A 446,159-nucleotide genomic window follows, 5' to 3' on the forward strand; every position below is an offset into this window, starting at 1 on the left:
CCGTGATGCATTTCTGGTGGTTCGAGATCGGCCTGGCCCGGATCGAACGCTGGACGTTCGACCTCTACTTCCTGGTGGTGGCCTACGCCTCGTGCTTCTTCTTCACTTGCGCCATCCTGTTTCCGGACAAGGTCGGCGAGAATGCGAGCTACCGGGACTATTTCCACACCCGCCAGAAGTGGTTCTACGGGCTGCTGGCGACGCTGTTCTGCATCGACATGCTGGATACGGCGATGAAGGGAGCCGAGCACTTCCGCTCGTTCGGGGCGTTCTACCCGCTGCGACAGACGGTGCTTGCCGCCCTGTCCGTCGCGGCGATGTGGATACGCTCATCGCGCTTCCACATCGCCTTCATGGTGGTGGCGCTGGCCGCGGAGGTCTTCTGGATCCTCGACCAGTTCGCCGTGCTGGACTGAGCCTGAACGGTCAGGCCGCCTCGAAGCGGATGTCCTGCGCGCCTTCCCACAGGACCTTGCGGCCGAGCTCCGGCAGCTTGTCGAGGTTGGAGGTCAGCGTGATGAAGTGGTTGCCGGCGAGCTGGCCCATCTTCGAGGAAAAGTCGACGCCGCCATAGGCGAGCAGGATCTCCGTCTCGCTGATGCCGCCGGGATAGAGCAGGATGTGGCCCGGCGCCGGATGGCTGGTGTGGTTCTCGTAGCCGACGCCGAAGGACAGGTCGCCGAGCGGGATCCACACGCCCTCGCCGGACCAGCGCACATGCACGATCTGCCCGGCAAAGGGCATGCGCGCCAGGAAGGCCTTGCAGGTCTCCGGCGCCTTTTCCGTCTCCAGCACCGCATCGAAGGTGAAGGGGCCGGCGGTGATCTTGATCTTCATGGTGTTTCCTCCTTTGGACGTCAAAGCGGTGCGGCGCCGCGGGTGCGGGCCGAACGATAGGTGCCGTCGCCCTTGGCGCCGACGAGCGTGTTGTCTCGGACCATCACCCGGCCGCCGAGAATGACGGTGGTCGGCCAGCCGGTGACCTCCAGCCCCTCGTAGGGCGAGTAGTCGGCCCCGTCGTGCAGGTCCGCATGGCGGATGGTGCGCTTTTCCGTCGGGTCCCAGATCGCAAGGTCGGCATCGGAGCCGATGGCGATGGTGCCCTTTTCCGGATAGAGGCCGTAGGTGCGCGCATGCGCGGTCGCCGCCAGCGAGACGAAGCGCGGCAGGTCGATCCGCCCCTTCATCACGCCTTCGGAAAAGAGGATCGGCAGCCGCGTCTCGACGCCGGGAATGCCGTTGGGGATGTGCCGGAAGCTGGTGAGACCCTTCGGATTGCGCTTGCCGCGCTCGTCGTCGTAGCGGAACGGACAATGGTCGGACGAGAACAGGTCGAACACGCCCGTCTCGATGCCGCGCCAGCACTCGGCCTGGGCCGCCTTGTCGCGCGGCGGCGGTGAGCAGACGAACTTCGCCCCCTCCCAGTCCATGCCGTCGAGATCCTCGGCCGTCAGCACCAGGTATTGCGGGCAGGTCTCGCCGACCACCTTCAGCCCGCGCGCGCGGGCCCGCGCGATCTCCTCCATCGCCTCGCCGTTGGAGACATGGACGATGACAATGGGCACATCGGCGATCTCGGCGAGTGACAGCGCCCGGTGCGTCGCCTCGCGCTCCACCGCCACGGGACGGGTGGAGGCATGGGCGCGCGGGGCGACGTCACCGGCCGCCTCGTGCCGGGCGATCAGGAAGCGGATCGCGTCCTCGTTCTCGCAATGGACCATGACGGTGGCGCCGGTCGAACGGGCGACGTCCAGCGTCTTGAGGATTTCCGCATCGCTGAGCCGCAGGTCCTCATAGGTCATGAAGACCTTGAACGAGGAATAGCCGTCGGCGGCGAGCGCCGGCAGCTCCTGGCCGAGCAGACTGTCCGTCGGGTCCGAGACGATCAGATGAAAGCTGACATCGGTGTAGCAGTTGCCCTCGGCCAGCTTGTGATAGGCGGTCAGCGCCTCGCGCATCGGCCGCCCCTTCTCCTGCAGGCAGAAGGGCATGATGGTGGTGTTGCCGCCGAACAGGGCCGAGAGCGTGCCGCTCTCGAAGTCGTCGGCCATGACGATGCCCTCGCCCGAGGGCTGCGAGACGTGGACATGGCTGTCGATGCCGCCGGGCAGCACATATTTGCCGCTCGCGTCGATCACCTCGCAATCGCCCGTCAGCGCCTCGCCGATCTGGGCGATGCGCCCGTTGCGAATGCCGATATCGGCACGGAACACGTCCGAGGCGGTGGCGATGGTGCCGCCGCGCACGATCAGGTCGAAACGGTCCATGTCCGCCCCCTCAGTGATGCAGGATCTTGCCGAGGAAGGCCTCGGTGCGCGGGTTGTGGCGGGCGGTGAAGAACTCCTCGGTCGGGCGGTCCTCGACGATCTCGCCCTGGTCGATGAAGACCATGCGGGTGGCGACGCGGCGGGCAAAGCCCATCTCGTGGGTGACGACCATCATCGTCATGCCCTCGCTTGCCAGGGAGGTCATCACGTCCAGCACCTCGGAGATCATCTCCGGGTCGAGCGCGGAGGTCGGCTCGTCGAACAGCATCGCCTTGGGGTTCATGGCGAGCGCACGGGCGATTGCCACACGCTGCTGCTGGCCGCCGGACAGCTGGCCCGGATACTTGTGCGCGTGTCCGCTCATGCCGACGCGCTCCAGAAGCTCCATCGTCCTGGTGCGGGCGACCTGCTGGTTGCGGTTCAGCACGATGCGCTGGGCCAGCATGATGTTGTTCTCGATGGTGAGATGCGGGAACAGCTCGAAATTCTGGAACACCATGCCGACCAGCGAGCGCAGCTCGGGAAGGTTGGTCTGCGGGTCGTTGACCTCGACCCCGTCGACCCGGATCGAGCCTTCCTGGATCGGCTCCAGCGCGTTGACGCACTTGATCAGGGTGGACTTGCCCGAACCGGACGGGCCGCAGACGACGACGACCTCGCCCTTGGCAACGCTGGTCGAACAGTTCTTCAGGACGGGGAACTTGCCGTAGTACTTCGTAACTCCGGTGATCTCGATCATGGTCACCCTCCTTGGAACCGGGAAATGGAAAAGGCCGTGAGGTCGCGGCCGGGATCGCGGCCGCGCACGAGCGCCGCCGTCAGCTGCCCGACGATGGGGCCGAGCGTGTAGCCGTTGGATGTCACGGCATTGAAGAAGCCGGGCATGACCGGGTGCTGCCCCAGGATCGGCGCGCCGTCGATGTTGATGTTCATCGCCGCCCAGCTGCGGATCACATGCAGCTTGCGCAGGCCCGGCACCACGTGCTGGGCGACCCAGAGATTGCCCTCCAGGCTGGAAAACAGCGGGCGCGGATGGCTGTGCACGGGATCGAGGCCGGCAGTCCAGCCGCCGCCGATCAGGAAATTGCCGTTGGCCGCCTGCTTCAAGGTCAGGTGCCGGTCGGCATGGGCAACGAGATGGGAGACCGCGGGCGCGGCGGCCTCGGTCACCACCATCTGCAGCGGCGCGCCGAAGACGGGAACGTCGAGCCCGAGCATGGCGCCGATCCGCGCGGCGAAGGCACCGGCGGCATTGACGAGACGCCCGGCGCGCAAGGTGCCCCGCGAGGTCTCCACGACGAAGCCAGAGCCCTCGCGCCGGATCGCCAGAACCTCGGTGCGGTCGAACACGCGGGCGCCGGCCGCGACAGCGGCCTCCAGCACATGGCGGGTGGCGACCAGCGGATTGATCTTGCCCTCCTGCGGGCAATAGGCCGCGCCGATCATCGCCGGCGACAGGGCCGGCTCGAGCCGGGCGAGATCCTCGCGGCCGATCACCTGGCAGTCGATGCCGTGGCTGCGCTCGACGCGGGTCTTTTCCTCCAGGAAGCGCAGATGCGCCTCGGTCTCGGCAACCATCAGCCCGCCGGTGATCTTCATCTCGAAGTCGCGGCCGAGCCGGACCTCGAGCTCCCGCCAAAGGTCGATGGAATCGCGCTGCAGCGGCAGGGTGCGGGCGGCGGCACCGCCGTCGCCTTCCGCCTTGGCGCCATGGTCGAAGGACAGCAGCTGGGCATGCAGGCTGCCGGCATTGCCGCCCGAGGCGAGCCCGCCGGGGAAGCCGCGCTCGACCACCGCAACCTCCTCCCCCGCCTCGGCGAGGAAGAGCGCGGTCGACAGGCCGGCAATGCCGGCGCCGATGACGAGCGTCGCGACCTCACGGATCGGCAGCGGTCCCGGAGCCTCCAGCGGTGGACGCTCCGGCAGCAAGGCCCGCCTGTGGCCGCCCCATTCGGGCTTCTCGAGCGCAAGCGCGGCAAGCGGCACCGGGCGCAGCGGCATCTGCGGAGCGAGCAGGCCGTTCGTCTCGTTGGCCGGACGGCCGGCAAGCGCGGTCAGCGTGCGCCCGCAATAGCGCCCCTGGCAGCGGCCCATGCCAGCGCGCGTCAGGCGCTTCAAGGTGGCGATGTCCGGCGGACCGCCGGCGGCCGTCTCGCGCAACACGCTCAAGCCGACGCTCTCGCAGCGACAGGACAGCGTGGCGCCAGCGTCGGCCTGCGCGTCCTCCGCCGGGCGGAACAGCTGCCACAGCGCCTGCTGGAAGCGGCGGGCGCGGGCAAGCCGGCGCTGCGCGGCCGGATCGGGCTCGACGCCGAGCCCGAGCTTGCGCGCAATGGCAAGGCCGGCCAGACGCCCAGCCGCCATGGCGACATGGGCGCCGCCGAAGCGCGCGGCCTCGCCGACGATATGGACGTGCGGATCGGAGCTTTCGCCGGCCTCGTCGCAATGCGCGACCAGCGTGCCGTCGCCGGCAACCACATGGGCAAGGCCCAGCAGGCGCGACAGCTCGTTGGACGGGACGAAGTCGCCGCCGACCAATACCGTATCGACCTCGAGCACCTCTTCGCCGGACGGGCCTTCGAGGCGCACCGCCTGCGCACGAGCCTCGCCCAGTACCTCCACGGCGCAGGTCTGCCAGCGGATGGAAACGCCGGCGCGCTGCAGGGCGGCGATCTCGCCCATGCCCTTCAGCGCAAGCGCCGGATCGGCCTGCAGGATGGCGATGGCATCGCGCGGGCTCGACCAGGGCGCGCGGGCCCGGTCGGCCAGGCACACGACCTTGCCGCCATGGCGCAGGATCTCGCCGGCCACCTGGATGTTGAGCGGGCCATTGCCGGTGATGGCGAACCGGCGCCCGGGAAGGCTGGCATAGCTGCGCAGGAGGGTCTGCGCCGCGCCCGTGGTCATGACGCCCGGCAGGGTCCAGCCGGGAAGCGCGGCCGGCCGCTCGAACGCGCCGGTGGCGATAACGAGCATGCGCGGGCGCATGTAGAAGGCGCCGTCGGGGCCGAGGCAACCGAGCACGGAAGCTCCGTCCGCCTGGCGCTCGGCGCCCCAGACCGTGACGCCGGAGAGAAGCTCCACGCCGCAGGCGCGGGCCTCGGAGACAAGGCCGGCACCGTCCTGCGCCTGCCGGTCGCGGGCGAGCGCTGCCCGCGCTTCCCCGGTTGCCGGCTGCTTGTAGAACTGGCCGCCGGCGGCGGGCCGCTCGTCGACGAGGGTGACGCTGGCACCGGCACGGGCCGCGGCGATGGCGGCGGAAAGTCCGCCCGGCCCCGCACCGACGACGAGAACGTCGACGGTGCGCGCGGGAAGCTCCGCAGGCACAGGTGCAAGATCGGAGAGCGAAGACGAGAGAATGTCGGGACGCGCAGCCTGCCGCTCGACCCGCATGCCGTCCTGCACCTTGGTCATGCAGGCGCGCTGGCTGGTGCGCCCGTCGATGGTGACGAGACAGTCGTGGCACACGCCCATGCCGCAGAAGAGCCCGCGCGAACGGCCCGCCGCATCGCGCGAGAAGGCGGAGCGCCCGCCGGCCGCAAGGGCTGCGGCGACGGACGTGCCCGGATCGACACGGTGCACCTCGCCGTCCAGATGGACGGTCACGAGGTCTGGGGCCGGCCTGGCGTTGTGCGGGGCCGCAGCGGACATGGGCGTCTGCCTCCGGTCAGTTCTCGAAGCGCAGGCCGAACTGCTCGACCAGCGCCTTCATCTGCGCATCCTGCGCCGGCGGCAGCGGCAGGCGCGGCGGCAGCGGCGCGCCGGTCGCAAAGCCCATATGCGAGAGCAGCGACTTCGTGCCGGCAACATAGGCCTGGCCGCCGACCGCCTGGATGATCGGCAACCACTCCAGATAGAGCGCGCGGGCCGCATCGTAATCCTTGTCGTCGGCCGCGAGCGTGAAGATGCGCGACATCGGCCCCGGCGCGACGTTGGAGGCGACCGCCACCCAGCCCTGCGCGCCCATCACGAAGGATTCGAACCCGAGGATGCCGCCGAACGGCACCATGCGGTCGCCGGCAAGGCGCACGATGTCGCGGATACGCGTCACCTCGAGAGTGGATTCCTTGACGTAGTCGCAGCCGTCGATCTCGGCGATGCGGGCCAGCAGCTCCGGCTTCATGTCGACATTCGACGTCGCCGGGTTGTTGTAGACCATGATCGGGATCGAGATCGCCGCGGCGATGGTGCGGTAATGCTCGACCAGCTCGTCGTCGGTGGGGGTGGAGTAGAACGGCGGGATGATCATCACGCCGTCGGCGCCCATCTCCTGCGCCTTGCGGGCGAGCCGGACGCATTCGCGCGTGTCCTCCGCGCCGGTGCCGATCAGCACCGGCACCCGGCCGGCGGCGGTGTCGATCACCGTGCGCGCCACCGCGTCCTTGTCCTCTTCGGACAGAGACAGGAACTCGCCGGTGGAGCCGAGCGGGATGAGGCCGTGCACGCCTTCGCGGATCTGCCAGTCGGTGAAGGCCGCGAGTGCTGAAAGGTCGGGCCTGCCGTTGCCGTCGACCGGCGTGATCATCACGGTGAAGACACCGCGAAATTTCGTAGACATCTTGAAGTTACCCTTATGAAAGTTCAGCGCTTTTCCGTGAGACCCACGGCGGCGGTCGACTGGCCGAACCGGCGTTCGATGCGTCGCTGGACGAAGTCCCAGAGCGTTGTCAGGATGAGGTAGTAGAGGGCCGCGACCGCGAAGAGCTCCAGCACCATGAACTTCTCCTGGATGAGCACCTGCGTGCGGCGCAGCAGCTCTTCCATGGAGATGACGGAGGTGACGGAGGTGGTCTTGAGCAGGCCGTTCACCGAGTTGCCGAGCGGCGGGATGATGACCTTGAAGGCCTGCGGCATGATGATGTAGCGCATGATCTGGCGCTCGGTCATGCCCAGCGCCCGGGCGGCCCGGGACTGGCCTTCCGGCACGGCCTCGATGCCCGCGCGGATGATCTCGGCGAGATAGGCCGCCTCGTTGAGCGCAAGGCCGATCAGGGCCGCCTCCACCACCGAGAAGCGGATGCCGAGCTGCGGCAACGCGGTGTAGATGACGATGAGCTGCACCAGGAGCGGCGTGCCGCGGAACAGCCAGATGTAAAACCAGGCGATGCCGCGCACCACCTGCAGCTTCGACCGGCGCATCAGGGCGATGAGGAAGCCGAGGAACAGGCCGCACAACAACGAGACGCAGGTCAGCCAGATTGTCGTGAAGACGCCTTCGAGAATGTAGGCGTTGGTGAGATAGTTGAAGAAACCTGACCAGTTCCAGACTGACATGGCGGGCCTTTCTATCGGGTGCGGCAGGAGGCGAGCGGCACCGCCGCCCCGAAGGAAGCAGGCCGGAGACCGGCTGCAGGCTTTCGGGGACGGAACGGGTCGAACGACATGCAAGCGCCAGCGACAGGGTCGCGCCCTTCCAAGAAGGAAGAGACAACGAGGTGAGATGGGGCCACGGGTTGGTTTGCTTTTCCCGCATTCATTTGGTATACCGATTTAATACACAGCAGCAAGGCCTGCGCAAGTCCCTTTGTCGGACCTGTGCACGCCTCTCCCTCACAGCCCTGCTAAGGCAGCTTCGAAAGGCACCGATGTCGCCCGTCTCGTCCCGCCCGGCGGGGATCTCAATAGGTGGAAAGAACCCGCTGGCGCACCTTTTCAAGGTGCTGGGTCATGCACTGGCGCGCAGCCTCAGGATCGCGCGCGGCAAGCGCGGCCAGGATCTCTCGATGGTCCTCGAGGCCCGGCTTGCGCTGTGCCAGCCGCCGCTGCCGTTCGAAGATCGTCGTGTAGCGGCGCATCTGGACGATGGTCTCGGCCATGAACGGATTGCCGCTCGCCTCGCCCAGCCCCTGGTGCAGCGCATCGTCGAAGCGCCAGATCATCGCCGGATCGGGATCGGGATCCTCGTCAATGGCGTGCAGCATGGCGGCAAGCTCGGCGAGCTTGCTCTCGGTGATCTCGGGACAGGCGAGCGCGGCCGCCGTCGGCTCAACAAGCAGGCGCATGGTGAGGCTGTTGAGATAGTCCTTCAAGGTGATGACGCGCACGGTGAGCATGCTCTTGCCGTTGCGCACCAGGAGCCCCTGCCCTTCCAGCCGGCCGAGCGCATCGCGCATCGGCGAACGCGACACGCCGAGGCGAGCGGCCAGCCGCCGCTCCTGGACGACAACGCCTCCGGCCAGCTGCGCCGACAGGATCTCCTCCAGCAGGGCGCGATAGGTCTCGTCCGCGAGACTCGTCTCCGTGCCGGTTTCCTGTTCGGCCATGTGCCGTCTCCACTTCACTATTTGACGATCATGACTGCTATGACGCATGCCTCTTGCCAAGGAAAGCATTTCGCATGAGGTCGAGCCCGCGCAATACCACGCCTTCGGAGGGGCAAGCCAAGTGAGCGTTACGGAGGAAAACAGCGGCGGCGCGTCCGCCCGCGGAAGCCACAGCCTCGCGGCGCTGGCCTACAACGCCGTGTCGGACATGATTCGCCACCGCAAGCTCGGCGGAGGCCATGTCATCGTCGAGGCGCGGCTCGCCGAGACGCTGGGCGTCTCGCGCACCCCCTTGCGCGAAGCCCTGCAGCGGCTGGAAGGCGAAGGCCTCGTCCACAAGGGCGACGGGCGCAACTACGTGGTGCGCCATGTCGATATCGGCGAGTACATCCAGAGCCTGAAGCTGCGCCTGCTGATCGAGCCGGAAGCGGCCGTGCAGGCCATGGGGAGCATTCCCAGCCGCAAGCTGATCGAGGTGCGCCGCGAGATCGACGACCTGATGGGCACGACCAGCTACCACACGGATGCGCACTGGTTCTCGGACGACCATCTGCACGGGCTGATCATCGACCATTGCGGCAACGACGTGATGGCCCAGGTGCTGCGCAACCTGCGCGCCACGACGCGGCTGTTCGAGATCGGCCAGCTGAAGGATCGCCTGACACCGGATTCGACCGAGCACCTGATGATCATCGACGCGCTTCAGCGGCAGGACGCCGACGACGTGCGCCGGACGGTGGCCAACCACATCGTCAGCCTGATCGACTTCGCCCGCAAGCACCTCAACATGACCGACTGAAGTACGGCCCCTCGCCCGCCTCACACCAGCATCAGCAGCCGCGCCGGCGTTTCCTTCAGCAGCAGATCGATCTCGGATTGCACAAAGCCCCGGTCGCGCATCAGGGGAATGACGTTGCGCAGCATGTGCGCATAGCCGTGGCCGCCATGGCACTGCAGGCGCGAACGGGTGCAGATGTCATGCGAAAGAACGACATTGCCGCCGAGCCCTTCCTCGAACAGCCGCCGCACCGCATGGATGCGCATGTAGTCGGTCGGCAGGTCGGCGACCGCCATCCAGTATTGCGACTGCTCGATGCCGAAGAAGTCGTATTCCACGACGCAGCCGCGCCGCGCCAGCGCGACGACCTGCTCCACGCTGTCATAGGTGCGGTCCATGTGGTCGATGATGACGCGGGAAAGGTCGGCGCCTGCGGCATGGAGGACGTCGAGGATCTCGTGCGGGGCATCGGGATGGCGGCCGGGATGGACGGTGATCGCCGCGCCGGTGCGCTGCTGGGCAATGGCCCCGGCCGCAAGCGAGCGCCGCTCGAACGGTGTCAGAGGCCAGGAGCAGCCGATCTCGCCGATGATCCCGCAGCGGATATCCGTGCCCCAGGCGCCTTCCTCGACCTGCGCCGTGACGATATCGGCCAGCGCCTCCTGAGGCAGCGCCAGCGTCGCCTCGTCCTGATAGCCCTCGGTGTAGAAGCCGGCGCCGAGCACCACATGCACGCCGGTCTCGGCCGAGATCGCCGCAAGCCCCTCGGGATCCGGGCAAAGCCCGCCGGTGGTCATCTCGACGATGGCGCCGCCGCCCGCCTGCGCGAAGCGGCGGGTCTCGGAGGTCGCGATGGCAAGGTCCTGGAGCCGGTGATTGCCGTGATAGTCGTTCGGCCGGTAGGTGACGTCGAAGACGTTCTCCAGCGTGATCTCGACCTCCGGCAGGCCTGCGTTTCGCCGCGCCGGCGGGGTCAGGTCGCACAGCAGGTGCTCGTGCATCAACGTGTAGCCGAGCGCCTCCGGCGCGACCGGTCCGCACACTGTCTGAACCGTCCCCGCACGCGCCATGCCACTCTCTCCGAGTTCCGTTGATTTTGACCGCTTGCAGACCGCATATAAATGGTATACCGTCCTAATACAATATAAAAACAGGCCTCATCAAACCAACCAGAGCGGAAGATAACCTCATGAAAAACAATGGATTCGATCGCATCCTGAGCGCCGGAATTTCGCGTCGCAGCGTGCTTCTGGGCGCCGCGGCCACTGGCGCCGGTCTCGCCCTCGGCAGCCGGGCGGCCTTTGCCCAGCCGGCTCTCGCCCCGCCGCACATCATCAAGCCGGGCACGCTCGTGATGAGCACCAACCCGACGCTGCCCCCGCTCCAGTTCGTCGACGACAAGGGCGAAGTGCAGGGCATGCGCATCGAGCTCGGTAAGGAGATCGCCTCCAAGCTCGGCCTGACGCCGGAATACATCAAGGTCGAGTTCGCGGCGATGGTGCCGGGCCTGGCCGCCGGCCGCTGGGACATGATCAACACCGGCATCTTCTGGACCGAAGAGCGCTCGAAGCTGATGTACATGGTGCCCTACGAGCGCGCCGCCGTGAGCTTCCTCGTTCCCAAGGGCAACCCGAAGAACATCACCAAGTGGGAAGAGCTGGCCGGCCTGTCCGTCGGCGTGGAGCTCGGCGGCATCGAGGAGCGCCGCACCCGCGAAGTCGACACCATGCTCAAGAATGCCGGTCTCGAGGGCATCACCGTCCGCGTGTTCAACAACTTCTCGGAAGCCTTCCAGGCCCTGCGCGCCGGCCAGGTCGACGCGGCGACCTCGATCGACGCGACCGCGAAGTTCCTCGAGGACCGCGACGACTTCACCCGCGCCATCGCCGGCCTGTTCCCGCAGACCGCGACCTTCGCCTTCGCCGACAAGACGCTGGCGGAATCGGTCGTCGGCGTGCTGAACGACCTGCGCGCCAGCGGCTTCTACGACGAGCTGTTCACCCGCTACGGCGTGCTGACCATCGAGGAAGAGAAGTTCGCGATCAGCGGCCCCGGACCGGCTTAACCCCGGACCGGCGCGCGGCCAGACAGACGCTCTGACGCGCAACACTCTCCCGGACCTGCCAGGTGCCCTGCGCCCGGCAGGTCCTGCGGCAGGCGGTGCCCCATCACCGCCGCCGCCCCCCTTTCCCTGATACGGTCTGGACATCGTGATGAGCACCCGCCCCCGGGACAGGCTCGGGGTCATCGGCTTCGGGCCCATCGGCAGACGACTTGCCGCCCGCTTCCGCGATGCGGACGACGGACCGCAGCTTGCAGCCCTTCTCGTGCGCGAGCGCCAGGCGAGCGATGCGGCCGCCCTCGCCCCCGATGCTGCGATCTGCACCGACATCGACAGTTTCCTGAAAGCCCGGCCGACCGTCGCGGTGGAATGCGCCTCGGCCGCAACGCTGGTCGAGGCGGCGCCCGCCCTGCTCGCCTCCGGCTGCGATATCCTGCCGCTGTCGCTCGGCGCCTTCGCCGACCGCGATGCGGAAACCCTTCTGAAGCAAGCCGCCGCCAAGGGCCCGGGACGCATCGAGGTGCCTGCGGGAGCACTGGGCTCCATCGGCTTCCTGACCGCCGCCCGCGAGAACGGGCTTGCCCGCGTCGAGATGCGCATCGGCTATCCGCTGGAGCGCTGGCAGATGATGGGGGCGGACCGCTTCGTCACTCTCAAGGGCCTGCGCGAACCGACCGTCTTTCTGGAGGCGAGCGCCCGCGAGATCGCCGCGCAGTTTCCCGGCCATCTCAATGTCACCATCGGCGTCGCGCTGGCCGGTCTCGGCCTCGACGACACCCAGGTAACGCTGCTCGCCGATCCAACCGTTACCCAGGCCTGGTTCGAGCTGGAGGCCCACTCCGCCTCCGGGCCCGTGCATCTTCGCGTCGACGGACGGGACGCCCCCGTTCACCAGGATCCGCTCGACTACACAACGTTCAGCGTCATCCGCCTCTTGCAGCGCCGCTCGGCGGCCATTGCAACGTGACGGCGGACAAAAAGACCGACAGGGAGACCACCGTGACATCGATCCTGCAGGACATCGCCGACGCTTCGGCGCGCGAACGTGCGCGCATTCTCGACGGGCTGCGGACCTATGTCCGCGCCGGCAAGGATGGCGAGGCCGCGGTGCAGAGCCTGTTCGCCGAGACCGCCGAGGCGCGCGGCTGCAGCGTCGAGGCCAGCTCCTATAATCCCGCGGATGTGCGCATGATCGAGGAGTTCGCCGGCGAGGCGGCCATCGATCCGCAGGCCCGCACCAGCATCATCGCGCGTTGCAAGGGCACCGGAAACGGACGCAGCCTGATCCTTTTCGCCCATCCCGACGGCGAGCCGGTCACGGGCACCGACCGCTGGCGGCACGATCCGTTCGCCGGCGAGGTCGACAACGGCCGGCTCTACGGCTGGGGCGTTGCCGACGATCTCTCCGGCGTTGCCGCCGGCCTGCAGGCGCTGGAGTTGCTCGCCTCGCTCGGCCTGCGCCCGGACGGCGATGTGCTCATCGCCAGCACGCCAAGCAAGCGACATGCGCGCGGCGTGTCGCGGCTGATGCAGGAGGGAATGACGGCGGACGCGGCGCTCTACCTGCACCCGGCCGAGTCCGGCGTCGGGCTGCGCGAGATCAAGGCGCTGGCCTCCGGTCAGGTCGAGTTTCGGGTGATCGTCGAGGGACAGCATCCGCCGACGACCGAGCCGCTCCAGACCGCCTTCGGGCATCTGGGCGTCAACGCCATCGACAAGGCGTTCGTCGTCTGGGAGGCGCTGAAGAAGCTCGACGCGCGGCGCGGCGAAGAGGTGCACCACCCCGCGCTGCATGGCGAGGTCGGCCGCTCGACCAACATCATGATGTCCTACATCTCGGCCGGCGATCCGAAGCGGCTCGCCCGTCTTGCGACCAGCTGCACGCTCGGCGCTGCTCTCGCCTTCCCGCCGCCGGAGAAGCTTTCGGACGTCTGCGCGCAGATCGAGGCGGCGGTGGCCGAGGCGGCCGCAAGCGATCCCTGGCTTTCGGAAAACCCGCCACGCATCGTCTGGGACAGCGGCACGACAGGCGCCGAAGTACCGGGCGACCATCCGCTGCTGCTCGCCGCCCATGAGGCGATCCGCGGCGTCTGCGGTCTGGAAGCGCATGTGAACCCGATGCACACGGGCAGCGACATCCGCAACCCGATGATCCAGAAGAACATTCCGACCATCGGCATCGGCCCGCTGTGCGGCGATCTCAGCCAGAATGACGGCGTCGACGAATGGGTCGACACTGAGGATCACGTGCGCTTCGTCGGCGCGGTTGCCGGCATCATCGCGCAGTGGTGCGGAGTTTCGAAACTGCAGGCCTGAGGCCGCTTGTAGAAGATGATTGCGGCGGCGAGACTTGCCCGCCGCCGCAGAACCCGTCAGTCGCAGGCAGCGGTGACGATGATCTCGACCTTGAGGTCGGCGCGGGCGAGCTTGGCCTCGCCGCAGGCACGGGCGGGCGCGCAGCCGGCCGGCACCCAGGCATCCCAGACCGAGTTCATCTCGACGAAGTCGTTCATGTCCGCCAGCCAGACGATGGCCTGCAGCATCTTCTCGCGCGAGGAGCCGGCGCGATCGAGCAGCGCCTCGACCCGGGCAAGGCACTCGCGGGTCTGGTCCGCGACGGTTTCGCCCTCGCCGACCTGGCCGCACAGATAGACAACGCCGTTGTGCTTGACGATCTTGCTCATGCGCGTCGCCACATCAATGCGTTCGATCATTCCGTAGTCTCCTTGCTTTGCGAGGCGGCCAGTGCCGCCAGTTCGCCCAATGTCACCGGCTTCAACGGCGGCCGGATGCGGTAGTACCCGGTCTCGTCCTGGGTGCGCCCGTTCGCGTCGGCCAGCAGCTCCGTCACGGTCAATCCGCAATAGCGCCCCTGGCACGGTCCCATGCCGACGCGGCCGAAGGCCTTGGTCTGGTTGGGACCGAGGCACCCGATGGAGGCATAGCGCCTGATGTCGCCCGCCGTCACCTCCTCGCAGCGACACACCAGCGTGTCATCCCCCGGAAGCAGCGCGCCGGCAAAGGGCGGATAGGCACGATCGAGGAACGGACGCACCGCCAACTCGCGCGACAGTGCCGCCTGCAAGGGGCGCGCGGCGCGATCCCGCTCGCCAGGGCTCAGGCGGCCGAGGTCGCAGGCAATGGCCAGCGCAGCGAGCCGGCCGGAAAGCGCGGCTGCCCCGGCCCCGCCGATGCCGCCGCCATCGCCCGCGATGAAGACTGTCTCCAGTCCCGCCGCGCGGCCCCAGAGGTCGCGCTCGGGCAAGAAGGCACGCTGAGCATCGTCCCAGCGGTGCGGAACGCCGATGGAGCGGGCGACCTGGGTGTTGGGCACGACGCCGTGATGCAGCAGCACGGTCGAACAGTCGATGCAATGGGTGCGCCCGCCGGCGGTAAAGCGCAGTGCCTGTGCCCGCGAGGCCCCGTCCACGGCAAGTTCGCTCGCAGCGGTGTAGCGGCGCACGCCGGCGCGGCGCAACTCGGCCAGCAGGCCGAGCCCCTTGGCAAGGGCCCGCCAGCCGCGCAGCGCACCGCCGATGTGGCGCAGCGCGGCCAGCCCGTCGGAAAAGGTCTGCGTCTCGACCAGGGCGAGCGGCGGCGTGCCGGCCCGGCACATCTGCGCCGCCACGAGATAGAGCAGCGGCCCACAGCCGGCGAGCACCGCCCCCTCGCAGACGATGCCCGATTGCTTGAGCAGGATCTGCGCGGCACCTGCCGTGATGACGCCGGGCAGCGTCCAGCCGGGGATCGGCATCGGCCGTTCCAGCGCGCCGGTCGCGATCAGCAGCCGGCGTCCCTCGAGCAGCTCCGCCTCGCCGTCGAGCGTGAAGGCAACGCGGCGCCCCTCCTCCACCTGCCAGGCGGTGGCGCCTGTCAGATGGCGGATATTCGGATGCGGCAGGTCGCGGACGAGCTCCGCACCCTTGAGATAGTCGGCCCCGAGGATCGCGGCGCGGCTCTCTCCCGCCCGCTCCACATCGCGGTAGATCTGGCCGCCGGCGCGCGGCTGCTCGTCGAGCAGCACCACCGCAAGGCCGGCCTCCGCCGCCGTCCGGGCAGCGGCCATGCCCGCGGGTCCCGCGCCCAGGATGACAAGATCGGCCTCACGCATCCCCGTCCCTCCCCGCGGCCGGCATCGCGATCTCCATGCCCGCGCCGACCTCGCACATGCAGGCCTGGCGGGTGACGCCGTCGATCTCCACCAGGCAGTCGAAGCAGGCGCCCATCATGCAGAACGGGGCGCGCGGCGCGCCGGAAACGGGCGTGCGGCGAAACGGGGTGACGCCGGCGGCCAGCAGCTCGGCGGCAAGATTTCCACCCTCGCGCAGCATCAGGTCCTGGCCGGAAAAGCGGACGCGGACCCTTGCCCCCTCCGGCTCCAGCTCACGAAAGGTCGAAGCGGTCTTCACTGAACACCTCCAGGTCGGGGGCCTGCGCCGTGCCTTCCAGCCAGTCGGGCAGGAAGCGGGCATGAGCGGCGGCAAGCGTCACTCCGCTGTGACAGGTCACGAGATAGGCGCCGGGCATCTCGCGGCTTTGCTGGTAGATCGGCAGCCCATCGGGCGACAGCACCCGCAACGCGCCCCAGGAGCGCACCAGCTGGGCCTTCGCCAGAACCGGATAGGCGGTGATGGCCTGCGCGGCGATCCCCGCCATGCCGTCCACCGTCACCGTGTCGTTGTGGCCGACTTCCTCGTTGGTCACGCCGATCTGGACGCCGCCCTCGTCCACCTGGCGGGCGATCAGCGAGGGGCGGTTGAAGATCTTCGGCAGTTTCTCGGTGATCAGCACCTGGCCGCGCTGCGGCCGGATCGGCGCGCGAAAGCCCATCTGCGGCCCCAGCACCGCAGAGCCGAGGCCGGCGGAGAGCACCGTGCGCGCCGCCTCCACGATGGTGCCGTCTGTGCACTCGATGCGGAACACATCGTTGCGGGTGATGGACTGCACGCTCTTGCCGTTGAGCACCCGCCCGCCCCGGCGCCGGACATCAGCGGCCAGCGCCCGCAGCAGCTTCAGCGGATTGGCATGGCCGTCTTGGTGATGCAGGATCGCGCCGACGACCTTCGGCCCGATTGCCGGCTCCTCCATCCGCAGCTCGTTGTGGCCGAGCACCTCGTAAGGATAATTGCCGTCGAGCTTCGCCTTCAGCACCTCGTAGCGGGTGACGGTCTCGGCCAGCGTTTCCTCGGAAAAATGCAGATCGTAGCCGCCGTTCTGCTGAAGCGCGGGATCCTCGCCCGTGCCCTCGCGCAGCTCGTCGGCAAAGTCGCGCCAGGCGGCGGCCGAGCTTTGCGACCAACTGGCATAGCGCGGCTGGTTCATGCCCTTCGACTGCACCCAGACGAGACCGAAATTGCCGCGGCTGGCGCGAAAGCTGCCGTCGTCGCCGTCGATCACGGTGACCGAGCGCCCGCGCCCGAGCAGGCCCCAGGCAACGGAAAGGCCCACAACGCCCCCACCGATGATGGCGTAGTCAGAATCCATGACGATGTCCGATCAGATTGAAAAGGATGCCGGGCAGCGCGGCGCCGCCCGGCAGGCAAGAGGCAAGGTCAGTTGCGGGCGCTGTCGAGAACGGAGCGCGCCCAGTCCTCGCCGATGTCCTTCAGCACCTCGGGCCAAACGGCCGCGCGCACCGTCTCGGCCATCGCCGACAGCTGCTCGTCGGAGAGCTCCACCACAGTGGTGCCGAGCTCGTCAGCGAGCCGCTTCTCGTTCTTCGCCTGGTCCTGCTCGGCAACGGTCCAGCGCAGGGTCTCGAACTCGGTCGCGACACGCTGCATCGCCGCCTGGACGTCGGGGTTCAGGCCCTCGAACACCTCGGTCGAGATGATCATGAACCAGACCTCGAAATGGGTGTTGGCGGGAATGTAGGTCTTGGTCACATCGCGGAAGGAGGAATAGTAGCCCTCCGCGCCCGAACCGATCACCCCGTCGACCACGCCGGTCTGGATCGCGGTGAAGGCTTCCGAGAACGGGATCGGCGAGGGAATGTAGCCGAGCGCCTCGCCGGTGAGCTGGAAGCTCTTGATACCGGGGACGCGCACCTTGATGCCCTTGGCCTCGGTCGTGCCGGGCGTCACCGCGTCGCGGTTGAGGGCGATGCCGCCGAAATAGACCGGATAGGCCGCCAACATCGTGATGTCCTGCCCGGCAAAGAGCTCCGCCATGGTGGCGTGCATCGCGCCGCCCCGGCCGTAGACCTTGCGCGCTTCCTCCCAGTTGGAGGCGAGGAACGGCAGGGAAGCGATCTGCATCCGGCGGTCGGCAGCGGTCGCCGCCGGCTGGACGGACATGTCGATGGCCCCGACCGACACGCGCTCCTGCACGGTGGTGTAGTCGCCGAGCGCAGAGGCGGCGAAGATCTGGATATTGACCTCCCCGGCGCTCGCCTCGCGGATCGCATCGGCGAAGACCTTCAGCTCGGTGTCGATGGTCGTGCCCTGCGGACGGACATGGCTCATCTTCAGGTCTGCGGCCTGGGCAAGACCGGCGGTGGCGAGCCAGACTGCAGCGGCGGTGATGTGCAGAACGTGTTTCATGGTACCTCCTCTTTGGGTTTCTAAAAGGTCGGGTTTCTTCTTGTTGTTGTCGGGGTCAGTAGCCGAAGAGCCTCGGCAGGTAGAGCGACAGGTCCGGCCAGAACGAGGTCAGGAAGACGACCGGCAGGTATCCCGTGACGATCAGCATCATCGCCGGCGGGATCACCTTGGTGACCTTCACCTTGCCGATGCGCGCACCGAGATAGAGGATCGAGGCATAGGGCGGCGTCACACCGCCCATGGCCGTGTTCACTCCCATGATCGCGGCGAACTGCACGGGCGAGACGTCCATCGCCTGCATCAACGGCATCAGGAGCGGGGCGACGAGGAGAATGGCCGTCGTGTCGTTGACCACCATGCCGATCAGGAAGAGCAGCAGGTTGATCAGGATCAGCAGCAGGACCTTGTTCTCGGTGATGCCGAAGATCGCCTGGACGATCTGCTGCGGGATGCCCTCGTAGACGAACATCTGGCCGACGATCATCGAGAACAGGATCATCAGCATGATCGCGCCGACCGCGGTGGCCGCTTCCTTGCCGGCGAACAGGAAGTTCTCGAGCTTCAGCCCCTTGTAGACGAGGAAGCCGACCGGCACGGCGTAGATCACCGCGAGCGCCGCCGCCTCTGTCGGCGTGACGATGCCGCCATAGATGCCGCCGAGAATGATCACCGGCATCAGCATCGCCGGGAAAGCGTGGACACCGCGCCGCGCCACCTCGCCGGCAAGCTCCCCGAGCGCCGGCTTTTCATCCAGCACCAGGTTGAACTTGCGCGACATCCACAGGTTCACGACCGAGAAGTTGAACATGATCAAGAGGCCCGGCCCGAGCGTCGCCAGAAAGCAGGCGAGGATCGAGGTCTCGGTCACCCAGCCGAACAGGATCATGCTGAGGGATGGCGGGATCAAGAGGCCGAGGATCGAGGAGTTGGCGATCAGCGCCGTTGCGTATTCGCGCGGGTAGCCGCGCTTTTCCATCTCCGGGATCAGGAGCGGGCCGATCGCCGAGATGCCGGTGAGGCCAGAGCCGGAGATCGCACCGATCACGGCGCAGCTCACCGCCGCGACGATGCCGAGGCCGCCGCGCACATGGCCGACAAAGGCGTTGACGAAGCGCAGCAACGAGGCCGCGATGCCGCTTTCCGACATCACCGCGCCGGCAAGCACGAAGAGCGGAATGGCCAGCAGAACGGGATTTCCCAACTGCTGGAAACCCCAAAGCACCATGCCCTTCATGGTGACGTCGCCGAGATAGTACATCACCATCAGCGCGGCGCCGAAGCACCAGGGCAGCGGAACGCCGAAGGACAGCGTGACGACGAGGGCGGCAATGGCCAGCAACGCGATCTCGATCATCGTGCCGCCTCCCCTGCCAGGGCGCGGACATGGCCGACCATGTGGATCACCGTGTAGAACATCATCAACGCAAGGCCGATCACCAGCGCCACATCCGAATAGAAGGTCGGGATGTAGAGTGTCGGGCTCTCCTTCCACACGCGCCAGGCGTAGCGGGTGAAGTCCCAGGCCCAGTAAAGCAGCCAGAGGCCGATGATCAGACTGAGGATCTCGCCGATAATGGCGAGGATCGTGTGCTGTCGCTTCGTCTTGAGGAAGATCTCGAGAACATTTGCCCTGATATGGCTGTTCTCCCGCGAAGCATTGACCGCGCCCAGGATGTAGAGCCAGAGCGTCGGATACATCATCGTCTCCTCGAGCCCCATCACAGGAACCTGGAAGACATAACGCGTGAGCGCCTGAGCAAACTGGCCAAGGGCCACGATGCATATCAGCGTGGTCAGCAGGTATTTTGCAAACCTGTCCAAAACACTCCTCCCTCTCATGACGGTCTTGCGAGCGCCACAGCAACCTCCATTGCAGTTGCCATTGTCGGATTTGCTATGGCATAAAATCAAATTAGAATTACTGCTATATCCATAGAGTGGGTCTATAGGTCGGGCATGAACCTGTCGTTCCGCCAGTTGCAGACATTCGTCGAGGTGATGCGCACCGGCTCGGTCTCCGAGGCGGGGCGCTCCCTCGGCCGGACGCAGCCGGCGGTCAGTGCCATGATCTCCGGCCTGGAACGGGAGATCGGCTTTCCGCTGTTCGAACGCGAGCGCGGCCGGCTGATCGCCCGGCCAGAGGCTCATTATTTCCTGGAAGAAGCGGAGTTCGTGCTGGAACGGCTGTCGCATTCGGCACGCACGCTCCAGGAAATCGGCAATCTGGAAAAGGGCAAGCTCCGGATCGCCTGCAATCCGGCGGCATCCGGCTTCTTCATGCCCAAGGTGGTGGCGGGCTTCCTGCGCGAGCGGCCGCAGGTCGAGGTGTCGCTGATGATGCAGTCCTCGGTGGTCATCACCGACTGGATCGCCTCGCAGCAATACGACATCGGCCTTGCCGAAACGTCCGAGCCGAGACGCACGATCCGCGCGCAGAATTTCGCCTTTCCCGGGCTTTGCGCAATGCCCGTGGACGATCCGCTGACCGCCCGCAAGGTGATCACTCCGGCGGATCTCGACGGGCGGCCGCTCGCGATGCTGTACGACGATCACGTCACCGCGGTGCAGACCTATCGTGCGTTTCGCGATGCGGGCGTCCGGCTCAACCGCCGCTTCGAGCTGCGCACCTTCCTGCCCGCGCTACAGCTCGTCTCGGAAGGGTTGTGCTGCGCGATCTGCGACAGCTTCACCGCCATCAGCCATGAGGAAACGTTCGGACGAGCCAGCAGCATCGTCTTCCGCCCGTTCGAACCGGAAGTGAAGCTCGACCTGTCGCTGATGACGCCCGCCAACCGTCCGCTCTCCATGCTGGTGCAGGAATTCGCCGCGGAGCTGGCCGGCCAGTTGGCCGAGCTCGCCGCAAGGCGGGACTGGTAAGCCGCCGGGCACGGGCGGTCGGCACGGCCTGGAGCCGCTGCGCGGTATGCAGGCGGCAGGGCGCTGCGGCAAGGAACTGTCCCCCGGCACATGGGGCCATCAAGGCCGGGGGACGCCATGGCCAGGGGAAGCCACGGCCGGGAAAGCGGGCTGTTACGCCCCCTCCCCCTTTTGAGCTGCAGCAGCAAGGCGCGCTGGCCGGATCCGCAGGAACCAGACGAAGGCCGCCGTCATCAACAGCAGGATGACGCTCGCCGGGCTGCGCAGGAAGATCGTCGGATCGCCTTCGGAGACGATCAGCGAGCGGCGCAGGAACTCCTCGAAATAAGGCCCGAGGATCACGCCCATCAGCGCCGGGACGACCGGATAGCCGAAGCGGCGCAGGAAGTAGGCGAGCACGCCGATGGCCAGCGCCATCCACATCTGGAAGATCGAGAAGGACGAGGCATAGACGCCAACCATCGAGATCAGGCCGATAAAGGCATAGAGGAAACCCCGGTTGATCTGCGACAGGCGCAGATAGACCGGACCGAAGGCCAGCACCGACACGAAGACGAAGATCGAGGCGACGAAGAGTGCGGCGAACATCGGAGCGATCAGCGGGAAATTCGCGCCCAGCAGCGCCGGCCCGGGAACCAGGCCGTGGATCAGCAGCACGCCGAAGATGATCGCGGTCACCGCATCGCCCGGAATGCCCATGGTCAGCAACGGGATCACCGCACCGCCGCACATGGCGTTGTTGGCGCTTTCGGAAGCCGCCAGGCCCTCATAGGAGCCCTTGCCGTACTGTTCGGGATGCTTCGAGCCGCGCTTGGCATCGGCATAGGCGATGAAGGAGGCCATCGACGCGCCGCCGCCCGGCAACATGCCGATCACGACGCCGATGACCGAGCTCTTGACCGAGTTCCACACGCCGATCTGGCGCAGGTGCTCGCGACGGGGAATGAAGTCGCGCCGGCGCGGCCGCGCCACTTGCGCGGCAGATACGCCCTGCACCAGCTTCGCCGGCATGCCGGACTGCGCGATCATCTCGCAGATGGCGAACAGGCCGATCACCGCCGGCAGCAATCCGACGCCCTCGATCAGATGGTAGCTGCCGAAATCGAAGCGCCCGACCGGCGCCATCGGATCCATGCCGACGGTCGAGATCATCAGACCGATGGCCATGGCGACCATCGCCTTCAACAACGACCCTTGCGAGACGATGGTCACGGTGACGATGGCCAGCAGAACGAGCGAGAACTTGTCCGGCGTGCGGAACAGAAGGGCCAGACTGCTGACGGGCTGGGCCAGCGAGATCAGCACCACGGTGCCGATCAGCCCGCCGATGGCGGAGGACAGCGCGCTGACGCCCAGCGCCTGTACCCCTTCGCCGCGCTTCATCAGGGCATTACCCTCGATCGTGGTGATCGCCCCGGACGGTGCGCCCGGGATGTTCAGCGTGATGCCGGTGATCGAGCCCGCATAAATGCCGGCCATGTAGATGCCCGCCACCATCACCAGCGCATCGGCAACCTTCATCCCGAAGGTGAAGGGCAGCAGCAGGGCGATGGCGAGCGTCGCGGTGAGACCGGGAATGGCACCGAAGACGATGCCCAGCAGAAAACCGCCGATGAGATAGAGGAAGGTTACGGGGTCGGTGAGCGCCAGGAAACCGTCGGCAAGCTGTCCAAACATCTCACAACTCCCACATCGGCAGGTAGAGCCCGAACAGCTTCACGAAGAACAGCCAGCCGAACACCGTGATCGCGGCGGAGGTCAGGACGGCAAAGATCACCGACCGGCCCCAACTGCCGCTTTGTTCGTAGTTGAAGAACAGGGAGATCGCGAAGGTGTAGAGCGCGGCGGCGACGATATAGCCGGCGTAGAAGAACACGATCACGAACAGGCTGATCAGGGTGATGGCCACCAACGGGCCGACAATGCCGACCCGCGGGATCGCGCTCAGGGCGCGCTCGGCATCTGGCACCGGCTCGGGGCTGCGGAATTCGTCGACCAGGATCTTCAGAACCGCGACATAGACGAAGCCGCACAGCAGCATCGGCATGAAGGCCGGGCCCGGCTCGCCGGTCACAAAGGGGAACGGCATGATCAGCACCTGGCTGGCATAAACCGTATTCAATCCGAGCAGGACAAATGCAAACAGCACCTGCCCCGTGACACGTCGCGTCATTGGCATACCCTCCTGCGCCGGCAAGACGCAGTCCCAAGGCGGATCAGGAACGCAAATCGGGCGGGACCACTCGGCCCCGCCCGACTAGGCCTTACTTCTGCAGCAGGCCGTCGGCGATCAGCTGGTCGATCAGCGCGAACGCCTTCTTCTGCGACTGCTCGACATAGGCCGCGGTCTCGTCCGCGTTCATCCACACCGCGCCCATGCCCGTCTCCTTGGCGGTCGCCTGGAACTCGGGCATCTCGAAGACAGCGGCAAAGCCTTCCTCGAGGGTCTTGCGGATGGCCGGATCGACCTCGGCCTGGGTGCCGACCAGGCGGAAGCCGCCCCACACGACGTCATAGCCGGCTTCCTTGAAGGTCGGGACCTCGGGGAAGTTCGGATCGCGCTTGTCGGCCATCACGCCGAGCACACGGGCCTGGCCGCTGTCGATGGCCGCATAGGCGGCGGAGATGCTGATGGAGGCCGCCTCGGTCTCGCCGGAAAGCAGAGCCTCGCGCTGCGCGGCCGAACCGCCCGGATACGGGATGTGCTGCACCTCGATGCCCGCCTGGCTGGCGAAGTCGAGCGCCGGAAGGTGCCAGACACCGCCGGTGCCGACATTCGAGATCTTCAGCGTGCCCGGCGCGGCCTTGGCGGCCTCGACGAACTCCTGGAGCGTCTGCCAGGGCGAGTCGGCACGCACCACGATCGCCGTCGGGTGGACGGTGACCGAGCCGAGATAAGCGAGCTGCTTGGTATCGAAGCCCGGCACCAGATCGTAATACGGCACGGTGATCACGCTGTCCCAGGTCAGCGAGCCGATGGTGTAGCCGTCGGGACGCGACTTCATCAGGCGCAGCGTGCCGACGCCGCTCTGCGCACCGGTGATGTTCTGCGTGTTGATGCCGACGCCGAGCGACTTCTCGGCAAAGCTCATGAAGGTCCGCATGACGGTGTCCGTGCCACCGCCAGCGCTCCACGGCATGATGTGAACGAAGTCTTTGCTGGGATAATCCTGGGCGCCGGCCGCCGGCGCGAACGGCAGCGACATCGCCGCGGCCACGATCAGGGCCTTGGACAGGTTAGCGAATTTCATGAGCTCATTCCCTCTGGTTTGCTGGTGTTGATTGAAAGCCCGGTGAAAAAGGGGATGGCAGGCCCTGCCCGCCTCTGGGTCAGGCGAAATACGGCAGCTTCCGCTCCTTGGCCGAGCGAACCCAGGCCGGCACGAAGGGGACGATCTTGTCCTGCGAGGGCACCATCATCTCGATGAAGTTGGCGCCCGGATTGGCGATCGCCTCGCTGAGCACCGCCTCGATCTGGTCCTCCGAGGTGATCCGCGCCGCCTTGAAGCCGAAGCCTTCCGCCACCTTCACGTAGTCGACGGCGCCGAAATCGGTGGTCCAGGGCGCATCGACATTGTCGAGCAGGATCGCCTCGCCGCGGATCCAGCCATAGGTGTCGTTGCGGGTCAGGATGACGGTGATGTTCTTGCCGCTGCGGCGGATGGTCTCGAAGTCGCCGAGCACGAAGGCCAGCGAGCCGTCGCCGGTGAAGGAGATCACCGGCCCGTCCGAGGCGAAGGCCGCGCCGATGCCGGCCGGAACCGAATAGCCGAGCGAGCCCATCGAGTAGTTGGTGATGTAGCGGCGCCCCGCCTCGCGCACCGACATCAGCGCCGACGGATAGATGGCGCTCACGCCCGGCTCGGCGGTGACGATGGCATCGGCCGGCAGGATGCGGTCCAGCACCTGCGTCAGCTTGACCGGCGAGACGGTGCCTTCCGGCATCGGCATGTTGGAGTTGAACACCGCATCGAGCGCGGTGCGCTTCATGTCCGTAAGGTCGATCTTGTCGCGCTTGACGGCAGGATGCTCGGCGCGGATCAGCTCGACCATGTATTCGAGCGTGGCACGCGCATCACCCACCATGCCGACCTTCAGCGGGAAGTTGTTGCCCACATGCGCCTCGGCGATGTCGAGGTGCAGGAAGGTCTTGGTCTTCGGGTCGCCGTAGAGCTTCCAGTGATCGGTGCCGCTGGAATCGGTGTTCGAGCCGATGAAGAAGACCGTGTCGGCCTCGCGGACATAGGAGTTGGAATACTCCATGCCGCCGCGCGCACCGATCACCCGCAGCGACAGCGGGTGGGTCTCGGGGATCACGCCCTTGGCGGGCGTGGTGGTTCCGACGGGGATCTGCAGCAACTCGGCAAGGTCGAGCACGGCCTGCGTCGCCTTGGAGATGAGCGCGCCCTGTCCGCAGACGATGACCGGCTTCTTTGCGGCCAGCAGCACATCGATTGCGGCACGGATCCGGCTGTGATCGGCGACCGGACGGTGGGCGGGGAAGAACTGGTACTCCGGCTCGGCATAAAGGTCGGTGATCTCCGCCTCCTCATGGAAGACGTTGATGGGCACGCGGATATGCACCGGCGCCGGACGGCCGGAGGTGGCGACGCGGAAGGCGCGGCGCAGCAGGAACGGGATCTCGGCGACCTTGGTGAGGACGAAGGATTCCTTGCAGATGGCGGCGTAGAGCGCCGTCTGGTCGACGCCGGTCAGGCCGTGCTTCTTGTCCTGGTTGATGGGGATGTCGGAGCTGAAATAGATCACCGGAACCGAGCTGAGATAGGCCTCGGTGATACCCGGCGTGCAATGGGTGACGCCTGGGCTCGGGGCCTCCAGCACGCAAGGACGGCCGGTGATCTTGGCATAGGCCTCCGCGGCGAAGGAAGCGGTCCGCTCGTCGCGGGTGAGCACGTATTCGATGTTCGAGTGCTCCTGCCATTCCTTGTACCAACCGATGGTCGTCTCCCCCGGAAGGCCGAAGACATGCCGGACGCCATGCAGCTCCAGCATCTTCAGGATGACCTGAGCGCCATTCATCGTCTGTGTCACGAAAGCCTCTCTCGTCGCCGCGCGCGATCTTGCATTCCATTCTGTATACAGGACGATACACAGAACAAAACACAATTCAATTGTTTTTTCGGGACCGATGGCTAGAGTGATTTGCAGGGACGGCGCGGGAAGTGGAACTCATTGAAAAAATGACAAGAACCGAAGGAAGTGTTGAGCGGACGTACCGGGAGCTCAAGGAAATGGCGGCGAATTACCGGTTCAAGCCGGATTCACGCCTGAACGAGAGCGAGCTGGCCAAGAAGCTCGACACCAGCCGAACTCCCTTGCGCGAGGCGCTCAACCGTCTGGTCGCCGAAGGGTTCCTTACCTTCCGCAGCGGCCAGGGCTTCTTCTGTCGCTCGCTGACGCCAGCCGAGATCATGGACCTCTACGAGGCCCGCGCCGCCATCGAGTGCGAGGCGGCCAAGCTCGCGGCCCTGCGGGCCAAGCCCGAGGATGTCGCGGCACTGGAAACGTTCCTCAACGAGTCCCGTGTCGACTACCAGCCCGGCACGTCGCCCGTCGATCTCGTGCGGCTGGACGAGGAGTTCCACACGCGGCTGACCGCGCTCTCCGGCAATGCCGAGATGGTGCGGATGCTGGAGAACATGAACGGACGCATTCACTACGTCCGTCTGATCGACCTCAAGACGCTGTGCGAGCGCGACGGGCCCGACAGCGTGACCACGGACCCGCACCAGCGGATCCTGGAAGCCGTGAAGCGCGGCGACGCTGACGCCGCGCGGGCCGAAATGGCCGCCCATATCGAACGGCGCCTGGAATCGATCACCGAGAACGTGCGCAACGCCTTCGCGCAGCTCTACGCACCCTGACGCCATCGCTCGGCCGCAGCCGGCCTTGCCCGCGCGCCGAGATCGCTACCGGACGAACTCGAGAAGAAGGGCGGACGGGATCTCCCCCCATCCGCCCGTCCTGCAGTGCAGCTCTCACACCGTCGGCACGGTGCCCCCGTCGATCACATATTCGGTGCCCGTGATGCTGCCGGCCCGCTCGGATGCGAGGAAGGCGACCAGATTGGCGACCTCCAGCGGCGTTGACGGCCGGCCGAGCGGGATGCCGCCGAGCGAGGCCATGATCAGCCTCTTGCCCTCCTCGATCCCGACACCCTGTTCCGCCGCCAGCCGCTCGGCCAGATGCACGGAGGCCTCGGTCTCGATCCAGCCCGGCGACACCCGCACGACCCGCACCCCGCGCGGCGAGACGTCCTTCGAAAGAGCCTTGCTGTAGGTCGACAGGGCAGCCTTCGCCGCCGCATAGGCGGTCGTCGCCTCCGGCAGGGGCAGTACCCGTTGGATCGACGTCACGTGGATGACGACGCCGCTGCCGCGCGACACCATGTCCGGCACCAGCTCCCGGTCGAGGCGGACCGCCGGCATCAGGTTGAGGTTCAGCTCCCGGCCCCACTCCTCATCGGTGAGAGCAAGAAAGCCGCCCGCGGGGGCAGAGGAGCCACCGAGCATATGCACGAGGAGATCCACCCCGCCCATCCGCTCGCGTGCTGCAGCAGCCAGGCTTGCGCATCCCTGCGCGGTGGTCAGGTCTGCCGCGAAGAACCCGTCGTCGGACTGCCCCTCGGTCCTGTTTCTGGCAGAGGTCAGGACTTGCGCACCAAGCTGGCGAAACAGCTCGACGGTTGCGGCCCCTGCCCCGCGCGTGCCGGAGGTTATCAACGCCCGCTTGCCCTCAAGGCTCAGGAACGGGGGCGCGTCCGAACGTGCTGATGCCTGCCTCTGGCCGGTGGCGACCGGCGGACGGCCGCTCACGGGACGATCTCCAGCTCCGCGATCTTCCCTTCCCTGAGGAGAAAGAAATATCGCAGGTCGACGGGACTGCCCGGGAAGTCACCTTCCAGATGGCTGGTCACCACTGTCCGCTCGCCATCTCTGGCACAGGAGAACGGCACGCAGGTGTAGCTGTATTTCGCCGAGGCATCGGCCTTCCAGCGCCGGATTTCCTCAAGGCCCGAATGCGTCCTGCGCTCGTCCCTGACGACGGCGTCACGGGCAAAACAGCCCAGCATCGCGTCGACTTCATTGTCCCTGTCGGCCGCGAAATATGTCGCGACAACAGAGGGAAGACCGATGGTCATAACCGTGTCCTTTCATTCGCCTGTTCCGGCGGCGGCAAGCACGGGGCCCAAGGGTGCGGACCCCGCCCGTCTGCCGGCGCTTGTCGCACCAACTTATGGATGGACCGGCGCCCCGATAAGCGGGATAAAGAGGGACGTTAAATCTCGAAAAACGGGACAATGATCCGACACAGCCTGATCGAACTGGACGCCGTGCTCGCCATCGCCCGCCGCGCCTCGTTTCGCGCCGCGGCGCTGGACCTCGGCATGTCGACGACGGCGCTCAGCAACACGATCGCCAAGCTGGAGCGCGAACTCGGAGTGCGCCTGTTCAACCGCACGACGAGAAGCGTGTCGCTGACCGACGCGGGGAGGAATTTCGTCGAACGGGTCGGACCGGCCCTCCAGGACATTCACGGCGCGATGGATGCTGTCCGCTCGCAGCAGGACACGCCTTCAGGAGTGCTGCGGATCAACACCTTCGCCACCGCCGCCCGCGCGATCCTGTCCCCGCTCATCCTCCGGTTCCTGCAGCGCTATCCGCAGGTGCAGGTCGATATCGTCACCGAAGGCCGGCTGGTCGATATCGTCGCCGAAGGTTTCGACCTCGGGCTGCGCAGCGCCGATCTTGTTCCCAGCGACATGATCGCGGTCAGGCTGGGACCGGAACGCCGTTTCGCCGTCGTCGCATCGCCGGACTATCTGAAGGAGCGGGAAAGACCGCGCGTCCCGACGGACCTTCTGCGGCACGAATGCGTGCGCGTCCGGCTGCCCGACGGCAGCCTTTTCCGCTGGAAGTTCGAGAAGGACGAAAAGCCCGTCCAGATCGACGTGAAGGGCCGCCTGACGCTCGATGAAGCGAGCCTTGCGCGCATGGCTGTGCTGGAGGGAACCGGCATCGGCTTCTTCATGGAAGAGGACGTGCAGCAGGACCTCGCGGCCGGCCGGCTGGTGCGGTTGCTGGAGGACTGGACGCCCCGGCAACCGCCGCTTTGCCTGTACTATCCGGGCCGCAAAAACCCCTCCGCCGCGTTCAGGGCCCTTGTCGAGATGGCCAGAGGCCTGGCCGCCGAACCGGCGAGCTAGGTCCGCGAAGATGGGCAGGCTCTAGACACGGCTGGCCTCGGCGCTTTCTCCGCGCATCGGCAGCGGCTGCTCGCTTTCGGCCTCCGCGTAGAACACGAGCCGCAGGTGCGTTTCCTCATCCACGATGAAGGACGAGTGATCGAAGACAACCGCGCCCCTGCCCTCGATCATGAAGCTCCGACGGCCTTCGCAGCGCCCATGCACGTCGTGCTGGTTCCACAGCACCTTGAACGAGGGGGAGACCTCTTCCAGCGCCCCAACCAGCGCGACCATGCTTTCGTCCTCCGGAGCCCTGGCAAAGTCCCGCCTGAAACTCGCCAGAACCTGCGGGGCCTGGACCGCCCATTCCACGATCCGGCTGTTCAGCCGGTCATCGGCGAACAGCATCCAGAGCATGTTCCGCTCACCGGGATCTCGCGGCTCGAACCCGAACAGCTGCTCGGCCGCAGCGTTCCACCCGATCACGTCCCAGCGCAGGTTCAGCACATAGGAAGGGCGCCGCGTGAGGTCGTCGAGCAACAGCCGCACCAGCGGGGGCAACTCGCACCAGGCCTGCCCCGCCACGGCGGGCGGGCGCTGGTGGGCGAGCAGGAACAGGTGCCTCCGCTCGATTTCATCCAGTTTGAGAACGCGGGACACATTGTCGAGAAAGGCGGCGGAGACCGTGATGGCCCGGCCCTGCTCCAGCCACGTGTACCAGGTGATGCCAACACCGGCGAGCGCGGCGACCTCCTCGCGGCGAAGCCCCGGCGTCCGCCGCCTTTTCCCGACCGGCAAACCGACGTCGAGCGGGGACAGGCTCTCCCGCCGCCGCCTCAGGAAATCCGCCAGTTTGGAGCGCGTACGATCCAGCCGGCTGTCCATCATATCGCTCCCAGTAACACCATAACTTGTTCCATAGTAACATGTTAGAGGCTGTGGCATGCGACTTCAAGAAACTGGAGTTGTCATGACCATCGATACCCCCACCACCGCCCCCTGCCCCTCTCGAGCCGCACAGGAAACCCGCCCTTCGGCTCTGGCGCTGGCCATCCTGTTGCTCGGCGGGTTCATCACCGTTTTCGACCTGTTCGTCGTCAATGTCGCCATACCGTCGATGCAGGCCGACCTTGGCGTGAGCTTCGCCGAAATCGGCTTCGTCATCGCCGGATACGAGCTGGCCTTCGGTGTGCTGCTGATCGCCGGCGGACGGCTTGGCGACCGCCATGGCCGGCGGCGCCTGTTCGCGCTCGGCATGGCTGGATTTGCCCTCACCTCCTTGCTCTGTGGCCTCGCCCCCGACGCCACGAGCCTGATTGTGGCCCGCCTTCTGCAAGGCGCGACCGGAGCGATCCTGTTTCCGCAGGTCTATGCGCTGCTACGCGTCATGTATGACGAGGCAGGCCGTCGCCGGGCCTTCGGCCTTCTCGGCATGACGCTCGGAATGGCGGCAATCGCCGGACAGGTCCTCGGCGGTCTTATCGTCGAGAGCGATCTGTTCGGGCTCGGCTGGCGGATCATCTTCCTCATCAACCTGCCGATCGGCATCCTCGCCCTGCTGGTGGCACGCGTCATTCCGGAATCGCGGTCTTCCAGGGCCATGAGCGTCGATTGGCCGGGGATCGGGCTTGCAACGGCCGGTCTGCTGCTCCTGCTCCTGCCGCTGCTCGAAGGCCCCAATATCGGCTGGCCGCTGTGGACATGGGCCAGCATGGCCGCCTCGCTGGTACTGCTGGCCGCGTTTCTCGCCTGGCAGCATCTGCTTGCACGACGCGGCGGCGATCCCGCCATCGACCTCGCCTTGTTCCGCAACGCCGGGTTTTCCGCAGGCTCCGTGGTTGTGCTTCTGGTCTACTCGACATCGACGTCGCTGTTCCTGTGCTTCGCCCTGCTGGTGCAGTCCGGCCTTGGCCTGACACCTTTCGCGGCCGGCACGCTGTTCGCACCGGCAAGCGTCGGCTTCGTCGTCGCCTCGCTGGTGGCCCCGAAGCTGGCGACGCGTTTCGGAAACAGGGCGATCGCGGGCGGCGCACTCGTTTACGCGGCAGGGATCGGCTGGCTGATCGTCACCGCATCCGGTCTGGAACGCAGCGCCGAAGCACTCGCGCTCTTGCCGCCGCTGGTGCTGTTCGGCTTCGGCCAGGGCCTCTCGATGACCCCGCTGCTCAATCTGGTCATCGGCTATGTCGAGGAAAACCATGCCGGAATGGCCGCCAGCTTCATCTCCACCATGCAACAGGTCGGCGGAGCCTTCGGCGTTTCCGTTGTCGGCATCTTCTTCGTCGGCATTCTCGCCAGCGATGCCGGCGAAGGCATAGGCCAAGCAGGTCGCTATGCCGGCGCCTTCTCCGGCGCGATGCTCTACAACCTCGCCGCCGTCCTTGTCGCGGTTGCCCTCATCGTCTGGATCACGAGAAAGAAAGCCGGATGAAGCAAGCGAACCACCATGCGCTTGCGCGGGGGCGGCTCTCAGGAGCCATCTTCGGCGGCGTGGATGAAACCCGTTGCGAACCAAGAATGTATCGTCACGTTTTCGTCAGGTAGCGGTCGACCCAGCGTGATCCGACAGCAGTTTTCGCGCGATCGCCATGGCCTCGTCACGTGACGGGGCAAGCATCATTGGGTAACCCCAGAACTTTGCGAAGGTGATGCCGAACGCCTTGAACGCGAGACGCTTGGCCGCGCTCGGCTCGACGATGATCATCGCCAGCACGAGCTTGCGCAGGCCAGCCTTGTTCTTCTTCATCCACAACGCCGTACGCTTTCTGTCCTCCGGCGAATGCTCATGGTCTTCGCTCGGGACGGAATCCGTCAGCACCACGAACGGCTCTCCCCGCTTCAGATTCTCTTCAAACGACGCGAAGTCTTCATCGTGGTCATGATCGGGGGCGTCTGCATAACTCATCCAGACGAAGGGAAAATTTGAGTTGTCCATTGGCATGGGTTGCGTCCTTTGTCGGTCATTCATGCAGATCATGCGGTCCGAAGGCGCCGCCAAGACAGCGTGGTCAAGACCACGAGAACCCCGCCGAAGATGAGAGACGCCCGATTGGCGGCCGGCCGATCGATCTGCGCCAGCAGAGCCGGGATCACCCAGGCACAATAGAAGGCAGAGATCGCCCATACTTGCGCGACGTTGAAATTGAGCGAAGGCATCGCCCCTTGCGCCACGGCGGAGACGTTCAAGGAGGAGAAAATCTGGATCGTACCGTAGATTGTCACGCCAACCGCTGTGACAAGCCAAACGAGCGGAAGTCGGCTTTGTCTCTTTTCGTCCATCTCAGGTCCATCCATCCGCAATCTCGTTCGCGGGCGGCGCCCACGCGGGCCGGAGCCTTGCCACCGACGATAGATGGATAGATAGATCTGCGAATGGCGTCATTGCGCAATGCAGACATTATATGTTTCATTTCGGCCAAATGAGTGTCGCAGCGAGGCCCCCGTGCATCTGGATCTCCGTGGAGATTGGTCTTCGTATGTCGATGAGGTCCCCCGCGATCTCGTCGCGATCAATGGTGTCGGCAGCCTGGAGAGCATGGAGCGATCAAAGCGTCACCATCATGAAAAGGCGCAGCTGCTCTATTCCGCCCGCGGCGTCATCAACTGCGAGGTCGATGACGGCGTCTGGATCGTGCCGCCGCAGTGCGCCATCTGGATTCCCGGCAGTTTGCCGCATGCCGCATTCGGTTCGGGCGAGGTGGAGTGCATCTGCCTTTTCGTCGCGCCGGATGCGGCTGCGAACCTGCCGGTCAAATGTTGTACGATCGCGGTTTCGGGTTTGCTGCAACATCTGCTGGTCAGGGCCAGCGAGCTTCCGGAGCGCTACGAGATCGACGGCCCGGACGGTCGTGTCGTTTCTGTCCTTCTCGACGAACTGGCCAAGGCCCCAGTCGAGGAACTCTGCCTTCCGATCCCCTCTGACCCGCGCCTGAAACATCTTGCCGGGCTTCTGGTCTCATCGCCGGCGGATCATGCGACGGTTGCCGAGTGGGCCTGCCGGGTCGCGCTCAGCGAGCGCAGTCTCAGCCGCATGTTGATGGAGGAGATCGGCATGAGTTTCGGCCGCTGGCGTCGCCAGTTGCACGTCATCCTCGCGCTTCGGCGGCTGAGCGCCGGCCAGACGGTCCAGACCGTCGCACTCGACCTCGGCTACGAGAGCGCCAGCAGTTTCGTGACCATGTTTCGCAAGATGGTCGGCAAGCCGCCCGGCCGCTATCTCCTGGAACGGCAGGAGGCCGTTCCTATCCCGAGATCAGACCCGCCGCCGAAATCACGCTATTGCCGCCGTTAGTATCCCTCACTCCCACTCGATGGTTCCGGGGGGCTTGGAGGTGATGTCGTAGGTCACCCGATTGATGCCCTCGACCTCGTTGATGATCCGCGTCGCGGTCTCGCCGAGGAATTCGTGGGTGAAGGGATAGTAATCCGCCGTCATGCCGTCGACCGAGGTCACCGCGCGCAGGGCGCAGGCATAGTCGTAGGTCCGCCCGTCGCCCATCACGCCGACGGTGCGCACCGGCAGGATCGCCACGAAGGCCTGCCAGATCTCGTCGTAGAGCCCGTGACGGCGGATCTGGTCGATATAGACCGCATCCGCCTTGCGCAGGATGTCGAGCTTCGCCCGCGTGATCTCGCCCGGGCAGCGGATCGCAAGGCCGGGTCCGGGGAACGGATGACGGCCGATGAAGCTGTCGGGAAGGCCGAGCTCGCGCCCGAGCGCCCTCACCTCGTCCTTGAACAATTCGCGCAGGGGCTCGACCAGCTTCAGCCCCATCTTTTCCGGCAGGCCGCCGACATTGTGGTGGCTCTTGATCGTCACCGACGGACCGCCCGAGAAGGAAACGCTCTCGATCACGTCCGGATACAGCGTTCCCTGCGCCAGGAACTCAGCGCCCTCGATGCTGTTCGCATGCTTCTGGAACACGTCGATGAACAGCTTGCCGATGGTCTTGCGCTTCACTTCCGGATCGCTGACGCCCTCCAGCGCCGACAGGAACAGCTCCTGTTCGTCGGCATGGATCAGGCGAATGTTGTAGTGGTCGCGGAACATGGTCACGACCTCTTCCGCCTCGCCGAGGCGCAGCAGGCCGTGATCGACGAAAACGCAGGTGAGCTGGTCGCCGATCGCCTCATGGATCAGCACCGCCGCCACCGAGCTGTCGACGCCGCCGGACAGGCCGCAGATGACCTTCTTGTCGCCCACCTGCTCGCGGATCTTGCGGATCGCCTCCTCGCGATAGGCGCCCATCGTCCAGTCGCCGGTAAAGCCGGCCAGCTTGACGAAGTTCTCGTAGAGCCGCTTGCCGTTCGGCGTGTGGTGCACTTCCGGGTGGAACTGCACGGCAAAGAACTGGCGCTGCGGATCGGCGGTGATGGCGAAGGGCGCATTGGGCGAAGTGCCGAACACCTCGAAGCCCGGGGCCAGCCGGCTGACATGGTCGCCGTGGCTCATCCAGACCTGCTCGCGCCCGCCGTCGAACCAGCCGTCGAGGAAGGGCAGCCGCTGCTCGGTCGGCGTGACATAGGCCCGGCCGAACTCCGCCGTTCCGCCGCCGCCGGAGATCTTGCCGCCTTCGACCTGGCCGCCGAGATCCTGCATCATCACCTGCTGTCCGTAGCAGATGCCGAGGATCGGCACGCCGAGCTCGTAGACGGAGGCCGGCGGACGCGGCGATCCCTGGCGGGTCACCGAATCCGGGCCGCCGGAGAAGATCACCGCCTTCGGCCGGAACTCGGCCAGAAAATCGTCGGTGACGTTCTGGAAGGGATGGATCTCGCAGTAGACGTTCAACTCGCGCAGACGCCGCGCGATGAGCTGGGTTACCTGCGAGCCGAAATCGATGATGAGGAGCTGGTCGGTCATGGGCAGCTAATAGCCAAAGCGTGGCGGGTTTTGAACAGGAATCTTGTGCCCTCAGCCCTGCATTTGTCGCAATGCCGCAATCTTGCCGGACGGCTGCGGATAACTGCGGGAACGGGCGCAGGAACTTTGACCATCTGGACGAAGCACCCTACGCTCCCGCAATGACCTGCCTTGAAGACCGCGCGGCCGAATCGCCGCTGTCGGACCGCAATGGCACTAGCGCGGCTCAGGAGCCCACCCGATCCATGGCCTCATTCCTTTCGCCGCCCGAAGCCTCAGATGCTCTCATCGCGGCCGCCGCACGCGAATCCGCCGGCGACTTCAACGGCGCCCTCGACATCTACCGTGCGCTGATGACCCGCGATCCGGAGGATTTCGAGGCCCGCTACCGCGCCGGCACCGCGATGATGCGCAAGGGCGACCTTGAAGAGGCGGTGACCTTGCTGCGCCAGGTGGTGTTCACCCGCCCCGAGCATGGCCCTGCCCGCGCCAATCTGGGCAATGCCCTGCTGCTGCTGGGGCGCTACGACCAGGCCCGCGAGGCGTTCCTGGCCGTGCTCGACTTCGACCGCGACAACCGCAATGCTCTTTACGGCCTGTCGACGATCCTGATCCGCTCCGGACGCCATGCCGAGGCCGCTCCCCATGCCCGCCGCCTGCTCAAGGCCATGCCGGAAAGCGCCGCGGCGCTGACGCTGGATGCCGATGCCCAGGCGCCGCTCGGCAATGTCGCGGCCGCCATCGCCCAGTATCGCCATGCCCTGCGCCTCGACGAGACCTATGTGCCGGCCCTGAAGGGGCTGGCCCGGACCCTGTTCCGCCAGGCCAGGCACGATGAGGCGCTGGACGCGGCCACCCACGCGGTGGCGCGTGGCGCCGCCGATGCCGAGATCATGGCCCTGCTCGGCTCCATCCACCTTGCCGGCGAGCGCTGGAGCGAGGCAATCGAGGCCTTTGCCGATGCCCAGGAACTGGAGCCCGACAATCCGGAGCACCCGATCCAGCTCAGCCATGCCTGCCGCAAGGCCGGCGATCTCGCCGGCGCCCTGTCCAACGCGCGCGCCGCCTGGGAACTGGATGCCGACAACCGCGCCGCCGGCAACGCGCTCGGCACCGCCTTGGCCGCGGCCGGGGCCGGCTTGCAGGCCCGCAGCGTGCTGATGGCCTCCGGCCAGCGCGACCGCGTCCCGACCGGGGTCTGGCGCGATCTCGACGTGCTGGTGCCCCAGCTCGAACAGCAGGCGGTGGTGCGGGCGCAGGAAGCCGCAGAACGTGCCGAACGGCTGCTGGCCGAACGCCAGCATCACGCCGAGGAACAGCCCGCGGCGGACGACACGTTCCCCGAGGCCGTTGCGGAAGCAGGCGAAGGCGGCGAGATCAGCCACGCGGACAGCGAAGCTGCAGAGCAGGACGAGCCCGCGCGCGAGCCGGAGAACCTGCCGCTCTTTCCCGGCATCTGACGGCGCACAGCCTTCCCGAAACGAAAGAGGCTGCCCGCAGGCGGCCTCTCGCATCAGATATCGCTCACACTTTCGGCTCAGCCCTCTTCGCGCCGCCGCAGCAGAGCGATGAAGAAGCCGTCCGTCGCGGTGCGCGCAGGGCTCAGCGTCGCAAAGCCCGGCTCCTCGAAGCGCGGACGCGGCGCGGCATCGCCGAACAACTCCGTCCAGCGCGGCTCCAGCGAAACCGTCTCGAATTCACCCGCCTCGGCCAGGAACGCCCGCACCTGCTCGCCATTTTCGCAAGGCAGCAGCGAGCAGGTCGCATAGAGAAGGTGCCCGCCCGGACGCACATGCCGGCTTGCGGCAGCCAGCACCTCGCGCTGTTCGCGCACGCGCGCGGCCAGCGCATTGGGCGTGATGCGCCACTTGGAATCGGGCCGCCTGCGCCAAACGCCAGTACCCGAGCACGGCACGTCGACGAAGACGAGATCCATCCGCCCTTCCAGATCGGCAAGCGATGTGGCGTCCGGATCGCGAACCTGAACGTTGCGCGCGCCCGCCCGCTGCAGCCGCTCGAAAATCGGCGCAAGGCGCAGCTTGCTGGCATCATGGGCATAGATCTGCCCGCGATTGCCCATGGCACCGGCCAGCGCCAGCGTCTTGCCGCCACCGCCCGCGCAGTAGTCCAGCACCTGCGCCGGCTCGACCGATGCGGCAACGAGCGCAGCCACCTGGCTCGCCTCGTCCTGCAACTCGAACCAGCCCTTGCGGAATCCCTCCTCCGCCTGGACATGCGGCGCGCGCTCCTTTCCCAGCGGCGGCTCGATCCTCAGCCCCACCGGCGAGATCACCGTCTCGTGCAAGGACAGGTGCGAAAGCTTGCGCAGCATGCGCTCGCGGTCGCCCTTCAGCAGGTTGACGCGCAGATCGATGGGCGCGCGAGCGGCAAGCGCCCTGCCCTCCTCGATCGCGGCATCGCCGAAAGCCTCGTGGAATTGCGGCCAGAGCCATTCGGGAATATCGGCCGCCACATGCGGAGCCATGTCCGCAGGAGCCTCGGCTCCGAGCCGCAGGACCTCGTCCTCACTCAGCGGTTCGGGAGCAAAACGGTCGCCGTCGAGGACCGCAAGAAGGCCCTCCACGCCAAAGCCCCAGATCCGCGCATAGGTGGCGAACACCAGCGCGCGCGGGCTGTCGTCCTGCATCGTCGCGGCCAGCGACAGCCGCCGCCGCAGAGCGTCGAACACGAGATTGGCGATGACCAGTCGATCACCCGATCCCGCGAAGCGATGCTGCCGTCCCCAGTCGCGCAGCGCATCCTGCACCGGGCGCCGCGCGTGCTCGACATCGCCGAGAATCTCGATTGCCGCCGCAAGGCGGCCTCCGTCCTTCATCTTCCGTGCCCTCGAAATCCATCCATGCGCGCCGGCCTGTCGCGAATTTGCCCGCGACGCGCAGCCGCTGCCCTGTGGCGCGACGCACAAAATCTGCCGGCAAGCCCGTCACCGCCCCATCGGTCGGCACTGCGCCCTTTCGGCTGCTTTAGCCGATCCATCTCGGATTGCCAATCTCTGGGCGCCTTTCCGGGTTGGCGTGTGCCCTGCTGATTTCCCGGTCATCTTCCCGCAGGGATTGTATTAATGATCAACCTGAGGTAGGAATGACTTGTTATTATTTACAGAGAACACCTTTAACTCAACCAATACGTGTCAATCAGTAGAATAGAAATAACGCTTCCATAACGTCCTCCAGCGCCAAATCTTGCCGACCGAGGGAGGATGCCATGCGCAAAGACATCAACCAGCCATCAGCAAACCCCACAACGGATCCCGAAAAGGAAATTCGCGCCTGGAAGGCGTATTTCGCATATGCCGCGCAGGACGTGACCGCGGAGGCCCCAGAGCTCCTCGTCGCCTGCGCCCATCGCCTTCTGGAGATGTCGCGGGAACCGCGCGCGCCCCGTCGCGGAGGCCGGCGCCGTGCCGCGCCTGTCGCGGCCGCGGAAGCTGGCGCGAGCTGATCGACCGGCGTTCAAGGCAAGAGATGCCGGAAACGGCAGCGGGCGGGAGATGTCTCCCGCCCGCTGCTTTTTACTGTCAGCTGTCAGCCGCCCCGCGCTCAGACGCCGCCGGGATAGTTGGGGCTCTCGCGGGTGATGGTCACGTCGTGGGCATGGCTTTCGCGCAGGCCCGCGCCGGAGATGCGCACGAACCGCGCCTTCTCCTGAAGGTCGGGAATGCTGCGAGCGCCGACATAGCCCATGGCCGCGCGCAGGCCGCCGCCGAGCTGGTGCAGAACGCTGGCGAGCGGTCCCTTGTAGGGCACCTGCCCCTCGATGCCTTCCGGCACCAGCTTCAGGGTGTCGCGCACCTCGGCCTGGAAATAGCGGTCTGCGGAGCCGCGGGCCATCGCGCCCACCGAGCCCATGCCGCGATACGCCTTGTAGGAGCGGCCCTGGTGCAGATAGACCTCGCCCGGGCTCTCGTCCGTACCGGCGAGCAGCGAGCCGACCATGGCTCCGGACGCGCCGGCGGCCAGCGCCTTGGCCAGATCGCCGGAGAACTTGATACCGCCGTCGGCGATGACCGGAACGCCATCCTTCTCGGCCGCCGCACAGGCTTCCATGATCGCCGTCAGCTGGGGAACGCCGACGCCGGCAACGATGCGTGTGGTGCAGATCGAGCCGGGCCCGATGCCGACCTTCACCGCATCCGCGCCCGCGTCGATCAGCGCCCGCGTGCCGTCGCCCGTAGCGACATTGCCGGCCAGCACCTGCACCGCGTTGGACTGCGCCTTGACCCGGCGCACCATCTCCAGCACGCGCTCGGAATGACCGTGCGCTGTGTCGACGACAAGCAGGTCGACGCCCGCATCCATCAGCCGTTCCGCCCGCTCGAAGCCCTCCGGCCCGACGCTCGTCGCAGCCGCGACCCGCAGGCGGCCCTGCTCGTCCTTCGAGGCATTGGGGTTGAGCTGCGCCTTCTCCATGTCCTTCACGGTGATCAGGCCAACGCAGTTCTGGCGATCATCGACGACAAGCAGCTTCTCGATGCGATGGGCGTGCAGCAGGCGCTTGGCTTCCGCCTGGCTGACCGTGTCGCGCACGGTCACCAGTCCTTCACGGGTCATCAACTCGGCAACGCGCTGCGCCGGATCGGAGGCAAAACGCACATCGCGGTTGGTCAGGATGCCGACCAGACGACCGACATGCTGGCCGCCGGCGCCGCCGTTCTCCACCACCGGCACGCCGGAGATGCCGAAGCGCTGCATCAGGTCCAGCGCCTGCTGAAGCGTCGCGTCCGGGCCGATCACCAGCGGGTTCACCACCATGCCGGATTCGAACTTCTTCACCTGGCGGACCTGCTCGGCCTGCTGGTCGACGGTCAGGTTGCGGTGAATGACGCCGATGCCGCCGGCCTGGGCCATGGCGATGGCGAGACGCCCTTCCGTGACGGTGTCCATCGCGCTCGACAGGATCGGCAGGTTCAGCTCGAGCTCGCGCGTGATGCGGGTGCGCAGGTCCGTTTCCGCCGGCAGGACCTCGGAATGGCCCGGCATCAGCAGGACGTCGTCGAAGGTCAGAGCCTCCGTACCGTGAATGGACTGGTAGAATGCGGGCATAGGCCAATTCCCCTTTCAGGAAAAACGAACCTCGTCCGGTCGGGAGGCGTCCGGAAGAGCGATCGCAGATGGGAGAAGTTGGCGCGGGTCATTAACACGCGTGCGACGGGAAGGGAAGCGGGATCGCGGAAGGAGCGGTCCTTCCGCGAGCTTTTCTTCCAGGAGCCGATACGGCCGGCGCCTCGTCTCAGTCCTTGCGGCCGCGAAAACCCTTCGCAAGCACATAGAGTTCCGGGCTTTCCTTGCGGCTCGCCGGAGGCTTGATGTGATGCACCGTCTGGTAGTCGCGCTTCAGCTCCGAGAGCTGGTCGTTCTCCGCACCGCCGCGAAACACCTTCGACAGGAAGGCACCGCCCGGCGCCAGATTCTCGCGGGCAAAGAGAGCGGCGACCTCGAACAGGTGAGTCGTGCGCAGGTGATCCGTCTGACGGTGCCCGGTGGTCGGCGCCGCCATGTCGGAGATCACAAGGTCCGGCGCATGCCCGCCGAGCGCCTGCAACAGGGCCTCGGGTGCATCGTCGTCGAGAAAATCCTTCAGCAGCAGCACGACGCCGGGAAGCGGCTCGACCTCAAGATAGTCGATACCGACGATCAGCGGGTCAGCGTCGGTCGAGCCGGTCTTGGCCGCCGCCACCTGGCACCAGCCGCCAGGCGCTGCGCCCAGGTCGACAATCCGCTGCCCCGGCTTCAGCAGCTTGTGCTTCTCGTCGATCTCCAACAGCTTGTAGGCCGCACGCGAGCGATAGCCGTCGATCTTCGACCGGCGGACATAAGGATCGTTGAGCTGGCGCTGCAGCCAGCGGGTGGAGGAGTTCGACCGCTTGCGCGCGGTCTTCACCCGCTCGAACATGCCGCGGTCGCCGCGTCCGCGGCTCGAAGTGGTCATTGCCTTGTCCTATCTCGTGCGCCCGCGCGGGCGCTGTCGGTGCGGCGGCTTGCGGCGCCAGACATTGTCGGCGGCCATCAGCTCCATCAGGATGCCTTCGCGCAAGCCCCGATCGGCGACACGCAGCCGCTGACAGGGCCAGCGCCGCCGGATCGCCTCGAGGATCGCACAGCCGGCCAGCACCAGATCGGCCCGGTCGGCGCCGATGCACGGGTTGTCGACGCGCTCCTCATAGGGCATCGCGCGCAGCCGCTCAATCATCGCGGTGACGTCTTCGTTGTCCATCCACGCGCCGTCGACCCGGCGCCGGTCGTAGCGCTTCAGGCCGAAATGCACGCCGGCCAGCGTGGTGACGGTGCCGGAGGTGCCGAGCATGTGCACCTTGCCGTCGCAGATGGCGGCGCTCAGCTCGCGCCCCAGCGTGAAGGCCTCCAGATGCGCGCGCGCGTCGTTGACCATAGCCTCGAACGTATCGGCGGTGACATGGCGTCCGCCGTGACGCTCTGCAAGGTTGACGACACCGACAGGCAGCGAGATCCACGCCCGGATGAAGCGGGTGAGCGCCACGCCGCGCGCACCGCAGCGGTTGCGCAGGTCCAGCCAGACGATCTCCGAGGACCCGCCGCCGATGTCGAACAGCACAACGCCATTGGCATCCGGGCACACGAGCGAGGCGCAGCCCGCCACAGCCAGACGCGCCTCGGTTTCGCGCGAGGCGATCTCCAGCGCAAGCCCGGTCTCCTGCCGCACGCGCTCGATGAATTGCGGGCCGTTTTCGGCCGCCCGGCACGCCTCGGTCGCAATCAGGCGGAACCGCTCGACGCCGCGATCCTCCAGCTTGTCGCGGCAACAGGCCAACGCCTCCATCGCCCGCTCCATCGCCGCATCGCTCAGGCGGTTGGTATGGCCGAGCCCCTCGCCCAGCCGGACGATGCGCGAATAGGCATCGACGACCCGAAAGCCGCGCTGCTCTGGGCGCGCCACCAGCAGGCGGCAATTGTTGGTGCCGAGGTCGAGTGCCGCGTAGAGGCGTCCCTGCGCCTCGTCGGAGACGTCCGGTACATCGCGGGAGACATGTCGCGGCGAACCGGAAGCGCAAGGTGATTCGTGCCCGCTCGCCGCCACCTCCCGGCGATCGCGACCGACAGGTTCCGTTCCCGGCGCTCGCGCTGCAGCTGGCCTGACGGCCTTCTCGCAATCGGAAATGGGGCGCGAACGACGCTCCTTTGTATCGCCCGCCTGCGCTCTTGCTGCGCGCACCACCTCCCCAAGGCGGCCGGCGGTTGGCTGCGGCCCGCTTGCAGGCGGCTGTGCTTCCGCCGTCGAATGTCCGTCGGTACGAGCAGCGCCCGCACGGCGCTCGGCCCGGTTGGGGCGGTGGCGCTTGCGGCTCCGCTTCCGGCTGCCGGCGGACGCAGTCTTGCTGTCCGCGCCGCCCTTGATGGGCACGTCGGCTGCCTGTCCATCCGCATCCCGATCTCCGGCGGCGCGTCCCGCACCCTGTCCGGAGACCCCGGCCTGAATGCTCCCGGCATTCTTCGGCCTGCGTCTCTTCCGGGACCGCTTGCGCTTGGCGGGCTCTGTGCCGGCGCCTCTCGCGTCGTCCTGTCCCGGTGTCGAGCCGGGATGCAGCCGGTCGTTGCCCGGCCTCATCTGTCCCGATTCGCTCACAGTCTGTCCTTGCCGGCACCCTCAGGTGCCTCTGCTTTCCCTGCGGCAGCCTGCTTGCAGCCGCCGCCCGGAAACGCATTGTCGTTAGGTAGAGTTTACCACCATATCCGCAGCCCGCAACTTGCGAGCCCCCGCATTCCTCGACGAGAGCCAGTGACCCGCCAACGGCGGCGTTACCTGCGATATGGGAATGAAGCGAGCGGATATACACAGGCACGCGCGATCAAATTTTCGCTGAGCCGGCATCCATGCTTGACAGCGCAGGCACGCATTCATAAAAAGCCGCCCATGGATGCGCTGCCGCTTCGCGGTGGGCGCCGGACGGTTTTTACCGAAAACCTTCCGGCAGGATCTCAGGGACAAAGCGGCCCAAAAGGCCTCGGCACCTTGAAAATCCTCGATTTCCGGCCATATCCGGATAAGGCATCCAACGGCATTGGGGAATAGGTTAACGGTAGACCCGCGGACTCTGACTCCGTTAGTCCTGGTTCGAATCCAGGTTCCCCAGCCAACTTCTCTCCCGGATATCACCACAGCGCCTGCCCTGAGGGTCATTTCCCTGCACTTGCAGCAATGCACGCATGCGTCCGTGCGTTGACGCTTGAGAGAAGCCCTTTGCCCGGTTAGGCTGCAAGCGGGTCTGTTGCTCTACGTGACATTGTCCGCTCCGGAGGATGCGCCGGTGAAACGCGAAGTCCTGGGCATTCTCGCCGGCGCCCTGCTGGCATTTGCGGCGGCTCCCGCATCGGCGGACTATCTGTCGCCGCGCAGCAGCTCTGATTGCAACCTCTACACCCCCGCCTATCCCTTCAAGGCAAGGCTGGACGCGATCGACGCCCGCGCCAGCCAATGCGAGCAGTCGCACAGCCAGTTGGGCTGGACGAGCGCATGCGGACATTATGGCCCGAATGCATGCCTGCCGATCTACCAGCAGACCTGCGCCTTGAGGGGCCAGATGGCCCGTATCGAGGCGCAATGCCGGCAGACCCTCGAGAACTGGAAGATTCGGGAGGCCGCCGAAGCGCGTCGCCGCGAAGCCGAAGAACAGGCCCGCAAGGACGCCCAGCGCTTTCTGAACGAGACAGGCGCCAGAGCCGGCCACAAGCAGGAGCCCTATGCCGCGCTGCGCGACGGGCAGGCCTTGCCGCTGGAGGTGTCCGACCGGCTGCGCCACGCGCGCGGATTGCCCGGCCCGGGCGGCGCCGAAAAGCTCTCGCGCGCCTTCGTCAAGCACGGCACGGCTCGGATGCAGGACATCCAGGCCGCAGCCCTCGCCTATCTGGAAGGAGCGACCTCCAGCTTCCAGCTCCACAGCCCGCCGAACACGCGAGGCTACAGCGCCGCCAATCCTCGCCGCTCCGCCTCGCAGCTGGACCGTGCGCTCCACAGCCGCACGACCCAGTTGCAGCGGATCGAGGCCATGCAGGACCTGCAAGCGGCCGGCGGCACGCCCCCGATGGACAGCGCGTACTCGGTGCTGATGACGCAGATCGTCGAAGCGCAGGCCAATGGCACCCTGCCCGCCGATAGCGTCGATGCAGTGACCCGCTGGATCGCCAGCGAAGTGGAGCGGGCGGAAACGGAGTGGGGAAACGCCGAGCGCGCAAGGGTGTCGCGAGAACTCGAGGCGCTTTTGCCGCAGCAGCGAGCGCTTGCGAACGCCGCGTTCCAGGTGCTGGACGAGCGCCGACGGCAGGACGAAGCACGCCGGAGGGCCGCAGAACAGGAGGCCGCGCGCCAACGCGGCAACGGCGCGGGCGGAACGCGGTCCGGCACGGCTTCGGGCGGCGGGAGCAGCGGGCACCCCGGCGGATCCCGCTACGAGTACTGCCAGGCAAATCCGCATCTGAGCTGGACCAACTGCCTGCAGGGGCGCGATACCCCAACGAGCAGCAGCAGGCCGGACAGGCGGAATTCCGGCTCCAACGGCAGCAGGAACAATTGCGGCAGCCGGACATGCGGCGTCTTCTGAGGCGGTGGACAGGGGGAGCGGCATGCGAAGGATGACCAATGCCCTGCGGACGGTTTCCCTGTCCGTGTTGTTGATGACCTGCCCGCAGGTCGGAACCGGTATCCTCACCGCCCAGGAAAGCATCTCCAGAACCGATGCGGCGGTGATGGCTGCCGCCCGTGCCGACGACCTCGACACCCTGAAACAGCTCGCCGAGGCCGGACTGGATCTCGCCGCGGTGGAGCATGACGGCGCCAACCTCGCAACCATCGCCGCCATGCGCGGCTCGCCGGACACGCTGGCTTTCCTTGCAGCTCAAGGCGTCGACCTGAACCTGAAGGACGCCGAAGGCTACACGCCGGTCATGCGGGCACTGCAGCAGGCCCGCACCGACAATGCGCTGAAGCTCCGGGAACTCGGCGCCAGTCTCGAAGGGATCACCGAGGACGGCTACTCCGTCAGGGTCCTTGCCGAGGTCGCCGGACTGGAGGATTTCGGCCCTGAGCCTCCCCCGCCCTCCCTGCAGCTCTCCCCGGATGCCGCCGACACGATCCTGCTCAAGGCAGCGGAATTCGGCGACCTCGACAGCGTCCGCTTCGCGCTCGATCACGGCGCAAATGTTTCCGCGCGGGCCGCCAACGGCTGGACGCCGCTGATGATCGCGGCTCTCGGCGGCCACGCGGACATCGTCCGCCATCTTGTGACTGCAGGAGCGGCAGGCGAGGAGGACGGCCCTCTGCCGACCGTGGATGGCAAGCTCGATGCGGTCGTCGCGGCTCTGGTGGGCGGCGCCAAACGGGAGGAGAGCCGCGCCGACGAACTTGTATGCGCCCTCTCGCATGCCAGGAACCTTGCCCGCGACATGCCGCGATATCGCGCGGTGGCAAGCAGGCTCGGCTACAGCGATGTCTTCCAGGACAAGCATTTCCCGGCCAACGACCTGCCTCCGCTGGAAATCGACCTCCCCTATCCGCGGAGGGGAGATGCTGCGGCCTGGCGTGCCCTGCAGTCGGCGCTGCGCGACAAGGGGCTTTACCAGGGCACAATCGACGGGGTTCTCGGCGACCAGAGCCTGATTGCGTTGCACTATTACTTCCAGCCGCTCTTCGAACGGCTCGTCCAGCGCTCCGCGACCGCAGCCGCGCGGGCGCAAGAGGCCTTGGCGGGCGGAGACCGATCCTCTCCTTACGGTGAGGTCGGTCGAGGCATCTCGGGAGAGACCGCCTATGGCCAGAAACTCGGGTCCACGCCGAAGCCCGTCTACTTCGCCGAAGGTATCGACGACCGCGGCCGTGCAGCCGGCGACAAGATCACCGTCACCTATCAGGATGCCAGCGAGGGCCATCAGCGGCGGCTGCAGCTGAGCCAGCAGCCGGACGGTTCCGGATTTTACCAGTATTTCCATACCTATATAGCCGGCGGCTTTTTCTTGGCCCATGTGCGCGGCAACTCGCTCACTCTGAGTTTCAACGGCGAGCGGCCTCGGATCCAGCACGAGGTCAGGCTGAACCTGTCCGCCGGGTCGCGGATCGAGGTGCGCCCCGTTGCCGGCGCCAGTCTCAGCCCGTCTCGACCTCTCCCGTGCCTGCCGCAGGATCCTGCGCCGATCATTCTCGATTCGGCTTCCAGCTCCGTCATTCTCGACGCGTCGGACGATGCCCCGGCCGAGCCGCGCTCCCGGCTCCTCCGCATCGACGAGAACGCGCCTGCACCGCAGGAGCCGGCGGCGAGCGCACCCGTCCAGGATGCCAGCGAGGCCTGGGAGCGCTGATCGCAGCCGACGCTGCGTCTCCTTCGGATTTTCCCCTGCCTTCGAGCGTGCGACGCGGCCGGACCATGGCCGCGCGACGCAGCTAGATTGTGTTTGTCCGACAAACCGGCAAAGCGCGAAATCGTCACCGAGCAGCAGCTCATTGGCGGAAATTCGGAGGCGAAAGAGGCGAGAAATATCCGCTTGACGGTCAAAACCTGCTTGTGCCAACCTTTGTCCGACAAAGGGACTAACTGACAAGGCGCGCCGCCAAGATGCGTGCCGCAGCCGTCCGGGAGGAGACGTTCAGCAATGTCGATGGCGGAGCCGGGTCGCTTCGAAAAGATCAAGGTGCCCTCCGCCTACCAGATGGTCGCGGAGGCGATCGAGCGCGAGATCATGGCCGGGCGCCTGCGCCCGGGCGACGAGATCGGCACCGAGGCAGAGCTGGTGCGCCAGTTCGGCGTCAACCGCTCGACGGTGCGCGAGGGCATCCGCCTGCTGGAGCAGGCGGGACTGGTCCAGCGCGAGGCCGGCCGCAAGCTCTATGTCTGCCTTCCCCACTACCGCAAACTGTCCGACCGCATGAGCCGCGCCCTGGTCCTGCACCAGGTGACCTTTCGCGAGCTGTTCGAGGCGGCCGTGATCCTCGAGCTCGGGGTGATCGAAAGCGCCGTCGACGAGGCAACGGAAGAGGACCTTGCCGCGCTGGAGGCCAACCAGGCGATGGCCGAGGCGGCGCTGGACGATCCGGTGCGCCTTGCCGGTCTCGACACGGAATTTCATGCGCTGATGGCCAAGGCCTCGCGCAACCGGGTGCTGGAACTGGCGCGCGAGCCGGCCGCACTCCTGTTCTTTCCCACCTCGGAGCTGATCTGCCGCCGGGTGCCGCAAGGCGCCGGCCGCATGGTCGCTGCCCACCGACGGCTGATCGATGCCGTCGCCGCGCGCGACAAGGAGGAAGCGTGCCTGTGGATGCGGCGGCATGTGGTCGACTGGAAGCGCGGCTTCGAGCGGGCCGGTCGCGACATCGACGAGCCGGTGGAGAGCATCTTCGAGCGTCTGTCGGGGGTGAGACAATACGCATCGTGAATTGAGGTTTTCCGGCTCTGGAGGGGGCCGCCGGTCGCGACCGGAAAGACAAAGGACTGGGAGGAACATGTCGCAGGTTCTGCATGACCGGCCGCTGGCGGCCGGCTCCATCGCGCCCGTGCGCCGCCAGGTTGCCGTTGCAGGCACCAGGAAGGGGCACCGATGACCGCGCCCCACGAGACCGGCGCCGCGCGCCTGGAGGTCGAGGGACTGTCGCTGTCCTTCGGCGGCCTCAAGGCGCTGCGCGGCGTGTCCTTCTCGGCCGAGCCCGGCTCAATCACGGCGCTGATCGGCCCGAACGGCGCCGGCAAGACCTCCATGTTCAACTGCATCTCGGGCTTCTACAAGCCGCAGCAGGGGAGCGTGCGCTTCGACGGTCGCGACGTGACGCGGATGCATCCGCCCGAGCGCGCCGCCCTCGGCTTCGCCCGCACCTTCCAGAACATCGCGCTCTTCCGCGGCATGACCGTGCTCGACAACATCAAGCTCGGCCGCCACGCCCACATGAAGACCGGCCTGTTGCAGGCCCTCGCCTATTGGGGTCCGGCCCAGCGCGAGGAGGTGGAGCTGCGCGCCGAGATCGAGCGCCGCATCATCGACTTCCTCGAGATCGACCACATCCGCAACATGCCGGTCGCCTCGCTGTCCTACGGCCTGCAGAAGCGGGTCGAGCTTGCCCGCGCGTTGGCCATGCGCCCGCGCATCCTGCTGCTCGACGAGCCGGTCGCCGGCATGAACCGCGAGGAAACCGAGGACATGGCCCGCTTCATCCTCGACGTGAAGGAGGAATGGGGCACCACGATCCTGATGGTCGAGCACGACATGGGCATGGTCATGGACATCTCCGACCATGTGGTCGTGCTGAATTTCGGCGAGGTCATCGCCAGCGGCCTGCCGCACGAAGTGCAGGCGGATCCGCATGTGACGGAAGCCTATCTCGGCAGCGGCGATCCCGCCGCACTGATGGCCCGCCTCAAGGGCGAGGCCGGCGCATCTGGCGGCACTGCCGCTGCAGAGCGCGAAACGCGCGAGGACGTGGCATGAGCGACCTTCTCTTCTTCACCGAGGTGACGCTGGCCGGTCTCGGCTCCGGCGCCCTGCTGTCGCTGACGGCGCTTGCCTTCGTGCTGATCTACAAGGCGACGCGGGTGATCAACCTTGCCGTCGGCGAGCTGTTGATGCTCGGCGGCTACCTCTTCTTCGCCTTCGCCGCCGGTCTCGGCCTTCCGGCCTGGGCGGCGATCCCGCTCGCCATCGCCGGCGGCGGTCTCGTCGGCGCGGTGGTCGAGCGCGGGTTGATCCGTCCGATGCTCGGCGAGAGCCCGATCGCCGTCTTCATGGTGACGATCGGCCTCGGCTCGGTCCTGGTCGGCCTCGTCGAACTCGTCTGGGGCACCGATCCGCGCGCCCTGCCCGCCTTCATGGGCAATGCGCCGATCTTCATCGGCGAGGCCTATGTCTCGCGCAAGATCGCCATCGCCTTCGCGGTTGCCGCCGTGGTGATCGCGGTCTTTCTCGCCCTTTTCCGCTTCTGGCGCGGCGGCGTCGCGCTGCGGGCGACGGCAACCGACCAGGCCGCGGCGTATTCCTGTGGCATCAACGTGCCGGGCGTCTTCTCGCTCGCCTGGGTGATCGGCTGCGGCACTGCCGCCGGCGCCGGCGTCCTGCTCGGTTCCATCGGCGGCATCTCGCCGGCCATGGGCGTCTTCGGCCTGTCCGCGCTGGTCGTGGTCATCGTCGGCGGTCTCGACTCCGTCGCCGGAGCCCTTGTCGGCGGCCTCGTCATCGGCCTCATCGAGGCCTGGGCCGGGACCTATCTCGGCGGCGAATACAAGCTCGTCACCACATTCGGCCTCCTCCTCGTCGCCTTGATGATCCGTCCCTACGGCTTGTTCGGCACGACAGAAATCGAGCGTCTCTGACATGCAGATCGGAACCGCCAAGCACAGCTACCAGGCCGACGAGGCGCTGCTGACCACCCGGCCGCAGCGCGTGTGGATGGCCCTGTTCGCCCTGAGCCTTTGCATCGCGCCCTTCGTGCTCGACAATTACTGGCTCTATCTCGCCTGCCTCGTGGCCATCAACGTGGCGAGCGCCACCGGCCTCAACATCCTTACCGGCTATACAGGCCTCGTCAGCCTCGGCCAGGCCGCCTTCATGGCGGTCGGCGCCTACACGGTCGGCTGGATGCAGCTGAACCTCGGCACGCCCTTCCTGCTGAACCTCGTCGCCGGCGGCATCATTGCCGCGGCGGTCGGCATCCTGGTCGGCATCCCGAGCCTTCGGGTCAAGGGCCTCTACCTGGCCATCGCCACCATCGCCGCCTCGTTCATCCTGCATTTCATCTTCGTCAACTGGGAGAGCGTGACCAACGGCAACAGCGGCCTGACGCTGACACCGGCGAGCTTCTTCGGCACGCCGCTGACGGACTACTCCCAGCTCTATTTCGTCTTCGTGCCGATCACCGCGCTGATGGTGCTGGGCGCGGCCAATCTCTTCCGCACCCGCGTCGGGCGCGCCTTCATCGCCATCCGCGATCGCGACATCTCGGCCGAGGTGCTGGGCATCTCGCTGCTGCGCTACAAGCTGATGAGCTTTGCGATCTCGTCCTTCTATGCGGGCGTTGCCGGCGGCATGTGGGCCTACTTCTTCCGCGTCGTGACGCCGGAGAGCTTCCCGTTCGTCTATTCGATCTTCTTCCTCGCCGCGATCATCGTCGGCGGCATGGGCACGATCCTCGGCGGCATTCTTGGCGCCGTCTTCATGACCCTCGTCCCGGAGCTGCTGCGCTTCGGCATCGACTGGCTCACCCCCGTTCTTCCCAATGCGGCGGCGATGCTCTCGCCGGTTCGCACCATCGTTTTCGGCCTCCTCATCGTCGGCTTTCTCATTTTCGAGCCGAAGGGACTTGCCGAAATCGTCCAGAGATCCCGGCGTTACTTCCATCTCTGGCCCTTCAAGAAGTGAATGAACAAAAGTCACGCGATAAAACCGGAGGAAACAATGCTTAGCTTTACCAGGAGAACGCTGCTTGCCCTGTCGGCATCGGCAGCCATTGCCACCGCGCTTCCGGCCGTTGCGGCCGACGACATCGTCATCGGCGGCTCGATCCCGCTCACCGGCGTCTTCGCCTTCGCGGGCGTCGGCATCGAGGCCGGCATGCAGGACTACATCAAGATCGTCAACGAGGCCGGCGGCATCCAGGGCCGCAAGCTGCGCCTCGCCTACGAGGACACCGGTTACAAGGTCGACGCGTCCGTCGCCGTGTTCAACAAGCTGACCAGCCAGGACGAGATCCACCTCTACTACGGCGACTCCACCGGCTTCGCGAAGACCATCAACGGCGAGATCGACCGCCGGGGCTCGATGATCATGGCCGGCGCGTCCTTCGCGACCGAGCTGAACGATCCCAAAGCCTTCCCGCACCAGTTCATGGCCGGCCCCGACTATTCGGAAATGACCGGCATCCTGCTGGAATACATCGCCAAGGAGAAGCCGGGCGCCCGCATCGTGCTGGTCAACTCGGACACCGAGTTCGGCCGCGACCCGATCGCCGCCACCAAGGCGCGCGCCGGCGAACTGGGCCTTGAGGTCGTCGAGGAGATCATCACCCCGCCGACCGCCGTCGACGTCTCCACCGAGGTGCTGAAGCTGCGCCGCGCCCGCCCGGACTACACCATCTTCCACGGCTACGTGCTGGCGCCGCTGCCCGAATTCATGAGCCAGGCCAAGCAGCTCGGCCTGGAAACCAAGTTCATGGGCACGTTCTGGTCGATGGACTCCAGCATCTGGGCCAAGGTCGGCGAGGCTGCCGACGGCTTCATGGGCGTCATGCCCTATCGCTACTACTACGACGACGCCGACAACGCGCCGATGATGGACCGCATCCGCGAGATGCGCCCCGAGTACCAGTCGACCCCGTACATGCAGGGCTTCCTGACCGCCATGCTGTTCACCGAGGCGGCCAAGCGCACGCTGGAGGCCGGCAAGGAGCTCAACGGCGCCAACCTGAAGGCCGCGCTCAACTCCATCGAGAACTTCGACACCGGCGGCATCATCGGCGTGCCGATCTCGATCCCGGGCAACTCGATCCCGGTCGGCCGCATCTACCGTTACGACGCCAGCGCTCAGCAGATGAAGCCGGCGTCCGACTGGATCAGCGTTCAGGAGTAAGTGAGATGGCCGCGGACATCCTCCTCGACATCAACAACATCGAGGTCGTCTACAACAAGACCGTGCAGGTGCTCCGCGGCCTGTCACTGAGTGTCGGGCGGGGCAAGATCGTCACCCTGCTCGGCTCCAACGGCGCGGGAAAATCGACGACGCTGAAGGCGGTGTCGAACCTTCTGGCGCTGGAGAACGGTGCCGTCACGGCCGGAGCCATCCGCTTCGACGGCGACGACATCTCTCGCCTGGCGCCCCACGCCCTGGTGCGGCGCGGCCTCTTCCACGTCATGGAGGGGCGCCGCATCTTCGAGGACCTGACGGTCGAGGAAAACCTGACGGCGGCGACCTTCGCCCTGTCCGGGCGCGGGCTCAAGCCGACGCCCTTCGACCTCGTCTACCAGTACTTCCCGCGTCTGTTCGAGCGGCGGAATGGGCGCGCCGGCTACCTGTCGGGCGGCGAGCAGCAGATGCTGGCGATCGGGCGGGCGCTCATCGCCCAGCCGTCGCTGATCCTCCTGGACGAGCCGTCGCTCGGGCTGTCGCCCGTTCTCGTCGAGGAGATCTTCACCATCATCGCCTCGATCAACCGCGATCTCGGCGTCTCGATGCTGCTGGTCGAGCAGAACGCCGCCGTGGCCTTCGCCGTCGCCCATTACGGCTACATCATGGAGACCGGCAAGATCGTGCTCGACGGACCGACCGAGCGGCTGGTTAAGGACGACGACGTGCGCGAGTTCTACCTCGGTGCCAGCGGCAGCGAAGGCACCAAGAGCTACCGCGACATCAAGCACTACAAGCGCCGCAAGCGCTGGCTGTCCTGAGGCGAGACGACATGGCCGACTTTCCCCAACTCACCCTGCCACAGATGCTGCGCGCCCATGCCGAGGCGACACCCGACCGGGTGGCCGTCCTGCAGAAGGATTTCGGCATCTGGAATCCCCTCACCTGGCGCCAGTATCACGAGCGTGCCTGCGATGTCGGCGAGGGCCTGCTGGCGCTCGGGCTCGGCGAAAGCGGCCATGTCGCCATCCTGTCCGAGAACCGGGTGGAGTGGGTGCTGGCGCAACTCGGCGTCAATGTCGTCGGCGGCGTCGCCATCGGCGTCTATCCGACCAGCCCGGCCAACGAGGTCGGCTATGTGCTGGAGCATTCCGACAGCGAGATCATCGTCTGCGAGGACCAGGAGCAGCTCGACAAGGTGATCGAGGTGCGCGACCAGTTGCCGAAGCTGCGCCGCGTCGTCGTCATCGAGACCAAGGGCCTGCGCGGCTATTCGGAGGACTTCGTGATCTCCTTCGCCGCCATGGAGGCGATGGGGCACGCGCGCCGTGCCAAGGCGCCCGGTCCCGAACGCAGCGCCTCCGCCGATCGCGGCCTCGATGACATCGCCCTGATGATCTACACCTCGGGTTCGACCGGAAAGCCGAAGGGCGCGATGCTGTCCTATCGCAACCTGCGCGCCCAGGCGATCGCGATCGCCGACCGCATCGATCTCGACGCCGAGACCGTGCACCTCTCCTACCTGCCGCTCTGCCACGTTGCCGAGCAGATGGTCACGGTGATGGCGCCGATCTACCTCGGCTCGCGGATCTGCTTCGGCGAGTCCCTGCGCACCGTCCAGGAGGACCTGCGCGAGGTCGCCCCCTCCTCCTTCCTCGGCGTGCCGCGGATCTGGGAGAAGCTGCATTCCTCGATCCATATCCGCATGCTGGAGGCCGGCGGCTACCGACGGGCGCTCTACGAATGGGCCTATCGCGCCTGCGAGCCCTTCGCCGAAAAGTCCCGAGCCGAGCGCAGCGTGAGCGAGCGGATCACCTTCGCGCTCTGCTACCTGTTGGTCTTCCGCGCGCTGCAAAATTATATCGGCCTGCGCCGGACCCATATCGCCATGACGGGCGCCGCGCCCATCTCCCCGCGCATCGTCCGCTTCTTCCGCACCATCGGTGTGCCGCTGGTCGAGGTCTACGGCATGACGGAATCGAGCGGCGTCGCCCTCGGCCAGACGCTGGACCGCCTCATTCCGGGGTCGGTCGGCCCGGCCGCCAAGGGCGTCGAGGCGCGCGTCGGCGAACACGGCGAGCTGCAGCTGAAGGGCGATACCGTCTTCGTCGGCTACTACAAGAACCCGGCCGCCACCGAGAGTTCGCTGCGCGACGGCTGGCTCCACACCGGCGACGTAGTCGAGGTGGAGAACGGCGAGTTCCGCATCGTCGACCGCCTCAAGGACATCATGATCACCGCCGGCGGCAAGAACCTCAGCCCCTCGGAGATCGAGAACACGGTCAAGGGCAGCCCCTACATCAAGGAATGCATCGTCATCGGCGAGGCCCGCAAATACGTGGCGGCGCTCATCCAGATCGACTTCGAGACCGTCGCCAAATGGGCGGAGGAGAAGGGCCTGTCCTACACCAACTTCCGCAGCCTTGCCGAGAACGCGGCGGTGCGTGAGCTGGTCGACACGGAGATCCGCGCCGCCAACGACCAGCTGGCCCAGGTCTCCCACATCCGCCGCTTCCACCTGCTGACCAAGGAGCTGGACCACGACGACGACGAGGTCACCGCGACCATGAAGGTGCGTCGCTCCAGCATCCAGACCAAGTATGCGGGCGAGATCGCCAGCCTCTATCCGACCGGCTGACGCCTCCCCGCCCCGGATCCAACGGAGCCCGACACCCCGACATGCCCGACGCCCTGATCTACGACCACCTGCGCACGCCGCGCGGCAGGGGAAAGCCGGACGGCGCCCTGCACGAGGTGACGCCGATCCGCCTCGCCACCACCGTCCTGGAGGCGGTGCGCGAGCGCAACGCGCTGGACACGGCCCTTGTCGACGACGTGGTGATGGGCATCGTCATGCCCGTCGGCGAACAGGGCCAGTGCCTACCGCGCGTTGCCGCCATCGCCGCCGGCTATGCGGAAGAGACCGCGGGCGTCCAGATCAACCGCTTCTGCGCCTCGGGGCTCGAGGCCTGCAACATGGCCGCCGCCAAGGTGATGGCCGGCCAGGCCGACATGATGGTCGCCGGGGGCGTCGAATCCATGTCGCGCATCCCGATCCTTTCCGACGGCGGCGCCTGGGGCGCCGACCCGCAGGTCGCGGCCGCCACCACCTTCGTGCCGCAGGGCATTTCCGCCGATCTCATCGCCACCAAATGGGGCTACTCCCGCGAACAGCTCGACGCCTATGCGGTGGAAAGCCACCGCCGCGCCGCACAGGCCTGGTCGCAGGACCGCTTCGCCCGCAGCATCGTTCCCGTGCGCGACCGGGTCGGCGAGGTGCTGCTCGCCCGCGACGAGACCATTCGCGGCAATTCCACCGTCGAGGACCTTGGCCGGTTGAAGCCGTCCTTCGCCGGGCTCGGCGAAAAGGCCGGCTTCGACGCGGTGGCGCTGGAGCGCTATCCCGGCTTTGCCGAAATCCGCCACGTCCACCATGCCGGCAATTCGTCCGGCATCGTCGACGGCGCCTCGGCCGTGCTGCTCGGCACGCGCGAGGCGGGAGCGCGCGCCGGCCTGGTCCCGCGTGCCCGCATCCGCGCCTTCGCCGAAATCGGCTCCGAGCCGACCATGATGCTCACAGCGCCTTCCTTTGCGGCGGAAAAGGCGCTGAAGCGGGCCGGCATGACCGCCGCCGACATCGATCTTTTCGAGATCAACGAGGCCTTCGCGGCCGTCGCCATGCGCTTCATCGAGGCGCTCGACCTCGACCCGGAGATCGTCAACGTCAACGGAGGCGCCATCGCCATGGGCCACCCGCTGGGGGCAACCGGTGCGATGATCCTCGGCACCGCGCTGGACGAGCTGGAGCGGACGGATCGCCAGACCGCCCTCGTCACCCTGTGCGTGGGCGCCGGCATGGGCGTGGCCACCATCATCGAGCGGATCTGAGGAGAGGCTCCATGCTGACAAGCGAGATCGATAGCGGCGGCATCGCCCTTCTCACCATCGACATGCCGGGCCGCTCGATGAATGTCATCGACTGGGCGTTCACCGAGGCCCTGCGCGAGGAGATCGCTCGGCTCACCGCCGATCCGCAGGTTACCGGCATCATCGTCGCGTCCGGCAAGGACAGCTTCATCGCCGGCGCCGACCTTGCGATCATGAACGGCATGACCGGTCCGGGCACCTCGCCGGCCACCGCATCCGAGCGCATTCGCGCCATGACCGATGCCTTCCGCGCGCTGGAGACCTGCGGCAAGCCGGTCGTTGCAGCGGCCAGCGGCACCGCGCTCGGCGGCGGGCTGGAGCTGATGCTCGCCTGCCACCACCGGATCGCCGCGCGCAATCCCAAGGCCGTCTTCGGCCTGCCCGAGGTCACGCTCGGCATCCTGCCGGGCGCCGGCGGCACCCAGCGCCTGCCCCGCGTCATCGGCATCGAGGCGGCCCTGCCCCTGCTGCTGGAGGGGCGCCGCCTGTCCTCCGACGAGGCCCTGTCGCTCGGCATTCTCGACGAGATGGCCGAACCGGACGATCTGGTCGCCGCGGCACGGCGCGCGCTCACCGAAGGCCGGGTTTCAGCCGCCGCCCCGTGGGACGCCAGGGGCTTCGCCCCGCCGGGTCCGCCCGTGACCTCCGAGGCCGCATCGAACGTCTTCCTCTTCGCCAATGCAAAGGTTCGCGCAAGCGGCCACCGCAACTATCCCGCGCTGGAGGCAATCCTCTCCTGCGTCTACGAGGGTCTGCGGCTGCCCATCGACAAGGCGCTCAAGGTGGAGCGCCAGTATTTCGGCCATCTCGTCCACGGCGATGTCGCGCAGGCGATGATCCGCACCCAGTTCTTCGCCCGCCAGGCGCTGGCCCGCGAGGGACGGGCGCGCGCGGACAAGGACGGCCCCCTTGCCAACGCCTGCCGAAACGCGCTCGACGCCGAGGCGCTTCGCATGCAGGCTGAGGGCATGAGTCCCGCCTTCATCCGCAATGCCGCCGAGGCTGTCGGCCTGTCCGCCCTGCCCGCCTTGCCGACCGATGCCCCCCTTGCGGCCACCGACGATGCGAGCGCGCGCGCGGCCCTGCGCCCCGCCGGCATGCGGCTGCTGCGCGCCATGGCCCTTGCTGCCGCCGCAACGCTCGACCGAGGCGACGTCGCCTCGGCGCTGGAGGCCGATGTCCACGCCATCGACGCGGCCGGCTTTCCCGTGTGGACCGGCGGGCCACTGAGCCTGATCGACACGCAAGGAGCGGCGGAATTCGTCGCGGCCTGCCGTGTCGACAAGCTGGAGGTCCCGGTCGGCCTTGCCGCCATGGCCCGGGACGGCAGCCGGTTCCATTCCACGAAGGAGGCCGCCGCATGAGCGACGAACCGGTTCTTGCCGAGATCGATGCCGCAACCGGCATCGCCACCATCACCATCAACCGGCCGAAGGTGCTGAACGCGCTCGACGTGCCGACGGCGCGTGCCTTCCTGCAGGCGGTGCGCAAGGTCACAACGACCAAGGGCGTTCGCTGCATCGTCCTTTCCGGTACAGGCCGCGCCTTCGTCGCCGGCGGCGATGTCGCGGCTTTCGGCACCGACCCGGACCGCGCTGCAGAGGTCGTCCACGACCTGCTTGATGCCCTGCATCCTGCCCTGACGGCCTTGCGAGAATCCCCCGCCCCGGTGATCGCGGCCGTGCGCGGCGTGGCGGCCGGCGCCGGCTTCAGCCTGGTGCTTGGCGCCGATCTCGTGGTCGCCGAGGCCGGCGCGCGCTTTGTCGTCGCCTATGATCGCATCGGCGCCTCGCCCGACTGCGGCGGCACATGGGCGCTGCCGCGCAAGGTCGGCCGGGCCAAGGCGATGGAACTGCTGCTGCTCGGCGATGCCCTGAGCGCGGAGGAGGCCCACGCGGCGGGCATCGTCAACAAGGTGGTGCCGGCAGAAGACCTCGACGCCGAGACCCTCGCCCTGGCAATGCGCGTTGCCAGCGGCCCGACACAGGCGCAGGGTGCGGTCCGCGCCCTCGTCGACGGCGCGCTGGACCGTCCCTTCGCCGCCCATCTGGAGGCCGAACGCGCCTCCTTCATCCGCATGACCGGGACCCGCGATTTCCGCGAGGGCGTCTCGGCATTCCTCGAAAAGCGCCAGCCGCAGTTCCGCGGCGAGTGACCGGCACGCCCGGCAGATACCGGAGGGATCCCGCATGACCATGCCGAAATCATTCGACGGCCGCCTCAAGGTTCCGGCGATCGCCTCGCCGATGTTCCTCGCCTCCGGCCCGGACCTTGTCGTCGCCACCTGCCGCGCCGGCGTGATCGGCACCTTCCCGGCGCTCAACCAGCGCACGAGCGAAGGCTACGGCGAGTGGCTGAGCGAAATCGAGGATCGTCTGTCCGGCCATGACGATGCCGCCCCCTACGGCGTCAATCTGATCGTCCACCGCAGCAACAAGCGGCTGGAGGCCGATCTTGCAGTGACCGTCGAGCGGAAGGTGCCCCTGGTCATCACCTCGCTCGGCGCCAATCCCGATGTCGTCTCCGCCGTCCACTCCTATGGCGGCCTCGTCTTCCATGACGTCATCAACCCGCGCCATGCGCGCAAGGCGGCCGAAGCCGGCGTCGACGGCATCATCGCGGTCTGTGCCGGCGCGGGCGGTCATGCCGGCACCATGAGCCCCTTCGCGCTGGTCTCGGAAATCCGCGCCTTCTACGACGGCGCCATCATTCTGGCCGGCGCCATCAACACCGGCGCGCAGATTGCCGCCGCCCGCGCGATGGGCGCGGACCTCGCCTATCTGGGCACCCGCTTCCTCGCCACCGCGGAAGCGATGATCGTCGACGACTACAAGCAGATGATCCTGGATGCGACCGCTGCCGACATCCTCTACACGCCGGCGATCAGCGGCGTGAACGCCAACTTCCTGCGCCCGAGCATCGAGCGCGCCGGACTCGACCCGGACAACCTGCAGCATGCGGGCTCGCTCGACATGGGCAGCGAGGCGAAGGTCTGGAAGAACATCTGGTCCGCCGGCCAGGGCACCGGGACGATCACCGACCTGCCGCCTGCGGCCGAGCTGTGCGAGCGCCTGCGCGCCGAATACCGCGCTGCCTGCGCCGCCCTTGCCTCGGACCCCTACGCCTGAGGCAAGGGCACACCGCCCCTCACGAAACGGGAACGGCCTTGGGCTTCGTCACCGGCGGCTCCGGCTTGGTGATGTTGGTGCTCTCGCCCTCGGCATCCACCGGGACCAGCGTGATGTTGACCGGATTCGGCGTGTGGTCGAGCGTCGCGCCGGAAATGGCGTCGACACCGACACCGACCACGCCGCCCAGCAGGATGTTGCCAGCAAGGCCTGCGGCCCCTCCACCGCTCACCTTGGTGTCGACGAAGACCTGCCCCGGCTTGTAGCCCTCCTTCTCCGCTCGCACCATGAAGGTCTTCTTGCGGCTCACCTCGACCGTGCAAGGCGACTTTTTGCAGGAGTGTCCAAGCGTCGTGGTGACCAGCGCATCTCCCGGTTCCACGTTGATGATGACGTCTTCGCTGGTGCCACGAACGACCGATGCGCAGCCCGAGACCAGGACGGCGCAGGCAATACCACAAATAATTACCTTCATTACTACCCCCACAAAATACGGAGGGACTGAAACACACGCAGGAGGAAGGAGTCGATATATATATCAGTAGTTGTCCACGCATATGACACAGGTTTCGCCTTGTGCCGGTGCGCGGATGCCGCCGCCCCTCTTGCCGCCGGCGATGAAGCAGGAGAAACTGCGGCCCAGCCAGGTTCGGCGCATGCGCCGCCAGCTTCAGCCATCGTCCCTCCCTCTTTTCAAGACCGCTGCCGAACCGTTCGGATCGGCGTGGCGGCAGGATCCCGCCTTGACATCGTCGTCCTTAACCGTGCTCGTCTCGGCCCTGTTCGGCTGGGCTCTTGTTCTTGTGGTCAGCCGCATGCTGCTGATCGGTTTCGGGTTCGATCCCTGGCTTTTCACGCTCATCCAGATGCTGACCGGCGGGATCTTTCTGATCGCCGTTGCCGGGCGTGGGCCTGCCGTCGGCGGGGCCCTGCGCAACCCCTGGACCTGGGTCTACGGCACGCTGCGCATCGTCACTGCCGCCCTGTTCACCGCGGCCCTCGTCCATATCAGCACCGCGAACGCCGCCTTTCTCGCCGTCACCTCCGTGCCGATCAGCGCTGTCATGCTCTGGCTCGTCCTGTCCCGGCGCCCCTTGCGCCAGGAATTGCCCGGACACGCCCTGATCGTCGGCGGGCTGGTGTTGCTGGTCTTCACTCTCGACGGGGGATGGCACAATCCGGCGATCCTGCTGATGGCCGGCTCGGAGATCTGCGTGGTCGCCACCACCGCCATTGCCGAATTGCACCCGCTCAACCGCACCAACGACATGCGCCAGCGCGCCAGCCTGACCGGCGTCATGCTGCTCGCCAGCGCACTCGTCATGTTGGCCTCGGCCCTCGGCCTTGCGTTCGCCGCCACCTGGCTGCCGGGCCTGCGGGAGCTGGTGCCCGTCAGCCTGCCGTGGCTCACCGATCCCGCTCTTGCCCTCGATCCGTTCCTCTGGATCCTTGCCGCAGCCGTCGGCATCGCCTTGCGCGGCCCCTCGATGTTCTTCTCGCTGAAGGCGATCTATCTGGTGCGCACCGAGAACTATCTCGCCGCGATGGCCACGCTCCCCTTCATGTGCATGCTGCTGGAGAGCATCGCCTATGCCGTCGGCTGGCTGCCGCCGGTGACATTGGCAAGCCCCACCACCGCGTTCGGCCTGATCATGACGCTCGGCTCTCTCGCCGTCCTGTGGGGCCGCTCGCGGGCGGCACGGTCGGCGCGGATGGCGCAGGCCTGAGGCACGACGCGGAAGGCCTCTCCCTAGAGAGGCCGCGTCTTCGTCACATAGGTCTCGAAGAAGTCGGAGAATTTCGCAACCCGCATCGGCAGGCGCTCATAGGGCGGATAGTAGAGCGTCAGCCAGATTTCGGGCGCCTCCCAATCGGTCAGCACCTGGGCGAGCCGACCCGTCGCCAATGCATCCTCGACGATGAACAGCGGCAGCAGGGCGATGCCCTCGCCGTTTTCGGCAAGCCGCGCCAGCAGGTCGCCGTTGTTGCCGGCGATCGTGCCCCCGGCCCGCACCCGGCGCGTGCGCCCTTCGCGGCGCAGCTCCCAGGTCTCGGCTTGTGAGCGCTCGTCATAGGCGATGCAGGAATGGCCTGAAAGGTCGTCTGGCGTCTCGGGCACGCCGCGCAAGGCCAGATAGGCTGGCGATGCCACCATCACCCGGCGCACCAGGCACATCTTGCGCCAGATCGTCGACTTGTCGCGCGGCGCCTCGGAGATGCGGATCGCCAGGTCGAAGTCGTCGGACACGATGTCGATGAAGCGGTCGGTGAGGCTGATCGACAGCGACGCCTGCGGATACTGGCTGCGGAACCCCGCCGCCACGTCGGGCAGCACCTGCTGGCCGAGCGACATCGGCGCGTTGATGCGGATCGTGCCGGCCACGTCGCCATGCTGTTCCTGCAGGTCCTCGGTGGTGCGGCGGAACTCCTCCAGCAACGGCGCGATGCGCGCGGCATAGACCGCGCCCGCCGAGGTCAGCGACACCTGCCGCGTGGTGCGCAGCAGCAGTTGCACGCCGAGCTGCTGCTCCAGCGCACTCACCGCGCGCGTCACGGTCGGCGCCGTCATCGACAGCTGCCTAGCGGCGGCCACGAAGCTCCTGTGCTCGGCGACCGCCAGGAAGATGCGAATGTGGTCGAGATCGATCATGCCGACTATTATTACATGTTCTGCAATAATCTCAGCGAAATTAATTCCATTCTCAAAAGGCCCTTCCTGCCCCATCTTCACGTCAACGGCACAAGCCGGCGGCTTTTCGACAGAAGGGACAAGCGCCATGCTCACGCAGATCAAGGGCCTGCATCACGTCACCTCGATGGCGGGCGATGCCCAGGAAAACAACGACTTCTTCACCCGCAGCCTCGGCCTGAGGCGCGTCAAGAAGACCGTCAACTTCGATGACCCGGAGGTCTATCACCTCTATTACGGCGACGAGACCGGCACGCCGGGCTCAGTCATGACCTACTTCCCCTTCCCGCAAATCGTGCAAGGCCGGCCCGGCGTCGGCGAGGTGGGCGATACCTACTTTGCGGTTCCGAAGGGCTCCCTGCCCTACTGGAAGGAGCGCCTGTCCGGCCTCGGCGTCGGCGGTCTCGAAGAGTACGAGGCTTTCGGCGAGAAGCGCCTGCGCTTCAAGGGACCGGACGGCGACGGCTTTTCTCTGGTGGAGACGACGGACGATGAGCGCCTCGGCTGGACAGCCGGCGGCGTCGGTTCGGCCGAGGCGATCCAGGGGTTCCGCGGCGCGGCCTTCCGCCTGCAGGATGCCGGCGGCACGGCCGAGCTGCTCCGCTTCATGAACTACCGCGAGGTGGAGCGGAGCGGCAACTGGACCCGCTTCGCCATCGAGGGCGGCAACGGCGCCGATGTCATCGACATCGAGGAAGCGCCCTCCGCCGGCCATGCCCGCCAGGGCGCCGGCTCGGTCCATCACATCGCCTTCGCGGTGGAGAACCGGGCGGCCCAGCTGGAGGTCCGCAAGGCCCTGCTCGACACGGGATACCAGGTCACGCCGGTGATCGACCGGGACTATTTCTGGGCGATCTACTTCCGCACCCCCGGCGGCATCCTCTTCGAGGTGGCGACCAACGAGCCCGGCTTCGATCGGGACGAGGACACCGCCCATCTCGGCGAGGCGCTGAAGCTGCCGACCCGCTACGAACAGTTCCGCGCGCAGATCGAGGAGATCCTCACCCCGATCCGGGACTGACATCCCACGCTCCCGCACGGCTCCCGAGGGCCGTGCGGGAGGCTGCTCCCTCGGTCCATCTGGGACTTGCGTCATGACCACGGATACCTATCACGCACTGACCACGGAGCCGGCTCCCGGCGCGCCGCTGGTCTTCGCCTTCCACGGCACCGGCGGCGACGAGCATCAGTTCGCCCGCTTCGTCGAGGAAGCCCTGCCCGGTGCCGGCCTCGTTGCCCCGCGCGGCGACGTATCGGAGCACGGAGCGCTACGCTTCTTCCGCCGCACCGGCGAAGGCGTCTACGACATGGACGACCTTGCCCGCCGCACGCAGGCGATGGCCGCCTTCGTCGAGGCCCACCGCAAGGTCCATCCGGGCCGCCCGGTCTACAGCTTCGGCTACTCCAACGGCGCAAATATCCTGGCCTCGGTCGCCTTCCTGCGGCCGGACCTGTTCGACCGGATCGCCCTGCTGCATCCGCTGATCCCGTTCGAACCCGCGCCCCAGCCCGGTCTTGCCGGGCGAAGGGTGCTGATTTCCGCCGGCCAGCGGGACCCGATCTGCCCTCCGGCCGCGACCAGCGCCCTGATCGACTGGTTCAAGGCCCAGGGCGCCGAGATCACGCTCGCCGTCCATGAGGGCGGGCACGAGCTCCGACAGAACGAAATCGACGCGCTGGTAGGCTTCCTGAAATAGCCGCCAGCCGCATCAGCCAAGGAGACGGTACGATGGTCCTGATCCACGAGAACATGAGCCGGGGCCGCACGCAGAGCGGCTGGCTCGACGCCTGGCACACCTTCTCCTTCGGCGGCTTCCGCGATCCCACTCGGATAGGCTACGCCGCCCTTCGGGTGATCAACGAGGACCACGTCGTCCCCGGCGCCGGCTTTTCCGAGCACGGCCATTCCGACATGGACATCCTTACCATGGTTCTGTCGGGTCGGCTGCGCCACACCGACACGCTCGGCAACGAGACGGAGATCGCTGCTGGCGAACTCCAGCTCATGTCGGCGGGAAGCGGCATCCGCCATGCGGAGATGAACGCCTCCGACAGCGAGCAGGCGCATGTGCTGCAGATCTGGCTGATCCCGGACACGACCGGCGGCGCGCCGACCTACCAGCAGGTCGACCTACCGGCGGCGGAGACCACCCGGACCTGGTTCCTTCTTGCCAGCGGCAAGGAAGGAGAGGCCCCGCTCAAGCTCCTGTCCGACACCCGCGTGTCGATCGCGACACCGCTGGCGGGCGATACCACCGCGCTTCCCGTTGCCGGCGGGCGGCGGCTCTTCCTCCACTTGGTGGAAGGCATCGCCACGGTCGACGGTGAACGGCTGGTCGCCGGAGACGGACTACAGGTCGGCGAAGAGGAGATCGGCGACCTCCTCTGGCAGACCGACGGCCGCGCCCTGCTGTTCGACATGGGCGCCCGCCGCACCGCCGCCTGAACCGCCTTGCGGAACTGCCGATCCGGGCCGGAGACCGGTCCGGATCGGCGCCGCGCGCCACCCGGCAAAGGTGTGTGCGATGCAAAATCCCGTTGCCTGTCGCACAGGCTCGGAAAATACTTCGCAGAATTGGCGGAAAGACCGGAACTCTTCCTCGACAACCCAATCAAAGGGGTGCCGTGATGACCGTTGTCGCATCGTCCCGCGATCGTCTTGGCTGCCGCGCGACCGATCTGGCGCGCGACGAAGAGATCGCCCTCTCTGACGTCACCTTCCTGCGCAAGACCTCCGCCAGCCCGTGCCCGGTCAAGGTCGAGACGCCGCCGAGCGGACAGGGCCTCGTCCTCGGCATGTCGCTCGGCGAGAACCACTGGCGCGACATCCGCATCGGCAAGGCCGCGCATCGCCATCACTTCCAGCGCAACAGCCTTTACCTGCGCGACTTCGAGATCGCCTACCGGGCCGAGCTCGGCGGACAGTTCGACTTCCTGCTGGTCGAAATTCCGTGGGCGCGCTTCCTGCCGCAGGACGACAGCGGCCCGCGCCTGATGCCGCGCCGCATCGACTTCGAGACCGGCATGACCGATCCGACGGTCACCCATCTCCTGTCGGCGATCCAGCCTATGCTGTCCGGCCAGCAGCCCGCCGACCAGCTCTTCATCGACCAGGTCGCCGAGGCGCTCATCACCTATCTGCGGCACCGCTACGCCCCGATCCGCATCCCTCGGCAAAAGCGCGAGCGCACGCCCTCCCCGCTGGTCCGGCAGGCGCTGGAGATCCTGCGCGACTCGCTCGACGGCAACGTCTCGCTCGACGACATCGCGCGGCGCTGCAATGTCTCGCGCTCGCATTTCTATCAGGTCTTCCGCCAGGAACTCGGCTGCACGCCGCACGAATGGCTGATGCGCATGCGTATCGAGCAGGCGCGCTCCCTGCTGCGGCGGCCGGACCTGACGCTGGCCGAGATTGCCGGGCGCTGCGGCTTTTCCGACCAGAGCCACTTCACCCGCACTTTCAGCCGCCGCTTCGGCATGTCGCCGGGCCGCTGGCGCGCCGAATACGGCGTCACGGCGATCGCATAAGCAGACTTACGGACAATCCTTCAAGGTGCAGGCGACTGCCGTTCAAGACAGCCGAGGGATGCCAACACTACCGTCAGGCCATCCGACACACCTTGCAAGAGGATCCATGTCCATGGCCCCGACCGCCACGCCCACCCCCGGCGACCTGCTGCTTTCCCCGACCGACCACATGCTGGTGATGATCGACTTCCAGTCGCAGATGTCCTTCGCGACCAAATCGATCGACGCCACGCTTTTGCGCAACAACGCGGCCCTCGTCGCCAATGCCGCCGCCGGCTTCAAGGTGCCGACGATCCTGACCACCGTCGCCGAGAAATCGTTCTCTGGCCCGATGTTCTCCGAGATCACCGACGCCTTCCCGGGACAGGCGCTGCTCGACCGCACCTCCATGAACACCTGGGAGGACGCCGCCGTCATCGACGAGGTCAACCGCATCGGCAAGCCGCGCATCGTGCTGAGCGGGTTGTGGACCAGCGTCTGCATCGTCGGCCCGGCGCTCTCGGCCTTGTCGCAGGGCTTCGAGGTCTATGTCATCGCCGATGCCTGCGGCGACATCTCCGACGAGGCGCATGAGCGCGCGATGGAGCGCATGGTGCAGGCGGGCGCACGCCCGATGACCTCGCTGCAGTACATTCTGGAACTGCAGCGCGACTGGGCCCGCACCGAAACCTACGACATGACCACCGGCATCGCGAAGAGGTTCGGCGGCGCCTACGGCCTCGGCATCATCTACGCCAAGTCGATGTTCGGCGCCTCCGAAGGGCACTGACGGGCAAGTCCGGCGGGGCCGCGTCCGCGCGGCCTCGCTCCCGTCTTTGTATTCTCTCGCTGCCGGAGTGCCCGACCATGAAGATGTACCTTCTCTCGCTCGGTGCCGGGATCCTCGTCGGCATCGTATACAGCCTGCTCAACGTCCGCTCGCCCGCCCCTCCCATTGTCGCGCTGGTCGGCCTTCTCGGCATTCTGCTCGGCGAGCAGGTGGTGCCAATGGTTCGCCACGCCCTGCGCGGTGCGCCCATGACCCTCGGCTGGATCGCCGAGCATCGCCTTCCGCACATCTGCGGCGAGCTGCCGAGCGGCACCGATCCTCGTCAGGCAACCGCTACCTCCGCCCCGCCGGATCGCGGCGGCGCTGCCGGCTGATCCCGTCCCGACACGACCTCACGCAAGGCCATGCCATGACCCCCGATCTCGTCCTCTACAACGGCCGCGTCACCACGCTCGACCGCACCCGGCCGGAAGTGTCCGCCGTGGCGATCCGCGACGGTGCGTTCACCGCCGTCGGTGAGGACGCCGCGATCCTTGGGCTCGCCGGCCCGCAGACCCGCCGCATCGACCTGCAGCGCCGGCGGGTCCTGCCGGGGCTCATCGACAACCACACCCACGTCGTGCGCGGCGGCCTCAACTTCAACATGGAGCTGCGCTGGGACGGGGTGACCTCGCTCGCCGACGCCATGGCCATGCTGCGCGCCCAGGTCGCCATCACGCCGCCGCCGCAATGGGTCCGGGTCGTGGGCGGCTTCACCGAGCATCAGTTCGCGGAAAAGCGCCTGCCGACGCTGGACGAGATCAATGCCGCCGCGCCCGACACCCCGGTCTTCCTGCTGCATCTCTACGACCGCGCCTTGCTGAACGGGGCGGCCCTGCGCGCCGTCGGCTATGACCGCGACACGCCCAATCCGCCGGGCGGCGAGATCCAGCGCGATGCGAAGGGCAACCCGACCGGCCTGCTGCTGGCCAAGCCCAATGCCGGCATCCTCTATTCGACCCTGGCGAAGGGGCCGAAGCTGCCGCCCGAATACCAGCTCAACTCCACCCGCCATTTCATGCGCGAGCTCAACCGGCTCGGCATCACCGGCGTGATCGACGCCGGCGGCGGCTTCCAGAACTATCCCGAGGACTACGAGATCATCCGCACCCTGGCCGAGGCCGGGCAGATGACCGTGCGCCTCGCCTACAACCTCTTCACCCAGAAGCCGGGCGAGGAGAAGGAGGACTTCCTCGCCTGGACCCGCTCGGTGAAGTACCGCCAGGGCGACGACTATTTCCGCCACAACGGCGCCGGCGAGATGCTGGTCTTCTCCGCCGCCGACTTCGAGGATTTCCGCCAGCCCCGGCCGGACATGGCCGAGAGCATGGAGGACGAGCTTGAGGAGGTCGTGCGCATCCTCGCCGAGAACCGCTGGCCCTGGCGGCTACACGCCACCTATGACGAGACGATCTCCCGCGCCCTCGACGTCTTCGAGAAGGTCGACCGCGACATCCCGCTCGCCGGCCTCAACTGGATGTTCGACCACGCGGAGACGATCTCGGAGCGCTCCATCGACCGGGTCGCCGCGCTCGGCGGCGGCATCGCCACCCAGCACCGCATGGCCTATCAGGGCGAATATTTCGTCGAGCGCTACGGCGCGGCGGCGGCCGCCGCCACCCCGCCCATCGCCCGCATGCTGGACAAGGGCGTCAACGTCTCCGCCGGCTCGGATGCCACCCGCGTCGCCTCCTACAACCCCTGGGTCTCCATCGCCTGGATGGTCACCGGCCGCACGGTCGGCGGCCTGCGGGTGACGCCGGCGGCCAACTGCCTCGACCGCGAGACCGCGCTGCGCATGTGGAGCGAGAAGGTCGCCTGGTTCAGCAACGACGAGGGCCGGCGCGGACGCATCGCGCCGGGCTATCTCGCCGACCTGATGGTGCCCGACCGCGACTATTTCTCGGTTCCCGAGGCGGAGCTGTCGCATCTCGTCTCCGACCTGACGATGGTCGGCGGTCGCGTGGTCTGGGGCTCGGGCGACTTCGCCGCCCTCGACGACAATCCGCTGCCGCCTGCAATGCCCGACTGGTCGCCCGTGCGGCGCTACGGCGGCTTCGCGGCCTGGGCGGCGGACAAGCCCGACCCGGGCCTTGCCCGCACGGCGGCGGCCGGATGCGGCTGCGCCAGCGCCTGTCATGTCCACGGCCATGACCATGCCCGCGCCTGGGGCGCCGCGCTGCCGGTCAGCGACCTCAAGGGTTTCTTCGGCGCGCTCGGCTGCGCCTGCTGGATGTGACGCGGATGAGCAAGCCCTCCACGCCCGCCTCCGCCGCCGCCCCCGGCGCCTTCGCACCGCTGGCCGGGCGCGTCTTCCTGGTCCTGTGGGTGGCGACGGTCATCGGCAATGTCGGCAGCTTCATCCGCGATACGGCGAGCGGCTGGATCGCCACCGACCTCAGCGCCTCTCCGGCCGCCATCGCCACCGTGCAGGCCGCCGCCACGCTGCCGGTCTTCCTGCTCGCCATCCCCGCCGGGGTCCTGTCCGACATTCTCGACCGCCGCCGCTTCCTCATCGTCGTGCAGATCTTCCTCGGCCTCGTCAGCCTGTCCCTGATGCTGCTGTCGGCCTTCGGCGCCATGTCGCTGACCGCGCTCGTCGCCCTCACCTTTCTCGGCGGCACGGGCGCGGCCCTGATGGCGCCGACCTGGCAGGCCATCGTGCCTGAGCTCGTCGAACGCCCGCAGATGAAGGCCGCCGTCGCGCTCAACTCGCTCGGCATCAACGTCGCCCGCGCCATCGGCCCCGCCGCCGGCGGCCTGCTGCTCACCGCCGCCGGCACCACGATCACCTATGGCGTCGACGTGCTCAGCTACGTGCTGGTCGTCGCCGCGCTGGCCTGGTGGCCGCGCAAGGCGAAGGGCAGCGACCCGCTGGCCGAGCATTTCGGCGGCGCCTTCCGCGCCGGCCTGCGCTACGCGCGCCAGAGCCGGGAGCTGCATGTGGTGCTGCTTCGCGCTGCCGTGTTCTTCTTGTGCGCCAGCGCTGTCTGGGCCCTGCTGCCGCTCGTCGCCCGCCAGCTGCTGGGCGGAGGTTCCGGCCTCTACGGCCTGTTGCTCGGCGCCGTCGGGCTCGGTGCCATCGGCGGCGCGGTGCTGCTGCCGCGCCTTCGCACCCGGCTGGATGCCGACGGGTTGCTGCTGGCCGCCTCGCTCATCGCAGGCGCGGTCATGCTGGCGCTCGCCCTCGGCCCGCCGCAAGAGGCGGCGCTCGCCCTCCTCGCAATGCTCGGCGCTGCGTGGATAACCGCCCTGACGACGCTGAACGGCACGGCCCAGTCCGTCCTGCCGGACTGGGTGCGCGGGCGGGCGCTAGCCGTCTATCTCACTGTTTTCAATGGTGCAATGACGCTCGGCAGCCTCGCCTGGGGCGGCGTCGCGCAGCTCTTCGGCATTGCCGCGGCCCTTGTTGCGGCGGCTGTCGCGCTCGCCCTTGCCGGAGTGATCTTCCACCGGATCCGCCTGCCGCGCGGCGAAGCGGACCTCACCCCCTCGAACCACTGGCCCGAGCCCCTGGTCGCCGGCGACCTCGCAGGCAGTCTCGAAGCCGACCGCGGCCCCGTGCTGATCACCATCGCCTATCGCGTCACGGCCGAGGATCGCCCCGCCTTCCTGGAGGCGGTCAATCGGCTCGCCGGCTCGCGCCGCCGCGATGGGGCCTTTGCCTGGGGCATTACCGAGGATGTCGCCGAGCCCGGCGTGTTGCTGGAATGGTTCCTCGTCTCGTCCTGGGCCGAGCACCTGCGCCAGCACCGCCGCGTCGCCGGCCACGATGCCGACCTGCAGCGCGAGGTGCAGCGCTTCCATTCCGGCGACAGCCCGCCGCAGGTTCGCCACTACCTGACCCTCGACCCACCACCACCTGAAGAGGCAAGAAAATGAGCACCTTGACCACCAGCGACGGCGCCGAGATCTTCTACAAGGACTGGGGCTCCGGCCAGCCCATCCTCTTCTCCCATGGCTGGCCGCTGTCGGGCGATGCCTGGGACGCGCAGATGCTGTTCTTCGGCATGAACGGCTACCGGGTCATCGCCCATGACCGGCGCGGCCACGGCCGCTCCTCCCAGCCGTGGGACGGGAATAACATGGACCGCTATGCCGACGACCTGGCCGAGCTGATCGAGCATCTCGACCTCAAGGACGCGATCCTGATCGGCCATTCCACCGGCGGCGGCGAGGTCGCCCGCTACATCGGCCGCCACGGCACGGCCCGCGTTGCCCGCGTCGTGCTGGTCGGCGCCGTGCCGCCGGTCATGCTGAAGTCGGACAGCAATCCGGAAGGCACGCCGATGGAAGTGTTCGACAGCATCCGTGAGGGCACCGCAAAGAACCGCGCGCAGTTCTTCCTCGATCTGACGACGCCTTTCTACGGCCTCAACCGTGATGGCGCACCGAAAGTGCCGGGAATGCAGGAAAAATTCTGGCTTCAAGGCATGGCCGGCAGCATCAAGGGCCACTACGACTGTATTCGCGAGTTTTCGGAAGTCGATTACACCGAAGACCTGAAGAAGATCGACGTTCCGGCGCTGGTCATCCACGGATCCGACGACCAGATCGTGCCGATTGCCGCTTCGGCGGAAAAGGCCGTGAAGCTGCTGCCGCAGGGCGAGCTTCTGGTGATCGAGGGCGGCAGCCACGGGCTCGCCGAGATCGATCCCGACACGTTCAATCAGGCCGTGGACAAGTTCATCCGCTGACGGGCATATCGGCGGACGCCCCCAGTGGGTCCGGCAGCGGCCGGGCCCGCATTTCCTGCGCGGTCTGGCGCACCGCATCGGCGATCTGCTGCAACTGGCGGGCAAGCGGGCTGGCCTTGCGCCAGATCATGCCGATGGTGCGCGAGGGCTGCGGCTCGTCGAAGCGCGAGACCGAAACCGAGGCGGAGCGGGTCTCCACCGGCAGCGCCATTTCCGGAATCAGGGTCACGCCGATGCCGGCGCTCACCATCTGCACCAGCGTCGACAGCGAACTGCCGTCCATCAGCTCGCGCGGCTGCGCCGGGCCCATGTTGCAGAAGGACAGCGCCTGCTCGCGAAAGCAGTGCCCCTCCTCCAGCAACAGAAGGCGCATCTCGCGCAAGGCTTCGCGGTTCGGCACGGGCTTGCCTTCGTCCTCCGTCGGGCGGACGAGCACGAAGTTCTCGGAAAACAGCGCCACCTCGCTGAGCGCCGGCTCGGAAACCGGCAGCGCGACGATGGCCGTGTCGAGGCGCCCTTCGGCAAGTTCCTGCACCAGGCGCGACGTGACGGTCTCGCGCACATGGATGTCCAGCCCCTCGTTGGCGCGGGTCAGCCGGGCGATCACCGCCGGCAGGAGATAGGGCGCGATCGTCGGAATGATGCCGATCCGCAGGCGCCCGGCCAGCCGGTCCTGCGAGGCGCGAGCCAGATCGCCGAGCTCGTCCACCGCCTGCAGGATGTCGCTGACCCGGCTGGCAAATTCCTCGCCGAACGAGGTCAGGCGCACCTGGCGCGCAGTACGCTCGAACAGCTCGGTGCCGAGCGCATCCTCCAGATCGCGGATCTGCACCGACAGCGCGGGCTGGGAAATCGAGCAGGCTTCCGCCGCCCGGCCGAAGTGGCCGTGCTCGGCCAGGGCGCGGAAATAGCGCAGCTGCTTGAGCGTCAGGTTTCTCATAACAAAAAACTATCGCGACAATCAAAAAATACAACTTAAATTAATGAAGCGGCTGGGGCATAGTGCCCTTGCGAGGATGAGAAGCGACGACCTTGGCGCCCCGCTGGCGCAACGGGTTCCGGCCGCGCGCAACCGTGCGCTGCAGGACCCCGAAGGATCGCCGCCCCTCCCGGCATGCAATGCTTCGGGACGACCTCGAGAGGGAGAGTGCATGGCAGCGCGACACGGTCGCCATGCGGGTCGCAGGGCGGGTCACCGCGCTGCACGCCATGATTTTCTCCTTCTCGGACAGTCGTTTGAACAACCTGACGAGTGAGAAACATGGACAGACCCGATTTCGACACCGCCGGCAAATGCCCGGTCGTTCACACCGCCCAGCAGCCGCGCCAGAACTGGTGGCCCAACCAGATCAACCTCCGCGTCCTGCACCAGAATTCTTCGCTGTCCAATCCGATGGGCACCGGCTTCAACTATGCCGAGGAGTTCAAGAAGCTCGACCTCGCGGCCGTGAAGGCCGACCTGACCGCGCTGATGACCGACAGCCAGGACTGGTGGCCGGCCGACTGGGGCCACTACGGCCCGCTCTTCATCCGCATGGCCTGGCATAGCGCCGGCACCTACCGCACGTTCGACGGTCGCGGCGGCGGCGGCAACGGCCAGCAGCGTTTCGCCCCGCTGAACAGCTGGCCGGACAACGTCAACCTCGACAAGGCCCGCCGCCTGCTGTGGCCGATCAAGCAGAAGTACGGCAACAAGCTGTCCTGGGCCGACCTGATGATCCTCACGGGCAACGTCGCCCTGGAGAGCATGGGCTTCAAGACCTTCGGCTTTGCCGGCGGCCGCGCCGACACCTGGGAGCCGGAAGAGTACGTTTACTGGGGTGCCGAGTCCGAGTGGCTGGCGACCAGCGACAAGCCGAACAGCCGCTACTCCGGCGACCGCGAGCTGGAAAACCCGCTCGCCGCGGTGCAGATGGGCCTCATCTACGTCAATCCGGAAGGCCCGGACGGCAACCCGGATCCGGTCGCTTCGGGCCGCGATGTTCGAGACACCTTCGGCCGCATGGCCATGAACGACGAGGAGACCGTCGCGCTGGTGGCCGGCGGCCACACGTTCGGCAAGTGCCACGGCGCGGGCGATGCCGCGCTGCTCGGCTCCGAGCCGGAGGGCGCAGGCCTTGAGGACATGGGCCTCGGCTGGACCAGCCGCTTTGCCTCGGGCCTTGCCGGCGACACGATCTCCAGCGGCATCGAAGGCGCTTGGAAGCCGAACCCGACCACCTGGGACATGGGCTACCTGAAGGTCCTGTTCAAATACGAGTGGGAACTGGTCAAGAGCCCGGCCGGCGCCAACATGTGGCTGGCCAAGGACGTGGACGACGAGGACATGATCGTCGATGCCCACGACCCGTCGAAGAAGCATCGCCCGATGATGACGACGGCCGACCTGTCGCTGCGCTTCGACCCGATCTACGAGCCGATCGCCCGCCGCTTCCTGGAGAACCCGGCCGAGTTCGCCGACGTCTTCGCCCGCGCCTGGTTCAAGCTGACCCACCGCGACATGGGCCCGAAGTCGCGCTACCTCGGCCCGGAGGTTCCGGCCGAGGACCTGCTGTGGCAGGACCCGATCCCGGTCGTCGACCATCCGCTGGTCAACGATGCGGATGTCGCCGAGCTGAAGAGCAAGGTCCTGGCCTCGGGTCTCAGCGTGTCCGAGCTGGTCTCGACCGCCTGGGCCTCGGCCTCGACCTTCCGCGGTTCGGACAAGCGTGGCGGCGCCAATGGCGCGCGTATCCGCCTCGCCCCGCAGAAGGACTGGGACGTCAACCAGCCGGCCCAGCTCGCCAAGGTGCTGGCAAAGCTGGAAGAAATCCAGTCGGCCTTCAATGCGGCCCAGTCGGGCGGCAAGAAGGTATCCCTCGCCGACCTGATCGTGCTGGCGGGCGGTGCCGCCGTCGAGAAGGCGGCCAAGGATGCCGGCCTCGATGTGACCGTGCCCTTCGCACCGGGTCGCACCGATGCCAGCGCCGAGCAGACGGACGTCGAGTCCTTCGACGTTCTGGAGCCCGCCGCTGACGGCTTCCGCAACTACGTCTCGGGCCGTTCGGTCCTGTCGCCGGAAGAGGCGCTGATCGACCGGGCCGAGCTGCTGACCCTGACCGCGCCGGAAATGACCGTGCTCATCGGCGGCCTGCGCGTCCTCGGTGCCAACCACGGCGGTTCGGCGCACGGCGTCTTCACCGAGCGTCCGGGCACCCTCACCAACGACTTCTTTGTGAACCTGCTCGACATGGGGACAAAGTGGAAGCCGGTGTCGGATAAGCAGGACGTGTTCGAGGGCTCCGACCGGGCCACCGGCACCCCGAAGTGGACCGGAACCCGCGTCGATCTGCTCTTCGGCTCGAACTCGCAGCTGCGCGCCCTGTCCGAGGTCTACGGCCAGAACGATGCCAAGGAGAAGTTCGCCCGCGACTTCGTCGCCGCCTGGACCAAGGTGATGAACGCGGACCGCTTCGACCTCGCGTAAGCACCGCAATGCCCGCTGGCGGCCGGGGTTCTCCCCGCCCGCCGGCCCCGAACGCGAAAGGCGCGGCGGTTCTTCCGCCGCGCCTTTTTTGTTTGGCAGCAGAGGCTTGCCCGCAATTGACTCCTGCCGCGTGCGGCCTACCATCCCCTTCCCCGAGGCGGGCCGGACACGGAACTCCCCGCCTGCCTGACCACCTGTCCACGGCCTGCAGTCTCTCGCAGGGGCTTGGCAGGGCCTTGCAAATTTTGCGCGGAATTTTGCGAAACTCCGTCTCGAAATCGCTGAAATTCGAGACGCCCGTCTCAATTCACCTCATGCGGAAGGACATCATGGCCCGACTGGACGAAAGTGCCCGCGGCGTCTACCTGATCGCCGTCACCCCCTTCACCGAAACCGGCGCGCTCGACCTCGAGGGCTGCGACCGGATGGTCGACTTCTACCTGGAGGCGGGAGCCACCGGCCTCACCCTCTTGGGCGTGATGGGCGAGGCGCCGAAGCTGACGACCGACGAGTCCGCCACCATCGTCAACCGGGTGCTGAAGCGCGTCGACGGGCGCGTGCCGATCGTCGTCGGCGTGTCATCGCCGGGCTTCGCCCAGATGCAGGCGCTGACGGGGCGGGTGATGGACGACGGCGCCGCCGGCGTGATGATCGCCCCGCCGGGCAGCCTTCGCACCGACGACCAGATCGCCGGCTATTACGAGCAGGCGGCCGAGATGATCGGGGATGTCCCCTTCGTGCTGCAGGACTTCCCGCTGACCACCGGCGTGCAGATGTCCGTGCCAGTGATCGCCCGCATAATCCGAGATATCCCCACCTGCGTGTGCCTGAAGCACGAGGACTGGCCCGGCCTTGCCAAGATCACGGCGCTGCGCAAGGAGGGGGCGACCGCCCGCCGGGTGTCGATCCTGTGCGGCAATGGCGGCGTCTTCCTGCCCGAGGAGATGGAGCGCGGCGCCGACGGCGCGATGACCGGCTTCGCCTATCCGGAGATGATGACCGGCGTCGTCGAGAACCACGCGAAGGGCGACATGGAGCGGGCCCGCGACCTGTTCGACGCCTATCTGCCGCTCGCCCGCTTCGAACAGCAGCCGGGCCTAGGCCTTGCCATCCGCAAATACGTCCTCTACCGGCGCGGCGTGCTCGCCAACCCGACCCTGCGCAAGCCGGGCGCCGCCCTCGATCCGCTGTCGCGGGCCGAGGTCGACCGCCTGATGGCCCGTCTCGAAAAACGCCTGAAGGAGCTCAACTGATGGATCTCGGCCTGAAGGGCAAACGCGCCCTCGTCCTTGGAGCCAGCCGCGGCCTCGGCCGGGCCATCGCCGAAACGCTGGCGCGCGAGGGCGTTCGCGTCATCGCCGCCGCCCGCAACGAACCGGCGATTGCCGAATGGGCCGCCGCGATGCCAGACTGCGACATCACCCCGCTGCGGATCGACCTTGCCGACATCGCCTCGATCGACGGCACGCTGGAGGCGATCCTGGCCGATGGCGGGGTCGACATCCTGATCAACAATGCCGGCGGCCCGCCTCCGGGAACGGCGCTCGATGCCGACCATGCCGCCTGGACCGCCAATTTCTCGGCGATGGCCGCAAGCCTCTTCCACATCACCTCGAAGCTGGTGCCAGCGATGCGAGAGCGCGGCTTCGGCCGGGTGATCACCATCGGCTCGTCCGGCGTCGAGCAGCCGATCCCCAACCTTGCCATGTCGAACGGCATCCGCGCGGCGGTGCTGGCCTGGTCGAAGACGCTGGCGAGCGAGGTGGCGAGCGACGGCGTCACCGTCAACATGGTGGTGCCGGGGCGCATCCATACCGCCCGCGTCGACGAGCTGGACGCGGCCGCCGCCAAGCGCACCGGAAAGAGCCTCGAGGAAATCGCCAAGGCGTCCGCCGCCTCGATCCCGGCGGGGCGCTACGGCCGGCCGCAGGAATTCGCCGACATGGTGGTGTTCCTGGCGTCCGAGCGCGCGTCCTATGTGACGGGAAGCCGGGTGCGCGTCGACGGCGGCGCGATCAGAAGCCTTTGACCGCAAACGCATCTCAAGACAGACCGCCGGGTCCCGCTCAAAAGGCGGAGATCCGGCGGGTGGTCTCCGGGTCGAGAAAGCCGGCAACGGTCGCCTCGGTTTCCAGATCGAGCGCGCGGTGAAGGTCGCCGGCGGCAACCGCGTTGAGCACTCGCTTCATCGAGCGCACGGCGAGCGGCGGCAGCTCGGCAAGCCGCCGGGCCAGCGCCTGCGCCTCGTCCATCACCTCGTCGTCCGCCACGACCTTGTGGGCGAGGCCCAGCCTGCCCAGCTCGGCCGCCGTGTAGCGCTCGCCGAAGAACAGCATCTCGCGCGCCTTCATGAGGCCGACCAGCGCCGGCAGCAGCGCCGTCACCGCACCGGTGACGAAAACGTTCAGCGAGACTTCCGGGAAGAAGGCCTTCGCCCCCTCGCCCCAGATGGGAAAGTCGCAGTTGATCGCCCATTCGAAGCCGCCGCCGACGGCCCAGCCATGGATCGCCCCGACCACCGGCTTGGGACCGAAGGTGATGGCATGGGTCGCCCGCTGGATGGCAAGGACGAGATCGCGCGCGGCCTCCTCGGTTTCCGGGTGGACATGCTCGCGTCGGTCGTCGCCGGCACAGAACGCCTTGCCGGCGCCGGTGAAGAGGATCGCGCGGGTTTGCGGGTCGCGGTTGGCATCGTCGAAGGCGCGCGCGACATCGTTGATCAGCTGCCGGTTCATGGCGTTGAGGCTTTCCGGCCGGTTGAGGGCGATGGTGCGCACCCCGCCCTCACCGAGCGTGCTCAGCACGGTCTTGTAGGTAAAATCGGTCATTGGTCCCCCCTGATGACCCGCCGGGTCTTGCCTTCGGTGCGCGGCATGCTGCCGGCGGGCAGCAGCGTGACGCTGGCACTGGCCCCGAGCCGTGCCTTGATCTCGGCCGCCACCCGGGCGGCAAGCTCCCCGCTCTCCGGCGCGCCCTGCGCCAGTTCCGCCTCGACCGGCAACGTGTCGTAGGGCGGCGGCGCGGCAAGGCGGATGCGGTACTCGCCCGACAGCTCGGCAAAGGAGTTGAGCACCGCCGCGACCATGGTCGGGAACATGTTGAGCCCGCGCACCACCACCATGTCGTCGGAGCGGCCGACGACGGAAAAGCGGAAGCCCGTGCGGCCGCAGGAGCACGGCGAAGTGCTGCCCACGCGGATGATGTCGCCGGTGCGAAAGCGCACCAGGGGCTGGCAGTCGCGCACCAGATGGGTGAGCACCAGCTCGCCGCTCTCGCCAGCCTCCAAGGCCTTCGGCGCGCCGCTGTCCGGGTCGATCAGCTCGGCATGCAGCACGTCCGCTGCCATGAAATGCAGATGCGTGTCGTGCTCGCATTCGGAGGCGAAATTGCAGAAGACGTCGGAGACGCCATAGTTGGAATTGCGCGGCTGCAGGCCCCAGGTCGCGGTCATCCGCGCGCGGAAGGCGGGGTCGTCGACGCCGGGCTCGCCGCCGAAAAGGCCGAGCTTCAGGCCGAGGTCGCGCGGGGCAAGGCCGGGGAACTTCTGCGCGATCACCCGTTCCAGCACCGCCGGATAGGACGGCGTGCAGGAAATCGCGGTCACCCCGACCTCCAGGATTGTGCGCACCAGCAGCTCGGTCGAGCCGACGCCGAAGGGCACGACGGTCGCCCCCGTCTCCTCCAGCGTCAGGTGATCGGTCAGCCCGCCCATCCACATCTGGTAATTGAGGCAGTGCACCACCGTGTGGCCGGGGCCAAGGCCGGCCGCGCTCTGGCAGCGGCCGCCGATCTCCTGGGTGACGCGGGTGTCGCGGGCCGACAGGGCAAGGTTCATCGCCTGCCCGGTGGTGCCGGAGGTGCGGTGCAGCCGGCGCACGGTGTCCCGCGGGGCGGCGAGATAGTCGCCGAAGGGCGGATGCGCGGCCTGCGACAGGCGCAGCTGCGACTTGTCGGAGAGCGGCAGTCGGGAGAGGTCGGACAGCACCGGCGGCGGCGCCTCGCCCTGCCACAGGGCGCGATAGAAGGGAGAGTTCGCCATCACATGCGCCCGCTGGCGCTCCCAGGCGGCCTCGACATGCGGCCGCAGATCCTCGGCGGACGCGAAGTCCGCCCGCGCCAGCGTGCTCATAGGCTCATCCCCCGCTTCCAGATCAGGGTCAACGTGTCGATGACGGCCTCGTCGCTGGCCGAGATCGCGACCAGCGCCGGGTCCTGCGACAGGATCAGCGCGGACAGGTACTGGTCGACCATGCCGCCCAGCGCATAGGCGCGGCGCAGCAATTCCTCGCGGTCCACCGCCTCGCCGCGCCCGAGGCGATGCAGCCGGCGCTCGACCGCCGCGACCACGGTTTCCAGCCAGTCGCGGTTCAGCCGGTGAAAGGCCTCGCGCGCCTGCGGCAGCGTGTCGAGATGATGGACGAGGCAGCGCATCAGGCCGGGATTGCGGCGGAACAGCTCGACATAGGCGCTGGTCGCCGCGCGCACCGGATCTTCCGGCTGGGCGGAGCCAGCCACCCGCATCGCCGCCTGCAGGAAGCCGACGAAGCCGACCAGCAGATCGTCGAGCAGCACGGTGCGGTCGGCGAAGTAGATGTAGAAGGTGCCGTTCGAGATCCCCGCCTGCTCGCACACGGCGGAGACGGTGAACTCCTGCGGCCCCTGCCGGTCGAGCACGGCACAGGCGGCCGCCTGGATCTGGGCGCGCGTGCGCTCGCCCTTGGGCCGCCCGGCGGCCCGCGCGGTCAGAGCCTGCGGATAGAACAGCACCTGATCCTCCCCCTTCCGGGGCAAGGCACGCAGCATGGCGGCGACCTCATAACTAAAACTGACATCAGTTTCATATTTTGAAGGGAGATCGGAGTCAAAGGGGATTTTTTGGATCGGAGGGTTGGGCGGGGAAATGGGGAGCCCCCGGAGGCGAGAGTGGCAGGCGCCGTGCCTCCCCGGTTCCGGATCGTCGGCCTCCGGCCTCGTCCGGAATGACGAGGGAGAGATTGGGGCGAAGACCCGCCCGCCCGGCGGATACTGGACACCTGCCTTCGCAGGTATGACAGCCGTGGGCGTGGCCGCACCCTCCACCTCACCCCTGCTGAGGGGACCAATGGATCCCGGCCCTCCGGCTTCGCCTGCGGCCGGGATGACGGCGGGAGAGGCAGGAGCGACGGAGTGGCGGCGCCCCCTCGGCGGGCGTGACAAACCGGGAGCGAGGTGAGCATTCTGTTCGCATCGATCTGAACATGGAAGCCGGCAGCAGCGCGTTGGTAGACAGTCGACCCGTTTCTCATTGCGGTCTGGCTGGATGTCCAAAAAAATGCGGCGAGATCAAAGGCCTGCTACAAAAATGAAAACCTCAATCAACGCCGTCCACTCTCCGGCCGATCTATGCGCTCACATCGCGGCGAGGTTGCATGACAAAGACCTTCTGGTGGTCGGAGTTTGCGGCATGGCGGGTTCCGGGAAGTCGACGCTGTGCGATCAAATAGCTGAAATCGCCAGTTTCGATGCAGTTCGCCTGGACTGCGACCAGTTCTCCTCCCATAGCCTGGCCGAGCGGCAGACACTCATCGAGGAAGCTACGAAATCGGGAAATCCTCAGCAGATCGAGGCCATCGAAAACCCGCTCAACTGGTATGCCTTCGGGGACATCCTCTCCGCCCTCGATGATTTGAAGTCCAATCGCATCCACACCTACAATCGCGCCTGGAACAGGCAGACGGGTGAGTTGAACGGGCAATACTGTCTGACGGTCCCCACCGGCCGCCCGGCAGTAGTGCTCTGCGATTGCATTTACCTGTTACACCCGGCGGTCAGGAATGAACTGGACCTGATGGTCCTGGTGGAGGCTCCAGAAGATATTTTAGTTGAACGAGGACGTCGGAGATCCAGAGGCGATCTCTCCCGCGCAAATCATATGGAGAGCCTTCGCAGGAAATATTCAGTGCCATACTTCAAGACCTTCGGCGGCACAGCCGATATCGTTTATCGAGTCCTCATATAGCCATCCCGGTTGCAAACCGCCGTTGAAAATTCCATGAGGCACTTGTCCCGCAAGGCGTGCCTCTGGACACGCAGTCTTGCCCGCGGCCTCCCGGACCGCACGTGAGCGCCGAGCCGTACACCCCGACGGGACCGGAGAGCCGGGAGCCGCTCGAAGAGGCACCCGAGGCTTGCAATCGGCGCTCGACCTCGAAACGATGGGCCGCATCGGAACCGGGAGACGGCCCTTGCTGCGCGCAATTCTATCGCTGGCGTTTCTCGCCCTCTCCGGCTTCTCCGCGCAGCTTTACTATTCGACCCACTTCAAATGGCGCGACTGCTTCAACCAACTGGGCCGGTGCTATGACCCGGAAACGGGCGTCGTCTATCTGGAGCAGAGCGGCGCCATCTGGCTGGCGCTCGCGATTTCCGCGTTCGCGATAGCCGCCTATCAGGCCTGGCGCTGGACACGGCGCTAGCACCCCGCCATCCCCTCACGGGCAAGAAGGGGCTGGCAATGCCGGCCGCATGGCTCCAGAAATAGACCTGCGGGCCCGACCGGAGGACCGCAGGAGGAAACGGGCCGCCATCGCGCCGCGCAAGGTGCGGGCGGTCCGGTCCGCACCGGCATTTCAGCCCGCGCCTTTACGCCAGCATGCCGTTTCAGTCGCCGAACGACAAAGGACAGGATCTTGAACTTTCCCCCCATGTCTTTCTTCATCCCGCCTGCCCGCAGCATCCTTGCCCGTACCGCGATTGCCGTGTGCCTTGGCGCCGGCTCGGCCGCCCATGCCGACACCGCCCTGCCCACCCTCGGCCTGCCCGATCCGATGCCCGCCCCCGACCAGATGGTCTGGCTCCCGGTGACCCAGGAGAGGATCGATGCGGCGGTGGCGGCGCTCGACGCGCTCAGCACCTCGATGCTGGAGCGCTCCGGCATTCCCGGCCTTGCTGTCGCCGTGGTGCACAAGGGCGAGACGGTCTATGCGCGCGGCTTCGGCAAGCGCGCGGCAAACGGCGATGCGGACGTGGATGCGGACACGGTCTTCCTGCTGGCCTCCCTGTCGAAACCCGTCGGGGCGACCGTGGTCGCCGGGCAGGTCGGGACCGGGCGCATCGCCTGGGACACCCCGGTACGCGCGCATCTGCCACGCTTCGACATGGGCGATCCCTGGGTGAGCGCGCATGTCACCATCGGCGATCTCTATGCCCACCGTTCGGGCCTGCCGGACCATGCGGGCGACGATCTGGAGGATCTCGGCTATGACCGCAAGACGGTGCTGGAGCGGCTGGCCCTGCTGCCGAAGCACCCGTTCCGCGCGCACTACGCCTATACCAATTTCGGGCTGACCGCCGCGGCCGAGGCGGTGGCCGCCGCTGCCGGCACCGACTGGGCGAGCCTGTCGGAGGAAACGCTCTACGCGCCGCTCGGCATGACCTCGACCAGCTCCCGCCACGCCGACTACATGGCGCGCGACAACCGCGCCTCCAGCCACATGATCGACGGCGACGGCTATGCCCTCACCGACATGCGGCAGCCGGACGCACAGAGCCCGGCCGGCGGCGTCAGCTCGAGCGTCAGCGACATGGCGCGCTGGATGGCGATGGTGCTGGCCGGCGGCGAGGCGAACGGCAGGCAGGTGGTGGACGCCAAGGCGCTGCTGGCGGCGACCTCGCCGCAGGTGATCAGCGGCGCCCCCGGAACGGCGGACGCGCGGGCCGGCACCTACGGGTTCGGATTCGGAGTGGGAGTTCGCCCCTCGGGCCGGGTGACGATCAGCCATTCGGGCGCCTTCGCGCTGGGGGCCTCGACCAATTTCGTCCTGGTCCCGGATCTCGAGCTCGGCATCGTCGTGCTGACCAACGCCGCGCCGAGCGGCGTCCCGGAAGCGGTGACCGCCTCATTCCTCGACCGTGTGGAACTGGGGATCGAGACGCGCGACTGGCTCGCCGGCTACGGCCCGCGGCTGAAGGCGCTGAGCCGCCCGTTCGGCAGCCTCGTCGGTGTGCAGAAGCCCGCCGATCCGGCTCCCGCGCAGCAGGCCGAGGCCTATGTCGGGCACTACGACAACGCCTATTTCGGCCCGGCGACGGTGGAAGAGGCCGATGGCGGCCTGGTGCTGCGCCTCGGGTCCGGACAGGCGCCGCTGGCGATGCAGCACTGGGACGGCGACAGCTTCATCGTGCAGCCGATGAGCGAGAACCAGCCGCAAGGGTCGATCTCGCGCGTCGACTTCTCGCGCACGGCCCCGGCCAGCGCCGCCTCGGTGACCATCGAGCATCTCGACGAGAACGGACTGGGGACCTTCGAGCGGCCGCGCTAGCGGTCGTCGAGGATCGCCAGCGCCACGAGCATCAGCACGATGGCGGGGCCGGTCTTGACCAGCGCGCCGAGCGGCTCGATCCACATGTCCGGCGTCAGCACCGCCGCGCCCGCCATGTAGAAGAGCGACAGGGCGATGCCGGCGAGAAGCCCGGCCCGGCAGCTGCGCCGGGCCGCGATGGCCGCGCCGATGCTCATGTCGGCAAGGCTGGTGACCACGGTGATCGCTTTCGCCAGAAGCGGCGGGAAGGCATGCGCCGTCAGGATCGCCACCGCCGCGTCGAAGGCCACCGTGAGCGCGATCAGCCCCGAGACGAACCAGAAGACGACGAGAATGCCGAGGATCGCCGGCTTCAGCATGTAGAGGCGGGCGAACCAGAGCTCCTGCACGCCGGCGGGATAGCGGGCGAGCGCGGCCTCCAGCGACCGGGGCTCGAGGCTGGTCGCCGCCGACCAGGGGCCGGGATCGCCGGCAACGCCGCGCCGCATCTCGGCCAGCGCCGTACTGCGCACGGGCGGCGCCCAGCCGAGACGCGCGGCAAGATCCCCCGCCCTTGCCCCCAGCGACAGGAGCACACCCGGCAAAAGCCAGCGCGGCGCCGGGCCGCCGATGCGGGCGCGGAATGCCTCCACCACCTCGCCGACGGTGTGCGGGCGGCGCTCCATGATCTCCCAGGTCTCGCGCCAATCGCGCCGCCCCTGCCCCCAGGCGTCCGCGAGAAAGGCGATGCTGCGGGAAATGTCGGCGACATCGGTCGCGGCAAAGGGGCGCGAGGCTTCCTCCTGCGGCAGGCGGACCGGCAAAGCGGCGAGGCCTCGGATCAGCGCGCTGCCGCCATAGGCGACGGGCGCAACGACGAAGCCCGGCCGCAGGATCGCGAAGGGAACGGTGCTGTCGGCAATCAGCCGCTCCGCCTCGCGCTTGGTGGCGGAAAAGGCGGTGCGGTCGCCCTCAGGCGTGCCGGGGATCGACAACTGTACCAGAAGCTGCGGCCGCGCGCCCTCTTGCCCGATCGCGGCGAGCAGACGCGAGACGAAGCCGCCATGCGCGTCGCTTGCCGTGCCCTTGCCCGGCATGTCCTGCAACACGCCGATGCAGTTGACGAGGATATCGACATTGCGCCCGGCCAGCAGGGCGGCAAGGCCGCGCGCGTCCAGATCGACCAGCGGTGCCTCGACGGCAGCGTCCCCGAGCGCGGCTTTCTGTGCGCGGGTAAAGCGGCGGGCGAACGCCGCAACGGGAAAGCCCCGGTGCATGAGATCGAGCGCGACGGCGTGGCCGATCAGGCCGGAGGCGCCGAGAACGGCGATGGTGGGAGCAGCGGCGGCCATCGGTCAGATCTCCGGTTTTGCGATCATCAGCCAGAGGATCGCCGCGACCGAGCCGAAGCCGGGAAAGCCGAAGACGAACCAGATGCGAAACAGGCGGTGATAGGCGGCGGGAAGCGGCGCGCCCTCAGCGGCGGCACCGCGCGCAAGATCGCGCATGCGCGCCTGGATCCACACCACCGGCAGCCAGAAGACGCCGGCGACGAGGTAGAGCCCCAGCGACAGGGCAATCCAGCCGTCGGTGAAGGCGTATCCGCTCTCGCGCATCAAGAGATAGCCGGTGACCGGCTGCACCGCGACGGCGGTGGCGGTGAAGAGCTTGTCGGCCAGCACGACCACCGCCGAGGTCTCGGCGATAAAGGCGGCGCTGCGGGAGCGATGCGCCATCAGCATGAAGAAGGCGATGCCGGTGCCCGTGCCGAGAATGACGATGGCGCCGAGGACGTGGAGATACTTGAGCAGCAGATAGGTCACGGCGGGCGGCCCCAGGAGGACGGGCTTTCCTCTTCGCATCCGCAGCAGGCGGGATCAACCCGTTAGCTGGCCGCGAACAGGCCCCCGCCCGCTCGCAAATCGGGTCGAGCCCGCCGGGCGCCCCTCGTTAAGGTCGCGCGCAACACCGCCAACGGAGCCTGCCATGCGCGCCCTCGACAGACTTGTCGCCTCTTCCTACGGACTGAACATCGCCGACCAGATCGCGCTGGTCGCGGTGCCCATCGTCGCCGCGACCGCCTTCGGTGCCGGCGCCAGCACCATCGGGCTGCTGGTCGCCTGCCAGTCGATGGCGCATCTGGTGGGCAGCCTCCCCTTCGGCGTTCTGATCGACCGCATCCAGCCGCGCAGCGCGGTGCTCGCCTCGGCGGTGCTGTCGCTCAGTGGCTTTGCGGCGGCGGCCCTTGCCATCGCTGCCGGAGAAATCCTGCCCTTTGCCGGGGCGATCGCGCTCGCCGGCCTCGGCATCGTGCTCTACGGACTGGCGAGCCTGTCGATCCTGCCGCGGATCGTGACGCAGGGCGAGCTCACCAGCGCCAACGCAGCGATCTCCCTGCCCCGCTCGGTCGCCTCGCTGGCCGTGCCGCTCGCCCTCGGACTGGCGCTCGACCGGGCGGGCGCTGCCGCCGTGTTCTGGGCAGCGGCGACCTGCGCGCTGTCGGCGCTGGTGCTGACGGTGCGCCTGCCGGTCTTTCCCTTGCGCCCCGTGCAGCGCGAGGCGCTGGCGGTCCGGCTGGCGAAAGGCGCCGGCTTCGTGCTGCGTCACCCGATGCTGCTGCCGATCACCTTCTGCGCCGTGTTCTGGAACTTTGCGTTCTCGATGCTGGTGGTGCTGGCCGTCCCGGTGATCACCCAAGCACACGGTGGCGAGGCGACGCTCTTTGCCGGTGCGATGGCCGCCTTCGGTCTCGCCTCGGTCGCCGGCATCTTCGTGGCCGGACGCCTTGCAAACCGCATCGCCCCGCGCGTCGTACTGATGTTCGGCCCCGGCAGCTCGGCCATCGCCGCCTTGATGCTTCTGGTGCTGCCGCAAGGCAATCCAGGTCCGCTGTTGCTCACCGCCTTCTTCGTGCTCGGCTTCGGCCCGTCGATGTGGCTGGTGACGCAGAACACGGTGCGCCAGCTGGTGACGCCAGCGCAGATGCTGGGGCGCGTCAACGCGGTGATCCAGACGGCGATCTACGGCACGCGGCCGCTCGGCGCACTGGCGGCCGGCGCCATCGGCACGGCCTTCGCCCCGCAAACCGGGCTCGTCGTGGTGGCGGCCCTCTTCGCCCTCTCCTTCGCCGTGGTGCTCGCGAGCCGGCTGACGACGGTCACCGACTATGGCGCACTGGCGATTGCAGAGGAGACGGCCTAGTCCGCTCAGCCCCGGCCGCGATAGGGCGGCACGCCCTGGTCGGGGATCCACACATCAGCGGGTGCCGGGCCGGTCTGGTAGAAGACGTCGATGGGAATGCCGCCGCGCGGATACCAGTAGCCGCCGATGCGCAGCCAGTCCGGCGCCAGCAGGTCGACGAGCCGCCGGCCGATGCTGACCGTGCAGTCCTCGTGGAAGGCGCCGTGGTTGCGGAACGAGGTGAGGTAGAGCTTCAGCGACTTGCTCTCCACCAGCCAGCCGGACGGCAGGTAGTCGATGACCAGATGTGCGAAATCGGGCTGGCCGGTCATCGGGCAGAGCGAAGTGAATTCCGGCGCGGTGAAGCGCACGGCATAGCGCACGTCCGGCTGCGGATTGGGCACCCGCTCCAACACGGCGTCCTTCGGGCTTGCCGGGATCTCGGTCGCGCTGCCGAGCTGGGTCAGGCCGGAATAGATATCCTTGTCGCTCATCGCACACCGTCCATCGCTAGAAAGCGTTGAGGGAAACCGGCCGCTGCCGGCGCCCTCCGTGTATCACCGCGCGGGAAACGCGGCAAACCGGGCGGGGCTCTTGCGGGATATGGGACGGGATCAGGGCACCGACCAGGGCGGGACGCGGAAGGTCTCGACCAGATAGTCGATGAAGAGGCGCGCCCGCGGCAGGAGCTGGCGCTCGGGCAGGTAGACCGCGTGAAAGGCGGTGTCGTCGCGCACCTGATACTCGCTCAGCAAGGGCACCAGATCGCCGCGCGCGATGGCGGGATTGGCCAGGTGCTCGGCCATGCGCATGACGCCGTGGCCGGCAAGGCAGATCTGCACCAGGGACAAGCCGTTTGCACTGCGGAAGTCGCCCTCCACCGCCACGGTCTCCACCGCGCCATCGACGAGGAACGGCCAGCGGTTGAGATGGCCGCGCCGCCCCTCCCACATCAGGCAGTTGGCGCGGGCAAGGTCGCGCGGATGCGCGATGGGCCCGTGCGCGGCGAGATAGGCGGGCGCGGCGACGACGACGCGCTGCAGGTCGCAGAGCTTGCGGCTCATCAGCGAGGAATCCTCCAGCCGCCCCATGCGCACGGCAACGTCGATGTTTTCCTCGATGAGATTGGCGAAGCGGTCGGTGAGCGACAGGGCGAGAGTCAGCCCCGGATGCCGTTTCAGGAAGTCGGGAATGCGCGGCACGATCTGATCGGTGCCGAAGGCGATGGGCGCGCTGACGCGCAGCTCGCCGGCGGCCGCCCGCGTGGCCGAGGAGACCTCCCCTTCCGCCGCCTCCACCGTGTCGATGGCGCGCACGCAGGCCTCGAAATAGGTCTGTCCCTCGTCGGTGAGCCGGTGGCCCCTGGTCGAGCGGTGCAGCAGCTTGACGCCGAGCCGCTTTTCCAGCCCCGAAACGCTCTGGCTGACGAAGGGCTGGCTGACGCGCAGCATGTCGGCGGCATGGCGAAAGCCCCCCGCCTCGACGACCGCGCGGAACACCCGCATTTCCAGCAAGCGATTGTCCTTCATGCCCCGTCCATGTCCCCCTCGCCGCCCCCCCTCAGGCAGCGGGACACACTAGCAAGGCGGGCGGGCGGCGTCAGCCGGGAGACAAAAAAAGACGGCCGGGCGCACGGGACGCACCGGCCGCTGAAGCGGTGTAAGCAGGGGACACAATCGTCAGTCGAACATGTCCGGGCAATCCTGGACCAGCTGGTCCCAGATGGTCTGGAAATGCAGCCAGCCGATATATTCGCTGCCGACATGCTCGCGGCTGTAGCGGGCGCGGTCCTCGCGGATGTAGATCGGCGGGATGCCAGCGGCGGCAATCGCCAGCTGCTGCTGGCAGCAGCGCTCCAGCGCGATGAACCAGAAGGCCGCCGCCTCGATGCTGTGGCGGCTCGCCGTCAGCAGGCCGTGGTTCTGGTGGATCGCCGCCTTGACGCCCTTGAAGGCGGTCGCGACGTTGGACCCGGCATGGTTCTCGACCGCGACCGCACCGGCCTCGTCGCCGATGATGACATGGTCCTCGAAGAAGGCGCAGGCATCCTGGGTGATCGGCTCGATGGGCCGGCCGAGCGCGGCATAGGCGGTGCCGTAGACCGTGTGCGCATGGCACATGGCGATGATGTCGGGATGCGCCTCGTGCACATTGGCATGCAGGACGAAGCCGGCGCGGTTCACCGCATGGGTGCCCTCGATGACATTGCCTGCATGGTCGACGAGGATCAGGTTCGACATCTTCACCTTGTCGAAGTGGATCGCCATCGGGTTGGTCCAGTAGAGCTCCGGACGCTCCGGGTCGCGCACCGTCAGGTGGCCGGCGAAACCGTAGTCGAAGCCCTGCTGAGCGAAAGCGCGGCAGGCGCCGACCAGGCGCTCCTTGCGGTGGCGGCGCTCTTCCTCGACGCTCTCGAACGAGGGCTCGTACGGAAAGATCAGGCCTTCCTGCTCCGGCTGGTAGATCGAAACCCGTCCCTTGAGATCCAGCATGTCGTTCCCTCCTGAAGGCCGGCGAAACCCCGGCTCGCATATCTCCCCTTCTGGCTCGCATGCCCACCGGAACGGGTCAATTCCGCCCCGGTGATAACTGTTATCGCCCTCACACGAGGGCGAGCGTCAGGAAGGGAAACAGCGCGATCAGCGCCAGCGAACCGAGCATGACCAACATGAACGGCACGGTGCCGAGGAAGATCTGCTCCACGCCGACGCTCGGATCGGCCAGCGTGTTGTGCACCGTGAAGACGGAGATGCCGAAGGGCGGCGTCAGCAGGCCGATCTCCACCGCGATGACGGTGACGATGCCGAAATGGATGAGATCGAAGCCCATCGACTGGGCGATAGGCGCGGCGATGGGCACCATGATCAGCAGGATCGAGCTGCTGTCGAGGATCATGCCGAGCAGCAGCAGCAGCACGACATAGAGCACGAGGAAGCCGTAAGGGCCGAAGCCGCTCATCCGCACCACGTCGCCGATGGCGTTGGGAATGCCGGCAACCGACAGCATGCGGCTGTAGAAGCCGGCCGCGATCAGCAGGATCAGGATGCCGACGGACACCGTGCCGGTCTGCTTCAGGACCTCCCAGATGCGGTGGCGGTCGAGCTTGCGGCGGGCAAGCGCGATGACCAGCGCGCCGAAGGCACCGACGCCGCCGGCCTCGGTCGGGGTGAAGAAGCCGCTGTACAGGCCGCCGAGCACGAGGACGACGAGCATCAGGATCGGCAGCAGCTTGACCGCGATCTCGCGCCCGCCCATCTCGCGCTCGCGGGTGGCGGTGCGTGCGGCGGCGGAGGGATCGGTGAAGACGAAGGCGGGACGGAAGCGGGCGAGCAGCATGATCACCGCGACGAAGCCGAGGGCCAGCATCACGCCCGGAATGACGCCGGCGACGAACATGCGGCCGATGGAGACTTCGGCGAGCACGCCGTAGATGATCAGCAAAAGGCTCGGCGGGATCAGCATGCCGAGGACGGAGCTGCCGGCGACGGTGCCGGCGGAAAAGCCCGCGCGGTAGCCGTGGCGGCGCATTTCCGGCACCGCGACGCGGGTGAAGACGGCGGCCGAGGCGATGGAGACGCCGGTGACGGCGGCAAAGACCGTGTTGGCGGCAACGGTGGCAACGCCCAGCCCGCCGGCGATGCGCCGCAGCAGGCTCTCGGCCACCTCGAACGTGTCGCGCCCGACATTGGAGACGCTGACCAGGAGCCCCATCAGCACGAAGAGCGGGATGGTGGCGAAGAGATAGTCGGCGATGCCGTTATAGGCGGTGATCGACAGGAGCCGCATGGCGAGCTCGAAATTGTCGCGGATGATCCACACGCCGGCAAAGGCGACGGCGAACAGCGCCACCGCGATCTGCATGCCCAGCAGGACCAGGAAGATGAGCGCGGCGATCAGCAGGGCGCCGATGGTCAGGGCGGTCATGGACGGGCCTTCCGGTAGGCGGCGAGATGCGAGGCGGCGACCGCGATATAGGCGGCAACGGCAAAGCCCGAGCCGACGACGATGATGGCGCGGAACGGCAGGGTGGGAATGGTGAAGACGCCCTGGACGCCGAAATACTCGCTGCCGCGCCAGGCGCCGACCGTGTCCGGCCAGGCGGAATAGAGGATCGCCAGGAAGACGGCGGCGCCGACCAGCGAGAACAGCGCGTCGACCAGCGCCATCAGCCGCGGCGTCGCCCGCTCCAGCCCGCGCACGAAGAAGTCGGCCCGGGTCATGCGGCCGCTGAGAATGGCGGAGGCGACCTGCAGGAAGACGATGGCCACGACCGAGCGGGCGCAGACCTCGGCGACGCCGGTGATCGGGGCATTGAGCAGGTTGCGGCCGACGACATCGGCGACGATGGCCAGCATCATCGCGAAGATCCACACGGTGCCGATGGCGGCCAGCGCATTGGCGGCAAGGGCCAGCGCGGCTGCGCCCGGCACCCCGGCGCTTACCGGCGGCGCGCTCGCCTCGCCGGCCTCCAGGTCGATTTCCTCAGCCATCGTCTCCCCCGCTGGCTTTTCCCGCATGCAATGTCCCGCCCCCCCGGCAAGCAAGTCCCGCCCGGCAAGCGGCCGGGCGGGACGATCATCGCAGCACCAAGGATATTACAGGCCCTCGTCCCATGCGCGCAGCGGCTCGACACCGCGCTCGCGCAGGGCCGCGAAATAGGCCTTCAGAACGGTCTTCGCCGGCTCGCCACCGGTCGCCAGCCAGGGCTCGACGATGTTCGGCAGGTTGTTCACCCACTTGCGCTTCTCCTCCTCGGGAAGCTCGCGGATCTCCAGGCCCGCTGCCTGCATCTCGGTGATGGCGGTGGTCGCCTTCTCCGTGACATAGGCGCCGTGACGCTTGGAGGTCTCCTTGCCGGCGGCGCGGAACGCCGCCTGCACGTCCTCCGGCAGACCGTCGAAGAAGCTCTTGTTGACGGCGATGCCGCCGAAATACATCGAGCCGATGCCGACGCGAGTGAGCTTCGGCGCGACCTCGTAGACGCGGGTCGGCAGGATGCCCGAGGCAAACGACAGCGTGCCCTCGGTCACGCCGGTCTGGATGTTGGTGTAGTAGGTGGTCAGCGCGCCGTCGACGGGCGTGGCGCCGGTGTCGCGCAGCCAGTTGGCCGAGGTGCCCGGCGCATTCAGCTTGCGGTTCTGCAGGTCGGCGAGGCTGTTGGCCTCGAACGTGGCGTAGATGTCGTAGCTGTCGGTGATCAGCGACGACAGGTGCACCATGTTCTGCTCGGCCCAGCTGTCGCGCAGCTCCGGCAGCTCGTCGGTGAGCTTGTCGAATATCTCGATCAAGAGCTCATGGTCGCCGGTGGCGAAGGGCGTGAAGTAGGTGACGTTCTGGAGCGGCATGGTTGCGCCTTCCCAGACCGTGCCGACCATGCCGACATCGACGATGCCGTCGCGCACCGCCTCGCGGGTGTCGGTGAACTTGTAGAGCGTGCCGCCGTAGGACTCGACCCAGTTGACCTTGTACTCGCCCTTTTCGGCGAGCAGGCGGTCGACCTCCGGCTGGAAGCCGTTCTTCATCGCCCAGGCCCAGATATTCGCTTCCGGATGGCTGGAGCCGATGTTGACGGTGATGGTCTGCTGGGCGCTGGCCGGAACGGCGAAGACCGTTCCCGCGAGCGCGGCAGCCACGATGAGATGCTTGAACTTCATGGTCTTCCTCCCCAGTTCGGCCCCGTCAGCGGACGGAGCCCGGCACCCTTGAGGGCGCGTTACACAGCCCCGAGCGCCGCCAGGATCCTGGCCGGCGTGAAGGGCATTTCGGTCACCCGCCCCCCCAGCGGGCGCAAGGCGTCGTTGATGGCGTTCATCACGGCCGCCGGCGCGCCGGCGGTGCCGGCCTCGCCCGCGCCCTTGGCGCCGAGCACGGACTCCTTCGTCGGCGTCTCGACATGGCCGATGACCATGTCCGGCATCTCCGCCGCCATCGGCACGAGATAGTCCGCCATGTTGGCGTTGAGCAGCTGGCCGTCCTCGTCGTAGTGGCACTCCTCGTAGAGCGCCCCGCCGATGCCCTGGACGATGCCGCCGCGGATCTGCTCGTCGACCAGCCGCGGGTTGATCACCCGGCCGCAATCCTCGACGCACCAGTGCTTCAGGAGCTTGACGAAGCCCGTCTCCGTGTCGACCTCGAGATAGCTCGCCTGCACGCCGTTGGTGAAGGCGAAGGGATAGTCCGAGGTGATGAAGTGGCGGGTCTGCACCAGCTCGCGCGGCAGGCCCTTGGGCAGCGTGTCGCCGCGGAAATAGACGATGCGACCGAGCTCCTCCAGCGGCATGCGCGCCTCGCCCGTGGTTTTGTCGGTCACCGCACCGTCGACGATGTCGAGCCCGTCGGCCGAGGCCTGCAGCATGGAGGCGGCAACGGTGAGGATGCTCTCCTTCAGCGCAAGGCCGGCCTGAAGCGCCGCCTCGCCGCCGATGCCGGCGCCGCGCGAGGCCCAGGTGCCGCCGCCATAGGGCGTCGTCTGGGTGTCGCCGGTGATCACCTTGACCCGCTCGACCGGCACGCCGACCGCCTCGGCAACCACCTGCGCCAGCATCGCCTCGGTGCCCTGGCCCTGCTCGGTGACGCCGGACATGGCGACGACGCTGCCGTCCGGGTCCATGCGCACGGTGCAGCCGTCCTGCGCCGAGATGCGCGCGCCGCCGATGCCGTACATGAACGGGCTGGGGTTGGTCAGCTCGATGAAGCTGGCGATGCCGATGCCGCGATAAATGCCCTTCTCGCGCAGGGCCGCCTGCTCGGCCCGAAGGCCCTCGTAATCCATCAGCTCCAGCAGCTTGGCGAGCGAGGCGTGATGCGACAGGCCCTCGAAGCGCATGTTGGCCGGCGAGGTGTAGGGATAGGCGTTGTCCGCAATCAGGTTGCGGCGGCGGATCTCGACCGGATCCATGCCCAGCGCTTCGGCCGCGAAGTCGACGAGCCCTTCCGTGATCGCTGCGGCGATGGGATGGCCGACGGCCCGGTACTGGCAGGTCGGCGTCTTGTTCTGCAGCACCACGGTGGTGCGGGCGCGGTAGGCGGCGAAGTCGTAGGGGCCGCCGCACAGGTTGACCACCTGGTTGCCCTCGATGGCCGAGGTGCGCGGATAGACCGAATAGGGGCCGATGCCGGTCCAGTCGTCGACGTCGATGGCAAGGATCTTCCCCTCGCCGTCGACCGCGATGCGCGCGTCGATCTCGTGGTCGCGGGCGTGAATGTCGGTGGCGAAGCTCTCGACCCGGTCGGCGATGAACTTGACCGGCCGGCCCATTGCCTTCGCGATCGCCGCCGTCGCCATCTCGTCGGGATAGACGTGGACCTTGATGCCGTAGGAACCGCCGACATCGCCGCAGATCACCCGGACCTTGCCCTCGGGCAGGTCGAGATGGCGGGCGATGATGCTCTGCATCATGTGCGGCGCCTGGGTGGAATGGTGGACCGTCATCTGGCCTTCGGCCGGATTGTAGTCGGCAAGGATCGAGCGCGGCTCGAGGCAGACACCGGTGTGGCGGCCGGTCTTGAAGCTGGCCTCGACCACCGTGTGCGCCTCGGCGAAGACCTTGTCGACCTCGCCCTGCTCGTGCAGGCGGCGGAAGGTGAGGTTGTCGCCGAGCTCGGGATGAATGAGCGGCGTCGCCTCATCGAGCGCCGTGCGGATGTCGGTGACGACGGGCAGCGGCTCGTACTCCACCTCCACCAGCGCCGCCCCGTCCTCGGCCGCCGCGCGGCTGTCGGCAACGACCGCGACCACCGCCTCGCCGGTCCAGGTGACCCGGTCGATGGCGAGCGCATGCTGGGGCGCCGACTTCAGCCCCTTGAGATGGGCGAGCACCGCCACCCAGGGCGTGCAATGCTCGGCAAGCTCGGTGCCGGTAAAGATGCGGCGCACGCCGCGCACGGAGGCGGCGGCCTGCGTGTCCACCGACAGGATGCGCGCATGGGCATGGGGGCTGCGCACGAAGGCGACATGCAGCATGCGCGGCAGCACGATGTCGTCGACATAGCGCCCGCGCCCTTCCACCAGGCGGCGGGCATTGGGGCGGGGAACCGTGCGGCCGATATAGCTGTTGGGGCGGTCGGGGTTGCCGAAATTGATGGTCATGCCGAGACCTCCTCAGCCCGCGCGCGGGACCCCGCGACGGTCTCGATGGCATCGACCACCGCCTCGTAACCGGTGCAGCGGCAGTAGTTGCCGGAAATGTGCTCGCGGATCTCCTCGCGGCTGGGCTGCCCGCCCTGCCCCAGGATGTCGGCGGCGGCAAACAGCATGCCCGGCGTGCAGAAGCCGCACTGCAGGGCGTTGCGCTCGACGAAGGCCGCCTGCAGGTCGGCAAGCGCGCCGGTCTCGGTCAGGCCCTCGACGGTCCACACTTCGGCGCCGTCGAGCTGGGCGGCCAGCATGAGGCAGCCGCGCACGATCTCGCCGTTGACCTGCAGCGTGCAGGCGCCGCACACCCCGTGCTCGCAGCCCGCATGGGCGCCGGTCAGGCCGAGATCGAGGCGGAGGAAGTCGACGAGATGGCGGGAGACGTCGACACGGGCGTCGACCGGCTCGCCGTTGACCTTGAGCGAGATGTCGACGCGGGTGGGAAAGCTCTGCGCTGTATCGGACATGTCGGACCTTCAGGAACGTGTCGCGGCAAGGGCGCGGCGCAGCAGCACCCGCGCCAGATGGAGACGGACGGCAGCCGGGGCATGGACGTCGTCGAGCGGTTGCAGGTCGCCCTCAAGCAGCTCGGCCGCCTCGTCCGGCGAGGCGCCGCGGTCGATGGCGGACATCGCGCCGGTGGCCAGCACCGGCGTCGGTCCGACGCCGAAGAAGGCCGCGCGGACACCGGACGGACGGTCGACCAGCACGATGCCGGCCAGCGCGTAGTCGCCCGACCGGCGCGCCAGCTCCATGGTGGTCTGCCGTTCGCCGGCCACCGCCACCGGCACCTCGACGGCGACGATCATCTCGTCCTCGGCAAGGTCCGTGGTGAACAGGTCGATGAAGAAGTCGCCGGCCCGCACGCGGCGCTCGCCGGCCGGACCGCGCAGCACGATCACAGCATCCAGCGCCAGCATGCAGGCGGGCAGCTCGGCAGCCGGGTCCGCATAGGCGAGCGAGCCGCCGATGGTGCCGCGATTGCGGATCGCCGCATGGGCGATCAGGGGTGCGGCCTGCGCAATCGCCGGCACATGGCGGGCGACGAGGTCGGAGGTGGCGAGCTCCCGGTGACGGGTCAGCGCGCCGATGCGCAGGAGCTCGCCGACGAGCTCGATGCCCGACAGTTCGGCAACGCCGTTGATGTCGATAAGGGACGTTTCGCCGGCCAGTCGCAGATTGAGCGATGCAACGAGGCTCTGCCCGCCGGCAAGGATGCGCGCCTCGCCCCGCGACTGCTCCAGCAGGGAAATGGCGTGCGCAAGATCGTTCGCCCGGATGTACCCGGCCGCTGCGGCTTTCATCTCGATTTCCTCCCCCGCGCCGCCATGGCGACCCGGCCCTTTCCCCCCGGAAAGGTTGTCCCGGATCGGCGGCACACTCTTATTGATCAAATGATCTATTGCGGCCGGAGAAATTGCAAGAGAAAACTTGACGGAGCGGTTTCCGCCCTCAACAAGAGGTCAGCCCAGAAATTCTGCCCCGAAGAGCGCAGCACGATGACAAAAGCTTCCCCTTCCGCAGGCGATCGCAAGCGCCTGTCCCCCGAAGAGCGACGGGCGATGATCCTGGCCGGCGCGACGGCCTACTTTTCCGAAGTGGGGCTGGAAGGAAACACGCGCGAGCTGTCGAAGCGGCTCGGTGTCACGCAGTCGCTGATCTTCAATTATTTCAGCACCAAGACCGACCTGCTGGAGGCGGTCTATCGCAGCGTCTATCTCGACCGGATCTCGCCGGACTGGCCGGCGCTGATCGCCGACCGCAGCCGCTCGATCCACGACCGGGCGCTGACCTTCTACCGCGAATACACGCAGGCGATCTTCAGCTACGAATGGATGCGCATCTTCATGTTCTCCGGCCTTGCCGGCGCGGAGCTGAACCGGCGTTACCTGGAACATGTCAGCGGGCTGCTGTTGCGTCCGTTGATGGAGGAGTTCCGCCACGCCGCCCCCGGCCCCCGCAAGCCGGAGATGGAGGACATCTGGAACCTGCACGGCGGGATCATCTATATCGGCATCCGCCGCTACGTCTATCAGGTGCCCTGCCCCGACGACCAGGATCCGGCGATCTGCGCCGCGATCAGCCGCTTCGTCGATGCCTTCGACATCCCCTGCCCGAGCACGGAGAGCCTGCCGGCCCGCAACGCTCAGGCCGCCGACATCACCACCAGGTAGATGAGGATGAACAGCGGCGGCACGCCGAGGAAGGCGTCGCCGAACAGGAACAGCTTCAGCAGGAAGAACAGGAAGGCCGAGTAGAGGCACGCCGCGAAGGGCATCAGGAAGCCCGGCGTGATCGGCGCCGTGAGCGCCAGCAGCGGATCGGTCAGCTTCCTCAGCACCACGAAGAAGGTGAGATCGCGGTCCGAGCCGACGAAGAACTCCAGCACCCCGCGCGAGAACAGGAAGGCGGCAAGCCCGGTCAACGCATAGGTTCCGCCCAGGAAGATCGCCACTTCGGCAGGAGCGCCGGCGACCATGAAGGTGACGAGGGCGAGCAGGTAGGTGGCGATGAGCAGAAGAACGCCGCCGAACGCGGAAGCTGGCATGAATGTCCGTCCCTTCGAGGATAAAAAAGCGCAGGGCCCGTGGGCCCTGCGCCTTGTTCTATAGCCGCTTTGTCAGTGGCCTTGAACCATCATCGTGCCGCCCTTGGGCAGGCGCAGACGATCCACGAAGTCCTGCATCTCCTGACTGGGCTCCGGCGTGATCAGCGACACCACATAGGTGACGACGAACGCGACCGGGACACCGAAGACGCCGGCAGAGATCGACGCCACGCCGAACCACGAGATCTCGTCGCCCGTGCCCTTGACGAAGTCGAAGCCGTACACGTTGCCGATCAGGTAGTACATCGTGACGCAGAAGCCGGACGCCATGCCGAGCACGCCGCCGAGCGTCGTCGTCCGCTTCCACCACACGCCCATGACGAGCGGGGCGAAGAGGCCGGCAGCCGCGATCGAGAACGCCCACGCCACCATCGACAGAATGTCGGACGGTTTGGTGCGCGCCAGGAAGGCCGCCGCAAGCGCGACCACCACAAGCAGGATCTTGGCGACCAACAGGCGGCGCTTGGCGTCCGCATTCGGGTCGATCATCTTGTAGTAGACGTCGTGCGACAGGGCGTTGGCGATGGCCAGCAGCAGGCCGTCGGCGGTCGAGAGCGCCGCGGCGAAACCGCCGGCACCGACGAGACCGACAACCCAGATCGGCATGCCGGCGATCGACGGGGTCGAAAGCACGATCATGTCGTTGTTCAGCTTCAGCTCGGTATACGGGAAGCCCGTTGCGAACCCCTTGGCCTCGCAGGCCGCCTGGATCGCCGCGACGGTTTCCGCCTTCACGCCGCAGATCGTCACCAGCTGGTGACCGGCGATAGAGCCCCACTGGATCATCCACTGCGGAATGGCGGAGAAGGCGAGCTGGTAGTTCGCCTCCGCACCGGCACCCACGAAGAGACCCATCAGGTTGAACTTCGAGAAGGCCGCATAGGCGGGAGCCGTGAAGTACAGCAGGAAGATGAAGAGCAGCGACCAGCCCACCGACTTGCGCGCCTCACGAACCGTCGGGGTCGTGAAGAAGCGCATGAGGATGTGCGGCAGCGAGGCCGTACCCACCATCAGGCAGAAGATCAGGAAGAAGTAGTCCTGGGCGCTGTAGGTCTGGAACGGCGCGACGTGCGTCCGCGTGACCTCCAGGAGCCGCTCGTACTCCGCGATCTGCGACAGGGCGCCGCCGTAGGTCAGCTGCGGCACCGGAATGCCGAACTGCACGGTGGACATCCAGATCGCCGGAAGCAGGTAGGCGACGATCAGCACGATGTACTGAGCCACCTGCGTCCAGGTCACCGCCTTCATGCCGCCCAGCATCGAGCAGACGAGAATGCCCGCAAGACCGGCGAACACCGCATAGCGGAAGTCGATGCCGAGGAACTGCGAGGCGATGATGCCCGAGGCGTAGACCTGCGCCGTGATGTAGGTGAACGAGCAGCAGAACAGCACGACGATACCGACGAGCCGGGCCATGTTGCCGCCGTAGCGGGTGCCCAGGAAGTCGGGCACCGTGTAGGCGCCGAACTTGCGCAGGTAGGGTGCCAGAAGCACGGCCACCAGCACGTAGCCGCCGGTCCAGCCCAGCACGAAGGCGAGGCCGTCATAACCCAGCACGAAGAGCGTGCCGGCCATGCCGACGAAGGACGCGCCGGACATCCAGTCCGCGCCCGTCGCCATGCCGTTGTAGATGGCAGGCACCGAGCGTCCGGCGACGTAGTATTCCGCCACCTGCGCCGTTCGCGACATGATGCCGATGAACGCGTAGATGCCGATCGTGGCGGCCATGTAGCACCACAGGATGAACCTGTCGGGCACGCCGATCATGGAGAAGATCGCCATCAGGACGACGAAAGCGGCAAAGCCGCCGACGTAGATCCCGTAGATCTTCCCGAGGTTGTCGGTGAAATCACCCTTCATGGAAAGTGCCATTGGATCCCCCTCAGTCTTCGGCGACGCCGAATTCCTCGTCGATCGCATTCTGGCGCGAAGCGAACCAGAAGATCTGGATGACGAAGACGATGAGCGACCCCTGCGCGGCCATGTAGAAGCCGAGCGGGAAGCCAAGGATCACGACGTCGTTCAACGCCGTCACGAAGAAGTGGATGAAGAAGCCGAAGAACGCCCAGATGGCCAGCGAAACCCACATCAGGTTGCGCGTCTTGGACCAGTGCGCCTCCGCCACTTCCGGTGGCAGTTTCTCGGTCAAAACAAATCCTCCCACTGAATGCACCGTCGGCTGAACGACCTCGGCCAGCCCGGTCTTCCCCGCCCGCAATAATCACAAAGTCTAATAGGGTCCTCCCCGACCTTTTCGCACTAGCAGCATGCGATATATTGCAATGCAGGGGCACTTGCGCCGTCAGGTTATTCTCTTCAATGTAGAAAAGGAAAGTTATCCGAAAGACTAATCACGAAAGCCGGGACCAACCGGCCGGCCACCAGGGAGTAGCACCAAGTGCTTGATTTGATTGGATCCATCCTGCCCCGACGGCAGCGCTCCGACTGGGACTCGGCGGTCGAGGCGATCCGCGCCGGCGCGGCTTTTCTCGCGCAAGGGGCGAGCTACTCGTACCTGCGCGCCCGCTCGCTGCTCGCCGGGCCCCGTCTCTTCCAGGACGAGGGATTCGGCATGGCGCTGAAGATCTGCAAATGGGAGGGATTCGCGGTCGCGGCGCAGGACCTGATCCTGATGATCGAGGCGGAGGTGCGCCCGCATCTTCCCGCCGATCCGAAGCTGCGCGCCGCCGGCCTTGCCGAGCTCTACCGCACGGTGCTGGCCGCCGAAGAGATGCCCGAGCACCGCGCCGAGCGCGGCTGGGACGACGTGATCGAGGAGTTCGACCGCCGGCTGGAGGTCTACATGGACAAGCCGCCGCTCAAGCCGGACGCGATCTCCATCGCCACCGCCCTGCGCCTGCTCGACCACGCCCCCATCGACAGCGCCGTGCGCGAGGCCGACAAGATGATGGTGGTCAACAACGTCGCCTTCCGCTTCATCGACTACCAGGCCACCTTGCGCAAGCGCATCGACCTCGTCGCCTTCGCCCGCCAGCTTTCCGACAGGATGGTGGCGGTGTCGTGAGCCCGGCGTCGCGCCAAGGCAACGGACAACGCGCCGGCGCGACGCCCCTGATCGCGCTCGATGTGGTCGTGCTCGACACCGAGACCACCGGTCTCGACATCCGCAAGGACCGCATCGTGCAGATCGGCGCGGTGCGCATGGAAGGGGTGGAGGTCCATCCCGAACTCAGCTTCCAGGAACTCGTCGCCCCCGGCCTTGCGATCCCGGAGGTCGCCCGCCGCATCCACGGGCTCGGCGACGAGGACGTCGCCGGCAAGCCGGACTTCTCGCAAGTCGGCCCGCGGCTGCTGGAATTCATCGGCGATTCCGTCGTCGTCGGCCATTCGATCCATTTCGACCTCGCCGTGCTGCGCCACGAGGCCGACCGGCACGGCATCGCCTGGCGCGAGCCGCGCTCGCTCGACGTGGCGCTGCTGGTCGCGGGCCTCGACCGGGCGATGATCGACACCTCGCTCGACAGTCTGGCGCTCGGCTACGGCATCCCGGTGGAAGGGCGGCACACCGCCTTCGGCGATGCAGTCGCGACCGCGCGGATCTATTCCGCGCTGATCCCCAGGCTGCTCGCCAAGGACGTGCGCACGCTCGCGGAGGCGGAGAACCTGTCGCGCAAGCCCGCCGGCCTGATCGCCCGGCAGGAGGAGGCCGGCTGGTTCGAGCGCCCCTCCGAGCGGCCGGACTTCTCCCGCGCGGTGATGCGCTCGGGCAGCCAGCGCGCCATCGACAGCTTCCTCTACCGCCACCGACTGGCCGACGTGATGAACAGCCCGCCGATCTGCATCGCGCCGGAGGCGAGTCTGCACGAGGCCGCGCAGCTGATGGCCGACCGCGGCATCGGCTGCCTGATCGTCGATCCCGCGCACGAGGACGGGGAGCCCGGTATCGTCACCGAACGCGACGTGCTGCATGCGCTGGCCCGAGAGGGACCTGGCGCCAGCGAGGTTGCGGTCGGAAAGGTGATGAGCGCGCCGGTGATCAGCGCGCCCGACGACACGTTCCTCTATCGCGCCCTCGGCCTGATGGCCCGGCGCAACCTGCGCTATATCGGCGTCACCGACGGCGCCGGACGGCTGGCCGGCGTCTTCACTCTGCGCACGCTGCTGCGCAAGCGCGCGCTGGCAACGCTGACCGTCGGCGACGAGATCGCCACCGCCGCCCGCCCGCGCGATCTTGCAAGGGTGCAGGCCGCCCTGCCCTCGCTCGCCGCCGGGCTGCTGGCCGACGGCCAGGACGCACGGCAGGTGGCGGCGATCATCGCGGCGGAAGCGCGGGCGATGACGGCGCGCGCGGCGGAACTGGCCGAGGCGGAGCTGGTGGCCGCCGGCCGTGGCCCGGCGCCGGCCGACTATGCGCTGCTGGTGCTGGGTTCGGGCGGGCGCGGCGAAAGCCTGCTCGCCCCCGACCAGGACAATGCGCTGGTGATCGCCGACGACTATACGGGCGATCTCGACGACCCCGACGACTGGTTCACCCGCTTTGCCGCGCGCATCAACGAGATCCTCGACCGCGCGGGCATCCCCTATTGCAAGGGCGGGGTGATGGCGAAGAACCGGCCCTGGCGGCGACGCCTCGGCGAATGGCTGGATCAGGCGCGCGACTGGGCCGGCCACCCCTCGCCGCAGGCGCTGCTCAGCGTCGACATCTTCTACGATTTCACGCCCGCGCATGTGTCGGGCAGCGGCGGCAGCCGACTGGCGGGGCAGCTGCGGCGGGACGCCGGCGAGATCGCCCGCGGCTCGCTCTCCATGCTGCGGGCGCTCGGCAATGCGGCCGGCAGCCACGCCCCGCCGCTCGGCCTGTTCGGGCGGATTAAGAAGGACGACACGGGCCGCGTCGACCTCAAGGCCGGCGGGCTGCTGCCCATCGTTTCGGGCGCCCGCGCCATCGCCCTGCGCCACGGCGTCGCCTCGCTGTCGACGCCCCAGCGCCTGCGCCAGGCGGCGGAAAAGGCCGGCCGCTCGCAGGCGGATGCGGACCTGCTCGCCGACATCCATGGCTTCCTGATGCGACTGATCCTGACCCAGCAGATCGTCGACCTGGAGGCCGGCGTGCCGCCGACCAACCGGGTGCGGCTCGACGCGCTGAGCCACCGCGACCAGGACGAGCTGCGCGAGGCGCTCGGCCGGATCGACCTGATCACCCACATGCTGCAGGACCTGTTGCAGGGCCTGTAGCGGGCGCCGGCAATCTCAGCCGCGCAGGGTCTCGGCTAGTGTGGTGAATTTGAAATACGCCTCACTTTGGCAGCACACCCAGAGCGTATTTCAAATTCGAAAACCACACTAGAAACATAAACTTGCTAGTCACCCTTTTGAATCTGAAGTTCGTTCAGAGCATGCCGTGAAATACGACGAACTTCAGATTCGGGTGACTAGGTCGTTCCACACCATCTGCCGCGTCAGCTTGCCCGCCTCGACCTCGAACCGGTCGATGAAGCGCACGCCGGAAAAGGCGGTGCCGTCCGGCCATTCGCCCGACAGGGTGCCGAAGCAGAACACCGTGGCGCCCTCGACGCCCAGCGCCGTGTCGAACCCCTCATAGCTCTTGCGCACGAAGCGGTAACGCCCCTTCGCCCAGGCGGCGAGCTCCTCGGGTCGGGAAAAGCTGACCCCGCCGGGGAAGGTCATGACGAACCCTTCGGCGAGATATTCCGAGGCGCGGGCGAGATCGCGCGCCTCCATCGCCTCGAGGAAGCCGCGAACCAGCGCCTGCGGGTCGGGAGACGGCGCGCCCGGCACGCGGGACGTGCCGCCGCGCATGTAGTTGTCGGGCCGCACCTCCTCGATCGCCACGGTGATTCCCTCCAGCGGCGCGGCCATCGTGCCGCGCACGGCGGCGGTCAGCCGCTCGCCCAGAAGCCGCCGCGTCTCGGCCGGATAGCCCTCGATCAAGGTCACGCGCACCACCGGCATCCGCCTCTCCTCCCTGTTCTCTGGCCAAGTCTTTGGCCCGCCGCCGCCCCTGCCGAAAACAAGGATGTTTCGCGAAAGAGCAGCCAGTTGACATATTGATATAATGACATACCATTATCACACATCAACCGGAAAGAACGGCCGCACAAGACGGCTGCTCCAGAGCGCGAGGCGGGCCACAGGTGGCAGCGACGAAGTCCCGGAACGGATCGGCGGCAGGCTCGGATGCGGGCAGCATGGCAGCGCCCGCGACCAGCGCCCTCGACCCCAACGGCCCGGTGCCGCTCTACCACCAGATCTTCCTGATCCTGCGCAATCGCATCTACGGCGGCGATCTGGCCGCCGGCGAACGGGTGCCGAGCGAGCAGGACCTGACGACCGAGTTCGGCGTCTCGCGCATCACCGCCAAGCGCGCGCTCAACGAGCTGGCCGATGCCGGCCTCGTCATCCGCGAACGCGGCCGCGGCACCAGGGTGGTCAACCGGCCGCCCGCACCGGCCGTCACCTCCTCCATCGAGGGCTGGCTGGAGAACATCTCGCTGATGGGCCAGTCGACCACCGCGCAGGTGCTGTCCTTCGCCTATCCGCCGGCGAGCGAGGAAATCGCCGCCGCGCTCGAGATCGAGCCGGGCACCGAGGTTCAGCGCGCGGTGCGCGTGCGCCGGCTCGAGGGCGAGCCGATGTCCTATCTCGTCACCTATGTGCCCGCCGACATCGGTCGCCAGTACGAGCGCGACGAGCTGAACTCGCAGCCGCTGCTCAACCTCCTGGAGCGCGCCGGCGTCGATGTCGCCTCCGCCCGGCAGACCATCTCGGCGACCGTCGCCGACACCGAGGTCGCCGAGGTCCTGTCCATTCCCGCCGGCTCGCCCCTCATCGAGGTGCGCCGCGTGGTGCGCGATCGGATGGAACGGCCGGTCGAATACATCCGCGTCCTCTACAGGCCGGATCTCTACCGTTTCGAGATGTCCATGCGACGGGTGCGCGCCGAAAGCGGCCCGCGCTGGACAACGACAAGCTCCTCGCCGGTCCCGGCCGGCGGCGGATAACCAAAAGTGGGGTTCCGGGGTCACCAGCCGGCCGCATGAGGCGGCCTGTAGTGGGAGGTTTGCGAATGACTGAAACGAACAAGACAGGCACGAAGAAGACCGGTGGCCTGCGCCGCCGCGAGTTCCTTGCCACGGGCGCGGCCGCCGTCGGCCTCGGCATCACCGGCTTTCCGGCGATCCTGCGGGCGCAGCCGGCAGCGGTGAAGCTGGGCCTGATCCATCCGGTTTCCGGCTTCATCGCCTTCTCCGGCACCCAGTGCCGCGAGGGCGCGCAGATGGCGATCGCCGACATCAACGCCGCCGGCGGCATCAAGTCGCTGGGCGGTGCCAAGATCGAGGCGATGCTGGCCGACAGCCAGGGCAAGCCCGAGATCGGCGCGGCCGAAGTGACCAAGATGGTCGAGGCAGGCGCCGACGGCATCGTCGCCGGCTATTCCTCGGCAATCTCGCTGGCGACCTCGCAGGAAGCGGCCAAGACCAACACGCCGCATATCGTCGATGTCGGCGTCTCGGACCAGATCGTCCAGCGCGGCCTGAAGAACACGTTCCGCTTCAGCCCCGGCTACGGCAAGATCGCCCAGTTCGCCGTCGACAATCTCGACACGATCAACAAGGCCGCCGGTGCGCCGGCCAAGACCGCGATGATCATCCACGAGGAGTCGCTGTTCGGCACCGGCACCGCCGAGCTGCTGCAGAAGCGCCTGCCGGAGAAGGGCATCGAGGTCGTCGACGTCATCAAGCATGCCAACCCGACCCGCGACTTCACCAACATCGTGCTGCAGATCAAGTCGAAGAAGCCCGACCTGATCATCCCGGCGAACTACTACAACGAGTATGTGCTGCTCGCCCGCACCATGCGCCAGCAGCGCGTCGAGGCGATGGGCATCTACTCGGTGCTCGGCGGCGCCGCCTCCAGCTACCAGTTCGTGAAGGAGTTCCCGGAGGCTGCGGACCTGATCATGGACTGCAACCACTGGTTCAACCCGAAATCGGACCTCGCCCAGCAGCGCAAGGCCGCCGCCGAGGCCAAGGGCCTGATCTACACCTACGAGGTGTTCCTGGCCTACAACGCGGTGCTTGCCTATGCCGACGCGCTGGAGCGCGCCGGCACCACCGACAAGGAGGCCGTGAATGCGGCCCTTGCGGCTTCGACGCTGGACATGTCCTACATGCCCTACGGCCCGACCAAGATGGTCGACGGGCAGAACGAGGGCGCCCAGCCGGTCAACACCCAGGTCCAGAACGGCGTCATCGAGGTGATCTTCCCCGAAGAGTTCGCCTCGGCGCAGACCGTGTTCCCGATGAAGTCGTAATCGTCGCCCCATCGACGATGACTGCCGGGCGGGGACACTCCCGCCCGGCCCCCTCCTGCACAGCGATCGGGTGACCATGCCGGACCTGGCGATCATCGTTCCTTCCGTGCTCAACGGGCTGACGACGGGTGCGCTCTACGCGCTGGTCGCGCTCGGACTGACGCTCATCTACGGCGTGCTGCACATCATCAACTTCGCCCACGGGGCGCTGCTGATGGTCGGTCTCTACGCCGTCTATTTCCTGCACAGCAGCTTCGGCATCGATCCTTACGTGTCGCTGCTGATCGTGCCGCCGGCCATGTTCGCGCTCGGCTATGCCCTGCAGCGCGGCATCATCGGTCGCGCCAGCCACGGCCGCGACGAGAACATCCTGCTCGTCACGCTCGGCCTGTCGATCGTCATCGAGAACCTGGCGCTGTTCGTCTTCCGCTCCGACACGCGCAGCGTCGACACGCCCTATTCCTTCGAGGTGGTCGAGATCCTCGGCGCCTTCCTGCCGCTGCCCAAGGTGATCGCCTTCGCCGGGGCGCTGGTGACTGCCGCGCTCTTGTGGCTGCTGATGTCGCGCACCGACCTTGGCCGCGCGATCCGCGCGCTCGCCAAGGAGCGCAAGGGTGCGAAACTCGTCGGCATCGATGTCGACCATGTCTTTGCCATGAGCTTCGGCCTCGGCATCGGCTGCCTCGGCGTTGCCGCCTGCCTGCTCCTGCCGAGCTACTACGTGACGCCGCAGGTCGGCCACGGCTTCGTGCTGATCGCCTTCACCATCGTCGTGCTCGGCGGCATGGGCTCCTTCGTCGGAGCGCTGGTCGGCGGGCTGATCATCGGTGTCGTCGAAGCGCTCGGCGGCCTCTTTCTCGGCGAGAGCCTCGGCCAGATCGGCATCTTCCTGATCTTCATCCTGGTCCTCGTCTTCCGGCCGACCGGCCTGCTCGGACACAAGGTCTGACCCATGCGCCAGCTCGCCCTTCTCGGTCTCGTCTTCGCCGCCCTGTTCTTCGTGCCCTTCGTGGTCACTTCGGAGGCCTGGCAGAACACCATCCTGATGACCCTCTACGCCGCCCTGCTCGGCCAGGCATGGAACATCCTCGGCGGCTATGGCGGCCAGTTCTCCTTCGGCCATGCCGCCTTCTTCGGCACCGGCGCCTACACGGTCGCGGTGCTGCAGGTGCAGCTCGGCGTCAATCCGTGGATCGGCCTTGTCGCCGGCGGGGCGATGGCCGTGGCGGTCGCCGCCTTCATCGGCTTCACCACGTTCCGCTACGGCCTGCGCGGGTCCTATTTCGCACTGGTGACGCTGGCCTTTGCCGAGGTGCTGCGGATCCTGGCCAACACCGTGCCCTTCACCGGCGCCGGCGTCGGCATCCTGATCCCGCTCGAGCAGAGCGCCGCCAACCTGCAATTCGCCTCCAAGGCGGGCTATTACTGGCTGGTCTGGGCCATCGCGCTCGCCGCCTTCCTCACCGTGTGGTGGATCGGCCATTCCCGCTTCGGCGCGCGGCTGATGGCGGTGCGCGACAACGAGGACGCCGCGCGCGCCCTCGGCGTCGATCCCTTCGCGGTGAAGATGCGGGCGATCATGCTGTCGGGCCTGTTCTCCGGCCTCGCCGGCGTCTTCTACGCCCAGTATTTCCTCTATCTCGACCCGGCCATCGCCTATGGGCCCGCCATCTCGGTGGAGAGCCTGCTGGTGCCCATCGTCGGCGGCATGGGCACCCTGTTCGGCCCGCTGCTCGGCGCCGTCGCCCTGCACGGCGTCTCGGAAGCCTCGCGCGCGCTGATCGGCGACCTGCCGGGCATCAGCCTGGTGCTCTACGGCACGATCCTGATCCTGATGGTGCTGTTCGCCCCGCGCGGCCTCGCCGGTCTGGTGCGCCGCCTCTCGGCACGCCGCAGCTCGCGGGAGACGACGAATGTCTGAGACGGCACAGTCGGATACCATGCTCCGCGTCGAGGGCGTGTCGAAGAGCTTCGGCGGGTTGCAGGCCTCGAAGGACATCTCGATGTCCGTGCCGAAGGGCAAGATCACCTCGCTGATCGGCCCGAACGGCGCCGGCAAGACGACGCTCTTCGCGCTGATCACCGGCTTTCACAAGCCCGATGCCGGCACGGTCTCGTTCCTGGGCGAAGACATCACCGGCATGGCGCCGCAGGACATCGCCCGGCGCGGCATGATCCGCACCTTCCAGATCGTCCAGCCCTTCGCCGGGCAGAGCGTGCGCGAGAACATCGCCGTCGGGGCGCACCTGCATATCCGCTCGCGCGATGCGGCACTCGCCAAGGCCGAGGAGGTCGCCCGCAAGGTCGGCCTCGGCGACCGGCTGGACATGGACGCGGCGGCACTGACCGTTGCCGGGCGCAAGCGGCTGGAAGTCGCAAGGGCGCTCGCCACCGACCCCAAGCTGATCCTCTTCGACGAGGTGCTGGCCGGGCTCAACCCGTCGGAGATCCGCGATGTGATCCCGGTGATCCGCGCCATCCGCGACGAGGGCGTCACCATCCTCCTGATCGAGCATGTCATGCAGGCGGTGATGAGCCTGTCGGAGCACACCTGGGTGCTGAACCAGGGAGAACTGATCGCGCAAGGCCCGCCGGCCGAGGTGGTGGGCGACCCGCTCGTCATCGAGGCCTATCTCGGCAAGGGCATGGCCGAGCGCATCGCGCGCCAGCGCATGACCGCGGGAGGCGCCCATGCTTGAGATCGACAACCTGCGCGCCGGCTATGGCGCGGTCGAGGTCCTGCGCGGCGTCTCGCTGGACATCCATGACGGCGAGATCGTCGCCCTGCTCGGCTCCAACGGCGTCGGCAAGACCACGACCTCCTCGGTCCTGTCCGGCCTGCTGCCGGCCTGGAGCGGAACCATCCGCTTCAAGGGGGAGCCGATCGCCGGCCTGTCGCCGCAGGCCATCGTCGACCGCGGCCTGATCCACGTGCCGGAAGGCCGCCACATCTTCCCGAACCTCGCCGTGCGCGAGAACCTGGAGCTCGGCGCCTATCGCCGGGGCAAGGCGAACCGGGCACGCAACCTGGAGCGGGTAATGGAGACCTTCCCGCGCCTGCGCGAGCGTTCAGGCCAGAAGGCCGGCACCCTGTCCGGCGGCGAGCAGCAGATGCTGGCCATCGGCCGCGGCATGATGGCCGAGCCGGACCTCTTGATCCTCGACGAACCCTCCATCGGCCTGTCGCCGCTGCTGGTGGAGGAGATGTTCGCGCTGATCGGCAAGCTGAACGAAAGCGGCCTGCCGATCCTGCTGGTCGAGCAGAACGTGCTGCAGTCGATGGAGATCGCCGCGCGCGCCTTCGTCATGGAGAACGGCGAGATCCGCCTGTCCGGCCCGACCGCCCAGCTGATGGACGATCCCGAGCTGAAGCGCTCCTATCTGGGGCTTGCCTGATGACCGCCTCCCCCACCACCCTCGCCCAGAAGATCGTCGCGCGCGCGGCCGGCAGGGCCAGCGTCGCGCCCGGCGAGATCGTCACCGCCCGTGTCGACCTTGCCATGATCCACGACAGCGGCGGCCCGCGCCGGGTCGAGCCGATCCTGCAGGACCTCGGCGTCGGCCTGTTCGACGCCAGCAAGGTCGTGCTGATCTCCGACCATTTCGTGCCCGGCGACACCGACGAGGGCGCGCGGATCCTGGAGCTGACCCGGCAATGGGCGGCGCAGCGCAAGGTCGCCTTCCACGACGGCGAAGGCATCTGCCATGTGGTGCTGCCCGAGCGCGGGCACCTGGCGCCCGGCATGCTGGTCGTCGGCGGCGACAGCCACTCGCCGACGGGCGGGGCCTTCGGTGCCTACATGTTCGGCGTCGGCGCGACCGAGATGGCCGGCGTGCTCGCCACCGGCGAGATCTGGCTGAAGGTGCCCGAGACCATCCTGATCGAATGGCGCGGGCGGCTTTCCGACGGGGTCACCGCCAAGGACATCATGCTCGCCCTATGCGGCCGGCTCGGCATGGACGGCGGCAAGTATCAGGCGGTCGAATACACAGGCGAGGCCATCGCCGCGCTCTCCATGCAGGAGCGGATGACGCTCTCCAACATGGCGGCGGAGCTGGGCGGACAGGCCGGGCTGATCGCCCCGGACGAGGTGACGGCCGCCTTCCTGCGAGAGGCCGGCAGCGACCCGGCCGGCTGGGGCGACTGGCGGGGCCTTCGCACCGATCCCGGCGCGCCGCTGATGGAGCATCACGTCTTTGCGGCCGGCGAACTCGCCCCGCAGGTCGCAGCCCCCCACTCGCCCGCCAACAGCGGCCCGGTGGACGACGCCCCGCAGACCAAGGTGGATGTGGCGTATCTCGGCGCCTGCACCGGCGCCAAGTATCAGGACCTTGCCAATGCCGCGCGCATCCTGAAAGGCCGGCGCGTCGCCTCCGGTGTCGAGCTGCTGGTCGCCCCGGCCTCGCGCCGCGACCAGGACCGCGCCGCCCGCGACGGCATCATGGCCGTGCTGGAGGACGCCGGCGCGAAGCTGCTGCCGAACGCCTGCGGCATCTGCGCGGGCTATGGCAGCGCCCGGCTCGGCGAGGACGTCACCTGCATCTCGTCGACGGCCCGCAACTTCAAGGGCCGCATGGGCGCGGCAAGCTCCAAGGTGTGGCTCGGCTCGCCGCTGACCGTGGCGGCCTCCGCCGTCGCAGGCCGGATCACCGATCCGCGCCCGATGCTGACCGAGGGCGCGGGAGGCACGGCATGAGCGGGCGCGTCTTCCTGTTCGGCGACGACATCGACACCGACCAGCTGGCACCGGGCCAGTACATGAAGGGCGGGATCGCGGCCCTTGCCGCCCATTGCCTGGAGGGCGTGCGGCCGGACTTCGCCGGAAGCGTCGCCTCCGGCGACGTGGTGGTTGCGGGCAAGAACTTCGGCATGGGCTCCTCGCGCGAGCAGGCGGCCGAGGCGCTGAAGCATCTCGGCGTTGCCGGCGTCGTCGCCCTGTCCTTCGCCGGCATCTTCTACCGCAACGCGATCAATCTCGGCCTGCCGGTGCTCACCGCGCCAAGCCTTGCCGATCTTGCGGATGGCGAGCGCGTCACCCTCGATCTCGACACCGGTCGGCTGGAGCGCGCGGGCGAAAAGCCTGCCCTCCCCCTCGATCCGCTGCCCGACAATCTCAAGGCCCTGCTCGCCGATGGCGGGCTGGTGCCGCATCTGAAGAAGCGCTTTGCGCAAGAGCGCCAGAAGGAGCAAGGCCGATGAGCCTGGAAACGCCCGCAACCCCGCCGCTGCCCGACCTGAAGCAGCGACTCGCCGGACCGCGCATCCTGCTTGCGCCCGGCGTCTACGACGCGCTCACGGCCCTGATCGCCGAGCAGAGCGGCGCGGAGACCGTGTATCTGTCGGGCGCCTCCATCGCTTATACCCGCTTCGGCCGGCCGGATATCGGCCTCGTCTCGATGAGCGAGGTCGCCGACACCATCGCCGTGATCCGCGACCGGGTGGCGCTTCCCATCGTCGTCGATGCGGACACCGGCTTCGGCAATGCGCTGAACGTCCAGCGCACGGTGCGCGTCTTCGAGCGTATGGGCGCCAACGCCCTGCAGCTGGAGGACCAGACGAGCCCCAAGCGCTGCGGCCACCTGAACGGCAAGTCGCTGATCCCGGCCGGCGAGATGGCCGGCAAGATCCGCGCCGCATGCGATGCAAGGGCCGGCGACGGCACGCTGATCATCGCCCGCACCGACGCCATCGCGGTGGAAGGCTTCGAGGCTGCGCTCGACCGCGCCGAGGCCTATCTGGAGGCCGGCGCCGACATGCTCTTCGTGGAGGCACCGCGCTCGCTGGAGGAGATCCGCGCCATCCATGCCCGCTTCGGCGGACGGGTGCCGCTGATGGCCAACATGGTGGAGGGCGGCAAGACCCCCATCGTCAACGCCGCCGGGCTGGAGGAGCTGGGCTTCAGCTTCTGCATCTTCCCCGGCGGGATCGTCCGCGCGCTGGCCGCCACCGCGCGCGACTATTACGGGAACCTGGTCGCGAACGGCTCCAACGAGGCGTTCCGCAACCGCATGTTCGACTTCGCCGGCCTCAACGGCGTCATCGGCACGCCCGAGATGCTGAAGACCGGCGAGCGCTACGACACGGGAGCCGCCTGATGGCGATCGATACCGTCACGCTGGCGATCCTCAAGGGTCGCCTGGAACAGATCGCCGACGAGATGGACGCGACGCTGTTCCGCTCCGCCTTCAACCCGATCATCGCCGAGGCTCATGACGCCTCGCACGGCATCTACGATGCCACGACCGGCGAAACCCTGGTGCAGGGCAAGTCGGGCCTGCCGATCTTCGTCGGCGTCATGGCCTTCGCCGTGAAGGCGGTGATCGACAAGGCGGCGAAGGCCGGCGGCGTCCACGAGGGCGACGTGTGGATCTTCAACGACCCTTACGACGGCGGAACGCACCTGTCCGACTTCCGGCTGGTCAAGCCGGTGTTCCGGAACGGCAAGCTGTTCTGCTTCCTCGCCTCGGTCGGCCACTGGCACGATGTCGGCGGCAATGTGCCGGGCAACTACAACCCGGCCGCGACCGAATGCTTCCAGGAAGGCATGCTGATCCCGCCGGTGAAGCTCTACGACCGCGGCGAGTTCCGCCAGGACGTGGTGGACATCCTGTCCGCCAACTCGCGCCTGCCACTGTCGCTATACGGCGACCTCAACGGCCAGATCAACGCGCTGGAGCTCGGCGAAAAGCGCATGCACGCGCTGCTCGACGACTACGGCGATGCCACCGTCGCCACCTGCCTCATCGAGCTGAAGGCGCGCGCGGCGCGGATGATGCGCGCCCAGATCGCCGAGCTGCCGCAGGGCACCGTCTCGGCCGAGGACTGGCTGGACAATGACGGCATTGTCGACACGCCGCTGAAGATCGCCCTCGACCTGACCATCGACGGCGACCGCATGGTGATGGACTTCTCGCGCTCCTCGCCCGCTTGCGCGGGGCCGGTCAACATCTCGCGCTCCACCGCCATCGCCGCCTGCTACGTCGCGCTGAAGCACATCTTCGGCGAGGTGCCGGCCAATGCCGGCGTGCTGGAGCCGGTGGAGTTCCGCATCGACGACGGCTCGCTGCTGGCGGTGCGCGCGCCCAAACCCGTCGGCGGCTACACCGAGACCATCCTGCGGCTGATCGACGTGGTGTTCCAGGCGGTGGCGAAGATCGCGCCGGAGCCGGCCATGGCCTGCGCCTATGGCACGATCAACGCCCTGTCGCTGGCCGGCCATCGCAAGGACGGCCGCCGCTGGGTGATGTTCTCCTTCTTCGGCGGCGGCCACGGCGCCCATGCCGGGGGCGACGGGCTCAACCACGGCAACGCGCCGATCTCCACCGCGACGATCCCGCCGCTGGAAATCCTGGAGGCGGCCTATCCGGTGCGCTTCACCCAGTGGGCGCTCAGGCCGGACTCGGCCGGTCCCGGTGAGACGCGCGGCGGCCTCGGCGCGACCTACGAGATCGAGCTGCTGGAGGAAAACGCCGACGTCTTCCTGTTCGGCGAACGCGGGCGCCATGCCCCTCCCGGCGTCGTCGGCGGCGGCCCGGCCGCCCTCAACCGCTTCTCCTTCGAGCAGGTCGACGGATGGCACGAGCCGCCGATGGCCTCCAAGATGGTCGGCATCCGCATCGCCCGCGGCCAGCGGCTGCGGCTGGAAACGCCCGGCGGCGGCGGCTACGGCGCGCCAAGCGCCCGCGATCCGCAGGCCGTCGCCCGCGATGTGGCGCAAGGCTATGTGACCCGCGACAGCGCGCAGGCGGATTACCGCGTCGCGCTGAATGAGGACGGCAGCATCGATGCCGCCCGCACCCAGTCCCTTCGTTCCCGGGAGGCCGCCGAATGAGCGGATCTGCATTTGTCATCGGCGTCGATGTCGGCGGCACCTTTACCGACGTCTTCATCCTCGACGAGGCGAACGGGCGCATCACCACGGCGAAGGTCCCCTCCACCCGCGGCGACCAGTCGAAGGGCTTCATCGAGGGCATCGCCTCGCGCGTTGCCGACTTCGGCGAGATCCGCACCGTCGTGCACGGCACCACGGTCGGCACCAACGCGCTGCTGGAGCGCAAGGGCGCGCGCACCGGCATCATCACCACGGAAGGCTTTCGCGACGTGCTGGAAATGCGCCGCCGCGACCGGCCGACGACCTGGGGCCTGAAGGGCGCCTTCACCCCCGTCGTCGCGCGCACCGACCGGGTCGAGGTCACTGAGCGCGTGCTCGCCGACGGCTCGGTGCTGCGCGCGGTCGACGAGGCGGAAGTAACGGCGCAGGCGAAGGCGCTGGCCGACGCCGGCTGCGATGCGGTCTGCGTCTTCTTCATCAACGGCTATGCCAACAACGACAACGAGCGCCGCGCCGTGGAGGCGGTGCGCTCGGTCTGGCCGAACCCCTATGTCACCGCCGCGACCGAGATCCTGCCCGAGATCCGCGAGTTCGAACGCCTGTCGACGGCGACCCTCAACGCCTATCTGCAGCCCGTCGTCTCGTCCTATCTCGACCGGCTGGAAACCGGGCTGACGGCCGAGGGCTTTGCCGGGGATATCCTGATCGTCCAGTCGAACGGCGGCGTCATGTCCATCGACACCGCCAAGCGCTACCCGGTGCGCACTGCCCTGTCCGGCCCGGCCGCCGGCGTGATCGCGGCAACGCGCATCGCCAGCGCCGCCGGCTTCGACAACATCATCACCTGCGACATGGGCGGCACCTCCTTCGACGTGTCGCTGGTCGCCGGCGGCGAGGCGGCGCTGGCCGCCCAGACCGCCATCGACTTCGGCATGGTGGTGCGCACGCCGATGATCGAGATCACCACCATCGGCGCGGGCGGCGGCTCCATCGCCGCCGTCGACAAGGGCGGGCTGCTGCAGGTGGGTCCGGAATCGGCCGGCTCCGACCCCGGTCCCGTGGCTTACGGCCTCGGCAACACCCGGCCCACCGTCACCGATGCCAATGTGGTGCTCGGGCGCATCAACCCGGACCGCCCCATCGGCGGCAAGCTCGACCGGCTCGACATCGAGGCCGCCCGCGCGGCCATCGACAGCCATATCGCGACCCCGCTCGGCCTTTCCGTCGAGCAGGCCGCGGAGGCGATCCTCAAGCTCGCCAATGCCAAGATGGCCGGCGCCATCCGCCTCGTCTCCATCGAGAAGGGCCATGACCCGGCGAAATTCGCCGCCATGCCCTTCGGCGGCGGCGGCGCGCTGCATACCGGCGCCTTGATCAAGGAAGTCGGCCTTGCCTCGGCGCTGGTGCCGCGCTTCCCCGGTGTCACCTCGGCGCTCGGCTGCGTCGTCGCCGACATGCGGCACGACCGGGTGCAGACGGTGAACCGGCTGCTCTCCGAGCTCGACGCCGCAGAGCTCGGCCGCGCCATCCTGCGCGATGCCGAGGAGACCCGCGCCGTGCTCGGCAGCGCCGGCGTCGGCTTCTCCGCCATCGACCGCCTGGTCGAGCTCGACATGCTCTATCTCGGCCAGACCCACACGGTCGGCGTGCCGCTGGAGATCGGCGAGGACGACGTCACCGCGGATGCCATCCGCGAGGCCTTCGAGGCCGCCTATCGCAGCGCCTTCGGCCGGCTGCTCGACGGCATCCCGATGCGGGTGATGAACTACCGGATCGCGGTAATCGGCCGCCGGCCGCAGCTCGACATGGCCCTGTTTGCCCCGCAGGGCGGCAAGCCGGCCGCCGAATGCCGCACCGGCACGCGGCGGGTCTATGCGGAAGGGGCCTGGCACGAGGCCGGCATCTACGAGCGCCTGTCGCTCGCCGTCGGTGCGCGGGTCGCAGGTCCAGCCCTGCTTGAGCAGGCGGACACGACGATCTTCGTCGATCCGGGCCTCGTTGCCGAGGTCGATGGCTTCGGCAATCTCGTGATCTCGCGGGCGGGCTGAGCCATGCACGACGCTCCTCTCGACATCGCCCGCACGGGCCTGCTGATCGTCGATCTGCAGAACGACTTCCTGCACGCGGACGGCGCCTATGCGCGCGGCGGCCAGACCAGCGCGGACATCGCCGCGCTCCCCGAGCGCGTGCTGCCGCTGGCAGACAGCCTGCGGCGCAAGGGCGGCTGGGTGATCTCCACCCAGTTCACCCTGGTGCCGGGCAAGGGCGGAGAGCCCTTCATCTCGCCGCACCTGAAGGCGCTGCGCCCCTTCCTGCGCAAGGGGGATTTCTGCCCCGGCGCGTGGGGGCACCAGCTCGTCGACGAGCTGCAGCCGGCCGATCTCACCGTGGAAAAGGTCGCCTATTCGGCCTTCTACATGACGCGGATGGAGTGGGTGCTGCGCAAGGCCGGCATCGACACGCTGATGGTCTGCGGCATCGTCACCAATGGCGGCGTCGCCTCGACCGTGCGCGATGCGCATGTGCGCGATTTCCGTACGATGGTGCTGAGCGACGGCTGCGCCGCCTTCTCGCCCGAGACGCACCAGCGGGCCATCGGCGATCTCGGCACGGTCGCCCGGGCGCTGACCTGCGCCGAGGCGCTGGCGCTGGTCGAGGCCGCGTGAGATGAGCGGCGCCCCCCCGGCAACAGCCCCCGCGATCTCGCGGGAGATCCCGGCCGCGCCCGACATCGAGACCGACGTGCTGGTGATCGGTGCGGGCGCCTGCGGCCTCACCGCGGCGCTGGCCGCACACGATGCCGGCGCCGAGGTGGTGGTGGTGGAGCGCGACGCCTCGCCCTCCGGCTCCACGTCGATGTCTTCCGGCTTCATTCCCGCTCCGGCGACGGCCGCGCAGCGCGCGGCGGGCATATCCGACGACGACGCCGGGCGCTTTGCCGCCGACATCCAGGCCAAGGCCAAGGGGACAGCCAACGAGGCGCTGGTGGCCCTTGCCGCCCGCGAGATCGGGCCGGCGCTCGACTGGCTCGCCGACGCGCACAGCCTGGAATGGCAGGTGCTGACCGACTTCCTCTATCCCGGCCACAGTCGCCACCGCATGCACGCGGTGCCCGAGCGCACCGGCGAGGCGCTGCTCGCCCGCCTGATCGCCGCCGTTGAGGCGGCCGGCATTCCGCTGGTCACCGAGGCGCATGCGCAGGTGCTGCATCTGGACGAGGCCGGCACTGCGCGCGCGGTGACGCTGGCCCGACCGGGCGGCGCGCGCGAGACCATCGCCTGCAAGGCGCTGGTGCTGGCCTGCAACGGCTATGGCGGCAACCCGGAGCTCGTCGCGCGGAACATTCCCGGCATGGCCGGCGCGCTCTATTATGGCCACGCGGGCAATACGGGCGATGCCGTGCTGTGGGGCGAGGCGATGGGCGCGGCGCGCTGGCAGTTGAGCGGCTGCCAGGGCCATGGCTCGCTCGCCCATCCGCATGGGGTGCTGATCTCCTGGGCGCTGATGATGGAGGGCGCGATCCAGGTCAACGCGGAGGGGCGGCGCTTTTCCAACGAGCATGGCGGATATTCCGAGCAGGCCGTCAACGTGCTGGCCCAGCCGGGCGGCATCGCCTGGAACATCCTCGACGGGCGGCTCCACGCCTTCGCGCAGGGCTTTCCGGACTACCGCGACGCGATGGCGGCCGGCGCGATCCGCGAGGCGGGCGACATCGCCGCCCTTGCCGCGGTTACCGGCCTTCCCGAAACCGCGCTGCACGAGACGCTGGAGACGGCGGCGGAGTTTGCAGCGAGCCGCCAGGCCGACCCGTTCGGCCGCGATTTCACCGGCCGGCCGGCGCTGCAGGCGCCGTTCTACGCGGTCAAGGTGACCGGCGCGCTGTTCCACACGCAGGGCGGGCTCGGCATCGACGAGAGCGCAAGGGTGCTGGCCGAAGACGGGACGCCGTTCGCCAACCTCTTTGCCGCCGGCGGGGCCGCCTGCGGCGTGTCGGGACCCGATATTTCCGGGTATCTCTCCGGCAATGGGCTGCTGACCGCCATCGCCTTCGGCCGCGTTGCCGGCCGCTCGGCGGCTAGCCTCAGGAGCTCCAGCCTCAGGAGCTGAAGCGGCCGGGATCGAGCGCGGCAACGACCGCCGGGGCAAGCGCGGGCGCGCGGCCAAGGATGAGGTCCGCCGCCAGCCGCGACAGGGCCGGCGAGGTCTGGATGCCGTAGCCGCCCTGCCCCGCGAGCCAGAGGAAGCCATCCGCCCGATCCGAAAAGCCGGCGACCGGTGTGCGGTCGGGCGCGAAGGATCTGAGGCCCGCCCAGCTGCGCTCAACGCGCGTCACCGAGACAGTCGTCGCCTTCTCGAAGCGGTCGAGCCCTTCGGCCAGAACCATGTCGTCCGGCCAGGCATCCTGCGGCTCCAGCGGATCTTCGTCGGCCGGCGAGACCAAGAGCTTGCCGGCCTCAGGCTTGGCGTACCAGGCCTCTGAAGCGCTGACCACCGCCGGCCAGGAGGCGACATCCATGCCCTCCGGGGCCGGCAGGATCGCCGCCGAGCGCCGGTAGGGCTGGATGCCGAGCGGCGACAGGCCGGCAAGACCGGCAATGGTGTCGGCCCAGGCGCCTGCGGCGTTGACCAGCACCGGCGCCTCATAGGTTTCACTGCCCGCCTCGACCTGCCAGACATCGCCCTTGCGGGAAATCGACGAGACGCGCGCGGAAGTCTCCAGCCGGCTGCCGGCATGACGGGCCGCACGCAGATAGGCCTGCAGCAGCCGGTCGACGTCGATATCGGCCGCGCCCGCCTCATGGGCGGCGGCCACATGGTCATCCGAGAGGATCGGGAAGAGCCGCCGCGCTTCGGCGACGGGGATCTCCTCCAGCCCGTCTGCGCCCTGCAGATAGGCCGAAAACCGCTCCATCTCGTCCGCCTTGGCGACCACCAGCTCGCCGCGCGGACTGAGGAACCCGGTTTCGGCAAAGCCGCCGCCGCCGGCCAGAACCTCGACCGAGGCACCGTTCAGGGCGCGCAAGGTGGCATTGCCGTAGTTGCGGATGAAGATCGCCGCCGAGCGGCCCGTGGCATGGCGGCCGGGCGCGTCTTCCATCTCCAGAACCACGGTGGAACGCTCCGCGCCCAGATGCGCGGCGAGACCGATGCCGGCAATGCCGCCGCCGATGATCAGGCAGTCGCAGGTGATGGGCATGGCGAAGCTCCTTGGGCAAGATTCGGCCATGATACTGGCACGCATGAACAATTCCGGGAAAGAGGCGCCGGGAAAGGCGTGCCCTCACGTCGCGTCGGCAGGTACTTCCAGCGATTGAAGGAAGGCGCGCGCGGCCGGGGAGAGGTGCCGGGCGCGGTGACGCAGCACGAAGAAGGGGCGCGGCGGCAGGCTGAGCTCCAGCGCCGAAAGCTGACCCGAACGCACCGCGCCTTCCGCCACCAGGGAGGACAGGACGGCCGCACCCGCCCCTGCCTCGACGGCGCCGCGCAGCGCCTCGTTGGAGGGCAGCTCCATCGAGATCCGCAGATCGCCGGGCGCAAGGCCGAAGCTTTTCGCCAGCCGCTCCAGCATCAAGCCGGTGCCGGAACCGGCCTCGCGGGCAACAAAGGTCAGCGCCGTCAAGGCATCGGCATTGACGATGCCACGCCGGGCGACGGGATGGTCGCGCGGCAGCACCAGGACCATGCGGTCGTGGCCCACCTCCACCGGCGAAAGATCGGGATCGGCCACCGGCCCCTCGACCATGCCGAGATCGGCCTCGCCCTCGCGGGTCCAGGCGGCGACCTGCTCGCTGTTGCCGATGGACAGCGACACGCCAAGACGGGGATGCGCCTCGCGAAACGCCTTGAGCCGGGCCGGCAGCCAGTAGTTTCCGACCGTTTGGCTGGCGGCGATGCGCACGTTGCCGCGCCGCAGGCCGGCAAGCTCCGCCAGCACCTCGCCGGCGGCCTCGGCCCGGGCGAGGACGGCGCGCGCCTCGCCCAGGAACACCCGCCCGGCCTCGGTCAGGCGGATGCTGCGGCCGACCCGGTCGAACAGGCGCACATCGTGGCGAGCCTCCAGCGCGGCGATGGCCGCGCTGATCGTCGACTGGGTGAGATTGAGGGCTTCGGCCGCGCGGGTGACATGCTCGCGCTCGGCGACCGCCACGAAAATCCGCAACTGTTCCAGCGTCATGGCATCCTGCCCGAAATGGTCACATCCAAACGGTCACCATTAGCAGGGAGATCGCGGCGATGAACAGGGCGGCAATGGCGGCAAGCAGCAAGGGGCGGATGCCGCGCGCGCGGATTTCGCCCAGATCCGTGGAGAGGCCAAGGCCGGCGAGCGCCATGGTCATCAGGAACGTCGTCGCCTCGCCCGCCCCGGTGCGGACCGGATCTGGCAGTTCCACGCTGCTGGCAACCAGCACCATGGCCAGGAACCCGAAGACGAACCACGGCACGGGAAGGCGGGCGGCAACGCCCTCGCCCGTGATGTCGTTGGTCCGGCCGCGCCGGCACCAGGCGGCGAGAACCAGCACCATGGGCGCCAGCAGCAGGACGCGCGAGAGCTTGGCGACCATCGCCGCCTCGCCGGCTTCCGCCGAGTGCCGGAAGCCGGCGCCCGCCACCTGCGCCACCTCATGCACCGAGGCGCCGACGAAGAGGCCGTAGCCGGCGGCATCCAGCCCGGCGAGCGGCGGCACCAGGGGCATCAGGACCATGGCGAGCGTGCCGAAGAGGGTGACGCAGGCGACCGCATAGGCGGTGTCGCCCGCCCCGGCCCCGGTCGCCGAGCGGGTGGCGGCCACGGCGGAGGCACCGCAGATCGAGGTGCCGGCGGCGATCAGCCGGGCAAGGTCCGGCGCAACGCCGAGCAGCCGGCCAGCCCACAGGGTGAGAGCGAAGGTGGCGACGAGCGCGGTCGTGGTGACAGCCAGCCCGCCGAGCCCGAGCGACAGGAGGTCGGCCAGCGTCAGCTGCAGGCCGAGCAGCACCACGGCGGCCCGCAGCAGCGTCACGGCGGACAGGCGCACGCCCGGCATGACGCCCTCGGACAGCGGCATCGCCGCGCGGATAACCAGCCCGAGCGCCATCGCCAGCGCCATCGGCCCGAGCAGGTCGAGACCGGGGACAAGCCGCAGGGCCTTGCCGGCAAGCGCGAGGACGACGCAAAGCAGGACGCCGGGCAAAACGAGACCGAAATTTGCGACGGATTTTGCAAATTTCATCTCAATATTCGAGATTCCGGCGAAACTCATGCCTTGCCTCCTGCAATTCTCACGCAAGATGACAGCGAAATTTCATTCGTACAAACTGATTGTTTTCGTGATTATGATCGATAGGATCGATTGATTATCGCGGACGACAAAACAGAGGCCGCTTCAGCCCCCTGCGCGCCGGCAACACCCGGGACTTATCCCCGTCAGCGTGCCGGCCGCGGCCGGGGAAAAGCCATGCATCCCCGCTGCTGCTCTGGAAACCAATAGACCCCGGCGCGCGCTTCGCTTGGCCGGGGTGACGGCCGAGGGGATGCGAGGCCGTGCGTCAGCACAGAGTGGGGCCCAGAGACAACCTCAGCAGGTGCGAGGCGGAAGGCGCTCATCCCACTCTCGCTTGTCATACCTGCGAAGGCAGGTATCCAGTATCCGCCGGGGCGGATGGCGCGCGAAGCTAGCCGCCACCGGCGGTCCGGCGGCAGTGCCGAAGCCCAACGCGAACCGTTCGGGGTTACTGGATCCCGGTCTTCGGCTTCGCCGAAACCGGGATGACATCCTGCGGCGAGAGGGAGCGTGGAAGGGACTGCGCGCCTTAGCCGCTGCTCTGGCAACCAACAGGCCCCGCCGCGCCGTCACATCACCGGCAGGATGCGCGGCGAGGTGGACTGGCCGGTCTTGGCCGAGGCGGTCTCGAAGGCGAGGATCGCGCCGGCGAGATCTTCCAGCGCCGCGCCGACCGACTTGAACAAGGTGATGTCGTCGGACTGGCGCAGCACCGCATGGGTGCCGCGGGCAAGGTCGAACAGGTCGGCCTCGATGCCGTCCTCCTCGAGCGCACCGGAGGCCAGCGCCCGAACGATGTCGCCGCCTTCCTTCATCGCGCCCTCGCGCGTGTCGACGAAGACGCGGGCCCGCGAAACGGCCTCGTCGTCGCTCTCGCGCATGGTCGGCTTGAACGCGCCGACCAGATCGAGATGGCTGCCCGGCTTCAGCCAGGCGCCCTGCACCAACGGCGTTTCAGACAAGGTGGCGCAGCTGACGATGTCGGCATCGCGCACGGCGGCTTCCAGATCGCTGGCCGGCTGAGCGAGAATGTCGAGTTCCTCGGCGATCTCGTCGGCCACAGCTTGCGCCTTCTCCGGATCGCGGCCCCAGACCGAGACCCGCGACAGCGGCCGCACCGAGGCATGGGCGGCGGCAAGATTGCGCGACAGGCGGCCGGTGCCGACCACGAGCAGATGGCGGGCATCCTCGCGCGCCAGATAGTCCGCCGCCAGAGCGGAGGCCGCCGCCGTGCGCCGGGCGGTGAGCTCGCCGCCGTCGATCATCGCCAGCATCTCGCCGGTGCGGGCATCGTTGAGCAGGTAGCTGGCCATCACCGCCGGCAGGCCGCGCGCGCCGTTGCCCGGCACCACGGTCGCAAGCTTGGTGCCGAGATAGCGCCCCGGAACCCAGGCCGGCATCAGGAGCAGCGTGCCGTCCGCCTCGCCCGGCACCTCGAAATCGTGATGGTGACGCACCGGGCTCTCGCAGCCGTCGCGGAACATCGTCCGCAGCGCCTCGATCAGAGGCCGCCATTCGAGCGCGTTGCGGGTGGCATCCGGGTCGAGTTGCAGCATGGGAGCCTCCGTGAAAGACCGGAAAAGATGCTGGCAGATGAGAGCATCCGCCGGGTGGGACGGCGAGTTTGCGTCTCAAACCCGGCAGCGCCAAGGCAGGATCGCCGCAGCGAGCCACCGGAGGGAAGGAGCGCGTGCCGGCCGGCTGGAAAAAGGTGCCGCCCCGCGAAGAACCGGGGCGGCACGTATCGCAAAAGGCCGCAAAGGGCCGGATCAAAGCCCGATCAGAACGGGATCTCGTCGTCCATGTCCGGGCCGCCGCCGAAGCCGCCGCCCGAACCGCCGGACCCGCCGGAGCCACCGCCCGAGCCGCCGCCGTAACCGCCGCCACCGGAGCCGCCGCCATAGCCGCCGCCGCCCGAACCGCCGCCGTAGCCGCCACCGCCGGAGCCGCCCTCATAGCCGCCGCCACCGCCGCCTTCGACAAAGCGGCCGCCGCCACCGCCGCCGCCGCCCTCGCCGCGACCGTCAAGCATGGTCAGCGTCGAGTTGAAGCCCTGCAGCACGACTTCCGTGGAATAGCGCTCCTGGCCGGACTGGTCCTGCCACTTGCGGGTCTGCAGCTGGCCCTCGATGTAGACCTTGGAGCCCTTGCGCAGATAGTTCTCGGCGACCTTGGCCAGCCCCTCGTTGAAGATCACCACGCGGTGCCACTCGGTGCGCTCCTTGCGCTCGCCCGAGCTGCGGTCCCGCCAGGTCTCCGAGGTGGCGATGCGCAAGTTGACCACCGGGCGCCCGTCCTGCATCCGGCGGACCTCCGGGTCGGCTCCCAGATTGCCCACCAGGATCACCTTGTTGACGCTTCCCGACATTGTCGTCTCCTTGCCTGCCGGTCGTTGCCGGCCTGTCCATGAGCCGGCCGGTGCCCGGCCAGGCTCGTCGATGTGAGGCGATCCGCCGACAGCAGCGGCGGGATCCCTTCGTTGCATGAGGCCGGCCGGCGGCACGCATGCGCGCGCCCCGGGGCCCGTGATCATCCCGAGGACCTTAGCCCCGGGCAGGAGGCCGGCGAAAGGCCCGCGACCTTCGAACTGCGCTTTTGGGCGCGGAGCTCCCGTTTTTCCACAATCGCTTTGCCGGCGGGACGGGACGCGCGGGCACGGAGAGGCGAACACCCCTTGCCCGGCGGGCGCACCCGCACCACATGCCGACGATCTTGCGGAACAATATATGTTCCTGATATGTTCACGCAATCGGATTCGCGAACGCCTGCGTAGACTCTCCCCGAAGGTCATGGCGGACTGCGGTACGGATGGCGGTTCGGCCGGCCGAGCGATCATCGGGCCGGTCGGCCGGCGGCCTGATGCTGCGTGCGCCGATGGGACGTTCGGGAATCCGCCGAGCGGAATCGACGGATGCCGGCGCATGTCGTAGAAGAGCGCTGCCGCCGCCCGCCCCGCACCAAACGCCCGGCAGTGCCGGGTACGCTTCTGCCCCGGACCGCCGGGGCGCCTGTCATTCCCGGCCCGGCCGGGCCGTTTCACTTAAGCTGCCGCCGGCCCTCGCCCTCCCGCGTGACGCCCGGCAGCCCTCCAGATGCCGCAAGGCCGTCATCCAGGGACCGCACGCATGTCCAAGTCGCGTTCGACCTCCACGCCGCCCGCTTCCGCCGCCGACCGGCGCGTGATCAGCGTTCGCGGCGCGCGCGAGCACAATCTGAAGAATGTCGATCTCGACCTGCCGCGCGACGCGCTGATCGTGATGACCGGCCTGTCCGGCTCCGGCAAGTCGTCGCTCGCCTTCGACACGATCTATGCCGAGGGCCAGCGCCGCTATGTCGAGAGCCTGTCGGCCTATGCCCGCCAGTTCCTGGAGATGATGCAGAAGCCGGACGTCGACCAGATCGACGGCCTGTCACCGGCCATTTCCATCGAGCAGAAGACCACCTCGCGCAACCCGCGCTCCACCGTCGGCACGGTGACGGAGATCTACGACTACCTGCGCCTTCTGTTCGCGCGCATCGGCGTGCCCTACTCGCCGGCGACCGGCCTGCCGATCGAGAGCCAGACGGTCAGCCAGATGGTCGACCGGGTGCTGGCGCTGGAGGAAGGCACGCGGCTCTACCTGCTGGCCCCGATCGTGCGCGGGCGCAAGGGCGAGTACCGCAAGGAACTCGCCGAGCTGATGAAGAAGGGCTTCCAGCGCGTCAAGATCGACGGCACCTTCCACGAGATCGCCGAGGCGCCCGCCCTCGACAAGAAGCTGAAGCACGACATCGACGTGGTCGTCGACCGCATCGTCGTGCGCCCGGACATCGCCGGCCGGCTGGCGGATTCGCTGGAGACCGCCCTGTCGCTGGCCGACGGCATCGCCATCGCCGAATTCGCCGACAAGGCGCTGCCCGCGCCTGCCGACGGCGCGGTGCTGCAGAACCGCAACGAGACCCATGAGCGCGTGGTGTTCTCGGAAAAGTTCGCCTGCCCGGTCTCCGGCTTCACGATCTCCGAGATCGAACCGCGGCTGTTCTCCTTCAACAACCCGTTCGGCGCCTGCCCGACCTGCGATGGCCTGGGCACCACGCTCGCCTTCGAGCCGGAGCTGGTGGTCCCCGACCATACACTCACCCTGCGGGAAGGCGCGGTGCTGCCCTGGGCCAAGACCGGTTCGACCTCGCCCTATTACGCCCAGACGCTGGACGCGATCTGCCGCCATTTCGGCGCCTCGATGGCCACCCCCTGGGCGGACCTGCCGGAGGCGGTGCGCGAGACGATCCTCAATGGCTCGGGCAAGGAGAAGATCGAGTTCGTCTATGACGACGGCGTGCGCAGCTACCGCACCGCCAAGACCTTCGAGGGCGTCGTCGGCAATATCGAGCGGCGCTGGCGCGAGACCGACAGCGAATGGGTGCGCGAGGAACTGTCACGCTACCAGTCCGACCGCCCGTGCCCGGCCTGCAACGGCTACCGCCTGAAGCCCGAAGCGCTGTCGGTGAAGATCGCCACCCGCCATATCGGCGAGATCTCGCAGCTCTCCATCCGCGATGCCGCCGCCTGGTTCGCGGAGCTGCCCGAGAAGCTGACCGACAAGCAGTCGGAGATCGCCCTGCGCATTCTCAAGGAGATCCGCGAGCGGCTGAAGTTCCTCAACGACGTCGGCCTCGACTACCTGGCGCTGTCGCGCAACTCCGGCACCCTGTCGGGCGGCGAGAGCCAGCGCATCCGGCTCGCCTCGCAGATCGGCTCGGGCCTGACCGGCGTGCTCTACGTGCTCGACGAGCCGTCCATCGGCCTGCACCAGCGCGACAACGCTCGCCTGCTCGACACGCTGAAGCACCTGCGCGACCTCGGCAACACGGTGATCGTGGTCGAGCATGACGAGGACGCGGTGCTGACCGCCGACTATGTGGTGGATATCGGCCCGGGCGCCGGCATCCATGGCGGCGAGGTGGTGGCCCAGGGAACACCGGCGGAGATCCTCGCCAATCCGAAGTCGCTGACCGGCCAGTACCTGTCCGGCGCCATGGCGATCCCGATGCCGAGCGAGCGGCGCCAGCCGAAGAAGCACCGCCGCATCCATGTGGCGGGGGCGCGCGGCAACAACCTGAAGAACGTCTCGGCGGACATTCCGCTCGGCACCTTCACCTGCATCACGGGCGTCTCCGGCGGCGGCAAGTCGACCTTCCTGATCGACACGCTGTACAAGGCGGCGGCGCGGCGACTGAACGGCGCGCGCGAGACCCCGGCCCCGCACGACCATATCGACGGGCTGGAGCAGCTCGACAAGGTGATCGACATCGACCAGTCGCCGATCGGCCGCACGCCGCGCTCGAACCCGGCGACCTATACCGGCGCCTTCACGCCGATCCGCGAATGGTTCGCCGGCCTCCCCGAGGCCAAGACACGCGGCTACCAGCCGGGGCGCTTTTCCTTCAACGTCAAGGGCGGGCGCTGCGAGGCGTGCCAGGGCGACGGCGTCATCAAGATCGAGATGCACTTCCTGCCCGACGTCTACGTGACCTGCGATGTCTGCAAGGGCAAGCGCTACAACCGCGAGACGCTGGAGGTCGAGTTCAAGGGCAAGTCCATCGCCGACGTGCTCGACATGACGGTGGAGGAAGGCGCACGCTTCTTCTCCGCCGTGCCGGCGGTGCGCGACAAGCTGGAGACGCTGGCCCGCGTCGGCCTTGGCTACATCAAGGTCGGCCAGCAGGCGACGACTCTGTCGGGCGGCGAGGCGCAGCGCGTCAAGCTGGCCAAGGAACTGTCGAAGCGGGCGACCGGCCGCACGCTCTACATCCTCGACGAACCGACGACCGGTCTGCATTTCCATGACGTCGCCAAGCTGCTGGAAGTGCTCCACGAACTCGTCGAGCAGGGCAACACGGTGCTGGTGATCGAACACAATCTGGAGGTCATCAAGACCGCCGACTGGGTGATCGATCTCGGCCCCGAAGGCGGCGACGGCGGCGGCACCATCGTCGCGGCCGGCACGCCGGAGGACATCGTCGAGGCGGAGGCGAGCCATACCGGTCGCTTCCTGCGCGAGGTGCTGGAGCGTCGCCCGGCCCGCGGCATGAACGCGGCGGAATAGGCGCTCCTCCCTGGCGGGGGGAACCGCGGACGTGCGGCCGGCATGCGCTTGCCGGCGTCAGGAAACCAGGGCCCGGGTGTGCCGCCCGCGGCTGGTATCTGGACGCCGGATCGCGCCCGGATCGAGCGATTGCGCCGCCGCGGTCAGGCATGACCGGCGCGGGGAAGCGACTGGCGCGGGCGCCCCCCTCTGTCGGCTGCGCCGACATCTCCCCCTCATCGTCCCTTCTTGGGGGAAGAGAGGAGCCAGCTGCTCGACCAGCGCATCATCGCGACCGCTCTGGCAGCCAATAGGCCCCGGATCTCGCGATGCTCGTCCGGGGTGACGGCCGAGAGGATGTGAGGCCGTGCACCACCCGCAGGAGGTCATCCCGGCCGCAGGCGAAGCCGGAGAGCCGAGACCCATTGGCACCCTCAGCCAGCGTGAGGCGGGAGGTGCGGTGCCTCTCCCAGCTGCCGTCTTGCTGGCTCCGCCCCTGCCTTCGTCCTCCCGGGCAAGGCGAAGCCTCGACCCGGGACCGGGGAGGCAAGGCGTTTGCGGCCCGTGCCTGAGCGCTCCCGCACCCGCTCGCCGATCCCGGCTCGGCGCTGCGCACCGTCCGGGAAGACGCGGGGAAAGGACTGCGCTCGGGATGGCGCGCGAAACGGGGATGCTGCTCGGCCTCCGTCTCCTCGCGACCGCTCTGGCAGCCAATAGGCCCCGGATCTCGCGAGGCTCGTCCGGGGTGACGGCCGAGGGGATGCGAGGCCGCGCAACCTTCTCAGCAGGTCCTCCCGGGCAAGGCGAAGCCGGAGAGCCGGGACCCATTGGCACCTTCAGCCGGCGTGTGTCGGGAAGACCTCTCGTCGCATCAATCCGGCCAAGCGTGAACTGCGGCCTGGGGCCGGAGAGGTACAAGCAGCCTCAAGGCGGTGTTGGAGCAACTTGGCCGACTGGCCCTCTCCCGCGTCCTCCCGGACGGCGCTTGCCCACCGCCGACGCGACACACCCCGTCGGGCAAGGCGGGAGAGGTACTTCCTTCCCGCCTTTCCGGAAATTCGCGGTTCAGCCTGCGCCGCTGATCTTGCAGGCGTGGTGACGGCGTCGCGTCATCCGGGCCTGTTATTTGTAGCCGTCGCTCTTCAGTTTCTTCTTCCACTTCTCGAAGTTCGCAGCGCCCCCGGCCCCAAGTCGCTTCTGAGGACCTGACTTGAAGAAGGAGATGCGCTCGGCGATGAAGCAGCCGGCATTCGAGCAATTCAAGGTATAAGACTTCCCATCCTTCTTCAGGACAGCATTACCTGCCAAGGCGGTGGCGGGAAGGACCAAGAGAAAGAACACAAAAAACAACCGTCTCATCGAATTCTCCAATATCTCAAGAATAAAAGGCCCTTGATCAAAAGACGCTTGCTCGCAGGTGTCAAGAAAATTGGCGGCCACGTCCTCCCCTCCCCGCCGCCGCGGAGCGCGTTTCGCCGGCGGGCAGCGATAGGGCGGATCGGGCGGGCATAAGCCCGAAAGCCCACCGCCTCTCGCAGGCACCTTGCGTCGGCATCGCTGGCCGGACATACCGGATAGGTTGCCATGTCAGGGATTTGCGGATGCTGAGAATTGCAGTTCATACTGTCTGGGTTCTGGTCCTCACGCTGCTGACCCAGATCGGCGGGCTGGCATGGCTGATCGCCCTGCCCTTCCGCAGGCGACTGGCGGTTTTTGCTCTCGCCTATGTCGCGCTGAGCGTCGGGGCGCTGTGGGCGGCCCCGCTCATGGGCCGCGTCCCGCTGAGCTGCCTTGCGAACGGGCCGCTCCAGGTCGGCTCCTGGATCTATTGCGCCCTCAACCGCAACTACGTGACACCGGCCATGCAGACCGTGCTCGTGGACACCGCAGAGGCGGTCGACGACGCGTTTCCGGGCACGCAGACGCTCGTCCTGGATGCGAACTTCCCGTTCCTGAACGGCTTTCCGCTGCTGCCTCACCTGTCGCACGACGACGGCGAAAAGGTCGATCTCGCCTTCTACTATCGCGACGCGTCCGGCTACCTGCCCGGACGGACCCGCTCGCCCATCGGCTATTTCGCCTTCGAGGACGGCCCGACGCAGTGTCCCGGCGCCTTGCTGTCGCTGCGCTGGGACTTCGCCGCGCTGCAACCGCTCTGGCCGGATCTTGCACCCGAGCCGGAGCGGCTGCGCTTCGTCGTCGGGCAGCTTGTCGCGGACGAGCGGGTCGGCAGGATCTTTCTGGAGCCGCATCTGGTCGAACGCTTCGCCCTCGCCGATCCCAAGATCCGCTTCCAGGGCTGCCGCGCCGCCCGCCACGACGACCATCTCCACTTCGACCTCAGGGCCGAGCGTTAGTTTCGCTCAACACGCCGCAGCCGACCCGCCTGCAGGAACAGGGCCTGCCCGCGCAGACTGCGGAAGGGGGCACCGGCAAGCTGCTCGCCCGTCCTCCTCCCGCATGATCGGGGCTATTTGTAGCCGTCGCTTTTCAGCTTCTTCACCCATTTCTCGAAATTCGCGGACCCGCCGGCTCCAAGTCGCTTTTGAGGTCCCGACTTGAAGAAGGAAACTCGTTCACTGAGGAAGCAGCCCGCATTCGAGCAGTTCAGGGTGTAGGATTTCCCGTCCTTCTTCAGGACGGTGTTCCCCGCCAACGCAGAGGCAGGAATGAGCAGGAGAAAGAAGACAAAAGCAATTTTTCTCATTTGACCATCCATTATTTGAAAATTACGAACACGTTAACCAAAAGACACGCGCTCGCGGGTGTCAAGGGAAATGGGAATCACTTCCCCTCGCCCCCGCATTGCACAACTCGCAGCCGTCCCGCCTGCAGAAACACCGCCCGGTCGAACAGGGAAAGATCGAGCGGATTGGGCAGGCGCAGGTCGGCAAGGTCCGGCAAGGGTTTCAGCGCCGGATCGAAGGTGCGGTCGACCTGCGAGACGAAGACGAGCACCGCGCCGGACCGCCGGGCGAAGGCGGAGAGCTCCGCGACCTGCGTCTGAAGGTCCGGCGTATCGCGCCGCTGGTCGAGGATCTGCAGGTAGTCGATCACCGCGAGCGTGCCGGGCGCGCAGCCCTGCAGCCGCCCGGTGATGCGGGCCGAGCAGATCCCGTCGGAACAATCGAGCGCGAGGAGATCCTTGAGCGCCCCCCGCGCGCCGAGCCGCTCGAGCCGCGCCTCCACCTCGCGCTCTACATATTCCAGCGTGAAGACGGCGGCGCGGTTGCCGGCCTTCATCGCCTCGACGCCCAGTTCGAGCGCCAGAAGCGTCTTGCCCTGGCCGGGACGGGCGGCGACGAGGATCATCTCGCCGGGGCGAAGGCGGGGATGGATCAGCGCGGCGGGCGAGCGCTCGGCGGCGCGCTGCGCCAGCAGGCTCCAGCGGGCATGCCCCTCGCGGGCAGCGATGCGGTCGAGCGCGGCGGCAAGGGGAATTCCCGCCTCGCGGGACAGAAGGCGCGCCTCGCGCTTGAGGCGGTAAAGGGGTGCGGACAGGTGCATGCCGGATAACTCCGTCTGCGGGCGATGAGCGCAATCCCTCCTCATGCGGCGCCCGAACGGGTGGTCCGGTGATGCGAAAGGCCCGGCATGGCACATGCTTTCCCGAAGCGGAGGGGGGAGGCGCGGGCAGCACCCGACTCGCAATCTAGCCCATTCGCCCCCGCCATGGAAATCGCCTCGAGCCGCCGCCGGGATGGCCGGGCGAGCGGCGAGGCACCGGCGCATGGCCCGCGGCCGTGCTTTCCGCTCTCCACACGCCATTCATCAAGATCGACGCGGTGCACGGCAAATTGCGAGAACCCCTTTGCCGCGAGGGCACGCATCGCCTAAGTATGGGAAACGAGACCGGGCCCGGCGGGGCCCGATTCCGTCTTCATGAAGGAGCTGATCTTGCACATGACCATCAAGCCGAACGATGTGCCGAGCCGCCTCGACGACGAGGACGACGACGAGAAGACCAAGACGCCGCCTTCGATCCAGGTCGACAAGCATCTGTTCGACGCCCGCACGGTGCTGATCACCGGCCCGATCAACCAGGAACTGGCGCGCGACGTCTGCGCCCGCCTGCTGGCGATGGCGCAGGTCTCCAACGACCCGATCACCGTGATCGTGTCCTCGCCCGGCGGCCATGTCGAGTCGGGCGACATGATCCACGACACCATCAAGTTCATCAGCCCGGAAGTGCGCATCCTCGGCATGGGCTGGGTGGCGAGCGCCGGCGCGCTGATCTACATCTCGGTGCCCAAGGAGCGCCGTTACTGCACGCCGAACACCCGCTTCCTGCTTCATCAACCGTCCGGCGGCGCCGGCGGCCAGGCTTCCGATATCGAGATCCAGGCACGCGAGATCCTCAAGATGCGCGACCGCCTGAACAAGCTCTTCGCGGCGGCCACCGGCCAGCCGATGGAGCGGATCGAGAAGGACACGGACCGCGACTACTGGATGGGCCCGGACGAGGCCATGAGCTACGGCCTGGTCGGCAAGGTCGCGGCCTCGGTCAGCGACCTCGACTGACGACCCACCGGCGCCCCCTTGCTAGAGAGGCGGCGCCGGTCCGACATTCCGGCCCGGCCGACGCTCGCCCTTCCATGCAGGAGGGGCGGGTGTCCGCCGGGCCGTTTTCGTTTGCGGGGTCCCTCCCCGCCTTTCGCGACTTCCGAACAGGAGCAGTGCCATGAACCACCATCTCACTCTCGGCGGCATCGACATCCCGGTGCTGGGGCTCGGGACCTGGCCGCTGAAGGACGAGCCGTGCCGCGACATCGTCCGCGCCGCGCTGGAAAGCGGCTGGGACCATGTGGACACGGCGGCGATGTATGCCAACGAGAAGGCGGTGGGCGCGGGCCTGCGCGCCTCGGGCCGCGCCCGCGACAGCTACCACGTGACGACCAAGGTCTGGCACGACAACCTGGACCCGGAAAAGCTGATCCGCTCCTGCGAGGACAGCCTCGACCGACTGGGGCTCGATCATGTCGACCTGTTCCTGATCCACTGGCCCAACCCGCGGGTGCCGCTGAACGAGCAGATCGAGGCGCTGCTGGAGCTGCGCCAGCGCGGCTGGACGCGCGCCGTCGGCGTTTCCAACTTCACCGCCGCCATGGTGCGCGAGGCGCAGGACCTCGCAAAGGGGCAGCTCGTCGCCAACCAGGTGGAGTACCATCCGTTCCTGTCGCAGAAGCGGGTGCGCGCGGCGCTGGAGGCCGCCGGCATGGCGCTGATCGCCTATTCGCCCATCGCCAAGGGCCGCGTCATCGGCAACGAGACGATCCGCGACATCGCCAAGCGCTACGGCAAGAGCGAGGTGCAGGTGACGCTGCGCTGGCTGCTGCAGCAGGAAAACACCATTGCCATCCCCAAGACCGGCACGCCGGCGCGGCTGGCCGAAAACGCCGCCGTCTTCGACTTCGAGCTGGACGAGGCCGAGATGGCGGCGATCTCCGCGCTCGGCAGCGCGGAGGGACGCGGCATCGACCCGGACTGGGCGCCCGACTGGGACAAGGAATAGGCCCTGCCCGCCGCCGCAAGGTCGCGTGCTGCACGCCACCGGCCTGCCATCGCTTTGCCGCGATGGCAGGCAAGACTGACAATGGGAGTGGCCCGGCGTCCGAAAGGCCGGGCGCGACAACAGGGGGAGACCCGGCATGCGCATCGACCGTTTGACGAAAGCAGGAACCGGCCTGGCCGTGGCAGCCCTTTCCGCCCTGATGCTGATGACACTTGCCCCGCAGCCGGCGGCCGCCCAGCGCCCCGACCTGAGGCGCATGAGCTGCAACCAGGCACAGGACCTCGTCGCCCGGCGCGGCGCGGTGGTGATGACCACCGGCCAGTACACCTACGAGCGCTTCGTCGCCGGCCCGCGCTGGTGCGACCACTGGGAAACCGTGCGCCCGGCGCAGGTGCGCACCCGCGACACGGGCCGCTGCATCGTCGGCTATATCTGCGAGACGCCACTGTTCTCGCCATGGGAGCGGCGCGGCGGCTGGCGCTGATCACAAGCTCGCAAGATAGTCCTCGAACCGCCGCCCGCGCTCGCTCAGTGCCCGCTCGCCCGTCTCCTCCACGGCCGTGATGCGGTCGAGGCGGAAATTGCGGAAGTCGCCGCGCTCCTCGCACCAGCCGGTCAGCAGCCAGACCTCGTCGAACACCGTGAGGCCGAGCGGGCGCACCCGCCTGCGGCTCTCCCGACCGCCGAGATCCACATAGGCGAGCTGAAGCATCCGCTGCCGGCGGATGGCACGGCGCAGCCCCGGCAGCCAGCGATTGGCGGTCTCCGCCTGCGGGCGCTCGCGCGTCACCGCGCGCAGCGGTAGGTGCAGGGCCGCCTCCCCGCCCGCATCGCCCGAGGCCGCTCCGATCTTGCCGGAAACCCGCAAGGCGGCCTCGCGCAAGGGCGCATCGCCCCGCGCCCTCACCAGCCGCATGCCGAGCGCAATCGCCTCCATCTCCTCCTCGTCGAAGCTGAGCGGGGGCAGGAAGTAACCGCGCTCCATCTGGTAGCCGATGCCCGCTTCGCCCCGCACCGGCGCCCCCATCGCCTGAAGCGTGGCCATGTCGCGGTAGATCGTGCGCGGCGACACCTCGAGCGCGCGGGCCAGTTCCTCGGCGGACACCGGGCCGCCGGCGCTGCGCAAGCGGTCGAGCAGGGAGAACAGACGAAACACCTTCATGGCGCCATCACTAGGTCGTGGACTCATAATTGTGCCGGAAACGGCGTCCGTTCGGGCAATGATATGCCAGGAGGAGCGCGATGGCCGGGGCAGCCCCCCCGGCCGAGCGATCCGACGCCGCAGATCGAAGCTCGAACGACGCCCTTCGGGTATGCCCGAACCCGCCGGCAACAGCGTCGCAAGCCCTTGAAAACCTAATGGTTTCCTGCGGCCTTGCTCCTTGTATCCGATCGGGTTCGGGCATACCGTTTCTCGACAGAATTATGAGTCCACGACCTAGCGCGTGCCCCTGACAGAAGGTGTCAGGAGCCTTGGCGTATCTCCCGCTGCGCATCACGCAGAACAGGAGCATCGCATGCAAGACCATTGCCTCGAAGTCGTCGCCTATCAGGTGGACGATCCGGCCCGCGCCGATGACGAACGCAGGCACGCGCTCGCCAAGGTCCGCTCGTTTCCCGGGTTTCTTGCCTGGACGCAGCTGACGGACACGGGCGATGCGACCCGGCGCGTCGACCTCGTCGCCTGGAAGACCAGGGATGCGGCGCTGTCGGCCGCGCGCGCGGTCGGCGAGGGAGAAGACTTCGCCGGCTTCCGCGCCACGATCAGCGGCGTTGCCAGCATGGGCCACTACGCGGCGAGCCAGCCGGCGCCGGTCGGTCTCCTTGCCGGAGACGGTATCGAGGTCGGCCGCTTCCGCCTGAAACCCGGCGTTGCGGAGGAGAACATGCGCGCGGCCCATGCCCGGATGGTGGAGCACCACCTCTCGCGCCAGCCCGGCTGGCTGGGCCAGCGGCTGGTGCGGCTCGAAAGCGGCATCTTCCTGGATATCGCCGTCGCGGACAGCCGGACACGGGCCATCGCGATCTGCAACGCCTGGCAGGGCAACGCGGAGTGCGAGGCATTTCTCGCCCTGATCGAACCGGAAAGCATGGAGTTCGGCGAACTGGTCTGAACAGACCGGCCTTCGAAGCCCGGCACAGCGGCGCGTTCCTTCGCAGGAATGCGCCGACTCAGGCTCGGTGACACCGCGCGGCTCAATGTCCTGCCTCCATAGCCGGGCAGCGCGAATAAAAGTTCTCGGTTCCTGAAACTTAGCCCGCCCCCGTTCACACATTTTTCAATTGTCACCGTCACCCTCCGTAAAGTTATCAATGCCTCGCGGAGGTTATTATGCGCATAATTACCTACATCCTTGCAGGGGGATGTGCGGCACTGGCGACGTCGGTCGCCCTGATCTACTCCGTCAACGAAACAAGTGTCGCGACGCAGCACGTCGCCGAGGCAATTGATCTCAAGTACAAATCATATCTGCTCGCAGATGAAATGCGCCAGGGCTCGGACGATCTCACGCGGCTCGCGCGAACCTATGTCGCGACAGGCGATCCCGCCTACGAGCAGCAATACAACGACATCCTCGCCATTCGGGACGGCAAGAAGCCCAAGCCGGAAGCCTATCACCGGATCTACTGGGACTTCGTTGCAGCCGGCAACGCCAAGCCCCGCCCGGACGGCCAGCCGGTCGAACTGCTCGGCGAGATGCGCGCCCTCGGCTTCACCGAGGCGGAATTCGACCTGCTGAACGAGGCCAAGAAGAATTCGGACGGTCTCGTCGCGCTTGAGGTCGAGGCGATGAATTACGTGAAGGGCCTGGACAAGGACGGCAAGCCCATCAGCGCCGACGATCCCCTCTACCCGATCCGGATGCTGCACAGCAGGCAGTATCACGAGTTCAAGGCCGGGATCATGACGCCCGTCGACAAGTTCTACCAGCTCATGGAGTCGCGTACCCAGGCAGCGGTAGACGAGGCCGAGGCGTCCAGGAGTGCGGCCCAGACGCTGCTGTTTGCCAGCGTTCTGGCAACACTCATGACGCTCGCCGGTATTGTCGGCATCGTCTATTTCCGGGTGCTGCGCAGCATGAACGGCCTCGGCGACGAGATGACGGCCGTGGCGTCCGGCGAGATCGATACCAGCATCCGCGCGCTCGGGCGCAAGGACGAGATCGGCGAGATGGCGGTTTCACTCGAGGCCTTCCGTCAGTCGCTGATCGACAAGCGGCGCATGGAGGAACGCCAGCAGGAAGAGACGGCCGCGATGAACCAGCGCCTCGTCGACGAGCGCAACCGGATCGCCAGCAGCTTTCAGGAACGTGTTTCCTCGATCTTTCGCGAGCTGGCCGGCTCCGTTCACGACCTGCAGAGCATGTCTGGTGAATTGAAGCAGTCTGCGCAGGCGACGGACACGGAGTCCCGCAGTTCGCTGGCCGCAACCAGCGAGGCAGGGTCGGCCGCACAGACCGTGGCATCGGCCACGACCGAATTGACTTCGTCGCTTGCCGAGATTTCGTCCCGCATCGCCGACGTGAAGACGCGGATCGGGTCCGCGACCGGAATGTCGTCGGAAGCGAGCGACAACATGACCCGCCTCGACCAGATGGCCGAGAGCATCGGCACCGTGGTCGGATTGATCCAGGACATCGCCGAGCAGACCAATCTCCTGGCGCTGAACGCAACGATCGAGGCGGCACGGGCCGGAGAATCCGGCAAGGGCTTCGCGGTCGTCGCCTCGGAGGTCAAGACGCTCGCCAGCCAGACCGCGCGTGCCACCGAGGATATCCGCAACCAGATCGAGGCCATCCAGACGTCCACCACGTCGTCGGTCACGTCGATCAACTCGATCAACAGCATCATGGTCGAGATCCAGGGCTTCATCGACGACCTCGCCTACTCGGTCCAGCAGCAGGAAGAGGCGACAGGCGAGATCGCCCAGGCGGCCCAGGTTTCGACGAGCAACACCGAAACCCTGACGCTCTCCGTCAACAAGGTCGGCGAAATGACGCAGGACAACAGTCTTCTGGCCGACAAGCTGCAGGAGGAAGCCGAGACGCTGAACCGGCGGGCGGGCCAATTGCAGACGGCGATCGACAGCTTCGTTTCGGAGGCAAGCGGCAAGGCAGCCTGAACGAACCGACCCAAACAACACGCGCAAGGACGGCTTCATCGCGGAGCCGTCCTTTTTTCATGGACCGTCGGGCGGCTGCATCCATGGCCGGTCTCGCGGCCGGATTTGACAGCGGCCGGAGCGCGCCAGGTCCTTTCCCGCGCAGCGTTCCCGGCGGGAATGTGCCGTTTCGCATAGCGTGAAACCTCCCGATTTGACGTAAGCCCCCTGGACGTTAAGCTTGTTGCCGCAGGGTCCGCTCCCGGTCGGTCTGCCTGCCGGGCATGCAGATGGGGGTCTTTGCTGGCGCATTTTCGGACTTGGAAGGCGCCTTGCCGGCTTGCAAACATGGGTTCCATCGGCGAGGCGCCACACCGCTTCGCCTTCAGAACGAAGACCTGACGAGAAGAACAAGACGACGTTTCGCACGAGGGGTTAGAGACACGCATGGGGGAGAGCACCATTTTCAACGAGATGCTGACCGCCGACGGCAAGCCCCGCGCGCCCTACAGGCGGCTCGCCGAATGGTTCGACACCCTGTCCCCGGCGGACATGCGCAAGAAGTCGCGCGAGGCGGAGACGATCTTCCGCCGCCTCGGCATCACCTTCGCCGTCTATGGCACGTCCGAGGCCACCGAGCGGCTGATCCCGTTCGACATCGTCCCGCGCGTGCTCTCGGCCTCCGAGTGGCGACGCCTGTCGGCTGGCATCGACCAGCGGGTGCGCGCGCTCAACGCCTTCCTCTATGACATCTACCACCGCCAGGAGATCGTGCGGGCCGGCCGGGTGCCTGCGGAGCTGATCCTGCAGAACGAGGCGTTCCTGCCGGAGATGATCGGCTTCACCCCGGCGCGCCGGGTCTATGCCCATATTATAGGCACCGACCTCGTGCGTGTCGGCGAGGACGATTTCTACGTGCTTGAGGACAACACCCGCACCCCGTCCGGCGTCTCCTACATGCTGGAGAACCGCGAGACGATGATGCGGATGTTCCCCGAGCTGTTCCAGCAGAACCGGGTGGCGCCGATCGAGCACTATCCGGACATGCTGCGCGAGACGCTGGAGAGCGTCGCGCCGGAGAACTGCGACGGCGATCCGACCGTCTGCATCCTGACGCCGGGCATCTACAACTCCGCCTATTTCGAGCATGCCTTCCTCGCCGACTCGATGGGCGTGGAGCTGTGCGAGGCGCGCGACCTCTATGTGGAGGACGGCAAGGTGTGGATGCGCACCACCCAGTCGCCGCAGCGGGTCGACGTGATCTACCGGCGCATCGACGATGCCTTCCTCGATCCGCTGACCTTCCGCCCCGACAGCATGCTCGGCGTACCGGGCCTGTTCGACGCCTACCGGGCGGGCAACGTGACGATCTGCAACGCGCCGGGCACGGGCATTGCGGACGACAAGGCGATCTATGCCTATGTGCCGGACATCATCGAGTTCTACACCGGCCAGAAGCCGATCCTGAAGAACGTGCCGACCTGGAACTGCGCCAAGCCCGACGACCTGGCCTATGTGCTGGACCGTCTGCCGGAGCTGGTGGTGAAGGAGGTGCACGGCTCGGGCGGCTACGGCATGCTGATCGGCCCGACCGCCTCCAAGCGCGAGATCGCCGAATTCTCCAAGCGGCTAAAGGCCAATCCCGCCAACTACATCGCCCAGCCGACGCTGGCGCTGTCGGCCTGCCCGACCCATGTGCAATCGGGGCTGGCTCCCCGCCATGTCGACCTCAGGCCCTATGTGCTGGTCGGAGACAAGGTGCGCATCACGCCCGGCGGACTGACCCGCGTGGCGCTGAAGAAGGGCTCCCTGGTGGTGAATTCCAGCCAGGGCGGCGGCACCAAGGACACCTGGGTTCTGGAGGACTGACGAAACATGCTCGGCCGTACCGCCGCATCCCTGTTCTGGACCTCGCGCTACAACGAGCGGGCGGAGAACATGGCCCGCCTGCTGGAGGTGGGATACCGCATTGCCATGACGCCGCGTCTGGGCCAGGACGCCGCCGACGACTGGCGTTCGACGCTGGTCAGCGCCGGCTGCGACCAGGGCTTCTTCAAGAAGCACGAGGAACTGACAAAGCGCTCCGTCGTCTCGCACATGCTGTTCGACCCGGAAAACCCCTCCTCCGTGCGCTCCTGCATCGAGGCGGCCCGCAACAACGCCCGCTCGGTGCGCACCGCCATCACCGGCGAGATGTGGGAGAGCCTGAACACGACCTATATCGACTTCATGGAAGTGCGCCCGCAGCACATGACCGACGACAAGCTGCCGGGCTTCCTGACCTGGATCAAGCAGCGCTCCATGCTGTTCCGCGGCGCCATGCTCGGCACCTTGATGCGCGACGAGGGCTACCACTTCTCGCAGTTCGGCTGCTTCATCGAGCGGGCCGACAACACCTCGCGCATCCTCGACGTGAAATACTGGATCCTGCTGCCGGACAACGAAGTGGTCGGCGGCGAGCTCGACCGGTACCAATGGTCGACGATCCTGAGGTCGGTCTCTGCCCATCGCAGCTATCGCCATGCCTATCGCGATGCGCAGATACGCCCGTTCAACATTGCCGAGTTCCTCATCCTGCGAAAGGAGATGCCGCGCTCGCTGGCCTATTGCTACGACTGGATCACCGAGAGCATGGAGGGGCTCACCCTGCGCTACGGCGAGCGGCCGATGAGCTACGACATGGCCCAGCGCACCCACGAGCTGCTGGACCAGGGAACCATGCGGCAGATCTTCCAAGGGGGACTGCACGAGTTCCTCGGCAACATGATCGCGAGAAACAACGGACTAGGCGCGCAGCTCGCCGCGGACTACCACTTCGCCTGACAGGAAACGCGAACCGAACGATCGGAAGCCGGCGGCGACAAGACGCGAAGCCGACCGAACACGAGGAAGCCCGAGAGCCATGCGCCTCAACGTCAGACATGTGACCCGCTATCGGTACGAGCACCCGCTCGCCCATATGGTCCAGCAGCTGCGCCTGACGCCGCCGAGCCTGGCCGGACAGAAGGTGATCTCCTGGACCATCGACGTGCCGGGCTACGAGCGCTCTGCCCGCTACATCGACGCCTTCGGCAATCCGGTCGCCATCGTCAGCCACCGCGAGGCGATGAGCGAGCTGACCATCGCCGTCGAGGGGCTGGTGGAAACGCAGGACCGCGCCGGCGTCGTCGGTCACCCGCGCAGCCCCGCCCCCGACAACGTGTTCTGCCGCTTCACCTCGCTGACCCGCGCCAACCCGGCGATCCGCCGGCTGGGCGCCATCGCCGAGCGCGACGGGCCGGACGCGGTCGCCGGCTTTCACGACCTGATGCACGCGATCCGCGACAAGGTCGCCTATCGCACCGGCGTCACCGAGGTGCACACCACCGCCGCCGAGGCGCTGAACGCCGGCGAAGGCGTGTGCCAGGACCACGCGCATATCTTCATCGCCGCGGCCCGCACCATCGGCGTGCCGGCGCGCTATGTCTCGGGCTACATGCTGCTGGAGGGCGGACAGGATTCGGAGGCGCATCACGCCTGGGCCGAGGTTCTGCTGCCGCAGCTCGGCTGGGTCGGCTTCGACATTTCCAACGGCATGTGCCCGACGGACCGCTACATCCGCCTCACCTGCGGGCTCGACTCGCGCTCCGCCGCGCCGATCCGCGGAATCCGCATGGGCGGGTCCGGCGAGAACATGGATGTGGAAGTGGCGGTTTCGCAGGAATCGCAGCAATCTCAGCAATAGGACCGTTGCCGGAACGGCAGCGAACCTGTCAAATCTGCCGGAGCCGGCGCAACGCGCGAATCGCCGCCGCGCGCGATCCGGCCGGGCGCGCGCCCTTCCCGTTTTCGGAGACTGCCTGATCATGACCTATTGTGTCGGTCTGAAGCTCGATCGCGGCATCGTGATGGCCGCTGACACGCGCACCAATGCCGGGCTCGACAATGTCGCCACCTTCAAGAAGCTGCATGTGTGGGAAAAGCCCGGCGACCGGGTGATCTGCATGATGGCGGCCGGCAACCTGGCCGTCACCCAGTCGGTGGTGAGCCTGCTCAGCGAGCGGCTGAAGAGCGAGGATCCGGGCCGGCCGACGCTGCATTCGGTGGACACCATGTTCCAGGCGGCGCGGCTGGTGGGCAGCGCCGTGCGCGACGTGCGCGCCATCGACGGCGAGGCGCTGGCCGCCAATTCGGAGAGCTTCAGCGTCACCTTCCTGCTGGGCGGTCAGATCAAGGGCGAGGCGCCGCGCCTCTTCCAGATCTATTCCGCCGGCAACTTCATCGAGGCCTCTGCCGACACGCCCTTCCTGCAGATCGGCGAACACAAATACGGCAAGCCGATCCTCGACCGGGTGACGCAGGCGGACATGCGCCTCGGCCAGGCCGCCAAGCTCGTGCTGCTGTCGTTCAACTCGACGCTGCGCTCGAACCTGTCGGTCGGCATGCCCATCGACATGCTGCTCTACAACACCGACAGCTTCTCCGCCCATCGCCAGACCCGCATCCGCGAGGACGATCCCTATTTCGCGGACCTGTCGCGCATGTGGTCGGAAAAGCTGCGCGACGCGGTGGCCGAGATTCCCGACTTCGAGATCTGACGCCCTTCCCTCTGCCTCACGCCGCTCACCCCTCGACGATGCGGCCGTCCTCCATCCGCACGATGCGGTCGGCAAGGTCGAGGATGCGGTTGTCGTGGGTGACCATGAGCGTGGTCGTGCCGCGCTCGCGGCCGAGCCGGCGCAGCATCTCGACGACGGCAAGCCCGCTGTCGCGGTCGAGCGCGGCGGTCGGCTCATCGGCCAGCACCACCGGCGGATTGCCGACCAGCGCACGGGCCACGGCAACGCGCTGCTTCTGCCCGCCCGACAGGTTGCCCGGCAGGTAGTCCACCCGCTCCGACAGGCCGACGAGGCCGAGCACATGGCGCGAGGCCTCGCGCCAGTCGCCGGCAACCCGGTCCCCGTGCACCGCGAGCCCCATGCGCACGTTCTGCAGCGCCGTCAGGCTTTCATGCAGGTTGTGCGCCTGGAAGATGAAGCCGAGGTCCCGCCGGCATGCGACGAGATCATCCTCGCTGGCGCCGTTGAGCTCGCGCCCGAGCAGCGCCACCGACCCGGCCTCGACCCGGCGCAGGCAGCCGATCAAGGTGAGCAGCGTGGTCTTGCCGGAGCCCGACGCACCCATCAGCACCACCAATTCGCCGTGCCGGATCTCCAGGTCGATGTCGAACAGCACCTGCTTGCGCGCTTCGCCCGTCCCGAACCAGTGATCGAGACCGCGCACGGCAATGGCCACGGACCCGGACGCCATATCGCTGCCCATGATCAGAACAGCTCCGCCGGATTGGCCCGCGCCAGCCGCCGCGTGGCGATGGCGCCCGAGAGCGCGCACATGGCGAGCGTGCCGAGAAAGACCAGGACCGGCCGGCCGGCGGGCATGAAGATCGGCAGGCCGGTGCCGGCGGCGACCGCCGCATAAAGGCCGAGCGCAACCAGCACCCCCGGCACGAAGCCGAACAGGGCGAGGATGAACGCTTCCTCGAAGACGATGCCGAGGAAGAAGCGCTGCGGATAGCCCATCGCCTTGAAGGTCGCGTATTCGCGGATGTGGTCGGCAACGTCGGTGGACAGCACCTGGTAGACGATGATGACGCCGACAAGGACGCCGATCACCACGCCGAAGCCGAAGACGATGCCGACGGGCTTTTGCGTCGTCTGGAAGCGCTGGTCGCGGGCGGCGGCCTCGTCCAGCGTCCACACCGCGCTGTCGGAGGCCGGCAGCGCCGCGCGCAGGTCCGCAAGTACCGCCGTCAGGTCGGCGCCCGGTGCAAGGCGCACCAGCACGTAGTTCGGCGCGCCCGGCAGGCGGGCGGGGAACAGACGCAGGAAGGTCTGGTCGGAGACGACGAGATAGCCGTCGGCGGAAAAGCCGCCGCCGATCTCGAAGGTGCCCGTCACCGTGATCTCCCGGCCTCGCGTCTCGAAGCGATAGGGCGTGCCGGCCTCGATGCCGGCGAACAGGTCGCCCGGCACGTTGCGGGTCTTGCTGTCCATCAAGGCGGTGTCGGGCAGCATCAGGCTCTCGGCCTGGCGGGCGAGCAGAGGATCGCTGAAGGGCGCGCTGGTCGGGTCGATGCCGAACAGGTCCATGGTGCGGATGGTGCCGTCGGGCTGCTTCCAGTCGATGCGGCCGTAGTAGAAGCCGGTGGCGGAGGCGACGCCCTCCACGGCAAGCGCCTGATAGAGCCGGTTGCGCGGCAGCGGGCTGCCGTCGAACAGGGTGTTGGCATCGGAGGCGGAGACGAGAATGTCGCCGTTCAGCACCGTGTAGGGCAGACGGATGCTCTCCACCAGCGCCCCGAGAAAGCCGAGCTGCATGAAGATCAGCACATTGGCGAAGGCAACGCCCGACAGCGCGGCGGCCAGGCGCCCCTTGTTGTGCACGAGTTGCAGCCAGCCGATGGGCAGCCGGCCGAGCAGCGCGGTGAGCATGGGAGTGAGCGGGCCGGTCACGTGCCCTCCCCCGTGCTGATGCGGGCGGTGACCTGCAGGTTGGTGAAGCGGCGCACGCGGGCGATGTCTGCCGGCTCGATGGCGACATAGACCTTGATCACGCGCGCATCGGTGCGCGCGGCCGGATCCGCGCCGGTCGCGGTCTGGCGGCCGACATCCCAGCCGATCCGCTGGACCTTGCCCGCAATCGTGCCGTCGAAGGCCTCGCCGGTGATGGCGACGGCATCGCCCGTCTTCACCGCGCCGATCCGCGACTGGTAGATCTCGATCTCGGCCATCATCTTGTCGATGTCGCCCATGTCGAGAATGCCGCGCTCGCCCGGCCTTTCGCCGGGGCGCACATGGATGTCGAGGACGACGCCGCCGGCGGGCGCCAGAACCTGCGAGCGCGCAAGGTCCGCCTGCGCCAGGGCAAGGGCGGCCTGCGCGGCCTCGATGTTGCGCAGGGCAACGGCGATATCCGCCTGGGCATCCGGCGTGTCGGCGAGGTAGCGCCCGAGCGTTGCGCGCGCGCTTTCCACTTCCTGCTCCGCCGCGTCCGATCTTGCGACCGCATCGTCATGGGTGGCGCGGGTGACATGGCCGCGGGCGAGAAGCTCCTGCGAGCGCGCAAGGTCCCTGCGCGCGGTGGCGGCGGCTACCTCGGCCCGCTGGAGCCCGGCGCGCGCCTCCTCCCGGCTGGCGGCGACGGAAACCCGCTGGCGGGCCAGCTCCGCCTGGCGCTGGCGCACGGCGGCCTCAGCCGAGGCAAGGGCTGCCAGAAGCTGCGGACGGTTGTCGAGCTCGGCCAGTGGCTGGCCCTGCGCGACCGCCTCGCCCTCCGCCACCAGCAACCGCGCGACACGGGCATCCCCCGCCCCGAAGGGCGGGGCGACGGTGACGACGAACCCGTCGGGCAGCAGGCGGCCGAGGCCGAAGACGGCAGTGGTCTCCTGCACCGTTGCCGCAGACATCGACACGCGCGGTGCGCCCGTATCGACGGCCGCGAAGGGCAGGATCCCCCGCGCCTGAAGCGCAGCGCCAGCGGCAATGCCGCCGCCGATGAGAACCAGCCCGAGCGCAAGACTACGCAGGCGGGAGAGGATCGGCCATAGTCGCCGGCGGGACGCCCCGGAGCGCGGCGACTCGCGCCGCACCACCGCCAGCGGCAAGTCGGACGTCTCGCCGGACGATGCGGCGGGGTGCGAAGGTTCGGCTCGACCGCCCGCAGCAGGGCTCGAGGTTGAGGACATGACACGATCCTGTTAATGACTGGAAAGTCATTAACAGTACGCAACGGGAAGTGCAAGGACGATGACGCAGAGCGATTCCGCCGCGGAAACACCGAAGCCCCGGCGCCGGCGCAAGGAGGCCAGGCCCGGCGAGATCATCGATGCGGGACTTCAGGAGTTTGCCGAGAACGGCTTTGCGGCGACGCGGCTGGAGGATGTCGCCAAACGCGCGGGCGTCGTGAAAGGCACGATCTACCGCTATTTCTCCAGCAAGGAGGAACTGTTCGAGGCCGCGCTCGCCTCGCGCATCACCCCCTTCTTCGACGATGTGGCGGGGCTGGTCGCGGCCTATCCCGGCTCGTCGGAAGAGCTGGTGCGCACCGCCCTGCCGCGCATCTACAAGGCGCTGTTCGAGGACGGGCTGCACGTGTTGATGCGCATCATCATCACGGAAGGCGGGCGCTTTCCCGCGATTGCCGAGCTGTACCATCGCCGCGTCATCAGCCGCGGCCAGGAGGTAATCGCCGCCCTCGTGCGCCGGGGGGTGGAACGCGGCGAGTTCCGCCGCAGCGCGCTGACCGACCTGCCGATCGTCGTCGTCGCTCCGGCGGTGATGACCATCGTGTGGAAGATGACCTTTGACCGGTTCGAGCCGATCGAGACCCGGCGTTTCCTCGCCGCCCATGTCGACATGGTGCTGGAGGGCCTGCTGGCGAAGGACAAGGGCGAGCCGCCAAGGGCGGGAGGCTGACGGACGCGGGGCAAACGCGGCTCACGCCACCTCTTCGTCCCAGTCCATCTCGTCGGCCTTGTCGTAGCCGTCCATGTTCCACACGGCGTCGTACTGGATCGGAGCGTGGTCGTTCTCGTCCCAGCCGTCATACGGGTGCATGGGAGGATCGGCCCGGCTCACCGTCACGCCGCCGTTGTGCCACATATAGTCGAGCACCGACGAGTTGTACCGCGCGCCCCGCGACTTGAAGGTCGCGGGCATACCGGGCGGTCTGCGCTCCCATCCCCACATCGCAAGCTCGCGCTCCGTCTCAGCCGGAAAGGCCTTGTAGGGGATGTTCATGTCGCCGATCAGCACCGCCCGTTGCCGATAGTTCCGGTAAAGGTAGATGCAGCTCTCCAGAATCTCCTGCCGCGCAAGATCGCGGCGCGCCGACTTGGCGTGCAGCCCTCCCACGACCAGCGTCCCGCCTTGCAGGACGATCATCGGCCGTACCCAGTCGCGCTCCCAGTAGAATTCTACGCGGTTCCCGAGCCCGGTCAGTTCCGGGAGGCCGTCATTCCAGATCGCAATGTAGTTGCAGGGACCGACCCGGCCGCCATTGCCCTCGAACCAATGGAAGGAGCCCTGCATGTTGCACCGTCGCAGACCGAAACTCCGGCTGAGCCGTGTCGCCAGCGTCCGGGCGAAGTCTTCGCCGCCGGTTCGCCGCTGCGCGACCTCCGCAAGGATCAGTACATCGAACTGCGAGACCGAGAACCAGCTTTCGATGGTCCGCATCACGTAGTTGCTGCGCCGAAGCATCTGGCTTTCGAACACCGCCTGCCCCTCTTCGGGCAGCACATTGTGCTTCTCGATGTTCCAGAAGCCGACAGTCAGATAGTCCCGGCCGCGCATTCGCAATCCCTCCGAACGGTCAGAAGCTGCCGGCCAAGAAAATCATCCGCACCCGTTAATTGCAACAGTATGAAATACAATTTTTGATATTGAACACCTCCGCACCCCTTGATAGCGTTCCGTAACGTTTCAGCCAGAAGGTGTGCCCTCAAATGAAAGATCTCTACGCCCGGGCCCTGACCAACCAGCTCTACGCCGCCGAGACGGACACTGTCGTGACCGTACAGGTCTACAACAACCTTCCGGTGAAGATCGCGGTCTACAACTCGACCAGCACCGGAGCGCGCCAGCTTCTCGGCCATATCTCGCCGGGCTCCAACGCCCCCGTCACCGGGACCGATGGCGACTATCTGGTGATCGCGTCGGCTCTCAGCGGCAGCTTCATCAGCGCCTATGCGCTGAACACCAGCGAGAGCAGCTACACGGTCGACAATTCGGTGCTGACCTCGCCGAACAATATCGGCTCGATCCCCGTGCCGACCACCGATGTGCTGGTGCCGGTGAACTCGCCGCTGGTGATGGTCGCGATCTCCACCATCACGCCGGACGGATCGACCACCAACTACATCACCCGCGAGCAGTACTGGAACCTGCAGGGCGACAGCTACAGCCTGAGCGTCGGCGAGAGCCGGACCGTGAGCTACACGGTGGTTTCCGGCCGCCAGACCACCTCCTCGACCCAGGACACCGTCGGCGCCAGCATCGGCGTCGACGCCCATGCGGGCTGGGGACCGATCTCGGCCGGCATATCCGCCAGCCTGAATGCGGAATCGACGACCTTCCAGCAGGTCACGGTCAACGAGCAGAACACGTCCTACATGTCCGACACGGTGACCAATTCCGGCACCGACGACCTGGCGGTGCTGCGCTGGCAGATGACGGACGTGATCACGATCTTCTCGCCGAGCTACCAGCCGCTGGCCTCCATCGTCAGCGGCCTGAACCCGATCATCGTCAAGAGCTACAATATCTCCGACCTCATCGCGCCCGAGGTCCCGGCGGATGTCATGATGCGCAAGATCCCCGTCGCCATGGGCTGAACGACCGCCGCCGGCCTCCGAACCGGCGGGCCCGCCCCGTCCCTCAAGCAAGGACCGCCAACATGAGCTGCTGTGATGCCAGCCTCGTCAAGATCGTCAATAACTCCGGCACCGACTTCACGGTCACCGCATCCGACGGCGTGGTCGGCAACCTGCATGACCTGGACAAGGGCACGACCATCGCCAACCAGGGCAGCGCCAGCGGCACCGCCTATTCCAGCGGCGGCACGGAAGGGAACTGCTCGGGCTATGTGACGGTCACCACCTCCAACGGCAGCTATTCCCTGACGCTGAACTACGCCTTCACCGCGGCCAACAAGCGCGGCTCCTGCCCCTGCACCGCCACCTCGCAGGATCAGGTGACGAGCGCCAACTACGTCGCCACCGCAGTGGCGACGACCGGCTCCAGCGACGGCACGGCCAGCACCGTGTGGACCATCACCACCCAGCTCACCTAGGCGCAAGGCCGCACGGCACAGCGCCCGAATGCTGAAAAGGCCCGCCGGAGCGATCCGGCGGGCCTTTTCATGGTCTGCTGATGCAGGCGGGCGCTCAGTCGAGGCCGCGGCCCGCGCAGACGTTCAGGATCAGCGCGGCCGCATCGAAGTCCCGGCGGCGCGAGGCGCGCAGCGCAGCCGCTTCCGGGTCCTCGCCCCAGTGCTCGATGTTCCAGTCCTCGTCGACGAAGGCAGCCGCCCAGGCCTCGTCGGCCGACAGCTCGCCCTCCATCAGCGCTAGCGCCAGCAGCGCCGAGCCGCTCAGCGTCGTTGCCACATGCAGCGCCGCAAGCGGCAGGGGCGCAAGCGGCGACAGCGCCTCGCGGATGCGCGCCAGCAGCGCCGCGTCCTGGCGCACCGGCATGACGCCCTCCGCCAGCACGAAACGGCCGCCGAACCGCGCCTCGGCCCAGGACAGCACCGGCCCCCAGATGGCGTTCTGCCGCTCGACCAGCGATTGCGGGGTTTCCGCCCGGTAGAACAGCAGATCGTTGCCGGCATAGGCGGCGACGTCGTCGGCGACCTCCCCGGCCCGCTCCGGCACCGCATCGATGGCCACATTGGCGATGCGGGTAAGCGGCATGGTGGCGGGATCGATCTCCTTGCCCTGCGCGTCCCATTCGCCGGCGATGCCACGGGCGATCTCTTCCTCGGCAAGCGCCAGAAGGTTGCGCCCCGTCGTCTTCACCGGGCGTCCGTCGAGCTGCACCGCGTGCAGCCCGTCGTCCTGCCGCGCGACCTGCACCTCCTTGTAGAAGCGCTTGGGCAGCTCGCGGCGGGACAGGGCCCTGGCGCGCTTGACCGGATCGACGGTGCTGCCGGCCTCGATATCGCTCAACAGGTCGCGCATCACGCAAGCTCCCTTTCTTCCATGTCGCCCCAGCCGAGCAGGGTGCCCAGCGCCGGTACGAGCTCGTCGAAACGGTCGAGAATGCGCGCCGCGCCCGCCGCCTCCAGCCGCGCCCGCGGATGGTAGCCCCAGCTGACGCCGAGCCCCGCAACGCCGGCCGCGCGCGCCATCTCCATGTCGAAGCCGGTATCGCCGATCATCACCGTGCGCGCCGCCTCTGCCCCCGTCTCCGCCATCGCCTGCAGGATCATGCCCGGATGCGGCTTGGACGGCGCCTTGTCGGCGGTCTGGATGGTGATGAACCGCCCCTCCAGCCCGTGGCTTTCCTGCATGTGGTGGACGCCGCGCATGGCCTTGCCGGTGGCGATGCCGAGCAGCACGTCGTCGCGGGCCGAAAGCGCGTCGAGCGCCTCGCGCGCGCCGGGATAGAGCGGATCGTGATCGAGCCCGGCAAGCCGGCGGGAGACCTTGGACTGGCGATAGGCCTCCGCCATCGCCGGCACCAGATGATGATGCTCGGGCGCCGCCAGCTGCCGGAAGGCCACTTCCAGAGACAGGCCGACGATCGAAAGACCCGCCTCGCGCGAGGGCGGTGCGAGACCGACGGCCTCGAACCCGACGGCAAGGCCGTGCAGGATGGTGTCCTGGCTGTCGACCAGCGTACCGTCACAATCGAAGATGACCAGATACAGGGCCTACTCCTCCGGGTCGTTCGTCTCGGGGTCGTACTGCGAGGCATCGAAGCCGAGCAGGTTCCAACTCTGCTGCATATGCGGCGGCAGCGGCGCCGAGACATCGATGGTGCCGCGCCCCGAAGGATGCGGAATGACGATGCGACGGGCATGCAGATGCAGCTTGTTCTGCAGGCCGCCGGGGAACTCCCAGTTCTCGATGTTGAAGTATTTCGGATCGCCGACGATGGGATGATGGATATGGGCGGTGTGGGCGCGCAGCTGGTGCGTGCGGCCGGTGATCGGCCGCAGCGAGACCCAGGACACCTTCGGCCCGGCATTTTCCACCACCGAATAGAGCGAGACGGAATGCTGTGCCTCGTCCTCGCCGTGGCGGGCAACGCGCATGCGCTCCTCGCCCTCATCGCGGGCCAGATAGGTGGACACGCGGCCCTGGCGCGGCTTCGGCACGCCGGCGACCAGCGCCCAGTAGATCTTGCGGGTCTGGCGGGCGCGGAAGGACTTGGCCATCTCGGACGCGGCCTTGCGCGTCTTGGCCAGCAGCAGGATGCCGGAGGTCTCGCGGTCGAGCCGGTGGACGAGACGGGGCTTCTCGCCCTTTGCGTCGCGGAACGCCTCGAGCATGCCGTCGAGATGGCGCGTCAGGCCGGAGCCGCCCTGCACGGCAAGGCCCGCCGGCTTGTTCAGCACCATGACCTCGCGGTCCTCGTAGAGGATCATCGCCTCGACCGCCTCACGGTCGCCGGCCACCAGCTTGCGCGGCTTGGGCTTGGCGTTGGCACTGTCCTTCGCCGCCACATGGGCATCGACGGTGAGCGGCGGGATACGCACCACCTGGCCGGTGCCGACGCGGGTGGAGGTTTCCGCGCGCTTGCCGTCGACGCGCACCTGGCCGGTGCGCAGCAGCTTCTGCAGGTGGCCGTGGCCGAGCCCCGGATAGTGGGTCTTGAACCAGCGGTCGAGCCGCATGCCGGCCTCGTCCGAGGTGACGGTCTTCTGTTCGATACCGGACATGATGCTTCCCGTTGCAGGAAAGGGCCCGCGCGCTGATCGCAGCTGCTCGCCCCGCCCCTTTTTCAAGCGCCCTACCTAATCCCGACGCCGCCCGAGGGCAAGCGCAGCATGGTGCCGGCGCAGCGCTTCACTGCCCGTCCCTGCCCCGCAGCAGCCCTTCCGACATCGCCTGGAACGCCTCGACCGCCCGCGGCAGGGCGGAACGCGGGTCCTCGCTCGCCGCGACCCAGAGCGCTGCGTTGAGCGCGGCACCGCTCAGCAGCCGCGCGGCGGCGTCCACATCGACAGGCTTCATGACGCCGGCCTCGACCAGCCGGGCGACCGTCTGGCGGGTGCCCTGCAGGCAGGCATTCTGGCTCGACCATTGCGACGGGTCGCCGAGAAACGCGGGCCCGTCCAGCAGCACGATGCGCTGGACCTCCGGATCCAGCGCCATCTCGATATAGGCGGCCCCTTCCGCAAGCAGCCCCTGCCACGCATCGCCGAGCCCCGCCCCGACCGCCTTGGCCCGGGCGGCCATCTCGCCGTCGACCTGGGCAACGACGGCGGCAAGAAGCCCCTTCTTGTCGCCGAAATTGTGGTAGAGCGCGCCGCGCGTCAGGCCGGCCTCCGCCGTCAGCTCATCCATCGAGGCCGCAGCGAACCCCTTCTCGGCAAAGGCCTTCCGCCCCGCCGCGATCAGCTTCGCGCGGTTTTCCTCCATCGTCTCGGCACGCCGTCTTGGCGCCATCACCCGCACTCCATCCAGATCCGGAGTGCATGCCAGTTGACATACGCTCCGTATGTGAAATTATACATACGAAGCGTATATCAAATTCCCGCGCTCCGGTCAGCCCCGCAACGGGCGACCGTCACGCCAGCAAAAAGGCCGCCATCATGACCACCCCCACCCCCGTCTTTCCCGAAAACCGCCATGCGCTTTACGAAGCGCACGGCTATTCCGCCGCCATCCGCTCCGGCGACCTTCTCTTCGTCTCCGGACAGGTGGGCAGCCGCGAGGACGGCTCGCCCGAACCCGACTTCGCCGCGCAGGTGCGCCGCGCCTTCGCCAATCTGGAGGCGACGCTTGCGGCAGCGGGCTGCAGCTTCGCCGATCTGGTGGACGTGACCACGTTCCACACGGACCCGGAGGCCCAGTTCGCGACGATCATGGAGGTGAAGAACGAGATCTTTCCGAAGGCGCCCTATCCGAACTGGACGGCGGTCGGCGTCACCTGGCTCGCCGGCTTCGACTTCGAGATCAAGGTGATCGCCCGCATTCCGGCGAAGAACTGACGCCGAACGCGCGAAGAGCGGCAGGATCAAGCGGCCGTCAGCGTGCGCATCACCATCAGCCCGGCGAACAGCGCGGCAACCGACACCACGACAGAAACGGCGGCGTAGAAAAGCGCCGTCGTCGCCTCGCCGCGCTCCCACAGGGTAACGACGTCGAGCGAGAAGGCCGAGAAGGTGGTGAAGCCTCCGAGAAAGCCGGTTGCAAGGAACAGCCGCAGGCCCGGCCCCACCCCGTCCGGGCGCGAGGCGAGCCAGCCCACCAGCAGCCCCATCGCCAGCGAGCCGACCACGTTGACCGTCAGCGTGCCGGCAGGAAAGCCGGGGCCGAAGGTCCTGAGCGCGGCGAGATTGACGAGATGGCGGCCGGCCGCTCCCAGTCCGCCGCCCAGCGCCACCAGAAAGAGGTGCTGCATACCTAGAGCCCTTTCGATCAATTCGCAGTCAATTCTGCTTCTCGACTGGGGCGGCGATCCGACGTCGAAACGGTCGCCGCGCGGTGCCGTAGCATCGGCCAAACGGGCTCTACCCCATGAAATTCGCCCAGAGCGGCGGGGCCGCGAACTCCACCACGTTGCCGTCCGGATCGTCGACATAAAGGCTGGTGCCGCCGGCCGGCCAGGTCACCTCGCTGCGAAGGGGAACACCGCAGGCGGCAAGATGCGCGCGCCACGGATCCAGCTGATCGGCGGTGATGCGGAAGGCGAAATGGGCCGGTCCGTCGCTGTGATGGCCGGGAATGACGCCGCCGTCGGTCTCGACATCCTCCGCGGTATGCCCGCGCGCGAAGACCAGCAACGTCTCGCCGGGGCCCGCGTCGTAGGCACAAAGGCGATCGCCTCCCACCATGCGCTCCAGCCCGATGACGCCCGCGTAGAAGGCGTGCGCCTTTTCGAGGTCATCGACATAGACGGCGGTTTCCAGGATGCCCTGAAGCGGCGGCGGTGTCGGCATGACGATTCCTTTCAATCCTATGCCGGGCCACAGTGCCTCAAAGCGGCAGGCCGAACCAGAGCGCCGCGATGCCGAGGAAGGCGAAGAAGCCGATGACGTCGGTGACCGTGGTCACGAAGACGCTGGAGGCAATCGCCGGGTCGACGCCCGCCTTTTCCAGCGCCACCGGAATCAGCAGTCCCGCCACACCGGCGAAGAACAGATTGATGGTGATGGCCATGGCAATGACCACACCGAGGCCCGGATTTCCCGACCACAGGGTCGCGCCGGCGCCCAGCAGGACGGCGAGCGTCATGCCGTTCAGGAACGCCACCAGCACCTCGCGTCGCAGCACGCGCAGCATGTTGCGCGCCGTGAGCTCGCGGGTGGCCAGCGCGCGCACCGCAACGGTCATGGTCTGGGTCGCCGCGTTGCCGCCGAGGGACGCGACCACCGGCATCAGCACCGCCAGCGCCACCATCGCGGCAATCGGCGCCTCGAAGAAGGAAATCACCGTGGCCGCAAGGCCGGCGGTGCACAGGTTGACCAGGAGCCAGGTCAGGCGCGAGCGTGCCGTCACCAGCACCGTATCGGAGATTTCCTCGTCGCCAAGGCCGGCAAGACCGCGAAGGTCCTCCTCCGCCTCTTCCTGGATGACGTCGACGATGTCGTCGATCATCAGCATGCCGACCAAGCGGCCAGCATCGTCGACGGCGGCGGCGGAAACGAGGTTGTAGCGCTCGAAGGCCCGCGCCACGTCTTCCCGGTCGTCGGTCGCCTTGAAGGTCTGCGGGTCCTCCGTCATGATTTCGGAGATCTTCGTCGCCCGCTTGGTACGCAGGATCTTGTCCAGCGGCACCGAGCCGATCAGGCGGAAGCCGGGATCGACCACGAAGATCTCGTGGAACGTGTCCGGCAGGTCCTCCGTCTCGCGCATGTGGTCGATGGTCTGGCCGACGCTCCAGAACGGCGGTACGGCGATGAAGTCCGTCTGCATCAGACGGCCGGCCGATTCCTCCGGATAGTCGAGCGAGCGCTGGAGCTGGATTCGGTCCGAATAGGGCAGCTGTTCGAGAATCGCTGCCTGGTCCTCGGCATCGAGGTCTTCCAGAATGTAGACCGCGTCGTCCGAATCGAGTTCGCCGATGCCTTCGGCAAGCGTATCGGAGGGCAGATTCTCCAGAATGGAGAGGCGGACGGCCTCGTCCAGTTCGGTCAAGGTGGCGTAGTCGAACTCGTCGCCCAGCAGCCGCACCAGCGGGACCCGATGGTCGGCCGGCAGCGCCTCGATCAGATCGGCGACATCCGCCTCGTGCAGATCGCCGGCAAGGCCGATCAGGGCGGGCGTATCCTCGGCGGCGATTCCCGCCTCGATCAGGGCAAGGAAGTCGGCGCTGATGCGCCCGTCCTCGTCACGGACGGCCGGAATCTGGACGGTTTCGGGAATGTCGGTGTGGTCGGCCTCGGTCACGCAAGTGCCCCCTCTCGCCTGCCGCAAGGTTTGCCCGCCCGCCGCAGAATGAAACCCGTCGCCCTTCCTTGAGAAAGACGCCCGAACCCAGTCCTAACATGGGAATTGCGACAATGCTGCGCCGCATCCGATGATTTCGCAGTTGCTCACGGCGAAAATCGGGCGAGATCTGCCTTCACGAGGATTTTTATAGGCTGGAGAAAGACACAAAAAAACCCGGCATATCTGCCGGGTTCTTTTTTGGTGCGGTCGAGAAGACTCGAACTTCCACGGGTTTTACCCCACAGCGACCTCAACGCTGCGCGTCTACCAATTCCGCCACGACCGCTTGTCGTTTCCGCTGCGCTCCATCGGCTCAGCGGAGCCCTCGTCTAGCAAATAGGTTTTTCCCGCGCAAGCGCTTTGCGACAGGATATTCACAAGGGGAAAGTTGCACGTCGCCCCAAGGGCAGTATCACAGAGCTCCGCTCATCCGCGCCGGGCGAGCCTCGGGCGGGCGCATCAGGACCTCGGTGACGGAAACGCCGACCCGCTCGCCCTGCAGAACGACCTGTCCGCGGGCAATGGGAATGTTGTTGGCGAGGATCTGGACGTCGTCCTCCTCGCGCGACATCAGCTCGATCACCGCGCCGCGGCCCATGCGCAGCAACTGGTGAATCGGCATCTCGGCCTTGCCGAGAACGACCGAGATCTCGATGGAAATATTATCGAAAGTACCCATATGACCACCGGACCGATGTCGCTTGGCAATGCTGTCGGCTTCATTCTATACGGGCCGGGCCGATGCCGCCCCGTCCGCCGACCTTGGCGGGCGTCTGGTTAACAAACTCCTAACGGGCTTGCAAAATGACAGAGCGTGCGGAACTGGCCGGCTCCTTCTTCCCCAGCGCCGGCTCTCCCCCCGTCGAATGGGCGATCAGCGACGAGCCGGTCGCCTACGACGTCGCGCTGGAAGAGATGGAGCGGCGCGTGACCGGCATCGCCGAGGGCACGATGGCCGAGCGGGTCTGGCTGCTGGAGCACCCGGCGCTCTACACGGCCGGCACCAGCGCCAAGGACCAGGACCTGATCGCCCCCGACCGCTTCCCCGTGCACAAGACCGGGCGCGGCGGCCAGTTCACCTATCACGGCCCCGGACAGCGGGTCGCCTATGTGATGCTCGACCTCAAGCGCCGCCGGGCAGACGTGCGCGCCTTCGTCGCCGCGATGGAGGACTGGGTGATCGGCACCTTGTGGGAGCACCATGTGCGCGGCGAACGGCGCGAGGACCGCGTCGGCGTGTGGGTGCCCCGCCCGGACAAGGGCACCACCCGGGAAGACAAGATCGCCGCCATCGGGATCCGCATGCGCAAGTGGGTCAGCTTTCACGGCCTGTCGCTGAACGTGGACCCGAATCTCGAGCACTTTTCCGGCATCGTGCCCTGCGGCGTCACCGAGCACGGCGTGACCAGCCTCGTCGATCTCGGCCTGCCGGTGACCCTGGCCGATGTCGACATCGTGCTGCGGCGCTGCTTCGAGGAACGGTTCGGCCCGACCGTATCGGTTCCCCCTCTGTAAGCCGCCCTCCCCCTGGCGACGACGAGATGCCGCGGAACTGCACCCCCGCCATGCCGGTTTGAGCGATTGCGATTGCCGGCCGGCTGGCCTACCCATGCCGGCAACCAATTCCGGCGGACCCGACGGGCCGCCACAGACCAGCGAGCCCTTCCATGGACGCCATCCACCTCCAGGACCTTGCCTTCTACGCCTTCCACGGTGTGCACGAGGAAGAGGCGCGGCTCGGCCAGCGCTTCATCGTCGACCTGACCTGCCGGCTGGACCTCACCGCTCCCTCGCTCAGCGACCGCTACGAGGAGACGGTGTGCTACGCGACGCTGACCAGAACCATCGAGAAGGTGGTCACCGGGTCGCGCTACAAGCTGATCGAGCGGCTGGCCGGCGCCATCGCCGATGCGGTGCTGGAGGCCGAAGGCCGGATCCGCGAAGTGACCGTGCGCGTGCACAAGCCCGGCGCGCCGCTGCCCATCGCCGCCGGCCGCGTCAGCGTCGAGATCACGCGGACGCGGACAGAGAGCTGATCTTCTCGCCCGCCTCGGGCGCGGCCCCGGCCGCCTCCGTGGCAAGCATGCGCTCCACCTCGGCCAGCAGGTCCGGCACCAGACGGGCGTCGGCGACCAGGCGGCCATCCTCCTCCCGCAGGATCGCCAGGAACACCTCGCGCCGGATCGCGGCCAGCGCCTGCGGATCCACATGCACGATCGGAGCGGCGGCGCGGGTTGCCATCGTCATCAGCCGATCGGCCGCCGACAGCCGCCCCCACAGATAGTCGTGCTCCCGCCAGCGGCGGTTGAAGAACGCGCCGAAGGCGTTGAGGTTGTTGCCCTTCAGCTTGACGCCCTCGGGCCGCAGCGAATGCGGGTCGGACGGGCTGATGCGGTCGATCAGGATCTCGTTGTATTCCGAGCTTGCAAGCCGGCGCAGCACCGGCAGCGTGACGAGATCGTAGAAGGCGAAGCCGATATAGGCGGCCACGAGCGGCAGGCGCAGCGGCTGCGGCAGGTAGCTGTAGGCCATCACCGAGAAGGCGTCGTCGCAAAGCTGGTCGAGATCGGCCAGCCCCATGCGGGTTGCGAGCTGGTCCAGCACCTCGCCGATGGTCTCGACATCGTCCGGGGCACAGGCGGCGAGCCGGGCTGCTGCATCGGCCGTCTCCGCACCGTAGAAGCTGACCAACCAGCGCTGGCCGAGATGATCGACCTGTTCGTAGAGCGTGCTCTTGAGCTCGTCCATTTCCGCCGGACGCAGCTCCATTTCCGCGCCCGCCGCACGGTAGAGCCGGTTCAGCCGGCGGATCACGAAGCGCAGCCGGCGGGTTCGGTAATCGACATCGAGACCGCGCAGGAAGCGGATGATCGGCTGCGGCGTCGGCCCCTCGACCCCGCCATGGCCGGAGGCCGCCTTAGCGTGCTGGCGCGCCAGCCAGGTCTCGATCCGCATTTCGCAGTCGCGCGGACTGGTCACCGTTCCGCCCACCGTCCCGGCCCGCGCCGTCGCGAGCTGGGCCAGCAGGTCCGACACCCGCGTCACCACCCCGGACAGCTTCAGCCGCTGGTAGCCGTGATAGGCATAGCCCGCCGAAGCGTGGGCGCGCTGGTTGGCCAGCATCCGGCAGCGGGTGAGCTCGGGAACCGTCATCGGCCGGTCGAGATCGGCACGCAGGATCGACGCCACCTCCCGCTCGACGACCGGCTCGGCCGCGGCGATCACTTCCGCCACCTGGCGGACGTCGCGATTGTACTCCTCAACCTGCTCCAGCGCGTCGCCGATGGGCTCGTTGCGCGGGATATGGGCGAGCGAGGCCAGGATGACGCGGAAGAAGCCGGGCAAACTCCCCTCCCCCGCGCCAAGTGCTTCCTCCGCGACGCCATGGCCATTGCCGGGGGCCGGCGCCTCGTCCTTGCGGCCGAGGACATTGGCCATCGGGTCGACATAGACGATGCGCCGCACGACCTCGCGCGCTGCAGGGCGTCCGGCAATCGCCTCGATCACCGGCTGGAACGGCTTGTTCATGACGACGCTGCCGTCGACCAGGATGCGGGCCTCGGCAGGCGTCTCGCTGCGCCCGAAGGCGCGGTGCAGGAAGATGCCGCGCAGCGGCCAGCTCTCGCCGCGCGCCTCAAGCACGCGGTCCATCTCGCCCACCGTCATCGGCGGAAAGGCCCCGGGAAAGGCGGAGGTCGCCCGCGCAGAGAAGATGAGGTCGGGAATACGTGCATCCGTGAAGTCGGAGACGATATTGCCATTGCCCCGGCTGCTGGCGGAATAGCGCAGGATCAGCCGGTGCTCCGTCTCCTCCACCTCCACCGGATCGTCGATGGCAAAGCGCCGCCTCTCGCCGTGGAAATCCGTCACGGTGACGAAGAGATCCAGCGACTGTCCTTGCGGGATGAGCGAGTGGGGCGCGCCTGGCGAGCTGTCCGGCCGCATCCCCTTGGCCGCATCCAGCATCCAGCCGACATAGCGCTCGCCGGAAAAGGGCGGCGTGAACCAGCGCGCCTGCATGAACTGGCGCAGCTTGGTGCGCGTCTCCGGGTCGCCGAGCTCGGACTTCAGCGCCATGCCCACCAGCCGGTCGAGGACCGGGGCAATGGAGCCCTTGAGATAGCGGCTGAGGCCGACGGGCTCGTTGGACAGCCGCGTGACATCGGCATTTTCCAGCCAGAGGTCGCGGTGGCCGTCGAGGGTGAGATTATGCGCCAGCGCCCGCGCCAGCATCACGCCGTTGACGCCGCCGGCGGAGGCCCCCGCAATCACGTCGACGACGACCCGCAGGTCCAGCGCCGGCGCGAACAGCGCCAGAAACCGCTCGTAGACCTCGGTGCTGGTCTCGTCGCGCGCGGACGCCCCGGCCCCGGCTCCGTTCGCCTCAAGACGCCGCGACGCCCGCACCAGGTTCAGGAATTCCCGCGTGATGCCGTGCATGTAGACGGCAAGGGAGACCCCTCCGTAAAGCACCAGCGCCAGACGCAACTCGATCTGTTTCATGGATCCTACCGGAACAGGACGCCGCCGCCATGGTCCGCCTGTTCGCCGCAAAGCGCAATGGGCAAGCTGTCAGGAGCGCCCGCCGCGCTCCCGCCGAAGCTTGTCCCAATAGTCGAGGCGCTTGCGCAGCTCGCGCTCGAAGCCCCGCTCGGGCGGGTCGTAGAAGCGCTGGCGGCCCATCGCTTCGGGAAAGTAGTCCTGCCCCGAGAAGGCGTCCGGCTGGTCGTGATCGTAGGCGTAGCCGTTACCATAGCCTTCCGACTTCATCAGCTTGGTCGGGGCGTTGAGGATGTGCTTGGGCGGGGCCAGCGAGCCGTGCTGCTTGGCCGCGCGCATCGCCGCCTTGTAGGCGACATAGGCGCCGTTCGACTTTGGCGCCGTCGCCAGATAGACGACCGACTGCGCCAGCGCCAGTTCGCCCTCCGGCGAGCCGAGCATCTGGTAGGCATCGCGCGCCGCATTGGCCTGGACCAGCGCATTGGGGTCGGCAAGGCCGATATCCTCGACCGCCATGCGGATCAGCCGCCGGGCGAGGAACAACGGATCCTCGCCGCCGTCCAGCATGCGGCAGAACCAGTAGAGCGCCGCATCCGGATCGGAGCCGCGCACCGACTTGTGCAGCGCCGAGATGAGATTGTAGTGGCCGTCGCGCGACTTGTCGTAGACTGGGGCCCGGCGCTGCACCAGCTCCTGCAGCCGCTCTGCATCGAAGGTCTCCCCGCCGCGCGCGGCGCGCCAGACGTCCTCGGCCAGCGTCAGGGCGGCGCGTCCGTCGCCATCGGCCATGCGCAGGAGCGCGGCGCGCGCGCCCTCATCGAGCGGCAGGGGCCGCCCCTCCTCCGCCTCGGCACGGGCAAGCAGGCGCTCCAGCGCCTCGCTATCGAGCGTGCGGAAGGTGAGCACATGCGCCCGCGACAGCAGCGCGGCATTGAGCTCGAAGCTCGGGTTCTCGGTGGTGGCGCCGACCAGCGTCACCGTGCCGTCCTCCATGACGGGCAGGAAGCTGTCCTGCTGGGCCCGGTTGAAGCGGTGGATCTCGTCGACGAAGAGCAGCGTCGCCTTGCCGGTGAGGCGCGAGGCGCGCGCGGCCTCGAACACCTTCTTCAGCTCGGCAACGCCGCTGAAGATCGCCGAGATCTGCTCGAAGCGCAGGTCCGTCGCATCCGCCAGCAGCCGGGCCACCGTGGTCTTGCCGGTGCCCGGCGGCCCCCAGAACACCAGCGAGCCGAGCGATCCCGTCTCCAGCATGCGGGTCAGCACGCCGTCGGGGCCGAGCAGGTGATCCTGCCCGACCACGTCGGAAAGCTGCGCGGGCCGCAGCCGGTCGGCAAGCGGCCGCCGGGTCTGCGCCCCGAGCCCTGCGGACTGGAAAAGATCGCTCATGGGGGATGCCTTGCCCTCGCCTCTCGCCTCAGCCCCGCAGCGCGATCCGCAGGACCCGGCCGCCGCGCCGGATCTCCAGCCGCCACACGCCCGGATCGCTGCCGGCGATGCGCTGCAGGGTACGGCTGGAATCGACCGCGCGCCCGTTGATCGTCTGCACCACGTCGCCGACCTGCAAACCGACACGCGCCGCCGGCGAGCCCGGCTCGACCTTGGCGATGACGACGCCCGTGTCGAACCCGTCGAGCCGCAGCTCCTCGGCAACGGCCGGCGACAGGTTCATCACCGTCGTGCCGGCGAAGGGCGAATAGTCGGAAATCTCGCGCGCATCGCGCGGGGTCGTCTCCGGGGCCGCCTCCAGCGTCACCTCCAGCTTCACCTCGCCGCGCGGCCGCAGGACCGTCAACGTGGTGGTGGAGCCGAGCGTGCGGGTGGCAAAGCGATAGCCGAAGCTGTCCGGATCGGTCACTTCCGTATCGCCGACATGGGTGATGAGGTCGCCGACCTTCAGCCCGGCCCGGTCCGCCGGGCTGCCGTCGCCGACCACGGTCACCAGAACGCCGCTCGGACGGTCGAGGCCGAGCGCCTCGGCGATCTCCGCGCTGACGGTCTGCAGGCTGGCACCGAGCCAGGGCCGGCGCACGCGGCCGTCATTCTCCGCCGCATCGACGACGAAATGCACCATGTTGGAGGGAATGGCGAAGCCGATGCCGTTCGACCCGCCGGAGCGCGAGAAGATCGCCGTGTTGATGCCGACCAGCCGGCCATCCATGTCGACCAGCGCACCGCCGGAATTGCCCGGGTTGATGGCCGCGTCCGTCTGGATGAAGAACTGGTAGTCGGAGACCCCCACCCGGGTGCGGGCCAGCGCCGAGATGATGCCCTGCGTCACCGTCTGGCCGACGCCGAAGGGATTGCCGATGGCCAGTACGATGTCGCCGACGGCGAGCTGGTCGGAATCGGCGAACTCGATATGCGGGAAGGTTTCGGACGCATCCCTCACCCGCAGGATGGCGAGATCCGTGCGCTCGTCCTTCAGCACGATCTCGGCGTCGAACTCGCGCCGGTCGGCCAGCGCCACCCGCACCGCGTCCGCCTCGGCGATCACGTGGTTGTTGGTGACGATGATGCCGTCGGCCGACACGATGACGCCGGAGCCGAGCGAGGACTGCACGCGCTCGCGCGGGCGGCCCATGTCCTGCCCCGGCCCGCCGAAGAAGCGCCGGAAGAACGGATCGTCGAAGAAGGGCGAGACCGGCCGGCTCTGCACCGTGCGGCTGGCATAGACGTTGACGACCGCAGGCGCGGCCTGCTGCACCACCGGCGCGAAGGACAGGCGCAGCTCGGCCGCATCGCGCGGCGCTGTCCGCTCCTGGGCGCCTGTGCTGGAAACGCCGGCGAGCGCAATGAGAAGAACGGTGGCAAGCGCGAACGAAGCGCGGCCTGCGAGGGTGTAGACGGACATCCCTGGAAACCTCACCGATTTGCGGCGCCGGGCATGGCCGGAACGACTCATGCCCCGCCTTTGGACAGTCGAGCCAAACCTAACAAAAAAGGCGACCCGAAGGCCGCCTTTCCGTGTGCGAATGCGAACGCGAGGTTCGCCCGCAAGATCAAGCCGCAGCTTCGGCGCTCTCGGCAGCCTCGTTGCGCGCCCGGTCGACCGCACCCTTGGCGTCGACGTCGCGATCGACGAACTCGATCACGGCCATCGGGGCGTTGTCGCCGTAGCGGAACCCGGCCTTGAGGACGCGGGTGTAGCCGCCGTTGCGGCCCTTGTAGCGCTCGGCAAGCGTGTCGAACAGCTTGCGAACGAGGGCAACGTCGCGGATCTGCGCGATCGCCTGACGGCGGGCATGCAGGTCACCACGCTTGCCGAGAGTGACGAGCTTTTCCACGATCGGCCGCAGTTCCTTGGCCTTCGGGAGGGTCGTCACGATCTGCTCATGCTCAATCAGCGAAGCGGACATGTTGGCAAACATCGCCTTGCGATGGCTGGATGTCCGGTTGAGCTTGCGGCCGCGATTGCCGTGGCGCATGGCTCTCTCCTTTTTCTCTGGCGGTCACGTCTCTTGCGTGCCGCCGCCTGTCCCTTGGAAGACCGCGCTTTCGCGCGATCAGTACTGATGATCCTCGTAGCGCTTGGCGAGCTCGTCGATGTTCTCCGGCGGCCAGTTGGCCACTTCCATGCCGAGATGGAGACCCATCTGGGCGAGAACTTCCTTGATCTCGTTGAGCGACTTGCGGCCGAAGTTCGGGGTGCGCAGCATCTCCGCCTCGGTCTTCTGAATGAGATCGCCAATATACACGATATTGTCGTTCTTCAGACAGTTGGCCGAACGCACCGACAGCTCCAGCTCGTCGACCTTCTTCAGAAGCGCCGGGTTGAACGCGAGCTCGGGGACGGTGTCCTCCTTCACTTCGCGACGCGGCTCTTCGAAGTTGACGAAGATCGAAAGCTGGTCCTGCAGGATACGCGCCGCGAATGCGACGGAATCTTCCGGAGAAACCGAACCGTCGGTCTCCACGTTCAGGGTCAGCTTGTCGTAGTCGAGAACCTGGCCCTCACGGGTGTTCTCGACCTTGTAGGAGACCTTCTTGACCGGGGAGTAGAGGCTGTCGACCGGGATGAGCCCGATCGGAGCATCTTCCGGACGGTTGCGCTCCGCCGGCACGTAGCCCTTGCCGGTGTTGACCGTGAACTCCATGCGGATCTCCGCGCCCTCGTCGAGGGTGCAGAGAACGAGATCGGGGTTGAGAACCTCGATGTCGCCGACCGTCTGGATGTCGCCAGCCGTCACCACGCCCGGACCCTGCTTGCGCACGACCATGCGCTTGGGGCCCTCGCCCTGCATGCGCAGCGCGATTTCCTTGATGTTCAGGACGATGTCGGTGACATCTTCCCGCACGCCCGGAATGGACGAGAACTCGTGCAGAACGCCGTCGATCTGCACCGCAGTCACTGCCGCGCCCTGGAGCGAGGACAGAAGCACGCGGCGCAGGGCATTGCCCAGCGTCAGACCAAAGCCACGCTCAAGCGGCTCGGCGACGACCGTACCGACGACACGCGGGTCGTGGCCGGGCTTCACCTCGAGCTTGTTCGGCTTGATCAGTTCCTGCCAGTTTTTGTGAATGCTCAATTCTTATCCTCCGGCTGTCCCGCCGACCTCGAGGGCCGGCCATGCTGTGCCATGGGAATGAACGGTATGCGGCTGAGCGTCAGACGCGGCGGCGCTTGCGCGGACGGCACCCGTTGTGCGGGATCGGCGTCACGTCGCGAATCGAGGTCACCATGAAGCCGGCGGCCTGCAGGGCGCGCAGAGCGGACTCACGGCCCGAACCGGGACCGCGAACCTCGACCTCGAGGGTGCGCATGCCGTGCTCGGCAGCCTTGCGGGCAGCGTCCTCGGCCGCGACCTGAGCCGCATACGGGGTCGACTTGCGCGAGCCCTTGAAGCCCATCGCACCGGCGGACGACCAGGAGATCGCGTTGCCCTGTGCGTCGGTGATGGTGATCATCGTGTTGTTGAACGTGGAGTTCACATGCGCCACGCCGGAGGAAATATTCTTTCGCTCGCGGCGGCGGACGCGCGTGGTGTCTTTAGCCATGTCTTTGTCCTTTGGTCGATCTCGTCACCGCCGTAACTCGGCGGCTCCACCGGGCCTGATTGCCAGTGAGATTACTTCTTCTTGCCGGCAATCGGCTTCGCCGGACCCTTGCGGGTGCGGGCGTTCGTATGGGTACGCTGGCCGCGCACCGGAAGGCCGCGACGATGGCGCAGGCCGCGGTAGCAGCCCAGGTCCATCAGACGCTTGATGTTCATGGCCGTCTCACGACGCAGGTCGCCCTCGACGATGTAGTCGCGGTCGATGGTCTCGCGGATCGCGAGCACTTCGGCGTCGGACAGCTCGTTGACGCGGCGCTCGGGAGCGATGTTCACCTTCTCGATGATCTCCGCCGCGAACTTCGCGCCAATGCCGTGAATGTACTGAAGCGCGATGACGACGCGCTTGTTTGTCGGGATATTTACACCTGCGATACGGGCCACTGCCGTCTCCATGTTAATGGCGCGACCTCGGGGTGAGGAGCGCGCCGGGTTGTCCCCGCGTCCGGTGGAGCCCGGCCCCTGCGGAGGAAAGCGCAAACGCACCCGCGCCGCGCGCTTTGCGCGGCCCGGGTGCAGGCGTTTTGCTGGAGCCGCGAGCCTTAGCCCGCAGCCGCCACCGCGTCAAGCGCGGAATCGATCTGTGCCGAGACCCCGTCGATCGGCTGCATGCCGTCGATCCCGACCAGCTGTCCGCGGTTGCGGTAGTAGGGAGCCACGACCGCGGTATCGCGGTTATAGGCCTCAAGGCGCTGCTTGAAGACTTCCGGATCGTCGTCCTTGCGGACCGGCTGTCCGGCAGCCTTGGCATCGGCGGCGCGCTTGATGATGCGGTCGACGAGGATCGACTGATCGACCTCCAGTTCCAGCACCATGTCGAGCTTCAGGCCCTTGCTCGCCAGCATGTGGTCGAGCGCTTCGGCCTGGGCAACGGTCCGCGGGAAGCCGTCGAGGATGAACCCCTTCTGGGCGTCCGCTTCCTCGATCCGGTCGGCGACGATGCCGATGACGATCTCGTCGGACACGAGCCCGCCGGCATCCATCACCGCTTTGGCCTTCAGTCCGACCGGCGTGCCGGCCGCAACGGCGGCGCGCAGCATATCACCGGTGGAGAGCTGCGGGATTCCGTACTTCTCGACCAGCCGAGCGGCCTGCGTTCCCTTGCCGGCGCCCGGCGGTCCGAGAAAAATCAACCTCATCTACGCTTCCCCCTGAGTTTCGCCTTCTTGACAAGGCCTTCGTACTGATGCGCAAGCAGGTGCCCCTGGATCTGGGAAACCGTATCCATGGTCACGCTGACGATGATCAGCAGCGAGGTGCCTCCGAAGTAGAACGGAACGCCGGTCGCGGAAATGAGGAATTCGGGTAATAGACAGACCAGGACGATATAGATGGCACCGACCACCGTGATGCGGGTCAGCACATAGTCGATGTACTGGGCGGTGCGCTCGCCCGGACGCAGGCCCGGAATGAAGCCGCCATGCTTCTTCAGGTTGTCGGCGGTGTCCGACGGATTGAACACGATCGCCGTGTAGAAGAAGCAGAAGAACACGATCAGGGCCGCGTAGAGCAGCATGTAGAGCGGCTGGCCGTGGCCAAGCAGCGCGGTCACCGTCGTCAGCCAGCTGCTCTCGTCGCCGGTCGTGCCGAGGCCCGACAGGGTGGCCGGAACCAGCAGCAGAGAAGAGGCGAAGATCGGCGGAATGACGCCGGCGGTGTTGAGCTTCAGCGGCAGGAACGAGGTGTTGCCCTCGACCATGCGATTGCCGACGTTGCGCTTCGGATACTGGATCCGCAGCCGGCGCTGCGCACGCTCCATGAACACGATCAGGGCGATCACAACGATCGACAGTGCGATGATGCCGATGATGATCGGGGTAGCGAGCGCGCCCTGGCGGCCGAGCTCCAGCGTCGAGGCGACCGCGGACGGCAGGCCCGCGACGATGCCGGCGAAGATTATCAGCGAGATGCCGTTGCCGATGCCGCGGGCGGTGATCTGCTCGCCCAGCCACATCAGGAACATGGTGCCGCCGACCAGCGTGATCACCGCGGAAATGCGGAAGAACCAGCCCGGATCGACCACCACATTGGCGGCGCTCTCGAGGCCGATGGCGATGCCGTAGGCCTGGAAGGTCGCCAGAACCACCGTGCCGTAGCGGGTGTACTGGTTGATGACCTTGCGGCCCTGCTCGCCTTCCTTCTTCAGCTGCTCCAGCGAGGGAACAACCGAGGTCAGCAGCTGGATGATGATCGACGCCGAGATGTAGGGCATGATTCCGAGGGCCAGGATCGCCATGCGCTCCACGGCACCGCCGGAAAACATGTTGAACAGCCCGACGATGCCCTGCTGCGCCTGGCCAAAGGCCTGCGCGAAGGCATCCGGATTGATCCCGGGCAGCGGCACGTAAGTGCCGAACCGATACACAAGAAGCGCACCCAGTGTGAACCAGATACGCTTCTTCAATTCCTCGGCTTTGGCGAAAGCTGAAAAGTTCAGATTAGCCGCTAGCTGTTCGGCAGCAGATGCCATTCCGGGCTCCGGTCAATTCTCGAGCAATCTGACGTGGGAAAACCCAGGCTTATTCAGCCTGGGCTCCGATAATCGTGACCTTGCCACCGGCCTTCTCGACCGCGGCAAGCGCGTTCTTGGAGGCACCGGCGACCTCGAAGGTCACACCCGCCTTCAGCTCACCATCGGAGAGCAGGCGGACACCGTCCTTGACGCGGCGGATGACGCCAGCGGCCTTGAGGGCCTCTGCAGTCACCGTCTGGGAAGCATCGAGCTTGCCAGCATCGATCGCAATCTGGACACGGCCAAGCGAGACCGCGTTGAACGACTTTGCGAAGATGTTGGTGAAGCCGCGCTTCGGCAGGCGACGATGCAGCGGCATCTGGCCGCCCTCGAAGCCCTTGATCGCGACGCCCGAGCGGGACTTCTGACCCTTGACACCACGGCCACCGGTCTTGCCCTTGCCCGAACCAATGCCACGGCCGACGCGCATGCGCTCCTTGGTGGCACCCGGATTGTCCCGGAGTTCATTCAGTTTCATCGTATGTCTCCCCGCATCCCTTACGCGTCTTCGACGACGCGCACGAGGTGCTGAACCTTCCGGATCATGCCACGCACTTCCGGGGTATCCTTCAGCGTCGAGCGGCGGTGCATCTTATTCAGACCGAGACCGACGAGCGTTGCCCGCTGGTCCTTCGGGCGCCGAATCGGGCTACCCACCTGCTCGACCGTGACGGTCTTTTCGTTCGCCATGGAACCAAGCCTTTCTCAAGCTGGGGTCGGCAACTGCCGGGTTCAAGCCTCGGCGGCCGGAACGCTGTCGTCGATGTCGCGGCGACGCGACTGGATCTGCGAAACCTTGAGGCCGCGGCGGGCAGCAACCGAACGCGGGCTGTCCTCCTGCTTGAGGGCCTCGAAGGTGGCGCGCACCATGTTGTAGGGGTTCGCCGAACCGAGCGACTTCGCCACCACGTCCTGGACGCCGAGCGTCTCGAACACGGCGCGCATCGGGCCGCCGGCGATGATGCCGGTACCGGCCGGAGCCGCACGCAGCACGACCTTGCCGGCGCCATGACGGCCGTTGACGTCGTGGTGCAGGGTCCGACCCTCGCGCAGAGCGACGCGGATCATCGAGCGCTTGGCAGCCTCGGTCGCCTTGCGGATCGCCTCAGGCACCTCACGCGCCTTGCCGTGACCAAAGCCGACGCGGCCCTTCTGGTCGCCGACCACGACGAGTGCGGCAAATCCGAAGCGGCGTCCGCCCTTCACGACCTTGGCGACGCGATTGATGTGGACGAGCTTGTCGACAAACTCGCTGTCGCGCTCGGCGCGATCGCCACCGCGCTCCCGTGTATCCTGTCTCGCCATAATATTCGCTTCCGTTTGTCTGTGAGCGTCTTGACGACGATCAGAATTCCAGTCCGCCCTCGCGCGCGGCGTCGGCCAGAGCCTTCACGCGCCCGTGGTACATGTAGCCGCCACGGTCGAACACGACCTTGGTGACACCGGCAGCCTTGGCGCGCTCTGCGATGAGCTTGCCGACCTCGGCCGCAGCCGAGATGTTGCCGCCGGTCTTCAGCGAGCCACGAAGATCCTTCTCGACCGTCGAGGCGGATGCCAGGGTGTGACCCTGCACATCGTCGATGATCTGAGCATAGATCTGCTTGGACGAACGGTGAACCGACAGACGCGGACGGCCGTTCAGAACCTTCTTGATCGAACGACGGACGCGGTCGCGGCGGCGTTCGAAGCCATTGTTTGTCTTCGCCATGATCCGGTCCGTTACTTCTTCTTGCCTTCCTTACGGACGATGTATTCGCCCGCATAGCGGATGCCCTTGCCCTTGTAGGGCTCCGGCGGCCGGTACTTGCGGATTTCCGCAGCAACCTGACCAACGCGCTGCTTGTCGATGCCGGTGATGACGATTTCCGTCGGCTTCGGGCAAGCGGCCTCGATACCCTCGGGCATCGAATAGACCACGTCATGGGAGAAACCGAGCGCGAGCTGCAGGTTCTTGCCCTGCACCTGTGCGCGGTAACCGACGCCAGTGATCTCAAGCTTCTTCTCGAAGCCCTTGCTGACGCCCGTCACCAGGTTCTCGACCATCGTGCGGGACATGCCCCACATGGCGCGGGCAGGCTTGCTGTCCTCACGCATCTTGATCGAGATACCGTCGTCGTTCATTTCGGCCAGAACGAGGCTGTTGAGCACGAAGGACATCTGTCCCTTCGGGCCCTTAACCTCAACCGTCTGACCGTTGATCGTTGCCGTTACCCCGCTAGGCACGGGGACTGGCTTCTTGCCAATTCGAGACATATGACCAACCTGTCTAGTTCAACTTCCTGGCGGGGACCGCCGCATCAGAAGATGCGGCAGAGAACCTCGCCACCCACGTTCTGCTCACGGGCATCATGATCTGCCATCACACCACGCGGCGTGGACAGGATCGAGACACCCAGGCCGTTTGCGACGCGCGGGATATTCTTCACCGAAGAGTACACCCGCCGACCCGGCTTCGAGACGCGCTCGATAGAGCGAATCACCGGCTCGCCGTCAAAATACTTCAGCTCGATCTCGAGCTCGGACTTGCCGCCCTCGTACTCGACCATCGAGTAGCCGCGGATATACCCTTCCGCGACCAAAACGTCGAGCACATGTTCGCGCAACTTCGAAGCCGGCGTCGAGACCTTGCTCTTGCGCCGCATCTGGGCATTGCGGATCCGGGTGAGCATATCGCCCAAGGGATCAGAAATCGCCATCGGACCGTCTCCTTACCAGCTCGACTTCACGAGGCCCGGGACCAAGCCCTTGGAGCCCAGCTCGCGAAGCGCAACGCGCGACATCTTCAGCTTGCGGTAGTAACCGCGCGGACGACCGGTGACTTCGCACCGGTTGCGCACGCGAATCTCCGCCGAGTTGCGCGGCAGCTTGGCGAGCTTGAGGCGCGCTGCGTAGCGCTCCTCCAGCGAAAGGCTCTCGTCCTTCGCCGCCGCCTTCAGTTCCGCACGCTTTTCGGCGTACTTCTTAACGAGCCGCTCGCGCCGCTTGTTCTTCTCGATCGCGCTCTTCTTCGCCATCGTCTGTCCTCGTTCTTTCCCGTTTACTTACGGAACGGGAAGTTGAACGCGCGCAGAAGCTCGCGCGCCTCGTCATCATTATCCGCGGACGTGCACACGATCACGTCAAGGCCCCAGATCTGGTCGACCTTGTCGTAATTGATCTCCGGGAACACGATGTGCTCCTTGATGCCCATGGCATAGTTGCCACGCCCGTCGAAGCTCTTCGCGTTCAGGCCGCGGAAGTCACGAACGCGCGGAAGCGCGATGGTGATCAGGCGGTCCAGGAACTCGTACATGCGCTCGCCACGCAGCGTGACCTTGGCGCCGAGCGGCATGCCCTCACGCACCTTGAAGGTGGCGATGGACTTGCGGGCACGGGTGATCACCGGCTTCTGACCGGCGATCATGGCCAGGTCCTCAGCGGCGATCTTCGCCTTCTTGCTGTCCGCCACAGCCTCGCCGACGCCCATGTTGAGAACGATCTTCTCGAGCGACGGGATCTGCATCGGGTTCTTGTAGTTGAACTTCTCCTGCAGGGCCGGACGGATCTTTTCAAGATATTCCGTCTTCAGCCGCGGAGCGGTCTTGGTCTCAGCCATCGATCAGATCCCCCGAACGCTTGGCCACGCGCACCTTGGTGCCGTCTTCCTTGATCTGGAACCCGACACGCGTCGGCTTGCCATCCTTGGGGTCGGCAAGCGCCAGGTTCGATACGTGAACCGGCAGCTCCTTCGAAACGATGCCACCTTCCGACTGGGCGGTCTGGCGCTGGTGGCGACGAACCACATTCACGCCACGCACCACAGCCTTGTTCTCGTCCGGCAGCATGCGGACGATTTCACCGGTCTTGCCCTTGTCACGACCGGTAAGCACGACGACAGTGTCGCCCTTCTTGATCTTGGCGGCCATTACAAAACCTCCGGCGCGAGCGAGATCACCTTCATGTGGTTCTTCGCACGCAGTTCACGCGGAACCGGGCCGAAGATACGGGTCCCGATCGGTTCCTTGTTGTTGTTGACCAGCACGGCCGCATTGCGGTCGAACCGGATCACGGAGCCGTCGGGCCGGCGGATATCCTTCGCCGTGCGCACAACGACCGCTTTCATCACGTCGCCCTTTTTGACGCGGCCGCGCGGATTGGCCTCCTTGACGCTGACGACGATGATGTCGCCGACGCTGGCATATTTCCGCTTCGAGCCGCCGAGCACCTTGATGCACATGACACGACGGGCGCCGGAATTATCCGCCACGTCGAGGTTTGTTTGCATCTGAATCATGACTGGCCGCCTTATTCTTCTTTCACCGCGCCCGACACCGGACGCCGGAAGTCACGTCAGTCCGCGGTCGACCCTTCGACAACGGTCCAGGTTTTGGTCTTCGAGATCGGCGCGCACTCCTGGATGAGGACGGTGTCCCCCACCTTGTGCGCGTTGGTCTCGTCATGCGCCCGATACTTCTTCGAGCGACGAACGGTCTTCTTGTAGAGCGGATGCGTGAAGCGCCGCTCCACACGAACCGTCACCGTCTTTTCGTTGGCGTCGCTGACAACGACACCCTGCAGAACGCGTTTCGGCATTTCGATCTCCTTACGCGCTTGTCGCCACGCGCTTCTCGCGCATGATCGTCTGGATGCGGGCGATGTCGCGGCGCACCTGGCGAACCCGCGCCGTGTTCTCAAGCTGGCCGGTCGCCCGCTGGAAGCGCAGGTTGAACTGCTCCTTCTTCAGGCTCTCGAGCTCCGTTCCCAGCTCGTCCATGGTCTTTGCCCGAACGTCTGTCGCCTTCATGGCACTAGTCTCCTGGTCGCGCCTCAGTCGGCGATACGCTGGACGAAGCGGCACTTGATCGGCAGCTTGGCTGCCGCAAGGCGCATCGCCTCACGTGCCGTATCTTCCGGCACGCCGTCGATTTCGAACATGATCCGACCGGGCTTGACCTTGCAGGCCCAATAGTCCGGCGAACCCTTACCCTTACCCATACGGACTTCGGTCGGCTTCGACGAAACCGGCACGTCCGGGAAGATCCTGATCCAAACACGGCCCGCACGCTTCATGTGACGGGTCATGGCACGACGGGCCGCCTCGATCTGGCGCGCGGTCACCCGCTCCGGCTCGACGGCCTTCAGGCCGAAGGCGCCGAAGTTGAGATCCGTACCGCCCTTGGCGGTGCCGTGGATCCGGCCCTTGTGCTGCTTGCGGAACTTCGTTCGCTTCGGTTGCAGCATCTCTTCTCTCGCTCTTTGCTTCTGTCCAAGACCGACCGGGCGCCGTTAGGCAGCGCGGCCGCGCTCGCGCTCGCGGCGTCCGCCGCCCTGGTTCGTTCCGTCGCCCTCGACAGCGCGCCGCTCCGAGGCCATCGGATCATGCTCAAGGATTTCGCCCTTGAAGATCCAGACCTTGACGCCGCAGGTGCCGTAGGCGGTGTGCGCCGTGGACACGCCGTAGTCGATGTCCGCACGCAGCGTGTGCAGCGGCACGCGGCCCTCGCGGTACCACTCGGTACGCGCGATTTCCGCGCCGCCCAGACGGCCACCGCAGTTGATGCGGATGCCCTGGGCGCCCATGCGCATCGCCGACTGAACGGCGCGCTTCATGGCGCGGCGGAACGCCACGCGGCGCTCGAGCTGCTGTGCGATCGAGTCGGCCACCAGCTGGGCGTCGACCTCGGGCTTGCGCACTTCAACGATGTTGATGTGCACGTCCGAAGAGGTCATGTCGGAAAGCGCCTTGCGGAGCTTCTCGATGTCGGCGCCCTTCTTGCCGATGATCACGCCGGGACGGCCGGAATGGACCGTGACGCGGCACTTGCGGTGCGGGCGCTCGACGACGACCTTGGAAACGGCTGCCTGCTTCAGCGCCTTGAGGATGTACTCGCGGATGCGGAAATCCTCGTGCAGCAGCTTGCCGTACTCGCCCTTGTCCGCATACCAGCGCGAATCCCAGGTGCGGTTGATGCCAAGCCGCAGACCGATCGGATTTACTTTCTGTCCCATCAGGCAGTCTCCTCGACTTCGCGGACGACGATGGTCAGGTTCGAAAACGGCTTCTCGATCCGACCGACACGGCCACGAGCACGCGCCTGGAACCGCTTGATCACAAAAGCCTTGCCCACATGAGCCTCGGCGACGACAAGGCTGTCGACGTCGAGATCATGGTTGTTCTCGGCATTGGCGATCGCCGACATGAGCGTCTTCTTGACGTCGTCGGAGATCCGCTTGCGCGAGAAGGTGAGGTCGGCGAGAGCCTTCTCGACCTTCTGGCCGCGGATCGTTGCCGCGACGAGGTTGAGCTTGCGCGGGGAGACCCGCAGCATCCGGGCGACCGCCTTCGCCTCGTTATCGGCGAGCGCGCGCCCGCCCTTCGGCTTGCCCATCGTTACTTCCTCTTCGCCTTCTTGTCAGCGCCGTGGCCGTAATAGGTCCGGGTCGGCGAGAACTCGCCGAACTTGTGACCGATCATGTCCTCGGACACCATAACCGGAACGTGCTTCTGACCATTGTAGACGCCGAAGGTCAGACCGACGAACTGCGGCAGGATGGTCGAGCGCCGGCTCCACATCTTGATGACTTCGTTGCGACCCGAGGCGCGGACCTTTTCTGCCTTCTTCAGCAGAAAGCCGTCGACGAACGGGCCTTTCCAAACAGAACGTGCCATTCCAGGCCCCTCTTACTTCTTGCGCGCGTGGCGGCTGCGGACGATGAACTTGTCCGTGGCCTTGTTGCGACGCGTGCGCTTGCCCTTGGTCGGCTTGCCCCACGGCGTGACCGGATGACGGCCACCCGAGGTGCGACCCTCGCCACCACCGTGCGGGTGGTCGACCGGGTTCATCGCGACACCGCGGACATGCGGGCGACGACCCATCCAGCGCGACCGACCGGCCTTGCCGAGGTTGATGTTGCCATGGTCCTGGTTGGACACGGCGCCGATCGAGGCCATGCAGGTGCCGAGAATGCGGCGCTGCTCGCCAGACTGCAGGCGGACCGTGGTGTAACCCTGGTCACGGCCGACGATCTGGGCATACGCACCGGCGGAACGGGCCACCTGGCCGCCCTTGCCCGGCTTCAGCTCGACATTGTGCACGATCGTGCCGACCGGGATCGACGCCAGCGGCATCGCATTGCCCGGCTTCACGTCAACGAGCTTGCCCGAGACAACCTTGTCGCCAACGGCCAGGCGCTGCGGCGCCAGGATGTAGGCGAGCTCACCGTCCTCATACTTGATGAGAGCGATGAAGGCGGTCCGGTTCGGATCGTATTCGATCCGCTCGACGGTCGCGAACATGTCGGCCTTGGTACGCTTGAAGTCGATCAAGCGGTACCGACGCTTGTGGCCGCCACCACGGTTTGGCGACGTCGTACGGCCGAGATTGTTGCGGCCGCCCGTCTTCGACAGGCCTTCCGTCAGCGTCTTGACCGGCTTGCCCTTGTAAAGGGACGAGCGGTCGACCATCACCAGCTGGCGACGACCCGGCGACGTCGGATTAAAGGTCTTGAGTGCCATCTTTCCTTCTCCGCCCTCAGAGTCCGGTGGTGACGTCGATGGACTGGCCATCGGCAAGCGTCACGACCGCCTTCTTGACGTCGGACTGCTGGCCGAGACGACCGCGGAAGCGCTTCGCCTTGCCCTTGCGGACCAGGGTGTTCACTGCCGTGACCTTGACGCCGAAGAGCGCCTCAACCGCCGCCTTGATCTCGGGCTTGGTCGCCGTCGGGGAGACGTTGAACACGACCTTGTTCTGCTCCGAAGCGAAGGTCGCCTTCTCGGTGATCACCGGGGAAACGACCGTGTCGTAGTGCTTCAGGTTGGTCATTTGAACCGCTCCTCGAGAGCCGTCACCGCCGACTTGGTCAGCACCAGCTTCTCACGACGCAGGATGTCATAGACATTCAGGCCTTCGACGGGCAGCAGGTCGATCGCCGGGATGTTGCGCGAGGCGAGGCGGAAGTTCGCATCGATCTCGCTGCCGTCCACGACGAGCGCGTTGCTCAGGCCCAGGTTCGCCAGACGCGCGGCCAGAGCCTTGGTCTTGGCTTCCTCGGCGCTCGCCACGTCGACGATGATCAGGCCGTCGGCCTTGAACTTCGCCGAAAGGGCGTGACGCAGGCCGAGGGCGCGAACCTTCTTCGGCAGATCGTGAGCGTGGCTGCGCACGACCGGGCCGTGAGCCTTGCCACCACCGCGGAACTGCGGGGCCTTCTTGTTACCGTGACGCGCGCCGCCGGAACCCTTCTGGCGGACGAACTTCTTCGTCGAGCCGGAAACTTCCGAGCGCTGCTGCGCCTTGTGGGTACCGGCCTGGCGCTTGGCAAGCTGCCAGCGCACGACGCGGTGGATCAGGTCGGTGCGCGGATCGAGACCGAAGATCTCGTCCGACACCGTGATCGAACCGGCGGCGGCCCCGTCCAGGGTCTTCACCTCAAGTTCCATCACTCGCTCTCCTTCTCGACCGCAGCCTCGGCAGCGGAAGCACGGAACGCACCCGGCATCGGCACGCCATCCGGCAGGGCCTTCTTGACGGCATCGCGAACCACGATCCAGCCACCCTTCGACCCCGGGACAGCGCCCTGGATCATGATCAGGCCGCGCTCCGGATCGGTGCGGACGATCTTCAGGTTCTGCGTGGTCACCTGCTCGGCGCCCATGTGTCCGGCCATCTTCTTACCCTTGAAGACCTTGCCCGGATCCTGGCACTGACCGATCGAGCCATGCGAACGGTGCGAAATCGACACACCGTGCGAGGCGCGCAGGCCACCGAAGTTGTGACGCTTCATGGCACCGGCGAAGCCCTTACCGATCGAGGTGCCCGTGACGTCCACGAACTGACCCTCGACGAAGTGGTCGGCCGTGATCTCCGCACCCACCTCGATCACGTTCTCCGAGGAGACGCGGAACTCGGCAAGCTTGCGCTTCGGCTCGACGCTGGCAACGGCGAAATGTCCGCGCATGGCCTTCGACGTATTCTTCACCTTGGCCAGACCGGCGCCGACCTGCAGCGCGACATAGCCATTCTTCTCTTCCGTCCGGTGGGCAACAACCTGACAGTTTTCGAGCTTCAGCACCGTCACCGGCACATGCTCACCCGCATCGTTATAGATGCGAGTCATACCCACCTTCTGTGCGATCACTCCAGAACGCATCGGCGTGTCCCCTTGTGAGCGCCTTACAGCTTGATCTCGACGTCGACACCGGCCGCAAGGTCGAGCTTCATGAGCGCGTCCACGGTCTGCGGCGTCGGATCAACGATGTCGAGGAGGCGCTTGTGAGTGCGCATCTCGAACTGATCACGGCTTTTCTTGTCGATATGCGGACCACGAAGCACGGTGTACTTCTCGATCCGCGTGGGCAGCGGCACGGGGCCGCGCACTTGTGCACCGGTCCGTTTCGCCGTGTTGACGATCTCACGGGTCGACGCATCGAGAACCCGATGGTCGAACGCCTTGAGACGGATCCGAATGTTCTGACCGTTCATCTCTCAATCCCCGAGCGGGACGGCGGAACGGTTATCCCGTTCCGCCTTGTTGGTTACTTGATGATGGAGGCGACGACGCCGGCGCCGACGGTACGGCCGCCCTCGCGGATAGCGAAGCGCAGACCCTCTTCCATCGCGATCGGCACGATCAGCTCAACCTCGACCGACACGTTGTCGCCCGGCATCACCATCTCCGTGCCTTCCGGCAGCGTCACAACACCCGTCACGTCCGTCGTGCGGAAGTAGAACTGCGGACGGTAGTTGGTGAAGAACGGAGTGTGGCGACCACCCTCTTCCTTCGTCAGGATGTAGGCCTCGGCCTTGAACTTCGTGTGCGGCGTCACCGAACCCGGCTTGCAAAGAACCTGGCCGCGCTCCACGTCCTCACGGCCAACGCCGCGGATCAGAGCACCGATGTTGTCGCCGGCCTGGCCCTGGTCCAGAAGCTTGCGGAACATCTCGACGCCGGTAACCGTCGTCTTCTTGGTGTCGCGGATGCCGACGATCTCGACTTCCTCGCCGACCTTCACGATGCCGCGCTCAACGCGACCCGTCACGACCGTGCCGCGGCCCGAGATCGAGAACACGTCCTCGATCGGCATCAGGAACGGCATGTCAACCGGACGCTCCGGCGTCGGGATGTAGTCGTCGACCGCAGCCATCAGCTCGCGGATCTTCGTCTCGCCGATCGCCTCGTCGCGGCCCTCAAGGGCGGCAAGAGCCGAACCGGCAACGATCGGAATGTCGTCGCCCGGGAACTCGTAGGACGAAAGCAGCTCGCGCACTTCCATCTCGACCAGCTCGAGAAGTTCCGCGTCGTCCACCTGGTCGACCTTGTTCAGGAACACCACCAGAGCCGGAACGCCGACCTGACGGGCCAGAAGGATGTGCTCGCGGGTCTGCGGCATCGGGCCATCGGCCGCCGAGCAGACCAGGATCGCGCCGTCCATCTGCGCCGCACCCGTGATCATGTTCTTCACGTAGTCGGCGTGGCCCGGGCAGTCCACGTGCGCATAGTGACGGTTCTCGGTCTCGTACTCGACGTGCGCCGTCGAGATCGTGATACCGCGAGCACGCTCCTCGGGAGCCGCGTCGATCATGTCGTACGCCTTGAACTCGCCGAAGAACTTCGTGATCGCCGCCGTCAGCGTCGTCTTGCCATGGTCGACGTGGCCGATCGTGCCAATGTTCACGTGCGGCTTCGTCCGCTCAAACTTTGCTTTCGCCATCGGATTTCTCCGTACCTTCGTTATTCAGTTGATGTGGCGTTGACGGCAATCAGGCGTACTTGGCCTGAACTTCCTGCGCGACAGCCTGCGGAACCTGCTCGTAGTGGTCGAACACCATCGAGTACTGGGCACGTCCCTGCGACATCGAGCGCAGGTTGTTGACGTAACCGAACATGTTGGCCAGCGGCACCATGGCGTTCACCGCGGTGACGACACCGCGATTCTCGGTGCCGGTGATCTGGCCACGACGGGAGTTCAGATCGCCGATGACGTCGCCCATGTAGTCTTCAGGCGTAACCACCTCGACCTTCATGATCGGCTCGAGCAGCTTCGGAGCGGCCTTCTGAATGGCCTCACGGAAACCGGCACGGGCCGCGATCTCGAACGCCAGCACCGAGGAGTCGACGTCGTGGTAGGCACCGTCGATGAGGGTGGCCTTGATGTCGACCATCGGGAAGCCAGCCAGCGGGCCCGAGGACATGACGCTCTCGATACCCTTGGTGACGCCCGGGATGTACTCCTTCGGGACCGAACCACCCACGATCGTGCTCTGGAACGCGTAACCGGCACCCGGGTCGTTCGGCTCGATCACCAGCTTGATGCGGGCGAACTGGCCCGTACCGCCGGTCTGCTTCTTGTGGGTGTAGTCGACTTCCGCCTGACGGGTGATCGTTTCGCGGTAGGCAACCTGCGGCGCACCGATGTTCGCCTCGACCTTGAACTCGCGCTTCATGCGGTCGACGATGATGTCGAGATGAAGCTCGCCCATGCCGGCGATGATCGTCTGGCCGGACTCCTCGTCGGTCTTGACGCGGAAGGACGGATCCTCGGCAGCCAGACGGTTCAGGGCCAGGCCCATCTTCTCCTGGTCGCCCTTGGTCTTCGGCTCGACGGCGATCTCGATGACCGGATCCGGGAACTCCATGCGCTCCAGGATGACCGGCTTCAGCGGGTCGCAAAGCGTGTCGCCCGTCGTCGTGTCCTTCAGGCCGGCAATGGCAACGATGTCGCCAGCGTAAGCCACTTCGATGTCCTCACGCGAATTCGCGTGCATCTGCATCATGCGGCCGACGCGCTCCTTCTTCTCCTTCACGGTGTTCTGGAGAGACACGCCCTTGTTCAGGACGCCGGAGTAGATGCGGCAGAAGGTCAGCGAACCGACGAACGGGTCGTTGGCGATCTTGAAGGCCAGCATCGAAAGCGGCTCTTCGTCGCCCGACTTGCGGACGGTCTCGGTCTCGGTCTTGGGGTCGATACCCTTGATCGCCGGAACCTCGATCGGGCTCGGCAGGTAGTCGACGACGCCGTCGAGCAGGGGCTGCACACCCTTGTTCTTGAACGCCGAACCGCAGAACACCGGAACGAACTCGCTGTTGATGGTGCCCTTGCGGATGAGCGCCTTCAGGCCCTCGACCGTCGGCTCCTCGCCCTCGAGATAGGCCTCCATCGCGGCCTCGTCGGCCTCGACAGCGGTCTCGATCATCAGATCGCGGTATTCCTGAGCGCGGTCGACCAGGTCAGCCGGGATCTCGACCTCGTCCCAGGCAGCGCCGAGAGACTCGTCGCGCCAGATCAGGGCCTTCATCTTGATCAGATCGACAACGCCGGCGAAGTCGCTCTCGGCGCCGACCGGCAGCTGGGTAACCAGCGGCTTGGCACCAAGGCGCGTCTTGATCATCTCGACGCAGCGGTAGAAGTCCGCACCGAGCTTGTCCATCTTGTTGACGAAGATCATGCGCGGGACATGATACTTGTCGGCCTGGCGCCAGACGGTCTCGGTCTGCGGCTCGACGCCGGCATTGGCGTCCAGCAGAGCAACCGCACCGTCGAGCACGCGCAGGGAGCGCTCCACCTCAATGGTGAAGTCGACGTGACCCGGCGTGTCGATGATGTTCAGGCGCTTGTTGTTCCAGAACGCAGTGGTGGCAGCGGACGTGATCGTGATGCCACGCTCCTGCTCCTGCTCCATCCAGTCCATCGTGGCAGCGCCATCATGGACTTCGCCGATCTTGTGGCTCTTGCCGGTGTAGAAGAGAATCCGCTCGGTCGTCGTGGTCTTGCCCGCATCGATGTGGGCCATGATGCCGAAATTGCGGTAGTCTTCGATCTTGTGAGTGCGCGACATGATGTCAGCCTCTCCGGTCCGGATTACCAGCGATAGTGCGAGAACGCGCGGTTGGCTTCAGCCATCCGGTGCGTGTCTTCGCGCTTCTTGACGGCGGAACCGCGGTTGTTCGCGGCATCCAGCAGCTCGCCGGACAGACGATCGACCATCGTCGTCTCGTTGCGGTTGCGGGCAGCGGTGATCAGCCAGCGGATGGCCAGGGCCTGACGACGGTCCGCACGGACCTCGACCGGAACCTGATAGGTGGCACCACCCACGCGGCGGGACCGAACCTCGACCTGCGGCATGACGTTGTCGAGAGCGGCGTGAAACACCTCGACCGGGTTCTGACGAACCTTGCCCTCGATGATATCGAACGCGCCGTAGACGATCCGCTCGGCGGCCGACTTCTTACCATCGTACATGATCGAGTTCATGAACTTGGTGACGACGGTGTCCCCGAACTTCGGATCGGGAATGATTTCGCGCTTTTCAGCCTTGTGACGGCGTGACATGGCAGATCCTCAGACCTTGACTTTCCAAAGTGCCAACCCGGGGCTGGCCTTTTTGCGCTTTCAGGAACCGTTACCGGCCCCAACTCCGTTACGTTCCGCCTCAGGCGCAACGCGAATATCTCACCCGTCCGCTTGAACGAACGGAAAGGCGGGGCGGTCGCAACGCCAGAACCGAGGTTCTGACCCAGCAGATCCCGCAAAGCATGCGGAATCGCGCCTATTCCCGCGGATAACGGGAAAGGCGCCACCAATCGAGAGGACCACCCGGGAGCGGTCATACATACGATATTTTTTCGCCTCGTAATCCCAGCAGCGTTTAAGTCAGCCTGTGTCCAACGCTTGGCGCATCGAACGAAAAGCCGCTTACCGCCTGCTTTCGGGATGCGCGGAAACTACAGTTAGGCCGGCCCTGCGTCAAGTGCGGCGGGGAATTAATTCCCCTCACCGGCTCGGCAGCCTCCGCAACGCGCTTTTGGTCCCATGCGCGCCTTTTTGCGCAACATATGGAACGATGCAAGGCGTGTATCCGCAAGATTACGTCTTTACTGCGAGTAGAGCCTGGTGGCGGGCTGCTGGGAGCCCTGTCCGCGGCAAACCTTCCCGCCTCCAAGTCGCTCTCGCATTTACTCTTTATCAACCTGGACCCGCGCCCGGCGGAGAGATTCCCTCTCAGGATTCGGGGGAAGCGGCAGCACTGGGGGGCAAAACGATTCCCTGCCGTCGGTCAGCCCCGATAGGCGATGACCGCGACTTCGCCGGCGATCGCATCCTCATATGCCTGCTCGAAGGTCGGATCGTCCGGCTCTTCCAGGATCACGCCGATCTGGTCGAGGGACGCTTCGGCGAACCCCTCCCCCTTCAGCGCCTCGAGCGCCAGCCGCACGGCGCTGTCCTCGTCCGCTGCCCGCAGGAGGATGTTCACCGGGATCGCCGGCTCGGGCGTACCGATGTCCCCTTCCCGCGCATGACCGACGATGATGTAGACGGTCGGTGCATCCGCCTGGTCGCGATACTGTGGCGCCATCTCGCCTCTCCGTGAAACATGTGTCGCCGGCCCCCGTGCCGGAGGCGGGCCTTGCAGCCAATCGCCAAAAGAAAAGGGCCGCACGATGGCGGCCCTTCCCTTCAGTCGGTTCCCGAGGACGGAGCTTACTCTCCCGCCCCGGTCAGGTCTTCCAGCATGCCATCCGCCTGGTCCACCGTGGAGGTCGCCTTGCGGGCCTCCAGGATGAGATCGTCGCGATGCTGCGCGATCTGGCGAATGCGGGTCATCATGCCGCCGGTACCGGCAGGGATCAGACGGCCGACGATGACGTTCTCCTTCAGACCCTCCAGCTCGTCCTGCTTTCCGTTGACCGCCGCCTCGGTGAGGACGCGGGTGGTCTCCTGGAACGACGCAGCCGAGATGAACGAACGGGTCTGCAGGCTCGCCTTGGTGATGCCGAGCAGAACCGGCACACCGGAGGCTGGCTTGCGCGCATCGTCGATCGCCCGGTCGTTGATCTCGTCGAGATCGAGGCGGTCGACATGCTCGCCGGACAGCAGTTCCGTATCGCCCGGATCGTTGATCTCGATCTTCTGCAGCATCTGGCGAACGATCACCTCGATGTGCTTGTCGTTGATCACCACGCCCTGCAGCCGGTAGACCTCCTGGATCTCGTTGACGAGGTAGGCGGCCAGCGCCTCCACGCCACGAATGGCCAGAATGTCGTGCGGTGCCGGGTTGCCGTCGAGGATGTACTCGCCCTTCTCGATGGTGTCGCCTTCCTGCAGATGGAAGTGCTTGCCCTTCGGGATGAGGTACTCGACCGGCTCCAGGCTCTCGTCATGCGGCTCGATGATGATGCGCCGCTTGTTCTTATAGTCGCGACCGAAGCGGATCGTACCGTCGATTTCCGCAATGATCGCGTGGTCCTTCGGACGACGTGCCTCGAACAGCTCGGCCACACGCGGCAGACCGCCGGTGATGTCCTTGGTACGGGCGCTCTCCAGCGGGATACGCGCCAGCACGTCACCGGCCTGCACCTCGGCGCCGATCTGCACCGACAGGATCGCATCGACGGACAGCAGGGACCGAGCATCGCCGCCACGCGGCAGCTTCTTGATCGATCCGGTGGAGTCCTTGATGACGATCGCCGGCTTCAGGTCGTTGCCGCGCTGCGACGTCCGCCAGTCCATGACCACGCGCTTGGTGATGCCGGTCGCCTCGTCGGTGGTCTCCTGCACCGACACGCCCTCGACGAGGTCCTCGGCGTCGACGACGCCATCCACCTCGGAAAGGATCGGACGGGTATAGGGATCCCATTCCGCGATGCGCTGGCCGCGCTTGACGGTGTCGCCCTCGTCGACATGCAGCTTCGAACCGTAGGCGATGCGATGCACCGCGCGCTCGTTGTCGTCTGCGTCGATGATGACGACGGCCATGTTGCGGGCCATCGCGACCAGGTTCCCGTCGGAGTCGCGAACCGCGTTGCGGTTGCGGATCCGCACCGTGCCCTCGAAGTTGGACTCGATGAAGGACTGGTCCACCACCTGCGCCGTACCACCGATGTGGAAGGTACGCATGGTCAGCTGGGTGCCCGGCTCGCCGATCGACTGCGCCGCGATGACGCCGACCGCCTCGCCCATGTTGACCGGCGTACCGCGGGCAAGGTCACGACCGTAGCAGGTCGCGCACACGCCGCGCTTGGTCTCGCAGGTCAGCACCGAGCGGATCTTGATCATCTGGACGTTCGCGGCCTCGATGGCCTCGACATCCTTCTCCTCGATCAAGGTACCGCGCGGGACGATGACCTCGCCGGTCGCATGGTTCAGCACGTCCTCGGCCGCGGTACGGCCCAGCACGCGATGTCCGAGCGAGGCGATGACCTGGCCGGCGTCGACGATCGCCTGGATGGTGATGCCGTTCTCCGAACCGCAATCCGTCTCCAGGATGATCGAGTCCTGCGCCACGTCGACGAGACGACGGGTCAGGTAACCCGAGTTCGCCGTCTTCAGCGCGGTGTCGGCCAGACCCTTACGGGCACCGTGCGTGGAGTTGAAGTACTCCAGCACCGACAGGCCTTCCTTGAAGTTCGAGATGATCGGCGTCTCGATGATCTCGCCCGACGGCTTGGCCATGAGGCCACGCATGCCGGCAAGCTGCTTCATCTGCGCGGGGCTACCACGGGCACCGGAGTGGGACATCATGTAGATCGAGTTGATCTGCTTCTGACGCCCGGTCTCCTCGTCGCGCTGGACCGCCTGAATGCGCTTCATCATCTCGTCGGCGACGCGGTCGGTGCACTTGGCCCAGGCGTCGACGACCTTGTTGTACTTCTCGCCCTGGGTGATCAGGCCGTCGTTGTACTGCTGCTCGTATTCCTTCACGAGGGTCGCGGTCTCATCGACCAGGCCGGCCTTCGTCTCCGGAATCACCATGTCGTCCTTGCCGAACGAGATGCCGGCACGGCAGGCGTGGCTGAAGCCCAGACCCATGATGCGGTCGCAGAAGATCACTGTCTCCTTCTGGCCGCAGGCACGATACACCGCGTCGATCATGCGGCTGATGTCCTTCTTGGTCATCAGCTTGTTGCAGACGTCGTACGGCACTTCGTGATGCAGCGGCAGGAGCTCGCCGATCAGCATGCGGCCCGGCGTGGTCTCCACGATCCGGTTGGACGTGTTGCCCTCGGCGTCGATCGCGCGGACACGGCCGCGGATCTTGGCGTGCAGGGTCACGGCCTTCGTCTCGAGCGCGTGATGCAGCTCGCCGATATTGCCGAACACCATGCCCTCGCCCGGCTCCCCGTCGGCAATCAGCGACAGGTAGTAGAGGCCGAGAACGATGTCCTGCGACGGCACGATGATCGGCGAACCGTTGGCCGGGTGCAGGATGTTGTTGGTCGACATCATCAGCGTACGCGCTTCGAGCTGGGCTTCCAGCGAGAGCGGCACGTGCACGGCCATCTGGTCACCGTCGAAGTCGGCGTTGAACGCCGCACAGACCAGCGGGTGCAGCTGGATGGCCTTGCCCTCGATGAGCGTCGGCTCGAACGCCTGAATGCCGAGACGGTGCAGCGTCGGCGCGCGGTTCAGCAGCACCGGATGCTCGCGGATGACCTCGTCGAGGATATCCCAGACTTCCGGACGCTCCTTCTCCACCAGCTTCTTTGCCTGCTTCACCGTGGAGGAGAAGCCCTTGGCGTCGAGGCGGGAGTAGATGAACGGCTTGAACAGCTCCAGCGCCATCTTCTTCGGCAGGCCGCACTGATGCAGCTTCAGCTCCGGACCCACGGTGATCACCGAACGGCCGGAATAGTCGACGCGCTTGCCGAGCAGGTTCTGGCGGAAGCGGCCCTGCTTGCCCTTCAGCATGTCGGACAGCGACTTCAGCGGACGCTTGTTGGCACCCGTGATGACGCGGCCGCGACGGCCGTTGTCGAACAGCGCATCAACCGACTCCTGAAGCATGCGCTTCTCGTTACGGATGATGATGTCCGGCGCGCGCAGCTCCATCAGGCGCCGCAGACGATTGTTGCGGTTGATGACGCGGCGATACAGGTCGTTGAGGTCCGAGGTCGCGAAGCGGCCGCCGTCCAGCGGCACCAGCGGACGCAGGTCCGGCGGAATGACCGGGACCACGGTGAGGATCATCCACTCCGGGCGGTTGCCGGAATCGATGAAGGCCTCGACCACCTTAAGACGCTTTGCCAGCTTCTTCGGCTTCAGCTCGGTCGTCGCCTCGGCGATCTCCTTGCGGATCTGGTCGCGCTCTTTCTCCAGGTCGAGCGACATCAGCATCTCGCGGATGGCTTCCGCGCCGATCATCGCCGTGAAGGCGTCCTCGCCATACTCGTCCTGGGCGCGCAGGAAGTCTTCTTCCGACAGAAGCTGGTTCTGCTTCAGCGGCGTCAGGCCCGGCTCCAGCACGACGTAGTACTCGAAGTACAGGACGCGCTCGAGATCCTTCAGCGTCATGTCCAGCAGGAGGCCGATGCGCGAGGGCAGCGACTTCAGGAACCAGATATGCGCGACGGGAGCGGCAAGCTCGATGTGGCCCATGCGCTCGCGGCGAACGCGGGACAGGGTGACCTCGACATTGCACTTCTCGCAGATGACGCCCTTGTACTTCATCCGCTTGTACTTGCCGCAAAGGCACTCGTAGTCCTTGATCGGACCGAACACGCGTGCGCAGAACAGGCCATCCCGCTCCGGCTTGAACGTGCGATAGTTGATCGTCTCCGGCTTTTTGATTTCGCCGTAGGACCACGACATGATCTTCTCGGGGCTAGCGATCGAGATCTTGATGTGGTCGAAGGTCTGGGCGGGAGCCTGCTGGTTGAACAGGTTCATGACCTCATGATTCATGGGCTCTCTCCTCGAATGCGCGGAAGGGAAGCAGGGTCCATACCCTGCCTCCCGCCCCGGCAATGCGGCATCGTGTGTGTGCGGTGGTCGGCATCAGGCGGGGATTACTCCGCCGCGTCGACCGCCGGAACGCCCGGATCAGTGGGCAACTGTACCTTGTCGTCCTTCAGCTCGACATTCAGTCCGAGCGAGCGCATTTCCTTCACGAGAACGTTGAAGCTCTCCGGAATGCCAGCCTCGAACGTGTCGTCGCCGCGCACGATCGCCTCGTAGACCTTGGTGCGGCCGGCCACGTCGTCCGACTTGACCGTCAGCATCTCCTGCAGGGTGTAGGCGGCACCGTACGCTTCCAGTGCCCACACCTCCATCTCGCCAAAGCGCTGGCCGCCGAACTGCGCCTTGCCACCCAGCGGCTGCTGGGTCACGAGCGAGTACGGGCCGATCGAACGGGCGTGGATCTTGTCGTCGACCAGGTGGTGGAGCTTCAGCATGTAGATGTAGCCCACAGTCACCTGACGGTCGAACTCCTCGCCGGTACGACCATCATAGAGGGTCGACTGGCCGGATCCGTTGTAGCCCGCCTGCTCGAGCATGCTGACGATGTCCGGCTCGCGGGCACCATCGAACACCGGGGTCGCGATCGGAACGCCGGTCTTCAGCTGTTCGGCCAGACGAATGACGGAGTCGTCGTCATAGTCCTTGACCGGTTCGCCCTTGAGGTTGTCGCCGAACACTTCGACGATCTCGCCCTTGAGCGCCTCGATCTTGCCCGACCGCTTGTACTCCTCGTACAGCTCGCCGATCTTCCGGCCCATGCCTGCGCAGGCCCAGCCCAGATGCGTCTCGAGGATCTGTCCGACGTTCATGCGGCTCGGCACGCCGAGCGGGTTCAGCACGATATCGACATGGTCGCCATTGGCCAGGAACGGCATGTCCTCGATCGGGTTGATCTTGGACACCACGCCCTTGTTGCCGTGACGGCCGGCCATCTTGTCGCCCGGCTGGATCTTGCGCTTCACAGCGACGAAGACCTTCACCATCTTCATGACGCCCGGCGGCAGCTCGTCACCGCGCTGCAGCTTCTCCACCTTGTCGATGAAGCGCTGCTCGAGGCGCTTGCGGCTCTCGTCGTACTGACCGCGAAGTGCCTCGACCTCGCTCATCAGCTTCTCGTCCTCGACGGCGATCTGCCACCACTGCGAGCGCGGGAACTCGTTGAGGACGTCGCCGGTCACTTCAGCGTTCTTCTTGAAGTGCTTCGGGCCGGCGACAGCGGTCTTGCCCAGCAGCATCTCGGCCAGGCGGCCATAGACGTTGCGGTCCAGGATCGCCTGCTCGTCGTCGCGGTCCTTGGCCAGGCGCTCGATCTCCTCGCGCTCGATCGCCATAGCGCGCTCGTCCTTCTCCACGCCATGGCGGTTGAAGACGCGCACTTCGACGACGGTGCCGGTCACGCCCGGCGGCAGACGCAGCGACGTGTCGCGCACGTCGGAGGCCTTCTCGCCGAAGATGGCGCGCAGAAGCTTCTCTTCCGGCGTCATCGGGCTCTCGCCCTTCGGCGTGATCTTGCCGACCAGGATGTCGCCCGGCTTCAGCTCGGCGCCGATATAGACGATGCCGGCCTCATCGAGATTCTTCAGCGCCTCTTCCGAGACGTTGGGAATGTCGCGAGTGATTTCCTCCGGCCCGAGCTTCGTGTCACGCGCCATCACCTCGAATTCCTCGATGTGGATGGAGGTGAACACGTCGTCGCGCACGATCCGCTCGGAGAGCAGGATCGAGTCCTCGAAGTTGTAGCCGTTCCAGGGCATGAACGCGACGCGCACGTTCCGGCCGAGAGCCAGGTCGCCCAGATCCGTGGACGGGCCGTCGGCGATGATGTCGCCCTTGCCGATCACGTCGCCCACACGCACCAGCGGACGCTGGTTGATGCAGGTGTTCTGGTTGGAGCGCTGGAACTTCATTAGCTGGTAGATGTCGACGCCGGACTTCGACGGATCGAGATCCTCGGTAGCCCGGATGACGATACGGGTCGCATCCACCTGGTCGACGACGCCCGAGCGGCGCGCGGCGATCGCCGCGCCCGAGTCACGGGCGACCACCGGCTCCATGCCGGTGCCGACGAACGGAGCCTCGGCGCGCACCAGCGGCACGGCCTGACGCATCATGTTCGAGCCCATCAGCGCGCGGTTGGCGTCGTCATTCTCCAGGAAGGGAATGAGCGAGGCGGCAACCGACACCAGCTGCTTCGGCGACACGTCCATGAACTCGACGCGCTCCGGCGGCAGAAGCATGTTCTCGCCAGCGTGGCGGCAGGTGATCAGGTCGGACACGAAACGGCCGTCCTCGTCGATCTCGGCGTTGGCCTGGGCGATGTGGTACTTCGCCTCCTCCATAGCCGACAGATAGACGGTCTCGGTCGTGACCTGGCCGTCCTTCACCTTGCGGTACGGGCTCTCGATGAAGCCGTACTTGTTGATGCGGGCGAAGGTCGCGAGCGAGTTGATCAGGCCGATGTTCGGGCCTTCCGGCGTCTCGATCGGGCAGATACGGCCGTAATGCGTCGGGTGCACGTCGCGCACCTCGAAGCCGGCGCGCTCGCGCGTCAGACCGCCAGGGCCAAGCGCCGAAAGGCGACGCTTGTGCGTGACCTCGGACAGCGGGTTGGTCTGGTCCATGAACTGCGACAGCTGCGAGGAACCGAAGAACTCGCGCACGGCGGCAGCCGCCGGCTTGGCGTTGATCAGGTCCTGCGGCATGACCGTGTCGATCTCGACCGACGACATACGCTCCTTGATGGCGCGCTCCATGCGCAGAAGACCGACGCGATACTGATTCTCCATCAGCTCGCCGACCGAACGCACACGGCGGTTGCCGAGGTTGTCGATGTCGTCGATCTCGCCGCGGCCGTCGCGCAGTTCGAGCAGCTCGCGGATCACCGCGAGGATGTCTTCCTTGCGCAGCGTGCGGACGGTGTCCTCGCACTGCAGGTCGAGGCGCATGTTCATCTTCACGCGGCCGACGGCCGACAGGTCATAGCGCTCGGAATCGAAGAACAGCGAGGCGAACATCGCCTCGGCGGTCTCGACGGTGGGCGGCTCGCCCGGGCGCATGACGCGGTAGATGTCGAACAGCGCGTCTTCGCGCGTCTCGTTCTTGTCCACGGCCAGCGTGTTGCGGATGTAGGCACCGGTGGTGACGTGGTCGATGTCGAGCACGGCGACCTCGTCGTAGCCGCGATCGACCAGCTCGCCGAGGATCTTCTCGTTGAGCTCATCGCCGGCCTCGGCGTAGATCTCGCCCGTCGCCGGATCGACCATGTCCTCGGCCAGGTACTGGCCGTACAGGTCCTCGTCCATCACCTTCAGGGCTTTCACGCCCTTGTCGGCCAACTGGCGCACAGTGCGCGCGGTGATCTTGCGGCCGGCCTCGACCACGATCTCGCCGCTGTCGGCGTCGATCAGGTTGAAGGAGGCCTTGGTGCCCTTCAGGCGGTCGCCGTCAAACGCAACGCGCCAGGAGCCCGGCTCGTCGCGGGTGTACTCGATCCGCTTGTAGAACGTGTTGAGGATCTGCTCGCCGTCGAGGCCGAGCGCCTTCAGCAGCGAGGTGACCGGGATCTTGCGGCGACGGTCGATACGCGCATGGACGATGTCCTTCGCGTCGAACTCGATGTCGAGCCACGACCCGCGATACGGGATGATGCGCGCAGCGAAGAGCAGCTTGCCCGAGGAGTGGGTCTTGCCCTTGTCGTGGTCGAAGAACACGCCCGGGCTGCGGTGCATCTGCGAAACGATGACGCGCTCGGTGCCGTTCACCACGAAGGTGCCGTTGTCCGTCATGAAGGGCATGTCGCCCATGTAGACGTCCTGCTCCTTGATGTCCTTGACGGACTTCGCGCCGGTGTCCTCGTCGACATCGAACACGATCAGGCGCAGGGTCACCTTCAGCGGGGCGGCGAAGGTCATGCCGCGCTGACGGCACTCCTCGACGTCGTACTTCGGTGCCTCGAACTCGTAGGACACGAATTCCAGCAACGCGGTACCCGCGAAATCGGAGATCGGAAAGACGGAGCGGAAGACCGCCTCCAGTCCCTCGTCGCCCCGCCCGGCCTCGGGCTTGTCGACCTGAAGGAACTGGTCGTAGGACGCCTTCTGGACCTCGATGAGATTGGGCATCGCGGCGACTTCGCGGATCGATCCGTAGATCTTACGGACCCGCTTGCGACCGTTGAACGTGTGCGCCATTGTCGCTCCTCGTTTCGATCTGGTACGGCTCTCCGAAAAGCCGGTTAAGGCTCAACCGCCAGCGTGACACCCACGCCTACGGCCCTTCGGACAGCCGCCCCTTCTTAGGGACTGATACCCCGGTCAGGATTTCCCGCCGGGGTTCGACAGACTTGAACTCCCGGCGCGAAATCGCGCCGGGAGCGTCCAGGCAAAAGCCTGATTACTTCAGCTCGACCTTGGCGCCGGCCTCTTCGAGCTTCTTCTTCAGCTCTTCGGCTTCGGCCTTGGCAACGGCTTCCTTGACGGTCTTCGGAGCGCCCTCGACCAGGTCCTTGGCCTCCTTCAGGCCCAGACCGGTGATCGCGCGCACTTCCTTGATGACGTTGATCTTCTTGTCGCCGGCATCGGCCAGGACAACGTCGAACTCGGTCTTCTCTTCCTCGGCCGGAGCGGCAGCAGCGCCACCGGCAGCAGCAGCGACGGCGACCGGAGCAGCGGCGGACACACCCCACTTCTCCTCGAGCATCTTCGAAAGCTCCGCAGCCTCCATGACGGTGAGCGCGGACAGTTCCTCAACGATCTTTTCGAGATCAGCCATTTTCGTAAGTCCCTATGGTTCGAACCGTAATCGGTCTCGACAGTGTGTTTGTGGTCCGCCTTATGCGGCTTCGTCCTTCTTGGCATACGCGCCGAAGACGCGGGCAAGCTGCCCGGCCGGAGCGTTGACAACCTGGGCGATACGGGAAGCGGGGGTCTGGATCATGCCCACCAGCTTCGCGCGCAGCTCGTCGAGCGACGGCATCTCGGCAAGCGCCTTGACTCCGTCCGCATTCAGGTTGGTCGTGCCGAGCGCGCCACCCAGAACAACCAGGTTGTTCGAGGTCTTGGCGAAAGCAACCGTGGCCTTGGCGGCGGCAACCGGATCGTCCGAATAGGCGATGACGGTCGGGCCGGTAAACAGACCAGCGATATGCTCGAGCTCGGTGCCTTGAAGGGCAAGCTTCACAAGACGGTTCTTGGCGACCTTGACCGAGCCTCCAGCGGCACGGACCTGCGACCGGAAGGCCGTCATTTCCGCAACCGAAAGGCCGGCGTAGTGCGCAACGACGACAACGCCGGTGTTATTCAACACCTCGTTGAACGACGCGACGAACTCTCGCTTCTCCGCTCTTTCCACTTGCCTACTCCATTTGGCGGCTTGCGCCGCCGGTTTGTCTCTGCCGCCCTCCGGCGGTGCCTTGCGGAACCACCGGTGGACAACACCGAGGATCCTGCCCCCTCGCGAGCCATGACGGCGCGGCAAGGACAAACGGTTCGAACCGGTACGGCCTGAGCCGCGAATTCGGTTCGCACCCGTCTATGCAGGCCCGTTGGGCTTAAGCGATCCGACGGAAGCCGGATCCACACCTGCAGTCTCGGACAGGACACCTGCCGTTCCCGGCAGGTGATCCGTCCGACGTTACCGCCGGACGGAATTCTTGTTTGGCGACGCGAGGACCGCGCCGCCGGCCTGACTGATCAGGCCGTGACCGTCGACGGGTCGACCTTCAGGCCCGGACCCATGGTCGAGCTGACGGCAACGCGCTTCAGGTAGGTGCCCTTGGCGCCCGTCGGCTTGGCCTTGACCACGGCATCGACGATCGCCTTGATGTTCTCGCTCAGCTTGTCGGCCTCGAACGAGGTCTTGCCGACGCCGGCGTGAATGATACCCGCCTTCTCGACGCGGAACTGCACGGCGCCGCCCTTGGCGTCACGCACCGCCGAAGCGACGTCCGGGGTCACGGTGCCGACCTTCGGGTTCGGCATCAGGCCGCGCGGGCCGAGAACCTTGCCGAGACGACCGACGAGCGGCATCATGTCCGGCGTGGCGATGCAGCGATCGAAGTCGATCTTGCCGCCCTGGACCTCGTTCACCAGCTCTTCGGCGCCGACGATGTCCGCGCCCGCAGCCTTGGCCTCATCGGCCTTGTCGCCGCGTGCGAAGACCGCAACGCGAACAGACTTGCCGGTGCCGTTCGGCAGCACGCAGACGCCGCGGACCATCTGGTCGGCGTGACGCGGGTCGACGCCGAGGTTGATGGCGATCTCGACGGACTCGTCGAACTTCGCGGTTGCCCGCTCCTTGACCAGCGCCAGAGCCTCGTCGAGGGCGTAGAGCTTGTTGCGGTCGATGCCCTCGCGGGCAGACTTGATGCGCTTTCCAACCTTCGCCATCGTCTTACTCCGTGACCTCGAGACCCATGGACCGCGCCGAGCCTTCGACCATCAGCATGGCCGCCTCGATGTCGTTCGCGTTCAGGTCCTTCATCTTCGCTTCCGCGATCTCGCGGACCTGGTCACGGGTGACCTTGCCGACGAAGCCGCCCTTGCCCGGCGTCTTCGAACCCGACTTCAGGCCGGAGGCCTTCTTCAGGAAGAACGCGACCGGCGCCGTCTTCACGACGAACGTGAAGGAGCGGTCGGAGTAATAGGTGATCACGGTCGGGCACGGAGCGCCCTTCTCGATATCCTGGGTCTGCGCGTTGAACGCCTTGCAGAACTCCATGATGTTGAGGCCGCGCTGACCAAGCGCCGGACCGATCGGCGGCGACGGAGTCGCGGAGCCGGCCGGCACCTGCAGCTTGATGTAACCTTCGATTTTCTTCGCCATTCGTATCTCCAACTGGCGCTGCCGGATAACCGGCGTCTTCAGATCAGGTGGTGCAGCCGCAACGCGTCCGGCGAATGGAGCGCGTCAGACCTCCCACCAGGGAGCGGGGCAGAACCCCGTCTGCCCGCCTTGCGGCGGACACCGGCGACGGATCGCCGGCACTGCCGTCCCGCCGATGGTATCGGCGAACGCGGCAAACGGCCCGGAATGCCGAAAGGCAATTCCCGGACCGTAAAGAAATCAGAGCTTCTCGACCTGACCGTATTCCAGCTCGACCGGCGTCGCGCGGCCGAAGATCGACACTGCGACCTTGAGCCGGGCCCGCTCGTCGTCCACTTCCTCGACAAGGCCGGAGAAAGAGGCGAACGGACCATCCGAGACGCGGACCTGCTCGCCGATCTCGAAGCTGATCGACGGCTTCGGGCGCTCCACGCCCTCCTGCACCTGGTGCAGGATGCGCATCGCCTCGGAGTCCGAAATCGGAATCGGCTTCTGGTCAGCACCCAGGAACCCGGTGACCTTCGGCGTGTTCTTGATCAGGTGGAACGCCTCGTTGGTCATCTCCATCTTGACCAGAACGTAGCCCGGGAAGAACTTGCGCTCGGCGTCGACCTTGCGGCCACGCCGCACTTCCACGACCTTCTCCGTCGGAACGAGAATCTCTTCGAAGAGATCCTCAAGTCCCTGCTGCTGCGCTTTTTCCCGAATCGCGTCCGCCACCTTCTTCTCGAAATTCGAGTAGGCGTGGACGATATACCAACGCTTGGCCATAATCCCTCAAGCCGATTGTGTACCGGACTCCGCTCAGTTGCCGAGACCCAGGAGCAAGCCGATACCCTGGCCCATCAGCCAGTCGGCGAGCAAAAAGAAGATGGCGGCGAGGAACACCATGATGAACACCATGACGGTGGTCACACCGGTTTCCCTGCGCGTAGGCCACGTCACCTTCGACGTTTCCTTGCGAACTTCGTCGATGAACGTGAAAGGATTCGATTTCGCCATTCAACTGCCGGTCTTTTCACGACACACAGGCGCGCGGAATCATCCACGCGCCTTGGTCGAAAGCTCTAATTAAGGCCTAACGGCCCGTCGATCAAGAGCAAAGGTGGCAGGGGCGGAGGGACTCGAACCCCCGGCCCTCGGTTTTGGAGACCGATGCTCTACCAACTGAGCTACACCCCTAGACCTTTCGCGACCTGACTTAGATAACTTTCCCCGCCGCTTCAAGCGTGAAATGCACCTGGCGGCAAATTATTCACATCCTTGCAGTTTTTTCGACGAGGCCAAGGAGCGACCAAGCGGGAACGCAAACGAAAAAGGGCGCCGCCCGGAGGCGACGCCCTTGAACCATGGCTGGAACGGTTATCCCGCTCCGCCTTGTTGGTTACTTGATGATGGAGGCGACGACGCCGGCGCCGACGGTACGGCCGCCCTCGCGGATAGCGAAGCGCAGACCCTCTTCCATCGCGATCGGCACGATCAGCTCAACCTCGACCGACACGTTGTCGCCCGGCATCACCATCTCCGTGCCTTCCGGCAGCGTCACAACACCCGTCACGTCCGTCGTGCGGAAGTAGAACTGCGGACGGTAGTTGGTGAAGAACGGAGTGTGGCGACCACCCTCTTCCTTCGTCAGGATGTAGGCCTCGGCCTTGAACTTCGTGTGCGGCGTCACCGAACCCGGCTTGCAAAGAACCTGGCCGCGCTCCACGTCCTCACGGCCAACGCCGCGGATCAGAGCACCGATGTTGTCGCCGGCCTGGCCCTGGTCCAGAAGCTTGCGGAACATCTCGACGCCGGTAACCGTCGTCTTCTTGGTGTCGCGGATGCCGACGATCTCGACTTCCTCGCCGACCTTCACGATGCCGCGCTCAACGCGACCCGTCACGACCGTGCCGCGGCCCGAGATCGAGAACACGTCCTCAATCGGCATCAGGAACGGCATGTCAACCGGACGCTCCGGCGTCGGGATGTAGTCGTCGACCGCAGCCATCAGCTCGCGGATCTTCGTCTCGCCGATCGCCTCGTCGCGGCCCTCAAGGGCGGCAAGAGCCGAACCGGCAACGATCGGAATGTCGTCGCCCGGGAACTCGTAGGACGAAAGCAGCTCGCGCACTTCCATCTCGACCAGCTCGAGAAGTTCCGCGTCGTCCACCTGGTCGACCTTGTTCAGGAACACCACCAGAGCCGGAACGCCGACCTGACGGGCCAGAAGGATGTGCTCGCGGGTCTGCGGCATCGGGCCATCGGCCGCCGAGCAGACCAGGATCGCGCCGTCCATCTGCGCCGCACCCGTGATCATGTTCTTCACGTAGTCGGCGTGGCCCGGGCAGTCCACGTGCGCATAGTGACGGTTCTCGGTCTCGTACTCGACGTGCGCCGTCGAGATCGTGATACCGCGAGCACGCTCCTCGGGAGCCGCGTCGATCATGTCGTACGCCTTGAACTCGCCGAAGAACTTCGTGATCGCCGCCGTCAGCGTCGTCTTGCCATGGTCGACGTGGCCGATCGTGCCAATGTTCACGTGCGGCTTCGTCCGCTCAAACTTTGCTTTCGCCATCGGCGTCGCTCTCTGTTAACTTGCGGTTAAGTCCATCATTTCGATCAAGACCCGACCGCCCCAGGGCGGTGGATGCTAAGCAGGGCATGCGCGTTTGTCGTAAAGCCGGTCAGGAGCAGCAGCGTCACTCGAAAGTGGAGCGGGTGAAGGGAATCGAACCCTCGTCATCAGCTTGGAAGGCTGCTGCTCTACCATTGAGCTACACCCGCCGCCTGCCGCAAGGGGGGATGGTGGAGGAGGTTGGATTCGAACCAACGTAGGCCAAGCCAACGGATTTACAGTCCGTCCCCTTTAACCACTCGGGCACTCCTCCGTTTCACCGCCCTGTCGCCGAAGCGTCCTGGATGGCTTCACGAAAACGCCCCGCGAAACAATCGCGAGGCCGCTCCCGTGGCGCGTGTTATGTAGAACCGGCTTGGGGGTGTCAACACCCATTTATAGCCTTTGGACACAAAAACGACCGCCCGTCCGGCAGCGGTTTCTCCTTGCCGGTGGATCACCTTGCGGATAATCGCTCGCTCATGACACGCTCCGACACACCGGCCGGCCCGTCCGGCACAAACACCAGCCCTGAAGATCATGGTGCAGAGGCGCCCGCGCGCTCGCGCGAGAAGCCCCGCCACGGCGGCGCAGGCGGCGGCAGGGACTACAGGGACGCCAAGGGCCGTGGCGCCAAGGGCGGCTTCCGGAAAGCAGGCGGCAAGCCGGCGGCCCAGGGCGCGGCCCATGATGGAGAGGGGCGCCGCCCCTTCGCCAAGGCCCGCCCGCGCCCCTCGCGCGAGGGAGATGCGCCCGAGGGACCGGTGCTTCTTTATGGGCTGCACACGATCGAGGCGGCGTTCCGAAACTCCGACCGCCGCCGCCACCGGCTGCTGGCGACGGAGAACGCCCAGCGCCGGCTGAGCGAGCGCGGAATCACCTTCGACGTTCCTGTGGAAACAGTGAATCCGCGGCAGCTCGATCACCTCGTGGGACGCGATGCGGTCCACCAGGGCGCCGTTCTGGAGGCGGATCCCCTGCCCGCCTTCGGTCCGCGCGACCTTGCCAGGGCACGCCTGGTGCTCGCCCTCGATCAGGTCACCGACCCGCATAATGTCGGTGCCATCCTGCGCTCCGCCGTGGCGCTTGCCGCCGATGCGGTGGTGACGACCGAACGGCACGCGCCGGAAGAAGGCTCCGTGCTGGCGAAATCCGCCTCCGGTGCACTCGATATGGTTCGGCACGTGCGCGTGAAGAACATGGCGCGCTTCGTCACCGAAATGCGCGAGGCCGGCTTCCAGGCCGTCGCCCTCGACAGCGAAGGACCGGCACGCCTCGAAGAGACGGACCTCAGCGACAAGGTGCTGCTGATTCTGGGGTCCGAAGGCAAGGGCGTGCGCCAGGGCGTGCGCGAGGCCTGTAATGCGCTCGCCCGGCTCGACATGCCCGGCGCCATCGCCTCGCTCAATGTCTCGAATGCGGCCGTTCTGGCCCTTTATGTCACGCGCGCGAAGATGGGGCTCTGAGCCCCTCTTTGCGTCGCGTCGAGACCAAAGAGCCGCCCCCTCCCCCGAAAATACCCTTTGATAGCCCGCCTCTTAATTCTTGACTCAATAACTCAAGTTAAATATTGCCGGCTTCGGGCGCTCGATCGCCCCAGCCAGCTTTTGCGCGAGCCACCCTCTCTACCCTCCCACTCAAGACAATAATTGAGGGCCCCATCGTGCAAAATGCCAAGAAGCGCGCCGCGATCAGCGGTGTCGCGACGATCGTGCTTGCCCTGCCGGCAGCCTCCTTCGCCCAGTCGCAGGCGCCCGCCGTCTCTCCCGCCACATTGGCCAGCGAACAGGCGCAAGACGACTCGGATCCCCGAGCGGCCGGCACTCCCGCAACCGACGACAAAGAGGGCGGCGAGCAGGGTAAGGCCACGCCTCTCAGCCGGATCATCGTCCCCTTCTACGAGCTGCTGAGCCCGCGCAGTCGGGCGGATGTCGGCACGACGACCCTCGACCAGGAAGGGTTCACCGTACGCACGGATGGCAGCGGCGATGCCAACTCCGCCCTGCGCGGCCTGCCGAACGTCCAATACCAGGACGAAACCGATACCGACGCGGGCATCGACGGCCAGAAGATCCTCGACACGCGGCCCGAGCTCCTCTCCATCTCGGGCGGGCGCACCTACGAAAACAACTTCATCGTCAACGGCATCCCGACCAACACGGTCACCGGCTCGGTCGAGCGCTATGGCAACTCGGAGCTGGCCAGCGACACCAATACGCCCAATGCCGACCGCTTCTACGGCCTGCACCCCCAGACGATCTTCGTGCCGTCCGATTTCGTGGAGAGCGCGACGGTGGTCGACAGCAATGCCTCCGCGCGATACGGCAACTTTCAGGGCGGCGTCGTTTCCTACGAACTGAAGAAGCCCAATACGGAACGCTGGACAGGCACGGCAAGCGTCAAGGTCGAAAGCGACAAGTTCGTCAGCTACAACATCGCGACGACCGACGGCACCAATCCGCTCGAGCGCAAACCACCCGAGTTCACCAAGATCAAGTCATCGCTTTCGCTGAGCGGGCCGATCAACGAAATTTTCTCGATGATTGCGCAGTACAGCAGGACCGATGCAACCACCAAGAAGCAAAAAGACTACATCTATTATTCCGGCGACATCAGGGAAGATTCCCTGAATAACTTCTTCAGGCTCCAACTCGACGCCAAAACGGACTACGGACTGTTCTCGCTGGAGGGAATGGTCACCGACTATACGCAAGGGTACGAAAGCCCGAACTGGCGCGACATGCATGTCGACGTCTCCACCCGGACCTATGCCGGCAAGCTCGAGCATTCCTACACGTTCGACACTGTCGAAACGCCGCTCGGCCAGATTCTCGGCCTGACGCTCGACACCAAGGCCGTCGTCTCCCACTCCTCGACGCGGAACCAGACGAACAGCGACACCGCCCGCGTTTACCAGATCAGGGAAGGCACCAGAACCGCCTCCCAATGGACGTCGAGCGATCCGGACATCCTCTCCTGGTGCCGGCTCGACCCGACCTCGACATCGAATGTCATCTGCTACGACGGCGGGTTTGGCGCGAACAAGGTCCAGGAACAGACGCAGTATCTCTTCGGCCAGAACGTCACGGGATCCATCTGGGCCGGCACATTCGAGGCCGGCTTCGACCTGACCCACACGAACGCCCGCCGCGCGCGCGAAAGCGACTTCACCTACTACACCTCGGTGAACACGCTCTGGGACGCCCGCTCCCTCGGGCTCAGCCAATTCACCTGCCTGGGCAGCGAGGCCTGCGGCCCCGATCAGTATGCCGACAAAAAGTCGATCTGGGAGGCTTTCGACAACACGACAACGCTCAACTCGGCGGATGCCTGGCTGCAACTCGAGCAGACCTTCGGCTGGCTGACCGTCCGGCCGGGTGTGCGCCTCCAGGTCGACGACTACCAGAAGAACATCAACATCGCGCCGCGTATCGCCGCGACGATCACGCCCACCGACCGGATCGAGCTCTCTGCCGGGTTCAACCGCTATTACGACGGCGAAAGCCTTGCCTATGCCATCCGTGACAATCAGCCCCGCGGGCAGTCCTACATCCGCAGCCACGACGGCAGCGGCAATGTCACCGACGAATGGACGATGCGCGCAGAGACAGGCGTCTATGGCAACAGGGCCTCGGACCTGCGAACCCCCTTCACGGACGAATGGGTGGCCGGCCTCAAGGTCATCGACCCACTCACCGATGGTGCGTTCCGCCTGCGCTATGTCAACCGCGCGATGAAAGACCAGTACGCGAGGGCGAATCTCGGCAGCAATGTCTGGGAACTGACCAACTCCGGCACCGGGGCCTACGAATCCGCCACCGCGGAATATGCCAAGACCTGGCACATGGAGCGGTTCCGTTTCCTCGATCACCTGACGCTGACCGCCTCCTTCACCTGGTCCGCTCAGGAGCTGTCGCCCGACAGCTACTTCTATGACGAGGACGACCTCCTCGACCGGATCCTCTACAATGGCCGGTCCTATTCGGTCGCAGGCTTCTCCGTCGTGACCGGCAACATGGACATCCCCATGCGCGCCCAGCTCGCGATGATGACGAGCTGGTACGAGGGCCGGTTCAACCTGGGCTTCGCCGCCAACTACAACTTCCCCTTCACCGGCGTCGAAGACACGGGGCGCACGCAGGTGTTCGAGGGCGTTCGCCACGACGTCTGGGAGGACAAGGATTTCGACGGAACCCTCACCGTCGACCTGCACTCCAACCTTGTCCTTCTGCGCGACGGGCACAGAAGCGTCAGCCTCAACCTGGTTGCCAACAATCTCTTCAACGAAATCGGCAACGCGACGGCCAACAACAGCAATCCTTTCATCAAAGGGCGGAGCTTCTGGCTCGGCCTCAGCACCACATTCTGAATAAGAGCAATGCCTTTCTTCCGTTTCTTCGCGGGTCTGTGGGGCCTGTGCCTTGCCGTTGTACTGCTCATGCCGGCGCTTTTGATACAGGAGCGCTGGCAGCGAGCCGGCGACAACAGGCTCGCTTCGACCTTTCCTTCCCAGCCGGACGAAGGAGACTTCGAGGCGTTGCGCAGGGCCTATGCGCGACCGCCGTCCGAGTGGCCTGAGGCTCTGGTCGAACCGGAGGTCGCCTTCGTGGAACTGGGCCCGCTCGAGCAGCGCCCGAACCCGCAAGGCGCCGAGCTCCAGAAGGCGCGCCTCGGGCGCAGGCTCTTCGAGGATCCCCTGCTGTCCGCTTCCGGGCACTTCTCTTGCCAGTCCTGCCACAACCGGCAGCTTGGCTGGGGCGACGGGCTCAGGGTTTCGGTCGGTCACGGGCGCCAGGAGGGGCGGCGCAACGCCCCTTCGCTCTTCGGGGTCGCCTATCGCGACGCGTTCTTCTGGGACGGACGGGCATCAACCCTTGAGCAACAGGCCGCAGGCCCGCTTCTGAACCCTGTCGAGATGGCCAATGAAAGCCTCGATGAGGTGGTCGAACGCCTTCGCGCAAGGCCGGACTATGTCCGCGCCTTCAGCCGGGTCTACGGCGAAATGCCCATCGCCTTCTCGCACGTCGCCGACGCATTGGCCGCCTTCCAGCGCACGCTGGAGCGCGGAACCCGATTCGACCGCTTCGCCGCAGGGTTGCCCGTCCGCTTTTCCGATGAGGAGCTTTGGGGCCTCAATCTCTTCCGCGGCAAGGCGGGCTGCGCCAATTGTCACTTCGGCCCGCTGCTGACCGACCAGAAGATGCACAATCTGGGGCTCACCTTCTTTCGCCGGCGGCTGCAGGATCTCGGCCGCTACGAGGAGACCGGCGATCCGCAGGACGTCGGCCTGTTCCGCACGCCCTCCCTGCGCCATGTACGGCTGACGGCGCCTTACATGCACAATGGAGCCATGCCCCGCCTCGTCAACGTCATCGCCTTTTATGTTCAAGGCGGTGGCCGCATCCGGCCGCGCAACGAGGCGGACGCGGCCGACCCGCTTTGGCCCCACGCGGCGCGCACCTCGCCGCTCCTCAAGCGCCTCGAGCTGGAGCGGGCTGAAATCCAGGCGCTGGTGGCATTCCTCGAAAGCTTGTGAACAGGTGGCGTAATCGCGTGCACAACACGTTTGTTTTTGAGCAAAGCAGCCTTCGAAACGGATGCACGCATCGGAAAGGTGTGCTAAACGCCGCTCCGATGCCGGTATAGCTCAGCTGGTAGAGCACCTGATTTGTAATCAGGGGGTCACGGGTTCGAATCCTGTTGCCGGCACCACTACCTCCCCGATGTTTTCCAGTCCGAACACGGCACGGTCCGCATCGCGGGTCGAACGGTTTCGCCCGGCTGCGCAACAGCCGGGCCGAAGGCGCAACACGGCGCATACAGCAGCGAGAGGACAGCACATGAACCCGATCGGTTTCCCGGATCCCGCCTTCGTGTCACGCCAGACGGCCAGGATGCTGCTCGAGGTCAAGGCGGTCCACTTCCGCGCCGACGAGCCCTACAAGCTGACCTCCGGCCTTGCCAGCCCGGTCTATATCGACTGCCGCAAGCTGATTTCCTTCCCGCGCCTGCGCGCGACGCTGATGGATTTTGCCACCGCCACGATCCTGCGCAATGTCGGCTTCGAATCGCTCGACGCGGTCGCTGGCGGCGAGACGGCAGGCATCCCCTTCTCCGCCTGGATCGCCGAACGCCTGGGCCTGCCCATGCAGTATGTGCGCAAGAAGCCGAAGGGCTTCGGCCGCGATGCGCAGATCGAGGGCGTGTTGAAGGAAGGCGACCGGGTGTTGCTGGTCGAGGATCTGACCACCGACGGCGGCAGCAAGGTCCGCTTCGCCGAAGCGCTTCGCAAGGCCGGTGCCCAGGTCGACCACGCCATCGTGCTCTTCTTCTACGACATCTTCCCGCAGACCTATGAGGCGATGGCCCGCAATGGCCTGACGCTGCACTACCTCGCCACCTGGCGCGATGTGCTGGCGGTCGCCCGCGACGAGAACCATTTCGACGAGAAGACGCTGGCCTCGGTCGAGTCGTTCCTCAACGAGCCGCTGAAGTGGTCCGCCGCCCATGGCGGCATCTCCGAATTCTCGGTCTGAAGCGCCCCGTCCTCACTCTGCCTTTGAAAATCTCTCGCGCTCCAGCCCCCGCGCCAGGACCGGATGTTCCACCGGCTCCTTGGCGCGGAAGGCATGGCGGCGCGCGATCTCCAGATATGAACGGTAGACGTAGCCGCCGTTTTCCGCCCGGAACGCGTCGCGGTGGCGGCGATAAAGACCCGGCAGCCGATACCAGGGAAGAGCCGGAAAGCGGTGATGCACCGCGTGCAGCGAGTTGAACAGGAACAGGAAGGCAAGCGGACCCCGGTCCTCGATGATCACCGTCCGGTGCCCGACCGCCTCTTCCGCCTGATGCTCCAGAAAGGTGCGCACGCACAGGAGCGACCACGCGCCGTAGCAGACCGCCAGATAGGCCGGCAGCGAGAAGCCCGGCAAAAGCCTCAGCAGCCCCAGCAAGACGCCCGCAAGCACCAGGTGCTCGCCCCAGGCACGCATCACGTCCCCTCTTCCCTTCCGCGCGAGATGCCATTCGGCAGCAACGAAGCCCGCCATGCCGATCGCCGGCCCGACCAGCATCCGCCCGAACAGCGTGTTGTTGAAGGCCAAAAGGGCACGCCGGCCTCGCCCTGCGGTTCGCCAGTCGCGTGGATGCAGGTACCAGCTCTCCGGATCCTCGTAAGGATCGGTCAGGCGCGGGTCGTCATGATGGGCGATGTGCAAGGCACGGAACCGCCAATAGGGAACGAACAACCCGAGCGGCAGCCCAGCCAGCAGCGCGTTCAGCCGCGGATTGCGGAACGGGTGGCCGTGCAGCAACTCGTGCTGCAGCGACGAATGCAGCGTGACAATGGGCACGAGGCACAGCCAGAAGAGCGCCGACCAGCCCGCCCCCTGCACCATGGAGGCTGCCGCAACAAGCCCGCCAAACGCCAGATAGACCCCGCCGATCAATGCAAATGTCGGCCATTCGAACGCAGCGCGTGAGAGCAGGTGGGGCTCGACAGCGGCGGGTAAGGCAGCTCCTGCTCCCTCCTGCAAGGTCTGAAGGTCGTGGGGAAAGCCATCGGCGGAGAGGGTTTGCGCGGTCTGCATGCAGCACAGAGTGTCGGAACGCCCGCGCGGAACAATGTGTCGATATCCAAATGCAAATGTGATTTTATTGGAAAATCACGGGGTACATGTAAATTCACAACATTGATGTGAAACTGCATATCCGCAATCGACCGGAAAGGCGCCATTGCGATGACCGGAACCGACAAACGCGAGCTCGCGGCGCTTTTTCGCGAAAGGCTCGGCATCCTGATGGCGCGGCGCGGCGAGCCGCCGAGCCGGTTCGCCGCACGGGTCGGTCTCGACCGCTCTGCGCTCAGCCACTTTCTTGATTCCGCCTCCACCCGCATGCCGCGGGCGGAGGCGCTCTGCGACATCGCCCGCTCGGAAGGGGTCACCACCGACTGGCTGCTGGGGCTGACCCAGAGCGCCTCGGACGCGGCAACCATCGCGCCGGCCATCGAGATCGAACAGGCGGACCACGGTCGCGGCGATACATTGCTGGCGAACTGGCACCAACAGGCGGTCGGCTACAAGATTCGCTATGTGCCGGGCACGATCCCGGATCTGCTGCGCACCGAGGCGGTGCTTGCCTACGAGTTCGGCGCGCCGGAAACCGTCAAGGCCGCAGCAAAGGCCGACCAGGGCCGGCGCCTGCTAGCCTATACGCGCCGTCCGGAGACGGACATGGAGGTCTGCATGCCGCTGCAGACGCTCGACCAGCTGGCGGGCGGCACAGGCATCTGGGCCGGACTGCCCGAGGATGACCGCCGCGAACAGCTCCGCCACATGGCCCGGCTGGTGGACGAACTCTATCCCACGTTCCGCCTGTTCCTCTATGATGCTCGCGCCCGGTTTTCTCCCCCCTACACCGTCTTCGGCCCGCAGCGCGCCGCGCTCTATCTCGGCTCGTTCTATCTGGTGGTGAATTCGGTCGAGCACATCCGCGCACTCACCCGGCATTTCGACATGCTGATCCGTGCCGCCTCCATCGGGCCAGACCGCGCAGCCTCGCATTTGCGCGACCTGGCCAACCGGTAGCAGGACGCGCAGGAGAGCGTTTCTGTCTCACGTCTTCGTGAAATCGGGCATCTTGAGAAGCGATGGGAAATGCGTCGACACTCGCTCGGGCGGCTTGTTGCGCCGCACCTGAGGGAGACACATCACATGCTCAAGTCCTGCCTGCGCACGGTCGCCGTGCTCGCAGCCTTCGCGGCCACCACATCGCTCGCCAATGCCGACCCCATCGAGATCCGCCAGAACATGATGAAGTCTGTCGGCGCCGCCACCGGCACGCTCGGCAAGATGGTGAAAGGGGAAATCCCCTACGACGCCCAGCTGGCCGGAATGGCCATGCGCGTCCTGTTCACCACCCCGTCCGGCTTCGTTACCCAGTTCCCGGAAGGGGCCGATTCGCCGACCAGCGAGGCCGGCCCGAAGATCTGGGAAGACCGCGCGGGCTTCGAGAAGGTCGCCCTCGACATGCAGACCGCCGCCATGGCCGCGATCCCCGCGGCAAGCGAAAGCCTCGATGCGCTGAAGGCCTCCTTCGGCTCGGTCGCGCAGAACTGTCGCGCCTGCCACGAGACCTACCGCGTCAAGAAGAACTGATCTAACAAGGACCTTGAGTATGCCAGACCGCGCGCCGGAGCAGACCCTCCGGCGCGCGGCAAAGGCCTGCCCGTCGGCAGGCCCTCCGAAAGACGTGTCCGGGAGTAGCACATGACCCGCCGCACCTTCCGCCGTCTCGTCGGCGTGTTCCTGCTGCTGATCGCCGCGGGTCTCTATTTCACGCGGCCCGAGCGGGTGGACCCGTCTGCGATTCCCGTACATCAGGCAGACCTTGCCAATGGCGAGCGGATGTTCTGGGCCGGCGGCTGCACCTCATGCCATGCCGCACCCGGCGCGACAGGCAACGACAAGCTGGTGCTTGCCGGCGGGCTTGAAATGAACACGCCCTTCGGCCTCTTCCGGGTGCCCAACATCTCGCCGTCGCAGGCAGGTATCGGCGGATGGTCGGTCAACGACTTCCTGAACGCGATGGTCCACGGCACCTCGCCGGAGGGCCTGCACTACTATCCGGCCTTCCCCTATGGCTCCTACCGCAACATGAAGGCGGAGGACCTGATCGACATGAAGGCCTATCTCGACACGCTTCCTGCATCAGACAATCAGGTGGCCGACCACGAACTTGCCTTCCCCTTCTCCTGGCGCAGCGCGCTCGGCATGTGGAAGCTCCTGTTCCTGGACACCAGCGCGCCCGCTCTTGCCGCAAATGCCGGCGCCGAAGCCGAACGGGGCGCCTATCTGGTGACGGGCGCCGGCCACTGCGCCGAATGCCATACGCCGCGCAATTTCCTCGGGGGACTCGACACTGCGCGGTGGATGGCGGGCGGCCCCAATCCCGATGGCGAGGGAACCATTCCCAACATCACCCCCTCTTCGCAGGGCATCGGCTCCTGGTCGGCAACAGATATCGCCTATTACCTGGAAAGCGGCTTCACGCCGGACTTCGACAGCGTCGGCGGCAGCATGGCCTCGGTCCAGGCGAACTGGGCCAAGGTACCGGCAGAAGACCGCGCCGCGGTTGCCGCCTATCTCAAGACGATCGCGCCGATCCCCGCCGGCGCAAACTGAACCGGCCGCACGCGCGGATCAGCTGCCCTCGAAGGCCTCGCTGCCCGTCTGACGGCGGATCCAGTCGAGGAACGAGGCACTGCCGCCCTCCACGGGCAGCAGCATGACCGCCGGCTCGTCATAGGGGTGCACCTGGACGACCGCCTCGATCGCCTCGCGCGCCCGCGAACGGGTGGTCTTGGCCAGGAACACGACTTCCTGGCTTTCCTCCAGCGCGCCGTTCCACTGATAGATCGACGTCATGCCCGGCCACATGTTGACGCAGGCCGCCAGCCCTTCGCCTACCAGCCGGGCGGCCGCCGCGCGGGCGCTCTCCGTGTCGGGAAAAGTCGCGTAGATCAATCGGATATCCATCTCACCCTGCATCAAAAGACGGGTCCCCAAATTTCCCGGCCCGTGCTACGTCAGAAACATGGACCGCCTGCCGCAGACTATCGAGAAACTGGCCTTCGTCTCAAGCGAGACGGACGAGGCGGAGCGTGCCCGCATCGAACTGGAGAGCCGGTACGGTGCCCATGACCCCAAGCAGGCCGACGTGATCGTCGCCCTTGGCGGCGACGGCCTGATGCTGCAGACGCTGCACCGGTTCATGAATACCGGCAAGCCGATCTACGGCCTCAACCGCGGATCTGTCGGCTTCCTGATGAACGAATACGGCGAGGACGGCCTGCCGGAGCGCATCGCACGGGCCGTGGTCAGCCGCATTCATCCGCTGGTGATGGAAGCGACGGACACGTTCGGGCACATCCATTCGGCGCTCGCGATCAACGAGGTCTCGCTGCTGCGGCAGACCCATCAGGCCGCCAAGCTGCGCATCTCCGTCGACGAGCGCGTGCGGATGGAAGAGCTGGTCTGCGACGGCGTACTCGTTGCCACCCCTGCCGGCAGCACCGCCTACAACCTGTCGGCCCACGGGCCGATCCTGCCCATCGACGCCCAGCTGCTGGCACTGACGCCGATCAGCGCCTTCCGCCCCCGGCGCTGGCGTGGCGCCCTGCTGCCGAACTACGTCAATGTTCGCATCAGCGTTCTGGAAGCGGACAAGCGTCCGGTGAGCGCGGCGGCGGACTATACCGAGATCCGCAATGTCATCGAGGTGCGCGTGCGCGAGGAGAAGAACTCTTCGAGCCTTGCCCTGTTCGATGCCGATCACAATTGGGACGAGCGCATCCTCTCCGAGATGTTCCGCTACTGACCGCGGTAAGTACATCGACTTATTTCGCAAATAATTAAGTTCTGACCGCGATCCTCCCGCGAGGATCTCTTGACGGCGCGCGTGCAGGACTGACGCAAGATGCAGCTACCCCATCTCGACCTCAGCGGAATCCGAGTTCTGATCGTCGACGACAACACCAACATGCGCAGGATCCTGCGGACGATGGTTGCGGGCTTCGGCATCAAGTCCATCTACGAGGCGGAAGATGGCGCCGACGCCCTGGAAGAGATCTCCCGCAACGATCCCGACCTCATCATCCTCGACTGGCTGATGCCGCTTGTGAACGGCAACGAGTTGACCCACCGGATTCGCACCTCGCAGGCGCCGGCCTGCTTCGTCCCGATCATCGCCGTAACGGCACATACCCAGAAGCGCCGCGTGATGCAGGCACGCGACAGCGGCGTGACGGAAGTGATGTGCAAGCCGATTTCCGCCCGCGGCCTCTACCTGCGGATCGCCAACTGCATCCTCAACCAGCGGGACTTCGTTCGCACCAAAGGCTTCTTCGGGCCCGACCGGCGCCGCTTCCAGAACCCCAATTTCCAGGGAGATGAACGCCGGGGGCAGCCGATCGAGGACGGATATGCTCTGGACGGTCCATCGGAACTCCCGCAAAGTCAGTCGTTGCGGGCAAAAAGGGAATCGGCGACAGGATGAAACCGCATTCCCGTGACAGCCTGGACGGTGTGTCATTCGGCGGCAAGGCTGGCGGAGACGACGCGCAGCGGGAGCGAAAGAACAGATGAGCAGCGACCCGACCAAGCAGAATGCCGGCTACGAACTGGTGAAACCGCCGCGTGACCTTCGCGCCAAGGTCCGGGTGCTGAGCGAGCGCGAGGCGGCACGATTCGACCCGGTCAAGTCGGCCGAGGCGGCGCTCCAGCGCCTGTCCCATGATTTCGACGACTGGATGGCGAGCGAAGCTCTGACGCTGTCCGAGGCCTGGACCGATATCCAGGAGAACGGCATCGTCGATACCGAGCGCCGCCAGGTCCTGTTCCGGGCTGCCCACGACATCAAGGGCCAGGCGAGCACCTTCGGCTACCCGCTGGTCGGCTCCGTCGCCGGCAGCCTCTGCCATTTGCTGGACCATGTTCCGGCGGAAAAGCTGCCGCTTACGCTCATCGCCCAGCATGTCGAGGCGATCCGCGCGATGGTCGCGGAGACCAGGCAGCAGGAAGAAAATCCCACCGCCAAGGCGCTGGTCGACCGGCTCGCCGACGTTACCAACGACTATATTTCCCGGCACGGAGACGGCGAGGAGGATTGAGCCTCCCCGCCCGGTTCTCGTCCGGTGTCAGGCTGCCGCAAGCGTGCGGTCGACATAGGCGCGCGCCGCCTCGCGCGCGGTCTCGGCCGAGAAGCGGCGCAGCATGACCACCAGGTCGTCCGCTTCGACCCCATCCTGCGATTGATAGCGCTCCAGCACCTCGGCGATCAGCAGCCGCGCAACGGCCGGGTTCGACGGGATAACGAGGTCGGGCGAGATTTCGCGGGCAAGATCGCGCCATACGCCCACCGCGACCTGGATCAGCGCATGGGTGCGCGGCGGCAGTCCGGCGCGCGCAAGCAGCGCCCGCACGGCAAGCCCCCTGCCCGTCTCCATCACGCCGCGCACACGCTCGCTGCCCATGCCGGAAAGCCGCGCCAGCGCCGCGTTGAACAGGCGGATATTGCCGGTGCACAGCGCCCGCAGCAGCAGGCCTGCGGTCAGCTGTCCCGATTCCAGAAGATGCCCGACCAGCGCGTCCGTTTCCTGCGGTCCCGCCTGGTTGGCAAGGCTCACGGTCGCCCGTTCGCGCGCCTCCGTCACGACCGCGCGGGCCCGCTCTTCCTTCAGGCCGAGGCGCACCAGCGGATGGTCGCTCAACAGGTCGCCAACCTGCTTCAGCAGCATCTGGCGGATCTCGATGGGAATGCCGGGGCGCGCCATCAGCGCCTCGCGTAAGGTCGCGTCCTTGCCGTGGCGCTCGACCAGGCGGACCAGACTGAAACGCGGGATGTCCGCCGTGTCGTTCTCGGCAAGCGCCCGGCACGCCTGAAGCGAGCCGACCTCGGCGACCGCCGCGGCCACCTGCACCGACAGATGGAACCGCCGCGCCACAGCCGCGGGCAGCGGGTCAGCGAACCCACCGATCGCGTCCACCAGTTCGGCATCCAGAAGCACGGGCGAACGCTCCAGAACGGGCAACGCCACGTCCGGCAGGTCGTTGACCAGCGCCAGCACCACCTCGCGCGGTGCCTTGTCGCTGCGCGACAGCGCCTCAGCGAGCGCGCGGCGGACCTGTACCGCCGGATCGTCGAGAAGGATGATCATCGCCGCTTCGGCCGCATCGCGGTCATCCGCGGACATATCGGAGTAGAGATAAGCCTTGGCGAGCGCGCTTGTCGCCTCCGCCCGCCGGGCCACCGGCGCATCTGCCATCCAACGCAGAAACTGATGCACGATCATGATGCGTAGTCCCCTGGGTTGCGCCGCGTGTCGCCGCGCAGGTCACCAGTGTGGGGCAGAAACGCTTAAAGCTTCGTTCACCATAAAGCCTTCGTTCACCATGATCGGCCGTGCAAAAGAAAGACGCGCGAACCGCCCGGTCCGCGCGTCTCTGTCCATCTCTGCTCGTCTTGCAGCTTACACCGGGGGCAGAAGCTCCCTCTGCGCAAAGGTCGGCTGGTAGTTGAGGAAGCCCGTCAAGTCCATCGGCTGACTGCGCACAAGGCTCGCGGCCTGCTGCCCGCCGCCCGCCTCGATGAGAACCCGCGACCGGCGCTGTGCGTAGGCATCGCTCCCCGAGTTCGCCTCCAGACGCGCTGCAGCCCGCTCCAGCGCTTCCGCCTGCCCGGCCTCCTGGGCCGCAAAGGCGGACGTGAAGCGCGAGTCGAACGAGACGCGCCGTGCTTCCATGCCATTGCGGAACAAGGCATGGAACGGCGAGGAAATGTCGCCGGTGGCCGACCAGGCGGTGAGTACCCGGCTGGTGGGGGCATCGCTTGCGGACTGCTCGGCGCCGCCATTGTAGGCAAGCTCGGGCCCCGCCGCAGGCTTCGTCTCCGGGCGCGCTGCGACCATCGTTCCGCCGGTCCCGGGCAATGCCGGCATGGGGCCGGAATGCTTGGATACCAGATTGGCATAAACCTCGGAGACGCTGCGCGCGCCGCCACGGTCGTAGAAGATCGGCTTGTTCGCCTTCGCCTGGCGGGAGAAGACCTGATCGGCGGCAAGGTCCGGCTGGCTCTGGGCCAGCGAGATCAGCTTGTGCGCGCCCCCTGCCCCCAGGAAGTGCGCGATGTAGAGCTCACCCTCGCTCGGCGGCCGACCGAGCTTCTCGGTCAGATACGAGGCGTTCTTCTGCGTCAGTTCGCCCGCCATCATCGAGGCGATGTTGGCGTCGTTGCGCAGATTGAGAATCTGCTCGCGCATGGCCGGATCGGCCACCCGATACTTGCCACTGGCCGTGCGCTCGATCTGATCGGCATACTGCCCCAGCCCATGGCGAGCGCCCGATTCCTTGAGCGTTTCAAGCCAGGTGCTCTCGATGAACTGGAAAAGTCCGGTTGCGCTGGAGGTCCGTGCGCGGGCCGTTTCGACGAAGTTGGATTCCCGCTTCGCCGTCTTCACCAGATACTCGAAGGAGGTGCCGGTCGTCGTGCTGGCCGACTGGAACGCCTGCTCGATCCTGGATGCGATCGAGATCGGTTCGCCGACTTTCATGCTCCGCTCTCCTGCGTAACGCATGTCTTAGGATTTGATTAAGAGTCACGGCCATTTGGTTAACGAGTGGTTAACGTCAGCTAAGGTCCGTTGCGAATTGCACTTTATCTCTTTAATCGAGAGACTCGATTCGTCCGGAAACCGGATTTGCCGGCCCCATGCCGGCCAGCACGCAGGGAGGAATGCATGCCGGGACTGTATTATGAAGAGTTCGAGATCGGCCACATCTTCACCCATTCGCTGACCCGCACGGTCACCGAAATGGACAACATGCTGTTCTCCAACATGACGCTGAACCCGCAGCCGCTGCATATCGACCGGCATTTCTGCGAGACGCAGACCGAGTGGGGCCAGCCCCTCGTAAACAGCATCTTCACCCTCGGCCTGATGATCGGCATCTCGGTGAACGACACCACCGTCGGCACCACCATCGGCAATCTCGGCATGACCGATGTCCGCTTCCCGCACCCGCTGTTCCAGGGCGACAGCGTGCACTGCACGACCGAAGTGGTCGCCAAGCGCGAGTCGAAGTCGCGCCCGGGCGCCGGCATCGTCGAGTTCGAGCACAAGGCCTTCAACCAGAACGACATCCTTGTCGCCAGCTGCCGCCGTCAGGCCTTCATGAAGAAGAAGGGCTGAGCATGCGCTCGCTCCTCTTCGTTCCCGGCGACAGCGAGCGCAAGCTGGAGAAGTCGCTGACGAGCGGCGCCGACGTGCTCCTGATCGACCTGGAGGATTCCGTCGCCCTCGAGGCCAAGCCGAAGGCACGCGAGACGGCCACCGCCTTCCTCGCGGAGAACCGCGAGCTCCAGGCACGCCCGCGCCTTTATGTCCGCGTCAACGCACTCGACACTGGCGAGACGGACGCCGACCTCGCCGCCGTGATGCGGGCAGCGCCCGACGGCATCATGCTGCCCAAGTCCATCTCCGGCCGCGACGTGCAGCACCTTGCGGCCAAGCTCGCTGTGCACGAGGCCGAGCACGGTCTTGCCGACGGCGCCACCCGGGTAATCGTCGTCGCCACCGAAACCGCGGCCTCCGTCTTCAATCTCGGCACATATGCCGGCTCGAGCCCGCGCCTTGCCGGCCTCACCTGGGGCGCGGAAGACCTGTCGGCCGATCTCGGGGCACTCGGCAACCGGACGGCGGACGGGCGCTATTCGGGGCCCTTCTGGCTGGCGCGCAACCTCTGCCTCTTCGGCGCTGTCGCTGCCGAGGCCGCCCCCATCGATACTGTCTTCACCAACTTCCGGGACATGGACGGCCTGCGCGCCGAAGCGCTGGAAGCGCTGAACGACGGGTTCACCGGCAAGATGGCGATCCACCCTGCCCAGGTGCCGGTGATCAACGAGGTCTTCACCCCCTCGAGCGAAGAGATCGCCAAGGCCAGGCGTGTCTTCGACGCCTTTGCGGCAGCCGGCAATCCTGGCGTCGTCGGCCTCGACGGCGAAATGCTCGACCGTCCGCACCTGCGGCGGGCAGAGAAGGTCCTGGCGCGTGCCGGCCTTTCAGCTATCGCCTGACGACAAAAAGGCCGGAGAGCCCCTGCCCTCCGGCCTTTTCAGCCAACTCTTGCGGGAAGCTGATGATCAGGCCGTCGGCCGGCGCATCTGGAAGACGCTGTCCACCACCGCATAGTCCATGTAGCCGAGCCGCGAAAGCGGCCGCGCCTTCGTCACGTCGAACAGCCCATCGACCAGCATGGCCTCGTCGATATGCACTGCGACGACCTCGCCGAGCACCATCCAGTTGTTGGTCGGAGTGCCGTCATGGGCGGTCAGGCGGATCGTCTGCAGATGCTTGCATTCGAGCACGGCCTTCGCCTCGGCAACGCGCGGCGCACCGACGAGCAGGGACGCCTGCGGCGTCAGGCCAGCCTTTTCGAACTCCGACACGCCCTTGTCGAAAGGAGCGGAGGACGTGTTCATCGCGTCCTTCAGGTCCTCGGTTGCAAGGTTGAAGACGAAATCGCCGGTCTCGTCGATATTGGCGACCGAATCCTTGTAGCCGGACGACGAGAAAACCACGATCGGCGGCGTGTCGCAGACGGCATTGAAGAAGCTGTAAGGCGCAAGATTCACCGACCCGTCCGCGGCCCGGCTGGAAATCCAGCCGATCGGCCGCGGCGCCACCAGCGCCTTGAACGGGTTGTGCGGCAGGCCGTGTCCCTTGGCAACCTCGTAGCTATACATGCTCATGCAGCACTCCATTCGCTGATCAGATCGTCGAGGTCGGGGCGCGGCCGCTCGCTCGGCGGCTGCGAGGCCGTGCCAAGGTGAATGAAGCCGGCAATCCGCTCGGCTTCGGCAAGGCCCAGCAGAGACGCGACGTCGTCGTCGAAGGCCATCCACTCGGTCAGCCACTGGGCGGCGAACCCGCTCGCATTGGCCGCCATCACCAGGTTCATGCAGACGGCGCCAACGCACAGCTGCTGCTCCCAGACCGGGATCTTGGGGTGCACGGCAGCTCGGCTCACCACGGCAACCACCAGCGGCGCCCGGGTGAAGCGCGTCAGCTCCTGATCGCGCCGTTCCTCGGACAGCTCGCCCTCGCGCGCCTCGGCCAGCGGCAGCAGGCGTTCGCCGAGCTCCGCTCGGGCCTCGCCCCGAATGAGGATGAAGCGCCAGGGCACCAGCTTGCCGTGATCGGGCACGCGAGAGGCCGCCTGCAGGATGGTGCGCAGGGCCTCGCCTTCCGGCGCGGGCTCGACCATAGTCATGGCCGGATGCGAGCGCCGCGTGAGCATCAAGCGCAGTGTTTCGGATTGCTCCGTCGTCATTTTCAGCCTTTTTGTCGGCGCCGGCCACAGGCGGGGCGGCACGAGATGGAGGGGGCGCAAAACGCGCTGTCACCTCCATGACCTAGACGGCTTTTCGCGCCTGTCAATCTTGCCGGGGCCGGAGGCGACAGATGACTTGAAATTGCCCCAGTTTTGGAGTGGAACCCAGAGGTGGGATTTCCCCCGCGCGGTTTCGTTTCAAGACAAGGGCAGGCAGCCGGCCAATGCAGGTGTTCAGGGCTTTTGCAATCGCGCTTTGCGCCGTCGGTCTGGCGATCTCCCCGCTCCAGGCGCAGGACGTCGTGACGCCTCCGGCCAAGCCCGACGAGCTGAACGCGGCGCCGGCGGATGCAGCGCCGGTCGAGGCAGCTCCGGAAGAGCCGGCCGCGCCTCCTCTCGGCGACCTGTTCGGCGGCAATGCCGTGCCCGGCTCTTCCACGCCGGTCGTGCCCTATGCCCCCGCCATCACGCCGGATACCGGCATGCCGGACCAGGGCACGGAATCGCCTGTCTACATGGTCGCCCGTCTCTCCGAGGATGGACCGGCGCTGACCCAGGGCGTCACCTGGCGGGTCTATCGGTCCAAGCTGGATGAAAGCGGCCGGCTCGAGCTGGTGGCAACGGCAACCGGCGGGGATGCGGACTTCCGCCTGGCGCCGGGAGAGTATTTCGTCCACACCGCCTATGGCTATGCCGGCCGCACCAGCCGCATCTCCGTGCGCAACGGCCTCACCAGCCAGACCGTTGTGCTGAATGCCGGCGGCATCAAGCTCGATGCGCAGTTCTCGGGCAACCAGCCTATCCGCGCCGGCCGGCTGGTCTTCGACATCTACGAACGCGAGTTCAACAGTCGCGGCGAACGCAAGATCGTGGCGAACAACGTCAAGCCGGGCGACATCGTGCGGCTGAATGCGGACACCTATCACATCGTCAGCCGCTACGGCGCCGTCAACGCGACGGTGCGTGCCGACATCCGCGTCGAGCCGGGCAAGCTGACCGAAGCGACCGTCTACCACAACGCGGCCCGCGTCACGCTGAAGCTGGTCAACCAGCCCGGCGGCGAGGCCATCGCCAATACCAACTGGTCGGTCCTGACGCCCGGCGGCGATACGGTGGTGGAAGGTACGGGCGCCTTCCCGGCCTTCGTCCTGGCCTCGGGCGAATATCAGGTGATCGCGCGCAACGAGGACAAGCTCTATTCGCGCGACTTCGAGGTGAAGACCGCCGCCCATGGCGAGGTCGAGGTCCTTACCAGCTCGCTTCTCAAGCAGTAGCCCTAAGCCGGCCTCAGGCAGCGATCCGCCGCAGCCGGCGCCGGTCAGGCCTGCCTCGCGGCCTGGGCACCGCCGGTGCCATGGCGACCACCCGTGCCAGCAAATGCTCGGTCATCGCTTTCTGATCGCCGAAAGCTGCCAGCTCCTCGTAGGGGATTGGGGCGCCCACCCGCACCGGCAGGTCGCAGCCCATGATCTTGCGGAACTCGCGAATATACATCGACAGGCGAAGCGTCAGCGAGAACCGCGAGACCAGGTGAAAGAGCGGCGAGTTCTGGCCGTCGAAATAAAGCGGGATGACTGTCGCGCGGGCCGCACGGATCATCTTGGCCGTGAAGGTTTTCCACGGCAGTTCACGCGCGCGGCCGAAGGGCCGGTCGGCCGTTGCCACCCCTCCCCCCGGAAACACGATGATCGTTACGCCTTCGGCGAGCAGGCGCAGGGCCTCCTGCCGGGTGCGCATGTTGGTCCGTAGCGCATCCGCCGTCTCCTCGAAGTCGATTGGCAGCGCGTAGGGGCGGATCTCCGGCGCCTTCAGGAGCTCGTTGTTGATGAGGATGCGGTAGGGACGCCCTAGCCGTTCGGCGAGCGACAGGATCGCCGGCCCGTCGCCGAGCCCGTAAGGATGATTGGCGATCATCACCAACGGTCCCTCGGGCAGGCTTTCCGGCGGCCAGCTCCCCTCTTCCACCAGCACATCGACACCGATCAGCGCCAGAAGGTCGCCCCATTTTGTGGTCGAGGTCGCAGCGATGGCATCGCGCCAATAGCGATAGTAGCCGAGCAGGTAATTGCGTCCCGACAGCGTCTCTATCCAGCGGATCAAGACGCGCTTGGTCCACGAATGCGCCTCGTTGGCGTAGCTGAGTTCCGTTTCCCTCACCACCGGCCCCTGAATTCGCCTGCGCGGAAGAACCCCCGATCTAGGCCGTCTTGCGTGACAGGATCGCGACACTCCGCCAGCCCTCTTACCAAAAGAGCCGGCCGGGAGATCCCGGCCGGCTCATTCTGGATTTGGGCATATGCCGGTTTCAGCCTCGGCGCAGGTCCGGCGCGACGGCCTCCTCGACAAGGGCGGCAATCGCCTCGTCGAGACCCGTGACGGACTGCTGCTGCGAGCCCAGGCGGCGGATGTTGACGGTCCGCTCTTCAGCCTCGCGTTTGCCGCACACGACGATGACCGGAACCTTGGCCAGCGAGTGCTCGCGGACCTTGTAGTTGATCTTCTCGTTGCGCAGGTCGAGCTCGGCCCGCAGGCCCGCCTTCCTCATCGCCGCCTGCACCTCGGTCGCGTACTCATCCGCATCGGAGGTGATGGTGGTAACGACCACCTGCTGCGGCGCCAGCCACAGCGGGAAATGGCCTGCGAAGTTCTCGATCAGGATGCCGAGGAAGCGCTCCATCGAGCCGCAGATGGCGCGATGGATCATCACCGGCGTCTTCTTCTCGCCGTCCTTGTCGACATAGAAGGCGCCGAACCGCTCCGGCAGGTTGAAGTCCACCTGGGTGGTGCCGCACTGCCATTCGCGCCCGATGGCGTCCTTGAGCGTGTACTCGAACTTCGGACCGTAGAACGCGCCCTCGCCCGGCAGGATATCGGTCTTGATGCGCCCGCCTGACTGATCGGCGATCTGCTTCAGGACCTTTTCCATCACCGCTTCGGCATGATCCCAGAGCTCGTCGGATCCGACGCGCTTTTCCGGCCGGGTCGACAGCTTCACGACAATCTCGTTGAAGCCGAAGTCCTCGTAGACCGAGAGGATCAGGTCGTTGATCTTCAGGCACTCCGCCGCCATCTGCTCCTCGGTGCAGAAGATGTGGGCGTCGTCCTGGGTGAAGCCGCGCACGCGCATCAGGCCGTGCATGGCGCCCGAAGGCTCGTAGCGGTGCACCGCGCCGAACTCGGCCAGCCGCAGGGGCAGGTCGCGATAGCTCTTCAGCCCATGCTTGAAGATCTGCACGTGGCCCGGGCAGTTCATCGGCTTCAGGGCGAACAGGCGGGTGTCCTCGGCCTCCGGATCGGCACACTGCACGGAGAACATGTTCTCCTTGTACCAGCCCCAGTGACCGGAGGTCTCCCACAGCGAGGTGTCGAGGATCTGCGGGGCATTCACCTCGTCATAGTCCTCGTCGAGCCGACGGCGCATATAGCCGACCAGGCTCTGGAACAGGCTCCAGCCCTTGGCGTGCCAGAACACGACGCCCGGCCCCTCTTCCTGGAAATGGAACAGGTCCATCTCCCGGCCGAGCTTGCGGTGGTCGCGCTTCTCGGCCTCTTCCAGCATGTGGAGATAAGCCTTGAGCTCGGCCTCGTTCGCCCAGGCGGTGCCGTAGATGCGGGTCAGCATCTCGTTGTTGCTGTCGCCGCGCCAATAGGCGCCGGCCACCTTCATCAGCTTGAAGGAGTCGCCCACCTGGCGGGTGGAAGCCATGTGCGGCCCGCGGCACAGGTCGAGCCACGCGCCCTGACGATAGATCTTCACGTCCTGGTCTGCGGGGATCGCATCCACCAGCTCGACCTTGTAGGTCTCGCCCTTTTCCAGGAAATGACGCTTCGCCTCGTCGCGCGACCACACCTCGCGAGTGAACGCATCGCCCCGCTGGATGATCTCGCGCATCTTCTTCTCGATGACCGGCAGGTCGTCGGGCGTAAAGGGCTCGTCGCGCTTGAAGTCGTAATAGAAGCCGTTCTCGATCACCGGGCCGATGGTCACCTGCGTCCCCGGCCACAGTTCCTGCACCGCCTCGGCCATCACATGGGCGGCGTCGTGGCGGATCAGCTCCAGCGCCCGCGGGTCCTCGCGGGTGACGATCTCCAGCCGGGCGTCGCGCTCGATCGGCAGCGACAGGTCCGCGAGCTCTCCGTCGAGCGTGACGGCAACCGCCTTCTTGGCCAGCGACTTGGAGATGCCGGCGGCAATCTCGGCGCCGGTCACACCGGGCGCGAAATCACGAACCGAATTGTCGGGGAAGGTCAGATGGATCATGTCTATCTCCGGCTCACTCCTGCAAACAGGGCAGGTAAGCGTTGTGTTTTTGAACCGCGGTTGAATAGAGGATTTGGGCAAGGGCGGCAACCGTTACAACCCGGGCGAGGGCCAAGTCCTTCCGTCAGGGGCCAGTCCGGGACCAGCCGCCCCACCGCCGCGACCGAAATCTCCATCGCGCAAAAAGCAGCGGGCCGGACCATGTGGTCCAGCCCGCTCTCATCAATGCCTGAGGGAAGATTGACGCCTCAGGCGGCCCTGAGGGTGCGGAGGAACTGGCTCACCTCCTGCTCCAGCGTCCGCGACTGACCCGAAAGGGCGCCGGAGAGGCCCATCAGCTGCGTCGAGGCTGCGCCGGTCATTTCGGCCGCCGTGCCCACGCCGGCGATGTTCTGAGTCACCTCGTTCGCACCCGAGGATGCGCGGTTGATGTTCGTGGCAATCTCGTTGGTCGCCGCGCCCTGCTGCTCCACCGCGATCGAGATTGCCTGAGCCGCATCCTGGATCGTGCCGATGGTGGTGACGATCTGCGAGATCGAGTCGACCGTCGTGCGGGTGGCCGCCTGGATCTCCGTGATCTTGCCGGAGATTTCCTCGGTCGCCTTGGCCGTCTGGCTTGCCAGTCCCTTGACTTCGGCCGCGACCACGGCGAAGCCCTTGCCCGCCTCCCCGGCCCGTGCAGCCTCGATGGTCGCGTTCAGCGCCAGGAGGTTGGTCTGCTCGGCGATCGTCGTGATCAACTCGACCACTTCCCCGATCTTCTGGGCAGCTTCGGACAGGGAGTTGACGTGACGGCTCGTCTTTTCGGCGGTTGTTGCGGCATCTTTCGAGATGGTCACCGAGCGCTCGACCTGCGAGGTGATCTCGCTGATGGATGCCGACAGTTCTTCCGCTCCGACGGCAACCGTCTGGACGTTGGTCGAAGCCTCCTCGGCAGCTCCCGAAACCGCCTGAGCCTGACGCGAGGTTTCTTCGGCGTTCGCGGAGAGGCCCTCGGCCGCATTGGCGACTTCACCGGAGGCACGGACCAGCGACTGGACCAACTGCCCCATCGAGGCTTCGAACTGGTCGGCCATGGCCCGGCGCTGGCTCAGGGCCTGCTCAGCGTTGCGTGCCTCTGTTTCGACCTGCTCCGCACGCAACCTCTCGTTTTCCCGAAGGCTGTCGCGGAAGGTCTGCAGCGTGTTCGCCATGGCGCCCAGTTCGTTCTTGCGACCGGCACACGGAATGTGCGCGTCGAAGTCGCCGCCGGCAATCTGGCTCATGGCACCAGAGATGCCGATGATGTTCCGGGTCACGTTGGCGACGATGTAGTAGATGTAAACGACGCCGATCACGCCTGCGACCACCGCCGCAACCGTGAAGATCCAGAAGATATTGGAATAGACCGTCTCGGCTTCCACCTCGGAAGCGCTGGACCCTTCTTCGTTGAGCTTGATCAGCTCGGCAAGGTCGGTGGACAGGTCATCGAACACAGAGCGAATTTCATCTCGCAGAATGACCGTGGCTTCCGCGTTCTTGTTCTGCCGCGACAGCTCGATCACCTCGTTGCTGCGCTTCAGATAGTTCTGCCATTTCACCTTGAACCCATCGTAGACGGCCTGCTCTTGGGCCGAAGAGATGAGCTTCTCGTACTTTTCAGAACTTGCCGCGATGGAGGCCGTGATATCTGCCAACATCTTTTCCGCGGCACGCATTGATGCGTCATCCACCGAGATGATGTGCTCGGCCTGGTAGATCCGGAAGTCGGACGTGGAAGTGTTTATGGCGTTCACCACACTCACGCTCGGCAGCCAATTCTTGGCCATTTCCTCGGCGCTGCCGTTCACTGCAGTCAAACCCGAGAGACCAACCCATACAAGAGTCGTCACCGCGGTCAGAAGCGCCACAGTAAACGAAATCAGAACTGCCCTTAAACTCATTTCCGTCACGCCTCCAAAAGCGAATTACTTGTAAGATCTACCGATTAAAAATTAAAGAAGCTTGAATTAAGCGCGCCGAAAATAGACAAAACTCAAAACCCAAGATGGAATCAATTCTATCCATAATTGAATTAAAACGATTTACGCGCGACATTATGCCAAATAATACAACCATGACGCTAGAGCGACCGGAAATGGCCGTCGGGAAAGCAACCTCCCCGCCGGACGGGTTTTCAGGTCGCGTATTTTGAAGAAAGTTACTTCAAGGAGAAACACTTACCCTACGGACGAAAAACTCCGAGAACCGCTCGCAAGAACGAGCGGAAACCGTTTTCATCCGCGCAAAGGGTGGCCATCGCGGCGCACAAGGCCGGCCTCGACGCCCTTACCGAGCCTCGATCCGGCGAACGAACCAGCGCACGAGCCGCTCCCAGACCGCGTCCTTTTCCATCGAGTCCTCCACCCCGTGATCGAGGTTGGGATTGTCGTTGACCTCGATGACGACCACCCGGTCGCCGAAGGACTTGAGGTCGACGCCGTATAGACCGTCGCCGATCAGGCGAGCCGCCCGCACGGCCGTTTCCACCACGGCCGGCGGCGTCTCGGCGAGCGAGATGGAGCGGAAGCTACCCTCCTTCGCCTGCTTGCCGTCCTCATGCTTGACGATCTGCCAGTGCTTCTTGGCCATCAGGTACTGCACGGCGAAAAGCGGCTCGCCGTCGAGCACGCCGATACGCCAGTCGAATTCGGTCGGGCAATATTCCTGCGCGATGATGATATCGCTGTCTTCCAGCAACTCCTTCACCTTGTCGGCGATGGCCGTCTCGCCCGCGACACGGAACACGCCACGGCTGAACGAGCCGTCCGGAATCTTCAGCACCACCGGCGAGCCGAGCCGCGCCTCCAGTCCCGCCGCCTCCTTGACGCTCGACAGGATCGCCGTCTTCGGGATCGGGATGCCGTGCGTTTCCATCAGCTCGGCGAGATAGACCTTGTTGGTGCAGCGGATCATCGACACCGGGTCGTCGATCACCGGCATGCGTTCCTGCACTGCCCGGCGCGCGAAGCGATAGGTGTGGTTGTCGATATTCGTCGTCTCGCGGATGAACAGCGCATCGTATTGCGCCAAGCGGTCGAGGTCGCCCTTGCCGATCGGCACGATCTCGACGCCCTGGCGCGCGGCGACCTTGGCCAGATGGCGCAGCGAAGCCTGGCTGGAGGGCGGCAGGTCCTCCTTGGGATTGGCGAGCACGGCGAGCGAGTATTTCATCGGCAGGCGCTGCTTGGGCGCTCGCCAGGCACGGTGCGTGTAGCTTTCCAGGCTGGCGCTCAGGAAACTGCGCGAGGTCGGATCGAGATCGGAGATCGGCACGACGCGGATGCGGGTGATCGCCCGCCAGCTGTCCTTGCCAAGGCTCACCTCCAGGATCGGCGCCCGGTACCAGTCGAACAGCAGACGTGCGAAAGGCTCCAGCGCGGCGATCTCGGTCTGGCCGAGACAGACCAGCAGCTTGTCGCCGACGTCTTCGGTCTTCGCCAGGCAGCGGTTGAGACTGTCTTCAAGCTCGGGCAGAGCGTGCCGGTAGAGCCCCTTGCGCGACAGCTCGATCATCGTCTCGACATTGGGCAGCACCCGGTGCTGCCGGGCTTCCGCCAGCAGCGAGGCATAGTAGCCCGCCCCCTGATACGCGAAGGACCGCGACAGGTTGATGATGTTCGGGTTGGTACCGGTGAAGAGCTTGGGGCGCAGCATGTAGTCGCGCACGCTCATCACCTTGTGGGGGGTGTCGGCGTTGGAAAAATCCTTGGGATTGTCGACGAGAACGACCCATGTAGCCATCGGTCTCAGCCCTTTCTCAAAATGATCTGCGCGCGCACCGGCGGCTTGCCCCAACGGGCCATGCGGTCGAATTCGGCATCCGGCACCGGCAGGTTCGAGGCGTCCTGCGGCGTCTCGTAGCCCTCGTATCCGAGCCAGGGGTCGTGAATGAAGAGGTGGCGGGCATCCTCGCCCTGCACCAGCACCCAGTGGGGACCGCGCCGGCCGAGCATGCGATATTCGGAGATCAGCACGATGGCCAGCGCACCTGTGCGCACCTCGTCCGCCAGCGCCCGCGCCGGCAGTTGCTCCTCGAACGCGGGAATGCCCAGCTGCCGCGCCTCGGCGCGATAATCGTCCTGTACGATCTGCATCACCCGCTGCTTGTCGGGATCGCGTACGGAGGAGATGAACAGGTGTCCCGGCGGCGACAGCCGCACCTCGGCGGACAGGCCGCGATGCGCCGCCGCGACCGCAAGACCGAACGGCCCGCAGCCGCCGTGGCCGGAGGCGAGATAGATGGTCGTCGATTCCCGCCAGAGCCGCAGCTCCAGCCTCTCGCCCAGATCGGTCGCTGCATCGAAATGCTTCAGCGCCATCATCAGGCAGGCCGGCCCGCAGGTGAACTCCGTCGTCTGCGCGTGGTAGGGCACGGTGGGGGGAGGCGCGGCCTCATCGTGCAGCAGCTTTTCCATCCGCAGGGCCGCGCTGCCGTCCTCGTAATACTCGGCAACCCGCCCATGCACCCGGTATCCCGCCTTCTTGTAAAGGCTGCGGGCCGTCGTGTTGTCCTCGCGCACCTCCAGCCGCAAGACGATTCTGTCGCGGGCAAAGGCGTCGGCCTCGGCCGCTGCCAGCAGCGCGCGGCCGTAACCCTGCCCGCGCACCTCCTCGCGAAGGGCAAAGGAATAGAGCCGCGCAAGCGCGGTTCCGGACCGGAACAGCAGCAGGGCATAGCCGATGATCTTGCTACCCCTTTCGGCAATGACGAAAGAGGCGCCCGAGCTTTCCAGAAAGCGGCGGAAGGAGCGGCGCGAGATGCGGTCCTGCGTGAAACAGGCTTCCTCAACCTCGACGAGCGCGGCAAGGTCCTCGGGTCTGGCGGCGCGCAGGGTAAAGCTGTCGCCGCCGGGTCGAGGTTCGGGATCGGTTTCCGGCGCGGTCTCGCGTCCGGCTTCGGGCGCGGGGGCCGGCCCTGTATCAGGAGTGTTCAAGTCCGGATCTCCGGGGAAATCTGCAGGGTCGCTCACCGGTTGTCGCCTGTCGGTTCGTGGCGCTGGTCCGATGATGACCTGAAAGCCCTCTATCTCCAAATTCGCCTTGCGTCTTCAACGGCTTTCGCATGGCTGCAACGGAATTCGCATGGCGGCGAGCGGTGGCCCTCAATCGAGCCGTGTTGCCGGGTCGATATGGTTCCCCGTCCAACGGCCATAACGCCAGGGCATGTACCATCTGGCGCTCTCCGGCAGGCACTCGGGGATCGGATCGAACCCGCTGCCGCCGCCCGGCCGGCAGCGCTGCAGGCGCGCAAGTCCGACCCAGCTTCCCGCCCACAACCCGTAACGCGCGATTGCATCGGCCGTGTATCCGGAGCAGCTGGGCGCATATCGGCACGATCGGCCGATGAAGGCCGACAGCGTCAGCTGATAGATGCGGATCAGCAGCAGACCGATGCGGGCCGGAGTGCCCGGCGCCCCGCCGGCGGGGCCGTTGCGGTGAGGATGAGCAGAGCACATGGCTGCAGACCTCAGGCCGCGCGCCGCGCCTCGATCTGCTCGGCAGCATCCACCACCGCCTCGAAGGCCAGCATGGTGGAGGCGTGACGGGCCTTGAAATCGCGCACCGGCTGCAGCACGGCGGCCTCGGCAAAACGTCCGCCCGGCGGCGGCCCGCTCTCCTTCAGCATCGCCAGCACCGCATCGCGCGCCTCGCGCAACTCGCTCAGCGTCGCGCCCTTGATATGCCGCGCAACGATAGAGGCGGAAGCCTGACCGAGTGCGCAGGCTTTGACGTCCTGTGCGAAATCGGTCACAACTCCTTCTTGCATTTTCAGGTCGACAACCACCGTCGAGCCGCACAACTTGGAATGCGCCTTCGCGGAGGCATCGGGTGCGTCGAGACGGCCAAGGCAGGGGATGTTGCCGGCGAGTTCGAGGATCTTCGAATTGTAGATGTCGTCGAGCATGGGCGCCTCATCAAGACAGCGTGACGCAATAACAACCAGCTTCACAGCCATTTGGCATTTCTTATATAGGGTGGAACGCGGGAAAGAAATGGACACACAGGTCTCAGGTCGCGGCCGGGTGGGGCAGGTCGTGAAGAATTGCCGTAATTCAAACAACATGGCATGCGACCCCTCCGCCGCCCGCGGCCAGCACTTTGAGAAACTCCAGTGGTCCGAAATCACGGGGGCGGCGTAACGGATGCGGAATACAGTACAATCGGGAGATCCCGCAATGGATGCCATCTTGAAGCCGGTCACGACCCGCGACGACACTGCAGCGGCAACGCGCCCTCGTCCGTCCCGCGAGGAAGTGGAAGCGGCCGTGCGCACACTGCTTGCCTGGACCGGAGACGACCCCGAGCGCGAGGGGCTGCTCGACACGCCCAAGCGCGTCACCAAAGCCTATGAGGAGATCTTCTCCGGCTACTTCCAGGATCCGGCGGAGCACCTGAAGCGTACCTTCGAGGATGTCGGCGGCTACGACGATATCGTCCTCGTGCGCGGCATCCCGTTCTTCTCGCATTGCGAGCATCACATGCTGCCTTTCGTCGGCGAGGCGCATGTCGCCTACTACCCGTCGGAAGGCGTGGTCGGCCTGTCGAAGATCGCGCGCGTGATCGACATCTTCGCCAAGCGCCTGCAGACGCAGGAAAACCTGACGGCCCAGGTCGTCGATGCGATCGACACCCATCTCGCTCCGCGCGGCATCGCCGTGATGATCGAGGCCGAGCACCAGTGCATGACCATGCGCGGCGTGCAGAAGCAGGGCGTCTCGACCATCACGACCCAGTTCACCGGCGTGTTCCGGGACGACCCCAGCGAACAGGTACGCTTCATGAGCCTGGTTCGCGGCGGCCGTCGCGACTGATCGGGCACGCAAGCACAGGACGCCGCCCGGCGTCGACGGAAGGCAGATGACGGACATTCGCTTCGCCGGGCGCGGCGACAAGAACGAGCTGGAAAACGGAACCGTTTTCCAGCCGAAATTTGATGCCGACGGGCTGATCGCCTGCGTCGTGACCGATGCCGATGACGGCACCGTGCTGATGGTCGGCTACATGAACGCCGAGGCACTCGCCCGCACCATAGAGACGGGCGAGGCCTGGTACTGGAGCCGGTCCCGCCAGGAATACTGGAAGAAGGGCGGCACCTCCGGCCAGGTTCAGCAGGTTGTCGAACTCCTCACCGATTGCGATCAGGACGCCCTGGTCATGAAGGTGCGTGTCGCCGGCAACGGCGCCACCTGCCATGTCGGCTACCGGTCGTGCTTCTACCGGCGGATCGTTGCAGGCGGAAACGGCGCGGTCGGCCTGGAACAGGCTGGCGGCGAGCGGGTCTACGATCCCAAGGACGTCTACGGCGGCTGACCACCGCCTCCTCCCCGCACTCCCCCACTACCGCAACAGTGGCAGCCTGCCGCAGATCCGGTCGACCGCCTTGCGCGGCCCGGCCAGCAGGATCGCCTGCGGCGTATGGCCGGCAAGCGGCGCGGCGGCGATACGCTGCGAGTAATCCTCGTAGTTTCGCGCCTCGAAAGCCGCCCTCATATAGGCAAGGCGAACCGGCAGGTTCTCGGCTGCCGCGAAAAGGTCCGGCAGTTCCTCTTGCGGAGCACCGAGCACCGGAAGCGCCACCGTCGTGATCCCGGCGAGCGCGATACCGTCGCTCGTCGGTGTATCGGCACCCACGAGGTCAGGCTCGAACCGGCCGAGGCTCATCCCCAGCACGGCAGCGAAATTGGCCTTCAGCCCCACCGGCAGGCTGTCGGACAGAATGATCACAGGCTTGATCGACATGGCATCCTCTTGTTGTCAGGGGATGCCCTTGCCATGACGGGATCCGGCGCGGATTGGACGAAATTGACCTGTCAGTGACGGACCAGGGCGCCGGGTGTGACCCCGTAGTGCCGCCGGAATTGCCGGATCATGTGGCCCTGATCGCAAAAGCCTGCGGCAACCGCCGCTTCCGCCGCGCGCATTCCCTCCAGCAGCAGACGGCGGGCAAGATCGACACGGTGCTGGAGAACATGTGCGTGCGGCGTCATGCCGGTCACCTTGGCGACGCTGCGCACCAGATAGGAGGGCGCAAGGCCGACTTCCGCCGACAGTTCCGCCAGCGACAGGCTTTCTCCCGCCTCCACACCTGTGGCAATGCGCTCCCGGAGCCTGCGGATGGCGACGCTCTCCCGCCCAGCAGGACGCAGCTCCGCGCGCCCATGCAAGGAAAAGGCACAGGCCAGAACCCGGTGGATCGCCTCTTCCACCGCCAGCCGCCAATCGGGCCCCTTGGCCGCGTTCAACCTTGCGGCCACCACGCCCAGCGCCCGCGTCAGGACCTGCTCCCGGTCACGCGGCGCGATCTCCGCAAAGCCGCGCAGATGGGAAAGGCCCAGGACCTCGCGAACCGCCGCCTCGCTGGCATAGAGCATGTTGTAGCGCACGCGCCCGGCGGCGGCGTGGCCCGTATGCGGCTCTTCCGGGTTCATCAAGGACAGCGTGCCGGCGGGAAGGATCATGCTCTGCCCGCGGCAGACGTAGCCGCCTGCCCCTTCCGCTATGGCGCCGATGGCGAAGCCTTCATGCGCATGCCGCCCGAAAGTCTGGGTGCTGAAGGCGGCCTCGAACAGTTCGATCCCGTGATGCCAGCCGAGATGATGGTAGCGGTTTTCCTGCACTCTGCCGCCTCTCTCCGCCTCCCGGCCATCCGCCTCCCTATCGCCCCGCAAGCCGCGGCGCGCCGTCGCCGGCACGCCGCACCGCGCAGCATCAAGTCATGGCGATATAGTTGCGCATGTCCTCCGCCTCGCGCTCGATCTGCGCGATGCGGTGCTTGACCACGTCACCGATGGAGATCAGCCCGTCCAGCTTGCCGTCCTTGACCACCGGCACGTGGCGGAAGCGGCCGCCGGTCATCCGGGCCATCACCGTGTTCACGGTCTCCGTTGCCTGACAGGTCACCACCTTGGCGGTCATGTACGCCGAGGCCGGCTTGTCGAGCGCGTCGGTGCCGTCTTGCGAGATCGCGCGGACCACGTCGCGTTCGGAAACGATTCCCCGGATGGCGCCCTTGCCATCGGTAATGACGATGGCGCCGATGCGCTTGGCTCCCAGAATGGCGCAGATCTCGCGCATCGTCGTTTCGGCACGTTCCGTCACCACGTCCCGCCCCTTCTCGTTGAGAATTGATGCGACCGTCATGTCCGACCTCCCCGGTGGCTGGTTCTGGCTGCGGGCGGGAGCAAGCTGCTCCCGATTACGCTTCCATCATGACAAATCCCTGTCGCCGTGCAATCGGCAACACTGCGGGGGCACGAGCGCCTATCTGCGGCGGGGCACCGGATCGAAAAACGAAAACAACAGAAAGCCCGCTACGAAACCACCGATATGGGCCTCCCAGGCAACGCTGCCCCCCTCCCCGGCGCCCGGCAGCGGGATGATGCCGAACAGCAGATTGACGCCGAACCAGACCAGCAGGAACATCAGCGCCTTCGGATTGGAAAGCGTCTCGGCCATGCCGGATGCGGGAATGCGGTAGGCGAATTCATCTGTCCGCCGCATCGCTCCGAGCGGTCCGCCCATGTCGAAGACGAAGCGTGTTGCCGCCGCCATCTGGCCGGAGATCGCGGCCGACGCGCCGATCATCGGCACCGTCTCGCCGAAATGCAGCATCAGATGCAATGCCGCACCGCCGACGGCGCACACGGCCGAGAGCACCAGGAACCGCGCCGTCCCGAAGCGCCTGGCGACCGCCGAGCCGAAGACCGCCATCCACATCACGTTGACGAAGAGGTGTCCCCAGCCGCCATGCAGGAAGGCATAGGTCAGAAACGTCCAGACCTTCGCCGCTTCGCCGCCCGGCAACTGGTAGAGCGCAACTGCATCCGCCAGATAGCGCGCCGGCAGGAACGAGAAGGCGAGCAGGACTTCGTATTGCAGCTCCCTCGAGAGCAGATACGTGTCCGTCAGATGGACGCCGATCAGCACCAGCGACAGCCAGGTCACCACTTTCGGCAGATTGAAGACCGGCTCCGCCCGGGGCGGCCCCTGATCGTGATTCTCGATGGGTGTGGGTTCGTGCATTGTCTCGCGCCTGGCGGTGATCGTCAGCCACCAGATCGACCGCCGGACGCGATCCGTCAAGTCGCCTGCCCATGGGCGCCGCCCGACCGGCCTCAAAGAAAAACCGCCCGCCGCGCTGTCACGCGATCCGGGCGGCTCGAAAAGTGGCGGGAAACGGCGCCTCAGCCGGCTCCCCGCGAACGAGGTCAGTCGTTGTGCAGTACAGGTAAGCTCGTGTTCACCAACTCCTCGATCCTGCCCTTCAAATCAACGCGACGGCAACCGACACTCCCTGTTAACCTTAACAAGAGGTAAAACGAACCGTTCAACTCCTTGGCATGCGCCCTGCTACGTAAGCGCCAAGACACGGCACAAAAGGGAAAACCGTCCCGAAACCGGACAGTTTCCCGCAAAGGCCGGAGAAAGAGCGCAAGGCGTCCCACGTTCCGGCACACTCGCCGGGTCCCATGGCCGGCCTTGCGCAAAAACAGGACAGAAGCTCCCTCCGGATCTGCCGGCAGGAGCGGAAGCGGGGCAAGGTTGGTGGACATGAAACATCCGGTGACACAGCAGCTCTACGACTACTGGGACAGTCTGCGCGGTGATCGGCCGGCGCCGGATCGCGGCGAGATCGAGCCGGGCCGGATCCGCTCCGTGCTCGGCGACACCTTCATCCTGGAGCTCATCGACCGCGACACCTATCGCTACCGGCTGGCCGGGACACGGCTTTGCGCCCTGCACTGCCGCGAGTTGAAGAACCGCAATATCCTGCGCGGCTGGTCGGACGAGGACCGCGAGGCGCTCTCCACGCTGCTCGCCGCGGTGAACGAGGATGCGGCCGCAGCGGTGATCGGCGTTACCGGCTACACCGAGCGCAAGCAGGCGGTGGACATGGAAATGCTGCTGCTGCCGCTGCACATCCCCGGAGAGGGCTGCAGCCGCGTGCTCGGCGCCTGTGTCGCGCTGGAACAGCCCTACTGGGCCGGCATGCATCCGATCCTGTCGCAGACGATCAAGAGCGTGCGGCTGATCTGGCCGGACGAGCGGCCGGCTTTCCTGCGTCCGCAGCCGCGTGGCTCCGTCAGCACCGTGCCGCGGTTCAGCCGCCAGCCGTCCGCCCTGCAGAGCGCACCGCCCCTGCCGCTCATAGCCGAGGCGCGGCGCGTCCAGCATCTGATGGTCATCGAAGGTGGAAAGAGCTGAACCGGTCCTGCCGAAAGTATTGACATCCGCAGCTCTGCGCAGACGGTTGCTTACCAACTGTTAACTGCCGCGCCATATCTTCGACCCGCAGAGTTCGTGCAGCCTCCATGGCGCACGCTCCAGGGAAGGTCGACGACGAATGGCGCACGCCACGGCACTCATGTACACGACAGCTGCCGCAGCCAAGAATGTCGACCGTCGGCGCCATTCCCGCGTACCGGTCAATATCCTCGGCCGCTTCATGCTTGAGGACCGCCGCGAATATCCCTGCCAGATCATCGACATGTCTCCGGGCGGCGCGGCCATCATCGCCCCGGTCCCGGCGCGCGTCGGCGAGCGCATCATTGCCTATATCGACCATATCGGTCGCATCGAGGGCGAGGTCGTGCGCGAGATCGAAGGCGGCTTCGCCATGCGGATCAACGCGCCGCTGCGCAAGCGCGACAAGCTCGCCAACGTCCTGACCTGGCTTGCCAATCGCGACGTGCTCAATCTGCCGGAAGATCGCCGGCACGAGCGCTTCACGCCGAAGAACCCGATCACCCAGATCGTCCTGCAGGACGGACGCAGCTACAAGTCGCGCATCATCGACGTGTCGCTGTCGGGCGCCTCGCTCAAGACCGAGGTGAAGCCGGAAATCGGCATGGCCATCGGCATCGGCAAGATGCGCGCCCGCGTGGTGCGCCACACCGAGGACGGCATCGCCGTCGAGTTCGCGAACATCCAGAACCGCGATCTCCTCGAAAAGCACATTTCCTGATCCTGACGCCCTAGCTGCCGCCACGCGTTTTCCCGCCGGATAGCGATATCCAGGCGGCGCCGGTGCCATGCGCGCCGCACGTCCTTCCATCTCATCGCTCCCGCTCCGCCCTGCCCGCAATCGCCCAAGCGCTTGCGGGCATTGGCCTTTTTGCGCCGGGGCTCACGGCGTCCACCCCCGTGTCCATTTCCCTACAATTTTAATCAAAACAAGTATAAATTATCGTATAAATCTCTTATATTTCAAATAAACTTCCACGACCAACCTTAGACGCAAATAAAAACGCACATGTCATTGTCTAGTCAGCCTTGGGGAGGGCGAAGACATGACAATGAACGCGAAAATCCTGAAGTATACTCTCGTTGCCTTCGCGATGGCCGCCGTTGGCATCAGCCAGGCCAATGCACAGGCCGGCCGTTTCATGGAGACCGGCGCAGCGGCAAAGGCCCCTGTCGGCCATGTCGGCTTCTGTCAGGAAAATCCTGCGGAATGCGAACCCGACGGCAAGGGCGCCGTGGTGGTGAAGCTCGACCGAGAGCGCTGGAACGAACTCATCGCCGTCAATGCAGAGGTGAACGCCCGCATCCGGCCGGTGACGGATGTCGAGCTCTTCGGCGTCGAGGAATACTGGACCTATCCGGTCGACGGCGCGGGCGACTGCGAAGAATACGTGCTGGAGAAGAAGCGCGTGCTGCTGAACCGCGGCTGGCCCGCCAGCGCGCTGCTGATCACAGTCGTCAAGGACACCAACAATGCGGGACATGCCGTTCTTACGGTCCGCACCGATCAGGGCGACGTCATCCTCGACAATCAGATCGAGGCCGTTCTGCCCTGGTATTCGGCCCCCTATCGGTTCGTGAAGCGGCAGTCCGCGTCACATCCGGCAAAGTGGGCCGCGATCTCCGACCTGCGAACCAGCACGCTGGCCAGCATCGGAAACTGAGCCTGGTCGGCGGGGTCGGAAACCCCGCCCCTCGCGGCTTGGCAAATACACGAAGGAATGCGCCATCACTGATGGCAACCGGGCCTATCCCCTCCCCCATTCCCTTAGGTCGGGTTGCCGGCCGGCCTCCGCTAACGCGGAGGCCGGCCCATTTTTTTCTCAGCCCTCGGCCACCGGCGACAGACCGGTGATGTAGCGGCGCCACTTGCCGACATAGCCTTCGGCGGAGGCCGCGATGCGAGCCTCGGCGGCCTCGTCGAGCTGGCGCACCACGCGCCCAGGCATGCCGACCACCAGCGAATTGTCCGGGATTTCCTTGCCTTCGGCGATCAGCGCGTTCGCGCCGATGATGCAGTTGCGGCCGATGCGAGCGCCGTTGAGCACGATCGCACCCATCCCCACCAGCGTGTTGTCGCCGATCGTGCAACCATGCAGGATCGCCTTGTGGCCGATCGTGCAGCCGCTCCCGATGTCCAGCGGAAAGCCCATGTCCGTGTGCAGCACGCAGCCATCCTGCACGTTGGAGCGCTCGCCCACCGTGATCGTCTCGTTGTCGCCGCGAAGAACCGCCGCGAACCAGACGCTGGAGTCCCGCTTCAGGACGATGCGCCCGATCACCGCGGCATCAGGGGCGACCCAGTAGCTCCCCGGCTCCGGCGTGACGGGGCTGTGATCGTCGAGGCGGTAAAGCGGCATCGGAAACTCCGGCAGGGCTGAGGTGTCGCGCGGGACAAGAGGAGGCGGAAAGGCGCGGCGCCCGGCAGACGCGGCACCTTAAATGAGAACAACTAGCGCAGCATGCACGACCATGATGCCGGAGCAAAGGCTCCACATTCCCGCGATCGTGGACGAGGCCACCAGCCAGCCGAGCGGGCGCTGTTCTATCCTGCGGCCGCGAATCGCATTGCGCATGATGATGAAGGGGCCGGCGAAGACGCACAGGACACAGGACAGAAGCCCCTTTATCCAGGTCTCGACCGAGATGGCAAAGCGCAGGGGTTCTCCCGTCACAAGCTGATAGAAACTGCCGACAATTCCCGAAATGACGAAGCCCGCGCAGCCAAGATATGCCGCTAGTGCCAGTTCACTCATGATGCCGTTAACCCCTCGTTAACCAATTCTCTGGGACCCTAACCGGAAACTCGACGTTTCATCCAGCAAATAGCATGCCGTTTCCGCAAACCCATTAACGGACTGGTAACCATAAAGATGGCGAACGGAGCGCTCCGCGTCCCGGCACAGATCGGGACACCCGTCCCGCATCGGGACAGCCCGAAGGGCGTCCTGCCGCGCGCAGGTGCGTCCGAATGGGCACCGACGGGAGCGCGCGGATGATGCCGCTGACCCTTCCCGGCGGAACGGGCATCGAGGCCCGCCACTTCACATCGATGGTTTTTGCGCTGGCACTGGCCGGCACTGCGCTGGTGGCCCACACGGTCGGCAGCTGGCTGACCTATACCCGCGGCCCCACGGGGTGGAGCGATAGCCGCGAACGCGTTCCCGTCACGCTTGGCACGACGGAACTGAAGGTGCCCGCCAACATGATGCGGCGGGTCGAGGAGCGCGTTGCCGGCGGTCCGGTGGACAGGCTGAGCCTTGCGGTGCTGTGGCCGTCCATGGAGGGCTACAGCGAGATCAACGCCCGCGCCTTCGCCGACCCGAGCGACACCTCCGCCGTCATTCTCGTTGCGCTTGAGCCGACGCTGACTGCCGACATCATGGATACGAGCGAGCGCCTGACCCAAGTCTGGCTGTCGCTTGCCTCTGGCGACCCCCTGCCCGGCCCGGCGGGCCTTGCCCTGCTGCCCCTCCCCGGGGATCCGGCCAGCGGCACGGACTTCGTCGCGCACCGCTCCGATCAGGGGCGCCTCTTCGCCGCCCGCTGCTTCACCCCGCGGGACAAGGCGCTGGCCGCCACCTGCGAGCGCAGCATCCGTCTCGGAGACGGCCTGTTCGCCACCTACCGCTTCCGACAGGCCCAGCTGGAGCACTGGCAGAAGCTGGACGAGGGCGTCGCCACCCTGGTCGCCGGCCTGACGCCCAAGCCCGCCTCCTGATACGACAGCGAGTGCCCGCGGAGCGGCATGGCAGCCTGCTCGCCATGAGCAGCGTTCAAGGAATTTCGGGCGACAAATCTTGAAAAGGCTTTCAGTTGCACTCCTGGCCTTTGCGGCGCTGATTTTCCTGGGCTTCTTCCAAGCTCTTGATACAGAGCGGCTTGCAAGATCAACGGGCATCTTCAGGCTGATCTATCTGCTCGTCTGGTTCGCTCCAGTTTTGCCGGCCGCAATGGCTGTCTTGAGGGTGGCACGACCGAGCCCGGCATCCCCGGCCTTGATACGGGCAGCAGCTCTTGCGGCGCTTCTCATCGGCCTGCTTCTCACACTCCTTAGCGCCGCGGACGCATCGCCGCACTCAACGCTTATGTTTGCCAACGGGATCACACTCTCACTCGCAGCCGCATCGAGCGTTCTGTTTCTGGCAGCCGGCCGCATCGGCTCGATAGGAAGGTGGCTGGCATTTACCGGCATGGCTCTGTCGGCCACAGCCGCTGTCTGTTCGTTACTATCGGTCCCGGCCGTCGTATACGGCGCCAACCGCATTGCTGCCGGCAATCCGTTCTGCATTGGCCGCCACGCGCCTGCCTCGGAAATCACCTCGATCTGGGACCTGCGCGGCTTTTCTTTCTACACGACGGCTTCGGGATACAAGTCGACATCGGGCTGGTATTTCCATGGTCTCCTTGTGGTCGACGGCACCGATGGGCGCCAATACTTCAATTGGTCGCCGCGAGGCTTTCGGTTCGATCGAATCCACCATCCGGAGCGTTTCGCCGCTCGCGTGCAAGATATCTGCGAGCCGACGTCCACGTTCTGGTCCAAGCTGTGACCATGCGTTGACCGCTGCGCACGAACGATCACCGATCCCGCTTGCGATACGAAAAACGGGCGCCCGCCAAGCGGTGCGCCCGTTTTTCTTCAAGCCCCGGCCGGATGCCGGAGCTCATCGCTGCGAATGCCGTCCGGCTCAGGCCTCGTCGAGATCGTACGACAGGATCGCCATCTGGAAGTTCCAGCTCAGGTCGTCGTCATCGTCGTCGTCCCGGTAGATCACGCCGATGAACTCCTCGCCGATATAGACCTCGGCGGAATCGTCCTTCTTCGGGCGCGCACGAACGACAAGCTTCGGAAGCTCGAACTTCTTCTGGAGGTAGGCCTCGAGCTTGCGGATCTCGTCTGGCTTCACGAAAGGCTCCTTTCTGGGGCACGGACATCGCATCCGCGCCCGAACGAGTTGCCGGCCATGCCGGAATGGCCCCGAACCTACACATTCGGCCGCACGAACCAAGAAAAAAGCGCGCCTTTCCCCCAATGGAGGAACGGCGCGCCCTGCCTGTTCGCTCAACTGGCAGGCGCTCCGCACAAGGAGCACCGAGCCAGTGCGGAGGATCAGCCCTTCTCGCTGTCCGCCGAAAGGAGCTGGTCCATGGTGCGCGAGGGTTCGGCGCAGCCGGCCGCCCCCACCACCCGTGCCGGCACACCGGCAACGGTGGAGTTCGGCGGCACGTCCATCAGCACCACCGAGCCGGACGCGACCTTCGAGCAATGGCCGATCTCGATATTGCCCAGTACCTTCGCGCCGGCACCAAGCAGCACGCCGTTGCGGATCTTCGGGTGACGGTCGCCCTCTTCCTTGCCCGTGCCGCCCAGCGTCACGTTCTGCAGGATCGAGACGTTATCGCCGATCTGCGCCGTCGCACCGACGACGATGCCCGTGGCGTGGTCGACGAAGACGCCGACGCCGACCGGCACGGCCGGATGGATGTCCACCTGGAAGGCTTCCGAGCACCGGCTCTGCAGATAGAGCGCGAAGTCCTTGCGCCCGCGCTTCCACAGCCAGTTGGCCAAACGGTGCGTCTGCAGGGCGTGGAAGCCCTTGAAGTAGAGCAGCGGCTCCAGCAACCGGGTGCAGGCCGGATCGCGGTCGTAGACGGCAACCAGGTCGACGCGGAAGGCCTCGGCCAGCGCACGCGAGTCCTGCAGCGCCTCCAGATAGGTCTGACGGATCAGCGAGGGCGAGACCACCACATGGCCGAGCCGGTCGGCGAGCCGGTGGACGACGGCCTCTTCCAGCCGGTCGTGATTGAGCACGGTCTCATAAGCGAAGGAGGCCAGCGCCGGCTCGCAGCGAACCATCGCTTCGGCCTCTTCGCGCAACTGGCTCCAGACAGGGTCATGGCGCGGCAGGGCCGGCGCCTCGGCAAGGGGATTGGTTTGCGGCATGTCCGCCTCCTTATGGAGCCACGTCCGGCAGGCGGATCGCGCTCCCTCCAAGCACAGAGTGTTGGTGCCATCCTACCGCGATCTATGCTGGCAAGGCCATAGGTCAAGCCTGCCGTAACGGTCATTTCACGTAGCTTGCAGTACGCATCACTGTCTCGGGAGCAGGTCTTCCGTCTTCTTCGAATGGACTGGGTCGCAACAGCTTGCGATAACCACGTCAGGACCCGACCGTTTGCAGCCCCGGACCCGACATGACGGATAGCCCCGCCGACATCTGCCCCGCCCGCATCGCCACCGTCGTCGAGGATCGCATCGGCTGGCTGGAGGTAAACAACCCGGCCCGCAAGAACGCGATCACGCTTGCCATGTGGCAGGCCATCCCGAAGGCGGTGACCGAGCTTGCCGCCGACCCGCGCGTGCGGGTCATCGTGCTGCGCGGCGCGGGCGAGGAGACGTTCATCGCCGGAGCCGATATTTCCGAGTTCGCCACCCTTCGCAAGGACGCCGCCTCCGCGCGTGCCTACGAGGCCTCGAACGCGGCCGCCTTCGATGCGCTGCGCAATGCGCGGCTCCCCACGCTAGCGATGATCCGCGGCTTCTGTCTCGGCGGCGGCTTCGGTCTTGCGGCTGCCTGCGACCTGCGCATCGCCGAGGACGGCGCCAGCTTCGGCATACCCGCCGCCCGCCTCGGCGTCGGCTATCCGCCCACCGCGATCGCCGATGTCGTACGGCTGCTCGGCCCCTCGCGTGCCAAGCTCCTCTTCTTCACCGCCCGGCGCATCGGCGTGCAGGAGGCCGAGCGTTTCGGCTTCCTCGACGTCGTCGCCCCGGCTGGCACCCTGGAGGCGGAGGCCCGACGCCTCGCCGGCGAGATCGCCAGCGGCGCGCCCCTCACCCTTCGCGCGGCCAGAGCCGGCATCGACGCCCTCACCGCGCGCCTGTCCGGCAAGGAGCTCGCCGCCTGCCAGGCTCTTGCCGATGCCTGCTTCGACAGCCGCGATTTCATCGAAGGGCGAACGGCCTTCATGGAGAAGCGCGCACCGGAATTCACCGGCAATTAACCATGACGGGCGATACCGGCCGTGGCGGGCGCGCTTTCTTCGTCGCAACTGCGACGCCCGCTGACGCGGAGTCATTTTGTTAACCGATTCCTTGCAGCGTCGATAAAGACCCGGGACACGCACTGGCTTTGCGGACCGGGCACTTGACCGGCGGAATCCGGAATGATTCCCTGTCGCCCGATCCGGCTTGATTCTCTCCGTGAAGGCCTTGAATCGGACCCTCAGCGCACAGCTGACAGACCACTTTAAGTCTGACTGAAAAATATCGCAGGATCAGGAGCTTGAAGAAAAATCTTCAAGTTCACGCTTCGCATGCGCCAATCCTTCACATTAACTTCCGATTAACCATACAAGCCATTGCTGCATCGGAAGAAACCCGAAGGGATTGCTCCGCCTGCGAACCTGAATCGATTTGTGAAGAAACACGCTGGAATGTCCGCGCGAACGCACGCACCCGCCCCAGCACGAAGGGCAGCGCTCCGGGCACCTCAAGGAGCTCAGACTCCGGTTGGGATATGGGAGAAGTCGCCCGGGAAGCCCTGAGCTGCGAACGTGCTCAGGCGGCCCGCAGCCGGTCGAGGAAGGTAACCACGGCCCCCGCGAAGGCGTCGTTGCGGTCGCCTGCAACCATGTGCCCCGCCCCTGCGACATCGGTGTATTCGGCGTGCGGAACCATGGTCAGGAACTCGTCCACCTGGGCCTCGGTGACCAGCTCGGAGCGTGTTCCTCGCACCAGCAACACCGGTATCGTCAGCGACCGCGCCGCGCGCACCAGCTCGTCCTCGACGCTTTCTTCGATGCCCTCGTCCGGGTCCACCGGACGGCCGCGCCGGTCGCCGAGGAAACGCGGATCCCAGTGCCAGCGATAGCGCCCGTCATCATGAAGGCGCAGGTTCTTGGCCAGCCCGTCGAGCCGCTCGGGGCGCTTGCGATGCGGCAGGTAGCGGGCGATGGCATCGGCCGCCTCCTCCACCGTGCCGAAGCCCGCCTCCGCCCGGTCGGCCATGAACGAGATCACCTTGTGCACGCCCGCCGGATCCATCCGCGGCGTCACGTCGACGAGCACAAGAGCCGCCAGCGTACCGGGCCGCAACTTCCCCTCGGCCAGCAGGCTGGCCATGCCACCGAGCGACGCGCCGATGCCGATGGGCCTTGCGCCGGACCGCGCGGCGATCTGATCGCACACCGCCACCACGTCGCGGCCGAAGTCGCGGAACTGGTAGGCACCGCTGTCGACCCAGTCGCTGTCGCCGTGACCACGCTGGTCGAGACACCATGCGGCAAGCCCGCGCGCGGCAAGCCGCTCGCCGGTCCCCTCCCAGGCATGGCGCGTCTGGCCGCCGCCATGGAGCAGCAGCACGGGCTGCCCGCCGGCACCATGGACATCGGCGACGAGACGGTTGTCTTCCGCGCCGGTCAGCGTGACGGTTTCACGGTTCATGCAACCCCCTCTCGCGCCAGGCTCTCCAGGAAGTCGATGACGCCCGCCTTGTAGACCTTGTCGCCCACGGCGATCATGTGGTCGCGGCCCGGGATCTCCAGCACCTTTGCCCTCGGCATCAGACCGGCCAGCTTTTCCGGCGAGCCGGCGATCTCGTCCTTGGTACCGACGGCCACCAGGACCGGCGGGGTGATGCGGGAGACCTCATCCTCGGTGATCTTCTGCCGCGAGGAACGCATGCAGGCGGCAAGGGCAAACCGGTCGGAATTGGTCTGCTCGGCGAAGGCGCGGAAGGCGCGTGCGCCCCGATCCGTCACGTCCGACAGCTTCTCGGCCTCGAGCCCCGCGGCAATCGGCTCGGGATCGCCGACACCGGTGATCATTCCGTAGCCGAGCCCGCCGAAGACGGCGCTGCGCACCCGCTGAGGATGATTGAGCGTCAGGAAAGCGGAAATCCGCGCGCCCATCGAATAGCCCATCACATCCGTGCGCTCGATGCCCAGATGGTCCAGCAACCGCCTTGCGTCCTCGGCCATGGTCGGCGCGCCGTAATCGTCGGGGTCGTGGCTGCCGTCGCTCTCGCCATGGCCGCGATTGTCGATGGCGATGACGCGGCGCCCGGCCTCCGTCAGCAGCTTCACCCAGCCGGGATAGACCCAGTTCACATGCTTGTTGGAGGCAAAGCCGTGGATGAGCAGGATCGGCTCGCCCCGCCCCTCGTCCAGATAAGCGAGGCGGAGACCGGCGGATTCGAAATGGGGCATCTGGGCCTTTACCTTGACGTAAACGTAAAAAACGGAGTCCCACGATAATGCGCAAGACTGCGGATGAAAAGCCTGCATCCCGCCCGCCGGCCGTGTCGCGCGCGTCGATCCGCCCTCCCTGCTTCCGGTCGCCGCAGTTGTGGCGAACCTGCCACTTCCCCCTGTTCAAACCTCTCCTTCCTGCGTATGGTCCGGCAAATCCTGCAGGACATGCTGAACGACGGATGGATGCGATGGCGCATGCTGTAATTCCCCATTTCCAGAATGACCGCGGCCTGGAGTCGATCGAGATCGGCGCGAAGGAGTTCCAGTGCGTTGGCGCTCGCCCGCCCTTCGACCATCCGCATGTCTTCCTGGACATGGGCGACGACAACGAGATCATCTGCCCCTACTGCTCGACGCTTTACCGCTACAATCCGTCCCTGAGCGCCCATCAGGCGGAGCCGGCCGACTGCGTCTGGGCCCCGGAAGCCGCCTGACCAGCGTCCGGCGCAAGGCCCGCGCATGGCGCAGTCCCACTCCGATGCGAACCGTATCTTCATCGCCGGCGCGGGCATCGGCGGCCTGACGGCCGCCTTGTGCCTGTCGCGGCGCGCGCGGCCCGTAACGGTGATCGAGCAGGCGAGCGAACTCCTCCCTGTCGGTTCCGGCCTGCAGCTTCCCCCGAATACGATGCAGGTGCTGCGCAAACTCGGCCTCGAGGACGCGCTGCTGCCCCATGTGGTCGCCCCCCGTGCCATTGAGGTCATGACCTGGCGCAGCGATGCCCCCGTCGCCGAGATCCCGCTCGGGAAGATCGCGGAAAAGCGTTATGGCGCGCCCTATCTCGTCATCCACCGGGCGGACCTGCAGGACGTGCTGCTGAAGGCGGCCCGCGCCTCCGCCGGCATCACGCTGCGCCTCGGCACGCGCCTGCGCGGGGCCGCGCAGAACGCCGACAGGATCAAGCTGGAACTCGAACACGCCGACGGCGATGCGGGTGCGGATACTCCGCTCGATCATGACACCGGCGCGACCCTGATCGGCGCCGATGGCGTCTGGTCGACCGTGCGCCGCCGCGTCATGGGCCTGCGCCCGGCCGCGTTTTCCGGACGAACCGCCTATCGTGCGGTCATCCCGGCGAGCGACGTTCCCGATCGCTGGCGCAACGTCACCGGCCTGTGGCTCGGCCCGCGCGCCCATGTGGTCCACTACCCCGTCTGCGGCGGCGAGTACTTCAATCTCGTCGCGCTGGTCGAAGAGGACTGGCAGGAAGAGGTGTGGTCCGGCCCGGCCGACAGGGATGCCCTGCTCGAACGTTTCCGCGACTGGCCCGGCGCCTGCCGCGAGCTGCTCTCGCTTCCCGCCTCATGGCTGAAATGGGCCCTTTGCTCGATGGATCCGGGCACGAGCTGGGTAGACGGGCGCTTTGCTCTGCTCGGCGATGCCGCCCATGCGATGCTCCCCTTCGCCGCCCAAGGGGCCGCAATGGCCATCGAGGACGCGGAAGCGCTGGCGCGTCATCTCGACCAGGGCTCGGCCGACATTCCCCGGGCGCTGCGCGCCTACGAGGCCGAACGGCAGGATCGGGCTGAGCGGGTCGTGCGCCTGGCCGGCTCCAACGACCGCATCTACCACATGAGCGGCCCCTTGGCCTTTGCCCGCGACATGGTGATGCGGTCCTTGCCTTCGGAACGTCTTCTCGCGCGGCTCGATTGGCTATATGGATGGCGGCCTCCGGGCGCCTGACCACGCCCGCGGGCGCAGCTGCCCATGCCGATGGCGCCGGGTCGGATGCGAAACGTGGATCCAGGAGTGGGTGGGCATGTCGGCTGACCAGGACATCGTGACCGCAGGCTTTCTCGTCATCGGCGACGAGATCCTGTCCGGGCGCACCAAGGACAAGAATATCGGCTACCTCGCCGAGTATCTCACCGCGATCGGCATCGACCTGTCTGAGGTCCGCGTGGTGCCGGATGTGGAAGAGCGCATCGTCGAGGCCGTGCGCGAGCTCAGCGCCCGCTACACCTACGTCTTCACCTCCGGCGGCATCGGCCCGACCCACGACGACATCACCGCCGATTCGATGGCCAAGGCCTTCGGCGTGCCGATCGATCACGACCCGCGCGCCGTCGAGATCCTTCGCAACTTCTATCCCGAAGGCCAACTGACCGAGGCGCGCCTGCGTATGGCGCGCATCCCGCAGGGCGCTGATCTCATCGAGAACTCCGTCTCGAAGGCCCCCGGCTTCCGCATCGGCAACGTGCATGTCATGGCCGGTGTCCCCTCGATCATGCAGGCGATGCTCGACGCCGTCGCCCCGACGCTGAAGACCGGCACGCGCATGCTGTCGGAAACCGTTGACGCCGATCTGCCGGAAAGCCGCATCGCAGCGAGCCTGCGCAAGATCCAGGACGCGCATTCCGGCGTGATGATCGGCTCCTACCCGCGCTCCATCGACGGGCGATTCTCCACTCAGATCGTCGTGCGTTCGCGCGACGCAGAGTTGCTGCGGCAGGCGGCCGAGGCGGTGCGCGCCGCCGTCGCCGCCACCACCCGCTAACCCTTTACGTACTGCCGAACGACAGGACACGACCCGCATGGAAAACCCGCAAGCTCCGAAAGCCTTTCCCGTCTCCTGGGACCAGTTCCACCGCGACTGCCGCGCCCTTGCATGGCGCCTGTCCAGCCAGGGCAAGTGGCAGGCCATCGTCTGCATCACCCGCGGCGGCCTGGTGCCTGCGGCCATCGTCGCGCGCGAGCTCGGCATCCGGCTGATCGAGACGGTTTGCGTCGCCTCCTATCATGACTACGAGAACCAGGGCGAATTGCAGGTCCTGAAGACCATCGACAAGCAGGTCGTCGATCTCAATGGCGGCAAGGGGTCCGGCGTGCTGGTCATCGACGATCTGGTCGACACCGGCAAGACCGCCCGCGTTGTCCGCGAAATGCTGCCCGAGGCCCATTTCGCCACCGTCTACGCCAAGCCGATGGGCCGTCCGCTGGTCGACACTTTCGTCACCGAGGTCTCCCAGGACACCTGGATCTATTTCCCCTGGGACATGGGCTGGCAGTTCCAGCCGCCGATCGCAACCAGCAGCCAGGGCTGAAGAACCCAGCGTCAATTTGGTCACACAGGTCTTCTGCGAGTGCAGGTCAGCCCTGCACTCGCAGGAAAGTTATTACCGTGCCCATATTTCGGCGCAATTTCTCAGCCTATAACCTCGGTATGACACACGAGATTCTCCCGCGCGCCGGCTCTCTTCCCGCATCCGGCAACACCCTCATGTCGCGTCGCACCGCCCTTGTCGGTCTCGGCGCGTTGGCTCTTGCCGGCTGCCAGAGCACGGGCAACAACCCGCGCATCCAGGCGGCTTCTGCCACGGCGCCGGCTCAGGTGATCGACCCGTACTACCTGCAGATGTACGCGGCGATGCCGGAAGAGAAGTTCCCGATTCCGGCCGTTGATCTGCGCCGCGTCAATCCGGTCTACTTCCGTCAGGTCGTGCCCTATCGCACCCAGGAACGCGCCGGCACGCTGATCGTCGACACGCCGAACCGGTTCCTCTACCTGGTGATGGAGAATGGCCAGGCCCTGCGCTACGGCGTCGGCATCGGCCGCGCCGGCTTCGATTGGGGCGGGCGTGCCCGCATCGCCTACAAGCGCGCCTGGCCGCGCTGGACCCCGCCGGCCGAGATGATCGCCCGCCAGCCGGAGTTGGAACCCTATCGCAACGGCATGGAGCCGGGACTGCAGAACCCGCTCGGCGCCCGCGCGCTGTACATTTTCGAAGGCAACCGCGACACCATCTACCGCATCCACGGAACGATGGAGTACTGGACCATCGGCAAGGCCGTGTCTTCGGGCTGCGTGCGCCTGATGAACCAGGATGTCATCGACCTTGCGGCACGGGTGCCGAACGACACCCCGATCGTCGTCCTGCAGGACAATAGCGGCGTCGCCTGAGGAGGCGTCGCTTCTCATTTTCCGCTTTGTGAATACACGGTCGCGGGCCCGCCAACGGGCCCGTTTTCCGTTTATGGCAGCAGGCTCACCCGCTGCTCTGCGACGATTTCTTCCGGCGTGATCCGGCAACCGATCGCATAGGCCTCGACACCGCGCGATCGCGCCTCGGCAAAGGCCGCGGCATAGGCCGGGTCGAGATCTGCTGCAAAGGAGAGCCGGTCGCAGTCCGGCCGCTGCACCAGATAGACCATAGCTGCCCGCGCCCCTTCCGCCACCATGTCTCCCATCTCGACGAGATGCTTGGCGCCGCGCGCGGTGACCGAATCCGGAAACTCTGCCAGTCCCGCCTGCCGCATCAGGTGGACGTTCTTCACCTCGACATAGACCGGGCGGCCATCCGCCCCCTCGAGCAGGATGTCGATGCGCGAGTTGCGGCCGTATTTCACTTCGCGGCGCAGCGAGGTGAAGCCGGCAAGCTCCGCGATCAGGCCGGCGCGAAGCGCTTCCTCGACCAGGGCATTCGGATGGGCGGTATTGATACCGACCAGCGCCCCGTCCGCCTCCACGATCTCCCAGGAGTACTTCAGCTTGCGCGCCGGATTGTCGGAGATCGACAGATAGACCCGGGCGCCCGGCTCGCGCAGCCCCAGCATCGAACCGGGATTGGCGCAGTGCGCCGTTACCTCCTCGCCGCTGTCGAGGATGACATCGGCAAGGAACCGCTTGTAGCGCTTGACCAGCCGGCCGGGCACGAGGGGAGAGGCAAAGCGCAAAGGAAAACTCCAGTCAGTTGAACGGGCTCAGCGCGACCAGAAGTCGGGATCGAGCAGCACCAGCACGGTGAACAGCTCAAGCCGGCCCATCAGCATGGCAAAGGACAGGATCCACTTGGCGCCATCGGGCAGCGGGGCGAAGTTGCCGGCCGGCCCGATGATCGGGCCAAGCCCCGGGCCGACATTGGAGATCGCGGTCGCCGCCGCCGACAGGGCCGTGACAATGTCGAGGCCGAAGCCCGACAGGGCCAGCGTGATCGTGCCGACCGAGCCCATGTAGACGACGAGAAACGCAAGGACCGAGAAGGACAGTTCCGGCGTCAGGCGGGTATTGGCGTATTGCTCCGACATCACCCGGTTCGGCCTGACCATCCGGCGCACATGCGCCCGCACCGTGCCGAAGAACACCAGGAAGCGGAAGATCTTGATACCGCCGGATGTGGACCCGGTGCAGCCGCCGACGAAGGTCAGCAGCAGCGCAAGGCCGATCACCGGCGGGCCCCAGGTAGTGTAGTCGCCCATGGCGAAGCCGGTCGTCGTGATGATCGAGACGATGTTGAACGTCGAGGCGAGCAGCGCCTCGGAAAAGTTCATCTCCAGCGCAGCGCCGAGATAGACGGTTACCGCCAGCGAGGTCAGCACCACGAGGCCGAGCAGCGCGCGCACCTGGGGGTCGTTCCACAGCACCAGCGGGCGTCCCCGCAGCGCTTGGATGATCAGGACGAAGGGCAGCGCGCCGATCAGCATGAAGGTCACCGCGACCCAGCCGGCCGCCGGATCGGTGAAATAGCCGAAGGACAGGTCATGCGTGGAATATCCGCCGGTCGATATCGTGGTCATCGCGTGGTTGATCGCGTCGAACACGGTCATGCCGGTCAGAAGGAAGGCCAGCACGCAGACGAAGGTCAGGAACAGATAGGTGATCCCGAACAGGCGGATCAGTTCGACCGAGCGCGCGACGATCTTCTCGCTGCGGTCGGAACTCTCGCTCTGGAACAGCTGCATACCGCCGATGCGCAGGAACGGCAGCAGCACGATGGCCATGACGACAATGCCGACACCGCCCATCCACTGCATCAGGGAGCGCCAGACCAGCAATCCCGGCGGCAGGCTGTCGAGGCCGGACAGCACGGTCGATCCGGTCGTCGTGAAGCCCGAGACCGCCTCGAACACCGCATCCGCATAGCCGATACCGAGCCACAGGAAGGGCAGCGCCCCGAAAGCCGGCAGCGTCAGCCAGGACAGGGTCGTCAGGATGAAGGTCTGGCGGATGTCGAGACCGTCGGTCAGCGCGCCGCCGACGGCGACGGACAACAGCAGACCGATCAGGCCGGTGATCAGCGCCGACAGGACGAAGGCCTGCCAGTCGGCGTTGCGCGCGGCGACGTCGACCATTGCCGGGATCAGCATGGCCGTCGCCAGACCCACATAGAGAAAACCGAGGACGTTGAGCACGGGGCGAAGCGAAATCACGGAATGGCGTCTTTCGTCGTCTGGCGTCGTCCGGGATCTGCGATCGTCGTCCCGTCTTGCGATGCGTGGCGGCAATCCTTGGTACGGACGGCGGGACTCGAACCCGCATGGCCAAGGCCGAGGGATTTTAAGTCCCTTGTGTCTACCGGTTCCACCACGTCCGCGCCCGCTTTGGGTACAAGCACCTTCGGGGGGACGCAAGAGGGAAGCGCGCCGTGCACCGGCAAGCGTCCTGCGTCAGCTCCGCACCCGGCGCCGCTCAACCTTGCGGCGAAAGCGGATTGCGCCCCGCGCCCGCGCGTTTTAAGGCTATTGGAAATCCCGGCGGAGCCAGTCCCGCCCCGACCTCTTCGCCCGTGCGCCGCGCACCGGTGGAGCAGCCGCGGACCCGGCGGCGTGGCGGGCGGTGGGGCCCGCGACACGAACAGCCCGGACGAGCATCTCGCATGGTCACCTATATCGACGCCGCAACGGCTCCCCTGAAGAACACCGGCCAGATCCGCCTCTACGGCCCGGAGGACTTCGCCGGCATGCACAAGGCCGGACAGCTGACGGCACGCTGCCTCGACGCGCTGGTCGAGAAGATCGTGCCCGGCGTCACCACGCAGGAAATCGACGATTTCGTCTACCGCTTCGGCGTCGAGAACGGCGCCCTGCCGGCGACGCTGAACTATCGCGGCTACACCAAATCGACCTGCACCTCGATCAACCACGTCGTCTGCCACGGCATCCCGAACGACAAGCCGCTCAAGGAAGGCGACATCGTCAACATCGACGTCACCTACATCCTCGACGGCTGGCACGGCGATTCCAGCCGCATGTACGCGGTCGGCAAGCTGAAGCGCGCGGCCGAGCGTCTGGTGGAGGTCACCTACGAATCGCTGCTCCGCGGCATCGAGATGGCCCGCCCCGGCAAGACCACCGGCGACATCGGCCACGCGATCCAGAGTTTCGTCGAGGCCGAGCGCTGCTCGGTGGTGCGCGACTTCTGCGGCCACGGCGTCGGCCGGCTGTTCCACGACATGCCGAACATCCTGCATTACGGCCGCCCGGGCGAAGGCATCGAGCTGAAGCCGGGAATGATCTTCACCATCGAACCGATGGTCAATCTCGGCCGGCCGCATGTGAAGGTGCTCGGCGACGGCTGGACCGCCGTCACGCGCGACCGCTCGCTGTCGGCCCAGTTCGAGCACTCGGTCGGCATCACCGCGACGGGCTGCGAGATCTTCACCCTGTCGCCCGCCGGCCTCGACAATCCGCTGACCTTCGGTCGCAACTGACGACGGCACCACAGGAGGGGGGCGGAATGAACGGCACCGACGACGGCTTTTCCGATGCTGGCGTCGCTCCGCATTTCCATGGGCACCGCGACCGGCTGCGCCAGCGTTTCCGCGAAGGCGGCCACGCGGCGCTGCAGGATTACGAGTTGCTGGAGCTGCTGCTGTTCTCGCCGATCCGCCGCGCCGATACCAAGCCCGTGGCCAAGGCGCTGATCGACCGTTTCGGCTCTTTCGCCGAGGTGCTGGCTGCCCCGCCGGCCCGCCTCAAGGAAGTGCGCGGCGTCGGCGACCGGGTGGTGGACGAACTCAAGCTCGCCCATGCAGTGGCCGAGCGCTTCCTGCGCGGTCAGGTTCGCGAGCGCACCGTGCTGTCGTCCTGGTCGCAGGTCATCGACTATGTGCGCACCGCCATGGCCTTCTCCGACCGGGAAGAGTTCCGCATCCTCTTCCTCGACAAGAAGAACGCGCTGATCGCCGACGAAGTGCAGCAGCGCGGCACCGTCGACCACACGCCGGTCTATCCGCGCGAGGTGATGAAGCGGGCGCTGGAACTGTCGGCCAGTGCCCTGATCCTGGTGCACAACCATCCGTCCGGCGACCCGACACCATCGCGCGCCGACATCCAGATGACCAAGCAGATCGCCGATATTGCCGGCACGCTGGGCATCGTCCTGCACGATCACATCATCGTCGGGCGCGACGGCCATGCCAGCTTTCGCGGCCTGCAGCTGATCTGACGCTCCGGCAGCGCGCTTCAAACAGCTCACCGACAGCGACACCCCGTCGCAGCTGCGCTTGACGTTTATCAACGTTCTGCCACACGCCGACGCTAGGATGATCCTCGCGGTCGTGGACGACCGCAATGATCCCGTCCCCTACACAGGGACGCTCGCAGGGAGGTCCGCAACAATGGCAGATACTCGAAAGACCGTTTCCGGGGATGGCGTCAATGCCAGCCTCGTCCCGTTCGAAATGGCCTATTGCAACCCGCTGGTCCTGATCGGCCGCATGCAATCCGAGGCGCTGCGCGCGACGCTGGACCGTCAGGTCGAGATGGTCGACTTCCTGCGCCTGCGGGTGGAAAAGGACGTCCGTCTCGCGGAGCGCCTGCTGCAGGCACGCCAGCCGGGCGATGTCGTGGCCGCCTGCAGCGAGTTCTGCAGCGACGCGCTCGAGGACTATGCCCGCGAGGGCTTCCGCGCCGCCAATCTTGTTCCCGAGGTCGCGGCCGAGACGGCAGAGCAGGTCGCGCGCGAGGCCGAAGAGGTCTCCGACGAGCTCAAGATCGCCTCTCTCGCCATCGCCTGACCGGCGAAGGCTGGTCTTTCCTCACAAAGCCGGCAGGTCGCGGACATGCTCCGCGATCATCGCCTCCTCGTCGGTGGCGATCACCCGCACCTCGACGCCGCTGTCCGGCGTGGAGATGACCGGCGCCCCGTCCGCATTCGCAGCCCTGTCGAGCCGCACGCCGAGCCAACCCAGCCGCTCGCAGACCCGCTCGCGGATTTCCGGCGCGTTCTCGCCGATGCCTGCGGTGAAGACGAAGCCGTCGAGCCCGCCGAGCACGCTGGCCAGCGCCCCCGCTTCGCGCACGATGCGATGGACGAAGACGTCGATCGCCTCCGCCGCCGCCGGCTCCGTGCTCTCCAGCAGCACCCGCATGTCATTGGAAATGCCTGACAGGCCCAGCAAGCCGGCGCGGGTGTAGAGCAGCCGCTCCGTATCGTCGATAGAGAGCCCCTCCCATCGCATCAGATGCAGCAAGGCTCCCGGATCGAGCGCGCCGCAGCGCGTTCCCATCACCAGACCGTCCAGCGCCGTGAAGCCCATGGTCGTGTCGACGCTCTCGCCGCCCCTCAAGCCGCACATGCTGGCGCCGTTGCCCAGATGCGCGGCGATCACGCGCCCGCCATGGACGCGCGGCGACAGCATCGCCAGCCGCCGCGACACGTACTCGTAGGACAGGCCATGGAACCCGTAGCGGCGGATGCCGCGCCGCTCGAACTCGCGCGGCAGGGCAAAGCGCGTCGCAACCGCCGGCATCGTGCGGTGAAAGGCCGTGTCGAAACACACGACCTGCCGCAGGCCGGGCCGCGTGCGGGCGATCTCCCGGATCGGCGCCAGATTGTGCGGCACATGCAGCGGCGCCAACTCCGCCAGATCGCCGAGCAGTTCCAGCAGCTCCGGCGTCACCTCCTCCGGCATCCGGTGACCCGCCCCGCCATGCACCACCCGGTGGCCGATGCCGGCAAGGTGCCGCCCGGCCAGTTCTGTGTCGATACGCGCCAGAAGGTGACCGAGCGAAGCCTCGAACCGCGTTTCCGCCCAGGTTTCATCGGCCAGGAGCCCGCCTTGCGCATCTTTCAGGCGGAAACGCTGCCCCGCCCCATCCTCTCGCAGCTCGCCCCGCCGCCAGAGCTGCAAGGCCCCGTCGGCGGCAAGGTCGAAGATCGCCAGCTTGATACTCGAAGAGCCGGCATTGAGCGTCAGGATCGCGCCGGTATCGCCCTGCCCGCTCATGCCCCGACCTCCCCGCCGGCGGCGGCAAGACGGGCACGCGCGAGCTTCGCGGCGACCGCGCAGGAGGCAAGGCGCGTACGCTCGGCGTCCGCCCGGCTGGTCAGGATGATCGGCACCCTTGCGCCCAGGACGACGCCTGCGGCATCGGCCCCGGCCAGGAATGTCAGCTGCTTGGCGAGAATGTTGCCGGCCTCGAGATCCGGCACCACCAGGATGTCGGCCTCGCCCGCCACCGGCGAGACGATGCCCTTTTCCCGCGCCGCCTCCAGGCTGATCGCATTGTCGAAGGCCAGCGGGCCGTCGACGAGCCCGCCGGTGATCTGGCCCCGGTCCGTCATCTTGCAGAGCGCTGCCGCGTCCAGCGTCGAGGCAAGCTTCGGGTTGATGGTTTCCACCGCCGACAGGATCGCCACCTTCGGCAGCGCGATTCCCATCGCATGGGCAAGATCGATGGCGTTCTGGATGATGTCCCGCTTGATCGCGAGATCGGGAGCGATGTTGACCGCCGCATCGGTTACCAGCAGCGGCCGGGGATGGCCGGGTACGTCCATCAGGTAGACATGCGACAGGCGCCGCTCGGTTCGCAGCCCCTTGGTCCGGTCGAGAACCGCATGCAGCAGTTCGTCCGTATGCAGCGACCCCTTCATCAGCAGCGCGGCTTCGCCGCACCGCACCAACGCCACCGCCGCTTCGGCGGCTGCATGGCTGTGCGGCGCCTCCACCAGGCGGAACCGGTCGATGGCAACGCCCGCCTCGGCCGCGGCCTGTTCGATCCGCCCGCGCGGGCCGACCAGGATCGGCACGACGATGCCGGCATCCGCCGCTTCCGCCGCGGCGGCAATGGCCGGCGCGCTGCAGGGATGGGCGACGGCGGCAACCGGCGGCGCACTGGAGGCAGCTTCCGCCATCAGCGCGCGGAACCGCTCGTGCCGGCTCATGCGGATATCGGGCAGTTCGACCCTCGGCCGGCGGATCTTCTCGTCCGGTGCACGCACATGGATGGTGCCGGACGCGACCGCCCGGCCCGCCTCGGTGCGGCATTCGCAGGACAGGACCAGTTCCCGCGTCTCCGCTACCCGCCCTGTGACGGCAAGCGTCAGCACCAGGGCATCGCCGGCAGAGACCGGCCCCTGAAAGGCAAGCTCCTGCGCCAGCGTCACGCCGCCCGGTCCCGGCAATTCCGTCGCAACCAGCAGCGACACCAATCCCGTGACGATCGGGCCGGCGCTGGCCCCCTCTCCGCCGCTGCCCCCGCCCGCGATCACCGCCAGCAGGTCGATATCCTGCTGGACGAGGGTACGGCGCAACACGGCGCTGTCGCCGGTCGCGATCTCGTCGAAGGTCCGGTTCTCCACCATGTCATGGCTGGTGGCGCCCGCTCGAATGTCCATGAAAGCTCGGTCCCGGCTCGTCTTTGGGTGGCAGTCGGTCGCGCGGGAGCATGTATGGCCCCTGCCTCAGCATGCAATCCGTCGTTCTCCGGACCATGCACCGCTCTTCACGAGCAGGCGCGGAAACCGCAGCGGCAATCCGCCGGCCTTTTTTCAACGTAACACATGACGAACGGGAGGATCCGGCCATGAACCGTCTGCTTGCAAGCCTTGCCTGTGCACTCATCGCCCTTGGCGCGGTCTTGCCCGCGCCCGTTCGGGCGGACGAGGCGAACGCACACGACTTCTCGCTGACAGCAATCGACGGCTCGGCAATGCCGCTCTCCGCCTATCGCGGCAAGACCGTCCTCGTCGTGAACACCGCCTCGCGCTGCAGTTTCACCCAGCAATATGCGCCGCTGCAGGCGCTGTACGAGACCTATCGCGACCGCGGGCTGGTCGTGATCGGCGTCCCCTCCAACGATTTCGGCGGACAGGAGCCGGGCACGGAGGGCGATATCGAGGACTTCACACGCTCCGCCTACCGGGTCGACTTTCCGCTGACCAACAAGACCTCGGTGCGCGGCGAGGCGGCAACGCCCTTCTACAAGTGGGTGACACGCGAAGCCGGACCGCTAGGCGCCCCGCGCTGGAACTTCCAGAAATATCTGATCGGCCCCGACGGCCGGCTGGTGGACTGGTACTCGCCGATGACCGAGCCGGATTCCCCGCGCCTGCGCGCCGCCATCGAGCGCAGCCTCGCCACCCACACCTCGCCCGCCGGCGGATCCTGAACGCCGGGCTCGCCGACGCTCGACATTGCCGACGAAGACGATTGCCGTGACCTCCTTTCCCGCCCCTGCCTTGCAGGTCGTGTGGTTCAAGCGCGACCTCAGAACCCATGACCACGAGCCGCTGGCGCGGGCGGCGGAGCGTGGGCCCGTCCTGCCCCTGTTCGTTGTCGAACCGAACCTGTGGCGGCAAGCGGACATGTCCGCCCGTCACTGGGCTTTCGTCGCCGAAGCCCTGACCGCGCTCAACGCGGATCTCGCCCGCCTCGGCCAGCCGCTGGTCATTCGTCATGGAGAGGTGGTCGAAGTCCTCGCCCGCGTCCATGCCGCGCGGGGCATCGCCGTCCTGTGGTCGCATCAGGAGACGGGCAACGGCTGGACCTTCGCCCGCGACCGGCAAGTCGGCGCCTGGTGCCGGGCGCATGGGGTCCCCTGGCACGAACTGCGCCAGGACGGCGTGACCCGCCGGCTGCGCAGCCGCGACGGCTGGGCGGCAGGATGGGAGCGCGACATGGCCGCGCCGCAGGTCGCGGCTCCCGTCCTCGCCCCGCTCTCGCTTGCCGATACCGGGCACATTCCGGCTGCTGCCGACCTCGGACTTGCGACAGACCTCTGCCCCGGCCGACAGCCTGGCGGCCGACCGGCGGGCCTCGCCTGCCTCGACAGCTTCCTCCACCGCCGGGGCGAGCCGTACCGCGCGGCCATGTCCAGCCCCGTGCTTGCTTTCGACGCCTGCTCGCGCCTCTCACCGCATCTGGCCTGGGGCACCCTGTCGCTGCGCGAGACGCTGCAGGCCTGCCGCACCCGCCAGCGTGCCTTGCGCGATAGCCCCGCATCCGCTCGCGGGTGGCGACAGTCGCTCTCCTCGTTCGACGGCCGCCTGCACTGGCGTTCGCATTTCATGCAGAAGCTTGAGGATGCGCCCTCGCTGGAATTCCGCAACCTGCACCGCGCCTATGACGGTCTGCGCCCGCCCGCGGAAAGCGAGCCCGCCCGCCTTGCGGCCTGGATGCGCGGAGAGACCGGCCTGCCCTTCGTCGATGCCTGCATGCGGGCGCTCACCGCCACCGGCTGGATGAACTTCCGCATGCGCGCGATGCTGATGGCGGTGGCGAGCTACCACCTGTGGCTCGACTGGCGCCGGCCGGGCGAGCATCTCGCCCGCCTGTTCACCGATTACGAGCCGGGCATTCACTGGCCGCAGGTGCAGATGCAGTCCGGCACCACCGGCATCAACACCGTGCGCATCTACAATCCGGTGAAGCAGGGCATCGACCAGGACCCGGATGGCAGCTTCACGCGGGCCTGGGTGCCGGAACTGGCGAAGGTGCCGGACCGGTTCCTTCACGAGCCGTGGAAGTGGGAGGGCGCGGCAGGCCTGCTCGGCAGCCGCTATCCTGCCCCCATCGTCGACCATCTGGCGGCGGCACGCCATGCCCGCGAGGCAGTCTGGGGGCGGCGCGCCGCCACCGGGTTTCGCGATGCCGCCGACCGCATCCAGCAACGTCACGGCAGCCGGCGCAGCGGCCTTTCCGTACCCGCGCGCGGCAAGCGCTCGCCACCCGACACCGGCCAGCTCTCGCTGGCGCTCGACACCGCCGAAGATCGCAAACCATGAAGATGCGCAAGCCTGGCGACCTGCCGAAGAAAGTCTGTGCGACCTGCGGCCGTCCCTTTGCGTGGCGACGCAAATGGCGCCTCGCATGGGACGAAGTCCGCCACTGCTCCCAACGCTGCCGGGAGAACCGCAACCGACCATCAAAACATGAGAATACGGGCTAAGTCATTGCGGATGATAAGAAATTCAAAACAGGTGTTTACGCAGATTAACCAAGCATTGATGGTCATTTGTTAACAGCCGCCATGGCACCTTCGCCGCATTATCGAGGGGCTCGCAATGGTAGCGACACGAACCGACACAGGCGCACGTCTGGCAAATGCTATCCTGTTTCCCGTTGTGGGACTGGTGCTGCTCGCCATTGCGTTTTCGGTAGCGCTGATCGCCTATACGTCCCGGTCCGCCGACATCGCCGCCCTCAACAGCGAACGCTCCCTTCTGCGAGGCAGCACCAACCTCCAGCTGGAGCTGCTGGCCAAGGAACAGGAAGGCGTCGCGGTCTGGGACCAGTCGTTTTTCTACGCCCGGCCCGAAACGTTGAGCATCGACTGGCTCGACAGCAATATCGGCCTGTGGCTCTTCGCCAACTACGGCCACGACCAGACCATCATCATCGATATCGACGGAAACCCGATCTACAATTCCGTCCGTGGCAAGCGCATGCCGGTGGAACAGACCGCGGCGCTGCTCGATGACATCAAGCCGCTGGTGGCCCGGGCGCGGGCCCGCTTCATCGCCAGTTTCGACCGGCTGCCGTCCGGCCTGTTCTACATCGAGCGTCCGCCGAGCGGCTTCACCCGGTCGCTGTACGAAACCGGCCTGGCCTCCTTCGAAGGCGAGCCGGCGATGGTCGCGGCGACGGCGATCAGCCCGGAGCTGAAGCAGTTCCTGTCCAAGCGCCGTGGCCCGGCCGTAGTCGTCAGCCTCAAGAAACTGGATTCCGAGCGGCTGGAAGCCCTCGCCGAACGCTCGGGCATCACCGGCTTGCGTTCGATCACCAATCCGGCCGGCACCCCCGCCAGCATGGAGCTGCGCAACCCGCGCGCCCAGAATATCGGCTATCTCGCCTGGCAGGCGGAGAACCCGGGCTCCTCGATCCTGTCGGGCGTCGGGCCGATCCTGTTCTTCCTTGCCGCGACCATCGCCGGCCTCACCGGCCTGGTGCTGTTCTACACCCGCCAGAACACGCGCCGGCTCGCCGAAAGCGAGGCCCGGGCCCAGCACGCCGCGCTGCATGACAGCCTGACCGGCCTTGCCAACCGCGACTATTTCGCCAGCAGCTTCCGCGAGGAGCTGGCAAGCTGGCATGCCGCCAAGGGCCTGCTTGGCGTGATCTATATCGATCTCGACCACTTCAAGGACATCAACGACACGCTCGGACATGCCGCTGGCGACGAGGTGATCCGCGAGGCGGCCCGCCGGTTGCGCGTACTGGTGCCAGAAGAGGCGACGCTCGCGCGCATCAGCGGCGACGAGTTCGCCCTGCTGCTGCCCGGCTGCGAATCCCGGGAGCTGATCGAACAGGTGCTGAAGCGCATGCAGGATCGCTTCGCCGTGCCGATGTATATCGGCGGCAACCACCTGCATGTCAGCCTGAGCGTCGGTGCCGCCATCGCCCCGGAAGACAGCCTGTCGATGGGCGAGCTGCTGCGCAAGGCGGACATCGCGCTCTATTCGGCCAAGGCGAGCGGCCGCGGCCGCTGGGCCTTCTTCGAGGCCTGCATGGAAGAGCATGTGCGCACCCGCGAGAGCCTTGCGCACGCCTTGCGCGATGCCATCGCCCGCAGCAAGCTCGACGTCGTCTACCAGCCGCAAACCACCATCGACGGCACCAAGGTCCTGTCGGTCGAGGCCCTGCTGCGCTGGACGGATCCGGAAATGGGTGCGATCAGCCCGGCGACCTTCGTGCCGATTGCCGAAGAAACCGGCCTCATCAACGATCTGGGCCTCTATGTGCTGCGCCGTGCCTGCCAGGACGCCGCCGCCTGGCCGCATCTTGGCCTTGCGGTCAATGTCTCGCCGACCCAGTTCCGCCATCCGCGCTTCATCGAGGATCTGCGCGGCACGCTGGAGGCCTGCAATTTCGAGCCGTCGCGGCTGGAGATCGAGGTCACCGAGTCGGTCTTTGCCGACAACGACAACGACATTCTCAAGATCCTCACCCAGGTGCAGGAAATGGGCGTGCGCGTCGCCCTCGACGATTTCGGCGTCGGCTATTCCAGCCTCAGCTACCTGCGCCGCTTCCCCTTCGACACGCTGAAGATCGACCGCTCCTTCATTGCCGACCTGGAAATCGCCCCGCACGCCCATGCGATCCTGTCGACGATCATCGACCTTGGAGAGGCACTGGGCATGAAGGTGGTGGCAGAAGGCATCGAGACCCGACAGCAGGCGATGATCCTGCAGCGGACCAATTGCGACCGCCTGCAGGGCTTCTATCTGTCGCGGCCCATCCCGCCGGCAGCCATCGCCCAGGCGGAGGCCCGCCTGTCGGGCGAGGACCAGCAGAGCGTGCCGCTGAGAGCGTGATCAGGGAGCAATCCGGGTCCGCAGCTGCGCATCCAGCCGCGCAATGGCACGGAACGGCCCGCCGCTCTCGGCCAGCGCAGCATCGATGTCGCAGACATCGCGCCCCACCGTACCGAAACGCCGGGTGACGGCATCGACCACCCAGTGCCTTTGCTGCCGCTTGCGGCGCCCGGCCAGTTCTCCACCGGCCTCCAGCTTTGCCGCATGAGCATCGCACGCCGCGACCGCCTCCGCGATCCCCTGCTCCGCCGTCGCCGAGACGGTCAGTACCGCCGGCAGACCGGCACCCGCCGGGCGGGCCAGCGATAGCGCGCCCTGCACGTCCGCGGCTGCACGCCGCGCCAGCGCGCCCATGTCCGCCTTGGTGACCAGCACCAGGTCGGGCAGTTCCATCACTCCGGCTTTCATGAATTGCAGACTGTCGCCCGAGCCCGGCTGGATGCACAGGGCCAGCGTGTCGGCGACATGGGCAACGTCGGCCTCCGACTGGCCGATGCCGACGGATTCGACGATCACCCGGTCCATCACCGCGCGCATCAGGACGACGGCAGCGATGGCATGGTCGGAAAGCCCGCCGAGCCGGTCGCGCGCCGCCATGGAGCGCACAAAGACGCCCGTGTCTTCCGGATCGGTGGAAAGCCGCGTGCGGTCGCCGAGCAGCGCGCCGCCGGTGATCTGCGAGGAAGGATCGACGGCGATCACGCCGACGCTCTCGCCCCGCGCCCTATAGGCGCGGATCAGGGCGTTGGTCAGCGTCGACTTGCCGACGCCCGGCGGGCCGGTAAGCCCGAGAACGCGGCCGCCCGCCGCCCCTGCCGCCTCATCGAGAAGCTGCAGGAACGCAGGGTCAGCCGCGGCCGTCTCGATGGCCGACAGCGTGCGGGCGAGCGCCGGCTTGCCACCGGCGGCAAGCTCAGCGATGGTCCCCGGCCGCCGGACCGCCATGGCCTCAGGCCGCTTTCTTCGCCTTCAGCGCCGCCTGCGCCGCCGCCAGTCGGGCGATCGGCACGCGGAACGGCGAACAGGACACATAGTCGAGCCCGACGCTCTCGCAGAAGGTGATCGAGGCCGGGTCGCCGCCATGCTCGCCGCAGATGCCGAGCTTGAGGCCCGGGCGGGCCGCCCGGCCGCGCTCGGCGCCGATGCGGATCAGCTCGCCGACGCCTTCCTGGTCGAGCGAGACGAACGGATCGCGCTCGATCACGCCCATGCGCTGGTAGGGGCCGAGGAACGAGGCCGCATCGTCACGCGAGATGCCGAAGGTCGTCTGGGTCAGGTCGTTGGTGCCGAAGGAGAAGAACTCCGCGGTCTCGGCGATCTCGCCGGCGCGCAGGCAGGCCCGCGGCAGCTCGATCATCGTGCCGACCTGATAGTCGATGGTGATGCCCGTTTCCTGCGCCACAGCCTTGGCCATCGCGTCGATGCGTGCGCGCACCATGTCCAGCTCCGCCTTGACGCCGACCAGCGGCACCATGATCTCCGGCGTCACCGGCGCTCCGGTCGTCTTGCCGGCCGCAACGGCGCCCTCGAAGATGGCGCGCGCCTGCATCTCGGCGATCTCGGGATAGGTCACCAGCAGCCGGCATCCGCGATGGCCCAGCATCGGGTTGAACTCGTTGAGATCATGCGCTCGCTGCCGCAGCACCTCGCTGTCGACGCCCATCACCGCTGCGACCTCGGCGATCTCCTCCTCGCTATGCGGCAGGAACTCGTGCAGCGGCGGGTCGAGCAGACGGATCGTCACGGGCAGGCCCTGCATGATCTCGAACAGCTCGGTGAAGTCGCCGCGCTGCATCGGCAGCAGCTTGTCGAGCGCCGCCCGGCGGCCCTGCTCGGTCTCCGACAGGATCATCTCGCGCACCGCGACGATGCGCTCTCCTTCAAAGAACATGTGTTCGGTACGGCACAGGCCGATGCCTTCGGCGCCGAAGCCGCGCGCCGCGCGCGCATCCGCCGGCGTCTCGGCATTGGTGCGAACCGCCATCCGCCGGTGGACGTCGGCCCACTCCATCAGCCGGGCGAACTCGCCGGACATTTCCGGCTGCAGCATCGCCACCTCGCCGACCAGGACCTGGCCGGTGGTGCCGTCGATGGTGATCACGTCGCCCTTGGACAGCTTGCGGCCCGAGACCGTCAGCGTCGCCGTGCGATAGTCGATCCGCAGCGCACCGGCGCCGGAAACGCAGGGCTTGCCCATGCCGCGCGCCACCACGGCCGCGTGGCTGGTCATGCCGCCGCGCGTCGTCAGGATGCCTTCGGCCGCATGCATGCCGTGAATGTCCTCGGGGCTCGTCTCGACGCGCACCAGGATCACCTTGCGGCCCGCAGCCTTCGCCTCTTCCGCCTCGTCGGAGGAGAAGACGATGACGCCGGACGCAGCCCCCGGCGAGGCCGGCAGGCCGGTCGCGATCACGTCGCGCTCCGCCGCAGGGTCGATCATCGGGTGCAGCAGCTGGTCGAGAGCGGCCGGGTCGACACCCATCACCGCTTCCTCGGTGGAGATCAGTCCCTCGTCGGCCATCTCCACGGCGATCTTCAGCGCGGCGCGCGCCGTACGCTTGCCCGAGCGCGTCTGCAGCATCCACAGGCGCCCGCGCTCGATGGTGAACTCGAGATCCTGCATGTCGCGATAGTGGCCTTCCAGCCGGTCGCAGATCTCGGTGAACTGGGCAAAGGCCTCGGGCATCGCCCGCTCCAGCGACAGCGCGTCGGAGCCGGCGGCAATGCGCGCGGCCTCGGTGATGTCCTGCGGCGTGCGGATGCCGGCGACCACGTCCTCGCCCTGCGCGTTGATCAGGAACTCGCCGTAGAGCGCCTTCTCGCCGGTCGACGGATTGCGGGTGAAGGCAACGCCGGTGGCCGAGTCCTCTCCCATGTTGCCGAACACCATCGCCTGCACGTTGACCGCCGTGCCCCAGTCGTTGGGGATATCGTGCAGCCGGCGATAGGTGATGGCGCGCGCGCTTTCCCAGGACAGGAAGACAGCGCCGATGGCGCCCCACAGCTGCTCGTGCGGGTCCTGCGGGAACGGCGTGCCGAGTTCGTCCTCGACCAGGGCCTTGTAGCTGGTGATCACCTGCTGCCAGTCTTCGGCCGTCAGATCTGTGTCGAGGTCGCGGCCGTGCTCGTTCTTGAACTCCTCGAGGATCTCCTCGAAGGCATGGTGATCGAGGCCCATCACCACGTCGGAATACATCTGAATGAAGCGGCGGTAGCTGTCATAGGCGAAGCGCGGATCGCCTGCGGCCTCGGCCAGCGCCGGCACCGTGGCGTCGTTGAGACCGAGGTTGAGCACCGTGTCCATCATGCCCGGCATGGAGACCCGCGCGCCGGAGCGCACCGAAACCAGCAGCGGGTTGGTGGTGTCGCCGAAACGGCGGCCGGTGATACGGCCGACCTCCTCGAGCGCTGCGTCCACCTGGGCGCGCAGCTCGTCCGGATAGGTCTTGTCGTGGCTGTCGAACCAGGTGCAGACCTCGGTGGTGATCGTGAAGCCGGGCGGCACCGGCAGTCCCAGATTGCTCATCTCGGCAAGGTTGGCTCCCTTGCCGCCGAGCAGGTTCCTCATTTCGGCAGTGCCTTCGGCCTTGCCGTCACCGAAACCGAACACCCATTTGGTCATGCCGCCTGCATCCTCTCGCTTCGGGGCTTGCGATCGCGCGCCCCGGAGGCGCCGGACCCTGCGCTTGAGGTCGCGTGCGCCTCCCTCCCCGGATGCCCACCCCCATAAATGATGCAGTGCACGAAACAAAGGTTTTTTGCGCAATCGGCCGGCCGGTTATTGATGCAGGCTATGGTTCGGGCCGTTTTCGCCCCCCGGCAAAGGAGCCCGGGCCCGCGCAGCAGGCCGTTTGACGCCTTACGATTCTCGCAGGTGCCGCATTGCCGCCGGCATTGTGGCGCCCCATATCGCCTGACAGCATGCGAAACTGGCGCCTCGCCGACCGCGCAGCGTGAGCCGGCTTTCCGGCTCCGCCGGTCGCACCTGCTTGCAGGAGAGACATATTGCGGCCATCCTCGCAGGCAAAATCAGGCGGATGACTCGCCGCATTCGCGCCAAAGCAGGGGCATTGAGACAATCCGGATGACAACACGCCGCCTCACCCGAACCGCCCGCCGCGGCAGCCTTGCCTGCAGCGTCGCCCTTCTGGCCTCGCTCGCGGCCCTTTCATCCGCCCCTCCGGCTTTCGCCGAAACCCATGCCCAGGCGACCGATATCGACCCGGATTTCAGCTCGGGCACTCCCGAAGGCCTGCCCATCACGCTGAGCGGCAGCTATCTGTCCGGGCGCCTTGCCGGGCAGAGCAACGATCTCGACAATGCCGCCACCTTTTTCGGCGAGGCGCTTCTGGTCGATCCGGGCAACCCCTTCCTGCTCGACCGCACCTTCGTTCTGAAGCTGGCAAACGGCGACCTTGCCGAAGCGCTGGAACTGGCCGAACGCCTCAAGGGCGAGCAGGCCGACCACTTCCTCGCCGGGCTGATGCTGGCGGTCGAGGAGATGCGTGCCGGCAAGAACGCCAAGGCCGGCGAGTATCTTTCCGACGGCGGCCGCGGCCCGCTGGCCGAGCTTGCGGCAGGGCTCCTGTCCGCCTGGGCGCTGGCCGGCGACGGCAAGACCGACGAGGCCCTGGCGCGGATCTCGCGGCTGAACGGGCCGAGCTGGTACACCGTCTTCGTCGCCTACCATACCGGCCTGATCCAGGACTACGCGGGCCGGAGCAAGGACGCGGAGGCGAACTTCCGCGATGCCTACAGCGCCGACCGGGGCGCCCTGCGCGTCGTCAATGCCTACGCCTTGTCGCTCTATCGCAACGGCGACAAGGAGGCCGCGCTCAAGGTACTGGCCGAGTTCAACGCGATGCTGCCCGACCACCCGGTGCTGGTGGCCACCCGCAAGCGGATCGAGAGCGGCGAGACCATCGAGCGCATCGCCGCAAGCCCGAAGGTGGGCGCAGCCGAGGTGCTCTACGGGCTCGGCGCGGCCATCGGCCGCGACGGCGGCGAGGAGCTCTCCGCGACCTTCCTGCAGCTCGCCCTGCATCTGGACGAGGAGGCCGATGTCGCGGCGATCGCGCTGGCCGGCCTCTTCGACCGCATGGGCCGCTTCAAGCGCTCCATCGAGGTTCTGTCCGGTGTGCCGGAGTCCTCTCCGCTCAAGCGCGATGCCGAGATCCAGGTGGGCATCAACTACAACGCCCTCGACAACCTGGACGAGGCGCGCGCCCACCTCTCGGCCCTGGTGGAGAAGGATCCAAGCGACCTCGATGCCGTGGTCGCGCTCGGTAACGTGCTGAGATCTCACAAGCTTTTCAAGGAGGCCGATGAGGCCTACACCAAGGGCATCGAGACCATTGCCGAGCCGGAAGCCAAGCACTGGACGATCTTCTACTATCGCGGCATCTGCCGCGAACGGCTGAAGACCTGGGGTCCGGCCGAGGCCGACTTCCGCCTGTCGCTGAAGCTGTCGCCCGAGCAGCCGCTGGTGCTCAACTACCTCGGATATTCTCTTGTAGATCAGGGGCTTAAGCTGCCCGAGGCGCTGGACATGATCCGCAAGGCGGTCGAGCTGCGCCCGCGCGACGGCTACATCGTCGACAGCCTCGGTTGGGCCTACTATCGCCTCCACCGCTACGAGGAGGCGGTGACCGAGCTGGAGCGCGCCGTCGAGCTGCGGCCGCAGGATCCGGTGCTCAACGACCATCTGGGCGATGCCTACTGGAAGGTCGGGCGCCGGCTGGAGGCGCGGTTCCAGTGGAACCACGCCCGCGATCTCGGCCCCGAGCCGGAAGAGCTGCCGAAGATTCTCGAGAAGATCGAGAAGGGCCTGCAGGAAGACGGCGAGCCGCCCGCGGCCAAGGCCGAGCCGAAGCAGAACGGCGGCTGACGCCGCCGTGAGCCCTGCCGATCCGGCGGACAGCCCGGCGTCGGGAGAGATGCCCGGCGCGGGGATATCCGTAGGCGGGCCCTGCCCCGCTCCTCTGCTCGCGCGCGCCAAGATCAACTACGCCCTGCACGTCACCGGTCGGCGCGCCGACGGCTATCACCTGTTGCAAAGCCTTGTCGCCTTTGCCGAATTCGGCGACCAACTGTCGGCAGAGCGAGCTGCAGGGACAGACCATGCGCTGACGCTCACAGGCCCCTTCGCCGGCGCTCTCGCCGCCGATACAGGCGGGGATAACCCAGCGGGCGACAATCTCGTCCTACGCGCGCTTGCCGCGCTCGCCCGCGCGTTCGGCACCGCCCTTCCGCCCCTAGCCTTGACCCTCGACAAGCGCCTGCCGGTCGCCTCCGGCATCGGCGGCGGCTCGGCCGATGCGGCTGCGGCGCTGCGGCTCGGCTTCGCCGCGATGACCGGCCGCGCGGCAAGCGAGAGCGAGATGGCGCGGCTCGCGGAGATCGCCGAAACGCTCGGCGCCGACGTGCCGATGTGCCTGACCTCAAAGCCGGCGCTGGTCTCGGGCACCGGGACCGAGGTCACCCCTCTTCCCCGCTTTCCGGGCCATGCGGTGCTGCTGGCAAATCCGGGCTTACCCGTTGCAACGCCTCAGGTTTTCGCCCGGCTGGAGCGCCGGGACAACCCGCCGCTCTCCCCGCTTTCCGACCGCGACCTCGCCTCCTTCGATGCGCTGGTTGCCTGGCTGGAGCAAACGCGGAACGATCTGGAAGCACCGGCGCTCGCGCTGGCACCGCCGATCGCCGATGTGCTTGCCGCGCTGCGCGTCGCACCCGGCACGCGCCTTGCCCGCATGTCCGGATCCGGCGCGACATGCTTCGCGCTGTTCGCGGGGATAGAGGAGGCCGAGCGGGAGGCCCGAAGGCTCGCCGCGCAGCATCCCGGCTGGTGGATCCAGGCTGCGCCCGTCGCGGCGGTCGCCTGAGGCGAAACCGCACGCCTGCCCGTCGCAAATCGGCGCCAACGCGCCGTTTTTCGAAATGTCCCCGGCGCGAGAACGCGACAACACTTGGACAACCCGCGACACTCCGCTATCGCGTGGACCTGTTGTCCTCTCAGCCGGGAATCATCACTGATGAGCGCCTTCGCCCTGACCGTCACCTGCCGCTCGACCCGCGGCATCGTCGCCGCCATCTCCACCTATCTGGCGGAGCATGGTTGCAACATCACCGACAGCGCCCAGTTCGACGACCGCGAGACCGGGAATTTCTTCATGCGCGTCAGCTTCAACAGCGAGACCGGCGCGAGCCTGGACGAGCTGTCGGGCGGCTTCGCGCCCCATGCCGAGACCTTCGGAATGGACTTTTCGTTCCATGACGAGAAGGCGCAAATGAAGGTTTTAATTATGGTTTCCCGGTTCGGGCACTGCCTGAACGACATTTTGTACCGGTGGCGGATCGGCGCGCTGCCCATCGACATCGTCGGCGTGATCTCCAACCACCTCGACTACCAGAAGCTGGTGGTGAACCACGATATCCCCTTCCACTACATAAAGGTGACGAAGGATAACAAGGCGGAGGCCGAGGCGCGCCAGATGGCGATCGTCGAGGAAACCGGCGCGGAACTGGTGGTTCTGGCCCGCTACATGCAGGTGCTGTCGACGCGCATGTGCGAGGAAATGGCCGGGCGGATCATCAACATCCACCACTCTTTCCTCCCCAGCTTCAAGGGCGCCAACCCGTACAAGCAGGCCTTCGCGCGCGGCGTGAAGCTGATCGGCGCGACCTCCCACTACGTCACCAGCGACCTCGACGAGGGGCCGATCATCGAGCAGGACACGGTGCGCGTCACTCATGCCCAGTCGCCCGAGGATTACGTCTCGCTCGGCCGCGACGTGGAGAGCCAGGTGCTCGCCCGCGCCATCCACGCGCATATCCACCGCCGCGTTTTCCTCAACGGAAACAAGACGGTGGTCTTCCCGGCGAGCCCGGGCAGCTACGCGTCGGAGCGGATGGGCTGAGGGGATAACCGGCCCCACGGGGCTGGTGCCGCCACGGGGACAACCCGCCCCGCAAAGGCAAGCGGGGCGGTTGCAAATTTCGAGACGGATTTTGCAAAAACCCGTCTCGAAATCGCTCAAATTCGATAATGGCGTCGCGAAAACTCAGCTGACGCGGGCGATGCAGAATTCGACCGCCTCGGCCAGCGCCTCGCGCTGCTCGCTGGCGGGTAATCCCCGCAGCGCCTCCAGCGCCTCGGCCCCGAACGCACGGGCCCGCTCGATCGTCTCGGCGAGCGCCCCGGTCTCCTGCATGATCGCGATGGCACGGTCAAGATCGCCGTCGCGCACGTCGCGCTCTTCCAGGCAGCGGACCCAGAATTCGCGGTCCTCCGGCTTGCCCCGGCGGATGGCGAGGATAACCGGCAGGGTGATCTTGCCTTCGCGCAGGTCGTCGCCAGTGTCCTTGCCGAGATCGGCGGCCGAGCCACCATAGTCGAGCGCATCGTCGACGAGCTGAAAGGCAAGGCCGAGGGCCATGCCGTAGGAACGGGCGAGCGCGCGGTTGGCGTCGGACGCCTCGGCGATGACCGGACCGACCTCGGCGGCGGCGGCGAACAGGGCCGCCGTCTTCGCCTCGATGACCTGCATGTAGCGCTCTTCGGTAGTCTCCAGGTCCTGCGCCGCACCGAGCTGCATGACCTCGCCCTCGGCGATCACAGCCGAGGCGCTGGCCAGGATCTGCAGCGCCTCGAGCGAGCCGACATCGACCATCATCTTGAAGGCCTGGCCGAGCAGGTAGTCGCCGACCAGCACGCTTGCCTGATTGCCCCACAACTTGCGCGCCGCGAGCTTGCCGCGCCGCATGTCGCTCTCGTCGACGACATCGTCGTGCAGGAGCGTCGCCGTGTGCATGAACTCGACGCTGGCGGCCAGGCCCACATGACCGTCGCCCGCGTAGCCGAACATGTCGGCCATGGCGAGGGTCAGCATCGGCCGCAGCCGCTTGCCGCCCGACGAGATCAGGTGGCGGGCGATCTCCGGGATCAGCTCGACATTCGATCCCGCCTTGGACAGGATGAGCTGGTTGACGGCCTCCATGCCGCCGGCGGTGAGGTCGACCAGGTTCTGGATGCTGGCCGGTTCTGACCGGGTTTCGCGCAAGGGAACCACCACGCCCACGTTGAACAACCTCGTTTCGAGTAAGAGACGGCGGGACAATAGGTCCGGCCCATGCCCACGGCAAGCCGTCTTTCGCGAGACGCACCGTTGACCAAACCGCACAGATGCCGCACAGGCGCATCAGGGAATGTCGCCTCGACCGCCCTGGTCTTGTAAGGTGCCCCACCCGCAAGACCCAATGGACAAGGACTACATGGTTCCTCTGCTCAAGACCAACGATATGGTCCTGATTTCCTATGTCGAGGCGCTTCTGGACGAAGCCGGCATCGGTCATCTCGTGCTGGATGGCAACATGAGCATCCTGGAAGGCTCGCTCGGCATCATCCCTCGCCGGGTGATGGTGATCGAGGAGGACCTCGGCGCGGCCATTCGTCTCATGCGCCGGATGGAGCTCGCACACGAGCTCGATGCCGACACGCTGGCCCGCCACCAAAAGGCCGACGGGAGCCCTCAGCCGTGAGCGGCGACGTGCAGGACGCGGCCGACATCGAAGGCGCTGCAGCAGAACCGGGACCCGTGGCGCAGGCGCTGCAGGAGAGCGCCGCGGTCACCAAGGACGCCTTTCTCGGCGGGCTGGTGCAGGTGCTGCAGCCGGCGCGCGGCGCCCACCGCGCCGGGCTGGACGCGGTTTATCTGGCGGCCGCCGTGCCCGCCGGAACGCGCGGGCGCGTGGTCGATCTCGGCTCGGGCGTCGGCACCGCCGGCTTCTGCCTCGCCGCACGCCTGCCCGAGGTGGAAGTGCTGCTGGTCGACCGCGACCGGGCGGCGCTGGATCTGGCGGAGCGGGCGCTTGCCGTGCCCGAGAATGCCGGTTTCGCCTCGCGCGTCTCCATCGTCGAGGCGGACATCACCGCCCGCGGGCGCGAACGCCATGCCGCCGGCCTGACGCCGGGCCTTGCCGACCACGCCATCGTCAACCCGCCCTACTATGCCGACGGGCGCTTTCGCGCCTCGCCCGCCGCGCCGCGCGCCGGGGCGCATGTGCTGGACACGCGCGGGCTGGAGCCCTGGGTGCGGGTCGCCACCGACATCGTGCGCGAGGGCGGCACGCTGACCATGATCTTCCGCGCCGACGGGCTGGGCGAGATCCTGCAGCTGCTGCCCGGCCGCTTCGGCGCCATCGACGTCATTCCGCTGCGCCCGCGCCCTGAGGCCGCGGCAACGCGCATCCTGGTGCGCAGCGTGCGGGCGAGCCGGGCGCCGATGCGCCTGCTGCCGGGCTTCGTGCTGCACGAGGGCGCCGGCTCCGATTTCACCCCCGAGGCACGCGCGATCATGCGCGACGGTGCCGGCCTGCCGCCGCCCCCGCCGCGCTGAGACGCGGCGCAGGCGGCATTTCGGAATGCAGGAGTGCACGATTTTGGGGAACCAGGACCGCGCGCCCAAAAACATGATTGTTTTACTCATGTTTTATACCTACCCTCCTCGCAACCTATGATGGAGGGGTTTCATGGAATGGCGTCTGTCCCAAACGGCACAGGGCAACATCAAGTCGCTGTTGCTGATTTCGTGCCTCGGCGTGATGTCCTATCTCATTTTTGCTTTGGGAGAATACCCGCCATTTGTAGCCATCAGTATATTTGCATCCTCATATCTGACATGCAGATGGATCGGACTGTGCAGAATTTACATAAAATATGAAAACTACAAATTTTATTCCTCCTTATTTTGGATAATATTTTCAATATACGCCTTTCACAAATTTGATAGTGACGAGTATCCGCTGCTGAATTTTCTGTTTTTTTTCTTTGGCATTGGCCTGCACGGGCCGCTCTCTCTCGAGCTCGCCCTGGGTTTCTATAGGCGCCGCAGGTAGCCGCACGGCATAGGATGCCCGTGCGGCGGGGCATAGCACTCCGCCACGCCCCGCGCAGTGGACCGCAGGCAGGACCGATCCGTCAGTGGATCGGGAACTCCGCGTCGAGAATGCGCCAGTCGCTCGGCCCGATCAGGTCGCGATGGGAGATGCGCACCGAATGCAGCCTGCCCTCGATGTCGCGCTCCCAGAACTGCAGGAAGCGGCTGAGCTCGGGGAAGGTCGGAGCCTTGTCGAGCGTCTGCCACAGGAAGGTCTGCAGCAGCCGCGGATGGTCGGGCATGTGGTAGAGGATATGGGCCGTGAGCAGGCCGTAGCCCTCAAGCTGGCGGGAAAAATCCGATGATCTCATGATCCGAACCTTTCGAAGTCCCTCACCCAGCGTCAAGTGTCCGGACTTCATGGTTAACGACGGGTTAACCCGTCGTTTGCGGCCGCCTTGTCCCTAAGGACACCTGACAAGCCCCGCCTGCCCGCACTATGTTGCAGGGAAAGAGCCCGGCGCCTTTGGACGGCTGCGCGGGCGAGCCGAGCAACAGGAGCCCAGATGACCGCGCAGCCTCTCCCGGACACGATCGATGCGACGAGCGCCCTGCTGGACGGCCAGGGCTATGTGGGGGACCGCTCGCTGGCCACTGTGCTGCTGCTGGCGCTGAAGCTGAAGCGGCCGCTCTTCCTGGAAGGCGAGGCCGGCGTCGGCAAGACCGAGATCGCCAAGGTGCTGTCGCAGGCGCTGGGGCGCGAGCTGATCCGCCTGCAATGCTACGAAGGGCTGGACGTTTCCACCGCCGTCTACGAATGGAACTACGCCGCGCAGATGGTCGAGATCCGCGTGTCGGAAGCGGCCGGCGACACCGACCACAGCGAATTGTCGAAGTCGGTCTTCGCCGAGCGCTTCCTGATCAAGCGCCCCGTGCTGCAGGCGCTGGAGCCCTCGCTCTCCGGTCCGCCGGTGTTCCTGATCGACGAGCTGGACCGGGCCGACGAGGCGTTCGAGGCATTCCTGCTGGAAGTGCTGTCGGACAACCAGGTGACGATCCCCGAACTAGGCACGATCCGCGCCGAGGAGCCGCCCATCGTCATCATCACCACCAACCGCACCCGCGAAATCCACGACGCCCTGAAGCGCCGCTGCCTGTATCACTGGGTCGACTATCCGGACGCGGAGCGCGAACTGGAGATCGTCCGCCGCAAGGTGCCGGGCGCCGGCGACCGGCTGTCGCGCGAACTCGTCGCCTTCGTGCAGGCGCTGCGCACGGACGAGGACCTGTTCAAGCAGCCGGGCGTTGCCGAGACGCTGGACTGGGCGACCGCGCTGACCGAGCTGGACCAGATCGCGCTGGACCCGGACATGGTGTCCGACACGCTGGGCGTCCTGCTGAAATACCAGGACGACATCGAGCGCGTGCGCGGCTCGCGCGCCCGCAAGATCATCGAGGAGATCCAGCGCGACCACGACCGCACGGGAAGCGGAGCGGCCTGAGCCGATGACGGACGAGCTCGCGACGCTGCAGGAGCAGGCCGGCGGACGCATCGCCGACAACATCGTGCATTTCGCGCGGACCCTGCGCCGTGCCGGACTGCCGGTCGGACCGGCCAGCGTGGTCGATGCGGTGCGCGCGGTCGAGGTCGCCGGCATCCGCAACCGAGAGGACCTGTACTGGACGCTGCATGCGGTCTTCGTGCGCAAGCGCGAGCAGCGCGCCGTCTTCGACGAGGCCTTCCGCATCTACTGGCGCTCGCGCGGGCTGATCGAGAAGCTGCTGTCGATCCTTTCGCCGGTGGCGCCCGCGCGCGGCGAGCCGGACAAGCCCAAGGCAGGCCAGACCCGCGTTGCACAGGCCTTCCAGGCGACGCGCGAACGCCAGCAGCACGAGCGCGAGGAAGTGGTGGTGGACGCCCGCTTCACCGTGTCGGGCCGCGAGCTGCTGCAGCGCAAGGACTTCGCCCAGATGAACGCGGAGGAGATCCGCCGGGCCAAGGCGGCGCTCCGGCGAATGGTGCTGCCGATGGAGAAGGTGCGCCTGCGCCGGCTGGTCAGCGCAACGCGCGGGCGCATCGACCCGCGGCGCACCTTGCGCGCCTCGCTGCGCACCGGCGGCGACATGATCGAGCTGCGCCACCGGCGCCACGACCTGAAGCGCCCGCCCGTCGTCGCGCTCTGCGACATTTCCGGCTCGATGAGCCAGTACACCCGCATCCTGCTGCATTTCATGCATGCGCTGACCGAGGAGCGGCGCAACGTCCACACCTTCCTGTTCGGCACAAGGCTGACCAATGTCACAAGGCAGCTGCGGATGAAGGACCCGGACGAGGCGCTCCTCGCCTGCACCCAAGGGGTGGAGGACTGGTCCGGCGGCACGCGCATCGCCACAGCGCTCGCCGCCTTCAACCGGCAATGGTCGCGCCGGGTGCTGTCGGGCGGCCCCATCGTGCTGCTGGTCACCGACGGTCTGGAGCGCGACACCGACGAGGATCTGGAGCGCGAGATCGACCGGCTGCACCGCTCGTGCCGGCGGCTGATCTGGCTGAACCCCCTGCTGCGCTTCGAAGGGTTCGAGGCGCGCGCAAGGGGCGTGCGGGCGATGCTGCCGCATGTCGACGAGTTCCGCGCCGTGCACTCACTGGAGGCGGTCGCCGACCTTTGCACCGCGCTCAGCGGCGAGCGCGACCGCGGCGGCCAGCTGACCGACCCGCGCGCCTGGCTGCGCCGGGCAGAAGCGCATGCGGCACAGGACGCGGCGCGCCTCGCCGCGAGCTGACGGTCACCCGAAGACCCGCTACCCGAAAATCAGGCGCCAGACGAGCGGCACCAAGAGCGCCGTCGCTATGGCATTGAGCCCCATCGCAAGGCCGGAAAAGGCGCCGGCGGTCTCGTTGACCAGCAGCGCGCGCGAGGTGCCGATGCCGTGGGCGGCAGTGCCGATGGCAAAGCCGCGCGCCCGCCAGTCGCGAATGCGCGCCAGATCCAGCACCAGCGGCCCGAGCGCCGCGCCCAAGATGCCGGTAAGGATCACCAGCACGGCGGTGAGCGAGGGCAGCCCGCCGAGCGGCTCGGCAATGCCCATGGCCACCGGCGCGGTGGCGGATTTCGGCGCGAGCGAGGCCAGCGTCTGGCGCGAGGCGCCGAGCAGCCAGGCGACGGCGAGCGCAGAGAGCGCGGCGGTGAGCGAGCCGGCCAGCAGGCTGACGCCGATGGCCAGCGCCGAGCGGCGCACCCGCGCGAACTGGCGGTAGAGCGGGATGGCGAGCGCCACCGTCGCCGGCCCGAGCAGGAAGTGCACGAACTTCGCCCCGTCGAAATAGACCGGGTAGGCGGTGCCGGAGACAAGCAGAACGGCGCCGATCAGCAGCACCGCCACCAGAACCGGATTGACCAGGGGGTGAAAGCCGGCCCGCCGGTAGAGGAAGAAGCCGAGCTGATAGGCGGCAAGGGTGAGCGTCAGGGCGGCGAGCGGGCTCGCCGACAGATAGACCCAGATCTGCGACAGCGGCTCGCTCATTGCGCGCCTCCCTCGGGACCGGAGGGGCTTTCCGCCTCCTGCCGCGCCAGCCGGCTCATGACGAGGCCGGTGACCAGCACGGTCAGCAGGGTGGAGACGATGAGCGCGGCGGTGATCGCCAGCCCCTCGCGCCCGATCAGGCCAAGATGCACGACGACGCCGACGCCGGCCGGCACGAAGAGCAGCGCCAGGTTCTTGAGCAGGGCATCGCCCACCCGGCCGAGATCCTCCCCCACCCCGCCGCGAACGAGCAGCAGCAGGAACAGCAGGATCATGCCGAGCACCGGGCCCGGCACCGGCAAGCCGCTGGCGGTGACCACGAGTTCGCCGGCGAGCTGGCAGCACAGTATCAGTGTCAGGGCCCCGATCATTCGCATGCTCCCCCGTCTTGCACCCTTGCCTTGCGGCACTGCGCCCACAGTGCAAGGGCGAACGGCCGCCGGCAAGGGCACCCGCCGCAGGATGGGTGGGCGTGCATTTTCCTCTGTCGCAGCGGAACCGAAAGACTCTGCCGAGAGTTACACGAACGTGAACAGTAGAGAACAAGGCGATCGGCAGGACGACTTGAAATCGCCAAGATCGTCGCCATTTTCTGCTGCAGGACTGCGAAGGAGCCGCGCGTAAACAGCGCCGAGTGACCGATGATGCGACTGACCGAGCCTCACGACCCCGCCACGCCGCGCCGCAGCCGGATGCTGCTGCCCGCGCTGATCGTCTTCGTGCTGGGCACGGCAACGCTGATGGTGCTGGGCGCCGGTCTTGCCGATGTCAGCCGCAAGGATGCGGCGCTGGCCCAGCCGATGGAAACCGCCGCCCCCGCCCGTTTCGGCTGAGGACAACGGCTCAGTTGACCGCGATGACCGGCGTGTTGACGCCGACCCGGCGGAACAGGTCCGCAATGTCGCGATTGTGCATGCGGATGCAGCCATAGGACACCGACCGGCCGATGGAACCGGGCCGGTTGGTGCCGTGAATGGCATATTCGCCCCCGGCGAGCGTCATCGCCGCAACCCCCATCGGATTGTTCGGAGACCCGCCCGCGATCACCTTCGGCAGGTGCGGCAGGTCGCGCTTCACCTCGGCCGGCGGCGACCAGGCCGGGCGCACATGCATGCCGGTGATGTAGGTGCGGCCCGCCCAGGCCTTGCCGCGCTTGCCCACGGCAACCGTGTAGCGCAGGGCCGTGCCGCCGCGCTGCACCAGGTAGAGTCGCTTCTCGCTGTTGCGGATGACGATGGTGCCCGGCGCAATGCGCGTGTCGGAAAAGGCGACAAGCTCGGGTGCGGCGAGTGCCGAATGGCTCCACAGCGCGACCCCGATTGCCACATAGATCGCAACGATACCCCAGACGACCCTGCCCATCGCACGCTCCGGTATTGGTTTACCGAAAGTTTACGCAATAGCTGAGCGTGGGGAAGCGGCAAGCGCAGGCCCGCCCCTTGAATCGATTCGCATGGTTACGGATTAAGGTTTACGCACCCGCCGCGGGCAAAGAAAAACCCCGCCCGGACGAACCGGGCGGGGCCAGAAAACCGCAGCTCGCCGAAAGGCTTACTGCATGTAGTCGTAGGTGCCGTCCTTCCACTCGTAGAAGACGTAGCCCGGCAGGGTCACGTCGCCCACGTCGTTGAAGGCCAGGTTGCCGAGCACGGTGGAGAACTCCATCTCGTTCAGCTTGCCGACGACCGGATCGAAGTCGGTCGAACCGGCGGCCTTGACGGCCTCGGCCCAGGCCTGGATCGCGGCGTAGGTGTAGAGCGAGTAGCCCTCGGCGGTACGGCCGGCGGCCTCGAGCGCCGCGACGACGGGCTTGGCGACCTCGTTCTTGCGCGGATCCGGAGAGAAGGTCATGAGCGTGCCGGCACCGACGTCGCCGGTGATCGACCAGTACTCGTCGGTGACGAGCGCGTCACCCGACACGAGGACGGTGCTCATGCCCTGCTCGGCCATCTGGCGCTTGATGAGGCCGGCTTCCGTGTGGTAGCCGCCGACATACAGCACGTCGATGTTCTCGGACTTCAGCTTGGAGACGAGCGCGGTGTAGTCCTTCTCGCCGGCCGTATAGGCCTCGTAGAGGGCTTCCTGCTTGCCGGCCTCGTTCATGTACTTCTTGGTCTCGTCGGCGAGGCCTTTGCCGTAGGCGGTCTTGTCATGGATGATGGCGATGTTCTTGTCGCCGAACTTCTCGGCAAGGAACGCACCAGCAACCTGGCCCTGCTGGTCGTCACGACCGCAGGTCCGGAAGATGCCCGGGCCCGGACGCTCGTCGGTGAAGGTCGGGTTGGTCGAGGCCGGAGAGATCTGGATGATGCCCTCTTCCGCATAGACCTGGCTGGCCGGGATCGAGGAACCCGAGCAGAAGTGGCCGGCGACGAAGACGACGCCCGAACCGACGAACTGGTTGGCAACCGCCACGGCCTGCTTGGGATCGCAGGCATCGTCGCCGATCTGCAGCACCAGCTTCTCGCCGTTGATGCCGCCGGCGGCGTTGATGTCCTCGACGGCCTGCTCGGCACCGGCCTTCATCTGTGCGCCGAACGAGGCGTACTGGCCGGTCATCGGACCCGCGGTCGCGATGATGATGTCGGCCATCGCCGCGGTCGACAGGCCCATGCCGACGACGGTGGCGACGCTCGCCATAAGAAGCTTCTTCATAAGGTAGTCTCCCCTTGCTCCAGATGCTTTCCCGACCCACCTCGGGCCGGGAGCTGAACCACTCTGGTTGTGCGGGCTTTTTGCCCGCGGGCCGTCCCTTCCGGATCGGCCATCTACCGAAACACTATCCCCTTTTCGGGCAAAGTCGAGCGTTTCGGATCAGGTAGCGGGAAGGAGAACCTTCCCGCAATGCGCGTAGTGTCAGGCGATGCTGTCGTCGGCGCCGGGGCGCAGACGCCAGCCGAACGGGCTCGTCTTTTCGTAGAGCCAGCGATACTGGCTGGTCATCTGGTTGGTGCGCGTCACCCGCCAGCCGGCCAGCGCCAGCGCGACCAGATAGGCGAAGGCGATCAGCCAGTGCTGGATCGACAGCAGCGTGCCGCCATAGAGCGCGAAGCTCAGGAAGCGCACCGCCAGCGACAGCAGGAAGATGAACCACACCAGGACGGAAAGCGGGCGCCAGGTCAGGGCGCAGGCCCGGCCCGTCGACCAGGCCGCAGCCCCGCCGAGGACGAGGGTCAGGATGATGAAGCCCGCGAGGGTCGTGTCATAGAGGAATCCCATCAGGACCTCCCTTTGTGCCGCCGTCCGGCCCTGACGGGCCCGGGTGCCGGCGAGAATGAGAACACGGGTTCCGGCCGCCGCGCCGCAAGGGCCGGCGGCCGCCGGATCAGTGCCTGCCGCCCTCGAGATAGGCCGCCTTCACCTCTTCCCTCGACAGCAGCTCCTTGCCGGTTCCCGACATGGTGATGACACCGTTGACCATCACGTAGCCGCGATGCGCCAGCTTGAGGGCGTGATAGGCGTTCTGCTCGACGAGGAAGACGGTGAGGCCTTCGGTGCGGTTGAGCTCGGCGATGGCGTCGAAGATCTGCTTGACGATCAGCGGCGCCAGACCGAGGGACGGCTCGTCGAGCAACAGCAGCCGCGGCCGGCCCATCAGGGCGCGGGCGATCGCCAGCATCTGCTGCTCGCCGCCCGACAGCGTGCCGCCGCGCTGCTCCCGCCGCTCCTTGAGGCGGGGGAAGAGCGTGAAGACCTTTTCCAGATCGCCGGAAAAGTGCTTGGGATCGACGACGGCTGCGCCCATCTGCAGGTTTTCCATCACCGACATGCGCGGGAAGATACGGCGACCTTCCGGCGACTGGGCGATGTCCATCCGCATGATCTCGTGCGTCGGCATGTGGGTGATGTCGATCCCCTTGTAGTGGATCGAGCCGTTGCGCGCCTGCGGCGTGCCGCAGATCGTCATCATCAGGGTCGACTTGCCGGCGCCATTGGCACCGATCAGGGTGACGATCTCGCCCTCGTGGACGTCCATGTCGACGCCGCGCAGGGCAACAATCTTGCCGTAATAGGTCTCGACGCCACGAATCTGGAGAAGGGGTTCTCTCTCGCTCACAGGCCCACCTCTTCTTCCACCTGATCGACTTCGTCATCCGCAACGCCGAGATAGGCGGCAATGACCTTCGGGTCGTTCTTCACCTCGTCCGGGGTGCCGTCGGAAATCTTCTCGCCGTAGTCCAGCACCACCACATGGTCGGAAATCTCCATGACCACCGACATGTCGTGCTCGATCAACAGGACCGAGGTCTCGTGCTCGTCGCGAATGTAGTGCAGCAGCGTGTTGAGCTCGGCGCTCTCGCGCGGGTTGAGGCCCGCCGCCGGCTCGTCCAGGCACAGGAGCTCCGGCATGGTGCACATGGCGCGGGCGATCTCGAGCCGCCGCTGGTCGCCATAGGGCAGATCCGCCGCCGGCGCATCGGCCCGGTCGATCAGGTTGGTGCGCTCCAGCCAGTACCGGGCCCGGTCCACCGCGCCGGCCTCCGCCTTGCGGAAGCCGCCGATGCCCAGCAGGCCGCCGACCGTGTAGCCGGAGGCCACCATCAGCGGGTTGTGCTGCGCCACCATCAGGTTTTCCAGCAAGGTCATGCCGCCGAACAGGCGGATGTTCTGGAAGGTGCGCGCGACCCCGGCCTTGGCCGAGATCTTGAAGTCGGGCATGCGCTCCAGCAGGTAATGCTCGCCGGTGCGCCGCTTCATGGTGATGCGGCCCTCGGTCGGCTTATAGAAGCCGGTGGCGCAGTTGAAGACCGTGGTCTTGCCGGCGCCATTGGGACCGATCAGGGCGGTGATGTCGCCGCGACCGACATTGAACGACAGGTCGTTCACCGCGACCAGGCCGCCGAAGCGCATGGTCACATGCTCGATGCGAAGGACGGGATCGTCGTTCCAGCGTCTCATCCGTGGCCCTCCTGAACCAGATCGGCGGAAATGCCCTTGGCCTTCTTTCGGTCAAGCGCGATGGAGGGCGCACGGGTCGAGATCAGACCGCGCGGCTTCCAGACCATGATGACGACCATCAGGAGGCCGAACACGAGCATCCGGTATTCCTCGAACTGCCGGAAGAACTCGAAGCCGCCGATCATCACCACCGCAGCGATGACGACGCCGACCTGCGAGCCGAGGCCGCCGAGAACGACGATCGCCAGGATCACCGCCGATTCGATGAAGGTGAAGCTCTCCGGCGAGATGAAGCCCTGGCGCGTGGCGAAGAACGAGCCCGCGAAACCGCCGAACATGGCGCCGAGCGCGAAGGCGGTCAGCTTGGTGTTGGTGGTGTTGATGCCGAGCGAGCGGCAGGCGATCTCGTCCTCGCGCAGGGCCTCCCAGGCCCGTCCGACCGGCAGCTTGCGCAGCCGCATGGTGACGAAGTTGGTCGCAAGCGCCATCACCAGGATCAGGTAGTAGAGGAAGATGATCCGGTGGATGGAGTTGAAGTCCAGCCCGAAGAAGTCGGCAAAGCCGCCCTCTCCGCGCTCGAACTCCAGACCGAAGAAGCTCGGCCGGGGAATGCCGGACAACCCGTTCGGGCCGCCGGTGAACTCGTACCAGTTGAGCAGCACCACGCGGATGATCTCGCCGAAGGCCAGCGTCACGATGGCGAGATAATCACCCCGCAGACGCAGCACCGGGAAGCCGAGGATGACGCCCCAGAAGGCGGCGAGGATGCCCGCGAGCGGCAGGCAGAGCCAGAAGGAAAAGCCGAAATACTGGGCCAGCAGCGCGTAGGAATAGGCACCCACCGCGTAGAAGGCGACATAGCCGAGGTCCAGCAGGCCGGCGAGACCGACCACGATGTTGAGGCCCCAGCCGAGCATCACGTAGGTCGTCACCAGGATCGCGAGATCGAGATACTGGCGCGAGCCGCGCGAGCCGAGGAAGTACATCAGCAGGAACGGCAGGACCACGGCGAGCACGAAGAGCAGCGGCGTGATCAGGTGTCCGAAGCGGAAGGCCGCCGCCTGGCTGGGCATGAGCCCGCCGAGCATGGCGGTGACCGGCTTCTCGCTCTTCCAGACGAAGAGGTTGAGAGCCAGGCGTCCGAAGAAGACGACGGCGACCGCGATGGCGACCGCGCTCCAGCGGTACTCGATCGACAGACCGCCGATGCTGACTTCGGTCTTCATGCCGATGAGCATGGCGAACAGGCCGAATGCGACCAGCGCGCCCACGGCGGCATCCTTCACGGAGCCGGCGAGCAAATCCTGTTTCTGTGCGGCCATGGTCTCAGACCTTCTCGACTTCGGGTTTGCCCAGGAGACCCTCGGGCATGAAGATCAGCACGATGGCGAGGATCGAGAATGCGGCCACGTCCTTGTATTCAAGGGAGAAGTAGCCGGACCAGAAGGTCTCGATGAGGCCGATCAGAAGACCGCCGAGCATGGCGCCGGGCAGCGAGCCGATGCCGCCGAGAACGGCCGCGGTGAACGCCTTAACGCCGGCCAGGAAGCCGATGTAGAAGTCGATGACGCCGTAGTAGAGCAGGAACATCAGGCCCGCGACGGCAGCCAGCGCCGCACCCATGACGAACGTCAGCGAGATGGTGCGGTCGACATTGATGCCGAGCAGCGCGGCCATCTTGCGGTCCTGCTCGCAGGCGCGCTGCGCCCGGCCGAGCGGCGTCTTGGTGATGAGGAAGGTGAAGCCGGCCATCAGCAGCAGCGTCGCGACGATGATCAGGATCTGCATGTAGCTGATCTGGACGACGAAGTTGCCCTCGGGTCCGACCGTTTCCCAAAGCTGGATGTTGCCGCCAAGCAGCGGCTGCAGCGGCTTGGTGCGCGCGCCCTGCGAGATCTGCACGAAGTTCTGCAGCGCGATCGAGGCGCCGATGGCGGTGATCAGCGGCGCCAGGCGGAACGAGCCGCGCAGCGGCCGGTAGGCGATCCGCTCGACCGTCCAGCCCCAGACCGCGGTCAGCGCCATGGCGATGACCAGCACGAGGCAGAGCGCCAGGATGAGCAGCAGCAAGGGCGTCGCCGCGGTGATGCCCAGCGCGATGATCACGATGAGCGCGATGAAGGCTCCGACCATGAAGATATCTCCATGGGCGAAGTTGATCATGCCGATGATCCCGTAGACCATCGTGTAGCCAATGGCGATCAGGCCGTAGATCGACCCGAGCGTAACGCCATTGATCAACTGTTGGATGAAGTAGTCCATAGGCCCTGTGGTCCCCCTGAAGGACTGGCGGCTTCGCCGTTCTCAGTCCGCAGCACCGCCGACATGGCAGCGGCGCGTGATCTCATGTACTTACCAAGCCCCTGTGGGCCGCACAATTCCCCTCGAAAACCGGTACTTAGAAAAGAACATCTTTCCCCTCCGCCGGCAAACGAAACGCGATTGTTCCTCCACGGCACTCCGATGGCCCTCCCCGCGAACACGGTGTTGCCCGGCGGCCCCGCAGGGCGCGCAATGCGCCCGGCGACTTCCGGACAGACCTGTGGCGGGGAATCGAAGCGGCGACGTGGCTCCTCCCGATCGCGCCGTTAACGTTAGGGAAAAAAGTCACAAGGAAACACCAGTTTCAATTGAAACTTACGGACGTCATGGTTAGATTTTCTAACCATGAGTAATGGCAACCTGCCTCCTCTCAACGCGCTCAGGGCCTTGGCCGCCCTCGCCCAGACCGGCCGCGTCGGCAAGGCTGCCGACGAACTCGGCGTCACCCATGCCGCAGTCAGCCATCACCTGCGCAATCTGGAGGACTGGTTCGGCATCGCGCTGGTGCGTCGGGTCGGACGCCGCGTCGAGCTGACGCCGGACGCCGAGCGCATCGCCGACGTGACGCGCGCCTCGCTGCAGCGGATCGGCGACGTGTGCCACGACGTGCTGGAAACGGTGCGCCGGCCGGAGCTGTCCATCGCCTGCGTCCCCTCCTTCGGCACCCGGTACCTGATTCCCCGCCTCGTCGACTTCGCCGAGGTCGCCCCGAACCTGCGGCTCAGCCTGCTCTACGCCCAGCACGGGCTGGCGCAGGACACCGACATTTCCATCGACTGGTTCGACACCCCGCCGCTGGCCGAGCGCTACGCGGTGCGCCTGCGGCTCCTGTCCGGCCACACGCGGCCGGTCTGCAGCCCGGCGCATCTGGCCGCGCACGGCCCCTTCGACACGCCGCAAAAGGTGGCCGGCGCCCGCCTGCTGCACGACGAGACCCGCAAGGACTGGCGCGACTGGATGGCGGAAAACGGCCAGCCGCAGGACCTTGCCGGCAACGGCCCGGTGTTCAGCGACTTCAACCTCTTGGTCAGCGCAGTCGTCGCCGGCCACGGGGTGGCGCTGTGCGTGGAAACGATGATCGAGGCGGAGCTGGAGCGCGGCGACCTGATCCCGCTCACCGACACGCTGGGCAGCCGCGACCGCGGCTACTGGCTGACCACGACGCAGCCGCCCGGCCCGGCCGCCCAGCGCTTCATCGAATGGATCTGCGAGCGCATGCCGGGCAGCGTCCCGGGCTCGCGCGATTCCGGACGGCGGGGCGCAAATCCGCAACCGGCCCCGTGAAACCTATTCGAAACCGCCCTAGGTTAGGATCGATGCTCCAGGGGCACATGCCCCCCGCGGACGGACGGCAACGCGAAAGAACCAGGGACGGGCACGGTCGGGCCATCAGCATGGCCGGAAGGACCGGAGGGGACGACATGACGAACAGCTCAGCCTTCAGGACGGGAGGCCTCGGCGGCGAGGGCGCGCAGCCCGTCGACCGCTTCGCCTTCCGCGAGGCCATGAGCCGGCTGGGCACCGCGGTCCACATCGCCACGACCGATGGCGTCGCCGGGCGCGGCGGCACCACCGTCTCGGCTGTCGCCTCCGTCTCCGACGCCCCGCCGACGGTGCTGGTCTGCGTCAACCGCCAGGCCCGCATCAATGCCGCGATCAAGGCCAACGGCCTGTTCGCCATCAACACGCTGCCGGCCGAGGCGCAGGCGCTCTCCGATGCCTTCGCCGGCAAGGGCGACCTCACCTTCGACGACCGCTTCGCGCTGGCCGACTGGCATCGGCTCGCGACCGGCTCGCCGATCCTGCGCGGGGCACGCGTGGCACTCGACTGCCGGGTGACCGACATATCCGAGATCGGCACCCATTCGGTGATCTTCGGCGAGATCCTGGGCATCGAGCTCGGCGAGCGCGGCCCGGCGCTGATCTATCTCGACCGCGCCTATCACCGCATCTGACCTGTCCCGGCTGACGCCGCCTCCTGCAACGACCCGATGAGGCCGCCTTGCGCAACCTGATCACCGACGTGCCGGGCCTTTCGGTCGGCAATGCCTCCTGCGAACGCCTGAAATCCGGCGTTACCGTGCTGACCGCGGACCGGCCGCTGCGCGCCTCCGTGGCGATCCATGGCGGGGCGCCGGGCACCCGCGAGGCGGCGCTGCTCGATCCGCGCTTCACGGTGGAAAGCGTCGATGCCTTGGTGCTGTCGGGCGGCTCGGCCTTCGGGCTGGATGCGGCCTCCGGCGTGCAGATGGCGCTGGCCGCGCAAGGGCGCGGCTTTGCCGTCGGCACGGCGCGTGTGCCCATCGTACCGGGGGCGATCCTCTTCGATCTGCTCAACGGCGGCGACAAGGACTGGGGCGACACCAATCCCTATGGCGCGCTCGGCCGCAAGGCGCTGGCCGCAGCTGCCCCGGACTTCCAGATCGGCAGCTTCGGTGCGGGTGCCGGCGCAACGACGGCAACGCTGAAGGGGGGACTTGGATCGGCTTCGGCGAAGCTGTCGTCAGGGGCAACCGTCGGCGCGCTGGTCGCGGTCAATGCGCTCGGCAGCGCGGTGCTGGGCGATGGCCCGCATTTCTGGGCCGCGCCCTTCGAGAAAGACGGCGAGTTCGGCGGCCTCGGCTGGCCGGCCGCGATGCCGACCCTGCCCGACCGCCCGCGCACCAAGCTCGACGGCCTCAGCGAGGGCGCCAACACCACCATCGCCATCGTCGCGACGGATCTCGCACTGACCAAGGCCGAGTTGCAGCGGATGGCGGTGGCGACCCATGACGGCTTCGCCCGCGCCCTGTGGCCCGCGCATACCCCGCTCGATGGCGACCTGATCTTCGCGGCCTCCACGGCCGCGCGCGAGATGCGCGATCCCTTGCCCGAGACGGTAGAGATCGGCGCAGTCGCCGCTGCCGTGATGAGCCGGGCGATCGCCCGCGCCGTCCATGCGGCCAGCCCCGCCCCCGGCGACACGCTGCCGACGTGGGCTGAGCGCTTCGGCGGATAAAGCGAAAGAAACGCGGCGGATTACTCCGCCGCTTCCATCACAGGCGTGCCCTCGCCCTGCGGCGCAAGCTGGGCCAGCAGCGCCTCGCGCCGGGCCATCGCCTTGGCGAAATTCGCCTCCTTCACCGGACCGAAGCCGCGCACCGTGTCGGCAACGCGGGCCAGCTCGACGAGCAGGCCGTAATTCGCCGTGCCGACAAGACCGGCGATGCGCTCGGCATCGGCAAGGCAGAGGCTCGCGAACTCCCGCTCCATGCGCCGCTCGCCGGTGCGGCCGAACGGATCGAAGGCGCTGCCGCGCAGGCGCTTGGCCTTGGCCAGCAGGCGGAAGGCGGTGAAGATCCACGGGCCGAAGGCGATCTTGCGCGGGCGCCCCGTGCGCGGGTCGAGCGAGCGGGAGATCAGCGGCGGCGCCAGGAGCACCTTGAGCTTGCGCGGGCTGTCGAACTGCGCCTCCAAGCGGGCGCGGAAGTCGGGCTGCGAATACAGCCGCGCGACCTCGTACTCGTCCTTGTAGGCCATCGCCCGGTAGAGGCCGTCGGCGAGCGTGCGCGTCAGCCGCAGGGTGCCGTTGCCGGCGCGCTCGTCGGCGGCACGCACGGATGCGACCGCATCGAGGAAACGCTTTGCATAGGCCTCGTCCTGATAGGCGGCAAGCTCGCTGCCGAGGAACGCGATCCGCGTGTCGAGATCCATATCCGCCGCCGGATCGACGGCATTGGCCGCCGGCAGGGCGGACAGGATCTTCTCCGGCACGGCAAAGAGCACCCGGCCGGCGTGGAAGGCCGACAGGTTCTTCTCCACCGCCGCGCCGTTGAGGCGGATCGCGGTGTCAAGCGCGGTGGTCGAAAGCGGCAGGCGGCCGGCCTGATGCGCCATGCCGACCAGCATCATGTTGGCGTAGATGGCATCGCCGAACAGCGCCTCGGCGATGCGGGCGATGTCGTGGCCGGCGAAGAGCGGACAGGCTTCGTCCAGCGTCTTCAGCATCCGCGCCTCGTCGAAGGAGAGCGTCTGCTTCATCACGAACTCGGCCGTCGGCGCGACGCGCGAATTGGCAAAGCCCGCCGTGCGCTCCCGGTCGATCAGCGCCAGCTGCTCGGCATTGGTCGCCACCACCATGTCGGAGGCGAGCAGCACGTCGAGGCTGGCGGTCGGGATGCGCGGCCCCTCGATGGCCCGGTCCGCGGTGGAGAAGCGCAGATGCGAGGTGACCGGGCCGCCCTTCTGGGCAAGGCCGGTCATGTCCAGCGTCGAGGCCTGCTTGCCGTCCACATGCGCGGCCATGGCCAGCACCGCCGCCGTGGTGGTGACGCCGGCGCCGCCGATGCCGGCAATCAGCAGGTTGAGCGTCGTCTCAAGCCCGGCGACCTCAGCTTCAGGCAGTTCGGCGACGAGCGCGGCAAGGTCGAGCCCGCTCGCCTCGGCCCGGCGCAGCGAGGCACCCTCCACCTCCACGAAGGAGGGGCAGAAGCCCTTGGCGCAGGAAAAATCCTTGTTGCAGGACGACTGGTTGATCCGCCGCTTCTCGCCGAAGGGCGTCGCCAGCGGCTCGATGGAGATGCAGTTGGACTGCACCGAACAGTCGCCGCAGCCCTCGCAGACCCGCTCGTTGATGAACAGGCGCATGTCGGGATCGGCAAAGTTGCCGCGCTTGCGGCGGCGGCGCTTTTCGGCGGCGCAGGTCTGGTCGTAGATCAGCACGGTGACGCCGACGATCTGCTGCAGCTCCTCCTGCACGCGCATCAGCTCGTCGCGGTGGAAGACATCGGTGCCCGGCGCAAGGTCGCGGCGGCCGACATAGGCGTCCGGCTCCTCGCTGACGACGACGATGCGCTCGACCCCTTCGGCCTCAAGCTGGCGGGTGAGCTGCGGCACGGTCAGGATGCCGTCGACCGGCTGGCCGCCGGTCATCGCCACCGCGTCGTTGTAGAGGATCTTGTAGGTGATCGGCACCTTGGAGGCGACGGCCTGGCGGATCGCCAGGATGCCCGAGTGGAAATAGGTGCCATCGCCGACATTGGCGAAGACATGCTTGTCGCGGGCGAACTCCGACTGGCCGACCCACAGGACGCCCTCGCCGCCCATGGCGATCTGGCCGTCGGTGGTGCGGCCCGGGATCTCCGTCATGGCATGGCAGCCGATGCCCGGCATGGAGCGGGCGCCCTCGGGCACGAGCGTGGACGAGGAATGCGGGCAGCCCGAACAGAAATACGGCACGCGCGCGGCGCGCTCCGCATGGCCCTGCGACCACATCACCTGCCGGTTCATCCGCTCGGCGACGGCGCGCATCTCGGCGGTCACGAAGTCGGCCGGCAGGAAGGCGAGCAGCGCCGGAATGATCTCGGCGACAGCCAGTTCCAGCAGGTCGGAGAGGAACGGATTGCCCTGCGGCGTCATCTTGCCCCAGATCGCCGGACGGGCATGGTCCGGCCAGCCATAGGCGATTTCCTTGATCTGCGGCTCGAGGAAGGCGCGCTTGTGCTCGACGATGAGCAGCCGCTCCAGCCCCCGGGCGAAATTCGACAGGCCGATGGGCTCCAGCGGCCAGGGCATCGCCACCTTGTAGATGGCAAGGCCGATGTCGCGGGCCCGCTCTTCCGTGAGGCCGATCAGCTCGAACGCCTGGCGCAGGTCGCGATAGGCCTTGCCGGTGGCGACGATGCCGATGCGCGGGCGGCTGGCGCCGAAGGCGACCCGGTCGAGCCCGTTGGCCCGCACATAGGCGCGCGCGGCCGGAATGCGCACGTCGCGCAGCAGCCGCTCGGTCTCCAGGCGATTGCCGAGCAGAAGCACGCGGTTGAGATCGTCGTGCCGGCGCGGATCGCGGTCCTCGGGGAAGACGAAGTCGAGGCGCGCGGGATCGACGGAGACGGTCGCGGAGGCGTCCATCGTGTCGGCAAGGCAGATCAGCCCGCTCCACAACCCGCTGAAGCGCGACATGGCAAAGCCATGCTGCCCGTAGTCCAGCACTTCCTGGATATCGGACGGGTTGAGCACCGGCATCTCGACATGCTGGAAGAAGAACTCCGACTGCGCCGGCAGGATCGAGGACTTGGCCAGATGATCGTCGCCCGCCAGCGCAAGCACGCCGCCATTGGCCGCCGTGCCGCTGGCATTGGCCTGCCGCAGCACGTCGCCGGCGCGGTCGACGCCCGGCGCCTTGCCGTACCAGATGCCGAAGACGCCGTCGTAATCGGTGCCCTTGCCGTGATGGGCGACCTTCTGGCTGCCCCAGACGGCGGTGGCGCCGAGCTCCTCGTTGACGCCGGGCTTGAAGACGATATCGGCCGGGCCAAGGTGGCGCCTGGCGCGCACGAGCTCGGTGTCGAAGCCGGCAAGCGGCGACCCGCGATAGCCGGAAATGAAGCCGCCGGTCTTCAGTCCGCTTGCCCGGTCGAGCCGGCTGCGGTCGAGGGCGAGGCGTACAAGCGCCTGGATGCCGGTCAGGTAGACACGGCCGTCATTGGAGACGTATTTGTCGTCGAGGGAGACAGAGCGCGTGATGGCGTTCATGGAGACGGCCTCCTCATCCGTCTTCGAGGGTCGCGCGCGAGGGGGCGTGAAGCGCCCGCACCCCGCGCAATCTGCTGGGACCCAATATGCTCCTTCTATGAGTGAAATTCTGTGCTATCGTGCCCGAAACAGACCCAAAAACCGCACGGAATTTCCCCTCGACAGCCCATGAGCGAAAAAAACCTTCTGGACCCGTCCGACATCCGCGTGCTGCAGATCATGCAGCGGGATGCCTCCCTCTCTATCGCCGAAATCGCCCGCGAGGCGGGCATGAGCCAGACCCCGTGCTGGCGCCGCATCAAGAAGCTCAAGGAGACCGGCGTGATCCGCCAGGTCGTCGCCGTGGTCGACCGGGAAGCGGTCGGGCTCGGCTTCGTCGCCTATGCCTTCGTCAAGCTGGCGGTGCCCAGCCGCGAGAACATGGAGACGTTCGACAAGCTGCTGCAGCGCTGGCCGGAAGTGGTGATCTGCGAGCGCATCACCGGCGCGGTCGACTACCTGATCAAGGTCGTCGCCAGCGACATCAAGGCCTATGACGACTTCCTGCGGCTGAAGCTGCTCGACAACACGCTGGTCTCCGACGTGCAATCGCGCATCGTCGTCAGCACGGTGAAGCACACGGTGGCGCTGCCGATTCGCGAGACGTGAGGGGGCGGGGACGGGTGCTGCTCCCGTTTCCTTTTCCCCGCCTCTCCTCGCGTCATCCCGGACGAGGCCGAGGGCCGAAGATCCGGGATCGGCGAGCCATGGCGGTCGTGGCATGTTTCCGAAGCGCACCTCACACGCCCTCGGCTCTCCGGCCCCGGCTCGGCGCTTGCGCGCCGTCCGGGGTGACGAAGGGACAGGTTAGCGGACTCTCGCGGCCGCTCTGGAAACCAATAGGCCCCGGATCTCGCGATGCTCGTCCGGGGTGACGGCAGAGGGGATGCGAGGCCGTGCCACTCTCTCAGGCCGTCATCCCGGGCAAGGCGCAGCCGCGACCCGGGACCCATTGGCACCCTCGGCAGGCATGAAGCAGAGGACGGGGCGGCGTAGCGCCCGTTTCCTTTTCCCCGCCTCTCCTCGCGTCATCCCGGACGAGGCCGGAAGGCCGAAGATCCGGGATCGGCGAGCCATGGCGGTCGTGGCTTGTTTTCGAAGCGCACCTCACACACCCTCGGCTCTCCGGCCCCGGCTCGGCACTTGCGCGCCGTCCGGGGTGACGAAGGGACAGGTTAGCGGGCTCTCGCGGCCGCTCTGGCAACCAATAGGCCCCGGATCTCGCGATGCTCGTCCGGGGTGACGGCAGAGGGGATGCGAGGCCGTGCCACTCTCTCAGGCCGTCATCCCGGGCAAGGCGCAGCCGCGACCCGGGACCCATTGGCACCCTCGGCAGGCATGAGGCGGAGGACGGTGCGGCGTAGCTCCCGCGCTCTTGCCCCTCCTCGCGTCTTCCCGGTCTTCGGCAAGCCTGAACCGGGACGACAGCGGAGGAGCAATGTGGGGCCAGCGTGTCCTCGCCTTGCCGCAGCCAATGGTCGCACCCGACTTGACCCTGCACGCGGACAGGGCACAGTGGCGGCCCGCGGGCTAAGCCCGCGCCGCCGCGGTCGGGTGCGGCAAATTCGGGAAAACCCAGCTTGGGGAAGGACAGGACGATGGGACACAATGCCGGGCCGCTGACGGGCAGCTGCCGCTGCGGGGCAACCACGATCGCGATCACCGCCGATCCGGTGATGACCGCCGCCTGCCACTGCCGGGGCTGCCAGAAGATGAGCTCCAGCGCCTTTTCGCTGACCGCGATGGTGCCGGCCGAGGCGTTTTCGGTCACCGCCGGCGAGCCGGTGAAGGGCGGTATCCAGGGGCCGCAGCTCGACCATTATTTCTGCCCCCACTGCAAGACCTGGATGTTCACCCGCATCACCGGCTTCGAGGCAGTGGTCAACGTGCGCCCGACCATGTTCGACGACGAGCGCTGGTCGAAGCCCTTCATGGAAACGATGACGGCGGAAAAGCTCGCCTGGGTCGAGCTTCCGGTGGCGCGCAGCTTCGAGGGTTTCCCGCCGCCGGAAGAGTTTCCCCAGCTGATCGCGGAATTCGCCGCGCGCGACTGACGGGCAGCGCGCAGGCAAGGCCCCTGCCTGGCGTCATCCCGGACGAGGCCGGAAGGCCGAAGATCCGGGACCGGGGAGCCACGGCGGTTGCGGGTTCGATTCGGAGCGCGCCTCATACGCCCTCGGCCCTCCGGTCCCGGGTCGCGGCTACGCCTTGCCCGGGATGACGAGGAGAGACGTCGGCGCGTGAGCGGCACGGGAATGCGCGACAGCGCCTAGGCGACCAGAAAACGCGAGGGCGAATAGGGCTGCGGGTCGGCCAGCGGCAGCATGTCGGTGACGAGATCGGCCAACAGCCGCGCCATCGCCGGGGCCAGCGAAAAGCCGTCGCGCATGTGGCCGACCGACAGCCACAGGCCCGGCAGGCCGGGCAGTTCGCCGACGATGGGAAGCTGGTCGGGCACGAAAACGCGCAGGCCCGCGACCGGAACGTCCTCCACCGCCGAACCGAGCGGCAGCAGCGCACGGGCCGTCGCGGTGGCCCGGTGAAGGGCATTGGCGCGCATCGGAACGCCGGACAGCGCGCGGGCCGTCGACATCAGCTCCGTGCCGCCGACCAGCCGCAACCCGCGCTCCATCGGCGTGAGGGTGAAGCCGCCTTCCTGATCTGTGACCGGCCGGGTCAGCGACACGCCGGAAACCGCGCGGAAATGGCGATGATAGGTGCGGCAGGCCGCCAGCGGCATGGACAGGCCGAAGCGCGCCAGCACCGGCGAGATGCCTGCGCCCAGCGCCAGCACCACGACCGGCGCTCCGACCTCGCCGCGCACGGTGCGCATCGCATAGCCCTGCCGCGTGTCGATGAGCGTGGCGGCATCGCCGATCTCCGTCTCCCCGCCCCGTTCGCGGAACAGCCGTCCATAGGCCTTGGTCACGCCGCCGGGCGAGGACACCGACTGGCTCTCCGGCCAGTAGATCGCCGCTTCTTCCAGCGAGCGCAGATGCGGCTCCAGCCTGACGATCTCGACCGCGTCGAGATCCGCGTAAGACACGCCGAGGATGCGGGCGAAATGCCGGTCGATCTCGGCAAGCTCGCACACGCGCGGCGAGCGCAGCAGCTTGATCCAGCCGGTGCGACGGAAGAAGCGCAGGGCGCTGGCCGCCCGCGCCAGCGCCAGATGCTCGGCCGCCGCAACCGCCTGCAGCGGGGCCAGCGCCCGCGCGGCGCGCGCCACCGCCGCCGGTTGTGCCGCCAGCCGGCATTCGGAGAAGAAACGCGACAGATCCGGCAGCGAGCGCGAATCGATGCCGAAGCCCCGGCGCCGGGTCAACGCGCTGGCAAGGATCGCCGGAAGGGTCAGCGGCACGGGGAGCGGCGAGTAGCCATCGCAGCCGATCAGCCCGTCATTCCCGCGGGTTGCCTCCTCTCCCGGCGCATCGCGGTCGACGACGAGCACGCGCATGCCCCGCCCCTGCAGGTGCAGGGCGGCACTCGTGCCGGTGATGCCGGCGCCAAGGACGATCGCGTCGAAGCTGCGCATATGCTTTTCGACACCGTTCACAATCGCCTTGCAAGTGGAAGACGCTCTCCACGATACTCAAGGTCCTGAAATTGTTCCCGCCCGGCGCCGTTGCGGTGCCACACGCCTCCTTTTCCGGAAAGTGTCCGACATGCCGGCACTCGCCCTGCCGCTCACCCTTCTTGCCTGGCTCGGACGCCAGGGCACCCGGGCTGTTGCCATCAGCGCCCTGCTTGGCCTGGTGCTGCCGCCGCTCTCGGCCCTGTTCCGCCCGCTGGTCGAGGAAGCGATCTTCGTGTTGCTGGTGCTGGCCTTCCTGCGGGTCGACCCGGTCGCCGTCGTCGCCCATGTCCGCCGGCCGAAGCTGGTGGCCCTGTCGCTGGTGTGGATGCTGCTCGCCGTGCCGCTCGCGGTGGGAGGGCTGCTGAAGCTCAGCGGCCTGACCGCCCTGCATCCCGACATCGCGCTGGCCGCCTTCATCGTCACCGCCGCCCCGCCGATCATGTCGGCACCGGCCTTCATCGCGCTGATCGGCCTCGACGGGGCGCTGTCGCTGGCGCTGGTCGGCTGCGGCATGCTGCTGACGCCGATCACCGCGCCGCTGATCGGCGGGCTGCTGCTCGGCGAGAGCCTGCCCATCGACGCCTTCGCGCTCGGCCTGCGCCTGACCGGGCTGCTCGCCGCCTCCGCCGGCATGGCGCTGCTGATTCGCCGCTTTGCCGGCAATGCCCGCGTCGTCGGTGCCAAGGAGCATATCGACGGGCTGAACGTCCTGATCCTGTTCATCTTCGCCGTAGCGGTGATGGACGGCGTCGCCGCGCGCTTCATGGCAGCTCCCCTGTTCACCCTGGCGGTGGCGGCGCTGACCTTTGCGGTCGCGCTGACCCAGATGGGGGTGACGTTGCTGGTCTTCTCGCGGGTGCGCCGCGACCAGGGCTTCGTCATCGGTCACGCGGTCGGCAACCGCAACATGGGCCTGCTGGTCGCCGCGCTCGGCGGCACGCTGCCGGATCTCGCCTGGCTCTATTTCGGGCTCGGACAGCTGCCGATCTACCTGCTGCCCTGGCTGCTCAAGCCGCTGGCCAACCGCATCGCCGCCGATCAGGCGGAACGTGACCGGGATCACGGAAGCGCCGCACCCGGCAGCTAGTGTGCACTCAAGGCAATCCTGCCTCGGGAACCTGGCCCATGCGCAATCGACCGACACAAAAAGCCACGCCCCTTGCCGCTGCCGCTCCGCTGGGGGCCGCCGCCGCCCCGCTGGGGGCCGCCGCCCTCGCCTTGCTGGTGACGCTGGGCACCACGCCGGCCTTTGCCGGCGACTACGCGCGGGTCGACGTGATGGGCTTTTCGACAGATGGCAGCCGCTTCGCCTTCGAGGAATATGGCACGCAGGACGGCTCCGGCTTCCCCTATTCCAACATCTACCTGTTCGACGTGGACCGGGACGCCTGGCTCGGAAACAGCCCGTTCCGCCAGCTCGACGAGGTGGGCGATGCAACGCCCGCGCAGGCGCAGGCCGCACTGGAGCGCACCCGCGAGGCCAATCGCGAAGAGGCATGGGACCTGATCGTCTCGGCCGGGATTGCCGGCCGCGGCGACACGGTGGCGCACAATCCGCCGACCGAGCGCGGCGCCGATCCGCACCTGATGATCGCCTCGATGCGTCCGGAAGTGCCCGCCTTCGGCGCGCAGGTGGAATTGCGGCTGACCGAGCACGCCGTGGAGCGCCCGGCGCGCTGCCCGGACGGCTTCGGCGAGATGAAGGGCTTCCGCCTGACGCTGACGCTCGAGGGCGAGACGCGGGTGCTCAACGACGATGCCCGCCTGCCGCAAAGTCGGGGCTGCGCGCTCGGCTACCGGATCGAGCGGCTGGCGCTGCACCACCCCGCGGACGGGGGCCCGACCGCCTTCGCGGTGCTGATCCTGGTGGAGCAGGTCGGCTTCGAGGGACCGGACGGGCGGCATCTGGCGATCACCGGGCGGCTTTAGGGCGCAGGATCGCGCGCGCCTGGGAGCTTGTGGCTCCCGGGAGCCTGTGATAGCGGCTTGCCCCAGATCAGCCCCCGGGTGATCACCCGGAACCCCAGCCATCGGAGCCGCCGCCCATGACCCGCCCCGTCGTCATTGCCCCGTCCATGCTCGCCTCGGACTTCTCCGCCTTCGGAAGGGAAGTGCGCGACGTGGTGGAGGCCGGCGCCGACTGGATCCATCTCGACGTGATGGACGGGCATTTCGTGCCCAATATCAGCTTCGGCCCCGACGTCATCAAGGCGATGCGCCGGCACACCGACAAGGTGTTCGACACGCATCTGATGATCGCGCCGTGCGATGCCTATCTGGAGGCCTTCGCCAAGGCCGGCTCCGACATCATCACCGTGCATGCCGAGGCCGGCCCGCATCTCGACCGCTCGCTGCAGGCGATCCGCGCGCTCGGCAAGAAGGCCGGCGTCTCGCTGAACCCGGCAACGCCGGAAAGCGTCATCGAATACGTGCTCGACCGCCTCGACCTGGTGCTGGTGATGAGCGTCAATCCGGGCTTCGGCGGGCAGTCCTTCATCCCGGCGATGGTCGACAAGGTCGCCCGCATCAAGGCGATGATCGGCGACCGGCCGATCGACATCGAGGTCGACGGCGGCGTCACTGCCGAAACCGCGCCGCTGGTCGCCAAGGCCGGCGCCAACGTGCTCGTCGCCGGCTCGGCCGTGTTCAAGGGCGAGGGCGTTGCCGGCTACCGCGCCAACATCGAGGCGATCCGCAAGGCGGCCGACGAGGCCGCAGCCTGAGGCAGCCTGAGTTAGCCACCTCCCCTTCCGCTTGACCGGCCTCGCGGCGCAGCCGACAATCGGCTTTTGAATCTGAAGTTCGTACAGAGCTTGCTGCCGAATGTGACGAACTTCAGATTCTGGTGACCAGAACGGATGGACCTGCCACGTGCGACCGCTCGTCTTCGCCATCGCCTGGGCCGTGCTGATCTGCCTGACGGAGACCGCGCTCACCTTCTGGCGCGGTGAAGCCCTGACGGGCCGCTCGGCCGCGGTCGTCGCCGTCTTCACGGTGAGCGCCTTCCTCGGCGCCTTCTGCGCGTGGGGCACGGCGAGCCTGATGACCTTCCGCCGCCGCAAGGCCCGGCTGCCGGCGCGTTTCGCCGCGATGGTGCTGTCGCTGACGCTCGGCACCGCAGGCTTTTGCGCCGTGTTCTTCTTCCTGCAGCTGCGCTCCTATTATTCGGAATGGCACACCAGCACGATCTCCATGGAGATGTTCTGGCAGTTCGCCTTCACCGGCGCCTCGACCAGCTACATCTTCGCCGTGATGGGCGCCCGGCCGCTGCTGCCTTTCGTCTTCCTGCCCATGCTCGCCTTCTCCTGGTACTTCGCGCGCATTGAGCCCTCGCGCCGCGTCTGATAAGGAGCCGGCACACCCAGCCGCTGCCCGAGAAGGACACCCGCATGATCCCGCGCTATTCGCGGCCCGAAATGGTCGCCATCTGGTCTCCCGAGACGAAGTTCCGCATCTGGTTCGAGATCGAGGCCCATGCCTGCGACGCGCTCGCCGAGATCGGCGTGATCCCCAAGGAAGCCGCCCGCACGATCTGGGAGAAGGGCGGCGCCGCCACCTTCGATGTCGCCCGCATCGACGAGATCGAGCGCGAGACCAAGCACGACGTCATCGCCTTCCTGACGCATCTGGCCGAGATCGTCGGACCCGACGCCCGCTTCGTGCACCAGGGCATGACCTCGTCCGACGTGCTGGACACCTGCCTCAACGTGCAGCTGGCCCGTGCCGCCGACCTGCTGCTGGCCGATATCGACGCGCTGCTGGCCGCTCTCAAGCGCCGCGCCTTCGAGCACAAGGACACGGTCTGCATCGGCCGCTCGCACGGCATCCACGCCGAGCCGGTGACCTTCGGCCTGAAGATGGCCGAGGCCTATGCCGAGTTCGACCGCTGCCGCACGCGCCTGATCGCCGCCCGCGCCGAGGTCGCCACCTGCGCCATTTCCGGCGCCGTCGGCACCTTCGCCAATATCGATCCGCGCATCGAGGAACATGTCGCCAAGGCGATGGGCCTTGCCGTCGAGCCGGTCTCCACCCAGGTGATCCCGCGCGACCGCCACGCCATGTTCTTCGCGACGCTGGGCGTCATCGCCTCCTCGATCGAGCGCGTGGCGACCGAAATCCGCCACCTGCAGCGCACCGAGGTGCTGGAGGCGGAAGAGTACTTCTCGCCGGGCCAGAAGGGCTCCAGCGCCATGCCGCACAAGCGCAACCCGGTGCTGACCGAGAACCTGACCGGTCTTGCCCGCATGGTCCGCGCCTACGCGATGCCGGCGATGGAGAACGTCGCCCTGTGGCACGAGCGCGATATCTCGCACTCCTCGGTCGAGCGGATGATCGGCCCGGACGCCACCGTGACGCTCGACTTCGCGCTGGCGCGCCTGACCAACGTCATCGACAAGCTGATGGTCTATCCCGAGCGCATGCTGGCCAACATGAACCGCCTCGGCGGCCTGGTGCACTCGCAGCGCATCCTGCTGGCGCTGACCCAGGCCGGCACCTCGCGCGAGGACGCCTATCGCCTGGTCCAGCGCAACGCCATGAAGGTCTGGGACAGCTACCAGAAGGACGGCAGCGCCGATGTCGACTTCCTGGAGGAGCTGCTGAACGACGCCGATGTGCGCGCCGCCCTGTCGGAAGAGGAGATCCGCTCGCGCTTCGACCTCGGCTACCACACCAAGGCCGTCGGCACGATCTTCGACCGGGTGTTCGGCAAGGCCTGACGGCAATGCGCATCGCCGTGCTTGCCGACATCCACGGAAATGCCGAAGCGCTCGAGGCGGTCGTTGCCGACCTCGAGCGCGAGGCTCCGGACGAGGTCGTCAATCTCGGCGATTGCCTGTCCGGTCCGCTCTGGCCGGAGCGGACCGCGACAATCCTGCGCAGCCTCGGCTGGCCGACCGTACGCGGCAATCACGACCGTGTGGTCGCGGCCGGCAACGTATCGCCGGCGAATCGCACCGACCACTTCACCCAGAACGATCTGTCCGCCGAAAGCCTCGCCTGGCTGCGGGCGCTACCCGCAACGCTGGAGCTGGATGGCGGCGCCGTCCTGCTGTGCCACGGCACGCCGACACGCGACGACGTCTACCTGACGGAAGAGGTCGCGGGCGAGAGCACTCGCCTCGCCGCGGAACAGGACATCGCCGCCCGTCTCGGCGAGACGGCCGCCGGGCTGGTCTGCTGCGGCCACACCCACATTCCCCGGCTGGTGCACCTTGCCGCCTGCGGCCGCACGGTGCTCAATCCGGGCAGCGTCGGCCTGCCGGGCTATGCGGACGAGGCGCCGACGCCCCACCGGGTCGAGACGGGAAGTCCCCACGCCCGCTATGCGATGGTCGAACGCCGTCCCGAGGGCTGGCGCTTCGAGATGAAGAGCATCATGTACGACTGGGAGAGCGCCGCCCGCGAGGCCGAGCGCAACGGCCGCCCCGACTGGGCCCGGCCGCTTCGCACGGGCTTTTACGGGCCGCTGGCGTAGACATCCCCCGCGAGACCGACGAGAGAGCACTGCCCCATGAAGATTGCCGAGACCGACATCCTGCTGCTGCCCGGCTACGGCGACACGCCGGCCGGCCACTGGATGCACCGCTGGTGCGAGAAGATGCCGACGGCGCGCATCGTCGCCCAGCGCAACTGGTTCCAGCCCGTGCTGAAGGAGTGGATCGACGCCTTGAAGGAGGCGGTCGCCGCCGCGGAGCGCCCGGTGGTGCTGGTCGGCCATTCGCTCGGCTCGATCACCGCGGTCCATGCCGCCCATGGCCACGGGCTCGACACGGACAAGATCAAGGCCGCCTTCCTGGTGGCGCCGACGGACCTGAACCGCGCCGAGCCGAAGCCCGCCTTCGACGCCGCCCAGTTTCGCGCTGTGCCGAAGGGGCCCCTGCCCTTCCGCGCCAGGGTGGTGGCCAGCCGCACCGATCCCTATTGCGCCTATGACGTGGCCGAGCAGATGGCGCGGGACTGGGGCGCGCATTTCCAGGATGCGGGCGATGCCGGCCACATCAACCTGGAAAGCGGCCACGGCCCCTGGCCGGAAGGCCTGATGTCCTTCGCCTACCTGATGAAGGACCTGTGAGGGCGCTCACCGTCTCAACGTGAAACCGTTGATTTCGGACCCGTCGCACAGAATGATGCGATCATCGAAGTGATAGGCCTTGATCGCCTTCATCGTCGGGCCCCACCTCTCGGGCCCGATGGCGGTTACCTCGAATCTCGGCCCCGGGGTGCGCGACGATGCGCCGTACTGGACCTTGACCGCTTCGGAGCCCGGCTTGTCCGGGTAGTCCAGATAGGTCCAGTAGTAACGCCGCCAACTGTCGGATTTTCCCATGACCAGTCCCTGAGGATTGAAAGCGGGATCGGCCAGCCAGCATTCGAGCGAGCGCCGGTAGATATCGCTCAAGGCCAGCATCCGTTCGTCCGTGACCCGACCGCCCCAGACGCCCGAGAGATAGTTTGCTGAACCTATGGCTTCATCGAACTTGTCGAGCGATGTCCTGTTGACGCAAGACGCCAGAAAAACCGAGAGAAACAAAACAAAAAGAGATCTCACAACGCCCCCAAGTGGATTGATCCGCCAACAATTCTTTCGGCAGTAGCCCGCAATCGTTGACACCCAAACGCTACTTTCAATACACGATGATAAAGGATGCACAAGCCGGACGGGTGGCGCTGTCGCGACAATACGGACCCTGCTCGGACATTTTCGGTAGTGCGCTTGCCTGTGCAACGCCGGGCGCCAACCCGACATGCAACAGATCTTTCGACAGGGGTTTTTCATGAATTGCGACAGGTCCATCTTCCAAGCAACACTTCTGGTCGCACTGACGGCACTGACCGCCTGCGACGGTCCCGATCCCGAAGCCAAGGCGAGATACCGGGAAATCCGAACCGCTATCGACGACCGGAAGAGCACCTGCGGCAATACCGAGAACGATTCACCGGCGGCGCGCGCCATCGTGGAAAAGGACCGGCTGCGCGGCGTGACGCGCTACACGGAAGCAGATGCACCGGAGTTGATGGCCGACCGCACCAGCGTCTCCTACATGCCCGGCCACGGCACGCAGATCTCCTACACCTCGGCGGACGGTCGCTCCTGGCTCTGGTATCCCGGCAATCCCCGCATCCTGGAAGGGCGCTGGAAGCTGGACGACAGCAAGGACATGCTGCAGGTCTGCTACGACTACGGCCCCGGCACCTACAACCCGACGATGAAGGACGCGCCCGCCGGCTTCCAGTGCGGCAGCTTCCACAACCAGAAATTCTTCACGCTCGACACCAAGCGCGGCGACGTGTTCGGCCTTGCGACCGCGAAGGTCCTGAAGCCGCTGCCGCGCGATGCGGCCAAGCCCTATTCCCCCGGCTGCGCGCCGGCGAAAAAGCCGTTGCTGAAGAACGGCAAGCCGCCGCTCGACAACCTGCAGAACGACCTCAAGAGCTATATCGGCCGCGCCTGACGCGCTCGCCCGCCCCTTTCCCGCGCGCCCTTACAAGGCGCGCGGCCGCGGCCCCATCATAGCGACGAGCCGCCGGGCGACCAGCAAGGCCACCGGCACGGCCAGCAGCACGCCGACGCCGGCGAACACGGCCAGCAGCCACGGCTCGAAGGCGTTGATGCCGTAAAAGGTCATCGGCACCAGCGCGAAGGCGCCGGCCAGGGTCGGACCGATGACGATGAAGAGGACGGCAGCTAGCTTCCACATGACAGACACTCCCGATCAAGGGTCGGGGGCGCGTCTTTCCCTCAAGCTCGCTGCCCCGTCACCATCTGCCATCCTAGTGCCCGGTCCGCCGGGGATAATGCGACACCCGACCTCATGGGGGTTTGCCCATTGGGGAGATTGCCCATCAGGGATTCCACGCATGAAAACGCCGCCCGGCAGGTGACCGGGCGGCGCATCGAAGAAATTCCGGAACGGGAGACCGTCAGTCCAGCTCGGCGAGCCTGGCCTTGGCCATTTCCAGCAGCATCGACATCTCGATGCCGTGGGAGATGAAGCGGAAGCCCATCTGGCGCGCCGACTTCGCATCCGCCGCGTTGTTGCAGAAGATGCCGGCGAACTTGCCGGCGACGCGCGCACGCTTTGCCACGTCGGCGGCGATGGTCTGGACCTTCTCGCTGCTGGGGTTAAGCTCGCGCCCTTCCGACAGGGTCAGCGACATGTCGCCCGGGCCGATGAAGACGCCGTCGAGGCCTTCCACCGCCAGGATCTCGTCGAGGGCATCCAGAGCGGCCGGCGTCTCGATCATGGCGAGGGCCACCGTCTCCTGGTTGGCCGAGGCAAGATACTCGGCCGGCGTCAGGCCCTGCAGCATGGCCGCGCGATGCGGGCCCCAGCTGCGCACTCCGACGGGCGGAAACTTGCTCGCCCCGACCAGCGCCAGCGCATCTTCCACCGTATTGACCATCGGCATGATCACCGCTTCGGCGCCCAGATCGAAGGCGCGGCTGACGGTGGCGAAATCGTCGACCGGCGGACGCACGACCGCATGGGCACCGCCGAGGCGCGCAGCCGCGATGCCCTCGCGGATCGAGGCGATGTCATGGGCGCCGTGCTGCATGTCGAGCGTCACCGCGCCATACCCCGCGCGGCCCAGCAGCTCCGCCAGAACCGGCACGGCCATGGTCGACCAAGCGGTGATGACGGTCTCGTCGGCGCGAAGCCGGGCGGCAAGGGAGGGCTTGGTAACGGTCATGGCGGGGTTTTCCGAAATGGCGGGGTGGGAAGGGCCTTGAAACCGGGCCCGGCGGGCAGCGGTCCGCACCCTGGCGCGAACCTGCTCGTGTCTTGCGGGGGCTGAACGCGAAAGGGGCAGCGCACCTGCGCTGCCCCCTCGGGTGTCTCAGCCTTCGTTCTGGATCTGCTCGACCGCCTGATGCAGCAGCTCGTCCATGGTCCGGCGGATCTGATGGTCCGACTGGTCGACGCCCGCGTCGGTGAAATCCTTGCGGATCTTGCGGAACACGTCTTCCTCGCCCGGCTCCTCGAAATCGGCGCGGACCACTTCCTTCGCGTAGTCCTGGGCCTTGTCGGCATCGAGGCCGAGCTTCTCGGCCGCCCACAGGCCCAGCAGCTTGTTGCGACGGGCCACCGCCTTGAAGCGCAGCTCCTCGTCGTGGGCGAACTTGGATTCAAAGGCCTCCTCGCGACGGTCGAAGGTGCTCATGCGTCAGTCTCCTGCCTTCTAGCGGTGGCGCCCTCAGGCGCTGAAATCGATTGCGGTGCCGCCATCATATGGGGATCCGATGAGCCCTTGCATATCCTTCGCGACCCACCAAATCAACGCGTATCGGTCGCACCGCTCCCGCTCGTCCAGACATCGCCCCGCGAGCGGGCCGCAGGACACCCTGCCCGGTCGCCGGGACCGCGTAAAATCTCTTCAGCGGCTTCATTGTACTTTACGGGGCGATCGTGTAGGTTCCGCGCCATCGAGCGGGGGGCCGAAAGCGCATCTGCCGTTCTCGCGCCCTTCCGATGACCGTCCCGACCCCGGCCACGGCCGAACGAGACATTGTCCGACAAAGGGCATGGGACCGCAGTCAACCGGAGCGTCTCCGCCAGTATGGATTTTCTTTCTCAAACACGGTACGTGCCTATGAACCGCCGCCGGCGCATTTACGAGGGCAAGGGCAAGATCCTCTATGAGGGCCCGGAACCCGGTACGCTCATCCAGCACTTCAAGGATGATGCAACTGCCTTCAACGCCAAGAAGCATGAGATTGTCGATGGCAAGGGGGTCCTGAACAACCGGATCTCCGAGTACATCTTCAACCATCTCAACGCGATCGGTATCCCGACCCACTTCATTCGCCGGATGAACATGCGCGAGCAGCTCATCCGCGAGGTCGAGATCATCCCGCTGGAAGTGGTTGTGCGCAACGTCGCCGCCGGCTCGCTGTCCAAGCGCCTCGGCATCGAGGAAGGCACGCAGCTGCCGCGGTCGATCATCGAGTTCTATTACAAGAACGACGCGCTCGACGACCCGATGGTCTCCGAGGAGCACATCACCGCCTTCGGATGGTGCACGCCCCAGGAGATGGACGACATCATGGCGCTGGCCATCCGCGTCAACGACTTCCTGACCGGCCTGTTCCTGGGCGTCGGCATCCGTCTCGTCGACTTCAAGATCGAGTGCGGCCGCCTGTGGGAAGGCGACATGATGCGCATCGTCGTCGCCGACGAGATCTCGCCGGACAGCTGCCGCCTGTGGGACATCCAGTCCAACGAGAAGATGGACAAGGACCGCTTCCGCCGCGACCTCGGCGGTATGCTGGAAGCCTACCAGGAAGTGGCCCGGCGCCTCGGCATCCTCAACGACAACGACCGGCCGAACGGCACAGGTCCGGTGCTCGTCAAGTAAGCTGCTCGTCAAGTAAGATCGCCGCGCGCCTCGCACGCACAAGACAAGGAAAGCCCCGACCGGAAACGGCCGGGGCTTTCGGCTTTTCGGGGAAGCCTTGCGCGCAAGGTCAGGTGCGGTTGATCGAGACGCCGCCGTCGACCAGCATCGCCGTGCCGGTGGTGAAGCTGGAGGCCGGCGAGGCGAGGTAGAGCGCGGTCCCGGCGACCTCCTCAGGCGAAGAGATGCGCTTGAGCGCATGCAGGCTCTCCACGAAGGCCAGCGCCTCCGGCGTCGAAGCGGCCTCGCGCCCCATCGGCGTGTCGATGCCGCCGGGCAGGATCGCGTTGACCCGGATCCCCTTCGCGCCGACCTCGGCCGCCAGCACCTTGGTCAGGCCGACGAGCCCGGCCTTGCTGGCGCCGTAGGCCGCCATGCCCGGCAGGCCGGCCGTATGGCCGACAAACGTGGACGTGAAGATCAGCGAGCCGCCGCCACGCTCCTCCATGGCCGGGATCTGGTATTTCGCCCCGAGGAACCCGCTGGTCAGGTTGGTGGCGAGCACCGTGTTCCAGTCGGCGAGCGACAGGGACGGCGCCGGCGCCATGGGGCCGATCATGCCCGCATTGTTGAAGGCGATGTCGAGCCCGCCGAAGCGATCCTTCGCCAGATCGACCAGCGCCCTGGCGTAGTCCTCCTCCTGCACGTCGCCGGCTAGAACCGCCGCCCGGCCGCCTGCCCGCTCGATCTCCCCGGCAACCTCCTCCAGCTCGCCCCGGCGCCGCGCGCCGAGAACGACGGCACAGCCTTCCGCGGCGAAGAGCCGTGCTGTCGCAGCTCCCAGCCCGGAGCTCGCTCCGGTGATGATCGCGACCTTGTCTTCCAGTATCGGCATGAAACCCTCCATCGCCGTTGCAATGGCAGGCTTGGTAGGCGGGGAACGAGGGCCACGACACCCGATTAGAGATTGCGGTCAGGCTTTTCTGCCGGCCAGGCGCACACCCGCGTTGCAACCCTCGGCTGAGGCCCTTAATCTGCCTGCGTATTGAAACGGGCTGGGGAAATTGCAATGAAGGTTATGTCGGCCGGGAGCTCCTGGCAGAAGATTGTACTCGTCCTTTTCGCGGGCCTGATGCTCGCCGCATGCCAGACTAGCGGGTTGAAATCCGGAGCGCTGAAGACCGACTTCCCGCCGGCGGGCTGGAAGACGCAACGCGACGGCAACGCTACGGCCTATTTCTGCGCACGTCCGACTTGCAGCACCCCCCAGTTGGTGGTCATCTCGCCCACCCGCCAGAGGGGCAATGTCGAGGAAGCGATCAAGCGGAACATCATCAGCACTGCCCTTGTGGACGAGCTCTTCGATGTTCTGAAGGTGGCATCCCGCAAGCAGGTCAACGCATCCTCGACACGCAAGATCACCACCCCCACCTATTCGGGCTTCGAAAATCTGGTCACGCTTCGGGACAGGAATGGCAAGAAGCTCTATCTCGCCGTCCGCAATGTGATTCAGCGAGACCGCGGAATTGTGGTGACATCTGCTGCGACCTCGCCGGGCACCGCCAAGCGCAACCTCGCCCGCTTCTTCGCCCAGACGACCATCCAGCGCGTCCAGTAACCCCGCACGCCGCGATACCGGACCTCCTGGCGCGCGGCGGTTGGCCGCGCGTCGCAAAAGGGCTTTCATCGGGGGCGTCGTCGCGCTAGAAGCGGGCCAACTGCCCAGCCGGCGGACGCCAACGCGCGCCGGCGCCGACTTGCGGAGACATCCCCCGATGAAAGCACGCGTGACCGTTACCCTGAAATCCGGCGTCCTCGACCCGCAGGGCAAGGCGATCGAGGGTGGCCTTGCCGCGCTCGGCTTCGCCGGCGTCGACAGCGTGCGCCAGGGCAAGGTCTTCGATCTGGAGATCAGCGGCCGCGACGCAGACGCCGCGCGCGCCGATCTCGCCGCCATGTGCGAGAAGCTGCTCGCCAACACGGTGATCGAGAACTACGACATCGAGATCCTCTGACGGGATCGCCCGCAACGCGGGCAGCGAGACGCGGGAGGCCGGCATGGACGAAGACAGTGCCAGGGTCCTGCGTTTCCTGTTGATCAAGGCAGCGGTCTTCATCGCCCTGCCGGCCGCGCTGGCGCTCGCCGCCGCGCTGTTCCTGGTGTGAACCGATCCTGGTGTGATCCGAAAGGGAGCCCTCCCGCCATGAAGTCCGCCGTCGTCACCTTCCCCGGCTCGAATCGCGAGCGCGACATGATGCATGCGCTGGAGCTGGTCTCCGGCCGCAAGCCCGAAGCCGTGTGGCATGCCGATACCAGCCTGCCGGACGTCGATCTGGTCGTGCTGCCGGGCGGCTTTTCCTACGGCGACTACCTGCGCTCCGGCGCCATCGCGGCCCGCGCGCCGGTGATGGATGCGATCCGCGCCTTCGCCGCCCGCGGCGGCATGGTGCTCGGCGTGTGCAACGGCTTCCAGATGCTGACCGAGGCAGGCCTGCTGCCCGGCGCCCTGATGCGCAATGCGGGCCTCACCTTCGTCTGCCGCGAAGTGCAGCTGGAGACCGCCTCCATGGCCAACCGCTTCACCGCCGGCATGCGCAAGGGCGAGACTTGGCGCTGCCCCGTCGCCCATCACGACGGCAACTATTTCGCGGATGCCGAGACCATCGCGCGGCTGGAGGGCGAGAATCGCGTCGCCTTCCGTTATGCCAACGGCACCAACCCGAACGGCTCGATCAACGATATCGCCGGCATCGCCAACGAAGCGGGCAACGTGCTCGGCATGATGCCGCACCCGGAAAACTACGTCGACGCGCAGCAGGCGAGCACCGACGGGCGCGCCTTCTTCGAGAGCATCTGCGGGGCCTTCGCCACCGCCTGATGCGAAAGCGTCGAGACAGGGAGACAACCGATGAGCCGTTCCGCCTCCGGGTCTCCCTTCAAGGCTGAGGAAAAGGCGGAACTCGCCCGCCGGCTGCGCGACTATCTGCGCGACGAACTCGGCGCCGAGGCCGGCATGCTGGAGACCGAGGCCTTCCTCGACTTCATCGCCGCCGAGATCGGCAACGCCTTCTACAATCGCGGCCTCTTCGATGCCCAGGCGGCCATCTCTGCCCGCCTGGAAGAGGCGACGGACGCGGTCTACGCGCTGGAAAAGCCCGCCCGGGCGTGATCGCTGGGCGGCTGGCCGAACTGCCGCGAATAGGCCCGGCTAAAGGCCGAGGCACTGGAAAACCCGACGCGGCCGGCAACGCTCTTCAACACTCCTCCCCGCGCAATCTCCTGCCGTGCAAGGCACAGCCGCCAGGCCTGCAGATAGGCGCCCGGCGTCTGGCCGACCGTCCGCCGGAAGCCGGTGGCGAAGGCGGTGCGCGACATGCCGCAGATCCCCGCCAGCTCCTCCAGCCGCCAGCGCCGCTCCGGCGCCTCGTGCATGGCGACCAGCGCCAGCATGATCTGCGGATGGCCGAGCCCGGCGATCAACCCGTCCCGCGCCTGGCCGGTCTCGATGGCATGACGCAGGAAGCGGATCACCACGATCTCGCACAAACGGTCGACGATGGCTTTGCCGCCGCAGCGCGGGCTGGTCACCTCCTCGTGCAGCACGGCGGCAACCGCCGCCAGCGCCGGGGCCTCGGTAAGATCGATGCAGACCTCCTCCGGCAGCGCGGTCGCAAGCGGCGAACCCGGTCCTCCGAGATCGACCCGCGCGGCGACCGCGAGGCGCCCCTGCAGCCGGCAGCCCTCTCGCGTACCGTCGACACGGAACACCAGCCGCCGCAGCACCAGCGGCTCGTTCTCGTCGAGGGTCTCGTCCCCCGTCAGCAGCAGATGCGCCGGCTCGCCCGGCGGCAAGGCACTGCCCAGCACGCAGGCGGAAATGCGGAACCGGTCGATCAGGGCCGACAGCCGGTCGACGCGCCCTTGCGGCATGCTGGCATCGTTCATTGAACTCTCGATCATGAAAAGCGGACTGAACTTTTCCTTTCATACATTATCTTGCACAGGCCAACAAGGATGGCCGGCGACGACCGCCCGCCAAGCAAAGTTTCGAAAGGACGCCCATGTCCCTGATTCCCCGCCAGCAGGTTCCCGCTCTCGCGCTGGAGACGCTCTCCCACGGCCGTTTCGACCTTGCCGCCGAGGCCCCGGACTTCGCGACGCTCGTCGTCTTCTATCGCGGCCTGCACTGTCCGATCTGCGCCACCTACCTGAAAGAGCTGGAGCGCCTGACGCCGGCCTTTGCCGAGCGCGGCGTGACGACGCTGGCCCTGTCCTCCGACGACAGGGAGCGGGCAGAGGCGATGGCAGAGAAGATCGGGGCGCAGGCCCTGCGCATCGGCTACGGCCTGCCGCTGCAGGTCGCCCGCGACTGGGGGCTCTACACGTCGGCCGGGCGCGGCACGACGTCCATCGGCATCGAGGAGCCGGAGCTCTTCTCCGAGCCGGGCGTGTTCCTGGTGCGGACTGACGGCACGCTCTACTTCGCCTCTGTGCAGACGATGCCCTTCGTGCGCCCTCATTTCCAGGAGATGGTCGGCGCACTCGATTTCGTGCGCAAGAACGACTATCCGGCGCGCGGCGAATACACCGGCGCAGTCTGACGCCGGGCCTTACTGCCCGGTGATGAAGCGCAAGGCTCCCGGCTCGACGGCAACCTCGAGCCGGCTTGCCGACATCGGCTCTCCGTCGAGGTTGATGGCCAGATCCTCCTCAGCCTCGATGGTCAGCCGGGTGAAGCTCGCCTTGCGGGCATAGCCGTCGAACTGGCTGTCGGCCTCGCGCAGCAGGCCGGACAGGAGTGTCACCAGGTGCTCCGCCTCGGGCTGGGGAAACAGCGTCAGGTCGAGGCGGCCATCGTCGATACGCGCATCGGCGCAAAGCGGCACGCCGCCGCCGGCCAGCCGGCCGTTGCCGATGGCCATGGCGATGAAGTCGCCCTCCCAGGAAAATCCGTCGGCATTGAAGGTGGCGTGCATCGGCGTCAGCTCGCCGAGCCGGCTGGCACCGGCGATGAGATAGGCGGCCCCGCCGAGCAGGCGCTTGGCGCGCGGATCGGTCTCGCGGGTGATACGCGTGACCGAGCCTCCGCTCGCCACATTGACGAAGACCCGCCCGTTGATGCGCCCGACATCGATGGGCTGCGGCGTTCCGGTGGCGCACAGGTTCAGCGCGGCGACGAGATCGTGGACCGGCAGGCCGAGGCCGGTGGCAAAGTCGTTGGCCGTGCCCAGCGGCAACACGCCGAAGGCGCAGTCGGTGGCGGGATCGGCCTCCAGCGCCGCCGCGACCACCTGGTTCACCGTGCCGTCGCCGCCGCCGGCGACGATCACCTGAGGCCGCTCGCCCGGATCGCGCCGCACGGCCTCCTGCGCGAACTGCGTCGCGTCGTCCCCGTCATAGGTCACCTGGACACGGACCTCGTGCCCTTCGGTGCGCAGCCGCTCCACGGCCTCGCGCACGTCCTCGCGCTGGGAGGACTTGCCGTTCAGGATCAGCAGGAGACGACGCATGCGGATGGTCCGTTCTGGTGTGGCAGAGGCAGGGGCTGCGGCGGAAGGAAGCGGATGGCCGACGATGGGGAGCATAAAGCGCGCCTTGTGGATAGATGGGAACGCGGAAGAGGCATGTCTACAATTCCCTTTGTCCCTCCGGTTTGCTAAACGGGCGGCATCTTCCGCTTTCGAGGTTGCAGGCCCCCATGATCCCCAACGACATCGCCATCACTCCCGAGCTCGTCGAGGCCCACGGCCTCAAGCCGGACGAGTACGATCGCATTCTGGCGCTGATCGGGCGGGAGCCGACATTTACCGAGCTCGGCATCTTCTCGGCCATGTGGAACGAGCACTGTTCCTACAAGTCGTCGAAAAAGTGGCTCAAGACCCTGCCGACCACCGGACCCCGCGTCATCCAGGGCCCGGGCGAGAATGCCGGCGTGGTCGACATCGGCGACGGCGAGGTCGTGGTCTTCAAGATGGAAAGCCATAACCACCCCTCCTACATCGAGCCCTACCAGGGCGCTGCGACCGGCGTCGGCGGCATCCTGCGCGACGTCTTCACCATGGGCGCGCGGCCCGTGGCGGCGATGAACGCGCTGCGCTTCGGCGCGCCCGAGCATCCGCGCACGAAGCACCTGGTCTCCGGCGTCGTCGCGGGCGTTGGCGGCTACGGCAACTCCTTCGGTGTCCCAACGGTCGGCGGCGAGGTCGAGTTCCACGCCCGCTACAACGGCAACTGCCTGGTCAACGCCTTTGCCGCCGGCATCGCCCGCGCGGACGGCATCTTCCTGTCCAAGGCCGAGGGCGTCGGCCTGCCGGTCGTCTATCTCGGTGCCAAGACGGGCCGCGACGGCGTCGGCGGCGCCACCATGGCCTCAGCCGAGTTCGACGAGACGATCGAGGAGAAGCGCCCGACCGTGCAGGTCGGCGATCCCTTCACCGAGAAGTGCCTGCTGGAAGCCTGCCTGGAGCTGATGACGACCGGCGCGGTCGTCGCAATCCAGGACATGGGCGCCGCCGGCCTGACCTGCTCGGCCGTGGAAATGGGCGCCAAGGGCAATCTCGGCATCACGCTGGATCTCGACGCGGTGCCGGTGCGCGAGGAGCGCATGACCGCCTACGAGATGATGCTGTCGGAGAGCCAGGAGCGCATGCTCATGGTGCTCAAGCCCGAGAAGGAAGACGAGGCCAAGGCCATCTTCCGCAAGTGGGGGCTGGACTTCGCCATCGTCGGCATCACCACCGACACGCTGCGCTTCATCGTCAACCACCAGGGCGAGACCGTCGCCGACCTGCCGATCAAGGAGCTGGGCGACGAGGCGCCGGAATACGACCGTCCGTGGGTCGAAAGCCCCAAGCGCGAGGTGCTGGCCGCCAGCGTCATTGCCGAGCCGGACGACTATGCCGCCGCCCTCCTGACGCTGATCGGCAATGCCAACGGCGCCTCGCGCCGCTGGGTCTACGAGCAGTACGACACCCTGGTGCAGGGCAACACGCTTGCCTCCCCGGGAGGCGATGCCGGCATCATCCGCGTCGGCACCGAGGGCAAGGCGCTGGCCTTCACCGTCGACGTGACCCCGCGCTACGTGGAGGCGGATCCCTTCGAGGGCGGCAAGCAGGCCATCGCCGAATGCTGGCGCAACCTGACGGCCGTCGGCGCCGAGCCGCTGGCCGCGACCGACAACCTGAACTTCGGCAATCCGGAGCGGCCCGAGATCATGGGTCAGCTGGTCGGGGCCATCAAGGGCATCGGCGAAGCCTGCCGCGAACTCGACTTCCCGATCGTCTCGGGCAACGTCTCGCTCTACAACGAGACCAGCGGCGAGGGAATCCTGCCGACCCCGGCCATCGGCGGCGTCGGCCTTCTGCCGGACCTTTCCCGCCGCGCGGCCGCCGCCTTTGCCAACGAGGGCGACGTGGTCGCGGTGATCGGCGGCCATGGCACGCATCTGGGCCAGAGCGCCTATCTGCGCGACATCCTGGGCCGCGAGGAAGGTGCGCCGCCCACGGTGGACCTTGCCGCCGAGCGCCGCCGCGGCGACTTCGTGCGCGATCTGATCCGCGCCGGGCGCGTCACCGCCGTCCACGACATCTCCTCCGGCGGTCTTGCCGTGGCGCTGGCCGAGATGGCCATGGCGGGCGACAAGGGTGCGCGGGTCAAGGTGCCCGCCCCGGCCCATGCCGCGCTCTTCGGCGAGGACCAGGGCCGCTACGTGCTGACCTTCAACACCGATGAGGCCGCCTCGGTGCTGGAGGATGCGCTCGACGCGGGGCTCGAGATCGTCGAGATCGGCCAGGTCGAGGGCAGCGATTTGACGGTTGAGGACATTCTCACCATATCCGTTGCAAAGCTGCGCGAGACCCACGAGACTTGGTTCCCGCACTACATGACGGGCGCCTGAGCGCCCGTCCTCGAACTTTGAGGGTATCGGGGCGGGCCGCCGGCATAGGCCGCCCCGGAGAGGGAAGGACGGAACGCATGGCAATGCAGGCGCGCGAGATCGAGGCTCTCATCAAGGAAGCCTTGCCCGATGCGCAGGTCGAAATCCGCGATCTTGCCGGTGACGGCGACCATTACGCCGCGGTGGTGATCTCCTCGGCATTCCAGGGCAAGACGCGGGTCCAGCAACACCAGATGGTCTACCAGGCGCTCAAGGGCAACATGGGCGGGGAGCTGCACGCGCTCGCCCTGCAGACCAGCGCTCCCGAGTAATCCGCAACAGGACACCGGGCATTCCACGGTCGCCGGACCTTGACCCGGCAGAACGAAAGGACAGTGACATGAGCATTCAGCAGTGGATCAAGAACGAGGTCGACACCAACGACGTCGTGCTGTTCATGAAGGGCACTCCGACCTTCCCGCAGTGCGGGTTCTCCGGTCAGGTCGTACAGATCCTCGATTACGTCGGCGTGCCCTACAAGGGCATCAACGTGCTGGAGGACGACGAGCTGCGCCAGGGGATCAAGGAGTTCTCCCAGTGGCCGACCATTCCCCAGCTCTACGTGAAGGGCGAGTTCCTCGGCGGCTGCGACATCGTGCGCGAGATGTTCCAGAACCAGGAACTGCAGTCGCATTTCGCTGAAAAGGGCATCTCGACCCGTCAGTCCGCCTGATCAAACAGGTTAATAAAGAGTTAATAAAGGGCGGATCGAAGTCGATCCGCCCTTTCTTTTTGCAAAAATTGTCAGCTAGGCAAATTTTGCCGAATCACTCACGATGAATGCCAGATGAACACGCATTTCAGGCTAGGATCAGTGAGAGGGTGCTAGTCCTCGGTTGAACAGGGGTTCCCGTCACCGAAAGGAACGACAGATGCGCATCGCAAAGCTTGCCGTTGCCGGTATCGCCCTCAGCCTGGGTCTCGGTCTTGCGACCATGGCGCAGGAATCGGATGCAGGCCTGCGCCGTATCTCCTGCGTGAACCTCACCGTCTTCGCCCCGTCAGCCAACGGCCTCAGCGACGCCGACACCTGCCGCGCCCATGGGGGCGTTGCGGCAAAGGGTGCCGCCGAAGCCTCCGCAGCTCTCGTCATCCTGGTGCGCAACCAGCCCGCCGGGTCCGACCACGGCCTGACCACCGCCAGCAACGGATCGTAGCCGCTTCCCCGCAGTTCAGCCCGATCCGTATTTGCGTGCAGCGTCGAGGGCGAGACCCGCCCCGACGCTGCCGAACACGTCGCCCTGCACCACCCTTGCGCCCGGCAGCAAGCCGGTCAGCCGCTCCCGCACAAAGGGCACCGACGCCGAGCCGCCGGTCAGGAACACCGAGGAGATATCCCCGGCCGCAACGCCCGCCTGTGCCAAGCACCCCGACAACGCCCCTTCCACGCCCGCAACCGCCTGGCTGATCGCCTCGATCAGATCGGACCGCGACACGTCCACATCGAGCGCGCCGCCACGCAGCGGGAACGCAAGCCGGTAGAGCTCCTCGTGCGACAGCGCGATCTTGGCGGCCTCCACCGCGCCGGCCAGCGCATGGCCCTGCCGCTCCGACACCACCGACATCAGCCGGTCGACCAGCTCCGGCCGGGCCGCATCCTGCCGCAGGTCCTTCAGCCGCGTGTCGATCTGCGGGGCGTAGAGGAAGTTGATCCGGTGCCAGGTGGCGAGCTCGAAATAGGCCCAGTTCGGCAGGTCGCGGCGCGGGTCGCGCGAGGGCGTGCCGTAGCCGAGTTCCGGCATCACCCGGGCAAGGCTGAGCAGCCGGTCGAAATCCGTGCCGCCGATGTGAATGCCGGTGCTGGCGAGAATGTCCTCGCGCCGATCCGTCTTCGCCCGCCGCTCCGGCGACACGCGCACCACCGCAAAATCCGAGGTACCGCCGCCAAGGTCGACGATCACCGCCAGCTCCTCGCGCGTCACCGCGCGCTCATAGTCGAGCGCGGCGGCGATCGGCTCGAACTGGAAGGCGACGGAGGTAAACCCGACCTTGCGGGCAATGGCCTCCAGCTCCGCCTCGGCCCGCTTGTCGGCCTCGTCGTTCTCGTCGACGAAGCGCACGGGACGGCCGAGCACCACCTCCTCGAAGGCATGGCCGGCGGCCTGCTCGGCCCGGTGCTTCACCTGCGCCAGGTAGAGACCGATGATCTCGCCGAAGGTCCAGCGCTGCGCCCGGATCGTCGTCTTCTCGGACATGGTGCTGGAGCCGAGCACGCTTTTCAGCGCCCGCATCAGGCGTCCCTCGATGCCTTCCACATAGGTGGAGACCGCATCGCGCCCGAAGCGCACATGCGCATCCTCGAAGGAGAAGAAGATCGTGCTCGGCAGCACGACGCTGTCCCCCTCCAGCGGCAACAGCCGCGCCGTGCCGTCCCCCTGGAGGAGCGAGGCGGTGGAGTTGGAGGTGCCGAAGTCGATGCCGCAAGGGCGAAGGCTGGTCATGGTCGGTTCCGGGTCGTGTCGTGTCGCGCCGCGACGGACGCAAAAGAAAGCCGCGGCCGGGAGGCGGTCCTCCCGGCGCGGGCAGCGGTCTGGAAGGATCGATTATTCGGCGGCGAACAGCGTCCGCGTCATGGCAAGGCCGGCAGCGCAGGGCTCCTCCGCCTCGCCGCCGGGCGCTGCCGCATCGGCGGCACCAGGACGTATACCGGCGAAATCGAACAGCTGGATGTCATGCAGATGCGAGGGACGAACCTGCGTCAGCGCCTTGGCCATGGTGGCAAGGCGGCCGGGGCTCTCCTGCTCCCAGCCCTGCAGCATGCGCTTGACCTCAGCACGCTGCAGCCCGTCCTGGCTGCCGCACAGGTCGCACGGGATGATCGGGAACTCCATCGCGCGGGCAAAGCGCGCGATGTCGTCCTCCGCGCAGGCGATCAGCGGCCGCAGGACCATCAGGTCGCCCTCGTCATTGACCAGCTTCGCCGGCATGGACGACAGCCGCCCGCCGTGGAAGAGGTTCATGAACAGGGTCTCCAGCGCATCCTCGCGGTGATGGCCCAGCACCACCGCCTGACACCCCTCCTCCCGCGCCGTGCGGTAGAGCAGGCCCCGGCGCAGCCGCGAACAGAGCGAGCAATAGGTGCGCCCTTCCGGGATCTTCGAGGTGACGATGGAATAGGTGTCCTGCCGCACGATCCGGTGCGGGATACCGTTTTCGCTCAGGAACTGAGGCAGGATATGCGAGGGGAAGCCCGGCTGGCCCTGGTCGAGATTGCAGGCGAGCAGATCCACCGGCAGCAGCCCGCGCCACTGCAGCTCCAGCAGGACGGCCAGCAGCGTGTAGCTGTCCTTGCCGCCCGACAGGCAGACGAGCCAGCGCGGCCGCTCGCCGCTCGCCTCCACCATGGCGTGGCGGGCGATGGTCTCGCGCGTCTCGCGCAGCAGCCGCTTGCGCAGCTTCTTGAAGCCGACCGAGGACGGCGCGTTGCGATAGAGCGCGGGAACGTCGCTCTCCACACTGTCGGCAAGGTCGTTCATGGCTCGCGAGCGCCCCGGCTGGCTGTCAGAAAGGTGTCGATGATCCCGCTGGAATAGCGCCTTGCGCCCTCCGCGCCAAGCGGAAAGCCGCGACGGCTCTCTCCAACCGCGCCTCAGGCTTCGCCGGCGGGCAGAGCCACACTCTCGTCGCCGAGGGTCTGGTTGCGGCCCGACGCCTTGGCCGCGAACAGCGCGGCATCGGCACGGCTGCGCACCGTGTCCACGCTCTTGCCGCCGCGATTGTCGGCCATGCCGATGGACACGGTAATGGTGCCGAGGATCCGCCCGGCATGGGAGAGCGTCAGCGTTGCCATGCGCGTGCGGATGTGCTCGGCGATCCGGTAAGCCTCCTCCTTCGAGACCTTCGGCAGCAGCACCGCGAACTCCTCGCCGCCGAAGCGATAGCACACGCCCCGGTCGCTGACGATGTCGGTGAGAATGCCGCCCACGGTCTGCAGCACCGTGTCGCCCGCATCGTGACCGAACTCGTCGTTGAACCGCTTGAAGTGGTCGATATCGATCACGAAGCAGGTCAGCTCCGGCTCCCCCTCCTCGCGCGCCCAGCACGCCAGCGCCTCGTCGAGGGACCGGCGGTTGAGCAGGCCGGTCAGCGGATCGCGCACCGCCAGCCGGGTCAAGCGCTCGCGCAGCTGCAGGTTGGCCACCGCCAGCGCGACGTTTTCGCCGATCATGCCGAGATAGGCCTGATACTCGCGGATCGTCCCCGGATTGCCCGACACGTCGGCAAAGGACAGCAGGCCGAGCGTGTCGCCATGGGCGCTCAAGGGAATGCACAGGATCGAGTCGGATGCCTTCGCCAGATGCCGGCACTCCACGTCATCATGCTTGCTGGTGCTGTGATGCGGCTGGCCGCGGCGCAGGCCCCAGCACTCTTCCGGGCTGAAGTTCGCCGCCATCTCGTCCGGCAGCTGCCAGGCCCCCAGCCGGGACAATTCGGTGTTGGCTTCATTGCGCACGAACAGGGCGCCGCCGAGCTCGGGGAAGATCTGCGGCGAGAACCGCCCCACCACCTCGGCGATCTCCGGCACCCTCTGGCAGGCCTGCATCCGGTGCATCATCTGCAGGATCAGGTCCTTCATCTTCAGGTCGCGGCGACGCTCGGCGTCGAGCCGCTCGCGCTCCAGTCCGTTTTCCCGGAAGACACGGATCGCCGAGGTCAGCTCGCCGATCTCGTCGCTGCGCCCGTCATGCGGCACCTCGACGGCGAAGTCCTGGGTCGCCAGCCGCTTGACGATGCCGGTCATCTGGGTGAGCGGCACGGAGACCCTCCGCCGCAGCACGAAATAGAGCACGGCGAGGAACACCACCGCCGTAAGCGCAAGGAGAACGCGGGCGATCATGCCCAGCCAGTCGGCCCAGATCTGCGCCCGCTGAAGCTCGAGGCCGGTGCGCTGGTCCACCATGGTGCGGAAGCGCTCCACATCGCCGACCAGGCGCACATGCTGGCTGTAGTGCTCGTCGCCGAACAAGGCATCGCGCGCAGCCTGCACGTTGCCCGAGCGGTAGGTCTCGACGGCGGTTGTCTCGATCTCCTCCAGCCGATCGACGGTCGCCGCGATCCGCTCCAGCAGCTCCAATTCCTCGCCGCTCGCCCCGAGGCTTCCGGCGTGGCGCGCCAGCGCCTCGAACCGGTGCTCCTCTTCGTTCACCCGCTCGAAGACCGCCAGATGCGCCGGATCGTCCCGCATCACGTAAAGCCGCGCCTCGTCGGTGCGCAACTCGGCGTCGACCTCCAGCTGCGCGCCGAGATCGTTCAGCGCCATGTGCACTTCCACCGAGCGCCGCTCGGCCGCGGCCATGCGGTCGGACACGATGAAGGCAATTCCGGACAGGGCAGTGAGCAGGAGCGTCACCGCATAGGCCAGATTGGTGATGGTGCTGATCTTCATGGGACGTACCGGGAGGCTGGCGACACGGGATCTCGCCATAGCACCAGCAGTCTAACCGAAAAACCGCCGATCGCCCCCCAAGGGCCGTTCCTGGCGATTTCGGCAGCAATCGGAAGCTTTTTTCGCCGCGAGCGGCAGAACGATCACAGGCCGGAGCGGCACGGCGCTCCGGCCTGTCGATCTCAAGAGGCGGGAACGTAGCGCCAGGCGCCGTCCTTGGCCTCCGCCCGGCCGACGCCCGGCCAGGGCAGGTGGTAGCCGATGAGCAACAGCTCGTCGGTCGCCGCCCGGTCGAGCAGCTGCTTGCGCGTTGCCGCCGCAACCTCCGGCAGCTGGTCGGTGCTCGGCTGCCAGTCGGGCCGCGCGAAGGACACCGCCGGATGCGTCAGCGCATCGCCCAGCACCAGCAGCTGCTGTCCGCCATCCTCCACCAGAACCGACATGTGGCCCGGCGTGTGGCCCGGCGTCGCGATCATCGTCACACCCGATACGACGGCGTGGTCCGCACCGACGCGCTCGGTCTTTTCCGCCACCGCACCGAGATTGCGCTGCGCGCCGAGCGCGAAGGAATGCAGCTCTTCCGGATTGCCGGAGATGAAATCCGGATCCATCCAGAAATCCCATTCCGCCGCGCCGATCAGATAGCGGGCATTGGGGAAGCGCTCGCTCTCGTCGAAATCGTCGATGATTCCCCACACGTGATCGGGATGCCCATGGGTCAACACCACATGCGTCACCGCCTCGCGGTCGATCCCGGCCTCGTCGAAGCTGTCGGCGAGCTGGCCGGCGGTCTCGAAGAAGTTCATCCCCGCGCCCGTATCGACCAGCACCAGGGCATCGCCCCGGCGGATCAGCGTGATGTTGAGCGCGCTGGCCCGTGTATTCGGATCATCGCCATTCGCCTGCAGGAAGGCAGAGCGCTCGGCCTCCGGCACGTTGGAAGCAACCGTCGAGGCCGGCAGCGACAGCCCGCCGTCGCTGAGCACGATGATCTCGCTGTCGCCGAGCTGGAAGGAATGCGCCTTCGGCTCCGCCCGGGCGCGTGTGGCGGCCATTGGAACAGCCAGCCCTGCGCCGGTCAGAATCAGTCCGGTGCGAAGCGTTGCCGGCGCGGCCAGTCCGCCGCCCAGAAATGCACGTCTTGAAAAGCTCACGGCGCATCCTCCCATTTTTCGACATCATATTCGAACCAAGGAATATGAAAAGCCGAAAGCGGATGCGGATGCGGATGCCGGGAGTGATGGAGAAGGGAATCACCCCGCGCGGAAAACACTGGGCGTAAAAACAAAGGGGCGCGCCGATGGCGCGCCCCTCAAAGGCCTGGCGGTCCTTGTCAAAAAATCAACGCGAGTAGAACTCGACGATGAGGTTCGGCTCCATCTGAACCGGGTACGGCACGTCGCTCAGCGTCGGGACGCGCGAGAAGGTCGCGGTCATCTTGCTGTGGTCGGCGGTGACGTAGTCCGGCACATCGCGCTCCGCCAGCTGGACTGACTCGAGCACGGTGACGAGCTGACGCGACTTCTCGCGAACCTCGATCAGGTCGCCCGGGTTGCAACGGTAGCTCGCGATGTTGACGCGGCGGCCGTTGACCTTGACGTGACCGTGGTTGATGAACTGGCGGGCGGCGAAGACGGTCGGAACGAACTTCGCGCGGTAGATCACCGCGTCGAGACGGCGCTCGAGCAGGCCGATCAGGTTCTCCGAGGTGTCACCCTTCATCCGCGAGGCTTCCACGTAGATCTTGTGGAACTGCTTCTCGGAGATGTTGCCGTAGTAGCCCTTGAGCTTCTGCTTGGCGCGCAGCTGCACGCCGAAGTCGGAGAGCTTGCCCTTGCGGCGCTGGCCGTGCTGGCCCGGGCCGTACTCGCGGCGGTTGGCCGGAGACTTCGGACGACCCCAGATGTTTTCGCCCATCCGGCGGTCAATCTTGTACTTTACACCATGGCGCTTCGACATGCGCGGTTCCCTCGTTGTGTTTGCATTCTTGCAAGGAAACGCGACCTCCTCTCCTCATTTCCCGTAATTGGAAAATCAGGCGACAGGATCCCCGGCCAACAGCGCCGGCGCGGGGCTCCACGGTAGCGTGAAATGCAAAGCGGGCCGACTGGGCCCGCAAAGCGAGAGGATGCCTACTCCAAAGCCGTCTTCGAGTCAAACGCTCGATGCCGCCTCCTGGCCGGAAATCGCCAGCGTTTCCGCCGAAAGCAGCTCCAGCACCGCAGACAGGTCGCGGCCCGAGGTGGCAAGCGCCCGCGCCGGCGCGCCAGCGCCCCCCTCGCCGGTCGCCGCCCCGCTGGCGAGCAGAACGTCGCGCAGGCGCCGGGCGATGGCGGGCGCCGGATCGAGCCAGTCCACCGGCCACGGCGCGATCTGCGCCATGCGCGGCGCCAGCAGCGGGAAATGCGTGCAGGCAAGCACCACCACATCGGTGCGCCGGCCGTTCTTTTCCACGAAACAGGGAGCGATCTCGGCCGCCAGAACCGCCGGATCGAGATGCCCGCGCAGCAAGGCCTCCTCGGCAAGGCCGGCAAGCTGCCGCGCCCCCACCAAAGTGATCGCAACATCCGGCGCGAAGCGGTGGATCAGGTCGAACGTGTAGTCGCGCGTGACCGTGCCAGGCGTTGCCAGCACGCTGACGAGGCCCGAGCGCGTGCGCTCCGCCGCCGGCTTGATCGCCGGCACGGTGCCGACGACGGGTATGTCGAGAGCAGCCCGCAAGGGCGGCAGGACCAGGGTCGAGGCCGTGTTGCAGGCAATGACCACCGCCGCCGGGCGCAGCTCGCCGGCAAGCCGTGTCACCACATCGGTGCAGTGGAGGGTGAGCGCCTCGGCCTGCCAGGCGCCATAGGGAAAGCCGGCATCGTCCGCCGCATAGACCAGCGGCAGGCCCGGCATCAGCCGCCGGATCTCGCGGGCGACCGTGATGCCGCCGATGCCGCTGTCGAAAACGAGGACCGGAGCCGGTTCCGCCATGCCTTCCCCCGGATCAGGACACGGGCGGGCCAATTTGCCCGCGCCGTCAGCCCCGCGGGCGGGTCGAGCGGCCTTCGAGCGCCGCCACCACCCCGCGCAGGGTCTTCACTTCCTGATCGGTGAGTGAGGCTTTTTGAAGGATGTTGCGCAGGTTGCGGACGATCGACGGGCGCTTCTCCACCGGGCGGAAGAAGTTCACCGTGTCGAGCGCGCCTTCCAGATGCTCGAACAGGCGCACGAGGTCTTCCTTGCTGGCCGGGGGGTTCTGCTCCTCGTCGAGACGGAAGGGCAGCGCCCCGTCATTCGCCTTCAGCCGCCACTCGTAGGCGCAGACCAGGACGGCCTGTGCGATGTTCAGCGAGGCGAAGTCCGGGTCGACCGGCAGGGTGACGATCTCGTCGGCAAGCGCCACCTCGTCGTTGTTGAGGCCCCAGCGCTCGCGGCCGAAGAGATAGCCGGTGCGGGTGCCGCTTGCGCCGAGCCGGGTCGTCGTCACGGCCGCCTCGTCGGGCCCGCGCACCGGCTTGGCGATCTCGCGCGAGCGCGCCGTGGTGGCGAAGACGAAGCCGAGATCGGCAATCGCCGCCTCGACGCTGTCGAACACCTGCACGGCCTCGATCACGTGGTCGGCGCGGCTGGCCGCCGCCCGTGCCTTCTCGCTCGGCCAGCCGTCGCGCGGATTGACCAGGCGCAGGTCGCGCAGGCCGAAATTGGCCATGGCGCGGGCAGCCGTGCCGATGTTCTCGCCGAGCTGCGGCTCGCACAGGATGATGCAGGGCGGGGGCAGGTCGAGGACCCTGGCCGCCGGGTCGATGGTGGCGTTGCGTGTCATGGCGCGCGAGATATCCCAGATTGTCCGGCTTTTCCAGCGCTTGCCGGCCCTCCTCCGCCGGCAAGGGCAAAAATTCCGTCGAAGCCTCCCCCCGCTTGCGATAACGTCACACTTTCGGAGCGAAAATGCCCGCCGGCAGGGCTCTCGCACGCGCCCCGCCCCCGCATCTTCCCGCGCTCCGCCGACGGCAGGGCCATGCCCCGCCTCTTTTTGCGCATCCCACGACAGGATCCCGCCATGACCGACGCCCCCTCCCTGCCCATCACCGAAGCCGTCCGCCAGAAGTGGGGCTGGTTCCTCGCCCTCGGGATCGTGCTTCTCATCGGCGGCATGCTGATGATCGCGCTGCCGCTCGCCAGCTCCATCGCCGTGACACTGGTCATCGCCATCGTCTTCGCCATCGCCGGCGCGGTGCAGATCTGGCACGCCTTTTCCGTTCCCGGCTGGGGCGGCTTCATCTGGAACATCGCGACCGGCGCCATCGCGCTGGCCGGCGGCATCGCCGTCTATGTCAATCCGATGGTGGGCGCGGCCGCGCTGACGCTGGTCGTCGCCGCGATCCTGCTCGCGCAGGGCATTGCCCAGGTGCTGCTGGCGCTGAAGGTCCGTCCGCATGACGGCTGGGGCTGGGTGATGTTCGCCGGCATCATCTCGGTGCTCGCCGGCCTGTGCATCTGGTTCGAGTTCCCCTCCTCCGCCGTCTGGGTGCTCGGACTGCTCGCCGGCGTCTCCGTGCTGATCAACGGCTGGAGCTTCATCGCGATTGCGCTCGCCGCACGCACGATCGGCAAGCGCCTCTCGTCCTGAGACGGCAGAGGCCGGAACCAGACGGAACGAAGTGAGATGAGGACCGGGAGGTCGCCGACAAGCCGCCAAGAGCGGTTATTCGGCGGCCTCCACCATGTTCGGCAGGCGCGCCACGCCGGGCATGAAGTCGATGCGGAACTCCGAGCCGCGACCCGGCTCGCTCACCGCATCGATGTCCCAGCCGTGGCGGCGGGCAATCGCCTGGCAGATGGCAAGGCCCATGCCGGTGCCGGCATAGCGGTCGCGAGAATGCAGCCGGCGGAAGGGTTCGAACACCTGCGCCTTGTGCTGCATGTCGAAGCCGATGCCATTGTCGCGGATGACGATGCCGGCGGTCGCCCCGTTGCCGAGCCGTTCTGCCAGCACCTCAACGACCGGCGGCCGGTCGGGATGACTGAACTTGATGGCATTGCCGATCAGGTTCTGGAACAGCTGCTCCAGGAATACCGCATCGCCCGAGAGCACCGCATCGGGGTGATGCAGCACGACCTGAGCCCCGTTCTCGCGGATCAGCTCGGACAGGCTGTCGCGGACGCGCTCGACCAGCTGCTCCAGAGGCACCGCTTCATGCGACAGTTCGCGATCGGAGGCCGCCGAATAGTTCAGCAGGTTGGAGATCAGCGTCTTCGCCCGCCCGGCCGAGGCCTTCATCACATTGGCCGCGTAATCGATGGTCTCGCGGTCCTTGTTGGCGACGCCCTCCAGCAGCAGGTCGCTGAACACGGTGATCTTGCGCACCGGCTCCTTGAGGTCGTGCGAGGCGAGATTGTTGAACTGGGTCAGCCGCTCATTGGCGGCAAGAAGGTCGGCATTGGCCTGCGCCAATTCGCTGGTGCGCTCGGCCACGCGCTTCTCCAGCTGCGTCTGCAGCCGCATCAGCCGGCTGCGGTCGCGCAGCAGCAGCAACCCCATGGACACACCGGCAACCAGCAGGCCGACGATCAGCGCCAGCACCAGGTCCACCGTGCGCTTCAGCGCCGCCCGCTGGCGCGAGGCGGCATCAAGCTGCAGGCGGTAAACGGCGGAGCGGAACGAATCGATGGTCGCCTGCAGACCGAGGAAGTCGCTGCGCAGCTTGCGCGCGGCCAGGACATCACCCGCGGCGATGGACGGCATCAGGGGATCGGCGGCGCGCAGCACCGCCTCCAGCTCGCCCATCAACGGCACCGAGCCGTTGACCCGCACCAGCTCATGACCTGCCTCGCCCTCGTCGAGCCGCATGGCACGGCTCCACAGGATGTCGAACCGCGAGGTCACTTCCTGGCTGTTGAGCGCGCCGCCGTCATGGACGATCATCTTGTTGAGCGCGTGCATCAGGTCCTGATACTCGACCCCCAGCTGGGCCGTGTACCAGATCAGGCTCTGACGGTATTCGGAGCGGTCCTCGCTGTTCTGGCGATTGAGCGTCGAGACCACGAAGAAAAGCGACGCGCTGATGATGGTGACCCCGATCATCAGAAACACGTAAAGCGTCCGCACCCATCTTGCGCTGAGATCCATGGCCGCCGTCTCGCTCCCGTCTCGCTCGCCCGCGCATGACGCAGGGCCAGTCGTGAAGCTTACAGCCGGGAAACAGGCGAGGAAAGGCTGATTTCAACCAGAACTATCGAGATCGTGAATCCACTACTATGATTTCGCGGATCTGCCAGATCGCACGGGAGTAGTAGAGCTCCTGGCGCAGCTCGTCGTGACCCGACCAGGGATAGATCAGCCAGAGCGGCCCGCGGTCGCGGATGCTCATGTCCTTGCCGTCCACCCGCATGGCCAGAATCACGTCATAGCCGGCCGCGTCGGAAATCGGGATCTCGACCCGGTAGTTGTTGAGCGCCACCGCCTCGATCCGGTCGCCCTGCGCGCCCACCCGCTCCAGCAGGTCGCGAAGCAGCGGTCCTTCGAACAGGGTTTCCTCGGCCATCCAGGGCGTTTCGGTGGTGATCGACTTCATGCCGAGCGCCATCAGCTCACCGCGGGTGAAGCTGACCGGTCCCCCGCCCTCGATCGCCCCGCTCACGACAAGCAGCGTCTGGTCGTGAGCGCGCGCTGCGCCAAGGCCAGGCAGCAGCACGAGGCCGGCCAGGAGCCCGAGCGCCGCGACGAGACGGCTCAGACCCTTGCGGCCGGCAGCGATCCAGCCGTTCCTCGGTCCCTGTATCCGGTCCACTTGCACCGTCACCCTCCGAATCTTTGACAAGGAGATATGCGACGAATAGGCACTTCTCGCAAGCCGTAGAAGGTTGCATCGCTTGATATGGTTTCCAGCCGCACGGCGCACGATTGACGAATGGCTGGCTTTCCGTTTTGCCGGCCCTTTGCTATAGGGGCCGCGCGGTCCCTGCGTCCGGCGGCGCCAACCGGCAACGGCAGGCGCCCGGCAGGGCCGGACGTATCGGCGCATCACACGCGCAAGCCACCCAAGACGCGAGGTCATCTGCACATGGCGAAGATTAAGGTAGTCAATCCGGTCGTCGAACTCGACGGCGACGAGATGACCAGGATCATCTGGCAGTTCATCAAGGACAAGCTGATCCATCCCTATCTCGACATCGACCTGAAGTACTACGACCTTTCGATCGAGAAGCGCGACGAGACGGATGACCAGATCACCGTCGACGCGGCCAATGCCATCAAGAAGTACGGCGTCGGCGTGAAGTGCGCCACGATCACCCCGGACGAGGCCCGCGTCGAGGAATTCAACCTCAAGAAGATGTGGCGTTCGCCGAACGGCACGATCCGCAACATCCTCGGCGGCGTGATCTTCCGCGAGCCGATCATCATGCAGAACGTCCCGCGCCTGGTGCCGGGCTGGACCCAGCCGATCATCGTCGGCCGTCACGCCTTCGGCGACCAGTACCGCGCCACCGACTTCAAGTTCCCGGGCAAGGGCAAGCTGACGGTCAAGTTCGTCGGCGAGGACGGCACCACCATCGAGCACGAAGTGTTCGACGCCCCCTCCTCCGGCGTCGCCATGGCGATGTACAACCTCGACGATTCGATCCGCGATTTTGCCCGCGCTTCGATGAACTACGCCCTGCAGCGCAGCGTGCCGTGCTACCTGTCGACCAAGAACACCATCCTCAAGGCCTATGACGGGCGCTTCAAGGATATCTTCCAGGAAGTGTACGACGCCGAGTTCAAGTCGGCCTTCGAAGCCAAGAAGATCTGGTACGAGCACCGCCTGATCGACGACATGGTCGCCGCCGCGCTGAAGTGGTCGGGCGGCTACGTCTGGGCCTGCAAGAACTACGACGGCGACGTCCAGTCCGACATCGTTGCCCAGGGCTTCGGCTCGCTTGGCCTCATGACCTCGGTCCTGATGACGCCGGACGGCCAGACTGTGGAAGCGGAAGCCGCCCACGGCACCGTGACCCGTCACTACCGCCAGCACCAGCGCGGCGAGGAGACCTCGACCAACCCGATCGCGTCGATCTTCGCCTGGACCCGTGGCCTTGCCCACCGTGCCAAGCTCGACGACAACAAGGAGCTGGCGAACTTCGCCGCGACCCTGGAGAAGGTCTGCATCGACACCGTCGAGTCCGGTCACATGACCAAGGACCTGGCGCTGCTCGTCGGCCCGGACCAGAAGTGGCTGACCACCAACGGTTTCCTCGACAAGATCGACGAGAACCTGAAGAAGGCGATGGCTGCCTGAGCAGCCGCCTGACCGGCAGCCCGAACGACGGGCTGCCGGCGACTTCGCGAAAGGCGCCCCTTGCGGGCGTCTTTTTGCATTTTCAGAGGTGTTTTGCCGGGTTGCCCGGCATGCGGACCGCGACGTGAGGCGCCTAACCCGCTAGCATGGCTTCATCATTCCCGTCAGGAGTCCTTGTCCCGATGATTGCTCGCACTCCCTCGCTTGCCCGCCTGGCCGCTGCCATCCTCACCCTCGTCGCCCTTGCCCTTCCCCTCCCCGCCACCGCGCAAGGCGCCTACGAACCGGCCCGCGGCACGCCAGAGCGGGCTGCGCTGATGGATGCGGTCCGGCCGCTGGTCGAGGTGCGCGTCGGCGGTCCGGTGCAGTTCGTGGTGGATCGCCTGCAGGTCTCCGGCGACTGGGCCTTCGCCATTCTCGACCCGCAGCACCCCGGCGGCGCGCAGATCGACCCGGCCAAGACGATCTATGGCGAGGACGCGGAGTACATGGACGGCCTGCGCACCTTCGCTCTTCTAGTGCGCGCCAATGGCCGCTGGAACATCGTCGATTATGCCGTCGGCCCGACCGACGCCTTCTGGGACGGCAACCCGCTCTATCGCAACATCCCGCAAGGTCTGCTGCCGTAAGCGCGACAAGTCCTTGTTTACCAACACGATAAATTGACGTGATATCCGTGGCCCAATCTGCCGGATTGAACCCATCTTCACCTGTGCGCGGCATCTTGTACGAAAGTCGTAGCTGGAGAGGGGAGCAATGACGAAACTCGGATTGCCGGAAAACATCACGGAGATCTGGGACAGGGAGATCGTCCGCGTCACGCACGAACTCCCTGACAACCCGCTGTTCTCGGACGAGGCCCTGACCGAGCTCGTCGCCAACAACCCGGACGCCGTGCGCGAGATCGCCACGATGGACACCAGCGTCGAGGACAAGAGCCGCTGGCGGGCGAGCGACATCTCCCCCGATGACCCGCAGGGCCTGTTCGATGCGGTGCGCAGCGGCGCGCTGTGGGTGAATATCGGCCATGTCGGCGGGCGCGATGCGCGCTACCAGGCGCTGATCGACGACATCATGGACCAGATCGACGCGGCCATACCGGGCCCGGCCAGCTACAGCCGCCAGATCGGCATCCTGATTTCCTCGCCCCGCGCCCGCGTCTACTACCATGCCGACGTGCCGGGCCAGGGGCTGATCCACATCCGCGGCGAAAAGCGCATCTGGCTCTATCCCGGCCACGAACCCTATCTGAAGCCGGAGGAACTGGAGCGCGTGGTGACAGCAGTCACCGCCGAGGAGATCAGCTACGACCCCGCCTACGACGAGGCTGCAACGGTCATCGACCTGACGCCGGGCACCGCCCTGTTCTGGCCGCTGAACTGGCCGCACCGGGTCGTCAATGCCGACAGCCTCAACGTGTCGGCGACGGTGGAGTACCACACGCCGAAGACCCGCCGGCATTTCGCGGTCAACTATGCCAATGGCGTGCTGCGCCATGGCCTTGGCCTGCGGCCGCGTTCGCGCGCCACCAGCGGCGCCGGCTTCTGGGGCAAGGCGGCCTTCGGCTATGCCTGCCGCAAGTCCGGCCTTGCCAAGCGCCTGCTCCAGTCCGCCAAGGGAGGCTGACCCCATGGCGCATGCCGGCCGGCCGGTCGCCCGTCGCTTCGATACCATCCACGATCCCGGCCTCGTCGAGCGATGGACGAGGCTGGAGGAAAGCGGCTGCACGACCGGCTTCCTCAGCCTCGATTTCGCCCGCTCCATGGAGGACGGGCTGACGCCCGAGCGACCGGGCGCGCCGCTTTATATCGCGATCGACGACGGGCAGACGGGCGCCCCCTTGATGATCGTGCCGCTGCTCGCCGACACGGTTTTCGGCGTGCAGCGCCTCGAATTTCTCGACTACGGCATCGTCGACTATCACTTTCCGCTGGTCGATCCGAAGGCCTGCACCGATCCGCAGAGCTTTGCCGCCATGCGCCAGGCCTTCGCCGCCGCGCTGCCGCCGCACGATATCCTGCTGTTTTCCAAAGTGATCCGCGAATATCGCGGCGTGCCGAATCCGCTGTGGACCGACGGCCGGCTCATCGAGATCGGGGAAGGTGCCTCGCGCATCGAGCTCGACCCGGACAGCCTGGAGCGGGCGCAGAGGAACCACTCCGTCTATCCGAAGATGGCAAAGCAGCGCACGCGGCTGGAAAAGCTGCCGGGCTTCGAGATCGTCGAAGCCACGACCGCTTGCGAGATCGACCAGATCCTCGGCGTCATGGCCCGCCAGCGCCGGAAGCGCATGTCGGCCCAGGGCATTCCCGACCTCTTCCAGGATCCGGCGGTCTTCGCCCATTACCGCCGCCTGGCGATGAGCGGATGCAAGGACGGGCGGGTCCTGCTGCTCGGCTTGCGGGTCGGCGACACATGGCTGGCGACCAGCTACTGCCTGTGTCATCAGGGCGTCCTCACGGGCGTCCTGTGCTCGCTCGACGAAGGCCCCTATCGCAAGCACTCGCCCGGCCTGATCGCCACGATCCTCGAGATCGAATGGGGCAGACGCCACGGCTTTGCGCTCTACGACTTCGGCGCTGGCAGCTATGGCTACAAGGACCGCTTCGGCGGCCGCCATCGCGTGATCAAGACGCTCGGCGTTCCCGCGACCCTGCGCGGCGCGGCCTGTCTTGCGGCCTGCCGCGCGCGGATCGCCCTGCGCCTCTGGCTCCGGCACCGGCCCGCCCTCGCCCGGACCGTGCGCCGGGCCAAGAGCCTGATCGCCGCCGCCATCGGCCGCGGCCGGGACGTGCAAAACGGCGTCGGCAGACGCGCCTGGATCCTGCTGCTCGGCTGCCCCCTGTAGCCCCCGGAGAGAACACGCCTTCGCGCCGGACTGCAGCTCAGCGTTTGTCGGGCCCTGCGCCGGAGGCACCATCGTCCGGCCTGGCCTCCTCCGTCTCGCCGCCGCCATTCTCGGCGTCTTGCTCGTCCGGCAGTCCAGCAAAGAGGTCCGGCAGCGTCTCCGTGTCGGCCATCGCATCCGGCGGGGTTTCGCCCGTCTCCGCAAACGCCTCGTCTCCGACGTCCGCGCTCTCTTCGAGAGGCTCCATCTCGGCGGCTTCAGCGATCTCCTCCTCGACGATATCGCCGCGAGGAATATCGTGCCGGCGGCGAACCTCGTCGAGGATGCGGTGGGCCAGGTCCGGCTTGCGGGCCATCAGCGCCCGCAGGTCCTGCGCTTCCAGCACCATCAGCTGCGCATCGCTCATGGCCGTCACCGTGGCCGAGCGCCGCCGCTCGCCCAGAACCGCCATTTCGCCGAAAAAGCCGCCCTCTTCCAGATGGGCGCGGGTCTGGCCCATCGTCACCTCGATGAGGCCCGAGGCGACGAAGAACATGCTGCTGGCGAGATCCCCGCGCCGGCTGATCACCTGGCCGGCCGCCACGGACTGGCCGCGCAGCAGGCGGGCGATCTCCGCGATATCCGCCGCCCGCAGGTCCTGGAACAGCGGTACCCGGGCGACCATGCCCCAGCTCACGGCGAAATCGCGCGAATGGATCTCCCGCGCGAAGGCGGTCGCGACGATGCCGACCGGCAAGGCCAGCAGCCCGTAGCCGAGCAGCATCACCACCCCGCCCAGCATCTTGCCCGCCGGGGTCACCGGAACCACGTCGCCATATCCGACCGTCGTGACCGTGGTCATCGCCCACCAGACCGCGTCGGGAATCGTGCCGAAAGCCTGAGGCTGCACCTCGCGCTCGACCATGTACATGGCGGTCGCCGCCAGCATCACCACGCCGAAGATGATCAGCAGGCTGGCGCCGATGGCGTGGCGCTCCGACAGCAGCGCATTGGCCAGCGAGCGCAGCGCCGGCGAGTAGCGCGCCAGCTTGAAGAAACGGGCGAGCCGCAGGATCACCATCACCTTGAAATCGGCGGGAACGAGAAGGATGCCCATGAGAAAGGGCAGGACCGCCAGCAGGTCGACGATGGCGGCCGGCTGCAGCGCATAGCGCAGCCGCGCCACGGCGGGCGTGTCGTTCCGATAGGGCGGATGCAGGTCCGCCACCCACAATCGGGCGAGATATTCGGCAAGGAAGGCCGCGCCGATCACGAACTCGGCCAGCGCGAAACTGTCGCCCCATTCCGACGACAGCGAGGGAACCGTCTCCAGCGCCACCAAGGCGACGGCCGCCAGAACCAGAAGGATCAGCAGCCGGTCGAACCAGCGCCCCTGACGGTCGCCGGCCGCCCCCAGCTCCAGCCAGCGGTAAAGCCGCCGGTGAAGCCGGGCCACCAGCCCCTTTTGTGCGGGAGCCGCATCGGCGGAACGCCGGCGGTCGGCCGCGACATGCGACGGGTCGCCAGCCTCTTTGGAAAGAGGATCGCGACCCGCTGTCATCGCGTCAGGCCTGGGCCGGCGCTGCATTCTCCAGCGCCTGAGCAATTGCCGTGACTGCCGCCTCGGCCTGGGAGGCATCGGAGCCGCCGGCCTGCGCCATGTCCGGACGGCCGCCGCCGCCACGCCCGCCCAGGACCTCGGAGCCGACCTTCACCAGATCGACCGCGTTGAACCGGTCGGTCAGGTCGCCCGTGACACCGACGACGATCGCCGCCTTGTTGTCTTCCGAGGCGTTGACCAGCACGACGATGCCCGAGCCGATCTGGCCCTTGGCCTCGTCGGCAAGGCCCTTGAGATCCTTGGGGTTCAGCCCTTCGACGATGCGCGCCATCAGCTTGATGCCGCCGATCTCCCGCAGGCCCTTGTCCGCGTCGCCCGCGCCGCCGCCGCCCATGGCGAGCTTCTTGCGCGTGTCGGCAAGTTCACGCTCCAGCCGACGCTTTTCCTCAACCAGCGCGGCAACGCGCTCGGTGACATCCGCCTGGCCCGACTTCAGCACCGAAGCGATCTCGCGCACCCGCGCATCCTGCCCGGCCAGATGACGGCGGGCAGCCGCGCCGGTCAGCGCCTCGATACGGCGCACACCGGAGGCAACGGCGCCCTCGGTCACCAGCGTGACGAGACCGATATCGCCGGTGCGCGACACATGAGTGCCGCCGCACAGTTCCGCCGAGTAGGTCTTGCCGGCCTTGTCGCCGCGCAGCGCCCGGCCCATCGAGACCACGCGAACCTCATCGCCGTATTTCTCGCCGAAGAGCGCCATCGCGCCCTCCTCGATCGCCTCGTCGACGCCCATCAGGCGGGTTTCGACGGGAGCGTTCTGCAGCACGATCTGGTTTGCGATCTCCTCGACCTCGGCCAGTTCCTCCGCCGACATCGGCTTGGGATGGGAGAAGTCGAAGCGCAGCCGCTCCGGGCTCACCAGCGAGCCCTTCTGCGCCACATGGGTGCCGAGGACCTCGCGCAGCGCCTCGTGCACCAGATGGGTCGCCGAGTGGTTGGCGCGGATCGAGCCGCGGCGTGCCGCATCGACCAGGAGTTCCAGCGGCAGGCCGATGGTCACCTTGCCGGAGAGCACGCGCACCTCGTGGACGAAGAGGCCATCCGCCTTCTTCTGGGTGTCGGTGACTTCCAGCTCGACACCGCCCTCGCCGCGCATGCGGCCCGTGTCGCCGACCTGGCCGCCGGACTCGCCGTAGAACGGCGTCTGGTTGAGCACGACGAAACCGGTCTCGCCTTCCTTCAGCTCCATCGCCTCGCCGCCGTCGCGCACCATGGCGGTGACGACGCCCTCGGCGGTCTCGGTGTCGTAGCCGAGGAAATCGGTCGCGCCGCAACGCTCCTTCAGCGTGAACCACACCGTGTCGGTGGCCGCCTCGCCGGAGCCGGACCAGGCGGCACGCGCCTCGGCACGCTGGCGCTCCATCGCGGTGTTGAAGGCCTCGAGATCGACGCTAACGCCGCGTGCGCGCAGCGCGTCCTGCGTCAGATCGAGCGGGAAGCCGTAGGTGTCGTAGAGCTTGAACGCCGTCTCCCCGTCGAACTCGGCGCCCTCGCCAAGGCCGGCGCTGGCATCGTCGAGGAGAGTGAGGCCGCGGGCCAGCGTCTTGCGGAAGCGCCGCTCCTCGAGCTTCAGCGTCTCGGTGATCAGGGCCTCGGCGCGAGTCAGCTCCGGATAGGCCCGGCCCATCTCGCGCACCAGAGTCGGCACCAGGCGCCACATCAGCGGTTCCTCGGCCCCCAGCAGATGCGCATGGCGCATGGCGCGGCGCATAATCCGGCGCAGGACGTAACCGCGGCCCTCATTCGAGGGCAGAACGCCGTCGGCGATCAGGAAGCTGGCGGAACGCAGGTGATCGGCGATGACCCGGTGGCTGGCGCGCTGCGCGCCCTCAGCCTCGACGCCGACCGCGTTTTCCGAGGCCGAGATCAGCGCGCGGAACAGGTCGATGTCGTAGTTGTCATGCACGCCCTGCAGCACGGCGGCAACGCGCTCCAGCCCCATGCCGGTGTCGATGGACGGCCGCGGCAGGTTGATGCGCTCGCCCGGCAGCTGCTCGTACTGCATGAAGACGAGGTTCCAGATCTCGATGAACCGGTCGCCATCCTCTTCCGGCGAGCCCGGAGGACCGCCCCAGATGTGGTCGCCGTGATCGTAGAAGATCTCCGAGCACGGGCCGCAGGGGCCGGTGTCGCCCATCGCCCAGAAATTGTCCGAGGTCGGGATGCGGATGATCTTGTCCTCGGACAGGCCGGCGATCTTCTTCCACAGCGAGAAGGCCTCGTCGTCCTCGGCATAGACCGTCACCAGCAGCCGGTCCTTCGGCAGCGCGAACTCCTTGGTGATCAGGTTCCAAGCGAGCTCGATGGCCCGGTCCTTGAAATAATCGCCGAAGGAGAAATTCCCCAGCATTTCGAAGAAGGTGTGATGGCGAGCGGTGTAGCCGACATTGTCGAGGTCGTTGTGCTTGCCGCCGGCGCGCACGCATTTCTGCGCGGTTGTCGCGCGCTGGTAGTCGCGCTTCTCCAGACCGGTGAAGACGTTCTTGAACGGCACCATGCCCGCATTGGTGAACATCAGGGTCGGGTCGTTGCGCGGCACAAGCGGGCCGGATGCCACGATCTCATGACCGTTGCGCCCGAAATACTCGAGAAAGGCAGACCGGATTTCGTTTACGCCGCTCATCAGGATCCCATCCGTTGCGCCGCGCCTGCCCGCCTGTCCCGCGGTCTTCGAATGGTCCGGAAGGGGGAGCGCGCCTGTCTTCGTTCTTGTGCCCGCTTTTAGCTTTGTGGCGACAGCAAGTCCAGCGCGCGCCTTGCCTGCAACAGCCTCTTGCACCCGCAAAACCGGGCAAATCGCAAGCCGGCCCTGCAAGCCGCCGCCGCTCGACGTTCACGGCGGACGCTGCCCGGTTGCCGCAAGCCCCCTCGCACACACCTGCCCAAAAGCAAACAGCCGCCCGATGGGGCGGCTGCAGCTGGGTCTTACTCGTCGGCGGAGCCGTCGTCCTCGGTTTCCGAGAAGGGATCGGTGATCCGCTCCGCGATCAGGCCGGCATTCTGCCGGATCGCCAGCTCGATCTCTTCGGCCGCCTCCGGATTGTCGCGCAGGAACTGCTTGGCGTTCTCCCGGCCCTGACCCAGCCGCTGGCTGTTGTAGGAGAACCAGGCGCCCGACTTCTCGACGATGCCGCCCTTGACGCCGAGATCGATGAGCTCGCCCATCTTCGACACGCCCTCGCCATAGATGATGTCGAACTCGACCTGACGGAAAGGAGGAGCCAGCTTGTTCTTCACCACCTTGACGCGGGTCTGGTTGCCGACCACCTCATCGCGGTCCTTGATCGCGCCGATGCGGCGGATGTCGAGGCGCACGGAGGCGTAGAACTTAAGGGCGTTGCCGCCGGTCGTCGTCTCGGGCGAACCGAACATCACGCCGATCTTCATGCGGATCTGGTTGATGAAGATGACCATGCACTTGGAGCGCGAGATCGAGGCCGTCAGCTTGCGCAGCGCCTGGCTCATCAACCGCGCCTGCATGCCCGGCAGGCTGTCGCCCATCTCGCCATCGAGCTCGGCCTTCGGCGTCAGCGCGGCGACCGAGTCCACCACCAGCACGTCGATGGCGCCGGAGCGCACCAGCGTGTCGGCAATTTCCAGCGCCTGCTCGCCGGCATCCGGCTGGGAGATCAGCAGGTCGTCGATATTGACGCCGAGCTTGCGCGCATAGATCGGATCGAGCGCGTGCTCCGCGTCGATGAAGGCGCAGATGCCGCCCTTCTTCTGGGCCTCGGCAACGGTGTGCAGGGCCAGCGTCGTCTTGCCCGACGATTCCGGCCCGTAGATCTCGACGATGCGGCCGCGCGGCAGGCCGCCGATGCCCAGCGCAATGTCGAGGCCGAGCGAGCCGGTCGACACGGTCTGGACCTCGACCACCTGGCCCTGGCCCATCTTCATGATGGAGCCCTTGCCGAAGGCGCGTTCGATCTGTGAAAGGGCGGCGTCGAGCGCCTTGTTCTTGTCCATCTGCATGCCTTCGACCAAGCGGAGTGAATTCTGTGCCATGAGGCTGCCATCCTTATTTCACGCCGCGCCCGGCGATTCAAACTGCGCTTTTGTACCATTTTTGTTCTCATTGCGCAATCGAGCATAAGATGCTGAATTAAAACATATATTCAAAACATGTTCCGCTATTGTTCATGAAACAGCTGCCCCGAATGGCAACTGCAGATCACCGAGAATCGGTTGCGCTCACCGGCGACGGGAGTGCGCGCGGCCCCGCACAGCGGCGCGAGCGGGACATATGCCGTACCCGGCAGGCGAACCGGCGAGCCCGCCGCGGAGCAGTCGGACGGCTTCAAACCCAGGTCTGTTCCGCGCCGTTCTCGATGACATGCACGACGCCCTGCGGCTCTTTCAGACGCAGGATCTGCGCATCGTCGAGGCCGAGGCAAATGCCGCGGATGACCTTGCCGATCTGGCCGTGCGCCACGGCGATGGTCGGACGCGAGAGCGTGCCGAGCCAGCGGCTCGCCCGCTCGCGAAGGTCGGCGAGGGTTTCCCCGCCCGGCGCGCCGAAATACCAGTCGTGGTCCGGCTTGCCGGCCATATGCACGGGAAACCGCTCGATCATCTCGGGCTTGGTGAGGCCGCTGAGCTCCCCCAGGTCGATTTCCTTGAGCAGGTCGGTTGCGATCGGCCGGAGGTCGAAATGCTGCCGGATGTTGCCGACCGTCTCCTGCACCCGGCCGATGGGGCTTGCCATCTGGTCGAAGCCGTCTGGCGAACCCAGCTCCCGCGCCAGGATCTCGCCGAGCCGCTGGGCCTGTCGCTGGCCCGTCTGCGTTAGCGAAGAGTTCAGGTGACCCTGGGCGCGACCGGCAAGGTTCCACTCGGTTTCGCCATGGCGCATGAAGACAAGTCGCGGGTGCTGCAAGGGATCGGTCCGCCATCGGTTGGGGCATGGCGCTCGAAAGGCACCGTAGAGGAGCCCCGGCTACCCTTGCTGGTCGGAAAAATCAACGCACGCCGGAGACACACGCTCGGTCGCCGGCGGCGGCACGCCGGCAAAGCCCCTCCCCTCGCATTGCGCGAGCCGGTATAAGCGGTTGCAAGGACAAAGGCCGGAGACCTGCCCGCATGCCGCTTGCCGCCTTTGGCGCCATTCATCTCGACACGATCGCCCATGCGGACCGCCGAATCCTGCGCGAAACCTCGACGCCGGCGGCGCTTGCCATACGGCCCGGCGGCGTCGCGACCAATGTGGCGCGTGCGTTGGCGCGGCTCGACTGCCGCATCGCGCTGGCCGGCCGGCTGGGGCACGAGGCGGAGGCCGACGGTCTGCTTAGGCAATTGGCGGCGGAAGGCGTGGAGACAGGAGCTATCCGCCGCAGCGACCTGCCAAGCGGGCGCTATCTCGCCCTGCACGATCCCGACGGCACGCTGGCGGCGGCCGTCGTCGATGCCCGCATCACCGAGATGCTGGAGCCGGGCGCGCTGCTGCCGCTGACCAGCGCGCAGGAGGGAGCCGGCTGCTGGTTTCTCGATGCCAACCTGCCGAAGCCGCTTCTGGTGGAACTGGCCAAAGCGGCCGGAGAGCGGAGGCTGGCGGCCGACGCGGTCTCGCGGGCCAAGGCCGCGCGGCTGGCTCCGATCCTGCCGCGGCTCGACCTGCTGTTCTGCAACCGGGCGGAGGCCACCGCCCTGCTCGGGCGCGACACCGAACAGGACGAGAAGCAGCAAGAACCCGACGACAGCGGCGTGAAGGCGGCAAGCGCACTCGTTAAGGCCGGCGTGCGGGCCGTGGTGATGACCCGTGGCGCTGCCCCCGTGCTTCTCGCGACCCACGCCGGCATCGACGAGATCTCGCTGACGACACGCGATGGCGCTGCTGCTCCTCCGCCGAGCATCGTGGATGTGACCGGAACAGGCGATGCGCTGATCGCCGGCACGCTGGCGGGCCTGGAGCACGGCTTGCCGCTTGCGCAGGCGGTCGCGGCCGGCATGCGGGCAGCGGCGCTGACGCTGGAATGCGCCGGCGCGGTGGCCGAGGCACTGAACTGGCCGGCAATCGCACCGACCCACTGGAAAGCAGGATAAGGAAGGATGCGCGGCAGCCGCCACCCGGCCATGCGCAAACGGGGTGACCGCGCGCCTCGACAGCGACGGGCCGGCGGTCCTATAAGGCGGTCCGCACCCAGCAGGGTACGGCAGGACGGAGCGAATTCGACATGCTGGACAAGGATATGAACGGGCTGGCTCCGGTTCTGCAGCTGGGCGAGGACGTCGCGGCGGCACTGGCCGAGGGGCGCCCCGTGGTGGCCCTGGAATCGACCATCATCACCCACGGCATGCCCTGGCCGAAGAATGTCGAGACCGCCCGGCTGGTCGAGGCGGACATCCGCGCCGGCGGCGCCGTACCGGCGACGATCGCGGCTCTCGACGGCAAGCTGCATGTCGGCCTTTCCGACGGCACGCTGGAGCGGCTGGCCAAGGCCGAGGGCGTGATGAAATGCTCGCGCGCCGATCTCGCCATTGCGCTGGCGACCGGCCGACCGGGCTCCACCACCGTCGCCGCGACGATGATGGCCGCCCATGCGGCCGGCATTGCGGTCTTTGCTACCGGCGGCATCGGCGGCGTGCATCGCGGCGCAGAGACGAGCTTCGACATCTCCGCCGATCTCGACGAACTTGCCCGCACCCCGGTCTGCGTGGTGGCAGCCGGCGCCAAGGCGCTGCTCGACCTGCCCAAGACGCTGGAGGTGCTGGAAACGCGCGGCGTGCCGGTGATCGCCCACGGGCAGGACGCCTTCCCAGCCTTCTGGTCGCGCGACAGCGGCCTTGCCGCACCCTACCGCATGGACAGTGCGCAGGAGATAGCCGACCTGCTGGAACTGCGCACCCGCTTCGGCGACCACGGCGGCGTCCTGGTCGCCAATCCGGTGCCGGAAGCGGACGAAATCCTCCCCTCGCAGATCTCCTCAGCCATCGAGCAGGCGCTGGCGGAAGCCGCAGCCCGCGGCGTCAGCGGCAAGGCGGTGACGCCCTTCATCCTGGCGATGATCTACGAGCTCACCAAGGGGCGCAGCCTCGTGACGAATATCGCCCTGGTCCGCAACAATGCGAGGCTGGCAGCGGGAATCGCGGTTGCGCTGGCCGCGCGGCGAGGCAGGAACGGAGCAGGCCGTCTCTCCTCTGACGTGTAACTGCCGCATTTTATATGCTTAACTCGCTGCGACCGGCAGCCAATGGGGGGCGCCGAACGATCCTCCCGCCCGCACCGGTCGCCGGAGTCCAATACGGCCCTGCCCAGCCTGCCCTTCAGGCGGCAACAAGGGCGAGACAGGAAGACAGAGGCTAAGATGGCGGAAGCAGCAGCTCAGACCGGACTTTCTCCGATGCAGTATCTCGACAAGGCGGTGGCGGCCCTGCGCGACATGGGCCTGATGCCCAACGGCACCGCCGAGGCGCCGATCAACGCACTGCTGGAAAAGATCTCCGACCTGTCTCCGGACAAGATCGCGGTGATCACCCGCACGCTGGGTCAGGCCCAGACCTTCAACGAGGTGGTGCGCAACGAGATCCAGGCCATGTCCATCGGCGAGCGCTACGAGGCGATCACCGAGGCGTTCAACTCGATCCGCGACGACGCCAAGGGCATGGTCGACCAGCTGGCCGACGGCAAGATCTCCTTCATGGAGAACCTGTCCAACAAGTGGCGCGACATGACCCGCGGCACGATCTCCGACCGCTTCGGCAAGATCAGGGAAACCTATCTCGACGTCGCCCGCGACACCAAGGACCAGATCGAGCGCGAACAGCGCATCCTGGAGGCCTATCGCGACTTCCGCGGCGCGCTGAAGCAGGCCGAGGTGCTGGCGCTCGAGGTGCTCAACACCGCAACGGCCCGCCTGGAAGCCGCCAAGGCCGCGCTGGAGGCCTCCAACAAGGAAGTCGAGGCGCATGACGGCGGCGATGCCGCGGCCAAGGCCCGCCTGGAATTCGCCCGCGACGAGAAGATGCGCGCGATGCAGGACGAAGAGAAGCGCTACCAGATCTCCAAGGACCTCTCCGACAACCTGACCATCGGCTACAACACGTCGGAAGTGATCATGGCGCGGCTGATGCAGACCACGAATGCCAAGGAGCGGGTCTACGCCCAGTCGGTCAGCTTCTTCTCCACCAACGATTCCGTGCTGACCGCGCTGAACGCCTCCTTCACCGGCCTGCATGGCCTGCATGAGTCGACCGAGGCGCTCAACGCCATGAAGGACGGCGTGTCGAAGTCGCTGGAGACCCTGGCGGAGATCGGCGATGCGGTGCAGGAAGCCGCGCTGAAAGCCGGCTACGGCCCGACCGTGCAGGCGGCAGCCGTCAAGAAGCTGGTGGACTCGGTCATCAACTTCCAGGTCAACTCGCGCGAGATCATCAACGAGATGCGCACCATGTCGACGAAGAACTCCGAGGAGATCCGCGACGCGGTGGAGGACGGCAAGCGTCGTCTTGCAAAGCTCGCCGCGCAGGGCAACATGATCGGCGCCTGAGCCACCCGCAAGGGAACGGCATCCATCACGGCCGGCCGCGGAAATCCGGGGCCGGTCCCGCCGCACAGGGCCGCAGGGGAACGAGTGCATGGCCTCCGACACCGCCTCGACCAGGGCACCGCTCGATGAGCTGATGATGGCGATGGACGTGGTCGACACGCTGCGCCACGACGAACGCATCGCGCTGAAGGAACTGAGCTCGGACGAGCGCGACGCTGCAATGATCCAGCGCCTGCGCGAGATCTACACGAGCCAGGGCATCGAGGTTTCCGACCGCCTTCTTCGCGAAGGCGTTGAAAACCTGAAGCAGAACCGCTTCGTCTACAATCCGCCCGCCGCAGGCTTCCAGCGCACGCTGGCGCTGATCTATGTCACGCGGATGCGCTGGGCGAAAGCGCTCCTGATTCTCTTGCTGCTGGCCGTTGCCGCTGCGCTTGCCTGGCATTTCCTGGTGTCCGTTCCGCGCGAACGCGCCGCCGAGGCGCTGCGGATCGAGCTGACGCAGACCCTGCCGACGGATATCGCCGCAACGGTGCGCCGGATCGGCGAGGTGAGCGAGGAAACCGCCGCCCGCGAGCAGGCGGCGACGCTGGCCACCAGCGGCCAGGCGGCCCTTGCCGCGAACGATGCAGCCGCCGCCCGCAAGGCGCTGGCCGACCTGAAGGCGCTGGAGGCGCGCCTGCTGCAGGTCTACGACATCCGCATCGTGTCGCGTCCGGGCACGCCGACCGGCGTCACCCGCATTCCGGAGGCCAACACCTCGGCGCGCAACTACTACCTTCTCGTCGAAGCGGTGGCGCCGGACGGAACGGTCGTGCCACAGGAAGTGACCTCGGAAGAGGACGGTGCCCGCAAGAGGGTCACCATCTGGGGCCAGCGGGTGCCGCAATCGACCTTCGACGCGGTGCGCCGGGACAAGGAGGAGGACGGCATCGTCAGCAACCCGGTGCTTGGCAGCAAGGCACGCGGCAAGCTGCAGCCCGAGTGGCAGGCCCGGGTGGAGACGGGGGCGATCACTCAATGGTAGCTCTCACCGGCACGGCTTCGCGCCGGACGACATCTGAGGGAGGGACCGGCGGGAGGCCGGCACGCACGCACAAGACGGCAAGGGGCACGCGGGCATGGTGAGCGGACGTCAGACCCTCGGCTCGATCGAAAGGGCGCTCGGCGAAGTCCGGCAGGAGGAAGACCTTCTGCGGCGGCGCGTCGATGATGCGATGCGCGAGATCAACGATCTGCGCGCGGCCGAGCTGGAGGCGTTCCGGGACCTGGCCCGGTTCCGCCTGCGCGAAGGCGGCGACAAGATCTTCGGTCAACGCATCGACAAGGACGAGGCAGAAGCCCGCCGCCAGCTGGAGCAGCGCGAACTGGCGCTGTCGGCCCTGCGCGCTCAGCACGACGCCCTCAAGAGGGACATCGCCGCCCTCACCGAGCAGCGCCGCCGGCTGACACGCGAGCGCGACGCGGCGAGCGACCGGCTCGACGGCATTCTTGAGGCCGTCGACGAGAAGCTCGCCGGCGATCCGGCCTATACCGCCCAGCGCGAGGCGGCGGAGGCCGCGCAGCGCACGGCCGAGGCAGCCCGTTCGAAGGCCAGACAGGCGCAGGACGACCGCGCGGCCAAGAGCAAGGCCTATGAGGACGACACGCTCTTCATCTATCTGTGGAAGCGCGGGTTCGGCACCTCCGCCTATCGTTCGACCGGCCTCATCCGCATGCTCGATCGCTGGGTCGCGCGGCTCGTGCGTTACGACGATGCGCGCCCCAACTACGCGATGCTGGTGGAGATCCCGCAGCGGCTCGGCGACTATGCCAGCGACCGGGAAGCCGAGGCGCAGGCCGAGCTCGCAAAGCTCGGTGTCCTGTCGCGCCAGGCGGCCGCAGAAGTTGCCGGCGAGGACCTTGCCGCGATCATCGAGACCGCCGAACGCGAGATCGAGGACACGACGGCAACCCTGGAAAAGCTGGAAGCCGAGCTGGAGGAGTTGAGCAAGCGCGAGCAGCCGTACCTCTCCGGCGAGGATTCCGAATTCCGCACCGCCGAGGAGGCCTTGCTGCGCTCTCTGCGCTCAGAGGAACTGACGACCCTGTGGCAGGAGGCGCTTGCCACGTCTTCGACCGAGGACGAACGGATCGTCCGCCGCCTGCAGGACCTCGACGCCCGTATCGAAATCCTGAACCGTGCGACAGAGGAAGACCAGCGCACGCTGCGCGATCTCGGCCGCCGGCGCGACGAACTGGCCAAGGTGACGCGCCAGTTCCGCCAGAAGCGCTACGACACCTGGGATTCCACCTTCGACAATGACAGCCTGACCGGCGTGCTGCTCGGCGAGCTGGCCAAGGGCGCCCTGTCGGGCGCCGATTACTGGGCCAAGGCCGAAAGGTCGCGCAAGCGGCGCAAGCGCCATGGCGGCAGTGTCGGCTTTCCCGGCGGCATCGGCCTGCCCGGCTCCATGGGAGGATCGGGCGGCGGCTCGGACGGGGCTCCTTCGGGGCGGCGGGTTCGGCAGCGGCGGCGGCTCCTTCGGGGGCGGCGGCTTCAAGACCGGCGACACGTTCTGAGCCACGACCAGACCCTTTCAAGCGCGCGGATCTCGCCTTGGCACATTCGCCGGGATGCCGTAATCCGCAGTCTTTGTTAACTTCGCTGTCGCAAGCTTGCGCTTGCGCGAAAGATCCGCGCAGCATCGCCTTCCAGGTGCCGCCCGGATGTCCTGCCCATGTCCGGGCCCATACAGTCTTCTTGGGGATTGCCGCAATGCTGCTCCGCCTGACCCTCGTCCTCGTTGCCGCCACGGCCCTGACCGCCTGTCAGTCCGGCCGCCGCGGGCCCGCCCCGGTCGAACCGCAGCAGGCAGTGTTGACCGTGCCGGCCGGAGCGCAGTCGATCACCGTGCGGGCCAACACCGAGACGGTTCGCCAGACCATCGTTGCCAATGCCACTGAGCGCGGCACCCCGATTGCCCAGAACCAGCCCAACATGGTGATTCTGGAGCGCACGGTGACGGGAGAAAACCCGGCTCTCGACAGCGAGTTCGGCCCCTCGGACAACGGCCCGCGCAAGTTCCGCATCCGCGTGCGCTTCCAGGGCACCGGCTGCGACACGCTGGTGGTGCAGGATGTCGCCGTGGTGAACAATGCCGGCACGGCGCTGGAGCAGGTCTTTACCCTGACCCAGCCGCAATACAACCCGCGCGACAGCCTGGTCGGCCTGAAGTCGAAGGCTGAGGCCGGCGCCCGCTGCATCTGACGGAAAATCTGGCAAATGAAAGGGAAGCGACCCAGTCGCTTCCCTCCAGCGTTGCAAGCGAGGCGAAAACGCGCTTGTCTCGCGGTCGGGTTGAATCGCCCTTCCCGTCCCGCTTGCAAACGGCAGCGCCATGGCCACCGTCTACGATCTGAAATCCCGCTTTCAGGACCTGTTGCGCCCGCTGCTCCGCCGAATGGCGGCCGCCGGCATCACCGCCAATCAGGTGACCCTTGCGGCCCTTGCCCTGTCCGTGATGGCCGGGCTTGCCATTGTCTTGTGGCCGGAAGCCGGCCTGCCCCTTGCCCTGCTGCCCCTCGTTCTCTTTGCCCGCATGGCGCTCAATGCCATGGACGGCATGCTGGCCCGCGAGCATCACCAGCAATCGGCGCTGGGCGCCGTGCTGAACGAGCTCGGCGACGTGGTTTCCGACCTTGCGCTCTACCTGCCCTTCGCACTCGTGCCCGGCGTCTCGGCGATGGCCGTCGTCGGCCTGTGCCTGCTGGCCGTGATCAGCGAGATGAGCGGCGTCGTCGGCATCCAGATCGGCGCCTCGCGGCGCTATGACGGGCCGCTCGGCAAGAGCGACCGCGCCGTCCTGTTCGGCACGCTCGGACTTTTGCTCGGCATCGACCTCATCGGTCCGGCCTTCGCCAACTGGGTGCTGGCAATCGCGCTGCTTCCTGGCGCTCTCACCATCTTCAACCGCGCCCGCAAGGCGCTGGCCGAGGTCCGGGAGGGCCGCCCGTGAACCTGATCACCAACATGACGCCGCTGCATCTGGCCATCGCCGGCATCTGGGGGATCCTGATCCTTGCCAGCATCGTCGTCTTCGCGCTGAAGCGCTTGCAGCCCGCCCGCGACCACTCCGAACTGGTGAGCCGCACGGTGAGCTGGTGGGGCATGATCGCCCTGTTCACCGCCGCCTTCCTGCTGAGCCCGACACTCTCCATCGTGCTGTTCGCGCTGGTGAGCTTCCTCGCCTTCAAGGAATACCTGTCGATGATCCCGACGCGCCGGGCCGACAGGCGGGTGCTGTTCTGGGCCTACCTGTCGATCCCGGTCCAGTATTACTGGGTGGCCGACGGCTGGTACGGCATGTTCGCTGTGTTCATCCCGGTTTACATGTTCCTGTTCCTGCCCTTCTCCATGCTGATGACGCAGCAGACCGAGGGCTTCCTGAAGGCCATCGGCACGCTCAACTGGGGCCTCATGCTCTGCGTCTTCTCGCTGAGCCATGCCGCCTTCCTGCTGGTGCTGCCGGTGATCGGCAACACGGATCCGCAGGCAGGCGCCGGTCTGTTGCTCTATCTGGTCTTCCTGACCCAGTTCAACGACGTCGCCCAGTACACCTGGGGCCGCCTGTTCGGTAGAAAGCCCATCGTCCCCGTCGTCAGTCCGAAGAAGACCTGGGAGGGCTTCCTCGGCGGCCTGCTCACGACGACGGTGGCGGCGGTTCTCGTCGCACCGCTGGTCGCGCCTTTCGACTGGCAGCAGGCCGCGGCCAGCGGGCTGATGATCGCAGCCGCCGGCTTTGTCGGCGACGTCACCGTCTCGGCCGTGAAGCGCGATCTCGGCGTCAAGGACACCGGCTCGCTGATCCCCGGGCATGGCGGCATCATGGACCGGATCGACAGCCTGACCTTTACCGCGCCGCTGTTCTTCCACTTCGTGCGCTACTTCCACGCGTGAGGACGCCATGACGCGAGGGCTGCAGATCCTCTTCTTCCTGGCAGCGCGAGTCGTCGTGCTGTTCGTGCTCGGACTGAACGTGCGCCGGCGCGAATGGCTGCCTGAACGCGGGCCGGCGGTGATCGTTGCCAACCACAACAGCCATCTCGACACATTGGTGCTGATGTGCCTGATGCCGCTGTCGAAACTGCATCTGCTGCGCCCGGTCGCCGCCGCCGACTACTTCCTCGCCAACAAGGCGATGGCCTGGTTCTCGCTCAATATCCTGCGCATCATTCCGATCGTCCGCAAACCGGGCGAACGCAAGGACGGCGCGCCCGGCGCCGACCCGCTGGCCGAGTGCCATGCGGCGCTGGCCGCCGGCGAGATTCTGATCCTGTTTCCCGAAGGCAGCCGGGGCGAGCCGGAGAAGATGGTCGCCCTCAAGAAGGGCATTGCCCATCTTGCCGAGAAGAACCCGCACGCCCCCGTCGTGCCGGTCTTCACCCACGGGCTCGGCAAGGCACTGCCGAAGGGGTCGTTCCTGCTGGTGCCGTTCTTCTGCGACATCTTCGTCGGCGAGCCGATCCGTTGGCCCGGCGACCGCACAGCCTTCATGGAGACGCTGGCCCAGCGCTTTGCCGGGCTCTCCTCGGAGAAGACCTTTGCGTCCTGGGAGTAGGCTCGCCACGCCGGGCGCTGCCCTGTGGGGTCTTGCCGAGGCGACGGTCTTCTTCATCGTGCCGGATGTGCTGCTGAGCTTTATCGCGCAGGTCTCGTTGAAACGGGCGCTCCTTGCCGCCCTTGCCGCGGTGGCAGGCGCGCTGGCCGGCGGGGCACTGCTCCATGCTTTCGCCAGCGCCGATCCGCAGGCCGCGCAGGCGCTCCTGCTGCGCGTTCCGGGCATTTCTCCCGAGCTGGTCGGGCGCGTCGCGGGGCTGATCGAGCAAGGCCTGCTTTCGGGCATGATCGCCGGCTCCCTGAGCGGCGCGCCCTACAAGATCTTCGCCGTGGAAGCGGCAACGAGCGGCGTACCCTTCTGGGCCTTGCTGCTGGCAAGCCTGCCGGCGCGGCTGTTGCGGTTCGCACTCGCCGCCCTTGCGAGCTGGCTCGTCTTTGCCAGGCTCCTCGGCGGTCTTGCGCTGCCCACGCGCCGCTGGATGCTCGCCGGCGCGTGGCTGGTGTTCTATCTCGGTTATTTTGCCGGGATGGGCTGGTAGCGCAGCGGGCGGCACCGAAGCATCGCCCGGTTGCATGTATACCTCAGCGCACGGCGACGGTGATGCACCCCGACAGCACGACACCAGGGGCCTTGGGCGTGGTGTTTTTCGTGCAGAACGAGTCGCTCCCCTTGAAGCCCTTGGCCGGCGTGTAGACGAGCCCCTTCCCGGTGACCTGCACCTTGCCGTTCTTCGGGGCACGCGTCACCGACACCTTGTTGGCCGGGACGCTGGTTTTCGTCCGGTCGTTGATGACATTGGTAAAGCCGATCCGACACGACTTGTCGGCTGCCGTCATCTGGAAGCTGCCGGCCCCGTTGCCGCGCCCCCATCCCCGGCCGTTGGATCCGGTGCAGGCGGCATGCACCGACGAAGCGAAGATGCAGCCGGCAAGGACCGTCGCTGCAAAAACAAATCCGGTCGTCTTCATGTCAATCACTCCCGATTCCCGAAAATACTTGCAAGACTCGTGAACATCGTCAGTTCTTGCAGGGGGTAACGACTGCAAAATCTGCAGTCGAGATTCTCGTAGCACCCGCCTATACTTCTCTCCAATCACCCTGGCGGGTGAAGCGGCCCGGCTTCGGGCCGGCACGAGGAGCACGCGATGGACGAGGGTCGCAGCTATCACCCGCAGGCCGATGCAGAGTTCATCGACCTGATCTACGCCGCGCTCCTGTGCGAAACCTCGTGGCAGACGTTTTTAGACCGGCTTTCGGCGAATGCGCCTGGCGGCAGAACGGTCATGTTCTCCCACAACATGAGCCAGGCGGACGAGTATCTGGCCATGGCGTCCCGCTTCGAGGGCCCCGAGCTTGCGGCCTATGCGGCCCACTACGTGAACCTCAATCCCTGGCTCGACCATTGCGCCGCGCGCAAGGTCGGCCTCGGGATCCATTCCGACGAAATCATATCCCACACGCAGATGCTGCAGACGGAGTTCTACAACGATTTCCTCGCGCCCAACCGCATCGCCCGTTCCATCGGCGTGACCATCGACAAGTTCGGCGAGTGCCCGCTGATCATCTCGACGGTTACCAGCAGGCCGGATCCCGAGATGAACGCGCGCTTTTCCGAGCAGCTGACGCGCATCGCGCCGCATCTGCAGCGAGCCGCCCGGTTCTACCGCAACAGTCCGTCGCGCTGGTCCGGCTTCGACCTCGGCGTCTCGCTGTTCGATTCGCTCGATGTCGGCGTGGTGGTGCTTGGGGAGAACGGAGTTGTGCGCACGATCTCGCGCACGGGCCAGCAGTTGATCGAGAACGGCGCCCCGATGACGGTCTCGCCGCTCGGCAAGCTGCGCCTGCGCGAGGAAGACGCCCAGAGCGTGCTGCAGCAGATGCTGAGACGCTCCTACGAGGGTCCGAAGACCGCAAGCCTGTTCAGCTGCGGCATGCGGCTGACCTTGATCAGTGTGGAAAAGGACCGCCTCTCGCTGCTGTTCGAAGGACCGACGGTCGCGATCCTGATCCAGCCGCCGGGCGGGACGGGCAACGCCGTCGATCTCGACCAGTTCGCCGGCGCCTACGCACTTACGAAGGGAGAGCGCCGAGCCGTCTCGGGGATCGTCGAGGGCAAGAGCGTGACGGAGATCGCCGAAGAGGCAGGCCTGTCGCGAGAGACGATCCGTACGCAGCTGAAGAGCGTCTACGCCAAAACCGCGACCGGCGGGCAGGCGGACCTGCTGCGCCTGGTGCACGGCTTCCCGTCCCGCCCGCAAAGCAACCGGCACTGAGGATATCACGGCAAGGCTAAACACCCCCCTCGATCAACAAACAATGGTTATTAAGCATGGAAAAAAACAAAGAATTCAAAATATATGTAGATGACATAGATAGAAGATTTCTTGAAATGATAGAATGGTCCCAAAAAATGGGACTAATGGATATACTCAAGCTGCACGCTATACAACTAACTGGAAATGATAACATTGATGAATTATCGAAACATGAGAAGGAATTGATATTTGAATTTATGAGACCTGCCTTGACGTGGGCCATGCAGCAAAAAAGGCGGCATCACTGAGAGAAAAATAATGGCAACCAAAGTAACCAATGTTGAATTCAAAAATATTGAAGATTTTCCCATCGATAAAGATGGGATTGAAATCTGCAATATGTGGAAGAGCATCCAAAGTTTGTCGGAAATTCCGCGCGAGTTGATAGAAAAAATCCTCATCATGGGAGGAGATTCAAATTTTGACTGCACTCCAGAAATACTTTTTGTAGGAAGAAAGACGCTGGCGCAGTCAGTTGTCTCTCAACTGGAACCAGGGTCGGCCGCAGCGCTCTTCCCGCTAGATTATCGTCAAGCGCTGCGGCACGGGTATGTCACCTCCACTCACAATAGAATAGCTGTTTCGGAGATTATAGAAACAGACTCACTATCATCCTTCGCCCCAGGAAAGATAAATTACCTTAGAGTTATACTGCCAACAACAATGAAGGGCGGCCTTCCAATAATATTGATCTACTCTCAACTTATTCCAGAGAATTCCCCGAAAAGCGCTGCGAAAGACGTCCCACTCCCCGAGCATCACAGGATACAAAAGCAAGATCATGCAAATCAAGCTGATGCGGAGCCTTCTTCCAAAGAAGCCCTGGGTATATAGTATTATGAAATCCCCAATTGGTATTTACACCAATTTTTATTAACGGAGGTCGCATCCATCCATAGAGAAGATTCGGCCTAAATTCATTAAACGAAAGAATAATCAGGATCCTAATAAGGTTTGAAGAAATTTTTTTGCCGCGAAAATCCTCCGCTACAAACCCCTCACCTAAGTACACCCAGGGACCAAAAATTCCGCGCGCGTGCTCAAGTGACATCGGTATAATTTCAATAGGATCCCCGTTTCCATCAGTATAGATACGTGTCCAATACTCGGAGATGAAACGCTCCAGATCCCAGCCTTTTATGTCGTCGAACCTCGCGGCGGCGGCTGCGACAGGACGCCCGGCGCGATCTTTAGCAACAATCCACATAAGTCGATTCGGCGGAAGGGTATTCAGCCTCCGGCTAAAGTGCTCACCAAGCTTTCCCTTGGGAAAGGATTGGCAAATACGTTCGAAGTCCGATATCTCATACCCGACCTCGAGCGACCCGCACCCTGCACTCAGAATGCTTGCCTTCATCTTAGAAACTGCATCATACCCCGACAATATGTCCATAATACACTCCCTACATGTCGCTTCGCCTAATGCGCCGCGCATAAGAGAGATATTATTGAGAACGAATACATAAAAGCCTAACTTGCCAGAACGTCCTTCACCATCGTCGCAAGCTGCTTCAGCGTGAAGGGCTTAGGCAGGAACGAGAACTTCTCGTTCTCCGGCAGGTTCTTCTCGAAGGCGTCTTCCGCATAGCCCGAGACGAAGATGATCTTCAGATCCGGCTGGGTCTTGCGCAATTCGCGCAAGAGGGTCGGCCCGTCCATCTCCGGCATGACCACGTCGGAGACGACCAGATCCACCTCGCCGTCCGTCTCTTCCATGATCTCCAGCGCCTCTGCGCCGCTGGAGGCCTCATGCACGGTATAGCCGCGCGAGGTCAGCGCCCGGGCCGCGAAGGCACGCACCGCCTCCTCGTCCTCGACAAGCAGAATGGTGGCCGAACCGGTGAGGTCCGTCAGCTGCGGTGCCTCGACCGGCTTCACCTCCACCTGCTCCGCCTCGTTGCGCACATGGCGCGGCAGGAAGATGCGGAAGCTCGTGCCCTTACCGAGCTCGCTGGTGCAGAAGATGAAACCGCCGGTCTGCTTGACGATGCCATAAACGGTGGAAAGCCCGAGGCCCGTGCCCTTGCCGACCTCCTTGGTGGAGAAGAACGGCTCGAAGATCTTCTCCATCACCTCGGGCGTCATGCCGGTGCCGGTGTCGGTGACCTCGGTCAGCACGTACTCGGCGACCGGCATGCCACGCGTGCCCTCGTAGGACTGCGACTGGTCCTCCGGCACGTTGAGCGTGCGGATGGTCAGGCGCCCACCCTCTGGCATCGCGTCGCGCGCGTTGACCGCAAGATTGACGATCACCTGCTCGAGCTGGTTGAGGTCGGCCATCACCGGCCATAGGTCGCGGCCATGGACGACGCTGAGCTCCACCTTCTCGCCCAGAAGCCGGTCCAGCAGGATCGACAGGTCCGCAAGAACGTCGTTGAGCGCCAGTTCCTTCGGGCGCAGCGTCTGGCGCCGCGAGAAGGCGAGCAGCTGGCGCACGAGCCCGGCTGCCCGGTTGGCGTTCTGCTTGATGTTCATGATGTCCTGGAAGGACGGATCGCTCGGCCGGTGGCTGGCCAGCAACAGGTCGGAAAAGCCGATGATCGCGGTCAGCACGTTGTTGAAGTCGTGCGCCACGCCGCCGGCCAGCTGGCCGATTGCCTGCATCTTCTGGCCTTGAGCGAATTGCGCTTCCAGCACGCGCTGGGCGGTCGTTTCCAGAACGTAGACGATGGCGGCATCCGCATCGTCCTCGCCGTCGCGCACCGCCGAGACATAGACGGTGGCGGACCGGCCGTCCTCGCGCTCGTCGAGACGCACATCCACCGGCGGGATCTCGCTGCGACCCTCCGCGGCAGCGGCAAGCGCCTCCATCAGGGCCGGGCGCGACGGCGCGGTCACATGATCGACGAGCTTCGGCGCCCCCTGGGTGGTGTCGGCCGTGCCGAACAGGCGCACGAAGGGGGCATTGGTCTTGCTGATGCCGCCGTCATGGTCGATCGAGGCGATGGCGATCGGCGTGTTGTTGAAGAAGCGGGCAAAGCGCACCTCGGACGAGCGAAGCGCCTCGGCCGCGTCCTCGCCCCGGGAGCGGTTGAGCACCAGGGTACGGCTCTCGCCCGGCAGACCGCCGGCCCCGAAGGGCACGCGGTGCAGAATACGCACCGGCATGGACCGGCCGCCGCGTGTGGTCAGGTCGAGATCGAAAGTCTCGGTCTTGACCTCGCCTGCCTTGCCCTGGACGGAGAGCAGGAGCTCCGCCCCGTCGCCGCGCATGAATTCGCTGACGCCGAGCGAGCCGGCCTCGAAGCTGACGAGGTCGTAGCCGAGCCAGTCGGCCAGCGTGGCGTTGAGATAGACGACGCGCCCGGCAGCGTCGCAAGAGAAGAAGCCGGCCGGCGCGTGATCGAGAAAATTGATGACCCGCTGGAGCTCCTGGAAGGACGTCTCCTGCTCGGTGCGGTCGCCGCTGATGTCGGAAAGCTGCCACACGGTGCAGCCGCGCTCGCCGCCCCGCCCCGTGACCAGCGGCAGCGGCCGCACGCGCACCCGATACCAGCACGGCTCGCCGTCATTGCGCCCGAGCGGATGCGGCAGGCGGATTTCCTCCTCTGCCGTGCGTTCGGCCTCGGCTGCCCGCGTCAGATGGAAGATCGCGTCGGTCGCAGCCGGGTCGGCGGAAAAAACACGCTCGACACCGCGCATCTCGGTCGGCCCCTCGGCACCGATCAGCCGGGCATAGGCATCGTTCGCATAAACGATGCGTCCATCCCGCTCGACCACCAGCACGCCATCTTCCAGCGTGTTGAGAAAAGCCGCGGGTACGGGGCTTGCCGGTGCGCGCGAAGAAAAGCGCAGCAGGCCGATGGCACCCGCGAACAGCGAGAACACGCCGATGACGGCAAGCACGCCGAGCAGCGCCAGAACGAAAGGCTCCGCGTGGTCGCGCTCCATCAGCGACAGGGCTGCGGCGGCGCCGACCAGGCCGACCGCAAGCAGGATCAGCAACAGGATGCTGCCTGAGCGCTCCTGCCGCTCGACCGCGGGAGACGACGGACCCCGTTCACTTCTGCTCATTCACATACCCCGTGGCGCCAAACGCGCCAGCCTCCCCTTCGGCACCCACCGCGCACTCATGCGCCCGGCGACAGGAACCGCTCCTAGCTCCGCCAGGCGCGGCGTTCCCGCATTCGATAAACGAAACCGATCACTTCTGCCACAGCGCGATACTGCTCTTCCGGTACTTGCTGGTCGATGTCGATCACAGCAAAGAGTGCGCGGGCCAGCGGCGGGTTCTCGACAATCGGGACCTCGTTGTCCCGCGCGATCTCACGGATCTTCAAAGCGACCGCGTCCGTTCCCTTCGCCACGCAGATCGGCGCCTGCATGCCCTGCTCGTATTTCAGCGCCACCGCATAGTGAGTCGGGTTGGTGACCACCACCGTTGCCTCGGGCACTGCCGCCATCATGCGCCGGCGGGACCGCTCCATGCGCAACTGGCGGATCTTGCCCTTGACCAGCGGATCGCCCTCGGTCTGCTTGTATTCCTCCTTGATCTCCCGCTGGCTCATCTTCTGCTTGTCGAACCACTTCTTGCGCTGCCAGATATAGTCGAGGCCCGCAACCACGGTCATGACCGCGAGGATCGCTGCGATCAATTGCAGAACGAGGATCTGCACCTCCTCCAGCATCACGACCGTTTCCCGGAAGATCATCGTGTCGATCGTGTCGCGCTGCGGCCACAGGACGGCGACCATCAGGCCGCTGACCACGACGATCTTGATCAGGCCCTTCGCGAAGTTGACGAGGCTTTCGGAGGAGAACAGCCGCTTGAACCCCGCCAGCGGCGAGATCTTCGACAATTTCGGCTTCATCCGCTCGGCGGACCAGATGAGCTGGTGCTGGATGATGTTGCCGATGACCGCCGCCGCCAGCAGCAGAAGAAGCGGCAGGGCCAGGATGGCGCCGATCCGCAGCCCGGTGTCGCGCCACAACTGGCCCAGACCTCCGGCATCGACGGGGATCTGGTGCGAATGGGCAAGATAACCGCGCAGCGCCGACTGCAGGCTGTCCGCCGCGCCCGGCGCGAGCAGCGCCACCACCAACCCGGTGCCGAGCATGGTGAACCAGGTCGAGACCTCCTGGCTCTTGGCGACGTCGCCCTTCTCGAGCGCGTCATCCAGCTTCTTTTGCGTGGGGTCTTCTGTTTTCTCGGCGTCGTCGTCTTGTTCGGCCATCGCCCTACCCCGCGATGAACCGGCCGAGCGCCGTCTCGAAATGCGACAGATACCACATCATCACCGTCACCAGCAGGGCGAAGAGCATCAGCCCGCCGATGGCGATGTTGAGCGGCATCGCGATGAAGAAGATCTGCATCTGCGGCATCAGCTTGTTGAGCAGACCCAACCCGAAATAGAAGACGAGCCCGACGACGATGAAGGGCGCGGCAATGCGGATCGCGATCGAGAACAGCTCCGCCGTCAGCATCGTGGCGAGTTCCGCCATGTCGCCGACCGGAATGCCGCCGCCGGGCGGGAACATGCGGAAGCTGTCGTTCATGGCCGCGATCACCAGATAGTGCAGGTCGAAGGCGAAGATCAGCGTGATCCCGAGCAGGCTCAGGAAGGAGCCGATCACTGCGCCCTGCTGGCCATCCATCGTCGGATCCGTGGCCATGGCGAAGGCAAGGCCCGACTGGTTCGCGATGATCATGCCGGCGATGGACAGGACATAGGTGATCAGCCGCGAGCCCAGCCCGATGAAGAAGCCGATGGCGAACTCGGAGGCCAGCAGCACGCCGATCCGCGGCAGCGGCATCGTCGCGTCGACCGAATAGAGCGGGGCGGCGACCGGATAGAAGACCAGCGTCAGCAACAGCGCCACCGCCAGGCGGATATTCGGCGGGATCGACCCCTCCCCCAGAGCCGGCATCAGCATCAACATGGTGCCAAGCCTAGCGAAGAGCAGCATGAACAGCAGCGCCACCTGGGGAAGAAGGGAAATGTCGAAGCTCATGGCCGGACTACCTGGAGCCGGTGACGATGAGATCGGCGATAACGGCTGTATAGGATTCCAGCGCCTGCCCCATGAAAGGCAACGCGATCAGCAATGTCACGAAGATGGCCAGGATCTTCGGCACGAAGACGAGGGTCATTTCCTGGATCTGGGTCAGCGCCTGGAACAGGGCGATGACCACGCCGATCAGCAAGCCGACAATCATCGGCGGAGCGGACACGATGATCAGGGTCCAGATGCCCTGGCGGGCGATGTCGAGGACCTCCGGCCCGGTCATGCTGTTCCTTCCGCTCAGGCACGCCGCCGGAGGCAGCCGGCGGCACCGCTCATGCTCAGATCGGCATGCGCATGATTTCCTGATAGGCAGAGATCACGCGGTCGCGCACCGAAACGAGCGTTTCCAAAGCCACCTCGGTCTCGGCGACCGCGGTGACGACATCGACGACATTCGCCTTACCCTCGGTCAGCGCCAGCGTCTGCTTGTCGGCATCGCGGCCCTGATCGACCACCTGTTCGACGGCCGACTTGACCATATTGGCGAAATCCGGCGTCGCCGTCGAAGAAGTCTTAACCTTTGTATCCTGATTCGCCCCGGCAAGCGCGGACGTCATGCGGTAGGCGCTGGCGGCGATCGAAGGCGTGGACATCTCGTTCTACTCCGGAAGGAAGGCGGGCGCGGCCGGTCAGGCGCGCAGGATCTCGATGGTCTTCTGCAACATGCGACGTGTCGCGCTGATCAGATTCAGGTTGGCCTCGTAGGAACGCTGCGCCTCGCGCATGTCGACCATCTCGACCAGGGTGTCGACATTGGGCGTGCGCACATAGCCGCTCTCGTTGGCCGCCGGATGACCGGGCTCATAGCGGGTCTTGAAGTCGGAGCGGTCATATTCGACTGGTCCCAGTTCCACCACCTCGGCCTTGAGCTTGCGATCAAGCTCGGCGCTGAAGGTCGGGATCTTGCGCCGATAGGGATCTTCCTGGGCGGTGCGCCCGGTCGAGTCCGCGTTGGCGATGTTTTCTGCGATGATCCGCATGCGGCCGTTCTGGGCCTTCAGGCCCGTTGCAGCGATGAAGATCGACTTGACGAAATCCACGGTCAAACTCCCCGACCCTTGCGGGTCTGATCAAGGCGCGCGATCTCAGCCGTTGCGCGACAGAGCGGTACGGATGAGGCCGAGCCCCTTCTGGTAGAGCGAGGCAACCGTCTGGTAGTCCATCTGGTTGGCCGTCACCTTCATCATCTGCTCCTCGAGCACCACCGTGTTGCCGTCCGGCGTGATCTCGAAACCGCTGGCATCGTCGCGCTCCACGCCGCCGCTATCGCGCATCATCGAGCCGACGATATGGGCGCTGCTGGTGCGAGCCGTCGCAAGGCCGACGGTGCGCGTTGACAGCGCCTTTTCGAAGGAGAAGTCCTCAAGGTCCTTGCCGCGAAAACCCGGCGTATCGGAGTTGGCGACGTTCTCGGCGAGCACGCCCTGCCGGCTCTGATGCCACTGCATCTTCGACTTGAGCGCCAGAAACAGCGGCAGGTCCGAGACCGACATGGAACGATCTTCCCGTTGCGACGAGGGTTAACGACTAGGCAGATCCTGCCGGGCAGATGGTTAACGATGAGTTAACGATTAACGTTTCCGAAAGGAGAAGCCCCCGATTTCCCGCACATGAGAGGCGCAAGTTCCGGTGGCAGCTTGCATATTGGCGGCAGATATCGGCATTTTTTGCCGGGATGCGTTAACCTTCCCTCTTTGAGAGAATCGTACAAAACAGCTAAACAGGATGCAGTAAGGCAGGATTCGCGCGCGTTCGCCGGGCAAGACCGGTTGCGCGATGCCATGGATCGGGGTTAAGGCGCGGGGAACTCCAACGCCGGACGGACGGGTAGACCGGACCGCAAGGCTCGCGTGACAGGCGGGCAGCGGGCGCACCCTCGAATAGGAAGAGGCCTAGAAAGGCATGACAAGTTGGCTGGTTGACACCTTTCAGATGGAACCGGGTTGGGCCCGTGGCATCGGTTTCTTTCTCGCGGTGGCGATTGTCCTGGCGCTGATATCCGTCTTCATCTGGATCCTGCGCCGCATCGCCGGAAGCCGAAGCCTCGGAAGCCGTTCGCGCCAGCCGCGCATCGCGGTGATGGATGCCGCCTCGCTGGACACCCGGCGGAGGCTCGTGCTGATCCGGCGCGACAATGTCGAGCATCTGCTGCTGGTCGGTGGGCCAAGCGATATCGTCGTCGAGCAGAACATCGTGCGCGGTGTTCCCGTATCTCAGGCCTATCCGCGGCAACCGGCGATGGGCAACGAGCTTTCCGCCTCTTTCAAGCCGGCTGAGGCCGAGCCTCAACCGGCTCCGGCTCCCGCCCCGATGTCCGCACCGGCAAGCGCCCCTGCTGCGCCTGTGGCGCAGACCGCGCCTCAGCCGATGGCACCGCGTCGCCAGCCGCAGGCCCCGGCACCGCGCCGCGCCGGCGAGAGCAATGGCAACGACGCCTCTCCGCTGAAGCGCGCCGGCGCCTCCGTGGCAGCAGCAGGCGCCGCGGTCGCAGGCCTTGCACGTGCCGCAGCTCCCAGCCGCGCCGAGCCGCGCAGCGAAGCCCAGGGATCGGCAACGTCCGGCACGGCCCCCTTCTCCTCGCGCCCGGAAGCGCCGGCCGCTCCGGCTCCGCGTCCGCCGCTGCGTCCGCTCGGCATGCAGCCTGCGGCCCCGTCAGCCCCGCAGGCACCAACTGCCCAGGCTCCGCTTGCAGCTCCGAAGGCTCCCGAGATGCCCCCGGTCGCCGCTCAGCCGGCGCCGCAGCCGCCGATTGCGCCGCAGCCGCCAGTCGCTCCTCAGCCCCGCCGCGAGCCGCTCCCGCCGATCCGCCGCAACGTGACGCCGCCGTCTTCCGGCCCGGCGGCCAACGCCCGTACGGCCTTTCCGCAGTTCACCGAGACGGCGGACAAGCCCGCGCCTGCCGGCGACAAGCCGGCGGCTCGCGGCGACCTGTCGGGCGTGACCGCAGGCGCGGCCGCTACTGCAACCGCCACCACGGCCTCGACGACCCCGAGCGTGACCACCCCGGCTGCTCCCGCAGCTCCCAAGCTCGAGGTGAAGCCTGAGGCCAAGGTCGAGGTGAAAGCGGAGCCGAAAGCAGAGGCAAAGCCGGAGACCGCTGCAAGCACTCCGGCACCGGCGGCTGCATCGGCACCGGCCCCAACCCGCGTCGAGCCCGACCTGGCTTCGCTGGAAGATGCCCTGCTCGCCGAGCTGGACCAGTCGCGCGGCAGCGCCCCTGCGGCACGCACCGAGCCGCGCGCCGACTTCAGCCCCGCCCCGGTCACACCGCAGGCATCGGCCGCTCCGAAAGTCGAGGCGCCGTCGGCAGCACCCGCCGCTCCCGCGACGGCAGAGCCGGACGCTGCGAGTACGGCCAAGCAGGAGAGCAAACCGGAGGCGCCCAAGGCCGAGGATACGGCAGAGGACAAGCCCACGGACACCGACGCTGCCGCGGAGGCCGACAAGGGCGAGACCGCAAAGAAGGACAGCGGTCCGGTGACCATGGACGCGATCGAGGAAGAAATGGCGCGCCTGCTGAGCGAGATCGGCGGCCCGCGCAAATGACGGTGCAGCGTCCATGACAGGGGCCCGGCACGCCGTCCTGCCCTACCGCAAGACGGCGGTTGCCGCCCTTGGCTGTCTCTCACTGTTTCTCCTTGTCACCGGGGCACATGCCCAGGGTGTGTCGATCGATTTCGGCGAAGGCTCGGGCCTGACCGAACGGGCGGTGCAGCTCGTCGCGCTGCTGACGGTGCTGAGCCTTGCGCCCTCCATCCTGGTGATGGTGACAAGCTTCACCCGTATCGTGGTGGTGCTCTCGCTGCTGCGCTCGGCCATCGGCCTGCAGACGGCACCACCCAACGCGGTGATGACCTCGCTCGCGCTTTTCCTGACGCTCTTCATCATGGCTCCGACCTTCGAGGCCGCCTACAACGAGGGCGTCCAGCCGCTGGTCGAAGGCAATATCGAGCTGCCCGAAGCCTTTGAGCGCGGTTCGCGCCCCTTCCACGCCTTCATGCGGGCGAATGTGCGCGAGAAGGACCTGGCGCTGTTCACCGAGCTTTCGGGGCAGGAAGCACCGGAGACGCCGGAGGAGATCAGCATGCGCGTGCTGGTGCCGGCCTTCATGATCAGCGAGCTGCGCCGGGCCTTCGAGATCGGCTTCCTGCTCTATCTGCCCTTCCTGATCATCGACCTGGTCATCGCCTCGGTGCTGATGTCGATGGGCATGATGATGCTGCCGCCAGTGGTGATCTCACTGCCGTTCAAGCTGATCTTCTTCGTGCTGGTCGACGGGTGGAACCTGATCGCGGGAAGCCTCGTCCAGAGCTTCTCCAGCGGTTAAGGCCCTGGCGGTAGCCCGTTTTTCGAAACGTCCGTTCTGGAAACGCCGGTTTCCGGGTTGCGCGCGGAGTGCCGCTAGCCGGCCCCGCCTGCGGCGGCCGGATCGGCAACCGGCGGCACCGGAGCCTCTTCCTCGGTGCGGGCGACGGTCTGCGGGCTATCGCCCTCGTCCGGGCCTTGCGACATCGGCAGCTCAGGCAGCGTATCCGGCACAGTGTCCGGCGAGGGCTGCAGATACTTGCGGCGATACTCGGCCAGGAAGATGTCCAGCGAGTCGACGCTCTGCAGGTTGTCGAGCACGGACATGAACTCCACCCCGCGGTCGGCGACGGGCCGGGTGACGATGGCGAAGGCCGCAGCATCCGGGCTGTCGCTCATCTTGTCCGTGAACTTCGCCTTCAGGCGCGACAGGCTGAAATCGTCGTTCGCGAGCGAATAGCCGATGGCCGCTCGCAACAGGTCTGTGCGCTCCTGGTCGGCAAGCGCAACCGGGTCCGACCACCGGCCGCCGACAAGCCCTTCCAGCAGCTCGCCCGCCTCGCGCCAGCTCTGCGCCGCCCACAATGTATCGGCCTTCAACCGGTCGACATCCTCGCCGCGCATGTTGCGGACGATCTCCAGCGCCAGATCCGGCCGGCCGCTTTCCGTCAGGGCGCGCGCCTCCACCATGTTGCGCTGCCGCTCCAGCTCGCGCGGCAGCTTGGCCTGCCGGGTCCGGTTGAGAACGCGCAGCGCCTCGTCGGGCTTGCGGTCCATCAGGTAGACGACGCCGAGGTCGGCGGCGATCTGTGCGCGTGCAGCGCCTTTCAGACGATGGTCGACCTGGTGACGCAGCAGCTCGGCTGATTGCGTCAGAAGATCCATGTCGATGAGTCGACCGGCAAGACGGCGCACCATCTCGTCGCCGCGGCGGCCCACCGGCGTCATTTCGCGGAAATCATAAAAGAGCGCCAACGCCTTGACCGGGTCCATCCGGTCGGCCTCGCCGTTGAGGAACAGGTTGGCGAAGACCGCCCCCATCTCGTCCTGCAAAAGGCGTGTCGTCTCCGCATCCGCATTCGCCTGGAGCGCCGACTGCATCGCCTCGAACGCATTGCGGTAGTTCCCCGACTGAACCTCGAGCTGGGCCAGGAAGCGCAGGGTCTTCAACTCGGTCTCGTCGCCGCGCCAGGACGCGGCAAGGCCGGCCAGCTGATCGACAGCCTCGGCGGTGGAGAGCTCGCCATCCCGGTGGCGGACGCGCAGCGCCCGGTAGGCAGCTTCTGCGGCCAGCGCCCTGTCCGGCGAGCGCTGCACCAGGTCAAAGGCCGTCAGCGCCTCGCGCGAGCGGCCGGACGCATCCGCGATCTGTCCGCGGATGATGTCGTAGCGCGCCGCCTGATGCGCGGAGGCAAGGCTCGGATCGATCTCGGAAAGAATGGCCGCCGCATTGCCGTAGTCACTCACCTCGACCATCGCCTCGGCAGCGGCAAGGTGGAAATCGATCTGCACGCTCACCGGGTAATTGCCGACCACCGCCTGACCGCGCGAGAGATTTTCCCGCGTCGCGGTCCAGTCCCTCTGGTCGGCCGCCGCGATCGTGCGCCAGACCGAGGCGTCGGCGTTGTTGAGCAATTCCGGCCGACCGAGATAGTCGAGCGCCTCGCGCGGACGCGCGGCCAGCGTTTGCGCCGCGCCCATCAGCAGATTGTATCCCGGATCGCGGGTCAGAGCGGGGTCGTCATACGCCGCCAACTGCATCAGCCCGAGCGCTTCGTGGGCAAAGCCATGCGCCAGATAGAAACGCGACATTTCCATGCGCGGCACCCGCCGTTCTTCCTCCGGCGTGTTCGCGATCGCGTATTCCATCTTCTTGATCTTATCGAGGAAATCCTTGGTGTTGCTGCTCATCAGGTTGCCGAGATCGACATGTCCGGGCGTCGCCGGATCGACCACGGGCGGCAGCACCTTGGACCCCTTGGTCAGGTTGCCATTGGAGACAGCAAGCCCGCGCGGCCGCTCAAGGATCACCGCATCGCCGTTCGGCTTGACCTCCAGATCGTCCGCCTTGCTGAGGACAGCGATACCATGGGCCGACATCAGGACATCGAACTCGGCAAAGCTCTGCGGCTTGAGCACGCCGCGGGAGGGCGCGTAGCCGGTGACCACCGTCACCCTGTCGCCGGCGAAGGGATCGATCACCTCACGCACAGCGGCCGGCGCCTGGAAGGGAATGGTGATGATCGCGCCTCCGTCGCCCCGCACCGTGCGCTCCAGCGAGAGCGGGCGCGACGGCTCCAGGATCATATCGCCGATGGTCATCACCCAGGCGCTGCCATCGATGCCGACCGAGGCAAGCGCATCGCGCATCAGGTCGACGCGGATCACCTGCCAGTCCGCATTGGCGGTGACCTCCACCGCCTCCACCCGGTCGGCAAGCACCGACCGCATGCCGCGAATGTCGACCGGATCGGCGGTGTCGAAAACGAGATACAGGCTGCGATACCGCCGGAATACCGCCGAGGCCACCGGTTCGGAGAAAGGAAACACCACCCGCACCGTATCGCCGATGCGCCGTGCTTCGGCCACCACGAAGCGGCGGGCCTCATCGTCGTAGCCGGCCGGCGGCATCTCGGGCGACGAGGAGACTTCGGCGGAGCCCGAAATCTCCTTTCCGGCGACGCCGCTGAGGTCGATCTCCGACGGCAGGACATCTTCGCTCGCAGGAGCGGTAGGCTCAGAGGCCGGCGCGGTGCTCTCGGGCGGAGCAGCGGCGATTTCCTCCGGGCGGACTTCGGCGGCGGGCGCCGGCTGCGCAACCTCGGCGGCCTTCACCGTCTCGACGGCGGGTGCGGGCTCTGCGGGCTGCTCGCTTGCGGCGGCAGTTTCAGTAGTTCCGGCCTGCTCGGCCCCCGGCTTCGTGCGCGGAAGCGGCAATGCCGAGGCAGTCTCTTGCGCAGACGCAGGTGTCGGCGCGGCGGTTTCGGGCGACGCAACGGTCTCGGCTGGCTTTTGCGACGGCGCAACGCCTTCCGGGGTGCCCGCAGGCGCATGACCATCGACCACGCCCTGGTGGCCGGCGGCCTGCTGCGGCGCCTCGGCCGTTCCGGCGGCGAAGACGACGCCCGTGGCACCGGCTGGAACGTTTTCGCCAGCCTTCATGGCTTCGTCGATCGCCGCGTTGACGGGATCCTGCGCCATGCTGCGCGGGGTCACGTCGAGAATGTAGAAATTGTCCTCGCGAAAGGCGCGGATATCGACATCCGGCTGAACGCGCAGAAGGAACTTGAGCCGCCCCTCGTCGATGAACGAGGTGGCATCGATCACTCCAGGGGGAAGATGGGCGCGCAGATCCGACAGGTCGACCGGAACGTCGTAGTTGAACGTGACCTTGATCATGTCGCCTTCGCGCACGAAGGCCGAGTCGAAGTTCAGGTTCCACTCGAAGGCCAGGCGGGTGAAAGTCGGGTGAGTGCCGATGGAAAGCTCGACCTTCGGCTCCTCCTGCCCCTTCAGCCGCGCCTGCTCCAGCGCACGGGCACGGCGGATCGCCTCTTCGGCGCGCCGGGCCAGCTCCTGCACCACATCGTCGGGCAGGCCCGGCGGCATGCCCTGCCATGTCGGCGGCAGCAGGTCGATGAACAGCTTCTCGCCCGCTTCCATGGTGTTGACCCGGAAGTCGCCCATCAGGGCAAACCGCAGGGCCGAGCCGTCGGGATCACGACGGGCGATGGAGATGAAATTCGGCATGTCGACGGGAACATTGTCGACATTGGTGATCACCTGATCGCGGAAGCGGATGCGCAGCACGCCATTGGACGCCAGCGCGTCGTATTCCGGCAGCAGGGTCAGGTCACGGAAGGTCAGCACCATCCGGCCGTAGCCGTCCTGCTGGGACGCGCGAAGATCCACCTGAAGGGTGTCCGCATGGGCGACCGGAACAAGCGCGCAGGCGAGCGCAAGCAGGGCTGCAAGCTGCAGCGCAAATGCACGAAACGCCGCCACGATATCCGCGACGACGGTGCCTAGCTTGTCTCTTTTAGAGCCGTCCTGCCTCACAGGGCTCCCCTGAACCTTTCGACCGAACAGCCAGTCTAGCGGATGCGGCTTAACGCTGCGTTTAACGGGTGCTCCGGATTCCCGGGCATTCCCGTCAGAGAGCAGCCCCCCGCCGGAGCTTTCATCAATTGCCCATGATCTTCGGCAGGTCCGGAGCAACCACCTGAGCGGCCTCTTCCTGCGGCTTGCGTCCGGTAACGAGAGCCACCGTCAACCGCTCGCTCGCCTCCGGCGTCATCCGCCCCATGATGTCGGCCATCTTGCGCGGTTTCATCTGCTTGGCGACACGCACGAGAATGTCGAGATCGAGACGGTCGAAGATCCGGGCCGCGTCCTTCGCCTTCATCGATTCGTACATGAGCACGAGATCCTTGAGCTCGTCCTCGCGCTTCTTCTCCTGCTCCTGGTTGAGGGTCCGGATGCGCTCCTCGATGGCCGCGATCTCATCGGCCTTCTGCTTCAGGCGCTCTTCGGTGTCCTTCATCAACTGCTGGCGCAGTTCGAACTGCTTCTCGCGATTGTCCAGCTCACGCCGCCGCTCGCTGAGCGACTCGAGCACCTTCCGCTCGGCAATAGAGCCTCCGAGCTCCAGCCCGCCCGGCGCGGGAGGCGCATCGCCGCCGGTTCCGCCCGATAGCGGAGGCACGACGGCGGGATCGGCTGCTGCCGTATCGGTGGAGGCAGGGTCCGTCGCCTGGGCCTGATCCGCGGACGCGGTCTCGGCCGGGGCAGCTGCCGTATCGGCCGCCTGCTGCGCCATCGCCACGCTCACGCCGGCGGTGACGGAGGTTCCGCCATCGACAGCGAGCCCAAGCAGCTTCAGCACCAGAAGAGCGCTGGCTGCAAAGACAAGAACGGGGATCAGGCGCAGGTTTGTCACGCGGCCTGCTCCGCTGCACGCTTGCGGAACAGCTCCAGACGGGCGGTCGCCTCCATCGCGGCCGACCGGATATCGCTGGCGCGCATGGTCGTCGGGCGGGCCGGGGCCGGCTCTTCGACCGGGGCCGGCGCGGCAGGCGCGGCCGCGTGCTGCTGCACGGTGCGGGCCGCCTCGGTGATCTGGGTGATACGCTCCAGCACGGTGTTGCCGCGCGAGACGTGGGCCGCCAGTTCCTGCGACAGGCGCTCGGCATCGACGAGGCGCTGACCGAGGGTTCGGTCAGCCTCACCGGCCGTTGCCTTGAGGCCGAGAATAGCGCGCTCGGCGATTTCCGACGCGGTGATCAGCTCGGAGATCGTGGCACGCAGCGCCTCCTCGTCGGCACGCAGACGCTTCAGCCGCTTGTTGAGCACGACGCAATATCCGATCGTCACCACCAGCAGCAATGCGACGAGGCTCTCGATCATCAGTCCGACAGGGAGCGTGCTCATGTTGGGTCCATTTCCTTCTGCATGGCGCGCTCGAACGCGGCCAAGGTCATCTTGGGCTTCTGCAGCCCGCGCTCGACGCGGATCGCGATGGAATCCTCGTCCTTGCCCATTGTCCCTTGCGTCAGCGGGATGCCGCCGCACTTGATCGACACCGGATCGCTGGGGGAAATGTCGAACAGCAGGGTCTCGCCCACCTTCAGGTCGAGCACCCGCCCGAGCGGAATGTGCGTCTCGTAGAGAACGGCATCGACATCCACTTCCGCGGCGTAGATCTCGGTGGCCAGGTGGCCTTCCCAGATCGGATCGCGGCCGAACTTCTCGCCCATGAACATCTGCAGGAGCAGATCGCGGATCGGCTCCAGGGTCGCATAGGGCATCATGATTTCGATCTTGCCGCCCCGGTCCTCCATGTCGATGCGCAGTTCGACGAGGATGGCCGCATTGGCCGGGCGCGAGATCGCGGCGAAGCGCGGATTGGTCTCCAGGCGCTCCAGATTGAAATGAACGGGCGAGAGCGGCGAGAAAGCCTGCTCCATGTCGTGCATGATGATCTCGATCATCCGCCGCACGAGGTTGCTCTCGATGGTCGTATAGGGACGTCCCTCGACGCGCACGGCCGACATGCCGCGTCCGCCGCCCAGCAGCACGTCGATGATCGAGTAGATCAGGCTCGATTCGACTGTGCACAGGCCAAAGCCGTCCCATTCCTCGGCCTTGAACACGCCCAGGATGGCCGGCAGCGGAATCGAATTCAGATAGTCGCCGAAACGGACCGAGGAAATGCTGTCGAGCGACACCTCGACGTTGTCGGAGGTGAAGTTGCGCAAGGAGGTCGTCGTCAGCCGGACCAGACGGTCGAAGACGATCTCGAGCATCGGAAGACGCTCGTAGGAGACCATCGCCGAGTTGATGAGCGCGCGGATGCCGCTCTGGTCGGCAGCGATCGTATCCTCGATGTTGAAGCCGAGGAGGTTGTCGATCTCTTCCTGGTTGAGGATACGGTCGGCACCCCGAGTGGCGCTTTCCAGCTCCGGCTCGCTGTCGTCGATCATCGCCGCCCATTGGGCGGCCATGTCGTCGCCGCCGGCGACGCCCTGTTCCTCGAGCGCAGCACCCCAGGCAGCGGCAAGATCCTCGTCCTCGCCTTCGCCGTCCATCTGCTCGGCCAGGGCTTCGCCCCATGCCTCGTCGAGATTGCCGAGATCGTCGTCGTCAGCCATTGGTGACCTTACTGGACCAGGATTTCCTTGAAGAGCACACCCTCAATGCGAGCCGGATAGACCGCCGTATTGATGCGTCGCAGCAACTCTTCCTTGAGTCGGAACAAACCGGAAGACCCTTCGAGATCCGCCGGGCGAAGCTCGCGCAGATAGACCTGGAAGGCATCGAGAATGCGCGGCAGGTAGGGCTCGATCTTCTGCACCATCTCGCGGTCCGAAACCTCGAGCGAAATACGAACGCGCAGATAGGTGGCGCGTCCCTCGCTCGACAGATTCACCGTCATCTCCGGCAGATCGAAGAACACCGCAGGACGCTGCTCGACCGAGGCCTCTGGCGCTCCGGTACCATCCGGCGCTGCCGCTTCGCCGCCGCCCATCAGAAAATAATAGGCGCCGCCCCCGATGGCTGCGAGCAGGACAAGACCTGCGCCCCCGAAGATCAACAGCTTCTTTTTCGACCGGCCGGCTCCCTCTTCCGGGGCGCCGGCTTCGGCTGCATCCGCATCCGCCGTCATGGTGGGTTAACCTCTCTGCGCTGCCCCTCCCGCGCGTATGATTAATTTCTAAAGCCACAATGGTTAACGAGTGGTTACCGAACCGTTAACGCCTCGCAAAATGCGGCAAATTTTGCCGAGCGGTAACCAATGACGGGGACAAACCTGCCGCCCCATCGCCCGCACCTCCAGGAAACATCAATAAAATCAATATGCCAGCAACTGGCACGCTCCCTGCAACAGGGTTAACGAGCATCCGCTCTGGGGAGGGTGGATGTTCGCTGGGGAGCATAGGAACGGTACGTTATGGAGAATTCACTTCTCATCGGGCTGTCGCGCCAGACAGCCCTGCGCAATCAGCTGAGCGTGGTGGCCAACAACCTGGCCAACATGAACACGACGGGTTTCAAATCCCAGCGCCTGCTCTTCGAGGAATACCTGATGCCGGTCGCCGAGGCCTCGTCCTTCGAGCGCCCCGACCAGAAGTATTCCTATGTCCTCGACTACAGCGCCTCGTCGGACTTCGAGGTCGGCGCGATCTCGCTGACGGAGAACACCTTCGATGTCGCCATCGAGGGTGAGGGCTTCTTCGTCGTCGGCGACCCTGCCGGGGAGCGATACACCCGAAACGGCGCCTTTCACCTCGACGCCACCGGCCAGCTGGTCACGGCGGACGGTCGCCCGATCATGGGCGAAGGCGGCCCTCTCGTTTTCACCGCCGATGACGGCGATGTGACCATCGCCGAGGACGGAACCGTCTCCACCGAGCTCGGCGTCAAGGGGCGTCTGCGCGTGGTCCGCTTCGAGGATCCGCAGGCGCTGGAACGGGTCGGCGACAACCTGTTCGCCGGCGAGGCGCCGTTGGCGCTCGAGCGCGTGCGCGTCCAGCAGGGCGCCATCGAGAAGTCGAACGTCTCCGGCGTCGTCGAAATGACCCGGATGATCGAAGTTACCCGCAACTACACGACCGTGTCGAAGATGCTGTCTGACGGCGACGAATTGCTGCGCAAGGCAATCGAACGCCTCGGCTCCGTCCAGGCCTGAGCGAAGCGGAAGAAGGAACACTCGTCATGAAGGCACTTCATATCGCCGCCACCGGCATGCGCGCCCAGGAGCTGAACGTCGAGGTCATCTCGAACAACGTCGCCAACATGCGCACCACCGGCTACAAGCGCCAGCGCGCCGACTTCCAGGATCTGCTCTACCAGAACCTGCGCCGGATGGGCACGAACTCCTCCGCGAACGGCACGATCGTGCCGACCGGCGTGCAGATCGGCTCGGGCGTCAAGACCGCTTCCACCGCGCGCATCATGAGCCAGGGCAACCTCGCCCCGACCAACAAGGAACTGGATGTCGCGATCCGCGGCGAAGGCTTCTTCCAGATCCAGATGCCGGACGGCAGCACCGCCTATACCCGCGACGGCTCCTTCGAGCGCGACCCGAACGGCCAGCTCGTCACCATCGACGGCTATTCCGTGCTGCCGGGCATCGTCATTCCCGAAGACGCCCGCGACATCACCATCTCGAACGACGGCCAGGTTCAGGTTCTGGACGCCAACAACGCCGTTCAGGTGCTCGGCCAGATCCAGATCGCCCGCTTCATCAACAAGTCGGGCCTGGAAGCCATCGGCGACAACCTGTTCCTGGAAACGGAATCCAGCGGCGCTGCCATCGTCGGCAACCCTGGCGAGGCCAGCTTCGGCGATCTGATGCAGAAGCATCTCGAAATGGCGAACGTGGAAGCGGTCAGCGAGATCTCCGACCTCATCGCGGCCCAGCGCGCCTACGAGATGAACTCCCGCATCATCAAGGCGGCAGACGAGATGTCCGCCACCACTTCGAACCTGCGCTGACGCGCCGGCTGACCGGAAGGATATCCGAGATGTTCGCCAGGCTCCTCCTTGCCGCCGCACTGGTCGCTACCGCCGCCCTGCCGGCGCTGGCCGGCACGCTGCGCTCCGAAGTGGCGGTGACCGGCCCGGTCGTCACCATCGGCGATTTTTATCCCGATGCCGGCGCCCATGCCGCAACCCCGCTGTTCCGCGCGCCCGATGCCGGCACCCGCGGCACCGTGCCCGCCCACATGGTCGCCGAGCGTGCCCGCGAAGCCGGCTACGCGACAGCCAGCACCGACGGCCTGCGCCAGGTCGTCGTCGAGCGCCTCGCCCTTACCATCGGCGAGCACGAGGTGACCCAGGCCGTGCGCGATGCACTGCTGGCCCGAGAGAGCAATCTCGAAGCCGAAAGCCTCGACGTCACGCTGACGGGCTTCCGCGGCCCGCTGCTGGCAGATGCCGGCCAGGTCGAGCCGATCAATGTCTCGGACCTTGCCTGGGACCGCTATTCCGGCCGCCTGTCCACGACCCTGCGCATCCGTACGGTCGAGGGCACCACCACGGTGCGCCTGACCGGTGTCGCCCGGGAGATGGTGGACGTGTACGTGGCAGCGCGTCCCATCGAGCGCGGCACCATCATTGCCGCCTCTGACATTGAACCGCAGCGCGTTCCGGGCAACCGCCTGACCGCCCGCCAGATCACCGACCCGGCGCAGATCATCGGCCAGTCCGCACGCCAGGCCCTCCAGGTCGGCCGGCCGCTACGCGCCGCCGACTTCGAGCCGCCGGTGCTGGTGCGCCGCGGCGCCAAGGTCACCCTGGTCTACCGGGCGGCCGGCATGACGCTGACCACCGTCGGCCAGGCCATGTCCAACGGCGCCGCCGGCGACATGATCGACGTCCTGAACCTCCAGTCCCGCCGTACCGTCACCGGCATTGTCCGCGCACGCGACCAGATCGAGGTCGGTTTCGCACGGCAGCACCTTGCCCAGCTCCAGGAGACGAACTGATGGCTCCTCGCATGTCCCTCATGAAGCCCGCGCTGGCCGTCTCGCTCGCGCTCGCCACCGCTGCCTGCGGCACCGCCGACAAGCTCTCCCAGGTGGGTCAGGCCCCTGCCCTCTCGGCGATCCAGGATCCGACCACGACGGCCGGCTACCGCCCCGTGCAGATGCCGATGCCGACGCCCCAGTCGGACCACTACAACTCGAACTCGCTGTGGCGGTCCGGCGCCCGCGCCTTCTTCAAGGACCAGCGCGCCGCGCGGGTCGGCGACATCCTCACCGTGCTGGTGACGATCTCCGACAAGGCCGAGTTCGACAACAAGACGCAGCGCAGCCGTACCGGCTCCTCGTCCTCCGGCACCGGCGGTGCCGTGGGCGCGGCGATCAACACGTTCCTGCTGCCGGGCGGCACCAGTGCCGACAATCTGGCCTCCGCCGAGGGTGCCTCCACCTTCCAGGGCAGCGGCAAGGTCGACCGCGAGGAGAAGCTGCAGACCCGTGTCGCAGCCGTCGTCACCCAGACCCTGCCGAACGGCAACATGGTGATCGAAGGCCGCCAGGAAGTGCGGGTCAACTTCGAGGTGCGAGAGCTCATCGTCGCCGGCGTGGTGCGTCCTGAGGACATCGCCGCCAACAACACCATCGAAAGCGAGAAGATCGCGGAGGCCCGCATCGGCTACGGCGGCCGCGGTCAGATCACCGACGTCCAGCAGCCGCGCTACGGTGCCCAGGTGCTCGATATCGTCCTGCCGTTCTGACGACACCCCTCAGGTTCGCGGCCCGGCTCCCCGAAAGGCGCCGCGAACCTCTCCCCTCCCCAAGCCGCTCTACGCTCCCCAAGCACGGACGGCAGGCGGGCACGGGATCCCCCCGCTCCCCAGCGGACCCGTGCCCGCCGCATTTACTTCCCCGTCAGAGATTGCCGGAGGGTCCTGCCCGGTCACAGTTCAACTCACCCCAACGATTACTGTTCACGCCGCATCTTCCTGGTTCGGCCGGTCGAGCGGATGCCGCCCGCTCTTCAGGCAAGGCGCTCTTGCACCGCCACCCTCGTCGCGCGAACCGCGACTGGTCGCGAAAACCGGCTCGAGCACCATCGAACGGAACACAGCGAACAGACGGTCGTCGAGCTTGCCCTTCATCTCGCTCATGATGCCGATGGCCTGGCGCGGCGGCATCGCCCCCTTGTAGGGCCGCTCCTCGGTCAGGGCGCTGTAGATGTCGGCAATGGTGACGATACGGGTCAGCGGCCCGATCGCGGAGCAATTGATGCCATTGGGATAGCCGCTGCCGTCGAGAAACTCGTGATGGTCGCGCACGGCCTGGATGACCTCGACCGAGCTGCGCCCGCCGCGTTGAAGCGCGAAGGCCCCGCGTGCGGGATGGGTGTTGATGACCCGTTTTTCCGCTTCGCTGAGCGGTCCGTCCTTTTCCAGGACGGAGATCGGGATGAACAGCTTGCCCACATCGTGCAAGAGGCACGCCTCGGTGATCATCGAAATATCGGCGTTGTGCAACCCGAGGAACTGGCCGAAAGCGCTTCCATTGCCCGCAACGGTCAACATGTGGCGACAGGTGCCGCTGTGATGCAGCTTCACCGCGTCCAGCCAGCCGCTGAGGCCTTCCCGCCGCGTTGCCTCGGTGATCGAGCGAGTGGTCGCATCGAGGATCTCTGGCGGCAACGGCCGGTCGGCGCGCATGGCGGCGCCGAGCTGGCGATAGAGCACATCGCCGTTCGCGATCGCCTTGGCCACATGCGGAGATCGCCCCGCGAGGTGGGCCGACAAGTCACGGTTCAAGATGGCCTGCACTGCAGTGCGGACATCGCCCGACGACCGGAAACTGGGAACGATCCGCTCGATGCCGAGCGCCTCGGCCTGGACCAGGCCTGCCCGGTCGCTGCCCGGCGCGACATAGATCGTGTCGCTCCTGCGGCGGTCCTCATGGAGGATCGAGGCGAGCAGGGAGACCTGGCTCTGACGTCTCAAGGCACTGTAGAGGACCACGACGCGGGCCTTATCGAGGCGCGCGGCATCGGCCTCGGAAAGCGAAATGCGCTCAACCTTGAAAGCCAACGCCAATGCGTTGGCGAATGCCGGTTCGGCGTTGTCCTGGTCTACGAGAATGATGACGTCGATCATGCCAACCGCCAACCTTGAATGACGCTGAAGTTCCTCTGCGTCATCCTTATCCGGCGTAACTTGTCGAACCCTTAATCGGCTCGAGCACGAACTCTTAACGAGATATGAACCGCAGCTGCGGCACGGCCACGCGCCAGAGGAATGCGGGGAAAACGAAAAGGCCCGGACGATGCCGGGCCTTAAAAAGTTGGTTCAGACAAATGCTGCCGGGCGGGCCGGCGTTACATCAGTCGTCGCGATAAACCTTTTCACGGCGCTCATGGGCTTCCTGCGCTTCGAGCGACAGGGTCGCGATCGGACGGGCTTCCAGCCGCTTGATGGAAATCGGCTCGCCCGTTTCGATGCAGTACCCGTAAGACCCGTCCGCGATACGCTCCAGCGCCGCATCGATCTTTGCGATCAACTTGCGCTGGCGGTCGCGGGCCCTGAGCTCGATCGAGCGATCCGTCTCGGAAGACGCCCGGTCGGCGATATCGGGGTGATTCTGGCTTTCCTCCTGGAGGTTTGCGAGCGTTTCGCGGCTTTCCTTTAGGAGCTCTTCCTTCCACCGCAAAAGCTTGTTCCGGAAATACTCGCGCTGACGCTCGTTCATGAAAGTCTCGTCCTCGCTGGGACGATACTCGGCATCCAGCTCAACCGTCATGTTCTACTCCGGCTCCCGTTAGGCCGCGCGGAATATAGCGATCCTGCGGGCGATGGACAACGCCGCGGACGTCGAAAATAGCGCCAAATTTCTGTGATGTTTTTCATGTACTTAGGCCGGTTGCATCCGTTTTCGGCATGAGTCCGGCCCGATCAGGCGGCATTAACGGGCGTTCAATTTCCGTACAGTCCCAGCTTTGCCAGCTCCACTTTGGCGCGAAGCTCGATCTCGTCGATCACCTTTTCCAGCGCAGGATTGCCGCTGTCCGTGCGCCGCTCCAGCATCATTGCAAGCCGATTGAGCCGCTCAGGCGAAACCCGTCCGGCAAGCAGATCCGCCTTCATGCCCTCCAGCGTGTCGAGCAGGTCATGGCCCCGCGCCGTCGCCTTGCGCCGGCCGGTCAACGGGTCGTCGACCTCCTGCAGCGCTAGCAATGCATCGATACCGGCAATGCCGCTTGCGCCCCCTGCGGAGGAGGCGCTCTCCGAGCGTCCGGTGCCGCCGAGATCGAAACTCGAGCCCGACCCATCGGTCCGTTTTTTCTGGTTTCGTCCGCCGACCCCGGACAGGGGCGCGTAGCCTGAAATTCTCATGGTCGAAAACCGGACCCCGCTGGAGGAACTCTCAAGGCTACACAATTTTCCGAGTTGGTAAACGAAGCGTTAACAACCCGGCAAATCCTGCCGAGTAAGCCGAGGAAGATCATCGCAGACAGGCTTGAATTAGGAAAGGGAAATAAATTTTATCCATACAAAACAGATAGATAAGAAATTTATCACACCAGCGGACATTCTGGCACGCTGCTCGCATAAGGAAACGCGGGCAAGCCGCCCACGCCATCCGTCGAGCGATCGAGACACGCAAGAATGACCCTGCCCGGCCTCCTCTCACGCCTTTCCGGCCTCCTGCAGATCCTCTGCCTGGCCTGGACGCTCGCCCTCGTCGTGACATTGGCGACCCCCGCCAGCGCCGCGTCGCGGATCAAGGATATTGCCGACTTCGAAGGCATTCGCGACAACCAGCTCATCGGTTACGGCCTCGTGGTCGGCCTGCAGGGTACCGGCGACAGCCTGCGCAACGCACCTTTCACCCGGCAGAGCCTTGAAGCCATGCTGGAGCGCCTCGGCGTCAACACCCGCGGCTTCAACCTCAACACCCAGAACGTGGCCGCCGTCATGGTCACAGCCAACCTCCCGGCATTTTCTACCCAGGGCACCCGGATCGATGTTTCGGTCAGCGCCCTTGGCGATGCCGACAGCCTGCAGGGCGGCACCCTTCTGGTCACACCGCTGCTCGGCGCCGACGGCGAAGTCTACGCCATTGCGCAAGGACCGCTCGCCATCGGCGGCTTCTCGGCACAGGGCGACGCGGCCTCGGTCGTGCGCGGCGTGCCGACCTCCGGCCGGATCGCCAACGGCGCCCTGGTCGAGCGCGAGATCGACTTCAAGCTGGCGTCGATGACCAGCCTGCGCCTTGCCCTGCGCAATCCCGACCTCACGACCGCCCGCCGCATGGCCCTGGCCGTCAACGAGCTGATCGGCCTGCCGACCGCCGAACCGCTGGATCCGGCGACGGTTCGCATCGACCTGCCGCGTCAGTTCAACGGCAACATCGTCGACCTCTTGACCGATATCGAACAGCTGATCATCGAGCCGGACCTGCCCGCCCGCATCGTCATCGACGAGAATTCCGGCATCATCGTCATGGGTCAGAACGTCAAGGTTTCCACGGTCGCAATCGCCCAAGGCAACCTGACCGTCACCGTTGCGGAAAGCCCGACGGTGGTGCAGCCCCTGCCTTTCGCCAACGGACAGACGGCGCTTGAGCCCCGGACCGACATCCTTGTCGACGACGCGAGCGACAACAAGCTGGCGGTCGTGCGGGAGTCGGTGACGCTCCAGCAGCTGGTCGACGGCCTCAACGCCCTCGGCATCGGTCCGCGCGACATGATCTCGATCCTGCAGGCCATCAAGGCCGCCGGTGCACTCCAGGCCGAAATCGAGCTGATGTGATGAGCATGCCCGGCATCGACACCGTCCTCGCCAGCGCCCATGGCCGCTACACGGCCAAAGGCAGCGCTCTCAACACCGGCTCGGCAAATCCTGCCGGCATGACCCGCGAGAACGCCGAACAGTTCGAGGCCGTGTTCTTGAACACCATGTTCCAGACGATGTTCGCCGGTCTGGAAGAAGGCGGCGCCTGGGGCAGCGACACCGGCTCCGAAGCCTGGAGCGGCATGCTGGTCGAAGAATACGCCAACACCATCGCCAAGGCCGGCGGCATCGGCATCGCCGACGCGGTCCAGCGAGAACTTCTTGCCCTTCAGGAGACGGCCGGACAATGAGCCTCGACACCAAACAGCTCGCAGAAATTGCCCCTGAGTTCTTTTCCGGCGCGATAGCCGATCGCAAGGCGGCGGAAGCGACCTGCAACCGCCTCGAAGCCGCGATGGGTGACCTCCTGGCCGTCATCGAGCGCGAGACGGAACTCGTCCGCCTCGGCAAGCTGGACGCGGCCGGCGACCTGCAGCCCGAGAAGGCAAAGCTGGTCAGCATCTACATGCGCGGCATGACCTTCGTGCGCGACCAGACCACCTCGCTCGGCAATCTGGCTCCGGAAGCGGTCGACAGGCTGAAGCGGCGCCATGCGGAGTTCCAGCCGGTGCTACGCATCAACCTGGCAGTTCTTGCCACGGCCCGCGAGGTCGCCGACAACCTGCTGCGCAAAGTGGCGCAAGGGGCAGCCAGCACGCGCGCACCCTCGACCTACGGCCCCGGCGGCAGCGCACCGCGCACCCCGGCCCTGGCCGATGGCATCGCCGTCAACCGGGCACTCTGACGCCGCCCCGTCCCACGCATCAGACCCGACGAATTCAACGCGCCGCCCGCCGTCACACGCGGGCGGCGCTGTCGTTTGGCGCAGGGCATCGGCCGCGCCTGTTAACTCTGACAGAACGAATCGGGATCAGAGGGGATCAATCGAAAACCCTAATGAATTCCTTAAGACGGGATTCACAGTTTTCAGATAAGATGCTTGCCAGGATATGGAAGTTGATCCCCCCCTTTTTCGGTTGGTCGACCTGCGTATCGAAGGACCTGAACAAGGTTAACGAGTGAAAGGCGAGATGCTCAACGGACGACGTTGATACCGGGCGCGTTGCCTTCGCGGATATGTCCGGTGGAGGGGTAAGCAAATGGAAGCGACACCGATCAGGACTATGTCCTATACGCTTGTACCGACGGCACCGAGACCTTCGGAAGCCAGCGCATCGCCGGCTGCGCGAACGGACGTGCCTGCCGAAAAAGCGGTGCAGCCACCGACCGAGACCGCGGCCAATCGCCCGGCGGCCGAGAACAATTTCGCCAAGGCCGAGGCCAACATCAAGCGCGAGGAATTTCGCGACAAGATCACCGATTCCATCGTCTTCAGGGCCGTCGATCTGACCACCGGCGAGGTGGTGCAGCAGATCCCGGAGGAATCCATCCTGCGCCTACGCCGGGCTTTTGCCGAGACCACCCAGAAGAACATGACTGGCCTTGCCTTCAGCCGCAGTCTTTGAAGACGTGCGGGGCGTCCACCCGCCCCGCCGGCAGCCCGCACGGGTTTTCGAATCGGCTATAGTCCGCGCTCACTGACCTCGAGCCGGACGCACGGATGCCGCCCTCCTCCCAGACCATCCTGGACCAGATGCGAAAGGCGCTGCTCTTGCAGCGCGACGGGAAACCCGCACGCGCACGGCCGATCTACGAAAAGGTCCTCAAGCAGGACCCCGGCAATGCCGAGGCCACCAGCCTGCTGGGTCTGTGCTTCCTCGAACAGGGCTATCCGAAGCGCGCGGCCGCGCTGTTCGAGCGGGCCATCTCCCTCGCCCCTGGCGAACCCCGCTACCGGATCAACCTCGTGGAGGCGCTCGAAGCCCTCGGCGATACGGACGCGGTACTTGCCGCCAGCGCACAGGCAGGGGCGGACGGCGTTGCGGATGCCGCCCTGCTCCATCGCCAGGCCCGCCTGCTGCGCCAGTCCGGACGACTGGCGGAAGCGCTCTCCACCTACGATGCAGCCCTCCGCGCCGCGGCCGACGATCTGGCCGACAACCTGGATATCCTTGTCGAATTCGGGCAGACGCTGATTCTGGCGAGCAAGCACGAGGAAGCCGTCCGCGTGCTGCAATTCGCCCTTTCGGCCGCCCCGGACCATCGCATCGCCCTGCTCAGCCTCGCCGACGCACTCAACCAGCTGCATCGCGGGGCCGAGGCGCTGGAGCTTCTTTCCGGCAGGGCCGCCGCCTTCGACGCAGAAACCGATGCAACCTATCGGCTGAGCCTTGCCAACGCGCTCTGGGGGACCTGCGACTACCTCGCTGCGCTTGCCGAGACCGACCGCGCGATCGCGCTCGGCGCGAGCGGCAGCGATGCCCGCCTGTTGCGCGGCAAGGCGCTGTACCACCTCGGCCGCTTCCCCGAGGCTGTCGAGGAACTGGAGAAGGCGATGGCGGTGGATCCGGGCCGCCACGAGACGGCCATGACCCTTGGCCTCGCCTGCCTTGCCAACGGCGATCTCGCGCGAGGCTGGAAGCTGGCGGAGCGCCGCGTCGAGGCGAATCTCCAGGGATTGATCCAACGCCGTTTCTCCCGCCCGACATGGCGGGGCGAGCCGCTTGCCGGCAAGACCCTGATGATCTGGGACGACCAGGGCATTGGCGACGTCCTGCGATCCGCCTCCATGTTCGCTGAACTGGCCGAGCAGGCGGAGCGGCTGATCGTCGAGTGCCACCCCAAGCTCGTCCCGCTGCTTGCGCGCAATTTTCCGCAGGTGGAGGTGCGACAGCGGAGCCATGAAGGCCTCAACGCCCTTACCCGGGGCGAGGACTTCGACTTCCAATGCGCGTTCGGCGGTCTGCCCACCCTTCTGCGACCGGATATTTCCGCCTTTCCGGGGACACCGACAATACTCGGCGCCGACCCGGCGCGCGTCGCCGCCCTGCAGCAGCGGGCGCCGCTCGGCAACACGGCCCGGCCGAGGGTCGGTCTGTCCTGGACCAGCGGCAACCGTGTCGGCCAACGCGGCCGCTCGTATCTTGCCCTGGAGGACCTGCTTCCCCTGTTCGCCGTCGACGATGTCGACTTCGTCCTGCTGGACTATACCGACCGCAGTGCGGAAATCGCGGCCCTGCAGGAGCGCACGCCCTTCACCTTGCACCGGTGGGAAGATCTCGATCTCTTCGACGACCTGGAGACCGTTGCCGCTCTGACCTCCTGCATGGATCTGGTCATCTCGGCAAACACCTCTGTCGCCGACATGTCCGGTGCGCTCGGCGTGCCCACCTGGCGCTTCGGCCCGGTCACCGGCACGATCCTGTTGGGGCAGGAAAACCCACCCTGGGCCCCGGCGACGCGCTATTTGCGGCTCGACCCCGAACGCCCGGCAGCCGACATCGTGCCCCGCCTCGTTGCCGATCTGCGGCACTGGCTGGAGGAGCGCCGGTAGAGCGTTGATCTTCGCGCCGTTACATCTGGATGGGATGGACGTCCAGATTGCGCTCCAGCCGCTCGAGCATCAGCTCGGCGACCGCGATGTCCTGCGGCTCGTCGATCTCCACGACTTCCTCATCGCTGGTCTCCCAGAAACCGATCCGGCCCGTCAGGCGGCACCCGGTCCGCTCGAAGCTCTCCGTGCGGAACAGATAGAAGTTGCCGGTCTCGCGATAGTAGCGGTCCTCGGCCGGGATCTGTTGGCGCATCAAGCGATTATGCGGATCGTAGAGCGGCTGCGGTTCCGGCAGGTTGCGCCAGATGTAGTTGCGGATGAGCCTTGCCGAAAACAGCGAGTCGTAGCCGCCCTCGGAGAAATGCCGGTAGGCATCGGCCAGCGTATCCTTGCGCCGAACCGGAGAGGTGACCTGCGGAAACAGCACCGCCTCCGGCTTTTCGTCCCGGCACATATGGGCAATCGCATGATGCAGTGAGGCCTCGGCCGGCGACGTATCGGTCGCAAACTCGTCAGGCCGCAACACAGGCACCCTTGCCCCGAAAGCGCGCGCGGTTTCGGCGATTTCCTCGCTGTCGGTCGAGACGATGACATCGCGCACGAAGCCGGCCGCCTGCGCCGCCTCGATGGTCCAGGCGATCAGCGGCTTGCCGAATACCGGCACGAGGTTCTTGCGCGGGATCCCCTTCGAGCCCCCGCGGGCAAGCACGATCGCATCACAGGTCATCATCTCTTTTCCGCAAAAACCGTCACGAAGGAGCCCCAGAAGGCGGGCGACACGCCACTGTCCGGCGCCTGCATCCTTTCCCAGGCCTCAAGAGTCGCGAACCGCGTGCCGAAGAACGGATACTCGACCGAGGCGATCCGGAAGCCACTATCTCGCAGCAGGCGCATCAGCGAGTCATCGGTGAAGAGGCTGACATGCGTCGGATCGTGGAGCAAGCGGAAGCGATCGCCGAAAAGACGCGCGGCAGCACTGGCGAAATTGGGCGTACCGACCACGAAAAGCCCGCCGCGGCGAAGCGCTTCCTCGACAAGCCTGACGAAGGACACCGGATCCTCGACATGCTCGATAACGTGATGCGCAACGATGACGTCGCAGGAGGCCGACTGAAAGCGGCCCGGCTCTAGAACGCCGCGGATCGTCGTTGCACCGCTGCGCCGCGCCGCCATCTCCACGGCCTTTTCGGACGGATCCAGCCCGATCCGCTCGTGGCGCGGGTCGATCTGCTCCAGCAACTCGCCGAGACCGCAGCCGATATCGACCACCCGAGCCGGAACACGCGCATTCACCGCCTCGGCGATATAGGCAAGGTCCGCCTTGCGCATCTCACGCTCCGAGGCGATGTCGCGCAGCCGCCCGTCCGGATCGCGCTTTTCGTCCCAGTACTCCCCGGCTGCGACACGCGCCGGATAAGGCACGAAATAGTCGTCCGATCCATACAGAGCCAGGCAGCGATCGATGATCGAGCTCATGCCAGCCCCTCCACGCGCGGCGACAGCCAGGCGGCGAGATCGTCATGGTGCCGTTTCAACACCTCCCGCTCGCGGGCTCTTGCCGATGCGAGCCGCTCTAAGCTCGCAGCCGGTTGATCGAGATCGCGCGCAACCGCCTGAAACAGCGCGGTCAGATCGCTTTGCCCATCGAAGGCATGGCAACGATCCGCAAGACCCATCGCGGCGAACTGGCCGGCAATCTTGTGATGGGTGGAAATGCCGAAGACCGGCGCTCCCAAGCCGATGGAGGCCAGCCCCGCATGGTAGCGCATGGCGATGACGGCGGAGGCACGGCGATAGAGGTCGAAGCTTGCAGACCAGCCCCCCTCTCCTTGCGCCAGTCCGGCGACAATCACGCGCTCTCGCCGCAGCCTGTCGTCGAGCGCATCGAGGACGGAGCCGATGGGGCCGAAATCGCTGTAAATGTGGGGGACGAAAACACAGATGAGCGTTTCGTCCGCCGCCAGTAGCTCCTCGATCCCCGCTGCGACCGCAGCACCGAAGCGCTCCGTCAGATCCTCGCCATCCGCGCTCGCATAACGCTTGTCCGGCATGTCGCCGGCAAGGTTCACGGCAATGAAGCGACGGCCCTCGGGCAAACCGGGATGCGGCCACGCCTGCGGCTCGGCGAAAAGACCGCCGTCCGGCACGACCTGCATGGCATCGGCATAGGCCGCGCCCACATGCTGGCGAATGAAGTCGCCGGACCCGTCATTGCGCAATGAGAAGCGGCAATGGTCGAAGGCGAGCATCTCGTCGAGAAACGCGCGGGTCCGCGCCACCGCCACCGGACTGACGCCGCGCGTCGCATCGACGCCGAGCCCATGGAACAGGATCGGCCGGCGTATCGCCGCAAAGAGTTCCGGGCCGGCCTCCAGATAGGTGCCGGAGGAGGTAGTCTCGCGCCAGAGCTGGAACAGGCTGAAGCCACCGACCACAACAACGTCGGCCTCGTTCGCTTGTGCCACGAACGTCTCGTCGAAAGCCCGGCGACGCCAATGGATGAAATCGCGCACCTCGCAGGGGCGATGCTCGAGAGCCCAGGGAAGGTCCTCGGCCCTGGTGCGGTACTCCCCGTCATGCATGGCGTTGTCGCCGAGATTGCCGACGAAGGAAGCCAGATGAAGGACGGAGAGCGCTCGCATGCGGTCGAAGGTCACGATCCGGCCTTCACAGCGAAGCCAGCGTATCCTTGCGGCGCAGTTTCTCCATGACCGGACGCTCGCGGGAATAGATGTCGATCACGCCGTCGCCGCGCACCTTCTCGGCAAGGCGGATACCGGCGATCATCTCCTTCACCTGCGCAACGTCGATGGAGGACGACTGGTCGGAGCCCCACATCGTGCGGTCCAGCGTGAAATGCCGCTCGACAGAGACCGCGCCGAACGCGATCGACAGGATGCTCGGCAGGATCCCCTCCTCATGGCCGGAATAGCCGATCTTGAGATGGGGAAAGCGCTCGCGCAGGGTCGAGATGCCGGCGAGATTGATTTCCTCCGGCAGCGCCGGATAGGTCGAGGTGCAATGGTAGAGGCAGGCGATCTCGCCACCGGCCTCCTCGATGGTTTCCACCACCGCTTCCACCATTTTGAGATTGCACATCCCCGTCGACACGAGCAGCGGCACACCGGTACGCGCCGCATGCACCAGCAGTGCGCGGTCGGTGACCGAAGCCGAGGCGATCTTCAGATAGGGAGCGTCCAGCGCCACGAGGAAGTCGACGGAGGCCTCGTCCCAGGGCGACGCATACCAGGTGATGCCCAGTTCGGCACACAGCGCGGAAATGCGTTCGTACTCCTTGCGGCCGAACTCCAGTCCCCGCTTCAGATCCCCATTGGTCTCGCCGAGCGGCGACTTGCGCGGCTTGGCCAGTTCCTCTGCGGAATAGACGATGTCGACGGTGCGCTTCTGGAACTTGACCGCATCGCAGCCGACACGATGCGCCGCACGGATCATCTCCAGCGCAAGGTCGATGCTGCCATTGTGGTTGATGCCGATCTCGGCGACGACCGTGCACCTGTCGAATGTAAAGAGGCTCATCTCGCGATCTTTTCGGGCTCGCGGCAAACGCTGTACCGCCCTGTGGCAACACGATGCGTTTGCGGGTTTCGCTGTCCGTCCCTCGCCGCACGGCAATCCCTTAACCGCTGGGAGAGGCAGGCCGGCGCCGATCCATCGGCGGCAGCCTTCGAAGCACCCCTGCAGTATCCCCGTTTCAGCGTGATTCGGCGAGCAAATTTAAGGACCTGTCGCAGGATGCGAGACCCTGCGGCAACCGGTAACCGCGCGTTTACCTTAATACCCGTTAACCACCTGTTTTTACGAATGATTCTGAAACGAAAGGCTAGTTTGGGCCAGCAACGAGGATGCGTTGCGTTAGTTGTTACCAGAAAGGTAAATCACAATGAGCGTTACTCTCTCCGCTGGCGTGCGCCAGAACCTCCTGTCGCTGCAGAAGACTGCCGACATGATGTCCCAGACGCAGAACCGGCTCGCCACGGGCAAGAAGGTCAACTCGGCCCTCGACAACCCGACCAACTTCTTTACCTCGCAGAACCTGAACTCGCGTGCCAACGAGCTGTCGAGCCTGCTCGACGGCATCTCCAACGCGACGAAGACCCTGGAAGCTGCCGACAACGGTATCAAGGGCATCACCAAGCTGGTCGAGAGCGCCCAGTCGACTGCTCGTCAGGCGCTTCAGGCCGGCGGCGGCGGTTCCGGCACCGTGGTGGAGAGCTCCTCGTCGATCTCGACCAACGGCCTGACCCCGGCCTCGGGCGAGACGATCCAGGACCAGGCCAAGCGCCAGACCCTGTCCAACCTCGGCTTCACCAACGGCGACACGATCACCGTTCAGACGACCGACACCGACACCGGTGCCGTTTCCGAGATCGAGATCACCGTCGGCACCACCCAGAAGGCTGACGGTACGGGCGCGGTCGCGACGGTTCAGGACGCTGTCGACGTCATCAACGCTTCGGGCGTTGCCACGGCGGAAGTCACCGATGCCGGCAAGCTGAAAATCTCCGGCTCCGACACCGAGACGGTGAACCTTCAGATCGGCGACAACGACGGCGACGGCAACTCGGCAACCACGCAGGCGACCTCGCTGGCCGCTTCGCTCGGCTTCGGCAGCAACACGTCGGTCGACCTGTCGAGCCCGGCGGACGGCGACTATGTTGACGCTGGCGAGACGGCCGTCACCTTCACCAACGGCGCCACCGTCGGTGCAGCCGACACCTTCTCGATCACCACCCAGGCCAACCCGGCCTCGAACTCGTCCTCGCGCCAGAAGCTGGTGTCGCAGTTCAACGAGATCCTGGGCCAGATCGACAAGCTCGCTGCCGACTCGTCCTACAACGGCGTCAACCTGATCAACTCTTCGTCCTCGAAGCTGACCGTCGCCTTCAACGAGAAGCGTGACGCAGCCAACAAGTCGGAGCTGTCGATCAGCGGCAAGGACCTCACCTCGTCGGGCCTGGGCCTGGGCAGCGTGTCGAGCCTCAGCGACGCCGAGGCGAACGCCACCCTCGACAAGCTGAGCGACGCCCTGACGTCCCTGCGCGAGACGTCGTCCACCTTCGGTTCGAACCTGAACACGGTCACGATCCGCAAGGACTTCACCAAGGACCTGATCAACACCCTGCAGACGGGCGCTGACAACCTGGTGCTGGCCGACACCAACGAGGAAGGTGCGAACCTTCTCGCCCTGCAGACCCGCCAGTCGCTGTCCACCACGGCGCTGTCGCTGTCCTCGCAGGCCGACCAGGCGGTGCTGCGTCTCCTCTAAGGAGCCAGCCGCAAGGCACGAAACGAACCAGGGCGGCGAGTCGCGACTCGCCGCCCTTTTTTCCGGCTCTTTCGATATGGTTAACGAACCTGTTGGAAGCACAGGCAAATTGAGAACGAGGACAAGGAGCTGTTAACCCTAATTTAGCGTTTCCACGCCAGTCTGGCTGCGAGCCTCAGGACGAGGCCATGCATAGTTTTGGACAGCCAGAAAGGATTTCCGAATGTCCGACATTACTCTCTCCGCCGGTGTGCGTCAGAACCTGCTGACGCTGCAGAACACCGCCGACATGATGGCCACCACCCAGAACCGCCTTGCCACCGGCAAGAAGGTCAACTCGGCCCTCGACAACCCGACCAACTTCTTCACCTCGCAGTCGCTGTCGGCCCGCGCCAAGGACCTGACCAACCTGCTCGACGGCATCGGCAACGCGATCAAGACGATCGAGGCCGCCGACAACGGCATCACCGCCATCACCAAGCTGGTGGAGAGCGCCCAGTCGACCGCCCGCCAGGCGCTGCAGGACGGTTCGGCCGGTTCCGGCACCGTGGTGGAAAGCTCCTCGTCGATCTCGACCAACGGCCTGTCGCCGATCTCCGGCGAGTCGATCCAGGACCAGGCCAAGCGCCAGACCCTGGCCAACCTGGGCTTCACCAACGGCGACACGATCACCCTGCAGACGACGAACACCGACACCGGCGGCGTCGCCTCGATCCAGATCTCCGTCGGCACCACCCAGAAGGCTGACGGCACGGGCCCGGTCTCGACCGTCCAGGACGTCCTCGACGTGATCAACGCCTCGGGCGTTGCCACGGCCGAGGTCACCGACGCCGGCAAGCTGAAGATCACCGGCTCCGATTCGGAGACCGTCAATCTCAACATCGGCGACAACGACGGCGACGGCTCGACCACGACGTCCCAGGCAACGTCGCTGGCCGCATCGCTCGGCTTCGGCACCAACACCTCGATCGATCTGTCGAGCCCGGCAGACGGCGACTATGTTGACGCCGGCGAGACGGCCGTCACCTTCACCGACGGTGCCACCGCCGGTGCAGCCGACACCTTCTCGATCACCACCCAGGCCAACCCGGCTTCGAACTCGTCCACCCGCCAGAAGCTGGTGTCGCAGTTCAACGACATCCTGGGCCAGATCGACAAGCTCGCTGCCGACGCCTCGTTCAACGGCATCAACCTGATCAATTCCTCGTCCTCCAAGCTGACCGTTGCCTTCAACGAGAAGCGCGATGCGGCGACGAAGTCGGAGCTGAAGCTGCAGGGCGAGGACCTCACCTCGTCGGGCCTCAACATCACCAAGGCGTCGAGCCTGAACGACACCGAGGCGAACAACGCGCTCGATGAGCTCTCCGAGGCGCTGATCACCCTGCGCGAGGCCGGCTCCAAGTTCGGTTCGAACCTGTCGACGGTGCAGATCCGCAAGGACTACACCAAGGCTGCGGTGAACACGCTGCAGACCGGCGCCGACAACCTGGTGCTGGCCGACACCAACGAGGAAGGTGCCAACCTTCTCGCCCTGCAGACCCGCCAGCAGCTGTCCACCACGGCGCTGTCGCTGTCCTCGCAGGCCGACCAGGCGGTGCTGCGTCTGTTCTGATCAAGAGCGATACGAAGCAACAAACGGCGGGCGAAAGCCCGCCGTTTTCGTTTTCAGAAAATCTTTTTGAATCCCTAACATTTTCATCGCGATATGCGACATGGTTAACCAGTCGTTAGGATTTTCGCGCCAATTATTAACGCGTTCTCAGGATGAGATGCGCCTGACTGCCAGGCGGTGCGAAAGGATTTCCGAATGTCTGACATCACTCTCTCCGCCGGTGTGCGCCAGAACCTGCTGACGCTGCAGAACACCGCCGACATGATGGCCTCCACCCAGAACCGTCTCGCCACCGGCAAGAAGGTCAACTCGGCCCTCGACAATCCGACCAACTTCTTCACCTCGCAGTCGCTGTCGGCCCGCGCCAAGGACCTGACCAACCTGCTCGACGGCATCGGCAACGCGATCAAGACGATCGAAGCAGCCGACAACGGCATCACCGCCATCACCAAGCTGGTGGAGAGCGCCCAGTCGACCGCGCGCCAGGCGCTGCAGGACGGCTCGGCCGGTTCCGGCACCGTGGTGGAAAGCTCCTCGTCGATCTCGACCAACGGTCTGACCCCGGTTTCCGGCGAGTCGATCCAGGACCAGGCGCGTCGTCAGACCCTGGCCAACCTCGGCTTCACCAACGGCGATACGATCGAGCTGTCGACCGCCAACACCAGCAACGGTTCGATCGCCGGCATCTCCATCACCGTCGGAACGACCCAGAAGACCGACGGCACGGGCCCGGTCTCGACCGTCCAGGACGTCCTCGACGTGATCAACGCCTCGGGCGTTGCCACGGCTGAGGTCACCGACGCCGGCAAGCTGAAGATCACCGCCTCCGACGCGGAAGATCTGTTCCTGAACATTTTCGACAATGACGGCGACGGCAACTCGGCGACCACGCAGCAGACCTCGCTGGCGGCATCGTTGGGCTTCGGCACCAACACTTCCATCGATCTGTCGAGCCCGGCCGACGGCGACTATAACGACCCCGGCGAAACCCAGGTCAGCTTCAGCAACGGCGCCACCGCCGGCGACATGGACTCGCTGATCATCGCCGCCCGAGCCAACCCGGCTGCGAATTCCTCCACCCGCCAGAAGCTGGTCGGGCAGTTCAACAACATCCTGGGCCAGATCGACAAGCTCGCGGCTGACGCTTCGTTCAACGGCATCAACCTGATCAATTCCTCGTCCGCCAAGCTGACCGTTGCCTTCAACGAGAAGCGCGATGCGGCGACGAAGTCGGAGCTGAAGCTGCAGGGCGAGGACCTCACCTCCGCCGGCCTCAACATCACCAACGTGTCCAGCCTGAGCGACACCGAGGCGAACCAGGCGCTCGACGAGCTCTCCGAGGCGCTGATCACCCTGCGCGAGGCGGGATCCAAGTTCGGCTCGAGCCTGTCGACCGTGCAGATCCGCAAGGACTTCACCAAGTCCTCGATCAACACGCTGCAGACCGGCGCCGACAACCTGGTGCTTGCCGACACCAACGAGGAAGGTGCCAACCTCCTCGCCCTGCAGACCCGCCAGCAGCTGTCCACCACGGCGCTGTCGCTGTCGTCGCAGGCTGACCAGGCGGTGCTGCGTCTGTTCTAAGGTAAATACTAGGCAAATATTTCCAGGCGGCGGGGGCACCTGCCGCCTTTTTTATTCTGGAAGCGCTTAAATTCTTGCTTGAATCACTGCGCTATGAGAGTATTTGACCATGGCACTGAAGATCGAACTACGCCCCAAGGAAAGGTTTATCGTCGGGTCCACCGTGATCACCAACGGCGACCATCGGACGCATATCTTCATCGAGGGCAACGAACCGATCCTTCGCGAGAAAGACATCTACACTGCCGAAACCGCGAATACACCCGCGAAACGGATCTATCTTGCGGTGCAGCTCATGTATCTCAACCAGGACATCGAGCGGCACAGGAAGGTCTATTTCGATCTGATCAACGACTTCATTCAGGCGGCACCGAGCACCATCGGCCTGATCGATGCCGTCAACAATGAGATCTTAACCGGTTCTCTCTACGCTGCCTTGCGACGGGCTAAGGAACTGGTCGAGTACGAACGGGAACTGATCGCACATGCACAATCTGGCCACCGCAGCTTATCAGCAGACGACGCAATCGACCGTGAGCCCGCGCGAGCTGGAGGCCACGCTGCTGCTCAAGGCGGCAGCTAGGCTTCAGGCCGTCAAGGACGACTGGGGCAACGACAACGGCTTGGTGACGCTGGATGAGGCGCTGTCGTACAATCGTCGGCTCTGGACGATCCTTGCGACGTCGGTCACGAGCAACGACAATCCGATGCCGAAAGAGATCAAGCAGAACCTCGGTTCGCTTGGCGCGTTCATCCTCAAGCATACGCTCGACGTGATGACCAATCCGAGCCCCGACCGGCTGACGACGCTGATCCAGATCAACCGCAACATCGCTCAGGGCCTGCGGGGCACCTGACGACAGCGCGACAAGGGCCCTCCCCTTTCATCGTCTTTCGAACGCCGGCCTCGCGCCGGCGTTTTTTGTATCCGCTCCTTGTCTGAACCAGACAAGACAAAGCCCGGCGAATGGACTTCGCCGGGCTCGACAGTTCTTCAAGAGTGCCTGGCGCTCGCCGGGCGGACGGCTCGTTGCCCGCTCGTGCTCAGGAGCCCGGCAAGGGCCTAGAGATAGCTGGCCAGGGACAGCTTCAGCGAGATGCTGGTCGCCTGATAGCTCACTTCAAGGTTTGTCCGCAGGGTAAGCAGTTGGGCCGCAACCTCTTCGCGGTTGACGCCTTCGATCTCGCCCACCATCAGCTGCAATGATCCTTCCTCGATCCGGTGGCGTTCCTTGGCATCTGCAAGGGTCCGCTGTACAGCCGCAAACTCCATGTGGTTCTTGCGGATACCGGAGGCCTCGGCGCCGTTCGGCGTGAGCCCGGCGTTCGAGCGGTCGGCCATCGCCTGGTAGAAGCCCTGGTTCTCGGGCTGGGACGAGGAAAAGTCGGACGCGATGAACGCGGCAAGCGCCTGCACGACCTGACGGTAGCCGTCCTCGTTGGCGCGCGCTCCGTAGCCGACCGTCAGGTTCTCATCGATGGTCGAGCGCATGTCGGCGCGCGGATCCCCGGCCGAGTTGTCGCCCACATACCAGGAGACCGTATCCGCCGTGCCGTCGCGCAGTGTGGTCGCGGTGGTAAAGTCGCCGCCATTCGGCACCACCCGGGCCTGTGGCAGATAGCCGGGAGGCGCCGGAGACTTCGGGGCGGTATCAAAGAAGGTCTCGGAAGCGCGCACGCTTGAGGCCGCCTTCAGCTCCGTGTTGGCCACCTTCTGGAGCGCACTGTCCAGAGCCGACTTGAAATTGGCGGCCGTGTCGGCCGGTGTCGCCCCGCGCTGGAACGTGAACTCCGGGTCGTCCTGCCCGCCCTGGACGCCGAGCGTGATCTCCGTACTCGTCCCGTCGGGCAGGTCCATGAAGATGCGGATCGCCTGCCCCGGCTCGGGCTGTCCAGTGAAGTCGACGTCCAGTGAGGCCGGCGGCCCGGCAGTCTGGGTCACGGCGACGTTGCTGAGCCCCGAGGACACGCTGTCGATCTTGAAGCCGAAGGGATGCGCCCCGTCCTCGGCCAGCGTCGCTGTGGTGCCGGCAACGGCGGTTGTGGTACGCCCGTTGCCGAGCGCGCCGAGATCCGCCTGATTGTACTCGCTGATCACCGTCTTGAGGCCGGCATAGTTGCCGTCGCCCGCCAGAGTGTAATCGAGGCTCTGCACCGGGAGCTTGTCGGCTGTCTTGCCGGAGAAGAGATAACGTCCGCCGACATCTGTGTTCAGATGGGCCATGAACTCGCGCAGCGAGATCTCGGCCGAGGTCTGGGACGAGGTTCGGCCGTTGCTGAACAACTCGAAATTGTTGCGATCGGTGGAGGCCTTGGACTCGACGCGGATCGCCTCCAGCCGCCCGCTGGTCTTGTCCAGCGTGTCGAGCCGCAAACCGGCGATCTGGACCGTCTGCTTGTAGACGCCGACGGATGTGAGCTGCTGGCGCAGCGACAGATCGAGCACGCGCTCGGAGCCGAGCCCGCCATAGGTTTCCGACTTCATACCGGTGCCGAGCTGACGCTGCAGATCATCCATCTGCGAACGCAGGGTGGTCAGGTAGCTGACCTGTCGCGGCATGTTGAAGCTGCTCGAATAGGGATTGATCGCCATCGCTCTCGCTAGCTCCGCATCAGGATGTCATAGAGTTCCCGCACCACCTGCATCACCCGGGCATTGGCCGCATAGGCATTTTGCAAGGTTACGAGTTGCGCCAGTTCCTGGTCGACATCGACCTTCGAGCTGTCGTCCAGCCGCGTCTTCAGGTTGGCGGTCACCACTTCCTGGCCGGCCAATGTTGCCTTGGCCTGGGCCGCACGGCCGCTCTGATGCGACACGCTCGCGGTCACGAAGTCGGAAATCGAGCCCTTGAAGACCGAACTTGGACCGCCAATCCTCGTGCCGGGGGAAAAGGCCGTCGACGGACCCGTCAACTTGTCCAGGATCGCTTGCGGCCGCGTCGTGTCGCCGCTGGCAACCCCTGGCGCATATTCCACGAGCAGCGTCGGATCGTTGAGCAGGTCTTCCGAAATACGGATACGGGACGCGAACCCGGTGACGTTCGGCCGCCCGTCCGCCATTCCCGTGAACGGTTTGCCGGCATCGTCCACGAAGAGCGAGAACGCATCGCCATAGGCAGACGGGCCACTGGCCGTCTCGAAGGCGCTGAGGCCCTCGATACGCTGGCTTGCAGGAGCCGTGCTTTCCAGCCGAAGTGTGGAGCCCGCCGGATTGGAGGCGGCAAAGACACCAGCACCGATCCGCGGATCCCCATCCAGTGCCGCCTGGATATTGCCGGCAATGGTGTTGTAGTCGCCGCTGGAGAAGTCGACCGCCAGGAAGATGTCGTTGGAATCGTTGGTCGCGGTGAGCGCCGGCGGTACGGGACCATCGCTCCGGTAGATCGTCACCGATTTGGTGCGGCCGGTCGCGAGGTCCTTGAATTCGAAACTGAGATTGTCGCCCGGCTGCAGATTGGCGAGATCGACGTCGTAGCCGGTCTGCACGCCGGCATTTACGTAGGGCGTGCCCTGCTGCTCATGGGTGGAGAAGGCTCTGGCGATCGAGCCCGCGAGCTCGTCCAGCTGGTTCTGCGCATGCACCAAGGCTTCGTCGCGCATATTGACGAGGCCGGCGATGGAACCGCTGCGCAGCGTCCGTGTCGACAACAGGTCGATCTGGTTGCCTTCCGAATTCTCCAGAACCAGGGTGCCGACCCCGCGCTCGTTCGAATTGAGCGAGTAGAGCGCGTTGGCATTGACGCTGCCGCGCGCGTCGAACTTCAGCTTCATCACGTCCACATCGTAGAGCAGCGTGCCGCCGCTCATATGGATGCGCACGCCGCCCTGCTCGGTCGGCTTGACGGTGATGTCGATGTAGCCGGAAAGCTCCTCCAGCATCATGTCGCGCTGGTCCATCAGGCCGACGGGAGCGGAGCCGTCCTGGGACGAGGCCACGATCTGGCGATCGAGCTTCTGGATATCGCCGAGCAACTCGTTGACCCGGTCGACCTGGTCGGAGATCTGATATTCGACCTCCTGGCGCATGGACTGGATGTCGGACGACATCGAGTTCAGCTTGCCGGCGAGCTGCTCCGCCATGCGCATGACTTCGAGCCGATTGGAATAGTTCTCCGGCCCCGAGACCAGGTTCGACATCGAGGCAACGAATTCATTGTAGGAATTCGACAGCGAGCCGGCATCGCCAATGGTGCCGAACAGCGTATCCATCCGCCCCAGATACTGCTGCGAAACCGAGGCATACTGGTTTTCGGCAAGCGACGTGCGGTACTGGCCCTGCACCGCAACGTCGAGGTAGCGCCGCATGCTGTCGACGTCGAGACCAGTAATGCGCCCGTTGCCGTCATAGGCAGCGGACGCACTGATGGACTTGCGCGTGTAGCCGATATTACCGGCATTAGCGATGTTGCCCGCAGTTACATCGAGCTGGCGCTGGTTGAACCCAAGCCCGATCAATGCGGTGTTGAGAGCGCTGCTCAGTCCCATGGTCTCACCCGGCGTCTAGTCCTCGCGTCCAAAAGGCCGGCCGGCGCCGCGGCGCCGACCGGCTGGTCCCTGGCCCGCGTCAGCGGATCATGTTGATCGCTTCCTTCAGCATCTGATCGCTGGAGCTGACGATACGGGTGTTTGCCGAATAGGCCTGCTGGGTCACGATCAGCTTGGAGAACTCGTCGGCGATATCCGTGTTGGAGGCCTCGAGGCGCTTGCCCACGATGCTGCCATTGGCACCCGCAATCGGCTCGCCCGACGCCGGCGTCACCTCGAAGGCGCCACCGTTGACGCGCTCAAGCCAGGCTTCGCCCGAGAACGACACGAGGGAGATCTCGTAGAGCTCGCGGGTACGGCCGTTGGAGTAGGAGGCAACCAGGCGTCCGGCCTCCGAGACTGCCACGCCGGTCAGGTCACCGGCCGGATAGCCGTTCTGGCGCAGCTTGGAGATCTTGGCCGCACCGTTGCTGTCGGCAAACTGCGTCAGCGCATTGGTGCCGAAGTCGAGCGTCACGTCGCCGACGGACTGTCCGTCGACGGTGAGGCCGGTCATCGTCATGTTGCTCGTCGCCGGGATCGCCATGCGACCATCGGCGCCGAACTGGGCGTCGGAGACCTTCGTCCACTTCGGATCGGTGCCGGTCGCATCGGAATCGGAGAGGTAGTACAGCGACCAGGTGTCGGACTGCGAGCCGTCATCCTCGAAGGTCTTGGCCCAGCGCATCTGGACGTTCACCGGCGTGCCGCTCGAGTTGTAGACCGTGATGGCCTCGCCAGCGATGGAGCTGTTCAGGAAGTTGACTTCGTCATCGGCGGAAATCTCGTTCACGCCGACCACCTGAGGGGCAGGAACCGCATCCGGAGCCGCACCGGTCGAGGCCTTGGTCAGAGACGCATCGAGCAGATCCGAGCCGCCAGCCAGACGGGCACTGGTCTGCGGCGTCGTCGGCAGGTTGCCCTCATAGCTGATCCGGTCGGTCACCACCGCCGGGATCACCGAGCTGTCGATGGTGATGATCGAAGGCACCGAACCGGAGACGTTCTTGGTGACGGGATCGATCGGCTGACCCATCAGGTAGTAGCCGGCACCGTTGACCAGGCGGCCTTCCTTGTCGATCTCGAAATCGCCGCGGCGGGTATAGAGATCATTGCCGGTAAAGATCGAACGTCCGTCGACCTCACCCGCACGGCCCTGCACCACGAAATAGCCGCTGCCGTTGATACCCATGTAGGTATCGACCTGGCTCTGCTGCAGATCGCCCTGGATACCGTTGGTCGCCCGAGAGCTCGCCGAAACCGTACCGGCGATCTGGCCGGGCTGCGCGCCCTTGCCGCCGCCCACCAGGTCGGAAAACGACGTGTCGAGCCGCTTGTAGCCGACGGTTGCCGAGTTGGCGATGTTGCCCGAGATGTTCTCCAGCGCATAGGCCTGCGCGGAAAGGCCGGACACGGCCGCATTCAATGCACCAAAAACACCCATGTGAACCTCCAGAACGGATCGGATGGCGTGACGGGCCCACCAGACGGACCACGATCTTGATGACTGGAGTTGGCAAGTGTCGTGCCAGTTTCGAAAGAGCTCCCAAGCCATTGAAAAACAACAATCCGGCTTTCGCGACCGGCCGCCGCAACGCCTGAAGGCGGCAGCTTTGTCCCTGCTTCCCGGCAACAAATGCCGAGCACTGACGCCGACCGGGCAGGTCTTGCGCAGCCTTTCACCGCCCCATACTGTGCAGCGCAACGAGATCAGTCTGGCGAGGAAATCCATGCGCTTCGAAGGCACGACCGGCTATGTCGCCACCGAGGATCTGCGGATCGCGGTCAACGCGGCGATTGCCCTGCAAAGGCCGTTGCTGGTGAAGGGCGAGCCGGGAACGGGCAAGACCGTCCTGGCGCAGGAGATCGCATCCGCCCTCGGAGCGAACCTCATCGAATGGCACATCAAGTCGACGACGAAGGCGCAACAGGGCCTTTACGAGTACGATGCCGTCTCGCGCCTGCGCGACAGCCAGCTCGGCGACGACCGCGTCCATGACATTGCGAACTACATCCGCAAGGGCCGGCTTTGGGAGGCCTTCACCGCGGATGAGCGCCCGGTGCTGCTGATCGACGAGATCGACAAGGCAGACATCGAGTTCCCGAACGACCTGCTTCGCGAGCTCGACCGGATGGAGTTCCACGTCTACGAGACCGGCGAGACCATCAGCGCCCGCCAGCGGCCGGTGGTGATCATCACCTCCAACAACGAGAAGGAACTGCCGGACGCGTTCCTGCGCCGCTGTTTCTTCCACTACATCACCTTCCCCGATACCGAGACTATGTCCGAAATCGTCGAGGTGCACTTTCCGGGCCTGAAGCAGGAGCTGCTGCGCGAAGCGCTCAAGGTGTTTTACGACATCCGCGATACGCCGGGCCTCAAGAAGAAGCCTTCGACCTCCGAGCTGCTCGACTGGATCAAGCTGCTGCTCAACGAAGACGTGGACACGGCAACCCTGCGAGAGCGCGACGGCCGAAAGCTGATCCCGCCGCTGCACGGGGCGCTTCTGAAGAACGAGCAGGATGTGCAGCTGTTCGAGAAGCTGGCTTTCCTCAACCGGCGGGACGGGCGCTGACGCCATGATCGGGCCGACGGTGCGCAGGGCTTCCGTCGCCTTCGCCGCCCTGGCGCTCGCCGGGGCATGGACGCCGCCGGCCGCCGCACAGGAACGGGGAACCGACGCCGGCTGGACCAATGTCGTCAACGGCATGCGCCATTTCACCGGCCTCGTGTGCCCCGACACGCTGGCCTCGCTCAACCGTACGCGCGTGCTGGTCGGCTCGGCAGACCGGCTGGCCGGGTGCGTCTACCAAAACGCGGAAGGCATTTCGGCCGTCCTGCGCAGCCACCCGTCCGGGGTTGGCGCACAGGCCGCCCGCGCATTTCGCGACCGGTTCCGGGCCGCAGGCTTCAAGCTGATCACCACATCCGGCGCCGCCGCCTCGGGGATTTCCTTCCTGACCGGCAAGCGTGGTACGACGGACCGGTGCGAAACGCTCTGGCGCTTCCGCAATGGCGATGCCGACTATACGCTGTGGATCTCCTATTCCCTGCCGGACGAAGCGAGCGAGATCGGACCGCTGGTCACCGCCTTTGCCGGACTGCTGGCCTCGCGCTGAGGCAACAGGGGCTACAAGCCTCCTCTGCGGCAGGCATTTTCCCGGCGCATTGCGGACGGCTTGCCGCTAGACTTGCCAACAGCCCCAGCGGCTACCAACGATCTTTGTCCGGGAGCGATGCCTGCCATGCTGCGACTGCTGCTGTTGAGACACGCGAAATCCGATTGGGGCCATCCAGGCCTTTCCGATTTTCAGCGCCCCCTCAACGATCGCGGCCGCCAGGCGGCTCCCGAGGTCGGCGCTCATATGGCGCGCCACGGCCTGCAGCCATCGCGCATCCTCTGCTCCACCGCCCAGCGCACGCGCGAAACGCTCGCCGCACTTCTGCCCGCCCTTGCGGGCGAAGCCGATATCCGCCTGACGCGCGCGCTCTATGACGAGTCCGATCTCGACTACCTGAAGATCATCCGCAGCCATGGCGGCACGGCGCGCAGCCTGCTCGTGGTCGGGCACAACCCGGCAACGCAGGACACCGCCCTGTCGCTGATCGGCGCTGGCAATCCGGCGCTGCGTGAGGCGATTGCCGCCAAATATCCCACCGCCGCGCTGTCGGTGATCGACTTCGACGCAACCGAATGGTCGGCGGTCGAGCCCGGCTCCGGGCGTGTCGTCGCCTATTGCCTCCCCCGGCACCTTGCCGCCACCTCATCCATGTCGGCCCTGCCCGAGGCGGCCAACGACGGCACCCCCGCTCAAGACCGCTGAGCCGGCCCGCCGCTTGCAACGCCGGTCGTGCTTCCCCACATGGATCGGCGGAGAACCATCTTGACGCAGCGCAGCTTTCTGACCCGCGTGACCGATGAGGTCCGCTATTCCATCGAGAACATCGCGGAGACCGCAACCACGCTCGGCACGCCGACGCTGCGGCTCGGCGTTACCGGCTTGTCGCGCGCCGGCAAGACGGTGTTCATCACCGCCCTGGTGCACAACCTGATCCACGGCGGGCGGCTGCCCCTGTTCGAGGCGGCGGCCGGCGGGCGGATCGCCCGCGCTTATCTGGAGCCGCAACCGGACGACAACGTGCCCCGCTTCGATGTAGAGGCACATGTCGACACGCTGCTGAAGGAGCGTGTGTGGCCTCAGTCGACCCGACAGGTCTCCGAACTGCGGCTCACGATCGAGTTCGAGTCCGCCCATTTCCTGTCGCGCGCCCTCGGCCGCGGCAAGCTGCATCTCGACATCGTCGACTATCCTGGCGAGTGGCTTCTCGACCTGCCGCTCCTGGAGAAGGACTTTCGCACCTTCTGCACGGAAGCACTGGCGCGTGCGCGTGAGCCCGGCCGCGAGGCCGTCGCGGCCCCCTATCTGGAGATCCTTGCGGAAATCGATCCGGGCGCGGAAGCCGATGAGCAGCAGGCCCGGCGCCTCGCCGCCACCTATACCGACTACCTGCGCGCCTGCCGCGAGGACGAGCAGGCTCTGTCGATGCTGCCTCCCGGGCGGTTCCTGATGCCTGGAGACCTGGAAGGCTCCCCCGCCCTCACCTTCGCACCGCTCGACCTGTCCGGCCACGATGGGACGCTCAAGCCCGGCTCGCTGGCCGCGATGATGGAGCGCCGCTTTGAGGCCTACAAGAAGCATGTGGTCCGTCCGTTCTTCCGCGACCACTTCGCCCGTCTCGACCGCCAGATCGTGCTGGTTGACGCTCTGAACGCCCTGAATGCCGGCCCAGCCGCACTGGCCGACCTGGAGGCCGCGCTGGCAGAGATCCTGTCCGCCTTTCGGCCCGGCAAGGTCGCGCGGATCTTCTCGATCTTCGCACGGCGCATCGACCGCATCCTGTTCGCCGCGACCAAGGCCGATCATCTCAACCGTGCCGATCACGACCGGCTGGAAGCGATCCTCCGCCGCCTCGTCGGGCGGGCGATCGCACGCGCCGAATATGGTGGTGCCGATGTCGACGTACTGGCACTCGCCGCGATCCGTGCCACGCGCGAGGCGAGCCTGACCCATGACGGCGAGACCATGCCGGCGATCCTCGGGACCCCGCTCACCGGTGAGCGCGTCAACGGCGAGACCTACGACGGGCGCACGGAAATCGCGCTCTTTCCCGGCGACCTGCCGGACGATCCGGACGTTCTGTTTGCCGCCGATGCCCCCGCATCGTCGGTTCGCTTCGTGCGCTTTCGCCCGCCCGAGCTGCAGGTGACGGCCGAGGGCGTGAAACTGTCGCTGCCCCATATCCGCCTCGACCGCGCCTTGCAGTTTCTCATCGGAGACCGTCTGGCATGACCTCAAGAAACGACAGGCCAAGGCAGGATCGCAAGCCGGCTGCCTTCCGCCTGGACGATGCCCGCGTGCGCATGAGCGCGGAAGACGACCTGCAGCCGACGCTGGCAGGAGAAACGAAGATCGTGCCGACCCGCGAGGGAGACGCGGCCGGGCTGCCTGCACCCGAGCGCAAGGCCGGCATCCGCTGGGGGCGCTGGTTCTCCGTCGGTCTCGGAGGTCTGGTGTCCCTCGCCATCGGCCTTTCCGTCGACGCGTTGATCCGCGACCTGTTTTCCCGCAACGACTGGCTCGGCTGGCTGGGCCTTGGCCTTGCCGCCATCGCGGCGCTGGGTGCGCTGGGACTGGTGCTTCGCGAGATATTCGGAATTCTGCGCCTGCGGCATATCGAGAGCTTGCGTGCGACCTTCGCCCAGGCAGCAGAGGCCGACGACCAGGACAAGGCGCGCGCCGGCATCCGCGAGCTCGTCGCTCTCTACGGCGAACGCCCGGAGACCGCCCGCGGCCGCACTGCCCTGAGCGGCCACATGCGTGAGATCATCGACGGCCGCGATCTCGTCGTGCTGGCCGAGCGCGATCTGCTCAAGGAGCTGGACGCGCGCGCCGTTCGCATCGTCAAGGAGAGCGTCAAGCGCGTCTCCATCGTGACGGCGGTGTCACCGCGTGCCGCCCTCGATCTCGCCATCGTGTTGATCGAGAACCTGCGCATCATGCGCCGCCTCTCCACCCTTTATGGTGGTCGCCCCGGCCTCATCGGCTTCTTCCGGCTCGCCCGCCATGTCGGCGCCCATCTTGCCATGACCGGCGGCATGGCGGCCGGCGACAGCCTCGTCTCGCAGCTGCTGGGCCATGGCCTTGCCGCGCGGCTCTCCGCCCGCCTCGGCGAAGGCGTGGTCAACGGGCTGCTGACCGCCCGCGTCGGCATCGCCGCCATCGAGGTGTGCCGTCCCATTCCCTTCATCGGCAGGGCGGGCCCGGGCATCTCCGATGTAATGGGCGAACTGTTCCGGGCAGACCCAGAGGCCAAGGCGCTGCTGGAAAAGGCGGAAGGCCGTCCTCAGGGCGAGCGCCCGTGAGCTTTCCCCGCTTCAAACGCCCGCTCGACAAGCGTCCGCGTTGTACCTAACCTTCGCCCATGTTCCTGACCTTCCTCACCAACCTGCGCGCCGCCGGCCTGCCCGTCTCCTTGCGGGAATACCTGACCTTGATGGAGGCGCTGAAGGCCGACCTCGCCGACAAGAGCGTGGAGGATTTCTATTACCTCTCACGGGCCTGCCTGGTGAAGGACGAGGCCAATCTCGACCGGTTCGACCGGGTGTTCGGCCAGACCTTCAACGGCCTGGAGCTGGGCGGGAGCGGCACCGAGGCCCGCGAACTGCCTGAAGAATGGCTGCGCAAGCTCGCCGAGAAGCATCTCACCGAGGAAGAGAAGGCCCAGATCGAGGCTCTCGGCGGTTTCGAGAAGCTGATGGAGACCCTGCGCGAGCGCCTGAAAGAGCAGAAAGACAGGCACCAGGGCGGCAGCAAGTGGATCGGCACGGCCGGCACTTCGCCCTTCGGCGCCTATGGCTACAATCCGGAAGGCGTCCGCATCGGCCAGTCGGAGAGCCGCCATCGCCGGGCGGTCAAGGTCTGGGACAAGCGGGCTTTTCGCGACCTGGACGGCACGGTCGAACTCGGCACGCGCAACATCAAGGTCGCGCTGAAGCGGCTGCGCCGCTTCGCGCGCCAGGGCGCCCACGACGAGCTCGATCTCGACGATACGATCCGCGCGACCGCCCATCGCGGCCTGCTCGACATCCGCATGCGCCCCGAGCGGCGCAACGCGGTGAAGGTGTTGCTGTTCTTCGACATCGGCGGCTCGATGGACGACCACATCCGGGTCTGCGAGGAGCTGTTTTCAGCCGCCAGGTCCGAATTCAAGGTGATGGAGTATTTCTACTTCCACAATTGCCCCTACGAATTCGTCTGGAAAAACAACGCACGCCGCCATTCCGAGCGCATCCCGACCTGGGACGTACTGCACAAATACGGCCCCGACTACAAGCTGATCTTTGTCGGCGATGCCTCGATGAGCCCCTATGAGATCGCCTATGCAGGCGGCTCGGTGGAGCACTGGAACGAGGAAGCCGGCTCGGTGTGGGTCGATAGGCTCGCCAGCCACTACTCCCGTAGCGTTTGGCTCAATCCGGTGGCCGAGCGCCACTGGAGCTACACCCATTCTATTCAGATGATCAAGGAACTGATGGACGGCCGCCACTATCCGCTCACGCTGAACGGGCTCGAGGCGGCCATGAAGGAACTGTCACGCTAGCAAAACACGGCGCACTTCCCGCCCGCCTCGACGGCACTTTACGCGCCTCGCAATTTTTGACGAGCCAGTTAAGTCTTACGCAAGGGAAAACTGTCATTAGTGACAATTACCCAAATCACCGTAGGCAGCGCTCGCATGAAATCCCTCCGCATCTCCCAGAAAATTCCCTTGATGGTGGCCGCTGCCGTTGCGATGGCAACGGTGATCACCGCCGAGGTCGGGTACGAGACATCGCGAGCGGAGCTTTACGCATCCTCTCTCGAATCCATGCGAGCCACAGGTGCCTCGCGGAAATCCGAGCTTTCCAGCTATCTCGAAAGCATCAAAGAGGATCTGGTGCTCCTCGCCGCAAATCCGACGGTAAATGGAGCCATCGACCGCCTACGCGATACCTATCGCGAGGCGCTCCCGGCCCCCGGTGCCAATGAGGCACTTCGGCAGGCCTATATCGACGGCAATCCTCATCCCTTGGGCGAGAAGTACAAGCTCGACGCTGCCAAGGACGGCTCGGCCTACTCGGCGGCACATGCGGCACTGCACCCCTGGTTCCGACAGGTCCAGAAGACCCGGGGCTACTACGACCTGTTCCTGATCGATGCGGACGGCAACGTCGTCTACACGGTATTCAAGGAAGCCGATTTCGGCACCAACCTGCTGAACGGCGAATGGCGCGGGACCGGACTTGGCGAGGTGTTCAGTAAGGTGCGCGGCAATGCGACCCCCGGCGCGGTCGAGTTCGTGGACTTCGCTCCGTATGCTCCATCCGCCGATGCGCCTGCCGGCTTCATCGCTTCCCCGCTCCTCGACGAGGCGGGCGGCTTCAAGGGAGCATTGGTGCTCCAGATGCCGATCGACCGCATCAATGCGGTGATGAACAATGCAACAGGCCTTGGCAAAAGCGGCGAGACCTACATCGTCGGCTCCGACTTCCTGATGCGCTCAGAAAGCCGCTTCCGCAAGCAGGGAGAGCCGTCGGCAATCCTCAACCGCAAGTCCGATACGCCGTCGGTGCGCGCTGCTCTGGCTGGAGAGAGCGACGTCGCGCTCTCGACCGACTACCGGGGCCACGAGGTCATCGCCGCCTTCATGCCGCTGCAGTTCAACGGCACCGGCTGGGCAATTGTCTCCGAGATCGACCTTGCCGAAATCCAGGCACCGATCAATGCCATGGCCCTGCGCTTCATCCTCATCGGAAGCGCGGTCGTTCTGGTCATGGGCGTCGGCGGCTTCCTGTTCGCCCGCACGGTCTCGCGGCCGATCACCCGCATGAACGCCGCCATGCGGGAGATTGCCGGAGGTGATCTGTCCATCGAAGTGCCGGATACCCACCGTACCGACGAAATCGGCGAGATGGCCGTGGCTGTCCAGGTGTTCAAGGACAATGCACTGGAGGTGAAGCGGCTCGAGGCGGAGCAGGCGGAAACCCAGGCGCGGATCGATGCCGAGGCGCGTGCGGCACGCACGAAGCTGGCGAACGACTTCCAGAACGCGGTCGGCGGTATCGTCGAAACCGTGGCCTCGGCGGCAACCGAAATGCTGGCAGCTGCCAGCAGCCTGTCGGAAGGTGCTTCGGACACCTCGCAGCGCTCGCAGGTTGTCGCCTCGGCAGCGGAGGAAGCCAGCAGCAACGTACAGGCGGTCTCCAGCGCCGCCGAAGAGCTGACCAGCTCGATCTACGAGATCGGCCGTCAGGTCGAGGAGTCTCAGACGATCGCACAGACGGCGGTGGAGAATATCGACGCAACCAACGTCAAGGTCGGCGAACTGTCTACCGCCGCCAACCGCATCGGCGAGGTGATCGCCCTCATCACCGACATCGCCGAGCAGACCAACCTTCTGGCGCTGAACGCCACGATTGAGGCAGCCCGCGCGGGAGAGGCCGGCAAGGGCTTTGCCGTGGTGGCTGCGGAGGTCAAGTCGCTCGCCAACCAGACCGCTCGGGCCACCGACGAGATCGGCGGCCAGATCAAGGACATCCAGAACTCCACTCGCAGCACCGTTTCGGCAATCACCGACATCGGCAAGACGGTGCGCGACATGAGCCAGGTCTCGGCCGCGATTTCCGGCGCAGTTACCCAGCAGAACGCAGCGACCCAGGAAATCGCCAGCAACATTTCCCAGGTCGCCTCGGGCATGACGGAGGTCAGTTCGACGATTGTCCTGGTCAACAGTTCGGCACAGGAAACCGGGGCCTCCAGCAGTCAGCTTCTGGCTTCGGCCAACGAACTCTCCAGCCAGGCCGAGCTGCTGCGCAAGGAAGTCGACATCTTCCTTGCCAGCGTCAGGGCCGCCTGACGGCGCTTTCCGCTACGTCAGCCACCACCGAAGTAGCGGCCGGGCGTCACGCCGAAGGACTTCTTGAACGAGGCGACAAAGGCGCTCGGCCCCTCATATCCAAGCCTGTCCGACACTTCGCCGACGGACAGGCCCTGCGACAGCCACTCGACGGCCTTCATCAGCCTGGCCTGCTGCCGCCAGGCACGAAACGACAGGCCTGTCTGCGCCGGAAAATGCCGCTCGAAGGAGCGCAGCGACAGGTTCGCCCGAGCGGCAAGGTCACTTGCGGAGAGCTCCGCGGCCGGGTCCTCAAGCAAGGGCCGTACCGCCTCGCGCAAGCGCGGCTCCTGCGGGATCGGCAGGTGCAGCGGGGCAACGCGCGAGGCCGCGATCTGGTCTACCAGCACCGCTGCGAGCCGCCCGGTCGGGCTGTCCGGGTCATAGTCCGGCGCCGACCCCATGAAGGCGAGGATGAGCTCGCGCAGCAACGGCGTCACATGCACCACGAAGGCTGCCTCGGGCATCGCCGGCAGCCCTTCGGGACGCATGTAGAGAAACCTGACGTCGGTCTCCGTGTGGTAATTGGAGTGGTGCACGATACCGGGCGGGATGAAGATCGCCCGCTCCGGCGGCACCACGAAGCTCCCCCCCTGTGTCACCACCGTCACCGATCCGCGAAGGATGTGAAAGAGCTGCGCCCGCTCGTGCATGTGCGGCTTGGTGACGGCGCCGGGCGGCTCCGTTCCCACGAAGGATATGATGGGATCCGGATGCTCCTCCGGAAACTTGTTGAGACGCAGCGGGTGGATCATGGGATCACCGATATCGGATGGCCTGCACCGCGATCATACAGGCAAGGCAGCGCCTTGGTCACGTCCGGAAACCCGCAGAACCCTCGCACTTTCACTCGAACTCCGTCGAAATACAAAAATAAAAACTCACGACATCCGGCAAAAATATTTTCGAAAAATAAATAAAAATCTAGAGAAAACGCAGGCAATACGATATCGTCATCATTGGAACTTAATTCGGAACTATGATCGATTTCGTTCTTTAAAAGATGCCCGGTAAAAATCGATAGCCATCGGCTCATCGCAGCGGCACCACCAGACAACACCACGACGACCGTTCCCGGATCGCCTGGCCCGACCCGGAAAACGCCGGGCTTCCTTTCCAGGCCCGCGAAGGTCGGCACCATGACCACACGCACCACGCAATCCATCGTTCGTTTCCAGACAGCCTTCCTGTTGCCCGACTTCGTCGAGCCACAGCCACCGGGGGACTACCAGGTGGATCGGGATGAGGAATTGATCGAGGGACTTTCCTGGATCGCCTGGAAACGTGTCGGAACGTTCATTCACTTGCCGGCAATCGGCGTGCGGACCGCGATACGGCAATTGGTGCCGATCGACCCGGCGCAAATAGATGCCGTGACCGAAAAGGAAAATCAGAGATGACCGCAACAAGCGTTTCCCGGCGTAGACCCGCCCCGCCCACCGCCGAGCCGAAGCTGCACCTTTTGGCGATCGGCCAGGATGTCCGGCTGAAGAGCACCAGGGGCAGGCAGGCCACCAAGGGCGACATCTATCGGATCACCGGCGTCATGCCCGTGGAGGCAGGCGCCCCCCAATACCGCATCCGCAATGCCGAAGAGAACCACGAGCGGGTGGCGATGCAAGACGAACTGGAGCCGCTCGACGCACCGGGCTCCAACACACAGTCAACCTTGATGGAAAGGACGTTTGGATATGGCCAAAGGACAAAAGCGTAGCAACCGGGAGATCCGCAAGCCCAAGCAGGCGAAGGCGGAGGTGAAGCCGGAGATTCCGTTCGCCAACCGGGTCAAGCTCTCTGCCATAGCCGCCGACCCGCGCCAGAAGGGCAAGAGCTGACGAAAGCGCGGCGTGCCAAGGGAGAGTGGGCCATGAAGGTCGTGATCAAGTTCTTCCGGATCCGCACGCCGGACGGAGCGCATGCCATCATCGGCTGCGAGACGGTCGACGCCATCGACCAGAACGATGCCGTCGCGCGCGCCACACGCCTGCTCGACACCCTCGACATGCCGCAGCGACCCGACGGCGTTACAATTACCGACGCCGCCGGGACTCCCTTCCATTCCGCCCTCTTCACCCGAGGGCGCTACACGATGGACAACGACAACCATGAGCACCGTGACACGTGAGCTCGGTCGTGACGCAGCCGCAACGACCGTCGGCAGCAGGGAGAATCCCAACATAGCCCCGCAAAAGGGCCGGATGGACGAACACTTCGGGCGGCGGATCGAACAGGACCGAACCTGGACGATCTACCACGTCTACACCGGGGTCCCGGCATCCTCGCACGGCGAGAACATGACCGGCCTGAGTCGTTCGGCCGCCACCGACGGGATGCAGTTCCTCAACAATCGCAACTGCGAACGCAGGGTGCGTCGCAACGGCAGGCACAAGAAGCAACACGGCAGGCTCTCCTCGTTCCTGCGGGCCGCCTGGTGCCGTATGGGAGGTCTGTCTTGGCATTGAACTTTCCCAATCCCAGCCGGAACTTCGATGCGAGCCGCAACGGCGTGCGTTTTGTCGGTCATGACGGCGTTTTCGAGGTGCCCTTCTTCATAGAAGCCGACGCCTTGATGAAACCTTCGGGAGCAGCCGGCGGGATCGAGACCACCCAGGCCGAATGTCTTGCGGCCTTCGATCGCCTGCGCTCCGCCATTCACGACGTCGCACGCAAGATCCACAACACCCGTCGCCGTTCATCCTACATCCTGAACGCCTCGGATTTCCGATAGGATAGGAGGCGTTCAGGACATGATCATTCGCTGCGGTTACGAGATCCGGCTGGAATGCACGCAACCGACCGCACTGGTCTGCCTGATGTCGATCGACAAGGACCGCGAGGCCGACATCCGGGAACCGGAGACGCTGTCCACCTCCCCCGACGTGACGACGACCACTTATCGCGATCTATTCGGCAACACGTGCCGCCGCCTGATGGCGCCGGCCGGCGAGTTCACCATCCGCAGCAACGCGACTGTCGCAGATCACGGCCGTCCGGACACGCTCAGGCCCGACGCCCTCGAGGTGCCGGTCCAGGATCTTCCCGATGCCTGTCTCGTCTACCTCATGGGAAGCCGCTACTGCGAAACAGACCATCTCAGCCAGACCGCCTGGGACCTGTTCGGCTCCCTCCCTCCCGGATGGCAGCGGGTGCAGGCAATCTGCGACTTCGTCCATCAGCACCTGCATTTCGACTACATGCAGGCCAGGGCCACTCGGACGGCTTTCGAAGCCTTCAACGAACGCGTTGGCGTTTGCCGCGACTTCGCCCATCTCGCGTTGGCATTCTGCCGGTGCCTCAACATTCCCGCCCGATATGTGAACGGATATCTCGGCGATATCGGCGTGCCGGTGGTCGATCCCATGGACTTCAGCGCCTGGATCGAGGTCTTCCTGGACGGCGAATGGCACACATTCGACCCGCGCAACAACATTCCCCGGATCGGCCGCATCGTCGTTGCCCGGGGGCGGGACGCGGCGGATGTTCCGCTCATCAATTCCTTCGGGCCGCACATCCTGAAAGATTTCCGCGTATGGGCCTACGAGGAGCCGACCCTGGCATAGCCGCTTAACCGGCCCAGAACGCCCTTGCTTGCGGGGAAAGGGTGGACAGAATCCGGTCGAGGTCGGCGCCATCGCAACAGGCACGCACGGCCCGGGCAACATCGCGGATGCAGGTATCGGGCGCAAAGTTGTGGTGCCTGCGCAGGGCCTGCACCTCGCGGGTCAGCGCCTCGCGATCCTCGAACGGCAAAAGCGGCGCACCGAGGTCCCAGTCCGCGACGAACAGGGCGCGGGCAACCGCCGGCAGAACCTGTGCGAAACGGATCGCATCGGCAAGCTCAAGCCGGCGACGGAAGACGATAAAAACCCCTTGGATCATCGTGTAGGCTTGGTTGCGAGTGGCAAGTCCCGCGCTCTCGCGGGCGATATCCAGCAACCGGTCGAAATCGGCGGCAGCGCGCTGATACTCGAGGGGCATCGGCATGACGGTCCCTCAGCGGGCTTTCCTGGCCTGGCCGGGCGGCGTACCGGTCACGCGTTTGTAGGCGCGGCTGAACGCGGCCTGCGACTGGTAGCCGAGACGATAGGCCACCTCGTCGACGGCTATGCGGTCACGTCCCAGCCACTGCGCGGCAAGACGCATCCGCAAGGCAGCCACATAGCGCAAGGGAGTTGTACCCGTGGCGGTGGCGAACCGCTCGGCAAAGACCGAGCGCGAACTGCCCATTTTTGCCGCCATTTCGGCGAGCGTCCAGTTGTGCGCCGGGTCTTGGTGCAGCGCCACCAGCACCCGGCCGAGACGCTCGTCGCGCAGCGCCGCCACCCAGCCAGTGGCATCCCCGCACCCGCATTCCACCCAGTTGCGGATCACCGAGACCGCCACCGCCTCGGCAAGACGCGCCAGGATCGTCGCCGATCCGGCGCGGTTCCCCGTCATCTCCCGCTCCATGGCATCGAGCAGCGGACGCAGTTCCGGCTCCTCGCCGGAGGGAGGACTGACCTGCAGGAAGCCGGGCATGAGTTCGATCAAGGGATGAAGTGTGTCGAGCTCGAGCTCCATACGCGCGGAAAAGAGCAGGACGTCGCGAGACCGGCACTGCTGCTCCTGTGTTTCGGTGACACAGCAAATGCCCGGGCATAGCGGCACCGATTCGTACGTCTCGAACGCCCGCACGGCTGCCCCGGAAGACGAGACGATGGCATGTTCGCCGCCGCGCGGAAGCAGCACCGCATCGCCGCAAGCAAGCGGTAGCATCTCGCCTTGCGCGGTTTTCAGGAATCCCGTGCCGCCTGCAACGAAGTGAAATCGCGCCTCCCGAGAGCCCGGAAAGCCCACACCGAACGGCGGTGACAGCCGAATCTTGCTGTAGCTGGCCCCGCGCAGCCTCATGCCCGTCAGCAGCTCACTGACAGGGTCGGTTGGCAAAGTGGGGCGAACTTCGGACGATCGATCAAGCATGACGGAATTCATGTCATGGATCGTCCGGAAAATCCATCCATCTTGGGATCAACACTTATCAAACGTGGAATGCTCCCATGACAGACAGAAACCCTGCCGCCGGTTCGCCGGCAGCCTCATTGGCGCCCGCCTGGGCCGCCGTCTTCGCCATGAGCCTTGGCGTCTTCAGCCTTGTCGGTGCGGAATTTCTGCCCGCCAGCCTGCTGACGCCGATGGCTGCCGACCTCGACATCACCGAAGGTCTCGCCGGACAGGCGGTCACCGCAACGGCAGCCATGGGCGTCATTGCCAGCCTTACCGTCGCCGCCCTCACCCACCGGATCGACCGGAGGCGGGTGCTCATCGGCTTCTCGCTACTACTGATCCTGTCCAATCTCATCGTCGCACTTGCCGGCAGTGTCGAGGTGCTGCTGGCCGGCCGACTGCTGCTGGGCGCCGCGCTCGGCGGCTTCTGGTCGCTCTCCACCGCCGTCGTGATGCGCCTGGTGCCGGAAGCCAATGTGCCGAAGGCACTGTCGATCATGGTCTCCGGCGTCTCGGCAGCCACGATCTTTGCCGCCCCGGTCGGCAGCTATCTCGGCGACCTTTTCGGCTGGCGCTACGTCTTCGCCGGTGCCGCCGGGCTGGCCGCGCTGGTGCTTGCAGTCCAGATGGCGACGCTGCCCTCCCTGCCGCCTCGTGGCCGCTCGAGGTTCTCAACCTTGGTCGAGCTGATGTCCCGCCGGGATATCGCGCTGGCAATGCTCGCAGTTCTGATGGTGTTCTCCGGGCACATGTCGCTGTTCACCTACATCCGGCCGTTCCTCGAGACGGTGACCGGCATCGGGGTGACCGCGATCTCGGCAACTCTCCTGGCCTTCGGCATTGCGAATTTCGTCGGAAACTATCTCGGCAGCGTTCTGGTGGCCCGCTCCCTGCGCCTGACGCTGGCGCTGGCGCCCCTGGCAATCGCCGCGCTCGCCTTCCTGCTGACCAATCTCGGCGCCAGCTTCCCCTCCGCATTGGCCATCGTCACGCTGTGGGGCCTTGCTTTCGGCACCGTGCCGGTTGCCTGGTCGGCCTGGATATCCCGGGCGGTCGCGGATGAAGCGGAAAGCGCCGGTGGCCTGCTGGTGGCGGCGATCAACCTCGCGATTGCAGCCGGGGCCGCCGTCGGCGGCCTGGTGCTGGATCTCAGCGGTGTCACCAGCGTCTTCCTGACCAGCGGCTCGGTGCTGGTGCTGGCAACGCTGACCGTCCTGGCCGGTGTGCAGACCGGGCGGGCCGCCGCACGGGCCTGATCTAAAGAAAAACGCCCGCCGCGCAGACACGCGCGGCGGGCACTTGACGCTTCGCCGACATAAATTGACAAAATAGCGATAACACGCAAGCCGCATCCCGCGGTAAGGAAGGACAACAGCGTCGGCGACATGCTGGCGCCCCTTGCGGGTCCGGCAAGGCAATTACCGCCCCCGCTCCCCGCCTTCCTCATATCTTGCGGATGCCTGTGATGCGAGAACCTACCCCCAACACCACGCCGGAGCCGGTGCCGGCCTTCGCTGCAGCGGAAGCCGGCGCCGCGATTCCCGGCACACGGCCGGCCGGCGGAGCACCGACCGGCACCGGCTGGCGGTCACCGCTGATCCTGCTGATGATCATGGCCGCGGCCATGCAGCTGTCCTTCGCCGCCTGGTGGAACCTCATGAACAATTTTGCGGTTCATGAGCTCGGCTTCACGGGGCGCGAGATCGGCATCCAGCAATCGATCCGCGAGATCCCGGGCCTGCTCGCCTTCACAGCGATCTACCTGCTGCTGTTCATGCGCGAGCAGACGCTGGCCTACCTGTCGCTCGGCCTGCTCGGCATCGGCGTCGCCGTCACCGGGTATTTCCCGACGATCTGGGGTTTCTACCTGACCACGCTCGTGATGTCGGTGGGCTTCCACTACTACGAGACGATGAACCAGTCGCTGTCGCTGCAGTGGTTGCCGAAGGACCGGGCCGCGGCCGGTATGGGCAAGATCCTGTCCGTCGGCGCGGCCGCGCAGCTCGTCGCCTACGGCCTGATCTTCGTTGCCTGGAAAACCTTCGAGCTGAGCTTCACCACCGTGTTCCTGTTCGCCGGCCTGCTGACGCTGGTCGTCCTGGCCTTCCTTGTCATCGCCTTCCCGCAGTTCCGCGAGGGTGTGCCGCAGCGCAAGCAGCTGGTGCTGCGCAAGCGCTACTGGCTCTACTATGCGCTCACCTTCATGGGCGGCGCCCGCCGGCAGATCTTCACCGTCTTCGCCGGCTTTCTGATGGTCGAGCGCTTCGGCTACGACGTGCACGAGGTCGCCGGGTTGTTCCTGCTGAACGGCGTAGTGAACATGCTGTTGGCCCCGAAGATCGGCGCCTGGATCGGCAAGGTCGGCGAGAAGACCGCGCTCACGATCGAATATATCGGCCTGATCGGCGTCTTCACGACCTATGCCTTCGTCACCAACGCGCATCTGGCCGGCGCGCTCTACGTGATCGACCACGCCTTCTTTGCGATCGCCATCGCCATGAAGACCTATTTCCAGAAGATCGCCGACCCGGCCGACATCGCCCCGACCGCCGGCGTCGCCTTCACGATCAACCACATTGCCGCGGTGTTCATTCCGGCTCTGTTCGGATTGATCTGGCTGGTTTCGCCTGCCGCCGTCTTCCTGATCGGCGCAGCCATGGCCTGTATCAGCCTGATCCTGTCGCGACTGGTACCGGACGTGCCCGAAGAGGGCAACGAGGTGGTGTTCTTCTGGCGCAAGCCGGCCGCTGCTCCCGCGGAGTAAGCGATATCCGGCAGCTTCGTGCCGACCACAAACGACATAGCGGCCGGGCCAGGTGCCCGGCCGTTTCGTTTTCCACGGGTGTTTGCCTGGTGCTGCCGACTGCGACAGGGTGATCCGGCGGCCGACAAATGCGCAAGTTCTGTCAGCCGGTATCCTGTAGCACTCGTCCCTGCACCAACCGGGATCGGACAGACATGCAACGCCCCTCGACCGGCCTCGACTACGCCCAGCGCATCGCCCGCGTGGTCGACCACATTGCTCGCCATCTAGATACGCCGCTGGATGTGGCGGGCCTGGCGGAGATCGCCTGCTTCTCTCCCTTCCATTTCCACCGGATCTACCGGACCCAGACGGGCGAGACCATCGCCCAGACGGTCAGGCGCTATCGCCTGCACCGGGCAGCGGCGGAACTGGTGGGGGAGGAGTTGCCCGTGCCCCGCATCGCGCGGCGCGCCGGCTACGCAAGCACGGAGGCCTTCACACGGGCGTTCGCCGCCCATTACGGCATTCCGCCGGCAGCCTTCCGCGCCCTGCCCCGCGACCCGGTGCTTTGCTACCAGACGCAACAGGGAGACGAGACCATCATGGAAAATCTTCAGGTCCGGATCGAGGACATGGACACGCTGCGCCTTGCCGGCATCCCCCACAAGGGACCGTATATCGAGATCGGCAGCACCTTCGAGAAGACCTTCGCCTTCGCCGGCGGGGCGGGCCTGCTCGGCCCCTCGATGCGGATGATCGGGCTGTATTACGACGATCCGAATTCGGTGCCCGCGCGGAACCTCAGGTCCTTTGCCGCCATCACCCTGCCGGACGGTTTTGCGGGCGACCTTCCCGCGGGCCTGGAGCTGCGAGAGATGCCGGCCGGACGCCATGCCGTCGCGATCCACAAGGGCCCTTATGCGGACCTGCACGTGACCTGGGACAGGCTGTTCTCAGCCTGGCTGCCGCAGAGCGGCGAGGAACCGGACGACAGGCCGACGATGGAGGAATATCTCAACAATCCGCGCGAGACGTCGCAGGCGGAGCTTCTGACCGCGGTCTGCCTGCCTCTGAAAGGCTGAGGCGCGCACCTAGCGCAATAAGCAAAAGATAAACCGGCCGGGCGCGCGAGCACCCGGCCGTTTCGTCAGGCCTGGCGCTCGGGAATGCGGACGACGAGGCCGTCCATCGCATCCGTCACCTTGATCTGGCAGGACAGGCGCGAGCTCGGCTGAACGTCATAGGCAAAGTCCAGCATGTCCTCTTCCATCGGCTCCGGCGAGCCGGTAACGCCGGTCCAGGCATCGTCGACATAGACATGGCAGGTCGCGCAGGCGCAGGCGCCGCCACACTCCGCCTCGATCCCCGACACCATGTTCTTGATGGCATTTTCCATCACGGTCGAACCGACGGGAGCATCCACGACAGTTTCGGCACCGTCGGCGGCAATATAAGTGATCTTGGGCATTGGCGGCTGGTCTCGGCACTGGAAGGGCACGGAAATATCCTGCCTTCGACATAACCAATCACGCCGAAACGTCAAGCACGCTACCGCCGCCCCGACCCGACCCGAGGCTGGTCAATCGCGCAGCAACTGCTCGATGAAGGTCTCGGCCTCCTCGACAGTTCCGGCCAGCACGGGAAGATCTGCCGCACCGCCGTCATCCAGCGCGGCCTGCTGCCGTTCGGCCGCACCTGCCACGCCCCATGCGCCGATCCCCTTGGCGGACCCCAGCAGAGTATGCAGCAGGCGCCGCAGCGCCACCTCGTCCGGCGCCTCGTGCATGCGTGCCACCAGCATCCGCGCCTGCACGGCGAAAAGCCGCAGGACCTCACGCTCCAGGTCGCGATTGCCGAGGGTATGGCGCGTCAGGTGGACCAGATCGACCGGGGCATCGGCTTTCGATGCGTGGTCGGTATGCCCGGAAGCGGCATCGGGATGTCTCGCTGTTGCCTGCATGGCGGCAGCACCTTTCGTCAGTGGCGCGGCTTGCGGAGCCGTCGCGCATGGGTCTGCCATCCAAAATCGTTAAAAGGCGCGAAAACCGGGTTAAGCATGCCGGCGATTTCCACCGGCCCGGCCAACAAAGTGAATCTTTGGTTAACGCGCGTAAACGTTTGCCCTGCGAGCAGACGTCGGGGCTGTGCCTCCAACACCCCGCCGGCGGGCCTGTCGCGCTGCGACCGGACAAGGTCGAACGGCTCGTCGTCGAGGCGCCGGCTTCACCTCTCCGACGACGATCTGGCGACCGCGCGGCCTGCTTCCGTCAACCGACAGACGAGCCAGTCAGGCTTGATCGGATTGGAAAACCAAGGCTCTGCCCATCCTGCGGCAATGCAGGCGCGGATGGTCTTTTCCGCAACACGGCGTCCGTCCGCGTCGAACAACGGAAGCTTGCCGCCGGCCTGATCGAGCCCTCTGGCAAGCCATGCGGCCTGGACGGCCGACGGCGCCCGCCCAGCCTTGGAGTGCGCACCCTGTGCGCCATCAGTCCCTGTGGAGGAACCGCGCCGCCCTCCTCCCGCAGCCCTGCCCATGCCCCTCATCTCCTTGTCATGACTCTGCAAATTGTTGTTCGCCTCGGCAGATTGTGTCATTAGCTTTAGGTGTGCGGCAAGTTTGGGAGAGCCGCGTCCAGCGACCAGAGGCCGGTCGGCGACGCAAGCAGTATGCCTCTCCTCGACACGATTCAGGCGCATCGCCGGATCCATGAAGCTGTGCAAGGTCTTGCGGCGACGTGTTTTGCGCCGCGGCACCCGATGTGTAACGAGTACGGACGCGAGGCGAGTTAGATATGGCAAATCCCCCGAAGGCGAAGGATCCCGCCGAGGCTGCCCTGTCGGCTGTCGAGGAGGCGCTGAAGATCGATTTCGGCGACCTGGACGAGAGCGACAAGGCCAGCGGCAACGGGTCCGAGACCGCGAGCGCGGGACCGGCAAGCTCCGAGCGCAGCACAAGCGAGCGCTCCGGTGATCTCGCCGCGACCTCTACGACCTCCGACAGCCAGCGCACATCCGCCAAGCGCGGTCGCGGCGGCGGACGTCCGACATCGGCGGCCAATGACGACCGCCGGACCATCGGCAACCTGATCTACGCCCTGCAGCGGCGGCCGAGCTCGGCCCCGTTCTGGTTCGCCCTCGCCCTCAGCGTCGTCTGGGTGGCCGTCGGCTGGTGGCTGGCCTCCGCCATCTTCAGCACCGAACTGTCCAGCGTCCAGAGCGCCGGCGACATCGCGTCCTCGCCTTCGCTCATCCTGCTGTCGGTCGCCGTTGTCGTGCCGGTGCTGTTCTTCTGGGCGATGGCCCTGATGATCTTCCGCGCCCAGGAAATGCGCATCGTCGCCCGCGGCATGACCGAGGTCGCCCTGCGCCTCGCAGAGCCCGAGGACGTCGCCAAGGAGTCCATTCTCAGCGTCGGCCAGGCCATCCGCCGCGAAGTCGCCGCCATGGGCGACGGCATCGAGCGCGCCATCGCCCGCGCCAGCGAGCTGGAAGTTCTCGTGCACAACGAGGTCTCTTCGCTTGAGCGCTCCTATAATGACAACGAGCTGAAGATCCGCGCGCTGATCGACGAGCTGGTCACCCAGCGCGAGGCGGTGGTTTCCAACGCCGACCGCGTCCGCGACAGCATCACCGGCGCGCATGAGAGCCTTGCAGCCCAGCTGCAGGCAACGTCTGAAAAGATCGGCGAGATCACCGACACCGCGACGGACCGCCTCACCGGCGCCATTGAGGCCCGCGTGAGCGAGTTCAACGCAACCGTCGACGGCCGCGTGCGCGAGATCACCGATACGTTCAGCACCGCCGGCGGCGAGCTCATCGAGAACCTTGCCTCGCATGGCGAGAGCTACGTTGCCCGCCTCACCGGCACCGGTGAGACGCTGGTCGACAGCATGAGCCGTACGGGCCGCGAGTTCGCAGAGACGCTCGAGTCTCGCGGCGGCGAGATCAACGATCGCTTCGCGGCGACCGCGACCGAGTTCGTCGAGACCCTGTCGCTGCGCGGCGGCGAGATCAACGACCGCCTGGCGGAAACCTCGGCCAACCTCTTCGAGACGCTGGAAAGCCGCGGCACGGAGATCAACGACACGCTGGCCAACACCGGCGCCTCTATCGTCGACACCCTGTCGGTGCGCAGCCACGAGATCACCGAGGCCCTCACCTCCACCGGCCAGACCGTCGGCGACACCATCACCCAGCGCGGCGAGGAGATCACCGCCAACCTGTCGCTCACCAGCGGCAAGCTGATCGACACGATCACCACCCGCACCGAAGACCTGCTGTCGACCCTCGACAGCCGCGTCACGGGCCTTGATGCCTCGCTCGCTGAGACCGGCGACCGGGTGGTCGAGAGCATCTCGCTGCGCGGCCAGGAGGTCACCGACACCATCTCCGTCAAGGGCGCCGAGATCGTCGAGACGCTATCCTCGCGTACGAGCGAAGTGGCGGAAATCCTGCGCGGCACCGGCGAGTCCATCGTGGTCGACCTGTCGCTGCGCGGCGGCGAAATCGCGTCCAAGCTGGACGAGACGGCCGGCAGCCTCACCGAGACGATCACCGTGCGCGGCACCGAGCTGGCCGATCGCCTCGGCTCGGTCGGCGACAAGATCCACGAAGCCATCTCCGTCAACGGCGAGGCCCTGGACCAGCGTCTCGAGACCCGCAGCCAGGAGATGGCAAAGCTCATCGACGGGCAGACACGTGCCTTCCGCGCGGCGCTCGACGAGGCCTCGGCCACGCTCGGCACCTCGCTGTCGATGCACACCAGCGACTTCGCCCGCACCCTGTCCGAGACCGGCACGGAGCTGGCCCATCTCATCGGATCGCGCGGCGAGCGCGTTGCCGGCGAGCTGACCTCCATCGGCGATCGCCTCAGCCAGACCCTGGACGAGCGCGGCACAAGCCTGCAGAGCGGCCTCAGCGGCCATCTGGAGCAGATGGAGCACCTGATCGGCGAGCGCGGCACCGAACTGGTGGCCTCGTTCGAGCGGCGCACCAGCGAGCTGGGCGAAACCCTCGACGGCCGTATCGAGTCGCTGAACTCGACGCTGGACCTGCGCGCCTCGACCATGGCGGAAGCGCTCGACACCCGGATCCAGGGCTTCGACCAGACCCTGTCCGGCGGCATCGAAACGCTGACCTCGACCCTGGACCTGCGTGCCTCAACCATGGCGGAAGCCCTGGACACCCGCATCAGCGGTTTCGACGAGACCCTGTCCGGCGGTATCGAGCGTCTGTCCACCACGCTGGACGCGCGCACCGGCCAGTTCGAGAAGACCCTCAACGAGCGCACCGTCGCCCTGTCCGACCTTCTGGAAGACCGCTCGCAGGCGATCACCCTGCAGCTGTCCGACAAGGTCGACCAGGTCGGCGCGACGCTGGGCAGCCGCGCCGAGGAAATCGGCACCAGCCTGTCGGAGCGCTCGCGCCTGATCGGCGAGGCGATCGAGCAGCATCTCGTCACCTTCGAGGGTTCGATCGGCTCCAAGGTCGAGCAGGCGGCCAACGCCATGTCCGACAAGGCCGAGCACCTTGCCAACACCATGTCGCTCGGCACCGAGCGCATCGACCAGGCGCTGGACGCGCGTGCCCGCCAGATCAGCGAGACGCTGATCGCCCGGACTCGCGAGATCGCCGCCGCCTTCGTCGATGGCCAGACCGAGATGTCGAAGTCGCTGGACCAGCGCCTGACCGACGCCGGCGCCGTGCTGTCGCGCCAGAGCCAGGAGCTCACCGACACGCTGTCCGACCGCATCGCGGAGATCAACGTGTCGCTCGGCTCCAAGGTGTTCGAGGTCGCCGAGACCCTGGACAGCCGCTCTGCGGAACTGGAGCGGATGCTGGCCGAGCGCCTTGCCGCGATCACCGGCACGCTCACCAGCGAGACCGAGCGCGCCCGCGAGACCCTCTCCGAGGTCGTCATCGAGGCCGGCGGCACGGTGGACCGCCTCAGCGGCACACTTTCGGGTGAAAGCAGCAAGCTGAAGGAGATCATCGAGACCACGCTGGACGAGGCGACCACCAAGCTGGAAGGCGAAGGAGCGCGTCTGCGCCAGATCGTCCTCGGCTCGGTCGGCGAGGCCCGCGGTGCCCTTCAGAGCGAGAGCGAGAAGGCCGCAGAAGCCATCATCGCCTCCCTGTCCGGCGCCACCGGCAACCTGTCGAGCGAAGGCGAACGCCTCCGCGAGCTGCTGCTGTCGGCTGTGGGCGAAGCCGCCCGTTCGCTGGCTGCGGAAAGCGAGAAGGCCCGCACCCTCTTCGTCGGCACGCTCGGCGAGATGAGCGGCGCCCTCGGCAGCGAGAGCGACAAGGTCCGCGAAGACCTGACCCGCACCGTCGCCGATGTCGCGAGCACCCTGTCGGCAGAGAGCGAGCAGGCCCGCATGGTGCTTGCCCGCACGGTCGAGGAAATCCGCAACACCGTCTCCGGCGAAGCCGACGGCGTGCGCTCGCAGGTGGCTGGCGCGGTTCGTGCCGCGGCAGACCTGCTGGCCGAGCGCGGCAACGCAGTTGCCGAAGATCTGGTGGCCCGCGCGGATGCGCTCAACCAGGCGCTCGACGAGCGCGCCGGCACGCTGTCGCAGCTGCTCGGCACGGACGGCAACGCAATGGTCAACGCCATCGAGGAGCGGGCGCATGCCCTCACCTCGCGCGTGTCGGAAATCCACGACGCAATCCTGGAAGCCATCACAGTCAAGGGCCGCGACGTCACCGACAACTTCGCCCGTACCGGTCTGGATGCCACCCGCAAGCTGGTGGAAGCCGGCGACGCGCTGGTCGCCACGCTGGACGAGCGCAGCACGTCGGCGGCAGAAGTTCTCGGCAGCACCAAGGCGCAGCTGGAGAGCGACATCACCGCCCTGCTGGACCGCCTGACCGAGTCCAACAGCCTGCTCAGCGACGTCGTCGCAAATGCCGGCGACAACCTCGGCAAGGTGGAGACGTCCCTGTCGCGCAGCGCCGGCGAGTTCCGCACGGCGATCGACCGGGCGCTCAGCGAGACCACGGCCTCGGCCGGTTCTCTCGAGAACCAGACCTCGGTCCTCAAGCAGGTCTCGCAGGAGGTCCTCAGCGACATCTCCTCGCTGGCCAGCCGCCTGGAGGACCATGGCCGCATGCTGAGCGAAGCCGCCAAGAACCTCGACGAAACCAACCGCGAAGTCGACGCCCGCGTCGGCGAGCGCAAGACCGCGATCGAGGAAGTGGCGGACACGCTGCTCGCCAAGACCGAGGCGGTCGACAGCCTGATGCGCACCTTCTCCAAGCAGCTCGAATCGGCTCTGACCGGGGCCGACCAGAAGAGCCGCGAGGTGACCAGCATGCTGACGGCCGCGGCCGAGGCGGCAACCGCATCGGTGAGCGAGCAGTTCGAGTCGATGCGCCTGTCGGCCGGCCTGGAGGGCCAGAAGGCCCGCGAGGCCGTGCGTGCCGCACAGGACGACATCGTCGCCGAAATGTCGAAGACCCTCTCGGAGGCCTCCGAGCGCTTCACCGAGGCAACGACCCGCATGCGCGACGTCGCCCGCGACGTCCACCGCGAGCTGGAGAAGACCCGCGCCGAACTCAAGCGCGGCATTCTCGACCTGCCGGAAGAAGCGGAGCAGTCCGCGTCGGCCCTGCGCAAGATCGTCAGCGAGCAGGTTCGCGCGCTGACCGAGCTGTCGGAGATCGTCGCCCGCCAGTCGAACGTGCTGGACACCTCGCGCGCCGGTGAGCGCGCGGCGACCGCCACGCTCGCCAATGTTGCGACGGCTGCAGCGCCTGCCCGCCAGGCTCCTGCACCGGAGCCGGCGGCACCGCGTCAGCAGCAGCAGCCTGCGGCTCCCGCACGCGGCGGAGAGATCCGCGGCGAGCTGCGCCGCAAGACGCTGAGCGACTTCGACGCTCCCAAGCCCGCACCGCAGGCCGAGGCTCCTCGCAGCGGCGGCCAGGGCAAGGGCTGGGTCTCCGACCTGCTGCGCCGTGCGTCGCAGGACGAGGCGCCGGCTGGTGACGAGCCCCAGGGCCGTTCACCGCTGCAGATGGTCGAGTCGCTGAACTCGCTGTCGATCGACATCGCCCGTGCGATCGACCACGAGACGTTCATCGACCTGTGGGACCGCTACAAGCAGGGCGAGAGGCACGTGTTCACGCGCCGCCTCTACACCCTGCAGGGCCAGCAGACCTTCGACGAGATCCGCCAGAAGTACGCGCGCGATGCCGAGTTCCGCTCGGCTGTCGACCGCTACCTCGTGGATTTCGAGCAGCTGCTGTCCCAGGTCTCCCGCAACGACCGCGACAACATCATGAGCCAGACCTACCTGACGTCCGATACGGGCAAGGTCTACACCATGCTGGCGCATGCCAGCGGCCGGCTCGACTGATCGCGGCGGGGCGGCATCGCCCCCCCTGCCCGGATACGGTTTCATCAAAAGCAAACGCGGTCCCTCGGGGCCGCGTTTGTCGTTTGGGGGCAGAGGGGATGAAAGGTCGCTCCCCCTCGGAGGTCATCCCGGTCAAGCGAAGCGCAGAACCGGGAGCCAATGGCAACCCCGGCAGGCGTGAGGCAGAAGGCGCTCACCCCACTCTCGGCTGTCATGCCTGCGAAGGCAGGCATCCAGCATCCGCCGGAGCGTGTGGGTTTGCGCAACCAGGCCCCCCTGAGCGAGGGGGCTCGCGGCAGTGCCGAGGTCTGAGCCGAAGCGTTCGGGGTTACTGGATCCCGGTCTTCGGCTGTGCCGAGACCGGGACGACAGGCGGGGCGTGGGCGCGCGTCGGCGTGCCCTCACCGCCGCTCTGGGAACGAATAGGCCCCGGCGCGCGCTTCGCTTGGCCGGGGTGACGGCAGAGGGGATGTGGGCAGGCCATTCTCAGAACGTCGTCCCGGGCAAGGCGCCGCCCGACCCGTGATGACAACTGGACGACGGCCGCGAGGACGCCAAGCTCGCGCCGATCAGACGTTGGACAGGACCCAGGTCGACATCTCGCGCAGCACGCTGTCGGTTGCCGCATTTATCGCATCGACCGCGTCGCGCACGTTGGTGCTGCGCGCCGGGGCTTCTGCCCGGAAGATGCGGCTCGCTTTGGTGCGGCCGTTGCGGTCGTTGACCAGACGGGCCATCACCTCGACCACTGCGCGGTTCTGGCCGTCGATCTGCAGCTGGAAGGACCTGAGATCCGTCTGAAGCTGGTAGTCGATCAGCAGTCCCTCGCCCGGCAGACCGACGCCGCGCAGGCCGCGGGTGTTCTCCAGCGACTGGACGATCTTTGCCTGCACCACCTTGGGCAGCGTGTCCGTCCAGGCCGCCTTGGGGAAATAGGTGTAGACAGGGCCGGCATCGACGACGGCAATGGACGCCGTATCGAGCGCCTGCAGGGCGCGCGGCGCAGGCACCAGGACCTGGATGCTGCCGCTGCGCCCCGGCACGGTCTTTTCCGTGACGGTCGGCGTGGTCAGCCCGTAATAGGCGTCCGGGGTGCTCGCGGAGCCGCAACCGGCAAGCAGAAGTGCCAGCGACAGCCCTGCGGCCGTCACTGCGCCCCTGACGCGACCCGTCCCACACATACAAAACTCCACTTTTCGCATCATCGCCGCTGCGCACCTCCGAAGGTCGGCTTGTCCGGCCCGCCGAAGATCACGCGCTGCGGATCGCGGTTGAGGTCTGCCGCCGTGCGCTGGATCTCCAGCAGCGTGCGGCTGAGCTGTGCCATGGCATTGGAGAAATCGGTCGAGCCGCGTGCGGTGAAACGCTCCAGCCCGCTGGTGATCGGTCCGACCCGCTCGGCGAGCACGTCGGCGACCTTGCGGATCGACGCGGCCGCCTGCGTCGCCTCGGCGATCAGTCCCTCGCCGTCACCCTCCACCATCGCGTCGACCTTGTCGACGACGCTCTGGACGCGGGTCCCGGTCGCATTGAGCTTCGAGGCCAGTTCCTGCGCATCGCGGACGATCTGGTCGATCTGCGGGCCGCGTCCCTTAAGGCTCTGGCTGAACTCGTTCACATTGTCGACCGCTTCGCCGGCCTTCTCGATGGCATCGGTCACGATCTTCGTCTTGCCGGCGATCTCCCCTGAGAAGCGCTCGACGGACGCCACCAGGCTCTTGACCTGCTCCGGATCCACGGCAGCGACCACCTGGTCGATCCGGTCGACGGTGGCGACGAGCTGCGTGCCGATGGCACGTGCATCCGCCAGGACCTGGCGAATGTCTTCCTTACCCTCGGCCAGGGACGTGCTGGCCTGTTCCAGGTTCTCCATCGTCCGGGTCGAGGACACCACCAGCCGGTCGATATCCGCAGACCGCTCCTGAAGCACGGATGCAAAGGCCGAAGCGCCGTCGACGATCCGCGTGATCGCCTCGGGACGGACGGTCTCGATCACCGCATCGACCTTGGCAAGGCTGGCCGTCAGGCCTGAAGCGAACTGCTGCAGCTCCTGGGCCGCGCCCTCGGCATTGGCGACGAGCTCTGTCAATCCGTCTGCCGCCTCTGCCGCCTTGGACGTGACCTCGGCGGCATTGTTGACGATCTCGGTCACACGGCCGGGGGGTACCGCATCGACAACGGCGGTCGCACTGTTGACCAGCCCTTCAAGCCGGCCGGACAGGCTCTGCAGCGCCTCGCCGGTGCTGGCGACGCTCGCCATGAAATTATCGACGCCATCGGCATTGCTCGCCAGCGCATCGGAAAACACGCGGGCATTGACGATGATCTTGTTCACTTCCTCACGATTGTCGTTCACCACCCGCTCGATCGAGGCGAGCGTGGTGTCGGCGCGGCTGAGAATGTCCCGCGCACCCTCCACGATATCCTCGAAGGCCGACTTCTCGGCATAGATGACCGGAGGCTCTTCGTCGTTGGGGTCGAGCAGCAGCGGCGCGCTGGTCGAGCCGCCGGACAGATCGACATAGGCAATGCCCGAAAGCGTCTGGAACCCGAGTGTTGCCTTGACGTCGCTGCGCAGGGGCGTGGTCGGGCTGACGCGGATCGTCGCAATCACGACGCGTGGATCCTTCGGATCGAAGCCCAGTTCCCCGACATCGCCGACCTTGATGCCGTTGAAATTGACAGCGCCGCCGACGGACAACCCGGTCACCGCCCCATTGAAGACGACCTTGACCGGCAACGCGCGCGGCCCTTCAGCCCGGCTGCCGAGCCAGTAGATAAAAACAAAACCGACAATGAGCGTCGCGAAGACGAATGCACCAATGGCAATATAATTCGCGCGGGTTTCCATGCTTACGCCTGTTCCTGCCTATACCCGCCGCAACGCGCGTTCGCCGTTGAAATAGGACTGCACCCAGGCATTGTCGAATTCCATGAGTTCGACGACCGTCCCCGTCTTCAACACCTTCTTTTCTCCTAATACCGCGACGCGGTCGCAAATGGAATGCAGGCTGTCGAGATCATGAGTGACCATGTAGACAGTGAGGCCGAGCGTATCGCGCAGTTTGCGCACCAGATCGTCGAATGCCGCCGCGCCGATCGGGTCGAGACCTGACGTCGGCTCGTCGAGAAAGACGAGGTCCGGATCGAGGGCCAGCGAGCGCGCAAGGCTCGCCCGCTTGATCATGCCGCCGGAGAGCTCGGACGGGAACTTCTCCGCCGCATTGCGCGGCAGGCCGACCATTTCCAGCTTCAACAGGGCGAGCTCGTCCATCAGCCGCTGCGACATGCGCATGTGCTCGCGCATCGGCACCTGGATATTCTGCCGCACGGTGAGCGAGGAGAACAGGGCGCCTTGCTGAAACAGCACGCCCCAGCGGCGCTCCACCGCCTGCCGTTCCTCCGGCGAGGCCTTGTCGAGATCGACGCCGAACACCTCGATGGTGCCGGCCCGCTTCGGCGTGAGGCCGAGAATGGCGCGCATCAGCACCGACTTGCCGGTGCCCGATCCGCCGACGAAGCCCAGGATCTCCCGTGTCCGCACGTCGAGATCCAGATCCTTGAGGACCACCGTCGAGCCGAAACCGACCGTCACGCCGCGGGCGCGCAGGATCACCTCCTCGCCGGGCGCGTTCGTCTCGTCCGCGGTCGGCGGCGCAAGGGCAGTATCGGACGGCATTCAGATCCCGATCGAAGAAAAGAAGATGGCGAACAGGCCGTCGACGACGATCACCATGAAGATCGCCTTCACGACGGACATGGTCGTGTGATGGCCAAGCGACTCGGCCGAACCCGAGACTTTCATGCCTTCCACACAGGCCACAAGGCCGATGATCAACGCCATGAACGGCGCCTTGACGATGCCCACCATCAGAGTGTCGACGGTAACCGACTGCTGCATCAGGTTGATGAAGACCCGCGGCGCCATGTCGAGATAGAGCCAGGAGATCAACCCGGCACCGAACAGGGCAGCAAGGTTGGACAGGAAGGTCAGGATCGGCAGGGCGAGAATGAGCGCGAAAAGCCGCGGCAGGATCAGCACTTCCGTGACCCGCAGCCCGATGACATGCAGCGCGTCGATCTCCTCGCGCATTTTCATCGAGCCGATCTCGGCGGTGAACGCGGACCCGGACCGTCCCGCGACCATGATCGCCGTGAGAATCACGCCGATCTCGCGCAGCACCAGCACGCCGGACAGGTCCACCACGTAGACGTCGGCACCGAACTGCCGGAGGTAGAAGCCGCCCTGCTGGGCGATGATCGCACCGATGAGGAAGCTCATCAGCATGACGATGGGCACGGCGCCGATACAGGCCCTGTCGAACTGGGTGGCGATGGAGACAATGCGAAGGCTCCGCGGGCGCAGGAACACGCCCGACAGCACGCTGACCAGGGACCCGACGATGTGGAGAATGGCGAGCGCGTCGCGCCCAATACCGACGACCTCGCGCCCCGTCGTCTCGAGAATGCTGAACAGCGACAACTTGTGACGCGCCGGCGCCCAGGGAGTCGGGTGGTGCTGCTCGACCTCGGAAATCAGCGCATCGAAGGACGGGAGCGCCCCCTGCAGGCTGACACGCGAGCCGTGAAACTCCAGGTCGCCGCGCAAGCGGTGGATCAGCCAGGCACCCGCCGTATCCAGTCGCCCGACCTGCGACAGGTCGATATGGATACGACCGCCGGACGGCGCGTCGATGCCCTCGACGGCCTGTTCGAGAATCTCGCCGTGATGGATCGTCCAGGGCCCTGCAAGCACGAGGAGCAGGTCGCCGTCCTTCTCCGTCGCCGTGAGACGCGGTATCTCCTGTGCTGCATCAACCGTCATGCCAGCTGTCGTCCCGTCCCTTTGGATCCTGAGTCCGGCAGCCGGGCTGCCTGCCTCCTCCTCGCATGAGGAGACCGGTCGGGCGGCCCCGCCCCCTTGCCGAGCCTCCCAGGCACCACGTATACCTTGGCGCCAATGCAAGCGTCCACCCGGCCACCGCTTTCGCGGGCGTACGGTCCTGCCAACGTCTGGCTGTCGCCCGGCAAGCGCCTGGCCGACCAGTCCGGAAAATTCCGACTATCAGGAGACCACGATGGAAATCGCCCATCCCTACCTGCTGTTCCTCGGCGACGTGCCGGACGCCCTGGCCGCCAAGACAGGCCTCGGCATCGTTGACTGGCGGCGCGACTGGTGCCTCGGCCAGCATCGGCTGGACGGATGCAAGGCGGACGCGAAACTCCCCGACATGTCACCGCAGGACGCCGCGAAGGCCGGCGCGCGGACCATGGTGATCGGTGCCGTCAATGCCGGCGGCGTGCTCCCCGAACATTGGGTCGCCTCCATCGTTGCTGCCCTGGATGCAGGAATGGACGTGGCCAGCGGGCTGCACATGCGCCTCGGCGCGGTGCCCGCCATCCGCGAGGCGGCCGAGCGCAACGGCCGCAAGCTGTTCGACGTACGCCATTCCGACATCCGCTTCGACACCGGCAAGGGCACCAAGCGCAGCGGCAAGCGGCTGCTGACCGTTGGAACCGACTGCTCGGTCGGTAAGAAATACTGCGCGCTGGCGCTGGAACAGGCGATGCGCGCCAAGGGCTTCGACGCCGACTTCCGCGCTACCGGCCAGACCGGCGTTTTCATTTCCGGACGCGGCGTCTCGCTGGACGCAGTGATCGCGGACTTCATCTCGGGCGCTGCGGAATGGATCTCGCCGGCCGCCGACGAAAACCACTGGGACCTCGTGGAAGGCCAGGGGTCGCTGTTCCACCCGTCCTTCGCCGGCGTGACCCTCGGCCTGCTGCACGGTTCGCAGCCCGACGCCTTCGTCGTCTGCCACGAGCCGACCCGCACCAACATGCGCGGCGTCAAGACACCGCTGCCGACGATCCAACAGGTCATCGACATGACTGTGGCGCTCGGCAAGCTCACCAATCCGGACATCCGCTGCGTCGGCATCAGCATCAACACGGTGGCGCTGGACGAGGCCGAGGCGCGCAAGCTGCTCGCCGACACCGAGGCCGAATACGGCCTGCCGGCGACCGACCCCGTCCGCTTCGGCTGCGACAGCATCGTCGAGCGGATCGCGACCGAGTTCGGCAAGCCATGACCGTCGAGCTGAGCGTTGCCACCGACAGCTGGCCGATCGAGGGCGGCTTCACCATCTCGCGGGGAAGCCGGACCCACGCTAATGTGGTGATGGTCACGCTGAGCGAAGGGCCGCATCGCGGCCGCGGCGAATGCGTTCCCTATGCCCGCTACGGCGAAACGGTCGAGGGCGTGATGGCCGATATCGAGCGCATCGCGCCCGACATCGCCCGCGGGCTCGACCGTGCCGGCCTGCAGCAGGCGATGCCGGCGGGCGCGGCGCGCAACGCCATCGACTGCGCCTTCTGGGACCTTGCCGCCAAGCAGGCCGGCACGAGCGCCGCGAAACTCGCCGGCATCAGTGAGATGGGCCCCGTCACCACCGCCTTCACCATCAGCCTCGGCACGCCGGAAAAGATGGCCGCCGACACGGCGAAGGCGAAGGATCGCCCGCTGCTGAAAATCAAGCTCGGCGGCGAAGGCGACGATGTGCGGATCGCCGCGGTACGCGCTGCCGCACCGAATGCACGGCTGATCGTCGATGCCAACGAGGCCTGGAGCGAGGCGTTGTTTGCACGCAACATGGAGGCCTGCCGCGCGGCCGGGGTGGAGCTGATTGAGCAGCCCCTGCCTTCCGATGCGGATGGGGGCCTTGCCCACCTGCCGCGCCCCATTCCGGTCTGTGCCGACGAAAGCCTGCACACCTCGACGGATCTCGAGCGCCTTGCCCCGCTCTACGATGCGGTGAACATCAAGCTCGACAAGACCGGCGGGCTGACCGAAGCGCTTCTTCTTGCCGGCAAGGCCCGCGAGATGCACTTCAAGGTGATGATCGGCTGCATGCTCGGCACGTCGCTGGCGATGGCGCCGGGAGCACTGGTCGCGCAAGACGCCGATTATGTCGATCTCGACGCACCGCTCCTGCTGTCCAAGGACCGGGAGCCGGGTCTCGTCTTCGACGGCAGCTTGATGCACCCGCCACGCCCCGAGCTCTGGGGCTAGGTGGACGAAGCTCGGACCGGAAATCCGGGCAGCTCTCAGCCTGCCCGCTTCGCCCGGCCCGAGACGACCAGTCCGCCGATCAGGCACAGCCCGCCGATGCCGGAAAGCACAGACATCGCCACGAAGGCGGTAACCGGGCTCGACGCATAGAGCATGCCCGCGATCGCCGATGCCAGCGCCGTCACGGCACCGATCACCATCGAGTTGACGCCCTGGGCAGCGCCCGCCCATTGCGGCGGCGCCATGCGCGCGACGAATGCGACCGCGCCGAGATGCGTCGCACCGAAGCTGAGCCCGTGCAGCAGCTGCACCAGGACGATGGAGACGGGATCCTCCACGAACGGAAACAGGATCCAGCGCAGGACCGCGCCGGCAATGCCGATGGCCAGAAGGCCGTTGACGCCCAGCACCGAGCGCACCCGGCCTGAGGCGGCGAACAGGCCGATCTCGGTGATCACTCCCAGTCCCCAGTAAATGCCCACCGCCGTGCCGGAAACACCGGTCTGCGACCACAGGAGCGCACTGAAGGCGTAATAGGCCGCATGGCTGGCCTGCGCGCAGGCTGCCGCCAGGATCACCAGCAGGAAGCCCGGCGTCACGAACGCCCCCTCGCGCAGCAGTGCCGCCAGCCCCTTTCGGCGCCCATTGGCGGGCACGGGCCCCGGTGCCTCGTCCTCCATCACCTCGGCAAGCGCGATGTCGGGGGAGGCAATCGAGACCGATTCGTTTTCATCGACCTGGATTCGCGGCAGCTTGACGCTGAGCGCCGCCGCTGCGGCTGCAACCAGGCCGGCGACGATGCCACCGACCACGACCCCGGTCGTCCACTCGCCGATCAGGGATCCGCCGATCACATTGGCAACGATGAACGAGACTGATCCCCAGAGCCGCATGCGCCCGTAGTCACCCTTGCCCTCACGCTCAACGCGCGCCGCCAGTGCATCCCCCAAAGGCATCAACGGCGACCAGGCAATGGAGATGACCACCAACAGCAAGGCACTTGCGAGGAAGCTCTTTGCGAGAAAAAAGCCTGAAAACGCAACAGCGGCGAGAATGCTGAGCAGCGCCAGCGCGCGCCCGGGTGTGCCGAAGCGGTCGACAGCGGCCCCGATCAGCGGGTTCGCCGCAAGCCTCACCAGCATCGGTATGGCAAGCAGAGTACCGATCTCGCCCGGGCTCAATCCCGCCTCGGACAGCACTAGCGGGAAGAACGGGAGAAACAGGCCGAGGCCGAAGAAATAGGCTGCGAAGATCGCCGCAACCCTTGCGTGAAGGGGCATGTGAAAGCATCCGCCAACCGTGAGGAACTGCCTTCTATACCGATTTTAAGGATTTGGCGATTAAGCATGACCGACGGCTTTCGGACGACCCGAGACCGAGACGGATCAGGAACGCGGAACGACAGTTATGGCTGAAATGGGCACGCCGAGCGCGATCCGGGAAAGCGACTACGAAGCGCTCCTGAACGCCTTGACGGACACGGATCGCGGTCGCTGGTTCCTGAGCGAGTACATGCGCCGGAACCAGAAGCCGGAGACCCAGATGGTGCTCGACGCCATCGCCCGCCTGGAAAAGGCATTGGTGCGCGAGCGCACCGTCCCCAGCATCGACCGCATTCGCCTCGACATTGCCGACATGCAGGAGGCGATCGAACGCACCAAGCGCGAGATCGCCAACATCAAGCACGAGCAAGAAGAGGGCAATCGCTTCATCGAGGCCTCGAACGAGCTCGACGCCATCGTCACCAAGACCGAAAGCGCGACGCAGGAAATCCTCGCGGCCGCCGAGGCGATCCAGGAGACCGCCTGGACACTGCGCGAAAACGGCGCGGACGAGGAAAGCTGCGACGACATCGATGCGCGTGCGACCGAGATCTTCATGGCCTGCTCGTTCCAGGACCTGACCGGCCAGCGCACCCAGAAGATCGTCCAGGTGCTGCAGTATCTGGAATCGCGCATCAACCTGATGATCTCCATCTGGGGCCTGGAAGGCAGCCGCGCCCAGGACACCACGTTCGTTGAGGACACCCGGCCCGATGCGCATCTGCTCAACGGGCCCCAGCTCGACGGCAAGGGCGTGTCGCAGGACGCGGTCGACGAGATGTTCGATGTCAGCGCGGTCGAGTTCGACACGCCGGATGCAGCGGACAAGGCTGCCGATGAGGCGAGCGCCTTTTCCGGAGAGACGGCCTCTGCCGACGAGATCGACGCTCTCTTTGCAACGGTCGATACCGATAGCGAGAGCGACGCAGATATCTTCGACGCCGGCAAAGAGGCGAGCCAGGAGCAGGCAAACGCCCGCGAGATGGCTGGCCTCGAGTTTGACGACATCGAATTTGCCGATGCGGACGTCTTCGAGAAGCCGTCCCTTGCACCGGCAAGCGCTGCCGCCGAGGACGACTTCGACGACGTGGTGATCGTCGATGACGAGGATACCGCCGCCTGGGAAGCCGAATTCGAGGTCATCTCCAAAGTCGACGCGGCTCCTGCGCCCAAGGCGCGGCCCGAGAGCGTCGACGACGGCGAGGACCCGCTCGATCGCCTCTCGCCCGGTGAGAAGCAGTCGCTGTTCAGCTAGGCTGCTCCGCCCGGACGGGGATGAGGACCTGGTCCGGCATAAGGCCGGGAAGCTGCGCTGACCGCGGCCGCCAGTTTCGGGGAGAGACGGCGACGCGGCGGATGCAGCACGCCGCAGTTTTCTCTTGGGCCTGCAAGGATTACAGGTAGCTCTGCAAGCTGGAAGCAGACATCGCAATGGATGGAGGGGCATGATCCACGACCGGCTGGAGGAACTGGCAAGGACACATGAGCCGTCGGCCCGGTCCGAACTCGTGCGTCTGCTCAGCGCCCAATATTCCGACAGGCTCGAACGCGAGCCGACCGAAGCCGAGCGCCATCTGTTTTCGGGGCTTGTGCTGGACGTGTTCGACCAGCTCGATCATTCCGTCCGCCTCGACATCGTCGTGCGTCTTGCCCGCACCTCGCGCATTACCCAGCCGCTTGCCGACCGCCTCACCGAAGAGCCCTTCGACATCAGCGAACCCGTTCTGGAATATTCCCCGGTCGTCAGCACCGCAAAGCTGCTCGAGGTCTCGCGCAACCGGTCCGATCGCCATCGCCTGGCCATCGCCCGCCGGCTTCATGTCCCCAACAAGATCGTCGATACGCTGATCGCTCGCGGCACGTTTCCGGTGGTGAATGCCCTGCTTCAGAACCAGGGGGCAGAATTCGCCGTCCGGGCGATGCTTGCAGTCCTCATCCTGTCGGCGGCGGACCAGCGACTGCTCGGCGCCCTCGCCCGGCGCTGCACGCAGGACGAGGGCTTCCTCGGCGACATGAAAATGATCTCCCAGACGGACTGCCCGTTGATGCCCGCCAACCTCGAGCGCGCGCTCGACAATCAGGACGAGTTGGACCGGCTGGCGCAAACTGCAGTGGATGACGATCGGGACGCGGGGCTGGAAATCGACGGCCAGCAGCTCTCCCGCCACGAGCTCCATATCCAGATCGCATCCGGAGAACTGGGTTTCGAGAGCATTTTCCTGACGCTGGTCGAGCGCAAGGACATGAACAGCATCATCTGGCTGGTGTCCCGCCATCTATCGCTGCGCGATTCCTCCGTGCGCGACACCTTCGCCTCGCAGGCGGGCGGTGCCGTCGCGATGCTGATGAAGGAAACCGGCATTGGGCACAAGACCTACGGCCAGTTCCTGCGCCTGAGATGCGAATGGCTCGGGATCGGCTCGAAGACGGTGGCGCAGGACGTCTACATGTACCGGACGATGCGACATCCCGGCAGCCAGCGCGCCTTCAACTGAGGCTTGGCCTCCGCCTAGCCGGCCAGCGCCTTCGCCATCATGTCGGCGTCGATATTGCCGCCAGACAGGGTGAGCGCGATCACGCGCCCCTTCATCGGCAGCCGGCCCGACAACACCGCTGCAAGGCACACCGCCCCGCCCGGCTCCACCACCAGCTTCAGCTCGCGAAAGGCGAAGGCGACCGCCGCCAGCGCCTCGGCATCGCTCACGGTCAGCCCCTGCTTTGCCCGGCGACGCGTGATCGCGAAACCGATCTCGCCCGGCTGGCGGGCAAGCAATGCATCGCAAACGGAACCCGCTTCGCTCGGATTGGCGACCACCGCCCCGCCCACGAGCGAGCGTCCATGATCGTCGAAGCCTTCTGGCTCCACCGGCAGCAACTCGCAGTCGGGCAGCAGCGTTTCCAGGGCAAGAGCTATACCGCCGGTCATCCCGCCGCCGCCGGCACAGGTCAGCATGGCATCCGGCGTCAGCCCCATGGCAGCAGCCTGTTCGGCGACCTCGGCCCCGATCGTGCCCTGGCCGGCAATGACGCCGGGATCATTGTAGGGGTGAACCATCGTTGCACCGGTCTCGCGCGCGATCTCAAGGGCCAGCGCATCCCGGTCGTCGACACCCCGGCGATAGGTGACGATCCGCGCGCCGGAACGGCGCGTGCGGTCGAGCTTTGCCTGAGGCGCGTCCTGCGGCATCACGATGGTTGCCGGCATGCCCAGCACCCGGGCTGCCTCCGCCACGCCCTGTGCATGGTTGCCGGACGAACAGGCGACCACCCCGCGCGGGCGGTCCCCTTCAGGGATCAGCGAGAGGCGGTTGAAAGCGCCGCGAAACTTGAAGGAGCCGGTGCGCTGCAGGTTCTCGGCCTTCAGCAATACGGTTCCGCCGGTCAGCTCGTCGAGAAACGCCGAGCGCAGCAGGGGCGTCACCGCTGCTTCTCCGGCAATGCGCCGCTGCGCATCGCGAACATCCTGGAAAATCGGGGCAGTGACGGGAATCGCGTCCATGAAGGCCTCCTGCAGAAGCCATCAGTCCTACATGATCGCAGCGCCGGGTTGAAGCGCCTGAAGCGCGCAGCGTATCAGGCAGCTCCGCGAGCGTGAGCCCTCTCGGCGGCATCCAGGCAATTGTGCAGGAACTGCCGCGTACTGGCCTCCCAGCTGTAGGACAGGGCCAGCTCGCGGCACCGCTGACGCGAAATCTCGAGCGCTGCGACGGCCGCCTTGCCGAGGTCCTCGTCAAGCACCCCCGCCCCGGTTCCCTGAAGAATGTCGAGAGGCCCCATCACCGGATAGGCGGCAACCGGAACGCCCGCGGCCAGCGCCTCCAGCAACACGTTGCCGAACGTATCGGTGCGGCTTGGAAAGACCACGACATCCGCCGACGCGTAGTGGGCGGCAAGGTCCTCGCCCGTCTTGGTACCGGTAAAGAGAACGACTGGGTAGCGCGCACGCAGCTCCGCCAGCTGCGGCCCGTCGCCGACCACCACCTTGGTGCCCGGCAGCTCCAGATCGAGGAACGCGGCGATGTTCTTTTCCACCGCCACCCGGCCGACATACATGAATATCGGACCGGCGAGCGTCCGTGGGAGTACGCTCCCCTCCCGCGGGCGGAACAACTGATGGTCGACGCCGCGCGACCAGCGCATCAGGTTCGTGAAGCCGCGCTCCGCGAGATCCTGCTCCAGCGTCGCGGTGGCCACCATGCAGCCATGCCCGGCATTGTGGAAGCGCCGCAGCCAGGCGTAGGACCAGGAAACCGGCACCGGCATGCGCGCGGACAGATATTCCGGAAACCGTGTGTGATAGCTCGTCGTGTAGGCCAGCCCCAGCAGCCGGGCAACACGCGCGGCCATCAGGCCCAGCGGCCCCTCTGTGGCGATGTGCAGGTGATCGTATCCCCCCGCAAGGATTCGCCGGCGCAGGACCGAGGGCGTTGTCAGCGACAGGCGGATTTCCGCATAGGTCGGACAGGGAACCGTGAAGAAGTCCGCTGGCGAGAGCACCTCGACCGGCACGCCCATCCGGCGCAGCTCGTCCACGGTGCGCTCGATCGAGCGCACGACACCGTTGATCTGGGGACGCCAGGCATCGGTGACGATGAGCAGCGACTTCATGCGGCCGCCTGCGCCCGGCGCGGTGCGCCGCTTTCCAATGCGGGCGCCCGCTCTGCCCGGTCCGCCCAGCGGATGATCTCGAACGTCCCGTCGTGATGCTCGGCGACGGCCGTGCAGCTTTCCACCCAGTCGCCGGTGTTGATGTAGTGAGTCCCGAACTCGGTATGGTCGGCGGCGTGGTGGATATGGCCGCAGATCACCCCGTCGACGCCCTGGCGCTCGGCTTCGCCCGCCAGCGTTTCCTCGAACTTGCCGATGAAGTTGACCGCGTTCTTGACCTTGAGCTTGGCCCAGGCCGAGAGCGACCAGTAGGTCAGGCCGAGGCGGCGACGCAGGATATTGAGCCCGGTGTTGAGATTGAGGGCACTCACATAGGCCCAGTCGCCGAGGAATGCGAGCCACCTGGCATGGCGCACCACCACATCGAAACGGTCGCCGTGGATGACCAGATAGCGGCGCCCGTCGGCGGTCTCGTGGATGGTCTCCTCCATCACCTCAATGCCGCCGAAATGCGTGCCGAGAAAATCGCGAAGGAACTCGTCGTGGTTGCCGGGCGTATAGACGATGCGGGCGCCCTTGCGGCCCTTGCGCATCAGCTTCTGGACCACGTCGTTATGGGTCTGCGGCCAGTACCACATGCGGCGCAAGCGCCAGCCGTCGACGATGTCGCCGACCAGATAGATGGTTTCGGCATCATGATACTTGAGGAAATCGAGCAGCATGTCCGCCTGGCAGCCGCGCGTACCAAGATGAATATCGGAGAGGAAGATTGCCCGGAAATGTCTCTGGGTCGGCTCGGAGGACATGGCACGCTCCTGACAAGACTTTGAGCGTCTAGATGCGCGATTCCGGTCTCAGAAATATGACAAACGGCCGAAACGACCCAAAAGGCGAGAAGAAATAGGCCTTGTACGTCTGCAGCTGGACGGAGCGTGGACGGCTCCGCTATCAATTCGGCAACGATGCCCGCGGGGGCCCCTGCCCCGGGCGGGCCAGATCGGGAGATACGACATGGATCTTGGACTTTCCGGCCGCAAGGCCATCGTCTGCGCCTCGAGCCGCGGACTTGGCCGGGGATGCGCCGAAGCGCTGGCCGAAGCGGGATGCGATCTGGTGATCAATGGTCTCGACCGGCTCCGCCTGGAAACGACCGCGAGCGAGATCCGCGCCCGCTATGGCGTCAACGTCGCCTCGGTCGTCGCCAATGTCTCCACCCGCGAGGGACAGGACGCCCTGCTCGCCGCCTGTCCCGAGCCCGACATCCTGGTCAACAACAATGGCGGCCCGCCGCGCCGCGACTATCGCGAGCTCGACCGCGACGCGATGATCGACGGGGTCATCCAGAACATGATCTCGCCCATCGAGATGATCCAGCGCGTGGCCGACGGCATGGCCGAACGGGGCTTCGGCCGCATCGTCAACATCACCTCGATCACCGTGCGCATGCCGCTGGAGGGGCTCGACCTGTCGAGCGGCGCCCGCGCCGGCCTGACCGCCTTCCTCGCCGGCGTCTGCCGGACCTATGCGGGGCGCAACGTCACCATCAACAACCTACTGCCCGGCAAGATGGATACGGACCGGCTGCGCGGCGGACTGGAGCGCACGGCCGGCATGACGGGGCAGAGCGTCGATGCGGTCGGCAAGGCCCAGCAGGCGGAAATCCCGGCCGGCCGCTTCGGCACGGCGGAGGAATTCGGCAAGATCTGCGCCTTCTACTGCTCCACGGCGGCCGGCTATGTGACGGGCCAGAACGTGCTCGTCGACGGCGGCCTCTATCCGGCAGCTTTCTGAGCGCCTGCACAGCCAAAGCAAAAGCCGGCGGGGAGCTCTCCCCGCCGGCTTCTTCATACCAAAGTGACCGACAGCTCAGTAGCCGCGCGCCACGTCATACTCCGGACGCTCCGCAGGACCGCCCCAACGGTACCGCATCGACGCGGAGATGATGTTCACGCTCGCTTTTGCCTTGCCGACATAGCTGCCGACATTCGGATTGTAATCCTGATGGCCGGGACCGATGTTGATGTCGGCATCGGCCGCGTGGATGTAGGTGTAGCCGAGGTCGAACGACAGGTCGTCGGTGAACTTGTAGCTGGCGCCGGCCGACAGCCACAGACGGTCGGTATCCGGCAGGCGGGTCGAGCGGATCTCGTCCGTGATCGGCGAGATCTCGTAGCCGATGCCGGCGCGCATCGTCAGGTCCTCGTTGACGTCGTATTCGCCGCCGATCGCGAAGAACCAGCTGTCGCGGTAGTTGAAATGCAGCGTCTGCACGGTGGCGCCGGTCGCCTGCGACGTAACGCGCGGCGACTTGAGGCGGCTCCAGTTGGCCCATTCCACAGTGCCGAAGACCCGGAACGCATCGGTCACCCGTTGCTTGGCCGAGAAGTTGATCATCTCCGGCGTGATCAGCGAGGCATTGATGTCCGTGAGGCCGGCCGGCGTCTGGATGTCGCCGTCGAGGGTCTGGCTGACGCCCGAGCGGAAGCCGAGGCCGAGCTCGGTGCCATCGAACGGCTTGAACGTCACACCGGCGGTGACGCCGAAGCCGATATCGTCGCCCTCAAGGATCGCGGAAGGGTAGCCCGGCACGTTGGGCAGGGCCGACTTGAGCGTCACTTTGAAATACTGGACCTGCACGCCGAACGCGAAAGACAGCATGTCGTTGAGCTTGTAGCCGACAGTCGGCGTCACGTTCACCGACATCACCTTGGACGTTCTGGAATAGAACTGCCCCGCCCAGTTCTGGTGCGGCTTGGTAGCAAGGCCATAGGGTGCGTTGATGGACAGGCCCAGAAAGATCTGATCGGTGAGCTTGTAGGCCGTGTAGGACGCCGGAACATAGCCTTCGCTGCCGATGTCGCCGGACGGCGCCGAACTCGGCGTCAGGCCGAGGACGCCCCCGCCGATGGCCGACGGCGTGAAGGCACCGGTGATCTCGGCGGTGGGAGCGACCAGCGTGTGGTGGCTCTCGAAGGTGAACCCCTCCCCGGCCCCGGTGATGGTCGCCGGGTTCCAGAACATCGACGAGATCGACGGGCCGGTCGTGCCGTTGCCGGCAAACGACATGCCCTGGTAGTAGGCGCTTTGCTCGCGCAGGGCGAAGCCGCCCGCAAGGGCGGCTGACGAAGCAACCATCGCCGAAATTGCGGTAAATGACAGTAGAACGCTTCTGCTCTTGGGTGACATGTCTCGACCACTCCTCCCCGGTCTGCAGGACGAAGCAAAGCCCCAATGCCCGCCCTGTTGAGAAGAGGATGAGAAAGTCACGACTGCTTCGCAATCGCCGTGAGCGACCGGATTTCGGCGGCCCGACATGACAAGAAGTAAGGTTTTGCAGGTTCCGCTAAGGAACGTTTCCGTTAGGGAAACCTGAACAGGATCTCAAAACCCGCAACTGTGTGACGATTTCACGACGGACGCGCACGCCCGATGCGCATTTGCATATTTTTTATGCAAATATCCGCTGCCGGGGCAACACCTTCCCTTTTCGGAAGGATGTTGCCCAACTGCAACGAAAGTGGCGGCGGAGAAACGGGGGGATGTCACTCCGCCGCCTGAGGCAGAGCCGGCGCGGGGGCCGGTGCACGCTCTGCCACATCGGTATTCGCGGCCTCGGACCTGCCATCCTCGCGCCGTGCCTGCAGGGCGGCCATCACCTCGTCCTCGGTCTTGTCGAGGCGCTTGCGGAACCACAGGGCGTAGAGCGCCGGCAGGAAGACGAGAGTGAGCACGGTCGCGACCGTGAGCCCGCCGATCATCGCGATCGCCATAGGCCCCCAGAAGATGTTCATCGTCAGAGGAATGAAGGCGAGAACAGCCGCCAGCGCCGTCAGGATCACCGGCCTCGCTCGGCGGACGGTGGATTCGACGATTGCCCGCCGCATGGTGGCACCGGCATGAAGATCGTGATCGATCTGGTCGGCCAGAATGAGCGTGTTGCGCATCACCATGCCGCCCAGTGCGATAACGCCGAGAATGGCGACGAAGCCGAACGCCGCATCGGCGATCAGCAGCGAGGCCACCGCCCCGATCAACCCGAGCGGGAAGGTCAGGAACACCAGCGCCATCTTCGAGAAAGACTGCATCTGCAGCATGATCAGGACGGCCATGGCGAGGAACATCAGCGGGAACACCGCGGCCAGCGCCACATTGGCCTTGGCCGATTCCTCGGCCGCGCCGCCCGTGTCGATCCGGTAGCCCGCCGGTAGGCTCGCCTCGATCTCGCGCATCTTCGGCAGCAGGGAGGCGGTCACGTCCGGTGCCTGCAGGCCCGGCGCGACATCCGCCCGCACGGTCAGCACCGTCTCGCGATTGCGCCGCCACAGGATCGGATCCTCGGCCGTGTAGACGATGCGCGCCACCTGGGAGACAGGGATCGCCCGCCCGTCGCGCACCTGCAGCACCATGTCGCCGATATCGCCGAGCGCGGCGCGCTCCGTCTCGTCGGCCCGCACCACGACGCCGATCGAATGGCGCCCCTCGCGCAGCGACGTCACCTCGTATCCGGACAAGAGCGTCTGCAGCGACTGGCCGATCTCGGAGGTGGATAGCCCCAGCGCCCGCGCACGGTCCTGATCGACTTCCAGACGCACTGACTTGACCTTCTCACCCCACTGCAGCTCGGTGTTGCGGGTGTCGGGGCTGGCCCGCATCACGTCGCGCACCTTAGCGGCGGCCTGGCGGACCTCTTCCAGATCCGGCCCCACGACGCGGAACTGCACCGGATAACCGACCGGCGGCCCGAGCTCGAGCTTGTTGGCCCGCCCTCGCACGGCCCCTTCCGACTCGGCAAACCGGGTCTGGAGCTGGCTGACCAGCGCGTCGGCATGCTCGCCGCCCTTGGTCTGAACCAGAATCAGCGCATAGCTCGGATTGGGCAGGGCCGGGTTGTACGCGAGGAAGAAGCGCGGCGCACCCGCCCCCACATAGGTGGTGAAATAGTCGACATGCTCATTGGTCTTGAGCCAGTCTTCGATGGCCTTCGCCTCGCGCTCGGTCGCCGCGAAGGACGCGCCTTCCGGTCCCTTGAGCTCGACCAGCACTTCCGGCCGCGAGGAGTTTGGAAAGAACTGCTGCTTGACGAAGCCCATGCCGTAGCCCGCCAGAACCAGCAGGCCGACGGTCGCCAGCACCACCGGCAGGCGGAAGCGCACGGCGGCGGTGACCATCTTGCGCAGGCGGTTGTAGGAGGGCGTGTGGTAGATCGCCTCCTCGTCGATCTCGCCGCGCTCCGCCGCATGGCGCTCCAGCGAGCGCGGCAGCAGTTTCAGGCCGAGGTAGGGTGTGAAAACGACCGCCACGAGCCAGGAGATCAGCAGCGCCGTCGTCACAACCCAGAAGATGCCGCCGGCATATTCGCCGGCCGCCGACTTGGCAAAGCCGACGGGCAGGAAGCCTGCCGCCGTCACCAGCGTGCCGGTCAGCATCGGAAAGGCAGTGGATTCCCAGGCGAAGGTCGCCGCGCGGAAGCGGTCCCAGCCCTGTTCGATCTTCACCACCATCATCTCGATGGCGATGATCGCATCGTCGACCAGCAGGCCGAGCGAGAGGATCAGCGCGCCGAGAGAGATGCGCTCCAGATCGATGCCCATCAGCATCATCACCACGAAGGTGGCTCCAAGCGTCAGCGGCACGGAGAGCGCGACGATGATGCCGGTGCGAAAGCCGAGAGACAGGAAGGAGACCAGAAGCACGATCGAGATGGCGACGACGAACTTCAGCAGGAACTCGCCAACGGCCTCCTCAACCACTTCCGGCTGGTTGGAAACCTGGTGCAGTTCCGCGCCGACCGGCAGGCGATCCTTGATCTCGGCCGCCTTCTCATGCAGACGCTCGCCCAGTTCGAGCACATTGCCGCCTGCCGACATGGCAACGCCGAGCAGGATGGTGTCCTCGCCGTTGTAGCGGGCGACATAGCTTTGCGGATCGGCCACGCCGCGGCTGACCGTGGCGATGTCGCCGAGCCTGAACACCCGACCCTCCGCCTCGACGGGAACAGCAGCCACCGCCTCGACGCCGGCAAGGCTGCCGCTGACCCGCACCTGCACGGTCTCGCTCGGGGTATCGACCGAACCGGACGGCACGACGGCATTCTGGGCGGCAAGAGCATCGAAGATCGCGCTGGCAGGAATGCCGAGCGTCGCCAGCTTCGCATAGGAGATGTCGACATGGATCTTCTGGTCCTGCTCGCCGAAGAGCTGGACCTTTTCAACGCCAGGCACGGCCAGGAGCGACTGGCGGGCCATCTCGGCAAGGTCCGACAGCTCAGTCCAGGTCGCCCCCGGCGCGGTGAGCGCGTGAACCTGCACGTAGACGTCGGCATATTCGTCGTTGAAGAACGGACCGCGCACGCCCTGGGGCAATTCGCCTGAAATATCGCCCACCTTCTTGCGCGCCTGATACCACAGCTCCTCGACCTCCGAGGGCGGCGTCGCATCCTGCAGGACGATCTGGGTCGCCATGAAGCCGGGGCGGGTATAGGTCTCCAGCCGCAACAGCCAGGGCAGCGTCTGCAGGCGGGTTTCGACGCGGTCGGCAACCTGCTCCTGCATCTCCTGCGCACTGGCACCCGGCCACACGGCCGTCACCACCATCACCTTCACGGTGAAGGCCGGATCCTCGTTGCGGCCGAGATTGCCATAGGCATAAACGCCGGCAAGCGCCGTCACGATGATGAAGAAGAGAACGAGCGTCTGGTGCCGAATGGCCCAGGCGGACAGGTTGAAGCTGCTCATCGCAGCGCCCCCACCTGCACCGGGCCGCGCGACTCGCGCAGCACCGCCTTCAGCGTCAGACCGGGATCGATCCGGTGCACCCCGAGGCTGACCACATGGGCGCCTGGCTCGAGGCCGGAAATGACGGCGCGCTCGGCCTCAATGCGGTGCACCTTGACCGGCACAGCCTCGACGTGTTCCGCCCCCGGATCCGCCCGCCACACATTGGGCGCATCGCCCGAATACCAGACGGCGGTCAAGGGCACGGCAACCTCGTCCTGTCGTGCCACCTGCTGCAGATGGACCGTCGCAGTCATCCCCAGCCGCGCGTCAACAGTAGGGTCGTCGATGGCAAACCGTGCGGTGAAGGTTCGCGCGGCCGCATCTGCGACCGGCGAGAGCTCGCGAAGCCGGGCCTGATAGAGCCGGTCCGGGCTGGCCCACAACGTCACGCTCGCCCGCGCCGCTTCAAGGCCGGCGACCTGCGCCTCGGGAATCGCAACTTCCACCTCGCGCTCGCTGTCTCCAGCGATCCGGACGATGCCCTGTCCTGCGGTAACGACCTCGCCGGGCTCGGCCGTCACAGCCGTCACCACCCCGTCGCGATCCGCGCGCAAGGTGGCATAGGCGAGCTGGTTTTCGGCGAGAATGCGCTGCTCGGACGCGGCCTTCAGCGCGGCAGCCGCTGCATCGTCGGCGGCGACGGCCTGATCGAGCGCGGATTGCGAGACATGCCCCTTGGCCTGCAGCGCGGCGATCCGCGTCCGGTCCTCGGCCGTCCTGCGGGCCTGCGCCTGTGCGGCCCGCTCCTCCGCTTCGCGGGCCCGCAGGCTCGCACGCAAATCTTCCTCATCCAGGCTGGCGAGGCGCTGGCCGGCCGTCACCCTGTCGCCGACATCCACAAGCCGTTCGGAAATCTTGCCGCCGACCCGGAAGGCGGACGGCGCGTCGCTGCGGGCGTGGACGGTGCCTGAGAAAGTGAGGTCGTGGCCATCGGCCTTCACGGCCGGTTCGACCCACACGACACGAGGCGATGCGGCGGAGGTGTCCGCTTCCTCGGCCGCCTGCGGCTGGCAGGCGGCGACCAACACGGCCGTCAACAGGACCGCGCCGACCCGCCCCGCAGGGCGACCGAGATTGAACCATGTACCAACCGATGGAGGAAACGCCGGAAATGCGGAGGCGAGAGATGCGGGGAAGCTGCTCATCACTTGAGGCCTTTCGGGCGCATTATCGTCGGCACCGAGCCGACCGGCTGGAAACATGGAACGAGCGCGAACACCTCCGCGCGACCCTCAATATGGATGACAAGTGACGATTGTCAATAAACGTCAGTGAACATATATTAGTCGTCAGAAGGCGCCGGTGCCTGCAGACAGAGCCCGGCGCATGCCGTTCGGCCAAGCGTTTGCATGACGTCTGAAAGGTCCCGCCGGGCGGGTCGCGAAACAGACCTTCGGTTCCGGGACGAGTTGACGCAGGCGGCCATGGCTCCCATTGTGAGCCTGCGTTGCCGCGCTCGTTTTCGATGGCATTCAGGCAACCAAGGCCGCAGGCTCAAGAACCAGAAATGACCGGATCAGTGCATCATGACTGACTTGCTGGAAATGGAAGAGGCAGCCGCCCGGGACGGGACGAACAGTCCGGCGACCCGCGAGACGCGCAGACGCATCGTCGAGAAGGCAAGCGAACTGTTCCATCTTTACGGCTACCAGAAGACCACCGTGGCCGACATCGCCCGCGAACTGGGAATGTCACCGGCCAACGTCTATCGCTTCTTCGCTTCCAAGGCCGAGTTGACCAAGGCGGTCACGGTGATTGTGACCAGCGGTCTTCGCGCCGCCATGGAGCGGGATATCGAGGCCTGCGGCGGTACCAGCAGCGACAAGCTGCGCAAGATGGTCCGCCAGCACTTTCATCATGTGCGCGATCACTACACGGACAACAGGAAGATCCACGACCTGCTGGAAGCCGCCATGGACGAGGCGTGGGACGAAATAGAAATCCACAAGGCCGAGATGCGGGAGAGCTTCTCCCATCTGATTCAGGAAGGCATCGAGCGGGGTGAATTTCCTCAACAGGACGTCGAGACCTCGGCCCTGCTGTTCCAGCATTCGCTCGTGATGTTCTTCCATCCGGCGCTGGTGGCGCAGACCTGTCGCTGCCTGCCGGAAGGACATCAGGACATGATGTTCGAGCCGATGGTGGATTTCGCGCTGGCAGCGCTCCGCGATGGCCGGTTTCGTGCCTTGCCTGCCGAGGTCACCGCTCCCGCCGCGTCGTGCTGAGGTCCGGCCCCGCGTCGGGAGAGCCGCAGGCCGCCGCCGCAGGCAAATCGCCGACCGAAAGCCTCAGGGCGTGCGGCCGTCGAGCATCTGCCGGTCGCTAACCTCGCTCCAGGGCGTCAGCCGCTCCAGCGCGCGGATATAGCTGGCATGGATGTCGCGGGCGACGTCGCCGGTATTGGCCAGCGCGCCGACGACATCCTTCGACGTGGTCTGCAGGGCCTGCATGACCGGCTGCGGGAAGCGCCGCAGCTCGACCCCGTCCTCGCCCACCAGCTGCCGCAGGGCCTCGGAATTGCGCCAGGCGCTCTCGGCGATGGAATGCAGCGTCTCCATGCGGCAGGCGGCGACGATCACCCCCTTCAGATCGTCCGGCAGCCCGTCATAGGCCACCTGGTTGATCAGGGTCTCGCTCGCCCCGTTCGGCTCGTGGAAGCCCGGCGTGTAGCAAAGCTTCGAGACGTTCTGGAAGCCCATCGCCCGGTCGGCTTCCGGCCCGAGGAATTCCGCCGCATCGAGAAGTCCGCTCTGCAGCGCCGGCACGATCTCCGCCGGCGGCAACGAGACCGGCGTCGCCCCCAGGCGCCGCATCACCTCTCCGCCGAGGCCGGTCATGCGGATGCGCAGGCCGCGCAGGTCGTCCAGCGACATGACCGGGCGCATGAACCAGCCGCCGAGCTGCGGCCCGCTGTTGCCGCCCATCAGCGGCTTGATGCCGAACGGCGCGTAAAGCCGCTCCCAAAGGCCCATGCCGCCGCCCTGCTCAAGCCAGGTCACATGCTCGTAAGGCAAAAGGCCGAAGGGCACGGCGGAGAAGAAGACGGCAGCCGGCAGCCGGTCCTGCCAGAAGGCGGGAGAGGCATGGCCCATCTGCGCCGTGCCGGCCGACACCGCGTCGAACACCTCGCCGCCCGCCACCAGTCCGCCGGCGGGAAACAGGCGCACGCGCATGCGCCCGCCGCTGAGGCGCGCGATCGCATCGCAGATCCGCGAGGCAGACACGCCCGGTCCCGGCTGGTCGGCCGGCCAGGTGGTCACCATCTTCCATTCGATCGTCGTCTGGGCGAGCGCGGGCGTCGCCAGCCCGCCGGCAAGCCCGAGGCTAGAGAGCCCCAGTCCCGCCAACCCGAGCGCACCGCGCCGCGTCACGCCGGACGCGCGGGAGGAGGATGACGATGTCTTGCGATGTTTCATTCGGCGTCTGGAACCATGTCTGCGGAACGTGCCGTGCCCCTGAACGTGCCGTCTTCGCACGGGCGGTGCGAACCGGTGTTTCATGGCAGACTCCGACATGGCGGGCAACTGCGCAAGTCCCGCAAGATCAAAGTTTCACAACCCTGCGCAACATCGCGCGACCCAACGTGAACGGCCGTCGTTGTCCCTTGCCCCGCTGTTCCGCATCCGCTTCACTGTCGCGATGAGTCGCGGCCCTTGCCGCCCAGCCAGCCGGAGACGTCCATGGTTCCGTTTTTCGTGATGATCAAATGCCATCTCGGCAAGGCCTACCAGGTGGCCAACGCCATCGCCGACGCGGAGATCGCCTCCGAGATCTATTCGACCGCCGGCGACTTCGACCTCCTGGTGAAGTTCTACGTCGACGACGAGACGGATATCGGCCATTTCGTCAATGAGAAGGTCCATCCCTTCGACGGCATTCTCGACACCAAGACGATGATCACGTTCAAGGCGTTCTGACACGCCTTGAACGGCCCTTCCCGGCTCAGGCCTTCGACGGGGTGACCGTGCTGCGTTCGCGGGACCTGTCGAGGCCGAGCTGGTGCTCGCGGAAGATGACGAAGACGCCCGCGCCGATGACGATGGCCGCGCCGCCGACCACTTCCAGCGTCGGGATTTCCGCAAAGACGATCCAGCCGACCAGCACCGTCCACAGCATCGTCGTGTATTCGAACGGCGCGATGGTGGAAGCGTCGGCGTAGCGATAGCTCTGGGTCAGCAGGATCTGGCCGATGCCGCCGGACAGGCCGATGGCGACGAGGATGATGGCGTCGTTCAGGTCCGGCATCACCCAGCCGAACGGCGCCGACATCAACGCGAAGACCGAGGTCACGGCCGCGAACCAGACGACAATGGTCGAGGTCCGCTCGGTTCCGGTGAGCCGCCGCACGGTGATCATCGCCAGCGCCATGAAGATCGCGCTGGCGAAGGCCAGCATCGCCCCGAGCGAGGCTTCCTCCGTCGGCGCGACGCCGGACAGATGCGGCGACAGGATGATGAGAATGCCGAGGAAGCCGACGACGACGGCGCTCCAGCGATAGGCGCGCACCTTTTCGCGCAGGATGATGGCGGCCAGCGCCACGGTGACGAGCGGGGCGGAAAAGCTGATCGCCGTCGCATCGGGCAGCGGCAGGCGGGCGATGGCGGCGAACCACAGGGACATCGCCGTCCCGCCGACGATGGCGCGGCTGATATGGCCCCAGGGGCGCTTCGTGGAAAAGGCCTCGCCCAACTGGCCCTGCCAGGCGATGACCAGCAGAACCGGCAGCATGCCGAAGAACGAGCGGGCGAAGATCACCTCACCGACCGGATAGGCCCCGTCGAGCAGCTTCACCATGGCGATCATGCCGGTGAAGACGAGGGCCGAAACCACCTTCAGCGCAATACCGAGCCTGGGGTTGTAGGCGTTGAAATCTTTGGCGACCGGTGTCTGTCCGGTCGTCGTGTCGGCGCGTTCGGAGGCCATTGCGTGTCAGGATCTGCCGGTGGCACCGGCCTGTCTGACAGCCCGGAAAGGTGGAACATCCTTTATTTATAGGATGAATCGCGCAGGGCTGCCCATGGGAATTGCAGGGCACCCTTGCGCGAAACACATGACCTTGCGTCAGCTATTGGCTGCGCGAATAGCCTCCCAGACCCGGAGCGGCGTCGCGGGCATGTCGATATGGGCGACGGCCGCCCCCCGGCGCAGCGCATCGCCGACCGCATTCATCACCGCCGGACCGGCACCGATGGTGCCCGCCTCGCCCGCGCCCTTGATGCCGAGCGCGTTGGTGGTGGAAGGAATGTTGTTGGTCTCGAAGCGGATGCCCGGAATATCGGCGGCGCGCGGCATCTGGTAGTCGAGGAAGGACGCCGTCAGCAGCTGCCCGTCCTCGTCGTAGACCGTGTGCTCCATCAGGGCCTGGCCGATGGCCTGCACGACGCCGCCATGCACCTGGCCGGCGAGCAGGATCGGGTTCACCGTGACGCCGAAATCGTCGACGATCACATAGTCCAGCAGCTCGATGTCGCCGGTCTCCGGATCGACCTCCAGCTCGCAGATATGCGTGCCGTTGGGATAGGTCGCCTCGGCCTGCTTGACCTCCTCGCGCGCCGACAGCTGCTCGGGCGCGGCGGCCGCGATCTCGGCCAGCGTCACCGACCGGTCGGTGCCGACAACCCGCACCTCGCCGTCCACGAGCTCCAGATCCTCAGGGCCCGCCTCCAGCTTGTCGGCGGCAAGGTCCTTGATCTTCTTCACCAGACTGCGCGAGGCCTCCAGTACCGACGGCAGGCCGATGGGGATCGAGCGCGAGCCGCCCGTGCCGCCGCCCTTGCGCACCCGGTCGGTGTCGCCCTGGATCATGGTGATGCGGTCGAGATCGACACCGAACTGCTCGGCGATGATCTGGCCGTAGGCGGTGGCGTGGCCCTGGCCGTTGGTCTGCGTGCCGATCAGCAGGGTCAGCGAACCGTCCCCGCCCAGTTCCACCGTCGCCTCCTCCGAGCCGGCGAAGGCGCAGGCCTCGATATAGGTCGCCATGCCGATGCCGCGATAGCGCCCGCGCGCAGCGGACGCCTCCACCCGCTCGGCAAACCCGTCCCAGCCGATTGCCGCCATCGCCTTGTCCATATGGGCAGAAAAGTCGCCGGTGTCGTACATGCGTCCCGTATGGGTGGTGTAGGGAAGCTGCTCGGGACGGATGAAGTTGCGACGCCGGAACTCGGCCGGCGACATGTCCATCTCGGCCGCCGCCCGGTCGACCAGACGCTCCAGCAGGTAGGCGGCCTCGGGCCGGCCCGCGCCGCGATAGGCGTCGGTCGGGGTGGTGTTGGTGAAGACGCCCTTCACAACGCCGTACAGCGCCGGCACATGATACAGGCCGGTTGCCATCGACAGTCCGAAATTCGGGATCATCGGGCCGTACTGGTGCAGATAGGCACCCATCGCCGCCACGATCTCGACGCGCAGCGCCAGGATGCGCCCTTCGGCATCGAGCGCCACTTCCGCCATCGACAGGTTGTCGCGGCCGTGCGCGTCGGCAAGGAAATGCTCGGTGCGCTCGCAGACCCACTTCACCGGCCGGCCCAGACGCTCCGCCGCCACTAGGCAGACCGGGTACTCCGGATAGACGAAATTCTTGGTTCCGAAACCTCCGCCGACATCCGGCGTGACGACCCGCAGCCGGTCGCGCGGGATGCCGAGAATATCGCCGGCGATGATCGCCTGCATGCTGTGGCCGCCCTGGGTGCCGGCGGTCAGCGTGTAGCGCCCGCTCTCGGCATCGTATTCGCCGACACAGCCGCGCGGCTCCATGTAGTTGCACACGAGCCGGTTGTTGACGATGTCGATCCGCGTGACGTGGTGAGCACTCTCGAATGCCCGGTTCGTCGCCGCCGCGTCGCCCGCATCATAGGTGAAGGCAAGGTTGGTGCCCGTCTCCGGCCATACCAGCGGCGCGTCGGGCTTCAGCGCATCGCCCGTGTCGACCACCGCGTCGAGAGGCTCGTAGTCGACCTCGATCAACTCGGCCGCCGACTTGGCATTGGCGAGCGTGTCGGCAACGACCAGCGCGATCGGCTCGCCGACATGGCGCACGGTGTCGGTGGCCAGCACCGGGCGCGGGGGAACCGCATGCCTCGTGCCATCGCTCTGGGTGAGGATCGCCTTGGTCGGCATCAGGCCGAGGTCCGGAATGTCCGCCGCGGTCATCACCATGGCAACGCCCGGGGCGGACCGTGCCGGCTCCAGATCCCCGAGGGTGATGCGCGCGTGCGCCACGCTGGAGCGCACCACGAAGGCGCGCAACATGCCGTCCGACTGGATGTCGTCGGTATAGTGCCCACGGCCCGTGACCAGTGCATCGTCTTCCTTGCGGCGCACCGGCGCGCCGATGCCGAACTTGGCGTGCACCATCTCGTTCATTCGAATGCCTCGTTGCTAACAGCCGGGCACTGCCCGGAGATCGCTGCGGTGATTGCGGAAAGCGTTGCGTGCGACATGTCGCGCCGTGCCGGGAGGGTCAAGGCCGAACATGGCGGATCAGGTATCGCGACGAAAACCGCCAGTGTGTGGTTGAGGAAAAGCTTAGCGGCAAAAGCGCCCATTCGCCAAGGGGGCGGAAGACCGGCCAGACCCTTTCGCGATAGCTGCCAATGGGACTATGCTCGGCCTCTCACCTTCTTGCGGCCGTCGTCGTCGCCTTCCCGCCACGGACACCCCGATGCCCCCTCCTTCCGAGCAGTCGCCCCCAGGCTCTCCCGATCCCGGAGACAGGCGCAGCCTCGCCCAGCGCTATCGCGACACCGGCGACAGGCTCTCGCTGCTGCCGGGCAATGTCCGCGGCATCTTGTGGATGCTGGTCGCCAGCATCTTCTTCACCGCCATGGTCACCCTCATCAAGATCCTCGGCGAGAGATTGCACGTCGCCGAGATCATCATGATCCGCCAGATCATCATGACGATGATCGTCGCTCCGGTGATCATCTCGGGCCTTCCCGGCTCGCTGAAGACGCAGCGCCCCGGCCTGCACGTCATCCGCGTCTGCTGCGCCTCGGTGGCCATGCTTGCCGGCTTCACCGCGATCATTCACCTGCCGCTGGCGGACGCCACCGCAATCGCCTTTTCCAAGACCTTCTTCCTGACGATCCTCGCGATCCTGTTCCTCGGCGAGACCGTCGGCCCGCACCGCTGGGCGGCCACGGCGATCGGTTTCCTCGGCGTCATCGTGATCCTGCAGCCGGGCGGCGACACGGGCTTCAGCATCTATGCGGCCATGGCGGTCGCCGGTGCCGCAGCGGCCGGCACCGTGATGATCATCATCCGCAAGCTGTCGCAGGTGGAGCGCCCGGTCACCATCCTCACCTATCAGGCATTTTTCGTCGGCCTGATCATGCTGCCCATCGCCGTCTATTACTGGAAGACGCCGACGCTGGAGGAGTGGGGCCTCTTGCTGCTGGTGGGCATGGCCTCCTGGGCAGGCCAGATGTGCAACATCCGGGCCTTTCGCGCCGGCGAGGCTTCCGCCCTCGCCGCCCTCGACTATGCCCGCCTGATCTACGCGACCATCATCGGCTTTCTGGTTTTCGGAGAGCTCCCGGCTCCCGCCACCTATGCCGGCTCCGCGCTCATCGTCGCCGGAGCGCTCTACACGGTCTGGCGGGAAAACCGGCTCGGCCGGCAAATCACGGCGCGCACAGGCGTGCGGGCCGATCCCCCTTGATCCGGGAGGCCTGCGCGGGCCGCGCTCACGCCCCGTTGAAATGCGGTGTCCAGATCCCGTCGACCCGGTAGCCGCCCAGCGTCCTTGCCCTCTCGGCAAAGATCGGGGTTCGGGTAAAGGCGATCAGCGCCTGGAACGGCGCCTCGAACCAGTCCCGCCGCGACACAAGGAGATCGAAGCGCTCCTCGCAGACGGGAACGAAATCCAGCTTGAACTGCCGCGCCGAAGCGGCAAGCCCGAAGGCCGCATCCGCACGCCCGTCAAGCACGGCAAGCGCCGCCTCGCGCTCGTCCCGTGCCACCGGAGCTTCCTGCGGCACCGCAATGCCGGCTTCGGAAAACAGCCGCTCCATCAGGTGCTGGCTGCCGGCCTGCGGCTGGCGCAACACCATGCGCTTGCCGGCAAGATCGGCGATGGAGCCGATGCCGAGCGGATTGCCCGGCGAAACGATGATGCCGCGATCGCGCCAGGCCCATTCCGCCAGCACCACGGGGCGGAAGCGAAAGCGCCGCGAGACGAGTTCGGTGTTCCAGCCCTCGTCCTGGATCATGTGAAGCCCGGCCGCGACACCTTCCAGCTGCTCGAACCGGTCGAGCCCGTCGAGACTGCCGTCAAAGAACGCGGCCAGCCCCGAGCCGCTCTCGCGCAGCGCCCATTCCAGCAGCGGATCGTGGCTGCCCAGGATGACGGCGGGCCGGGTTCCCTCGCCTGTCGGCGCCTCGCTGGCATTCTCGATCCAGGCAAGCACCACTTCGCGGGGGAAGAGCAACTTGCCCGTCGCGCGGCTGTGGGGAATCTCGCCGGCGGCGGCCAGATCGTAGATCTTGCGCTCCTTGACCCGGAGCAGGTCGGCCATTTCCTTGGTAGTGAGATAGGTCGGCAGGTCGGCCGTCATCTTGCCGGGTGTCCTGTTGAAGTTGCGAATAGGATCGCTTTCGACAATGCCAAGTTGACCGGCCTGCATCAAGCGCAGCCGGTACAACATCTTGCGAAGATCGGCGGAACGTCAGTTGTCGGCAGCCGAGGAGGCGCGCTTCGCCTTTTCCTCCTCCACCAGTTCCTTCTTGGACAGCTTGCCGACCATCGTCTTGGGCAGGGCGTCGCGGAACTCGATCTCCTGCGGCAACTCGATCGGAGACAGGTGCCCTTTCAGGAACTGGCGCAGGTCCTCCGCGGACACGGTCTCCTCCGGCTTCAGCTTGATGAAGGCCTTGGGCGCCTGTCCGCGATAGCTGTCGGGTATGGCGATCACGATCGCCTCCTCGACGGCCGGATGCTGGTAGATCGCCTCCTCGATCATGCGCGGATAGACGTTGTAGCCCGAGCACAGGATCAGGTCCTTGATCCGGTCGACCAGATACACGAACCCGTCCGGGTCGCGATAGCCGACATCGCCCGTATGCAGGGCCCCGTTCTCGATGGCCCGGGCCGTGTCTTCGGGACGATTGTAGTAGCCGGCCATCACCTGCGGCCCGCGCACGACCAGCTCGCCCTTCTCTCCCTCCGGGACGCATTCGGACGGGTTGTCGAGGCTGCGGAACTCAAGCGTCGTTCCAGGAATGGCCAGACCGATGGAGCCTGAACGCCGGTTCTCGTTGAGCGGATTCGCCGCCACCACCGGCGAGGCTTCGGTCAGGCCGTAGCCCTCGACCAGAATACAGCCGGTCAGTCCCTCGAACTGCGTCTTCACCTCCACCGGCAGCGGCGCGCCGCCGGAGATGCACAGCCGGATCGTGGTGAGATCGTAGCCCTTGGTCATCTCTGCATTGTTGATGGCCGTGTAGATGGTCGGCACGCCGGGAAACAGCGTGATCTTCTTCCGCCGGATCGTTTCGAGCAGCATCTTCAGCTCGAAGCGCGGCATCAAGACCATCTCGGCCGCCAGCACCACCGACAGATTCTGCGCCACCGTCATCGCGAAGACGTGGAAGAACGGCAGCACGCAGAGCATCTTCTCCTCGCCGACCTTCGCCTCGCAGAAGATCGAGCGCATCTGCTCGATATTCGCGGCAAGGTTGGTGTGGGTCAGCATCGCGCCCTTGGGAACGCCCGTCGTTCCGCCCGTGTACTGAAGCACGGCGATGTCGGTATCGGGGCGGATATCGGCAACGCGCGGCGCGGCCCCGTGGCCCGTGACCTCGGAAAAGCGCGGATGCGCGGCATCCTGCGGCACGCGCGCCCGGTCGCCGCGCTTGAAAAGCTGGAACAGCAGCTTCTTGGGCTGGGGCAGGATATCGGCCATCGGGCAGACGATGATGCGGTCGAGCGTTCCCTCGCGCCGCACCGCCTCCACCTTGTCGTAGATGACCTTGAGGTCCATCGTCACCATGATGCGCGTGCCGCTGTCCCGCGCCTGGAACGACAGTTCCCGCTCCACATAGAGCGGATTGAAGTTCACCACGACGCCGCCGATCTTCAGTATCGCGAAATAGAAGATCGTGTAGTAGGGCGTGTTCGGCAGGCACAGACCCACCTTGTCGCCCTTGACCACGCCCATCGCCTGAAGGCCCGCGGCTGCCCGGTCGGCGAGCGCCGCGATCTCGGCATAGGTCCAGCCCTTCCCCAGGAAGTCCATGGCCGGTCTCCGCCCATGCTCCTTTGCCGCCGTGTCGAGATAGGTATGCATCGGCTGCGGACGAAAAGCGGCAAGCCAGACCTGCGGTTCGCTCACGATGGTTCCTCCCGGACCCGGCACGTGGATCGTGCCCTGTTGTTGCACGGTGCCCGCCCCTCCTGCAGACCCGAGACCGGCTTTGCCGGCACGGTCAACATGGGCAAGGCTTCCCTTTACGTCAACGTAAAATGCGATTTCTCGGCGGCGCTTCGGCCCAGCGCCAGTCTACCACGCGGCGGCCGCGATCCGCATCGCGGCACGCGCCCAACTCAGCCGAGCAGCGCGAAACGGTCGACATCGAACATCCCGCGATCCGTGATCTTGAGATGCGGAATGACCGGCAACGGCAGGAAGGCGACCTGCAGGAACGGCTCCGGCAGAGTGCATCCCAGCGCACGCGCGGCGATCCGCAGGGACTCCAGCGCGTGCCGCACCTCCTCGAACGAGGCAAGGCTCATCAGGCCGGCGACCGGAAGAGCCAGTTCCGCCATGATCGTATCGCCGCGCGCCACGACGAACCCGCCCTGTAGCTCGGCGATCCGGTTGACCGCTGTCGCCATCGAGGCGTCGTCGCAGCCCACCACGCAGATATTGTGGCTGTCATGGCCGACGGAGGAGGCAATCGCCCCACCCTGCAATCCGAAGCCGGACACGAAGCCTCGGCCGATATTGCCGTTCTGCCCATGCCGCTCCACCACCGCGACCTTAGCCACATCCGAAGCGGGATCGGCCTGCAGGCCGCCGTCCCCTTCCGGCAGGCTTCGCGACAGATGCTCCGTGATGATCCGGCCCGGCACCACGCCGATAACGGCGCTCTCGTTCGCGCCCGACCCCACGATGCGAAAGTCCTCCGCAGTGACCGGGCGCTGCAGGCGGACGCTGTCGAGGCCCACCGGCTGGAGAGGCTGACGCGCGGCAAAAGCGTCCTCGTCCACCGGACGTCCTCCGGCGATGACCGAGTGCACGCGGCATTGTTCCAGATCGTCGAGCAGCACGATGTCGGCGCGCCAGCCCGGCGCCACCTGCCCCCGGTCGCGCAGGCCGAAGGCGACCGCCGCCGACCAGCTGGCTGCGCGATAGGCGTCGCAAGGCCGGGCGCCGCGAGCGATCAGCCGGCGGATCATGCTGTCGAGATGCCCTTCCTCGGCAATATCCAGCGGATTGCGGTCGTCGGTGCAAAGACAGACGAAGGAGGAGGTGTCCGGCATCAGCACCTCGGCCAGCGCCTCCAGATCCTTCGAAACAGAGCCCTCCCGGATCAGGATCGTCATGCCCTTGGCGAGCTTCTCGCGCGCTTCCCCGGCCGTTGTCGCCTCATGATCGGTGCGGATGCGCGCGGCGAGATATCCGTTGAGATCCAGCCCCGACAGGAGCGGCGCATGTCCGTCGATATGGCCGTCCTGGAACGCCGCCAGCTTGGCGATCGAGCCGGGATCGCGGGCGAGAACACCGGGAAAGTTCATGAATTCGGCCAAGCCGATGACCTTGGGATGGTCGCGGAACGGCTCGAGATCCTTGATCTCCAGCCGCGCGCCGGCCGTCTCGAACGCGGTCGCCGGCACACAGGACGACAGGTTGACCCTGAGATCCATCAACGTGCGCTCGGACGCATCGAGGAAATAGCGGATCCCGTCGGCGCCCAGCACATTGGCGATCTCGTGCGGGTCGCAGATTGCCGTCGTCACGCCATGCGGCAGCACGCAGCGGTCGAATTCGAGCGGCGTCACCAGCGAGGATTCGACATGCAGATGGGTATCGATGAAACCGGGAACGACGATGCGGCCGCCGCCATCCAATTCGCGCTCTCCGCAATATTTTCCATGCGTGCCGACGATCCGGTCGCCGACGATCGCCACGTCCGTTTCGGTCAACGAGCCGTCGATCACCGAGAACAGGCGCACGTTGCGCAGCACCAGATCCGCAGGCACCTCTCCTCGTCCGGCAGCGATCGCGCGCTCCAGAAAAACCCGCGTTTCCATCGTGTTCGGCATGTTCTGCTCCCTGGCGTGCGATCCTTGCACCCTGCCTCGCACCCAAGCATGGCACAAGCACGGCAGCGCACGCCAGCGCCACCGGACGTTGCGGATTCCGCGCTGCAACACCGAAAATGGATTGACAAAAGGATGGCATCGATAATTAATTAATCAGATTAAACAAATAAGCTTGTTTCAACCGCCCTGCAGAGGCGGGGACGGCCGGTGAGGGAGGATTTTCGGTGGCAAGACGCCCGCTCGTCGGACAAGGATCCAATTCCGTTCAACTACGCCGGTACAACGAGCGCATCGTGCTCCAGGTGCTGCGCCGCGTAGGCGAGGCCTCCAAGGCCGATCTTGCACGCCTTGCCCAGCTCACCAACGCGGCCATCGGCGGCATTATCCAGGACCTGACGGCCAGCGGCCTCATCGAAACGCTCGGCAAGCGGCACGACGGCGGTCGCGGCCAACCGGCAACCATGCTGCGCCTGTCCGCGACCGGTGCCTACGGTTTCGGCGTGCGCATCGACCGCACCTCCATCGAGACGGTGCTGGCCGACTTTTCGGGGCGCATCATCGGGCGCCAGTCGCATGACCGGTTCCTGCCCGAGCCCGAGCGCGTCGTCGAGATCGTCGCCCGCGACATTGCCATGCTGCTGCGGCTGATCTCGCCGCAGGAGCATTCCCGCATCGCCGGCGTCGGCGTCGCCATGCCGTTCAACCTCGGCTCCTGGCTGCACGAGCTTGGCCTGCCCACGGCGAACTTCCACCTTTGGGACGACATCGACTTCAAGCAGATGCTCGAAGAAGCGGTCGACTTCCCGGTCTTTTCAGAAAACGACGGCACCGCTGCTGCCATTGCCGAACTCTTCTCCGGCGCCGGCCGTTATGCCGACGACTTTCTCTACCTGTTCCTTGGCCCCGCCATCGGCGGCGGCGTCGTCTATGGCGGCGATTGCGTGAAGGGCGTCCAGGGCAATGCGGGCGATGTCGCAATGATCCCGGTGCCGCGCAGCCGGCTTGCCTCCGCCCCTGCCCCGCGCGGGGAGATGGATATCCTGCTGACCCGCGCCTCGCTTTCCGCCCTCAAGCGGCACCTTGCCCATCACGGCATCGTCGCCGAGACGCGGGACGACCTGGAGCGCGCGGCGGAAAGCGGTCATCCTGCGGTCGAGGAATGGCTGGCGGATTGTGTGGCCGCCCTGACCCCGGCGATCTGGTCGGCGATCTCCCTGATCGATGTGCCGCTGGTGGTGATCGACTTCGACATCGACGGCGGCCTGCCACAGCGCCTGATCGACGATCTGGCCCATGCGCTGACCTTGGCCGCGCCGCAATCGCGCGTGCCGCCGCGCCTGCGCCGCGGCTCGTTCGGCCAGGATGCGGGCGCCGCCGGAGCCGCCAACCTGCCGATCTTCTTCCACTATTCGCCCCGCACCGCGATTCCGAGCGCGAACGAGGGCAAACGAGGTGCTGCCGATGCTGCTGCGCGCCAGGCGCGCATGGACGTCGAGCCCGCACAGGACGGCCGCCCGGCATGAGGAGCCGGACGGCCTGCGATCCGATCGCAAGCCAACTGGGAGGAACTGACAATGCTTAGGAAACTGATGCTCGCCGGCACCGTGCTCGGCATGGCAGCGGCCACGCCGGCGCTGGGCGCCGACATTTCCGCCTGCCTCGTCACCAAGACCGACACCAACCCCTTCTTCGTGAAGATGAAGGAAGGCGCCACCGCCAAGGCGGCCGAGCTCGGCATCGAGCTGAAATCCTATGCCGGCAAGATCGACGGCGATCATGAAAGCCAGGTCGCGGCCATCGAGACCTGCATCGCCGATGGCGCCAAGGGCATTCTCATCACCGCCTCCGACACCAAGGCCATCGTCGACAGCGTCAAGCAGGCCCGCGATGCCGGCATCCTGGTGATCGCGCTCGACACCCCGCTGGAGCCGATCGACGCGGCCGACGCCACCTTCGCCACCGACAATTTCAAGGCCGGTGAGCTGATCGGCCAGTGGGCCCGCGCCACGCTCGGCGATGCGGCGGCCGATGCCAAGATCGCCATGCTCGACCTTGCCGTTAGCCAGCCCTCCGTCGGCGTGCTGCGCGACCAGGGCTTCCTGACCGGCTTCGGCATCGACGTGAAGGATCCGAACCGCTGGGGCGACGAGGACGACCCGCGCATCGTCGGCAACGACGTGACCGCCGGCAACGAGGAAGGCGGCCGCACAGCCATGGAGAACCTGTTGACCAAGGATCCGATGGTCAACGTGGTCTACACGATCAACGAACCCGCCGCCGCCGGCGCCTACGAGGCCCTGAAGGCGGTCGGCCGCGAGAACGATGTGCTGATCGTTTCCGTCGACGGCGGCTGCCCGGGCGTGAAGAACGTCACCGAGGGCGTCATCGGTGCCACCTCGCAGCAGTATCCGCTGCTGATGGCCTCGCTCGGTATCGAGGCGATCAAGGCCTTCGCCGACACCGGCGCCAAGCCGGAGCCGACACCGGGCAAGTCCTTCTTCGACACCGGCGTTGCGCTGGTGACCGACAAGCCGGCGGAGGGCGTTCCCTCCATCGACACCAAGGAAGGCATGGACAAGTGCTGGGGTTAAGCCCCCGATAGCATGGGACGGACGCTCCGCGCGGGAAGGCGAGCCCCTCCCGCGCGGGCCATCCGCCGGCAGCCTCTGCCGGCACGACAGTCCGCAAACCACAGTCCAGGCACCGTTCCGGGGAGGAGACCCAATGAGCGACGCGCAGACATCCGCAAAACACGACTTCGAGAAGGGACTTGCCGGAAGTTCGACAGACGTTGCCGCCTTCGAGCGCCCCGAACGCCCGCTCATCGACCGGATCCAGCACCGGTTGCACGCCCGCCCCGAGTTCGTTCCGCTGATCGTCCTGGTGCTCTCGCTGGCGGTGTTCGGCATCCTGCTCGGTTCGAAGTTCTTCTCGCCCTTCGCCCTGACGCTCATTCTTCAGCAGGTGGCCATCGTCGGTATTGTTGGCTGTGCCCAGTCGCTGGTGATCCTGACCGCCGGCATCGACCTGTCGGTCGGCGCGATCATGGTCCTGTCCTCCGTGGTGATGGGCCAGTTCACCTTCCGCTACGGGCTGCCGCCCGAGATCGCGGTGCTGTGCGGCCTTGCCTGCGGCACCTTCTGCGGCTTCATCAACGGCGCGCTGGTCGCCTGGATGCGCCTGCCGCCCTTCATCGTCACGCTCGGCATGTGGCAGATCGTGCTGGCGGCGAATTTCCTCTACTCGGCCAACGAGACGATCCGCAGCCAGGACATCGAGGCGCAGGCCCCGATCCTCCAGTTCTTCGGCGAGAAGTTCAACATCGGCGGCGCCGTCTTCACCTATGGCGTCATCGCCATGTTCCTGCTGGTCCTGGTACTGAACTACGTGCTGAACCACACGGCCTGGGGACGCCACGTCTATGCCATCGGCGACGATCCGGACGCGGCGGAGCTTGCCGGCGTGCGCGTCGCCCGCATGCGCATCTCGGTCTACACGCTGGCCGGCCTCATCTGCGCCATCGGCGGCTGGGCGATGATCGGCCGTCTCGGCTCCGTCTCGCCGACGACCGGCCAATTCACCAACATCGAATCCATCACCGCCGTGGTGATCGGCGGCATCTCGCTCTTCGGCGGGCGCGGCTCGATCCTCGGCATGCTGTTCGGTGCGCTCATCGTCGGCGTGTTCTCCCTCGGTCTGCGCCTCATCGGCACCGATCCGCAATGGACTTACCTGCTGATCGGCATGCTGATCATCGGCGCCGTCGCCATCGACCAGTGGATCAGAAAGGTTGCAGCATGACCCGCGAACCGATCCTCACCGCCCGCGGCCTCGTCAAGCGCTACGGCCGTGTCGTCGCCCTCGACCGGGCCGACTTCGACCTCTATCCCGGCGAGATCCTCGCCGTGATCGGCGACAACGGTGCCGGCAAATCGACGCTCATCAAGGCGATCTCCGGCGCCGTCGTACCGGACGAGGGCGAGATCCGTCTGGAGGGCAAGCCGGTCAATTTCTCCTCGCCGATGCGGGCACGCGAGGCCGGCATCGAGACCGTCTACCAGAACCTTGCCCTGTCGCCGGCTCTGTCCATCGCCGACAATCTGTTCATGGGTCGCGAGCTGCGCAGCCCCGGATGGATGGGCAAGTACCTGCGCAAGCTCGACCGCAAGGCGATGGAGAAGATCGCCCGCGAGAAACTCTCCGAGCTCGGGCTGATGACCATCCAGAACATCAACCAGGCGGTGGAGACGCTGTCCGGCGGCCAGCGCCAGGGCGTTGCCGTGGCGCGGGCTGCCGCCTTCGGTTCCAAGGTCGTGATCATGGACGAGCCCACCGCCGCCCTCGGCGTCAAGGAAAGCCGCAAGGTCCTCGACCTGATCCGCGACGTGAAGGCGCGCGGCCTGCCCATCGTGCTGATTTCCCACAACATGCCGCATGTGTTCGAGGTTGCCGACCGCATCCATATTCATCGCCTCGGGCGTCGTGCCTGTGTCATAAGGCCGGACGATTTCTCCATGTCCGACGCCGTCGCAATCATGACCGGCGCGATGGAACCGCCGCAGGCAGCGGCGGCCTGAGAGTGCGGAGACGTTTGCCGATGCGACTGCTGCTGATTGCCGCCCTGCTCGCCCTGCCCTTTGCCTTGCCACCTGTGGGAACACGGGCGGCCGAGATCGAGGCTCCCGGACCGGAGGGAGCGCTGCGCGGCACGCTGGCCGGCCCTGTCGGAACGGACGCGCCGGTGGTGCTGATGATCCCCGGCTCCGGCACCAGCGACCGCGACGGCAACCAGCTTCCCCACATCCGGGCCGCAACCCTGCGCCTGCTGGCGGAAGGACTGGGCGCGCGCGGCATCGTCACTGCACGCGTCGACAAGCGCGGCCTCAGCGGCAGCAGCGAGGCCGCAAGCGACCCCGAGGCTGTGACCCTTGCCGACTACGCCGACGATGCCCGCGCGTGGATCAAGGTCCTGCGCGAGAAAACCGGGGTCTCCTGCGTCTGGATCCTCGGCCACAGCGAGGGCGGACTTGTCGCGCTCAAGGCCGCGACCGTCGATGCGGACGGGATCTGCGGGCTGCTGCTCGCGGCAGCGCCCGGCCGCCCGCTTGGCGTGCTGCTGCGCGAGCAATTCCAACAAGGCCTGCCGGAAGACAATCCCCTTCGCCAGCCGACGCTGGATGCGCTCGAGACCATCCTTGTGAAACTGGAGGCAGGGCAGCCGGCCGACGTTTCGGGGGTCAATCCGCAACTGGCAGCGATTTTCCGTCCCTCCGTTCAGCCATTTCTGATCGATCTGCTGGCCCACCATCCGGCGAAAATGATCGCGCAAGTTACGCTTCCCGTGCTGATCCTCCAGGGCACCCGTGACCTGCAGGTCACGATGAACGACGCCGAAGTGCTCGCGGCCGCCTGCCCCGACGCGCGGCTCGTGCGCCTTGAGGGCGTCAACCACATGTTCAAGCCGGCGCCCGCCGAGCGAGAGGGCAACCTCGCCGCCTATGCGGATCCCGACCTTCCGCTTGCAGACGGCGTCGTCGCGGCCGTCGCCGAGACGGTGCTGGATGGCACCGACCCGACATCCCCAAGGAGCCCCGTTCAATGATTCTCGTCTGCGGCGAAGCGCTGTTCGACCTCTTTGCCGAGGACGGCGACGGAGGACAGCTGACCCTCGATGCCCGTATCGGCGGCTCGCCCTTCAACGTCGCCGTGGGTCTTGCCCGGCTTGAGGTTCCGGTCGCGTATTTCGGCGGCCTGTCGCGCGATTTCTTCGGTCGTCGCCTCAAGTCCGCACTGGAAACAGAAGGCGTCGACACCAGCCTCGTCGTCGACAGCGACGCGCTGACCACCCTCAGCGTCGTCGGCCTCGATGCCTCGGGAAGCCCGGCCTATTCGTTCTACGGGGAAGGCGCGGCCGACCGGCTGGTCTCGCCCGACCAACTCCCTGCCCTCCCCGACAGCGTCGACACGATCCATCTCGGCTCGTTCTCGGCTCTGGTATCCCCGATCGGCGAAAGCCTGCTGCAGCTCGTGCGCCGCGAGCATAGCAAACGCCTCATCGCCTACGATCCGAACATCCGCCCGACGGTTGTTGCGGATCTTGCAGCCTGGCGTGGCCGGCTCGACGAGCTCCTGCCCCATGTGGATGTGCTCAAGATCAGCTCCGAGGATGCCGAGACGCTGTTTCCGGGCGCCGAGCCGGCAGAGCTCGCGCGCGGCTGGCTCGCCCGCGGCCCCTCCCTCGTCGTGGTAACGCGCGGCCGCGAGGGGGCAAGCGCGTTCACCGCGACCGCAACCGCAAGCGTCCCCGGACGCACGGTTGCTGTCGTCGACACGGTGGGCGCCGGCGACACGTTCCAGGCGGCGCTGCTGACCCGCCTCGGAGAGATCGCCGCACGCACCCGCAGCGCGATTTCCGCTCTCGGGGAAGACACGCTCGCCGATCTGCTCGACTATGCGGGCAAAGCCTCTGCCATCACCTGTACCCGGCGCGGAGCGGACCTCCCCCGCCGCGCCGAACTTCTCGCCTGACGGCGACACCGCAAGATTGAAAGGACCGCCATGGCCGTGCGCGTCATCGAAGTCGCCCCGTTCGACCTGATTGTCTTCGGAGCTACCGGCGATCTGGCCCACCGGAAGCTCCTGCCCGCCCTTTATCACCGCGATCTCGACGGACAGCTCCCGCTGGATGCACGCATCCTCGCCTGTTCGCGGCGCGACATGTCGGACGCCGAGTATCGCGAGTTCGCCCGCCAGGCGATCAGCGAGCATGTCTCGGACATCGAGGACGAGGCGCTCTCCCGCTTTCTCGACCGCCTGTCCTATGTCGCGGTCGACGCGGCCGGAGAGCGGGGCTGGCCGGAGCTCGCCGCGGCCCTCTCGGGCCGCGAGGACGTCGTGCGCGCCTTTTATCTCGCCGTCTCGCCGGATTTCTTCGGCCAGATCTGCGAGCGCATCGGCACTCACGGCCTGACCACGGAGCTTGCCCGCGTCGTCATCGAGAAGCCCATCGGCAAGGACGGCGATTCCGCGCGCAAGGTGAACGCTGCCATCGGCGCGGTGTTCCGTGAGGACCAGATCTTCCGCATCGACCACTATCTCGGCAAGGAGACGGTGCAGAACCTGATGGCCCTGCGCTTCGCAAACGCGCTGTTCGAGCCGCTCTGGAACGCGGCCCATATCGACCATGTGCAGATCACCGTGGCCGAGGCGCTCGGCGTCGAGGGCCGCGCCGGCTACTACGACACCGCCGGCGCGATGCGCGACATGGTGCAGAACCACATCCTCCAGCTGTTGTGCCTGGTCGCCATGGAGCCGCCCGAGTCGATGGACGCGGATTCGGTGCGCGACGAAAAGCTGAAGGTGCTCAAGGCGCTGAAGCCGATGGACGCCGATCTTGCCTCCCGCGCCACGGTACGCGGCCAGTACCGCGCCGGCGCCTCCGCCGGTGGTGCGGTGCCGGGATATCTGGAAGAGCTCGACAATCCCGCGTCCCAGACCGAGACCTTCGTCGCGGTGAAGGCGGAGATCGCCAACTGGCGCTGGGCGAACGTGCCCTTCTACCTGCGCACCGGCAAGCGTCTTGCCGCCCGCGTTTCGGAAATCGTCGTCCAGTTCCGCCCGATCCCGCACTCGATCTTCGGCGAGGAAGCCGGCGCGATCCCGCCGAACCGGCTGGTGATCCGCCTGCAGCCGGACGAAGGCGTGCGCATGCAGGTGATGATCAAGGACCCCGGCCCCGGCGGCATGCGCCTGCGGCAGGTGCCCCTCGACATGTCCTTCGCCAAGGCCTTCGCCGTGCGCAATCCGGACGCCTACGAGCGGCTGATCATGGACGTGATCCGCGGCAACCAGACCCTGTTCATGCGCCGCGACGAGGTGGAAGCGGCCTGGGCCTGGGTCGATCCGATCCTTCAGGCCTGGTCGACCTTGAAGGAGCCACCGAAGGGCTACACGTCAGGGACATGGGGACCTTCTGCGGCGATCGCCCTGATCGAGCGCGACGGCCGCACCTGGTTCGAGGACCTGATCTAGACCGATCTTGTGTGCCGGGATGCCGCACGTGCATCCCGGTTGAAAGGCAAATTAAATCGATTTAAACGTCGTGCCGGAACAGGCCCTGCCTGCCGGTCCAACAGGATCGCCGGTCGTCCGAAGTGAGCCATCTGGATCACTCCCGCCGGACAGACCGCAACCGAAAGGACGGAAACCGCCATGAGCCTTCATCCCACCATCGCCGCCGTGACCGAGCGCATTGTCAAGCGCAGCCGGACCAGCCGCGGGCAGTATCTGGACCGCATCCGCCTTGCTGCCGAAAACGGCCCGCGCCGCTCGACGCTCTCCTGCGGCAACCTTGCCCACGGCTTTGCGGCCTGCGGGGTCACCGACAAGGAGCGGTTGGCCGGCGACGTGGTGCCGAACCTCGGCATCATCACCGCCTATAACGACATGCTGTCGGCACACCAGCCCTACGAGCGCTTTCCCGGCCTGATCCGCGATGCGGCGCGCGAGGTCGGTGCTGTCGCCCAGGTCGCGGCCGGCGTGCCGGCCATGTGCGATGGCATCACCCAGGGCCAGAGCGGCATGGAGCTGTCGCTGTTTTCCCGCGACGTGATCGCTATGTCGACCGCCATCGGCCTGTCGCACCAGATGTTCGACGCCGCCGTCTTCCTCGGCATCTGCGACAAGATCGTTCCGGGCCTTATGATCGGAGCGCTGTCCTTCGGCCATCTGCCCGCCGTGTTCGTCCCCGCCGGTCCGATGCCCTCGGGCCTGCCCAACGATGAGAAGGCCAAGACCCGCCAGCTCTATGCGGAAGGCAAGATCGGCCGCGCCGAACTGCTGGAGGCCGAGAGCAAGTCCTACCACTCGCCGGGCACCTGCACCTTCTACGGCACCGCCAATTCCAACCAGATGCTGATGGAGATCATGGGCCTGCACCTGCCGGGCGCCAGCTTCGTCCATCCCAACACGCCGCTGCGCGATGCGCTGACCCGCGAGGCGGCAAAGCGCGCGCTGGCACTCACCGCCCTCGGCAATGCCTATACGCCGGTCGGCGAGATGATCGACGAGCGCGCCATCGTCAACGGCGTCGTCGGCCTGCATGCCACCGGCGGCTCCACCAACCACACCCTGCATCTGGTCGCCATCGCCGCCACCGCCGGCATCCGCCTCACCTGGGACGACATTTCGGACCTCTCCGACGTGGTGCCGCTGATCGCCCGCATCTATCCGAACGGGCTTGCGGACGTGAACCACTTCCAGGCAGCCGGCGGCATGGGTTACCTGATCGGCGAACTGCTCGAAGCAGGCCTGCTGCATCGCGACGTGCGCACCGTCAACGGCACCGGGCTCGACGCCTATACGAGCGAGGCGCGCCTCACCGGGGAAGGCGGCGTCGCTTGGGTGCCGGCAACCCGCGAAAGCGGCGATCCGAAGGTCCTGTCGACGGCGAGCGAGCCGTTCCAGAAGAACGGCGGCCTCACGGTCCTTGAGGGCAATCTCGGCCGCGCGGTGATCAAGGTTTCCGCCGTCGCGCCGGAGCGGCAAATCGTGGAGGCTCCGGCCCGCGTCTTCGCCTCGCAGGAAGCCCTGCAGGCCGCCTTCAAGGCCGGCGAGCTCACCTCCGACTTCATCGCCGTCCTGCCTTTCCAGGGTCCGCGCGCCTGCGGGATGCCGGAACTGCACAAGCTGACGCCGGCACTCGGCGTGCT

At 66.4% G+C, this 446,159-nt stretch carries 429 protein-coding genes and 7 tRNA genes (2 of these 436 cut by a window edge); 209 read left to right on the forward strand and 227 right to left on the reverse strand.

The window, feature by feature from the left end; translation table 11 throughout:
* Window positions 1-416, forward strand: the 3' portion of a protein-coding gene (locus tag H7H34_RS13045) for a hypothetical protein (RefSeq protein WP_120267547.1). It extends 175 nt beyond the left edge of the window; 416 of the gene's 591 nt are visible here — the last part of the coding sequence; its start codon lies beyond the left edge, outside the window; its stop codon occupies window positions 414-416.
* A gap of 10 nt (window positions 417-426) precedes the next feature.
* Here H7H34_RS13045 and H7H34_RS13050 read toward each other — a convergent pair whose 3' ends face one another.
* From H7H34_RS13050 to H7H34_RS13080, 7 genes are all read right to left on the reverse strand, one after another.
* Window positions 427-837, reverse strand: coding sequence for a DUF3830 family protein (locus H7H34_RS13050; protein ID WP_067334227.1), 411 nt, complete (start codon window positions 835-837; stop codon window positions 427-429).
* 20 nt (window positions 838-857) lie between these two features.
* Window positions 858-2,267 (reverse strand): dihydropyrimidinase, encoded by a 1,410-nt coding sequence (gene hydA, locus H7H34_RS13055; RefSeq protein ID WP_185925431.1) that lies wholly within the window; start codon window positions 2,265-2,267, stop codon window positions 858-860.
* Between the two features lie 10 nt (window positions 2,268-2,277).
* The gene (locus H7H34_RS13060) at window positions 2,278-3,006 is read right to left on the reverse strand and encodes an amino acid ABC transporter ATP-binding protein (protein WP_120267544.1); all 729 of its coding nucleotides are present in this window, start codon (window positions 3,004-3,006) and stop codon (window positions 2,278-2,280) included.
* 2 nt (window positions 3,007-3,008) lie between these two features.
* A complete protein-coding gene (locus H7H34_RS13065; protein ID WP_185925432.1) occupies window positions 3,009-5,918 on the reverse strand; it encodes an FAD-dependent oxidoreductase in 2,910 nt (969 codons plus the stop codon).
* Between the two features lie 16 nt (window positions 5,919-5,934).
* Complete coding sequence (locus H7H34_RS13070) at window positions 5,935-6,825, reverse strand: dihydrodipicolinate synthase family protein (protein ID WP_120267542.1); 891 nt, start codon at window positions 6,823-6,825, stop codon at window positions 5,935-5,937.
* Between the two features lie 23 nt (window positions 6,826-6,848).
* Window positions 6,849-7,541: an amino acid ABC transporter permease gene (locus H7H34_RS13075; RefSeq protein ID WP_067216143.1), complete on the reverse strand. Its 693-nt coding sequence runs from the start codon at window positions 7,539-7,541 to the stop codon at window positions 6,849-6,851.
* Between the two features lie 344 nt (window positions 7,542-7,885).
* Entirely contained in the window at window positions 7,886-8,530 is a 645-nt protein-coding gene (locus H7H34_RS13080) for a GntR family transcriptional regulator (protein WP_120267541.1), read from the reverse strand.
* A 121-nt stretch (window positions 8,531-8,651) separates the two neighbouring features.
* Here H7H34_RS13080 and H7H34_RS13085 point away from each other — a divergent pair, with 121 nt between their 5' ends.
* Window positions 8,652-9,329, forward strand: coding sequence for a GntR family transcriptional regulator (locus H7H34_RS13085; protein ID WP_371811395.1), 678 nt, complete (start codon window positions 8,652-8,654; stop codon window positions 9,327-9,329).
* 20 nt (window positions 9,330-9,349) lie between these two features.
* Here H7H34_RS13085 and H7H34_RS13090 read toward each other — a convergent pair whose 3' ends face one another.
* Window positions 9,350-10,378, reverse strand: a complete 1,029-nt coding sequence (locus H7H34_RS13090) for a phosphotriesterase family protein (RefSeq protein WP_185925434.1) — start codon at window positions 10,376-10,378, stop codon at window positions 9,350-9,352.
* A 119-nt stretch (window positions 10,379-10,497) separates the two neighbouring features.
* On the opposite strand from H7H34_RS13090, the gene H7H34_RS13095 reads away from it, so the two are divergent.
* From H7H34_RS13095 to H7H34_RS13105, 3 genes are all read left to right on the forward strand, one after another.
* Window positions 10,498-11,373, forward strand: a complete 876-nt coding sequence (locus H7H34_RS13095) for an ABC transporter substrate-binding protein (RefSeq protein WP_185925435.1) — start codon at window positions 10,498-10,500, stop codon at window positions 11,371-11,373.
* 148 nt (window positions 11,374-11,521) lie between these two features.
* Complete coding sequence (locus H7H34_RS13100) at window positions 11,522-12,337, forward strand: aspartate dehydrogenase domain-containing protein (RefSeq protein WP_185925436.1); 816 nt, start codon at window positions 11,522-11,524, stop codon at window positions 12,335-12,337.
* Window positions 12,338-12,369: 32 nt separating this feature from the next.
* Entirely contained in the window at window positions 12,370-13,686 is a 1,317-nt protein-coding gene (locus H7H34_RS13105) for a M20/M25/M40 family metallo-hydrolase (RefSeq protein ID WP_185925437.1), read from the forward strand.
* Between the two features lie 56 nt (window positions 13,687-13,742).
* On the opposite strand, the gene H7H34_RS13110 is transcribed toward H7H34_RS13105, so the two are convergent.
* The 7 genes from H7H34_RS13110 to H7H34_RS13140 all read right to left on the reverse strand — a co-directional run bounded on the left by H7H34_RS13110 (window position 13,743) and on the right by H7H34_RS13140 (window position 19,733).
* Window positions 13,743-14,084 (reverse strand): RidA family protein, encoded by a 342-nt coding sequence (locus H7H34_RS13110; RefSeq protein ID WP_185925438.1) that lies wholly within the window; start codon window positions 14,082-14,084, stop codon window positions 13,743-13,745.
* Window positions 14,081-15,481 (reverse strand): FAD/NAD(P)-dependent oxidoreductase, encoded by a 1,401-nt coding sequence (locus H7H34_RS13115; RefSeq protein ID WP_185925439.1) that lies wholly within the window; start codon window positions 15,479-15,481, stop codon window positions 14,081-14,083. Before H7H34_RS13115 ends, H7H34_RS13110 begins: the two co-directional genes overlap by 4 nt.
* The gene (locus H7H34_RS13120; protein WP_371811396.1) at window positions 15,474-15,779 is read right to left on the reverse strand and encodes a (2Fe-2S)-binding protein; all 306 of its coding nucleotides are present in this window, start codon (window positions 15,777-15,779) and stop codon (window positions 15,474-15,476) included. Before H7H34_RS13120 ends, H7H34_RS13115 begins: the two co-directional genes overlap by 8 nt.
* The gene (locus tag H7H34_RS13125; protein WP_185925441.1) at window positions 15,754-16,854 is read right to left on the reverse strand and encodes an NAD(P)/FAD-dependent oxidoreductase; all 1,101 of its coding nucleotides are present in this window, start codon (window positions 16,852-16,854) and stop codon (window positions 15,754-15,756) included. The genes H7H34_RS13120 and H7H34_RS13125 overlap by 26 nt, the downstream gene beginning before the upstream one ends.
* Before the next feature lie 68 nt (window positions 16,855-16,922).
* Window positions 16,923-17,912, reverse strand: coding sequence for a TRAP transporter substrate-binding protein DctP (gene dctP / locus H7H34_RS13130; protein ID WP_185925442.1), 990 nt, complete (start codon window positions 17,910-17,912; stop codon window positions 16,923-16,925).
* A 55-nt stretch (window positions 17,913-17,967) separates the two neighbouring features.
* Window positions 17,968-19,266 (reverse strand): TRAP transporter large permease, encoded by a 1,299-nt coding sequence (locus H7H34_RS13135; RefSeq protein ID WP_120267532.1) that lies wholly within the window; start codon window positions 19,264-19,266, stop codon window positions 17,968-17,970.
* Window positions 19,263-19,733, reverse strand: coding sequence for a TRAP transporter small permease (locus tag H7H34_RS13140; RefSeq protein WP_185925443.1), 471 nt, complete (start codon window positions 19,731-19,733; stop codon window positions 19,263-19,265). Before H7H34_RS13140 ends, H7H34_RS13135 begins: the two co-directional genes overlap by 4 nt.
* Window positions 19,734-19,868: 135 nt before the next feature.
* Between H7H34_RS13140 and H7H34_RS13145 the strand changes: the two genes are divergently transcribed.
* Window positions 19,869-20,789, forward strand: coding sequence for a LysR substrate-binding domain-containing protein (locus H7H34_RS13145; RefSeq protein ID WP_185925444.1), 921 nt, complete (start codon window positions 19,869-19,871; stop codon window positions 20,787-20,789).
* A 153-nt stretch (window positions 20,790-20,942) separates the two neighbouring features.
* Here H7H34_RS13145 and H7H34_RS13150 read toward each other — a convergent pair whose 3' ends face one another.
* From H7H34_RS13150 to H7H34_RS13165, 4 genes are all read right to left on the reverse strand, one after another.
* A complete protein-coding gene (locus tag H7H34_RS13150) occupies window positions 20,943-22,466 on the reverse strand; it encodes a tripartite tricarboxylate transporter permease (RefSeq protein ID WP_185925445.1) in 1,524 nt (507 codons plus the stop codon).
* A 1-nt stretch (window position 22,467) separates the two neighbouring features.
* The gene (locus H7H34_RS13155; RefSeq protein ID WP_185925446.1) at window positions 22,468-22,962 is read right to left on the reverse strand and encodes a tripartite tricarboxylate transporter TctB family protein; all 495 of its coding nucleotides are present in this window, start codon (window positions 22,960-22,962) and stop codon (window positions 22,468-22,470) included.
* Window positions 22,963-23,053: 91 nt separating this feature from the next.
* Entirely contained in the window at window positions 23,054-24,040 is a 987-nt protein-coding gene (locus H7H34_RS13160; RefSeq protein WP_185925447.1) for a Bug family tripartite tricarboxylate transporter substrate binding protein, read from the reverse strand.
* Window positions 24,041-24,119: 79 nt separating this feature from the next.
* Window positions 24,120-25,841, reverse strand: coding sequence for a thiamine pyrophosphate-binding protein (locus H7H34_RS13165; RefSeq protein ID WP_147421812.1), 1,722 nt, complete (start codon window positions 25,839-25,841; stop codon window positions 24,120-24,122).
* 149 nt (window positions 25,842-25,990) lie between these two features.
* On the opposite strand from H7H34_RS13165, the gene H7H34_RS13170 reads away from it, so the two are divergent.
* A complete protein-coding gene (locus tag H7H34_RS13170) occupies window positions 25,991-26,674 on the forward strand; it encodes a GntR family transcriptional regulator (RefSeq protein ID WP_120267525.1) in 684 nt (227 codons plus the stop codon).
* A gap of 114 nt (window positions 26,675-26,788) precedes the next feature.
* Here H7H34_RS13170 and H7H34_RS13175 read toward each other — a convergent pair whose 3' ends face one another.
* Window positions 26,789-27,556, reverse strand: a complete 768-nt coding sequence (locus H7H34_RS13175; protein WP_209006368.1) for an SDR family oxidoreductase — start codon at window positions 27,554-27,556, stop codon at window positions 26,789-26,791.
* 65 nt (window positions 27,557-27,621) lie between these two features.
* A complete protein-coding gene (locus H7H34_RS13180) occupies window positions 27,622-27,951 on the reverse strand; it encodes a nuclear transport factor 2 family protein (protein WP_185925449.1) in 330 nt (109 codons plus the stop codon).
* A gap of 159 nt (window positions 27,952-28,110) precedes the next feature.
* Here H7H34_RS13180 and H7H34_RS13185 point away from each other — a divergent pair, with 159 nt between their 5' ends.
* The gene (locus H7H34_RS13185; protein ID WP_185925450.1) at window positions 28,111-29,016 is read left to right on the forward strand and encodes a LysR family transcriptional regulator; all 906 of its coding nucleotides are present in this window, start codon (window positions 28,111-28,113) and stop codon (window positions 29,014-29,016) included.
* 21 nt (window positions 29,017-29,037) lie between these two features.
* On the opposite strand, the gene H7H34_RS13190 is transcribed toward H7H34_RS13185, so the two are convergent.
* Window positions 29,038-29,880, reverse strand: coding sequence for a helix-turn-helix transcriptional regulator (locus tag H7H34_RS13190; RefSeq protein ID WP_245165071.1), 843 nt, complete (start codon window positions 29,878-29,880; stop codon window positions 29,038-29,040).
* 85 nt (window positions 29,881-29,965) lie between these two features.
* On the opposite strand from H7H34_RS13190, the gene H7H34_RS13195 reads away from it, so the two are divergent.
* Window positions 29,966-31,426 carry an MFS transporter gene (locus H7H34_RS13195; protein ID WP_185925452.1) on the forward strand — a complete coding sequence of 487 codons (1,461 nt, stop codon included), beginning with the start codon at window positions 29,966-29,968 and terminating at the stop codon, window positions 31,424-31,426.
* A 105-nt stretch (window positions 31,427-31,531) separates the two neighbouring features.
* Here H7H34_RS13195 and H7H34_RS13200 read toward each other — a convergent pair whose 3' ends face one another.
* Together H7H34_RS13200 and H7H34_RS13205 are read right to left on the reverse strand one after the other, a co-directional pair.
* Entirely contained in the window at window positions 31,532-31,936 is a 405-nt protein-coding gene (locus H7H34_RS13200) for a hypothetical protein (protein ID WP_120267519.1), read from the reverse strand.
* A gap of 32 nt (window positions 31,937-31,968) precedes the next feature.
* A complete protein-coding gene (locus tag H7H34_RS13205; protein ID WP_185925453.1) occupies window positions 31,969-32,289 on the reverse strand; it encodes a hypothetical protein in 321 nt (106 codons plus the stop codon).
* A gap of 94 nt (window positions 32,290-32,383) precedes the next feature.
* Between H7H34_RS13205 and H7H34_RS13210 the strand changes: the two genes are divergently transcribed.
* Complete coding sequence (locus H7H34_RS13210; protein WP_209006218.1) at window positions 32,384-33,286, forward strand: AraC family transcriptional regulator; 903 nt, start codon at window positions 32,384-32,386, stop codon at window positions 33,284-33,286.
* Between the two features lie 6 nt (window positions 33,287-33,292).
* Here the strand turns inward: H7H34_RS13210 and guaA are convergent, their stop codons facing one another.
* Window positions 33,293-34,858 carry a glutamine-hydrolyzing GMP synthase gene (guaA, locus tag H7H34_RS13215; RefSeq protein WP_067216209.1) on the reverse strand — a complete coding sequence of 522 codons (1,566 nt, stop codon included), beginning with the start codon at window positions 34,856-34,858 and terminating at the stop codon, window positions 33,293-33,295.
* A gap of 245 nt (window positions 34,859-35,103) precedes the next feature.
* Between guaA and H7H34_RS13220 the strand changes: the two genes are divergently transcribed.
* Window positions 35,104-36,318: a tetratricopeptide repeat protein gene (locus H7H34_RS13220; RefSeq protein WP_185925454.1), complete on the forward strand. Its 1,215-nt coding sequence runs from the start codon at window positions 35,104-35,106 to the stop codon at window positions 36,316-36,318.
* A gap of 77 nt (window positions 36,319-36,395) precedes the next feature.
* Here H7H34_RS13220 and H7H34_RS13225 read toward each other — a convergent pair whose 3' ends face one another.
* Window positions 36,396-37,694 carry an RsmB/NOP family class I SAM-dependent RNA methyltransferase gene (locus H7H34_RS13225; RefSeq protein WP_120267517.1) on the reverse strand — a complete coding sequence of 433 codons (1,299 nt, stop codon included), beginning with the start codon at window positions 37,692-37,694 and terminating at the stop codon, window positions 36,396-36,398.
* A 389-nt stretch (window positions 37,695-38,083) separates the two neighbouring features.
* On the opposite strand from H7H34_RS13225, the gene H7H34_RS13230 reads away from it, so the two are divergent.
* A complete protein-coding gene (locus tag H7H34_RS13230; RefSeq protein WP_185925455.1) occupies window positions 38,084-38,320 on the forward strand; it encodes a hypothetical protein in 237 nt (78 codons plus the stop codon).
* A 98-nt stretch (window positions 38,321-38,418) separates the two neighbouring features.
* On the opposite strand, the gene guaB is transcribed toward H7H34_RS13230, so the two are convergent.
* The 3 genes from guaB to H7H34_RS23460 all read right to left on the reverse strand — a co-directional run bounded on the left by guaB (window position 38,419) and on the right by H7H34_RS23460 (window position 41,932).
* Window positions 38,419-39,921, reverse strand: a complete 1,503-nt coding sequence (guaB, locus tag H7H34_RS13235; protein WP_120267515.1) for an IMP dehydrogenase — start codon at window positions 39,919-39,921, stop codon at window positions 38,419-38,421.
* Between the two features lie 187 nt (window positions 39,922-40,108).
* Window positions 40,109-40,807 carry an RlmE family RNA methyltransferase gene (locus H7H34_RS13240; RefSeq protein ID WP_185925456.1) on the reverse strand — a complete coding sequence of 233 codons (699 nt, stop codon included), beginning with the start codon at window positions 40,805-40,807 and terminating at the stop codon, window positions 40,109-40,111.
* A gap of 9 nt (window positions 40,808-40,816) precedes the next feature.
* Window positions 40,817-41,932 (reverse strand): Ppx/GppA phosphatase family protein, encoded by a 1,116-nt coding sequence (locus tag H7H34_RS23460; RefSeq protein WP_371811398.1) that lies wholly within the window; start codon window positions 41,930-41,932, stop codon window positions 40,817-40,819.
* A 983-nt stretch (window positions 41,933-42,915) separates the two neighbouring features.
* On the opposite strand from H7H34_RS23460, the gene H7H34_RS13250 reads away from it, so the two are divergent.
* From H7H34_RS13250 to H7H34_RS13315, 14 genes are all read left to right on the forward strand, one after another.
* A tRNA-Gln gene (locus H7H34_RS13250) sits at window positions 42,916-42,989 on the forward strand.
* 171 nt (window positions 42,990-43,160) lie between these two features.
* On the forward strand, window positions 43,161-44,450 hold the full coding sequence (locus H7H34_RS13255) for a hypothetical protein (RefSeq protein WP_185925457.1): 1,290 nt from the start codon (window positions 43,161-43,163) through the stop codon (window positions 44,448-44,450).
* A 31-nt stretch (window positions 44,451-44,481) separates the two neighbouring features.
* Entirely contained in the window at window positions 44,482-46,200 is a 1,719-nt protein-coding gene (locus tag H7H34_RS13260; protein ID WP_185925458.1) for an ankyrin repeat domain-containing protein, read from the forward strand.
* Between the two features lie 291 nt (window positions 46,201-46,491).
* Entirely contained in the window at window positions 46,492-47,271 is a 780-nt protein-coding gene (locus tag H7H34_RS13265; RefSeq protein ID WP_185925459.1) for a FadR/GntR family transcriptional regulator, read from the forward strand.
* A gap of 162 nt (window positions 47,272-47,433) precedes the next feature.
* On the forward strand, window positions 47,434-48,315 hold the full coding sequence (locus tag H7H34_RS13270) for an ABC transporter ATP-binding protein (RefSeq protein WP_185925460.1): 882 nt from the start codon (window positions 47,434-47,436) through the stop codon (window positions 48,313-48,315).
* On the forward strand, window positions 48,312-49,193 hold the full coding sequence (locus H7H34_RS13275; protein WP_120267508.1) for a branched-chain amino acid ABC transporter permease: 882 nt from the start codon (window positions 48,312-48,314) through the stop codon (window positions 49,191-49,193). The genes H7H34_RS13270 and H7H34_RS13275 overlap by 4 nt, the downstream gene beginning before the upstream one ends.
* A 1-nt stretch (window position 49,194) precedes the next feature.
* Window positions 49,195-50,238 (forward strand): branched-chain amino acid ABC transporter permease, encoded by a 1,044-nt coding sequence (locus H7H34_RS13280; protein WP_185925461.1) that lies wholly within the window; start codon window positions 49,195-49,197, stop codon window positions 50,236-50,238.
* A 36-nt stretch (window positions 50,239-50,274) separates the two neighbouring features.
* Window positions 50,275-51,444: an ABC transporter substrate-binding protein gene (locus tag H7H34_RS13285; RefSeq protein ID WP_185925462.1), complete on the forward strand. Its 1,170-nt coding sequence runs from the start codon at window positions 50,275-50,277 to the stop codon at window positions 51,442-51,444.
* Between the two features lie 5 nt (window positions 51,445-51,449).
* Window positions 51,450-52,259, forward strand: a complete 810-nt coding sequence (locus H7H34_RS13290) for an ABC transporter ATP-binding protein (RefSeq protein ID WP_120267505.1) — start codon at window positions 51,450-51,452, stop codon at window positions 52,257-52,259.
* Window positions 52,260-52,270: 11 nt separating this feature from the next.
* On the forward strand, window positions 52,271-54,076 hold the full coding sequence (locus H7H34_RS13295) for an AMP-dependent synthetase/ligase (RefSeq protein ID WP_185925463.1): 1,806 nt from the start codon (window positions 52,271-52,273) through the stop codon (window positions 54,074-54,076).
* A 41-nt stretch (window positions 54,077-54,117) separates the two neighbouring features.
* Window positions 54,118-55,326, forward strand: coding sequence for an acetyl-CoA C-acetyltransferase (locus H7H34_RS13300; protein WP_185925464.1), 1,209 nt, complete (start codon window positions 54,118-54,120; stop codon window positions 55,324-55,326).
* A gap of 11 nt (window positions 55,327-55,337) precedes the next feature.
* Window positions 55,338-56,729 carry an enoyl-CoA hydratase-related protein gene (locus H7H34_RS13305; RefSeq protein WP_185925465.1) on the forward strand — a complete coding sequence of 464 codons (1,392 nt, stop codon included), beginning with the start codon at window positions 55,338-55,340 and terminating at the stop codon, window positions 56,727-56,729.
* Window positions 56,726-57,520 carry an enoyl-CoA hydratase/isomerase family protein gene (locus tag H7H34_RS13310; protein ID WP_185925466.1) on the forward strand — a complete coding sequence of 265 codons (795 nt, stop codon included), beginning with the start codon at window positions 56,726-56,728 and terminating at the stop codon, window positions 57,518-57,520. The genes H7H34_RS13305 and H7H34_RS13310 overlap by 4 nt, the downstream gene beginning before the upstream one ends.
* 34 nt (window positions 57,521-57,554) lie before the next feature.
* Window positions 57,555-58,493: an NAD(P)H-dependent flavin oxidoreductase gene (locus tag H7H34_RS13315; RefSeq protein WP_120267500.1), complete on the forward strand. Its 939-nt coding sequence runs from the start codon at window positions 57,555-57,557 to the stop codon at window positions 58,491-58,493.
* Window positions 58,494-58,512: 19 nt separating this feature from the next.
* Here the strand turns inward: H7H34_RS13315 and H7H34_RS13320 are convergent, their stop codons facing one another.
* Window positions 58,513-58,968, reverse strand: a complete 456-nt coding sequence (locus H7H34_RS13320; RefSeq protein WP_185925467.1) for a translation initiation factor 2 — start codon at window positions 58,966-58,968, stop codon at window positions 58,513-58,515.
* Window positions 58,969-59,236: 268 nt separating this feature from the next.
* Between H7H34_RS13320 and H7H34_RS13325 the strand changes: the two genes are divergently transcribed.
* Window positions 59,237-60,220 carry an EamA family transporter gene (locus H7H34_RS13325; RefSeq protein WP_185925468.1) on the forward strand — a complete coding sequence of 328 codons (984 nt, stop codon included), beginning with the start codon at window positions 59,237-59,239 and terminating at the stop codon, window positions 60,218-60,220.
* Between the two features lie 23 nt (window positions 60,221-60,243).
* Here H7H34_RS13325 and H7H34_RS13330 read toward each other — a convergent pair whose 3' ends face one another.
* Window positions 60,244-61,143, reverse strand: coding sequence for a LysR family transcriptional regulator (locus tag H7H34_RS13330; RefSeq protein ID WP_120267498.1), 900 nt, complete (start codon window positions 61,141-61,143; stop codon window positions 60,244-60,246).
* Between the two features lie 127 nt (window positions 61,144-61,270).
* On the opposite strand from H7H34_RS13330, the gene H7H34_RS13335 reads away from it, so the two are divergent.
* The 9 genes from H7H34_RS13335 to H7H34_RS13375 all read left to right on the forward strand — a co-directional run bounded on the left by H7H34_RS13335 (window position 61,271) and on the right by H7H34_RS13375 (window position 70,215).
* A complete protein-coding gene (locus H7H34_RS13335; protein WP_185925469.1) occupies window positions 61,271-62,203 on the forward strand; it encodes a VOC family protein in 933 nt (310 codons plus the stop codon).
* 73 nt (window positions 62,204-62,276) lie between these two features.
* Window positions 62,277-62,879 carry an alpha/beta hydrolase gene (locus tag H7H34_RS13340; protein ID WP_185925470.1) on the forward strand — a complete coding sequence of 201 codons (603 nt, stop codon included), beginning with the start codon at window positions 62,277-62,279 and terminating at the stop codon, window positions 62,877-62,879.
* 32 nt (window positions 62,880-62,911) lie between these two features.
* Window positions 62,912-63,628, forward strand: a complete 717-nt coding sequence (locus H7H34_RS13345) for a pirin family protein (RefSeq protein ID WP_185925471.1) — start codon at window positions 62,912-62,914, stop codon at window positions 63,626-63,628.
* Window positions 63,629-63,810: 182 nt separating this feature from the next.
* Entirely contained in the window at window positions 63,811-64,710 is a 900-nt protein-coding gene (locus H7H34_RS13350) for a helix-turn-helix domain-containing protein (RefSeq protein WP_185925472.1), read from the forward strand.
* 112 nt (window positions 64,711-64,822) lie between these two features.
* Window positions 64,823-65,479, forward strand: coding sequence for a hydrolase (locus tag H7H34_RS13355; protein WP_120267493.1), 657 nt, complete (start codon window positions 64,823-64,825; stop codon window positions 65,477-65,479).
* Between the two features lie 77 nt (window positions 65,480-65,556).
* On the forward strand, window positions 65,557-65,853 hold the full coding sequence (locus H7H34_RS13360) for a DUF1427 family protein (protein WP_185925473.1): 297 nt from the start codon (window positions 65,557-65,559) through the stop codon (window positions 65,851-65,853).
* A 35-nt stretch (window positions 65,854-65,888) separates the two neighbouring features.
* On the forward strand, window positions 65,889-67,757 hold the full coding sequence (locus tag H7H34_RS13365) for an amidohydrolase (protein ID WP_185925474.1): 1,869 nt from the start codon (window positions 65,889-65,891) through the stop codon (window positions 67,755-67,757).
* A 5-nt stretch (window positions 67,758-67,762) separates the two neighbouring features.
* A complete protein-coding gene (locus tag H7H34_RS13370; RefSeq protein ID WP_185925475.1) occupies window positions 67,763-69,400 on the forward strand; it encodes an MFS transporter in 1,638 nt (545 codons plus the stop codon).
* Complete coding sequence (locus H7H34_RS13375; RefSeq protein WP_185925476.1) at window positions 69,397-70,215, forward strand: alpha/beta fold hydrolase; 819 nt, start codon at window positions 69,397-69,399, stop codon at window positions 70,213-70,215. The genes H7H34_RS13370 and H7H34_RS13375 overlap by 4 nt, the downstream gene beginning before the upstream one ends.
* Here H7H34_RS13375 and H7H34_RS13380 read toward each other — a convergent pair.
* On the reverse strand, window positions 70,205-71,155 hold the full coding sequence (locus H7H34_RS13380) for a LysR substrate-binding domain-containing protein (protein ID WP_185925477.1): 951 nt from the start codon (window positions 71,153-71,155) through the stop codon (window positions 70,205-70,207). The two genes, H7H34_RS13375 and H7H34_RS13380, sit on opposite strands and share 11 nt — an antisense overlap.
* 321 nt (window positions 71,156-71,476) lie before the next feature.
* Here H7H34_RS13380 and katG point away from each other — a divergent pair, with 321 nt between their 5' ends.
* The 3 genes from katG to H7H34_RS13395 all read left to right on the forward strand — a co-directional run bounded on the left by katG (window position 71,477) and on the right by H7H34_RS13395 (window position 75,710).
* Window positions 71,477-73,681 carry a catalase/peroxidase HPI gene (gene katG / locus H7H34_RS13385; protein ID WP_185925478.1) on the forward strand — a complete coding sequence of 735 codons (2,205 nt, stop codon included), beginning with the start codon at window positions 71,477-71,479 and terminating at the stop codon, window positions 73,679-73,681.
* A gap of 329 nt (window positions 73,682-74,010) precedes the next feature.
* A complete protein-coding gene (locus tag H7H34_RS13390; RefSeq protein ID WP_185925479.1) occupies window positions 74,011-74,934 on the forward strand; it encodes a dihydrodipicolinate synthase family protein in 924 nt (307 codons plus the stop codon).
* Complete coding sequence (locus tag H7H34_RS13395; RefSeq protein WP_185925480.1) at window positions 74,934-75,710, forward strand: SDR family oxidoreductase; 777 nt, start codon at window positions 74,934-74,936, stop codon at window positions 75,708-75,710. The genes H7H34_RS13390 and H7H34_RS13395 overlap by 1 nt, the downstream gene beginning before the upstream one ends.
* Window positions 75,711-75,747: 37 nt before the next feature.
* On the opposite strand, the gene H7H34_RS13400 is transcribed toward H7H34_RS13395, so the two are convergent.
* The 3 genes from H7H34_RS13400 to H7H34_RS13410 are packed head-to-tail and all read right to left on the reverse strand — an operon-like array spanning window position 75,748 to window position 78,484.
* Complete coding sequence (locus H7H34_RS13400) at window positions 75,748-76,509, reverse strand: enoyl-CoA hydratase/isomerase family protein (protein WP_185925481.1); 762 nt, start codon at window positions 76,507-76,509, stop codon at window positions 75,748-75,750.
* On the reverse strand, window positions 76,506-77,810 hold the full coding sequence (locus tag H7H34_RS13405; protein ID WP_185925482.1) for a phenylacetate--CoA ligase family protein: 1,305 nt from the start codon (window positions 77,808-77,810) through the stop codon (window positions 76,506-76,508). The genes H7H34_RS13400 and H7H34_RS13405 overlap by 4 nt, the downstream gene beginning before the upstream one ends.
* Window positions 77,807-78,484 (reverse strand): TetR/AcrR family transcriptional regulator, encoded by a 678-nt coding sequence (locus tag H7H34_RS13410; RefSeq protein WP_185925483.1) that lies wholly within the window; start codon window positions 78,482-78,484, stop codon window positions 77,807-77,809. Before H7H34_RS13410 ends, H7H34_RS13405 begins: the two co-directional genes overlap by 4 nt.
* A 538-nt stretch (window positions 78,485-79,022) precedes the next feature.
* Here H7H34_RS13410 and H7H34_RS13415 point away from each other — a divergent pair.
* From H7H34_RS13415 to H7H34_RS13425, 3 genes are all read left to right on the forward strand, one after another.
* Window positions 79,023-79,679: a nucleoside/nucleotide kinase family protein gene (locus H7H34_RS13415; RefSeq protein ID WP_185925484.1), complete on the forward strand. Its 657-nt coding sequence runs from the start codon at window positions 79,023-79,025 to the stop codon at window positions 79,677-79,679.
* A gap of 169 nt (window positions 79,680-79,848) precedes the next feature.
* Window positions 79,849-80,136 (forward strand): hypothetical protein, encoded by a 288-nt coding sequence (locus H7H34_RS13420; protein WP_185925485.1) that lies wholly within the window; start codon window positions 79,849-79,851, stop codon window positions 80,134-80,136.
* A 213-nt stretch (window positions 80,137-80,349) separates the two neighbouring features.
* Window positions 80,350-81,981 (forward strand): serine hydrolase, encoded by a 1,632-nt coding sequence (locus H7H34_RS13425; protein ID WP_245165073.1) that lies wholly within the window; start codon window positions 80,350-80,352, stop codon window positions 81,979-81,981.
* On the opposite strand, the gene H7H34_RS13430 is transcribed toward H7H34_RS13425, so the two are convergent.
* Entirely contained in the window at window positions 81,978-83,312 is a 1,335-nt protein-coding gene (locus H7H34_RS13430) for an SDR family oxidoreductase (protein WP_185925486.1), read from the reverse strand. The genes H7H34_RS13425 and H7H34_RS13430 overlap by 4 nt on opposite strands.
* Window positions 83,313-83,315: 3 nt before the next feature.
* The gene (locus H7H34_RS13435; RefSeq protein WP_120268316.1) at window positions 83,316-83,783 is read right to left on the reverse strand and encodes a DUF2269 family protein; all 468 of its coding nucleotides are present in this window, start codon (window positions 83,781-83,783) and stop codon (window positions 83,316-83,318) included.
* A gap of 163 nt (window positions 83,784-83,946) precedes the next feature.
* Here H7H34_RS13435 and H7H34_RS13440 point away from each other — a divergent pair, with 163 nt between their 5' ends.
* Window positions 83,947-85,161: an MFS transporter gene (locus tag H7H34_RS13440; protein ID WP_185925487.1), complete on the forward strand. Its 1,215-nt coding sequence runs from the start codon at window positions 83,947-83,949 to the stop codon at window positions 85,159-85,161.
* Window positions 85,162-85,166: 5 nt separating this feature from the next.
* Here the strand turns inward: H7H34_RS13440 and queF are convergent, their stop codons facing one another.
* The 9 genes from queF to H7H34_RS13485 form a co-directional block, all read right to left on the reverse strand.
* A complete protein-coding gene (queF, locus tag H7H34_RS13445; protein WP_120267478.1) occupies window positions 85,167-85,634 on the reverse strand; it encodes a preQ(1) synthase in 468 nt (155 codons plus the stop codon).
* A 120-nt stretch (window positions 85,635-85,754) separates the two neighbouring features.
* Window positions 85,755-86,669 (reverse strand): LysR family transcriptional regulator, encoded by a 915-nt coding sequence (locus tag H7H34_RS13450; RefSeq protein ID WP_185925488.1) that lies wholly within the window; start codon window positions 86,667-86,669, stop codon window positions 85,755-85,757.
* A 150-nt stretch (window positions 86,670-86,819) separates the two neighbouring features.
* The gene (locus tag H7H34_RS13455) at window positions 86,820-87,632 is read right to left on the reverse strand and encodes a class II aldolase/adducin family protein (RefSeq protein WP_067216321.1); all 813 of its coding nucleotides are present in this window, start codon (window positions 87,630-87,632) and stop codon (window positions 86,820-86,822) included.
* A gap of 109 nt (window positions 87,633-87,741) precedes the next feature.
* Entirely contained in the window at window positions 87,742-89,064 is a 1,323-nt protein-coding gene (locus tag H7H34_RS13460; protein ID WP_185925489.1) for a TRAP transporter large permease, read from the reverse strand.
* On the reverse strand, window positions 89,061-89,630 hold the full coding sequence (locus tag H7H34_RS13465) for a TRAP transporter small permease subunit (protein ID WP_185925490.1): 570 nt from the start codon (window positions 89,628-89,630) through the stop codon (window positions 89,061-89,063). Before H7H34_RS13465 ends, H7H34_RS13460 begins: the two co-directional genes overlap by 4 nt.
* Before the next feature lie 105 nt (window positions 89,631-89,735).
* Window positions 89,736-90,794 carry a C4-dicarboxylate TRAP transporter substrate-binding protein gene (locus tag H7H34_RS13470; protein ID WP_185925491.1) on the reverse strand — a complete coding sequence of 353 codons (1,059 nt, stop codon included), beginning with the start codon at window positions 90,792-90,794 and terminating at the stop codon, window positions 89,736-89,738.
* A gap of 59 nt (window positions 90,795-90,853) precedes the next feature.
* Entirely contained in the window at window positions 90,854-93,229 is a 2,376-nt protein-coding gene (locus tag H7H34_RS13475; protein ID WP_185925492.1) for a xanthine dehydrogenase family protein molybdopterin-binding subunit, read from the reverse strand.
* Window positions 93,226-93,741, reverse strand: a complete 516-nt coding sequence (locus H7H34_RS13480) for a (2Fe-2S)-binding protein (protein WP_185925493.1) — start codon at window positions 93,739-93,741, stop codon at window positions 93,226-93,228. The genes H7H34_RS13475 and H7H34_RS13480 overlap by 4 nt, the downstream gene beginning before the upstream one ends.
* Before the next feature lie 9 nt (window positions 93,742-93,750).
* Window positions 93,751-94,578 (reverse strand): FAD binding domain-containing protein, encoded by an 828-nt coding sequence (locus H7H34_RS13485; protein WP_185925494.1) that lies wholly within the window; start codon window positions 94,576-94,578, stop codon window positions 93,751-93,753.
* Window positions 94,579-94,773: 195 nt separating this feature from the next.
* Here H7H34_RS13485 and H7H34_RS13490 point away from each other — a divergent pair, with 195 nt between their 5' ends.
* Window positions 94,774-95,448: a TetR/AcrR family transcriptional regulator gene (locus H7H34_RS13490; protein WP_185925495.1), complete on the forward strand. Its 675-nt coding sequence runs from the start codon at window positions 94,774-94,776 to the stop codon at window positions 95,446-95,448.
* Here H7H34_RS13490 and H7H34_RS13495 read toward each other — a convergent pair.
* From H7H34_RS13495 to H7H34_RS13505, 3 genes are all read right to left on the reverse strand, one after another.
* Window positions 95,421-95,822 carry a hypothetical protein gene (locus H7H34_RS13495; RefSeq protein WP_185925496.1) on the reverse strand — a complete coding sequence of 134 codons (402 nt, stop codon included), beginning with the start codon at window positions 95,820-95,822 and terminating at the stop codon, window positions 95,421-95,423. The two genes, H7H34_RS13490 and H7H34_RS13495, sit on opposite strands and share 28 nt — an antisense overlap.
* Window positions 95,823-95,894: 72 nt before the next feature.
* A complete protein-coding gene (locus tag H7H34_RS13500) occupies window positions 95,895-97,754 on the reverse strand; it encodes a sodium:solute symporter family protein (protein WP_120267468.1) in 1,860 nt (619 codons plus the stop codon).
* 10 nt (window positions 97,755-97,764) lie between these two features.
* The gene (locus tag H7H34_RS13505) at window positions 97,765-98,031 is read right to left on the reverse strand and encodes a DUF4212 domain-containing protein (protein ID WP_245165075.1); all 267 of its coding nucleotides are present in this window, start codon (window positions 98,029-98,031) and stop codon (window positions 97,765-97,767) included.
* A gap of 249 nt (window positions 98,032-98,280) precedes the next feature.
* Between H7H34_RS13505 and H7H34_RS13510 the strand changes: the two genes are divergently transcribed.
* Window positions 98,281-98,907: an esterase gene (locus tag H7H34_RS13510; RefSeq protein ID WP_185925497.1), complete on the forward strand. Its 627-nt coding sequence runs from the start codon at window positions 98,281-98,283 to the stop codon at window positions 98,905-98,907.
* Entirely contained in the window at window positions 98,904-101,078 is a 2,175-nt protein-coding gene (locus H7H34_RS13515) for a DUF294 nucleotidyltransferase-like domain-containing protein (RefSeq protein WP_185925498.1), read from the forward strand. The genes H7H34_RS13510 and H7H34_RS13515 overlap by 4 nt, the downstream gene beginning before the upstream one ends.
* Before the next feature lie 183 nt (window positions 101,079-101,261).
* Here H7H34_RS13515 and H7H34_RS13520 read toward each other — a convergent pair whose 3' ends face one another.
* Window positions 101,262-101,816, reverse strand: coding sequence for a tautomerase family protein (locus H7H34_RS13520; RefSeq protein ID WP_185925499.1), 555 nt, complete (start codon window positions 101,814-101,816; stop codon window positions 101,262-101,264).
* A gap of 236 nt (window positions 101,817-102,052) precedes the next feature.
* Here H7H34_RS13520 and H7H34_RS13525 point away from each other — a divergent pair, with 236 nt between their 5' ends.
* The 13 genes from H7H34_RS13525 (at window position 102,053) to H7H34_RS13585 (ending at window position 116,117) form a co-directional block, all read left to right on the forward strand.
* The gene (locus H7H34_RS13525; protein WP_120267464.1) at window positions 102,053-102,865 is read left to right on the forward strand and encodes a GntR family transcriptional regulator; all 813 of its coding nucleotides are present in this window, start codon (window positions 102,053-102,055) and stop codon (window positions 102,863-102,865) included.
* Window positions 102,866-102,930: 65 nt separating this feature from the next.
* A complete protein-coding gene (locus H7H34_RS13530) occupies window positions 102,931-104,178 on the forward strand; it encodes an ABC transporter substrate-binding protein (RefSeq protein ID WP_185925500.1) in 1,248 nt (415 codons plus the stop codon).
* Between the two features lie 76 nt (window positions 104,179-104,254).
* Complete coding sequence (locus tag H7H34_RS13535; RefSeq protein WP_120267462.1) at window positions 104,255-105,127, forward strand: branched-chain amino acid ABC transporter permease; 873 nt, start codon at window positions 104,255-104,257, stop codon at window positions 105,125-105,127.
* Window positions 105,128-105,130: 3 nt separating this feature from the next.
* Window positions 105,131-106,099: a branched-chain amino acid ABC transporter permease gene (locus H7H34_RS13540; RefSeq protein WP_185925501.1), complete on the forward strand. Its 969-nt coding sequence runs from the start codon at window positions 105,131-105,133 to the stop codon at window positions 106,097-106,099.
* Window positions 106,092-106,877 (forward strand): ABC transporter ATP-binding protein, encoded by a 786-nt coding sequence (locus tag H7H34_RS13545; RefSeq protein WP_158192831.1) that lies wholly within the window; start codon window positions 106,092-106,094, stop codon window positions 106,875-106,877. The genes H7H34_RS13540 and H7H34_RS13545 overlap by 8 nt, the downstream gene beginning before the upstream one ends.
* Window positions 106,870-107,574 carry an ABC transporter ATP-binding protein gene (locus tag H7H34_RS13550; RefSeq protein WP_185925502.1) on the forward strand — a complete coding sequence of 235 codons (705 nt, stop codon included), beginning with the start codon at window positions 106,870-106,872 and terminating at the stop codon, window positions 107,572-107,574. The genes H7H34_RS13545 and H7H34_RS13550 overlap by 8 nt, the downstream gene beginning before the upstream one ends.
* Complete coding sequence (locus H7H34_RS13555; RefSeq protein WP_185925503.1) at window positions 107,574-108,875, forward strand: 3-isopropylmalate dehydratase large subunit; 1,302 nt, start codon at window positions 107,574-107,576, stop codon at window positions 108,873-108,875. Before H7H34_RS13550 ends, H7H34_RS13555 begins: the two co-directional genes overlap by 1 nt.
* The gene (locus H7H34_RS13560; protein WP_185925504.1) at window positions 108,872-109,378 is read left to right on the forward strand and encodes a LeuD/DmdB family oxidoreductase small subunit; all 507 of its coding nucleotides are present in this window, start codon (window positions 108,872-108,874) and stop codon (window positions 109,376-109,378) included. The genes H7H34_RS13555 and H7H34_RS13560 overlap by 4 nt, the downstream gene beginning before the upstream one ends.
* Entirely contained in the window at window positions 109,375-110,274 is a 900-nt protein-coding gene (locus H7H34_RS13565) for an isocitrate lyase/PEP mutase family protein (protein ID WP_185925505.1), read from the forward strand. Before H7H34_RS13560 ends, H7H34_RS13565 begins: the two co-directional genes overlap by 4 nt.
* Complete coding sequence (locus H7H34_RS13570; protein ID WP_209006371.1) at window positions 110,271-112,010, forward strand: hydantoinase B/oxoprolinase family protein; 1,740 nt, start codon at window positions 110,271-110,273, stop codon at window positions 112,008-112,010. Before H7H34_RS13565 ends, H7H34_RS13570 begins: the two co-directional genes overlap by 4 nt.
* The gene (locus tag H7H34_RS13575; RefSeq protein ID WP_185925507.1) at window positions 112,007-114,058 is read left to right on the forward strand and encodes a hydantoinase/oxoprolinase family protein; all 2,052 of its coding nucleotides are present in this window, start codon (window positions 112,007-112,009) and stop codon (window positions 114,056-114,058) included. Before H7H34_RS13570 ends, H7H34_RS13575 begins: the two co-directional genes overlap by 4 nt.
* A gap of 3 nt (window positions 114,059-114,061) precedes the next feature.
* Window positions 114,062-114,676 (forward strand): cysteine hydrolase family protein, encoded by a 615-nt coding sequence (locus tag H7H34_RS13580; protein ID WP_158192837.1) that lies wholly within the window; start codon window positions 114,062-114,064, stop codon window positions 114,674-114,676.
* Window position 114,677: 1 nt separating this feature from the next.
* Entirely contained in the window at window positions 114,678-116,117 is a 1,440-nt protein-coding gene (locus H7H34_RS13585; protein WP_185925508.1) for an FAD-dependent oxidoreductase, read from the forward strand.
* On the opposite strand, the gene H7H34_RS13590 is transcribed toward H7H34_RS13585, so the two are convergent.
* From H7H34_RS13590 to H7H34_RS13610, 5 genes are all read right to left on the reverse strand, one after another.
* Window positions 116,107-117,207 (reverse strand): NAD(P)/FAD-dependent oxidoreductase, encoded by a 1,101-nt coding sequence (locus H7H34_RS13590; protein ID WP_185925509.1) that lies wholly within the window; start codon window positions 117,205-117,207, stop codon window positions 116,107-116,109. The two genes, H7H34_RS13585 and H7H34_RS13590, sit on opposite strands and share 11 nt — an antisense overlap.
* A gap of 84 nt (window positions 117,208-117,291) precedes the next feature.
* Window positions 117,292-118,185 carry a LysR family transcriptional regulator gene (locus H7H34_RS13595; protein WP_185925510.1) on the reverse strand — a complete coding sequence of 298 codons (894 nt, stop codon included), beginning with the start codon at window positions 118,183-118,185 and terminating at the stop codon, window positions 117,292-117,294.
* A 19-nt stretch (window positions 118,186-118,204) separates the two neighbouring features.
* Window positions 118,205-119,221 (reverse strand): YeiH family protein, encoded by a 1,017-nt coding sequence (locus H7H34_RS13600; RefSeq protein WP_120268313.1) that lies wholly within the window; start codon window positions 119,219-119,221, stop codon window positions 118,205-118,207.
* A 620-nt stretch (window positions 119,222-119,841) separates the two neighbouring features.
* The gene (gene lhpI / locus H7H34_RS13605; protein WP_120267451.1) at window positions 119,842-120,828 is read right to left on the reverse strand and encodes a bifunctional Delta(1)-pyrroline-2-carboxylate/Delta(1)-piperideine-2-carboxylate reductase; all 987 of its coding nucleotides are present in this window, start codon (window positions 120,826-120,828) and stop codon (window positions 119,842-119,844) included.
* 224 nt (window positions 120,829-121,052) lie between these two features.
* Window positions 121,053-121,640 (reverse strand): single-stranded DNA-binding protein, encoded by a 588-nt coding sequence (locus H7H34_RS13610; RefSeq protein WP_120267450.1) that lies wholly within the window; start codon window positions 121,638-121,640, stop codon window positions 121,053-121,055.
* 757 nt (window positions 121,641-122,397) lie between these two features.
* Between H7H34_RS13610 and uvrA the strand changes: the two genes are divergently transcribed.
* Complete coding sequence (uvrA, locus tag H7H34_RS13615; protein ID WP_185925511.1) at window positions 122,398-125,358, forward strand: excinuclease ABC subunit UvrA; 2,961 nt, start codon at window positions 122,398-122,400, stop codon at window positions 125,356-125,358.
* A 1,101-nt stretch (window positions 125,359-126,459) separates the two neighbouring features.
* Here the strand turns inward: uvrA and H7H34_RS13620 are convergent.
* Window positions 126,460-126,777 (reverse strand): hypothetical protein, encoded by a 318-nt coding sequence (locus H7H34_RS13620; RefSeq protein WP_185925512.1) that lies wholly within the window; start codon window positions 126,775-126,777, stop codon window positions 126,460-126,462.
* A 161-nt stretch (window positions 126,778-126,938) separates the two neighbouring features.
* Here H7H34_RS13620 and H7H34_RS13625 point away from each other — a divergent pair, with 161 nt between their 5' ends.
* Window positions 126,939-127,694, forward strand: coding sequence for a hypothetical protein (locus H7H34_RS13625; RefSeq protein ID WP_185925513.1), 756 nt, complete (start codon window positions 126,939-126,941; stop codon window positions 127,692-127,694).
* Between the two features lie 113 nt (window positions 127,695-127,807).
* Here H7H34_RS13625 and H7H34_RS13630 read toward each other — a convergent pair whose 3' ends face one another.
* The gene (locus H7H34_RS13630) at window positions 127,808-128,044 is read right to left on the reverse strand and encodes a hypothetical protein (RefSeq protein ID WP_067334502.1); all 237 of its coding nucleotides are present in this window, start codon (window positions 128,042-128,044) and stop codon (window positions 127,808-127,810) included.
* Between the two features lie 77 nt (window positions 128,045-128,121).
* Window positions 128,122-128,844 (reverse strand): DNA helicase, encoded by a 723-nt coding sequence (locus H7H34_RS13635; RefSeq protein ID WP_185925514.1) that lies wholly within the window; start codon window positions 128,842-128,844, stop codon window positions 128,122-128,124.
* Between the two features lie 396 nt (window positions 128,845-129,240).
* Here H7H34_RS13635 and H7H34_RS13640 point away from each other — a divergent pair, with 396 nt between their 5' ends.
* The 3 genes from H7H34_RS13640 to H7H34_RS13650 all read left to right on the forward strand — a co-directional run bounded on the left by H7H34_RS13640 (window position 129,241) and on the right by H7H34_RS13650 (window position 131,333).
* Window positions 129,241-129,858 (forward strand): ATP-dependent Clp protease proteolytic subunit, encoded by a 618-nt coding sequence (locus tag H7H34_RS13640; protein WP_120268312.1) that lies wholly within the window; start codon window positions 129,241-129,243, stop codon window positions 129,856-129,858.
* 160 nt (window positions 129,859-130,018) lie between these two features.
* A complete protein-coding gene (locus H7H34_RS13645; protein ID WP_185925515.1) occupies window positions 130,019-130,849 on the forward strand; it encodes an aldo/keto reductase in 831 nt (276 codons plus the stop codon).
* Between the two features lie 136 nt (window positions 130,850-130,985).
* Window positions 130,986-131,333, forward strand: coding sequence for a hypothetical protein (locus H7H34_RS13650; protein WP_209006220.1), 348 nt, complete (start codon window positions 130,986-130,988; stop codon window positions 131,331-131,333).
* Here H7H34_RS13650 and H7H34_RS13655 read toward each other — a convergent pair whose 3' ends face one another.
* Window positions 131,334-132,011, reverse strand: a complete 678-nt coding sequence (locus H7H34_RS13655; protein WP_185925516.1) for a helix-turn-helix transcriptional regulator — start codon at window positions 132,009-132,011, stop codon at window positions 131,334-131,336. It lies immediately after the preceding gene.
* Window positions 132,012-132,366: 355 nt separating this feature from the next.
* On the opposite strand from H7H34_RS13655, the gene H7H34_RS13660 reads away from it, so the two are divergent.
* The 6 genes from H7H34_RS13660 to H7H34_RS13685 all read left to right on the forward strand — a co-directional run bounded on the left by H7H34_RS13660 (window position 132,367) and on the right by H7H34_RS13685 (window position 139,528).
* The gene (locus H7H34_RS13660) at window positions 132,367-132,963 is read left to right on the forward strand and encodes a hypothetical protein (RefSeq protein WP_185925517.1); all 597 of its coding nucleotides are present in this window, start codon (window positions 132,367-132,369) and stop codon (window positions 132,961-132,963) included.
* Between the two features lie 218 nt (window positions 132,964-133,181).
* Window positions 133,182-134,972 (forward strand): methyl-accepting chemotaxis protein, encoded by a 1,791-nt coding sequence (locus H7H34_RS13665; RefSeq protein WP_185925518.1) that lies wholly within the window; start codon window positions 133,182-133,184, stop codon window positions 134,970-134,972.
* 426 nt (window positions 134,973-135,398) lie between these two features.
* Window positions 135,399-136,820 (forward strand): circularly permuted type 2 ATP-grasp protein, encoded by a 1,422-nt coding sequence (locus H7H34_RS13670; RefSeq protein WP_067216402.1) that lies wholly within the window; start codon window positions 135,399-135,401, stop codon window positions 136,818-136,820.
* A gap of 6 nt (window positions 136,821-136,826) precedes the next feature.
* Window positions 136,827-137,774: an alpha-E domain-containing protein gene (locus H7H34_RS13675; protein ID WP_067216405.1), complete on the forward strand. Its 948-nt coding sequence runs from the start codon at window positions 136,827-136,829 to the stop codon at window positions 137,772-137,774.
* A 79-nt stretch (window positions 137,775-137,853) separates the two neighbouring features.
* Complete coding sequence (locus H7H34_RS13680) at window positions 137,854-138,675, forward strand: transglutaminase family protein (protein ID WP_067216407.1); 822 nt, start codon at window positions 137,854-137,856, stop codon at window positions 138,673-138,675.
* A gap of 121 nt (window positions 138,676-138,796) precedes the next feature.
* Window positions 138,797-139,528 carry a proteasome-type protease gene (locus H7H34_RS13685; RefSeq protein ID WP_067216409.1) on the forward strand — a complete coding sequence of 244 codons (732 nt, stop codon included), beginning with the start codon at window positions 138,797-138,799 and terminating at the stop codon, window positions 139,526-139,528.
* Between the two features lie 25 nt (window positions 139,529-139,553).
* On the opposite strand, the gene H7H34_RS13690 is transcribed toward H7H34_RS13685, so the two are convergent.
* From H7H34_RS13690 to H7H34_RS13700, 3 genes are read right to left on the reverse strand one after another with little or no spacing between them, the layout of a single operon-like run.
* Window positions 139,554-140,252 carry an ATP-binding cassette domain-containing protein gene (locus H7H34_RS13690; RefSeq protein WP_245165077.1) on the reverse strand — a complete coding sequence of 233 codons (699 nt, stop codon included), beginning with the start codon at window positions 140,250-140,252 and terminating at the stop codon, window positions 139,554-139,556.
* 2 nt (window positions 140,253-140,254) lie between these two features.
* On the reverse strand, window positions 140,255-141,442 hold the full coding sequence (gene devC / locus H7H34_RS13695) for an ABC transporter permease DevC (protein ID WP_209006221.1): 1,188 nt from the start codon (window positions 141,440-141,442) through the stop codon (window positions 140,255-140,257).
* Window positions 141,439-142,674, reverse strand: coding sequence for an HlyD family efflux transporter periplasmic adaptor subunit (locus H7H34_RS13700; RefSeq protein ID WP_185925519.1), 1,236 nt, complete (start codon window positions 142,672-142,674; stop codon window positions 141,439-141,441). The genes devC and H7H34_RS13700 overlap by 4 nt, the downstream gene beginning before the upstream one ends.
* A 61-nt stretch (window positions 142,675-142,735) precedes the next feature.
* On the opposite strand from H7H34_RS13700, the gene H7H34_RS13705 reads away from it, so the two are divergent.
* The gene (locus H7H34_RS13705; RefSeq protein WP_185925520.1) at window positions 142,736-143,404 is read left to right on the forward strand and encodes a TetR/AcrR family transcriptional regulator; all 669 of its coding nucleotides are present in this window, start codon (window positions 142,736-142,738) and stop codon (window positions 143,402-143,404) included.
* Window positions 143,405-143,425: 21 nt separating this feature from the next.
* Here the strand turns inward: H7H34_RS13705 and H7H34_RS13710 are convergent, their stop codons facing one another.
* Window positions 143,426-144,283 (reverse strand): endonuclease/exonuclease/phosphatase family protein, encoded by an 858-nt coding sequence (locus tag H7H34_RS13710; RefSeq protein ID WP_185925521.1) that lies wholly within the window; start codon window positions 144,281-144,283, stop codon window positions 143,426-143,428.
* 152 nt (window positions 144,284-144,435) lie between these two features.
* On the opposite strand from H7H34_RS13710, the gene H7H34_RS13715 reads away from it, so the two are divergent.
* Entirely contained in the window at window positions 144,436-145,323 is an 888-nt protein-coding gene (locus tag H7H34_RS13715; RefSeq protein WP_185925522.1) for a hypothetical protein, read from the forward strand.
* Between the two features lie 62 nt (window positions 145,324-145,385).
* Complete coding sequence (locus H7H34_RS13720; RefSeq protein WP_185925523.1) at window positions 145,386-145,781, forward strand: hypothetical protein; 396 nt, start codon at window positions 145,386-145,388, stop codon at window positions 145,779-145,781.
* A 94-nt stretch (window positions 145,782-145,875) separates the two neighbouring features.
* Here the strand turns inward: H7H34_RS13720 and H7H34_RS13725 are convergent, their stop codons facing one another.
* From H7H34_RS13725 to H7H34_RS13740, 4 genes are all read right to left on the reverse strand, one after another.
* On the reverse strand, window positions 145,876-146,670 hold the full coding sequence (locus H7H34_RS13725) for an ATP12 family chaperone protein (protein ID WP_185925524.1): 795 nt from the start codon (window positions 146,668-146,670) through the stop codon (window positions 145,876-145,878).
* Window positions 146,670-147,362: an HAD-IA family hydrolase gene (locus H7H34_RS13730; protein ID WP_120267433.1), complete on the reverse strand. Its 693-nt coding sequence runs from the start codon at window positions 147,360-147,362 to the stop codon at window positions 146,670-146,672. The genes H7H34_RS13725 and H7H34_RS13730 overlap by 1 nt, the downstream gene beginning before the upstream one ends.
* Window positions 147,363-147,365: 3 nt before the next feature.
* The gene (locus H7H34_RS13735) at window positions 147,366-148,376 is read right to left on the reverse strand and encodes an RluA family pseudouridine synthase (protein ID WP_185925525.1); all 1,011 of its coding nucleotides are present in this window, start codon (window positions 148,374-148,376) and stop codon (window positions 147,366-147,368) included.
* 127 nt (window positions 148,377-148,503) lie between these two features.
* The gene (locus tag H7H34_RS13740; RefSeq protein WP_185925526.1) at window positions 148,504-149,106 is read right to left on the reverse strand and encodes a TetR/AcrR family transcriptional regulator; all 603 of its coding nucleotides are present in this window, start codon (window positions 149,104-149,106) and stop codon (window positions 148,504-148,506) included.
* A gap of 146 nt (window positions 149,107-149,252) precedes the next feature.
* On the opposite strand from H7H34_RS13740, the gene H7H34_RS13745 reads away from it, so the two are divergent.
* Window positions 149,253-149,651, forward strand: a complete 399-nt coding sequence (locus tag H7H34_RS13745; RefSeq protein WP_185925527.1) for a RidA family protein — start codon at window positions 149,253-149,255, stop codon at window positions 149,649-149,651.
* A gap of 26 nt (window positions 149,652-149,677) precedes the next feature.
* On the opposite strand, the gene crcB is transcribed toward H7H34_RS13745, so the two are convergent.
* From crcB to H7H34_RS13770, 5 genes are all read right to left on the reverse strand, one after another.
* Window positions 149,678-150,064 carry a fluoride efflux transporter CrcB gene (gene crcB, locus H7H34_RS13750; protein ID WP_185925528.1) on the reverse strand — a complete coding sequence of 129 codons (387 nt, stop codon included), beginning with the start codon at window positions 150,062-150,064 and terminating at the stop codon, window positions 149,678-149,680.
* A 109-nt stretch (window positions 150,065-150,173) separates the two neighbouring features.
* On the reverse strand, window positions 150,174-150,602 hold the full coding sequence (locus H7H34_RS13755) for a VOC family protein (RefSeq protein WP_120267428.1): 429 nt from the start codon (window positions 150,600-150,602) through the stop codon (window positions 150,174-150,176).
* 37 nt (window positions 150,603-150,639) lie between these two features.
* The gene (mgtE, locus tag H7H34_RS13760) at window positions 150,640-152,052 is read right to left on the reverse strand and encodes a magnesium transporter (RefSeq protein WP_185925529.1); all 1,413 of its coding nucleotides are present in this window, start codon (window positions 152,050-152,052) and stop codon (window positions 150,640-150,642) included.
* 241 nt (window positions 152,053-152,293) lie between these two features.
* Window positions 152,294-152,380: transfer RNA gene (locus tag H7H34_RS13765), tRNA-Leu, on the reverse strand.
* 126 nt (window positions 152,381-152,506) lie between these two features.
* The gene (locus H7H34_RS13770) at window positions 152,507-152,773 is read right to left on the reverse strand and encodes a FliM/FliN family flagellar motor switch protein (protein WP_067216448.1); all 267 of its coding nucleotides are present in this window, start codon (window positions 152,771-152,773) and stop codon (window positions 152,507-152,509) included.
* A gap of 125 nt (window positions 152,774-152,898) precedes the next feature.
* On the opposite strand from H7H34_RS13770, the gene lipB reads away from it, so the two are divergent.
* Both lipB and folB read left to right on the forward strand, forming a co-directional pair.
* The gene (gene lipB / locus H7H34_RS13775) at window positions 152,899-153,609 is read left to right on the forward strand and encodes a lipoyl(octanoyl) transferase LipB (protein ID WP_185925530.1); all 711 of its coding nucleotides are present in this window, start codon (window positions 152,899-152,901) and stop codon (window positions 153,607-153,609) included.
* Window positions 153,610-153,761: 152 nt separating this feature from the next.
* Window positions 153,762-154,130: a dihydroneopterin aldolase gene (gene folB, locus H7H34_RS13780; RefSeq protein ID WP_185925531.1), complete on the forward strand. Its 369-nt coding sequence runs from the start codon at window positions 153,762-153,764 to the stop codon at window positions 154,128-154,130.
* Here the strand turns inward: folB and H7H34_RS13785 are convergent.
* From H7H34_RS13785 to H7H34_RS14010, 46 genes are all read right to left on the reverse strand, one after another.
* Window positions 154,105-156,597, reverse strand: coding sequence for a patatin-like protein (locus H7H34_RS13785; RefSeq protein ID WP_185925532.1), 2,493 nt, complete (start codon window positions 156,595-156,597; stop codon window positions 154,105-154,107). The genes folB and H7H34_RS13785 overlap by 26 nt on opposite strands.
* A gap of 69 nt (window positions 156,598-156,666) precedes the next feature.
* Window positions 156,667-157,980, reverse strand: coding sequence for a replication-associated recombination protein A (locus H7H34_RS13790; protein ID WP_185925533.1), 1,314 nt, complete (start codon window positions 157,978-157,980; stop codon window positions 156,667-156,669).
* Window positions 157,981-158,008: 28 nt separating this feature from the next.
* Window positions 158,009-159,445, reverse strand: coding sequence for a DegQ family serine endoprotease (locus H7H34_RS13795; RefSeq protein WP_185925534.1), 1,437 nt, complete (start codon window positions 159,443-159,445; stop codon window positions 158,009-158,011).
* 148 nt (window positions 159,446-159,593) lie between these two features.
* Entirely contained in the window at window positions 159,594-160,019 is a 426-nt protein-coding gene (rplQ, locus tag H7H34_RS13800; protein ID WP_185925535.1) for a 50S ribosomal protein L17, read from the reverse strand.
* Window positions 160,020-160,097: 78 nt separating this feature from the next.
* Entirely contained in the window at window positions 160,098-161,120 is a 1,023-nt protein-coding gene (locus H7H34_RS13805) for a DNA-directed RNA polymerase subunit alpha (protein ID WP_067216465.1), read from the reverse strand.
* Between the two features lie 79 nt (window positions 161,121-161,199).
* Window positions 161,200-161,589 (reverse strand): 30S ribosomal protein S11, encoded by a 390-nt coding sequence (gene rpsK, locus H7H34_RS13810; protein WP_067216467.1) that lies wholly within the window; start codon window positions 161,587-161,589, stop codon window positions 161,200-161,202.
* A 71-nt stretch (window positions 161,590-161,660) separates the two neighbouring features.
* A complete protein-coding gene (gene rpsM / locus H7H34_RS13815) occupies window positions 161,661-162,029 on the reverse strand; it encodes a 30S ribosomal protein S13 (protein WP_067216470.1) in 369 nt (122 codons plus the stop codon).
* 158 nt (window positions 162,030-162,187) lie between these two features.
* A complete protein-coding gene (locus H7H34_RS13820) occupies window positions 162,188-162,784 on the reverse strand; it encodes an adenylate kinase (RefSeq protein WP_185925536.1) in 597 nt (198 codons plus the stop codon).
* Entirely contained in the window at window positions 162,781-164,115 is a 1,335-nt protein-coding gene (gene secY, locus H7H34_RS13825; protein WP_120267420.1) for a preprotein translocase subunit SecY, read from the reverse strand. The genes H7H34_RS13820 and secY overlap by 4 nt, the downstream gene beginning before the upstream one ends.
* Window positions 164,116-164,164: 49 nt before the next feature.
* Window positions 164,165-164,635 (reverse strand): 50S ribosomal protein L15, encoded by a 471-nt coding sequence (rplO, locus tag H7H34_RS13830; protein WP_120267419.1) that lies wholly within the window; start codon window positions 164,633-164,635, stop codon window positions 164,165-164,167.
* A gap of 20 nt (window positions 164,636-164,655) precedes the next feature.
* A complete protein-coding gene (rpmD, locus tag H7H34_RS13835; RefSeq protein WP_067216479.1) occupies window positions 164,656-164,847 on the reverse strand; it encodes a 50S ribosomal protein L30 in 192 nt (63 codons plus the stop codon).
* Window positions 164,848-164,889: 42 nt separating this feature from the next.
* Complete coding sequence (gene rpsE / locus H7H34_RS13840) at window positions 164,890-165,462, reverse strand: 30S ribosomal protein S5 (RefSeq protein ID WP_067216481.1); 573 nt, start codon at window positions 165,460-165,462, stop codon at window positions 164,890-164,892.
* Between the two features lie 40 nt (window positions 165,463-165,502).
* Window positions 165,503-165,865 (reverse strand): 50S ribosomal protein L18, encoded by a 363-nt coding sequence (rplR, locus tag H7H34_RS13845; RefSeq protein WP_185925537.1) that lies wholly within the window; start codon window positions 165,863-165,865, stop codon window positions 165,503-165,505.
* Between the two features lie 11 nt (window positions 165,866-165,876).
* Window positions 165,877-166,410, reverse strand: a complete 534-nt coding sequence (gene rplF / locus H7H34_RS13850; protein ID WP_120267417.1) for a 50S ribosomal protein L6 — start codon at window positions 166,408-166,410, stop codon at window positions 165,877-165,879.
* A gap of 44 nt (window positions 166,411-166,454) precedes the next feature.
* Entirely contained in the window at window positions 166,455-166,853 is a 399-nt protein-coding gene (gene rpsH, locus H7H34_RS13855; RefSeq protein WP_067216487.1) for a 30S ribosomal protein S8, read from the reverse strand.
* Window positions 166,854-166,865: 12 nt separating this feature from the next.
* On the reverse strand, window positions 166,866-167,171 hold the full coding sequence (gene rpsN, locus H7H34_RS13860) for a 30S ribosomal protein S14 (RefSeq protein WP_120267416.1): 306 nt from the start codon (window positions 167,169-167,171) through the stop codon (window positions 166,866-166,868).
* Window positions 167,172-167,194: 23 nt separating this feature from the next.
* The gene (gene rplE, locus H7H34_RS13865; RefSeq protein WP_120267415.1) at window positions 167,195-167,752 is read right to left on the reverse strand and encodes a 50S ribosomal protein L5; all 558 of its coding nucleotides are present in this window, start codon (window positions 167,750-167,752) and stop codon (window positions 167,195-167,197) included.
* A complete protein-coding gene (gene rplX / locus H7H34_RS13870; RefSeq protein WP_067216494.1) occupies window positions 167,745-168,062 on the reverse strand; it encodes a 50S ribosomal protein L24 in 318 nt (105 codons plus the stop codon). The genes rplE and rplX overlap by 8 nt, the downstream gene beginning before the upstream one ends.
* On the reverse strand, window positions 168,062-168,430 hold the full coding sequence (gene rplN / locus H7H34_RS13875) for a 50S ribosomal protein L14 (protein WP_067216497.1): 369 nt from the start codon (window positions 168,428-168,430) through the stop codon (window positions 168,062-168,064). The genes rplX and rplN overlap by 1 nt, the downstream gene beginning before the upstream one ends.
* 56 nt (window positions 168,431-168,486) lie before the next feature.
* Window positions 168,487-168,729 (reverse strand): 30S ribosomal protein S17, encoded by a 243-nt coding sequence (rpsQ, locus tag H7H34_RS13880; RefSeq protein WP_067216498.1) that lies wholly within the window; start codon window positions 168,727-168,729, stop codon window positions 168,487-168,489.
* A gap of 10 nt (window positions 168,730-168,739) precedes the next feature.
* The gene (rpmC, locus tag H7H34_RS13885) at window positions 168,740-168,940 is read right to left on the reverse strand and encodes a 50S ribosomal protein L29 (protein WP_067216501.1); all 201 of its coding nucleotides are present in this window, start codon (window positions 168,938-168,940) and stop codon (window positions 168,740-168,742) included.
* A gap of 23 nt (window positions 168,941-168,963) precedes the next feature.
* Window positions 168,964-169,377 (reverse strand): 50S ribosomal protein L16, encoded by a 414-nt coding sequence (gene rplP, locus H7H34_RS13890; protein ID WP_067216503.1) that lies wholly within the window; start codon window positions 169,375-169,377, stop codon window positions 168,964-168,966.
* A 45-nt stretch (window positions 169,378-169,422) separates the two neighbouring features.
* Window positions 169,423-170,145, reverse strand: a complete 723-nt coding sequence (gene rpsC, locus H7H34_RS13895) for a 30S ribosomal protein S3 (protein ID WP_067216505.1) — start codon at window positions 170,143-170,145, stop codon at window positions 169,423-169,425.
* The gene (rplV, locus tag H7H34_RS13900) at window positions 170,145-170,525 is read right to left on the reverse strand and encodes a 50S ribosomal protein L22 (protein ID WP_067216508.1); all 381 of its coding nucleotides are present in this window, start codon (window positions 170,523-170,525) and stop codon (window positions 170,145-170,147) included. The genes rpsC and rplV overlap by 1 nt, the downstream gene beginning before the upstream one ends.
* Before the next feature lie 2 nt (window positions 170,526-170,527).
* Window positions 170,528-170,806 carry a 30S ribosomal protein S19 gene (gene rpsS / locus H7H34_RS13905; protein WP_120267414.1) on the reverse strand — a complete coding sequence of 93 codons (279 nt, stop codon included), beginning with the start codon at window positions 170,804-170,806 and terminating at the stop codon, window positions 170,528-170,530.
* Between the two features lie 12 nt (window positions 170,807-170,818).
* Complete coding sequence (rplB, locus tag H7H34_RS13910; protein WP_120267413.1) at window positions 170,819-171,652, reverse strand: 50S ribosomal protein L2; 834 nt, start codon at window positions 171,650-171,652, stop codon at window positions 170,819-170,821.
* Window positions 171,653-171,668: 16 nt separating this feature from the next.
* Window positions 171,669-171,962 carry a 50S ribosomal protein L23 gene (locus H7H34_RS13915; protein WP_067216514.1) on the reverse strand — a complete coding sequence of 98 codons (294 nt, stop codon included), beginning with the start codon at window positions 171,960-171,962 and terminating at the stop codon, window positions 171,669-171,671.
* Complete coding sequence (gene rplD, locus H7H34_RS13920; protein WP_067216517.1) at window positions 171,959-172,579, reverse strand: 50S ribosomal protein L4; 621 nt, start codon at window positions 172,577-172,579, stop codon at window positions 171,959-171,961. The genes H7H34_RS13915 and rplD overlap by 4 nt, the downstream gene beginning before the upstream one ends.
* On the reverse strand, window positions 172,579-173,289 hold the full coding sequence (rplC, locus tag H7H34_RS13925; RefSeq protein ID WP_067216520.1) for a 50S ribosomal protein L3: 711 nt from the start codon (window positions 173,287-173,289) through the stop codon (window positions 172,579-172,581). Before rplC ends, rplD begins: the two co-directional genes overlap by 1 nt.
* A 23-nt stretch (window positions 173,290-173,312) precedes the next feature.
* Entirely contained in the window at window positions 173,313-173,621 is a 309-nt protein-coding gene (gene rpsJ / locus H7H34_RS13930) for a 30S ribosomal protein S10 (protein ID WP_067216522.1), read from the reverse strand.
* A 53-nt stretch (window positions 173,622-173,674) separates the two neighbouring features.
* Complete coding sequence (gene tuf / locus H7H34_RS13935) at window positions 173,675-174,850, reverse strand: elongation factor Tu (protein WP_120267404.1); 1,176 nt, start codon at window positions 174,848-174,850, stop codon at window positions 173,675-173,677.
* Window positions 174,851-174,899: 49 nt separating this feature from the next.
* Window positions 174,900-176,975: an elongation factor G gene (gene fusA, locus H7H34_RS13940; RefSeq protein WP_120267412.1), complete on the reverse strand. Its 2,076-nt coding sequence runs from the start codon at window positions 176,973-176,975 to the stop codon at window positions 174,900-174,902.
* 23 nt (window positions 176,976-176,998) lie between these two features.
* On the reverse strand, window positions 176,999-177,469 hold the full coding sequence (gene rpsG / locus H7H34_RS13945) for a 30S ribosomal protein S7 (RefSeq protein WP_120267411.1): 471 nt from the start codon (window positions 177,467-177,469) through the stop codon (window positions 176,999-177,001).
* 724 nt (window positions 177,470-178,193) lie between these two features.
* Entirely contained in the window at window positions 178,194-178,493 is a 300-nt protein-coding gene (locus H7H34_RS13950) for a regulator (RefSeq protein ID WP_120267410.1), read from the reverse strand.
* Between the two features lie 125 nt (window positions 178,494-178,618).
* Window positions 178,619-182,818 carry a DNA-directed RNA polymerase subunit beta' gene (gene rpoC / locus H7H34_RS13955; protein WP_120267409.1) on the reverse strand — a complete coding sequence of 1,400 codons (4,200 nt, stop codon included), beginning with the start codon at window positions 182,816-182,818 and terminating at the stop codon, window positions 178,619-178,621.
* A gap of 104 nt (window positions 182,819-182,922) precedes the next feature.
* Entirely contained in the window at window positions 182,923-187,065 is a 4,143-nt protein-coding gene (gene rpoB, locus H7H34_RS13960; protein WP_120267408.1) for a DNA-directed RNA polymerase subunit beta, read from the reverse strand.
* 202 nt (window positions 187,066-187,267) lie between these two features.
* Entirely contained in the window at window positions 187,268-187,645 is a 378-nt protein-coding gene (rplL, locus tag H7H34_RS13965) for a 50S ribosomal protein L7/L12 (RefSeq protein ID WP_067216539.1), read from the reverse strand.
* Between the two features lie 60 nt (window positions 187,646-187,705).
* Entirely contained in the window at window positions 187,706-188,224 is a 519-nt protein-coding gene (rplJ, locus tag H7H34_RS13970; protein ID WP_067216541.1) for a 50S ribosomal protein L10, read from the reverse strand.
* A gap of 341 nt (window positions 188,225-188,565) precedes the next feature.
* Window positions 188,566-189,261, reverse strand: coding sequence for a 50S ribosomal protein L1 (gene rplA / locus H7H34_RS13975; protein WP_185925538.1), 696 nt, complete (start codon window positions 189,259-189,261; stop codon window positions 188,566-188,568).
* 4 nt (window positions 189,262-189,265) lie between these two features.
* The gene (rplK, locus tag H7H34_RS13980; protein ID WP_120267406.1) at window positions 189,266-189,697 is read right to left on the reverse strand and encodes a 50S ribosomal protein L11; all 432 of its coding nucleotides are present in this window, start codon (window positions 189,695-189,697) and stop codon (window positions 189,266-189,268) included.
* Between the two features lie 240 nt (window positions 189,698-189,937).
* A complete protein-coding gene (gene nusG, locus H7H34_RS13985) occupies window positions 189,938-190,468 on the reverse strand; it encodes a transcription termination/antitermination protein NusG (protein WP_067216548.1) in 531 nt (176 codons plus the stop codon).
* Between the two features lie 33 nt (window positions 190,469-190,501).
* Window positions 190,502-190,699: a preprotein translocase subunit SecE gene (gene secE / locus H7H34_RS13990; RefSeq protein WP_120267405.1), complete on the reverse strand. Its 198-nt coding sequence runs from the start codon at window positions 190,697-190,699 to the stop codon at window positions 190,502-190,504.
* A 104-nt stretch (window positions 190,700-190,803) separates the two neighbouring features.
* A tRNA-Trp gene (locus H7H34_RS13995) sits at window positions 190,804-190,879 on the reverse strand.
* Between the two features lie 202 nt (window positions 190,880-191,081).
* The gene (tuf, locus tag H7H34_RS14000; protein ID WP_120267404.1) at window positions 191,082-192,257 is read right to left on the reverse strand and encodes an elongation factor Tu; all 1,176 of its coding nucleotides are present in this window, start codon (window positions 192,255-192,257) and stop codon (window positions 191,082-191,084) included.
* Between the two features lie 135 nt (window positions 192,258-192,392).
* Window positions 192,393-192,466: transfer RNA gene (locus tag H7H34_RS14005), tRNA-Gly, on the reverse strand.
* 19 nt (window positions 192,467-192,485) lie between these two features.
* A tRNA-Tyr gene (locus tag H7H34_RS14010) sits at window positions 192,486-192,570 on the reverse strand.
* 208 nt (window positions 192,571-192,778) lie between these two features.
* On the opposite strand from H7H34_RS14010, the gene H7H34_RS14015 reads away from it, so the two are divergent.
* The 5 genes from H7H34_RS14015 (at window position 192,779) to H7H34_RS14035 (ending at window position 198,832) form a co-directional block, all read left to right on the forward strand.
* Window positions 192,779-193,762 carry a TrmH family RNA methyltransferase gene (locus tag H7H34_RS14015; protein WP_185925539.1) on the forward strand — a complete coding sequence of 328 codons (984 nt, stop codon included), beginning with the start codon at window positions 192,779-192,781 and terminating at the stop codon, window positions 193,760-193,762.
* Between the two features lie 197 nt (window positions 193,763-193,959).
* Window positions 193,960-196,665, forward strand: a complete 2,706-nt coding sequence (locus H7H34_RS14020; RefSeq protein WP_185925540.1) for a TonB-dependent receptor — start codon at window positions 193,960-193,962, stop codon at window positions 196,663-196,665.
* Window positions 196,666-196,674: 9 nt separating this feature from the next.
* Complete coding sequence (locus tag H7H34_RS14025; protein WP_185925541.1) at window positions 196,675-197,832, forward strand: cytochrome-c peroxidase; 1,158 nt, start codon at window positions 196,675-196,677, stop codon at window positions 197,830-197,832.
* 100 nt (window positions 197,833-197,932) lie between these two features.
* Window positions 197,933-198,008 (forward strand) — tRNA-Thr (locus tag H7H34_RS14030).
* A 128-nt stretch (window positions 198,009-198,136) separates the two neighbouring features.
* A complete protein-coding gene (locus tag H7H34_RS14035; protein ID WP_158192949.1) occupies window positions 198,137-198,832 on the forward strand; it encodes an orotate phosphoribosyltransferase in 696 nt (231 codons plus the stop codon).
* 12 nt (window positions 198,833-198,844) lie between these two features.
* Here H7H34_RS14035 and H7H34_RS14040 read toward each other — a convergent pair whose 3' ends face one another.
* The gene (locus H7H34_RS14040) at window positions 198,845-199,744 is read right to left on the reverse strand and encodes a fatty acid desaturase (RefSeq protein WP_209006225.1); all 900 of its coding nucleotides are present in this window, start codon (window positions 199,742-199,744) and stop codon (window positions 198,845-198,847) included.
* Between the two features lie 291 nt (window positions 199,745-200,035).
* Between H7H34_RS14040 and H7H34_RS14045 the strand changes: the two genes are divergently transcribed.
* The 3 genes from H7H34_RS14045 (at window position 200,036) to H7H34_RS14055 (ending at window position 202,480) form a co-directional block, all read left to right on the forward strand.
* Window positions 200,036-200,884 carry a transcriptional regulator gene (locus H7H34_RS14045; protein WP_185925543.1) on the forward strand — a complete coding sequence of 283 codons (849 nt, stop codon included), beginning with the start codon at window positions 200,036-200,038 and terminating at the stop codon, window positions 200,882-200,884.
* A gap of 126 nt (window positions 200,885-201,010) precedes the next feature.
* Window positions 201,011-201,454: a c-type cytochrome gene (locus H7H34_RS14050; protein ID WP_185925544.1), complete on the forward strand. Its 444-nt coding sequence runs from the start codon at window positions 201,011-201,013 to the stop codon at window positions 201,452-201,454.
* 111 nt (window positions 201,455-201,565) lie between these two features.
* On the forward strand, window positions 201,566-202,480 hold the full coding sequence (locus tag H7H34_RS14055) for a c-type cytochrome (protein WP_185925545.1): 915 nt from the start codon (window positions 201,566-201,568) through the stop codon (window positions 202,478-202,480).
* 18 nt (window positions 202,481-202,498) lie between these two features.
* On the opposite strand, the gene cutA is transcribed toward H7H34_RS14055, so the two are convergent.
* Window positions 202,499-202,822: a divalent-cation tolerance protein CutA gene (gene cutA, locus H7H34_RS14060; protein ID WP_245165079.1), complete on the reverse strand. Its 324-nt coding sequence runs from the start codon at window positions 202,820-202,822 to the stop codon at window positions 202,499-202,501.
* 70 nt (window positions 202,823-202,892) lie between these two features.
* Here cutA and H7H34_RS14065 point away from each other — a divergent pair, with 70 nt between their 5' ends.
* The 3 genes from H7H34_RS14065 to H7H34_RS14075 all read left to right on the forward strand — a co-directional run bounded on the left by H7H34_RS14065 (window position 202,893) and on the right by H7H34_RS14075 (window position 204,966).
* Complete coding sequence (locus H7H34_RS14065) at window positions 202,893-203,675, forward strand: NAD kinase (protein ID WP_185925547.1); 783 nt, start codon at window positions 202,893-202,895, stop codon at window positions 203,673-203,675.
* Between the two features lie 99 nt (window positions 203,676-203,774).
* Window positions 203,775-204,353: a response regulator gene (locus H7H34_RS14070; RefSeq protein WP_120267393.1), complete on the forward strand. Its 579-nt coding sequence runs from the start codon at window positions 203,775-203,777 to the stop codon at window positions 204,351-204,353.
* A gap of 85 nt (window positions 204,354-204,438) precedes the next feature.
* Entirely contained in the window at window positions 204,439-204,966 is a 528-nt protein-coding gene (locus H7H34_RS14075) for an Hpt domain-containing protein (RefSeq protein WP_120267392.1), read from the forward strand.
* Between the two features lie 27 nt (window positions 204,967-204,993).
* On the opposite strand, the gene H7H34_RS14080 is transcribed toward H7H34_RS14075, so the two are convergent.
* Both H7H34_RS14080 and H7H34_RS14085 read right to left on the reverse strand, forming a co-directional pair.
* Window positions 204,994-206,148 (reverse strand): DUF2336 domain-containing protein, encoded by a 1,155-nt coding sequence (locus tag H7H34_RS14080; RefSeq protein ID WP_185925548.1) that lies wholly within the window; start codon window positions 206,146-206,148, stop codon window positions 204,994-204,996.
* A 177-nt stretch (window positions 206,149-206,325) separates the two neighbouring features.
* Window positions 206,326-207,405, reverse strand: coding sequence for a lytic transglycosylase domain-containing protein (locus tag H7H34_RS14085; RefSeq protein ID WP_120267390.1), 1,080 nt, complete (start codon window positions 207,403-207,405; stop codon window positions 206,326-206,328).
* A gap of 186 nt (window positions 207,406-207,591) precedes the next feature.
* Between H7H34_RS14085 and H7H34_RS14090 the strand changes: the two genes are divergently transcribed.
* Together H7H34_RS14090 and H7H34_RS14095 are read left to right on the forward strand one after the other, a co-directional pair.
* Window positions 207,592-208,044, forward strand: coding sequence for a MaoC family dehydratase (locus H7H34_RS14090; protein ID WP_185925549.1), 453 nt, complete (start codon window positions 207,592-207,594; stop codon window positions 208,042-208,044).
* A gap of 2 nt (window positions 208,045-208,046) precedes the next feature.
* A complete protein-coding gene (locus tag H7H34_RS14095) occupies window positions 208,047-208,928 on the forward strand; it encodes an HpcH/HpaI aldolase/citrate lyase family protein (protein ID WP_185925550.1) in 882 nt (293 codons plus the stop codon).
* A gap of 66 nt (window positions 208,929-208,994) precedes the next feature.
* On the opposite strand, the gene H7H34_RS14100 is transcribed toward H7H34_RS14095, so the two are convergent.
* Both H7H34_RS14100 and H7H34_RS14105 read right to left on the reverse strand, forming a co-directional pair.
* Complete coding sequence (locus H7H34_RS14100; protein ID WP_120267387.1) at window positions 208,995-209,597, reverse strand: flavin reductase family protein; 603 nt, start codon at window positions 209,595-209,597, stop codon at window positions 208,995-208,997.
* A 2-nt stretch (window positions 209,598-209,599) separates the two neighbouring features.
* Window positions 209,600-210,184 (reverse strand): nitroreductase family protein, encoded by a 585-nt coding sequence (locus H7H34_RS14105; RefSeq protein WP_120267386.1) that lies wholly within the window; start codon window positions 210,182-210,184, stop codon window positions 209,600-209,602.
* 224 nt (window positions 210,185-210,408) lie between these two features.
* Between H7H34_RS14105 and H7H34_RS14110 the strand changes: the two genes are divergently transcribed.
* Window positions 210,409-211,458, forward strand: a complete 1,050-nt coding sequence (locus H7H34_RS14110) for a hypothetical protein (RefSeq protein WP_208996613.1) — start codon at window positions 210,409-210,411, stop codon at window positions 211,456-211,458.
* A 13-nt stretch (window positions 211,459-211,471) separates the two neighbouring features.
* On the opposite strand, the gene H7H34_RS14115 is transcribed toward H7H34_RS14110, so the two are convergent.
* The 7 genes from H7H34_RS14115 to H7H34_RS14145 all read right to left on the reverse strand — a co-directional run bounded on the left by H7H34_RS14115 (window position 211,472) and on the right by H7H34_RS14145 (window position 220,371).
* A complete protein-coding gene (locus tag H7H34_RS14115; RefSeq protein WP_185925551.1) occupies window positions 211,472-212,341 on the reverse strand; it encodes a lysophospholipid acyltransferase family protein in 870 nt (289 codons plus the stop codon).
* A gap of 148 nt (window positions 212,342-212,489) precedes the next feature.
* Entirely contained in the window at window positions 212,490-214,445 is a 1,956-nt protein-coding gene (gene thrS / locus H7H34_RS14120) for a threonine--tRNA ligase (protein WP_185925552.1), read from the reverse strand.
* A gap of 248 nt (window positions 214,446-214,693) precedes the next feature.
* Window positions 214,694-216,367, reverse strand: coding sequence for a methyl-accepting chemotaxis protein (locus H7H34_RS14125; RefSeq protein WP_185925553.1), 1,674 nt, complete (start codon window positions 216,365-216,367; stop codon window positions 214,694-214,696).
* 385 nt (window positions 216,368-216,752) lie between these two features.
* The gene (locus H7H34_RS14130) at window positions 216,753-218,207 is read right to left on the reverse strand and encodes a RimK family protein (RefSeq protein ID WP_120267383.1); all 1,455 of its coding nucleotides are present in this window, start codon (window positions 218,205-218,207) and stop codon (window positions 216,753-216,755) included.
* A gap of 5 nt (window positions 218,208-218,212) precedes the next feature.
* Window positions 218,213-219,400, reverse strand: coding sequence for a ribosomal protein S18-alanine N-acetyltransferase (gene rimI, locus H7H34_RS14135; RefSeq protein ID WP_245165081.1), 1,188 nt, complete (start codon window positions 219,398-219,400; stop codon window positions 218,213-218,215).
* 168 nt (window positions 219,401-219,568) lie between these two features.
* On the reverse strand, window positions 219,569-219,922 hold the full coding sequence (yidD, locus tag H7H34_RS14140; RefSeq protein ID WP_185925554.1) for a membrane protein insertion efficiency factor YidD: 354 nt from the start codon (window positions 219,920-219,922) through the stop codon (window positions 219,569-219,571).
* A gap of 11 nt (window positions 219,923-219,933) precedes the next feature.
* Window positions 219,934-220,371: an iron-sulfur cluster assembly scaffold protein gene (locus H7H34_RS14145; RefSeq protein ID WP_120267381.1), complete on the reverse strand. Its 438-nt coding sequence runs from the start codon at window positions 220,369-220,371 to the stop codon at window positions 219,934-219,936.
* 271 nt (window positions 220,372-220,642) lie between these two features.
* Here H7H34_RS14145 and folE point away from each other — a divergent pair, with 271 nt between their 5' ends.
* A complete protein-coding gene (folE, locus tag H7H34_RS14150) occupies window positions 220,643-221,278 on the forward strand; it encodes a GTP cyclohydrolase I FolE (protein WP_120267380.1) in 636 nt (211 codons plus the stop codon).
* A gap of 46 nt (window positions 221,279-221,324) precedes the next feature.
* Window positions 221,325-221,777 carry a phosphoribosyl-AMP cyclohydrolase gene (hisI, locus tag H7H34_RS14155; protein WP_185925555.1) on the forward strand — a complete coding sequence of 151 codons (453 nt, stop codon included), beginning with the start codon at window positions 221,325-221,327 and terminating at the stop codon, window positions 221,775-221,777.
* Between the two features lie 27 nt (window positions 221,778-221,804).
* Here the strand turns inward: hisI and H7H34_RS14160 are convergent, their stop codons facing one another.
* From H7H34_RS14160 to H7H34_RS14175, 4 genes are all read right to left on the reverse strand, one after another.
* On the reverse strand, window positions 221,805-222,206 hold the full coding sequence (locus tag H7H34_RS14160; RefSeq protein ID WP_185925556.1) for a DUF2000 domain-containing protein: 402 nt from the start codon (window positions 222,204-222,206) through the stop codon (window positions 221,805-221,807).
* Window positions 222,207-222,277: 71 nt separating this feature from the next.
* A complete protein-coding gene (locus H7H34_RS14165; protein WP_185925557.1) occupies window positions 222,278-223,084 on the reverse strand; it encodes an AraC family transcriptional regulator in 807 nt (268 codons plus the stop codon).
* A gap of 91 nt (window positions 223,085-223,175) precedes the next feature.
* The gene (locus H7H34_RS14170; RefSeq protein ID WP_120267376.1) at window positions 223,176-223,607 is read right to left on the reverse strand and encodes a CBS domain-containing protein; all 432 of its coding nucleotides are present in this window, start codon (window positions 223,605-223,607) and stop codon (window positions 223,176-223,178) included.
* Between the two features lie 120 nt (window positions 223,608-223,727).
* On the reverse strand, window positions 223,728-224,549 hold the full coding sequence (locus H7H34_RS14175; RefSeq protein WP_245165084.1) for a rhomboid family intramembrane serine protease: 822 nt from the start codon (window positions 224,547-224,549) through the stop codon (window positions 223,728-223,730).
* A 468-nt stretch (window positions 224,550-225,017) separates the two neighbouring features.
* On the opposite strand from H7H34_RS14175, the gene H7H34_RS14180 reads away from it, so the two are divergent.
* The 3 genes from H7H34_RS14180 to H7H34_RS14190 all read left to right on the forward strand — a co-directional run bounded on the left by H7H34_RS14180 (window position 225,018) and on the right by H7H34_RS14190 (window position 227,374).
* Window positions 225,018-225,671: a PAS domain-containing protein gene (locus tag H7H34_RS14180; protein ID WP_120267375.1), complete on the forward strand. Its 654-nt coding sequence runs from the start codon at window positions 225,018-225,020 to the stop codon at window positions 225,669-225,671.
* 139 nt (window positions 225,672-225,810) lie between these two features.
* Window positions 225,811-226,431: a PilZ domain-containing protein gene (locus tag H7H34_RS14185; protein WP_185925558.1), complete on the forward strand. Its 621-nt coding sequence runs from the start codon at window positions 225,811-225,813 to the stop codon at window positions 226,429-226,431.
* A gap of 325 nt (window positions 226,432-226,756) precedes the next feature.
* Window positions 226,757-227,374 carry a transglutaminase-like cysteine peptidase gene (locus H7H34_RS14190; protein WP_209006227.1) on the forward strand — a complete coding sequence of 206 codons (618 nt, stop codon included), beginning with the start codon at window positions 226,757-226,759 and terminating at the stop codon, window positions 227,372-227,374.
* A gap of 159 nt (window positions 227,375-227,533) precedes the next feature.
* Here the strand turns inward: H7H34_RS14190 and H7H34_RS14195 are convergent, their stop codons facing one another.
* Both H7H34_RS14195 and H7H34_RS14200 read right to left on the reverse strand, forming a co-directional pair.
* On the reverse strand, window positions 227,534-228,070 hold the full coding sequence (locus tag H7H34_RS14195) for a gamma carbonic anhydrase family protein (RefSeq protein WP_185925559.1): 537 nt from the start codon (window positions 228,068-228,070) through the stop codon (window positions 227,534-227,536).
* 78 nt (window positions 228,071-228,148) lie between these two features.
* Window positions 228,149-228,466, reverse strand: a complete 318-nt coding sequence (locus H7H34_RS14200; RefSeq protein ID WP_120267371.1) for a DUF6949 family protein — start codon at window positions 228,464-228,466, stop codon at window positions 228,149-228,151.
* Window positions 228,467-228,681: 215 nt separating this feature from the next.
* Between H7H34_RS14200 and H7H34_RS14205 the strand changes: the two genes are divergently transcribed.
* Together H7H34_RS14205 and H7H34_RS14210 are read left to right on the forward strand one after the other, a co-directional pair.
* Entirely contained in the window at window positions 228,682-229,431 is a 750-nt protein-coding gene (locus tag H7H34_RS14205; protein WP_185925560.1) for a hypothetical protein, read from the forward strand.
* A gap of 79 nt (window positions 229,432-229,510) precedes the next feature.
* Window positions 229,511-230,263, forward strand: coding sequence for a hypothetical protein (locus H7H34_RS14210; RefSeq protein ID WP_185925561.1), 753 nt, complete (start codon window positions 229,511-229,513; stop codon window positions 230,261-230,263).
* A 138-nt stretch (window positions 230,264-230,401) separates the two neighbouring features.
* On the opposite strand, the gene H7H34_RS14215 is transcribed toward H7H34_RS14210, so the two are convergent.
* A complete protein-coding gene (locus H7H34_RS14215; RefSeq protein WP_067216731.1) occupies window positions 230,402-230,620 on the reverse strand; it encodes a DUF3126 family protein in 219 nt (72 codons plus the stop codon).
* A 203-nt stretch (window positions 230,621-230,823) separates the two neighbouring features.
* The gene (cysE, locus tag H7H34_RS14220; RefSeq protein ID WP_120267368.1) at window positions 230,824-231,657 is read right to left on the reverse strand and encodes a serine O-acetyltransferase; all 834 of its coding nucleotides are present in this window, start codon (window positions 231,655-231,657) and stop codon (window positions 230,824-230,826) included.
* Window positions 231,658-231,908: 251 nt separating this feature from the next.
* Between cysE and H7H34_RS14225 the strand changes: the two genes are divergently transcribed.
* Window positions 231,909-232,718: an enoyl-CoA hydratase gene (locus tag H7H34_RS14225; RefSeq protein ID WP_185925562.1), complete on the forward strand. Its 810-nt coding sequence runs from the start codon at window positions 231,909-231,911 to the stop codon at window positions 232,716-232,718.
* A 556-nt stretch (window positions 232,719-233,274) separates the two neighbouring features.
* Here the strand turns inward: H7H34_RS14225 and H7H34_RS14230 are convergent.
* A complete protein-coding gene (locus tag H7H34_RS14230; protein ID WP_185925563.1) occupies window positions 233,275-234,159 on the reverse strand; it encodes an alpha/beta fold hydrolase in 885 nt (294 codons plus the stop codon).
* The gene (locus tag H7H34_RS14235) at window positions 234,156-234,923 is read right to left on the reverse strand and encodes an alpha/beta fold hydrolase (protein WP_185925564.1); all 768 of its coding nucleotides are present in this window, start codon (window positions 234,921-234,923) and stop codon (window positions 234,156-234,158) included. The genes H7H34_RS14230 and H7H34_RS14235 overlap by 4 nt, the downstream gene beginning before the upstream one ends.
* A gap of 233 nt (window positions 234,924-235,156) precedes the next feature.
* Between H7H34_RS14235 and H7H34_RS14240 the strand changes: the two genes are divergently transcribed.
* From H7H34_RS14240 to H7H34_RS14260, 5 genes are all read left to right on the forward strand, one after another.
* Window positions 235,157-235,402: a zinc-finger domain-containing protein gene (locus H7H34_RS14240; protein WP_185925565.1), complete on the forward strand. Its 246-nt coding sequence runs from the start codon at window positions 235,157-235,159 to the stop codon at window positions 235,400-235,402.
* A 25-nt stretch (window positions 235,403-235,427) separates the two neighbouring features.
* The gene (locus H7H34_RS14245; protein ID WP_185925566.1) at window positions 235,428-236,651 is read left to right on the forward strand and encodes an FAD-dependent monooxygenase; all 1,224 of its coding nucleotides are present in this window, start codon (window positions 235,428-235,430) and stop codon (window positions 236,649-236,651) included.
* Window positions 236,652-236,727: 76 nt separating this feature from the next.
* On the forward strand, window positions 236,728-237,465 hold the full coding sequence (locus H7H34_RS14250; protein WP_185925567.1) for a competence/damage-inducible protein A: 738 nt from the start codon (window positions 236,728-236,730) through the stop codon (window positions 237,463-237,465).
* A gap of 37 nt (window positions 237,466-237,502) precedes the next feature.
* Window positions 237,503-238,012 carry a xanthine phosphoribosyltransferase gene (gene gpt / locus H7H34_RS14255; RefSeq protein ID WP_120267361.1) on the forward strand — a complete coding sequence of 170 codons (510 nt, stop codon included), beginning with the start codon at window positions 237,503-237,505 and terminating at the stop codon, window positions 238,010-238,012.
* A gap of 176 nt (window positions 238,013-238,188) precedes the next feature.
* Window positions 238,189-238,869 carry a L,D-transpeptidase gene (locus tag H7H34_RS14260; protein WP_120267360.1) on the forward strand — a complete coding sequence of 227 codons (681 nt, stop codon included), beginning with the start codon at window positions 238,189-238,191 and terminating at the stop codon, window positions 238,867-238,869.
* Window positions 238,870-238,940: 71 nt separating this feature from the next.
* Here H7H34_RS14260 and sfsA read toward each other — a convergent pair whose 3' ends face one another.
* From sfsA to H7H34_RS14275, 3 genes are all read right to left on the reverse strand, one after another.
* A complete protein-coding gene (gene sfsA, locus H7H34_RS14265; protein ID WP_120267359.1) occupies window positions 238,941-239,642 on the reverse strand; it encodes a DNA/RNA nuclease SfsA in 702 nt (233 codons plus the stop codon).
* Between the two features lie 27 nt (window positions 239,643-239,669).
* Entirely contained in the window at window positions 239,670-241,115 is a 1,446-nt protein-coding gene (locus H7H34_RS14270) for a TrkH family potassium uptake protein (protein WP_371811399.1), read from the reverse strand.
* 79 nt (window positions 241,116-241,194) lie between these two features.
* Window positions 241,195-241,279, reverse strand: a tRNA-Leu gene (locus tag H7H34_RS14275).
* 282 nt (window positions 241,280-241,561) lie between these two features.
* Here H7H34_RS14275 and map point away from each other — a divergent pair.
* The 3 genes from map to H7H34_RS14290 all read left to right on the forward strand — a co-directional run bounded on the left by map (window position 241,562) and on the right by H7H34_RS14290 (window position 243,703).
* Window positions 241,562-242,395, forward strand: a complete 834-nt coding sequence (gene map / locus H7H34_RS14280; RefSeq protein ID WP_185925568.1) for a type I methionyl aminopeptidase — start codon at window positions 241,562-241,564, stop codon at window positions 242,393-242,395.
* Between the two features lie 26 nt (window positions 242,396-242,421).
* Window positions 242,422-243,132 carry a RadC family protein gene (radC, locus tag H7H34_RS14285; protein ID WP_120267357.1) on the forward strand — a complete coding sequence of 237 codons (711 nt, stop codon included), beginning with the start codon at window positions 242,422-242,424 and terminating at the stop codon, window positions 243,130-243,132.
* Between the two features lie 172 nt (window positions 243,133-243,304).
* Window positions 243,305-243,703 (forward strand): hypothetical protein, encoded by a 399-nt coding sequence (locus H7H34_RS14290; RefSeq protein WP_120267356.1) that lies wholly within the window; start codon window positions 243,305-243,307, stop codon window positions 243,701-243,703.
* Between the two features lie 21 nt (window positions 243,704-243,724).
* Here H7H34_RS14290 and H7H34_RS14295 read toward each other — a convergent pair whose 3' ends face one another.
* Together H7H34_RS14295 and H7H34_RS14300 are read right to left on the reverse strand one after the other, a co-directional pair.
* The gene (locus tag H7H34_RS14295) at window positions 243,725-244,915 is read right to left on the reverse strand and encodes an acetate/propionate family kinase (RefSeq protein ID WP_185925569.1); all 1,191 of its coding nucleotides are present in this window, start codon (window positions 244,913-244,915) and stop codon (window positions 243,725-243,727) included.
* Window positions 244,912-246,306 (reverse strand): bifunctional enoyl-CoA hydratase/phosphate acetyltransferase, encoded by a 1,395-nt coding sequence (locus H7H34_RS14300; protein WP_245165086.1) that lies wholly within the window; start codon window positions 246,304-246,306, stop codon window positions 244,912-244,914. The genes H7H34_RS14295 and H7H34_RS14300 overlap by 4 nt, the downstream gene beginning before the upstream one ends.
* 188 nt (window positions 246,307-246,494) lie before the next feature.
* Between H7H34_RS14300 and H7H34_RS14305 the strand changes: the two genes are divergently transcribed.
* The 4 genes from H7H34_RS14305 to H7H34_RS14320 all read left to right on the forward strand — a co-directional run bounded on the left by H7H34_RS14305 (window position 246,495) and on the right by H7H34_RS14320 (window position 251,223).
* On the forward strand, window positions 246,495-247,079 hold the full coding sequence (locus H7H34_RS14305; protein ID WP_185925570.1) for a glutathione peroxidase: 585 nt from the start codon (window positions 246,495-246,497) through the stop codon (window positions 247,077-247,079).
* A gap of 46 nt (window positions 247,080-247,125) precedes the next feature.
* Window positions 247,126-248,694: an FAD-binding domain-containing protein gene (locus H7H34_RS14310; RefSeq protein WP_209006229.1), complete on the forward strand. Its 1,569-nt coding sequence runs from the start codon at window positions 247,126-247,128 to the stop codon at window positions 248,692-248,694.
* Window positions 248,695-248,696: 2 nt separating this feature from the next.
* Complete coding sequence (locus H7H34_RS14315; RefSeq protein ID WP_120268303.1) at window positions 248,697-248,858, forward strand: DUF2256 domain-containing protein; 162 nt, start codon at window positions 248,697-248,699, stop codon at window positions 248,856-248,858.
* Window positions 248,859-248,973: 115 nt separating this feature from the next.
* A complete protein-coding gene (locus H7H34_RS14320) occupies window positions 248,974-251,223 on the forward strand; it encodes a bifunctional diguanylate cyclase/phosphodiesterase (RefSeq protein ID WP_120267352.1) in 2,250 nt (749 codons plus the stop codon).
* Here H7H34_RS14320 and H7H34_RS14325 read toward each other — a convergent pair whose 3' ends face one another.
* Complete coding sequence (locus H7H34_RS14325; RefSeq protein WP_185925572.1) at window positions 251,224-252,168, reverse strand: ArgK/MeaB family GTPase; 945 nt, start codon at window positions 252,166-252,168, stop codon at window positions 251,224-251,226. It abuts the gene before it with no gap.
* A 4-nt stretch (window positions 252,169-252,172) separates the two neighbouring features.
* The gene (gene ppdK, locus H7H34_RS14330; protein ID WP_185925573.1) at window positions 252,173-254,845 is read right to left on the reverse strand and encodes a pyruvate, phosphate dikinase; all 2,673 of its coding nucleotides are present in this window, start codon (window positions 254,843-254,845) and stop codon (window positions 252,173-252,175) included.
* Window positions 254,846-255,307: 462 nt separating this feature from the next.
* Here ppdK and H7H34_RS14335 point away from each other — a divergent pair, with 462 nt between their 5' ends.
* The 3 genes from H7H34_RS14335 (at window position 255,308) to purU (ending at window position 259,139) form a co-directional block, all read left to right on the forward strand.
* Window positions 255,308-257,110: a tetratricopeptide repeat protein gene (locus H7H34_RS14335; RefSeq protein ID WP_185925574.1), complete on the forward strand. Its 1,803-nt coding sequence runs from the start codon at window positions 255,308-255,310 to the stop codon at window positions 257,108-257,110.
* Between the two features lie 49 nt (window positions 257,111-257,159).
* A complete protein-coding gene (locus tag H7H34_RS14340; RefSeq protein ID WP_185926549.1) occupies window positions 257,160-258,104 on the forward strand; it encodes a 4-(cytidine 5'-diphospho)-2-C-methyl-D-erythritol kinase in 945 nt (314 codons plus the stop codon).
* A 150-nt stretch (window positions 258,105-258,254) separates the two neighbouring features.
* The gene (purU, locus tag H7H34_RS14345) at window positions 258,255-259,139 is read left to right on the forward strand and encodes a formyltetrahydrofolate deformylase (protein ID WP_067216792.1); all 885 of its coding nucleotides are present in this window, start codon (window positions 258,255-258,257) and stop codon (window positions 259,137-259,139) included.
* A 144-nt stretch (window positions 259,140-259,283) separates the two neighbouring features.
* On the opposite strand, the gene H7H34_RS14350 is transcribed toward purU, so the two are convergent.
* Entirely contained in the window at window positions 259,284-260,300 is a 1,017-nt protein-coding gene (locus tag H7H34_RS14350) for a polyprenyl synthetase family protein (RefSeq protein ID WP_185926550.1), read from the reverse strand.
* A gap of 193 nt (window positions 260,301-260,493) precedes the next feature.
* Between H7H34_RS14350 and H7H34_RS14355 the strand changes: the two genes are divergently transcribed.
* Together H7H34_RS14355 and H7H34_RS14360 are read left to right on the forward strand one after the other, a co-directional pair.
* On the forward strand, window positions 260,494-260,760 hold the full coding sequence (locus tag H7H34_RS14355) for a putative signal transducing protein (RefSeq protein WP_120268301.1): 267 nt from the start codon (window positions 260,494-260,496) through the stop codon (window positions 260,758-260,760).
* Window positions 260,757-261,617, forward strand: coding sequence for a tRNA1(Val) (adenine(37)-N6)-methyltransferase (locus H7H34_RS14360; protein ID WP_208996609.1), 861 nt, complete (start codon window positions 260,757-260,759; stop codon window positions 261,615-261,617). The genes H7H34_RS14355 and H7H34_RS14360 overlap by 4 nt, the downstream gene beginning before the upstream one ends.
* Window positions 261,618-262,198: 581 nt before the next feature.
* Here the strand turns inward: H7H34_RS14360 and H7H34_RS14365 are convergent.
* Window positions 262,199-262,468, reverse strand: coding sequence for an usg protein (locus H7H34_RS14365; RefSeq protein ID WP_120267346.1), 270 nt, complete (start codon window positions 262,466-262,468; stop codon window positions 262,199-262,201).
* Between the two features lie 195 nt (window positions 262,469-262,663).
* Here H7H34_RS14365 and H7H34_RS14370 point away from each other — a divergent pair, with 195 nt between their 5' ends.
* Entirely contained in the window at window positions 262,664-263,599 is a 936-nt protein-coding gene (locus tag H7H34_RS14370) for an AAA family ATPase (protein WP_120267345.1), read from the forward strand.
* A gap of 4 nt (window positions 263,600-263,603) precedes the next feature.
* The gene (locus H7H34_RS14375) at window positions 263,604-264,878 is read left to right on the forward strand and encodes a vWA domain-containing protein (RefSeq protein WP_185925575.1); all 1,275 of its coding nucleotides are present in this window, start codon (window positions 263,604-263,606) and stop codon (window positions 264,876-264,878) included.
* Between the two features lie 18 nt (window positions 264,879-264,896).
* Here H7H34_RS14375 and H7H34_RS14380 read toward each other — a convergent pair whose 3' ends face one another.
* Complete coding sequence (locus H7H34_RS14380; RefSeq protein WP_185925576.1) at window positions 264,897-265,619, reverse strand: LrgB family protein; 723 nt, start codon at window positions 265,617-265,619, stop codon at window positions 264,897-264,899.
* The gene (locus H7H34_RS14385; RefSeq protein WP_185925577.1) at window positions 265,616-265,990 is read right to left on the reverse strand and encodes a CidA/LrgA family protein; all 375 of its coding nucleotides are present in this window, start codon (window positions 265,988-265,990) and stop codon (window positions 265,616-265,618) included. Before H7H34_RS14385 ends, H7H34_RS14380 begins: the two co-directional genes overlap by 4 nt.
* 270 nt (window positions 265,991-266,260) lie before the next feature.
* Between H7H34_RS14385 and H7H34_RS14390 the strand changes: the two genes are divergently transcribed.
* Window positions 266,261-266,452, forward strand: coding sequence for a hypothetical protein (locus H7H34_RS14390; protein ID WP_120267341.1), 192 nt, complete (start codon window positions 266,261-266,263; stop codon window positions 266,450-266,452).
* Window positions 266,453-266,462: 10 nt separating this feature from the next.
* On the opposite strand, the gene H7H34_RS14395 is transcribed toward H7H34_RS14390, so the two are convergent.
* The 7 genes from H7H34_RS14395 to H7H34_RS14425 form a co-directional block, all read right to left on the reverse strand.
* Window positions 266,463-266,981, reverse strand: a complete 519-nt coding sequence (locus H7H34_RS14395; protein ID WP_120267340.1) for a L,D-transpeptidase — start codon at window positions 266,979-266,981, stop codon at window positions 266,463-266,465.
* 189 nt (window positions 266,982-267,170) lie between these two features.
* The gene (locus H7H34_RS14400; protein WP_120267339.1) at window positions 267,171-268,274 is read right to left on the reverse strand and encodes a branched-chain amino acid ABC transporter substrate-binding protein; all 1,104 of its coding nucleotides are present in this window, start codon (window positions 268,272-268,274) and stop codon (window positions 267,171-267,173) included.
* 201 nt (window positions 268,275-268,475) lie between these two features.
* Window positions 268,476-268,838, reverse strand: coding sequence for a DUF6867 family protein (locus H7H34_RS14405; protein ID WP_185925578.1), 363 nt, complete (start codon window positions 268,836-268,838; stop codon window positions 268,476-268,478).
* 106 nt (window positions 268,839-268,944) lie between these two features.
* On the reverse strand, window positions 268,945-269,676 hold the full coding sequence (locus H7H34_RS14410) for an ABC transporter ATP-binding protein (RefSeq protein ID WP_185925579.1): 732 nt from the start codon (window positions 269,674-269,676) through the stop codon (window positions 268,945-268,947).
* Window positions 269,673-270,518 carry an ABC transporter ATP-binding protein gene (locus tag H7H34_RS14415; RefSeq protein ID WP_120267337.1) on the reverse strand — a complete coding sequence of 282 codons (846 nt, stop codon included), beginning with the start codon at window positions 270,516-270,518 and terminating at the stop codon, window positions 269,673-269,675. Before H7H34_RS14415 ends, H7H34_RS14410 begins: the two co-directional genes overlap by 4 nt.
* Window positions 270,515-271,840: a high-affinity branched-chain amino acid ABC transporter permease LivM gene (gene livM, locus H7H34_RS14420; RefSeq protein WP_120267336.1), complete on the reverse strand. Its 1,326-nt coding sequence runs from the start codon at window positions 271,838-271,840 to the stop codon at window positions 270,515-270,517. Before livM ends, H7H34_RS14415 begins: the two co-directional genes overlap by 4 nt.
* A 4-nt stretch (window positions 271,841-271,844) precedes the next feature.
* Window positions 271,845-272,780, reverse strand: coding sequence for an ABC transporter permease subunit (locus H7H34_RS14425; RefSeq protein ID WP_120267335.1), 936 nt, complete (start codon window positions 272,778-272,780; stop codon window positions 271,845-271,847).
* 405 nt (window positions 272,781-273,185) lie between these two features.
* Here H7H34_RS14425 and H7H34_RS14430 point away from each other — a divergent pair, with 405 nt between their 5' ends.
* From H7H34_RS14430 to H7H34_RS14440, 3 genes are all read left to right on the forward strand, one after another.
* A complete protein-coding gene (locus H7H34_RS14430; protein ID WP_185925580.1) occupies window positions 273,186-274,124 on the forward strand; it encodes a LysR substrate-binding domain-containing protein in 939 nt (312 codons plus the stop codon).
* Window positions 274,125-274,261: 137 nt separating this feature from the next.
* A complete protein-coding gene (locus tag H7H34_RS14435) occupies window positions 274,262-274,795 on the forward strand; it encodes a flavin reductase (protein ID WP_208996608.1) in 534 nt (177 codons plus the stop codon).
* A 47-nt stretch (window positions 274,796-274,842) separates the two neighbouring features.
* Window positions 274,843-275,838: a P1 family peptidase gene (locus tag H7H34_RS14440; RefSeq protein WP_185925581.1), complete on the forward strand. Its 996-nt coding sequence runs from the start codon at window positions 274,843-274,845 to the stop codon at window positions 275,836-275,838.
* A 20-nt stretch (window positions 275,839-275,858) separates the two neighbouring features.
* Here the strand turns inward: H7H34_RS14440 and H7H34_RS14445 are convergent, their stop codons facing one another.
* Window positions 275,859-279,353: an indolepyruvate ferredoxin oxidoreductase family protein gene (locus tag H7H34_RS14445; RefSeq protein WP_185925582.1), complete on the reverse strand. Its 3,495-nt coding sequence runs from the start codon at window positions 279,351-279,353 to the stop codon at window positions 275,859-275,861.
* Between the two features lie 168 nt (window positions 279,354-279,521).
* Here H7H34_RS14445 and H7H34_RS14450 point away from each other — a divergent pair, with 168 nt between their 5' ends.
* Together H7H34_RS14450 and H7H34_RS14455 are read left to right on the forward strand one after the other, a co-directional pair.
* On the forward strand, window positions 279,522-280,001 hold the full coding sequence (locus H7H34_RS14450; protein WP_067216841.1) for an Lrp/AsnC family transcriptional regulator: 480 nt from the start codon (window positions 279,522-279,524) through the stop codon (window positions 279,999-280,001).
* A 989-nt stretch (window positions 280,002-280,990) separates the two neighbouring features.
* Window positions 280,991-281,446 carry a GFA family protein gene (locus H7H34_RS14455; RefSeq protein ID WP_185925583.1) on the forward strand — a complete coding sequence of 152 codons (456 nt, stop codon included), beginning with the start codon at window positions 280,991-280,993 and terminating at the stop codon, window positions 281,444-281,446.
* A gap of 215 nt (window positions 281,447-281,661) precedes the next feature.
* On the opposite strand, the gene H7H34_RS14460 is transcribed toward H7H34_RS14455, so the two are convergent.
* Window positions 281,662-282,927, reverse strand: a complete 1,266-nt coding sequence (locus H7H34_RS14460) for an NAD(P)/FAD-dependent oxidoreductase (protein ID WP_120267330.1) — start codon at window positions 282,925-282,927, stop codon at window positions 281,662-281,664.
* A gap of 130 nt (window positions 282,928-283,057) precedes the next feature.
* Between H7H34_RS14460 and H7H34_RS14465 the strand changes: the two genes are divergently transcribed.
* From H7H34_RS14465 to H7H34_RS14495, 7 genes are all read left to right on the forward strand, one after another.
* A complete protein-coding gene (locus H7H34_RS14465; protein ID WP_120267329.1) occupies window positions 283,058-284,056 on the forward strand; it encodes a sodium:proton symporter in 999 nt (332 codons plus the stop codon).
* Window positions 284,057-284,094: 38 nt separating this feature from the next.
* Complete coding sequence (locus tag H7H34_RS14470) at window positions 284,095-284,898, forward strand: DUF2259 domain-containing protein (RefSeq protein ID WP_185925584.1); 804 nt, start codon at window positions 284,095-284,097, stop codon at window positions 284,896-284,898.
* A 116-nt stretch (window positions 284,899-285,014) separates the two neighbouring features.
* Window positions 285,015-285,692 carry a ribulose-phosphate 3-epimerase gene (gene rpe, locus H7H34_RS14475; RefSeq protein WP_185925585.1) on the forward strand — a complete coding sequence of 226 codons (678 nt, stop codon included), beginning with the start codon at window positions 285,015-285,017 and terminating at the stop codon, window positions 285,690-285,692.
* A 148-nt stretch (window positions 285,693-285,840) separates the two neighbouring features.
* Entirely contained in the window at window positions 285,841-286,314 is a 474-nt protein-coding gene (locus H7H34_RS14480) for a hypothetical protein (RefSeq protein WP_120267326.1), read from the forward strand.
* A 44-nt stretch (window positions 286,315-286,358) separates the two neighbouring features.
* Window positions 286,359-287,687 (forward strand): adenylosuccinate lyase, encoded by a 1,329-nt coding sequence (gene purB / locus H7H34_RS14485; protein ID WP_120267325.1) that lies wholly within the window; start codon window positions 286,359-286,361, stop codon window positions 287,685-287,687.
* A gap of 5 nt (window positions 287,688-287,692) precedes the next feature.
* Window positions 287,693-288,445: a metallophosphoesterase family protein gene (locus tag H7H34_RS14490; RefSeq protein ID WP_185925586.1), complete on the forward strand. Its 753-nt coding sequence runs from the start codon at window positions 287,693-287,695 to the stop codon at window positions 288,443-288,445.
* Between the two features lie 36 nt (window positions 288,446-288,481).
* Window positions 288,482-289,042 carry an RBBP9/YdeN family alpha/beta hydrolase gene (locus H7H34_RS14495; RefSeq protein ID WP_185925587.1) on the forward strand — a complete coding sequence of 187 codons (561 nt, stop codon included), beginning with the start codon at window positions 288,482-288,484 and terminating at the stop codon, window positions 289,040-289,042.
* 6 nt (window positions 289,043-289,048) lie between these two features.
* On the opposite strand, the gene H7H34_RS14500 is transcribed toward H7H34_RS14495, so the two are convergent.
* A complete protein-coding gene (locus H7H34_RS14500; protein WP_147421808.1) occupies window positions 289,049-289,369 on the reverse strand; it encodes a hypothetical protein in 321 nt (106 codons plus the stop codon).
* A 376-nt stretch (window positions 289,370-289,745) separates the two neighbouring features.
* Between H7H34_RS14500 and H7H34_RS14505 the strand changes: the two genes are divergently transcribed.
* Window positions 289,746-290,423: a hypothetical protein gene (locus H7H34_RS14505; protein WP_120267321.1), complete on the forward strand. Its 678-nt coding sequence runs from the start codon at window positions 289,746-289,748 to the stop codon at window positions 290,421-290,423.
* Between the two features lie 30 nt (window positions 290,424-290,453).
* Here H7H34_RS14505 and H7H34_RS14510 read toward each other — a convergent pair whose 3' ends face one another.
* From H7H34_RS14510 to H7H34_RS14520, 3 genes are all read right to left on the reverse strand, one after another.
* Window positions 290,454-290,669: a hypothetical protein gene (locus H7H34_RS14510; protein ID WP_097173516.1), complete on the reverse strand. Its 216-nt coding sequence runs from the start codon at window positions 290,667-290,669 to the stop codon at window positions 290,454-290,456.
* 223 nt (window positions 290,670-290,892) lie between these two features.
* Complete coding sequence (locus tag H7H34_RS14515) at window positions 290,893-291,663, reverse strand: HpcH/HpaI aldolase family protein (protein ID WP_185925588.1); 771 nt, start codon at window positions 291,661-291,663, stop codon at window positions 290,893-290,895.
* A 147-nt stretch (window positions 291,664-291,810) separates the two neighbouring features.
* Window positions 291,811-292,134 (reverse strand): DUF1476 domain-containing protein, encoded by a 324-nt coding sequence (locus H7H34_RS14520; protein WP_120267319.1) that lies wholly within the window; start codon window positions 292,132-292,134, stop codon window positions 291,811-291,813.
* Window positions 292,135-292,530: 396 nt separating this feature from the next.
* Here H7H34_RS14520 and purC point away from each other — a divergent pair, with 396 nt between their 5' ends.
* Window positions 292,531-293,328: a phosphoribosylaminoimidazolesuccinocarboxamide synthase gene (gene purC, locus H7H34_RS14525; RefSeq protein ID WP_067216881.1), complete on the forward strand. Its 798-nt coding sequence runs from the start codon at window positions 292,531-292,533 to the stop codon at window positions 293,326-293,328.
* Between the two features lie 109 nt (window positions 293,329-293,437).
* Here the strand turns inward: purC and H7H34_RS14530 are convergent, their stop codons facing one another.
* Window positions 293,438-294,202 (reverse strand): SDR family oxidoreductase, encoded by a 765-nt coding sequence (locus H7H34_RS14530; protein WP_185925589.1) that lies wholly within the window; start codon window positions 294,200-294,202, stop codon window positions 293,438-293,440.
* A gap of 174 nt (window positions 294,203-294,376) precedes the next feature.
* Here H7H34_RS14530 and H7H34_RS14535 point away from each other — a divergent pair, with 174 nt between their 5' ends.
* From H7H34_RS14535 to H7H34_RS14550, 5 genes are all read left to right on the forward strand, one after another.
* On the forward strand, window positions 294,377-294,925 hold the full coding sequence (locus H7H34_RS14535; RefSeq protein WP_185925590.1) for a hypothetical protein: 549 nt from the start codon (window positions 294,377-294,379) through the stop codon (window positions 294,923-294,925).
* Between the two features lie 157 nt (window positions 294,926-295,082).
* Window positions 295,083-295,322: a phosphoribosylformylglycinamidine synthase subunit PurS gene (gene purS / locus H7H34_RS14540; protein ID WP_067216885.1), complete on the forward strand. Its 240-nt coding sequence runs from the start codon at window positions 295,083-295,085 to the stop codon at window positions 295,320-295,322.
* A 43-nt stretch (window positions 295,323-295,365) separates the two neighbouring features.
* A complete protein-coding gene (locus H7H34_RS23465; protein ID WP_199680979.1) occupies window positions 295,366-295,473 on the forward strand; it encodes a phosphoribosylformylglycinamidine synthase-associated small membrane protein in 108 nt (35 codons plus the stop codon).
* A 38-nt stretch (window positions 295,474-295,511) separates the two neighbouring features.
* Window positions 295,512-296,186 carry a phosphoribosylformylglycinamidine synthase subunit PurQ gene (purQ, locus tag H7H34_RS14545; protein WP_185925591.1) on the forward strand — a complete coding sequence of 225 codons (675 nt, stop codon included), beginning with the start codon at window positions 295,512-295,514 and terminating at the stop codon, window positions 296,184-296,186.
* A 30-nt stretch (window positions 296,187-296,216) separates the two neighbouring features.
* Window positions 296,217-296,477, forward strand: coding sequence for a DUF2164 domain-containing protein (locus tag H7H34_RS14550; RefSeq protein WP_185925592.1), 261 nt, complete (start codon window positions 296,217-296,219; stop codon window positions 296,475-296,477).
* Here H7H34_RS14550 and H7H34_RS14555 read toward each other — a convergent pair.
* Window positions 296,447-297,253, reverse strand: a complete 807-nt coding sequence (locus H7H34_RS14555; protein WP_120267314.1) for a helix-turn-helix transcriptional regulator — start codon at window positions 297,251-297,253, stop codon at window positions 296,447-296,449. The genes H7H34_RS14550 and H7H34_RS14555 overlap by 31 nt on opposite strands.
* 116 nt (window positions 297,254-297,369) lie before the next feature.
* Here H7H34_RS14555 and H7H34_RS14560 point away from each other — a divergent pair, with 116 nt between their 5' ends.
* Window positions 297,370-297,909 (forward strand): peroxiredoxin-like family protein, encoded by a 540-nt coding sequence (locus H7H34_RS14560; protein ID WP_185925593.1) that lies wholly within the window; start codon window positions 297,370-297,372, stop codon window positions 297,907-297,909.
* A 9-nt stretch (window positions 297,910-297,918) separates the two neighbouring features.
* On the opposite strand, the gene yegS is transcribed toward H7H34_RS14560, so the two are convergent.
* Window positions 297,919-298,818 (reverse strand): lipid kinase YegS, encoded by a 900-nt coding sequence (yegS, locus tag H7H34_RS14565; protein ID WP_208996607.1) that lies wholly within the window; start codon window positions 298,816-298,818, stop codon window positions 297,919-297,921.
* Window positions 298,819-299,006: 188 nt separating this feature from the next.
* On the opposite strand from yegS, the gene purL reads away from it, so the two are divergent.
* The 4 genes from purL (at window position 299,007) to H7H34_RS14585 (ending at window position 302,401) form a co-directional block, all read left to right on the forward strand.
* Window positions 299,007-301,205 carry a phosphoribosylformylglycinamidine synthase subunit PurL gene (gene purL / locus H7H34_RS14570; RefSeq protein ID WP_185925594.1) on the forward strand — a complete coding sequence of 733 codons (2,199 nt, stop codon included), beginning with the start codon at window positions 299,007-299,009 and terminating at the stop codon, window positions 301,203-301,205.
* A gap of 77 nt (window positions 301,206-301,282) precedes the next feature.
* Entirely contained in the window at window positions 301,283-301,516 is a 234-nt protein-coding gene (locus H7H34_RS14575) for a BolA family protein (protein WP_067216905.1), read from the forward strand.
* A gap of 68 nt (window positions 301,517-301,584) precedes the next feature.
* Window positions 301,585-301,917, forward strand: coding sequence for a Grx4 family monothiol glutaredoxin (grxD, locus tag H7H34_RS14580; RefSeq protein WP_120267311.1), 333 nt, complete (start codon window positions 301,585-301,587; stop codon window positions 301,915-301,917).
* A gap of 199 nt (window positions 301,918-302,116) precedes the next feature.
* Window positions 302,117-302,401 (forward strand): antitermination protein, encoded by a 285-nt coding sequence (locus tag H7H34_RS14585; protein ID WP_120267310.1) that lies wholly within the window; start codon window positions 302,117-302,119, stop codon window positions 302,399-302,401.
* Between the two features lie 15 nt (window positions 302,402-302,416).
* Here H7H34_RS14585 and H7H34_RS14590 read toward each other — a convergent pair whose 3' ends face one another.
* The 7 genes from H7H34_RS14590 to H7H34_RS14620 all read right to left on the reverse strand — a co-directional run bounded on the left by H7H34_RS14590 (window position 302,417) and on the right by H7H34_RS14620 (window position 310,438).
* The gene (locus H7H34_RS14590) at window positions 302,417-303,685 is read right to left on the reverse strand and encodes an Hsp70 family protein (protein ID WP_185925595.1); all 1,269 of its coding nucleotides are present in this window, start codon (window positions 303,683-303,685) and stop codon (window positions 302,417-302,419) included.
* A 102-nt stretch (window positions 303,686-303,787) separates the two neighbouring features.
* A complete protein-coding gene (ttcA, locus tag H7H34_RS14595) occupies window positions 303,788-304,720 on the reverse strand; it encodes a tRNA 2-thiocytidine(32) synthetase TtcA (RefSeq protein ID WP_067334804.1) in 933 nt (310 codons plus the stop codon).
* Window positions 304,721-304,833: 113 nt separating this feature from the next.
* The gene (locus H7H34_RS14600) at window positions 304,834-306,630 is read right to left on the reverse strand and encodes a diguanylate cyclase (RefSeq protein ID WP_185925596.1); all 1,797 of its coding nucleotides are present in this window, start codon (window positions 306,628-306,630) and stop codon (window positions 304,834-304,836) included.
* A 182-nt stretch (window positions 306,631-306,812) separates the two neighbouring features.
* Entirely contained in the window at window positions 306,813-307,784 is a 972-nt protein-coding gene (locus tag H7H34_RS23470; RefSeq protein WP_185925597.1) for an MBL fold metallo-hydrolase, read from the reverse strand.
* Window positions 307,785-307,971: 187 nt separating this feature from the next.
* Entirely contained in the window at window positions 307,972-308,589 is a 618-nt protein-coding gene (gene rpsD / locus H7H34_RS14610; RefSeq protein ID WP_067216920.1) for a 30S ribosomal protein S4, read from the reverse strand.
* A 195-nt stretch (window positions 308,590-308,784) separates the two neighbouring features.
* Window positions 308,785-309,606: a glutamate racemase gene (murI, locus tag H7H34_RS14615; protein ID WP_185925598.1), complete on the reverse strand. Its 822-nt coding sequence runs from the start codon at window positions 309,604-309,606 to the stop codon at window positions 308,785-308,787.
* 46 nt (window positions 309,607-309,652) lie between these two features.
* A complete protein-coding gene (locus H7H34_RS14620) occupies window positions 309,653-310,438 on the reverse strand; it encodes an RNA methyltransferase (RefSeq protein WP_185925599.1) in 786 nt (261 codons plus the stop codon).
* A gap of 237 nt (window positions 310,439-310,675) precedes the next feature.
* Between H7H34_RS14620 and H7H34_RS14625 the strand changes: the two genes are divergently transcribed.
* Window positions 310,676-311,245, forward strand: a complete 570-nt coding sequence (locus H7H34_RS14625) for an HdeD family acid-resistance protein (protein WP_120267303.1) — start codon at window positions 310,676-310,678, stop codon at window positions 311,243-311,245.
* Window positions 311,246-311,320: 75 nt separating this feature from the next.
* Here the strand turns inward: H7H34_RS14625 and H7H34_RS14630 are convergent, their stop codons facing one another.
* Both H7H34_RS14630 and H7H34_RS23745 read right to left on the reverse strand, forming a co-directional pair.
* Entirely contained in the window at window positions 311,321-312,745 is a 1,425-nt protein-coding gene (locus H7H34_RS14630; RefSeq protein WP_120267302.1) for a sensor histidine kinase, read from the reverse strand.
* Between the two features lie 103 nt (window positions 312,746-312,848).
* Window positions 312,849-313,418 carry a putative pterin-binding protein gene (locus H7H34_RS23745; RefSeq protein WP_185925600.1) on the reverse strand — a complete coding sequence of 190 codons (570 nt, stop codon included), beginning with the start codon at window positions 313,416-313,418 and terminating at the stop codon, window positions 312,849-312,851.
* A 261-nt stretch (window positions 313,419-313,679) separates the two neighbouring features.
* On the opposite strand from H7H34_RS23745, the gene H7H34_RS14640 reads away from it, so the two are divergent.
* From H7H34_RS14640 to H7H34_RS14655, 4 genes are all read left to right on the forward strand, one after another.
* Entirely contained in the window at window positions 313,680-314,894 is a 1,215-nt protein-coding gene (locus H7H34_RS14640) for an NADP-dependent isocitrate dehydrogenase (protein ID WP_120267300.1), read from the forward strand.
* Between the two features lie 182 nt (window positions 314,895-315,076).
* Window positions 315,077-315,523 (forward strand): hypothetical protein, encoded by a 447-nt coding sequence (locus tag H7H34_RS14645; protein WP_185925601.1) that lies wholly within the window; start codon window positions 315,077-315,079, stop codon window positions 315,521-315,523.
* A gap of 127 nt (window positions 315,524-315,650) precedes the next feature.
* Window positions 315,651-316,520 (forward strand): cupin-like domain-containing protein, encoded by an 870-nt coding sequence (locus H7H34_RS14650; protein ID WP_185925602.1) that lies wholly within the window; start codon window positions 315,651-315,653, stop codon window positions 316,518-316,520.
* Between the two features lie 4 nt (window positions 316,521-316,524).
* Entirely contained in the window at window positions 316,525-317,742 is a 1,218-nt protein-coding gene (locus H7H34_RS14655; RefSeq protein ID WP_185925603.1) for a GNAT family N-acetyltransferase, read from the forward strand.
* A 37-nt stretch (window positions 317,743-317,779) separates the two neighbouring features.
* Here H7H34_RS14655 and H7H34_RS14660 read toward each other — a convergent pair whose 3' ends face one another.
* The 4 genes from H7H34_RS14660 to H7H34_RS14675 form a co-directional block, all read right to left on the reverse strand.
* Window positions 317,780-319,177, reverse strand: a complete 1,398-nt coding sequence (locus H7H34_RS14660) for a cyclic nucleotide-gated ion channel (protein WP_209006230.1) — start codon at window positions 319,175-319,177, stop codon at window positions 317,780-317,782.
* A 109-nt stretch (window positions 319,178-319,286) separates the two neighbouring features.
* The gene (alaS, locus tag H7H34_RS14665; protein WP_120267296.1) at window positions 319,287-321,968 is read right to left on the reverse strand and encodes an alanine--tRNA ligase; all 2,682 of its coding nucleotides are present in this window, start codon (window positions 321,966-321,968) and stop codon (window positions 319,287-319,289) included.
* Between the two features lie 302 nt (window positions 321,969-322,270).
* Complete coding sequence (gene recA / locus H7H34_RS14670; RefSeq protein WP_120267295.1) at window positions 322,271-323,350, reverse strand: recombinase RecA; 1,080 nt, start codon at window positions 323,348-323,350, stop codon at window positions 322,271-322,273.
* A 292-nt stretch (window positions 323,351-323,642) separates the two neighbouring features.
* The gene (locus tag H7H34_RS14675) at window positions 323,643-324,221 is read right to left on the reverse strand and encodes a histidine phosphatase family protein (protein WP_185925605.1); all 579 of its coding nucleotides are present in this window, start codon (window positions 324,219-324,221) and stop codon (window positions 323,643-323,645) included.
* A gap of 203 nt (window positions 324,222-324,424) precedes the next feature.
* Here H7H34_RS14675 and H7H34_RS14680 point away from each other — a divergent pair, with 203 nt between their 5' ends.
* The 10 genes from H7H34_RS14680 (at window position 324,425) to H7H34_RS14725 (ending at window position 333,966) form a co-directional block, all read left to right on the forward strand.
* Entirely contained in the window at window positions 324,425-325,384 is a 960-nt protein-coding gene (locus tag H7H34_RS14680; RefSeq protein ID WP_185925606.1) for a PfkB family carbohydrate kinase, read from the forward strand.
* A gap of 131 nt (window positions 325,385-325,515) precedes the next feature.
* The gene (locus H7H34_RS14685) at window positions 325,516-326,490 is read left to right on the forward strand and encodes a pseudouridine-5'-phosphate glycosidase (protein WP_245165089.1); all 975 of its coding nucleotides are present in this window, start codon (window positions 325,516-325,518) and stop codon (window positions 326,488-326,490) included.
* A 156-nt stretch (window positions 326,491-326,646) separates the two neighbouring features.
* A complete protein-coding gene (locus H7H34_RS14690) occupies window positions 326,647-327,828 on the forward strand; it encodes a cell surface protein (protein ID WP_120267292.1) in 1,182 nt (393 codons plus the stop codon).
* 88 nt (window positions 327,829-327,916) lie between these two features.
* Window positions 327,917-328,855, forward strand: coding sequence for a DUF6384 family protein (locus H7H34_RS14695; RefSeq protein WP_185925607.1), 939 nt, complete (start codon window positions 327,917-327,919; stop codon window positions 328,853-328,855).
* A 94-nt stretch (window positions 328,856-328,949) separates the two neighbouring features.
* On the forward strand, window positions 328,950-330,470 hold the full coding sequence (locus H7H34_RS14700) for a coiled-coil domain-containing protein (RefSeq protein ID WP_185925608.1): 1,521 nt from the start codon (window positions 328,950-328,952) through the stop codon (window positions 330,468-330,470).
* Window positions 330,471-330,586: 116 nt separating this feature from the next.
* Window positions 330,587-331,078 carry a hypothetical protein gene (locus H7H34_RS14705; protein WP_208996605.1) on the forward strand — a complete coding sequence of 164 codons (492 nt, stop codon included), beginning with the start codon at window positions 330,587-330,589 and terminating at the stop codon, window positions 331,076-331,078.
* A 130-nt stretch (window positions 331,079-331,208) separates the two neighbouring features.
* Window positions 331,209-331,826 carry a CDP-alcohol phosphatidyltransferase family protein gene (locus H7H34_RS14710; protein ID WP_185925609.1) on the forward strand — a complete coding sequence of 206 codons (618 nt, stop codon included), beginning with the start codon at window positions 331,209-331,211 and terminating at the stop codon, window positions 331,824-331,826.
* Window positions 331,823-332,767, forward strand: a complete 945-nt coding sequence (locus H7H34_RS14715; RefSeq protein WP_209006231.1) for a phosphatidate cytidylyltransferase — start codon at window positions 331,823-331,825, stop codon at window positions 332,765-332,767. Before H7H34_RS14710 ends, H7H34_RS14715 begins: the two co-directional genes overlap by 4 nt.
* A gap of 7 nt (window positions 332,768-332,774) precedes the next feature.
* On the forward strand, window positions 332,775-333,428 hold the full coding sequence (locus H7H34_RS14720; protein WP_185925610.1) for a lysophospholipid acyltransferase family protein: 654 nt from the start codon (window positions 332,775-332,777) through the stop codon (window positions 333,426-333,428).
* Entirely contained in the window at window positions 333,412-333,966 is a 555-nt protein-coding gene (locus H7H34_RS14725) for a hypothetical protein (protein ID WP_185925611.1), read from the forward strand. Before H7H34_RS14720 ends, H7H34_RS14725 begins: the two co-directional genes overlap by 17 nt.
* Before the next feature lie 43 nt (window positions 333,967-334,009).
* Here the strand turns inward: H7H34_RS14725 and H7H34_RS14730 are convergent, their stop codons facing one another.
* Window positions 334,010-334,396: an Ig-like domain-containing protein gene (locus tag H7H34_RS14730; RefSeq protein WP_097173540.1), complete on the reverse strand. Its 387-nt coding sequence runs from the start codon at window positions 334,394-334,396 to the stop codon at window positions 334,010-334,012.
* Window positions 334,397-334,573: 177 nt separating this feature from the next.
* On the opposite strand from H7H34_RS14730, the gene H7H34_RS14735 reads away from it, so the two are divergent.
* On the forward strand, window positions 334,574-335,701 hold the full coding sequence (locus H7H34_RS14735) for a helix-turn-helix transcriptional regulator (protein ID WP_185925612.1): 1,128 nt from the start codon (window positions 334,574-334,576) through the stop codon (window positions 335,699-335,701).
* Between the two features lie 300 nt (window positions 335,702-336,001).
* Window positions 336,002-336,577 carry a hypothetical protein gene (locus H7H34_RS14740; RefSeq protein WP_185925613.1) on the forward strand — a complete coding sequence of 192 codons (576 nt, stop codon included), beginning with the start codon at window positions 336,002-336,004 and terminating at the stop codon, window positions 336,575-336,577.
* A gap of 636 nt (window positions 336,578-337,213) precedes the next feature.
* Here H7H34_RS14740 and cckA read toward each other — a convergent pair.
* The 7 genes from cckA to flgB form a co-directional block, all read right to left on the reverse strand.
* Window positions 337,214-339,757: a cell cycle histidine kinase CckA gene (cckA, locus tag H7H34_RS14745; protein ID WP_120267286.1), complete on the reverse strand. Its 2,544-nt coding sequence runs from the start codon at window positions 339,755-339,757 to the stop codon at window positions 337,214-337,216.
* Window positions 339,758-339,840: 83 nt separating this feature from the next.
* Window positions 339,841-340,917, reverse strand: a complete 1,077-nt coding sequence (gene flhB, locus H7H34_RS14750; protein WP_120267285.1) for a flagellar biosynthesis protein FlhB — start codon at window positions 340,915-340,917, stop codon at window positions 339,841-339,843.
* A gap of 4 nt (window positions 340,918-340,921) precedes the next feature.
* On the reverse strand, window positions 340,922-341,695 hold the full coding sequence (gene fliR / locus H7H34_RS14755) for a flagellar biosynthetic protein FliR (RefSeq protein ID WP_185925614.1): 774 nt from the start codon (window positions 341,693-341,695) through the stop codon (window positions 340,922-340,924).
* Between the two features lie 7 nt (window positions 341,696-341,702).
* On the reverse strand, window positions 341,703-341,972 hold the full coding sequence (gene fliQ / locus H7H34_RS14760) for a flagellar biosynthesis protein FliQ (RefSeq protein ID WP_185925615.1): 270 nt from the start codon (window positions 341,970-341,972) through the stop codon (window positions 341,703-341,705).
* Window positions 341,973-342,027: 55 nt separating this feature from the next.
* Entirely contained in the window at window positions 342,028-342,342 is a 315-nt protein-coding gene (gene fliE / locus H7H34_RS14765) for a flagellar hook-basal body complex protein FliE (RefSeq protein ID WP_120267282.1), read from the reverse strand.
* A 36-nt stretch (window positions 342,343-342,378) separates the two neighbouring features.
* Complete coding sequence (gene flgC / locus H7H34_RS14770; protein ID WP_120267281.1) at window positions 342,379-342,789, reverse strand: flagellar basal body rod protein FlgC; 411 nt, start codon at window positions 342,787-342,789, stop codon at window positions 342,379-342,381.
* Between the two features lie 45 nt (window positions 342,790-342,834).
* Window positions 342,835-343,242, reverse strand: a complete 408-nt coding sequence (flgB, locus tag H7H34_RS14775; RefSeq protein ID WP_185925616.1) for a flagellar basal body rod protein FlgB — start codon at window positions 343,240-343,242, stop codon at window positions 342,835-342,837.
* A gap of 409 nt (window positions 343,243-343,651) precedes the next feature.
* On the opposite strand from flgB, the gene H7H34_RS14780 reads away from it, so the two are divergent.
* Window positions 343,652-345,295, forward strand: coding sequence for a FliO/MopB family protein (locus tag H7H34_RS14780; protein WP_185925617.1), 1,644 nt, complete (start codon window positions 343,652-343,654; stop codon window positions 345,293-345,295).
* A 13-nt stretch (window positions 345,296-345,308) separates the two neighbouring features.
* Window positions 345,309-346,076, forward strand: a complete 768-nt coding sequence (gene fliP, locus H7H34_RS14785) for a flagellar type III secretion system pore protein FliP (RefSeq protein WP_120267278.1) — start codon at window positions 345,309-345,311, stop codon at window positions 346,074-346,076.
* 74 nt (window positions 346,077-346,150) lie between these two features.
* Here the strand turns inward: fliP and H7H34_RS14790 are convergent, their stop codons facing one another.
* The 5 genes from H7H34_RS14790 to H7H34_RS14810 form a co-directional block, all read right to left on the reverse strand.
* Window positions 346,151-350,059, reverse strand: a complete 3,909-nt coding sequence (locus tag H7H34_RS14790) for a hypothetical protein (protein ID WP_185925618.1) — start codon at window positions 350,057-350,059, stop codon at window positions 346,151-346,153.
* 178 nt (window positions 350,060-350,237) lie between these two features.
* On the reverse strand, window positions 350,238-350,993 hold the full coding sequence (locus H7H34_RS14795; protein WP_185925619.1) for a MotE family protein: 756 nt from the start codon (window positions 350,991-350,993) through the stop codon (window positions 350,238-350,240).
* Window positions 350,990-351,484 (reverse strand): DUF6468 domain-containing protein, encoded by a 495-nt coding sequence (locus tag H7H34_RS14800; protein WP_185925620.1) that lies wholly within the window; start codon window positions 351,482-351,484, stop codon window positions 350,990-350,992. Before H7H34_RS14800 ends, H7H34_RS14795 begins: the two co-directional genes overlap by 4 nt.
* Window positions 351,481-352,704: a flagellar motor switch protein FliM gene (gene fliM, locus H7H34_RS14805; RefSeq protein ID WP_120267275.1), complete on the reverse strand. Its 1,224-nt coding sequence runs from the start codon at window positions 352,702-352,704 to the stop codon at window positions 351,481-351,483. The genes H7H34_RS14800 and fliM overlap by 4 nt, the downstream gene beginning before the upstream one ends.
* 8 nt (window positions 352,705-352,712) lie before the next feature.
* Window positions 352,713-353,219 (reverse strand): flagellar basal body-associated FliL family protein, encoded by a 507-nt coding sequence (locus H7H34_RS14810; RefSeq protein WP_185925621.1) that lies wholly within the window; start codon window positions 353,217-353,219, stop codon window positions 352,713-352,715.
* Window positions 353,220-353,504: 285 nt separating this feature from the next.
* Between H7H34_RS14810 and flgF the strand changes: the two genes are divergently transcribed.
* The 4 genes from flgF to flgH are packed head-to-tail and all read left to right on the forward strand — an operon-like array spanning window position 353,505 to window position 356,795.
* The gene (gene flgF, locus H7H34_RS14815) at window positions 353,505-354,242 is read left to right on the forward strand and encodes a flagellar basal-body rod protein FlgF (RefSeq protein ID WP_120267273.1); all 738 of its coding nucleotides are present in this window, start codon (window positions 353,505-353,507) and stop codon (window positions 354,240-354,242) included.
* Window positions 354,243-354,268: 26 nt separating this feature from the next.
* The gene (flgG, locus tag H7H34_RS14820; protein WP_120267272.1) at window positions 354,269-355,051 is read left to right on the forward strand and encodes a flagellar basal-body rod protein FlgG; all 783 of its coding nucleotides are present in this window, start codon (window positions 354,269-354,271) and stop codon (window positions 355,049-355,051) included.
* A gap of 29 nt (window positions 355,052-355,080) precedes the next feature.
* On the forward strand, window positions 355,081-356,043 hold the full coding sequence (gene flgA / locus H7H34_RS14825; protein ID WP_185925622.1) for a flagellar basal body P-ring formation chaperone FlgA: 963 nt from the start codon (window positions 355,081-355,083) through the stop codon (window positions 356,041-356,043).
* Window positions 356,043-356,795, forward strand: coding sequence for a flagellar basal body L-ring protein FlgH (flgH, locus tag H7H34_RS14830; protein WP_120267270.1), 753 nt, complete (start codon window positions 356,043-356,045; stop codon window positions 356,793-356,795). The genes flgA and flgH overlap by 1 nt, the downstream gene beginning before the upstream one ends.
* A 213-nt stretch (window positions 356,796-357,008) precedes the next feature.
* Here flgH and H7H34_RS14835 read toward each other — a convergent pair whose 3' ends face one another.
* The 3 genes from H7H34_RS14835 to H7H34_RS14845 all read right to left on the reverse strand — a co-directional run bounded on the left by H7H34_RS14835 (window position 357,009) and on the right by H7H34_RS14845 (window position 359,414).
* Entirely contained in the window at window positions 357,009-358,178 is a 1,170-nt protein-coding gene (locus tag H7H34_RS14835) for an HD-GYP domain-containing protein (protein ID WP_185925623.1), read from the reverse strand.
* A 226-nt stretch (window positions 358,179-358,404) separates the two neighbouring features.
* On the reverse strand, window positions 358,405-358,821 hold the full coding sequence (dksA, locus tag H7H34_RS14840; protein ID WP_120267268.1) for an RNA polymerase-binding protein DksA: 417 nt from the start codon (window positions 358,819-358,821) through the stop codon (window positions 358,405-358,407).
* Window positions 358,822-358,994: 173 nt separating this feature from the next.
* Window positions 358,995-359,414 carry a flagellar assembly protein FliX gene (locus H7H34_RS14845; RefSeq protein WP_120267267.1) on the reverse strand — a complete coding sequence of 140 codons (420 nt, stop codon included), beginning with the start codon at window positions 359,412-359,414 and terminating at the stop codon, window positions 358,995-358,997.
* Window positions 359,415-359,687: 273 nt separating this feature from the next.
* Between H7H34_RS14845 and H7H34_RS14850 the strand changes: the two genes are divergently transcribed.
* From H7H34_RS14850 to H7H34_RS14870, 5 genes are all read left to right on the forward strand, one after another.
* The gene (locus H7H34_RS14850; RefSeq protein ID WP_120267266.1) at window positions 359,688-360,833 is read left to right on the forward strand and encodes a flagellar basal body P-ring protein FlgI; all 1,146 of its coding nucleotides are present in this window, start codon (window positions 359,688-359,690) and stop codon (window positions 360,831-360,833) included.
* On the forward strand, window positions 360,833-361,165 hold the full coding sequence (locus H7H34_RS14855; RefSeq protein ID WP_208996603.1) for a rod-binding protein: 333 nt from the start codon (window positions 360,833-360,835) through the stop codon (window positions 361,163-361,165). Before H7H34_RS14850 ends, H7H34_RS14855 begins: the two co-directional genes overlap by 1 nt.
* Window positions 361,162-361,659, forward strand: coding sequence for a hypothetical protein (locus H7H34_RS14860; RefSeq protein ID WP_208996602.1), 498 nt, complete (start codon window positions 361,162-361,164; stop codon window positions 361,657-361,659). Before H7H34_RS14855 ends, H7H34_RS14860 begins: the two co-directional genes overlap by 4 nt.
* Before the next feature lie 469 nt (window positions 361,660-362,128).
* Entirely contained in the window at window positions 362,129-362,380 is a 252-nt protein-coding gene (locus tag H7H34_RS14865; RefSeq protein ID WP_120267265.1) for a flagellar protein FlaG, read from the forward strand.
* 95 nt (window positions 362,381-362,475) lie between these two features.
* Window positions 362,476-364,308 (forward strand): tetratricopeptide repeat protein, encoded by a 1,833-nt coding sequence (locus H7H34_RS14870; RefSeq protein WP_185925624.1) that lies wholly within the window; start codon window positions 362,476-362,478, stop codon window positions 364,306-364,308.
* Between the two features lie 19 nt (window positions 364,309-364,327).
* On the opposite strand, the gene H7H34_RS14875 is transcribed toward H7H34_RS14870, so the two are convergent.
* From H7H34_RS14875 to H7H34_RS14890, 4 genes are read right to left on the reverse strand one after another with little or no spacing between them, the layout of a single operon-like run.
* Window positions 364,328-365,038 (reverse strand): acylneuraminate cytidylyltransferase family protein, encoded by a 711-nt coding sequence (locus H7H34_RS14875; protein ID WP_185925625.1) that lies wholly within the window; start codon window positions 365,036-365,038, stop codon window positions 364,328-364,330.
* A complete protein-coding gene (locus H7H34_RS14880; protein WP_185925626.1) occupies window positions 365,035-365,784 on the reverse strand; it encodes a class I SAM-dependent methyltransferase in 750 nt (249 codons plus the stop codon). Before H7H34_RS14880 ends, H7H34_RS14875 begins: the two co-directional genes overlap by 4 nt.
* Window positions 365,781-366,965: a polysaccharide pyruvyl transferase family protein gene (locus tag H7H34_RS14885; RefSeq protein WP_185925627.1), complete on the reverse strand. Its 1,185-nt coding sequence runs from the start codon at window positions 366,963-366,965 to the stop codon at window positions 365,781-365,783. The genes H7H34_RS14880 and H7H34_RS14885 overlap by 4 nt, the downstream gene beginning before the upstream one ends.
* A 10-nt stretch (window positions 366,966-366,975) precedes the next feature.
* Window positions 366,976-367,845 carry an N-acetylneuraminate synthase family protein gene (locus tag H7H34_RS14890; RefSeq protein WP_185925628.1) on the reverse strand — a complete coding sequence of 290 codons (870 nt, stop codon included), beginning with the start codon at window positions 367,843-367,845 and terminating at the stop codon, window positions 366,976-366,978.
* Window positions 367,846-368,209: 364 nt separating this feature from the next.
* Between H7H34_RS14890 and H7H34_RS14895 the strand changes: the two genes are divergently transcribed.
* From H7H34_RS14895 to flaF, 5 genes are all read left to right on the forward strand, one after another.
* Window positions 368,210-369,595, forward strand: coding sequence for a flagellin N-terminal helical domain-containing protein (locus H7H34_RS14895; RefSeq protein ID WP_185925629.1), 1,386 nt, complete (start codon window positions 368,210-368,212; stop codon window positions 369,593-369,595).
* A 223-nt stretch (window positions 369,596-369,818) separates the two neighbouring features.
* Window positions 369,819-371,207: a flagellin N-terminal helical domain-containing protein gene (locus H7H34_RS14900; RefSeq protein WP_185925630.1), complete on the forward strand. Its 1,389-nt coding sequence runs from the start codon at window positions 369,819-369,821 to the stop codon at window positions 371,205-371,207.
* A gap of 195 nt (window positions 371,208-371,402) precedes the next feature.
* Window positions 371,403-372,791, forward strand: coding sequence for a flagellin N-terminal helical domain-containing protein (locus H7H34_RS14905; protein WP_185925631.1), 1,389 nt, complete (start codon window positions 371,403-371,405; stop codon window positions 372,789-372,791).
* Between the two features lie 109 nt (window positions 372,792-372,900).
* Window positions 372,901-373,374 carry a flagellar biosynthesis repressor FlbT gene (gene flbT / locus H7H34_RS14910; protein ID WP_120267257.1) on the forward strand — a complete coding sequence of 158 codons (474 nt, stop codon included), beginning with the start codon at window positions 372,901-372,903 and terminating at the stop codon, window positions 373,372-373,374.
* The gene (flaF, locus tag H7H34_RS14915) at window positions 373,325-373,648 is read left to right on the forward strand and encodes a flagellar biosynthesis regulator FlaF (protein ID WP_371811400.1); all 324 of its coding nucleotides are present in this window, start codon (window positions 373,325-373,327) and stop codon (window positions 373,646-373,648) included. Before flbT ends, flaF begins: the two co-directional genes overlap by 50 nt.
* Window positions 373,649-373,854: 206 nt before the next feature.
* On the opposite strand, the gene H7H34_RS14920 is transcribed toward flaF, so the two are convergent.
* The 3 genes from H7H34_RS14920 to H7H34_RS14930 form a co-directional block, all read right to left on the reverse strand.
* Window positions 373,855-375,384, reverse strand: coding sequence for a flagellar protein (locus H7H34_RS14920; RefSeq protein ID WP_185925632.1), 1,530 nt, complete (start codon window positions 375,382-375,384; stop codon window positions 373,855-373,857).
* Window positions 375,385-375,392: 8 nt separating this feature from the next.
* Entirely contained in the window at window positions 375,393-377,276 is a 1,884-nt protein-coding gene (flgK, locus tag H7H34_RS14925; protein WP_120267254.1) for a flagellar hook-associated protein FlgK, read from the reverse strand.
* A gap of 79 nt (window positions 377,277-377,355) precedes the next feature.
* Entirely contained in the window at window positions 377,356-378,759 is a 1,404-nt protein-coding gene (locus H7H34_RS14930; protein WP_120267253.1) for a flagellar hook protein FlgE, read from the reverse strand.
* Window positions 378,760-379,045: 286 nt separating this feature from the next.
* Here H7H34_RS14930 and H7H34_RS14935 point away from each other — a divergent pair, with 286 nt between their 5' ends.
* From H7H34_RS14935 to H7H34_RS14965, 7 genes are all read left to right on the forward strand, one after another.
* Window positions 379,046-379,891 (forward strand): AAA family ATPase, encoded by an 846-nt coding sequence (locus H7H34_RS14935; protein WP_120267252.1) that lies wholly within the window; start codon window positions 379,046-379,048, stop codon window positions 379,889-379,891.
* A 4-nt stretch (window positions 379,892-379,895) separates the two neighbouring features.
* Window positions 379,896-380,435 (forward strand): hypothetical protein, encoded by a 540-nt coding sequence (locus H7H34_RS14940; RefSeq protein WP_208996600.1) that lies wholly within the window; start codon window positions 379,896-379,898, stop codon window positions 380,433-380,435.
* A gap of 126 nt (window positions 380,436-380,561) precedes the next feature.
* Window positions 380,562-381,140, forward strand: coding sequence for a SixA phosphatase family protein (locus H7H34_RS14945; protein ID WP_120267251.1), 579 nt, complete (start codon window positions 380,562-380,564; stop codon window positions 381,138-381,140).
* 60 nt (window positions 381,141-381,200) lie between these two features.
* Entirely contained in the window at window positions 381,201-382,667 is a 1,467-nt protein-coding gene (locus tag H7H34_RS14950) for a YcjX family GTP-binding protein (protein ID WP_245165091.1), read from the forward strand.
* Window positions 382,664-383,740: a YcjF family protein gene (locus H7H34_RS14955; protein ID WP_185925634.1), complete on the forward strand. Its 1,077-nt coding sequence runs from the start codon at window positions 382,664-382,666 to the stop codon at window positions 383,738-383,740. The genes H7H34_RS14950 and H7H34_RS14955 overlap by 4 nt, the downstream gene beginning before the upstream one ends.
* A 59-nt stretch (window positions 383,741-383,799) precedes the next feature.
* The gene (locus tag H7H34_RS14960; protein ID WP_120267248.1) at window positions 383,800-384,978 is read left to right on the forward strand and encodes a vWA domain-containing protein; all 1,179 of its coding nucleotides are present in this window, start codon (window positions 383,800-383,802) and stop codon (window positions 384,976-384,978) included.
* A gap of 135 nt (window positions 384,979-385,113) precedes the next feature.
* Window positions 385,114-387,273, forward strand: coding sequence for a methyl-accepting chemotaxis protein (locus tag H7H34_RS14965; RefSeq protein ID WP_120267247.1), 2,160 nt, complete (start codon window positions 385,114-385,116; stop codon window positions 387,271-387,273).
* 17 nt (window positions 387,274-387,290) lie between these two features.
* Here the strand turns inward: H7H34_RS14965 and H7H34_RS14970 are convergent, their stop codons facing one another.
* Both H7H34_RS14970 and H7H34_RS14975 read right to left on the reverse strand, forming a co-directional pair.
* Entirely contained in the window at window positions 387,291-388,067 is a 777-nt protein-coding gene (locus tag H7H34_RS14970; protein ID WP_185925635.1) for an AraC family transcriptional regulator, read from the reverse strand.
* Window positions 388,064-388,477, reverse strand: a complete 414-nt coding sequence (locus H7H34_RS14975; RefSeq protein WP_185925636.1) for a hypothetical protein — start codon at window positions 388,475-388,477, stop codon at window positions 388,064-388,066. The genes H7H34_RS14970 and H7H34_RS14975 overlap by 4 nt, the downstream gene beginning before the upstream one ends.
* Between H7H34_RS14975 and H7H34_RS14980 the strand changes: the two genes are divergently transcribed.
* Genes H7H34_RS14980 through H7H34_RS15010 form a run of 7 tightly spaced genes read left to right on the forward strand, consistent with a single transcriptional unit; the run spans window position 388,452 to window position 390,872 of the window.
* Window positions 388,452-388,712 (forward strand): hypothetical protein, encoded by a 261-nt coding sequence (locus H7H34_RS14980; RefSeq protein ID WP_185925637.1) that lies wholly within the window; start codon window positions 388,452-388,454, stop codon window positions 388,710-388,712. The two genes, H7H34_RS14975 and H7H34_RS14980, sit on opposite strands and share 26 nt — an antisense overlap.
* Window positions 388,709-389,026, forward strand: a complete 318-nt coding sequence (locus H7H34_RS14985) for a hypothetical protein (protein WP_185925638.1) — start codon at window positions 388,709-388,711, stop codon at window positions 389,024-389,026. The genes H7H34_RS14980 and H7H34_RS14985 overlap by 4 nt, the downstream gene beginning before the upstream one ends.
* Window positions 389,004-389,147, forward strand: a complete 144-nt coding sequence (locus tag H7H34_RS14990) for a hypothetical protein (RefSeq protein WP_185925639.1) — start codon at window positions 389,004-389,006, stop codon at window positions 389,145-389,147. Before H7H34_RS14985 ends, H7H34_RS14990 begins: the two co-directional genes overlap by 23 nt.
* Before the next feature lie 32 nt (window positions 389,148-389,179).
* Entirely contained in the window at window positions 389,180-389,437 is a 258-nt protein-coding gene (locus H7H34_RS14995) for a hypothetical protein (protein WP_185925640.1), read from the forward strand.
* Window positions 389,418-389,774 (forward strand): hypothetical protein, encoded by a 357-nt coding sequence (locus H7H34_RS15000; RefSeq protein WP_185925641.1) that lies wholly within the window; start codon window positions 389,418-389,420, stop codon window positions 389,772-389,774. Before H7H34_RS14995 ends, H7H34_RS15000 begins: the two co-directional genes overlap by 20 nt.
* Window positions 389,765-390,040: a DUF1488 family protein gene (locus tag H7H34_RS15005; RefSeq protein ID WP_185925642.1), complete on the forward strand. Its 276-nt coding sequence runs from the start codon at window positions 389,765-389,767 to the stop codon at window positions 390,038-390,040. The genes H7H34_RS15000 and H7H34_RS15005 overlap by 10 nt, the downstream gene beginning before the upstream one ends.
* Window positions 390,041-390,059: 19 nt before the next feature.
* Complete coding sequence (locus tag H7H34_RS15010) at window positions 390,060-390,872, forward strand: transglutaminase-like domain-containing protein (RefSeq protein ID WP_185925643.1); 813 nt, start codon at window positions 390,060-390,062, stop codon at window positions 390,870-390,872.
* A gap of 4 nt (window positions 390,873-390,876) precedes the next feature.
* On the opposite strand, the gene H7H34_RS15015 is transcribed toward H7H34_RS15010, so the two are convergent.
* On the reverse strand, window positions 390,877-391,296 hold the full coding sequence (locus tag H7H34_RS15015) for a DUF2267 domain-containing protein (RefSeq protein WP_185925644.1): 420 nt from the start codon (window positions 391,294-391,296) through the stop codon (window positions 390,877-390,879).
* A 9-nt stretch (window positions 391,297-391,305) separates the two neighbouring features.
* On the reverse strand, window positions 391,306-392,283 hold the full coding sequence (locus tag H7H34_RS15020; RefSeq protein ID WP_245165092.1) for an AraC family transcriptional regulator: 978 nt from the start codon (window positions 392,281-392,283) through the stop codon (window positions 391,306-391,308).
* Window positions 392,284-392,348: 65 nt separating this feature from the next.
* Between H7H34_RS15020 and H7H34_RS15025 the strand changes: the two genes are divergently transcribed.
* The 3 genes from H7H34_RS15025 (at window position 392,349) to H7H34_RS15035 (ending at window position 396,123) form a co-directional block, all read left to right on the forward strand.
* Window positions 392,349-393,551 carry an MFS transporter gene (locus H7H34_RS15025; protein ID WP_185925645.1) on the forward strand — a complete coding sequence of 401 codons (1,203 nt, stop codon included), beginning with the start codon at window positions 392,349-392,351 and terminating at the stop codon, window positions 393,549-393,551.
* Window positions 393,552-393,760: 209 nt separating this feature from the next.
* Window positions 393,761-395,059 (forward strand): MFS transporter, encoded by a 1,299-nt coding sequence (locus H7H34_RS15030; RefSeq protein ID WP_208996599.1) that lies wholly within the window; start codon window positions 393,761-393,763, stop codon window positions 395,057-395,059.
* A gap of 194 nt (window positions 395,060-395,253) precedes the next feature.
* A complete protein-coding gene (locus H7H34_RS15035; RefSeq protein ID WP_185925646.1) occupies window positions 395,254-396,123 on the forward strand; it encodes an AraC family transcriptional regulator in 870 nt (289 codons plus the stop codon).
* A 65-nt stretch (window positions 396,124-396,188) separates the two neighbouring features.
* Here H7H34_RS15035 and H7H34_RS15040 read toward each other — a convergent pair whose 3' ends face one another.
* Together H7H34_RS15040 and H7H34_RS15045 are read right to left on the reverse strand one after the other, a co-directional pair.
* Window positions 396,189-396,509: a 2Fe-2S iron-sulfur cluster-binding protein gene (locus H7H34_RS15040; protein WP_120267236.1), complete on the reverse strand. Its 321-nt coding sequence runs from the start codon at window positions 396,507-396,509 to the stop codon at window positions 396,189-396,191.
* 111 nt (window positions 396,510-396,620) lie between these two features.
* Complete coding sequence (locus tag H7H34_RS15045; protein ID WP_185925647.1) at window positions 396,621-397,001, reverse strand: Hpt domain-containing protein; 381 nt, start codon at window positions 396,999-397,001, stop codon at window positions 396,621-396,623.
* Between the two features lie 835 nt (window positions 397,002-397,836).
* On the opposite strand from H7H34_RS15045, the gene H7H34_RS15050 reads away from it, so the two are divergent.
* Window positions 397,837-403,404: an apolipoprotein A-IV repeat region-like domain-containing protein gene (locus tag H7H34_RS15050; protein ID WP_185925648.1), complete on the forward strand. Its 5,568-nt coding sequence runs from the start codon at window positions 397,837-397,839 to the stop codon at window positions 403,402-403,404.
* Between the two features lie 569 nt (window positions 403,405-403,973).
* On the opposite strand, the gene H7H34_RS15055 is transcribed toward H7H34_RS15050, so the two are convergent.
* From H7H34_RS15055 to H7H34_RS15070, 4 genes are read right to left on the reverse strand one after another with little or no spacing between them, the layout of a single operon-like run.
* Window positions 403,974-404,585, reverse strand: a complete 612-nt coding sequence (locus tag H7H34_RS15055; RefSeq protein WP_185925649.1) for an ABC-type transport auxiliary lipoprotein family protein — start codon at window positions 404,583-404,585, stop codon at window positions 403,974-403,976.
* A gap of 20 nt (window positions 404,586-404,605) precedes the next feature.
* On the reverse strand, window positions 404,606-406,255 hold the full coding sequence (locus H7H34_RS15060) for an MlaD family protein (RefSeq protein ID WP_185925650.1): 1,650 nt from the start codon (window positions 406,253-406,255) through the stop codon (window positions 404,606-404,608).
* A gap of 18 nt (window positions 406,256-406,273) precedes the next feature.
* Complete coding sequence (locus tag H7H34_RS15065) at window positions 406,274-407,083, reverse strand: ABC transporter ATP-binding protein (RefSeq protein ID WP_185925651.1); 810 nt, start codon at window positions 407,081-407,083, stop codon at window positions 406,274-406,276.
* Window positions 407,084-408,229, reverse strand: coding sequence for an ABC transporter permease (locus H7H34_RS15070; protein WP_185925652.1), 1,146 nt, complete (start codon window positions 408,227-408,229; stop codon window positions 407,084-407,086).
* A gap of 253 nt (window positions 408,230-408,482) precedes the next feature.
* Between H7H34_RS15070 and dgcN the strand changes: the two genes are divergently transcribed.
* Both dgcN and dgcA read left to right on the forward strand, forming a co-directional pair.
* Window positions 408,483-409,496 carry an N-acetyltransferase DgcN gene (gene dgcN / locus H7H34_RS15075; RefSeq protein WP_185925653.1) on the forward strand — a complete coding sequence of 338 codons (1,014 nt, stop codon included), beginning with the start codon at window positions 408,483-408,485 and terminating at the stop codon, window positions 409,494-409,496.
* Entirely contained in the window at window positions 409,493-410,476 is a 984-nt protein-coding gene (gene dgcA / locus H7H34_RS15080) for an N-acetyl-D-Glu racemase DgcA (RefSeq protein ID WP_185925654.1), read from the forward strand. The genes dgcN and dgcA overlap by 4 nt, the downstream gene beginning before the upstream one ends.
* A gap of 35 nt (window positions 410,477-410,511) precedes the next feature.
* On the opposite strand, the gene H7H34_RS15085 is transcribed toward dgcA, so the two are convergent.
* Entirely contained in the window at window positions 410,512-411,756 is a 1,245-nt protein-coding gene (locus H7H34_RS15085; protein ID WP_185925655.1) for an MFS transporter, read from the reverse strand.
* Window positions 411,757-411,883: 127 nt separating this feature from the next.
* Between H7H34_RS15085 and H7H34_RS15090 the strand changes: the two genes are divergently transcribed.
* Window positions 411,884-413,053 (forward strand): protein phosphatase CheZ, encoded by a 1,170-nt coding sequence (locus tag H7H34_RS15090; protein ID WP_185925656.1) that lies wholly within the window; start codon window positions 411,884-411,886, stop codon window positions 413,051-413,053.
* A 190-nt stretch (window positions 413,054-413,243) separates the two neighbouring features.
* A complete protein-coding gene (locus H7H34_RS15095) occupies window positions 413,244-414,293 on the forward strand; it encodes a DUF2336 domain-containing protein (RefSeq protein ID WP_185925657.1) in 1,050 nt (349 codons plus the stop codon).
* 14 nt (window positions 414,294-414,307) lie between these two features.
* On the opposite strand, the gene H7H34_RS15100 is transcribed toward H7H34_RS15095, so the two are convergent.
* From H7H34_RS15100 to H7H34_RS15110, 3 genes are all read right to left on the reverse strand, one after another.
* Window positions 414,308-415,297 carry a threonine ammonia-lyase gene (locus H7H34_RS15100; RefSeq protein WP_120267224.1) on the reverse strand — a complete coding sequence of 330 codons (990 nt, stop codon included), beginning with the start codon at window positions 415,295-415,297 and terminating at the stop codon, window positions 414,308-414,310.
* Window positions 415,298-415,371: 74 nt separating this feature from the next.
* A complete protein-coding gene (locus tag H7H34_RS15105) occupies window positions 415,372-416,406 on the reverse strand; it encodes a glycosyltransferase family 4 protein (RefSeq protein WP_185925658.1) in 1,035 nt (344 codons plus the stop codon).
* Complete coding sequence (locus H7H34_RS15110) at window positions 416,403-417,212, reverse strand: UDP-2,3-diacylglucosamine diphosphatase (RefSeq protein WP_185925659.1); 810 nt, start codon at window positions 417,210-417,212, stop codon at window positions 416,403-416,405. The genes H7H34_RS15105 and H7H34_RS15110 overlap by 4 nt, the downstream gene beginning before the upstream one ends.
* A gap of 205 nt (window positions 417,213-417,417) precedes the next feature.
* Here H7H34_RS15110 and H7H34_RS15115 point away from each other — a divergent pair, with 205 nt between their 5' ends.
* The gene (locus tag H7H34_RS15115) at window positions 417,418-418,197 is read left to right on the forward strand and encodes an SDR family oxidoreductase (RefSeq protein ID WP_185925660.1); all 780 of its coding nucleotides are present in this window, start codon (window positions 417,418-417,420) and stop codon (window positions 418,195-418,197) included.
* A gap of 75 nt (window positions 418,198-418,272) precedes the next feature.
* Here H7H34_RS15115 and H7H34_RS15120 read toward each other — a convergent pair whose 3' ends face one another.
* The 3 genes from H7H34_RS15120 to H7H34_RS15130 all read right to left on the reverse strand — a co-directional run bounded on the left by H7H34_RS15120 (window position 418,273) and on the right by H7H34_RS15130 (window position 424,210).
* Entirely contained in the window at window positions 418,273-419,541 is a 1,269-nt protein-coding gene (locus H7H34_RS15120; protein ID WP_245165094.1) for an OmpP1/FadL family transporter, read from the reverse strand.
* A gap of 407 nt (window positions 419,542-419,948) precedes the next feature.
* Window positions 419,949-423,140 carry an efflux RND transporter permease subunit gene (locus H7H34_RS15125; protein WP_185925662.1) on the reverse strand — a complete coding sequence of 1,064 codons (3,192 nt, stop codon included), beginning with the start codon at window positions 423,138-423,140 and terminating at the stop codon, window positions 419,949-419,951.
* Window positions 423,137-424,210: an efflux RND transporter periplasmic adaptor subunit gene (locus tag H7H34_RS15130; RefSeq protein WP_371811454.1), complete on the reverse strand. Its 1,074-nt coding sequence runs from the start codon at window positions 424,208-424,210 to the stop codon at window positions 423,137-423,139. Before H7H34_RS15130 ends, H7H34_RS15125 begins: the two co-directional genes overlap by 4 nt.
* Before the next feature lie 516 nt (window positions 424,211-424,726).
* On the opposite strand from H7H34_RS15130, the gene H7H34_RS15135 reads away from it, so the two are divergent.
* Window positions 424,727-425,407, forward strand: a complete 681-nt coding sequence (locus H7H34_RS15135) for a TetR/AcrR family transcriptional regulator (protein WP_209006233.1) — start codon at window positions 424,727-424,729, stop codon at window positions 425,405-425,407.
* Window positions 425,408-425,470: 63 nt separating this feature from the next.
* Here H7H34_RS15135 and H7H34_RS15140 read toward each other — a convergent pair whose 3' ends face one another.
* Complete coding sequence (locus H7H34_RS15140) at window positions 425,471-426,598, reverse strand: TRAP transporter substrate-binding protein (RefSeq protein WP_185925665.1); 1,128 nt, start codon at window positions 426,596-426,598, stop codon at window positions 425,471-425,473.
* A gap of 264 nt (window positions 426,599-426,862) precedes the next feature.
* Here H7H34_RS15140 and H7H34_RS15145 point away from each other — a divergent pair, with 264 nt between their 5' ends.
* Window positions 426,863-427,099, forward strand: a complete 237-nt coding sequence (locus tag H7H34_RS15145) for an Lrp/AsnC ligand binding domain-containing protein (RefSeq protein ID WP_067217134.1) — start codon at window positions 426,863-426,865, stop codon at window positions 427,097-427,099.
* Between the two features lie 25 nt (window positions 427,100-427,124).
* Here the strand turns inward: H7H34_RS15145 and H7H34_RS15150 are convergent, their stop codons facing one another.
* Together H7H34_RS15150 and H7H34_RS15155 are read right to left on the reverse strand one after the other, a co-directional pair.
* A complete protein-coding gene (locus H7H34_RS15150; RefSeq protein ID WP_185925666.1) occupies window positions 427,125-428,105 on the reverse strand; it encodes a DMT family transporter in 981 nt (326 codons plus the stop codon).
* A 138-nt stretch (window positions 428,106-428,243) separates the two neighbouring features.
* Window positions 428,244-430,547 (reverse strand): xanthine dehydrogenase family protein molybdopterin-binding subunit, encoded by a 2,304-nt coding sequence (locus H7H34_RS15155; protein ID WP_185925667.1) that lies wholly within the window; start codon window positions 430,545-430,547, stop codon window positions 428,244-428,246.
* 298 nt (window positions 430,548-430,845) lie between these two features.
* Between H7H34_RS15155 and H7H34_RS15160 the strand changes: the two genes are divergently transcribed.
* Window positions 430,846-431,844: a DMT family transporter gene (locus H7H34_RS15160; protein WP_185925668.1), complete on the forward strand. Its 999-nt coding sequence runs from the start codon at window positions 430,846-430,848 to the stop codon at window positions 431,842-431,844.
* A 25-nt stretch (window positions 431,845-431,869) separates the two neighbouring features.
* On the opposite strand, the gene H7H34_RS15165 is transcribed toward H7H34_RS15160, so the two are convergent.
* The 3 genes from H7H34_RS15165 to ade form a co-directional block, all read right to left on the reverse strand.
* Complete coding sequence (locus tag H7H34_RS15165) at window positions 431,870-432,739, reverse strand: helix-turn-helix transcriptional regulator (protein WP_185925669.1); 870 nt, start codon at window positions 432,737-432,739, stop codon at window positions 431,870-431,872.
* Between the two features lie 111 nt (window positions 432,740-432,850).
* Complete coding sequence (locus tag H7H34_RS15170; RefSeq protein ID WP_185926555.1) at window positions 432,851-434,470, reverse strand: long-chain-fatty-acid--CoA ligase; 1,620 nt, start codon at window positions 434,468-434,470, stop codon at window positions 432,851-432,853.
* A 257-nt stretch (window positions 434,471-434,727) separates the two neighbouring features.
* The gene (ade, locus tag H7H34_RS15175; protein ID WP_185925670.1) at window positions 434,728-436,449 is read right to left on the reverse strand and encodes an adenine deaminase; all 1,722 of its coding nucleotides are present in this window, start codon (window positions 436,447-436,449) and stop codon (window positions 434,728-434,730) included.
* Window positions 436,450-436,673: 224 nt separating this feature from the next.
* Here ade and H7H34_RS15180 point away from each other — a divergent pair, with 224 nt between their 5' ends.
* From H7H34_RS15180 to edd, 8 genes are all read left to right on the forward strand, one after another.
* Entirely contained in the window at window positions 436,674-437,972 is a 1,299-nt protein-coding gene (locus tag H7H34_RS15180) for an ROK family transcriptional regulator (RefSeq protein ID WP_185925671.1), read from the forward strand.
* A 51-nt stretch (window positions 437,973-438,023) separates the two neighbouring features.
* Window positions 438,024-439,040: a sugar ABC transporter substrate-binding protein gene (locus tag H7H34_RS15185; RefSeq protein WP_120267206.1), complete on the forward strand. Its 1,017-nt coding sequence runs from the start codon at window positions 438,024-438,026 to the stop codon at window positions 439,038-439,040.
* A 133-nt stretch (window positions 439,041-439,173) separates the two neighbouring features.
* Window positions 439,174-440,250 carry an ABC transporter permease gene (locus H7H34_RS15190; protein ID WP_097173596.1) on the forward strand — a complete coding sequence of 359 codons (1,077 nt, stop codon included), beginning with the start codon at window positions 439,174-439,176 and terminating at the stop codon, window positions 440,248-440,250.
* Window positions 440,247-441,026: an ATP-binding cassette domain-containing protein gene (locus tag H7H34_RS15195; protein ID WP_120267205.1), complete on the forward strand. Its 780-nt coding sequence runs from the start codon at window positions 440,247-440,249 to the stop codon at window positions 441,024-441,026. Before H7H34_RS15190 ends, H7H34_RS15195 begins: the two co-directional genes overlap by 4 nt.
* Before the next feature lie 20 nt (window positions 441,027-441,046).
* Entirely contained in the window at window positions 441,047-442,051 is a 1,005-nt protein-coding gene (locus H7H34_RS15200) for an alpha/beta hydrolase (RefSeq protein ID WP_185925672.1), read from the forward strand.
* Window positions 442,048-442,977 carry a carbohydrate kinase family protein gene (locus H7H34_RS15205; protein WP_185925673.1) on the forward strand — a complete coding sequence of 310 codons (930 nt, stop codon included), beginning with the start codon at window positions 442,048-442,050 and terminating at the stop codon, window positions 442,975-442,977. Before H7H34_RS15200 ends, H7H34_RS15205 begins: the two co-directional genes overlap by 4 nt.
* Before the next feature lie 30 nt (window positions 442,978-443,007).
* Window positions 443,008-444,480: a glucose-6-phosphate dehydrogenase gene (gene zwf, locus H7H34_RS15210; protein ID WP_185925674.1), complete on the forward strand. Its 1,473-nt coding sequence runs from the start codon at window positions 443,008-443,010 to the stop codon at window positions 444,478-444,480.
* A gap of 180 nt (window positions 444,481-444,660) precedes the next feature.
* Window positions 444,661-446,159, forward strand: partial view of a phosphogluconate dehydratase gene (edd, locus tag H7H34_RS15215; protein ID WP_185925675.1) — the 5' portion only. The gene runs 337 nt beyond the window's last position; the window shows 1,499 of its 1,836 coding nt (coding positions 1-1,499); its start codon is at window positions 444,661-444,663; its stop codon lies off the right edge, out of view.

The sequence above is a fragment of the Stappia sp. 28M-7 genome, from assembly GCF_014252955.1.
In the GTDB taxonomy this organism is placed as follows: Bacteria; Pseudomonadota; Alphaproteobacteria; order Rhizobiales; family Stappiaceae; genus Stappia.

What these genes read in the sequence shown, in the direction of transcription:
- rplO (WP_120267419.1), bottom strand. Translation starts at nt 164,635, where the DNA reads ATGAAACTGAATGAACTCCGGGACAATCCGGGTGCCACCAAGGAGCGC.
- H7H34_RS15165 (WP_185925669.1), bottom strand. Translation starts at nt 432,739, where the DNA reads ATGACGGCCGACCTGCCGACCTATCTCACTACCAAGGAAATGGCCGAC.
- flgH (WP_120267270.1), top strand. Translation starts at nt 356,043, where the DNA reads ATGGCTCCTCGCATGTCCCTCATGAAGCCCGCGCTGGCCGTCTCGCTC.
- H7H34_RS13610 (WP_120267450.1), bottom strand. Translation starts at nt 121,640, where the DNA reads ATGTCGGGAAGCGTCAACAAGGTGATCCTGGTGGGCAATCTGGGAGCC.
- H7H34_RS13790 (WP_185925533.1), bottom strand. Translation starts at nt 157,980, where the DNA reads ATGAGCGATCTTTTCCAGTCCGCAGGGCTCGGGGCGCAGACCCGGCGG.
- H7H34_RS13600 (WP_120268313.1), bottom strand. Translation starts at nt 119,221, where the DNA reads ATGAAATTTGCAAAATCCGTCGCAAATTTCGGTCTCGTTTTGCCCGGC.
- rpsQ (WP_067216498.1), bottom strand. Translation starts at nt 168,729, where the DNA reads ATGCCGAAACGCGTTCTGCAGGGTGTCGTTGTCAGCGACGCCAACGAA.
- H7H34_RS14700 (WP_185925608.1), top strand. Translation starts at nt 328,950, where the DNA reads ATGGTGAGCGGACGTCAGACCCTCGGCTCGATCGAAAGGGCGCTCGGC.
- H7H34_RS15060 (WP_185925650.1), bottom strand. Translation starts at nt 406,255, where the DNA reads ATGGAAACCCGCGCGAATTATATTGCCATTGGTGCATTCGTCTTCGCG.
- H7H34_RS14145 (WP_120267381.1), bottom strand. Translation starts at nt 220,371, where the DNA reads ATGCTCGACGACATCTACAATTCGAAGATCCTCGAACTCGCCGGCAAC.
- H7H34_RS14160 (WP_185925556.1), bottom strand. Translation starts at nt 222,206, where the DNA reads ATGTCGATCAAGCCTGTGATCATTCTGTCCGACAGCCTGCCGGTGGGG.
- H7H34_RS13545 (WP_158192831.1), top strand. Translation starts at nt 106,092, where the DNA reads ATGTCTGAGACGGCACAGTCGGATACCATGCTCCGCGTCGAGGGCGTG.
- rplL (WP_067216539.1), bottom strand. Translation starts at nt 187,645, where the DNA reads ATGGCTGATCTCGAAAAGATCGTTGAGGAACTGTCCGCGCTCACCGTC.
- H7H34_RS13475 (WP_185925492.1), bottom strand. Translation starts at nt 93,229, where the DNA reads ATGACCATCAATTTCGGCAACCCCGACCGCCCCAACAGCTATATCGGC.
- H7H34_RS13070 (WP_120267542.1), bottom strand. Translation starts at nt 6,825, where the DNA reads ATGTCTACGAAATTTCGCGGTGTCTTCACCGTGATGATCACGCCGGTC.
- H7H34_RS13360 (WP_185925473.1), top strand. Translation starts at nt 65,557, where the DNA reads ATGAAGATGTACCTTCTCTCGCTCGGTGCCGGGATCCTCGTCGGCATC.
- H7H34_RS13650 (WP_209006220.1), top strand. Translation starts at nt 130,986, where the DNA reads ATGCGCATCGACCGTTTGACGAAAGCAGGAACCGGCCTGGCCGTGGCA.
- flgG (WP_120267272.1), top strand. Translation starts at nt 354,269, where the DNA reads ATGAAGGCACTTCATATCGCCGCCACCGGCATGCGCGCCCAGGAGCTG.
- H7H34_RS14085 (WP_120267390.1), bottom strand. Translation starts at nt 207,405, where the DNA reads ATGAAAGTCGGCGAACCGATCTCGATCGCATCCAGGATCGAGCAGGCG.
- nusG (WP_067216548.1), bottom strand. Translation starts at nt 190,468, where the DNA reads ATGGCCAAGCGTTGGTATATCGTCCACGCCTACTCGAATTTCGAGAAG.
- rpoB (WP_120267408.1), bottom strand. Translation starts at nt 187,065, where the DNA reads ATGGCGCACACGTTCAACGGTCGCAAGCGGGTCCGTAAGATCTACGGA.
- H7H34_RS13625 (WP_185925513.1), top strand. Translation starts at nt 126,939, where the DNA reads ATGCTGAGAATTGCAGTTCATACTGTCTGGGTTCTGGTCCTCACGCTG.
- H7H34_RS14930 (WP_120267253.1), bottom strand. Translation starts at nt 378,759, where the DNA reads ATGGGTGTTTTTGGTGCATTGAATGCGGCCGTGTCCGGCCTTTCCGCG.
- thrS (WP_185925552.1), bottom strand. Translation starts at nt 214,445, where the DNA reads ATGATCCATCTGACCTTCCCCGACAATTCGGTTCGTGATTTCGCGCCC.
- H7H34_RS15050 (WP_185925648.1), top strand. Translation starts at nt 397,837, where the DNA reads ATGGCAAATCCCCCGAAGGCGAAGGATCCCGCCGAGGCTGCCCTGTCG.
- H7H34_RS14920 (WP_185925632.1), bottom strand. Translation starts at nt 375,384, where the DNA reads ATGGCGATCAATCCCTATTCGAGCAGCTTCAACATGCCGCGACAGGTC.
- H7H34_RS13565 (WP_185925505.1), top strand. Translation starts at nt 109,375, where the DNA reads ATGAGCCTGGAAACGCCCGCAACCCCGCCGCTGCCCGACCTGAAGCAG.
- flgF (WP_120267273.1), top strand. Translation starts at nt 353,505, where the DNA reads ATGGAGAATTCACTTCTCATCGGGCTGTCGCGCCAGACAGCCCTGCGC.
- H7H34_RS14245 (WP_185925566.1), top strand. Translation starts at nt 235,428, where the DNA reads ATGGCGCAGTCCCACTCCGATGCGAACCGTATCTTCATCGCCGGCGCG.
- H7H34_RS13260 (WP_185925458.1), top strand. Translation starts at nt 44,482, where the DNA reads ATGACCAATGCCCTGCGGACGGTTTCCCTGTCCGTGTTGTTGATGACC.
- rplK (WP_120267406.1), bottom strand. Translation starts at nt 189,697, where the DNA reads ATGGCGAAGAAAATCGAAGGTTACATCAAGCTGCAGGTGCCGGCCGGC.
- rpsS (WP_120267414.1), bottom strand. Translation starts at nt 170,806, where the DNA reads ATGGCACGTTCTGTTTGGAAAGGCCCGTTCGTCGACGGCTTTCTGCTG.
- H7H34_RS14170 (WP_120267376.1), bottom strand. Translation starts at nt 223,607, where the DNA reads ATGACGGTCGCATCAATTCTCAACGAGAAGGGGCGGGACGTGGTGACG.
- rpsJ (WP_067216522.1), bottom strand. Translation starts at nt 173,621, where the DNA reads ATGAACGGTCAGAACATTCGGATCCGTCTCAAGGCGTTCGACCATCGG.
- H7H34_RS13315 (WP_120267500.1), top strand. Translation starts at nt 57,555, where the DNA reads ATGACCATGCCGAAATCATTCGACGGCCGCCTCAAGGTTCCGGCGATC.
- H7H34_RS14890 (WP_185925628.1), bottom strand. Translation starts at nt 367,845, where the DNA reads ATGAGCCTCTTTACATTCGACAGGTGCACGGTCGTCGCCGAGATCGGC.
- H7H34_RS14835 (WP_185925623.1), bottom strand. Translation starts at nt 358,178, where the DNA reads ATGATCGACGTCATCATTCTCGTAGACCAGGACAACGCCGAACCGGCA.
- H7H34_RS13585 (WP_185925508.1), top strand. Translation starts at nt 114,678, where the DNA reads ATGAGCGGCGCCCCCCCGGCAACAGCCCCCGCGATCTCGCGGGAGATC.
- H7H34_RS13170 (WP_120267525.1), top strand. Translation starts at nt 25,991, where the DNA reads ATGACAAGAACCGAAGGAAGTGTTGAGCGGACGTACCGGGAGCTCAAG.
- H7H34_RS14390 (WP_120267341.1), top strand. Translation starts at nt 266,261, where the DNA reads ATGATGCGACTGACCGAGCCTCACGACCCCGCCACGCCGCGCCGCAGC.
- H7H34_RS14600 (WP_185925596.1), bottom strand. Translation starts at nt 306,630, where the DNA reads ATGAAGATCAGCACCATCACCAATCTGGCCTATGCGGTGACGCTCCTG.
- rplA (WP_185925538.1), bottom strand. Translation starts at nt 189,261, where the DNA reads ATGGCGAAGGTTGGAAAGCGCATCAAGTCTGCCCGCGAGGGCATCGAC.
- H7H34_RS13365 (WP_185925474.1), top strand. Translation starts at nt 65,889, where the DNA reads ATGACCCCCGATCTCGTCCTCTACAACGGCCGCGTCACCACGCTCGAC.
- H7H34_RS14620 (WP_185925599.1), bottom strand. Translation starts at nt 310,438, where the DNA reads ATGACACGCAACGCCACCATCGACCCGGCGGCCAGGGTCCTCGACCTG.
- H7H34_RS13395 (WP_185925480.1), top strand. Translation starts at nt 74,934, where the DNA reads ATGGATCTCGGCCTGAAGGGCAAACGCGCCCTCGTCCTTGGAGCCAGC.
- H7H34_RS14490 (WP_185925586.1), top strand. Translation starts at nt 287,693, where the DNA reads ATGCGCATCGCCGTGCTTGCCGACATCCACGGAAATGCCGAAGCGCTC.
- H7H34_RS13635 (WP_185925514.1), bottom strand. Translation starts at nt 128,844, where the DNA reads ATGCACCTGTCCGCACCCCTTTACCGCCTCAAGCGCGAGGCGCGCCTT.
- H7H34_RS15035 (WP_185925646.1), top strand. Translation starts at nt 395,254, where the DNA reads ATGCAACGCCCCTCGACCGGCCTCGACTACGCCCAGCGCATCGCCCGC.
- murI (WP_185925598.1), bottom strand. Translation starts at nt 309,606, where the DNA reads ATGGCGGAACCGGCTCCGGTCCTCGTTTTCGACAGCGGCATCGGCGGC.
- map (WP_185925568.1), top strand. Translation starts at nt 241,562, where the DNA reads ATGGTCACCTATATCGACGCCGCAACGGCTCCCCTGAAGAACACCGGC.
- H7H34_RS14800 (WP_185925620.1), bottom strand. Translation starts at nt 351,484, where the DNA reads ATGAGCACGCTCCCTGTCGGACTGATGATCGAGAGCCTCGTCGCATTG.
- H7H34_RS15195 (WP_120267205.1), top strand. Translation starts at nt 440,247, where the DNA reads ATGACCCGCGAACCGATCCTCACCGCCCGCGGCCTCGTCAAGCGCTAC.
- H7H34_RS14110 (WP_208996613.1), top strand. Translation starts at nt 210,409, where the DNA reads ATGCAGGTGTTCAGGGCTTTTGCAATCGCGCTTTGCGCCGTCGGTCTG.
- purU (WP_067216792.1), top strand. Translation starts at nt 258,255, where the DNA reads ATGAGCGCCTTCGCCCTGACCGTCACCTGCCGCTCGACCCGCGGCATC.
- H7H34_RS13530 (WP_185925500.1), top strand. Translation starts at nt 102,931, where the DNA reads ATGACTGAAACGAACAAGACAGGCACGAAGAAGACCGGTGGCCTGCGC.
- H7H34_RS14470 (WP_185925584.1), top strand. Translation starts at nt 284,095, where the DNA reads ATGCGCAATCGACCGACACAAAAAGCCACGCCCCTTGCCGCTGCCGCT.
- H7H34_RS15170 (WP_185926555.1), bottom strand. Translation starts at nt 434,470, where the DNA reads ATGCATACCTATCTCGACACGGCGGCAAAGGAGCATGGGCGGAGACCG.
- rplC (WP_067216520.1), bottom strand. Translation starts at nt 173,289, where the DNA reads ATGCGTTCTGGAGTGATCGCACAGAAGGTGGGTATGACTCGCATCTAT.
- H7H34_RS15205 (WP_185925673.1), top strand. Translation starts at nt 442,048, where the DNA reads ATGATTCTCGTCTGCGGCGAAGCGCTGTTCGACCTCTTTGCCGAGGAC.
- H7H34_RS15085 (WP_185925655.1), bottom strand. Translation starts at nt 411,756, where the DNA reads ATGCCCCTTCACGCAAGGGTTGCGGCGATCTTCGCAGCCTATTTCTTC.
- H7H34_RS14125 (WP_185925553.1), bottom strand. Translation starts at nt 216,367, where the DNA reads ATGAGTTTAAGGGCAGTTCTGATTTCGTTTACTGTGGCGCTTCTGACC.
- H7H34_RS14230 (WP_185925563.1), bottom strand. Translation starts at nt 234,159, where the DNA reads ATGAACCGTGAAACCGTCACGCTGACCGGCGCGGAAGACAACCGTCTC.
- H7H34_RS13400 (WP_185925481.1), bottom strand. Translation starts at nt 76,509, where the DNA reads ATGACCGATTTTACCTACAAGACCGTGCTGAGCACGCTCGGTGAGGGC.
- H7H34_RS13595 (WP_185925510.1), bottom strand. Translation starts at nt 118,185, where the DNA reads ATGACGCTGGAACAGTTGCGGATTTTCGTGGCGGTCGCCGAGCGCGAG.
- H7H34_RS14625 (WP_120267303.1), top strand. Translation starts at nt 310,676, where the DNA reads ATGACCGACGCCCCCTCCCTGCCCATCACCGAAGCCGTCCGCCAGAAG.
- H7H34_RS13190 (WP_245165071.1), bottom strand. Translation starts at nt 29,880, where the DNA reads ATGGACAGCCGGCTGGATCGTACGCGCTCCAAACTGGCGGATTTCCTG.
- fliR (WP_185925614.1), bottom strand. Translation starts at nt 341,695, where the DNA reads ATGAGCTTCGACATTTCCCTTCTTCCCCAGGTGGCGCTGCTGTTCATG.
- H7H34_RS14940 (WP_208996600.1), top strand. Translation starts at nt 379,896, where the DNA reads ATGATCGGGCCGACGGTGCGCAGGGCTTCCGTCGCCTTCGCCGCCCTG.
- ttcA (WP_067334804.1), bottom strand. Translation starts at nt 304,720, where the DNA reads ATGAACGACCTTGCCGACAGTGTGGAGAGCGACGTTCCCGCGCTCTAT.
- H7H34_RS15135 (WP_209006233.1), top strand. Translation starts at nt 424,727, where the DNA reads ATGGAAGAGGCAGCCGCCCGGGACGGGACGAACAGTCCGGCGACCCGC.
- H7H34_RS13745 (WP_185925527.1), top strand. Translation starts at nt 149,253, where the DNA reads ATGACCACCCCCACCCCCGTCTTTCCCGAAAACCGCCATGCGCTTTAC.
- flgK (WP_120267254.1), bottom strand. Translation starts at nt 377,276, where the DNA reads ATGGGACTGAGCAGCGCTCTCAACACCGCATTGATCGGGCTTGGGTTC.
- H7H34_RS13310 (WP_185925466.1), top strand. Translation starts at nt 56,726, where the DNA reads ATGAGCGACGAACCGGTTCTTGCCGAGATCGATGCCGCAACCGGCATC.
- H7H34_RS13340 (WP_185925470.1), top strand. Translation starts at nt 62,277, where the DNA reads ATGACCACGGATACCTATCACGCACTGACCACGGAGCCGGCTCCCGGC.
- H7H34_RS13770 (WP_067216448.1), bottom strand. Translation starts at nt 152,773, where the DNA reads ATGGGTACTTTCGATAATATTTCCATCGAGATCTCGGTCGTTCTCGGC.
- folE (WP_120267380.1), top strand. Translation starts at nt 220,643, where the DNA reads ATGGATGCCATCTTGAAGCCGGTCACGACCCGCGACGACACTGCAGCG.
- H7H34_RS13700 (WP_185925519.1), bottom strand. Translation starts at nt 142,674, where the DNA reads ATGTCCTCAACCTCGAGCCCTGCTGCGGGCGGTCGAGCCGAACCTTCG.
- H7H34_RS14520 (WP_120267319.1), bottom strand. Translation starts at nt 292,134, where the DNA reads ATGAGCACCTTCGACCGTCGCGAGGAGGCCTTTGAATCCAAGTTCGCC.
- H7H34_RS14655 (WP_185925603.1), top strand. Translation starts at nt 316,525, where the DNA reads ATGGCGCATGCCGGCCGGCCGGTCGCCCGTCGCTTCGATACCATCCAC.
- H7H34_RS14710 (WP_185925609.1), top strand. Translation starts at nt 331,209, where the DNA reads ATGGCCACCGTCTACGATCTGAAATCCCGCTTTCAGGACCTGTTGCGC.
- H7H34_RS14190 (WP_209006227.1), top strand. Translation starts at nt 226,757, where the DNA reads ATGACAATGAACGCGAAAATCCTGAAGTATACTCTCGTTGCCTTCGCG.
- H7H34_RS14025 (WP_185925541.1), top strand. Translation starts at nt 196,675, where the DNA reads ATGCCTTTCTTCCGTTTCTTCGCGGGTCTGTGGGGCCTGTGCCTTGCC.
- H7H34_RS14510 (WP_097173516.1), bottom strand. Translation starts at nt 290,669, where the DNA reads ATGTGGAAGCTAGCTGCCGTCCTCTTCATCGTCATCGGTCCGACCCTG.
- H7H34_RS13275 (WP_120267508.1), top strand. Translation starts at nt 48,312, where the DNA reads ATGAGCGACCTTCTCTTCTTCACCGAGGTGACGCTGGCCGGTCTCGGC.
- H7H34_RS14740 (WP_185925613.1), top strand. Translation starts at nt 336,002, where the DNA reads ATGGCAACCAAAGTAACCAATGTTGAATTCAAAAATATTGAAGATTTT.
- flbT (WP_120267257.1), top strand. Translation starts at nt 372,901, where the DNA reads ATGGCACTGAAGATCGAACTACGCCCCAAGGAAAGGTTTATCGTCGGG.
- H7H34_RS13335 (WP_185925469.1), top strand. Translation starts at nt 61,271, where the DNA reads ATGCTCACGCAGATCAAGGGCCTGCATCACGTCACCTCGATGGCGGGC.
- H7H34_RS14695 (WP_185925607.1), top strand. Translation starts at nt 327,917, where the DNA reads ATGGCCTCCGACACCGCCTCGACCAGGGCACCGCTCGATGAGCTGATG.
- lipB (WP_185925530.1), top strand. Translation starts at nt 152,899, where the DNA reads ATGACAGAGCGTGCGGAACTGGCCGGCTCCTTCTTCCCCAGCGCCGGC.
- H7H34_RS15105 (WP_185925658.1), bottom strand. Translation starts at nt 416,406, where the DNA reads ATGAAGTCGCTGCTCATCGTCACCGATGCCTGGCGTCCCCAGATCAAC.
- H7H34_RS13270 (WP_185925460.1), top strand. Translation starts at nt 47,434, where the DNA reads ATGACCGCGCCCCACGAGACCGGCGCCGCGCGCCTGGAGGTCGAGGGA.
- H7H34_RS13345 (WP_185925471.1), top strand. Translation starts at nt 62,912, where the DNA reads ATGGTCCTGATCCACGAGAACATGAGCCGGGGCCGCACGCAGAGCGGC.
- H7H34_RS15160 (WP_185925668.1), top strand. Translation starts at nt 430,846, where the DNA reads ATGCCCCCTCCTTCCGAGCAGTCGCCCCCAGGCTCTCCCGATCCCGGA.
- H7H34_RS13430 (WP_185925486.1), bottom strand. Translation starts at nt 83,312, where the DNA reads ATGGCCGCCGCTGCTCCCACCATCGCCGTTCTCGGCGCCTCCGGCCTG.
- H7H34_RS13115 (WP_185925439.1), bottom strand. Translation starts at nt 15,481, where the DNA reads ATGCGTGAGGCCGATCTTGTCATCCTGGGCGCGGGACCCGCGGGCATG.
- crcB (WP_185925528.1), bottom strand. Translation starts at nt 150,064, where the DNA reads ATGCAGCACCTCTTTCTGGTGGCGCTGGGCGGCGGACTGGGAGCGGCC.
- H7H34_RS15150 (WP_185925666.1), bottom strand. Translation starts at nt 428,105, where the DNA reads ATGGCCTCCGAACGCGCCGACACGACGACCGGACAGACACCGGTCGCC.
- flhB (WP_120267285.1), bottom strand. Translation starts at nt 340,917, where the DNA reads ATGGCCGAACAAGACGACGACGCCGAGAAAACAGAAGACCCCACGCAA.
- H7H34_RS13665 (WP_185925518.1), top strand. Translation starts at nt 133,182, where the DNA reads ATGCGCATAATTACCTACATCCTTGCAGGGGGATGTGCGGCACTGGCG.
- H7H34_RS13685 (WP_067216409.1), top strand. Translation starts at nt 138,797, where the DNA reads ATGACCTATTGTGTCGGTCTGAAGCTCGATCGCGGCATCGTGATGGCC.
- H7H34_RS14050 (WP_185925544.1), top strand. Translation starts at nt 201,011, where the DNA reads ATGCTCAAGTCCTGCCTGCGCACGGTCGCCGTGCTCGCAGCCTTCGCG.
- H7H34_RS13380 (WP_185925477.1), bottom strand. Translation starts at nt 71,155, where the DNA reads ATGAGAAACCTGACGCTCAAGCAGCTGCGCTATTTCCGCGCCCTGGCC.
- H7H34_RS13485 (WP_185925494.1), bottom strand. Translation starts at nt 94,578, where the DNA reads ATGAAAGCCGCAGCGGCCGGGTACATCCGGGCGAACGATCTTGCGCAC.
- secE (WP_120267405.1), bottom strand. Translation starts at nt 190,699, where the DNA reads ATGGCGAAATCGAATCCTTTCACGTTCATCGACGAAGTTCGCAAGGAA.
- H7H34_RS13555 (WP_185925503.1), top strand. Translation starts at nt 107,574, where the DNA reads ATGACCGCCTCCCCCACCACCCTCGCCCAGAAGATCGTCGCGCGCGCG.
- H7H34_RS13100 (WP_185925436.1), top strand. Translation starts at nt 11,522, where the DNA reads ATGAGCACCCGCCCCCGGGACAGGCTCGGGGTCATCGGCTTCGGGCCC.
- H7H34_RS14405 (WP_185925578.1), bottom strand. Translation starts at nt 268,838, where the DNA reads ATGGGATTCCTCTATGACACGACCCTCGCGGGCTTCATCATCCTGACC.
- H7H34_RS15000 (WP_185925641.1), top strand. Translation starts at nt 389,418, where the DNA reads ATGAGCACCGTGACACGTGAGCTCGGTCGTGACGCAGCCGCAACGACC.
- rplX (WP_067216494.1), bottom strand. Translation starts at nt 168,062, where the DNA reads ATGGCCGCCAAGATCAAGAAGGGCGACACTGTCGTCGTGCTTACCGGT.
- H7H34_RS13500 (WP_120267468.1), bottom strand. Translation starts at nt 97,754, where the DNA reads ATGGCACTTTCCATGAAGGGTGATTTCACCGACAACCTCGGGAAGATC.
- H7H34_RS14855 (WP_208996603.1), top strand. Translation starts at nt 360,833, where the DNA reads ATGAGCATGCCCGGCATCGACACCGTCCTCGCCAGCGCCCATGGCCGC.
- tuf (WP_120267404.1), bottom strand. Translation starts at nt 174,850, where the DNA reads ATGGCGAAAGCAAAGTTTGAGCGGACGAAGCCGCACGTGAACATTGGC.
- H7H34_RS14980 (WP_185925637.1), top strand. Translation starts at nt 388,452, where the DNA reads ATGACCACACGCACCACGCAATCCATCGTTCGTTTCCAGACAGCCTTC.
- H7H34_RS13285 (WP_185925462.1), top strand. Translation starts at nt 50,275, where the DNA reads ATGCTTAGCTTTACCAGGAGAACGCTGCTTGCCCTGTCGGCATCGGCA.
- cysE (WP_120267368.1), bottom strand. Translation starts at nt 231,657, where the DNA reads ATGCCGCAAACCAATCCCCTTGCCGAGGCGCCGGCCCTGCCGCGCCAT.
- H7H34_RS13735 (WP_185925525.1), bottom strand. Translation starts at nt 148,376, where the DNA reads ATGTCCGGTATCGAACAGAAGACCGTCACCTCGGACGAGGCCGGCATG.
- yidD (WP_185925554.1), bottom strand. Translation starts at nt 219,922, where the DNA reads ATGTGCTCTGCTCATCCTCACCGCAACGGCCCCGCCGGCGGGGCGCCG.
- H7H34_RS13450 (WP_185925488.1), bottom strand. Translation starts at nt 86,669, where the DNA reads ATGAAGGACAATCGCTTGCTGGAAATGCGGGTGTTCCGCGCGGTCGTC.
- uvrA (WP_185925511.1), top strand. Translation starts at nt 122,398, where the DNA reads ATGTCCAAGTCGCGTTCGACCTCCACGCCGCCCGCTTCCGCCGCCGAC.
- H7H34_RS13230 (WP_185925455.1), top strand. Translation starts at nt 38,084, where the DNA reads ATGCGCAAAGACATCAACCAGCCATCAGCAAACCCCACAACGGATCCC.
- fusA (WP_120267412.1), bottom strand. Translation starts at nt 176,975, where the DNA reads ATGTCGCGCACTCACAAGATCGAAGACTACCGCAATTTCGGCATCATG.
- H7H34_RS13240 (WP_185925456.1), bottom strand. Translation starts at nt 40,807, where the DNA reads ATGACCACTTCGAGCCGCGGACGCGGCGACCGCGGCATGTTCGAGCGG.
- folB (WP_185925531.1), top strand. Translation starts at nt 153,762, where the DNA reads ATGGACGCCATCCACCTCCAGGACCTTGCCTTCTACGCCTTCCACGGT.
- H7H34_RS15155 (WP_185925667.1), bottom strand. Translation starts at nt 430,547, where the DNA reads ATGAACGAGATGGTGCACGCCAAGTTCGGCATCGGCGCGCCGGTGCGC.
- rplP (WP_067216503.1), bottom strand. Translation starts at nt 169,377, where the DNA reads ATGCTGCAACCGAAGCGAACGAAGTTCCGCAAGCAGCACAAGGGCCGG.
- H7H34_RS13690 (WP_245165077.1), bottom strand. Translation starts at nt 140,252, where the DNA reads ATGGGCAGCGATATGGCGTCCGGGTCCGTGGCCATTGCCGTGCGCGGT.
- H7H34_RS15010 (WP_185925643.1), top strand. Translation starts at nt 390,060, where the DNA reads ATGATCATTCGCTGCGGTTACGAGATCCGGCTGGAATGCACGCAACCG.
- H7H34_RS14340 (WP_185926549.1), top strand. Translation starts at nt 257,160, where the DNA reads ATGCCCGGCGCGGGGATATCCGTAGGCGGGCCCTGCCCCGCTCCTCTG.
- H7H34_RS13080 (WP_120267541.1), bottom strand. Translation starts at nt 8,530, where the DNA reads ATGGCCGAACAGGAAACCGGCACGGAGACGAGTCTCGCGGACGAGACC.
- H7H34_RS13785 (WP_185925532.1), bottom strand. Translation starts at nt 156,597, where the DNA reads ATGAAACAGATCGAGTTGCGTCTGGCGCTGGTGCTTTACGGAGGGGTC.
- H7H34_RS13795 (WP_185925534.1), bottom strand. Translation starts at nt 159,445, where the DNA reads ATGTCCGTCTACACCCTCGCAGGCCGCGCTTCGTTCGCGCTTGCCACC.
- H7H34_RS13725 (WP_185925524.1), bottom strand. Translation starts at nt 146,670, where the DNA reads ATGCGCGACCTGTTGAGCGATATCGAGGCCGGCAGCACCGTCGATCCG.
- rpsH (WP_067216487.1), bottom strand. Translation starts at nt 166,853, where the DNA reads ATGGCGATTTCTGATCCCTTGGGCGATATGCTCACCCGGATCCGCAAT.
- H7H34_RS13410 (WP_185925483.1), bottom strand. Translation starts at nt 78,484, where the DNA reads ATGCTGCGTGCCTTGCCCCGGAAGGGGGAGGATCAGGTGCTGTTCTAT.
- H7H34_RS14250 (WP_185925567.1), top strand. Translation starts at nt 236,728, where the DNA reads ATGTCGGCTGACCAGGACATCGTGACCGCAGGCTTTCTCGTCATCGGC.
- H7H34_RS13150 (WP_185925445.1), bottom strand. Translation starts at nt 22,466, where the DNA reads ATGTTTGGACAGCTTGCCGACGGTTTCCTGGCGCTCACCGACCCCGTA.
- H7H34_RS13680 (WP_067216407.1), top strand. Translation starts at nt 137,854, where the DNA reads ATGCGCCTCAACGTCAGACATGTGACCCGCTATCGGTACGAGCACCCG.
- H7H34_RS14535 (WP_185925590.1), top strand. Translation starts at nt 294,377, where the DNA reads ATGAAGGTTATGTCGGCCGGGAGCTCCTGGCAGAAGATTGTACTCGTC.
- H7H34_RS13060 (WP_120267544.1), bottom strand. Translation starts at nt 3,006, where the DNA reads ATGATCGAGATCACCGGAGTTACGAAGTACTACGGCAAGTTCCCCGTC.
- H7H34_RS14645 (WP_185925601.1), top strand. Translation starts at nt 315,077, where the DNA reads ATGATTGCTCGCACTCCCTCGCTTGCCCGCCTGGCCGCTGCCATCCTC.
- H7H34_RS14225 (WP_185925562.1), top strand. Translation starts at nt 231,909, where the DNA reads ATGACGGATAGCCCCGCCGACATCTGCCCCGCCCGCATCGCCACCGTC.
- H7H34_RS13575 (WP_185925507.1), top strand. Translation starts at nt 112,007, where the DNA reads ATGAGCGGATCTGCATTTGTCATCGGCGTCGATGTCGGCGGCACCTTT.
- H7H34_RS13525 (WP_120267464.1), top strand. Translation starts at nt 102,053, where the DNA reads ATGGCAGCGCCCGCGACCAGCGCCCTCGACCCCAACGGCCCGGTGCCG.
- rplQ (WP_185925535.1), bottom strand. Translation starts at nt 160,019, where the DNA reads ATGCGCCACGGCAATCGCGGCCGCAAGCTCAACCGGACATCCAGCCAT.
- H7H34_RS14415 (WP_120267337.1), bottom strand. Translation starts at nt 270,518, where the DNA reads ATGAGACGCTGGAACGACGATCCCGTCCTTCGCATCGAGCATGTGACC.
- H7H34_RS14730 (WP_097173540.1), bottom strand. Translation starts at nt 334,396, where the DNA reads ATGAAGACGACCGGATTTGTTTTTGCAGCGACGGTCCTTGCCGGCTGC.
- queF (WP_120267478.1), bottom strand. Translation starts at nt 85,634, where the DNA reads ATGAGCGACAAGGATATCTATTCCGGCCTGACCCAGCTCGGCAGCGCG.
- H7H34_RS14395 (WP_120267340.1), bottom strand. Translation starts at nt 266,981, where the DNA reads ATGGGCAGGGTCGTCTGGGGTATCGTTGCGATCTATGTGGCAATCGGG.
- dksA (WP_120267268.1), bottom strand. Translation starts at nt 358,821, where the DNA reads ATGACGGTTGAGCTGGATGCCGAGTATCGTCCCAGCGAGGACGAGACT.
- H7H34_RS15020 (WP_245165092.1), bottom strand. Translation starts at nt 392,283, where the DNA reads ATGAATTCCGTCATGCTTGATCGATCGTCCGAAGTTCGCCCCACTTTG.
- H7H34_RS13220 (WP_185925454.1), top strand. Translation starts at nt 35,104, where the DNA reads ATGGCCTCATTCCTTTCGCCGCCCGAAGCCTCAGATGCTCTCATCGCG.
- H7H34_RS14300 (WP_245165086.1), bottom strand. Translation starts at nt 246,306, where the DNA reads ATGGACATTCGAGCGGGCGCCACCAGCCATGACATGGTGGAGAACCGG.
- rpmC (WP_067216501.1), bottom strand. Translation starts at nt 168,940, where the DNA reads ATGAAGGCGACAGACGTTCGGGCAAAGACCATGGACGAGCTGGGAACG.
- fliE (WP_120267282.1), bottom strand. Translation starts at nt 342,342, where the DNA reads ATGTCCACGCCTTCGATCGCCGCCAGCGCCTACCGCATGACGTCCGCG.
- H7H34_RS14460 (WP_120267330.1), bottom strand. Translation starts at nt 282,927, where the DNA reads ATGCGCAGCTTCGACGCGATCGTCCTTGGCGCCGGCATCACCGGCACG.
- rpsC (WP_067216505.1), bottom strand. Translation starts at nt 170,145, where the DNA reads ATGGGACAGAAAGTAAATCCGATCGGTCTGCGGCTTGGCATCAACCGC.
- H7H34_RS14870 (WP_185925624.1), top strand. Translation starts at nt 362,476, where the DNA reads ATGCCGCCCTCCTCCCAGACCATCCTGGACCAGATGCGAAAGGCGCTG.
- H7H34_RS15090 (WP_185925656.1), top strand. Translation starts at nt 411,884, where the DNA reads ATGGCTGAAATGGGCACGCCGAGCGCGATCCGGGAAAGCGACTACGAA.
- H7H34_RS15125 (WP_185925662.1), bottom strand. Translation starts at nt 423,140, where the DNA reads ATGAGCAGCTTCAACCTGTCCGCCTGGGCCATTCGGCACCAGACGCTC.
- H7H34_RS13560 (WP_185925504.1), top strand. Translation starts at nt 108,872, where the DNA reads ATGAGCGGGCGCGTCTTCCTGTTCGGCGACGACATCGACACCGACCAG.
- H7H34_RS14240 (WP_185925565.1), top strand. Translation starts at nt 235,157, where the DNA reads ATGGCGCATGCTGTAATTCCCCATTTCCAGAATGACCGCGGCCTGGAG.
- H7H34_RS14985 (WP_185925638.1), top strand. Translation starts at nt 388,709, where the DNA reads ATGACCGCAACAAGCGTTTCCCGGCGTAGACCCGCCCCGCCCACCGCC.
- rpe (WP_185925585.1), top strand. Translation starts at nt 285,015, where the DNA reads ATGACCCGCCCCGTCGTCATTGCCCCGTCCATGCTCGCCTCGGACTTC.
- recA (WP_120267295.1), bottom strand. Translation starts at nt 323,350, where the DNA reads ATGGCACAGAATTCACTCCGCTTGGTCGAAGGCATGCAGATGGACAAG.
- H7H34_RS14195 (WP_185925559.1), bottom strand. Translation starts at nt 228,070, where the DNA reads ATGCCGCTTTACCGCCTCGACGATCACAGCCCCGTCACGCCGGAGCCG.
- H7H34_RS14845 (WP_120267267.1), bottom strand. Translation starts at nt 359,414, where the DNA reads ATGAGAATTTCAGGCTACGCGCCCCTGTCCGGGGTCGGCGGACGAAAC.
- H7H34_RS13265 (WP_185925459.1), top strand. Translation starts at nt 46,492, where the DNA reads ATGTCGATGGCGGAGCCGGGTCGCTTCGAAAAGATCAAGGTGCCCTCC.
- rplV (WP_067216508.1), bottom strand. Translation starts at nt 170,525, where the DNA reads ATGGGCAAGCCGAAGGGCGGGCGCGCGCTCGCCGATAACGAGGCGAAG.
- H7H34_RS13755 (WP_120267428.1), bottom strand. Translation starts at nt 150,602, where the DNA reads ATGCCGACACCGCCGCCGCTTCAGGGCATCCTGGAAACCGCCGTCTAT.
- H7H34_RS14450 (WP_067216841.1), top strand. Translation starts at nt 279,522, where the DNA reads ATGAGCGAAAAAAACCTTCTGGACCCGTCCGACATCCGCGTGCTGCAG.
- H7H34_RS14555 (WP_120267314.1), bottom strand. Translation starts at nt 297,253, where the DNA reads ATGAACGATGCCAGCATGCCGCAAGGGCGCGTCGACCGGCTGTCGGCC.
- H7H34_RS14045 (WP_185925543.1), top strand. Translation starts at nt 200,036, where the DNA reads ATGACCGGAACCGACAAACGCGAGCTCGCGGCGCTTTTTCGCGAAAGG.
- dgcN (WP_185925653.1), top strand. Translation starts at nt 408,483, where the DNA reads ATGGAAATCGCCCATCCCTACCTGCTGTTCCTCGGCGACGTGCCGGAC.
- H7H34_RS13180 (WP_185925449.1), bottom strand. Translation starts at nt 27,951, where the DNA reads ATGACCATCGGTCTTCCCTCTGTTGTCGCGACATATTTCGCGGCCGAC.
- H7H34_RS13330 (WP_120267498.1), bottom strand. Translation starts at nt 61,143, where the DNA reads ATGATCGATCTCGACCACATTCGCATCTTCCTGGCGGTCGCCGAGCAC.
- H7H34_RS13050 (WP_067334227.1), bottom strand. Translation starts at nt 837, where the DNA reads ATGAAGATCAAGATCACCGCCGGCCCCTTCACCTTCGATGCGGTGCTG.
- H7H34_RS13320 (WP_185925467.1), bottom strand. Translation starts at nt 58,968, where the DNA reads ATGAAGGTAATTATTTGTGGTATTGCCTGCGCCGTCCTGGTCTCGGGC.
- H7H34_RS14860 (WP_208996602.1), top strand. Translation starts at nt 361,162, where the DNA reads ATGAGCCTCGACACCAAACAGCTCGCAGAAATTGCCCCTGAGTTCTTT.
- H7H34_RS14995 (WP_185925640.1), top strand. Translation starts at nt 389,180, where the DNA reads ATGAAGGTCGTGATCAAGTTCTTCCGGATCCGCACGCCGGACGGAGCG.
- H7H34_RS14515 (WP_185925588.1), bottom strand. Translation starts at nt 291,663, where the DNA reads ATGACCGTTACCAAGCCCTCCCTTGCCGCCCGGCTTCGCGCCGACGAG.
- H7H34_RS13160 (WP_185925447.1), bottom strand. Translation starts at nt 24,040, where the DNA reads ATGAAATTCGCTAACCTGTCCAAGGCCCTGATCGTGGCCGCGGCGATG.
- H7H34_RS14100 (WP_120267387.1), bottom strand. Translation starts at nt 209,597, where the DNA reads ATGTATAGCTACGAGGTTGCCAAGGGACACGGCCTGCCGCACAACCCG.
- H7H34_RS13065 (WP_185925432.1), bottom strand. Translation starts at nt 5,918, where the DNA reads ATGTCCGCTGCGGCCCCGCACAACGCCAGGCCGGCCCCAGACCTCGTG.
- H7H34_RS13390 (WP_185925479.1), top strand. Translation starts at nt 74,011, where the DNA reads ATGGCCCGACTGGACGAAAGTGCCCGCGGCGTCTACCTGATCGCCGTC.
- H7H34_RS14455 (WP_185925583.1), top strand. Translation starts at nt 280,991, where the DNA reads ATGGGACACAATGCCGGGCCGCTGACGGGCAGCTGCCGCTGCGGGGCA.
- rplD (WP_067216517.1), bottom strand. Translation starts at nt 172,579, where the DNA reads ATGGAACTTGAGGTGAAGACCCTGGACGGGGCCGCCGCCGGTTCGATC.
- rpsG (WP_120267411.1), bottom strand. Translation starts at nt 177,469, where the DNA reads ATGTCACGCCGTCACAAGGCTGAAAAGCGCGAAATCATTCCCGATCCG.
- H7H34_RS14325 (WP_185925572.1), bottom strand. Translation starts at nt 252,168, where the DNA reads ATGGCGGTCCGGCGGCCGGGGACCATCGCTGAGCTTGCCGCCGGTGGC.
- H7H34_RS13195 (WP_185925452.1), top strand. Translation starts at nt 29,966, where the DNA reads ATGACCATCGATACCCCCACCACCGCCCCCTGCCCCTCTCGAGCCGCA.
- H7H34_RS13460 (WP_185925489.1), bottom strand. Translation starts at nt 89,064, where the DNA reads ATGACCGCCCTGACCATCGGCGCCCTGCTGATCGCCGCGCTCATCTTC.
- H7H34_RS14810 (WP_185925621.1), bottom strand. Translation starts at nt 353,219, where the DNA reads ATGACGGCGGATGCGGATGCAGCCGAAGCCGGCGCCCCGGAAGAGGGA.
- H7H34_RS13470 (WP_185925491.1), bottom strand. Translation starts at nt 90,794, where the DNA reads ATGAAGTTCAAGCATCTCATCGTGGCTGCCGCGCTCGCGGGAACGGTC.
- H7H34_RS14425 (WP_120267335.1), bottom strand. Translation starts at nt 272,780, where the DNA reads ATGGACTACTTCATCCAACAGTTGATCAATGGCGTTACGCTCGGGTCG.
- H7H34_RS14945 (WP_120267251.1), top strand. Translation starts at nt 380,562, where the DNA reads ATGCTGCGACTGCTGCTGTTGAGACACGCGAAATCCGATTGGGGCCAT.
- H7H34_RS13125 (WP_185925441.1), bottom strand. Translation starts at nt 16,854, where the DNA reads ATGGATTCTGACTACGCCATCATCGGTGGGGGCGTTGTGGGCCTTTCC.
- fliP (WP_120267278.1), top strand. Translation starts at nt 345,309, where the DNA reads ATGACAGGGGCCCGGCACGCCGTCCTGCCCTACCGCAAGACGGCGGTT.
- rpsE (WP_067216481.1), bottom strand. Translation starts at nt 165,462, where the DNA reads ATGGCGAGACAGGATACACGGGAGCGCGGTGGCGATCGCGCCGAGCGC.
- H7H34_RS13495 (WP_185925496.1), bottom strand. Translation starts at nt 95,822, where the DNA reads ATGCCAGCTTCCGCGTTCGGCGGCGTTCTTCTGCTCATCGCCACCTAC.
- purS (WP_067216885.1), top strand. Translation starts at nt 295,083, where the DNA reads ATGAAAGCACGCGTGACCGTTACCCTGAAATCCGGCGTCCTCGACCCG.
- fliQ (WP_185925615.1), bottom strand. Translation starts at nt 341,972, where the DNA reads ATGACCGGGCCGGAGGTCCTCGACATCGCCCGCCAGGGCATCTGGACC.
- H7H34_RS15185 (WP_120267206.1), top strand. Translation starts at nt 438,024, where the DNA reads ATGCTTAGGAAACTGATGCTCGCCGGCACCGTGCTCGGCATGGCAGCG.
- H7H34_RS13820 (WP_185925536.1), bottom strand. Translation starts at nt 162,784, where the DNA reads ATGAGGTTGATTTTTCTCGGACCGCCGGGCGCCGGCAAGGGAACGCAG.
- H7H34_RS14335 (WP_185925574.1), top strand. Translation starts at nt 255,308, where the DNA reads ATGACAACACGCCGCCTCACCCGAACCGCCCGCCGCGGCAGCCTTGCC.
- H7H34_RS14505 (WP_120267321.1), top strand. Translation starts at nt 289,746, where the DNA reads ATGAATTGCGACAGGTCCATCTTCCAAGCAACACTTCTGGTCGCACTG.
- H7H34_RS14365 (WP_120267346.1), bottom strand. Translation starts at nt 262,468, where the DNA reads ATGAGATCATCGGATTTTTCCCGCCAGCTTGAGGGCTACGGCCTGCTC.
- H7H34_RS14385 (WP_185925577.1), bottom strand. Translation starts at nt 265,990, where the DNA reads ATGATCGGGGCCCTGACACTGATACTGTGCTGCCAGCTCGCCGGCGAA.
- H7H34_RS14445 (WP_185925582.1), bottom strand. Translation starts at nt 279,353, where the DNA reads ATGAACGCCATCACGCGCTCTGTCTCCCTCGACGACAAATACGTCTCC.
- rplB (WP_120267413.1), bottom strand. Translation starts at nt 171,652, where the DNA reads ATGGCACTCAAGACCTTTAATCCGACGTCGCCGGGTCGTCGCCAGCTG.
- H7H34_RS14075 (WP_120267392.1), top strand. Translation starts at nt 204,439, where the DNA reads ATGAGCAGCGACCCGACCAAGCAGAATGCCGGCTACGAACTGGTGAAA.
- H7H34_RS14575 (WP_067216905.1), top strand. Translation starts at nt 301,283, where the DNA reads ATGGCAATGCAGGCGCGCGAGATCGAGGCTCTCATCAAGGAAGCCTTG.
- H7H34_RS13300 (WP_185925464.1), top strand. Translation starts at nt 54,118, where the DNA reads ATGCCCGACGCCCTGATCTACGACCACCTGCGCACGCCGCGCGGCAGG.
- H7H34_RS14355 (WP_120268301.1), top strand. Translation starts at nt 260,494, where the DNA reads ATGGTTCCTCTGCTCAAGACCAACGATATGGTCCTGATTTCCTATGTC.
- H7H34_RS13295 (WP_185925463.1), top strand. Translation starts at nt 52,271, where the DNA reads ATGGCCGACTTTCCCCAACTCACCCTGCCACAGATGCTGCGCGCCCAT.
- H7H34_RS13720 (WP_185925523.1), top strand. Translation starts at nt 145,386, where the DNA reads ATGAGCTGCTGTGATGCCAGCCTCGTCAAGATCGTCAATAACTCCGGC.
- H7H34_RS13415 (WP_185925484.1), top strand. Translation starts at nt 79,023, where the DNA reads ATGAAAACCTCAATCAACGCCGTCCACTCTCCGGCCGATCTATGCGCT.
- H7H34_RS14315 (WP_120268303.1), top strand. Translation starts at nt 248,697, where the DNA reads ATGCGCAAGCCTGGCGACCTGCCGAAGAAAGTCTGTGCGACCTGCGGC.
- H7H34_RS14295 (WP_185925569.1), bottom strand. Translation starts at nt 244,915, where the DNA reads ATGAGCGGGCAGGGCGATACCGGCGCGATCCTGACGCTCAATGCCGGC.
- H7H34_RS14850 (WP_120267266.1), top strand. Translation starts at nt 359,688, where the DNA reads ATGACCCTGCCCGGCCTCCTCTCACGCCTTTCCGGCCTCCTGCAGATC.
- H7H34_RS14705 (WP_208996605.1), top strand. Translation starts at nt 330,587, where the DNA reads ATGCTGCTCCGCCTGACCCTCGTCCTCGTTGCCGCCACGGCCCTGACC.
- H7H34_RS14200 (WP_120267371.1), bottom strand. Translation starts at nt 228,466, where the DNA reads ATGAGTGAACTGGCACTAGCGGCATATCTTGGCTGCGCGGGCTTCGTC.
- H7H34_RS15095 (WP_185925657.1), top strand. Translation starts at nt 413,244, where the DNA reads ATGATCCACGACCGGCTGGAGGAACTGGCAAGGACACATGAGCCGTCG.
- H7H34_RS13185 (WP_185925450.1), top strand. Translation starts at nt 28,111, where the DNA reads ATGATCCGACACAGCCTGATCGAACTGGACGCCGTGCTCGCCATCGCC.
- H7H34_RS14090 (WP_185925549.1), top strand. Translation starts at nt 207,592, where the DNA reads ATGCCGGGACTGTATTATGAAGAGTTCGAGATCGGCCACATCTTCACC.
- H7H34_RS14180 (WP_120267375.1), top strand. Translation starts at nt 225,018, where the DNA reads ATGAAACATCCGGTGACACAGCAGCTCTACGACTACTGGGACAGTCTG.
- guaB (WP_120267515.1), bottom strand. Translation starts at nt 39,921, where the DNA reads ATGCCCGCATTCTACCAGTCCATTCACGGTACGGAGGCTCTGACCTTC.
- H7H34_RS15120 (WP_245165094.1), bottom strand. Translation starts at nt 419,541, where the DNA reads ATGGTTGCTTCGTCAGCCGCCCTTGCGGGCGGCTTCGCCCTGCGCGAG.
- H7H34_RS14080 (WP_185925548.1), bottom strand. Translation starts at nt 206,148, where the DNA reads ATGATCGTGCATCAGTTTCTGCGTTGGATGGCAGATGCGCCGGTGGCC.
- H7H34_RS13520 (WP_185925499.1), bottom strand. Translation starts at nt 101,816, where the DNA reads ATGCCGGTGGTGCGCGTGACCTTGATCGAGGGCTATCCGGCCGAGACG.
- H7H34_RS14735 (WP_185925612.1), top strand. Translation starts at nt 334,574, where the DNA reads ATGGACGAGGGTCGCAGCTATCACCCGCAGGCCGATGCAGAGTTCATC.
- hydA (WP_185925431.1), bottom strand. Translation starts at nt 2,267, where the DNA reads ATGGACCGTTTCGACCTGATCGTGCGCGGCGGCACCATCGCCACCGCC.
- H7H34_RS13205 (WP_185925453.1), bottom strand. Translation starts at nt 32,289, where the DNA reads ATGGATGGACCTGAGATGGACGAAAAGAGACAAAGCCGACTTCCGCTC.
- hisI (WP_185925555.1), top strand. Translation starts at nt 221,325, where the DNA reads ATGACGGACATTCGCTTCGCCGGGCGCGGCGACAAGAACGAGCTGGAA.
- H7H34_RS23465 (WP_199680979.1), top strand. Translation starts at nt 295,366, where the DNA reads ATGGACGAAGACAGTGCCAGGGTCCTGCGTTTCCTGTTGATCAAGGCA.
- H7H34_RS13630 (WP_067334502.1), bottom strand. Translation starts at nt 128,044, where the DNA reads ATGAGAAAAATTGCTTTTGTCTTCTTTCTCCTGCTCATTCCTGCCTCT.
- H7H34_RS14235 (WP_185925564.1), bottom strand. Translation starts at nt 234,923, where the DNA reads ATGCCCCATTTCGAATCCGCCGGTCTCCGCCTCGCTTATCTGGACGAG.
- H7H34_RS14900 (WP_185925630.1), top strand. Translation starts at nt 369,819, where the DNA reads ATGTCCGACATTACTCTCTCCGCCGGTGTGCGTCAGAACCTGCTGACG.
- livM (WP_120267336.1), bottom strand. Translation starts at nt 271,840, where the DNA reads ATGGCCGCACAGAAACAGGATTTGCTCGCCGGCTCCGTGAAGGATGCC.
- rpsN (WP_120267416.1), bottom strand. Translation starts at nt 167,171, where the DNA reads ATGGCGAAGAAGAGCGCGATCGAGAAGAACAAGCGGCGCGAGCGGCTC.
- H7H34_RS13355 (WP_120267493.1), top strand. Translation starts at nt 64,823, where the DNA reads ATGGCCCCGACCGCCACGCCCACCCCCGGCGACCTGCTGCTTTCCCCG.
- H7H34_RS13710 (WP_185925521.1), bottom strand. Translation starts at nt 144,283, where the DNA reads ATGCGCGGCCGGGACTATCTGACTGTCGGCTTCTGGAACATCGAGAAG.
- H7H34_RS14495 (WP_185925587.1), top strand. Translation starts at nt 288,482, where the DNA reads ATGAAGATTGCCGAGACCGACATCCTGCTGCTGCCCGGCTACGGCGAC.
- H7H34_RS15025 (WP_185925645.1), top strand. Translation starts at nt 392,349, where the DNA reads ATGACAGACAGAAACCCTGCCGCCGGTTCGCCGGCAGCCTCATTGGCG.
- dgcA (WP_185925654.1), top strand. Translation starts at nt 409,493, where the DNA reads ATGACCGTCGAGCTGAGCGTTGCCACCGACAGCTGGCCGATCGAGGGC.
- H7H34_RS14560 (WP_185925593.1), top strand. Translation starts at nt 297,370, where the DNA reads ATGTCCCTGATTCCCCGCCAGCAGGTTCCCGCTCTCGCGCTGGAGACG.
- gpt (WP_120267361.1), top strand. Translation starts at nt 237,503, where the DNA reads ATGGAAAACCCGCAAGCTCCGAAAGCCTTTCCCGTCTCCTGGGACCAG.
- H7H34_RS15200 (WP_185925672.1), top strand. Translation starts at nt 441,047, where the DNA reads ATGCGACTGCTGCTGATTGCCGCCCTGCTCGCCCTGCCCTTTGCCTTG.
- yegS (WP_208996607.1), bottom strand. Translation starts at nt 298,818, where the DNA reads ATGCGTCGTCTCCTGCTGATCCTGAACGGCAAGTCCTCCCAGCGCGAG.
- H7H34_RS14690 (WP_120267292.1), top strand. Translation starts at nt 326,647, where the DNA reads ATGGCGGAAGCAGCAGCTCAGACCGGACTTTCTCCGATGCAGTATCTC.
- H7H34_RS15140 (WP_185925665.1), bottom strand. Translation starts at nt 426,598, where the DNA reads ATGAAACATCGCAAGACATCGTCATCCTCCTCCCGCGCGTCCGGCGTG.
- H7H34_RS13455 (WP_067216321.1), bottom strand. Translation starts at nt 87,632, where the DNA reads ATGCTGGATCTCAAGGGACGGGTTTCGATCTACCAGCCGGAGCAGGAA.
- flgA (WP_185925622.1), top strand. Translation starts at nt 355,081, where the DNA reads ATGTTCGCCAGGCTCCTCCTTGCCGCCGCACTGGTCGCTACCGCCGCC.
- H7H34_RS13580 (WP_158192837.1), top strand. Translation starts at nt 114,062, where the DNA reads ATGCACGACGCTCCTCTCGACATCGCCCGCACGGGCCTGCTGATCGTC.
- H7H34_RS14970 (WP_185925635.1), bottom strand. Translation starts at nt 388,067, where the DNA reads ATGATCCACCCGCTGCGTCTCAACAAGTTTCCGGAGGAGCATCCGGAT.
- rplR (WP_185925537.1), bottom strand. Translation starts at nt 165,865, where the DNA reads ATGGCGAAGACAAACAATGGCTTCGAACGCCGCCGCGACCGCGTCCGT.
- H7H34_RS13490 (WP_185925495.1), top strand. Translation starts at nt 94,774, where the DNA reads ATGACAAAAGCTTCCCCTTCCGCAGGCGATCGCAAGCGCCTGTCCCCC.
- H7H34_RS14130 (WP_120267383.1), bottom strand. Translation starts at nt 218,207, where the DNA reads ATGGCTACATGGGTCGTTCTCGTCGACAATCCCAAGGATTTTTCCAAC.
- H7H34_RS13740 (WP_185925526.1), bottom strand. Translation starts at nt 149,106, where the DNA reads ATGGCGCCAAGACGGCGTGCCGAGACGATGGAGGAAAACCGCGCGAAG.
- H7H34_RS13535 (WP_120267462.1), top strand. Translation starts at nt 104,255, where the DNA reads ATGCCGGACCTGGCGATCATCGTTCCTTCCGTGCTCAACGGGCTGACG.
- H7H34_RS13640 (WP_120268312.1), top strand. Translation starts at nt 129,241, where the DNA reads ATGACCATCAAGCCGAACGATGTGCCGAGCCGCCTCGACGACGAGGAC.
- H7H34_RS15055 (WP_185925649.1), bottom strand. Translation starts at nt 404,585, where the DNA reads ATGTGTGGGACGGGTCGCGTCAGGGGCGCAGTGACGGCCGCAGGGCTG.
- H7H34_RS14875 (WP_185925625.1), bottom strand. Translation starts at nt 365,038, where the DNA reads ATGATGACCTGTGATGCGATCGTGCTTGCCCGCGGGGGCTCGAAGGGG.
- H7H34_RS13440 (WP_185925487.1), top strand. Translation starts at nt 83,947, where the DNA reads ATGCGCGCCCTCGACAGACTTGTCGCCTCTTCCTACGGACTGAACATC.
- H7H34_RS15100 (WP_120267224.1), bottom strand. Translation starts at nt 415,297, where the DNA reads ATGGACGCGATTCCCGTCACTGCCCCGATTTTCCAGGATGTTCGCGAT.
- rpsK (WP_067216467.1), bottom strand. Translation starts at nt 161,589, where the DNA reads ATGGCTAAAGACACCACGCGCGTCCGCCGCCGCGAGCGAAAGAATATT.
- H7H34_RS13090 (WP_185925434.1), bottom strand. Translation starts at nt 10,378, where the DNA reads ATGGCGCGTGCGGGGACGGTTCAGACAGTGTGCGGACCGGTCGCGCCG.
- H7H34_RS13280 (WP_185925461.1), top strand. Translation starts at nt 49,195, where the DNA reads ATGCAGATCGGAACCGCCAAGCACAGCTACCAGGCCGACGAGGCGCTG.
- zwf (WP_185925674.1), top strand. Translation starts at nt 443,008, where the DNA reads ATGGCCGTGCGCGTCATCGAAGTCGCCCCGTTCGACCTGATTGTCTTC.
- H7H34_RS13715 (WP_185925522.1), top strand. Translation starts at nt 144,436, where the DNA reads ATGAAAGATCTCTACGCCCGGGCCCTGACCAACCAGCTCTACGCCGCC.
- H7H34_RS13375 (WP_185925476.1), top strand. Translation starts at nt 69,397, where the DNA reads ATGAGCACCTTGACCACCAGCGACGGCGCCGAGATCTTCTACAAGGAC.
- H7H34_RS13370 (WP_185925475.1), top strand. Translation starts at nt 67,763, where the DNA reads ATGAGCAAGCCCTCCACGCCCGCCTCCGCCGCCGCCCCCGGCGCCTTC.
- H7H34_RS14435 (WP_208996608.1), top strand. Translation starts at nt 274,262, where the DNA reads ATGACGAACAGCTCAGCCTTCAGGACGGGAGGCCTCGGCGGCGAGGGC.
- H7H34_RS15070 (WP_185925652.1), bottom strand. Translation starts at nt 408,229, where the DNA reads ATGACGGTTGATGCAGCACAGGAGATACCGCGTCTCACGGCGACGGAG.
- H7H34_RS14935 (WP_120267252.1), top strand. Translation starts at nt 379,046, where the DNA reads ATGCGCTTCGAAGGCACGACCGGCTATGTCGCCACCGAGGATCTGCGG.
- H7H34_RS13705 (WP_185925520.1), top strand. Translation starts at nt 142,736, where the DNA reads ATGACGCAGAGCGATTCCGCCGCGGAAACACCGAAGCCCCGGCGCCGG.
- secY (WP_120267420.1), bottom strand. Translation starts at nt 164,115, where the DNA reads ATGGCATCTGCTGCCGAACAGCTAGCGGCTAATCTGAACTTTTCAGCT.
- rplN (WP_067216497.1), bottom strand. Translation starts at nt 168,430, where the DNA reads ATGATTCAGATGCAAACAAACCTCGACGTGGCGGATAATTCCGGCGCC.
- rplF (WP_120267417.1), bottom strand. Translation starts at nt 166,410, where the DNA reads ATGTCTCGAATTGGCAAGAAGCCAGTCCCCGTGCCTAGCGGGGTAACG.
- H7H34_RS14585 (WP_120267310.1), top strand. Translation starts at nt 302,117, where the DNA reads ATGCGCATCGCAAAGCTTGCCGTTGCCGGTATCGCCCTCAGCCTGGGT.
- H7H34_RS13290 (WP_120267505.1), top strand. Translation starts at nt 51,450, where the DNA reads ATGGCCGCGGACATCCTCCTCGACATCAACAACATCGAGGTCGTCTAC.
- H7H34_RS13465 (WP_185925490.1), bottom strand. Translation starts at nt 89,630, where the DNA reads ATGGCTGAGGAAATCGACCTGGAGGCCGGCGAGGCGAGCGCGCCGCCG.
- H7H34_RS13225 (WP_120267517.1), bottom strand. Translation starts at nt 37,694, where the DNA reads ATGAAGGACGGAGGCCGCCTTGCGGCGGCAATCGAGATTCTCGGCGAT.
- H7H34_RS14185 (WP_185925558.1), top strand. Translation starts at nt 225,811, where the DNA reads ATGGCGCACGCCACGGCACTCATGTACACGACAGCTGCCGCAGCCAAG.
- H7H34_RS14105 (WP_120267386.1), bottom strand. Translation starts at nt 210,184, where the DNA reads ATGACGACGGAGCAATCCGAAACACTGCGCTTGATGCTCACGCGGCGC.
- H7H34_RS14965 (WP_120267247.1), top strand. Translation starts at nt 385,114, where the DNA reads ATGAAATCCCTCCGCATCTCCCAGAAAATTCCCTTGATGGTGGCCGCT.
- H7H34_RS14650 (WP_185925602.1), top strand. Translation starts at nt 315,651, where the DNA reads ATGACGAAACTCGGATTGCCGGAAAACATCACGGAGATCTGGGACAGG.
- fliM (WP_120267275.1), bottom strand. Translation starts at nt 352,704, where the DNA reads ATGGCTGACGACGACGATCTCGGCAATCTCGACGAGGCATGGGGCGAA.
- H7H34_RS13480 (WP_185925493.1), bottom strand. Translation starts at nt 93,741, where the DNA reads ATGTCCGATACAGCGCAGAGCTTTCCCACCCGCGTCGACATCTCGCTC.
- H7H34_RS14720 (WP_185925610.1), top strand. Translation starts at nt 332,775, where the DNA reads ATGACGCGAGGGCTGCAGATCCTCTTCTTCCTGGCAGCGCGAGTCGTC.
- dctP (WP_185925442.1), bottom strand. Translation starts at nt 17,912, where the DNA reads ATGAAACACGTTCTGCACATCACCGCCGCTGCAGTCTGGCTCGCCACC.
- grxD (WP_120267311.1), top strand. Translation starts at nt 301,585, where the DNA reads ATGAGCATTCAGCAGTGGATCAAGAACGAGGTCGACACCAACGACGTC.
- cckA (WP_120267286.1), bottom strand. Translation starts at nt 339,757, where the DNA reads ATGAGCAGAAGTGAACGGGGTCCGTCGTCTCCCGCGGTCGAGCGGCAG.
- H7H34_RS15015 (WP_185925644.1), bottom strand. Translation starts at nt 391,296, where the DNA reads ATGCCGATGCCCCTCGAGTATCAGCGCGCTGCCGCCGATTTCGACCGG.
- tuf (WP_120267404.1), bottom strand. Translation starts at nt 192,257, where the DNA reads ATGGCGAAAGCAAAGTTTGAGCGGACGAAGCCGCACGTGAACATTGGC.
- rpmD (WP_067216479.1), bottom strand. Translation starts at nt 164,847, where the DNA reads ATGGCGAACGAAAAGACCGTCACGGTCGAGCAGGTGGGTAGCCCGATT.
- ade (WP_185925670.1), bottom strand. Translation starts at nt 436,449, where the DNA reads ATGCCGAACACGATGGAAACGCGGGTTTTTCTGGAGCGCGCGATCGCT.
- H7H34_RS14780 (WP_185925617.1), top strand. Translation starts at nt 343,652, where the DNA reads ATGACAAGTTGGCTGGTTGACACCTTTCAGATGGAACCGGGTTGGGCC.
- H7H34_RS14895 (WP_185925629.1), top strand. Translation starts at nt 368,210, where the DNA reads ATGAGCGTTACTCTCTCCGCTGGCGTGCGCCAGAACCTCCTGTCGCTG.
- H7H34_RS14990 (WP_185925639.1), top strand. Translation starts at nt 389,004, where the DNA reads ATGGCCAAAGGACAAAAGCGTAGCAACCGGGAGATCCGCAAGCCCAAG.
- H7H34_RS13670 (WP_067216402.1), top strand. Translation starts at nt 135,399, where the DNA reads ATGGGGGAGAGCACCATTTTCAACGAGATGCTGACCGCCGACGGCAAG.
- H7H34_RS14880 (WP_185925626.1), bottom strand. Translation starts at nt 365,784, where the DNA reads ATGAGCTCGATCATCGATCGCTGCCTGGCTCTGTATGGATCGGACGAC.
- purQ (WP_185925591.1), top strand. Translation starts at nt 295,512, where the DNA reads ATGAAGTCCGCCGTCGTCACCTTCCCCGGCTCGAATCGCGAGCGCGAC.
- H7H34_RS14205 (WP_185925560.1), top strand. Translation starts at nt 228,682, where the DNA reads ATGGGCACCGACGGGAGCGCGCGGATGATGCCGCTGACCCTTCCCGGC.
- H7H34_RS13550 (WP_185925502.1), top strand. Translation starts at nt 106,870, where the DNA reads ATGCTTGAGATCGACAACCTGCGCGCCGGCTATGGCGCGGTCGAGGTC.
- H7H34_RS14070 (WP_120267393.1), top strand. Translation starts at nt 203,775, where the DNA reads ATGCAGCTACCCCATCTCGACCTCAGCGGAATCCGAGTTCTGATCGTC.
- H7H34_RS13110 (WP_185925438.1), bottom strand. Translation starts at nt 14,084, where the DNA reads ATGATCGAACGCATTGATGTGGCGACGCGCATGAGCAAGATCGTCAAG.
- H7H34_RS13655 (WP_185925516.1), bottom strand. Translation starts at nt 132,011, where the DNA reads ATGAAGGTGTTTCGTCTGTTCTCCCTGCTCGACCGCTTGCGCAGCGCC.
- purL (WP_185925594.1), top strand. Translation starts at nt 299,007, where the DNA reads ATGATCCCCAACGACATCGCCATCACTCCCGAGCTCGTCGAGGCCCAC.
- H7H34_RS13950 (WP_120267410.1), bottom strand. Translation starts at nt 178,493, where the DNA reads ATGGCGCCACAGTATCGCGACCAGGCGGATGCACCGACCGTCTACATC.
- alaS (WP_120267296.1), bottom strand. Translation starts at nt 321,968, where the DNA reads ATGAGCGGCGTAAACGAAATCCGGTCTGCCTTTCTCGAGTATTTCGGG.
- H7H34_RS14095 (WP_185925550.1), top strand. Translation starts at nt 208,047, where the DNA reads ATGCGCTCGCTCCTCTTCGTTCCCGGCGACAGCGAGCGCAAGCTGGAG.
- rplE (WP_120267415.1), bottom strand. Translation starts at nt 167,752, where the DNA reads ATGGCTGAGACCAAGACCGCTCCGCGGCTGAAGACGGAATATCTTGAA.
- H7H34_RS14465 (WP_120267329.1), top strand. Translation starts at nt 283,058, where the DNA reads ATGCCGGCACTCGCCCTGCCGCTCACCCTTCTTGCCTGGCTCGGACGC.
- H7H34_RS14955 (WP_185925634.1), top strand. Translation starts at nt 382,664, where the DNA reads ATGACCTCAAGAAACGACAGGCCAAGGCAGGATCGCAAGCCGGCTGCC.
- H7H34_RS15045 (WP_185925647.1), bottom strand. Translation starts at nt 397,001, where the DNA reads ATGCAGGCAACAGCGAGACATCCCGATGCCGCTTCCGGGCATACCGAC.
- H7H34_RS13200 (WP_120267519.1), bottom strand. Translation starts at nt 31,936, where the DNA reads ATGCCAATGGACAACTCAAATTTTCCCTTCGTCTGGATGAGTTATGCA.
- H7H34_RS14320 (WP_120267352.1), top strand. Translation starts at nt 248,974, where the DNA reads ATGGTAGCGACACGAACCGACACAGGCGCACGTCTGGCAAATGCTATC.
- H7H34_RS13350 (WP_185925472.1), top strand. Translation starts at nt 63,811, where the DNA reads ATGACCGTTGTCGCATCGTCCCGCGATCGTCTTGGCTGCCGCGCGACC.
- H7H34_RS13405 (WP_185925482.1), bottom strand. Translation starts at nt 77,810, where the DNA reads ATGAGCACGCTGGCGCGGGCGGACTTCGCGTCCGCCGAGGATCTGCGG.
- H7H34_RS13095 (WP_185925435.1), top strand. Translation starts at nt 10,498, where the DNA reads ATGAAAAACAATGGATTCGATCGCATCCTGAGCGCCGGAATTTCGCGT.
- flgB (WP_185925616.1), bottom strand. Translation starts at nt 343,242, where the DNA reads ATGTCGGTCTCGGACCTGCCGCTGTTTCTGGCGCTCAAGTCGAAGATG.
- H7H34_RS14640 (WP_120267300.1), top strand. Translation starts at nt 313,680, where the DNA reads ATGGCGAAGATTAAGGTAGTCAATCCGGTCGTCGAACTCGACGGCGAC.
- purB (WP_120267325.1), top strand. Translation starts at nt 286,359, where the DNA reads ATGATCCCGCGCTATTCGCGGCCCGAAATGGTCGCCATCTGGTCTCCC.
- rpoC (WP_120267409.1), bottom strand. Translation starts at nt 182,818, where the DNA reads ATGAATCATGAGGTCATGAACCTGTTCAACCAGCAGGCTCCCGCCCAG.
- ppdK (WP_185925573.1), bottom strand. Translation starts at nt 254,845, where the DNA reads ATGACCAAATGGGTGTTCGGTTTCGGTGACGGCAAGGCCGAAGGCACT.
- H7H34_RS13135 (WP_120267532.1), bottom strand. Translation starts at nt 19,266, where the DNA reads ATGATCGAGATCGCGTTGCTGGCCATTGCCGCCCTCGTCGTCACGCTG.
- H7H34_RS14430 (WP_185925580.1), top strand. Translation starts at nt 273,186, where the DNA reads ATGAGTAATGGCAACCTGCCTCCTCTCAACGCGCTCAGGGCCTTGGCC.
- H7H34_RS15110 (WP_185925659.1), bottom strand. Translation starts at nt 417,212, where the DNA reads ATGTCCTCCGAGCCGACCCAGAGACATTTCCGGGCAATCTTCCTCTCC.
- H7H34_RS15065 (WP_185925651.1), bottom strand. Translation starts at nt 407,083, where the DNA reads ATGCCGTCCGATACTGCCCTTGCGCCGCCGACCGCGGACGAGACGAAC.
- radC (WP_120267357.1), top strand. Translation starts at nt 242,422, where the DNA reads ATGAACGGCACCGACGACGGCTTTTCCGATGCTGGCGTCGCTCCGCAT.
- H7H34_RS14370 (WP_120267345.1), top strand. Translation starts at nt 262,664, where the DNA reads ATGACCGCGCAGCCTCTCCCGGACACGATCGATGCGACGAGCGCCCTG.
- H7H34_RS14290 (WP_120267356.1), top strand. Translation starts at nt 243,305, where the DNA reads ATGGCAGATACTCGAAAGACCGTTTCCGGGGATGGCGTCAATGCCAGC.
- H7H34_RS14975 (WP_185925636.1), bottom strand. Translation starts at nt 388,477, where the DNA reads ATGGATTGCGTGGTGCGTGTGGTCATGGTGCCGACCTTCGCGGGCCTG.
- H7H34_RS15030 (WP_208996599.1), top strand. Translation starts at nt 393,761, where the DNA reads ATGCGAGAACCTACCCCCAACACCACGCCGGAGCCGGTGCCGGCCTTC.
- H7H34_RS13645 (WP_185925515.1), top strand. Translation starts at nt 130,019, where the DNA reads ATGAACCACCATCTCACTCTCGGCGGCATCGACATCCCGGTGCTGGGG.
- H7H34_RS14015 (WP_185925539.1), top strand. Translation starts at nt 192,779, where the DNA reads ATGACACGCTCCGACACACCGGCCGGCCCGTCCGGCACAAACACCAGC.
- H7H34_RS13675 (WP_067216405.1), top strand. Translation starts at nt 136,827, where the DNA reads ATGCTCGGCCGTACCGCCGCATCCCTGTTCTGGACCTCGCGCTACAAC.
- H7H34_RS14960 (WP_120267248.1), top strand. Translation starts at nt 383,800, where the DNA reads ATGTTCCTGACCTTCCTCACCAACCTGCGCGCCGCCGGCCTGCCCGTC.
- H7H34_RS14380 (WP_185925576.1), bottom strand. Translation starts at nt 265,619, where the DNA reads ATGAGCGAGCCGCTGTCGCAGATCTGGGTCTATCTGTCGGCGAGCCCG.
- H7H34_RS13075 (WP_067216143.1), bottom strand. Translation starts at nt 7,541, where the DNA reads ATGTCAGTCTGGAACTGGTCAGGTTTCTTCAACTATCTCACCAACGCC.
- purC (WP_067216881.1), top strand. Translation starts at nt 292,531, where the DNA reads ATGGATTTTCTTTCTCAAACACGGTACGTGCCTATGAACCGCCGCCGG.
- H7H34_RS13155 (WP_185925446.1), bottom strand. Translation starts at nt 22,962, where the DNA reads ATGACGCGACGTGTCACGGGGCAGGTGCTGTTTGCATTTGTCCTGCTC.
- H7H34_RS14305 (WP_185925570.1), top strand. Translation starts at nt 246,495, where the DNA reads ATGAACCGTCTGCTTGCAAGCCTTGCCTGTGCACTCATCGCCCTTGGC.
- H7H34_RS14590 (WP_185925595.1), bottom strand. Translation starts at nt 303,685, where the DNA reads ATGACCAGCCTTCGCCCTTGCGGCATCGACTTCGGCACCTCCAACTCC.
- rpsD (WP_067216920.1), bottom strand. Translation starts at nt 308,589, where the DNA reads ATGTCGAAGCGCCATGGTGTAAAGTACAAGATTGACCGCCGGATGGGC.
- H7H34_RS15145 (WP_067217134.1), top strand. Translation starts at nt 426,863, where the DNA reads ATGGTTCCGTTTTTCGTGATGATCAAATGCCATCTCGGCAAGGCCTAC.
- H7H34_RS13210 (WP_209006218.1), top strand. Translation starts at nt 32,384, where the DNA reads ATGCAGACATTATATGTTTCATTTCGGCCAAATGAGTGTCGCAGCGAG.
- H7H34_RS15115 (WP_185925660.1), top strand. Translation starts at nt 417,418, where the DNA reads ATGGATCTTGGACTTTCCGGCCGCAAGGCCATCGTCTGCGCCTCGAGC.
- guaA (WP_067216209.1), bottom strand. Translation starts at nt 34,858, where the DNA reads ATGACCGACCAGCTCCTCATCATCGATTTCGGCTCGCAGGTAACCCAG.
- lhpI (WP_120267451.1), bottom strand. Translation starts at nt 120,828, where the DNA reads ATGCTGCAACTCGACCCGGATGCCACCCGCAACGCGCTCGAATGGCGG.
- H7H34_RS14260 (WP_120267360.1), top strand. Translation starts at nt 238,189, where the DNA reads ATGTCGCGTCGCACCGCCCTTGTCGGTCTCGGCGCGTTGGCTCTTGCC.
- H7H34_RS13590 (WP_185925509.1), bottom strand. Translation starts at nt 117,207, where the DNA reads ATGCCCATCACCTGCGACTGCCTGATCATCGGCGGCGGCATTGCCGGC.
- H7H34_RS13660 (WP_185925517.1), top strand. Translation starts at nt 132,367, where the DNA reads ATGCAAGACCATTGCCTCGAAGTCGTCGCCTATCAGGTGGACGATCCG.
- H7H34_RS13915 (WP_067216514.1), bottom strand. Translation starts at nt 171,962, where the DNA reads ATGACCAACCTGAAGCACTACGACACGGTCGTTTCCCCGGTGATCACC.
- H7H34_RS14400 (WP_120267339.1), bottom strand. Translation starts at nt 268,274, where the DNA reads ATGAAGAAGCTTCTTATGGCGAGCGTCGCCACCGTCGTCGGCATGGGC.
- H7H34_RS14905 (WP_185925631.1), top strand. Translation starts at nt 371,403, where the DNA reads ATGTCTGACATCACTCTCTCCGCCGGTGTGCGCCAGAACCTGCTGACG.
- H7H34_RS14685 (WP_245165089.1), top strand. Translation starts at nt 325,516, where the DNA reads ATGCTGGACAAGGATATGAACGGGCTGGCTCCGGTTCTGCAGCTGGGC.
- H7H34_RS14375 (WP_185925575.1), top strand. Translation starts at nt 263,604, where the DNA reads ATGACGGACGAGCTCGCGACGCTGCAGGAGCAGGCCGGCGGACGCATC.
- H7H34_RS13145 (WP_185925444.1), top strand. Translation starts at nt 19,869, where the DNA reads ATGAACCTGTCGTTCCGCCAGTTGCAGACATTCGTCGAGGTGATGCGC.
- katG (WP_185925478.1), top strand. Translation starts at nt 71,477, where the DNA reads ATGGACAGACCCGATTTCGACACCGCCGGCAAATGCCCGGTCGTTCAC.
- H7H34_RS13540 (WP_185925501.1), top strand. Translation starts at nt 105,131, where the DNA reads ATGCGCCAGCTCGCCCTTCTCGGTCTCGTCTTCGCCGCCCTGTTCTTC.
- H7H34_RS15190 (WP_097173596.1), top strand. Translation starts at nt 439,174, where the DNA reads ATGAGCGACGCGCAGACATCCGCAAAACACGACTTCGAGAAGGGACTT.
- H7H34_RS14680 (WP_185925606.1), top strand. Translation starts at nt 324,425, where the DNA reads ATGCCGCTTGCCGCCTTTGGCGCCATTCATCTCGACACGATCGCCCAT.
- H7H34_RS13305 (WP_185925465.1), top strand. Translation starts at nt 55,338, where the DNA reads ATGCTGACAAGCGAGATCGATAGCGGCGGCATCGCCCTTCTCACCATC.
- H7H34_RS14035 (WP_158192949.1), top strand. Translation starts at nt 198,137, where the DNA reads ATGAACCCGATCGGTTTCCCGGATCCCGCCTTCGTGTCACGCCAGACG.
- H7H34_RS14055 (WP_185925545.1), top strand. Translation starts at nt 201,566, where the DNA reads ATGACCCGCCGCACCTTCCGCCGTCTCGTCGGCGTGTTCCTGCTGCTG.
- H7H34_RS15040 (WP_120267236.1), bottom strand. Translation starts at nt 396,509, where the DNA reads ATGCCCAAGATCACTTATATTGCCGCCGACGGTGCCGAAACTGTCGTG.
- H7H34_RS14630 (WP_120267302.1), bottom strand. Translation starts at nt 312,745, where the DNA reads ATGGATCTCAGCGCAAGATGGGTGCGGACGCTTTACGTGTTTCTGATG.
- H7H34_RS14530 (WP_185925589.1), bottom strand. Translation starts at nt 294,202, where the DNA reads ATGCCGATACTGGAAGACAAGGTCGCGATCATCACCGGAGCGAGCTCC.
- H7H34_RS14065 (WP_185925547.1), top strand. Translation starts at nt 202,893, where the DNA reads ATGGACCGCCTGCCGCAGACTATCGAGAAACTGGCCTTCGTCTCAAGC.
- H7H34_RS14550 (WP_185925592.1), top strand. Translation starts at nt 296,217, where the DNA reads ATGAGCCGTTCCGCCTCCGGGTCTCCCTTCAAGGCTGAGGAAAAGGCG.